The following is a 461,373-nucleotide window of genomic DNA, read 5'->3' on the forward strand; positions in this document are numbered from 1 at the left end:
CACCCCGACGCTCTCACCGCCCACCCTGCGCATATGGCCGTACTCCCCGTGTGGACGCGCCCCGCCGCGCGCGCCGCGAAGGCGCCCCCGTGCGACCGGCGGCCCCCGCCGCCCTCACCCGTGCGGGTGACGGTGGAATCCGTCCGGTTGACGCCCGGCCACCCCCGCGACCGCGCCCCGCGCGGGCACCCCCGAGCGTGCGGGCACCGCGGAACGAAGGGGGACATCCGGCTCCACCGCCCCCCGGCGACGACATCGGCGGCGACCCGGTCCACCGCCGAAAGATTGTGAACTGATTCACTCGACCCCTTGGCCCGGCGCGCCCATCCATGCTGAGATTCCGTTCTGACTCGACAGCTCAATGGCGTGCTAGGGGAGGGCAAGTGGCGCATACCGCCATGTCTGGTTCGGGAACCACAGCAGGTGACGATCCACTCCAGACCGCGGTATGGCGGCTGCGTTCGCGCGGCTGTTGGACCGACGCGGCGGCCCTGCTCGCGCCCCGCGGCGCGGAGCCCGCGGCGGCCCTGGAACGGGCCGGACTGCTGGTCGAGCGCTGCCTGTTCACCTGCGAGGGCTGGCCCGAGGCCGAGGACGCGCTGCGCACCGCCGAGGCGGTGGCACGCGACGACGAGGAACGCGGCGGCGCCGCCAGCGAACGCGGGCGCCTCGCCTACGCGGCGACCCGCCTCGGTGTGCGGGACCGCGCCGACGAGGCCCGCTCGGCGCTCGGCCGCGCGGCCGCGCTGCTCTCCCCCACCTCCCCGCGCCGGCCCCTGCTGGACTTCCGCCGCGGGCTGCTCGCCGAGCACATCGCCGACGCCCCGCAGGCCGCGCGCGCCGCGTACGAGCGGGCGCACGCCGGAGCCGGCGCGCACGCGGACCCGCTGCTGCTGTCCTTCACCTCGCAGCAGCTCGCCGGACTCGCCCTGCGCGAGGGCGAGTTGGCCATCGCCCGGCAGGGCTTCGCCGAATGCCTGCGCATCCGCGAGGAGCTGGGCTATCTGATCGGGACCGCGCCGGCGCTCGCCGGGCTCGCCGACTGCGAGTCGGAACCGGAGGCCGGGCGGCTCCGCGCGGAGGCACACCGGCTGTTCCGGCTGCTCGGCGGCGTGCCGGTGTGGCTGGGCGCCCAGCTCGCCCCGGCCGTGCCCGCCCAGTCGCCGCCGGTACGGCCCGAGCCCGCCGCGCAGTGAGGACCCGCCGCAGGGAGGGCGACGTCCCGGAGCCGCGCTCGCGGTGGGACGAGATCACCACCGGCCTGTGGATGGGCGGCCATGTCTGGTCGGACGGGCGGCAGCGGCACCAGGACGTGGTGGTGGACCGCGAGTTCGACGTGGTGATCAGCCTCTGGACGCGGTCGGGCCACGGCCCGGGCACCGGGGTGGAGCACCATGTGGCGCCCATCCCGGACGACTGGCTCACCGCGGGCGAGATCGACAGCGTGCGCCGCCTCGCGGTGGTGGCGGCCGACGCCGTGCGCGCGGGCCGCAAGGTACTGGTGCGGTGCTACTCGGGCTACAACCGCTCGGGCCTGCTGGCCGCCCAGACCCTGATCGAACTCGGCCACGACGGCGACGGCGCCATCGACCGCGTGCGGCAGCGGCGTTCGCCCTGGGCCCTGCACAACGCGGCCTTCGAGCAGTACCTGTTGACGGGCCTGGACGTGGCGTCCCTGCTGTCCGGGCTCGAACCGCCGCCCTGACCCCGCCCCGGCGGCGCGGAGCCCCGCGTCCGCTCAGCCGAACAGGCCGAGGATCCGTCCGGGCGCGAGCAGCAGGAGCACCGCCGCGACAACGGCCAGGATCCACAGGAACGCCCGCAGCCCCCCGCCGCGACGGCGGGCCGGTGCCGCCGTCCAGCTCCGCCAGGCGGCGGGCCTGGCCCGGACGGGCCTGCCGCGCCGGACGAGCCTGCGCACCCGGCCCTGCCGGCGCGCCTCCTCCTCGTCGGCCCGCCTCAGCCGTTCGGTCACCATGCGCGCCCGGGCGGAGGGCTCCTTGGGGGCGTGCAGCCGGGCCGGCCCCTCGCTGTCGATCTGGAACCTGGCCCACTCCTCGTCGGATATGGGCCGCTGCGGTCCGCCGGGCAGCTCTCCGCTCATCAACTTCCCCCTGGTGTCGCACGCTTGCCGAACAGCTCGGACAGGGTAGTCGACCTCTGGCCATGGGGCGCCGGGGAGTGACGCCCCGCCGTCCGGCCCGGCTCGCCGGACCGGACGGCGGGCCTCACCGGGGGCGCAGGACCACCAGCGTCTCGTCCGTGCCCACGGCGAGCGCGCCGTCCGGGGTGAGCGCCACGGCGCGGACGGCCGGGCCGGGCCGGAAGGACAGCGGCGGACGGCCCCGGCCCGGGCGGTGGAGCCGGACGAGACCGTCCGCCCAGGCCATGGCGACGGCGGGGCCGCCGGGGGTGTCGGCCGTGTGCACCGCCACCACCGGGTGCGGCCGCTCGGCCACCGTGCGGGGGCCCCTCCGGCGTCCGGGCCGCCAGCGGCGCACGGCCCCGTCCGCCCCGCCGCTCACCACCAGCGGCGGCTCCTCGCGCCCGGCCGCCGCCAGGGCGGTGACCCGGCCGCGGTGCGACGCCTCCTGGTGCAGTCCGGCGGGGCCGAAGAGATGCACCGACCCGGCCCGGTCACCGACGGCCACCGCCCCCGCGGCGGCGGCGAGCGCGGTGCCGGGGTGGGCGGCCAGCGTCGAGGCCACCGCCTCGGTGAGCGCGGAACCGGGGCCGTGGGCGCGCAGCCGGCCGCGTTCGTCGAGCAGCAGCAGGGTGGTGTCGGGCATGGCGGCGACGGCCCTGATCCGGGCGCCGGTCGCCACGGTCACCGGGCGGGCGGCGTCGAGGCCGTGCACGGTGCCGCCGCGGTCGGCGACGAGCAGCCGCCCCGCGTGGACGGTCGCCGCCACCACCGGTGCCACGTCCTCGCGCACGGCGTCCACCGTCCAGGGCTCCGCCTCCGCCAGCCGGGCGAGCGCGGCGCGGGTCCCCGGGTGCGTGCCGGGCGGCAGGGCGGCGAGCAGCACGAGGGCGCGCGCGCCGGGCGCCTGCTCGCGGACCAGCGCCTGGCCAGCGCGCAGCCACGCGGTCCGCAGTCCTCCGTGGTCGTCGTCGCCGCTCTCGTAGGCGGCGGTGACCCGTTGCGGGTCGCCCGCGCAGACGGACGCGGCGTCCGCCGGGTCGACGGCGCCGGCCTCCCCGGCGTCCGGTGCCGTGTCGATGCGCACCGGACTCCGGCCGAACTCGCCCAGCACGGCGGCGAGTTCCGCCACCGCGGCCGGGTCGGCGCCCGGCAGCACCAGCCGCGCGCGGCGCGGCGGCGCGCCGCTCAGCAGCGCCGACCGCAGTTCCGCGGGTGTGCCGGCCACCACGCCGAGCTGGTTGGCCGCCGCCCAGACCGTGCCCCGCATCCCGCCCCCGTGTCCTGTCCCGGCCCGCGCCGGTCCGCCCCCGCCGGTCCCGCCCGCTCCGTCGTCCTGTCGCCCCATCGGCCCGCCCGCCGGCCCTCCGTCAGACCTCGGCGCCGGCGAAGTGCTCGCGGACGAGCGACTGGACCACCGGCAGGTCCTGGGCGATCAGCGCCTCCAGCAGCGCGGTGTGCTCGGCCGCGTCCGCGACGAGCACGGCCCGGTCGGACACCTGGCCCGGCGTCCTCGCCCCCGCGGCGCGGGTCATGGGCCACTGCGAGCGGCGGTGGAGGTCGTCGGCGACGGTGAGGAGCTGCCGGTTGCCGGCGAGCGCGAGGACGGCGTGGTGGAAGGCCCGGTCCGCGTCGGCGTAGGCGGCCCGGTCGCCGGTCGCGGCCGCACGGACCGTCGCGTCGGCCTGCGGCCGCAGGGCGGCCCACCGGTCGGCGGGCACGGTACGGGCGAGCCGCAGCATCACCGGCACCTCGATCAGCGCCCGCACCTCGGCGAGCTCGGCCAGCTCGCGGGCCGTGCGCACACAGACCCGGAAGCCCCGGTTGGGCACGACCTCGACCGCGCCCTCGACGGCGAGCTGCTGCATGGCCTCGCGGACGGGGGTCGCCGAGACGCCGAAGCGCTCGCCGAGCGCCGGGGCGGAGTAGACCCGGCCGGGGATCATGTCGCCGTCGACGAGCGCGGCGCGCAGGGCGTCGAGCACCTGGACGCGCACCGAGTGCCGCCGCACGGGACCGGGCCCCTCGTCGCACCCGTCGTCCGTGCCGTCGCGGCCGTCGGGGCGGTACCCGCCCTGGTACGGGACGCGTACGGAGGCGTGCGGCTGCCGCACGGCGGCGTCACGCGCGCCTGCCTGCTCCACCAGGTGCCTCCCGAGGCCGGTACGGACCGGCTCGGTGCCCCTGTGGCCGGTACGGACCCGGATGGCGTGCACCGGGTCCCCCGTGCACGATAGGCGGGCGGGGCCGCAGTTCAAACACCGTGATGATCGGGTAAGGTAAGGCTAACCTGCTAACGATCGCGATTCGGTGGTCCCCGGCATGACCGTTCCCGCTCTGCTCCCCGGCCTCGGCTCCCCCGTCGGCACGGCCTACGCACGCCTGGCCGAGGTCTTCGCCGGGCTGAGCGTCACGGAGCTCGGTGCCGGCGATCCGGCCCCCTCGGGCGACGGCTGGGTCCTCGCGGGCGATCTCGCCGCCGGCGGCCCCGCCCTCGACGCGTTCCTCGCCTGGGACGACGCGCAGGTGCGGCGCGACTACGGCCGCCCCGGCCGTCCGGACGTGATCGCCAGCTTCGGCCTCCACCGCTACGCCTGGTCCGCCTGCCTGCTCGTCACCGTCCCCTGGTTCCTGACCCGCCGCGTCCCCCGCCTGCCGGCCGGCTCGGTCTCCTTCCAGCGCGAGCGGGGCCGGATGGCGGTCCGGGTGGACGGCTTCGCCTGCCTGCCGGACGACCCGGCGGCGGGCCTGCCCGGCGCCCGGGTCGTGGACGGCGAGGAGTCGCTGCGCGCCGAGGTCCGCGCGGCGGTGGCCGAGCACCTCGGCCCCGTCCTCGCGGCCTTCGGCCCGCGGATGCGGCGGCGGGGCCGCGCGCTGTGGGGCATGGCGACCGACGAGGTCGTCGAGGGCCTGTGGTACGTCGCCCACCTGCTGGGCGAGGAGCGGCGGGCCGTCACCGAGCTGGAGCTGCTGTTCCCCGGCACGACGGCCCCGTACGTCGGCACGGCCGGCTTCCGCGAGATCGCCGTCCCGGACGGCGACCCGCTGCCGACCCGCGACCGCGCGAGCTGCTGCATGTTCTACACGCTGCGCCCCGAGGACACCTGCGCCACCTGCCCGCGCACCTGCGACGCGGACCGGGTCGAGCGCCTGCGCCGCGACGCCTGACACCTCCCGGCACCCCGGGTCCGGCCGCACCGGAGCCCCACCGCCCGCGCACGCCGCCGCGCGGCGCCCCGCCCTCCGCCGATCCACGCCACCCTTTCGGGCGAATCGGCCCCGAACACAACTCCCGCCCATCGCATGGGCGTTCGGCCGAATCGTACCTATTCGTGCCCCGAACGACCCCGTTGGCGTTCTCTTGCCCCGAAACCCCCGTGGGCCCCTCACCCGGTCGGACACTATGGCCGCCGAACCGCCGACCGCGATGCAAGGGACACCGCATGAGACTGACCGACATATCGCTGGACTGGCTGCTTCCCGGCTGCGTGCTGCTCCTGGGAGTGCTGGCGGCGGTTGCGGTCCTCGCGCGCGGCAAGCGCGCCGGGGCGAAGGCCGCGGCCGACGACTCCTGGGAACGCAGCGAGGAACGCCGCAGACGCAAGGAAGCCGTCTACGGAACCGCCTCCTACGTGCTGCTGTTCTGCTGCGCCGCGGTCGCCGCCGCGCTCTCCTTCCACGGCCTGGTGGGCTTCGGACGGCAGAACCTCAATCTCTCCGGCGGCTGGGAGTACCTGGTCCCCTTCGGCCTCGACGGCGCCGCGATGTTCTGCTCCGTCCTCGCCGTGCGGGAGGCCAGCCACGGCGACGCGGCCCTCGGGTCGCGGCTGCTGGTGTGGACGTTCGCCGGCGCGGCAGCCTGGTTCAACTGGGTGCACGCGCCGCGCGGCCTCGGCCACGCGGGCGCCCCGCAGTTCTTCGCGGGGATGTCCCTGTCGGCGGCGGTGCTCTTCGACCGCGCGCTGAAGCAGACCCGCCGCGCCGCCCTGCGGGAACAGGGCCTGGTGCCCCGTCCGCTGCCGCAGATCCGGATCGTGCGCTGGCTCAGGGCGCCCCGGGAGACGTTCGCCGCCTGGTCGCTGATGCTGCTGGAGGGCGTGCGCACCCTGGACGAGGCCGTCGACGAGGTGCGCGAGGACCGCCGGGAGAAGGAGCAGAACCGGCTGCGCCGCCGCGACCACGAGAAGCTGGAGCGCGCCCGGCTCAAGGCGTACAACCGGCAGCACCGGGCCTGGGGGATCGGCCGGGCGAACCGGCCGGCCCAGCTCCCCGCGCTCGGACCGGCGGCCCCCGCCCAGGGGCAGGTGCCGTCACCGGCAACTTCGGTGGAGACGGCGGGCTCCGTCGTGGAGCCCGCCATAGCCGAGCCGGGTCAGCTCCCCGGGCGCTCCCGGCCCCCCTTGCAGGCCGTCCGGCCGAAAGGCGGTCATGAGCCCGTGACGGTCGACCTGACGGCCGAGGACGACACCCAGACGCTGCCGCGTCTCGACTCCCTCGAACAGAAGCTCAAGGACCTGGAGCAGCAGTTCGGCTGAGTCGACCCCACGCGGGGGCGGCCGGCCCCGGTCAGGCCGCCTCCGCGTGCAGTTCGAACCAGACCACCTTCCCCACACCCTGCGCGGTGCGCACACCCCAGGCGTCCGCGAGGCTCTCGACGAGGACCAGCCCCCTGCCCGACGTACCGAGGTCGGCGTTCGGTACGTCGGGCACGGGGAGTCCCGCCACGAAGTCCCGGACCTCCACGTGCAGGCGCGAGTCCTCGACGGTGGCGGTGACCACCGCCCCGTGGTCGGTGTGGATCAGCGCGTTCGTCACCAGTTCGCTCGCGAGCAGTTCGGCCACCCCCGCGGCGTCGCCGCCGTCGTCGTCCGGCGCCCGGAGGCCCGGCTCGGGCCACTTGTCGAGGAGGTCGCGTAACGCGTGGCGCACCTCGGGCACCGCGGTGAGGTCGCCGCTGCCGAGTCTGCGGTGGAGCCGTCCCCGCACTCCGGCGCCCCCGTGACGTCCAGTCATCATCCCCCCACTCGGCACCGGCCCCCGGCCCGTGTCCGTCGATGGTCCGCAAACGTTCACGGGATGCATGCCCCACAGCGGCGGCACCACTCATGACGCGGCGGATCGGCCGGGCCGCCCCGGCCGGCCGTCCGCCTCCGGTCAGGGGCGCGGCACGTTGCGCAGGTTGGACCGGGCCATCTGGAGCATCCTGCCGACTCCGCCGTCCAGCACCACCTTGCTCGCGGAGAGCGCGAAGCCGGTGACCATCTCGGCGCTGATCTTCGGCGGGATGGACAGGGCGTTCGGGTCGGTGACCACGTCGACGAGCGCGGGCCCCTTGTGCCGGAAGGCGTCCCGGAGCGCGCCGGCCAGGTGCTTCGGCTTCTCCACCCGGACGCCGTAGGCGCCGGCCGCGCGGGCCACGGCGGCGAAGTCGGGGTTGTGGTTGGACGTGCCGAAGGACGGCAGCCCGCCGACCATCATCTCCAACTCGACCATGGACAGCGAGGAGTTGTTGAACAGCACGATCTTCACCGGCAGGTCGTACTGGACGAGGGTGAGGAAGTCCCCCATCAGCATGGTGAATCCGCCGTCCCCGGACATCGACACCACCTGCCGGCCCCGGTCGGTGAACTGTGCGCCGATCGCCTGCGGCAGCGCGTTCGCCATCGACCCGTGGGTGAACGAACCGATGATCCGGCGGCGGCCGTTGGGCGAGATGTAGCGCGCGGCCCAGACGTTGCACATACCGGTGTCGACGGTGAACACGGCGTCGTCGTCGGCGACCTCGTCCAGCACGGAGGCGACGTACTCGGGGTGGATGGGCGTGCGCTTCTCCACCTTGCGGGTGTACGCCTTGACCACGCCCTCCAGCGCCTCCGCGTGCTTCTTCAGCATCCTGTCGAGGAAGCGGCGGTCGGTCTTCGGACGCACCCGCGGGATCAGGCACCGCAGCGTCTCGCGCACATCGCCCCACACGGCGAGGTCCAGCTTGGAACGCCGCCCGAGATGCTCGGGCCGCACGTCGACCTGCGCGATCTTCACGTCGTCCGGCAGGAAGGCGTTGTACGGGAAGTCCGTGCCGAGCAGGATCAGCAGATCGCAGGCGTGGGTGGCCTCGTAGGCGGCGCCGTAGCCGAGCAGTCCGCTCATACCGACGTCGTAGGGATTGTCGTACTGGATCCACTCCTTGCCGCGGAGCGCATGTCCGACGGGCGACTTGATGCGCTCCGCGAACTGCATGACCTCGGCATGCGCGCCCGCGGTGCCGCTGCCGCAGAACAGGGTGACGCGATCGGCCTCGTCGATCATGGCGACCAGCTTGTCGATCTCGGTGTCGCCCGGCCGGACCGTGGGGCGGCTGGTGACCAGCGCGTGCTCGATCGTCCGCTCGGGCGCCGGCCGGTCCGCGACGTCGCCGGGGAGCGTCACCACGCTCACCCCGCTGCGGCCCACCGCGTGCTGCACCGCCGTCTGGAGGAGGCGGGGCATCTGCTGGGGGCTGGAGATCATCTCGCAGTAGTGGCTGCACTCGCGGAAGAGCAGTTCCGGATGGGTCTCCTGGAAGTAGCCGAGGCCGATCTCCGACGAGGGGATGTGGGAGGCGAGCGCGAGCACCGGGGCCATGGAGCGGTGCGCGTCGTACAGACCGTTGATGAGGTGCAGATTGCCGGGGCCGCAGGAGCCGGCGCAGGCGGCGAGCCTGCCGGTGAGCTGGGCCTCGGCGCCCGCGGCGAAGGCGGCGGTCTCCTCGTGCCGGACCTGGATCCACTCGATGCCGGAGGTGCGGCGGACGGCGTCGACGACCGGGTTGAGGCTGTCGCCGACGACTCCGTACAGCCGCTGCACCCCCGCCCGCACGAGGATGTCGACGAACTGCTCGGCCACCTTCTGCTTCGCCATGGGTTGCGCGCCCTTTCTTGCCGGCCCCCGGTCCATCAACCCATGGGGCCGCGCGTTACGCCTCCCAGACGCCCACCGCCGTACGGTCGTCGGCGTACCCCTTCACACGCACCTGGACGTCGGCGAGGAAAGCGGTCATGCCCGGCGGGTCCTGTCCGTGCCAGCGGGCGGCCAGCTCACCGGCGAGCGCCGGCTCACCGCGCAGCGGCTCGGCGAGGCCGGTGCCGCACAGCAGGAGCGTGTCACCCGGACGGGCCACCGAGGCGCGGAAGCGGAACGGGTCGGCGGGGGGCGGGACGGGCTCCTCGATCACGGGGGGCCGGGTGGCGATGCTGAGGTCCATGGTGAGCCGGTCGCCGTCCGGGCCGGCCTCGGGCGGGGCGGAGCCGTAGCCGACGACCGGCTCGCCGGGTGCCCGCTCGGGCACCAGCGGTTCGAGGTCCTGCCAGGCGCCGTCCCGCAGCCGGAACAGCCCGCCAGGGCCGACCCCGAAGAAGACCCGGGTGCGGCACTCGGGGTCGGCGGACAGCAGCAGACAGCGCAGCCCGGCGGTGTACTCCTCCGGGGCGACGCCGAGTTCGGCCGCGCGGGCACGGAGCCGCCCGAGGCTGCGGTCGGTGAGCCGGTGGAGCCCCGAGCGCAGGTCGCCCCGGCGGCCCGCCCTTATGTCGTCGGCGAGGCGGGCGTGGCTGCGGCCGACGGCCGTCCCGATCCAGCGGCAGGCGTCGCCCGCGGCGAGGTGCGCGTACTCGGTGTGCCGGCTGCCGCCCGCGACGGCCACCAGCACGAGCGCGTCGGGGCCGGTGCCGAACCGTGCGGTGAGCAGGGCGTCGCTGCGCGGTTCGCCCCGGAAGCGCGCCGAGTCGCCCCGCACGGACGCGGCCCGCAGCGTGTACGTCCCGTACCGGGCCCCGTCGATCACGGTGTCGGCCACCAGCCGGTCCAGCTCCAGCGCGTCGGCCGCGGGCAGCGCGGTGGGCTCGGGCTCGTACGTCGGCGGCCCGCCCCCGACATGCCCGACACCGGACCGGCCGCCGAGCGACACCGGCTCGTCCGCCCCGGCCCGCTCCTCGGCCGGGGCCGCGCCGCCCCCGTCCGCCGCCGACCGCCCGGGCTCCGGCACACGCCGCTCGGTGCCCTCGCCCGCCGCCGACCGCCCGGGCTCCGGCACACGCCGCTCGGTGCCCTCGTCCGGGGCCGGCCGCTCGGGCTCCGGCGCACGCCGCTCGGTGTCCTCCGCCCAGGGGTCCCGCGCGGGGCGGGCCGGCGGCACGGCGGACCAGGGCCCCGCGCCCTCGGGCCGCCGCGACACGTCGCTCCGCGGATCGGCAGGCGCCTCCGGCGGCAGCCACGGCGGCCGCACCGGCTCCCACCCCGCCCGCCCGCCCGCGGGGGACGGCGGGGGCGGCTGCGCCGCCCCGGCGGCGTAGGTCGGCGGTTCGGCCGCGGCGGCCGGCGCCGGGCTGTCCACCTCACCGTCCGGCGCAGCCGCGCCGGGCAACGGGCCTCCGCCCGGCACCGGAACCGAACCCGCCTCGCGCGACCAGCCCTCCGCCGCGGGCGGAGGAGAACCCGCTTCCGACGAGATCCCGTCCCCCGCGCCGGACGAAGCACCCGCCGCGCCCGGCGGCGAAGCCTGGCCGGGCAGCGGGCCCCCTCCCCGGGGCGGAGGCGAACTCGTGCCGGTCCAGGGGCCATCGGTCAACCGCGGAGGCGTCTTCGCATCGGCGCCGCCCGGCGAGGCCGCACCGCCTTGCGGCCGCTCCGCCGGAGGCGAACCCGCCCGCGGCGAGAACCCGTCTCCCGCAGCGGGCGCCGCGCCCGGCGGCGAAGCCCGGCCGGGCAGCGGTACCTCCCTCGGAGACGGAGGCGGAGCCGAACCCGCCGCCCGCGACGCCCCGTCGCCCGGGCCGGGGGGCGAACTCGGGTCTGAGGCAGCCGCGTCCGGCGCACCGGGAGGCGAACTCGCGCCCGGAGCGGGCGTGTCCGGCGCGTCCGCGGGGGCGGGAGACGGCTCCGGAGGCGGGTCCCACCAGGCGCGGGGGCGGGCCGCCGGGGCCGAGGCGAGGCGCTCGTCGAGGGTGTCGTCCGTCGGTGCGGGCGGCGGGCCCGTGTCCGGGGCCGCGTCGTCGTAGAGCTTCGCCCACCAGTCGTCCTCGGCGCTCGGCCCGGACGGCCGCCGCTCCCCCTGATCGCTCATGCCCTTATTGTCCACCGCCGGGCCCCGCGGAAAACGGTCCCCGGCGAAAAATGGCAATGCGACAAACGGCGTAGGGAAAGGGTCCGCCGGACGGCCCAACCCCCCACGGGAAGGACGCCCGGCGGACCGTTCGTGATCAGCGCACGGCGTATGCGCCGACCACGAGCTGGGTGACGGAGTTGCCCCTGGCATCCGTCAGTTCGGTCTTCAGCGTGACCTGCTCGCCCGACGCGCCCGCGTGGTCCACGCCTGCGCTCCAGGTGCCGCCGCGCCGCTCGGTGACCGCCTCGGTCCAGCTCTCACCGCCGTCGTAGGAGTACGACAGCTTCGCGGCGGTCAGGGCGCCGGGTTCGTAGCCCGCGTGGCCGGTGACGCCGAGGGTGATCCGCTGTCCGTCGCGCGCGGCGACGGTCTTGAGGCCGTCCTCCGGGAGACCGTATCCCGGGAACAGCAGGGGGATCCCTTGTGAGTACACGTTCTCGTCGAGACGGGACGTGAACTTCCAGGTCGTCTGCGCCTGTGTCGAGCGCTTCCAGACCGCGGCCGGCTGTCCGATCTTCATCTGGGTGAGGGTGAGTTCGTACGAGCCGTCCTCCGCCGGGACCTCGAAGACCCCGAACGGATATCCAGTCTGCCCTATCTGCTCGCCGTTGCGCACCAGTCGCATGTTTCCGATGTCGCCGAACGACCCCTGCTGCGCGCTGTGTTCACTGTCCGCCCACATCGCGGGAGCCACGCCGATCAGGTTCCCCTGCCGTTCGCCGGCGAGCGCGGGAGCACCGTCGGCGTCCCGCGGGGCGGCCGGCCGGACGACGCCGCCGTACCAGGACTCGTCGCGGACCGAGCCGGAGCGGTAGCTGCGCGCGGTGTCCGTCATGAGCTCGCCCCAGGGGAAGCTGGAGGCGACGTGGTGCTGGTAGCGGGTGCCGCCCGGCGAGTGGAACTCGGTGCGCGTGCCCGGCACGCCGACCAGGTCGAAGCCGGACATGTTCGCGATCGCGCCGCCGGGCCGCTGCACCAGGACGCTGTCGCTGAAGTCGGCGCCGACCCCCATCGCGTGGTAGGTGGCCTCGGTCCTGGCGAGCTTCGCGTCCCGGACCCGGTAGGTGCGCGGGGAGGTGACGGGGCCGTCCTCCGGCTGCACCAGGTTGTAGACGTAGGGGCTGCGGGCCGTCGCCTTCCAGCGCAGCGTCACCGGGCCGGTCTCCAGGGCCGTGAGCAGCGCGGCCGCCTGCGCGGCCTCGATCCCGAGGACGGGGTGGGGCGCGGTGCCGAAGCCGGTGGACGGCAGCCACGCGCCGGGGGCCGGGCGGTGGACGAGGGCCGCGACGGCGCCCGCGGCCTTGGCGTTGCGGGCCGCGGTGACGGCGCTCGCGCTGCCGTCCGGCAGGCGGATCAGGGCGAACTTGCCCTGGACACCGGCCGCTTGCAGCTCCTCGGGGGTGCCGGTGCCCGCGTCGGCGAGCCGTGCCTCGCCGGTTCCGTCGAGGTTGACGGAGCCGACGCTGCCGGCGACGGGGTGCAGTTCCGGGCCGCCGACCGCCTTCAGGCTCTCCACGAGGGGGGCGTAGGCGCGCCAGTAGCTGGCGAACTCGAATCCGCCGTCCCTCGCGCGCCCCTGGACGTCGGCGTAGACGCCGCGGGCGAGCCGGTTGCCGGTGAGGGTGCCGGCGTGCAGCCAGGTGTCGTCCCAGGTGCGGGAGAAGGCGAGGGTGGTGGTGCGGGTCTCGGTGGGGCGGTCGGTGTCGACACGCAGCCGGTGGGCCCGGCGGGCGTCGAGGACGACGGTGGTGTCCCCGGTGATCTCGGTCTGGGGACGGCCGAGGTAGGACAGGGTGCCGTCGGCGGTCTCCACGTAGGAGGAGAGGAAGTAGGAGCCGGGGCGCAGGCGGTAGACCTGGTCGGCGGCGCCGTCGTTGAAGCGGCGCTCGCCGGTGGCGGTGTCGGTTCCGATCACGTCGAGCGAGGAGACGCCGCCGGCGGGCCGGCCGGCCCGGTCGAGGAGCTTCACGCGCAGGGTGACGGTCTCCGGTTCGACGTACAGCGCGAACGGGGTGGAGACGGCGGTGCCCCGTGCGGTGGCGACGACCCGGCCGGTGACGTCGCCGTACTGGGCGCGGTCGAGGCGTGCCGAGGGGTCGAGGGTCAGCGGCACGGAGACGGTGGCGCCGGCCGGGACGGTGACCTTGCGGGCGCCGAGCCGGGCGAGCGGCCCGCGGACGGCGGAGCCGTCGTTGCCGGTGAGGGCGCGCACGGCGAGGTCGAGGGTGACCGGGCGGTCGCCGTGGTTGGTGTAGGGGACGCCGACGGTGGTGCGGTCGCTGCCGTGCTGCGGCCAGGCGAAGGATCCGCCCTGGACGGCGGGCGCGCCGGTGACGGTGGTGTCGACGGCGGCCTTGACGTCCAGCCGTCCGCCGCCGGTCTCGCGCACGTCGCCGGGGACGGACGAGCGGGCGGAGGAGACGAGGGCGGCCTTGATCCGTGCCGCGTTCCACTCGGGGTGGCGCTGCCTGACGAGGGCGGCGGCGCCCGCGACGTGCGGGGTGGCCATGGAGGTGCCGGACATGGCGCGGTAGGCGTGCACGCCGCGGCCGCCGGCCGCGGCGGCGGAGATCGCGACGCCGGGCGCGGCGATCTCCGGCTTGAGGGTGTGGGTGACGATCGCGGGGCCGCGGCTGGAGAACGGCGCGGTGCTGTCGTCGCGGTCGACGGCTCCGACGGTGAGGACGCCGGGGGCGCAGCCGGGTGAGGAGACGGTGCCGGAGCCGGGTCCGGTGTTGCCGGCCGCGACCACGAAGAGGGTGTTCTCGTGGGCCTTGGCGAGTTCCTGGGCGGCGACGCTCATGGGGTCGGTGCAGTCGGTCGGTTCGATGCTGCCGAGGCTCATGGAGACGACGTCGGCCTTCTGGTCGACGGCCCACTGCATGCCGGCGATGATCCAGGAGGTGGCGCCGGATCCCGAGTCGTCGAGCACCTTGCCGCTGATCAGGTCCGCGCCGGGGGCGACACCCTTGTTCCGGCCGCCGCTCGCGGCGCCGGATCCGCCGACGGTGGAGATCACATGGGTGCCGTGGCCCCGCCGGTCGTCCGGGCCCGCGGAGCCGGTGAAGTCCTCGGCGGCGCTCACCCGGCCCTTCAGGTCGGGGTGTTCGGCGTCCACGCCGGTGTCGAGGACGGCGACCTTGGTGCCCTTGCCGTCGTATCCGGCCGCCCAGGCGAGGTCCGCGCCGACCTGGCGGGTCGAACGGTCCAGGGCGGCCTCGACCTTGCGGTCGAGCCACAGCTTGCGCAGTCCGGCCGCGGCGCGGGAGCGGGTGCCGGTGACGTCGGCCCAGAAGTCGGCGGCCCTGTCCTTGTCGGCCGTGAGGGCGACGCCGTCGACGGCGTCCAGCACGGGGCCGCGTTCGGCGCCGCGCGGGACGGCGGGTGCGGTGCGGGCGACGCCGTCGCGGTAGGTGGCGATGAGCGGCAGGGTCTCGGATCCGGTGTCGTCGTAGCCCTGGCGGATGAGTCCGGTGACGTTGAAGAGCTGTTCGTCGACCCGGCCGGCGGCGAGCGCCGGGACGGCGGTCTCGGGGTAGACGTACAGGTCGTCGCCCGAGGTGCGGGTCTGCACGACGGGGGTGGTGCCGTCGGGGCGCGGCAGCGCGGCGGCCGCGGGGCGGCCGGCGGCGTCGTGGGTCACCAGCACGCGGTCGCCGGTGACCAGCGTGACGGTGGCCGTCCGGCCGTCCTGGCGGGCCGCGGCCTCGCTGCCCGTCAGCGGGGGGCGGCCGGCCGTGTCGTGCGGCGGGTCTGCGGCGGCAACCGGTGCGAGGGCGCTGACGGCGAGGACGGCGGCGGTGGCCGCTCCCAGTGCCGTACGCGATATCGGACGCATCGCTCTCCCATTCCGAAACCGGCAGGAAACGGGTACAAAGGCCCGACTGCCGGAGGCTGTTGGTGCTGCGGTGGCGCCACATTGGCAGAGGAGCGGGTGATGCAGGGATGATGTTGCGCGGCGGGTTTGCGCCGTGGCCGATTTCCGCCACGGCGGCCACAGGGGCACGTCCGGGGAGGGGCACTGTGCTGGGAGCGATAGGTCTCGACGAACGGCAGGAGATCGCCTACCGCGCGCTGGTCGCGCTGGGCGCGGCGGAGATCGCCGATCTCGCGCACCGGCTGGCGCTGCCGGAGCCGGAGACCGAGCGGGCGCTGCGCCGGCTGGAGCAGCAGGGGCTGGCGGCGCAGTCGTCGGCGCGGACCGGACGCTGGGTGGCGGCGCCGCCGGGCGTGGCGCTCGGGGCGCTGCTGACGCAGCAGCGGCACGAGCTGGAGCGGGCCGAGCTGGCCGCGGCGCTGCTGGCGGAGGAGTACCGGGCGGAGTCGGCCGAGCCGGCGGTGCACGACCTGGTGGAGGTGGTGACCGGGGCGAGCGCGGTCACCCACCGTTTCGTGCAGTTGCAGCTCGGCGCCGTGGACGAGGTCTGCGCCCTGGTCACGGGGAAGCCGATCGCGGTCAGCGGCATGGACAACGAGGCGGAGGAGAAGGCGGCGGGTCGGGGCGTCACCTACCGGGTGGTGGTCGAGCGCGAGGTGCTCACCATGCCGGACGGGATCACCGAGCTGACGGCGGCGCTCGGCCGCGACGAGCAGGTCAGGGTGGCCGACCGGGTACCGACCAAGCTCGTCGTCGCGGACGGCTCGCTCGCCATGGTGCCGCTGACCGGGCGCGGGGCGGAGCCCGCGGCGCTGGTGGTCCACGCCAGCGGTCTGCTGGAGTCCCTGATGGGCCTGTTCGAGGCGGTGTGGCGGGAGGCGCTGCCGCTGCGGCTGTCTGCCGGCGGCGACTCGGTCGCCGAGGACGCGGGCGCGGTCCCGGACGCCACGGACCTCCAGATCCTGTCGCTGCTCCTCGCGGGCATGACGGACGCGAGCGTGGCCAAGCAGCTCGACCTGGGGCTGCGCACGGTGCAGCGCAGGGTGAAGGGCCTGATGGAGCTGACCGGCGTCACGACCCGGCTGCAGCTCGGCTGGCACGCCTACGCACGCGGCTGGGTCGCCCGCGACCTGCGGGGACGCGACTGATCCTGCACGCTGGGCAGATGGGCGTGTGGCAGCTGCTGATGGTCGGCGGGGTGATGCTGCTGGGTCTGCTGGGGGTGCTGGTGCCGGGCGTGCCCGGGCCGTGGCTGGTGTGGGCCGCCGTGCTCTGGTGGGCCATGCACGAGCTGACGGGCACGGCGTGGGCCCTGCTGGTGGGCGCCACGGCCGTGCTGCTGATCAACCAGGTCGTGGTGTGGCTGCTGCCGCCCCGCAGGCTGCGCGGGGTGGGGATCACCCGCCGGACGGCCGTCTGCGCGGGCGCGGGAGCGCTGGCCGGCTTCGTGCTGCTGCCGGTGGTGGGGGCGGTGCCCGGCTTCGTCGGCGGGATCTACCTCTGCGAGCGCCGCCGTCTCGGCGGCCACGGCCAGGCGTGGGCCTCGACCCGCGCGATGATGCGGGCGGCCGGCACCAGCGTCCTGGTGGAGCTGTTCGGCTGCCTGCTGGTCGTGGGGGCCTGGGTGGCGGTCACCCTGCGGGGCTGACGGCCGCCCCGGAGCGGTGCCCGGCCCGTGCGGAGCCGGGCACCGCGGCCCGGGTCAGCGGACGCGACCGCGCTTGGCCTCCATCGCGGCCCTGCCCTCGGCGCCCCGGAGCTTCCAGTCGCGGCGCATCTCGGCCCGCATCCGGGCGTCCGTCTTGGCGACGATCCGCCGGTTCTCCCGGAGGAGCTTGCGGTAGCTCTCCAGCCGCCGCTCCGGCAGCGTGCCGTCCTCGACGGCGGCGAGCACGGCGCAGCCCGGTTCGGCCACATGGGCGCAGTCGTGGAAGCGGCACCGGGCCGCGAGCTCCTCGACCTCGGAGAAGACCTGGCCGACACCGGCCGCCGCGTCCCACAGGCCGACGCCCCGCACGCCGGGGGTGTCGATGAGGACTCCCCCGCCGGGCAGGACCAGCAGGTTGCGGGTGGTCGTGGTGTGCCGGCCCTTGCCGTCGGTGTCCCGGGTGGCCTGGACGTCCATGACGTCCTCGCCGAGCAGCAGGTTGGCCAGGGTCGACTTGCCGGCGCCGGAGACGCCCAGCAGCACGCTGGTGCCGCCCGAGAGGATCGCGGCGAGCACCTCGACGCCCTCACCCGTGGCGGAGCTCACGGGGAGCACCTGGACCCCGGGGGCGGTGGTCTCGACGTCCTGGACCAGGTACGACAGACCGGTGACGTCGGGGACGAGATCCGCCTTGGTGAGCACGACGAGCGGTTCGGCGCCGCTCTCCCACGCCAGGGCGAGGAAGCGCTCGATGCGGCCGAGGTCGAGTTCGACGGCGAGCGAGACGCAGACCACCGCGTGGTCGACGTTGGCCGCGAGGATCTGGCCCTCGGAGCGCTTGGAGGAGGTGGAGCGCGCGAACGCGGTGCGGCGCGGCAGCACGGCCCGGGCGTACTGCGGGTCGCCGGCGGCGTCCACGGCGACCCAGTCGCCCGTGCACACGACGCGCAGCGGGTCGTGCGGGGTGACGAACTCGGTGTCGGCGTGGACGGTGCCCACCGGGGTGACGACGTCGCAGCGGCCGCGGTCGACGCGCACGACCCGGCCGGGCAGCAGCCCCCGGTCGGCGTACGGGGCGAAGGCGTCCGCCCAGGCGTCGTCCCAGCCGTAGGCGGTGAGCGGGTGGGTGTGGAGATCTGCGGAAGCAGGGAGGTTCAAGGGGAGCCCTTCACAGGGTGGCCCCGGCGGCGCCCTGACGGCGCGGTGTGGTGGATGTCAGCCGGTGGCCACGGAGGTGGGATTGACGGTCTCTCGGATGCGGGCAGCGCCCGTCGCCATGACAGCCATCGGTCACACCTCCTGGTCTCGGTCGACTCAGCGGGCGGCCCACCGGGCCGTCCCCTCACAACGGTGCACACGGTAGACCCTGGCCGCCGGCCGGTGCCACCGGTTTTTCCGCCGTGCCGGACGGGCGGCGGGTGCGGGTGCTCACGCGGCTGCGGACGGGCGGCGCGGGTGCGGGTCACACGGCTGCGGACGGATGCCCGGCACGGGTGCTCACGCGGCGGCGGGCGGGCGGCGGGTGCGGGTCCATTCGGTCAGCCCGTCGGCCGTCCAGGTGTTGACCACCCGTTCCGCGGGGACCTCGCAGCGCTCGGCGCGGTCGCAGCCGATGATCTGCCAGTCGAGCTGGCCCGGGGCGTGGGCGTCGGTGTCGACGGCGAAGAGGGTGCCGGCGGCGACGGCGCGGCGCAGCAGGCGCAGCGGCGGATCGCGGCGCTCGGGGCGGGAGTTGATCTCGACGGCGGTGCCGTGCTCGGCGCAGGCGGCGAAGACCTCGTCGGCGTCGAAGTCGGATTCCGGCCGGGTGCCCCGGCCGCCGGTGACCAGGCGGCCGGTGCAGTGGCCGAGGACGTCGGTCAGGGGGTTGGTGACGGCGGCGACCATCCGCCTGGTCATCGCGGGCGCGTCCATGCGCAGTTTGGAGTGGACCGACGCCACCACGACGTCGAGCCGGTCGAGCAGTTCGGGGTCCTGGTCGAGGGTGCCGTCCGGGAGGATGTCGCACTCGATCCCGGTGAGCAGGCGGAACGGCGCCCAGGTGGCGTTGAGCCGCTCGATCAGGTCCAGTTGCTCGCGCAGCCGTGCGGCGCTCAGCCCGTTGGCCACGGTCAGGTGGGGCGAGTGGTCGGTCAGCACGGCCCATGCGTGGCCGAGGAGCGCCGCCGTGCGCCCCATGTCCTCGACGGGGCTGCCGCCGTCGGACCAGTCGGAGTGCAGATGGCAGTCGCCGCGCAGGGCGGCCCGCAGGGTGGCGCCGCCCTCGGCCAGCGGTGCGGCGTCCGCCTCGTCCTCCAGCCGGCCCAGATAGGCGGGGGTCCGTCCGTCGAGCGCCTCCTCGGCGACCTTCGCGGTCTTCGGCCCGACGCCCTTGATCCGCACCAGGGTTCCGGCGGCGGAGCGGCGGGCGGTCTCCTCGGGGCCCAGTCCGGCCAGCACGGTGGCGGCCGTCCTGAAGGCGCGCACACGGTAGGTCTCGGCGAGGGAGCGTTCCAGCAGGAACGCGACGCGCTCCAGTGCTTCGACGGGGTCCATCGGCACCTCCGGGGTCCTGAAGCCAGTGAACCCCGGCGCGCCGGATCAGTCCAACGGATGAACGACCGGAGCCTTAACGCGAAGAGACCTTTCAATCAATGCTTCAAGGATTGATTGGCCTACTGATTGCAGGCTCAACGACGCCATGGGCTTTCTTCGGCCGTTTCGCAGACTACTGAACGGTGATTCAGCATGGCAAACACCGTCACAATCCGCCCAGGAGGTGTCACATGGGGTGACCGGATAGCGCGGTGAGGGCGCGCGCGGCACGCGGCGGTGAGCAAGACTCCGTCCGATTTCCGAAACAACGACCCCAAGGAGTGTTCGCAATGCGGTACATCGCCAGAGGACTCGCGCTCGCCGGCATCTCGCTCGGCCTCGCCGTGGCACCCGGGACGGGCAGCGCCGGAGCGGCGCCCCAGGAGGCCCGGAGCCTGTACGCGCCCTCCGCGCTCGTGCTCACCGTCACCGCCGGCGACGACGCCCTGAGCGGCACGGTCCTGCGCGCGGTGACCCTCGGCTGCGCCCCCTCGGCGAGCGGCACCCACCCGGCCCCCCGCGCCGCCTGCGCCGAACTCCGCGCCGAGCAGGGGCGGTTCGACGCGGGCACCACGACGGCGCCGGGCGTGAGCTGCACCCGCCAGTGGGACCCGGTCACGGTCACCGCGGACGGGGTGTTCGACGGCAAGCGGGTCTCCTACACGCACGTGTTCGGCAACACGTGCCTCCAGGGCGCCTCGACGGGCGTCGTCTTCGACTTCTGAGACCCGGCCCGGCCCGGCGGCGGAACGCGCGAAGCGGCCGCGGCGTGACGACGCCGCGGCCGCTTCCCCGTCCGTGCTCAGACGCCCGGCGGCGCCCCCGCCGGACGGCCGGACCCCCGGGTCAGGACGTACCCGCCGATGGCGGCCAGTGCCGCGAGCAGGCCGCCGGCGCCGGTCCAGATCCACCGGTCCGACCACCAGCCGGAGGACCAGTCGAGCACCGTCTCCTCCTCCTTGCGCCGCTCGTCGGCCGAGACACCCGGCACCAGCGGCTCGGCCAGCGTGCCGTCGACGGCCCAGGCGCCGCCGACCGCCTTCGCGACGGCCTCCACCTCGGCGCGCACCGGCAGACCCTGGTCCTGCTCGGGCTGGGCGGTGGCGGTCAGCCGGATGTAGTAGCTGCCGGGCAGCGGGTCGTCGGACCACGCGTCGGCGAGCGCCCGCACCGGCCGCAGGGTGCACGACAGCTCGACCTTCGCCGCGTCCGCGGCGGCCGTCCGGCTCTGCATGCCGTACATGCAGGGCTGGCGGCGGCGCAGCCCGTCGTACACGTCGATCCGCCAGTCCGCCGCGCCGTGCCGCGCGGTCGGCTCGGGCAGCGTGACCGAGGCCCGCACCGTGGGGCGGTCGCCGGCGTCGGCCGGGAACACCCAGTACAGGTAGTCACTGCTCGACCCGTCGGCGGTCGCCTTCTGCCCCTGCTCGACCGGGGTCGCGGTGCGGAAGGAGGTGCCCGCCTCGGTGGGCGCGGAGCCGTCCGTGCCCGGCGAGGGCGAGGGGGTGTCGGCGAGGGCGGCCGGGGCGGCCGTGCCGAGCAGTGCCACGGCGGCCAGCGCACCGGCCGTCAGCATCCGTGCGACTCGCATCAGTGGGTCCTCCAGACGGCGATGCGCCAGCGCGAGATCCAGCCCCACACGAGGCCCGCCACGAAACCGGTGAGCACGAGAAGTCCGAGCAGCCACCAGCCGCGGCCGAGCCCGAAGGAGGCCACGTCGGACGCGGCGTCCGGGGCGTCGACGACGTCCACGGTGAGCTCGACGGGCAGACCGGGCTCGGTCTTGACGCCCGGGGCCGCCGCGAAGGAGTTGCTGACCTGGAGGCAGACGACCTCGGCGGCCGGCTTGAGGTCGACGTCGTCCTCGTCCTCGGCCTCGGGCTTCGGGTACCGCAGACCGGTCGAGATCAGGTCCGTCCGGCCGTCGCCGGCCTCCGAGCCGCGCACGATCTCCCGGCCGTGGACGGTGACGGCCCGCAGCAGCACCCCGTAGTCACGGGCCACCGCACGGTCGGCTGCGACGCTGACCGAGGCCCGCAGCTCCTGGCCGGGCAGCACGTCGACCCGGTAGAAGCGGTGCTCGCCGAACTTCTCGCGGTCGGTCCACAGACCGGGCGTCAGCGTGGGCGCGTCGGCGCAGCGCGCGGCGCCCTCGGTCGCCACGGGCGTGACGACGGGGTCGGCGGCGCGCTCCACCAACTGGCTCACCCTGCCGGAGAGTTCGTCGGTGTGCTGCACGGAGGTGTAGGTGCCGCCGGTGGCGTCCGCGATGCAGCGGAGCTGGGCGCGGGTCTTGGCGTCCGGGACCAGTCCGAGCGTGTCGATGACGAGGTGGATGCCCTTGGCCGCGATCTCCCGCGCCACCTCGCAGGGGTCGAGCGGCGCGCAGGTGTCCTCGCCGTCGGTGATGAGCACGATCCGGCGGGTGGCGTCACCGCCCTCCAGGTCCTTCGCCGCGCCCAGCAGGGCCGGGCCGATGGGCGTCCAGCCGGTGGGGGCGAGGGTCGCGACGGCGGCCTTGGCCTCCACCCGGTCGAGCGGACCGACCGGGTAGAGCTGCCGGGTGTCCTTGCAGCCGCGCTCGCGGTCCTCGCCCGGGTAGTCGGCGCCGAGGGTGCGGATGCCGAGCTGCACCTCGTCCGGCACGGCGTCCAGCACCTCGTTGAACGCCTGCTTGGCGGCGGCCATCCGGCTCTTGCCGTCGATGTCGCGGGCGCGCATGGAGCCGCTGACGTCGAGCACGAGCTCGACCTTGGGGGGTTCCTTCGCCGCCGGCTCGTCGGCGGCGGCCGTCCCCGCCGGGAGCAGCCCGGCGGCCAGGGCCGCGAGCAGGGCGCACGCCCCGGCCGCAAGCCGTTTTCTTATGATCATCAGCGGATCGTATTGAGGATCGGCCGGTGTTCCAAAACGTGCCTGTGGCGGGGGCGTTACCGGGTGCGGCTCAGCCCTGCCGGGCCGTCAGGGCCCGGGCGACGGTACGGAAGAACGCGTCATGGGCGCGGGCGCTGCACGGGAGTTCGGGGTTCCAGGGCACGATCCGGGCCCGTGCCTCGATCTCGCGCCAGCCCGCCGTGCGCGCGAGCCGCTCGGGCGGCGCCGCGTTGGCGCGGACGTCGAGGAGCACGACGTCCGGTTCCAGCAGCGCGGCCCGGTTCCAGTCGGTGGTCGACCAGTTGATCCCCGGGCCCGGCGCGGGCGCGGCCACGGTCACCCCGCAGTCCGTCAGCGCCCGCAGGTCCGGCCAGGCGCCGGGGCGGGCGAGGTGCACGCTGTCCGGTCCGGCGGGCGACAGGGCGAGGACCCGCGTCCCGGCGGCCGCCGCGGCCGCCGCGGTGCGCGCCGCGCGGGCCGCGTCGGAGTGCGCGGGCGGGGGCGGGGCGCCGAGGGAGCGGGCGAGTTCGGCGAAGCGGGCGCGCGTCTCGTCGAGCGAGCGCTCCTGCCCGACGTCGAGGACGACGACGGGCAGCCGCTCCTCGATCCGCTTGGCGGTGTCCGGGTCGAGCCCGTAGACCGGGCCCCCGGCGCCGTAGGCGACGGCCACCACCAGATCGGGGCCGGCGGCCAGCACCGTCTCGGCGTCCACCGCGGGCCCCGGTCCCAGATAGGCGGTGCCGTCCAGCGGCAGCGCGCCGGCCTTCACCGGGTCGGCCGCGGCGCCGTCGTGCGCGGAGCCGAACACCCCCACGGGGCGTATGCCGAGGTCGTACAGCGCGGCCCCGGCCTGTATGTAGGCGACGGGCCGCCCGGGCGTACGGGGTGCGGTGGCCGGGCGGCCCCGGTCGTCCAGGAACGTCCATCCGTTCTCGTGCGCCATGCGGCCTCCACTCGGGTAGCGGCGGCGTGCGGCGCCGTCCCTCCGGGGCGGGCGCCGCACGGGTCGTCCGGTCCCTGCCCACGGCGGGCCCGCCGTACGCGCGCCCACCCGCGCGGGGGCGTACGGGACGGCGCGGGGCGTCCGGGGCGGCGCGCGGGGTGCGGGGTGCGGGGTGCGGAGCGTCCGGGGCGGGGCGCGGGGCGCGGTGTCCGAAACGTTCAAGACCGGCAGGCGGGCGCCTGCCTACGGTGGACCCATGACTCCACGACTCGACGCCATCGGCCTGATCGTCTCCGACATGGCCGCCTCGCTCGCCTTCTACCGCCGCCTCGGCCTGGAGCTCCCCGCGGACGCCGACGGCGCCCCGCACGCGGAGGCCGTGCTGCCGAACGGCACCCGGGTGCTGTGGGACACCGAGGAGACGGTCCGTTCCTTCGACCCCGGCTGGACCCGCCCCGAGGCCGGCGAACGACTCGGCCTCGCCTTCCGCTGCGACGACGCGGCCGAGGTCGACAGCCTCTACGCCGACCTGCTCGCGGCCGGGCACCAGGGGCACATGAAGCCCTGGGACGCGGTGTGGGGCCAGCGCTACGCCGTGGTGCTCGACCCGGACGGCATGGGCGTCTCCCTCTTCGCCGACGCCTCGTAGGCCCGCAGGGTGGTCCCCCCGAGCGCCCGCATCTCGCGGGCGAGGTGGGCCTGGTCGGCGCAGCCGGCCAGCAGCGCGGCCTCGCCGTACGGGACGCCGCGGCGCACCAGGGCCAGGGCGCGCTGGAGCCGCAGGATGCGGGCGAGGGTCTTGGGCCCGTAGCCGAAGGCGTCCAGGGAGCGCCGGTGCAGTTGCCGGGCGCCGAGCCCGGCGGCCTCCGCGGCCGCGGCGACCGTGCCGCCTGCCTCCAGATGCCGGACGACCTGTGCCGTCAGCGGGTCGGGCGGGCCGCTGCGGGCCGCCCTCGCGAGGGCGACGGCCTCCAGACCGGAGCCGGGGTCCGCCTCACCGACCTCGGCCGCGGCAGCACGGGCGGCCGCCTCGCCCCACAGGTCCGCGAGGTCGGCGCGCAGATCGCGCAGTTCGTGCGCCGGGACGCCGAGGAAGGCGGGCGCGGCGCCGGGGGCGAACCGCAGCCCCGCCCAGCGGAGGCCCGCCGCGCCCGACGGCGTGTGGGCCCGGGTGTCGGGACCGGCGACGAGCAGCCTGCCGTCGTTCCACAGCAGATCCATGCAGCCGTCGGGCAGCACCGGGTGCACCGCTCCGTCGTGTTCCTCGGCGGTCCGCGTCCACACCACGGCGCCCGGCAGCAGGGCGGGCCGTTCCCTGTACATGCCTCCAGGCTAGGCCGTCCCGGTGACGGGCGCGGGCGCCGGGATCCGGGTCCCGTGGCTCCGTGGCTCCGTGGCTCCGTGGCTCCGGGAGGAGTCCGCGCCGGGGCTAGCGGTTGTCGCGGCCGTTGTCGCCCGCGCGGCCCTGGGTGCGGTCCGTGCCCGGGTCCCGGCCCGGGTCGCGGGCCGCGTCCCGGCCGGCGTCCTTCGCGCCGTCCTTCGCGCCGTCCCTGCCGGTGTCGTTACCGCTGTCCTTACCGGTGTCCTTGCCGCTGTCGCGGCTGGTGTGCAGACCGGCGTGCAGCCGGGACTTCACGTCGTCCGGCGGCAGGAACCGGGACCAGCGCTCGGGGAACTCGGACGGCATGTCGCCGCCGTCCTCGCCGTCGTCGTCGTCCTCGTCGCCGTAGAGCTGGGCCGCCCTGGCGCGGGCGAGCAGTTCCGCGGCGTCCGCCGCGCGGGCCCGCTCGTTCGCGGCGCGGGCGGCGGCCGTGGCCACCGAGGGCCACACCCGGTCGATGGCCGCGTTGACGGCCGCGCCCACCAGCACCGCGAAGGCGGAGATGCCTATCCACAACAGGAAGGCGATCGGCGCGGCGAGCGAACCGTAGATCGTCGGGCCCTCCACCTGGCTGGTCAGGTAGATGCGCAGCAGGAAGCTCCCCAGCACCCACATGGCGAGCGCCACCAGCGCGCCCGGGATGTCCTCCACCCAGGGCGAACGCACCGGCACGGACACGTGGTAGAGCGTGGTCAGGAAGGCCACGGACAGCAGGATGACCACGGGCCAGTAGAGGATCCGCACCACTTCCGTGCCCCAGGGCATCAGTTCCACGACCCGGTCGGGACCGACGACGGCGAGCGGCAGCACGACCGCGCCGATCAGCAGGGCGATCAGGTAGAGCAGGAAGGCCAGCAGCCGGGTGGCGACGATGCCGCGCTGGCCGTCCAGGCCGTACATGACGGTGATGGTGTCGATGAAGACGTTCACCGCCCGGGACCCGGACCACAGGGCGATGGCGAAACCGATCGAGATCAGATCGGGCCGGCCGCCCTGGGTGACGTCCTCCAGCAGCGGTTTGGCGATGTCGTTGACCCCGCGGTCGGAGAGCACGGTGCCGACGGCGGAGAGGATGTTCTGCTCGATGGAGGCGACGGTGGTGGTGCTGGTCCAGTCGTCGATGTAACCGAGCAGACCGAGCAGACCGAGCATCAGCGGCGGCACCGACAGCAGGGTGAAGAACGCCGCCTCCGCCGCGAGACCGAGGATGCGGTACTCGATGCACGAATTGACGGTGTCCTTCAGCAGCAGCCAGGTCATCCTCCGCTTCGAGACGTTGCGGTAGAGGACTCGGGCCCGGTGGAGCCGGCCCGGCGGCCGCTCGGGTGTTTCGTTTGCTGCCTGCACCTCCTTACCGTATCGGCATGGCACCGGGCACCCACACAGTGACCAACCAGGCTCCGCCCCTGGTGGGGTACGACGTCTTCACCGCCGACCGCGCGCTCACCGAGGCGGTCGGGCGACATGTCGCCCAGGACGTCCTCGGCACGGCGCGGGACGAGCTCGAACTCCTCGGGCGCTCGGCGGGCTCCGCCCAGGCGCGGGAGTGGGCGGAGCGGGCCGACGGCGATCCGCCGCGGCTGCGGACCCACGACCGCTACGGCAACCGCGTCGACGAGGTGGACTTCTCCCCCGCCTGGCACCGGCTGCTGGGCAAGGCCGTCTCCTCGGGGCTGACCGACGCCTGGGGCCGGGAGCACGGCCATGTGCGCCGGGCCGCGGGCTTCCTGGTGTGGACGCAGGCGGAGGCGGGCCATCTCTGCCCCGTCTCCATGACCCACGCCGCGGTCCCCGCGCTGCGCACCGACCCGGTGCTGGCCGCCGTGTGGGAGGGGCGGCTGCGCTCGCCGGTGTACGAGCAGGGGCTGCGGCCGGCGGCGCTCAAGGCGGGCGCGCTCGCGGGCATGGGCATGACGGAGAAGCAGGGCGGCAGCGACGTCCGCGCGAACACCACCCGGGCCGAGCCGCTCGCCGCCGGCGGGGAGTACGCGCTCACCGGCCACAAGTGGTTCTGCTCGGCGCCGATGAACGACGTCTTCCTCGTCCTGGCGCAGGCGCCCGGCGGCCTGAGCTGTTTCCTGGTGCCCCGGGTGCTCGACGACGGGACGCGCAACGTCTTCCGGCTCCAGCGCCTCAAGGACAAGCTGGGCAACCGCTCCAACGCCTCGGCCGAGGTCGAGTTCGACGGCACCTGGGCGCGGCTGGTCGGCGAGGAGGGCGCCGGGGTGCGCACTCTCACCGGGATGGTGGCCGCGACCAGGCTGGACTGCGTGCTCGGCTCGGCGGGCCTGATGCGCCAGGCCGTGGCGCAGGCGGTCCACCACTGCTCCCACCGGAGCGCCTTCGGCGGGCTGCTCGTCGACAAGCCGCTGATGCGCAACGTGCTGGCGGACCTGGCGCTGGAGTCGGAGGCGGCGACGGTCCTCGGCATGCGGCTGGCGGCGGCGTACGACGCGGACACCGAGTCCGAGCGGGCGCTGCTGCGGATCGCGGTGCCCGCGGCGAAGTACTGGGTGACCAAACGGTGCACCCCGCTGGTCGCCGAGGCGCTGGAGTGCCTGGGCGGCAACGGGTACGTGGAGGAGTCCGGGATGCCCCGGCTGCTGCGGGAGTCCCCGCTGAACTCGGTCTGGGAGGGCTCGGGGAACATCCAGGCGCTGGACGCGCTGCGCGCCCTGCAGCGGGAGCCGGCGTCGGTGAACGCCTTCCTCCAGGAGGTGGGCGCCGCGCGCGGGGCCGACCACCGGCTGGACGCGGCGATCCGGGAGCTGCTCACGGAGCTGGCGGACCTGGCCGGGATCGAGGCGAGGGCCCGGCGGGTGGTGGAGCGGATGGCGCTGGTGCTCCAGGGTTCGCTGCTGGTGCGCTGGGCGCCGCCCGAGGTGGCCGACGCCTTCTGCGCGTCGCGGCTCGGGGGCGAGTGGGGGTCGTCCTTCGGGACGCTGCCGTACACCCTGGACCTGGCCGCGGTGGTGGAACGGGCGCGGCCCGCCGTCTGAGGTCAGGTGGGCCGGCGGGGCGAGTGCGGTGGCACGTGTGGCGAGTGAACCGAAGGGGCGCGGGCGGCGCCGAAAGGAAGAGCGCGCGGCCCCGTGCGGCGAGTGAACCGAAGGGGCGCGGGCGGCGCCGAAAGGGAGAGCGCGCGGCCCCCATGTGGCGAGTGAACCGAAGGGGCGCGGGCGGTGCCGAAAGGGAGAGCGCGCGGCCCCCGTGTGGCGAGTGAGCCGAAGGGGCGCGGGCGGTGCCGAAAGGGAGAGCGCGCGGAGGTCCCGAGGAACGAGGGATCGAGCACGGTCGACCGTCGGCGCCGTCTTGAGCGCCCCGGAGGCGAACCGAGCCCCAAGAAAAAGGGTGCACGGGCGTGGACCAGGTGCAGTCGGCCCACGCCCGTGACGTGTGTCGGGTGGTGCTGCGCCGACACGGCACCACCCCACCGGCGGACCGGTGTTCTGTCACCTTCGTACAGGCGCACGCGTGTTCGCGACGGTTGCAAAGGGTTGCATCGTTGTGAGGCGTATCGCGGCGCCCGGCCACCCCGGCAGGGCAGGATTGAGCCAACCCCATCCACGCGGACGCCCGCGTCGCCAAGGAGGGCGCAGTGGAGAACTCCACCGTCGATCTCACCCGCCTGTCCACCATGGACGCGGCGGCGGCGACGCGTCTGCTGAAGGGGGTCCGGGACGCGGCCCTGGCCGGGCGCAGGCCGCCCGTCGGTCCCCGGGCGGACATCGACGAGTCCTGGCAGCGGGCGCTGCGCGGCGGGGTGCACCCGGACCGGGACCGCCGGGCGGGTGTGCTGCCGCTGGAGGAGATCGAGCGGCGCCGGCTGGCTTCCCCGCTGCTGGAGGTGCTGCCCGTGCTGCGCGACGGCCTGGTGTCGATCGCGGAGGCCGCGCAGCACATCATGGTGATCGCGGACACCGACGGCCGGCTGCTGTGGCGCGAGGGCAGCGCGCCGGTGCTGCGCAAGGGCGACGCCTTCGGCTTCGTGCCGGGGGCGGACTGGAGCGAGGCGCTCGTCGGCACCAACGGGGTGGGCACGCCGCTGATCAGCCGCCGCCCGGTGCAGGTGCACTCCGCCGAGCACTTCGTCTCCACCCACCACACCTGGACCTGCGCCGGCGCGCCGGTCACCGATCCGCGGGACGGCCGGCTGATCGGGGTGGTCGACATCAGCGGGCCGCTGTCCACGATGCATCCGGCGACGCTCGCCCTGGTCACCTCCGTGACGCGGCTGGCCGAGGCCGAGCTGCGCGACCGCCACCGCGACGCGCTGGACCGGCTGCGCAGTGTGGCCTCCCCGCTGCTGAGCAGGCTCGGCGGGCGGGCGCTCGCGGTGGACGAGCGGGGGTGGACGGCCGCGGTGTCCGGGATGCCGCCCCCGGGGCGGCTGGCGCTGCCGAAGTCGGTCCGCGCCGGGCGGCAGTGGCTGCCGTCGCTCGGCACCTGCACCCTCGAACCGCTGCCGGGCGGCTGGCTGGTGCGGGTGGACGACGGGGACCCGGCGCAGGCGGGCACCGGCCGGGTGGTCCTCGACCTCAGCCGGGCGCACCGGCCGTCGGTGCGGATATCCGGCGGTGCGGGCAGCTGGTCCCACGAGCTGAGCCCGCGCCACGCGGAACTGCTGTACCTGCTGGCCCGGCACCGCGACGGGCGCAGCGCGGCGCAGCTCGCGGAGGACATCTTCGCGGACCGGACGAGGACGGTGACGGTGCGGGCGGAGATGTCCCGGCTGCGGCGCCACTTCGCCCAGGTGCTCGCCCACCGGCCCTACCGGTTCGCCGAGGAGGTCGAGGTGGAGCTGCTGGTGCCCGAGGACCCGGCCGCGCTGCTGCCCCACTCCACGGCTCCGGCGGTCCGCCGTGCCCGCGCCGCCTGAGGCGCCGCACCCGCGCGCGCCGGGTCCGGATTCGGACGTTTGGCCGGATCGTGGCGCCGTGATTCCCTGGCCTCCATGAGCATCACCGTGACCACCTGGTCCCTCGAACAGACGTCGCCCGCCGACCAGCGCCCGGCGTCCGCGCCCGAGGGGGAGATACGCATCGAGCGGGCCGAGGTGCCCTCCCCCGAGTTCAGCCGCTTCCTCTACACCGCGGTCGGCGGCGACATCCTGTGGACCGACCGCCTCGGCATGACGTACGCCGAGTGGGAGAAGTGGCTCGCGCGGCCGGGCGTGGAGACCTGGGTGGCGTACGACCGGGGCACCCCGGCGGGCTACGTCGAGCTGGAGGCCCAGGACGGCGGCAGCGTCGAGATCGTCTACTTCGGGCTGATCCCCGCCTTCCGCGGCCGCCGCATCGGCGGGCATCTGCTGTCGTACGGCGTCGCCCGCGCCTGGGACCTGGGCGAGCGCAGGCCGGAGCTCGGGCCCACCGGGCGGGTGTGGCTGCACACCTGCTCCAAGGACGGCCCGCACGCGATGGACAACTACCTCCGCCGGGGCTTCCGGCTGTTCGACACGAAGACGGCGGAGGAACCCGACACCGCCACCCCCGGCCCGTGGCCGGGAGCCGGCGTCTGACGCCGCTATCCGAACGGTCGCCCGGCATTCCGTACGCTCTGCGGTGACCCATGACACACTGTCTCGCGATGCGGGACAGTGTTGTCCACATCGTGGATGAAGGTGGACTGGGTCCAAAGTCCCATGACACGCTTCCGCCATGTCCAGCACTGGAATTGCCTTGGTGAGTCGGCGGCACGTCGACCTCGGCCGCATGTCCAGCGCCATCTGTCCGGCCGGCTGACAGCTCAGCACAGCCGCAGCTTCCCCTTTTCTCCACCCCGCCCTGCGCACCGTCGCGCCCTCTCGCGAGTGTGCAGCTCAGAGCCGCCCTCCTGCAGTCTCGAAGGACACATCACCATGGCCGCCACCCCGGAAAAGCCCGTCTCCGCCGCGTCCCGCCGCAAGGCCGGACGCCACCGTGGCGAGGGTCAGTGGGCCATGGGCCACCACACCCCGCTGAACGGGAACGAGCAGACCAAGAAGGACGACGACGGTCTCAATGTGCGGACACGCATTGAGACGATCTACGCCCATCGAGGCTTCGACTCCATCGACGGCGCCGACCTGCGCGGCCGGATGCGCTGGTGGGGCCTCTACACCCAGCGCAAGCCCGGGATCGACGGCGGCAAGACCGCGATCCTGGAGCCGGAGGAGCTGGACGACGAGTTCTTCATGCTCCGGGTGCGCATCGACGGCGGACGCCTGACCACCGAGCAGCTCCGGGTGATCGGCGAGATCTCCCAGGAGTTCGCACGCGGCACCGCCGACCTCACCGACCGGCAGAACGTCCAGTACCACTGGATCCGCATCGAGGACGTGCCCAAGATCTGGCGCCGCCTGGAGGCCGTCGGCCTGTCGACGACCGAGGCGTGCGGCGACACCCCGAGGACGATCCTCGGCTCCCCCGTCGCCGGCATCGCCGAGGACGAGATCGTGGACGGCAGCCCCGCCGTCGACGAGATCCACCGCCGCTTCATCGGCAACAAGGAATTCTCCAACCTGCCGCGCAAGTTCAAGACCGCGATCTCCGGCTCGCCGCTCCTCGACGTGGCGCACGAGATCAACGACATCGCCTTCGTGGGCGTGAACCACCCCGAGCACGGCCCCGGTTTCGACCTCTGGGTCGGCGGCGGCCTGTCCACCAACCCCAAGCTGGGCGTCCGCCTCGGCGCCTGGGTCCCGCTCGACGAGGTGCCGGACGCCTGGGAAGGCGTCATCTCGATCTTCCGCGACTACGGCTACCGCCGGCTGCGCAACCGCGCCCGTCTGAAGTTCCTGGTCGCCGACTGGGGCCCCGAGAAGTTCCGCCAGGTGCTGGAGGACGAGTACCTGAAGCGCAAGCTGGTGGACGGCCCCGCCCCGGAGCAGCCCGTGGAGCACTGGCGCGACCACGTCGGCGTGCACCGCCAGAACGACGGCCGCTTCTACGTCGGCTTCGCGCCCCGGGTGGGCCGCGTGGACGGCGCCACCCTGACCAAGATCTCCGAACTGGCGGCCGCGCACGGCTCCGGCCGGCTGCGGACGACCGTCGAGCAGAAGATGATCGTGCTCGACGTCACCGAGGACCAGGTCGACTCGCTCGTCTCCGGGCTGGAGGCGCTCGACCTCCAGGTCAAGCCCTCGCCGTTCCGCCGGGGCACCATGGCCTGCACCGGCATCGAGTTCTGCAAGCTGGCCATCGTCGAGACCAAGGCCCGCGGCTCCGCGCTCATCGACGAGCTGGAGCGGCGGCTGCCCGAGTTCGACGAGCCGCTCACCATCAACATCAACGGCTGCCCCAACGCCTGCGCCCGTATCCAGGTCGCGGACATCGGTCTCAAGGGCCAGCTCGTGCTCGACGACGAGGGCAACCAGGTCGAGGGCTACCAGGTCCACCTGGGCGGCGCCCTGGGCCTGGACCCGGCGTTCGGCCGCAAGGTCCGCGGTCTGAAGGTCACCTCGGCCGAACTGCCGGACTACGTCGAGCGGGTGCTCACGCGCTTCCAGGCGGAGCGCGAGGACGGCGAGCGCTTCGCCACCTGGGCCGCCCGCGCCTCCGAGGAGGCCCTGTCGTGAGCGAGCGCGCGGCACCGTTCTTCTGCCCGTACTGCGGCGACGAGGACCTGCGTCCCAACGAGCAGGGGCACGGCGCCTGGGAATGCGCGGCGTGCAACCGGGCCTTCCAGTTGAAGTTCCTCGGGCTCCTCGCCCGCGGACTTCGGCGCAACGACGGTGGAGGGGAAGCGATATGACCGCGATCCGGACCGACCACGACCTCAAGTCACTGGCCGAGCAGGCCGGCCGCGACCTGGAGGATGCCTCGGCACTCGAGATCCTCACCTGGGCGGCCGGCGTCTTCGGCAAGGAGTTCTGCGTCACCTCCTCCATGGAGGACGCGGTCGTCGCTCACCTCGCCTCACGCGCCATGCCCGGCGTGGACGTCGTCTTCCTCGACACCGGCTACCACTTCGAGGAGACGATCGGCACCCGCGACGCGGTGGACGCGGTGATGGACGTCAACGTCATCACGCTCACCCCCCGGCAGACCGTCGCCGAGCAGGACGCCGAGCACGGCCCCAAGCTGCACGACCGCGACCCGGACCTGTGCTGCGCGCTGCGCAAGGTCGCCCCGCTCCAGGAGGGCCTCACCGCCTACCGGGCCTGGGCCACCGGCCTGCGCCGCGACGAGTCGCCGACCCGCGCGAACACCCCGGTCGTCGGCTGGGACGAGAAGCGCCGCAAGGTCAAGGTCTCGCCGATCGCCCGCTGGACGCAGGACGACGTGGACGCCTACGTCGCCGAGCACGGCGTGCTCACCAACCCCCTGCTCATGGACGGCTACGCCTCCGTCGGCTGCGCGCCCTGCACCCGCCGCGTGCTGGAGGGCGAGGACGCCCGCGCCGGCCGCTGGGCCGGCCGCGGCAAGACCGAATGCGGGCTGCACGGCTGATGACACACGAACACACCTCCCGGGAGAACGACGTGACCGGAGCCACCGTCTGGCTCACCGGCCTGCCGAGCGCCGGCAAGACCACCATCGCCCACGAACTGGCGGCCCTGCTGCGCGCCGAGGGCAAGCGGGTCGAGCTGCTCGACGGCGACGAGATCCGCGAGTTCCTCTCCGCGGGCCTCGGCTTCAGCCGCGAGGACCGGCACGTCAACGTGCAGCGCATCGGCTTCGTCGCCGAACTCCTCGCCTCCAACGGGGTGCTGGTGCTCGTACCGGTCATCGCCCCCTACGCGGACAGCCGCGACGCCGTCCGCAAGCGGCACCAGCAGGAGGGCACCGCCTACGTCGAGGTCCACGTGGCCACCCCCGTCGAGGTGTGCTCGGTACGTGATGTGAAGGGGCTGTACGCCAAGCAGGCCGCGGGCGAGATCAGCGGGCTCACCGGGGTCGACGACCCCTACGAGGAGCCCGCGTCGCCCGACCTGCGGATCGAGTCCCAGAACCAGACCGTGCGGGAATCCGCCGGCACCGTCCACGCACTGCTCGCCGAAAGGGGTCTGCTGTGACGACCAGCGTCGACGTCGTGAGCGGCACCGACAGCCCGTACGCCCTGTCCCACCTGGACGCCCTGGAGTCCGAGGCGGTGCACATCTTCCGCGAGGTCGCGGGCGAGTTCGAGCGGCCGGTGATCCTCTTCTCCGGCGGCAAGGACTCCATCGTCATGCTGCACCTGGCGCTGAAGGCGTTCGCCCCCGCAGCGGTCCCCTTCTCGCTGCTGCACGTGGACACCGGGCACAACTTCCCGGAGGTCCTGGAGTACCGCGACCGGGCGGTGGCCCGGCACGGGCTGCGCCTGCACGTCGCGTCCGTGCAGGAGTACATCGACCGCGGTGCGCTCAAGGAGCGCCCCGACGGCACCCGCAACCCGCTGCAGACCGTGCCGCTGACCGAGGCGATCCAGCAGCACCGCTTCGACGCCGTGTTCGGCGGCGGCCGGCGCGACGAGGAGAAGGCACGCGCCAAGGAGCGGGTCTTCTCGCTGCGCGACGAGTTCTCCCAGTGGGACCCCCGCCGCCAGCGCCCGGAGCTGTGGCAGCTCTACAACGGCCGCCACGCCCCCGGCGAGCACGTGCGGGTCTTCCCGCTGTCGAACTGGACCGAGCTCGACGTCTGGCAGTACATCCAGCGGGAGCGCATCGAACTGCCCGAGATCTACTTCGCCCACGAGCGCGAGGTGTTCCAGCGCTCCGGCATGTGGCTGACCGCGGGCGAGTGGGGCGGCCCGAAGGCGACCGAGGAGACCGAGAAGCGGCTCGTCCGCTACCGCACCGTCGGTGACATGTCCTGCACCGGCGCCGTCGACTCCGACGCCACCACGCTGGACGCGGTGATCGCCGAGATCGCCGCCTCCCGGCTCACCGAGCGGGGCGCCACCCGCGCCGACGACAAGATGTCCGAGGCCGCGATGGAAGACCGCAAGCGCGAAGGGTACTTCTAGAGATGACCAGCACCACCGAGCAGCTCGCCGCCCAGCTGTCGGCGACCACCCTGCTGCGCTTCGCCACCGCCGGTTCCGTCGACGACGGCAAGTCCACGCTCGTCGGACGGCTGCTGCACGACTCCAAGTCGGTGCTCGCCGACCAGCTGGAGGCCGTCGAGGCGGCGTCCCGCGGCCGCGGCCAGGAGACGCCCGACCTGGCGCTGCTCACCGACGGCCTGCGCGCCGAGCGGGAGCAGGGCATCACCATCGACGTGGCGTACCGCTACTTCGCCACCCCGCGCAGGCGGTTCATCCTCGCCGACACCCCGGGGCACGTGCAGTACACCCGGAACATGGTGACCGGCGCGTCCACCGCCGAACTGACCGTCGTGCTGGTCGACGCCCGCAACGGGGTCGTCGAGCAGACCCGCCGGCACGCGGCGATCGCCGCGCTGCTGCGCGTGCCGCACGTGGTGCTCGCGGTCAACAAGATGGACCTGGTCGACTACGCGGAGCCCGTCTTCGCGGCCATCGCCGAGGAGTTCACGGCGTACGCCACCGAGCTCGGCGTCCCCGAGGTCACCGCCATCCCGATCTCCGCGCTCGCCGGCGACAACGTGGTGGAGCCCTCGGCGCGGATGGACTGGTACGGCGGTCCGACGGTGCTGGAGCACCTGGAGACCGTGCCCGCCAGCCACGACCTGACCGGCTGCCACGCCCGCTTCCCCGTGCAGTACGTGATCCGTCCGCAGACCGCCGAGCACCCCGACTACCGCGGCTACGCGGGCCAGATCGCGGCCGGCACCTTCCGGGTCGGCGAGCCGGTCACCGTGCTGCCCTCGGGCCGCACCTCGACCGTCGCCGGGATCGACCTGCTGGGCGAACCGGTGGACGTGGCCTGGACGCCCCAGTCGGTCACCCTGCTGCTCGCGGACGACATCGACGTCTCGCGCGGCGACATCGTCGTGCCGAGCGGCGACGCGCCCGCCACCACCCAGGACGTCGAGGCCACCGTCTGCCACGTGGCGGACGAGCCGCTCACCGTGGGGCAGCGGGTGCTGCTCAAGCACACCACCCGCACGGTGAAGGCCATCGTCAAGGCGATCCCCTCGCGGCTCACCCTCGACGACCTCTCGCAGCACCCGGAGCCCGGCCGGCTCGTCGCCAACGACATCGGCCGCGTCACGGTGCGCACCGCCGAGCCGCTGGCGCTCGACTCGTACGCCGACTCCCGGCGCACCGGCTCCTTCCTGCTGATCGACCCCGCGGACGGCACCACGCTCGCGGCCGGCATGGCGGGCGACTCCTTCGCCGCCGTCGCCGAGGCGCCCGCGGCCGACGACGAGGGCTGGGACTTCTGACATGACCGACATCTATTCGACCTTCGCCAAGGAGGGCGGCCGCGTCGGCAGCGGCGCCCTCGGCGCGGGCACGGGAGGGGTGGCGCGATGTGCGCGATGACGTACGCGCACTGCCTGCGCGCCCACACCCCCCACCCGCACCGCCGAAGACCCGTTCACATGCCGACGACCCGGCCGCGTCCGAGATGACGTGAGAACCGGGCCGACGAGAGGAAACGCCTCCCGTGCACGCCACCCGTACCACCGTTCGCCGCAGCCTCGTCGCCGTGGCCGCCCTGCCCCTGCTGGCCGTGGCGCTCACCGCCTGCGGCTACGGATCCGAGTCGACGGACGACAAGGTCGCTCCCGCCGCCAAGGGTGACAAGATCGACGGTCTCGACACCGTGAAGATCGGCTACTTCCCGAACCTCACGCACGCCACCGCCCTGGTCGGCCACCAGGAGGGCATCCTCCAGAAGGAACTCGGCGGCACCAAGCTCTCGGCCACCACGTTCAACGCCGGCCCCTCGGAGATCGAGGCGCTGAACGCCGGCTCCATCGACATCGGCTTCATCGGCCCCTCCCCGTCGATCAACGGCTACGTGAAGTCCCAGGGCAAGAACCTGCGGATCATCGGCGGATCCGCTTCGGGCGGCGTCAAGCTCGTGGTGAACCCGGAGAAGATCAAGACCCTCGACGACCTCAAGGGCAAGAAGATCGCCACCCCGCAGCTCGGCAACACCCAGGACGTGGCGTTCCTGCACTGGATCAACGAGAAGGGCTGGAAGGTCGACGCCGAGAGCGGCAAGGGCGACGTCTCCGTGGTCCGCACGGAGAACAAGGTCACCCCGAACGCCTACCTCTCCGGCTCGATCGACGGCGCCTGGGTGCCCGAGCCGACCGCCTCCAAGCTGGTCAGCGACGGCGCGAAGGTCCTGCTCGACGAGTCCACGCTGTGGCCCGACAAGAAGTTCGTCATCACGAACATCATCGTGTCGCAGAAGTTCCTGAACGAGCACCCGTCCGTGGTCGAGGCCGTGCTGCGCGGCACGGTGAAGACCAACGCGTGGATCAACGCCAACCCGGACAAGGCCAAGGAGTCGGCGAACGCCAAGCTCAAGGACCTGACGGGCAAGGCGCTTCCGGCCGAGGTCATCGACCCGGCGTGGCCGTCGATCCAGTTCATCGACGACCCGCTGGCGGCGACGCTCCAGGCGCAGGCCGACCACGCGGTGAACGCCGGCTTCCTCCAGAAGCCCGACCTGGCTGGCATCTACGACCTGAAGCCGCTGAACAAGGTGCTCGAGGCCGAGGGCAAGCCCGCGGTCGCCGATGCCGGGCTCGGCGTCAAGTAACCCCGACAGCAGCCGAGAACCCAGGAGGTGACGACCATGGCCACTGCCCTCGCCAAGGCCGACGACCGCGTGAGCGTGGAACACGACCACGCGGCCCGTATCGGGCATGTCTCCAAGTCCTTCTCCGGCCCCACGGGGTCCCAGCTGGTGCTGGACGACATCACCCTCGATGTCGCGCCGGGTGAGTTCGTCACCCTTCTGGGTGCCTCGGGCTGCGGCAAGTCGACGCTGCTCAATCTGGTCGCGGGGCTCGACCGGCCGACCGCGGGGTCCATCGAGACCCCCGGCGGCCGGCCGGCCCTGATGTTCCAGGAGCACGCGCTGTTCCCGTGGCTGACCGCGGGCAAGAACATCGAACTCGCGCTGCGTCTGCGGGGGGTCGCCAAGTCCGAGCGGCGCACCGAGGCCGAACGCCTGCTGGAGCTGGTGCGCCTCGGCGGCGCGTACGGCAAGCGGGTGCACGAGCTGTCGGGCGGTATGCGCCAGCGCGTGGCGATGGCCCGTGCGCTCGCGCAGGACAGCCGGCTGCTGCTGATGGACGAGCCGTTCGCGGCCCTCGACGCCATCACCCGCGACGTGCTGCACGACGAGCTGACGCGGATCTGGCGGGAGACGAACGTCTCCGTGCTCTTCGTGACCCACAACGTGCGCGAGGCCGTCCGGCTCGCGCAGCGGGTGGTGCTGCTGTCCTCGCGTCCCGGCCGGATCGCCCGGGAGTGGACCGTGGACATCGAGCAGCCGCGGCGCATCGAGGACACCGCCGTGGCGGAACTGTCCGTCGAGATCACCGAAGAACTGCGTGGGGAGATCCGCCGACATGGCCAGCACTGAGACGCCCGCGAAGGCCACGGGCAGGAACGACGACCTCGCCGGTCTGGAGGCGGGGCTCGACGCGCTGGACGCGGTGCGGGTCGACCGCACCCCGGTGCGCGAGGTGCTGCTGAAGAAGGTCCTGCCGCCGCTGGTCGCCGTGGCCCTGGTGATCGTCGCCTGGCAGGTGCTCGTCTGGGCCGAGGTCACCGAGGACTACAAGCTGCCCGCGCCGTCGGCGGTGTGGACCAGCGTCTCGGACATGTGGCTCCAGGGGACGCTGCTGGAGGTCGTGTGGACCAGCGTGTCGCGCGGTCTGCTGGGCTTCCTGCTGGCCCTGGCCATCGGTACGCCGCTGGGTCTGCTGGTGGCACGGGTGAAGTTCGTCAGGGCGGCCATCGGCCCGATCCTGAGCGGGCTCCAGTCGCTGCCCTCGGTCGCCTGGGTGCCGCCGGCCGTCATCTGGCTCGGCCTCAACGACCAGATGATGTTCGCGGTGATCCTGCTGGGCGCCGTGCCGTCGATCGCCAACGGCCTGGTGTCGGGCGTGGACCAGGTCCCGCCGCTGTTCCTGCGGGCCGGCCGCACCCTCGGCGCGACGGGTCTCAAGGGCACCTGGCACATCGTGCTGCCGGCCGCGCTGCCCGGCTACGTCGCGGGCCTCAAGCAGGGCTGGGCGTTCTCCTGGCGTTCGCTGATGGCGGCGGAGATCATCGCCTCCTCCCCCGATCTCGGGCTCGGCCTCGGCCAGTTGCTGGAGAACGGCCGCAACAACGCGGACATGCCCGGGGTGTTCCTCGCGATCATCCTCATCCTGATCGTCGGCATCGCGATCGACCTGCTGATCTTCAGTCCGCTGGAGCGGTGGGTGCTGCGCAGCCGCGGTCTGCTGGTGAAGAGCTGATCGCGATGCACCGTCCCGTCCTCCTCGTCGTCGCCCACGGCAGCCGCGACCCGCGGCACGCGGCGACCGTGCACGCCCTGGTACGGCGGGTGCGGTCGCTGCGGCCCGGGCTGCGCGTGGAGGTCGGCTTCCTGGACTTCAACGCCCCCTCGGTGCCGCGGGTCCTGGAGCGGCTGGCGGCCGACGGGGCACGCGAGGTGGTGGCGCTGCCGCTGCTGCTGACCCGCGCCTTCCACGCCAAGGCCGACATCCCGGCGGTGCTGCGCGCGGCCCCGGCGGCGCTCCGCGTCCGCCAGGCCGGGGTCCTCGGCCCGTCGCCCCTGCTGCTGTCCGCGGTGCGGCGGCGGCTGTCCGAGGCCGGGCTGGGCCCGGCCGACATGAGCTCGACCGGCCTGGTGCTGGCGTCGGCGGGCTCCACCGACCCGGAGGCGATCGCAGTGATCGCCGAAACAGCGCGGGAGCTGCGGCACACCGGTTGGTGCGCCGTGCGGCCTGCGTTCGCCTCCGCTGTCTCACCCGGCGGCTTCCCCCGCACCGAGGACGCGGTCCGCGCCCTGCGGGCGGAGGGCTGCGAACGGGTCGCGGTCGCCCCCTACGTGATCGCGCCGGGCCGGCTGCCCGACCGGATCGCCGAGGGCGCCCGGGACGCGGACGTGCTCGCCGCCGTCCTCGGCCCGTCGCGGGAGCTGGCGGAACTGATGCTCCGCCGCTGCGACGAGGCCGCGGCGACGGCCGACATGGCGGCGACGGCCTGACGGCCGGCCCCTTCCTCCAGTCGGGGACGAGGCTGCGGGCCCGGGCTCGGCTGCGGGCCGAGGCCGCGACCGCGTCCCGCTCCCGCCCCGGCCCCGGCCCTCGGTCGAGGACGAGGCTGCCGGTGCGGGTCCGCGTCCCGCACCGGCTCCGGTGGTCAGTCGAGGACGAGGCTGCCCGTGCGGGTCCGCTTCAGCTCGAACAGCCCGGGGTGGCCGGCGAGGACCCGGAAGCTGTCGAAGAGCCGTACCGCCTCCTCGCCCCGGGGCACCGAGTTCAGGACCGGACCGAACCACACCGTGCCGTCGACGTGGAGCGTGGGGGTGCCGACGTACGCGTCGGCCGCGGGGTCCTTGCCCCGGTCGTGGCGGGCGCGCAGGGCCTCGTCCCAGACGGGGTCGCCGGCGGCCGCCGCGAGTGAGGCGGGCAGGCCGAGCTCCGCGAGCGACGTGGCGACGACGTCGTCGAAGTCCTCGTTCCGCTCGCGGTGGATCCGGGTGCCCAGCGCGGTGTAGAGGCCGCCCTGCACACCGTCGCCGTGCCGCTCCGCGGCGGCGGCGACCACGCGCACCACGCCGAGGGAGCGGTCGACCAGGCCGCGGTACCAGGCGGGGAGTTCGGCGCCCTCGTTGTGGAGGTAGAGGCTCATCACATGGAAGCGCAGGTCGAGCGGGCGTTCGCGGGCCACCTCCAGGATCCAGCGCGAGGTGATCCAGGCGAACGGGCAGACGGGGTCGAAGTAGAAGTCGACGGCGGGGCGGTCGGTTCCGCCGGTGACGGCGGCCGTGGTCCGGGGGCGGTCCGTGGTGTCCATACGGCCGACCCTAGCCATCGAGTGGCACAGGCGAGCGGTCCACTTCGGCACTGTCCCGGTGGGCCACCTGAGCCCGGGTCAGCCCTCGGCGAGCAGGTCGAACCGGGTCCCCTGGTGGAAGTAGAGCAGCCAGGTGCCGCCGGTCAGCCGCCAGATGGAGCTGCGGTGGGCGCGATGGGGGCCCGACTCGGTGTCGAAGGTGAGGTGCACGATCCCGGGGGCGAGCTGGACGCCCCGCATCCGGGACGTGGTGATCGGCCGGGGCGACGGGGCGTCCCGCGCGTTGAGGGCGGCCATGATGCTCTCCCGGTTCCACAGCAGTCCGGAGGTGCCGTACTCCTCGTACTCCGGGTGCAGCAGGTCCGCCAGGAGGTCGGGCGAGGAGCGCACCGCGGGGTCGAGCAGCCGGAACTCCGCCTCCATCGCCGCACTCACGGCGCCGTCCGGGTCATCGCTCACGGGTCATCTCCACCAGCTTGGCGACGGTGTTCCAGTTGCGGGTGGTGGCCACCAGCCCCTGAAAGAGGGAGGGCCTCGCCAGCACCTGGGCGAGCCGGGAGCGGCCGAGCCCGTCGGGTGTGTAGAGGTACAGCACGCGGTCGCCGGTCCTGAACTCCTCGGGCAGCAGCGCGGCCGTGTCGACGGCGGCCAGCCGCTCGGCGTCCGGCGCGCCGGACAGGAAGGTGACATGGAGCTGTTTGCCCTGGAGTTCGGCGGCCGGGAAGGGGCACGCGTCGGCGACGGCCCGCAGATGGGCGCCGTCGCGCACCAGGGTCTCGACACGGAAGCCGAAGGCCTTCTCGATCCCCGCCTCGATCCGGGCGGCGACCGCCTCCTCGCCGCCGGCGTCCGTGGGCGCGCTCAGCACGGCGTTGCCGCTCTGCAGATATGTGACGACGTCGTCGTACCCCAGGTCGGCGAGGACCTCGCGGAGCCGGGCCATGGGTACCTTCCTGGCGCCGCCGACGTTGATTCCGCGCAGCAGGACCGCGTATCTGGCTGTCATGGGCACACGATAAGGCGGTCGCCGTGCCCCGTGGGGGAGGGCACGGCGACCGCCGTATCAGCGGCCCGGCGTGCCGGGCGCCGGTGTGCGGCGCCCGGCGGCAGGGTGCCGGGGACCGTCTACTCGACGACCTTCAGCAGCTTGTTGGGCGTGCCCGCGGACGGGTTGGTGATCTTGTCGGGCGTGGCACCCCCGGTGAGCGCCGTGGCGACGTCCGCCGGGGTGGCGTCCTGGTGGCCGGCGAGGTAGACCGCGGCGGCGCCGACGACGTGCGGGGTCGCCATCGAGGTGCCGGATATGGTCTTGGTGCCCTCGTCGCTGTCGTTCCAGGCGGACGTGATGTCGGAGCCCGGCGCGTAGATGTCGACGATCTCGCCGAAGTTGGAGAAGTCCGACTGGGCGTCGTCCTTCGTCGACGAGGCGACGGTGATGGCCTCCTGGACGCGGGCCGGGGAGCCCTGGCTCGCGTCGCTGGACTCGTTGCCCGCGGCGACACCGAAGGTGACACCGGCGGCGATCGCCTTGCGGACGGCCTCGTCGAGGGCCTCGTCGGCGCCGCCGCCGAGGCTCATGTTGGCGACGGAGGGGCCCTGGTGGTTCTGGGTGACCCAGTCGATGCCCGCGACGACCTGCTCCGTGGTGCCCGAGCCGTTGTCGTCGAGGACGCGCACCGCGACGATCTTCGCCTTCTTGGCGACGCCGTGCGCGGCGCCGGCGATGGTCCCGGCGACGTGGGTGCCGTGGCCGTTGCCGTCGTCGGCGGAGTCGTCGTTGTCGACGGCGTCGAAGCCGTGCGTGGCCCGGCCCTCGAAGTCCGAGTGCGAGATGCGGACTCCGGTGTCGATGACGTAGGCCGTCACGCCCTCACCGGCGGCGTCGGGGTAGGTGTACTTGCTGTCCGCCGCGGTGTCGGTCTGGTCGACCCGGTCCAGGCCCCACGAGGGCGGGTTCTCCTGGGTGGCGTCGATGGTGAACTTCTTGTTCTGCACCACCTTGGAGACGGCCGGGTCGGCCGCCAGGCGCTTGGCCTCGGTCTCGGTGAGGCCGCTGGCGGCGAAGCCGTTGACGGCGGAGCTGTAGCTGCGCTTCAGCGTGCCGCCGTACTCCTCGGCGAGGTCCTTCTTGTCCGCCTTCTCGTCGAGCAGCACGATGTAGCTGCCCGCGACGGCGCCTTCCGCGTTCGCGCCGTAGACGGTGCCCTCGGCGGGTGCCGCGGCACCGGCGAAGGGGGCGTTGAGCAGGGTGGCTCCGGCCGCCGCCACGACCGCCGTGGCGACCGCGGTGAGCTTGATCCGGTGGGAGCGCTTGTGAGTTGCCATGAAGAGAGGTCTCCTCGTCAGCATTTGTGGGGGGATTGCCCTTCGGACGGAAGATCTCCGGGGGCTGACTCGAAACCCTGGCCGATTGACGCGCGCAGATCAAGACCTTCATGGCCTCCTGACTTGTTCAACAAGGTTTCTTAACAGAATCCCGCCAGCACCTCCCCGCGTTGGTCTCAACCCCCAACTCCCGGGTACAAGAGCGCCTTTGCTCTTTGCACACGACACGGCGCCCACCCAGGAGACCTGGGTGGGCGCCGCCACCGGACGCGGGCCTCCGGCGACCTTCACCCGGGGGCACCGGACCTTCACACGGGCAGTTCGGCCTCGATCAGGTCCGCCGCGCGCCGCGTGCCCCCCTCGTCCTCCATCCCGGCCCGGATCTCCGCCAGCCGCCGGGCGACCTCCGGGTCCGCGACGAGCGACAGCACCGCCTCCCGCAGGTCGTGCGCCGTCGCCTCGTCGCTCGACAGCCGGCGGGCCACGCCGAGGTCCACGAGCATGTCCGCGTTGCCGAACTGGTCGACCGCCTGAGGGACCGCGACCATCGGGGTGCCGGTGGCGAGCCCCTCCTGACTGCCACCGGCGCCGGCGTGGGTGATGAACGCGTCGGCCTGCCGCAGCACGGAGAGCTGCGGCACCCACCGGTGCACCTCCACGTTGGCGGGCACCTCGCCGAGGTCGGCCAGGTCCACGTGGCGGCCGATCTGGAGCACCATGTGCCAGTCCGGCAGCCCGCCGAACGCCTTCACGCACTCGCGGTAGAAGGCGGGGTGCTTGGTGAACGCCGAACCGAGCGACACCAGCAGCACCTTGCGCGCCCCTTCGGGCAGCCGCCACTCCCCCTGGTCCGCGCGGTCGCCCTGGCAGGCGCCGACGAAGGAGTACACGTTCTCGTCGACCCGGTCTGCCTGCGGCTGGAGGGCCCGGGGGATGAGCACGATGCTGCGCGGCGGCCGCCCCACGAACGGGTCGGGATGCAGGGTGATTCCGTTCTCCGTGAGCCAGGCCGTGAAGCGGGCGTAGTACGCCTTGCCCCGCTCGGTCGCACGCATCGGCGCGAACATCGGCTCGGCGACCTCCTCCTCGTAGCCCTTCCAGGCGACCAGGTTGGGCGACAGGGAGACGGCCGGGACGCCCCAGCGGTGGGCGAGGACGATCGCGGGATAGGAGGTGATGTCGTGGAGGACGAGGTCCGGCTCGTCCCCCGCGAAGGCCTCGGCGAGCTGCGGGAGCGCCTGGATCGCGTCGTCGAGGAACGGCTCGATGTTGTCGATCAGTTCGGTGCCCCACCGCTCCGGCTCGTCCTCCGTGGGGAGCGTGGAGGTGTAGACGACGGGCCGGGCGCCGGTGGCCGCGACCTTCTCCGCGTAGGACGCGGGGATGGCGTAGCTGACGCGGTGGCCGCGGGCGACGAGCTCCCGGATCACTTCGAGACTCGGGTTGACGTGGCCGGGGGCGGCGATCGAGAACATGGCGACGTGAGCGGGGGCTGCGGTGGTCATGCCCCTACCGTAAGCGAGACGATACGTCTCGTGCAACCTCATTCCGTCCGGCCGTGCGATCCCGCTCCTCTCCTCCGGTCCGGCCGCGCGATCCCGCTCCTCTCCTCCGGTCCCTCCCCGCGGCCCTCAGCGCTGATAGCGGGCCAGGACCCGGTTCCCGTCCTCCACCAGACGCCTTCTCAGCTCCGCCGCCCCGATCGCCCCGCTGTAGTACTCCTGGTACGCCGGGGTCGCCACCTTGTCCTTCCACTCCGGATAGCCGCGCACCGACTGCGCGGGCGCCGGTCTCAGCTCGCGCGCGAGGGCCGCTCCGGTGGCCCAGCCGGCCTCCGGTGTGTGCAGCGCCGGATCCTTGAGCGCCTCGGTGCCCGTCGGCAGCATCCAGTCGCCGAGGGCGAGGCGCACCATGTTCGCGGGCCGCAGCATGAAGTCGATGAAGCGCGCCGCCTCCCGCTTGTGGCGGCTGTCCTCGGCGATGGACAAGGTCTGCGGGCTGACGCCCTGTTCCGGCCCCTCGCTGCCCGCGGGGGCGGGCAGCACCGTCCACTCGAAGCCCGCGGGCGCCTGCTGCACGATCTGCTGCCGGTAGGAGAACCCGAGCGGCACCATCGCGTACTTGCCGCCGAACAGACCCGGCAGCGTGTCCGAACCGCCCATGCCGAGGGTGCTCCGCGAGGCGCTGCCGTCGTCCACCTGGCCGCGGACGGTCCCGGGGACGACGGCGTCGGAGCCGGTGAACCGGATGGTGACCTTGCCGTCGCCGCCGCGGTGGAAGAGCCGGCCGCCCGCCGACAGGCCCAGGTTCAGCGTGGCGGACACCGGCTCCTTCAGCGGCCAGGCGACGGCGTACTTCCCCTCGCCCATGTGGTCCGTCATCCGCCGTGCCACCCGGCGGAACTCCTCCCAGCTCCAGGGCCGGTCCGCGGTGGGCACCCGGACGCCCGACGCATCGAGGATCCTCCGGTTGGCGATGAGCACCCGCGGCTCCTGGAGGAACGGCACGCCGTATATGCCGTCGCCGAAGGCGGTCGTACGCCAGCTCTGCTCGGGGATGTCCGCCCGGAGCCGGTCGGGCAGCAGACCGGTGAGGTCGGCGAGGTAGCCGCCGTAGGCGAAGTCGGCGAGGTCGTCGGAGGCGTCGTGGATGATGTCCGGCGCCTCGCCGCCCTCGAACGAGGTGAGCAGCTGGTCGTGCACACTGTCCCAACTGCCCTGGACGTACTCGACCTGCACGCCGGGGTTGGCGGCGTTCCACTCGGCGACCAGTTCCTTGTTGGCGTCCACGGACTCCTTCTGCCAGGCGAGCGACTGGAAGCGGAGCCGGATCGTCCCGTCGTCGGGTCCCCCGTCGCCGCCGCAGCCGGACAGCAGCAGGGCGAGCGCGGCGGCAGCGGCGGTCAGCAGGCGTGCGCGCATCAGCTCTTCACCGCCCCCGCCAGCATGCCGCCGGTGATCCGTTTCTGGATCACGGCGAAGACCAGGAGCGAGGGGATGGTCGCGAGGAACGCGGCCGCGGCCAGCGGCCCGAGGTCGGCCACCCCCTCCGCGCCGAGGAAGTGGGTGAGGACGACCGGCAGGGTCTGCTTCTCCGCGGACTTGAGCAGCACCAGGGCGAAGAAGAACTCGTTCCACGCGGTGATGAAGGCGAACAGGCCCGTCGCCACCAGCCCCGGGGCGAGCAGCGGCGCCGTGACGGAGACCAGGACCCGCAGCCGTCCCGCGCCGTCCACCGCGGCCGCCTCCTCCAGCTCCCTCGGCACCGCCCGCACATAGCCGACCAGCATCCACAGCGCGAACGGCAGCGACCAGGTCACATAGACCGCCACCAGCCCGGCCAGGGTGTTGATCAGATGCAGGTTCTTCAGCACCAGGAAGAGCGGGATGATCACCAGGACGAACGGGAACGCCTGGCTCACGATCACCCAGCCGGTCGCCGCGGTGGTCAGGGCGGAACGCCGGCGGGCCATCACGTACGCCATGGGCGTCGCGACGGTGACGGCGATCAGCGCGGCCGCGAGCGCGGCGATCAGGCTGTTGCCCGCCGCCCGGAGCAGCGGCTGTTCGTCGAACGCCTGCCGGAAGTTGTCGAGGGTCGGGTCCTCAGGGATCCAGGTGGGGTGCAGGGAGCCGAGTTCGGCGGCCGGCTTGAAGGCGATGGAGACGAGCCAGAGGAACGGAAAGGCGAGGAAGACCAGGTAGCAGAGGAGAGCCGCGTACTGGGCCGCCCGGCCGGCCCTGCCGGTGCGCAGTGCCGTCATGCGTCGTCGCCTCCTCGGAGCCGTCCCACCAGGTAGAAGGCGAGCATCACCGACACGACGGCGACCATGACGCAGCCCATGGCCGCCGCGTAGCCGAACTGGCCGTAGCGGAAGGCCTCCTCGTAGGCGAAGAGCATGGGCAGCCGTGTCCGTCCGCCGGGGCCGCCGCTGGTGAGCACGTACACCAGGGCGAAGGAATTGAAGTTCCAGATGAAGTTCAGTGCCGTGATCGCGAGGGCCACGGGTCTGATGGCGGGCCAGGTGACGGTGCGGAACCGGCGCCAGGCGCCCGCTCCGTCGAGCGCCGCCGCCTCGTGCAGCTCGCCCGGCGTGTTCTGGAGGCCGGCGAGGAGGGCGACGGTGGTCTGCGGCATGCCCGCCCAGACGCCCACCAGGATCACGGCGGGCAGCGCGGTGGCCAGGCCGGTCAGCCAGTCCCGCCCGTCGCCCAGCCCCAGGTCGCGGATGGTCTCGTTGAGGATGCCCGCGTCCGGGTTGTAGACCAGGCGCCACATGATGCCGACCACGACCTCGGGCATCGCCCACGGGATGATCGCCAGCGCGCGGGCCAGCCAGCGCAGCCGCAGCCGCTGGTCCAGCAGCAGGGCCAGGCCGAGCGCGAGGAGGAACTGCGGCACGGTCACCCCGACCGCCCAGAGCAGGCCGATGCGGAAGGAGTCCCAGAACAGGCTGTCGTGGAGGAGGTCCTGGAAGTTGAGGGTCCCTACCCACTGGGTCGGCTCGGTGCGTCCCGCCTGGGCGTCGGTGAAGGCCAGGACCACCCCGTACAGCAGCGGGCCGACGCTCAGCAGGAGGATCGGCAGCAGCGCGGGCAGCACGAGGAACCACGCGCCCCGGTCGCTGCGCCCCCTGGACTTCACCGGTGCGGTCGACGATGTCACGGACGCGACTCCTTGGGCCGATGGATACCCCTCGCGGAAGTCCGGCCTGCCGGGCGGCCCCCGTCATCGTGCTGACGGGCCGTCGGTTCGTCAAGGCTGCCTGCACGGATGCGAGACTTGGCCGGATCGGCCGGCGACCCGGCCGGGGGCGGCACGCGGAGAGAAGGACATGGACGAGACACGGGCACGGGACGTACTGGCGGCGGCGGGCTTCGCCGGGCGCACCCCGGGGGCGGAACTGCTGGCGCTCGGCGAGAACGCCGTCTTCGCGGTGGGCGACCTGGTGGTGAAGGTCGGCAGGGACGCGGAGCTGCTGCCCCGGGCGGAGCGGGAGCTCGCCGTGGCCGGCTGGCTGGCCGACGCGGGGGTGCCCGCGGTGCGGGCAGCCGAGCCCAGGCCGCGGCTCGTCGAAGGCCATCCGGTGACCGTGTGGCACCGACTGCCCGAGTCCGTGCGTCCGGCCGGGCCCGAGGATCTCGCCCGGCTGCTGCGACTGGTGCATGAGCTTCCCTCTCCTTCCTTCGAACTGCCCCGGCGTGAACTGCTGGGCGGGGTGGAGCGGTGGCTGCGGCTGGCCGGCGACGCCATCGATCCGGCGGACGCCGAGTACCTGCGGGGGCGTCGCGACGGCTTCGCCAAGGCCGCGGCCGCGCTCGTCCCCCATCTGCCGCCGGGGCCCATCCACGGCGACGCGCTCCCCCGCAATGTGCATGTGGGCCCCGACGGGCCGGTGCTGGTGGATCTGGAGACCGTCTCGTCGGACCTGCGCGAGCACGATCTGGTGGTCATGGCGCTCTCCCGGGACCGCTACGGTCTCGCGCCCGGGGCGTACGACGCCTTCACCGCGACGTACGGCTGGGACGTGCGCGGCTGGGACGGCTGCGCCGTGCTGCGCGGGGCGCGTGAGACGGCGAGCTGTGCCTGGGTGGCGCAGCACGCTCCCGCCAACCCCAAGGCGCTGGCGGAGTTCCGCCGGCGGGTGGCGTCGCTGCGGGACGAGGACCCCGGGACCCGCTGGCACCCCTTCTGACGGGTGGCCGTCCTCTGGCGGGTGGCCCTCCCGGACGCGGCCCGGCGGGCGGCCCTCAAGGGCGGCGGTGGTCCCCGACGCGGCCCGGCGGGTGGCCCCGCCTCGGCCCGGGCGGTCGCCCGCAAGGGGCGACGATGCCCGGCGGTGGCCGGCAGGGGGCGGCGGTCAGACCCCGGTGACCGGTGCCGGCTCGCGCAGCGGCCAGTGGGTGTCGACCACGGCCTCCGGGTCGCCCTTGCGGCGCAGGAAGTCCTGGAAGGAGACGGCCCACTGGGCGTACCACCGCACCTGGCGCTCGTGCAGCGTCTCCGGCGCGAGCGCCGCCACCGAGGGGTGCCGCTCGGCTATCGCGCGGGCGACGAGCACCGCGGCGAGCGCGTCCGCGTCCGCGCGGTGGGCCCGGTCCAGGGTGACGCCGTACTCGGCGCAGACCGCCTCCAGCGTGCGCTTGCCCTTGCGGTAGCGGTCGACGGCCCGGTCGATGGTGTACGGGTCGACGACCGGGCCTATCGGCCGGCCGCCCAGCCGCTCGCCGAGCGAGGCGAGCCCGTGGCGCCGCAGTTCCGCGGAGAGCAGGGTCAGGTCGAAGGCCGCGTTGTAGGCGACGACCGGGACGCCCTGCTCCCAGTGGCGGGTGAGCACCTGCGCGATCTCCTCGGCGACCTCCCCGGCGGGACGCCCCTCCGCCGCGGCGCGCTCGTTGCTGATGCCGTGGATGGCCGACGCCTGTGCCGGGATCGCTATCCCGGGGTCGGCCAGCCAGCCGTGCCCCCGTACCGGCTCCCCGGCGCGCAGTTCGACGACCGCGGCCGTCACGATGCGGGCGTCGAGCGGATCGGTGCCGGTCGTCTCCAGATCGAATCCGACCAGTGTGCCCCCGTGCCAGGACATGTGCCCCCTCCTCCATGGTGCGATGGTGCGCTCCCCCGATGGATGTTCACCTTCGCACGGGGCACTGACAACGGGCCCGGCGCCTCCCGGCCCGCCGCCCGTGCCCGCGCCGAAGGGGCCGGGTCCGCGCGGGGTCAGGAGACGGGGCGGGAGTCGGTCCACACCGACTCGAACTCCTCGCGGTAGGTCTGGAACAGACCGGTCTCGCTGTCCTGGCCGGACCGGACGACGGACCTGCCGCCGCCGCGCAGCACCAGCACCGGCGCCTCCATGCCCCGGGCCCTGCGCAGATAGGACTGGACGACGGCCACACCGTCGGGGCCGTCGCCGTCGACCAGATAGGCGGTGAAGCGCGGGGTCTCGTCGAAGACCTGGATCTGGAAGGCGCCGGGGTCCCTGAGCCGGGACCGCACACGGCGCACATGGAGGATGTTCATCTCGACCGTGCGGCTCAGTTCGCCCTTCTTGAGGCCGAGTTCCCGCTCGCGCCGCTTCACGGCGCTGCTCGCGGGGTTGAGGAAGAGCAGCCGGACCCGGCAGCCGGACTCGGCCAGCCGGATGAGCCGGCGGCCGGAGAAGTTCTGCACCAGCAGATTCAGGCCTATGCCGATCGCGTCGACGCGCCGCGCGCCGCCGAAGAGGTCCTCGGCGGGAAGCTGGCGCTGGAGTCTGACCCGGTCGGGGTGGACGGAGACGACGTCGGCGTACCGGTCGCCGACGAGGTCCTCGACCGCGTCGACCGGCAGCCGGTCGGCGGACGGGACGCCGGCGCCGCTGCCGAGTATCTCCAGCAGGCGCGCGGAGGCGCGCTCCGCCTGGGCGAGGACGGCCTCGTTCAGGGCGCGGTTGCGCGACACGACGTTGCGGGCGACCTCCAGCTCGTCGAGGGCGAGCTCGACGTCGCGCCGGTCGTCGAAGTACGGCTCGAAGCAGGGCCAGTGCTGGACCATCAGTTCGCGCAGTTGCGGGAGGGTGAGGAAGGACAGCACGTTGTCGTCGGCCGGGTCGAGCAGATAGCCCTTGCGGCGGGACACCTCGCGTACGGCGACGGCGCGCTGCACCCACTCCTGGCCCGCCGGTCCGGCCGCGGCGACGACCCAGTCCTCTCCGTGGACGGGGTCGTAGATGGGCCGCAGCACCGCGGCGACCACGGCGCGCAGCCGCTGTTCCACCAGATTCAGCCAGATGTACGCCCGGCCGGCCCGCTGGGCGCGCGTGCGCACCTCGCTCCAGGCTTCCGCCCCCCAGTCGAGCTCCGCCCCGATCTCGATCGGCCGCGCGAGCGAGACCGCTCCTGGCGGGATCTCGGCGGAGTCTCCCCCCTCGTGACCCGCGTCACCTGGGGGTAGCTCCAGCCCTCCCGAGCTCACCCGCGCACCGCCTTCTGCTCCTGGACCGCCCCGTCTTCGACGATCAAGGAGCCTACTCCGCCATCGGGAGCCGGTGCAGCAGGATGGCCGTGGTTGTTTCCCAACTCCCCTGTTTGTGAAGACTGTTCCGCACAGGTGCATCAGACGGAGTGAGCGGATTCATAGACGTCAGCCGTCCGGCGCCGGGCGTACGCCGGCGTACGCCCGGTCCGGCCGCGCCGCGCGCGGCGGCCGCCCGGCGCGAGCGACGACATGTAACCCGATGTTGACCCGGACGACCGGATTGACGAAATTCTCCCCCTCGACACTCTTTGTCCGGGATCATGTCCGCGGCACGGTGATCGAGGACACCGGGAGGCGGTCGGGCAGGTTTCCGGCCGGTCACCCGGTAGGACGGCGCGAAGTCCTAGGAGCTTGCCCCGGTTCGGGGGAGGATCTTGGCCGAGTGGTTCCCCCGTACCCGGATCGGAATGGAAGAGTCATATCTATGCAGGTCTGGCCGGGACAGGCGTACCCCCTCGGTGCCACGTACGACGGCGCCGGGACCAACTTCGCGGTGCACTCCGAGGCGGCGCACCGCATCGAGCTGTGTCTGCTGCACGAGGACGGCTCGGAGACCGCGGTCGAGCTGCGCGAGACCGACGCCTTCGTGCGCCACGCGTATCTGCCGGGGGTGATGCCCGGCCAGCGCTACGGCTTCCGGGTCCACGGTCCGTACGCGCCGGAGCGCGGGCAGCGCTGCAATTCGGCCAAGCTGCTGCTCGACCCGTACGCGCGTGCGGTCAGCGGCGCGATCGACTGGAACGAGTCGGTCTACGGCTACCACTTCGGCAGACCGGACTCGCGCAACGACCTCGACTCGGCGCCGCACACGATGACGTCGGTGGTGGTCAACCCGTACTTCGACTGGGGCGACGACCGCCGGCCGCGCACCGACTACCACCGCACGGTGATCTACGAGGCCCATGTGAAGGGCCTGACCCAGCTGCACCCGGAGCTGCCCCCCGAGCTGCGCGGCACCTACGCGGGGCTCGCCCATCCCGCCGTGATCTCGCATCTGACGGAACTGGGGGTCACGGCTCTGGAGTTGATGCCGGTCCACCAGTTCGTCAACGACCACCGGCTGGTGGACGCGGGGCTGAACAACTACTGGGGCTACAACACCATCGGCTTCTTCGCCCCGCACAACGCCTACGCCTCGTGGGGCGACCGGGGCGAGCAGGTGCTCGAGTTCAAGCAGGCGGTGAAGGCGCTCCACCAGGCGGGCATCGAGGTCATCCTGGACGTCGTCTACAACCACACGGCGGAGGGGAACCACCTCGGCCCGACGCTCTCCTTCCGCGGCCTGGACAACGAGTCGTACTACCGTCTGACCGACGACCGCCGGTACTACATGGACACCACCGGCACCGGGAACTCGCTGCTGATGCGCAGCCCGCACGTGCTCCAGATGATCATGGACTCGCTGCGCTACTGGGTGACCGAGATGCACGTCGACGGCTTCCGCTTCGACCTGGCCGCCACCCTCGCCCGCCAGTTCCACGAGGTGGACCGGCTCTCCTCGTTCTTCGACCTGGTGCAGCAGGACCCGGTGGTCAGCCAGGTCAAGCTGATCGCCGAGCCCTGGGACGTCGGCGAGGGCGGCTACCAGGTCGGCAACTTCCCCCCGCTGTGGACGGAGTGGAACGGCAAGTACCGCGACTGCGTGCGGGACATGTGGCGCGGCGAGCCGCGCACCCTGGCCGAGTTCGCCTCCCGGCTCACCGGCTCGTCCGACCTCTACCAGGACGACGGCCGCCGGCCGCTGGCCTCGATCAACTTCACCACCTGCCACGACGGCTTCACCCTGCACGACCTCGTCTCCTACAACGGCAAGCACAACGAGGCCAACGGCGAGAACAACCGCGACGGCGAGAGCCACAACCGCTCGTGGAACTGCGGGGCCGAGGGCGGGACCGAGGACGCCGGGGTGCTGGAGCTGCGCGAGCGGCAGATGCGCAACTTCATCGCGACCCTGATGCTGTCGCAGGGCGTGCCGATGCTCAGCCACGGCGACGAGTTCGCCCGCACCCAGGGCGGCAACAACAACGCCTACTGCCAGGACAACGAGATCGCGTGGGTGCGCTGGCCGGATCCGGGGGACGACGAGGAGGGCTCGCTGCTCGCCTTCACCAAGACCATGGTCTGGCTGCGCCGCGACCACCCCGTCTTCCGGCGGCGGCGCTTCTTCCACGGCCGTCCGGTGGAGGGCACCCACGACGAGCTCACCGACATCGCCTGGTTCACCCCCAAGGGTGAGGAGATGGTGCAGCGCGACTGGCAGGCCGCCCACGCCAAGGCCCTGTCGGTGTTCCTGAACGGCCACGCCATCTCGGAGCCCGGCCCGCGCGGGGAGCGCATCTCCGACGACTCCTTCCTGCTGATGTTCAACGCCGGCGCGGAGGATCTGGACTTCGTCGTTCCGGTGAACCACGGGGAGGCGTGGCAGGTGGTCGTGGACACCGCGCGCAGCGAAGGCGTCCCGCCCGGGAAGGGGCCCACGGTGACGGCCGGGGAAGTGGTGCCCCTGGTGGGGCGCAGCCTGACGGTGCTGCGGCGTCCCGCCTAGGCGCCCCTGGTCTCCGCGCCCCGCGCGGGCCTTCCCGGGTCCGCGCCGCGCGCAGGCGTTTCCGGTCCGTGTCCCGCACGGGCGCCCCGGGTTCGCGTCCCGCGCGGGCGTCCCGGGTTCGCGTCCCGCGCAGGCCTCTCCGGTTCGCGTCCCGCGCACGCACATGCGCGGGAAGTTCCCGTTCCGCCGGACGATCACTCGATCGACCGAACAGCGGTGCCGCGCGGCACAGAAGCGTGCACGGCGGGTACGTATGTTCGCATGACACCCACCGCCACCTACCGGCTCCAGCTCCAGCCGGACTTCCCGTTCGCTGCCGCCGAGGCGGCGGTCCCCTACATCGCCGCGCTCGGCGTGTCCCATCTCCACCTGTCCCCGGTGCTGGAGGCGGTGCCGGGGTCCACCCACGGGTACGACGTCGTCGACCACGGCCGGGTCCGCGAGGAGCTGGGCGGCGAACAGGGGCTGCGCGCCCTCTCGCGCACCGCCCGCGAGCACGGCCTGGGCCTCGTGCTGGACATCGTGCCGAACCACATGGCCGCCGCGCCCGCGTACAACCACGCGCTGTGGGAGGTGCTGCGGGAGGGCCCCGGCTCGCCGTACGCCCGCTGGTTCGACATCGACTGGGACGCGGGGGACGGCAAGGTGCTGCTGCCGGTGCTCCCGGGGCGCGTCGGCGACGAGCTCGCCAGGATGCGGGTAGAGGGTGACGTCCTGCACCACGGGGAGCAGCGTTTCCCGCTGCGCGCGGCGACGGCGCACCTGCCGCTGCCCGAGCTGCTCGACCACCAGTGGTACCGGCTCGGCTGGTGGCGCCTGGCCCGTACCGAGCTCAACTACCGGCGCTTCTTCACCGTGTCCGACCTCATCGGTGTCCGGGTGGAGGACACGGAGGTCTTCGACGCGACCCACGCCAAGATCCTGGAGCTGGTGCACGACGGGGTGGTCGAGGGGCTGCGGGTCGACCACCCCGACGGCGTCGCCGATCCGGAGGGCTATCTGCGCAGGCTCCAGGACGCGGCGGGCGAGGCCTGCTGGATCGTGGTGGAGAAGATCCTCACCGGCGGCGAGCGGCTGCCCGCCGGCTGGCCCGTCGCCGGCACCACCGGCTACGACGCGCTGCACCGGATCGACGGCCTGTTCACCGACCCGGCCGGGATACGGCAACTGAGCGGTGCCTACCGGGATTTCACCGAGGCCGACGACAGCCTCGGCGGCCGCTGGGAGGACACCGTGCGCCGCGCCGCCTACACGGTGGTGACCCACGAGCTGGCGGCAGAGACGTCCACCCTGGTGCGGATCGCCGAGCGGATCTGCGCCGCGGACCCGGCTCTGCGGGATCTGGCCCCCTGGGCCCTGCGGGACGCGCTGCGGGAGCTGCTGGTCAGGGTGCCGGTCTACCGCCCGTACCGGGTGGACGCGGAGGCCGCCCTGCCGGAGGAGGCGGCTGCGGCGGCCCGGGACACGTTCACCGTCGCCGAGGAGGCCCTCGCCGTCGACGTGGTGCGCGACCTGGCCCTCGGACGGCTCGGCGACGGCCCGGACCACGGCCGCTTCCGGGCCCGGTTCGCGCAGACGGCGTCGGCGCTGCGCGCCAAGGCGGTCGAGGACACCGCCTTCTACCGCTACGCCCCCCTCATCTCGGCGAACGAGGTGGGCGGCGACCCGGGCGACCCCGCGGTGGGGCCGGCGTCCTTCCACCGCTTCTGCGCCCGTCTCGCCCAGGACTGGGCCGGCACCGGCACGGTGCTCACGACCCACGACACCAAGCGCAGCGCGGACGTGCGGGCCAGGATCGCCGTGCTTTCGGAGTGCCCCGAGCGGTGGGCGGAGTTCCTCGCCGGCATCACCGCCCAGGCGGCCCCGCCCCCCGACGCCCAACTGGCCTGGGTGGCCTGGCAGACGGCGGTCGGGCTCGGCCTGCCGGACGCCGACCGGCTGGAGGCGGCGCTGCTGAAGGCCGTGCGGGAGGCCGGCGTCCGTACGAGCTGGACGGAGGCCGACCCTGCCTACGAGAAGGCGGTCGCCGCGTTCGTGGGCTCGGGTCCCGCGGGGCCCGCCCGGGAGTCGGTGCGGCGCTTCGTGGCGGAGCTCGCCCCCTGGGTGCGGGCCAATGTGCTCGGAGCGGCGCTGCTGCACCTCACCATGCCGGGGGTGCCCGACGTGTACCAGGGCTCGGAGCGGGAGTTCCTCGCCCTGGTCGACCCCGACAACAGGGCCCCCGCCCGCTTCGGCGCACCGCTCCCGGACCCGCTTCCCGATCCGCTCCCGGCCACGGCGGACGCGGACGCACCGGCCATGTCCGGCACACCGCGCGCGGCGGACGCGGACACACCGGTCACGGCCGGCACCCCGCGCGCGGCGGGCCGCGCGGAGGCGGCGGCTCCGCGCCGGCCGGCGCGGGCGCGGACGCCGGCGGGAGCGGGGCACCGGACAGCGCGGTCGGGGCCGAGAAGCTGGCGCTCACCGCCACCGCGCTGAGGCTGCGGCGCGAGCGCCCCGAGGTGTTCGGCGCCGCGGGCTCCTACGGCCCGCTGGAGGCGATGGGCCCGGCGGCGGACCACTGCGTCGCCTTCCACCGGTCCGGCGAGGTGGTCTCGGTCGTCACCCGGCTGTCCCTGCGGCTCGACCGCGAGGGCGGCTGGCGGGACACCGCCCTGGAGCTGCCGCCGGGGCGCTGGGCCGACCTGCTCGACGGGACGCGGGAGATCGAGGGCGGCGGCCCGGTGCCGCTCGCCGGCCTCCTCGCGTCCCGCCCGGTGGTCCTGCTCAGCCGCGTGGGCGGATCAGCAGCGACTTCGGGGAGCGGGTGATCAGTCCGCTGGAGACCGGCCGGAATCCTTCGGCCCAGCGCAGCCGGGGCATCGCCTCGGTGAGCGCCCGCAGCCCGTACTCGGCCTCCATCGCCGCGAGAGCCACCGCCGGGCAGCCGCCGAGACCGTAGGTGAGCTGCCCGGGGTCGCCCCGGAGCATGTCGAAGCGGTCCGGTTCGCGGAACCGCTCCGGGTCCCGGCCCGCCGCGCCGATCAGGCACGCCACGGTGGCTCCGGCGGGCAGCGTGCCGCCGCTCAGGGTGACCCTGGCCGACGTCCGGCGGATCACCACCAGCACCGGAGGGTCGCGCCGCAGCGACTCCGTCCACGCGCGGGCGATCAGGCGCGGTTCGGCCCGGAGCGCGGCGACACGGTCGGGGTGGTCGATGACGTTGGCGAAGAACGACGCGAGCGCCTTCTCGCGCACCGACACCTGCGCGACGCACCGCCCCGCGAGCAGCGCCCGTCCGGCGGTCCTGCCGCGGACGCCGACGGCACCGGACGGGAGCCATTTGCAGAACTCCTCCACCAGGTCCGCCTGCTCCCGGCCGGCGATGCGCCGGGCCAGGACGTAGGCGGTGCGCTTGACGACCTCGCGCATCGGCTGCGGCACGGGCGCCAGATGCTCGGCGCAGGCGTCGTCGCCCGGCCGGTGGCCGTGCGTGAAACGGAGGTCGTTGAGCGCGGTGGCGACGTCGGTGTAGCGGCTGAGCAGCCATGCCCCGACGGAGGCGTCGTAGGTGAGCGGGTGCTCCTCGCGGAGCACCCGGTACCCCTCGTAGAGCTCGTGCTCGTTGCCGGTCGGCAGCCCCGGCAGCAGGACGGGCCGGTGGGAGACGGGCGTGGGCGGCACGGCCGAAGGGCCGGGCGGTACCGGGTCGGGCGTGAGGTGCATGTCGGCGTGCATCTGAGGTGCTCCCCTGTCACGGCCGCGGCTCCTCGTGGCTCGCGGTCCTTCCAGGCGACCACCGGCGCGCCGCCGCCGCCCGCCCCGTGCACCCGCACGGGTGACGGCGGAGCCTGTGGGCCATTCGGGGACGCGGCCCATGATCACGGGCCGACGAGCCCCCGGCACCGGCAGGCGGGAACGGGGGCGGCTCAGCGCGCGGTCAGGCGGAAGGACATGCTGCCGAAGCCGACCATGTCGCCGTCCTGGACGACGATCGAGCCGGTCACCCGCCGTCCGTTGACGGTGGTGCCGTTGGTGGAGCCGAGGTCGCGCAGCACCCAGAGCCGGCCCTGGGAGCTCAGCTCGGCGTGCAGCCGCGAGACGGTGTCATGGCTCAGGCGCAGCCCGTTGGCCGGGTCCCGGCCGATCCGCAGCGGGTGCGGCCCGGGCTCGGGGAAGAGCAGCGGGGGCAGCTTCTCGGCCTGCCAGGCCCTGCGCAGCCGGACCGAGAACGCCGACGCGTGGCTCACGGCCCGGTACAGCCGACGGGTGAGCCGCCCCTTCTCGGTGAGGTCGGCGGTGAGCGCGTCCAGTTCGGCGGGCACCTGCGCCGCCAGCGCGAGTTCCATCCGGCGCACGAAGGTGTCGTGCGACAGCCTGCCCTGCGCCGCGCCCTCTTTGAGCACATCGAGGACACGCTCGCGCTGCGCGTCCGACAGCCGCGCGGGATACGTGTGGAACTCGGGAGAGGACGTCACCCGACAGATTGTCGGCCCGGAGGCCCCGAGGTGTCCAGAAGAGGTGATGCGAGGCCGTCCGGGACGAAGGCCCTGACCTGCACGGAAGGATCGGTTCCGGTCCATCGGGCGTCGGTGCGCGGCCAGTTGGCGGGCCCTGACGCCCAGGCCCCTTCCCGTCCGCGCGGCCGGGGCCCACCCCGAAAAGGAGTGGACGCGGCGGCGGGGCGCCCTCTACCGTGATCACGACGCCCGCGACGACGGAGAGGAGGCGAGTGCCGTGTACACCACACCGTTCCCGCGCTCCCGCCCCGTCCGCCCGGCGTTCGCATTCTGACCGGGAGCGCTCCACAGCTTTCTCCCGGAGGAATCCCCCATGACCGAACTGGTCATCCGTGCGCTCGACTCGAGCGAGGTCTCTCTCTTCGACACCCTGCCCGACCCTCTCGGCGCCGCCGCCGGCCACGCCACGACGGTGCACCGCCCCGAGTGGAAGCGGGTCGCCCTGCGCGACGGCAAGGTCGTGGCACGCGGCGCCTGGTGGGGCGGCCCCGACGACGACACCCCACTGAACATCAACTGGTTCGACGTCGCCGAGGGCGAGGAGGAGGCGGGCGCCGAACTGCTGCGCACCGCACCCTTCCAGGTCGAACTGGAGCTCAATCTGCCCGCCGGCTGGCGGGACGACCCGGTGGCCCTGGCGGCGGGCGAGGCCCGGCTCCGTGCCGCGCGGGCCGCCGGCTACGAGGTGCTGGTCGAGCGGTACCTGTACCGCTGGACGCCGGAGTGCGGGCTGCCCGAGCGGCCGGGCCGGCTCGACTTCCGGCCGGAGCCGGACGACGCCGTGTTCTTCGACGCCCTGCGCCGCATCCACTCCGCCACGCTCGACGCGCACGCCCTGCGGGCCATCGCGGAGGGCGGCCTCGACCAGGCGGCCCAGGAGGAGCTGGACTTCTTCCACTGGTGCCCCTCGCCGCGCGAGTGGTGGCAGGTGGCGTACACGCCCGAGGGCGAGCCGGTCGGCATCCACATCCCGGCGCACAACCCGGGCGGGCCGTGCGTCGGCTTCATCGGTGTGCTGCCGGAGCAGCGCGGGCGCGGCTACGCCTACGACCTGCTGGTCGAGTGCACCCGCTTCCTCGCCGAGCAGGGCGCCGAGTTCGTCGCCGGCGGCACGGACCGGGGCAACTTCCCCATGGCGGCCAACTTCGCCCGGGCGGGCCACCCGGTGGTCCGGGAGCGCGTCAACCTGGTCCTGGCGGAACGCCGCTGAGCGGAGCGGGGGCGTCCGCCGCACCGGACGCCCCCGCGTCAGCGCGTTCGCGCGCCCCGCGTCACCCCGTTCCCCGTGCCGCGTCATGGCGTCGCGGGTCCCGGCGTTCCCGCCTTCCCCCGGCCGGGCCTGCTGCCCGTCGCCCCGCTCCGCCCCGCGTGGATGCCCGGCCCGCCGCCCCGTACGCCTGCCGGGACCGCTGACCTCCGCCCGCCGCCGCTACCGCGGCTCACGCCGCTTCTGCGCCGCGATCATGTCGCGGTACCAGGCGTACGACGCCTTCGGCGTGCGCGCCAGGGTCTCGTAGTCGATGTGCACCAGGCCGAAGCGCTGCGCCGCGCCCTGGGCCCACTCGATGTTGTCGGTGAGGGACCAGGTGAAGTAGCCCCGTACGTCGACCCCCTCCGCCGCGGCGCGGTGCAGCGCGCGGAGGTGGGAGTCGAGGAAGGCGATGCGCCGCTGGTCGTCGGTCCCCTCGTAGGAGCATCCGTTCTCCGTGACGATCACCGGCGGCAGGCGCTTTCCGTAGCGGTCGCGGAGGCCGGTGAGTACTTCGCGCAGCCCGTCGGGGACGACCGGCCAGCCGAAGTCGGTGTGTTCGGCGGTCTCGATGTCGCGCAGCCCGAACGGCAGCCCTTCGGGCATGCCGACGCCGGCGAAGCTGTCGAGGGCGCCCCCGGCTTCTCCGGCGGGCGCACCGACGAGCATCGGGTGGTAGTAGTTCACGCCGTAGAAGTCGAGCGGCTGCGCGATCACGGCCAGGTCCTCGGCGACCGGTCCGGGCATCAGCGCGGCGATGTCCTCGTCCGGATAGGCGCCGGTGAGCAGCGGGTCGGAGAAGAGGTGGTTGGTGAGCGTGTCGTACAGCCCCGCGGCGAAGCGGTCGTCCTCGCCGTCGCCCGCCGTCCACACAGGGGAGTGGGACACGGCGATGCCGACCCGGGAGGCGCCGGCGGCGCGCAGCGCCTGTGCCGCGAGGCCGTGGGCGAGGAGCTGGTGGTGCGCGGCGGGCAGCGCGTCGAAGAGCAGGCGCCGGCCGGGTGCGTGCTCGCCGAGCGCGTAGCCGAGGAGGGTGACCTCGGCCGGTTCGTTGAGGGTCATCCACAGGGGGACCCGGTCGGCGAGCCGGCCGGCCACCGCGGCCGCGTACTCGGCGAAGCGTTCGGCGGTGTCCCGGCGCAGCCAGCCGCCCGCCTCGTCCAGCGGGAGCGGGGTGTCCCAGTGGTAGAGGGTCGGCGCGGGCCGGATGCCGCGGGCGCACAGCTCGTCGACGAGCCGGTCGTAGAAGTCCAGGCCGGGGGCGTTCACCAGGCCGCTGCCGCCCGGGATCACCCGGGGCCAGCTCACCGAGAAGCGGAAGACGTCGGCGCCGAGCCCGGCGAGCAGGGCCACATCCTCCCGGTACCGGTCGTGGAAGCCCGTGCCGCGTGCGGCGTCCGCGCCGCCCTTGATCCGTCCGGCCGCGGCGAAGGCGTCCCAGCCCGAGAGGCCCTTGCCGTCGGTGGCGGCGGCACCCTCGGTCTGGAAGGCGGAGGCGGCGGCTCCCCACAGGAATCCGGGCGGGAAGAGGGGCATCGGCTCTGACGGCGTCGGCATGCTCCGTGACCTTAATGGCCCAAGCACGCCGCCTGAAGACCCCCTTCTTGCCAGGATGGACGAGCCGACGGGGTCGGCGGTAATCGACGGGACGGCATCGACGACGAGGGGACCGCCAGTGCTGCTGTTCGAGGTGTGGGCACCGCATGCCGAGGAGAAGGTCACGCTGCGGCTGGAGGGCGAGGACCTGCCCATGCAGCCGGCGCAGGGCCGGACGGGCTGGTGGTTCACGGAGGCGCCGGCGGCCGACGGCGACCGGTACGGATTCGCCCTGGACGGCGGTCCCGTCCGGCCCGACCCGCGTGCGCGCCGCCTCCCCGACGGCCCGGACGGCCTCGCGGCGGTGGTCGACCACGGCCGTCACGTCTGGCAGCGGGACTGGCCGGGGCTGGGGCTGAAGGGCGCCGTCCTGTACGAGCTGCACATCGGCACGTACACCGCCGAGGGCACCCTGGACGCGGCGGCCGGGCGTCTCGCGGAACTGGCGGACCTCGGTGTCACGCATGTGGAGCTGATGCCGCTCTGCCCGTTCCCGGGTACGCACGGCTGGGGGTACGACGGGGTGGCGCCCTGGGCGGTGCACGAACCGTACGGCGGCCCCGAGGCACTGAAGCGCTTTGTCGACACCGCCCACGGCCTCGGGCTGGGGGTCGTCCTCGACGTCGTGCACAACCACCTCGGGCCCGCGGGCAACCATCTGCCCGCGTACGGCCCGTACTTCACCGACACCCATCACACCCCGTGGGGCTCGGCGGTCAATCTGGACGCCGCCGGGTCCGACGAGGTGCGGGCCTACTTCCTCGGCAGCGCCCTCGCCTGGCTGCGTGACTACCGGATCGACGGGCTGCGGCTGGACGCGGTCCACGCGCTGGCGGACACCCGGGCGCTGACGTTCCTGGAGGAGCTGGCGGCGGCCGTCGACGCCCTCTCGGCCGATCTGGGCCGCCCGTTGTTCCTGATCGCCGAGTCGGATCTGTGCGACCCGCGGACGACGGCCCCCCGGGCGGCCGGCGGCATCGGCCTCCACGCCCAGTGGAACGACGACTTCCACCACGCCCTGCACACCGCGCTGACCGGCGAGGCGCAGGGCTACTACGCCGACTTCGCGGGCGCGCCGATGGCGGCCCTCGCCAAGACGCTGACCCGGGTCTTCTTCCACGACGGCACGTACTCGACGTTCCGCGGCCGCACCCACGGCCGTCCCGTGGACGTGACCGGCACCCCGGCGCAGCGGTTCCTGGCCTACGCGCAGACCCACGACCAGATCGGCAACCGGGCGCTCGGCGACCGGCTGTCCGCCAGCCTCTCCCCCGGGCTGCTGGCCTGCGCGGCGGCGCTCGTCCTGACGGGCCCGCACACGCCGATGCTGTTCATGGGCGAGGAGTGGGGCGCGGGCACGCCCTGGCAGTACTTCACCGACCACACCGACCCCGTGCTCGCCGAGGCCGTCCGCACGGGCCGGCGGCGGGAGTTCGCGGAGCACGGCTGGGACGCGGACGAGATCCCCGATCCGCAGGCTCCCGCGACCCGGGAGCGTTCCTGCCTGGACCGCGCGGAGCGCGAGCGCGAACCGCACGCGGGCCTGCTGGCCTGGTACCGCCGGCTGATCGCGCTGCGCCGTACGCTGCCCGACCTCACCGATCCCGATCTCGCGGCGGTGAAGGTCGCCTACGACGAGCAGGGGCGCTGGCTGGTGTGCCGCCGCGGGGACCTGCGGGTGGCCGTCAACCTGGGTACGGCTCCCGCCGCGATCCCGCTCGGCGGGGGCGGCCGGATGGTGGCCTCCTGGGGCGACGCGGAGGTGCCCGGCGACGACGGCGTGCTGCTGCTCGGCCCGGAGAGCTGCGTGCTGCTCGCGCGTTCCTGACACACGGGGCCCGGGCGCCGGCAGGCGGCCGGGTCACCGGGGCGGGCACGGCGGCCGGGTCACCGGGGAGGCCGGGTCACCGGGGCAGGCAGGGCGGCCGGGTCGCCGGGGAGGCCGGGTCGCCGGGGCGGCGCTACTCGACGATCGCCATCTCCCGCGGCGTGGTGTTGAACCGGCGGGCGCCGTCGTCGGTGACGGTCACGATGTCCTCGATGCGCACCCCGAAGCGGCCCGGGAGGTAGATGCCGGGCTCGACGGAGAAGCACATCCCGGGGACGAGCGGCTGCTCCTCGCCCTCGATCATGTAGGGCGGCTCATGGGTGGTGACGCCGATGCCGTGGCCGGTGCGGTGGATGAACAGGTCCCCGTACCCGGCCTCGTCGATGATCTCGCGCGCGGCGCGGTCGACGTCCTGGCAGGCGGCTCCGGGCCGGACCGCCTCGATGCCGGCCCGCTGCGCCTCGCGCACCACGTCGTGGATGTGCTGCTCGGCCGGGCTGGGCTCGCCCACGTGCACGGTGCGGGTGGTGTCGGAGCCGTACCCGTCCTTCAGGCCGCCGAAGTCGAGCACCACCATGTCGCCCGCGACGATGGTCCGGTCCCCCGCCTCGTGGTGGGGATTGGCGCCGTTGGGCCCCGAGCCGACGACCGTGAAGTCGACCTGGGAGTGGCCGAACCGCATCAGCAGCGCGGCGAGGTCGGCCGCGACCTCGGTCTCCCTGCGTCCCGCGAAGCGTGCCGTGAGGATCTCGGCGTACGCCCGGTCCGCCGCCGCCCCCGCCGCTTCGAGGCGGGCCAGTTCATGGGCGTCCTTCACGGCGCGGAGCATGGGCAGGGCCTCGGTGAGCGACACGTAGGACGCGGCGGGCAGTTCGCGCTGGAGGCCGAGCAGGTGCATCGCCCAGGTGTTGTCGCTGACGGCGAACCTGCCGCGGGCGTCGAGCAGCGGTGCGACGGCGGCGTACGGGTCCTTGCCGTCGGTCCAGTCGCGCACGGTCAGCGCGGGCGCCGCGATGGCCCCGGCCGCGTCCGGCGCCTCCAGGGTGGGGACCACGAGGACCGGCTCCCGGCCGGCGGAGAGCACCAGGACGGTGAGCCGCTCGGTCGCGACGGGCCGGTAGCCGGTGAGGTGCACCAGGTCGGGACCCGGGGCGACCAGCACACCGGCGAGTCCCGCCTCGGCGGCGGCCTCCGCGGCGCGGGTCATCCGGGCGCGGTAGTCGTCGGCGGTGAACGGTGCCGGCGTGCTGCTCGTCGGCGTGCTGGTCATGGTGCCTCCTGCCGGGCCGGTGCGGTGGACACGTCTGCCCGTCATCCTCCCCGGGCGGGCCGCCCGGCGCGAGCCCGGTGTCGCCCGGCGCGGCAGCCGCCGGGGCGCGTGGCCGCGCCGGGGCACGCCAGGCCGTCAGGCGCCGTCGTCGGGACGCCCCTGCTCGTCGGCGACCAGCCGCTCCAGGAGGGCGTGGAACTCCTCGCCGATCAGGATGCGCAGCCCTTCGCCGTCCTCCTCCCGGTCGCTGAGCTGGGTGAGGGTCCCGTCGTGCCACCAGTAGACGTACGGGCTGATGGCGCCGGGCGTGTCCTCGAAGCCGGTGGCGGCGAACGCGGCCATGCCGTTCAGCGCGGCGATCATGCCGGTGTCGCGGATGGGGTGGAAGGCGAGCTGGTGCCGGAAGGGGATCGCCACCAGCGCGCCGTCCGGCGGCAGTTCCTCGCCGGTCACCTGACGGACGACGCTCTCCAGGGCGAGGATCCGGCTCGCGGTGTAGAAGGAGTCGCCGAGGACCACCTCGAAGCGCATCCCCTCGTCGTCCCGGACCGTCTCATGGGCCTCGACCGGGAGCCCGCGCAGGTTGTAGAGGGCCTGGTCGCGCAGGTAGGCCAGGTCGCCGAGGGGCTGGAGCGCCTCGTCGGTGAGCATCATGACGCTCTCCGGGAGGTCGAGCGCGAGGATCTCGCGCAGCCCGGGGCCTACGTCGCGGGCGTACTGGAAGTTCGAGGTGTCGAGGCCCTGGGCGCCGACGACCCGCGGATAGAGCTGGGCGCGGATCTGCTCGGCGGGCAGCGTGTCCAGCGCGGACGGCGCGTCCATGGCGCGCAGCACCATGCCCACGTGCTGCCGGACGAGGTCGGGCCACACGCGCGGGCCCCGCTCGTCGTTGTGGCAGACGGCGGCCAGGTTGCCGAGTCCGAACTGGCGGCCGTCGCTGTCGGTCACCATGTCGGCGAAGACGCTGACCTCGAGCCCCTGTTCGGCGAAGCACTCCCTGACCAGGCCGCGGAAGCGGCTGCCCTCCGCGACCGAGAGGAAGGCGAACTCCGGATCCCGGGGCGCATCGCGTCCGTCGCGCTTCGGCCCTCGCCGGAACAACCCCACGTCGACCGCCCTTCCCGCTCCCTCGTCTGCTCCTGCCGAGCCTACCCACCGGAGGTGAACCGCGGGGCGGCGGCCCGCGGCCCCGTGGTCGGCGGCCCACCGGGCCGGCGCGCGTGCGGGGCGGACTCACGGCCCGCCGGTGCGTGTCAGCCGGCGGTGATCACCAGGTCGGCGCGGTCGCGGTCGCGGGCGACGAGCCGCGCGTTGCGCTCGTCGGAGCCCCGCACCCAGCGCTCGGCGTCCCCGCGGTCCTTGCCGAAGCGCACATGCCGGTCGACCAGGCGCCGCACCCGGACGGCGGGGTCGGCCTCCAGATACCAGACCTCGTCGAGCAGCGGACGCACCCGTGCCCAGTGGCCGCCGTCGTGGAGAAGGTAGTTGCCCTCGGTGACGACCAGCGGGACGCCCGGATCGACGGGCAGGCTTCCGGCGACGGGCTCCTCGACGGCGCGGTCGAAGTCCGGGGCCCAGACGGTGGTGTCGGCCTCGGGGGCGCGCAGCCGGGTGAGCAGGGCCGCGTATCCCGCGGCGTCGAAGGTGTCGGGGGCGCCCTTGCGGCCGGCCCGGCCGAGGCGTTCCAGCTCGCGGCCGGCGAGGTGGAAGCCGTCCATGGGCACGAGCACGGCGAGCGGGCCCGCGGGGCTCGCGGCGTTGAGCGCCGCGACGAGGTGCCCGGCGAAGGTGGACTTCCCCGCGCCCGGGGCGCCGGTGACGCCCAGGATGCGGCGTCCGCCCTGGGCGGCGAGACCCCGGGCGCGGTCCAGGAGGTGCGGCGGGACGGAGTGGACGGCCATGCCGGTGATTGTCCCACCCGGGTGTTACGTATAACCTGACCGGATGCCCCACATCGCCCTGGTCACCCTGGTCGTCCGCTCGTACGACGAGGCCATCGCCTTCTACACGGGCCCGCTCGGTTTCGAGCTGGCCGAGGACACCGACCGCGGGGACGGCACCCGCTGGGTGGTCGTCCGCCCGCCCGGCGCCCCCGAGGGCACGGGTTTGCTGCTCGCCCGCGCGAAGGACGGGGAGCAGGCCGCCCGCGTCGGATCGCAGACCGGCGGCCGGGTCGGCTTCTTCCTCCACACCGACGACTTCGCCCGCGACCACGCCCGGATGACCGCGGGCGGCGTCCGCTTCCTGGAGGAGCCGCGGCACGAGGCGTACGGCTCGGTGGCGGTCTTCGAGGACCTGTACGGCAACCGCTGGGACCTGCTGGAACCGCGCTGACGGCGCTCCCCCGGCGGCGGTCCCGGTACCCGGGCCGGGCCACCGGAACAGCCGCCGGCCGCGTTGTCAGTGGCGGCTCCTACAGTGGTGGGTGCGGGGGGTTGACCACGGCCCCCGCACAACCACGGGGGAAATCATGACCACTTCGGCCGTCACCGTGCCCGCCGACGAGCTGCACCCGTCGATCGTCCATCCGCCGACGCTGCGTCTGCTCACGGGGGCGGGGCTGCCCGCGCGGCACGCGCTGATGCGTTTCGTGCCGCTCGCCGAGTCGGGCGGTGTGCCGGTGCCGGCCCTGCTGGCGCCCGGGGCCGACGTGGGGAAGCTGGATCCGCACGTCGCCGGACTGCTGCTCGTCGGGCACCTCCGGGCGGACGGCGAGGACACTCTGGAGATCGTGCTCGACGGGGCCACCGGGCGGGTGTTCACCCTGTATCTCTTCGAGGACTCGCCCCAGTTGCTGGAGGCCCTCCCCCTGGCGCCGTCGCTCGGCGCGCTGGCCCGCTTCCTCGCGGAGACGGACGACTTCGCGGCACGGCGCGGGCGCTTCGCCTCACTGGCGGGCCGGGCGGGGGCGGACGCGGTGGCGGAGGCCGGGCGCCTGCTGCTGGCCGCCTTCGACGACGCCGACTGGGACGGCGAGGACTGGGGCGAGGCCGGTGCGCGGGACGAGTGGGAGCACGCCCTGCCCGCGTACTGGCGGATCGCGGCCACCGTCCGGCCGCTCGGGCTGATCGCCGCCCCGGGCGACGGGCTGCGGCTCGCGCTCCCGCCGGGCCTGCTCGACGAGGAGTTCGGCGCCGCCGACATCCGGCGCTTCGCTCCGTCCGCGCTGCCTGCCGCACTGACCCACGAACCGACCAGGCGCTTCCTCACCGAGGTCGGACTGCCGCGTACGGAGCTGATGTTCGGCCTCTGGGGAGACGAGGACGTGCTGCGCACCCTCGCCGAGAGCGAGGCCGCCCGGCACGACGGCGACGGCGACGAGGACCGGCCGATACCGCCCGGCGCCGACGGGCTGGTGACGCTGGGCAGCCTGGTGCACGACATGGAGGTCGTCATCGACGGCGGCACCGGCCTGCTGTCCTGGCGCGAGTACGGCGGCGCCACGACCACCCCGGTCAACGCCGACGTCTCCACCCTGGCCTTCACCCTCTGGATGTACAGCCGGGAGCAGGAGCTCGACCAGGAGCACGGTTTCACCTCCGACTTCTACGAGCCGCTCGCGGCCGCCATGGTCGAGGTGCTCGCCTCGGCCGACCCGGTCGCCTGCCTGCCGGCCGAGCACGAGGACGACTACCGCTACTGGCCGGAGGTGTTCCACGACGAGGCGGGCGGGGTGCTCTGAGCGGAGGGCGGCCGGCTCCGCCCGGTGGCCGCGGCGGAGCACCGGTGAGCCCGCGGGCGGCGGCCGGCACGCGGCTCACTGGTCGCGGCGGTGCACCGCGGTGACGGCCACCGCCGCGGCGGCGAGGGCCCACAGGGCGTAGACCGTCCAGGCCCCGGCCGCCGACCACGGGTGGACCAGCCCCTCCGGGCCGTAGGGGATGTCCGTCAGCCGCAGCCACGCCCGGTACGGCAGCGCGTGCCCGAGGACGGCCGAGAGATGGCGGTCGTCGGTGAGGAGGAGCGGAAGCAGCAGCAGGACGACCACACAGCCCACCACCGCCCCCGGTCCGTGGCGTACCAGGGCCCCTATCGCGACGCCGGCGATCGCGGCCACCGGAGCCAGCAGCGCGGAGGCGGCCACCACCCGCAGCGCGCCCGGGTGGTCGAGCGGTACCCCCGCGCCCCGGGTGCCGAGGATCGCCTGGGTCACGGCGAACGACACCCCGGCCACCAGCGCGCCGAAGACCGTCGCCACGGCCGCGACCACGGCCGTCCTGGCGGCCATGACGGACCGGCGCGCGGGGACGGCGGCGAAGGTGGTGCGGATCAGCCCGCTGCTGTACTCGCCGGTGACGGCGAGCGCACCGAAGGCGCCCGCGAAGAGCATCATCAGCGTGCCCGCGTTGGTGGTGAAGGCGTGCAGCAGCGGCATGCCTTCCGCGACGAACCGGTCGGCGTAGGAGGCGTCCTCCGTGTTCCAGTAGCGGCGGGTGTCCCAGGAGGTGCCCGCGTTGAAGGCGAGGACGGCCAGCGCGGCGGCCGCCAGGCTCCAGGCCGTCGAGCGCAGGGACCACAGCTTGAGCCACTCGGCGGCCAGCAGGTCGAGGAAGCGCGGCCGGGGCTCACCCGCGGGGACGAGGGCGGCGGGCGCCGGCGCGGTCGGCATCGGGGTCGGGGTCGGGGTCGGGGTCGGGGTCGGGTTGGTCACCGGTCCTCCCCCGCGGCGAATTCGACGCTGTCGGCGGTCAGTCGCATGAAGGCGTCCTCCAGTGAGGCGGTGCGGGTGGTGATCTCGCTGAGCAGGATCCGGTGGTCGAGGGCGAGCGCGGCGACACGGCCGGCGTCGGCGCCCGTGACGGTGAGGCGGTCGCCGTCCGCGCGGACGGCGGCCCCGTCGGCGGTGAGCAGGGCGGTGAGCCGTGCGCCGTCCGGCGTCCGGACGATGACGCTCCCGGCCCCGCCGCCCCGGGCGGCGAAGGCGGAGAGGCTCTCCGCGGCGATCAGTTCACCGCGGCCGATGACGACGAGGTCGTCGGCGGTGTGCTCCATCTCGGACATCAGATGACTGGAGACCAGCACGGTCCGCCCCTGCTCGGCCAGCCCCCGGAACAACCCCCGCACCCACTTCACACCCTCGGGGTCGAGGCCGTTGAGCGGCTCGTCGAAGAGCAGCACCGGCGGGTCGCCGAGCAGCGCTCCCGCGATGCCCAGCCGCTGGCGCATCCCCAGGGAGTAGCCGCCGATCCGGCGGCGTGCCGCGCCGGTGAGGCCCACCTGGTCGAGCACCTCGGCGACCCTGGCGCGCGGGATGCGGTTGGAGCGGGCCAGCGCCGCCAGATGGGCCGTGGCGCGGCGGCCCCGGTGGACCTCTCCCGCGTCGAGCAGGGCCCCGACGTGCCGCAGTCCGCGCGGCCTGTCCCGGAACGGCCGGCCCCCGACGGTCACGGTGCCGCTCGTGGGGGTGTGCAGTCCCAGCATCATCCGCAGCGTGGTGCTCTTCCCCGCCCCGTTCGGCCCGAGGAATCCCGTCACCCGCCCCGGGCGCACGGTGAACGTCAGGTCCTTCACCGCCGTCGTGCGGCCGTAACGCTTCGTCAGTTCCTTGACCTCGATCATGGGTCCACCGTGCCGCCGGGCGGGGCGCCCCGGCATCCGGCCGGGGCGGACACTCCCGGCCCGCCGCCGTCGACCGTGGTCGTACACCCCGGGTCGGATGTCCGCCGCAGGGCGCCCGTCTACGATCACGCCATGTCCGCGACACAGCCCCCCTCCTCTCAGGACGACCCGCCGCCCGGACGGTCGTGGCGCAACGCGCCGCCGTGGGTGTGGACGGTGCTCGCCTGGTGCGCGGGGCTGGTGTTCACCTTTCTCATCCGGGTGCGCCTGCCGGGAGAGGACGCGCCGCCGGTCCTGGCGGGCGTGCTGTTCTACCGGTGGGACGGCATCACCCAACTGGTGCTCGCCACCGCGCTGACCGTGGCGGGGGCGCGGTGGCTGGACCGCTCGCCGCTGGGCGGATTGGGTCTGCTGCTGGGCGCCTCCGTCATCGCCACGATGCCGCTGAGCGTCGGGGAGATCCCGCTGGCCCAGTTCCTGGCCGTCGACGTCGCCCTGTACACCGTCGCGGCCTCGCGTCCGCGCCGCACCGGGGCGGTGGCCGTCGCCCTGGCACTCGGGGTGCTGGCCGGCTATCTGGCCTTCCGGTGGCTGGCCGGCTGGACCACCGGCACCTCGGCCGAGCTCGCGGTGGCGCTGACGGCCGTGGTCGCCTGGCTGACGGGCGACTCGGCGCACCGGTCCCGCCTCCATTCCGAGGAGCTCCGGGCGCGGAGCACGGCCCAGGCGGTCAGCGACGAACGTCTGCGGATCGCCCGGGAGTTGCACGACATGGTGGCGCACAGCATCGGGATCGTCGCCCTCCAGGCGGGAGCGGCCCGGCGGGTCATCGACACCCAGCCGGAACGGGCCCGCGAGGCGCTCGGCGAGGTGGAGGCCACCAGCCGGGAGACGCTGGCCGGGCTGCGCCGGATGCTCGGCGCGCTCCGCGAGGCCGACCGCGGCGGGGACCCGGCGCGGGAGGGGGCCGCCGGTACGCCGGGGCTCGACGAGGTGGACCGGCTGGCGGCGACGACCACCGCGGCGGGGGTGCGGGTGGAGGTGCGCCGGGTGGGCGGACGGCGGCCGCTGCCGCGGGAGATCGACCTGTCGGCGTACCGCATCGTGCAGGAGTCGGTCACCAATGTGGTCCGCCACGCCTCGACCGGCGCGTGCCGGGTGACGCTGGAGCAGCGGGAGGACGCCCTGTCGATCGAGGTCGCCGACGAGGGGCGGGGCGGGGTGCCGTCGGACACCGGCTACGGGCTGCTGGGCATGCGGGAGCGGGTCGGACTGCTGCGCGGCGAGTTCTCCGCGGGCCCCCGCCCCGGCGGCGGATTCCTCGTCCGGGCCCGGCTGCCCCTCCCGGAGCCCGCACCCGCGACGGACGCCGCCCGACTCCCCGAGACCGCACCTGCGACGGACCCCGCCCCGCCCACGGAGCCCGCCCGCGCCGTCACGGCGCCCCGTCCCACGGAGACCGCCCGATGACGACACCCGGCGGCACGGAGCCGGTCGCCGCCCGGAGCGCCGGGGCCGCGGAACCGCGCCGCCGGCCAGGCGGCGAACCGCCCGGCGGCGCCTCCCCCGAGGGCGCGCAGCCCGCGCCCGCCGGCACGGGCGCTCCGGCGGTCCGGGTGGTGCTCGCCGACGACCAGCCGCTGGTGCGCGCCGCGCTGCAGATGGTGATCACCGACGCCCCGGGCATCGAGGTGGCCGGGGAGGCGGGCAACGGCGCGGAGGCCGTCGCGCTCGCCGAGAGCCTGCGGCCGGACGTCGTCGTGATGGACATCAGGATGCCCGTGCTGGACGGGATCGAGGCGACGCGCCGGATCACCGGCCGGCCCGGCGGTCCCCATGTCATCGTGCTGACCACGTTCGACGACGACGAGGTCGTCTACGGCGCGCTGCGGGCGGGTGCCGCGGGCTTCCTGGTGAAGGACATGGCCCTGGACGACATCCTCGCGGCGGTGCGGCTCGTCGCGGCGGGCGAGGGGCTGATCGCGCCGGGCGTGACCCGCCGTCTGATCAGGGAGTTCGCGCGCCGCCCGGGACCGGCCCCCGGGCCCGGCCGGGAGCTGTCGGTCATCACCGACCGCGAGCGCGAGGTGCTGACACTGGTCGGGAGCGGCCTGTCGAACACCGAGATCGCCGAGCGCCTCGTGATCAGCGTCGCCACCGCCAAGACGTATGTCACCCGTCTGCTCTCCAAGCTCGGCGCCCGCGACCGGGTCCAGCTCGTGATCATCGCCTACGAGACCGGCCTGGTGTCCGCCACCGGCTGACCGCCGCGGCAGGACACCGGCCGACCGCCGCCGCAGGACACCGCCCGACCGCCACCACCAGGCACCGCCCGACCGCCGCGACACGACGCCGGCCACCCGCACAGGACACGCGACCGGAGGCGGAAGAAGCCCCCAACGTCCGCCCGCACGGCATAAATGGGGCGTCCCACGGGGTCGGCGGCGGGCCTCCCGTGCGCTGAGCCGATCATGACGGCATGACCACCACCTCCCGGCGCGGCCTGCTGGCCGCCTTCACCGCCTCGGCCGCCGCGCTCCCGCTCGGCGCCCTGGCGGCGCCTTCGGCACGGGCCGCCGCAGCGGCCCCCGGCGCGGCTCCGGCCGCGGCCCCGGCCGGGGGCCTCGCGACCCCCCGTTCCTCGGTGACGACCGCCCCGCTGGACGCCTCCTGGTTCACCCGTCAGACGCTGGGCGCGGCCCTGACCGCCACGGTGCTGCCCGGGACACCGGCCCGCACCGAGGTGACCTCGGGCGGCCGGCGGGTCGCGATGCTGACGCACGGGGCCCGCACGGTCGTGCTGCCCGGCCCCGGGCGGACGTTCACCGAGAACAAGAAGCCCTTCGCGGACGACTTCGGGCGCACCCTGCCGGACCCGTCGCTGCCGGAGGCCGACCGGCAGTACTGGGGTTCCTCCCCCGGCGGCGGGAGCTGGTCCACGCTCGGGCCCGCGGCGAGCGACTACGCGGTGGTCCCGGGCACCGGTCTGATCACGCTGACCACCGACTACGCCAGCCGGCACGCCACCCTGCGCGACGACCGGATCGGCGACGTCGACGTCCGGTCCACGGCGTCGTTCGACAAGGTGCCCACCGGACAGGCGTGTTCGTACGCGCTGTCCTTCGGCTACCAGGACACCCGCAACAGCTACCGCGCGCGGCTGTCGTTCCTGACCTCGGGCGCCGTGGAACTGCGCGTCGAGAAGGAGGTCGCCGACACGGTGACCCAGCTCGTGCCCGCGCAGACGCTCGCGACGGGTGTGCCGGCGGGCACGCCGTGGACGGTCCGGGTGCGCCGCGAGGGCGAGCGCATCCGGGTGAAGGCGTGGCGGGCGGCGGGGGCCGAGCCCGCGGCGTGGGCCGTGGACACCACCGACCCCACGTTCCTCCGGGGCCGGGTCGGGCTGCGCGCGCTGGCCAACGACGGCTGCACCGCGCTGCCGGTCACCCTGGCGGTCAGCCGGTTCCAGGTGGACGCCGCGACCTGGGACGCCCCGCCCTCGGTGACCCACGGCGGCTGGGTGCGGGTGCTGCCGGAGCCCTTCGACGGGACGTGGACGGCCGCGCTGGAGGAGACGGTGCGGGGCTGGGCCGGCTCGACCGCCCCCGATGTGCTCGCCTTCGCCGCGATGTTCCTGGCCGGCGCCCCCGCGGTGGTCGGCGGCACCGGGCAGGCGGCGGGGCGGCAGGTTCTCGGCGAGTCCGGCTACGGCTACCTGGACGCGCGGGGCAACCGCTACGAGGGGGCCGACTTTCACGAGTACATGGGGATCGGCTGGACGTTCCCCGACGGCACCCGGACCGGGCCGTCCACGCGCCAGACGGGGAACCTGGACTGCTCGGGCTACACCCGGATGGTCTTCGGCCATCACCTGGGCGTGCCGCTGGCCGCCGGGGAGGACACCTCGGGCACCCGGCTGCCGCGCAAATCGCGTGACATGGCCGTGTACGCGCCCGGGGTGCGCGTCGACCGCACCGACGGCTCGGCGCCCCCGGCCGCGGACCGGCTCCAGCCCGGTGACCTGGTGCTCTTCAACGCGGACTCGGGTGACGACGGCACATCGGCGACGGTCGACCATGTCGGTATCTACCTGGGCAGGGACACGGCCGGCGGCCGCCGCTTCCTCTCCAGCCGCAAGACGGGCAACGGGCCCACCATGGCCGATCTGGGCGGCGCCTCGCTGCTGGACGGCACCGGCACCTACGCCAGGACGCTGCACACCGTGCACCGCCTCTGACCCGCCGTCCGGCCCGGGCGCCCCTGTGCGGGGGCCCGGGCCGGACCGGGGTCAGGCCCGGTCCGGGTCCAGCGTGAGCGAGATCGAGTTGATGCAGTACCGCTGGTCGGTCGGGGTCTGGTAGCCCTCGCCCGCGAAGACGTGGCCGAGGTGCGACCCGCAGCGGGCGCACCGGACCTCGGTGCGGACCATGCCGTGGGTGCGGTCCTCGACCAGTTCGACCGCGTCGGTGTCCTTCGGGTCGTAGAAGGACGGCCAGCCGCAGTGCGACTCGAACTTGGTGTCGGAGCGGAACAGCTCCGCCCCGCAGGCCCGGCAGGAGTAGGTGCCGGCGGTCTTGGTGTCGGTGTACTCGCCGACGAAGGCGGGCTCGGTGCCGGCCTGGCGGAGCACGGCGTACTCCGCGGGGTTCAGCTCGGCCCGCCACTGCTCGTCGGGCTTCTCGATCTCGTACGCCATCACAGGCTCCCTCGGGTCGGTTCGGCGGCCCGGCCGTGCGCCGTCGCGCTCACTGGGCCAGCCGGGCGAGGACGGCCGGGCCGAGGTCCGTGACATCGCCGGCGCCCATGGTCAGAACGAGATCACCGGGCTTCGCCATTCCCGCGACGACCTCGGGGACGGTCTCCTTGTCGTGGACGGCCCGCACCCGGGCGCCGGCCGCGTTCGCCGCGTCGATGATCAGCTCGCTGGTGACGCCCGGGATCGGGTCCTCACGGGCCGGGTAGATGTCGAGGACCACGGACTCGTCGGCGAGGGCGAGGGCCTGGCCCATCTCCTTGCCGAGTTCCTGGGTGCGCGAGAAGAGGTGCGGCTGGAAGACGACGAGCAGCCGGGAGCCGTCGGCCGCGGAGCGCATCGCCTCCAGGTCGGCCGTCATCTCGGTGGGGTGGTGGGCGTAGGAGTCGATGACCTGGACGCCCGCCGCCTCGCCCTTGAGCTGGAGGCGGCGCTTGACGCCGGTGTAGCTGCCGATGGCGGAGGCCAGGTTGTGCGCCGGGATGCCGAGGGCGACCCCGGCGGCGAGCGCGGCGACCGCGTTGAGGGCGTAGTGCCGGCCGGGGACGGAGACGGTGAAGGTCAGGAACCGGCCGTCGAGCAGCACGGTCACCTCGCTGGTCAGGCCCCGCGGAGTGATCTTGTGGACGCGGACGTCGGCGTCCTCGTGCTCGCCGTAGGTGACCACCCGGAGCGACGGCAGGCCGCGCACCCGGCGGGTCAGTTCGACGGCGCCCTGCTGGTCGGCGCAGACGACCAGGGTGCCGCCGGGGACGATCTTGCCGACGAAGGTCTCGAAGGACGCGAAGATCTCGTCCATCGAGGCGTAGTTGGCGTGGTGGTCGAGTTCGGCGTTGAGGACGATCGCGACGTCCGGGTCGTACTTGTGGAAGCTGCGGTCGCTCTCGTCGGCCTCGGCGACGAAGATGTCGCCCTCGCCGTGGCGGGCGTTGGTGCCGGGGCCCTCCAGGTCGCCGCCGATCGCGTACGACGGGTCGAGGCCGAGGTGGGTCAGGGCGACGGCGAGCATGGAGGTGGTCGTCGTCTTGCCGTGGGTGCCGGCGACGGCGATGGAACGCAGCCCGGTCATCAGGGAGGCGAGCGCGTCGGAGCGGTGGACGACCGGCACGGACAGCTCGGCGGCGCGCACCAGCTCCGGGTTGTCGGCGCGGATGGCGCTGGAGACGACGACGCAGCTCGCGTCGTCGGCGAGGTGCGCGGCGGCGTGCCCGATGTGGACGGTGGCGCCGAGCGCGCGCAGCGACTCGGCGGTGGCGGACTCCTTGGCGTCGCTGCCCGCCACCTTGGCCCCGCGCTGGGCGAGGATCTTCGCGATGCCCGACATTCCGGCGCCGCCGATGCCGATGAAGTGCGGGCGCTCCATGGCGCTGGGGACGGCGGGTGCCATGTGTCAGTCTCCCGGGGTGGGTGTGCGGGTGCAGTGGCCCAGCCTAATGGTCCGGCGCCACCGCCCCGGGGCCCGGCCGGGCGCGCCGCGGCCGTCCGCCGGCGCGCCCGCCGGGGCTCACTCGCTGTGGGCGAAGAGCTTGAGCACCGGGACGCCGACCTTGTGTCGGGCGCGGGAGGCCCAGTCGCGGTGGAAGAACTCCTCCACGTAGTGCGGCTCGGTCAGCACGATGACCTCGTCGGCGTCCGCCTCGGCGACCATGTCCTTCAGCCGGGCGAGCGGGTGGTCCTCGACGACCTGGCCGGTGGCCTCGCAGCCCGCGGCGTGCAGGGCGGCCAGCGAGACGGCGAGTCCGCGCTCGGCGGGGGCCTTCGCCTCGTCGCCCTCCGGTTCGTCCCCCTCGCGCACGGCCTCCTTCAGCTCGCCCAGGGCGAGGTCGTCGATGGCGCGCAGCAGGACGTCCGCCTGGTCTCCCCGGGGCTGCATCAGGACCACGAACGACACGTCCTCGTCGCCGTGCAGGGTGGTGAGGAACTCCACGTCTTCGCCGGTAAGGGGCTTCTCGATCATCAGTACGCTTGTGAACACGTTCAGGAGCCCTTCTGCGGAAACCATCCTTCCCCGTGACCGCACGGGGTTCTGCGACACAAGTGTGCCCCTCGGAAGCTAAGCGGAACTGTTAATTCCGCCGATTGTCACCTGCCGTGGCACAGGTGTGACCGCACAGGTGCCCGAGTGCGGCCCCGTGCGGGGGAGGAAGCGGCCCGGCCGCTCAGGCGGACGGCCCGGGGGCCCGGCGGTAGCGGGTGAACAGGAAGCCCGCGTCCTCCAGCACCGACGCCAGCGCGAAGCGCGACGGGTCCGCGAGGGCCGGCCCCCAGGCGATCCGCTGGGCCTCCCCCGCGGTCATCGCCGGCGAGACGGTCAGACAGAGCTCGTCGAGCACGCCGGCCGCCGCGAACTGGCCCAGCAGCCTGGGGCCGCCCTCGGTGAGCAGCCGCACCAGACCGCGTCCGGCGAGCTCCCGCACGGCCTGCCGCGGGTCCACGCCGGGGCCGTCGCCGGCCACCACCACCTCGGCCCCGGCCCGCTGAGCCGCCGCGACCCGCTCCGGCGGGGCCGCGGCTCCCGTCAGCACCAGCGTCGGCACCAGCGGCCCGGTGAACAGCGGCAGCGAGAAGTCCAGGTCCAGGGAGGCGCTGACGACCGCGATCGCCGGCGCGGGCCCCTGCCCGGCCGCGGCACGGCGGGCGGCGAAGGCCTCCCGGGCGCGCGCGGGGCGGTAGCCCTCGGTCCGCACCGTCTGCGCGCCCACCACGACCGCGTCGGCGAGGCCCCGCAGGGTGCCGAAGATCCGCATGTCGGCGTCGGACGAGATGGCCTGCGAGCGGCCGTCGTGCTGGGCCGCGCCGTCGAGCGAGGAGACCATGTTGGCGCGCAGCCACACCGCCTCGCCGCCGGGGTACGCGTACGCCTCGGCCAGCTCGTCCAGGGACCACTCCCGGTCCTCGCGGTCACCGGCGGCGGATGTCTGGTCGGTCACAGGGAACAGGCGTCGCATACCGAGCAGTCTTACACGGCCCTTACAGTTGAATACTGTGCCGACCAGCCCGATGACCGAAGCCGCCCCCCTCTCGCTCTGCGCGCGCGAGCCGCACGTCCCCGCCGACCGTCTGGTCGCCGAGATGGTGCCGCCGCCGCGGTTCGACTCGGTGCGCTTCGACACGTACGTGCCCGACCCGGGGCAGCCCAGCCAGATGGAGGCCGTGAAGGTCCTCGCCGGGTTCGCCGGCGGTCTCGGCGGCGCCCACGCGAGCGGCGGCGGCAGGCGACGCTGGTTCGCGCGGAAGCCGACCGCCCCCTCCGGCCCGCGCGGGGTCTACCTCGACGGCGGCTACGGCGTCGGCAAGACCCATCTGCTCGCCTCGCTGTGGCACGCCACCCCGGCCGATCCGTCGCTCAAGGCGTTCGGCACGTTCGTCGAGCTGACCAACCTGGTCGGGGCGCTCGGCTTCCAGCAGACCGTGCGGACGCTCAGCGGGCACCGGCTGCTGTGCATCGACGAGTTCGAGCTGGACGACCCGGGCGACACCGTCCTCGTCTCCTCGCTCCTCGGCCGCCTCGTGGAGGAGGGCGTGGCCCTGGCCGCCACCTCCAACACCCTGCCGGGCAAGCTCGGGGAGGGACGTTTCGCCGCGGCCGACTTCCTGCGCGAGATCCAGGGTCTGTCCGCGCACTTCCGGCCACTGCGGATCGACGGCGAGGACTACCGTCACCGCGGTCTGCCCGCCGCCCCGGACCCGTACGCGGACGACGAGGTCACCCGGGCCGCGTACGCCACCGAGGGGGCCTCCCTCGACGACTTCCCGATGCTGCTGGACCATCTGGCCAAGGTGCACCCGAGCCGCTACGGCGCGCTCACCGACGGGATACGCGCGGTGTGCCTCACCGACGTCCGCCCGGTGCCCGACCAGTCGACCGCGCTGCGGCTCGTGGTCCTCGCGGACCGGCTGTACGACCGGGAGGTCCCGGTGCTCGCCTCGGGCCTCCCGTTCGACCGGCTGTTCAGTGACGAGATGCTGAACGGCGGCTACCGCAAGAAGTATTTCCGGGCGATCTCCCGGCTCACGGCCCTGGCACGCGACGCAAAGGCCTTGATCGCGCAGTAGGTTGGGTGCCGTCACACCCATACCGAAGGGAAGATCATGGCTACCACGCGCCAGGCGCACACCGTTTGGGAAGGCAACCTGCTCGAGGGCAAGGGTGTGGTCACTCTCGACTCGTCCGGCATCGGCGAGTACCCGGTCTCCTGGCCCTCCCGCGCCGAGGCGGCGAACGGGAAGACCAGCCCCGAGGAGCTCATCGCGGCCGCCCACTCCAGCTGCTACTCGATGGCGCTCTCGCACGCCCTCGCGGGCGCCGGCACCCCGCCGTCGCGCCTGGAGACCAAGGCGGACGTCACCTTCCAGCCGGGTGAGGGCATCACCGGCATCCACCTGACCGTGCAGGGCGAGGTCCCCGGCATCGACGCGGACGCCTTCGCCAAGGCCGCCGAGGACGCCAAGGCGAACTGCCCGGTGAGCCAGGCGCTGACCGGTACGACGATCACGCTGACCGCGTCGCTCGTCTGACCTTCCCGCGTGGCCGGATCCGGCCGGTCCCGGCAGCGATGCCCGGCCGACCGGATCCGTCCAGCCGGACGTACTCCCTCCGGGGCCGGCCCCGGAGACCCCAGCGGCCACTGTGGCACGCCTGGTTACGAACCGGCACGTTGCGTGATACACACATGCGGGTCACATCTCCTGTCCGCCAGCAGGGAGTTGCCTCATGACCGCAACACGACGTCAAGCACTGGCCGGAGCCGGCGCGGTGGGCGCATCGATCGCCTTCAGCGGCGCCTTCACCGAACTCTTCACCGGCACCGCCGCCGCCCGCGGCCACGGGGGCTACGGCCCCCTCGTGCCCGACCCGGCGGGTCTGCTCGATCTGCCGGAAGGTTTCCGCTACACGGTCCTCTCCCGCCAGGGCCAGCCGCTGCGCTCCGGCGAGGGCCCGGTGCCCAGCAACTTCGACGGCATGGCCGCGTTCCGGGGCGGCCGCGGCACCGTCCTCGTCCGCAACCACGAGAACCGCTACAACGGCAGAATCGGCGTCCCCGTCGTCGAGGGCCTCACCTACGACCCGATGGCGAAGGGCGGCTGTACCGCGCTCGAACTCGACGGCCGCAACAACGTCCTGTCGGAGCGGGTCGCCATCGCCGGCACCGCGGTCAACTGCGCGGGCGGGCCCACCCCGTGGGGCACCTGGCTGACCTGCGAGGAGACCGAGGACCGGGCCGGGACGAACGGCTACACCAAGGACCACGGATTCATCTTCGAGGTCGACGGGAGCGATCCCCACCTCACCGGCGCGGTGCCGCTGACCGCGATGGGCCGCTTCCAGCACGAGGCCATCGCCGTCGACCCGTCGACCGGCATCGTCTACGAGACCGAGGACGCCTTCGAGCAGCCCTTCGGCCTGTTCTACCGGTTCCTCCCGGACAAGCCGCTGGGCGGCACGGGCTCGCTGCGCGCGGGCGGCCACCTCCAGGCCATGCGGGTGCCGGGCGTGCCCGACCTGTCGCGGATCCAGGAGACCGGCGCGCGGTTCGACCGGATCGAGTGGGTGCCGGTGCCCGACAGCCAGGCCACCACGACACCCATCCGCCACCAGGACTTCGGCCGCAAGGGCGTCACCCACGCGCAGAAGCTGGAGGGCTGCTACTGGGGCGGGCGCTCGGTCTACTTCGTCTCCAGCTACGCCCGCAGCGCCGAGGGCTCCGCGGGCGACCACTTCGGCCAGGTGTGGAGGTACGAGCCGCACCGCAGGCGGCTGACGCTGGTGATCGTCTTCGGGCCGGGCACGGACGTCCAGCTGCCCGGCGAGTCCCCCGACAACATCTGCCTGGCGCCCAGCGGGGGCCTGATGGTGGCGGAGGACGGCGACGGCGCCCAGCACGTCTACGGCGTGACGAAGCGCGGCGAGGTGTACGCGATGGCCCGCAACCGGCAGAACACCGGGACGCCCACCTCGCCCACCTGGGGCGAGTTCGCGGGCGTCACCTTCTCGCCGGACGACGCCACGATGTACGTGAACGTCTACAACCCCGGCACGACCTTCGCGGTCACCGGCCCCTGGCACTGACAGGCCGGCGCCGGGCCGGCCCCGGACGGGCCGGCCCGGCGCCTCCGCGTCCGCGGGGGCCGCCGCACGGCGGCCCCCGTCGGCGGTCACTCGACGACGAGCTCCACCGGCAGGTTGCCGCGGGTCGCCTTGGAGTACGGGCAGTACGCGTGGGTCTTCTCCAGCAGCGCGCGGCCCGGCTCGCCCTGGAGGTGGTCGGGCAGCTCGACGCGCATGATCACGGAGAGCGCGAAGCCGCCGTCGTCGTCCTTGCCGATGGAGACCTCGGCGGTCACCGAGGCGTCCTTGACGTCGATCTTCTCCTGCCGGCCGATCGCGCCCATCGCGCTGGCGAAACAGGCGGCGTACCCGGCGGCGAAGAGCTGCTCGGGGTTGGTGCCCCGCCCGTCGCCGCCGAGCGCCGCGGGGAAGGCGAGCGGCAGGTCGATGTGGCCGTCGGAGCTGACGGCGCGGCCCTCGCGGCCGTTGGCGGTGGCGACAGCGGTGTAGAGCGCGTCCATGGAAATCCATCCCTCGTGGGTCGGGAACCGATGACCACAAATAAAGCACACGATTAAGTTGTGCACAACTCAATCGCACACTCCTTGCTACGCTGGAGGACATGGAGAACGAGACGCTGCCCCCGCCCCGGCCCGGGGACGTACCGGACGAGGAGTTCCTCCGCCTCGACCGCCAGATCTGCTTCTCGCTGCACACCGCGTCGCGGGCGTTCAACGGCGTCTACCGCACGGTCCTGAAGGACCTCGGCCTCACCTATCCGCAGTACCTGGCGATGCTGGTGCTGTGGGAGCACGGGGAACTGCCGGTCAAGGAGATCGGCGACCACCTCCACCTCGAATCCGGCACCCTCTCACCCCTGCTCAAGCGCCTGGAGACGGCGGGATACGTCGAGCGGCGGCGCAGCGCGCAGGACGAGCGCTCGGTGACGGTGCGCCCCACGGCCGCCGGCGGGGAGCTGCGCGCCCGGGCGCTGGGCGTGCCCCGCAGGATCGCCGAGTCCACGGGTTTTCCACTGGAGCGGATCCGCGCCCTGCGCGCGGAGCTGGACGCCCTCACGGCCCATCTGACCGGCCGGGAGCCGGAACCGGCCACGGGGCGGGAGTGCTCCGGCCGGGACACGCCGTAAGCCCGGGGCGCGGGGCCCCGGGCTCCGGTCGGGCGGGACGGCGGCCCGCTCAGTAGCGCAGCTCGGCCGCCACTCCGCCGTGCTCCGACAGGGTGCCGTCCGGCACGAAGACCACCTCGGCCCCGCCGTCGAGGGCGGTCTCGACGAGTTCGTCGACGATGTCCTCACGCACCTCCGGGTCGGGCGCGGCCGCCGGGTCGACCGGCTGGAGGTGCCCGCCGGTGACGCGGGCGGTGCGCTGGAAGTGCTCCTCGACCACCACGAGCCCGGCCCGCTCGTCCCGTACCGCGCCCCAGACCTCGTCCAGGCCCGCGGCGAAGGAGCGCTTGCCGCGGGCGGCGTCGAGGCGGCCGGCGACGGCGGCCGCGTGCCGGGTGCGGTACTCGTCCAGCGCCGGGTGCAGCTCCTTCAGCAGCGCGGCCGCCGGGCCGTCGGTCAGCCCGCCCTTGACGACGCGGCCCACCGCGGCCGCCGTCGCCGTCCCCGCGTCCCGCAGCAGGCTCAGGGCGGGCGCGAGCCCGACGAGGAACAGCGGGCGGGGGTCCGTCTCCAGGACCGCGCCGACGGCCTCGTCGACCTCGCGCAGATACGCCCGCGTCCACTCGTCCGTGAAGGTGCTGGCCGTGTCGCCCTGCCGCTCCTCGCGCTGCGGGTCGAACTGCTCCTGCGGCCTGACGCGCGGGAAGCCGTCCCCGGTGTGCTCGTGCAGCGACTCGCCCGCCCCGCTCCACAGCGTGGTCCGGTCGGCGGAGACGACGAGCACCCAGTAGGGCCGCGCCTGCGCCTTGGCGGAGACCAGGTTGCGGGTCAGGAAGCTGTCGCTGAGGACGACCCGCTCGGGCACCGAGCGGGGCAGGCGCCACACCTGGTACTCCCGGGTGTCGGCGAGGATCGCGAGCCCGTCCTGCGCCTGCCGCGGATCCAGTTCCGCGACCGCCCGCTCGAGCTGGGCGCGCACCCCGTCGCGGGTCTCGCGGTCGACGCCGTCGTCGCCGAGCCGGCGTTCGGCCTCGGCCATCAGGTTCCGCAGCCGTACCGCGTCCTGCTCGCTGTCCTGGCCGTGGCGGTGGGTGGGCATCGTCACGGAGACGGCGGGGTAGGGCTTCTGCGCCCGCAGCTGCCGCAGCAGCGCGGGGGTCAGGGCGTCGGTGTCCATGTCTCCCTCTCGACTGTCCCCCCGGCGTCCGGTCCGTTCAACCTTCCGACGCGCGCTCCGCTCCCGCATCCGGGCGCGGCCGGCGGCGGGGCCGCGGGGCGGGCGGCGCGACCGGTGGCGGCGGCGAGGGGCCGGTGGCAGCGGGAGGCGAGGGCCGGCCCGTGGCGCGGGGCCGGGAGACGGCGGCGGGGCACCGGGCGCCCTCTCGGGTGCGCCCGGTGCCCCTGCGGTGACCGCGGCCGTGTGGGGGGCGCGGCGTGCGGTCAGCCGTGGTTCCCTGAACGTCCTCGGTCGCCTGGTGCGTCACCTCCCTGCCGGTCGCCGCCCCCCGGGCCGGTGCCGTCGCCCGTGCCCTGAACGGCGCCCTCGCTCTGGTCCTGACCGGCGCCCTGAACGGCGCCGTCCCCCTGGTCCTGGCCCGCGCCCTGGTCCTGGCCCGCACCTGCGCCCGCGTCGCCGCCCTGGCCCGCGCCTGCGCCCGCGTCGCCACCCTGGTCCGCGCCGGGTGCGCCGATGACGGCGCCGACCGCGGCCAGCGCCGTGGTCACCGGCTGGAAGAACGTCTCGCCGCCCGAGGTGCAGTCGCCGCTGCCGCCCGAGGTCAGGCCGATCGCCGTGCCGTCGCGGGTGAACAGGGCGCCGCCGCTGTCCCCAGGTTCGGCGCACACATCCGTCTGGACGAGCCCGGTGACCGTTCCCTCCGGATAGTTCACGGTGGCGTCGAGGCCGGTGACCCGGCCGTCCCGGAGGCCGGTCGTGCTGCCCATGCGGAAGACCTCCAGCCCCACGGCGGCCTCGCCGGCGCCGAGGATGTCCAGGGTCTGCCCGTTGCCCAGGTCGACGGTGCTCGGCGGTGCGGTGGCCGGATCGTCGTAGGTGACGAGGGCGAAGTCGCCGTCGCCGGGGAAGGTCGCGGCCTGCACCGTGCCGACCGCCGCGCCGTTCGGCTCCTCGGACCACCCGGCCGCCGCGACCCCGCAGTGCCCGGCGGTGAGGAAGCCGGGCGCGCCCGCGTCCGTCGTCACGTTGAAGCCGAGCGAGCAGCGCGCTCCCCCGCCGAAGATCGCGTCCCCGCCCTCCAGGAAGAGGGTGAACGCGCCCGCCGACCGCTTGATGTCCGCGGTGCCCGCGTCCAGCGCGCCGACCGCCGCCTCCAGCCGGTCCCAGCTCCCGCCGCGCACCGTGCGGTCGGCCGTGACCACGAGCCGGTTGGTCCGGGGATCGACCGCCCAGGCCGTCCCGGGGACGGCGGCCCGGGCGGCGAGGGTGCCGGCCGCGCTTCTGAGGTCGTCCATGCTGTTGTCGACGCCGCGGGCGACGGCGCCCTCCCCGGCGACCCGGGCGGCCGCCGCGTCGTCGCCGCCCGCGACGTTGACGACGAGCTGCCGCCGTCCGGCGTCGTAGTAGGCACCGCCGTACGCGTCGCCGAGCGACGGGCCGAGCCGGGCGAGGAGGTCCTGGGCGCTCGCCGCGCTCATCGTGCGGGGTGCCGCCGGCGCGTCGTCCCCGCCCGGCTGCGAGGCGTTGGCGTGGGGCAGCAGCACAGCGGCGGCCGCGATGCCCACCGCCCCGGCTCCGGCCAGTACGGCCTTGCGCTTGGGTATTCGCCTGTGAGTCAACTCGCTGCCTCCTGCGGGGGATACGGGATCCGGCACCGAGGTGCGGTGCCGGGGGGACGCGTCCGACCCTTGGTACGGATGAGGCGGGCGATGTGCTCAACTCCGGTACGGAAAACCGGAGCGGACGAAGCGTCAGCCGTCGTCCCGCTCGGGCAGCCGGGTGCCGCAGCGGGCGCAGAAGCGGGCGTCCGAGGCGTCGGCGGGCCGGTCGCACGCGGGGCAGATCCGGTCGAGCAGACAGGCGGGCTCGCCGCCTCCCCGGCCGTCGTCGGTGCCGCCCGCGGCCGTGGCGACGCCCGCGCTCCGGGCGGCGGACGGGGGCACGGAGCCGATGGCCAGTCCGGGCCGGCGGCGGTGCGCGGTGAGGTGCACCAGCCCGTCGGGGCCCGCCACCAGCGAGCGCTCGGTGCCGCGCGGCAGCCAGGCCACGCGGCCCGGTTCGAGCCGGTCGGTCGTGCCGGCCACGGTCAGTTCCCCGCCGCCGCCGAGGACGCACAGCAGCACGTCCAGGTCCGGTTCGACATGGGGGGCGACCCGCTCGCCGGGCGGGACCCGGATCACGTTGGCGTCCAGCTGCCTGGCCACCGGGGCCAGCCGCCACAGGGCCCCGCCCCGGTCGTCCGGCACGGCGGCGAGCAGCTCGGTGACGGCGGCGAGCACACCGGCGACGGGCGGCTGAGCCATCTGGTCCCTCCCTGTCCACGAGCCCCCGGGGGCTCGACGGGAGGCATCATCCCACGGTGCGGGAGGGTCTCCGGGACGCCGCGGGCCCGTGGACGGCCGCGACGCGGGGGGCCTCTGACCACCCCTCAGAATGAGGATCGGATATTTTCGGCGAGTGACCAGACTTGTACGAAGATGTGCCTTTTATCTCGCGCTCGGGGCGCTGGGGGCGGGCCTCGCGGGCTGCGGGGCACCCGGCACCGCCGGCCGCGGCGCCGCGTCCCCCGCGCCGTCCACGCCCTCGGCGGGCGCGGCCTCCCCGGACGGGGGCGCCCGCGTCCCGCCCAGGCCGGGCAACCCGCAGCAGCAGGGGCGCGTCCCCGCCGCCGGCGGGCCGGCGCCCGTCTTCTCCCGGGCCGTGCCACGGCCCGGCACCGCCGCGCCCAAGGTCGTCGCGCTCACCTTCGACGCCGACATGACGGCGGACCAGGGGCCACGGGCGGCCCGCGGGGAACGCTTCGACAACCCGGGTCTGATCGAGGCCCTGCGGGCGCTGAAGGTGCCGTCGACCGTGTTCATGACCGGGCGCTGGGCGGAGGAGTACCCGGCGCAGGCGAAGTCCATCGGCACGGACACGCTGTTCGAGACCGGCAACCACTCGTACAGCCACTACGCCTTCACCGCCGACTGCTACGGCCTGCCGGTCGTCGACAGGACCCGCATGCTGGCCGACGTGGAACGCGCACGGCGCGCGTTCGAGCGTGCCGGGGTGCGCAACACCGTGCCGTACTTCCGCTTCCCCGGCGGCTGTCACGACGACGCCGCGCTGCGCGCCGTCGCGCCCGCGGGGGTCACGGCGGTGCAGTGGGACGTGGTGAGCGGCGACGCCTTCGCCACGGACGCCGGGGCCGTGGCCGAACAGGTCCTCGCGGGCGTGCGGCCCGGATCCCTGGTGGTCATGCACTGCACCCGCAGCGCTGCCCCCGTGACGGAGGAGGCGGTCCGCCGCATCGTGCCCGCACTGCGCGACCGGGGGTACCGCTTCGTGAAGGTCTCCGAACTGATGCGCGGGTGACGTCCGGCGGGGGAACCCGCCGGGGGCGGGTCGCCGGGGGCGGGGTCGCCAGGCGCCACCGGCCGGGGCGTCAGGCCGGTTCGGCGGCGGGCCGCCGGGCCCGGCGGAGGGGCAGCCGGAGCCCGACGTGCCGGGGCATGGGGCACCGGGCCACGGCCGGAAGGGCAGCCGGAACCCAACGTGCCAGGCGGCCAGGCCGCCCACGCCGAAGCCAGGACCACCGGCTGTACCACCGCCGGGCCCCCAGCCGAGGGCCGGCCAGGTCGTGCGGCCGGGGCCGCCGGGCCGGGGCATGGGGCACCCGGCCACAGCCGGAAGGGCAGCCGGAACCGAAGGTGCCCGTCGGCCAAGCCGCCCGGCACCGGAGCCCGGGCCGCCTGGGCCGGGGCATGGGCACCGGGCCCGTCGGCCCGGCCGGGGGCATGGGTGCGCCGGGCCCGCAAGGCCGCGCTGCCGGGGCGGGCTCTCAGCCCGAGCAGGCCGTGCGTTCGGCCTCCCGCCATGCGCAGACGGGACACAGCGGGGCGCCCTTCACGGACGCCGGGTACTCGGTCGGCTCGCGGCACAGCACGCACTCCGCGAAGGGCCCCTCCTCCGCGGGGGCCGCGACGGGGCCGGCGGCCGAGGGCTCGCAGTACGCCTCGGGCTCCTTCGTACGCTCGTCCATGCCGTCCAGGCTAGTCCCCGGGGCGGGCGGGCCGGGGCCTGGCGCCATGAGCAGGGCTCACGCACCCCGGGCCGGAGGCCAGGGCGTGCCGCGAAAGTAGCTCCGTCCGCCCGAAAGGCGGGGCCTGCGGCGTCTGGTCCGTGCGATCGCAAGGCGGAGGATCATCCTCGTACCGGGCGTACTCGGATGACTCCCGACAACGCGGCATGGGGGTACCTCCCAGCGGTAGCTGGGGGAGTGCGTGCCAGGCATCGCGGGCCAGGAGGGGCTTTCGCAACACGCCCTAGTTGTTCTGTCCAGGGAGGTTGTGGACGGGTGATGCAGGTCTCGGCTGAGGCGGGTTGAACGGGTGAGGGCCTTCCGGGTTCGGTGTGGATTGCGACGTCTGCACCGACCAGAAAGGCCCTCGTGCCCCACCGTAATGCACCCCTGACCGAGACCGGACGCCTTCGCCTGGCCCGCTGCGTGGTCGAGGACGGCTGGCCTCTTCGCCGGGCCGCGGAACGCTTCCAGGTCTCACCGACCACCGCCCAGCGGTGGGCCGAGCGCTACCGGACGCTCGGCGACGCCGGCATGACCGACCGTTCGTCCCGCCCCCGCCACAGCCCGCGCCGGACACCGACCCGCACCGAACGCCGGATCATCAAAGTCCGCCTCCTTCGCCGCTGGGGACCGGCCCGCATCGCCCACCTGCTGGACCTCGTGCCCTCGACCGTGCACCGGGTCCTGACCCGGTTCGGGCTGGCCCGGCTGACTCATCTGGACCGCGCCACCGGCCGCGTCATACGCCGCTACGAACGCGAACGGCCCGGCGAACTCGTCCACGTGGACATCAAGAAGCTCGGCAACATCCCCGACGGCGGCGGCCACAAGGTCCTCGGCCGCCAGGCCGGCCGCAGAACCCGCAAGAACGCCGGCTACAGCTACCTCCACACCGCCGTCGACGACCACTCCCGCCTCGCCTACAGCGAGATCCACCCCGACGAGCGCAAAGAGACCGCGACCGCCTTCTGGACACGAGCCGAGAAGTTCTTCGCCGGTGCAGGGATCACCGTCGAACGTGTCCTGACGGACAACGGCTCCTGCTATCGCTCCCGTGACTGGCGCGACGCACTCGCGACGGCCGGGATCACCCACAAGCGAACCCGGCCCTACCGACCCCAGACCAACGGCAAAGTCGAACGCTTCAACCGCACCCTGCTGGACGAGTGGGCCTACGCCCGCCCCTACCGGTCAGAGCAGGCACGACGCGACGCGTTCCCGGACTGGCTGCACTTCTACAATCACCACCGCGGACACACCGCACTCGCAGGCAACCCACCCGCCAGCCACGTCCCCAACCTCACAGGGCAATACACCTAGTCCCCCGCCGGGCCGCCGGCCGCGCCGCGCCGGGACGCCAGGTGGCAGGCGAGGGCGGCGGACGCGCAGGCGAGCGCGGACGCCGCCGCCAGCGGGAGCAGCGGAAGGTGCGCCGTGCCGGTGCGCGAGCCGGTGACCAGGCCGGTCACCGCGGCCTTCGCCGGGGAGCCGGTGGTCACCAGGGCCGACAGGACGGCCAGTGCGGTGGCCACCAGCGACCAGCCGCGCGCGTGCAGCAGCGGGCGGGTGCACAGGGCCCCGGCCGCCGCGCCGGTCAGCACGCTCACCGCGCACGCCGCCAGACCGGCGGCCACCGCCTGCCCCGGGGGCACCGCCGCCCGGTGGTCCGCGCCGGACAGGTCGCTCACGGCGACGACCAGAGCCGTCGCCGCGCACCCGAGCACCGCCGCCGTCCCGGCGGCGGCGAGCAGCGCGGACAGATGCGCCCGCGCGGGGCCGGCCGCCGCGGCCGTGACATGACGGGCGGCGGCGGGTTCCTGGGTGGCGCAGACGCGCACCAGCCAGGCCGTCGCGGGCAGCAGGCCCGCGGCGGCCCAGCCGAGGGCGTCCAGGACCGGGCTCCCGGCCTGGACGCCGACGGCGAGGAAGGCGGCGTAGAGCAGCACCGGCGGCAGCCATCGCTGCGACCTCAGCAGCAGCAGTTCCTGGTAGACGAGGAGCGCGGTCATGGCCGGGCCTCCCCGTGCGCGGCCGGCGCCGTCTCCACCTGGCGGACGTGCCAGGGCGGCCGGGCCGTGAGCAGCGCCCGGAGCAGTGCGTCGGAGTCCGCGGCCGCGATCGTGAACACGGTGGCACCGTCCTCGCCCGCCACGGCCACGGGCTCCCCGGGCAGCCCACCAGGCACCCTCGCGCCCGGCGGGCCCACAGCCACGATCCTGGCCGGAGGCACTCCCTCCCCGCCCGCCACGGCCACGGGCTCCCCGGGCAGCCCACCAGGCGCCCCCGCGCCCCGCGGGCCCACAGCCACGATCCTGGCCGGAGGCACTCCCTCCCCGCCCGCCACCGCGCCGGGGCGTACGGCCGCACCGGATGCCTCCTCGGCGTCCGGAGGCACGGCACGCCCCGCTGCCGTGGGAGCCGGAGGCACCCCGCTGCCCCCGCGCACGGCACTCCGGGAGACCGCCGTGTCCCCTGCCGGACCGGCGGGCGGACGCAGGGCGGAGGCGTCGCGCCCGGTGTCCCCGGGCACCGTGGACGCGCCGGGGGCAGCCCGCACGACGCGCCCCTCGCGGACGACGAGCACGGTGTCGCCCGCCTCCGCGGGGCGGCGGCGGTCGTGGTCGACGCAGACGACCGACGCCCCCTCGGCCACCAGGCCGGCGACGGCCAGATCGAGCTCGGCCCGGGCCGCCGCGTCCAGGCCCGTCCACGCCTCGTCGAGGACCAGCAGCTCCGGCCGGGCGACGAACGCCTGGGCGACGGCGACCTTCTGGCAGGTGCCCTTGGACAACTCGCCGAGCGGGGTGCGGGCATGGCCGGCGGCCCCGAGGCGCTCCAGCCAGCCGAGGGCGGCGGCCTCGGCCGCGCGGCGCCCGAGGCCGTGGATCCGGCCGAGCCTCGTCACATACCCGGCCGCGGTGAACGGCAGCGCGGCCGGGAACCGCTCGGGGACGTAGGCCGTGCGCGGACGGCCGGTGACGCGCCCCTCGGTCGGGGCGTCGATCCCGGCGAGCAGTCTCAACAGGGTGGACTTTCCGGAGCCGTTGGCGCCCTCGACCCGGATCAGGGCGCCGCGCGGCACGTCCAGGTCCACGGCGCGCAGCACCCACGGCCCGGCGAGGCCGTAGCGGCGGCCCACCCCCCGCAGTCTCAGCGCCGCCTCAGTTCTGCGCGGGCCGGTGCGGGGCCGCCTCGCTCGGGCGGACGATCACGAAGCCCTCGCCCTCCAGCTTGAGCTGCACGGCCTCGCCCGAGCCGCCCCGGATCATCGACCCGACGGACTGCGAGCGGTGCAGGGAGGTGGCGAGCCGGGTGCTCCAGCCGACGACCGCGTCGGTGTCCACGAACACCGGCTGCTGGTGGCTGACGGGGATGACGATGGGCGTCCCCTCGCAGATCACGGCGAGCTTGCCGTACCCGGTGAAGACGCTGTTGAAGAGGCCGCCACCGGTCATGCCGGCGCCCTTCACGGTCTTTATCTCGTACGCCAGGGAGGCGTCGAAGCACAGCACGTTGCGCCCGTTGATCGTGAGCGAGTCGCCCTGCTCGATGTCCACGATGAAGCAGTTGGCCGCCTCCTGCGCGAACCACGCCTCGCCCTGGCCGGTGACGGCCATCAGCGGCAGGCCCTCGCCCGTGACGGCCCGCTTGAGCATGCCGCCGATGCCCTGGCCCTTGCGCTCGAACCGGAGGTTGCCGCGGAAGGCGATCATCGATCCCTGGCGGGCGTGCATCTCGCCGTTGACCGCGTATTTCACCGACTTGGCGTTCTGCAGGGTCATTCCCGGCACGGTCGCCTGCTGGGCCATGTTCTCGCTGCTGAACAGATCACTCTTCATGCCCGGCATCCTCGCCCGGGGCGGGGCGCCGGGACAACCTCCCCCGTCGGGGCGGCTGGCACACTGATCGCGTGAGCAGCGAACATCCCGCCGACGGCACCCGCGACACCGGGTCCCCGGCCGGCCGATCCCCCGACAGCCCGTTCCGGCACGAGAACGCGAGCCGTGACAGCGCCCCGCAGTACGTCCTGCCGCTGGTGGTCCGCATCGAGCGGGCCGAACCGCCCGCGCGCACCGACGCGTTGGAGACGGCGGCCCGTGCCGTGCTGGAGATCCTCGGCGACGAGCGCTCCGCCGGCGACGGCGAGTGGGCCCGCGCCGTGCGGGACTGGCAGGACGCGCGGATCCGCAAGGTCGTGCGGCGGGCGCGCGGCGCGGAGTGGCGCAAGGCGTGCGCGCTGCCCGGCATCACGGTCACGGGCAAGGCGGCCGAGGTGCGGGTGTTCCCGCCGGTACCGCTCGACGGCTGGCCGAAGGAGCTCGCCAGGCTCCAGGTGTCCGGCACCGACCTCGACGACCCCGAGCCCCCGGAGCCCGCCGCCCCCGGGGAGCCGGTGCTGTGGATGAGCCCCGAGGTGACGATGTCCGCGGGCAAGGCCATGGCGCAGGCGGGCCACGGCGCCCAACTCGCCTGGTGGGAGCTGTCGGGCGAGCAGCGCGCGGCCTGGCGGGCGGCGTGCTACCCGCTGGCGGTGCGCACCGCCGGCCCGTCCGGCTGGCCGGACCTCACGGGCAGCGGGCTGCCGGTGGTACGGGACGCGGGCTTCACCGAGATCGCCCCCGGTTCGTGCACGGTGGTCGCCGACCACCCCGCCCTGCCCGCCTCCCGGAGGGCGTGAGCGCACGTCCTGCCACAGGACTGAACATTCCCGCACCTGGTCTCGTACTCCTGAGTACTGCCGCGTAGTTTGACCGCCTGAGTTCGACCGGCCGCACGGCCGCGGGCTCTTCGGTGACTGCGCAGCATCGGTCTGCCGTGTCACGTTTCGGCTCTGGAGGCACATTGTTGCGGCGCATCAACGGGACAGCTCTCATCATCGCGGCCCTGGTCGTCACGGTCGGCGCGCTCGCGTTCCCCGTGTGGTCGTACGCCGACCGCTCGGGAACCGGGCAGGCGAACCTGAACGCGTCGACCGTGGCGACGCAATGGGGACCGCTGTCCGCGGCCGACCGCGATCTGCTGGTCAAGGTCCGCCTGGCCGGACTGTGGGAGCTGCCGGCCGGCCAGCAGGCGGTCGAACGTGCCCCGAGCCAGGCCATCAGGGACGCCGGTGACCACCTCATCGTCGGACACACCGACCTCGACCGGCGCGCCCGTGACGTGGCGGCGAAGCTGGGCGTCGAGCTGCCCAACCAGCCCACCGAGCAGCAGCAGGGGTGGCTGCGCGAGCTGTCCGCCGCGAGCGGCAAGGAGTACGAGCGGAAGTTCGCCAACCTGCTGCGCAACGCGCACGGCAAGGTCTTCTCGGCGATCGCCCAGGTCCGGCACACCACCAGGAACACGCTCATCCGGCAGCTCGCCTCAGACTCCAACCAGACCGTGCTCGACCACATCACGATGCTGGAGGCGACCGGCATGGTCGACTTCGACGCCATCGCCAACGAGGCCGCGAACGGGGCGTCGGCCAGCCCGAGCGGCCCGCCGGCCCCGGACGGCAACCTGCCGCCGTCACCCGCTCCCGCGCAGCCGTCCGGAGACATCTCGGTGACGTCCCGGCCCTCGCCGGGCGCCCCCGGCACGGTCAACACGGACCGGCCCGAAGTGCCGTCGGGCGGATAGCGCGCACCGTGCCCGCGGGCGGGCTCCGGGCAGCGTCCGGAAGCCCGCCCGCGCACACGGCCGGGAACCTCAAATGTTGCTCTGAACGTCTCCCGCAGCGGATTCGCCCGGCCCCGCCGGGGCCAAGACCACTGCAAGCGTCGTCGGACCGCACGACGAGCGCAGGAGGGGGACACATGGAACTCGGCATCGGCATCGGCTGGCGTCCGGAGATCGCGGACACCGTGGAACGGCTGCCCGGCCTCGACTGGGTCGAGGTCGTCGCGGAGAACGTCTGCCCGGGCCATCTGCCCGACTCCCTCGCCCGGCTGCGCGAGCGCGGCGTCCGCGTCGTGCCGCACGGGGTGTCCCTGGGGCTCGGCGGCGCCGAGCGCCCCTCGCCCCGGCGCCTCGCCGACCTCGCCGCCCGCGCAGAGGCGCTGGGCTCCCCGCTGGTGACCGAGCACATCGCCTTCGTCCGGGCGGGCGGGGAGCTGACCGCGTCCCCCGCGCTGGAGGCCGGGCACCTGCTGCCGGTCCCCCGGACCCGTGACGCGCTCGCCGTGCTGTGCGAGAACGTGCGCATCGCCCAGGACTCCCTGCCCGTGCCGCTGGCCCTGGAGAACATCGCGGCGCTCGTCGCCTGGCCGGGCGAGGAGATGACCGAGGGCCGGTTCCTCGCGGAACTCGTCGAACGCACCGGCGTCCGGCTGCTCATCGACGTGGCCAACCTCCACACCAACCGGGTGAACCGGGGCGAGGACCCGTACACGGCGCTGGACGAGCTGCCGGTGGAGGCCATCGCCTATGTGCACGTCGCCGGCGGGATCGAGCGGGACGGGGTCTGGCACGACACCCACGCCCACCCCGTCACCCGGCCCGTGCTGGACATCCTCGCGGGTCTGCGCGCACGCGTGGCACCGCCCGGGGTGCTGCTGGAGCGTGACGACGACTTCCCGCCGCCCGAGGAGCTGGCGGCCGAACTGACCGTCATCCGGGAGACGCTGAGCACGGCGGGCGCCTCGGCCCCGGTCCGGCCCGCGCCGCGGAAGCCCGCCGGGGCCTCCGCACCGAGTGCCCAGCCCGCGGACGGCGCGACGGACGCGGCGGCCGGCCCGGGCGCGGACGCCGCTCCCCCGCACGGCACGCCCCCGGGCGCGGCGGCGGACGGGGCGCGGGCGCGGGTCGGGATCGCGCAGGCGTCGCTGCTGTCGGCCCTGGTCGCCGGGACCCCGGCGCCCACCGGGTTCGACGTGGCGCGGCTGCGGGTGCAGAGCCGGGCGCTCGTCGCGAAGCGGGCCGGCGTCGTCGCCAGGGTGGCGCCGGAGCTGCCGGACATCCTCGGGTCCGGCTACCGGCCGGCGTTCGTGGCGTACGCCAGGTTCCGTCCGCTGCGCGACAGCTACCGGCGCGACGCGCTGGACTTCGCCGAGCACCTCCTCGCCGAGGGCCGGCCCGACGACGAGGAGGCGCGGCGCCGGCTGACGCTCTGGTGGACGGAGCGCGCCGCGCCCGAACCGCCGCGCAGGGGCGCGCGGCTGGTCCACGCGGTGCGCCGGGTCCTCGCCGGCGCGGGGCGGTGAGCACGATGACCGAACTCGCCCTGCTCGTCTGGTCGGCCGTGGTCGTCTCCTCGGTGCTGCTCCTCGTCCGGGTCTCCGCCGCGCGGCGCGGCGCGCCCCGGCATCTCGCGCCACGGCTCGGCGCCTGGGAGGCGGCGTTCCTGGCCGGCGGCCCGGCCAGGGTCGCCGACGCCGCGCTCGCCGCGCTGCACGCGGACGGCCGGATCCGCGTCGGCGCTCCCGGTGTGGTCGCCGCGGCGGCCACGACCGCCCACGACCCGGTGGAGCGCGCCGTGCTCGACGCGCCCGGCCTCGCGCCCAGCGGGGCGCTCGCCGCCGTGCGGGGCGAGGTGATGCGCGCCCGGGCCGTCCAGGGGCTCGGGGACTCGCTCGCCGCCCGCGGGCTGCTCACCGTGCCGCCCGGTCACCGGCGCCTGACGACCTGGGGGTCGGTGCAGGGCATCCTGTGCCTCATCGGTCTGCCGGTGTCGCTGGTGCTGACGTTCGTCCAGTTCGCGGGGGCCGGACACCGGGCGACGGGGCTGCCGTTCGTCGTGGTGGTGGGGCCGGTGCTGCTGGCCGGCGCCGTACTCGGCATCACCCAGTCCCGCCGTGCGGCGCGCCGCACGACGCCGGCCGGCCGCGACGCCCTGGTGGCCTTCCGGGTCGCCCTGTCCACCGGCAGCCCCACCGTGGCGGAGCTGGTCGCGTCGCGCGGCACGCGGGCGGTGCCGGACAGGGAGCTGTCGGCGTTCCTGGCGGCCGCCGCCCGCCAGGGGGCGTCCCGCTCCGCCGTCCCGTACGTCGCCGCCACGGCGGCCGCGGCCGTCGTTCCGGTGTGGTGCGCGGGCGTGACGGGCACCGGTGGCGGATGGGGGGCCGGCGGCGACACGGGCGGCTCCGGCTGCGGCGGCTCGTCGGGCTCCGGCTGCGGGAGTCCGGGGTCGAGCTGCGGCGGTTCCGGTTCGAGCTGCGGGAGTTCGGGGTCGAGCTGCGGATCGAGCTGCGGCGGGTCGAGCTGCGGATCCTGAGGCACGGGCCGGGCCGCGGACCCTGAGGCACGGGCCGGGCCGGGCCGGGCTCCGGATCCTGAAGTCCGGGCCGGGCTGCGGATCCTGAGGTCCGGGTCGAGCTCCGGATCGCGGAGTGCGGGCCGCCGCTCGGGCCGTTCCCGGCGGTCCGCATCGTGGAATACCTGTGGCGCGCCGCCGGGTGCCTCGCGTAGAACTCGGCCATGCTCTGGCTCCTTCTCCTCGCGTCGGCCTGGGCCGCCACCGCCGTCAGCTGTCTGCGGCTGTGCCTGGCCGCCGCCGACGTCCCCCGGCTGCCGTCCGGCGTGCCGGAGCTCGGGGACGGGCCCGGGGACGCGGACGGGGAGGGCACTCGCGAGGCCGGACTGACGCTGTACGAGGCCGCGTACCTGGCGGGCGGGCCGGGCCGGGTCGCCGATCTGGCCCTGGTGGCGATGCACGGCCGGCGCGGGCTGCTGCTGGCGCACACCGGCTGGACCACGGTGGTGGACCCCGACGCCGAGGACGCGCTGGAGCGTTCGGTCATCGCGGCGGCGGGGCCGGCGGGCCAGGAGCTCACCGCATCGGTGCGCACGGCGGTGGCCGCCGACGGCGCGGTCCGGGCCATCGGGGACCGTCTGGTGCGGGCGGGGCTCGCCGTCCCGGACCGGGCGCGCACGGCCGTGGTCTCGGCGCTGCGCGCCGTCCGTGCGACGAGCCTGCTGATACCGGCGCTCGCCGTCTGCGCGGTGCTGACGCTCCCCGGGGGCCGCGAACCGGGCCCGGTGGCCGTCTGGTTCACGCTTCCCCTGGCGATGACGCTGGGCGCGCTGGCGATGGCGGCGATGGAGGTGCGGCCCTACACCCGCTTCGCGTCGCCGCTGGGCGCCCACCGGCTGTCGGCGTTCGCGGAGCACACCGCCGCGGGCGGACAGGGCACGGAGCGGGCGCGGTTGACGGCGGTGGCCCTGCACGGCGTGGGAGTGCTCGACGACCCGGAGCTGCGCGTCGCGCTGGCCGCCGGCCGGCCGGCGCACCGGGTCGGCTGACCCGGCGAACGGCCGGGAGCCGCTCGCCGCCCCGAAGCCGCTCCTGAGCGCGTCTGCCGGGGGCCTCGGGACCACCCGTCGCGCGAACGGAGGCCGCGCGAACGGAGGCCGCGCGATCGGACACCGGTGCGGCGCGCGTCGTGCGCGCCGCACCCGGGGCCGGACCCGGTGTCGCTGGACCGCGCGCGGGATTGCCGCACGCCGTCTGATCTTCCGGGTCGACGAGGCAGGGCCCGCCGGCTGCGGGCTGCCTCCACATCATCGGGGGCCGGCGGCTACGCCAGTCCGGCCACCAGGTCGGCGACGTCCTTGCGGCGGCCGGTGTAGAACGGCACCTCCTCGCGGACGTGCAGCCGCGCCTCGGAGGCGCGCAGGTGACGCATCAGGTCGACGATGCGGTACAGCTCGTCGGCCTCGAAGGCCAGGATCCACTCGTAGTCGCCGAGCGAGAACGAGGCGACGGTGTTGGCGCGCACGTCCGGGTAGCCGCGGGCCATCTTGCCGTGGTCGGCGAGCATGCGGCGGCGGTCCTCGTCGGGCAGCAGGTACCAGTCGTAGGAGCGGACGAAGGGGTAGACCGAGACGTAGTCGCGGGGGGTCTCGTCGGCCAGGAAGGCCGGGATGTGCGACTTGTTGAACTCGGCGGGGCGGTGCAGCGCCATGTTCGACCAGACCGGCGCGAGTGCGCGGCCCAGCCTGGTGCGCCGGAAGCGGTTGTAGGCGTCCTGGAGCTCGTCCGCGGTCTCCGCGTGCCACCAGATCATGACGTCGGCGTCGGCGCGCAACCCGGAGACGTCGTAGGTGCCGCGGACGGTGACGTCCTCGGCGCCGAGCTGGTCGAACAGCTCCTGGACCTCGTCGGCCCAGCCGGACCGGTCCTCGGGCAGCACATCTCGCAGCTTGAAGACGGACCACAGCGTGTACCGGATGACCTCGTTGAGGTCCTTGGCCTTCTTGCCTGCGTTCGGGGTCTTTTCGGGCGCACTCATACGGCTATTCTCCCGCGTCCGGATGCGTGCCCCGCGCCGGGGTCGGCGTGGCGAGGATCTCGTCGGCGGCGCGCTGCCCGTCGGCGACGCACGCCGGGATGCCGACCCCGTCGAACGCGGCCCCGCAGACCCGCAGTGCGGCGGGCAGCGCGGCCACCTCGCGGCGGATCCGGGCGACGCGGGCCAGGTGGCCGACGGGGTACTGGGGCAGGCCGCCCGTCCAGCGGGTCACCTCGGAGGCGACCGGCCGCGCGGTGATGCCGACGGCCCGGCCCAGGTCGCCGAGGGAGAGCGCGACGAGTTCGGCGTCGTCCCGGTCGAGCGCCCGCTCCTCGCCGTGGCGGCCGAGCGAGGTCCGCAGCACGAACAGTTCGTCCGAGCCCTCGTCGACCCAGCTCCACTTGTTGGACGAGAAGGTGGACGCCTTGATCGACCGCCCGTCGGCGGGCGGCACGAGGAAGCCGCTGCCGGGCAGTTCGCCGAGGTCGGCGCGCCGGAAGGCGAGGGTCACCAGCGCCATGGAGGCGTACTCCACCGCGCCCAGGTCGGAGGCCGCGGCCGGGCAGGTGTCCGTGAGCAGCGCCGCGGAGGCCCACGCGGGGGTGGCGAGGACGACGGCGTCGGCGGCGAGGGTCTCGCGGTCCGTGCGGACCCGCCAGCCGCCGCCGTCGGGGGCGAGGCCGAGCACCGGGGTCGAGGTGCGGATGTCGCCGCCCGCCGCGCGCACGGCCGCGGCGACGGCGTCCGGCAGGGTGCCGATGCCGCCGGCGAGGCCCATGAACACCGGCCCTGCGCCCTGCTGGGCGGCTCCCTTGGCCTGCACCTCGCGCACCGCGTCCAGCAGGGCGTCGTGGCGGCGGGCGGCGTCGAAGAGCCCGGGGACGGCGGCGCGCATCGAGATGCGGTACGCGTCACCCGCGTACACCCCGCCGAGCAGCGGCTCCACGAGCCGGTCGACGACCTCGCGGCCGAGCCGTCCGGCGACGAACTCGCCGATGGCGACGTCGTCGCCGACGTCGGCGGGCGGCAGCTCCCGCTCCCGGCCGATGCGGGCGACGCCCTCCGGCGAGAGCAGCCCGGCGAGCGCCTCGGCCGAGCCCGGCACGCCCATCACATGGCCCTTGGGCAGCGGCCGCAGGGCGTCGCGGGTCCAGACCGCGGAGACCGCGACGGCGGGCGGCTGGAGCCGCTCGCCGAGGCCGACCGCGCGGGCCAGGCCGACGCCCTCGGCGCGGCGGGCGAGCATCGACTCGGCGCCGAGGTCCACCGGCACGCCGGCGATCTCCCCGGCGTGCAGCTTGCCGCCGAGGCGGCCGGTGGCCTCCAGGAGGGTGACGCGTGCGCCGGCGGCGGTCAGCCGGTGGGCGGCCGCGAGGCCGGCGATGCCGCCGCCGACGACGACGGTGTGGCGCGCGGGGGTGTCGTGCAGGGGGCCGTTCATGGGGCCAACTCTCTCAAACGGCCGGGCCGCCCCCGTAACGAGTCCCGACCGTGACCGCTTCGGAACCACGCGGGGGCAACCCGCGCACGGGGCCGGACGTCGAAAGGGCAACCGCTCACCATCACGACCTGGGGGGTCTCATGCGTGCACGCCGCACGTTCGCGGTTCTGTTCGTCACCGCGTCACTCGCACTCGCCGGCTGCGGGGCCGGCTCCGACGACTCCGCCGACGCCAAGCCGGCCTACGCGGAACAGGCCAAGGGCGCTGCCGGATCCGGCAGCGCCGCCGACGAGGGGGCGACGGCGGCGGACGGGAAGGCCGGGCCGGAGGGGACGGCCGAGCCCTCGGCCGAGGCCGCGGCGCACATCATCCGCACCGCCTCGCTGAGCGTGGAGGTGAAGGACGCGGTCGCGGCCCTCGCCGACGCGCGCGCGGCGGCGGAGAAGGCCGGCGGGCGGGTGGAGAACGAGACCACCGAACGCGTCGACGACACCCATGTGACCTCGCGCATCGTGCTGCGGGTGCCGCAGGAGTCGTACGACGCGGTGCTGTCCGGACTCGCGGGCGCGGGCCGGCTCCTCTCCCGTCAGGCCGACGCGAAGGACGTCACCGACCAGGTGGTCGACGTCGAGAGCAGGATCGCGACGCAGCGGGCGAGCGTGGCCCGGGTGCGCGAGCTGATGGAGCGGGCCGAGAGGCTCTCGGACGTCGTGGCGCTGGAGGGGCAGCTGAGCAGCCGTCAGGCGGAGCTGGAGGCGCTGCTGGCCAAGCAGGAGTCGCTGAAGGACCGCACGGCGCTGGCGACGATCACGCTGGAGCTGACGGAGCCGGAGCGCGCGGAGGAGTCGTCGGACGACGGCGCCCCCGGCTTCCTCGACGCGCTCGGCGGCGGCTGGGACGCCCTGGTCGCGACGGTGCGCTGGATCGCGGTGGTGCTGGGCGCCGTCGCGCCGTTCGCGGCGGTCGGCGCGGCGCTGTACGTGCTGTGGCGCCTGCTGGGCGGCCGCGCCGGGCCCGCCGGGAGGCGGAGCCGGCGCCGCGGGCCGCCGCGGCGGGCGGCACGGTCCCGCCGTACCCGGGGACGTCGCAGGCCACGGCCCCGCGGCGGCCGGCGGACTCCGGGGAGGGCACCCCGGACTGAAGGGGCCGCGCCCCGTAGCGTGTTCCCATGACGACGGAGCGACTGGTGATCGTGGGGGGCGACGCGGCGGGCATGTCCGCCGCGTCGCAGGCACGCAGGACGAAGGGCCGGGACGAGCTGGAGATCGTGGCGTTCGAGCGCGGTCACTTCAGCTCGTACTCCGCGTGCGGCATCCCGTACTGGGTGGCCGGCGACGTCGAGGGACCGGACCGGCTGATCGCCCGCTCCCCCGAGGAGCACCGGGCGCGCGACATCGATCTGCGGATGCGCACCGAGGTCACCGAACTGGACCTGGCCGGCGGCCGGGTCCGCTCGCTCGACCTGGAGTCCGGCACCGAGTCCTGGACGGGCTTCGACAAGCTGGTGATCGCGACCGGCGCGCGGCCGGTGCGCCCGGCGCTGCCCGGCATCGACGCGCCCGGGGTGCACGGTGTGCAGACCCTGGACGACGGCCGGGCGCTGCTCGACTCCCTGTCCCGTGCCCGGGGCAGGCGCGCGGTCGTGATCGGCGCCGGGTACATCGGCGTGGAGATGGCGGAGGCGCTGCTGCGGCACGGGTTCGAGGTGACCGTGGTCGACCGCTCCGAGCAGCCGATGTCGACGCTCGATCCCGACATGGGCCGCCTGGTCCACGAGGCGATGACCTCGATGGGCATCACGGTGGTCACCGGCGCGGCCGTGACCGGCGTGCTGACGGACGACGGCGGCGCGGTGCGCGCGGTCGCCACCCAGGACGCCGAGTACCCGGCGGACGTGGTGGTGCTCGGCATCGGCGTCGAACCGGAGACCACGCTGGCGCGGGCGGCCGGCCTGCCGCTGGGCGACCACGGCGGGCTGCTGACGGACCTGTCGATGCGGGTGCGCGGCCGGGACGCCGTCTGGGCGGGCGGCGACTGCGTGGAGGTCCTGGACCTGGTGTCCGGGCGGGAACGCCACATCGCGCTGGGCACCCACGCCAACAAGCACGGCCAGATCATCGGCGCGAACGCGGCGGGCGGCTACGGCACCTTCCCCGGGGTGGTCGGCACGGCCGTCAGCAAGGTCTGCGACCTGGAGATCGCCCGCACCGGGCTGCGCGAGAAGGACGCCCGCGCGGTCGGCCTGAAGTACGTGACGGCCACCGTGGAGTCCACCAGCCGCGCCGGCTACTTCCCCGGCGCGGCCCCGATGACGGTGAAGATGCTGGCCGAGTACCGCACGGGCCGGCTGCTGGGGGTGCAGATCGTCGGCCGCGAGGGCGCGGCGAAGCGGGTGGACATCGCGGCGGTGGCCCTGACGGCCTCGATGACGGTCGAGGCGATGACCGCCCTGGACCTCGGCTACGCCCCGCCGTTCTCCCCGGTCTGGGACCCGGTGCTGGTGGCCGCCCGCAAGGCGGTCGCCGCGGTGCGGCGGGCGGGGGTGTGACGCGGGCGGGGCGGGCCCTCTCCTGAGGGCCCGGTTCGCCTCCGGGGCGCTCAGGACGGTCCCGACGGTCGACCGTGCTCGATCCCTCGTACCTCGGGACCTCCGCGCGCTCTCCCTTCCGGCACCGCCCGCGCCCCTTCGGCTCACTCGCCACGCGGGCCACCTGCCGGTGGCCCGCGTCACCCGCGTCAGCGCGCGGTGCGCTCGTGGACGTCGGCGACCAGGCGGGTCAGCGCGTCCGGGTCGGTCGTGGGGAGCACCCCGTGGCCGAGGTTGAAGATGTGGCCCTCCAGGCCCGCCGCGGCGTCGAGCACCTCGCCCGTCTTCGCGCGGACGGCCTCCGGGGTGGAGAACAGCACGGCCGGGTCCAGGTTGCCCTGGAGGGCCTTGCCGGGGCCGACGCGGCGGGCGGCCTCGTCCATCGGCACCCGCCAGTCGACGCCGACGACGTCCGCGCCCGCCTCGCCCATCAGGCCGAGGAGTTCGCCGGTGCCCACGCCGAAGTGGATGCGCGGCACGCCGTACGGGGCGACGGCGTCGAAGACCTTCACGGACGCCGGCATGACCGAGCGGCGGTAGTCGGCGGGGGCGAGGGAGCCGACCCAGGAGTCGAAGAGCTGCACCGCGGAGGCGCCGGCCTCGATCTGCACCTTGAGGAAGGCGGCGGTGATGCCGGCGAGGCGGTCGAGCAGGTCGGCCCAGAGCTCCGGGTCGCCGTACATCAGGGCCTTGGTGTTCTCGTGGTTGCGCGAAGGGCCGCCCTCGACCAGGTAGCTGGCGAGGGTGTAGGGCGCGCCGGCGAAGCCGATGAGGGGGGTCGGGCCGAGTTCCCGGGTGAGCATCCCGATGGCTTCGGTGACGTAGTGGACGTCGTCCGGGGTGAGGTCGCGCAGCCGCCGCAGGTCCTCGCGGGTGCGGATGGGCTCGGCGACGACGGGGCCCACGCCGGGCTTGATGTCGAGGTCGATGCCGATGGCCTTCAGCGGGACCACGATGTCGCTGAAGTAGATGGCGGCGTCGACCTTGTGGCGGCGCACGGGCTGGAGGGTGATCTCGGTGACCAGTTCGGGGCGCATGCACGAGTCGAGCATCCCGATGCCCTCACGGACCTTCAGGTACTCGGGCAGTGAGCGTCCTGCCTGGCGCATGAACCAGACGGGCGTGTGCGGCACCGGCTCGCGGCGGCACGCCCTGAGGAACGCGGAGTCGTAGGTCTCGGTCTGCCGGCCCGTGGCCGGGGTGTCCCCCGTGCGGGCGGAGCCTCGGGCGTGGGGAAGGTCGTTGGCGCTCACGCACCGAATCTTCGCACGTACGGGACAACAGGCCGCCCCGGGCCGGGTGTCCCTCCCTGCGCGAAGCCGCCGTTCCGCCTACTCTTCCCCGCATGGCTGCGGCTCAGGGACATTTTTCGGATCATTCCAACGGCATCGGCGCGACGGAACGCGCGGAGCAGAATGCCGTGCCGCCGGCCTTCGGCTCGGCGGTGGAGGCGTTGCGCTCGGCGCGGCTGCGGCCGGAGATGGAGATCGATCCGACCAGGCCGCCGCAGAAGCTGGCGCCGTACGCGTATGCCCTGGAGGCGGCGGTGGTCGACGGCGACGACGACCTCGCCGACGGCCGGCTCGTCCTGCTGCACGACCCGGCCGGGCACGACGCCTGGCAGGGCACCTTCCGGCTGGTGACCCTGGTGCGCGCGGAGCTGGAGCCGGAGATGGCCGCCGACCCGCTGCTGCCGGAGGTCTGCTGGTCGTGGCTGACGGGTGCGCTGGAGGCCCGCGGGCTCTCCTACGGGGAGCCGAGCGGCACCGTCACCCGCGCGGGGTCTCACTATTTCGGTGGACTCTCCGACCGGCGTCCGGCGACGCAGATCGAGATCCGTGCCTCGTGGACCCCCGAGGAGGGGCCGCAGGGCGTGCCGGACACCGCCGCACACCTCGCGGCCTGGTGCGATCTGCTGTGCCAGATCGCCGGGCTGCCGCCTTCTCCGTCGGGTGCCGCGGACTGGGCGACGGGTGTGGTGTCGCTGCCGCAGCGGCGCGGTCCGCAGCACCCCTGAGGCGGCGGGCACGGCGCCACCGGAACACTGGCGAAGGCCGTCCGGGAGCACGGCCCGTTCGTACCATGATCGATCACGTATCCGATTTGCCCGAATTGTTCCTCACTAAATCGTGATCATTCTCTAAAGGCGGACGGGTTCGGTGCCGAAGAGGTCAATGACCTAACTGCACGGTTCGACCCCGGCTTACTCCCCGAGCCGGCCCCCGTCCCGCACCTTCCAGGAGGCCTGGTGTCCGTTCTTCTCGAGCAGCCCGCAAGCCTGGTCGCCTACCGCCCGAACAAGCCGACGGCCATGGTCGTCGTGGCCGACCCACGCGTCCGTTCCACCGTCACCCGCCATCTGTGGGCTCTCGGGGTCCGGGACGTGATCGAGGCATCGTCCATCGCGGAGGCACGTCCCCGCGTCGGCAACCCGCGCGACATCTGCGTGGCCGACGTCCATCTGCCCGACGGTTCCGGGCTGACCCTGCTGTCCGAGACCCGCGCCGCGGGCTGGCCCAACGGACTCGCCCTGTCCGCCGCCGACGACATCGGCGCCGTGCGCAACGCCCTGGCCGGCGGCGTCAAGGGCTATGTCGTCACCGGTACGCGCACCAACATCGGCCACCCCACCCGTCCCGGCGCCGCCCCCATCGGCGCCGCGGCCGGCCGGATGCACCGCCGCCCCCCGGGTACCCCGAGCCACCCGGGCGGCTACCGCGAGCTGTCCGGCCGTGAGGTCGAGGTGCTCCGTCTGGTGGCGGAGGGCCAGTCGAACAAGGCGATCGGCGTCTCCATGGGGCTGTCCGCCCTGACCGTCAAGAGCCACCTCGCCCGCATCGCCCGCAAGCTCGGCACGGGCGACCGCGCCGGCATGGTGGCGGTCGCCCTGCGCACCGGAATCATCCACTGACCCCACCCGTCCCGCCCTCCACGCCCGTCGACGGAACGTTCCGTCGACGGGCGTCTTCCGTCGACGGATACCCTTGACACGTGACCGACGCCCAAGAGACCGCAGCGCAGACATCACTGCGAACCACCGGGGGCGCTCCCCCGGACAACGGCGTCCCTGCCGGAGGACTGCCCACCCCGCTGCTGGAGCCCCGTGAGGGCATCCCGCCCGTCGTCGCCGACGAGGAGGCGCTCGCCGCGGTGACCGCGGCCTTCGCCGCCGGATCCGGCCCCGTCGCCGTCGACGCGGAACGCGCGTCGGGCTACCGCTACGGCCAGCGCGCCTACCTGGTGCAGCTCCGCCGTGAAGGCGCCGGGACGGCACTGATCGACCCCGTCGGCTGCCCCGACCTGTCCGGCCTCGGCGAGGCGCTCGCCGGCACCGAGTGGATCCTGCACGCAGCCACCCAGGACCTGCCCTGCCTGCGGGACATAGGCATGCGCCCCACCCGGCTGTTCGACACCGAGCTCGCCGGACGGCTCGCGGGCTTCCCGCGCGTCGGCCTCGGCGCGATGGTGGAGAGCGTCCTCGGCTACGCCCTGGAGAAGGGCCACTCCGCGGTCGACTGGTCGACCCGCCCGCTGCCCGAGCCCTGGCTGCGCTACGCCGCCCTCGACGTGGAGCTCCTCGTCGACCTGCGCGACGCGCTGGAGAAGGAGCTGGACCGGCAGGGGAAGCTGGAGTGGGCCCTGGAGGAGTTCGACGCGATCGCGTCGGCCCCGCCCGCGCCGCCGCGCAAGGACCCCTGGCGCCGCACCTCGGGGATGCACAAGGTGCGCCGCCGCCGTCAGATGGCGGTCGTGCGGGAGCTGTGGAACACCCGCGACCGGATCGCGCAGCGGCGCGACGTGTCCCCCGGCAAGGTGCTGGGCGACGCGGCGATCGTCGAGGCGGCCCTGGCCCTGCCCACGGGCGTCCAGGCGCTCACCGCCCTGCCCGGCTTCGGGCAGCGCATGGGACGCCGTCAGCTCGAACAGTGGCAGGCGGCCGTGGACCGCGCGAAGGCGCTGCCCGACAACGAGCTGCCGCAGCCCGGCCAGTCCGTGGCGGGCCCGCCGCCGCCGCGCTCCTGGGCGGACAAGGACCCGGCGGCGGCGGCCCGGCTGTCGGCGGCCCGCGCCGCGGTCACCGCGCTCGCCGAGGAACTGAACATGCCCCAGGAGAACCTGCTCTCGCCGGACACGGTCCGCCGGGTCTGCTGGGAGCCGCCCGCCCCGCTCACCCCGGACGCGGTCTCCGCCGCGCTGACCGCGCTCGGCGCCCGCGCCTGGCAGGTCACGCTGACGGCCCCGCTGCTCGTCCAGGCCCTGACGGCCCGGGCGCCGGGGGCATAGCCCGGCTCGTCCAGGCCCTGACGGTCCGGGCGCCGGGGGCATAGCCCGGCTCGGGGCGGGCGCGTCGGGCGGGGCGCAGCCCGGCTCCGGGCACGCGCCGCCCCCGGGCTGGCAGGAGGTCCGCCCTCCGGTCACGCCGCGCCGACGGACGAAGGCGCGGGGTGCCCACCGCCCGGCCGCGCGCCGTCGTGGGCCCGGCGGGCCGGACGCCGGCGGGCGACGAGCCCCACGGCCCGTCCCGCGCCCGCGCCCCGGGGCCGCACCGCCGCCCCGCGCATCCTTCGGGGGAACTGTGCGCGGCCCGCGTGGGGCGGGGCCCGCCCGGTGGTACGAGCTGGGTGATGTCCAGCCCTCCCGACCACTCAGCGCGCCCGACGCCGCCCCCGCAGCCGCCGGGGCACGAGGCGCCGCGCGTCCCCGAGGTCCTGCGCACGGCGGCCGCCTTCTCCTGGCGGATCATCGTCGTGGGCGCCCTGGTGTTCGGGGTGTTCTCCCTGCTCGGCCGGTTCCACAAGCTCGGTGTCGCGGTCTTCCTCGGGCTGGTGATCACCGCGGTGCTCCGCCCGGTCGCGGGCCTGCTGTCCCGCTGGATGCCGAGGGCCGCGGCGGTGGCCGTGTCCCTGATCGGCAGCCTCCTGCTGCTCCTCGGGCTCGGCGCGCTGGTCGGCGAGGCGGTGGCGGGCGAGCGCGCGGAGCTGATGCGGGAGTTCACCACCGGGATCGACCGGATCGAACGCTGGCTGGAGCAGCCGCCGTTCCGGATCGCCCCGGAGGCGCTGACCGACATCCAGCACCGCATCGGCGAGTTCCTGTCCAGCCACCGCTCCACCGTGATCAGCACCGCCATCAGCGGGGCCGACCGCCTGGTGGAGGTGCTGACGGTGCTCGCGCTCGCGGTGTTCTGCTCGGTCTTCTTCATCCACTCCGGGGACCGCCAGTGGGCCTGGTTCCGCGAGGAGCTGCCGGCCGCCGCGCGGGAGCGGGTCTCGGTCGCGGGCTCCGCCGCCTGGCGGACCTTCACCGGCTACACCCACGGCATCCTGCTGGTGGCCGCGGTCAACGCGGTCCTGGTCGGGATCGCGCTGTTCGCCCTCGGGGTGCCCCTGGCCGTACCGCTGGCGCTGCTGGAGTTCGTCGCGGCCTTCGTCCCGCTCATCGGGTCGCCCATCGCGCTCGCCGTGGCGGCGGTGGTGGCGCTGGCGGCGAAAGGCCCGCTGGTGGCCGGGATCGTGGTCGCGCTGATCGTGGTGATCGGCCAGATCGAGGGGCATCTGCTGCACCCGATCGTGATGAGCTGGGCGGTCCGGCTGCACCCGGTGGTGGTCGCGCTGGCCGTGATCGGGGGCGCGGTCGCCGCCGGGGTGATCGGCGCGGTGGCGGCCGTGCCGCTGGTCGCCGTCCTGTGGTCGGTGCGCCAGGCCCTGCGCGCCGACCGGGCGGCGCGCGCCGGCCGGGCCCCGTCCGGCTGACCGGCGCCCGGCCCGCCCGGGAGGGCTCGTCCGGCCGGTTTCGGCTCCCCTCCGGTGCGGGGAGAGCCACTACTGGGTGTGACCTTCGCCGCTCCCGCCCCAAGGGGTGGGCAGCCTGGTTACCCACAAGTAGCATGGGCCGAGCAAGCGCACGCTCAGGCGTGTGTGCCGCAGCAGTGCCACCCCGCACCCTGGAGGAGAGCCATCGTGCCTCGTACCGTCAGGGACGTCGTCTTCGTCGACGGCGTCCGCACCCCGTTCGGCAAGGCGGGCCCGAAGGGCATCTACCACGAGACCCGCGCCGACGATCTCGTCGTCAAGGCCATCCGGGAGCTGCTGCGCCGCAACCCGGCGCTCGACCCCAAGAAGATCGACGAGGTCGCGATCGCGGCGACCACCCAGATCGGCGACCAGGGTCTGACGATCGGCCGCACCGCCGGCATCCTCGCCGGGCTGCCCCAGTCCGTGCCGGGCTACTCCATCGACCGCATGTGCGCGGGCGCCCTCACCGCCGTGACCTCGGTCGCCGGCAGCGTGGCCTTCGGCGCGTACGACATCGCCGTGGCCGGCGGCGTCGAGCACATGGGCCGCCACCCGATGGGCGAGGGCGTCGACCCGAACCCGCGGTTCGTGAGCGAGAAGCTGGTCGACGAGTCCGCCCTGTTCATGGGCATGACCGCCGAGAACCTGCACGACCGCTACCCCACCATCACCAAGCAGCGCGCCGACGAGTACGCCGTGCGCTCGCAGGAGAAGGCCGCCAAGGCGTACGCCGACGGCAAGATCCAGCAGGACCTGGTACCGGTGTCGGTGCGCCGCACCAACCCCGAGGCCGGCGAGACCGGCTGGGGTCTGGTCACCGCCGACGAGCCGATGCGCCCGGGTACGACGCTGGAGTCGCTGGCCGGCCTGAAGACGCCGTTCCGTGTCCACGGCCGCGTCACCGCGGGCAACGCGGCGGGCCTCAACGACGGCGCCACCGCCTCGCTCATCGCCTCCGAGGACTTCGCCCGGGAGAACAACCTCCCGGTCAAGATGCGCCTGGTCGCGTACTCCTTCGCCGGTGTCGAGCCCGAGGTCATGGGCTACGGCCCGATCCCGGCCACCGAGAAGGCGCTCGCCCAGGCGGGCCTGTCCATCTCGGACATCGGTCTCTTCGAGATCAACGAGGCCTTCGCCGTGCAGGTGCTGGCCTTCCTGGAGCACTACGGCATCGCCGACGACGACGCCCGCGTCAACCAGTACGGCGGGGCCATCGCGTTCGGCCACCCGCTGGCCTCCTCCGGCGTGCGTCTGATGACGCAGCTCGCCCGGCAGTTCGAGGACCAGCCCGAGGTCCGCTACGGCCTCACGACCATGTGCGTCGGCTTCGGCATGGGCGCCACCGTCATCTGGGAGAACCCGCACCACAAGGACGCCGGAGGCGACAAGTGACCACCACCGCTGAGCTTCTGAAGGGCGCGGCCGAGCTGTTCCCCGACGAGGTCGTGACGCAGGCGCACGTGCGCCACCTCGACCTCCCCGGCGGTGCCGGGCGCTTCGCGCTCATCACGCTGGACAACGGCCACGACCACACCAAGCCGACCACCGTCGGCCCGCAGTCCCTGGCCAACCTGGACGCCGCCCTCGACCAGGTCGAGAAGGAGGCCGCCGAGGGCTCCATCGTGGGCGTCGGCGTCACGGGCAAGCCGTTCATCTTCGCGGTCGGCGCCGACCTCAAGGGCGTCGAGCTGCTGAAGCGGCACAAGGACGCGCTGGCGATCGGCAAGGGCGGTCACGACGTCTTCAAGCGTCTGTCCGGCCTCGCCGTGCCGACCTTCGCGTACTACAACGGCGCCGCGATGGGCGGCGGTGTCGAGATCGGCCTGCACTGCGCCTACCGCACCGTCTCGCAGGCGATCCCCGCCTTCTCGCTGCCCGAGGTCTTCCTCGGCCTGGTACCGGGCTGGGGCGGCTGCACCATCCTGCCGAACCTGATCGGCGCCGAGAAGGCCGTCTCGGTCATCATCGAGAACTCGCTGAACCAGAACAAGCAGCTCAAGGGCGCCCAGGTCTTCGACCTCGGCATCGCCGACGCCCTCTTCGAGGGCGCGGACTTCCTGGAGCAGTCGCTGATCTGGACGGCGTCCGTCCTCAAGGGCGAGATCGTCGTCGAGCGTCCCGGCGTGGACCGCGGCGAGGCGTGGGACGCGGCCGTCGCCAAGGGCCGCTTCGTCGCCGACTCCAAGGTGCACGGCGCCGCCCCGGCCGCCTACCGGGCCCTCGACATCATCGAGGCCGCCAAGGACGGCGACCTGCAGAAGGGCTTCGACGCCGAGGACCAGGCCCTGGCCGACCTCATCATGGGCGGCGAACTGCGCTCCGGCATCTACGCCTTCAACCTGGTGCAGAAGCGCGGCAAGCGCCCCGCGGGCGCCCCGGACAAGTCGCTGGCCCGCCCGGTCACCAAGGTCGGTGTCGTCGGCGCCGGTCTGATGGCCTCGCAGCTCGCCCTGCTGTTCCTGCGCCGCCTCGAAGTGCCGGTCGTGCTGACCGACATCGACCAGGAGCGCGTCGACAAGGGCGTGGGCTACGTCCACGCCGAGATCGAGAAGCTGCTCGGCAAGGGCCGCATCAACCAGGACAAGGCCAACCGCCTGAAGGCCCTGGTCACCGGTGTGCTCGACAAGGCCGAGGGCTTCGCGGACGCGGACTTCGTCATCGAGGCCGTGTTCGAGGAGATGTCCGTCAAGCAGAAGGTGTTCGCGGAGGTCGAGGCGGTCGCCCCGGCGCACGCCGTCCTCGCCACCAACACCTCGTCGCTGTCGGTCTCCGAGATGGCGTCCAAGCTCCAGCACCCCGAGCGGGTCGTCGGCTTCCACTTCTTCAACCCGGTCGCGATCCTCCCGCTGCTGGAGATCGTCCGCGGCGAGCAGACGGACGACGCGTCCCTCGCCACCGCGTTCGGTGTCGCGAAGAAGCTGAAGAAGACCGCGGTCCTCACCAAGGACGCCCCGGCGTTCGTCGTGAACCGCATCCTCACCCGCTTCATGGGCGAGATCCAGAACGTCATCGACGAGGGCACCCCGGTGGCCACCGCCGAGAAGGCCGTCGAGCCGCTCGGTCTGCCGATGTCGCCGCTGGTCCTGCTGGAGCTCGTGGGCCCGGCCATCGGCCTGCACGTCTCCGAGACCCTGAACCGCGCCTTCCCGGAGCGCTTCACCGTCTCCCCCAACCTGAAGGCCGTCGTCGAGGCGGGCAAGCGGGGCTTCTACGTCTACGATTCCGGCAAGCCGGAGCTGGACCCGGAGGTCGCCGCGCTCCTGAAGCAGGGCGACAGCGTCCTGACCGAGGAGCAGGTCCGCGACCGCGTCCTGGACGCCGTCGCCCAGGAGATCGGCCTGATGCTGGACGAGGGTGTCGTCGCCGAGGCGCAGGACATCGACCTCTGCCTGATCACGGGCGCCGGCTGGCCCTTCCACCTGGGCGGCATCACGCCGTACCTGGACCGTGAGGGTGTCTCGGAGCGCGTGAACGGCAAGCCGTTCCTGGCACCGGGCGTCGCGAGCGTGCCCGCGTAGCGGAACCCGCAACAGGGACCGGGCCGTACGGGAGTCTCCCGTACGGCCCGGTCCTCTTCGCGCTCCGCCCGCCGGGGCGGCGTCAGTTCAGCGGCTTCCAGCGGCCGAGGGCGAAGCCGTCCTCCGCCGTCTTCTGCCGGTTGAGGAGCGGCTGCCCGCCGGGCGGCAGGACCGCGGCGACGAGCCCCCGCTCCCCGTCGGGGCACAGGGCGAGCGACAGGCCGCCGCCGGCGCCGGGCGCCGTGGGGGTCCACCAGGCGCCCGCGTCCTCGTTGCCGGTCGGGTAGGCGGCGAAGGCGATCTCGCCGTCCGCGGTCTCCTGGGCGAGGACCGTGCAGGGGTGGCCGTCGATGGTGGCGGCGGCCGGGACCAGCGGACCGGGGCCCGCGGCCTCCAGCAGCAGCCGGGCGTCCTCCTCGTGGCCCGGCGCCCAGCGCCGGACGGTGCCGTCCTCGTCGCTGAAGAACAGCACGACCTCGCCGCTCTGCGTGGTGAGCGCGGAGAACACCGCGGGCGTGGTCGCCACCTCCAACCGCTCGGCCGCGGCGAAGGCGGCGCCCGGCTTCTCCTGCGTCCACCGGGCGACGGAGGTCGCGTCGGCGACGAACAGTTCGACCAGCCCCTCCCCGTCGACGGCCGCGGCGATGGTCTCGCGGACCCGCCGGCCGCCGAGGTCCTGCCAGCGCCCCCAGCCGCCGTTGGTCTGCTGGAGGCGGACGCTCACACCCCCGCCGCCGTTCTTGAGCGCCACGCACAGCCGGCCCGCGCCGTCGACGACGGCGGCCGGGTCGCCCGTCCACTTGGCGATCCTGTTGGGGTGGCCCAGCGACGACCAGCCCAGCATGGGGCGCCCGGTCTGGAACTGGACCGCGTGCACCAGCTCCAGGTTGCCGTCGGCGGTGCGCCGCCCGCCGACGAGGTGCACATAGCCGTCCTCGCCCTGGGCGAGGACGACCCGGGGCAGTACGCCGGGAGCGGGCAGCCGGTCCGGCCCCTGCCAGCCGGAGCCGTGCTCCGTCCAGCGCACCACCTCCTGCTCACCGGGCAGGAACAGGGAGAGCCGGCCGTCCCTCCCCCGGGTGAGCCAGCTTCCGGAGACCTGGGGGGAGCCCTGTGGTCCGCTGTCGGGGGGAGTCGTCACGGGCGCAGTAGCCATGGCAGTCCATCGCGTCTGAAAGGGTCGAGTAGGTGTTCGGTCACCACCTCACAGTGTCTCAGTCCCCGGACGCCACCGGAACGCCGACCCCGATTTTCGCGGACCTCGTCCGGTGCCTGCGAAGCTGGCCCCATGGACACCCTGCTCGTCGTGGACGCGGCCAATGTCGTGGGTTCGGTGCCGGACGGCTGGTGGCGTGACCGGCGGGCCGCGGCCGAGCGGCTGAGGGACGCGCTGGCGGCGCCGGACGGCCAGTCGGCGGTGTCCGGCCCGGTCGCGATCGTGATGGTCGTCGAAGGGGCCGCCCGCCCCGTGGCGTCGGTGCCCGGCGTGCTCGTCGAGGCCGCTCCCGGCAGCGGCGACGACACGATCGCCGAACTCGCGGCCCGGGCCGGACGGGAGGGCCGTCCGTGCGTGGTGGTGACCGCCGACCGGGGCCTGCGGGAGCGTGTCACCGCCCACGGGGCGCGCTGCGCGGGCCCCCGGTCGGTCCGCCGCCGCTGAGCGCGGCACGCGGCCCGGCAGGGGGCCCTGCGGGCCTCAGTAGCGGGCGTCCTGGCCCGCCTTGCCGAGACGGCTGTGCTTGCGCCCGTAGAGGGCGTACACGATGCAGCCGATGACCATCCACACCGCGAACCGGAACCAGGTCTCGGACGGCAGGTTGAGCATCAGCCACACCGAGGCGGCGATCGACACGATCGGGAGGAACGGCACCCAGGGGGTGCGGAAGGCGCGGTGCAGGTCGGGACGCGTACGGCGCAGGATGATCACGCCGAGGGCGACCACGACGAAGGCGAACAGCGTGCCGATGTTCACCAGGGCCGCCAGCTCGTTGATGCTGGTGAAGCCGGCGACGATCGCGATGACCACACCCAGGAGGATCGTCGGGCGGTACGGGGTGCGGAAGCGCGGGTGGGTCTTGGAGAAGAACCGGGGAAGCAGCCCGTCGCGGCTCATGGCGAAGAACACCCGGGTCTGGCCCAGCAGCAGGATCATGCAGACGGTCGTCAGGCCGACCGCGGCGCCGAAACTGATCACGCCCGCGTAGAACGGATGGCCGACCGCCTTGAAGGCGTCCGCCAGTGGCGCGGTCACGGACAGCTCGCTGTAGTGCTGCATGCCGGTGACCACCAGGGAGACCGCCACGTAGAGCACCGTGCAGATGAGCAGCGAGCCGAGGATGCCGCGCGGCATGTCGCGCTGCGGCAGCTTGGTCTCCTCGGCGGCGGTGGCCACCACGTCGAAGCCGATGAAGGCGAAGAACACGATCGACGCGGCGGTGAAGATGCCCATCACGCCGAAGTTGGTCGGCTCGTAGCCGAACATGAGCTGGACCAGCGGCGCGTCCCAGCCGGAGCCGGACGTCTGTCCCTGGGCCTCGGGGACGAAGGGCTTGTAGTTGTCCGCCTTGATGAAGAAGAGACCGGCGATGATCACGATCATGACCACGGTCACCTTGATCGCGACCACGACCGCGGTGATCCGGGCGGACAGCTTCATGCCGAGGACGAGGATCGCCGTCAGCACCAGGATGAGCAGGAAGGCCAGCAGGTCGAAGGTGCCTCCCGCGACGTCCGGCCCCTCCAGCGCCGCCGGCAGATGCCAGCCGGCGTTGTCCAGCAGCGATCTGACGTAGCCGGACCAGCCGACGGCGACCACCGCGGTGCCGAGCGCGAACTCCAGGACGAGGTCCCAGCCGATGATCCAGGCGGGCAGCTCGCCGAGCGAGGCGTACGAGAACGTGTACGCGGAGCCCGCCACCGGGACGGTGGAGGCGAACTCGGCGTAGCACAGGGCCGCCAGGGCGCAGACGACACCGGCGACGACGAAGGCCAGCGCCGTAGCGGGCCCCGCGGTCTCCTTGGCGACCTTGCCCGTGAGGACGAAGATGCCGGTGCCGATGATGACGCCGACGCCGAAGACCGTCAGGTCGAGGGCGGAGAGGGATTTCTTGAGAGCGTGCTCCGGCTCCTCCGTGTCCCGGATCGACTGCTCGACCGTCTTGGTACGGAAGGCCCCGCCCCGGCCGCCCGCTGGGTCTGTATCTGTGCTCACCGCTGCACCTCCACACTTGTCGTCCCGGCCATGATCGGGACGAAGGGTGGTCCGCGGAGTACCCAAGAGGGGCCGGTTCAACCGAATGGGCCGGAGGGACCACCCTTACAGGGTGTCCCTCCGGCCCGTGGCCGGCACGTCGTGCTCACACGATCGGTGCGTGACGTCCACATCCGCCGCGCGGACGGGATGGTGGCGGGGTGTCAGTCGCGGACCGGCTCGACCGCCTCGGTGCCGAGCCGTCCGTCGAGCTTGGAGACCAGACCGGTGACCTGACGGGCGATGTCCGGCGCGGTGAGACCGATCTCCGCCATGACCTCCTTGCGGGAGGCGTGGTCCAGGAAACGCGGCGGGATGCCGAAGTCGCGCAGCGGCACGTCCACGCCCGCGTCGCGCAGGGCCTGGGCGATCGCGGAGCCGACACCGCCGACGCGGCTGTTGTCCTCGACGGTGACGACGACCCGGTGGCGCTCGGCGAGCGGGGCGAGGGCCTCGTCCACGGGCTTGACCCAGCGGGGGTCGACGACCGTCGTCGAGATGCCCTGGGCGTCCAGCAGACCGGCGATCTCCAGGCACATCGGGGCGAGCGCCCCGACCGACACCAGCAGGACGTCGGGCCGCTCCGTGCCGGCGTGCCGCAGGACGTCCATGCCGCCCGCCGTGCCGACGGCCTTCACCGCGGGGCCGACGGCGCCCTTGGAGAAGCGCACCACGGTCGGCGCGTCGTCCACCTCGACCGCCTCGCGGAGCTGGGCGCGCACCTGGTCGGCGTCGCGCGGGGCGGCGATCCGCAGGCCGGGCACGACCTGGAGGATCGACATGTCCCACATGCCGTTGTGGGAGGCGCCGTCCGTACCGGTGACACCGGCACGGTCGAGGACGAAGGTCACACCGCACCGGTGCAGGGCCACGTCCATCAGCACCTGGTCGAAGGCGCGGTTCAGGAACGTCGCGTACACCGCGAAGACGGGGTGGAGGCCGCCGGTGGCGAGGCCGGCCGCGGAGACCGCGCCGTGCTGCTCGGCGATGCCGACGTCGTACACCCGGTCGGGGTACGCCTTGGCGAACTTGTCCAGGCCCACGGGCTGGAGCATCGCCGCCGTGATCGCCACGACGTCCTGGCGCTCCTTGCCGAGCTTGACCATCTCCTCGCCGAAGACGGAGGTCCAGTCCAGGCCGGAGGAGGAGATCGGCAGGCCCGTGTCGGGGTGGATCCTGCCGACCGCGTGGAAGCGGTCCGCCTCGTCGGCGAGGGCGGGCTGGTAGCCGCGGCCCTTCTCGGTGAGGCAGTGGACGATGACCGGGCCGCCGAAGCGCTTGGCGCGGGCGAGCGCGGACTCCAGGGCCTCGATGTCGTGGCCGTCGATGGGGCCGACGTACTTCAGCCCGAGGTCCTCGAACATGCCCTGCGGGGCGATGAAGTCCTTGAGGCCCTTCTTGGCGCCGTGGAGCGTCTCGTAGAGCGGCTTCCCGACGACCGGGGTGCGCTCCAGGATGTCCTTGCCGCGGGCCAGGAAGCGCTCGTAGCCGTCGGTGGTGCGCAGCGTGGCCAGGTGGTTGGCGAGGCCGCCGATGGTGGGGGCGTAGGAGCGCTCGTTGTCGTTGACGACGATCACCAGCGGGCGGTCCTTGGCGGCGGCGATGTTGTTCAGCGCCTCCCAGGCCATACCGCCGGTCAGGGCACCGTCGCCGATGACGGCGACGACGTGGTCGTCCTTCTTCAGGACCTCGTTCGCCTTGGCGAGGCCGTCGGCCCAGCCGAGGACGGTGGAGGCGTGGGAGTTCTCGATGACGTCGTGCTCGGACTCGGCCTGGGAGGGGTAGCCGGAGAGGCCGCCCTTCATCTTCAGCTTGGAGAAGTCCTGACGTCCGGTCAGCAGCTTGTGCACATAGCTCTGGTGTCCGGTGTCCCACAGGACCTTGTCCCGGGGCGATTCGAAGACCCGGTGGAGCGCGATGGTCAGCTCGACCACACCGAGGTTGGGTCCCAGGTGACCGCCGGTCTTGGACACGGCGTCCACCAGGAAGGTCCGGATCTCTGCGGCCAGCTGCTCCAGCTGCTCCGGGCCGAGCCGGTCCAGGTCGCGCGGTCCCCTGATTCGGGAAAGCAGTGCCACCCGTGCCTCCTTGCATTGAGCTGATCGAGCATGCCGATTGCCCGAGTCTAATGTTCCGGCCGCGATCTTGGTCATCCGGCAGTGCGTTCTGTGTCACGGCTGTGGCACGGACGCAGCAGTGCCCGGCACCGTGAGGTGCCGGGCACTGGGGGGACCGGGTCAGGCGCGGCCTGCGGTCTTCTGGGTCTTGCGGGTGATGGAGTCGATGACGACGGTGGCGAGGAGGACGCCGCCGGTGATCATGTACTGGATCGGGGTGGCGATGCCTTCGAGGGCGAGGCCGTACTGGATCGAGACGATGACCATGACGCCGAGGAGGGCGTTCCAGGTGCGTCCGCGGCCGCCGAAGAGGCTGGTGCCGCCGATGACGGCGGCGGCGATGACGTTCATGAGGAGGTCGCCGGCGCCGGCGCTCTGGTTGGCGGCGGCGATCTTGGAGGCCCAGAACAGTCCGCCGACGGCGGCGAAGAGTCCGGCGAGGGCGAAGACGGACACCCGGACGGCGGTGACGTTGATACCGGCGCGGCGGGAGGCCTCGACGCTGCCGCCGAGGGCGAAGATCTTGCGTCCGTAGGCGGTGCGGCGGAGCACGAAGTCGGTGATCACGAGCACGGCGAGGAACAGGACCAGGGCCAGCGGCAGGCCCTTGTACTGGTTGAACATCACCGCGGCGGCGAACGCGATCACCGCGAGGACGACGGTGCGCAGCACGATGTCGGACAGGGGGCGGGAGGGGACGCCGGCGGTGGCGCGGCGCTTGTTGTCGAGGAAGGAGGAGAGGAAGAAGCCGGCGACGGCGAGGGCGGCGAGGCCGTAGGCGGCGGCGACGTCGGTGAAGTAGTAGGTGGTGAGCTGTCCGACGACGCCTTCGCCGTCGAGGTTGATGGTGCCGTTCTCGCCCAGGAGCTGGAGCATGAAGCCGAGCCAGAACAGCAGGCCGGCGAGGGTGACGGCGAACGCGGGGGCGCCGATCTTGGCGAAGAAGAAGCCGTGCAGGGCGCCGATCGCGGCGCCGCTCACGAGGGCGACCAGGACGGCGAGCCATTCGTTCATGCCGTGGGTGACCGACAGGACGGCGACGATGGCGCCGGAGACGCCGGACACGGAGCCGACGGACAGGTCGATCTCGCCGAGGAGGAGGACGAAGATGATGCCGACGGCCATCATGCCGGTGGCGACCATGGTCACGGCGATGTTGGACAGGTTCTCCGCGGAGAGGAACTGCCCGTTCATGCTCTGGAAGATCACCGCGATGACGATCAGGCCGATGACGACCGGGATCGAGCCGAGGTCGCCGGCGTGGAGCTTGCGCCGGAACTCCGACAGGTAGCCCTTCAGGCCCTGCTCGCGCACCAGCAGGCGGGGGTCGACCGCGGTGACCGCGTCGTGCGCGGCCTCCGGGTTGCCGACCGGCACGTCCGCGGTGGTGGTGGTCTTGTCGATGCCGGTCACTTCTGGACCTCCGCGTTGCGCGCCGCACGGCGGGTCACGGCGTTGTCCGTGGCACCGGTGATGGCGGAGATGATCTCTTCCTGCGAGGTCGACTTCACGTCGAACACACCGTTGTTGCGGCCCAGCCGCAGCACCGCGACCTTGTCCGCGACGGCCTTCACATCCGCCATGTTGTGGCTGATGAGGATCACCGCGTGACCCCGCTCGCGCAGCCGTTCCACCAGGTCCAGGACCTGCGCGGTCTGCTCCACGCCCAGCGCCGCGGTCGGCTCGTCCAGGATCACCAGCTTCGGCGCGCCCAGCATCGAACGGGCGATCGCCACCGTCTGACGCTGACCGCCCGACAGCGACGCGATCGGGATCCGCACACTCGGGATCCGGATCGACAGCGTCTTCAGCAGCTCCAGCGCACGCCGCTCCATCTCCACCTCGTCCAGGACACCGCGCTTGCGCAGCTCCCGGCCGAGGTAGAGGTTGCCGACGACGTCGATGTTGTCGCACAGCGCGAGGTCCTGGTAGACCGTCGCGATGCCCAGGTCCTGGGCGTCGTGGGGGCGGGTGATGGAGACCTTGCGGCCCTCCCACTCGATCGCGCCCTCGTCGATCGGGTGCACACCGGCGATCGTCTTGACCAGCGTGGACTTTCCGGCACCGTTGTCACCCACCAGGGCGACCACCTCACCGGCGTGGACCTCAAGCTCTACGTCGGTGAGCGCCTGGACGGCACCGAACCGCTTGGAGACCCCGCGCAACGCCAACACGGGCGTAGCGGACACGTGAACCATCTCCTTCGCCGCCTGACCGGCGGGGATCCCGCACCCCCCGCTGTCTGGGGGCGGCACGGTGGCTGAGCAGTACGAACCGCGTGCGGACGACACCACACGCGAGTGTCCCCCCGGCATCCCGTCCCCGCAGCGGGGGCTGAAGGACGGAGACGGGACACCGAAAGGCTTCCACGGGACGACAACCGCCCCGGAAGGAACCGGAGCCCTGTGGGCGCCGCCGGCCTGTGCGGCCTCGGCGCGGGCTCCTCGAGCGGCCCTGGGGCACGGTGGGGGCCGTGCCCCGAGGGGGGTGACCCCCGGGGCCCGGGCGGACTACTTCAGACCGAGCTGGTCGCACGCCGCCTTGAACTTCGGGGTGCAGATCTCCTGGACCGTGTAGACGCCGTCCTTGACGACCGTGTCCTGGATGTTGTCCTTGGTCAGGGAGACGACCGGGACGAGGACGGACGGGACGCCCTTGGTGGTGGGGCTGTCGACCTTGGAGGTGGCGACCGAGTCGAGCGACTCGCCCTTGGCGAGGGCGACGGCCATCTCGGCGGCCGCGGCGGCCTCCGGCGCGTACGGCTTGTAGACGCTCATGAACTGCTCACCCGCGACGATGCGCTGCACACCGGCGAGCTCGGCGTCCTGGCCGGTGACGGGCGGGAGCGGGGTGATGCCGGCGGCCTTGAGGGCGGTGATGATGCCGCCGGCCATGCCGTCGTTGGCGGAGTACACGCCGACGATCTTGTCCTTGCCGAGGGCCGAGATCGCCGCCTCCATGTTGGCGTTGGCGTTCTCCGGCTTCCACTCCTTGGTGTCGTACTCCTTGCCGACGGTGACCTTGCCGTCGAGCTCGGCGTGCGCGCCCTTCTTGAACAGCGCGGCGTTCGGGTCGGTGATCGCGCCGTTCATCATCACGATCTGGCCGCCCTTGGCCTTGTCGCCCAGGGCCTCCACGAGGGCCTTGCCCTGGACGTGGCCGACCTCTTCGTTGTCGAAGGAGGTGTAGGCGTCGATCGGGCCCTCGGCCAGGCGGTCGAAGGCGACGACGGGGATGCCGGCGTCCTTGGCCTTCTTCACACCGCCGGCGATGGCCTTCGAGTCGACCGCGTCCACGATCAGGGCGTCGACCTTGTTGGTGATCATGGTGTCGACCTGCTGCGTCTGCAGCGTGGCGTCCTGCTTGGCGTTGGCGTAGACGACCTTGGCCTTGTTGTTCGTCAGCTCGGCGATCTTCTTCTCGATCAGCGGCTTGTCGAACTTCTCGTAGCGGGCCGTCTGGTTCTCCGGAAGGAGAAGGCCGATCGTGATGTCGTCGCCCTTCTTCTCCGCGGACTCCTTGGTGCTGTCGCCGGACTCCTTGGCACTGCCGCACGCGGCGAGCGAGACGGCCATGGCGGTGGCGGCAGCGGCAACGGCGGCACGACGCAGATGTGCGTTCACGATGTAAACCTCCCTGACGAGGCCGCGTCGTTGCGGCCGAGGTGGCTGGAAGTCAACTCCGCCCCGCCGCCGCCGTCAAGGAGTAAATCCTTAACGAGATGACAACGGTGCCATCCGTTATCTAAGTGAAGGCGAGCGCACCGGCAGGCACGGCCGTGTCAGCTCCCTGCAAAAGCGTCGAATCGCCCATCTCGCTGAGCACCAGGGCCAGCGCGCCGAGCACCTCGGCACGTCCGCCGAGGGCCCCGGGCGCCACCGAGAGCTGCCGCGCCGCGCTGGGGATGGCGTAGCGCGAGACGGACTCGCGGATCGGCCCCAGCACCAGTTCGCCGGCCTCCGCCAGATCGCCGCCGAGCACCACCCGGCTGGGGTTGAGCAGATTGCAGAGGTTGGCCACACCGCTGCCGATGTGCCGGCCCACGTCGGCCACCACCCGGCGGCAGCCGGGGTCGCCCTCCCTGGCGAGCTGCACCACCCGCTCCATGGTCAGGTCGGTGCCGTGGCTCGGCTGGAGCAGCGGCAGGACGTAGCGGGCGGCGGCGAAGGTCTCCAGGCAGCCGCGGTTGCCGCAGCGGCACACCGGACCGGACTCGTCCAGCGTGATGTGCCCGATCTCGCCGGCGGTGCCGCCCGGGCCCCGGTAGATCTGACCCTCTATGACCAGCCCGGCGCCCACGCCGCTGGCGACCTTGATGTACGCGAGGTCCTTCACCCCGCGCCCGGCGCCCCACACCAGCTCGCCGAGCGCGCCGAGGTTGGCGTCGTTGTCGACGTAGACCGGGACGCCGAGGCGTGCGGAGAGCTCCTCGCTCGGGTTGATCCCCGTCCAGCCCGGCAGGATCGCCGTGGACCCGAGGGTGCCCGATTCGACGTCGATCGGGCCGGGCACGCCCAGGCCCACGCCGACCACCTTGTCCGGGCTGATGCCGGTGGCCTCGATCAGCCGCTTGACGAGCACCTCGGCCCGCCCGAAGCCCTCCGCGGACGAGGCGTCCACGTCCAGCGGCTCCGACTCCTCGGCGAGCACCTGGTGCGCGAGGTTGCCGACGGCGACCCGCAGATGGGTGTGCCCGAAGTCGACGCCGATCACGATGCCCGCGTCCCCGCTGAGCGAGACGCTGCGGGCCCGGCGGCCGCCCGCGGAGGTGGGCGTCACCTCGACCGTGCCGCCGTCCTTGAGCTCACGCACGATGTTGGAGACCGTGGCCGCGGAGAGCCCGGTGGTCCGGGCGATCTCCGCCTGCGTGAGCGAGCCGGCCATGCGCACGGCGCGCACGACCCGCTCGAGGTTGGCCCGGTGCAGAGATGTCTGCGATCCCGGAGTCTCCATCGACTCATCCACTCCTGCCCCCGGTGGACGGCACGACGACCGTCCCCGGCCGGGGCCACCACAAGGGAACCCCGACGTCTCTCCAACTTGTGAACTCTGAGTTCAACTCTCGGGGGGTTATTCCGTCAAGACCTTGAGCGGGGGCAACCTCCAATGAGCGACGCGGCGCGCCGGGGCCGGACGTGCCGGGGCCCCGCCGCACTGGTGCGCGACGGGGCCCGGTACACAGGGTTACGGGCGGGTCACTTCAGGGTGCCGGCCGTGAGGCCGGACTGGACCTGCCGCTGGAACGAGAGGTAGACGACGATGACCGGGAGCATCGCGATCGTCATGCCGGCGAAGATCACCGGCAGGTCGCCCTCGTAGCCCTGCTGCTGGTTGAGGAGCACCAGGCCCTGGGTGAGCACCGAGCGGTCCTTGTCGAAGCCGCTCTGCTGCTGCATCAGGGTCATCGGCAGGATGTACTGGTTCCACTGGCCGAGGACGTTGAAGATGCCGACGCTCAGCAGGCCGGGCTTCGCCATCGGGACCATCACCTGGAAGAAGATCCGGGTGTGCGAGGCGCCGTCGATGACGGCGGCCTCGTGGATCGCGGTCGGCAGCGTCCGGAAGAACGCGTGCATGAAGAAGACCGTGAACGGCAGCGAGTAGGCGACGTACACGAGGATCAGGCCCTGGTACGTGTTGAGCATGCCGAGCATGTCGATGAGGAAGTACAGGGGCACCAGGCCCAGGTACACCGGGAACATCGCGCCGGCCACGAAGAAGTAGTAGAAGAAGCGGTTGCCCGGGAACTCGTAGCGCGCCAGGACGTAGGCCGCCATCGCGCCGAGCAGCATGGTCAGCGGGATCGAGAAGACGAGCACGATCAGGGTGTTGGCGAAGTAGTCGCCGATGCCCTTCTCCCAGGCCCGCCCGAAGGCGTCGAAGTTCCAGTTCGACGGCCACGACCAGGCGCTGGAGCCGATCTCCGTGTCGGTCTTGAACGAACCGAGCAGCAGCCAGATCAGCGGCAGCACGATCATCACGGACCACAGGATGAGGAAGCCGTGCGAGAAGACGTTGAGGACCTTGCCCTCGTCGTCGCCCTTCCCGCCGGCTCCCTGGGGCCGGGCGCCGTTCTTCGCGTCGCGCGGGCCGGGGACGGCGTCCTTGGCGACGCCGTCGATCGTCCGGGTGTTCGACATGGCGTGGTTCCCCGCTCAGTATTCGATGCGCTCGCGGCGGCTGATCCGCAGCGTGACGAGGGACAGGATCAGCGTGAGGCCCAGGATCACGACGCCCATGGCGCAGGCGTAGCCGCTCTTCCCGAAGGAGAGGAAGTTACGCATCAGATAGGTCGCCATGACCTCGCTGTTGTGGTCCGGTCCGCCGCCGTAGCTGTTGCCCGGGGTCATGACCGAGATCAGGGCGAAGCAGTCCATCGCCAGGATCGCGAGATAGACCCAGGCCGTCTGGACGGTGTCCCACAGCAGCGGCAGCGTGACCCGGAAGAAGGACTGGGTGCGGCTGGCGCCGTCGAGCAGGGCGGCCTCGTAGATCTCCTTGGGCACCGACTGCATGGCGGCGGAGAACAGGACCAGGTAGAAGCCGACGCCCCACCACAGGAGGACGAAGGCCACGCACCACAGCACGAGATCGGGCTCGTTGAGCCATTCGATGGGGTGCGCGGGGTCGGAGAGTCCGAGTTTGATGAAGACGCCGTTGATGAGTCCGGCGACGTCACCCCGGTAGATCGCCCGCCACAGGACGGCGAGGATCGCGATGGACAGCACGTGCGGGACGAAGAACAGGATCTTGTAGAAGCCCGATCCCGCGACGCCGCGGATTCCGCCGGCGCCGCCCCGCCCGCCCACGTTCACCATGTAGGCGAAGAAGAGGGCGAGCAGGATGGTCGCGACGGGGAGGAAGAACAGGAGCAGGATGTTGTGCCACAGAGCCTTCAGGAACACCGAGTCCGAGAACAGCGCGGTGTAGTTGTCGAGGCCGACGAAACTCATCTCCTGCGACTGGCCCTGCCAGTTCGTGAAGGAGTATCCGAAGGTCTGCATGTACGGCCAGATCATGAAGACCGCGTACAGCACGACCGGTACGATCAGAAAACCGGTGACGAACCGGTACTTTCCCTGTTGCATGGCACCCTGCCCCTGGATTCCCGGCCTCGGCTACTGACGCTTGTTGTTCTTGCTCGCCGGGTCCTCGGCCGCCTTGTCGACGGCCGCCTGCGCCCGCTTGAGCCATTCGGCCGGTGTGATGCGCTTGGCCATCAGCTCCGCGGAGGCGGTACGGATGGACTCGTCCATCTCGCTGTACCAGTTGATGTAGAAGTAGTCGAAGCGCTGCTCGACCGGGCACGCGTCGACGGCCTCGACCGCGGACTTGGTGCCGGAGCGGAGCTGGACGCTCTTGTCGACGCCGTCCTGCACGATGGTCAGCGAGTTGGCCTGCTGCGCGAAGCTGGTCGACCACTCCTTCGAACACATCAGGCGCAGGAACTCCAGGCCGCCGGCCTTGTTCTTGGCCTTCTCCGGGACGATGAACGGCTCGCCCGCGCCGGCCCGGATCGCCTCGAACGGCAGCTTGCTGCCCGGCAGCAGGGGCATCGGCAGGAACTTCATGTCGAAGTCCTCCGGGGTCTGCTTGAGCTGCTCGTTCTCCAGCCAGGAGCCGGAGGGGATGAAGACGGCCTTGCCCTCGTTCCAGGCGGTCTGCGACTCGATGTGGTCCAGGGAGTTGGTGCCCGGCATGAGCAGGCCCTTGTCCACGATCTCGTAGATCGCCTCGATGGACTGCTTGGCGGCCTCGCTGCCGACGAACGCGTTCTTCTCGAGGTTGTCGATCGCCTTCATGGCCTCCAGACCGCCGGTCTTGGCGATCAGGTCCATGATCATGACGTTGATGTAGTACGGGTGCTTGCCCTGGTGGGCGAGACCGCCGATGCCCTTCTTCTTGGCGTCCTGCATGATCTGCAGGAAGGCGTCCCAGGTCTTCGGCACCTCCCACCCGTTGTCCTTGAACATCTTGCCCGAGTACCAGACTCCCCAGACGGTGTAGACGTAGTTCAGGGAGTGCATCTTGCCGCCGATGAAGCCCTTGTCGGCGGTGCCCGGGACGAGGATGTCCTTGACCTTCTTGGACGGGTCGTCCGGCGCGGGGGCCTCGAGCAGTTCGGTCAGGTCGGCGAGCTGGCCGTTCTTGTGCAGCACGTCCAGCTTGATCTGCTGGGCGCCGGAGTTGTCCACGACGTCCGGCGGGTTGCCCGCGTTGAAGCGGGGCTGGAGCTTGCCGGTGATCTCCTGGGTGCCGAGGTGGCTGATCTCCGGGCCGTACTTGGCCTTGTAGAGCTTCTCCCACTCGATGGCGTACTGGTCGCCGAAGCCGCCCTTGAAGATGACGACGTCGAGCGTGCCGCCCTTGGTGACGCCGAACGGGTTGTCCTTCGTCACCTCACCCTTCTGCTTCTCCTGGTCGTCGCCGCCGCCGCTGCTCGCGCAGGCGGACAGGAAGCTCATGGTGGGTACGGCAATCAGACCGAGTGCGGCGGACCGCTTGATCAGATTCCGACGGCTGAGGCCCTCACCGTGCGTATTCGAGGTGGAGGTGGATCCCATGCTCAAGTCCTCGCCTTCTCCAGGACTCAGGCGGTGTACCGGTCGCCCGTAGGCTCGCCTCAGGCGAAGGGCCCCGCCACCGCGTTCAGTTGCTGCGCTTTCCCGAAGGGAAACACAGTGAAGCTCGGGTCGTGCACGGCCGGCAGGGGGAACGGCTGAATTCATGGCCGACGTCCGCGTGACCACGACCCCCTCCGCCCCCTGCCCGCGAAAACATCTCTGCGGACGCCGACAGGTATAGTCCACTTCCCGCCAACTGAGCAAGATCGAATGCAAGGTTGCACGGCAGTCTTTCCCGAGTTGAGACCTCGCGGATACATGAGCCCCGTCTGCACCCTTACGAGCACTGCATTCTTCACGGAACGACTCATTCCGCCTCGGCGACACCCCCAACACCCTTGACACCGTCCGCCACTTGCCTCCCTACTGGATCCTGCACCTCGCGAATGACAACGTTGTCCACCGCGTCTCCCAGGAGGATCGACCCGGGATGCAGCCCAGACCCCGAGCCCGGCAACGACACGTCCACGCGGTCACCCTGGCGGTGAGCGCCTCACTCCTCGTGTTGACGGCCCCCTCCGCGGCCGTCGCACTGCCCGGTACACCGGGGCAATCGTCCTCGGCGGACCGCACATTCACGTCATCCTTCGAAACGGACGAAGCACAACCGGACTGGCGTAATACCGTAGAAGTCGGCAAGGACGGAAAGAAGCGGTCATCCGGCGTCGACGGCGGCTTCTCCAGCGGAATTCCGGGCAATGTCACCGATCAGGTCACCGAGTTGCGGGCCAGCGACGAGAACACCGGCGGGGGCGAGACCAAGGAGAACCTCGTCGACGTCTCGCCCGGCAGCAAGTGGCTGGCGTTCGAGCCGACGGCCTGGCTGGAGTTCGACACGGCGGCGCCCGTCGGGGTGGCCACCTACGCGCTGACCTCCGCCAACGACCACGCCGAGCGCGACCCCCGCGACTGGACCCTCAAGGGCTCGGCGAACGGCACCGACTGGACGGTCCTCGACACCCGTTCCGGCGAGACCTTCGCCAAGCGGTTCGAGACGAAGACCTACGAGATAGGCGCCCCGGGCGAGGTCACCGCCTACGCCCACTACCGGCTGGAGATCACCAAGAACAACGGGGCCTCCGACGCCACCCAGCTCGCCGACGTCCAGTTCTCGAACGGCGACACCGACACGCCCGTCCCCGACGACATGCGCACCCAGGCCGACCGGGGCCCCAGCGGCTCCCCCACCGCCAAGGCGGGCGCGGGCTTCACGGGGAAGCGGGCGCTGAAGTACGCGGGCAGCCACCAGGCGGACGGCCGGGCGTACTCGTACAACAAGGTCTTCGACGTCGACGTGGCCGTGCGCCGCGACACGGAGCTCTCGTACAAGGTCTTCCCCTCGATGGCGGAGACGGACCTGAAGTACCCCGCCACCAACGTCGCGGTCGACCTCGCCTTCACCGACGGCACCTACCTCAGCGAGCTCGGCGCCGTCGACTCCCACGGCGGGGCGATGACCCCGCAGGGCCAGGGCGCCGCCAAGCGGCTCTACGTCAACCAGTGGAACGCGGTGGCCTCCGGCATCGGCACCGTCGCCGCGGGCAAGACGGTGGACCGGATCCTGGTGGCCTACGACGCGGCCGAGGGGCCCGCCGCCTTCCAGGGCTGGATCGACGACCTCGTCATCGGGCCCAGGGCACCCGAGAAGCCCGAAGCCCACCTGGCGGACTACGCGGTGACCACCCGCGGCACCAACTCCAGCGGCTCCTTCTCGCGCGGCAACACCTTCCCCGCGACGGCCGTCCCCCACGGCTTCAACTTCTGGACGCCGGTGACCAACGCCGGCTCCAAGAGCTGGCTCTACGAGTACTCCCGCGGGAACAACGCGGACAACCTGCCGACGATCCAGGCGTTCAGCACGAGCCACGAGCCGAGCCCCTGGATGGGCGACCGGCAGACCTTCCAGGTGATGCCGTCGGCCGCGTCCGGCACCCCGGACCCCGCTCGGACCGCCCGCGCGCTGCCCTTCCGCCACGACAACGAGACGGCGCGCCCGCACTACTACGGGGTCACCTTCGAGAACGGCCTCAAGGCCGAGATGACGCCGACCGACCACGCGGCGATGATGCGGTTCACCTTCCCCGGTGACGACGCGAGCGTGCTCTTCGACAACGTCACCGACGAGGCGGGCCTCACCCTCGACCCCGCGACCCGCTCCTTCACCGGCTGGTCCGACGTGAAGAGCGGCCTGTCCACCGGCGCCACCCGCCTGTTCGTGTACGGCGTCTTCGACCGGCCGGTCACCGACTCCGGCGCCGAGGGCGTACGCGGCAGGCTCCGCTTCGACGCGGGCGAGGACCGCACGGTGACCCTGCGGATGGCGACCTCGCTCATCGGCATCGACCAGGCGAAGAAGAACCTGGCCGACGAGATCCCGCCGGGCACCCGCTTCGAGAAGGTGCGCGACACCGCACGCGGGGCGTGGGACCGGCTGCTGGGCAAGGTCGAGGTCGAGGGAGCCACCCGCGACCAGCTCACCACCCTCTACTCCAGCCTCTACCGGCTCTACCTGTACCCGAACGCGGGCCACGAGAACACCGGCAGCCGCTCGCACCCGAAGTACCAGTACGCCAGCCCGTTCTCCCCCATGCCGGGCCCCGACACCCCGACCCGCACCGGCGCGAAGATCGTCGACGGCAAGGTGTACGTCAACAACGGCTTCTGGGACACCTACCGGACGACCTGGCCCGCGTACTCCTTCCTCACGCCGGCCAAGGCCGGCGAGCTGGTGGACGGATTCGTCCAGCAGTACAAGGACGGCGGCTGGATCTCCCGCTGGTCCTCCCCCGGCTACGCCGACCTGATGACCGGCACCAGCTCGGACGTCGCGTTCGCGGACGCCTACGTCAAGGGCGTCGGCTTCGACGGCGAGGCCGCGTACGAGGCGGCCCTGAAGAACGCCACCGTCGTCCCGCCGTCCTCCGGCGTCGGCCGCAAGGGCATGGAGACCTCGCCGTTCCTCGGCTACGCCTCCACCGCGACGCACGAGGGCCTGTCCTGGTCCCTGGAGGGCTACCTCAACGACTACGGCATCGCGAAGATGGCCGAGGCGCTCCACAAGAAGACCGGCAAGGCCCGCTACCGGGAGGAGTCCGCGTACTTCCTGAGCCGGGCGCGGAACTACGTCACCCTCTTCGACAAGCAGGCCGGCTTCTTCCAGGGCCGCGACCTGGGGGGCGACTGGCGGGTGCCGTCGGCGCAGTACGACCCGCGGGTCTGGGGCTACGACTACACGGAGACCAACGGCTGGGGCTACGCGTTCACCGCCCCGCAGGACAGCCGGGGCCTCGCCAACCTCTACGGCGGCCGCGCCGGGCTCGGCGAGAAGCTGGACACCTACTTCGCCACGCCGGAGACCGCCTCCCCCGAGTTCGTCGGCTCCTACGGATCGGTCATCCACGAGATGACCGAGGCCCGTGACGTCCGGATGGGCATGTACGGGCACTCCAACCAGGTCGCCCACCACGCCACGTACATGTACAACGCGGCATCGCAGCCCTGGAAGACCCAGGAGAAGGTCCGCGAGGTCCTCTCCCGCCTCTACACCGGCAGCGAGATCGGCCAGGGCTACCACGGCGACGAGGACAACGGCGAGCAGTCGGCCTGGTACCTCTTCTCCGCCCTGGGCTTCTACCCGCTGGTGATGGGCAGCGGCGAGTACGCCATCGGCTCGCCCCTGTTCACGAAGGCGACGGTCCACCTGGAGGGCGGCCGCGAGCTGGTCGTCAAGGCGCCCCGCAACAGCGCGAAGAACGTCTACGTCCAGGGCCTGAAGGTCAACGGGAAGACGTGGAAGTCCACCGCGCTGCCGCACGCCCTGGTGGCGAAGGGCGGCACCCTGGAGTTCGCGATGGGCCCGGAGCCGTCCGCGTGGGGCACCGGCAAGGACGCCGCGCCCGTCTCCATCACCCGCGACGACGAGGTCCCGGCCCCGCACCACGACCTCACCACGGCCGGCGGCCCGCTCCTCGACAACACCTCGGCGACGTCGGCGGAGTTCACCTCCCTCGACCTGCCCGTGGCGGCCGGCGCGAAGGCCGTCCAGTACACCCTGACCTCGGCGGCGAAGGACAAGGCGCCGAAGGAGTGGGTACTGGAGGGCTCCTCCGACGGCCGGACCTGGAAGGAGCTCGACCGCCGCTCGGGCGAGTCCTTCGCCTGGGACAAGCAGACCAGGGTCTTCTCGGTGCCGCAGCCGGGCGCCTGGACCCACTACCGCCTCGTCCCCGACGGCGGCGGCACCCTCGCGGAGGTGGAACTGCTGGGGTAGCGACACCCCCGCACCGGTCCGGCGGGCCGCGCTCCTTGTGGGGCGCGGCCCGTCGGGGCGTGGGCGGGAACAGCGAGGGATGAAAGGTGCAGATGCATCAGATCATTTCGAATGATGATCTTTACCGTGAATGCCCCTTATCCCTACCGCGGTTGTAGCGATTCCGGGACATAAAAATGCCGCTGGCCTGTGAAGGTCGTATGAAAGGATCCAGGGGAAACGGTGGCCCGCCGCATCCAGCGGAGTGGGCCGCTCTCATCGAGACACCTTCATGGAGACCTACGTGGCCGAACTCTCTGGCCTCAAGCGCGGCCGGACACGTGCCCGCCTCGTCGCCGCTGCGACCGCTGCGGCTCTGCTCATCACCGGCGCGGCCGCCGGCTCGGCGTCCGCCGCCGACTCGTCGCCGTCCGCGACGGCCGTGACCAAGGCGCCCGCCAAGAAGTCCCTCGGCATCCAGGCCGAGGCCCAGGACGCCCCGGTGAACGCCCTGTACGGCGTGAACAGCTCCGGCGTGCTGTACGGCTACCCGCCGAACGGTGCCGGTGGCATCGACACCAAGATGTACAGCGGTGAAGGCTGGGGCGCCACCCAGCAGATGACCCAGGTCGACCACGACGCCGACGGCTCGTCCGACGGCATCTGGTTCGTCGAGGGCGGTCGTCTGTACCACCTGTTCTACGGCGAGGACGCCACCGACCAGGGCGGCGGCTGGGGGGCCTACAACAAGGTCTTCTCCGCCTCCAACCTCGCCGGTGCCGGCGCGGACGACCTGCTCGCCCGTGACACCAAGGGCAACCTGTACCTGTACCTCGGGTACGGCAACGGCAAGCTGACCGGCCGCACCCTGGTCGGCGGCGGCTGGCAGACCTACAACCAGATCACCGGCAAGGGCGACCTCACCGGTGACGGCAAGAACGACATCGTCGCCCGCGACGGTGCCGGCGTGCTGTGGCTGTACAAGGGCACCGGCGACCGCGCCAAGCCCTTCACCGGCCGCACGCAGATCGGTGGCGGCTGGAACGCCTTCAACTACCTGATCTCGGTCGGCGACATCGACCTGGACGGGAACACCGACCTGGTCGCCCGTTCCACGGGTGGTGCCCTGTACCTGTACAAGGGCACCGGCATGGCGGCCTCGCCGTTCAAGCCGAAGGTCCTGATCGGCACGAGCGGCTGGAACACCTACCGCCTGCTCTTCTGATCGGCAGCCGTCCCCGGACGGCCTCCGGCACAGGGCCGCGCTCCCCGGAGCGCGGCCCTTTCGCCATGCAGGGGGAGATTCGGACGTTCCCAACCCGACACGCCGGTAAAGGCGTTGCTCCGGGAGGACGGTCTGCCAGCATCGTGGACCAGCAGTGATCTTCCCAGGGGGGGAAGGTTCGCTCTCTCATCCGGAGTGACACATGGCAAAGATCACCGGTCTCCTTCGCACGGGCTTGCTCTCCCGTGCCACCGTCGCCGCGGTCACCGCGGCGCTCGTCGCCGCGGGCACCGGCGCCGCCGTGGCCGACGAGCCGGGGCGGGCCGCCACCGGGGCCGCGCGGGCGGCCGAGGCTCTCCCGGCCCCGGCCGGCGCGCGGGCAGCTTCGGCCGACGCCGAGTACCGCTTCCTGTACGGGCTGACCGGCCCGTCGCTGTACGGCTACGTGCCCGACAACAACGGCGGATACGGCCCCCGCGACTGGCTGACCGACCAGTGGCGGAACATCATCAACGCCACCCAGGCGGACAACGACGGGGACGGCATCGCCGACGACGTCTACGTCTGGGACACCGACGGCCATCTCGCCTACTCCTCCGGCGAGGGCGAGTTCGTCGAGCTGGGCGGCGGCTGGAACGTCTACGGCAAGGCCTACTCGCCGGGCGACCTCGGCGGTGCGGCCGGCTCCGACATCATCGCCCGGGACAGCGGCGGCACGCTGTGGATCTACCTCGGCCACGGCGACGGCAGGCTCACCGGCCGCACCGAGATCGGCGGCGGCTGGCAGATCTACAGCCAGATCGCCGGCGTCGGCGACCTCAGCGGCGACGGCCGGAACGACATCGTCGCCCGCGACGGCTCCGGGACGCTGTGGCTCTACAAGGGCACCGGCAACTTCAGGGCCCCGTTCGAGCCGCGCACCGAGATCGGCGGGGGCTGGAACCTGTTCAACCACCTGGTGGGCGTGGGCGATCTCGACAACGACGGCCGGAGCGACCTGGTCGCCCGTGACACGGCCGGGGCGCTGTGGCGCTATTCGGGCACCGGGGACGCGGCCGCGCCGTTCAAGCCCCGGGTGAAGATCGGCAACAGCGGCTGGAACACCTACCAGGTGATCTTCTAGAGCGTTCGGTGAACGGCCGCGCTCCCTTCGCGGGGAGCGCGGCCTTCGGCGGTCGCCGGGCCGGACGGGCAGGTACCCGGCCCGGCGGGGGTCAGCCCAGCCGGCAGGTCAGGGCCGACGCCGTGTCGGGCGCCGATCCTGTGGCCACGTAGCCGAAGCTCGCCGACTGCCCTGGTGCGAGGCTGCCGTTGTGGCCCGCGTTGTGGACCATGACGGCCTGCCCCTGGGCGGTCATGGAGCCGTTCCAGAGGCTGTCGATCCGGTGGCCGGCCGGGAGGGTCCAGTCGACCATCCAGCCGAGCATCGGCACCGTGCCCGTGTTGGTGACGGTCACCTGGGACTGGTAGCCGCCGCCCCAGCTACCGGCGGTGGTCCGGGTGGCGGCGCACGCGCCGCCGGGCACGGGCTCGCCGGGCCCGCCCTCGCCCGGGTCCTTGACGCCGGTGACCTCTCCGTTGCCGCCGTCGAAGACGACGTCGGAGCAGGAGTAGAAGGTCTCCTGACTGTCGGAGCGCTGCCACACCATGTAGATGACATGACGGCCCGACTTGTTCGCCGGCAGGGCGCCCGTCCAGGAGTAGTTCGCCTCGACCGTGCCCGGGGAACCGTTCAGCGGCGGGTGGTCGACGGTCAGGAACGGCGCGTCCTCGACGTCGTCCCAGGTGAGCGCCGAAGTCGGGTCGAAGCCGTCCTTGGTGACGAAGACCTTGAACCAACCGGGGTGCGCGGCCCAGGCGTTGTAGGAGAAGTCGATGGTGGCGCCGGAGGTGAGGTGGGTGAGCGGCCAGTCGTCGCGCGCCGCGTTGAAGCCGGTGAAGTTGGTGTTGCCGCCGCTGCACAGCTCGCCGTCGGGCACGAAGCCGCGGGTGCGGCCCGCGCCGTCGGACCGCAGCACGGAGAACCAGTTGTAGAACGGCGTGGTGCCGCTCTGCTGGGCCGCGGCCTTGCAGGCCGGGTTGACCGGCTTGATCTCGCCGGTGTCGGTCAGCCCGTCCTGCCAGCACAGGAAGGTGCGGCTGGCGGGCTTCATGGGTGTGCCGTGCGCCTCGGCGTCGCCGCCCGCGGACACGACGAGGCCGAGTGCGGGGAGGGTGGTGAGCAGTGCGAGGACGGTCAGCAGGAGGGCGCGTGGTCGGCTCAGCGCCATTAATCGCCGGATCATCCGGTCGTCCCTTCGGAAGGTGGGGGGCGAGAGGGGAGGATGTGCTCGATGAGGCGTGGGAGCGCTCCCACGCTTCGTCGAGTGAAGCTAGCGCGGACCCGGAGGGCTGTAAACGGCTTGCGCACAGGGAGAGTTGGGGCGCACGCGAACGGCGAAGGGCCGCCGCTCCGCGGTCGCGGAGCGGCGGCCCTTCGCCCGGGGGACGGCCGGCGGAGCCGGGCCGTCCCGTCCGGGCCGGACTCAGCCGCGGATGAGGTTCCGCAGCACGTACTGCATGATGCCGCCGTTGCGGTAGTAGTCCGCCTCACCGGGGGTGTCGATGCGGACGACCGCGTCGAACTCCACGCCGGAGTCGGTGGTGACCTTCACCGTGCGCGGCGTGGTGCCGTCGTTGAGCTCGGTGACGCCGGAGATGGAGAAGGTCTCCTCGCCGGTCAGGCCGAGGGAGTCGGCCGAGGCGCCCTCCGGGAACTGGAGCGGCAGGACGCCCATGCCGATGAGGTTCGAGCGGTGGATGCGCTCGTAGGACTCGGCGACGACGGCCTTGACGCCGAGGAGCGCGGTGCCCTTGGCGGCCCAGTCACGGGACGAGCCGGAGCCGTACTCCTTGCCGGCCAGGATGACCAGCGGGGTGCCGGCGGCCTGGTAGTTCTGCGAGGCGTCGTAGATGAACGACACCGGGCCGTCCGCCTGCGTGAAGTCGCGGGTGAAGCCGCCCTCGGTGCCCGGCGCGATCTGGTTGCGCAGGCGGATGTTGGCGAACGTGCCGCGGATCATGACCTCGTGGTTGCCACGGCGGGAGCCGTAGGAGTTGAAGTCGCGGCGCTCGACGCCGTGCTCCGTGAGGTACTTGCCGGCCGGGGTGTCGGCCTTGATCGCACCGGCCGGGGAGATGTGGTCGGTGGTGACCGAGTCGCCCAGCTTGGCGAGCACACGGGCGCCGGAGATGTCGGCGACCGGGGTCGTCTCCATCGTCATGCCCTCGAAGTACGGGGGCTTGCGGACGTAGGTGGACTCGGTGTCCCACTCGAAGGTGTTGCCGGTGGGGATCGACAGCGCCTGCCACTGGGCGTCGCCCGCGAAGACGTCCTGGTAGGACTTGTTGAACATGTCCTCGCCGATGGCGTTGGCGACGACGTCGTTGACCTCGGCCTCGGTCGGCCAGATGTCCTCGAGGAAGACGGGCTTGCCGTCGGTGTCCGTGCCGAGGGCGTCCTTGGTGATGTCCACCTTCATCGAACCGGCGATGGCGTACGCGACGACCAGCGGCGGGGAGGCGAGGTAGTTCATCTTGACGTCGGGGTTGATCCGGCCCTCGAAGTTCCGGTTGCCGGAGAGGACCGAGGTGACCGCGAGGTCGTGGTCGTTGACGGCCTTGGAGACCTCCTCCGGCAGCGGGCCGGAGTTGCCGATGCAGGTGGTGCAGCCGTAACCGACCAGGTTGAAGCCGACCTTGTCGAGGTACGGGGTGAGCCCGGCCTTGTCGAAGTAGTCGGTGACGACCTTGGAGCCCGGGGCGAGGGTGGTCTTGACCCACGGCTTGCGGGTCAGGCCCCTCTCGACCGCCTTCTTGGCCACGAGCGCCGCGGCGACCATGACGTACGGGTTCGAGGTGTTGGTGCAGGAGGTGATCGCGGCGACGGTCACGGCGCCGTGGTCGATCTCGTAGGTCGAGCCGTCGGGGGCGGTGACGGTGACCGGGTTGGACGGCACGCTCGCGGTGACGGCCGGGGCGTCGGAGGCCGGGAAGGACTCCTTGCCCGCCTCGTCGACGGAGTCGACGTAGTTGCGGACGTCCTGCGCGAACTGCTGGGCGGCGTTCGCCAGGACGATGCGGTCCTGCGGGCGCTTCGGACCGGCGATGGAGGGGACGACCGTGGAGAGGTCGAGCTCCAGCTTCTCGGAGAAGTCGGGCTCGGCGGCCGGGTCGAGCCAGAGGCCCTGCTCCTTGGCGTACGCCTCGACGAGCGCGACCTGCTGCTCGCTGCGGCCGGTCAGCTTCAGGTAGTTCAGGGTCTCGCCGTCGATCGGGAAGATCGCGGCGGTGGAGCCGAACTCCGGCGACATGTTGCCGATGGTGGCGCGGTTGGCGAGGCTCGTGGCGGCGACGCCCTCGCCGTAGAACTCGACGAACTTGCCGACGACGCCGTGCTTGCGCAGCATCTCGGTGATCGTGAGGACCAGGTCGGTGGCGGTGGTGCCGGCCGGCAGCTCGCCGGTCAGCTTGAAGCCGACGACGCGCGGGATCAGCATGGAGACCGGCTGGCCGAGCATGGCGGCCTCGGCCTCGATGCCGCCGACGCCCCAGCCGAGCACACCGAGGCCGTTGACCATGGTGGTGTGCGAGTCGGTGCCGACGAGGGTGTCGGGGTACGCCTGGCCGTTCCGGACCATGACGGTGCGGGCCAGGTGCTCGATGTTCACCTGGTGGACGATGCCGGTGCCGGGCGGGACGACCTTGAAGTCGTCGAACGCGGTCTGGCCCCAGCGCAGGAACTGGTAGCGCTCCTTGTTGCGGCCGTACTCCAGCTCGACGTTCTGCGCGAAGGCGTCGTTGGTGCCGAACTTGTCCGCGATGACGGAGTGGTCGATGACCATCTCGGCCGGGGAGAGCGGGTTGATCTTCGCCGGGTCGCCGCCGAGCGCGGCGACGGCCTCGCGCATGGTGGCGAGGTCGACGACACAGGGGACACCGGTGAAGTCCTGCATGATCACGCGGGCGGGCGTGAACTGGATCTCCTGGCTGGGCTGGGCCTGGGAGTCCCAGCCGCCGAGCGCCCGGATGTGGTCGGCGGTGATGTTCGCGCCGTCCTCGGTGCGGAGCAGGTTCTCCAGGAGGACCTTGAGGCTGTAGGGAAGACGGGCTGCGCCCTCGACCTTGTCCAGCCTGAAGATCTCGTAGGACTCGTCGCCCACCTGCAGCGTGCTGCGGGCGTCGAAGCTGTTCGCCGACACGACAGTCTCCTTCATCAATGTGCGCGTACTACGTCCATGCTGCCGCCACGACTCTTCGCCGATCCGCTAAGGTAAGGCTTAGTTAGGTAACCCTTACCGACAGGCCGCCTGCGGTACGCCTTCGGTAGATATCTCGATGTCGAGATAACTCTAGTACATGACCGTGGACTGGTCATGCCCGGACACCCCTGCGCCGTGCCCGCGAGCCTGCGGGAACGGGCCTTTCGAGCGTCTCCCCGCGCGGAAAAGCGCATGCGGGAGAGGGTGCCCCGCCGATACCGTGCGCCCGGCCCGGCCGGCCGGCCGGGAATCCGACGCGCCGCGGGGGACGCGAACCGCGCCGCCCGCGCGCCGGCCCGCGCCCCGCGCGAGGAGACCCATGACCTCGATCGTCCGGCACATCACCTTCGACTGCGCACCGGCCCACGAGCCCTACGACCTGGCCGCCTTCTGGAGCCAGGTCGTCGGCCACCCCGTCGACCTCGGGGACGCGCCGGGCGACGACGAGGTCGCCCTCTCCGTGCCGGACGGCCTGCCGACCCTGCTGTTCGTCCGGGTGCCCGAAGCGAAGACCCTGAAGAACCGGATCCACCTCGACCTCCAGCCCGACACCACCCGCGACGAGGAGGTGGACCGCCTCGTCGCGCTCGGCGCCCGCCTCGTCGACGACCGCCGCAAACCGAACGGCCGGGGCTGGGCCGTGCTCGCGGACCCGGCGGGCAACGAGTTCTGCGTAGAAGTGGGCCGGGCGGAGCGTGCGGCCGTCGAGCGTGCCGAGCGGGAGGCGGGCGCGGGCGCGTCCTGAGCGGGCGGACCTCCGGACGTCCGGACATCCCGCTCCGGGGGTGCGCCCGGGGGCCGCGGCGGCCGGGCCGGGCGCGGGTCAGGCGCCCGGGGGCGGTGCCGGTCGCGCGGGAGCGGGGCCGGGTGGGGTGTCCGGGGACGGCACGGGGGTGCGTTCGGGGGTGCGGGACGCCGGGAGGCGGAGCGCGGGCAGCGCGCCGAGGGCGGCGAGGAACGCGAGCAGCAGGAGCGCGCGGCCCGTCCCGGCCGCGACCCCGGGGGACGCGGCCGTCACCGCCGTCGCCGCGGCGATCCCCGCCGTCGGCCCGATGTTCATGGCCGTCTGCTGGAGTCCGCCGGCCACGCCCGCGTGCTCCGGCGGCGCCTCGCGCACGGCGACCGCGGTGGCCGCGACCATCACCGTCCCGAACCCGGCGCCGAGCAGCACGAATCCGGTGCCGCCGAGCCACCACGGGGTGGCCGGGCCGAGCCCGGAGAGCAGTGCCACGCCCGCGGCGAGCGCCAGCGAGGCCGCGACGCCGGTGCGGCGCGCCCCCTGACGTCGCAGCAGGACGGGGGCGAGGGGCGCGGCGAGGATCATGGCGGCCGCTCCCGGCAGGGCCGTGAGGCTCCCGCTCAGCGGATCCTGGCCGAGCACGTCCTGGAGCACGTACATCGCGACGAACAGCGCGCCGAGCATCGACGCCGACGCGCACACCAGGACGGCGAGGGCCGCGGCGACGGGCCGGGAGCCGATGACGGCGGGCGGCACGAGCGGGTGGGACGCCCGGCGTTCCTGGCGGACGAAGGCGGCGCCGGCCAGCACGGTCAGCGCGGAGCCGGCGGCCGTCGCCCAGGTGACCCCGTCGCGGGGGACGGCGACCAGCGTGTGCACGCAGCAGACCAGCGCGACCGCGAGCAGCAGCGCCCCGCCCGGGTCGAGGCGGCCGGGCGCGGGGGCCCCGGCGGGCCGCGCGCCGGATTCGGGAGCGCCGGTCCGGGCGGGCAACCGGAAGCCGGAGCGCCGCCTCACGGGCGCGGGCCCGCTCCGCGCGCGCCGGGCCCGGAACACGGGCACCGCGGAACCCGGTCCGCCGTGTCCGGCGGCAGCCGTCCCGCCGGGCACGGCGGCGGGGCTCGGGCCCGCGGGCGCGGCCGGGGGACGGACGGCCAGGGCGAGGACGCCCAGCACGGTGGCGGGCACGACGTTCAGGACGAAGACCGCGCGCCAGCCGAAGTGGGTGGCCAGCACCCCGCCGGCGAGCGGGCCGGCGGCGGCCGCGAGGCCGATGGCGCTGGTGCGCAGCGCGATCGGCACGGCCAGCCGGTCGGGCGGGAAGGAGGCGCGCAGCATGCCCAGGGTGGCCGGCTGGAGCAGTGCCCCGAACACCCCCTGGACGACGCGCAGTCCGACGATCCAGCCGATGCCGGGCGCCACGGCGATGCCGGCCGACGCGGCGCCGAAGCCGAGGATGCCGACGGCGAAGAGCTTCTCGTGCCCGTGGCGGTCGCCCAGCCGGCCGGCGAGGACGAGGAGGCTCGCCACGGCGATGAGGTAGCCGGTGCTCGCCCACTGGACCTGCGCGAAGCCGGCGCCGAGATCCCGCTGGAGGACCGGCTGCACGACGGTGAGCACGGTGCCGTCGAGGGCGACGACCGCGGCGCCGGCGACGCTGCCGGTGAGCGCGACGCCCCGGTGGAGCCGTCCGCTCACCGCCGCTCCGGCCCGAGGTGCGCGTCGAGCGCCGCGCGGAGCAGGGCGTCGATGTCGTCCTCCCCGGTGGCGAGCTTCAAGGCCCCCCACTCCCAGAGCTGCACGATGCCGTGCAGATTCGCCCAGAGCGCGCCGGCCGTGACCCGGGGCGGGGCGGCACCGGGCCGGGGCGCGGATTCGGGCAGCTCGTCGGAACCGGATTCGGGCCGGTCGTCGGAGCTGGTTCGAGGCCCGTCGTCCGACCGGGCTCCGGAACCGGCACCGGGCCCGTCGTCCGAACCGGCTCCGGAACCGGCACCGGGCCCGCCGTCCGAACCGGCTCCGGATCGGGCGCCCGTCGCGGTCGCGGCTCGGGACTCCGTCTCGGCCTCCGTCTCGGCCTCCGTCCGGGCCTCCGTCCGGGCCTCGATCAGCAGCGTGGTGAGCAGGTCGAAGAGCGGCAGGCTGACCGAGCGCAGTCCGAGATAACCGCTTTCGAGCAGATCATGACGCAACATCAGCTCGTACATTCCGCGATGTTCCCGGGCAAAGCGGATGTACGACCCGCACACCGCGGCGATGCGTTCCCGCGCCCCCCGGCCGTCGACGGCGGCCGCCGTGGCGGCCTCGGCGGCCACCCGGGCGAACCCTTCGCGGGCGATGGCGGAGAGCAGTTCCCGGTGGGTGGGGAAGTGCCGGCGCGGCGCCCCGTGCGAGACGCCGGCACGGCGGGCGATCTCACGCAGCGTCAGCGCCCGCACGCCCTCCTCGGCCACCAACTCGACCCCGACCGCCACCAACCGGGCCCGCAGGCCCCCCTCCTGATCACCCATGGCGCCTTGTCTACCAGCGGGGCGTAGACACTGTCTACTCCTCTGGGCGCCGGCCCCCTGGAACACGGAAGGGCCACCCCGCGTTGCCCCTGGACACCCGCAGGGCGAGCATCGGGACGAGGCGCGCCCGCCGTCACCGTCACTCCAACGGCCCACCCCCCTCGCGGCCTCATCTCATATCTGAGATAGCCTCCTTGTCATGTCAGACGACTACCTCGTACGCATCGGCAAGCTCATCCGTGACGCCCGTCAGCATCGTGGCTGGACACAGAGCCAGCTCGCCGAAGCACTCGGTACCAGCCAGAGCGCCGTCAACCGGATCGAACGCGGCAACCAGAACATCAGCCTTGAGATGATCGCCCGCATCGGTGAGGCGCTGGACAGTGAGATCGTCTCCCTCGGCTACGCCGGCCCGATGCATCTGCGGGTCGTCGGCGGACGCAGGCTCTCCGGTTCCATCGACGTCAAGACGAGCAAGAACGCCTGTGTCGCCCTGCTCTGCGGCTCGCTGCTCAACAAGGGCCGCACGGTGCTGCGGCGGGTGGCCCGCATCGAAGAGGTCTACCGGCTCCTGGAGGTCCTCGGCTCCATCGGCGTCCGCACCCGGTGGATCAACGACGGCATGGACCTGGAGATCGTGCCGCCGGCCGACCTCGACATGCACGCCATGGACGCCGACGCCGCGCGGCGCACCCGCTCGATCATCATGTTCCTCGGCCCGCTGCTGCACCGGATGGACAACTTCCGGCTGCCCTACGCCGGCGGCTGCGACCTCGGCACCCGCACCATCGAGCCGCACATGATCGCCCTGCGCCGCTTCGGCCTGGACATCACCGCGACCGAGGGCATCTACCACGCCCAGGTGGACCGTTCGGTCTCCCCCGACCGCCCGATCGTGCTGACCGAGCGCGGCGACACCGTGACGGAGAACGCGCTGCTCGCGGCCGCCCGGCACGACGGCGTCACCGTCATCCGCAACGCCTCCTCCAACTACATGGTCCAGGACCTCTGCTTCTTCCTGGAGGCGCTCGGCGTCAAGGTGGAGGGCATCGGGACGACAACGCTGACCGTGCACGGCGTGCCCACCATCGACGTGGACGTGGACTACTCCCCCTCCGAGGACCCGGTCGAGGCGATGAGCCTGATCGCCGCGGCCGTCGTGACGGGGTCCGAGCTGACGATCCGGCGGGTGCCGATCGAGTTCCTGGAGATCGAGCTCGCGGTGCTGGAGGAGATGGGCCTCGACCACGACCGCTCGGCGGAGTACGCGGCCGACAACAAGCGCACCCGGCTGGTGGACCTGACGGTGCGGCCCTCCAAGCTGGAGGCGCCGATCGACAAGATCCACCCGATGCCGTTCCCCGGCCTGAACATCGACAACGTGCCGTTCTTCGCGGCCATCGCCGCCGTCGCCCAGGGCCAGACCCTCATCCACGACTGGGTGTACGACAACCGCGCCATCTACCTGACGGACCTGAACCGCCTCGGCGGCCGCCTCCAACTCCTCGACCCCCACCGGGTCCTGGTGGAGGGCCCCACCCGCTGGCGCGCCGCCGAGATGATGTGCCCGCCGGCCCTGCGCCCGGCCGTCGTCGTGCTGCTCGCGATGATGGCGGCGGAGGGCACCTCGGTGCTGCGGAACGTCTACGTGATCAACCGCGGCTACGAGGACCTCGCGGAGCGCCTCAACTCGGTGGGCGCGCAGATCGAGATCTTCCGCGACATCTGATCGGCCGTCACACCCTGTCCTCCCGGCGGGAGGCAGCCGTCCGTCGGGGCCGGTTCCGGAGGTGTCCGGAACCGGCCCCGATCGTGTGCGTGGCGGAACCGGGGCCCGGAGTGCGCGCGGGGCTCAGCCGGCCGCCAGCCGCTGCCCGAGGAGGTCCAGTCCGTGCCGGAGCCGGCGGAAGTAGGTGGCCCGGCTCATGTGGAGCCGGCGGGCCAGTTGCTGGTGGGTCTGGCGGCGGCCGAGGTAGTAGTGCAGCAGGATCTGTCCGGCCTCGGCGTCCTCGACCGTGTCGCTGTCCGCGAGGGCGCGCACCCCGTCCCGCAGCGCCTTCCGCAGGTCCTCCGTCGTCGGTGTGCCCGGGGAGCGCAGCAGCGGGCTGTCCGCCAGCCAGGCGGGGTCGGTGAGGTGCGCGAGGGCCTCCCCCACGTCGCGGCCGGTGGCCGAGGGGCCGCCCGCCGCCGCCCCGAGGGTGAGCCGCCCCACCCATTCGGCGATTCCGTCGTGTCCGAAGTCCTGGCTGTAGATCTCGGGCTTCCGGCCGCACCGGTAGACGTCGTCGGTGGTGGTGCCGTGCTGGTGGAAACGTAAGCTCGTCAGGAGCTGCTGGTAGTGCGGGTTCGGCGTGGAGACCGTCAGCAGCAGGCTGTTGGCCATGACGTGGTGCAGCAGGTCCCGCAGCAGCCGCGCGTGCAGTCCGCGCTCCGGGCAGTACGCGGCCCCGAGGACCAGGGACCGGGCCCGCTGACCGCCCATCAGCCGGTCGGTGTGCTGCTGGAGCAAGGGCTCCATGCTGCCGACGGTACGGTCGGCGACGCGGACCAGGCCCATCACGCCCACTGCCCGGCCGTCGCCGTCCCGGGCCATCCGGAAGCCGGCGGGGTCGTCGTGCAGCCACCGTTCCACCAGGCGTTCCGTGCGCCGGGTGTCCATGCCTCCCTGCCGGGCCCACTGGTGCATCAGCCCGCCGATGTCGTCGGCGTCGCCCGGGGTGGCGGTCTGGATCGCGCCGTCGCTCGCGCTCGCCGGGAACAGCGTCTCGCGGACGACGGTGTCGTCCATGAGGGCCATGGTCCCCTCGGCGAGCCGCCCCCTGCGCACGACGCTCGCCTCCGCGGCGAGCTGCCGCCTGCGACGGGTGTGCGCGCGAGACCGTATGCCCTGGTGGGCGGCGGGCTGGCGCCACCGGTGGGCCTGTTCGAACACGGCGCGGAACGGTTCCAGGACGGTCAGGCCGAGTTCCGTACGGGTCACGAGACTGAGCCGGCCGAGGGTGTCGAAGAGCTCGCGGCCCTCTCCGAGGAGTTCCCGGTCCCCGCCCCAGACGGTGGCGAGCTTGTCCAGCGCGCGCTGCCACCCGCGGGCCGGCCGCTCGCGCGCGAGCCGCTCGGTGATCTCCTGCACGACCTGGTCGGCGACGGCCCCGGGGGCGTCCGGCGAGGCGCCCGCGTGCAGGGCCCGGCAGGCCGCGCCGGCGATCAGCGGGTTCCCCCCGGCCATCCGGACGACCAGGTCCCGTGCCGCCGGATCGGCCAGTTGGGCCCCGGCCGCCAGCCGGGCGATCCGGTCGTCGGACCACGGCGCGGTCTCGAGGACGGCCGCTCCCGAGAGCGTCCAGCCGGGCTGGGCCAGTAAGGACCGCCGGCTCACCAGGAGCAGCGGCACGGCCGCCGTCTCGCGCGGGAGCCGCGCGTGCTCCAGCGCGGCGAGGGCCTCCGGGCCGTCGGCGCCGTCCAGCACCAGCGGCCGGGTGGTGGGTTCGGCGAGGGCCGCCCGCACGGCCTCCGGGGCGTCGCCGCGGGACAGGTCCACGACACGGGCCGGCGACAGATGTGAGACCAGCCAGGACTTGCCGCTCCCGAGCGGCCCGGTCAGGTTGACCAGCCGGTGGCGGTCCATCGCCACCCGCAGCAGGCCGGACGTCGCCCGGGCCGGCGCACCGGCCGCCGCCTCGGTCATGAGGTCTCCCACCACGCTTCCCGCGCGCCCGTCGTCGATCACGGCGTCGTCGATCACGGCGACACCCTAGTGAGCGGGCTCCGCAGCGAGAAGAGCGTGAACAGGATCGACCTCTGAGACTCCTGTGAGACCTTCGCGGGACTCCACCGTCCTGGGTCAGTGGCTAGCGTGCTCCGGGTATCGAACCGGGCGACCGGACCGAGCCCTCGGGGAGTCGCACCGGTGACCGGACCGAGCCCTCGGGGAGGCCACATGAACACCCACAGCATGTCCGTACTCGGTCTGACCAGCGCCGAGGAGGACGTCTACCGGCACTTCCTGCGGAATCCCGGCACACCGGAAGGCGGGGCTCCCGGGGCATTGCCGGAGGAACGGGAGGGCGGCGTGTGGGCCGTCGCGCGGCTCCGGGAGCTGCGTCTGCTGCACGGGGACGACGCGCACACCTGGGCCGTGGACCCCGTCGTCGCCGTGCCCCGGCTGGCCGGGGAGCGGCTGGACTCGGCGCACCGGACGATGCGTCAGCTCGTCGACGTGCGGCCGATCCTGAGATCCCTGCGGCTCGAGAGACCGGCGAGCGGGGATGCCGCCCGGGGAGAGGGCGCCGCCGCCCTGTCCCGGCTGGAGGACCTGCGGGAGGTACGCGCCCGGGTGGGCCAACTGGACTTCGGAGCACGGTCGGAGGTGCTGGCGGCCGACCCCGGCGACGCGTCGGCACCGGAGCGCGCCGGCTATGCCCGGCACCTCGACCTGGGGCGGCTGAGCACGACGGTGCGGGTGAGGATCCTCGTGCGGGCGACGGCGCTCGCGGACGCCGGGAGTCTCGACCGGCTGCGGCACCTGCATCGCGGCGGGGCGGCCGTCAGGGTCGCGGACGGACTCTCCGAGACGGTCCTCGTCTACGACCGGCACGCGGCGCTGGTGCCCATCGACGCCCGCGACACCGGGCGCGGCGCCCTGTACACCGAGGAGAGCGGGCTGGTGAGCAGCCTGGTCGGCCTCTTCGAGCGGCTGTGGTCCGGCGCGACCGACTTCGCCGGCCTGGTGACGGCGGACACGGAGCAGGTCGCCCGGCTCACCGACACCCAGCGCCTGGTGCTCACCGCCATGTGCGCCGTCAGCAAGGACGAGACGGGTGCCCGGCAGGCCCGGATGTCGCTGCGGACCTACCGGCGGCACATCTCCGACGTGATGCGTCTGCTGGGCGCCTGCAACCGGGCCCAGGCGGCGCTGCTCGCGCGGGAGCGCGGCTGGGTGTGAGCGCGGCCGGGCGCGGCACCGCCGGGGCGCGCCGCCCGGGGCCGGGTTGCCGCCCGGGGCCGGGTTGCCGCCCGGGGCCGGGTTGCCGCCCGGGGCCAGATCCCCGTCCGAACCGGGCCGCCGGGCGGGCCGGGTAAGCGTCCGGACCGGGTGACCGTCCAGGCCGGACCACCGCCCGGACCGGGTAGCCGTCCGGACCCGGGGACCGTCCAGACCGGATATCCGTCCAGACCGGACCACCGCCCGGCCCGGGTAGCCGCCCGGACCGGGTGACCCTCCGGACCGGGCCGCCGGGCGGACCGCCGGTCGCAGCGCGCCTTGCGCCGGGCCCGGCCCACCGGCGGCCGTCGCACGCGGCCGCCGGGCCCGTGCGCGAGGGCTCCACCGGGCGGGATCACTCCACAGCCACCGGGTCCCGGCCGGCATCAGCACGGCCGGCGTCGGCACGGCCGGGATTCGCCGTCCCGGTCCCGGGCCACCCCGGCACAGGGCCCACGTGCCGCAGGACTCGTCCTGTCGACAGTCCCCGGCCCACCGGCGGCCGTCGCGCGCGGCCGCCGGGCCACCGGGCCCGTGCGCGACGGCTCCGCCGGGCGGGTTCACCCCGCGGCCACCGGGTCCCGGCCGGCGTCGCCGGCCCCCGCTCCGGTCCGCCCCAGCGGCGGAACCCGCAGGCCGAACTCCCGGCGCAGGGCGCTCCGGGCGGCCAGCAGGCCGCACATCCCGTGCACGCCGGGCCCGGGCGGGGTGGCGGCCGAGCAGAGGTAGACGCCCGGCAGCGGGGTGCGGTACGGGTCCCAGCGGGCGACGGGCCGCAGGACGGACTGCCGCAGGCCGAGGGCCCCCGTCGCGATGTCCCCGCCGACGAAGTTGGGGTTGTAGCGGGCCAACGCGGCCCCGGACACACCGCGTTCGGCGACCACGGTGTCGGTGAAGCCGGGGGCGTACCGCTCGATCGCCGCCCGGACCAGCGGCAGCGGGTCGCGGGTGGAGCCGTGCGGGAGGTGCGCGTACGCCCACACCGGGCGGCGCCCGGGCAGGGCGCGCCCCGGGTCGGCGACCGCCGGGTCCACCACCAGCACGAAGGGCCGTTCGCCCGGTACGCCCCGGGCGTTGGCCGTCTCCTGCCGGAAGACCTCCCGCGCCGTGCCGCCGAGGTGCACGGTCACGGCCCGGCCGACGCCGGGGGCGGACCAGGGGATCGGCTGCGAGACGAGGAAGTCGGCCTTGCCGGCCGCCGGACCGTAGCGGTAGCGGCGCAGCGCCCGGGCGTAGCGAGGGGGCAGCCGGTCCCCGGCGAGGGATGCCAGTGCGGTGGGGGAAAGGTCCAGGAGCACCGCCCGGACACCGTCCAGTTCCCGCAGGTCGGTGATCTCCTCCCCGGTGTGCAGGACGCCGCCGTGCGCCCGGATGTCGGCGGCCAGGGCGTCCGCGATGGTCCGGCTGCCGCCGCGCGGCACCGGCCAGCCCGGCCCGTGGGCGAGCTGGGCCAGCAGCAGCCCGACGGCGGCGCCGGGCAGCGACGGCAGCGGGCCGGTCAGGTGCGCGGCGGCACCGGCCAGCAGCGCCCGGGCCTCCTCACCGCGGAAGGCGAGCGGCCCGAGCCGGGTGCCGTGGAGCAGGACCCGGCTCAGCAGGGCCGGGGCGGCCCGGAGCCCGGGCGGCCGCCGCAGGTCGGACAGGAGCAGGCCGGCCAGGTCCGTCCCGTGCGCCAGCAGGGGCCGCATCAGCCGGCGCCAGCGCGCTCCGTCCGGTCCGAGCCCGGCGCAGGTCGCGTCGAGGTCGTGCCAGGCCAGGGCGGCCCGCCCGTCGTCGAGGGGGTGGGCGTAGCTGATCTCCGGGCGGAGCATGTCCACCCGCTCGGCGAGGCCGAACTCCGTGAAGAACGGGGAGGACATGCCCATCGGATGGACCGCCGAGCAGATGTCGTGGACCACGCCGGAGTCGAAGAGGTCGGCTCCGCGCAGCCCGCCTCCCAGGGTGTCGGCGGCCTCGTACACCTCGACGCGCAGGCCGGCCCTGGCCAGGGCGGCCGCGGCGGCAAGGCCGTTCGGGCCGCTGCCGACGACGGCCGCGTCCGCTCCGCTCACCGGGCGCGCCCCGAGCCGCCGGCGGCCGCCCCGGCCGCGCGGACCTCGCGCGGCCGGGGCGGGCGGTGCCCGGCACGCGACGGCGCGGGGCGGGGGTCATCCGGCCACTCCCACGGCGGGCTGCCCGGACGGCGTGCCTGCGGCCGCCTCGGCGGCGGCCCCGGCACGGGCGCCGTCCGCGAACTGGGCCGCGGCCAGGCGGCCGTAGAGGGCGTCGTCCCGGACGAGTTGGGCGTGGGTGCCGACGGCGCGCACCCGGCCCTCGTCGAGGACCACGATGCGGTCGGCCTCGACCACGGTGGAGATGCGGTGCGCGATGGCGACGACCGCGCAGCGGCGGGCGATGCGCCGCAGGCTGTCGCGCAGGGCGGCCTCCGCCTCGGAGTCGAGGTGGGCGGTGGCCTCGTCGAGGAGGATCACGGCGGGCTTCTGGAGCAGCGCCCGGGCCACGCAGAGCCGCTGCCGCTGGCCGCCGGAGAGGCCGATGCCGTGGTCGCCGAGGGGTGTGTCCAGGCCGTCGGGCAGGGCGGCGACGACGTGGGTGAGCCCGGCGAGTTCGACCGCCTCCTCGATGTCGGCCTCGGTGGCGTCGGGGGCGGCGTAGACGATGTTCTCCCGGAGGGTGCCGCGCATCGCGGCGCTGTCCTGCTGGACGTAGCCGACACCGTCGCGGATCTCGGCGGTCGACAGGTGCGCGATGTCCCGGCCGTCCAGCAGCACGGCTCCCCGCCCGGGCCGGTAGAACCGCTCGATGAGCTGGAAGACCGTGGTCTTGCCGGCGCCGGAGACGCCGACCAGTGCGGTGAGCCCGCGCCGGGGGACGGTGAAGGAGACCGCGTCCAGGACGGTCCGGTCGCCGTAGCCGAAGCCGACGTCGCGGAACTCGACCGCCGGGTGCCCGCCGTCCGGGGCGGGCGACGCGGCGGCCGGGCGGCCGCTCGCGTCCGGCACCGGAGCCGGGGCGGTGCCGGAGCCGCCGTCGGGGGCCGGGGCGTCCTCCTGCGGGATGCCGGCCAGTTCGTCGACGCGCTGCACGGCGGCCCGGCCCTGCTGGTAGGTGCCGAGCGCGAGGAACACCAGGACCAGCGGGGAGACGAGGTAGAAGAGGTACATCGTGAAGGCCGTGAACTCGGCGACGCTCAGGGAGGTGGTCGCCACCCTGGCCATGCCGATGCCCATCACGGCGGCCAGCGAGGCCTGGAGGCCGACGTTCAGCACCGGCGAGAAGAGGGCGTTGAGCACGGTGACCCGGTTGCCGGAGCGGCGGACCGTGTCCGCGCGCGCCGCGAGCCGGTCCTCCTCGCGGCCCTCGGCGCCGGCGGCCTTCACGGTGGGCAGGGCGGCGAGCACCCGCTGGAGGTCCGCGCCGAACTCGCCGGTGTCCGCCCGGTTGACCAGGGCCGCCCGGCGCAGCCCGCGGGCGACGCCGATGGAGGCGACGCTGGCGACGCCGAGGCAGCCGACGGTCACCAGCAGCAGCCAGACGTCGATCAGGGCCATCATCACCACGCCGCCGAGCACGATCAGCCCGTTGAGGAGGATCTGCGCGAGGCTCTGGGTGAGCGCGATCTTCATCAGCGCGGTGTCGCCCACCAGCCGGGTGTGCACGTCGCCCTGGCGCTGGGTGTTGAGGTACGAGAGGTCGGCGCGCAGCACCCTGCCCGAGAGCAGCACCCGGGCGTCGCGGACGATGTTCTCGCCCGCCCGGCCGATGAGGCATCCCTGGGTGGCGGAGAGCGCGGCGTCCGCCACGAACAGGACGGCCAGCAGGGTGACGAGGAGGGCGATCGGCTCCTTGCGGCCGACCGCCTCGATGAGATGCGCGACGAGCTGCGGCTGCACGAGGGTGGAGGCCACGCCGAGGATCCCGAGCAGCACCCCGCCCGTCAGGAACCGGGCCTGGGCCCGGGTCAGCTGCGCGACGAGCCCGCGCGGCGCGGTCGCGGTCGAGGTCGCGGTCGAGGGCGTGGTCGCGGCCGTCTTGGTGGTCGCGGCCGTCGTGGTGGAGCCGGTGGTGGTCGCGGTCGTGGTGGTGGTCATGACCGCTCCGTACGGCCGGCGTGGACGAACCGGCTGATGTGGACGGCGCTCCGGGCGGCGACGAACGGCCCGCCCGACCAGTCGCCGTGGAGGCTGACCCGTTCGAGTCCGGCTTCGGCCGCGTAGGCCTCGATGTCCTCCGGGGTGGTGAGCCGTGTGATCTCGGTTCCTATCCGCGTGCCGTCGGGCTCGTGCAGCAGGTGCGAGGTGTGCCAGAGCCCTTGTTCGGCGAGCAGGGTGGAGTAGGTCTGGAGCCCGGTCCCCGGTTCGGGGTAGGGCGCGAAGAAGGAGGTACGGCTGAGTCCCTCGTGCAGCGTGTGGACGAAGCCCGGGTTGTGGGTCTCCACGACGAGGGTCCCGCCGGGCGCGAGACGGCGCGCGGCCCCGGCGACGGCGGCGCGCTGGCCCGCCTGGTCGAGGACCAGGGACATCGTGCCGCAGACGCAGTAGACGAGTCCGTGGCGGTCCTGGGCGTCGTAGGTGCGGATGTCGCCGTGCACGGGGGTCACGGGGACCCCGGCTTCCCCGACGGCGGTCCGCAGCCGTTCGAGCATCTCCGGGGACGAGTCCACGCCCACGACGTCACCGGTGAGACGCGCGAGCGGTATCGCGATACGGCCGGTGCCCACACCGAGTTCGAGGGCCGACCCGCCGGGATGCCAGCTCGCGAGTGCCGCGGCGGTGCGGTCGGCCGAGCCGTCCTGGGGGAACAGCCGGTCGTAGAAGTCGGCGAAGACCCTGCCGTAGCCGATGTCCGCGATCACGGGGGCGGCGGTGTCCGAGGGTGCGGTCGCGGTGCTCATGCCTGCTCGCTTTCTGCCGCCGCGGCGGACGGGGTGCGCATCGGTGTGTAGGGGGAGACGAAGATGATCTCCGGCTCCTCGGAGTCGTCGTAGCCGGCGTTGCGGGCGAGCGTGAACTGGAAACCCTTGATGCCGGTGGCGCCCGAACGTTCGATGCCGTCCCGGAAATAGGCGCTCAGGATGCGGTATCCGGGCAGGGCCCGGGCCGTCGTGAACCCCTTGTCGAGGTGACGCATCACCTCGGTGCCGAGGTCGAAGACGGCCTTCTCGGCCCGGCGGGTGGGGAACCAGACGATCTGATGGGCCCTGCGCCCCGCGATGACCTCCACGGGCGCCCAGTCGGAGGTCTCCCCGGCCTCGTCGAGGGTGCGGCAGTAGAACTGCAGGTCGTGCTGGGCCGGAGTGGGCGCGAAGAAGCGCCAGTTCGGGAAGAGGTTGGAGAACACGTCGAGCCGGGCGAGCCTGCTGAACGGCGGCAGCGGATGCTGGGTGCAGAGGGTGCCCACCAGCAGCAGGCCGGCGAGCAGTCGCACGTTGCCGTCCGTGCCGCCGAAGTGACGGGTGAGCAGTCGGCGGGCCGGGGCGGTGGAAACGATGCCGGTCATCGGGCTCCCTCCTGGCCGGCCGGGGCGGAGGACTGTCCCGCGCCGGCGGACGGCGCGGCCGGGGTGGTGTCGCCGAGGAAGGCCACGAGGCGGCGGACGGCCTCGCCGGCGAGCTGCGGGTCGGTCAGGATGCCGTCGTGGTCGGCGTTCTCGACGACGGTGCTCCGGACGGTCCGGCCGTCCCGGTGCGCGTCGGCGAGGTCCTTGTGCAGGAGCAGGTGGTCGGGGTCGCGGTCGACCGTGTGCTGGGCGGACAGCACCAGGGCGTGGGCGTCCAGAGGGGGCAGTGGGCCTTCGAAGGAACGGAAGTCCCGCTCCGCGGCCTGCCATTCGCGCAGTGCGGCGGTCCACATGCGATGGTCCGTGTACTCCGCCATCGCCCTGCTCCGCACCGGGGCGGGCAGGTTCCGGATCCAGGCGGGGGTCTGCATGAGGACGCCGAGGCCCGCCCGCAGGCTGACGGACGTGGAGCGGATCAGCTCCTCGACGAGCCGGGCGTTCGCGCCCTGCTGGCTGGACCGTTCGAGCTGCTGGGGATGGGAGCTGTCCACGTAGACGACGGAGTGCACCCGCTCGCCGAGCCGGACGGCCGCCCGTCGGGCGAGCTCGCCGCCGAGGGAGTGTCCGACCAGGGAGACCTGGCGTCCTTCCGGCACGGCTGCCTCGATCAGGTCGACCAGGTCGTCCACCGACTCGCCCAGGTGGTACGGGGTCGGGGCGTGCCGTCTGCTCGCTCCGTAGCCGGCGCGGCTGTAGGCCAGCCACTGGCGTCCGTCGGCGTTGAGGGCCCTGGTGTACCAGCTGAAGTGGGCGGGCAGGGCGCCGAGTCCGTGCACGAGGACGGCGACCGGGCCCTCCCCCTTCGGGCCGACCGTGCCGTCGTGGGCGAGTTCGTTCCCGTGGCGGGTGGTGACCGTGGTGCCGAACGGGTGGTCGGTGGTCCGCAGCCGGCGGTGGACCGCCACCGCGGTCGCCGCGGTCGCGGCGCCGGCCAGCAGCAGGGCCGCGGCCACCGGCATCCGGTCGTCCCGTCCGGCGGCGGCGGGATGGCTGCGGGGCGTGCTGGTGTACGCGACCATCGGGTGCATCGAGACGAAGGCCGGGATGAACCTGCCCAGTCCCATGACGGAGCCGTTGGCGACGTGGAAGGCGGCGGCGCCGGCGATCACCGGGCGGGCCAGCAGACCGCCCTTCAGGTACAGCACCGGGAACAGGCACTCCATCGCCAGCACCCCGTGGGCCAGGGCCCGTGCGGAGCGGGGGTGGCGGCGGGCCAGCCGCCACGCCTTCTCGTGCCCGTAGGTCCTGGTGCGCAGGACGCCCGTCAGGGCGGAGCCGGTGCGCCAGTCCTTCCCGAGGAGCTTGATCCAGCCGGACACCACGTACGACAGGTTGGACTGGATCGCCACGTACCACACCAGCGCGTCCTGGGCGGCGGGCGAGGGAGCGAGCCGGGCCAGGCCGGTCGCGGTCTGCACCAGGTTGGACGCCTGGTCGGAGCCGTCCGTGCCGTAGCGGTGGGTGGGATAGAGCAGGGCGCCGCTGAGACCGAGGAAGAGGTTGGCCGCTCCGCGGGCCCGGCTGTCACCCGGCAGGAGGAGAGCGGCGCTCGCGGCCACCCGGGCGGCGTGCAGGGCCCGGCTGGTCCGCTCGTCGGCCACGACGTCGAGCAGCCTCCGCAGGGGCCTGCCGGAGTGGGCGTGCCCGCGCCGGGCGAGTGCCCAGTCGTTCAGTCCGCCCGACCGCTTCTGGTCCGCGATGGTGAGGTGCTCCAGGCTGGACAGCAGGGAGGTGAGCGCCGCGATCCGTTCGGAGGCGCCGATGGCCTGGCCGCGGGAGAGGGGCAGGGGGCCGGTGAGGGCCGAGATCACCGTCCGGGCGGTGGGCCCGGAGGCTCTGAGCTTGGCGAGGCGAGCGAGCATGGAAGGTACTCCTGGCGGACGTCGGGCAGGGCCGGCCGGATGAGGGGCGTCGGCGTACGGACTGCCCGGATGCGGATGCGCTCCGGTGCGGGAGGCCGGTCCCCGGACGTCTGTGTCACTGCGGGACTTCGACCTCGATGGGGGGCTCCATGGTCCCGCCGTCACGTCCGGCCTGGAACGCGTTCACCAGGGCCACGCCGATGATCACGCCCGCCACCACGGCCGGGGTCGTGGCCAGGACGGGGACGCGGGCGGTGACGAACCGCCCCTCGGGGTCGTCGATCCTGATGTCGGTGAGGGCACCGGGCTTCGTCAGGAAGGAAGTGTCGTTCATCTGGTTCTCCTTGTCCGTCTTCCGCTTCGGGTGGGGGCGGCGGTCACTGGACGACGGGCTCCTTCTCGCCGATCGCGTCGCAGAGCGCCACACCGACCGCGACGCCGGCGGCGAAGGCTCCCGCGACGACCACGGGCGTGGCCGCGACGGGGACCGTGCCCATGGCGGTGTGACCGGGGTCCTGCTCGGTCAGGGGGCTTGCTGTGGCCGGGACGGCCTGGAAGACGGCAGCGTGCATGGACTTCCTCCTGGGGGGTGTGAAAGGGGGTGGGGCGATGTCGCGGGGGCCGTTCAGAGCCACGGCTCCTGGGTGCCGCCGTCGCCGATCGCCGGACCGATGACGGCCTGCGGGACGACGACCACCGAGGCGATCGGGCCCGTGGCCGGTCCGGGGTGCCCGGCGTCGTGCTCGGACAGGGCGCCCGTCGTGGCCGGGGTGGCGGGGCAGGCGGAGGCCGCCGCCCGGCGGGTGCCGGTCACTGGAGCTGGGGTTCGGTGGTCTCGCCGATGATCGCCCCGGCCGCGTAGGCGATGACCACGGCGGCGGCGACCGTCGCGATGACCTGGGTGGCGGCGATCGGCGCCGCGCCGCCGAAGGTCTGCCCCTCGGTTCTCTCGTCGAGCGGGCCGACGGCGGCCCAGCCCGGTGTTCCGACCTGTTGCACGTTCCCTCCTCTGTCAGCCTGGACGGCACCCGGAGACTGCCGCCGCAGGTCGGTACGGCAGCGCGGCCCACCGGACCCCGGGGGGCCCGGCCGGAACGCTGGCGTCTGTGGCGTCAACGATGGCCGGGCCACCGGCCCGGGGGAAGGCCGTCGGCTGGCACGAGGCTGCACGGCGGCCCGCAGGATGGTGCAGGCGCGGCACCGCCGGCGCCGGCGCGGTTCGGGTGGCACGGAAAGGTTTCTGACGGAGCGTCGGGGAACCGATTCGCTCCGGCCCGCGTGTGGGAGTGAGAGTCGGCTGTCGTCACAGCCGTCCCAGTGTTCACACAGATGGAACGGGGAATTTGTGCGTATCACCGCAATGGCACGACGGGTCGCGAAACCCTTGACGGCCCTCGCCGCCGCCGCCGCTCTCGCCGGCACCGGCATCCTCGCCGGGGCGTCCAGCGCCTCGGCCGCCACCACCTGGCAGGCCATGGACTCGGTCTGCAAGACGTACACCGCCCTCGACGGCGTCACGTCCAAGGGCAAGATCTGCGCCGAGGTGCAGAAGCGCGTCACCGACACCGGCTCGGTCACGGGATACCGGGGCAGGGTGGTCCTCACCCCCGCAGGCGGTTCCGGGATGAAGCCGACCACCTACCACTGGAACACCGGCGCGGGCCTCTCCCAGGTCTGCACGGGCGGCTGCGCGACGCAGACCGCCGCGTGGACCTCCGCCTGGTCGCCGGTCCACACGGCCGGCTCCGGACCGTACAAGGTGCAGGGCGAGTTCGAGGACGGCTCGCTGTGGGACCTCGCCGCGTCCTGGAGCGCCTGGCAGACGGCGGCCGAGAAGTGCCGCACCTACACGGCCGGTGTGGCCTGTGTGCGCTACGAGGTGCGCAGCTACCGCGGCACCCTCCAGGAGCGCAGCCGCTTCACCTACGTGCCCTCCAAGGGCGGTTACATCGTCCCGCGGACGGTCGGCGTCGGATCCGTCATCGACGGCAGCACCACGGGTGTGACCAGCGTGCTCTGCCCGCCGTGCACCAAGCAGACGGCGTCCTACTCCAAGACGGTGAGCCGGGACACGCCCAACCCCGGCAGCGTCAACGAGTACCACGCCACCGCCGTGTTCGATCAGCCCAACGGTACGACGACGACCCTGAAGGCGGCGATCACCGGCTGACGCCGGCCCGACCGCCCACCACGAGGGCCCGGCCCGCGGACGCAGCAACAGCGCCCCGCGGGCCGGGCCTTCGCCCCTCCCCCGCGCAACGGGGCGCGGACGGGGGCCGATCGCGGGTGGGACACACTGAGGCAGCCCTGATCACACGAGCACACCGGGAGCACACCCCTTGAGCAGCAACACAGTGACCCTGCACTCCGGGCTGAAGCGGACCAGAGGCCCGGACGCGACGAAGGTGACCGAGATGGTCAGCTTCTCCGACACCTCGGGGCCGGCGCCGTCGGCCGTGTACGTGGAGCGCGAACTCCCGCAGGGAGGAGTGCCCGCGTACCTCGCGGCCCGGCGCGGCGGGGCCCGTTCCTTCGCCCTGTGGACCGACGAGTGGCGCCGGGAGCGGGTGGCCACCGTGGTGACCCTGTCGGCCGCGGGCGGCGTGTCGACATACCAGGTACTCGGCGCGTACGGCGAGGTCGTCGGCACCATCACCCGTGAGAAGGCGCTCCGCGGCAAGGGCCTGCGCACCCGCTGGACGGTGCACCCGGCCGGCGCCTCGAAAGCCGTCGGCTACAAGGGCAGGATCGTCTGGTGGTGGCTGTGGTGGCCCCTGCTGCCCTTCATGCTGATACTCCTCCTGGCCACCGTCCTCGACAGCGTCCCGGGCAACGAGGGGGGCATGGCACGCGCACCCCGGCGCATCCGGTGGCGTGCCGAAGGGCAGGTCCCGCTGGAGTTCCGCTCCCGGGGCAACAAGCTGCACCTCCACTCCCCCGGTGTGGACTGGCGGCTCGGGGCCGCGCTGATCTCCCTTCTGCGCAGCTTCCACGCCGACGCGTGGGACGCGTCACCGGTCTGACCGAAGACGCCGTGCGGCCGCCCTCCGCGGTGGCGGCGACCGCCCCGGGACCCCTGCCCCCGGGGCGGCGCCCGGCCCGTGCGGCGGGGCGGCCGGCCGGGCGCGCCGACGGGCAGGTCCCGTCGGCGTCCCCGTCGGCGTCCCCGTCGCGGGCGACCAAGCCGCTCCGCCCACCGCGCGGGCGGCGGCGGTGTGCCGGACGGACTCAGACCATGGCAGCCGGGTACAGGGGTGTGTGCACCCCGTCGGGGAGCACCAGCGTGGGGTGCCCGACCATGTGCAGCATGGGCAGATCGGAGGAGTGGTCACCGTAGGCGTGACAGTCCCCGGCGCCGATCCCCGGATGGAGTTCCAGCAGTTCGCTCACGAGGACGCACTTGCCCTCACCGATGGCGGGACGGCCCAGCAGCCGACCGGTCAGCAGGCGGCCGCACCGCTCCAGTCTGGCCCCGAGCACGTACTGGGCCCCGACCGCCCGCGCGACGTGCGGGATCAGCGAGGGGAACGATCCGGACACCAGTGCCACGGCCGCCCCGGCGGCCCGGTGCCGGCGCAGGGCGTCGACCGTCTCGGTGATCCAGAAGTCGGCGGCCGCGCTGCGCCGCTCGTACCACCGGGCGGCCTGTTCCTCGACCTCGTCGACCGGAGTGCCCCGCCACGCCCGGTGGTACTCCCGGTTGGCCTCCTCCCGCGACATGCCCCGGGTCATCCGCGCGTAGAGGTCCACGAGGAACTCGTCGGTGGCGCTCTCGCCCTCCGGCCCGTCCCGTAACCCGTTCCAGTGACGGAGGAACTCCACCCCGCTCCTGCAACGGATGAGAGTGTCGTCGATGTCGCAGAACACCAGGTAGGCGGGCGCGGTGTCGTCCTGCGGGGACATTCGTACGATGGTCATGACGCGGATACCTCCGTCAGCGTGGTGAGCGGTACAGCGGACATGGAGTCGTGGTCGCCGAGCGCGGAGAAGACGAACGCGGCGTAGGCCATCGCCGCCGCCTCCCTGCGGAGCATCTGGTGGGCGGCGACCGTGTGGACGTCCCGCCAGCCGCGTTCGATCGGACCGGGCCGGCAGCCGGCACTCATGCCCGCGGTCCGGAAGAGGCGTTCGACGCCCTGCAGGAGCAGATCGACGGCGGCGGCTGATCGGCGGCGGTTCCTGAGCACGTCGCCCTCGTCGCGTACGCCCGTGTCGGCGGCTCTGGCCGTGGCGAGGAGGAGGAGTTCCGCGGCCTCGATGTCGTCGGCCGAACGGGCCAGGGCGTGGTGCAGGCGGCTGCCGTCGTTCTGCGGGAGTTCCCGGGCCTGGGCACGGGCCGCCCAGACCGACCAGGCGGCCAGCACGCCGCGGGCCGCGCCGAGTGCCGGAGCGCAGAAGAGGAGGCCGCCGGCGAGGTGGGCGGGGACGGTGTGGCACCGGGAGCGTCCCGGTCCGGGCGTCCCCGCCAGCAGATCCGCCATGGAGAAGCTGCGGTGGTCCGGCACGAAGGCGCCCTCCAGCACCGCGGTGTGGCTGCCGGTGCCGCGCATCCCGCTGCTGTTCCAGGAGTCCCGCACATGGAAGTCGCCCTTCGGCACCGCGAACATGCGCGGCCCCGCCGCGCCGGGCTCGGGTGCGCACAGCAGGAGCCAGTCCGCGAAGTCCACCCCGCTGACGCACTCCCACTCGCCGCTCAACCGCCGGCCTCCCGGCAGCCGGCGCGCCCGGCCGGACGGCCTGACCGAGGCGCAGATCCGGACGTCCGGGCCGTCGGCCCACAGTTCCCGCTGGCCCGCGGGCGGCAGGTAGGCCGCGAACCTGCTGTGGGCGGCCCACAGGACCGCGCACCATGCCGACGAGGCGCATCCCTCCCCCACGGCCGCGGCCGCCGTGAGCAGGCTCTCGAACGTCCCCTCCGGACCACCCCAGGCACGGGGCACGAAGTGGCGTGCGAAGCCGGCACGGGTGAGGAGCGTGACGGTCTCGTCCCCGAGCCTGCGGGCGTCGTCGGCGACCGCGGCCTGGGTGGCCGCACTCTCGACCGCGGCCAGGACGGGCGCGGAGAGCACAGGGCCCAGGTCGTCGGCCCGTTCCTCAGCCGGATTGTGACGTTGAATCATCTGGCGGGCACCTCAATCGATGAATAGAATTCGTTCACGAACGTATCTTTTGCACTTCGGTTCCGTTACGGAGCCGGCACAGAAGGGGAGCGTCATGCCCAAACAGGCACGTGCCCTGCGGACCTACGACCGCGTCCTCGACGCGGCCGCCTACGAGTTCGCGCGGTACGGCTACGCGAACGCGAACCTGCAGAACATGGCCGACCGCGTCAGGCTGACGAAGGGCGCGCTGTACGGCCACTTCGCGACCAAGGAGGACCTGGCCGTAGCACTGGACAACCACTTGTCCGACGCGCTGGGCGAACTCCTCGCCGAAGCAAGGGTCCTGTCGTGTCCGGCACCGAGCCGCCTGCGGTCACTGGTCACCGGCCTCGGCCGGCTCTTCGGTACGGATGAACGGGCCCTCGCCGCGCTGCGCCTGTCCGCCGAGACCGCCCGCTCCGCCGGCAGGCCGATACCCCTGCTGGCGGAAGCGCACGGTCTCGTCCTGCGTCTGGTGCGCGAGACTCAGAAAGCGGGCCACTGGAACGCCTCGGTCCCCACCGTCCCCCTGGCCGACCTCATCATGGCGGCGCTCCTGGGGACGTTCCTGACGGAGACCGGCCCCGACTCCGACCACGGGCGGGCGGGCACCGAGGGGGCCGATTCCATCGACGCGATGTGGGAGGCCCTGTCCCGGGCCCTCGACGACACCCCCGCGCACTGAGCCGGGCGGCCGGGCCTGCGGCGGATCACCAGGAGGCGAATCCCGCCCGGGAGGGACGATCGCCCACGCGCTGCCACCTCATGCCCGCGCGGGCCAGCAACTTCTCCCCCTGACGGGCCGCGACGAGCAGGGTGCACCCGTCGGGCGAACTCTCGTCGAGCTCCAGGAGGATCTCCTCGCCCAGCTCGCCGAAGGCGGCGCAGTCCAGGGAGAGGGCGGCCAGGGCGAAGGCCTGGCCGGCGTCCGCACTCCGGGACGCCTCATGAACGGTGAGATGGCCCAACTGCCGGAAGCCCTCCAGCATGACCATCAGCGGTACGTGATCGGTGGGGTGGTCGAAGAGGACCGCGTGGTCACGGTCGACCCGCAGGCCCCACCGCCGGCCGAGGCCCCTTTGCAGTACACAGTCCTTCCAGCGCAGCCGGCCCACCCGGCCCGGCCCTGCGATTGCGGCGTCCGGCACGGGACGAGGTGAGACCTTCCCGTCACCCGCGGCCGGACGCCCTCTTAAGAGCCCGTAGCGTCTCTCGTCGACCACGAGTCCCCGGGTGTGACCGCGCCCGCAGGGCCGGCCGTCGACCGTGAACGTCACGTCCAGGCGGGCCCCGGCCGTCCGTCCCCGCCGGTCGCGCTCCTCCGTCCACGTCCCGCACAGGACCACGGACGACGGTACGCTCCCGACCCGGAGCGCGGCCAGGTCCGTGATGTCGAAGCTCACGTCCTGACCGATGAAGCGGGAGCCGAGGGGCACACCGAAGTACGTGTGGGCCCCGTAGAAGTACGCCTGGCGAAGCGTTTCTGCGCATAAGAGCGGGTCGGCCAGCCCGTTCTCGTCCGGGTGGTACAGGGCGTGGTCGCGCGGCCACTGAGCCGCCACCGAGAACGTGTTCGTACCGGTGCGGACACCGTCGGTGACGAAGACCTCGGCGACGGCGGTGCGATGCACCAGTTCGCGCGTGACGGGCTGAAGGAAGCTGAGTACTTCGTTCTCCGCGCCTGGGAAGGGCGCCTGCGTGGTCCTAGGATCATCGAGTACGACGAACATCTGAATATCTCGCCTCTCAGCTGGAGTGACCCTGCGAGCGAACAGACGTGCCAAGCTCTTTGCGGAATCATTAATATACCTGCGCGAAGGTATATTGCAAGGCTCACCGCGTTGCGCTTCCATGGGGCAACTGCTCGCAACGACAAGGGGGTTGGGGCGGGTCAGATACCGGACAACCAACGCGGCACGATATGGACGCCATGAACAACGAGCGCAATGACCGGAGGGCCCGCCTCATGGCGGTCCCCACCTTCGACGACACTTCGCACCCCAAGCAGGAACGTGCGATCCGCACCCGCGCGACGATCCTGAACGCCGCCGCGGCGGCGTTCGCCACCGACGGCTTTCCTCAGGTCACGATCAAGGACATCGCCAACGGTGCGCACATGACGAAGGGAGCCGTCTACTTCCACTTCCCCAACAAGGAGGCGCTCGCCGTCGCGGTGCTGGAGGAGTTCTACCGGCGGATGCAGCGGACCGTCGACGGCGCTCTGGAACACGGTGATCCCGCATCGCTGGCGACCTTCGTGGAGCTCCTCCGGCGCATCGCCCGGGTCTTCCGCGAGGACGTCTACATCCACGCCGGGGCCCGGCTGCAGATCGAACGGCCCTACATCAAGGCCGAGCTGCCGGTCCCGTACGTGGGCACGCTGGACGCCATGACCGAACTCCTGCACAAGTGCCGGGCGGCCGGCGAGCTTCCCGCGGACAGCGACCCCGAGGCCCTGGCCCGGACGCTCGGCGCCGCGGTGTTCGGCGCCCAGCACATGTCCTGGGTGATCAACAACCGCGAGGACCTCGTGGAACGCGTCGAGGAGATCATCGATGCCTTCATCCCGCTGCACTGAACGCGCGGCTGCCCGGACCCCAGGGGTCCGGGCAGCACGGGCATGGCACGGGCCGGGCCGTCACTCCTTGACGAAGGCCAGCAGATCCTCGTTGAGCCGCTCGGCGTGGGTGGCGAACAGGCCGTGCGGAGCGCCCTCGTACGATACGAACCGGCTGCCGCCGATCAGCTCCGCCGTCCGCGGGCCGCACAGGTGGTAGGGCGCCGCGACGTCCTCGGTACCGTGGATGACGAGCGTGGGCAGGGTGATCTCGGCGGTCTCCGCGCGCTGGTCGGTGGTGAACAGCGTGCGGTAGATCTCCGTCCCCGCCCGGGGCGAGGCCTCGAGGCCCGTGCTCACCAGCCATCGCGCGAGTTCGGCTGAGACCGGCAGGTCGGCCGGATCCGCGTTCGGGCCGCCGAAGAACGGCACCGTGCAGTCGCTCAGCCACTGCGCACGGTCCCGCCGGATGGCATCGGCCATCTCGTCGAAGAGGGCTATGTCGAGCCCTTCCGGGTTGTCCTCCGTCCGCAGCAGGAACGGGGTCGTGGAGGCGACCAGTGCCAGCTTCGCCACTCGGCCGGCGCCGTACCGGGACAGGTAGCGCACGGCCTCACCGCCTCCGACCGCGTACCCCACGAGCACCGCGTCCCGCAGGTCGAGATGGTCGGCGAGGTCGGCGAGATCGGCCGCGAGGGTGTCGTAGTCGTAGCCGTCCCAGGGGGCTTCCGAACGCCCGCAGCCCCGCCGGTCGTAGGTGATGCAGCGCAGTCCCCGCTCGGCGAGGAACGACGCCTGGAACTCCCACATGCGGGAGTCCATCATGGCTGTGCCCAGCAGGACGACGGGGCGCCCGGCACCCCAGTCCTTGTAGTGAAGACGGGTGTCGTCCCTGGTCGTGACGTACGGCACGGGCGTTTCCTTCCTCTGGTGGGTTGCCTGTGAGTCCCCGGTGACGGGTGACGGCGCATCAGCCGCGGGCTGCGCGCCCCGGTGCGGCCAGCACCAGGGCCGCGGCGGCGAGGCCGAGCGCGACGAGCGGTACGAGCGTCAGCGCGAAGGCGTCCGGGTAGGCGTCGGCCGAGTTGCCCGCCTCGGCGAGCGCGGGGAAGAAGACCGATCCGGCGACCGCCACGCCGAGGGCCGCTCCGCCCTCCTGCGCGGTGTTCATCAGCCCCGACGCGGAGCCGGCGTGCTCGGGCACGGCCGCCCCCAGCACCAGGTTGGTCAGCGGTCCGGTGGTCAGGCCCATGCCCAGTCCGGCGACGAGCAGCATCGGCAGCAGCCAGAGCACGCTTCCCTGCGGGCCGAGCCCGTCGGCCGTGAAGGCGATGGCGGTGTAGCCGACCGCGAGGGTCAGCGGACCGCACGCCACCGTCCGGGCGGACAGCTTGCCGGCGAACCGCGCCGACACCAGCGAGGCGCCGAAGTAGCCGGCGCCCACCGCGAGGAAGACGAGGCCGGACTCCAGCGGCGACAGGCCCATGCCCTGCTGGAGGTAGAGGGCGAGGATGAAGAAGAACGACCCCATGGCCAGGAAGTAGACGACCGTCGCGGCCAGGCCCACCGTGAAGAGGCGGACCCGGAAGAGCGCCGGTTCGATCAGCGGCCCCGCGTCGTCCGCGGCCCGCCGGCGAAGGTGCAGCACGGTCACCGCGACCAGGACGGCGGACCCGGCCAGGCAGCCCCAGACCCACACCGGCCAGTCCCGCTCCTGGCCCTCCAGGAGCGCGAACACGATGAGCGCCAGGGATCCGGTGACCAGCAGGGCGCCCAGCAGGTCGAGGCGGGTCCCGCCGGCGCCGCGCGACTCGGGGATCACGCGCTTGACGAAGGCGAGCGAGACCAGGCACAGCGGGACGTTGATGAGGAAGATGGTCCGCCAGCTCAGGCCCGCCACGTCGACGCTGATGAGAGCCCCGCCGATGAACTGGCCGAAGACGCCCGCCAGTCCGACGATCAGACCGTAGGTGTTGAAGGCACGGCCGCGGGCCGCACCGGTGTAGACGGTGCCGATGATGCCGAGGACCTGCGGGACCATCAGCGCGGCGCTCGCGCCCTGGGCGATGCGGGCGACCACCAGGACGTCGATCGTCGGCGCGAAGGCGCAGACCGCCGAGGTGACCATGAAGAGTGCCATGCCGAGCGAGAACATCCTCCGGCGGCCGTAGAGGTCACCGAGACGGCCGCCGGTGATCAGGCCCGCCGTGAAGGCGACGCCGTAGCCGACGACGATCAGCTGCGCCTGGGCGGCGCCGGCCTGGAGGTCCGACCGGATGGCCGGAACCGCGACATTGGCGATGAAGAAGTCGAGAACGGTGATGAAGGTGCCCACCAGCACCACCACGAGGGCGCCGACGGAAGGGGTCGCCCCCGGTTCCGGGGCGGACCCTCCCCCCTCCTCGACGACGAGGTCCGGGCTTGCTTCAGAGGTCATTCCGACTGCGCTCCTGTGTTGTGTTCCGTGATTCGTGTGCTGCTCGGTCACCAGGTCACGGGGAGGTGTGTCACCCCGTGGAAGACGGTGCCCCGGCGGAAGACCGTGCTCGGCTCGGCCGCCAGCCGGAGGTCCGGGAAGCGCCGCAGCAGGGTGCGCAGGGAGAGTTCCATCTCCATCCGCGCCAGCGGAGCGCCCTGGCAGTAGTGCGGGCCGTAGCCCCACTGGAGGTGGGCGCCGGTGTCCCGGTCCAGGTCGATGGTGCGGGGGCAGGCGAACACCGACTCGTCGTGGTTGCCCGCGGGGACGGAGATGACCACCGCGTCGCCCTTGGAGATCGGGACGCCGCCGAGATCCATGTCCTCCAGCGCCTGGCGGACCATCGCGTCCTGCGAGATCGACCAGTAGCGCATCGACTCCTCGACGTACTGCGGAACGAGGGCGCCGTCGTCGGCGGCCACCTTGGCGAACAGGCTGTCGTCCTGCAGAAGTCCCAGAATGTTGAGGGCGATCTGGTTCGTGGTCGTCTCGTGGCCCGCCACCAGTACCAGCCGGGCGATGCCGACCAGTTCGTCCATGGTGATCGCGCCGCTCACATGATGCACGACCAGCCGGCTGATCAGGTCGTCCTCGGGCCGGCGCGTCTTGCGGCGGGCCAGCTCGGCGAGGTAGTCGGACATCTCCACGAACGCGGCGTACGCCGTGGCCGGGTCCTCCTGGGAGATGACCACCCGGGTCTTCTCGATGAAGAACGGGGAGTCCTCGTCCGGGACACCCAGCAGCCGGGCTATGACCAGCGTCGGCAGGGTCCGCGAGAACGCCGCGTGCAGGTCCGCCGGCTTCCCGAGCTCGGCGAACCGGTCGAGGAGGTCGTCGACGAGCCGCTGCACCGGCGCCTTGAGCCCACGGACCCGGCGCATGGTGAACTCGGTCTGGATCAGTCCGCGGAGCCGTGCGTGCTCGGGGTCGTCCAGGCGGAGGAACGAGCTGGGGTTGCTGCCCGGGGGTAACTGGATGCGCACCGGCGCACCGGGCCGCCGTTCGTCCGCGCTGAGCCGGGGGTCGGACAGGGCCTGGCGGACGTCGGCGTACCGGGTCACCAGCCAGGCCAGCCGCGACTCGGTCGCGCCCTCCGGAATGCGTACGGCGCAGGGCGGCTCCTTGCGCAGTTCGTCCAGGATCGGCGCCGGCTCACCGTTCTCGGTCCGGGCGAACGGCCAGTCCAGTACACGGGTCTGGGCATCGAGCGACATGGGAGAACCCCTCTGGGTGTCGGATGTGCTTCTTCACGTTCATGACGTGCCGTGCCGGAAGCGGGACGACCGCCCCCGTCGAGCGCGTGCCCGTGTCCGTTCAGTCCAGGAAGGCGGCCTCGATCCAGCGGCGCACGCCTGTCCTGCGCATGCGGTGCAGACGGTTCACGGTGTCGGCCACCCGGCGCGGTCCTCCCACGGACAGGAACTTCTCCTGGACCATCTCGGAGTGCCGGGAGCGGGTGTCCGGGCCCGCGGCGCCGACCGGGATCAGACGGGAGCGGGACACGGTCCGGCCGTCCGCCAGCCGTACGACGACCCGGGCGCCGGTGGCCTTGGTGGAGCGGGAGAAGTCCCGGCCGCCGGCCTCCAGGTCACCCAGGAGGTCGACCAGCTCGTCACCGCCGAAGCCGCGCAGCCACGGGATGGCCAGCGGCCCCGCCTCGCGCACCGCCTCGCCGAACGGCGCGTCGGAGAGGAAGAGTTCACGCGTCATCGTCGTGTCGTGCTCGAGCCTCACCCGGCGTGCCAGCTCCCAGCGCACGGGGTCGTCCAGCCCCGGTGCCGAGAAGTCCTCCACGGAGAACCCGCCCGTCAGCAAGGTGGTCGCGACCGGGTAGGGAACGTCCAGGACGAGTGCGCCCAGCGGGGAGCGCGGCCCGTCGACGTACCGGGCCGCGCGCTCCCCCGCGAACAGCGTGTACAGGGACGCCTCCACCACGATCTCCCGCACGTCCTCCGGGCGCAGCGGGCCGATGTCGCGGTGGATCTCGGCGGCGCAGTCCACGGCCGCGTCGATCCCGGGGCCGCCGGGGTGCATCTTGAACGAGAGGGTCTCGGTGTGCCAGCGGCGGCCGAGGCCCTTCGCCACCGCCTGGGGCAGCGGAACCGTCGCGAACCGGTCGAGAAAGCCGTCCTGGTGTTCGATGATGTCGGGGGCGCCGCGCAGTCCGGCGGCGGCGGCGTCGCACGCGTCCATCGCGGTGCGGACCGGTGTGAAGGTGTTGAACAGGCGTGCGTCGCTGGCCAGGAAGGCGCGCATCAGCGGCCAGTTGGGCATGGCGAAGGCGAGCCCGAAGGCGTTCTCCCACTGCTCCGCCGGGGCCCGGTCGCAGTGCAGCCGGCCGGCCACCGCACCGGCCAGGTGCGTGTGCACGGCGCTCTGCCCGCGCAAGGGGCCGAGGGTGGCCGCGGCGGTGATGCGGGCCGCGCACTCGTTGGCCGCGACGACAGCGGTCAGCAGGGACAGCCCGTCGAGCTGGCGGGCGTAGGCGAAGGCCAGGGGCACGGCGACGGTGGAGTTGGACAGATGGCCGGCGTAGGCGGTGTCGTCGAGGTTGAGCCAGGAACCGAGGGCCGCGAAGACGCTCGCCGCGGTGCGCGGGTCGCGCTGCATGGGGTGTCCGAAGGCGGCCACCAGGCGGCGTCCCAGGGGATGCTGGAGACCCGCCCGGATCGAGGCGACCTGGGAGAGCACCTGGCTGGCCGCGAGCTTGAGGACACGGCAGGGGATCTGCTCGGGACGCAGGTTCGCGGCCCAGTGGGACAGTTCGCGCAGCGGTGTGTCCGCGGGAGGGCCGAAGCGGCCGGCGGACCTCGCCGGGATCCCCCACTGCTCGCACAGGGCCCTGGCCACGCTTTCGCTGAGTACAGCAGCCGTCATGGCGCGACATACCTTCTCTGCAGTCGGACGCGGACGGGCGGGGCGCCGGTGTTCCGGATGCCCCGCCCGCCACGCATGCGGGATCAGGCGCCGGGGACCTTGTCCAGGAACCCGTAGACGCCGCTGATGCGGCCGTCCTCGCCGGTGACGAGGACGTCGAAGCCGATCGCGATGGGCTCGGCGCCCGCCTCGGTCACCAGGCCCCACTGGAAGCGGGCGATGTTGTGGTGGGTGTCCACCGCTCCGTGCAGTTCGAAGGAGAGCCCCTTGAACTGGTCCTGGGCACCGGCGACCACGGCCGCGAAGCCCTCGTGTCCCTCGACGGCGGCGAGCGGGTCGATGTACGGGGCGTCCGGGGCGAAGAGCTCGGCGATGCCCGCCGCGCGCTTCTCCGCGTCCGTCTCGTTCCACAGCGCCAGGTACTGGGTGACGGTCTGGGTGAGGTCGCTCATGGCGGTCTCCTTCTTCATGTGATTGCGGTGAACTGCCGGGCCGTCAGGTGTGCCGGCCCGGCGGGGGAAGCGAGGTGGGGAGGTCAGGGCGGTCCCGAGGCGGGAGCCCATACGGCGAGGGCGCCGGGCATGACCTCGAGGGTCGCCGACGGGCCGATCCCGTGCTGGTACTCGCCGTCGTGCTCCAGAGGCAGCCGTCCGCCGTCGGTGCGTTCCACGGTGATGGTGCGGCCGCGGGCGTAGACGGTGTCGGAGAGTCCCATGTGGGACGCCGTCCTGGTGAGTTCGGGAACATCGGCGGCGGGCACGCCGCCCCCGATGACGCAGACGTCGAGCAGTCCGTCGTCGAGGAGCGAGTCGGGCAGCACGAGGTAGCGCCCGCCCCGGTAGCGACCGCCGCCGACGTTGGCGAGGACGGTCGGGCCCTCGTGCACCACGCGGCCGTCGACGGTGACGCGGCCCGGGTACGGGACGTACGCGGCCGCGGTGTCGGCGAACGCCTTGGTGTACAGATCCCTGCCGGTCAGGGGGATGTCCCGGGCCCTGATCAGCGCGTCGGCGATCACACCGGAGCAGGCGCCCAGGTAGACGCACTGCCCCGTCTCCGCCAGGCGCGCCAGGTCGAGACGCCTCAGCCGGACGCCGCCCGAGGCTCCCGAGTCGGTGAGGACCGCTTTGAGTGACTCGGTCCAGGGGCGCTCGCCCCACAGCATCTTGTAACCGGAGTTCCCGGTACCGCCGGGCACCACGGCGAGCGCCGCGCGGCCGGGCACGGAGGCCAGTGCCTGGACGACCTCGCGGACGGTGCCGTCCCCGCCGATGACGACCACCAGGTCGGGCGCGTCCGTCCCTTCCAGGGCGCGGCGCACGGCGACGGTGGCGTCGCCCGGTGCCGTGGTGAGGTGGACGTCGACATGCTCCAGACCGCCGGCGCACAACTCCGCCACGTCGGACACCAGTCGGGGGCTGTGACTGCCGGAGGCGGGGTTGGCCAGTACCAGGGCCCGGGTCGGGCCCTGGTCTGTGGCGTTGACTGCCATCGGGCTTACTCCTCGGGTTCGTGGGCACCGGTGGGGGGCGGGGCCGGGCCCGGACGGTTGCCGGGCGCGGCCTCCACCACAGTGCCGAAAGGTGCTGACACGTCTCTGACGTGCTGCTGACGACCGGAACCGGCCGTCGGATGTCCGTCGGGACGGTCAGCGGGCGGCCGAGGCGACGACCCGTTGCAGCCGCTGGGCGAAGTGCGCCGTGACGGCCTGGGCGTGGGCGTCGATGTAGAAGTGGCCGCCGGGGTACTCGCTGTGGCCGAGGTAGGCCGGGCTGCGCTCCGCCCACTCCTTCATGGCCTCCGGGTCCTCCTGGAGCGGATCGGAGCGGCCCCCGTAGGAGGCCAGCGAGCAGCGCACGCCCGCCGCGTCGTCCACGTACTGCGCGGCGACCCTGAGGTCGGCCCGCAGTGCCGGGACCACCAGGGCGAGCATCGCCGGGTTGTCGTAGACCTCGGCGGGGAAAGACCCCAGGCGCTTGATCCACTCGACGAGCTCGGGCTCCGGCATCCGGCTCTGCTCCTCGGTGGGCGCGTACCAGCCCACCGGCGACCAGCCGGACATGCCGACCATGACGGGGGACGGTCCGCCCTCCTCCTCCATCCGGGTGGTCAGCCGGAAGGCGAGCTGGGCGCCGAGGCAGTGTCCGAAGAAGGCGAACGGCCGGTCGTCGAGCTCGTCGAGCACGGCCTCGTGGAGGGCCTCGACCAGCGGGTCCCAGTCCTCGTACATGGTCTCGGTCCGGCGGTTGTGGCGGCCGGGCAGGGTCACCGCCTGGGCGGCGATGTCGGCCGGGAGCAGCTTCTCCCAGTCGCGGTAGATGATGGCGCCGCTGCCCGCGTGCGGCAGCAGGAACAGCCGTACGGAGGCGTCGGGGGACGGCTCGACGGGGTGGAACCACTGGCCGGTCCGGGACATGTCCATGCCTATGGCGCTGGTCACGGTGTCGTCTCTCCTTGGGTGAGGGTCCGGTCGATCTCGCGGACTGCGGGGAGCAGCACCTCCGCGACCTCCTTGAGCTGCGCCTCCGGTTCGAGGGAGCCGATGCGCAGGACGAGGTGGCGGGCGCCGGCGCGGACGTAGCCGCCGAGCCATTCGGCGCACTGCTCCGCGCTGCCCCAGCCGTAGGCCTGGATGGCCGACATCTGGTCGAGCGAGCGCCCGTAGTAGTGGCGGATGTAGTGCTCCAGTTCCGCCTTGGCGGCGCCGGCGTCGCTGTCGACGGTGATCGTCGCGTAGAGCGCGGGGGTCACGGCGCCGGGTCCGCGGCCCGCTTCGGCGGCCAGTTCGGCGATCCGCCGGGTGGCTCTGCCGTACGCGTCGGCGTCCGGCAGGAAGGGCAGCCAGCCGTCGTAGCGGGTGGCCGCGCGGGCGAGCACCTTCGGGGTGTCGCTGCCCGCCAGCCACAGCGGCGGGCCGCCGGGGGTGGCGGGGCTCGGCAGCCGGTCGAGCCGGTCGGCCTGCCAGTACTTCCCCTGGAAGCCGGTGGGGCGGCCCGGTTCGCCCGCGGACCAGGCGGTGCGCCAGAGGTCGGCGATCTCGTCGAGGCGGCCGACCCGGCCGGTGAAGGAGGCTCCGACGGAGGCGAACTCCTGCTCCGTCTCGGGCATCGGGAATCCGGAGCCGAGCCCGAGGACCAGGCGGTCGCGTGCGACATGGCCGAGGCTCGCCACCATGTTGGCGCCGATCAGCGGGTGCCGCAGGGCGGGGGTGAGGGCGGCGGTGCCGACGGTGATCCGCTCGGTGGCGGCCGCGGCGGCGGAGAGCACGACGAGGGGGTCGAGACGGGGACGGGCGGTCAGGGAGTCGCCGGCCCACAGGGAGTCGAAGCCGAGGCTCTCCGCCCGGCGGGCGAAGTCCAGGAGGGGGGCCGCCGCGTAGCTGCCGTTGATGGCCTGCTCCCTGGTGGGGAGCAGGATTCCGATGCGCAGGGGTCCGCCCGGGGACTGCGGGCGGTCGTGGGTGAGCGTCTCGTCGGTCGCTCGTCCCGCGGATGTCCGCGCCCCTTGCGGGGCGGGGCCGGGCCGTTCGGCGTCCATGGGTGCCGCTTCCTTCCTTCGTTCTGCCGTCATGTCGGTTCAGACCAGCGGGTCGCGTGCCGGGGCCGCGAGCCGCTCCCGCACGGCGCGGCGCAGGATCTTGCCCGACGGGTTGCGGGGCAGGGCGTCGACGATGTGGTAGCCGCCGGGGATCTTGTAGTCGGCGAGGGTGCCTCTCAGGAACAGCAGGAGCTCCCGGGGGGTCGCGGTGGCACCGGGGCGCAGGACCACGGCGGCGTGCACCGCCTCGCCCCAGCGGTCGTCGGGCAGCCCGACGACGGCGGAGTCCGCGACGGCGGGGTGCGCCGCGAGCGCCTTCTCGACCTCGGCCGGGTAGATGTTCTGCCCGGCGACGATGATGGTGTCGTTCATGCGGTCGCAGAGGTACAGGTAGCCGTCCTCGTCGAGGTAGCCGGCGTCGCCCATGTGCAGCCACTCCCCCACCAGGGTGCGGCCGGTGGCTTCCGGGAGGTTCCAGTAGCCGAGCATCCGGGAGGGCGCGCGGACGCAGATCTGGCCGATGGCCCCGGGCGGCAGTACGGTGCCGTCCGGGGCGACGACCTTCACCTCGTTGCCGGGGCAGGGACGGCCGACGGACTCCAGGACCGGGCTGCCCGGGTAGTGGTCCTCGGGCGGCAGGCACACCGCCACACTGCCGGTCTCGGTGCTGGCGTAGATCTGGGCGAACTCGCAGTCGAAGGTCTCCAGACACTGCTTCAGCAGCGTCTCCGACATCGGGGCGGCCCCGTAGCAGACCTTGCGCAGGGAGACGAACGCGTCCGGACCCGCCGTCCGCTCGCCCGCCATCATCTGGAGCATGGCGGGCGCGGCGAAGGTGGTGGTGACCCGGTGGGCGCGGATCAGGCGGACGGCCTCCTGCGGATCGAACTGCGGCATGATGACGCTGGTGCCGCCGGCGTTGAACGTGTGCATGAACCAGCCGATGCCCGCGATGCCGAAGCCCGGCAGCGAGATCAGGGCCACGTCCTCGGGCAGCCAGTCGATCCAGGCGGCGCCGTGCTCGCGCATCGCCCGGGGCAGGGTGAAGAAGCTGCGGTGGGCGAGCACGGCCCCCTTGGGCAGCCCGGTGGTGCCGCTGGTGTAGATCTGCACGACCGCGTCGTCGGGCCCGGCGCCGGTCTCCAGCTCGGTGTCCGGCAGGCACGCGTACCAGGCGGGCAGCCCGGCGCCGCGGGCCGGCTCCCCCTCGGCGTCGGTGCCGTCGACACGGATCACCGTGTGGAACTCGGGCAGATGGGGGCGGACCTTGGCGGCGGTGTCCCAGAACTCGTCGTCGACGAAGAGCAGGACGGCGCCCGAGTCGCGCAGGATGTGGTCGACCTCGTCCGGGGTGAGCCGCCAGTTGACCGGGACGAGGACCGCGCCGACCTTGGCGCAGGCGAGGATGACGAGGTAGTAGTTCTCCGACTCGCGCCCGAGGTAGGCGACCCGGTCGCCGCGCCGCACACCGCTGGCGTGCAGGGCGTGGGCCGCGCGGTTGCTCTCACGGTGCAGCTTGCCGTAGGTGGTGGTCCGGCCCTCGCAGACGATCGCCGCGTGGTGCGGGCGGCTGCCGGCGTGGGCGCGGGAGGTGTGGGCGAGCGTCCAACTGGCGTTGTCCGCGATGGTCATGGCGTTCATGGAGTCCTCCCTCTTTCGTCCGGGACTGGTCGTGCGGGTCATGCCGTGGGGACCGGGCACAGCTGCCCGTCGATGAAGTCGGCGAGCTGACGCACCGTCGGGTGATCGAAGGTGACCGAGGCGGCGAGCGGCACCCCGAACGTCCGCTCGAGGCCGGACTTGAGGTTCTGGGCCATCAGCGAGTCCAGGCCGAACGACACGAACTCGGTCGACTCGTCCAGCTCGTCGTCGGCGGCCATCTCCAGGACGACGACGACCCTGTCCCGGACCACCTGGGTGATGAGGGCCCTGCGCTCCGGTGCGGGGAGGGCGCCGAGCGAGGCGGCGTCGAAGCCGTCGTCGGCGGCGGCGTCCTGCCGCGCGAGGCGGTCGTAGAACTGGTCGCCGGTGGCGCTGCCGGCCACGTACCGGTCCCAGTCGAACTCGCCGACCACCCGCTGGGTGCGCGGACGGCCGCCCCACAGCCGGGCCAGGGTGTCCAGGGCCCGGGTCGGCGAGAAGAAGCGGACGCCGCTGCGTTCGATCTCGCGGCTGAGGTGCTCCTCCAGGCGCGCGGACATGCCGACCCTCGCCCAGGCGCCCCAGTTGACGGAGAGTCCGGGCAGTCCCTGGCGGGTGCGCCACTCGGCGAGGCTGTCGAGCCCGGCGCTGGCCGCCGCGTAGTGGCCCTGGGTGGCGCCGCCGAGGACGGAGGCGATCGACGAGTACGTCACGAAGAACTCCAGCTCCGGGAAGGAGTCCCGCGCGGCCTCGTGCAGCAGCCAGCCGCCGTACGCCTTCGCGGCGAGCTGGGCGTCGATGGACTCCCAGGTCAGTTCGGCGATCAGCTTCTTGTCGTAGGACCCCGCCGCGTGGACCAGGCCGCCGACCGGGTAGGGGCCCGCCGCCAGCTCGTCCACCAGCGCGCGCACACCCTCGGGGAGGCTCACATCGGCCCTGACGAGGGCGAGTTCGGCGCTCTCGGCGAGCTCCTCCAGTACCGGGGCCGCCTCATCGGTGGGCCGTCCGCCGCGGCTGACCAGGGTCAGATGACGTGCCCCCAGGGCCACCAGCTTCCGGGCCGTGACGAGGCCCAGCCCGCCGAGTCCGCCGGTGACGACGTAGGTGCGGTCGGGACGGACCGCGGCGTCGGTGACCGCCTCACCGTCCGCCGGGGGCGCGGCCTCCTCGGCCCGGGTGCCCGGCAGGTCCAGCCACACCTCGGCGGCCGGGTCGGTCAGGGCGGTGCGCAGGGCCTCGCCCGTCTCGTCCAGGCGGAAGCGCCGGCTCATGTCGTGCGGGCCGGAGCTCGGCGCGAGCACGACCGACGCGGACGGGACGGTGAGCGTGGAGCGCAGGGTCCCCTGGTGGCGCACGAGGACCTCGTCGCCCTCGGCGAACCCGGCCCCCTCGCCCACGGCGCGCACGACGCCGGTGGCGCCGGTGCCCAGCACGGGCGGCGCTTCCTCCTCCTCGCGCTCGGCGCGGCCGGTGTCCAGCGCGGTCCGGGCGTCCTGGTCGGTGAGGGCGACGGCACGGACGTCGATCTGCACCTCGTCGGCGTCCGGCGCACGGTCCGCGGCGGGGGCCAGGGCCAGGTCGGACAGGTCGCCGGAGTCGGGGGCGCGCAGCTCGTAGCCGCCGCTCCAGGTGAGCGTCGCGTCCCCGGCGAGCAGCCGCCGGACGTAGCGCCTGCCGGGTCGGTGGGCGACCTGGTACTCGCCCGGGATCCCGGCCGTCCACTCCGTGAGCAGCGGTTCGAGGTCGCTGCCGGGGGCGAGGTCGACGAGGGTGGCGCGGTACTGCGGGTACTCGGTGAGCAGCACCCGGCCGAATCCCCAGAGGGTCGCCGCGGCGAGGTGCCCGCCGTCGCCGGCCGGGTCGCCGGGGAGCGCCTGGGCGGCCTCGGTCACCAGCCACAGCCGGGGCGGCCGCTGCTGCCCGGCGGCGTCCATCGCGGTGATCAGGGAGAGCAGTTCGCGGTAGTTGTCCTCGCACTCGGCGCGCAGCCGAGCGGCGGACATGGCTTCCGGCCGCTGCCTCCAGACCCAGCAGACGTCGGTGACGCTCGCGTCGGCGAGGGCCGCCTTGAGGTCGGTGGCGTCGGACGGCGTCGTGACCCGCAGGCCGGACCGCCCGGCCGGTGCCGCGGCGCGGCCGGCGGCCCGGTCGAGCAGCAGCAGGTGGCGGTCGCCTTCGGGGGCGGCCTGGGCCGGCAGGGCCCTGCGCACCCACTCGGGCCGGTGCAGGAACTGGCGGCGGCCCACGCGGCCCTCGGGCCGGGCCAGGCGGACTCCGAGGAGTTCGGTGACCGGCTCGCCGTTCTCCAGGAGGAGGATGTCGGCGACCCGGCGGTCCTGGTCGCCGTGGACGCGGGCGAGGACGCGGAGCCGCTCCCCGCGGGGCTTGCGGAAGTGCCGTACGGAGGCGATCTCGCGGGCCTCGAACACCGGGCCCTCGGGGTCCAGGACGACGGCGGCCTGCACCGCGGCCTCCAGGAGCTCGGCCGGCACGTGCTCGACCGCGGTGGCGTCGCGGCCGGTGAGCTCGCCGGTGACGAGGCCGTCCCGGTGCCGGGCGGCGCTGAGCAGCAGGCGCATGCGCGGGCCGTGCGGGCGGCCGACGGAGGCGAGGTCGGTGTAGATGTCCTCGTCGTCGATGCGCGCGCCGGCGGGCGTCAGCCCGGCGTCCAGCTCGGCCAGTTCGGAGACCGGCACGACCGGCTCGCGTCCCGGGGCGATCGTGGCGCAGGCGTGGAGGTGCTGCTCGCCCCCGACGAGGGTGAAGACCTCCACGTCGGCGCCGCCGCCGGCCCGCGGGCTCCACCGGGACGTCAGGACCGTGGCGGTCTCGGCGTCCGTGTGCAGGGGCGCGAGGAACCGCAGGTCGCGGACGGCGGCCCGGGTGTGTCCCGCGACCGCGTCCTGGAGCGCCAGGAACAGGTCGACGTACGCGCCGGTGGGCAGGGTCGTGCGCTCGCCGTCGCCCAGGTCGCTCAGCGCGCCGAGGTCCTCGGAGGTGAACTCGGCGGTGAACTCCCGCACCCCGCTGGCGAACCGTTCCTCCGTGCCGAGCAGCAGATGGCGGGCGCTCGCGCCGGCCGCGCCGGTGCGCCGGGGTCCGGTGGAGGGCAGCCAGAACCGCTTGCGCTGGAAGGGGTAGGTCGGCAGGGACGTCTTCACGGCGGCGGGGCGGTCCGCGTGGTAGTCGGCCCAGGAGACCGTCAGGCCCGCGGCGTAGTACCCGGCGAGGGCGTCCAGGGTGGTGCCGGCGGAGCTGTCGCGGCGGCGCAGGCTGGCGAGCCACGCGTGGTCGTCGGCGTTCAGGCAGCGCCTGGCGAGGGCGGTCAGGGCGGCCTGCGGTCCGATCTCGATCAGGGCGTGGCGGCCGCGCTGGGCGACCGCCCGGATGCCGTCCAGGAAGCGCACGGGTTCGCCGATGTGCCGCACCCAGTAGTCGACGGTGCCGACCTCCCTCAGACGGGCCGGGCGGCCGGTGACGTTGGAGATCAGCGTGATGGTCGGCTCGTGGAAGGTGATGCCGTCGAGCGCGGCCCGGAAGTCGTCGTAGACCTCGGCCATCAGGGGCGAGTGGAAGGCGTGCGAGACGGCCAGCAGGTCGACGCGGGTGCCCTGCTCCCGGAGCAGGGCGGTGATCTCGTCGAGGGCGGCGGTGCCGCCGGAGACCACGCACTGGTCCGGGGCGTTCACCGCCGCGAGGGCCAGGTCCGGGTGGCCGGCGAGGAGGGGCTCGACGTCCTCCGCGGGCGCGGCGACGGCGGCCATGCCGCCCGGGGTGCTCACCGCCTGCATCAGCCGCGCGCGGGCGGCGACCAGGGCCACGGCGTCCGGCAGGTCGAAGAGGCCGGCCACGGCCGCGGCCACGACCTCCCCGATGCTGTGACCGATGAGCGCGTTGGGCCGCACGCCCCACGACATCCACAGCTTGGCGAGCGCGTACTCCAGGGTGAACAGGGCGGGCTGGGTGTACTCGGTGCGGTCGATCGCCGCCGGATCGTCCGCGGTGCCGAGCACCAGTTCGGCCACGGAGCGGCCCAGATGGGGGGCGAACAGCCCGTCGCACAGGTCGACGTGCTCGCGGAAGACCGGGAAGCGTGCGTAGAGCGCGGCTCCCATGCCCGCGTACTGCGAGCCCTGGCCGCTGAACATGAACGCCGTCCTGCGGATGCCGGTGGGCCCCTCGTGCTTCTCCTCGGCGGCCTTGTCCAGCAGGCGCACCAGGGCCGCGCGGTCGGCGACCCGGCCCGCGACGCGGTGGGGGTGATGGGTGCGGGCGACGTTGGCGGTGTAGCAGAGCGCGTCCAGGTCCGCGTCGGGCCGCTCGTCCAGCAGCTGCCGGTAGCCGGCGATCTGGGCGCTCAGGGCGGCGGCGCTCTTGGCGGACAGGGTGAAGAGGGAATCCGCGGACGCGGGCGGCTCCACCGGTGCCTGCCCGGCGGGGGCCGGCGCCTCTTCCAGGACCGCCGCACCGATCGTGCCCGCGAAGCCGAAGCTGTTGACGACCGCGCGCCGGACCTCGGCCTTCCAGGGCTCGCACGCGGTGGGCACGCGCACCGGGTAGAGGTCCCAGGGGATGCGTCCGGACGGGGTGTCGAAGTTGAGGTGCGGGTAGACGGTCCCCGCCCGCATCTGGAGCACCGTCTTGATGACGCCGACGATGCCGGCCGCCGGCTCCATGTGGCCCAGGTTGGTCTTCACCGAGCCGACGAGCACGGGTTCGCCCTTGGTGTGCGAGTCGAGGAAGACGTCGCCGATGGCGCCGAACTCGATGGGGTCGCCGAGCGGGGTGCCGGTGCCGTGCGCCTCGACGTACTGGATGTCCGCGGGAGTCAGGTGTCCGGCGGCGAGGGCGGTGCGGATGACCTTCTCCTGCGCCGGGCCGTTGGGCACGGTCAGGCCCGCGCTGTCGCCGTCCTGGCCGACGGCGGTGCCCCGCACCAGCGCGAGGACGGTGTCGCCGTCCCGGGTCGCGTCGCTCAGGCGCTTGAGCACGACCACACCGCAGCCCTCGGCGCGGGCGTAGCCGTCGGCGGCCTCGTCGAAGGTCTTGCACTGCCCGTCGGGGGCCAGCATCTGCGCGTGGGAGAACATCACCGAGGTGCGCGGGTGGTGGAGTGCGTTGACACCGCCGCACAGCGCGATGTCGGTCTCGCCGGCGCGCAGGCCCTGCACGGCGAGGTGGAGGGCGACCAGCGAGGAGGAGCACGCCGTGTCGATGCTCATGCTCGGGCCGCGCCAGCCCAGGAAGTACGACAGCCTGCCCGACAGCGGGAACATCGTGATGCCGGAGGCGAGGTTGCCCTCCAGCTCCTCGAACGGCACGGAGTCGAGTTCCATCGAGTAGTCGATGGAGCTGGCGCCGATGTAGACGCCGCCGTTGCCGCGGCGCAGCGGCGTCGGGTCGATGTTGGCGTGCTCCAGGGCCTGCCAGGCCGTCTCCAGCAGCATGCGCTGCTGGGGGTCCATGTACTGGGCTTCCTTGGGCGAGATGTTGAAGAAGGAGGCGTCGAACAGGTCGACCCGGTCGAGGAAGCCGCCGGCCGTGGTGTGGATCTTCCCCTTGTCCTCCGGCGACTCGGGGGTGAACGCGGACACGTCCCACCGGTCGCCGGGTATGGGACCTATCCCGCTGCGCCCCTCGCGCAGGAAGGCGTCGAACTCGTCGGGTGAGCCGCTGCCGCCGGGGAATCGCAGCCCGATTCCGACGATCGCGATCGGCTCGGGCGCCTGCGCCGGCGGCCGGTTCGTCTCTTCCGTGGCGGATTCCGTACGCGGCATGGAACGACTCCTTGGGTCCTGGTCGGTCAGCGGGTGGCAGGGGCGGACAGGGCGTCGGCCAGGTGATCAACGAGGTGGCTGACCGTCGGTTCGTTGAACAGCACGTTCACGTTGATGGAGAGATCGAGGAGTTGCTCCAGGCTCTGACGTATCTCGGTCAGCCGCAGCGAGGTGAGGCCGAGATCGAAATAGCTGATGTCGACGGGCAATTCCTCGGTGTCGTCCATCAGGAGAACGTTCTTGAGCTTTCCGACGACGAGTGTCTCTATCTCGTCGGCGAGTTCGGTCCGCGGCAATTCGCGCAGCCGCTGGGGCAGGGTGATCTCGGCAGGTGGCATGAGCGTCATGCAAGCAGCGGCGGCTGACACCGCACTGACGGCCCCGACGGGCCCGTGGCTGGATCAGTCGGGTGTCAGCGACGAGTCAGAAACGGCTGCCACGATCGTGCTGCTTCGAACATCAATTCCCGAATCCCCCGCACGTTCAGGCAATGCCCCGCACCGGCAGACCGACGACCAGACACATTCCGTTTTCCGGAAAGGCTGATGATGCTTCGCGAAGCTGCGCAGGAGGAGAGTGCTCCGGCACCTTCCGGATTGAAGAGTTACGACCTCTACATCGCCGGCAAGGACGTCGCCGGGGACGGCTGGGTCTACACCGTCAGCGGGCGGTCTCTGCTGGAGGACGTCTTCACCAGTGTGAGCCTCAAGCGCTCCCTGGAGCAGGACCCGGAGTCCGAGGCGGCCCAGCACCCCTACGTCGTGGGCCGCTGCGCCATCGCCGACGACGACGCCATCGACCTCGCCACGCAGGCCGCCGCGACCGCCGCCGCCGACTGGGCGGCCGTGCCGCTGGAGCGGCGGATGCAGCTCGGCACCCGCTTCCGCGAGGAACTGATCAAGCACCAGGACGAGTTCCTGGAGATGCTCGTCGCCGAGTCGCACCCGGTGAAGCTGGCCCGGTGGGAGCTGAGCTGCCTCCTGCAGATCTACTCCCCCGGCAGCCTGCGCTGGTACCACAAGCAGATGCGGGTCGAGAAGGAGTACGCGGGCCGCAAGCTGATCCTGCAGCGCCAGCCGGACGGCGTGGTCGCCTTCAATCCCCCGCAGAACGCCCCGCTGCCCAGCGCCGCCCTGTGCGTACTGGCCCTGATGGCCGGCAACAGCGTGGTGGTCAGGGCGCCGCGCAGCATCGCGCTGAGCACCATGTGGCTGCTGCGCGACATCGTGGCCCCGCTGCTGGAGGAGCTCGACGCGCCTCCCGGCGTGCTCAACGCGGTCTGCAGCAACCCCAAGCAGACGATGGACCGCTGGATCGCCGATCCCCTGATCAACGACATCTTCTACATCGGCGGCAGCCAGGAGGGCCTGCGCTTCGAGCAGCGGTGCGTGGCCCACGGGAAGAAGCCGATCCTCGAACTGGCCGGCAACGACGGCATCGTGGTGTGGAAGGACGCCGACATCACGTGGGCCGCCGAAGCCATCACCGAGTCGTTCTTCGGCTCGGGGCAGATCTGCATGGTGCCCAACTACGTGCTGGCGCACCCCGACATCGCCGAGGCGCTCATCGCCGAGGTGCGCGAGCAGGTCAAGGGCATCCGGCCCGGACTGCCGGAGGAGGAGGACGTCCTCCTCTCACCGGTCCGCCGCAGCGAGCGGTTCTTCCGGCTGCTGCGGCAGGCCCTGGACAACGGCGCGTCCCTGGTCACCGGCGGCCACCGCACCGAGGTGGACGGCACTCCGTCGGAGACCGGCGTCTTCCTGCAGCCCACGGTGCTCCGGGTCGACGGCCTGGACCGGGCCCGCACCTTCGACGTGGTGCGCGAGGAGACGTTCTTCCCGCTCATCCCGATCGTGGTGGCCGAACGCGACAACGACGACGCGCTGCTGGAGTCCTTCCTCCGCTTCGTCAACGCCAACTCCTACGGGCTGCGCAACTCGCTGTGGTCGCGCTCCGACCACGTCATCGAGACCTTCGTCCGCCGTGTCGTCAACGGCGGTCTGCTGAAGGTCAACGACTCCCACATCGGCTTCCTGCCCTACCTGCCCAGCCACGGCGGCACCGGCCGCACCGGCGGAGCCTTCGGCGAGGCCAACTACCCGATGCTCAAGACCTCGCACGTCCAGGGAGTCAGCATCGCCCACGACGTCAGCCCCTACGACGCGGTCTTCGGCGCCTGAGCGCGCCGCCATTCGCCATCCGGAGGTTTCCCCGTGCGTTCCCTCGACACTGCTCGGGCCGTCTGCGAGCGCTTCCACCCCGGTCTGCTCAAGGAGATCGAGCAGATCCCCCATGCCGACCGCGAAAGGCCCGGCAGCCCCGTCATCGACCTGTTCCGCATCCACGGCGGGGTCGGCCTGCTGATACCCGAGGAGTACAGCGGCCACGGGGCCGCGCCGCTGGACGCGCTGCGCGTCCAGCTGGCGCTCGGCGCCGTGTCCCCCTCGCTCGTCGCGGCCGTCTCCATGCACCACTTCACCGCGGCGATGCTCTTCTCCCTCGCCGGCAAGGACGGACGGCTCACCGCCGCGCAGACCGAACTGCTCCGGCGGATCGTGCCCGACCAGCAGGTGATGGCCTCCGGCTGGGCCGAGGGCCGCACCGAGCAGAACATCCTCACGCCCGCCGTCACGGCCCGGCCCGTCGAAGGCGGATACCTGCTCTCCGGCGCCAAGAAGCCGTGCAGCCTCTCCCGTTCGATGCGCCTGCTCACCGCGAGCATCGCCATCCACCACGACGACGGCACCGCCGAGCTCGCGCTCGCCCTGGTGCCGGCCGACGCCCCGGGCCTGTCCGTGCACCCCTTCTGGGGCAACGAGCTGCTCGCCGGCGCGGAGAGCGACGAGGTGCGGCTGGTGGACGTGTTCGTGCCGGCGGACATGGTCGTGCGCGCCGGGGCGGACGACCCGCACCGGCTGGACGACCTCCAGACGGCCGGCTTCGTCTGGTTCGAGATGCTGATCTCCGCCGGGTACGCGGGCGGCACCGCCGCCCTCGTCGAGCAGGTGCTGGACCGTGAGCGCGGCAGCATCCAGGAGCGGGCCGCCCTCGCCGTCGAGATGGACTCCGTCCTGCAACTCCTGGAAGGCGTCGCGCGGACGATCGGCCCCGAGACGGACGACGAGTCGGTCGCCCGGGTCCTCGTCGCCCGCTACACCGTGCAGAAGGCGCTGCCGAGGATCGCCGGGCAGGCGCTGGAGCTGCTCGGCGGGCTGGACTTCATCCGCGACTCCGTCCACGGCCGGACCGCCGCCGCCGTGCACGCCCTCGCCTTCCACCCGCCGGGCCGCGGCGCCGCCGCCGAACCGCTGCTGCGCTACTTCGACGGCGGCCCGCTGGTCCTGAGCTGAGCCACCGCACCGCCGACAGCGCCCCCACCGACTTGGAGTGTGAGAGATCCGTGACCGTCATCCAGGAAGCACCCGCCGAGACCGAGGCGGAGATCCTCGGCCTCTACCGGGCCCATCTCAGCAAGGGCAGGGCCACACTCGCCGAGCTGTTCGGCAGCCACATGGAGACGGCGTCCGAGGGCGCCTGGCTCACCACCAGCGACGGTGAGCGCTTCCTCAACGCGGGCGGGTACGGCGTCTTCATCATGGGCGCACGCCACCCGATCGTGATGGAGGAGGTGGAGCGCCAGCTCCGCACCCACCCCACCGCGACGCGCATCCTGCTGGAGCCCACCGTGGCCCGCGCCGCCGAGGCGCTCGTGTCCGTCATGCCCGAGGGCCTGGACCGCGTGCACTTCGCCCTGTCGGGGGCCGAGGCGGTGGAGACGGGCCTGAAGCTCGCCCGGGCCGGCGGCCGCAAGCGGACCGTCTCGATGCGCGGCGGGTACCACGGCAAGACGCTGGGCGCGCTGTCCGCGACCGCGAAGGACGTCTACCAGGCGCCCTTCCGTCCGCTGGTCCCCGACTTCCTGCACCTCCCCTTCGGCGACACCGACGCGCTGGAGGCGGAGCTGAAGGCCCATCCGGGCGAGGTCTGCGTCATCCTCGAACCCGTCCAGGGCGAGGGCGGTGTGATCATTCCGCCGGCGGGCTACCTCAAGCGGGTGGAGGAACTGGTCCGCGAGTACGACGGCTTCCTGATCCTCGACGAGGTGCAGTCCGGCTTCGGGCGGCTCGGCGAGTGGTGGGGCGCCGACATCGAGGGCGTGGTTCCCGACGTGCTCCTCACCGGCAAGGCGCTGGGCGGCGGCGTGCTGCCGGTCTCGGCGGCCGTGGCCACCCGCAAGGCCTTCCGCCCGTTCGACAAGGACCCCTACGTCCACACCGCGACCTTCTCCGGACAGCCGGTCCTGATGGCGGCCGTCCAGGGCGCGATCCGGGCCATCAAGGAGGAGCGCCTGGTCACCCGGGCCATGGACCTGGGTGCGCGGCTGCTGCCGAGGATCTCGGAGATCGCCTACCGCAACATCCCCGAACTCGTCGTCGACGTGCGCGGCCGCGGGCTGCTCATCGGTGTCGAGCTCGTCGAGGCCGGGCTGGCCGGCGAGCTGCTGATCGAGCTGTTCAACCACGGCGTCGTCGCCAACCACTCCATGAACGGCAGCTCGGTGGTGCGCTTCACCCCGCCCGCCGTGATGAGCGACGTCGACGTGGAGTTCCTCCTGAACTCCTTCGACCTGGCCACCCGCGACCTCGTGCGGGGCGCGGCCACGATGCCGGAAGGCGGCAACTGATCATGCGTCACGTAGAGCTGGAAGCGCTGGTCCCCTCGGAGCAGGCCAGGACGGTCTTCGACTCCGTACTGCGCTGGGAGAAGTACCCCGACCTGGCGCCCCATGTGAAGGCGACCACCGTGCACGCCACCTACCCGGACGAGAACTCCAGTTCCAGCTGGGAGCTGCACTTCCGCAGCGGCCTGCTGCGCTGGACCGAGGACGACACCTTCCTGCCCGAGCTGGGCGAGATCCGCTTCGAGCAGTCCGACGGCGACTTCGACTCCTTCACGGGCACCTGGTCCGTGACGCAGTCGGGCGACGACGTGGCGGTCCGCTTCGACGCCGACTTCGACTTCGGCATCCCCAGCCTGGAGGGCATCCTCGACCCGATCGCCGAGCGGGTCATCAAGGAGACCGTGGCCTGGGCCCTGACCGGCCTGTTCCCCGCCGTCCGCATCTCCGGCGCCGTCGACCTCACCGAGCCCGCCGCCCTCGGCGCCTAGCACGCCCACAGGAGCTGACCATGGACCAGGCAAATCCCTTCGAGACACCGAGAACGTACTCGCTGCACCGGGCCGAGTACCTGGTGGGCCTCGCCGTCACGACCGGTCTCATCATCGCCCACTTCGGCGAGATCCGCTGGTGGGTCGCGATCGCCCTGTTCCTGTACATCGACCTGATCGGCTACATCCCGGGCGCCATCGCCTTCAAACGCAGCGGCGGACGGCCGATCCACAAGGGCTACTACGTCGCCTACAACGTCATGCACAGCCTGATCACCCAGGCCGCGGTCGCGGCGCTGTGGTGCTGGCTGGTGGAGCCCGAGTGGGCGCTGCTGGTACTGCCCTTCCACCTCTTCGGTGACCGCGGCCTGTTCGGCAACTTCATGAAGTCGTTCGCGCTGCCCTTCGAGCCGGTGCGCCAGCCCGGCTACCTGCGGCTGCTGGACGACCTGGGACTGGCCCACCCCAAGCCGGTCGGCCACGCCACGGAGCCCGTCCCGGTGGGCCACGTCCCGGCGCCGCAGGCCCGCCGGCAGCCGCAGGAGGCCGTGCGATGACCGCTCCCACCGAACTGCGGACCGTGCGGCGTCCCGTGCGGCAGGACCCGGCCGACCGGCGGCGGGCGCTGTACCACCTGGCCTCCCCCGTGTCGGTGCTGACCGTCGGCTCCGGGGAACGGCTGCACGGCACCACGGCCAGCACCGTGACGCTGGTGTCGCGAGCGCCCCTGCTGGTGGGGGTCGTGCTGCGGGCCGGCTCGTCCTTCGCACGGCTCGCGGCCGCCGAGGGCAGGTTCGCGATCAACGTCCTCAGCGGCGCGCAGGCCGAAGTGGCCGACCACTTCGCGAACGGCGCCCGCCCCGACGGCAGCGCGCAGTTCGCGGGACTCGCCTGGACGGCGGACTCGTACGCGAAGGCGCCGCTCCTGGCCGGGGCGCTCGCCCACTACACCTGCCGCTTCCACTCCGTCCACACGGCCGGCGACAGCGAGTTGCTGCTCGGCCATGTCGTCCGGGCGAACGCCGGCGACGACCAACCCCTGTTCAGCTACGCCGGGGAGCTGTTCGCGGGCTCCCTGTACCCCGCGAAGGAGGCGTCCGCGTCATGACCGGTCCTGTGGCACGTGAGGCGGACTGGGACACGGCTCCCGGTCTGCTCGACGGAGCGAAGGAGCTGACTCTCGGCCCCGAGGAGTGCGACCTCGCGTACTGGTTCACCTCGGTGGCGCAGGGCACGCTGCGCGACCGGGGCGAGACCGGGCACCACGTGGACGCCCTCGTGCCCGACTTCCTGAAGGAGCCGGGGCCCCTGCGCGAGGCCCTGGTGCTGGAGTTCGGGCTCCGCGGTCTGTCGGAGGAGATCGCGACCCGGCTGCTCGGCCACTACGTCGCCATCGCCCCGGGGATTCCCGAACTGGAGTTCTACACCACCCAGTTGGTCGACGAGGCGCGGCACGCCCGGGTGTTCCGCAACCACCTGGTGGAGCTGGGGGTGCCGCAGAAGACGCTCCTGAAGGACATCGACGAGATGGCCGCGGACTACCGCAAGCGGGTCCTCGACCCGGTCGTGGACTTCACCCTCGACATCGTCCGCGATCAGGCGGACTTCGCGGGCGGCGTCGCCGTGTTCGCCATCGTCATCGAGGGGGTGCTCGCCCCCGCGGCGGAGCTGAGCGAGCGCAAGTGGACACCGCTGTCGCCGGCCACCGGCGAGATCTCGCGGGGTACCGCCATCGACGAGATCAGGCACCTGACGGTGGCCAGCACGATCCTGCGCGACCACGTGGCCGCCCACCCCGAGTACCGCCCGCGCCTGCTGGAGATCCTGCGGGCCGGTGTGCGGCTCTGGGACGAGATCCCCGACCGCGAGTTCGTCATCCACCGCGAGGAGCTCTTCCAGGAGGGCATGGCCCAGCACGCGGACAAGATCGGCGACTACGAGATCTGGCCGGGCGTCCGGATGCTCGACACCACGCCGGAGCAGCGCTACGACATGGCCGAGCGCTGGACCGACGAGATGGCGGAGTCGCGGATGGCCTACATGGGGCTGCCGCTGGAGGCCCTCTCCAGCCCGCAGGCCGGCGCATGAACGGGGGGCGCGCCGCGGTGGTGTCCGGGATCGGGGCGTACACACCGCCCGACCTGGTCACCAACGACGACCTGGCACAGCGGCTCGACACCTCCGACGCGTGGATCCGCTCACGCACGGGGATCGCCGAGCGGTACGTGGTCGCACCGGGCACCGCCACCTCCGACCTGGCCGTCGAGGCGGGACTGCGGGCCCTCAAGTCCGCGGGTGACGAGCACGTGGGGGCGGTCGTCCTGGCCACCACCACACCCGACCAGCCGTGTCCGGCGACCGCCCCGCAGGTGGCCGCCCGGCTCGGACTCGGGCAGGTGCCGGCCTTCGACGTGGCAGCCGTCTGTTCGGGCTTCCTGTACGGCCTCGCCACCGCCTCCGGACTCCTCGCGGCGGGCGTCGCCGACAGCGTGCTGCTCATCGCCGCCGACGCGTTCACCACGATCGTCAATCCGGAGGACCGCACCACGGCCGTCATCTTCGCGGACGGCGCCGGCGCGGTGGTGCTGCGGGCGGGCGCCGCCGGCGAACCGGGCGCCGTCGGGCGGATGGTCCTCGGCAGCGACGGCGAGCTCAGCCATCTCATCGAAGTACCGGCGGGCGGCTCGCGCCAGCGTTCGTCCGGTCCCGTGACCGACCCGGCCGACCAGTACTTCCGGATGGTCGGCCGGGACACCTACCGGCATGCGGTGGAGCGGATGACCGAAGCCTCCCGGCAGGCGGCCCATCTGGCCGGCTGGGGCATCGAGGACGTCGACCGGTTCGCGGCCCACCAGGCCAACGCGCGGATCCTCGGCGCGGTCTCGGAACGCCTCGGGGTGCCGGCCGAACGGCAGCTGACCAACATCGCCCAGGTCGGCAACACGGGTGCCGCCTCGATCCCGTTGCTGCTGTCGCAGGCCGCCGCGGACGGCCGGCTGTCCGCAGGGCACCGGGTGCTGCTGACCGCGTTCGGCGGCGGCCTCTCCTGGGGGGCGACCACCCTGGTGTGGCCCGAGGTCCAACCGGTCTGACGGCCACCCCTGCCGACCGGGATCGAGTGCAGTACGCCCTTTTCGTACGCATCCGCGTACACCTCTCCCGTACGCCGCTGTCGCGTACGCCTCCGAAAGGATCCGACATGCTGGAGCAGCTCCAGGAAATCCTGTCCAACAAGCTGAAGGTGTCGCCCGAGGCGATCACCCCGGAGGCCACCCGGGAGGACATCGAGCTGGACTCGCTGGCCGTGGTGGAGCTGTCGCTGCTGCTCAAGTCCGAACTGGACCTGGACATCAGCGACGACGACCTTCTCGAAACCGAGACCGTGGCCGACATGGTCCGGCTCATGGAGGAGCGGAGCGCGAAGGTCTGATGGCCGGCATGGACATCGCCGTCACCGGACTCGGCCTGGTCACCCCTGGCGGTATCGGGGTCGGGCCCAGTTGGGCGGCGGTCTGCGACGGCAGGCCGACCGCCGCCCTCGATCCGGTACTGGCGAACAACCCCGTACGCATCTCCTCCAGGGTTCCCGGCTTCGATCCGGACGCGCTGCTCAGTGCGCGGCGTGCCCACCGCCTGGACCGGTTCGTGCAGTTCGCCCTCGTCGCAGCCCATGAGGCCGTCGCCGACGCCCGTCTCGACCCGACCACCTGGGACGGGGCGCGGGTCGGTGTGGTGCTGGGCTGCGCGGACGGCGGCCCCGGCACGGTCGAGGATCAGCACGACGTACTGCGGGAGCGGGGCGCCGCCCAGGTGTCCCCGCTGCTGCTGCCCATGCAGCTGCCGAACATGCTGGCAGGTCAGACGGCCATCGAGTTCGGAGCCACCGGACCCAACCTCGTGGTGGCCACGGCCTGCGCCTCGGGCGCGACCGCCATCGGGATGGCCCGGGACCTGCTGGCTCTCGGCCGCTGCGACGTGGTGCTGGCGGGCGGCAGCGAGGCGATGATCACTCCGCTGGTCATGGCCGGATTCGCGCAGATGGGCGCGCTGTCACGGCGCGAGGACGACCCCTCCTCGGCCTCGCGTCCCTTCGACGCCGACCGGGACGGCTTCGTCGCCGGGGAGGGGGCGGGAATCCTCGTCATGGAACGCGTCGTGGACGCACGGGCCCGCGGTGCGCACATCCACGGCCGGATCATCGGCTTCGGCGCCACCGCGGACGCCCACCACATGACGTCTCCGCACCCCGACGGCGCCGGCATCGAGGCCGCGGTCCGTGCGGCTCTCGCCGACGCCGGCGCGGATCCGGACGACGTGCAGCACGTGAACGCCCACGGCACGTCGACACCGCTCAACGACCTGGCCGAGGCACGCATGATCAAGCGGACGCTGCAGGGCGACCCGCTGGTCACCTCCACGAAGGGAGTCACCGGACATCTGCTCGGCGCGGCGGGCGCGGTCGAGGCCGCCTTCGCCCTGCTGAGCGTCGAACACGAGATGGTTCCGCCCACCGCGGGTCTGCGCATCCCCGACGGGCGGATCGACATCAAGCTCGCGCAGTCGGCCACGTGCATGCCCATCGACCTCGCGCTCAGCAACTCCTGCGGGTTCGGCGGCCAGAACACGGCGCTGGCGATCGCGCCGGCCTGAGAGCCCCGGCACCGGGGCACGGGAGGGGCGGACGGCTCGGAGCCGTCCGCCCCGGCCCGTTTCCGGCACGGCCCGTTGCCCCTCCGCCCTCTTCCGGCACGGCCCGTTTCCGGCACGGCCCGTTGCCCCTCCGACCTCTTCCGGCACCTCCACACCGCTTCCGGCACGTCCCGGCCCCTCGCCGGGTACGTCCGGACCCGGCACCCCCGCACCCTCTTCCGGCAGGCCCGGACCCGGCACGCGTACCGCTCTGTCGTTCCCGGGCGCGGTCCGGGCACCGCCCGGCCGGCGCCGACTGGTCCCGCCGCGGCCGGCACGCACCCGACCGCGGCCCCTCCCCCCTTAGGAGTCCGTCATGCACGACCCCGGTGAACTGCTCGAGGACGGGCCGGTCGCCGTGCGGCGACTGGCCCGTCGCCGCTACGGCCTCGATCTGGCCGCTCTGGAGAAGGCGATGCGCCGGCGGGCGGAGGCCCAGGCCGGTGTAACCCGCTCGCGCACGGAGGCGAACCGCGTCTCGCGCACGCGCGGGCGCTCGGGACCGCCCTCCGAGGAGGAGAAGGAGGCCGCCCGCGCCCTGCGCGCGGACGTGCAGCAGGCGGAGGCGGAGGCCCGGGCCGCGGAAGCCGACCTGGCCGAGCTGCTGCTGGGCATCCCCAACGTCCCCCTCGACCGGGTGCCGGACGGCGACACCGACAAGGAGGCGGTGGAGATCCGCCGCTGGGGCCCGGTGCGGGAGCGGGGCGACGCCCCGCACCACGCCGACATCGGCGAGTCGCTCGGCATCCTGGACAACCCTGCGGCGGCCAGGCTCTCCGGCGCCCGCTTCAGCGTCGGCCGCGGTGCCGGAGCGCGTCTGGAGCGGGCGCTGACCGACTTCTTCCTCGACCTCCACACCCGCGAGCACGGCTACACCGAGTACTCCGTCCCGTTCCTGGTGAACCGCGAGACCATGACCGGCACCGGCCAGCTCCCCAAGTTCGAGGACGACCTGTTCCGCACCCAGGTGGGCGACCGGGAGCTGTTCCTGATCCCCACCGCCGAGGTGCCGCTCACCAACCTGGTGGCCCAGCAGATCCTGGACGCACGCGACCTGCCGTACGCCTTCACCGCGCGCACCCCCTGCTTCCGCGCCGAGGCGGGGGCGTACGGGCGCGACACCCGGGGGATCCTGCGCCTGCACCAGTTCGAGAAGGTGGAGCTGGTCCGCGTCTGCGCTCCCGAGGACGCTCCGGCACAGCTGGAGCTGATGGTGGGGCACGCCGAGGAGTGCCTGCGCCGCCTCGGGCTCTCCCACCGCGTGGTGCTGCTGCCCGCCGGCGATCTCGGCTTCTCCGCCCGGATGACCTACGACATCGAGGTGTGGCTGCCGGGCAGCGGCGCCTACCGCGAGATCTCCTCCGTCTCCGACTGCGGCACCTTCCAGGCCCGCCGCGCGGGCATCCGCCACCGGCGGTCCGACGGCCGCAAGGGGCCCGCCGCCACCCTCAACGGCTCGGCCCTGCCCGTCGGGCGGACCGTCGCCGCGCTGCTGGAGCAGGGCGTGCAGGAGGACGGTTCGGTGCTGCTGCCCGAGGCCCTCGCCCCGTACACCGGATTCCGCCGGATCCTGCCGGGCGGGACGACCGCGTAGCACCCGGCACGCCGGGAGGGCGGGCCGTCCGGATCACTCCGGACGGCCCGCCCTCCCGGTTGCGGGCGTGTCACGCGCCCATCATGTGCACCCCGCCGTCGACGTGGACGATCTCCCCGGTGGTGCGGGGGAAGAAGTCCGACAGCAGGGCGACGACACCGCGTGCCGCGGGGTCCGGGTCGACGAGGTCCCAGCCGATGGGGGCACGCTGCTGCCACACCTCGGCGAGCTCGCCGAAGCCGGGGATCGACTTGGCGGCCATGGAGCGCAGCGGGCCGGCCGCGACCAGGTTGCAGCGGATGCCCCGGCCGCCGAGGTCGCGGGCGAGGTAGCGGCTGGTCGATTCGAGGGCTGCCTTGGCGACACCCATCCAGTCGTACCGCGGCCAGGCGACCGTCGCGTCGAAGGTGAGCCCGACCACCGAGCCGCCCCGGTCCTCCATCAGCGGCAGGCACGCGGTGGTCAGGGACTTCAGCGAGTACGCGGACACCTGGACGGCCGTCGAGACGTCGGCCCAGTCGCCGTCGAGGAAGGAGAAGGCGCCCCGCGGCCCGTACGCGATCGAGTGGACGACGCCGTCGATACGGTCCCAGCCGTCCGCGGCGGCGCCGATCCGCTCCGCGAGCGTGTCCAGATGGGTCTGGTCGGTCACGTCCAGTTCGACCACCGGGACCGGCTTGGGCAGCCCGGCCGCGATCCGCTCGATGAGGGAGAGCCGGCCGAAGCCGGTCAGCACCACCTCGGCGCCCTCCTCCTGGGCGAGCCGGGCGACGTGGAAGGCGATGGACGCGTCCGTGACGACGCCCGTCACCAGGATGCGCTTGCCGGCGAGGAGGCCGCTCATGACCGCACCGCCTTCGCGGCCAGGGCTTCGACCAGGGGGGAGTCGTGGTCGAGCGCTCCGAGACCGCCCGCCCCGCCGGGCGTCCCGAGGGTGGTGAAGAAGTCGGCGTTGGAACCGCGGTGATCGCCCCACTCGGTGGGGACGTCGTCCTCGAAGTAGATGGCCTCCACGGGGCACACCGGTTCGCAGGCACCGCAGTCGACGCATTCGTCGGGCTGGATGTAGAGGGCGCGCCGGCCCTCGTAGATGCAGTCCACGGGGCATTCGTCGATGCAGGAACGGTCCATCACATCGACACAGGGCAGGGCGATGACGTACGACATCATCAACTCCACTTCGTGGTGGGGGCGGCGGGCGAGACGCTGACCTGGTCCACGGGGACACCCGTGGTGCGCTCGCCCAGCGTGAGGACGGTGACGGCCAGCGCGACCATCGAGGCGGCGATGACCCCGAACAGCGCACCCGGTCCGTAGGAGTCGAGCACGGGCAGCAGGACGAACGGCAGGGCGGCGGCGCTGAGTTTGGACAGGGAGTACGCCATGCCGGACGCGGTGGCCCGGATCGCCGTCGGATACTGCTCGGAGAGGTACACGTGCGACACGCTGGAGAAGACGTTGCTGCACAGCGTGTAGACGAAGCCGAAGGTGACGATGAGGACGGCCGAGTCGGTGAAGGCGAAGCCCATTCCGGCGGCCACCATCGCCCCTGCGGACAGCGCGACGAGTGTCTTGCGTTCGATGCGGTCGATGATCGGCAGCGACAGCGCCGAGCCGACGGGGTAGCCCAGGAAGGACAGGGCGGTGAAGCCCAGGCCCGCCACGATGTCGTAGCCCTTCGCCGCGAGGATCTGCGGGGCCAGGGTGCCGAAGCCGTAGTAGCCGACCACGGAGAGCGAGCAGAAGATCCACAGCATCACCGTGCGGCGCCTCAGCCCGCGGGCGAAGATGTCCCGGAGCCTGGTCCGCCCGGCGACGGCCGTCTCGTGCCCGGCCGGGAGCTCCTCGACGGCCTGGCCGGCCGGGATCTGGGCCTCCATCCGGGACACCAGCAGGTCGGCCTCCTCGGTACGGCCGTTCGCCGCCAGCCAGCGCGGCGACTCGATCAGCCGCCGGCGCAGCACCCAGACCACCGCCGAGCCGAGCGCCCCGATCACGAACAGCCAGCGCCAGCCGTCCACCCCCAGCGGGCTCAGCGGCACCAGCCACAGGGCCGCGAAGCCGACCGCGGGCACTCCGCAGAAGGCGATGGTGTACGCCCAGGCGATGAACCGGCCGCGCTTTGCCGCGGGCAGCACGTCCGCCAGGTAGCAGTCGGACAGCGACTGTTCGGCGCCGATGCCGATGCCGGCCAGGAAGCGGGTCACGATCAGCCACTCCGCGTTGGGCGAGAACGCGCCCAGGAGGGAGAAGCCGGAGTAGATCGCCAGGTTGATCAGGAAGGCCCGGCGCCGCCCGAGCCGGTCGGCGACCCGGCCGAGCACCAGCGCGCCGATGAACTGGCCGATGAAGACGGAGGCGAGGACCAGCTTGAGCGACGTCGCCCCGAAGGCGAAGTCGTCCTGGAGCACCTTGGCGATGGTGCCCGAGAGGCTGTTCTCGAACGTGTCGAAGAGCAGGCCGATCCCGATGACCGCGGTCAGGCTGCGGTGCATGGGGGTGATCGGCATCCGGTCCAGCCGGGCGCCGATCGAGGCGGGGGTGACAGGCTGCTTCACCGCCGTGGTGGTCTGGGTCATGCGCGTGGCTCCTAGGGTGCGTTCGGGCCGGGGGCGGACAGCGCGGCCCGGTGCCCGCGGAACGCGGGGCGGAGGTGGCCGGGCACGGCGGTGACGGTGCACCGGCGAGGTCGGGGGCCCCGCCCCGCACGGGCCCGTCGTGATCGACCGGCAGACCCTGGGAGCGGGGCCTTCCGGCCCCAGGGGGGTGGACAGGGAGCGGCGTCAGCGGCGGTGACGCCCGGGGATCGTCAGGCGGCGCGGTCCGCGTTCAGCCGGATCTGCTCCTCGACGTCGCCTCGCCGCACCGGTGCGCTCACCTCGTGCAGGAACGAGGCGACCTCGCGGTACGAGGCCCAGAAGCCCACCTCGTGGTAGGGCACGCCGCGCTCGGCGCAGTACTCCCGGGTCAACTCGCGTGCCCGGGCCAGGTTCTTCTGCGGCATCGCCGGGAACAGGTGGTGCTCGACCTGGTAGTTGAGTCCGCCGTACAGGAAGTCGATCAGCAGGGACGGGCGGATGTTGCGGGAGGTGAGGACCTGGCGCTCCAGCCAGTCCAGGGTCTCCTCGTCACCGTCGCGGATCGCCATCCCCTTGTGGTTGGGGGCGAAGATCATGCCGAAGTACACGCCCAGGACCGCCTGCTGGACCAGGACGAAGGCCACCGCGAGAACGGGCGAGAGGACGGTGAACACCAGGGTCAGGTAGACGGCCGCCCGGGCGACGAGCAGGAACGTCTCCAGCACGGGACGCTTGGTCTTGCCCTGCGCGATGGACAGCACGGCCGTCTTCAGCATCTTGAAGGACTCCAGGACCAGCAGCACGAAGAACAGCACGCTCTGGTAGCGCACCACGAACTTCTGCGTGCCGTGCCGGGTGGGGTACTGCTTGATGTCGAAGATGGCGGTACGCCGGCCGATGTCCGGGTCCATGTCCAGGTGGTTGGGGTTGCTGTGGTGGCGGTTGTGGTGGTTGACCCACCAGCCGAAGCTGACGCCGTTGACCAGGTTGGCGTGGATGTAACCGACGGCGGAGGCGGCCTTCTTGCTGCGGAACATGGCCTTGTGGCCGGCGTCGTGCCACATGAAGGCGGACTGGCCGCCGCACAGCCCCATCCACATGGCCACCGTCAGCTGCCACCACGAGTCGCCGAGCGCGAAGAACGCGGCGAACCCGATCGCGATGAGCGAGGTGTTCAGCGCCAGGCGGAATATGTAGTACCGCGGATCGAGGTCGAGGAGACCCTCCGCCTTCACGCGTTTGAGGAGTTCGGCGAACGTGGCCGAGGCACCGCCGCGCTGCTTGGGAGCGGTGGCGGCCTGGGCTTCTTGGACGTGCGGACGCTGCATGCGTTGCGCTCCTTGGGAGATGTGCCCGAAGCGGGCGGCGGCGCCGCCGCCCTGGGGGACGTGGCTGCGCCGGGGTTCGACGGTGCTTCCGTGGGCGGTGACGGAAGGTGGGCGCCGCCCACCCGCCGGCCGGGGACGCCGGAGCGGTGGGGGCACTCCGGACCCGGGCCGCCGGGCGAACGCGTGTCCAGCGTTCCGTGCCCCGCTGATGTGACACTGATGCCGGGCTGATCGGCCCGGCCGCGGGAGGGCTGATCCCTCCGGGCGCCGCGTGCCCCGTTTCCCTCGGGCGCCGCGGGCCTCGTCGCCTCCGCTCAGGCCGCGGCGGCCCCCGCCGCACGGAGCCGGGCGTCGAGCTGCTGGACGATGTCGTCCGCGGCACGGGCGACGTCCTTGTCGTCGGGGGCTCCGATGACGGCCATGAGCTGACCGACCAAGCCCTGCTGGAGGGCTTCGACGGCCGTGGTGCCGGTGTCGGTGGTGGTGGTGTCGGTGGTGGTGGTTTCGGTGGTGGCGGCCGTGGTCCCGTTGCTGTCGCTCACTGTTCCGGTTCTCCTCGTCGTGTGATGGCGGTGATGCGCGGAAGGTGTATCAGAAGGCCTTGCAGGCACGGAAGACGTGCGCGAAGCCGGCGATCGAGGCGGTCGGCCGGTCGAAGGCGACGTACTCCGGGATGAGCTCGTCGGGGGCCCACTTCTGCTTGTACGAAAGCTGGGTCTGCGCGGGGTACAGCGCGGCCCCCTCGGCCCAGAGCGCGTGCATCAGCCACTGGAACGCCGGGCTGTGGCCGCCGAGTTCGTGGCCGGCGTCGAGCCCGGTGAACGGGGTGAAGCCGAAGTGCAGCCACTCCACCCCCTCGGCACGGAAGACCTCGATGGCGTGGGCGTTGATGGCCTCCATCAGCCCCGGGGACCCCTCGGGCACACGGCGGCTCAGGTCGTGCATCCAGCCGGCCCGCTCGCCGTACACGGGCGAGTAGGAGATGTACGCCACCGGGACGTCGTCGATGGTGCCCGCGAACAGCCGGCGGTGCGTCTGCGGATCGCCGCCGATCTGGCCCACCAGGAACTCGAGTTGCTGGGCGCCGCCCTTGGAGCCGAGCCACGCCTCGTCGATGGCCGCTATCGCGCCCTGCCAGTCGTCGGCGGTGACCTCCTTGATCACGAGGCCGTTGCGGTGCGCGCGGGAGATCTTGTTGCGCAGCTGCATGAAGCGGGTGCCGCGCAGGGAGAACTCCGGCAGCCGCACGGCCCAGGAGGCGCCCACCTGGTTGACGGTGAAGCCGCGCGCGGCGTAGCGCTCGGCGTCGGCGCGCTGGAGCTGCACGCCGACGAGCTCCAGCCCCTCGTCCTTCACGTACCCGCGGAAGCCGTCGAGGAGCGTGTCGTAGGCGTCGGGGGCGGCGAAGGGCCCCCCGAACTGAACCGCGAAGCCGCCGGTACGGCGGTAGACGACGACACCGTCGGCGCCGGGGACGGTGAAGGTGCTGTTGCCGCTGTTGAGCGCGAGGAACGCGCTGGCGTTCTCGCTCAGGGTGTGTGTCCGGATCGCCTCGAGAACCGAGGTGTCCGCCGTGGTCGCGGGCATGCCCGTACTCCTTTCGAACGATTCTCTTTGCTGCGAGTAGAGCACCGACGCCGCGCCGAGGGGAAGACCGGAATGCAATTCGCCGACCACGTCAGAGGGATGTCAGCGTCCTATCAGAGCCCCCTGCCAATGTTGTTCTCGTGAACGGCACGGGAAACCGGAAGCCGGGAACGAGGAGAGGTGCCCGGAGCGGCTCATCGGGGACCAGAAAAGCACTTTCAGGTCGGGCCTAAAAACCCACGCAGGTTCGAATCCTGCCCTCTCCGCGACACGGCCGGCACACCACCAGCCAACGTCACCACCAGGAGAGGTGCCCGGAGCGGCTCATCGGGGACCAGAAAAGCACTTTCAGGTCGGGCCTAAAAACCCACGCAGGTTCGAATCCTGCCCTCTCCGCGACACGGCCGGCACACCACCAGCCAACGTCACCACCAGGAGAGGTGCCCGGAGCGGCTCATCGGGGACCAGAAAAGCACTTTCAGGTCGGGCCTAAAAACCCACGCAGGTTCGAATCCTGCCCTCTCCGCGACACGGCCGGCACACCACCAGCCAACGTCACCACCAGGAGAGGTGCCCGGAGCGGCTCATCGGGGACCAGGAAAACACTTTCAGGTCGGGCCTAAAAACCCACGCAGGTTCGAATCCTGCCCTCTCCGCCATGTCGAGACCCGCCGTCACCGGCCGCCGGACATCCCCCTTTGTCGATGACCGGCCGGCCCGCACGGGGCTCGCAGTCACGGCGATCCGCCACCCGCGCATCCGCCCCCAACGGCAGCGCGGCCCCGGACGCCGATGAATCCGCCCGGCACCCCCCGTCCCGGCGGAGCACCCACCTCGACGGGCCGCCACCATCGCGTGGGGCCCGTCGAGGTGTTGGCGTGGCCCGCTCCCCCTTTCGGGCCGTCCGCGTCCACCGCATCCCCCCGGCACCACCCCCTTCCCGCCGGCGACAGGCCCACAGAAAAATACCTTCTCAAAGGAATTATTCTGTGGCAGGATGCATGCGGGAGGAAGCTCCGGGGCCGGTACCGCAGACCCCGGAGGTCGCCACGCGCCGCCTCCGGGGCCCAGGCTGTCGGCTTCAACGGCCGCAACGGTCCCCCGCACGTGTTCAGCCGTCTTCGCCGCCCGAACGCCAAGGGGGAAAACGTCATGCTGAGCTTCTCGATTCTCGGCGCCCTCCAGATCCGCACCGCGTTAGGTCCCGCGGAGATCTCCGGTGATCTCCAACGGACCCTCATCCAGACGCTTCTCGTCAACGAGGGACAGTCCATCTCCGGCGAGAGCCTGATCGAGGAGATGTGGGGTGATTCGGTCCCGGACAACCAGGCGAACGCCCTGCAGGCCCACATCAGCCGCCTGCGCCGGAAGCTGAAGAGCCTGGAACCCGACCGGGTGACCTCCCGGGTCACCATCCACCCCTCCGGCTACCGGCTCACCGTCGGCCAGGGCGAGTTGGACGCCATCGAGTTCACCAAGACCGTCCGGCAGGCAGAGGTCGCCTCCGCGAGCGACCCGGCCGGCACCGCCCGTCTGCTGGCGGACGCGCTCGCGATGTGGCGCGGCCCCGTCTTCGGCGACTTCACCGGCGGCACGCTCTGCCAGCTCGCCTGCGGCCGCTACGAGGAGCACCGCATGCGGGCCATGGAGCTCCGCTTCGACGCCGAGCTGAGCCTTCGCAACCACGCCGCCGTACTGGCCGAGCTGCACGACGCCCACACCAACCACCCGCTGCGGGAACGCTTCTGCGAGCAGCTGATGATCGCCCTGTACCGCTCGGGCCGTCAGGCCGACGCGCTGAACGTCTACCGCCGGATGTGGCAGCACCTCTCGGACGAGCTCGGCATCGAACCCTCGCCCTCGCTCCGCCGCGTGGAGAACGCGATCCTCTCCCACGACCCTTCCCTCGCCTCCGTCTCCCCGGCACCGGTGGTGCTCCAGCCGGCGTGAGGTCCCTCCCGTCCCGTTCCGCGGCCGGGTAAGCCCGGCGTCAGCTCCGGGTCAGCCGGTGTTGCGAGGATCTCCGGGACCGGCGGACACGCGACCGGGCAGTCCCCCCAAGACATTCGGAGACCCCCATGACGACATCCCAGACCTCCGTCCACCCCGCGGACACCACCGCACGCGAGGCGGCCGCGCGCCCTCTGCGCATGTTCCTCGGGCTCGACGCGGTCGTGACCGCCGGCAACGGCCTCATCTACCTGATCGCCGCCGGCCCCGTCGGCGACCTGCTCGGCCTGGACGCCGGGCTGCTGCGCGGCATCGGCGCGTTCCTCACCGTGTACGGCGTCCTGGTGGGCGTGCTGGCCCGCCGCAAGGTGCCCGCGTCCGGCCCCACCAAGCTGGTCATCGAGGCCAACCTGCTGTGGACGGTCGCGAGCGTGGCGACCGCCGCGTTCGGCTGGTTCGGTCCGAGCACGGTGGGCACCGTCTGGATCCTGATGCAGGCGGCCGTCGTCGGCGGCTTCGCCGTCCTGCAGATCAACGGCCTGCGCAAGCTCGGCAACTGAGTTTCCGTCACAGCTCATCGATCGCCTCGCCACCGGACGATGCCGCCGGGGCTGCCGACCAACGGTAGGGGGAGACATGCGGTTCCACGTCGCCGAGCTGGCCAAGATACGCGAGCGGGTGCACGCGGGCCCGAGCGAGAAGGCCACCGCCGCGCAGAAGGCCAAGGGCAAACTCACCGCCCGGGAGCGGATCGGCCTGCTCCTCGACGAGGGGTCGTTCCACGAGGTGGAGCCGCTGCGCCGGCACCGGGCGACCGGCTTCGGGCTGGAGGCCAAGCGGCCGTACACCGACGGAGTCGTCACCGGCTGGGGCTCCGTGATGGGCCGCACCGTCTTCGTCTACGCGCACGACTTCCGTATCTTCGGCGGAGCACTGGGCGAGGCCCACGCCGCCAAGATCCACAAGATCATGGATCTGGCCCTGTCGGCGGGCGCCCCGCTCGTCTCGCTCAACGACGGCGCGGGCGCCCGGATCCAGGAGGGCGTCACGGCCCTGGCGGGCTACGGCGGGATCTTCCGCCGCAACACCAAGGCGTCCGGGGTCATCCCCCAGATCAGTGTGATGCTCGGCCCGTGCGCGGGCGGCGCGGCGTACTCGCCCGCCCTGACGGACTTCGTGTTCATGGTCCGGGAGACCTCGCAGATGTTCATCACCGGGCCCGACGTGGTCAAGGCGGTGACGGGCGAGGAGATCAGCCAGAACGGCCTCGGCGGCGCGGACGTGCACGCCGAGACGTCCGGGGTGTGCCACTTCGCCTACGACGACGAGGAGACCTGCCTGGAGGAGGTGCGCTACCTGCTCTCCCTGCTGCCGGGCAACAACCGGGAGACACCGCCCTCGTCACCGGTCGAGGACCCGCCGGACAGGAGCTGCGACTCCCTGGCCGACCTGGTCCCGGTGGACGGCAACCGCCCGTACGACATGCGGCACGTGATCGAGGAGATCGTCGACGACGGTGAGTACCTGGAGGTCCACGAACGGTGGGCCCCCAACATCATCTGCACGCTGACCAGGCTCGGCGGACAGGTGGTGGGCATCGTCGCCAACCAGCCCCGGGTCCTCGCCGGCGTGCTGGACGTCGAGGCGAGCGAGAAGGCGGCACGGTTCGTGCAGATGTGCGACGCCTTCAGCATCCCGCTCGTCACACTGCTCGACGTCCCCGGGTTCCTGCCGGGTGTCGGACAGGAGCACGGCGGCATCATCCGGCACGGCGCCAAACTGCTCTACGCGTACTGCGACGCGACCGTGCCGCGCATCTCGCTGATCCTCCGCAAGGCGTACGGCGGCGCGTACATCGTCATGGACAGCCAGTCCATCGGCGCCGACCTCACCTACGCGTGGCCCACGAACGAGATCGCGGTGATGGGCGCGGAGGGTGCGGCCAACGTGATCTTCCGTCGCCGGATCGCCGAGGCGGAGGACCCCGAGGCCGAACGCGACGCGCTGGTCAAGGCGTACAAGGCCGAGCTGATGCATCCGTACTACGCGGCCGAACGCGGCCTGGTGGACGACGTCATCGACCCCGCCCGGACCCGCGAGGTGCTGATCGACTCCCTGGCGATGCTGCGGACCAAGCACGTCGACCGTCCCGCCCGCAAGCACGGCAACCCCCCTCAGTGAGGAGAGTCCCCGCCATGACCATTCCGTCCACGGCCTGCATACGCATCGAGAAGGGCGCGGTGACCCCTGAGGAACTGGCGGCCCTCACGGTCCTCTTCCTCTCCCGGCCCTCCATGACCGCCTCCGCGACCGAGACGGACCCCCCGGCCCCGACCACCGCCTGGCGCCCCGACGCATTCCACGCCCCCCACAGCTGGCAGGCCCCCTAAGGACTGTCCGACGAGGTGCCGCGGCTGTCGTCGCACGCCTGCCGGGGACCGCGGGACAGCCCTCAGGGCGGCGGACGGCATCCGAAAGGCCTCCCGGAAGCCGCTCCGCCCTTCCCTCCCGGTTCGCACACGTGCGAACCGGGAGGGTTCGGCTTGGCAGCGGGCCGCGCCGGCTTCCTCCGGCGCGGCTTCCGCGCGAACGCGTGGGACACGGCGGACCCGAGGGAGCCCCTCGACAACCGCCCGCCCGCCGGCACTCCACGGCGCCGGCCCTCCGCGGCGGCGGTGACCGCGCCCCGGACCACTCCCCCCGGGGCGGAGCGCCGACCGGACGGACCGCGAATTCGGCCCCCTACTTCCCCCCAGACTGCGGTCGCCGACCGCGACCGGGCGAGGTCACGGCGACACGATGGGAAAAGGCGTTCACTACCGGGAGGTTCCGATGGCAGTGCAGCAGGCGGGCGAGGGGCACCCCGTGGTCGTCGTCGGGGCAGGTGCGGCCGGGGTGCAGACCGTGGTGGCGCTGCGGGAGAAGGGCTACGACGGTCCGCTGCTGCTGCTCGGGGACGAGCCGCACCGGCCGTACGACAGGCCGCCGCTGTCGAAGTCGGTGCTGCTGGGCGGCGACGCCGACGCGGTGCGCTTCGACGTGGACTTCGACGCGCTGGGCGTGGAGGTGCGCCTGGGCTGCGGGGCGAGGGGCCTGCGGCCCGAGGCGCGGGAGCTGGACACCGCGCGGGGGCCGGTCGGGTACCGCGCGCTGGTGCTGGCGACCGGCGCGGAGCCGGTGCGGCTGCCGGGTGCGGCCGGCCTCCCGTCGGTGCACGAGCTGCGCACCCTGGACGACGCGCGCCGGCTCGGGCCCGTGCTCGCGGAGCGGCGCGAGGTGGTCGTGGTCGGGGCGGGCTGGATCGGCGCCGAGTTCGCGACGGCGGCGACCGCCGCGGGCTGCCGTGTCACCGTCGTCGAGGCCGCCGACCGGCCGCTCGCCGGGGCGCTGCCGGCGGAGGTCACCGGCCCCATGCGGGCCTGGTACCGGGAGGCCGGGGTGGAGCTGCGCACCGGCGTGGGCGTCCGGCGGATCGAGGACGGCGCGGTCGAACTGGCGGACGGCGAGCGGCTGACGGCCGGGGCCGTGCTCGTCGGGGTCGGCGCGCGCCCGGCGACCGCGTGGCTGGCGGGCTCGGGCGTGGCGATCGGCGCACGGGGCGACGTGCTGGCCGACGAGGGCCTGCGGACGTCGGTGCCCGACGTGTACGCGGTCGGCGACTGCGCCTCGTTCCCCTCGGCCCGGTTCGGCGGCCGGCTGCTGGTGCACCACTGGGACAACGCGCTCCAGGGGCCGCGCGCGGTCGCGGCCTCGCTGACGGGCGGCGCGGGCGCGGTGTACGACCCGGTGCCCTACTTCTGGTCCGAGCAGTTCGGCCGGTTCGTGCAGTACGCGGGGCACCACGCGGACGCGGACACCCTGGTGCGGCGCGGCGATCCGGACGGGGACGCCTGGAGCGTGTGCTGGCTGCGCGAGGAGCGGCTGGTGGCGGTGCTGTCCGTCGGCAGGGCGCGCGACCTGGCCCAGGGCAAGCGGCTGATCGCCTCGGGGGCGCCGCTCGTGCGCGAGCGGGTGGCCGATGCGGACGTGCCGCTGAAGTCGGCTGTCGCCGACGGCGCGGCGGCCACGGTGGGTTGAGCCGGCAACGGCCACCGTGACCTGTATATACAGACCTACAACATACCGTTCGACCGGTTTCACAAGGGCCGCGCGACGGCGAGAGCGAGGAGGCCCCCGATGGTCAAGCAGGAGCGCGCCGAGCGCACACTCCGACGGATCATCACGGCTGCGGCGGAACAGTTCGAGCAGAACGGCTACCGGGGCACCAGCCTCGACGACATCACCCGTGCGGCGGGGGTCTCGAAGGGCGCGTTCTACTTCCACTTCGCCTCGAAGGACCAGGTGGCGATGGCGGTGCTGGGGCTCGCGCAGGGCCTGTTCGAGGACGCCGTCGCCGATTCGTGCGAGGGCGGCTCGCCGCTCCAGTCGCTGATCGACCTCAGTCACGAGCTCAGTGAACTGGTGCGCCTGGAGCCGCCGGTGCGGGCGGCGATGCGGCTGCACCGGGAGCGGCCGGAGCCGGTGGCGCAGGACTTCGACCATCACGCCCTGTGGTACGAGGCGGCGGACCGGCTGCTCGCCCGGGCGGCCCGGCAGCACGAACTGCTGGACACGCTCTCCGGCCGGGCCTCGCGCGCGCTGGCCTCGACCACACTGTTCTCGGTGGAGGCGCTGAGCTGGGCGGACGCACCGGAGGGCGACTCCTCCCGGCAGCTCTCGGAGCTCTGGGAGCTGCTGCTGCCGGCCATCGCGCCGCCGACCCTGGTGGGAACCTTCCGCACCTCCGCACCGGACCGGTGCACCGACCACCCGGAGCTCGCCGCGCAGCTCTGAGGCGCGCGGACGCGAGGCGCGCGGACGCGAGGCGCGCCGCCCGGGGCGCGCGGACCCGGGGCACGGGCGGCGCGGGCGCGAGGCGCCGGACGACCGGCGCGCGGGCCCGGGGCGCGGCGGCCGGGGTCAGCCGACCTCGACGCCCTCGCGCACCAGCGCCGCCTCGCGGGTGTGGTCCAGCAGGCCGGGAGTGCCGTCCACATGGAAGCGGGCGAGCCGGCGCACCGGCACCAGCCCGGGGAGCATCATCCGCCACATCTGCGTGGTGCGTTCGGACAGGTCCCGGCGGCCGGTGAGCACCTGGGACGAGAGCTGGAGACCGGTCCAGCAGCCGACGATCACGTTGGCGGCGTCGGCGACGTCGATCTCCGGCTTGATATCGCCCCTCCCCTGCGCCTGGGCGAGGCAGTTGCGGATGAGATCGATCCACTTGGCGTAGGGCCCGGCGTTGGCGCCGAGGGCGGTCGACTGCTCGATCACCAGCCTGATCCCGGCCCGCACACGGACGCTCTCCTGGAGCTGCTGGGCCATCGTGTGCACCAGGTCGATCACCGTCTGGACGCCCGGGCGGTCGAGGTCGCGCAGGGTCTCCCAGATGGAGAACTGCTCGCCGATCACGGCCTGGGCCAGGTCTTCCTTCGAGGCGAAGTGGAAGTAGAGGGCACCCTTCGTCACCCCCGCCTCCTTCACGATGTCACTGAGACTCGTGCCGAAGAAGCCCGTGCCGTCGAAGGCCCGCGCGGCCCCGTCGATGATCGCGCTGCGGGTGACCTCTGCCCGTTCCTGCCTGGCCATGTTCCAACCTCCCGAAATTCCTCACGGACCACCGGTGCCCCTCTGCCCGCCCCACGCGAGCACCGCGGCCGCTGCATAGTCCAATTTTGCTCACACCCCTCGTAAAAAACCAACTAACTGGTATTGTTTTCTCCATCGCTCCACCGAGCCTCTCGTGTTCCAGCCCGTCATCCGTGCTGCTCAACTCACCTTCAGGAGGCCCTGATGCGCGTTGCTACCCTGATGCACCCGGCGGATCTCTCGTCCGCAGACGCTCCCGAGCTCTTCCTCCAGACGGTGCCCCGGACCTTAGTCCACCGCGCCGCCGTCTCCGAGGTCTTCGTCACCGGCATACAGCGCATAGCACCCGAGCACTTCCGCGTCGGCGCCCAGTGGCCCCGCAGCCACAGCTACTACGGTCCGGTCGCCGGCCGCCGGCACGACCCGATGCTGCTCGCCGAATCGATTCGCCAGGCACTGCTGCTCATCTCGCACGAGGCGTACGACGTACCGATCGGTTACCACTTCCTCTCCCACACCGTCTCGCACGACATCGACCCGGACGGCGCTCTGCTCACCGGCCGTCCCGCGCACGTGCTGCTCGACGTGCGGTGCGACGACCTCAAGCGCCGCGGCAAGACCGTCAGCGGCTACACCGCGCGGGTCGACTGCAGCCGCGACGGCGTCGTCGTGGGCTCCGGCGAGGTGACCCTGAGCTGCCTGCCCCCCGCGGTCTACGGGAGAGTCAGAGGTGAGCGCGCCCTCGGTGCCACCGCACCCGTACGGCGCGCTCTTCCCGAGGCCGTCACCCCCGAACTGGTCGGCCGCCGCTGCGCGTCCGACGTGGTGCTGGGCGCGACGGGCATCGACCGCGTCTGGACCCTGCGCGCCGACCAGGACCACCCCGTCCTCTTCGACCACCCCGTCGACCATGTGCCGGGGATGGTGCTGATGGAGGCGGCCCGGCAGGCGGCGCTCGCCGTCGTCCAGGACCCGGACGGTCTCGCGGTCTCCTGCGAGGCGGCGTTCGACCAGTACGTCGAGTTCGACAGCGCCTGCCTGGTGACCGCGGTCGCCGGCACCGACCCGGTCACCGGCCCGCGGACGGTCGACGTGCGCTTCGACCAGGCCGGCGCCACCGTCGGCACGTGCAGGGTCAAGGTCCTTGCTAGCTGAACGGGGCGCGGTCCTGGTCGTGGGGGGAACGGGGTTCATCGGCAGCGCGGTCGTCCGCGAGCTGCTCACACCGTCCGGCGGCGGCGCACGCGACGTGCGCGTCCTCGCCCGCCGGCCACTGCCCGACTGGATGACATCTGCGGGTGCGCGGAGGATACCCGCCGATCTTCTCGATCCGGCAAGTCTCGAAGGGTGTTGTGACGGCGTCGGCACCGTCCTGCATCTGGCCAGCTACGTGGGACGCGACCGGACCCAGTGCGAAGCCGTCAACGAACGCGGCACCGCCGCACTCGCCGCCGCCGCGCGGGCGGCCGGCACCGGCCGCCTGCTCTACGTCTCCACCGCATCCGTGTACGGCCACGGCCCGCACCGGGGCGCGGCCGAGGGCCGGCTGGCCGCGGCGCCCGTCTCCCCGGCCAGCACCTCGCGGCTGGCGGCCGAGGCCATCGTGCTCGACGGCGGGGGGATCGTGCTGCGGCCCCACCTCGTCTACGGGCCGGGCGACAAGTGGTTCGTGCCCACCGTGTGCCGGCTGCTGCGCAAGGTCCCGGTGTGGGCCGACGGCGGCAGCGCCCGGGCCTCGCTCGTCGGGGTGCGGGACCTGGCCCGGGTGGTGGCGGCCTTCGCCGAGCGGGACTGGTCCGGCGAGCACGGCGGCATCCACCACGTGAACCATCCCCGCCCGGTGATGTTCCGTACGGTGGTGGGGCAGTTGTGCCGTCACCTCGGCATCGCCCCGCCGACCTCGGACCTCTCCCGGCGGGCGCACCGGGAGCTGACGGCGCGGGTCCTGCCGCAGCTCTCCGCCCATCAGCACGCCCTGCTCACCGAGGACCACTGGTACGACAGCAACGGGGTGTGGGCCCGGCTGGGCCTGACGCCCGGACCCGGCTTCGCCGCCGGGCTGGTACCCGGTCTGCCGTGGTACCGCAGGCATCTGGCGGGTCTGCACATCGTCTGACGGCCCACGGCCGGCGGCCGGTGGCCCGCCCCGGCGGGTGGCACAGGGTGGGGCGGTCCGCTTCGGCGGGCCGCCCCGCCCTGTCATGCCTGCCCGCCGGCGTTCACCGTCTCCGCACCGCTCAGGGTGAGTTCGACCGGGAGGTCCTTGCGGCAGCGCACCCCCAGCTTGCGGTAGACGCGGGTCAGGTGCTGCTCCACCGTGCTCGGGGTGATGAACAGCTTCACCGCGATCTCCCGGTTGGTGTAGCCGCCGACCGCGAGGGCGGCGACCCGCCGTTCGGATCCCGTCAGCAGCGCGCTCTCCGGCGAGGGCACCGGCGAGCCGGACGTGTCGTCGCCCTCGTCGAGGAACGACAGCAGCGCCTCGTTGAGCGGCGCGGCGCCGCACAGGCCGACCAGGTGGCGTGCGCGCCGGGCCTGGGTCCGCGCCCGCCGGTTGTCGCCGAGCTGGTGGTACGCCTCGCTGAGGTCGGCCAGCACCCGGGTCTGCTCGTAGCGGTCCCCGCACTGCTCGAAGAGTTCGAGCGCCTCGGCGAGCATCTGCGGGCGCCGTCCGACGGGACCGCCGACGGCCAGGACCCGCAGCGCGCCTGCCCTGGCCCGGGCGCCGTCGGTGCCCGGCCGGCCGAGCTGGTCGTACGCGAGACGGGCCGCCTGCTCCCGGTTGCCGAGGGCGAGCCACGCCTCGGCGGCACTGGTCCGCCACGGCACGATGCCCGGTACGTCGATGCCCCAGCCCCGCATCCGCTCGCCGCAGGCGAGGAAGTCCGCGAGGGCCGCGTGGTGGTGACCGGTCGCGAGGTGGAACTGCCCGCGGGCGTGCAGGTAGTGGAGGCCGTAGCGCGTCTCGAACATGGCCTTCGGGACGGAGCGCGTCAGGTACGACTCCGTCTCGTCGTAGTGGCCCATGCGGGTGGTCGCGAGGACCAGGCTGCCCAGCGGGGCGCCGAGCGCCACTCCCCAGGCGTTGGGCGTCACATGGCCGAGGGCGAGCTGGGCGTGGTCCACGGCCGCCGTGAGGTCGCCGAGGCGGACGGCGGCCTCGGCGCGGGTCGCCGAGAGCAGTGCCATCCAGGTGGGCGAGTACGGGGTGTGTCCCTCGCTCAGCAGCCGGTCGCACCAGGCGGCGGCGTCCGGCCTGTCGGCGCACAGCAGCACGCCGAGGGCGAGCAGCGCCGGCTCCTCGGGCCAGGTGATGTCGTAGCTGGGACCGCGGTCGCGCAGCACCTGCTCGGCCCGGTCGACCACCTCGTGCGCACGGCCGCCGACGAGCGCCCCGGCCAGCACCGCGGTGGGGCGGCTCCACGGCTCGGCGCGCCCGGGGGCGGGGGGCCGCCCGGCGCCCGCGGCCGCGGGCGGCCCGGGTCTGCGGGCGCGGCGCGCGACGGTGGGGTGGGTCCAGGCGATCCACTGCTCCGTGTCGTGCAGCAGGGCCGCGTCCTCGCCGTGCGGGTCCAGCTCCGTCTCGCGCAGTCCGCCGAGCAGTTCGCGGGCCTCGGCGGAGCGCCCCTGCCACAGGAGCTGGCGGACGAGGTCCACGGTGTGCGCCGGACCCACGTCCCCGGCGCGGGCGGCCTCGGTGAGGGCGGTGAGGTGGTGCTCGGCCGTCGCGGGGTCCGACAGCCGGCGCACCTGGACCAGCCGGGACTCGACGGCGGCCCGGTCGGCGGGCGTCTCGTGGTCCGCGGTCAGCGCCGCCTCCAGCGCCTCGGCCGCCCGGTGCGCCCGCCCGGCGATGAGCTCCTGCTCGGCGGCCTCCAGCAGCACGTCCACACTCCACGGCCCCGCGGGGGCGGCGGCGTCGACGAGCAGCCTGGCCGTCTCCGGGGCGGGGGCGCCCTGCTCGTAGAGGAGTTCCGCGGCCCGGACGCGCAGGGCCGCGCGCTCGTCGGCGGGGATCCTGTCGAGGATGCTCTGCCGGGCGATGTCGTGCCGGTAGCCCGTGCCGTGCACGAGCCCGGCGGCCCGCAGGGCGCGCAGCGCCGCGTCGGCGACGGCGCCGTCGAGGCCGGACAGACGCGCGAGGCGCTCGGGGGTCGTCGCGGTGTCCAGTACGGCCAGTGCCCTGGCCACGGCGGTCACCGAGGCCTCCGCGCGGCTGAGCTGGCGCAGCACGGCACGGCCGTAGCCCTCTCGCCGCACACCGCCGGTCTCCAGGTGGTCCTCCAGCAGGGCGTGCAGGAGCAACAGGTTGCCCGCCGCGATGGCCTGGAACTCGGGCGCGAGGCGTTCCGCGCTCGGCCGGTCGAGGTGGGCGGCGAGCATGGCCGCGACCCCGGCCTCGGAGAGCGGGGCGAGCCGCGTCCGGGCGGCGTGCGGCTGGTCCAGCAGCTCGGTGCGGAACACCGCCGGGCCGTCGGGGAGTTCGGAGTCGTCGGTCAGGACGGCCGTCATCCGGGCCGAACCGGTGCGCCGGCACAGGTAGAGCAGGCAGTCCAGGGACAGCCGGTCGGCGTGGCGGATGTCGTCGATCGTCACCAGGACGGTCGCGTCGTCGGCGAGGGACAGCAGCGCCTGCGCTATGTCGTGGAGCACCCGGGCGAGCCCGGTGCCGATGGGTGCCTCCTGGCCGGGTGCGCCGATGTCACCGGTGGCGCCGGCGGCGGGCTCCTCCCCCGCGCGCCGCAGCAGCAGGTCCAGTTCGGCGGCCCGCTCGCCCGCGATCGGCGCACTGCGCAGCAGTTGTCCCAGCACCCCGAGGGGCAGGGCGCTCTCGGCGCGGGAGCACGCGGCCCGCAGGACCAGGCAGCCGGTGTCGGCGGCGTGATCGGCGACCTGGCGCAGCAGTTCGGTCTTGCCGCTGCCGGACGGGCCGTCCAGCAGAACGACCTTTCCCTTTCTGGCTCCGGATTGCGCCAGAAGGTGTTTCAGATGCATCGCCTGCTCGGCGCGTTCGACCAGTTCCACTGGCCACCCTCCCGTTCTGACAGGTCTGCAGGATCTCACGCCGCCAGGCGATTCGTTTTTCCTTTTCCCGTCGCACGGGCGGCAGTTCGGAAGCTAGCAACCGGTCAGGGGCGGACGGTTTTTCCCTGTCCATTGTCCGTCCAACGGCCGTCCACCGGGGCCGTGGCGATCGGGTGACCGCGTCGGGAAGGCCGGCCCTTCCGGGTGATCTTGAAGCAGGTGCACGGGGGACGCACATCCACCGACGGCGCGTCAGCGGACAGCCACGAGCTGGGGTTTCCCTCGAAGTTGCGTCACAGTGCGAGACGGTCGTCCGGGTCGCTTGACAAACGGGGCGATCGGTTTGTTTACTGTAGGGGTGACGCTGAGGAGGCGTACCAGGAACTCGACTTCGGCTGGAGTGAGCCAGCGTGCGATTCAATTTATTGGGCCCTCTCGAAGCCTATTCAGGCGACGCCCCCGTCGCCCTCGGTGGCTTCAATCACCGTGCCATCGCGGCATTTCTTCTGCTGCACGCAAATGAAGTCGTCCCCACCAGCAAACTGATGCACGCGCTGTGGGGATACGAAACTCCCGCCACCTCGCGCAAGATGGTGCAGAACGCCGTGTCGGGACTGCGCAAGATCATCGACCGCCACAGCGGCCCCGACGGCCCGGTCACCCTGTCGACCTGCCCCCCGGGCTACCGCCTGACCGTCGACACCGCGCTCCTCGACCTGGGCCGCTTCCGGCTCCTCGTGGACGCCGGCCGCGCCGAACTCGCCTCGGGTGACCGGGAGTCGGGGCTCGCGCAGCTGCGGTCCGCGCTCGACCTGTGGCGCGGACCGGTGCTCGCGGACCTCACCGAGACCGGCGTGTCCTGGCCCGAGCTCAGCGCACTGGAGGGGGCCCGGCTCTCCGTCTTCGAGGACTGCGCCCAGGAGTCGCTCGACCAGGGCCGGCACCACGAGATCCTCGGCGAACTGGAGGAGATGGCCGCGGCACAGCCCGCCGGCGAGCGGCTGTGCGGTCTGCTGATGCGGGCGCTCTACCGCTGCGGCCGGCAGCACGACGCGCTCGCCGCCTACCAGCGCACCCGCGGCGCCCTGCTCGACGACTTCGGCCTCGACCCGGGGCGGGAGCTGCGCGAGCTGGAGCTGGCGATCCTCAACCACGACCCGTCCCTGCTCCCCGAAGCGGCCCCCTGCCTGTCGCGGACGATCCCCGCGCCCCGCAGCGTCGCCCGGTGCAGCCGCCTCGCGACGGCCGGCCCCCGGGGGCGCCGCCCGCGCTCCACCACGCACGGGCGGCGCTGAGACCGGCCCGGCGACGGCAGGACACACCGGTGGGGCCCCGACATCGTCGGGGCCCCACCGGTGTGTCCTGCTCGGTCGTGGCGGATCAGAGGCTGCGGGCGGTGATGTCGCCGTAGGCGGTGGTCGCGTGGATGGCCAGGCCGGCGGCCGAGCCGTCGGTGTTCTTCAGGGTGTTGTGCACCCGGCCGTAGGAGGTGCCCGCGTCCAGGGAGGCCGAGACGCCGGCGGCGGCGTCGACGGTGATCCCGCCGTGCTCGGTGCGCAGGGTCACGGTGCCGTGCACCGCCTCGCCGATCCGGATGTCACCCTTCTGGGTGCTGATCTCGGCGGAGCCGGCCAGCCGGCCGACCACGACGTCCCCCGCGAGAAGGGCGAGCCGGGCGGTCGCGGTCTCGTCCAGCCGCACCGAGCCCTGCGCGGCTTCGAGGACGACGTCACCGAGGCGTCCGGTCCCGTGGAACTCGGCGGCCGCGGCCTTCGCCTCGACGCGGGAGCCGGCGGGGAGACGGACCGTCACCTCCACGGAGCCGGAGTCGCCGAGGATCTGATGCGCCGCCTCGGGGGCCGTGATCCGCAGGACACCACCCGCGAAGGCGACGCCGGTCCGCTCCGCGGCCTTCACGTCCCGGCTCTTGGAGGCGTTCGCCGGCAGGACCTCGACGGTGGTCTCGGCGAGGTCGGCGGCGATGAACCGGATGGTTCCGGCGGGGATGTCGAGGACGGCGGCGATCGGGGCGGGGGTGGTGAAGTTCTGCATCGTGCTCTCCTTCGGGTGTTTGTTTCCGATGAGAGAAAGCTACGTTGCATTCGAGGTTCGGGCAACGCATTCGTTGCATGTTAACGGTGTTATTGCAGCTCAGAGCCATGCAATCGTTGCAACAAAGATGGAATTAACGCAACGTCAGACAAGGTTGCGTTGCAATGAATTGAAGCTGAACGCACCTGCGCGGAGCAGGCGGGACGCGGAAGGGCCCGGGCGGAGGTCCGCCCGGGCCCGGGCCCGCGCCTGCGCCGGCCGCGCGGCCGGCGCCGTGTTACGAGAGCGCCCCGGCCACCACGGACGCGGCGCGCTCGATCAGCGCGTTGTCGTGCTTGTCGTCCTTCGCGGGCCGGTTGGTGAGGATCGCCATCACGATCGGGGCGCCGCCCCGGGGCCACACCACGGCGATGTCGTTGCGGCCGCCGTAGGTGAGGGCGGTCCCGGTCTTGTCGCCGACCACCCAGGTGTCGGGCACACCGGCCCTGATGGTCTCGCCGCCGGTGGTGTTGGTGCGCAGCCAGGTGGTGAGCCGGTCGCGCTCGCCCTTCTTCAGCACGTCCCCGAGGACGTATGTGCGGAGGTCGTGGGTGAGCGCCCGGGGGGTGCTCGTGTCACGGGTGTCGCCGGGGGCCCAGTCGCCGAGTTCCGGCTCGATGCGGTCCATCTGCGTCACGTCGTCACCGAGGTCCTCCAGCTTCGCGTCCAGGCCCGCGGGGCCGCCCAGTTCGGCGAGGAGGAGGTTGCCGGCGGTGTTGTCGCTGAAGCGGACGGCCGCGTCGCAGAGCTCCCCCAGCGTCATCCCCGTGCCGACGTGGTCCTCGGTGACCGGGGACGGGTCCACCAGGTCGTCCTCGGTGTAGCGGATCAGCCGGTCCATCCCGCGCACGCCGTACTCGTCCAGGACCGCGGCGGCGGCCAGCGCCTTGAAGGTGGAGGCGTAGGGGAAGCGTTCGCGGTCGTTGTAGGCGATCTCCTCCCCCGTGCCGGTGTCGATCGCGTAGACGCCCAGCCGCGCGTCGAAGGCGCGCTCCAGGGCCTTGAACGCGCGGGTGTGCGACCCGGTGGTCGCACTCGCGCCGGTCACCTGGGCCGGCGGCCGCGCGGCCTCGCGGGCCGGGGCCGACGAGGCACCGGCCGAGCCGTCCGCGCACGAGGTGAGCGGGACGAGGACGAGCGCGGCGAGCACCCCGGCGACGGTGCGCCTGGTGCGGGCGATGTGCTGCATGGTCCGAACCTCCGGGCGCCCCTCGGGCAGGGGCGCATAGGGGACGGGGCGTACGCCCCGTCCCGGTGAGTGGTCATGAGTACCCGCTCACCCTCGCCCGCCCGCGTCATACCGTCCAATGCCCGCATGCGCGGTTCCATGCCGAATCCGCATAGGGTGCGGTCCGTGGATCTGGTGGCAGCGAGTCGCGCCTTCGTCAGCGTCAGCGAGCACGGCAGTTTCACCGTCGGCGCCGCCGCGGCCCGGATGTCCCAGCCGGTGGCCAGCCGTCGGGTCGCCGCGCTGGAGGAGCACGTCGGTGAGCAGCTCTTCGAACGCACCTCGCGGCGTGCCGTGCTGACGCCGTTCGGCCGGGACCTGCTGCCCGCGGCGCGGGCGCTGGTGCGCGCGGCCGATGTGCTGCTGCACGAGGCGGAGGCCGCCCGGCGCAAGCCGTGGCGCCTCGCGGTGCCCGGCATCTGCACCACCGGGGCCCTGGCGCGGCTGGTCGCCGAGGCCCGTGCGCACGAGATCGCCCTCGACCTGCGGGTGGCGCCACCGGCGGAGCGCAGGGACCTGGTGCACGCCCAGCAGGTGCGCGCGGCCGTGCTGGCCGTGCCCTGCGACGAGGCCGCGTGGTCGACGCCGCTCGGGCTCGCCGGCGCGCACGACCCGGGGGTGAACCGCGTCTACCTGGAGACCCTGCGCGTCGGACGGGCCTCGGCGGGACCGGCGCGGCGGGTGTGGATCCAGCCGGAGGACGACGTCCCGCACATCCGGGACCCGCTGACCCGGCTGCGGGACGCGGTGGGACTGCGACCGGCGCAGCTCGCGACCGCGACGGACCTGACGAGTGCCGCTGCGGAGGTGCTGTGCGGCGGCGACCTGCTGCTGTGCTCGTCCGCGCAGGCGGCGGAACTGGGGCTGCACTGGCGGGCGGTGGGCGGGATCCGGCTCGTCCGGGGCTTCGCCCTCGCCGTGGCCGGCGACGGGGATCCGCGGGTGGTGGTGCGGCGCCTGGGCGCCGCGCTCGCCCGCTGCCTCGGCGCGGAGGACCACGCCGGGGGCGCGGAAGCCGCGCGGGACCGGGTGGCGGGGCCGGGCGGGGTGCGGGAGCGGGTCCCGGTGCAGGAGCGGGCCCGGGCGCCGGAGCCGAACCGCGTTCAGGGGCAGGGCCGGGTGCAAGGACGGAACCGCGTGCAGGAGCGGGCCCGGGCGCCGGAGCCGAACCGCGTGCGGGGGCGGGATCCGGGCGGGGCGCGGGCGGGGGCGGGGGCGGGGCAGGGAACGAGCGGGGAAGGGGCGGCCGAGTGAGTACGGAAGTGCTGATCGGTGAGGTGCGGCGGCAGTTGCGGGAGGGCGGACTGCGCGGCTGTGTGCTGGTGCGGGATCTGCACAGCGGGGACGAGGTGGGCATCGACGCGGACACGGCGCTGCCCTCGGCCTCGCTGGTCAAGGTCCCGCTCGCCCTGGCGACGGCGGAGCGGGTGCGGCGGGGTGAACTCGACGGGGCGGCCACGCTCGACGTGCGCCCCGGGCGCAGTACCGCCCCCGGCCCCACCGGGCTGACCCGCTTCCGCCACCCCGCGCGGATCGCCGTGGACGACCTGCTCTACCTGAGCACCTGTCTGAGCGACGAGAGGGCGGCCGACGCCCTGTTCGAGCTCACGCCGCCCGCCCAGGTCAACGCCATACTGCGGGAGTTCGGCGTCCGGGGCATCTCCGTGCGGCACACCGTGGACGAGCTGTCCGACACCCCGGTGGAACGCTTCGGCACCGGCCAGGCCCACCTCGCCCACGCCCTGGCGATCGACGCGGGCACCAGTGGCCGCGGCCACCGCGTACCGCAGCTCGACACCACCCGTGCCAACACCGGAAGCGCGCGGGCCTGGGTCGATCTGCTGGCGGCCCTGTGGGCGCCGGTGGCGATCCCGGCCCCTACGGCGGAGTCCGTGCGGGGCCTGATGCTGCACAACGTGCTACGGCAGCGGCTCACCCCGGACTTCGCGTCCGACGCCACGACCTGGTGGTCCAAGACGGGGACGCTGCTCAACCTGCGGCACGAGATCGGTGTCGTCGAGCACGCGGACGGCGGGGCGTTCGCCGTCGCCGTGCTGACCGAGTCACTGGTGCCCGCGGCCTCCCAGCCCGGTGCCGACGCGCTCATGGGCCAGGCGGCCCGCACGCTGCGCGACCACCTCAGACAGCTCTAGGCCGCGTCCGGGACGTCGCGTACGGCACCGCGGGCGCGCTCACGCCGCGAGGGCGTCCGCCGGCACGGGGGCGTCCACCGCGAGGGCGCGGTCGCCCGCGGCGGTGCGGGCGAGCAGGACGGCGCCGTCGAGGGAGGAGAGACCGCCGAGGGCGGCGGGCCGGACGGTGAGCTCCGGGCCGGGACGGCGGCCCAGTTCACCGGCCCAGCGCGCGACTTCGTCCACGTAGCCGGGCATGCCGTCGGCGAACCCGCCGCCGACGGTGACCAGCCGGGGGTGGACCAGTTCGGCGAGGCTGACGGCCGCGGCGGCGACGGCCATCGCCCCGTCGGTGACGGGGGCGACGGCCCACGCCTCGCCGTCCGTCCACGCCTGCCGCAGTTCCTCGAAGCCGACCTCGCGGCCCGCCCGTTCGGCGGCGCGCCGCAGGACGGTGCGGCCGGAGGCGACGGACTGCACGCAGCCGCGGCGGCCGCAGTCGCAGCGCTCCCCCATCCGGTCGACGACGACATGGCCGACCTCGCAGGACCCTCGGTCCGGCCCCGGGCAGAGCCGGCCGCCCAGCACGATGCCGCCGCCGATGCCGGTGCCCACCCCGATGTGCACCAGGTCCGGGCAGCCGGCCGCGTCCGCCTCCGCGAGCGCGGCGAGGTCGCCGTCGTCGGCCGTGCGCACCAGGGCGCCGGGCAGCATGGCGGCGAGCCGGTCCCGCAGGTGGAGTCCTTGCCAGGAGGGCCGGTTGGGCCAGCCGCGTACGCGTCCCGCCGCGTCCAGCGTGGCGGGCACGGCCACGCCCACCGCCGTCACCGGACCGGGCTGTCCGGCGCAGGCGCGGCGGACGGCGTCGGCGAGCGTCCGCATGTCGGCCTCGGCGTCGCCCGGGTCCGGCCACCGGACCACCGTGTCGGGCCCGGCCGGGGTTCCGGGCGCGGCCGGGGCGGGCCGGAGGGCCACCTTGGTGCCGCCCACGTCGATTCCCAGAAAACTCAACGTCGTCTCCCTGCATATGGGTTCGGTGTGGCGAGGTGCCGCACCGAGCGGTGTGACGGGGGTCGGGCGGGGCGGTGGGACAGGTGGTTCGGGCCGGGCAGTGTGACACCGGTGCCGGCCTGGCGGTGGGACGGAGGTCGGGCCGGGCGGTGGCACCGGACCTCGGACTGAACGGTGGCACCCGACCTCGGAGTGCGCGGTGCGACGGGCTTCAGGCGACGTCGCGGTCCCGGTAGGCGCAGCGGGCGCCCTCGACGAGGGGGCGGTTGCGTTCCGCCCAGGCGATGAGGGGCGCGAGGCTGTCCAGGAGTTCCTGGCCGGGCTCGCTGACGACGTACTCCACCTTCGGCGGCACGGTCGGGTGGACCGTGCGCACCACGAGCCCGTCGCGCTCCAGGCTGCGCAGGGTCAGGGTGAGCATCCGCCTGCTGATGCCGTGCATCGAGCGTTCCAGCTGGGTGAAGCGCAGAGGGCGGCGGACGGCCGACAGGATCGGGATCGTCCACTTGCCGCTCACGCGGTCGAGGGCCTCCTCCAGCGCGCCCGGACGGGTGGGCTCGTTCCGTGACAGCGGTGCCACGGCCGCGTCTCGCAGAGACATGGTGCGTGGGCCTCCTTCAGCTCATATGGGGTTCGAGGGTGGATCGGACGAGGCCGGTGACGGCCTCCTGGTGGTCCGCGAGGTAGAAGTGGCCGCCGCCGAAGACGTGCAGGGAGAACTCCCCGGACGTGTGGCGGGCCCATGCGCCGACCTCGTCGGCCGTGACCCGCGGGTCGCTGTCGCCGAGCAGTGCGGTGACGGGGCAGCCGAGCGGGACGGTGGCGGCGCACCGGTAGGCGGAGACCGCGCGGAAGTCGCTGCGCAGCACGGGGAGGGTGAGCCGGACGAGTTCCTCGTCGAGGTCCATCGCCGCGTCGCTGCCGCCGAGTACGCGCATCTCCCGCAGCAGGGCCTCGTCGTCGAGTTCGTGGAAGCGGTCGTCGCGCACGGCGGAGGGCGCCCGGCGGGCGGACACGATCAGCGCGGCCGGGGAGCCGCCGCCGGCCTCGATCCGGCGGGCGACCTCGTAGGCGATGGTCGCGCCCATGCTGTGGCCGAACAGGGCGACCGGCCCGTCCCACGGCATCAGGGCCTCCGTGATCCGGTCGGCGAAGGTGCCTATGTCCTCGACCGGTTCCTCGTGTCTGCGGTCGTGCCGGCCCGGATACTGCACGGCGAGCAGCTCGATGTCGGGGCCGAGGCGCGCGGACAGGGGGTGGAACCAGCTCGCGGAGCCGCCCGCGTGGGGCAGTGCGACCAGGGTCATGCGGCGTTCGGGCTTCGGGTGGTAGCGCCGGATCCACTGTTGCGTGCAGGTGGCCGTGGCCTTCATGGGGACTCCTGGGGGCGGTGGGGTGGCGACCGGGGCCGGGGCCGTGCGGGGTTCTACACCTCTCCGGTGAGGGCGAGCAGGGCGCGGGCGCCGAGCCGGTAGCCGAGCGCGCCGAGGCCGACGACGACGCCCGACGCCAGCGGGGCTATCACCGACTCGTGCCGCCACTGCTCGCGGGCCCAGACGTTGGACAGGTGCACTTCGATCCAGGGCCGGGGGTAGTTGGCCAGCGCGTCGCGCAGGCTCCAGCCGGCCACCATCAGGGCACCGGGGTTCACGATGGCGCCGACCGTGTCGTAGTGCTCGTGCACGGCCCGGACCAGGTCGCCCTCGGAGTCGTGCTGGACCGAGATGACCTTCCAGTCCGGCCCGGCGACCTCCTCGGCCACGGCGTGCTCGATGTCGGCCAGGCTGTCGGTGCCGTACACCTCGGGCTGACGTTGCCCGAGTATTCCGAGATTGGGCCCGTTCAACAGGAGGATCGCGCTCATGATTCACCTCGCACAGCGGTTCAGGGATACCGGACTTCACGCTTTTTCCGTCCCTGAAGTTGTAGCAGCACGGTAATGCGCGCACGGCTGCGAAGGGGCCCGTAGGCCCAGACTGAGGGGGGTGTCAGGGGACCCGTTAGGGGATGGGATCCGGTGTCCTGTGCGCGGTAGCGTGATATTCCCCGGATGAGAATGCGCTGCCGGCCGAGGAGTTCCGGAACAATATCGTGCATCCTCGGCTCAATTCCAGGCTCTCCGGTTCGAATTCATCCCCGGAAAAGGAATGGATCACCATGAATGATCGTGTGGAGCAGCTTCTCGCGGATCTGCCGCGGTGGCCGCGCTACGGCGACGAGGAGCGCACCAATCTCGTCCGCGCCCTGGACCAGGGGCAGTGGTGGCGCATGGGCGGCAGCGAGGTCGACTCCTTCGAGCGCGAGTTCGCGGACCGGCACGGCGCCCCGTACGCGCTCGCCGTGACGAACGGCACCCACGCGCTGGAGCTCGCCCTCCAGGTGCTGGGCGTCGACCAGGGCAGCGAGGTCATCGTCCCGGCGTTCACCTTCATCTCCTCCTCGCAGGCGGCCCAGCGTCTGGGTGCCGTGGCGGTGCCGGTGGACGTGGACCCCGAGACGTACTGCCTCGACCCGGAGGCCGCGGCCGCGGCGGTGACGCCGCGCACCAAGGCGATCATGCCGGTGCACATGGCGGGCCACTTCGCGGACATGGACGCGCTGGGCAAGGTGTCCGCGGACACCGGTGTGCCGCTGATCCAGGACGCCGCGCACGCGCACGGCGCGGAGTGGGAGGGCCGCAAGGCGGGCGAGCTGGGCTCGATCGCCGCGTTCAGCTTCCAGAACGGCAAGCTGATGACGGCCGGCGAGGGCGGCGCGGTCACCTTCCCCGACGAGGCGTCGTACCAGGAGGCGTTCCTGCGGCACAGCTGCGGCCGGCCGGCGACGGACCGCCGGTACTTCCACCAGACGTCCGGCTCCAACTTCCGGATGAACGAGTTCTCCGCGGCCGTGCTGCGCGCCCAGCTCGGGCGGCTCGACGAGCAGATCGCCACGCGTGAGCAGCGCGCCCCGCTGCTGGCGGGCCTGCTGGCCGAGATCCCCGGTGTGGTGCCGCAGCGCCGTGACGAGCGGGTCAACGTCAACCCGCACTACATGCAGATGTTCCGGATCCCCGGCATCTCCGAGGAGAACCGCAACGCGCTCGTCGACCGGCTCGTCGCCCGCGGGGTGCCGGCGTTCATCGCGTTCCGGGCGATCTACCGCTCGGACGGCTTCTGGGAGTACGCCGCCCCCGCCGAGACCGTCGAGCAGGTCGCCGCCCGCTGCCCGGTGACGGAGGCCATCAACGCCGACTGCGTCTGGGTGCACCACCGGAGCCTGCTGGGCACCGAGGAGCAGATGCACGCCATCGCGCAGGTCGTCGCCGAGGAGGTCGCGCGCACGTGAACGGCCAGGTGAGCGCACGAGGACCGGGAGCCCCGGTCCGCACGAGCGTGGTGGGACTGGGCTGGGCCGCGAAGTCCATCTGGCTCCCCCGACTGCGCCGGCATCCCGCGTTCGCCGTGACCTCCGTGGTCGATCCGAATCCGGCGGCCCGCGCCGAGGTTCCGCAGGACAGGACGGGAACCCGGCTGCTGGCCGACGTGTCGGAGCTGAGCCGCGACGGCACGGATCTCGCGGTGGTGGCGGTGCCCAACCACCTGCACAGCGCGGTGGCCTGCCGGCTGCTCCGCATGGGTGTGCCGGTCTTCCTGGAGAAGCCGGTGTGCCTGAACTCCGCGGAGGCCGAGCAGTTGGCGGAGGCCGAACAGGCCGGCGGCGCGGTGCTGCTCGCCGGCAGCGCGGCGCGCTACCGGGCGGATGTGCTGGCGCTGCGGCGGCTGATCGACCGGGAGCTGGGCGAGCTGCGGCACGTCGAGCTGTCCTGGGTGCGGGCGCGCGGGGTGCCGGACGCGGGCGGCTGGTTCACCCAGCGTCAGTTCGCGGGCGGCGGCGCGCTGGTGGACCTGGGCTGGCATCTGCTGGACACGGTGGGGCCGATCCTCGGACCGGTCGGGTTCGACCAGGCCGTGGGCACGGTCTCGGACGACTTCGTCAACAGCGGTTCCGCGGGGGCCGCCTGGCGGCACGACGCGCCCAGGGCGACCGGCAGCGGCGACGTCGAGGACACGGCGCGCGGCTTCCTGGTGACCGAGGACGGCGTGTCCGTGGCCATCCGGGCGAGCTGGGCGTCGCACGAGCCGTACGACGTCACCCGGATCCGGGTCGACGGCAGTGCGGGCAGCGCGACCCTGCGGTGCACCTTCGGCTTCAGTCCCAACCGGATCAAGCGGTCCACGCTGACGCTGGTGCGCGACGGGGTGGAGACCGAGGTGCCGCTGCCGCAGGAGGAGATCGGGGCGGAGTACGTGCAGCAGCTCGACGAGCTGCCCGCACTGCTCGCGGACCCGGCGTCACAGGGGCGGACCGTGGACGAGGTCCGCCGCACGATCGCGGTGATCGAGCGCATCTACCGCTCGGCACGCAGGGCACGGATCGGCGCGCGCTCCACAAGGGCGGCGCGGGCGGTGCCCCACTCGACGCTACTCAACACGGAGGATCACCATGCCTGACACCCTCACGGGTGAGGATCCCGTCTGGCCGGCGACGGTGCCCGAACAGGGCTTCCGCGCGGTCGTGTTCGACCTCGACGGCGTGATCGTCGACAGCTACGAGGTGATGCGCAAGGCGTTCAGCACCGCCTATACGGAGGTCGTGGGCGCCGGTGAGGCTCCGTTCGCGGAGTACAACCGGCACCTCGGCCGCTACTTCCCCGACATCATGCGGATCATGGGCCTGCCGCTGGAGATGGAGGCCCCGTTCGTCCGCGAGAGCTACCGGCTGGCGCCGGAGGTGCCCGTCTTCGACGGCGTCGCCGACATGCTCCGTGAACTGCGCCGCCGCGGCATCCCGACGGCCGTGGCGACGGGCAAGGCGGGCGAGCGGGCCCGCGCGCTGCTGCGGCAGCTCGGGCTGCTGCCCCTGTTCGACGTGGTCATCGGCTCGGACGAGGTGGCCGACCCCAAGCCGGCACCCGACATGGTGCTGCGCGCGCTGTCCGTGCTCGGCGCGCGCCCCGAGGAGACCATGATGATCGGCGACGCGGTCACCGATCTGCAGAGCGCGCGCGGCGCGAAGGTGGCCGCCGTGGCGGCCGTCTGGGCGGGCGTCGACGAGTCGGTGCTGCTCGCCGCGGGCCCGGACGCGGTGCTGCGCGAGCCGGCCGAGGTGCTGTCGCTCTGCGCGGTCCCGGTGCCGGCGGGAGCCGGTCCGCGGTAGCCGGAGCGGGCGCGGGACGGCGGCGGGCCGGGGCGAGGTGCCCCGGCCCGCCGGCGCGTGCCCGCGGCCCCGTGGGGGGCGCTCAGTCGAGGCAGAACTCGTTGCCCTCGATGTCCTGCATGTTGATGCAGGACTCGTTCTCGTCGTCGGCGTACAGCGTCTTCAGGTGCACCGCGCCGAGGGCTACCAGCCGGGCGCACTCGGCCTCCAGCACGGCCAGCCGCTCCGCGCCCACCAGCCCGGTGCCGGCGCGCACGTCGATGTGCACCCGGTTCTTGGCGGTCTTGCCCTCGGGGACGCGCTGGAAGTAGAAGCGGGGCCCGGCACCCGTCGGGTCGGAGGCCGCGAACCAGGTGTCGCGCTGCTCGGGCGGCAGGGACGCGTGGTACTCGTCCCAGGAGCCGAACCCCTCCGGGGGCGGCGGGGCGACGTACCCGAGCACCTCGCACCAGAAGCGGGCGACGCGCTCGGGCGACGCGCAGTCGAAGGTGACCTGGACCTGCTTGACCGAAGACATCGGGTCACCGTAACAGCGGGGCCGGGGGGTGATCACTCCAATTTCCGGCCCGCCGCGGACGCCCGCGCCGGGGCGCGCGGAGCGGCCCGTACGCCGTGGCGTACGGGCCGCTCCGCACGGTGGATCAGGCGTCGGCGGGCATGGCCTCCAGGGTGCTCAGGACGAGCGGTTCCGGGACGCCGTGGACGAGTTCGGCGCCGTCGGGGCCGTCCAGGACGAAGGCGAGGGCGCCCTCGGCCTTCTTGTCGCGGCGCATGTACCAGAGGAGTTCCTCGTGGGCGACGCCGGCGGGCAGGGCGGTGGGGAGGCCGTAGCCGGCGACCACGTCGTGGTGCTCGGCGACGCGTGCGGCGCCGATGCGGCCCAGCGCGCCGGCGAGCCGGCCCGCGAAGACGGTGCCGATGGCGACGGCCTCGCCGTGCCGCAGGCCGTAGTCGGTGGCCTTCTCCAGGGCGTGGCCCAGGGTGTGGCCGTAGTTGAGGACGTGCCGCAGGCCCTGGTCGCGTTCGTCGCGGGTGACGACGGACGCCTTCAGGCCCACGCTCGCGGCGATCTGCTCGTCCAGCGGAAGGCCGCTGAGGCCCGGGGCCCCGATGAAGTGGCAGCGGGCCAGTTCGCCGAAGCCGTTGACGCGTTCGCGTTCGGGCAGCGTCCGCAGGAACTCCGTGTCGCACAGGACCGCGAGGGGCTGCCAGTAGGCGCCGACGAGGTTCTTGCCCTCGGGGAGGTTCACCCCGGTCTTGCCGCCGATGCTGGCGTCCACCTGGGCGAGCAGGGTCGTCGGGAGGTGGATCACGGGCGTGCCCCGGTGGTACAGGGAGGCGGCCAGGCCGACGGCGTCGGTGGTGGTCCCGCCGCCGCAGGAGACGATCACATCGCCGCGGGTGAGCCCGAACCGGGCGAACGCGCCGCACAGGTCGGCCACGGTGGCGAGGGTCTTGTTGGTCTCCCCGTCCTGGGCGGGGAGCCGCAGGGTCTCCACGGGCAGGTCCGGCAGCGCGCCGTCGGGCCGCGCGGAGACGACGACGGCGCGCCGTGCGCCCGTCGCCGCGACCAGGTCCGGCAGCAGGGCGCGCACCCCGTGGCCGATGTGCACGGTGTAGGCGCGGTCGCCGAGATCCACCTCGACCCGGTGGGCGGGCGGTGCGGCGGCCGGACGGCCGCCCTCCTGGGCGGCCGTCAGCGGCTCACTCATCGGGAGCTCCTCTCTCGGCCCCGGCCCTGGGGACCGGGGCCCGTCGTGGGTGACCGCCGGCGGCCCGGGCCCGTGGGCCGGGGCCGGCGGCGGGTTCATGCGGTCTGGAGCGCCGCGGCGGGCACGGCGATCGGCTGGGTGTCCCGGCCCGTCTCGCCGAGGACGGCCCGGACGGTCCGGGCCGCGAGCGCCTCGGTGACCGCGGGGATGCGCAGCCTGCGGTGGGTGAGGTGCGCGTGGTCGAACAGCAGGTAGTTGACGGGCGCGCCCTCGGCGGCCCAGGCGCCCGCCGCCCGGCGCAGGGTGCGCAGGTAGTCGTCCCAGGCACCGGCGACCTCGGGGCTCATGGGCGGCAGGCCGTCCGCGAGCGTGGGTGCGCTGTGCCGGCTGCGTTCGCACAGTTCGGTGCGGCGCTCGGGGGTGAGCCCCTCGGTCCAGAACTGCCAGCACTGGAAGAGGAACCCCTTGCGGCCGGACTCGGGGACCAGGGCGACGACGTGCCGCAGATGCCAGGTGGCGAGCGCGAGCAGGTCGCTGTCGGTGAGCGCGGCCTCCCCTGCGACGGCGAGCGCGAGTTCGCTGGACGCCGTCGCGACGTCGTCGGCGAATTCGATGTCGCAGGCTTCCTGGTGGTGCGGCGCCGCACCCTCGGAGTGGGGAAGGTATTCGATGCGGGAATCCGTCCCGGCGGGGACGACCTCCGCGCGGATTCTGTTCTCCACCTCGCGCAGTTCGGGTGAAGCGGAGTGGGCCCAGAATCCGATGTCGGGATTCTTGCCGGCCTCGCCCCAGTGGAAGAACCACCTGCTGGACGGGTCGGCGGCCCGCAGGTCGCGGATCAGCTCCCGGAGTGTTTCCGGAGGCTGCGGATGGGAGATGCCGTGGTTACCCGTCCCGTAGGGCGCGGGCACCCGGGCGTGGAGCCAACGGTGCGTCATGTCGGTTACCTCAATTCTTTCACCGGCGGGAATGTGCGGAATATTGTCTGACCGACGCGGGCGCTTTCCTATGCTAGGGCCGTCCGGAAAACGCCTCCACACCCTTGTGGCGCCGATATCGGCCGGGCCCGAATTCAGGGCCCTGGTAGGGGGGACGACTGGGGTTACGGGCATGCCGGTCGCGGCGAGAATCTTGTTCCACAGAGCCGCAGAACATGCGACAGGTCAAGAGATTCCGTCAGACGTATTTCATTGCCGCCGTGTTATCGAGGGGTGTGTGGACATGCTGCGAACCGAGCTGATCCGACCGTTGCCGGAACTGCTCACGGCGCACGCGGACCGCTTCGGGAACAAGATCGCCTACCGCGATGCCCGCCGCGCCGTCGGCTGGGCCGAGCTGGCGGAGCGCACGGGGCGGCTGGCCGGTCACCTGGCGGCGCTGCGGCTCCAGCCCGGCGACCGGGCCGCGTTCCTCCTCGGCAACTGCGTCGAGACGGTGGAGAGTTACCTCTCCGTCGTGCGTGCGGCCGCGATCGGCGTCCCGCTCAACCCGCGGTCCACCGATGCCGAGCTGGCCCATCTGCTGGGCGACAGCGGGGCCCGTGTGGTCGTCACCGACCCGCCGCACGTCGAGCAGGTCCGGCGGGTGCTGGGGGCGGACCGCTCGGTGCGGATCGTGGTCACCGGCGACGGGCGGGCCCCGGCCGGGACCCTGTCCTTCGAGACGCTGGCCACCACGGACGCCCCCGAGCCCGCGCGCGACGACCTGTCGCTCGACGACGTGGCCTGGATGCTCTACACCTCCGGCACCACGGGCAAGCCGAAGGGCGTGCTCTCCAGCCAGCGCAACGCGCTGTTCTCGGTGGCCGCCGGCTATGTGCCGATCCCCGGACTCGGCGCCGAGGACCGGGTGCTGTGGCCGCTGCCGCTGTTCCACAGCCTCTCCCACATCGTGTGCGTGGTCGCCGCCACCGCCGTCGGCGCCTCGGTGCGCCTGGTCGACGGCTTCGCCGCCGAGGACGTGCTGGCGGCGCTGCGGGAGGAGAACTCCACCTTCCTCGCCGGTGTCCCGACGATGTACCACCAGCTCGTCGAGGCCGCGGCGCGCAAGGGCTTCGCCGCGCCCCGGCTGCGGATGTGCCTGGTCGGCGGTTCGGTCACCACCGCCTCGCTGCACACCGCGTTCGAGAAGGCCTTCGGCGCACCGCTGCTCGACGCCTACGGCTCCACCGAGACGTGCGGCGCGATCACCATGAACTGGCCCACCGGCCCCCGGGTCGAGGGCTCCTGCGGTCTGCCGGTGCCGGGCGTCAACGTGCGGCTGGTCGACCCGCGGACCGGCAGCGACGTGCCGGCCGGCGAGGAGGGCGAGGTCTGGGTCAACGGGCCGAACGTGATGGCCGGTTACCACAACGACCCGCAGGCCACCGCAGCCGCGCTGCGCGACGGCTGGTACCGCACCGGCGACCTGGCCCGGCGCGACGACGCCGGCTGCTTCACCATCACGGGCCGGCTCAAGGAGCTCGTCATCCGCGGCGGCGAGAACATCCACCCCGCCGAGGTCGAGGAGGTGCTGCGGTCCGTGCCCGGCGTCGCCGACGTCGCCGTGGTCGCCAAGCCGCACACCGTGCTCGGCGAGGTGCCCGTCGCCTTCCTGGTGCCGGGCCCCGAAGGGCTCGACCCGGAGCTGCTGTACGCGGCCTGCCGCGAACAACTGGCCTACTACAAGGTGCCCGAGGAGCTGTACGAGACCGCGCAGATCCCGCGCACCCAGTCCGGCAAGATCATGCGGCACCGGCTGCTCAGCCGGCCCATGCGGCTGCGCGCGGCCAACAGCAGCCACTACGAGTCGCTGCTGCGGCTGGACTGGGTGCCGCTGACGGCACGGCCCGCCCCGCCGGCCGCCGCCCCGTGGGTGCTGTCCGGTCCGGACGCCGACGCGCTGACCGCCCTGCTCGGCGCCCGGCTCGACGAGGCGTCCGCCGCCGGCGAGTCCGTGCCGGGTGCGGTCGTGCTCTCGCTCGACGTGCCGAAGGCGGCGGCCGCCGCCGACTTCGCGGGTGCCGTGGAGCGCACCGTGCACGGCCTGGCGCGACAGGTCGCCCTCTGGCTGGCGGACGAGCGGCTGGACGGTGTGCGGCTCGCCGTCGCCACCCGCGGCGCCGTGATCGCCGGCCCGCGCGAGTCCCTGCACAACATCGCCCACGCCCCGGTGTGGGGCCTGCTGCGGTCCGTCCAGGCCGAACACCCCGGCCGGGTGCTGCTGGTGGACCTCGACGAGGCGCCCGCGTCGGCGGAGGAGCTGCCCCGGCTGGTCACCACCGAGGAGCCGCAGCTCGCGCTCCGCGGCGGTGTGCCGCTGCTGCCGCGCCTGGCCCGGGTCGCGGCCGGCGGCGAACCGCGTGAGAACACCGGCCTGGACCCCGAGCGCACCGTCGTCGTCGCCGGCGCCGACAGCGCGCAGGGCGCGGCGCTCGCCCGCCATCTGGTCGCCGGTCACCGCGCACGCCATCTGCTGCTGATCGCCTCGCACGGCGCGGACGACGAGAACGTGGCCGCGCTGCGCGAAGAACTGACCGCCGCGGGCGCCCGGAACGTGGCCGTCGCCGCCTGCGACACCGCCGACCGCGGCGCGCTCGCCGCGGTGCTGGAGGGCGCGGAGCGCCCGCTGACGGCCGTGGTGCACGCGGGCGGCTGGGAGGACGCGCTCGCCCACCGGCCCCGCCGGGCGCTGGAGTCGGCCGTCGCCGGTCTGCTCCATCTGCACGAGCTGAGCCGGGCGCACGAGCTGTCCGCGTTCGTGATGTGCTCCTCGGCCGAGACCCTGTTCGGCGCGGCGGGCGAGGCCGACCGGTCCGCGTACAACGCGTTCGTCGACGCCCTGGCGCAGCACCGCGCCGACCGGGGGCTGCCCGCGCTGGCCCTCGGCTGGGGCCGCTGGGAGGCGACCGGCGGAACGGCGGCCGGCGCTGCCGGCGGCACGGGCGTCCTCGGCGTCTCGGAAGGGCTGGCGATGTTCGACGCGGCCCAGCTCTCCGGACCCGCCTACTCCCTGCCGCTGGCCCTGGACACGGCGGCCATCGCCACCGGTGAGGTGTCGCCGCTGCTGGGCGGACTGATCGACACCTCGGCCGTGCCCGCGACCGCCGACAGCTCGGTGGCCGACACCCTGCGGGAGCGGCTCGCGCCGCTGCCGGAGGAGGAGCGGCTGCGGATCCTCCAGGAGATCGTGCGCACCGAGGCGGCACGCGTCCGCGACCTGGGCGGCATCTCCTGGGTGGGCCCGAAGCGGCCGTTCAAGGACCTCGGCTTCACCTCGCTGCACGCGGTGGCGCTGCGCAACCGGCTCACCGAGACGACCGGGCTGCCGCTGCCCGCGACGGTCGCCTTCGACCATCCGACGCCGTACGCGGTGGCGGTGCTGCTGCACACCCTGCTGACGGGTGCCGAGGAGCGGGCGGAGGAGGTGCGTCCGGAGGTGGCGGGCTCGGACGAGCCGATCGCCATCGTCGGCATGGCCTGCCGGCTGCCCGGCGGCGTCACCTCGCCCGAGGAGCTGTGGCGGCTGGTCGACGAGGGCCGCGACGCGGTGTCCGGCTTCCCCGAGGACCGCGACTGGAACCTGGAGGAGCTGTACGACCCCGAGGGTTCCCGGCCCGGCTCCAGCTACGTCCGCGAGGGCGGCTTCCTGTACGACGTGGCCGACTTCGACGCCGAGTTCTTCGGCATATCCCCGCGTGAGGCCGTCGCGATGGACCCCCAGCAGCGGCTGCTGCTGGAGACGTCCTGGGAGGCCCTGGAGCGGGCCGGCATCGACCCCGCGGCGCTGCGGGGCAAGCCGGTCGGTGTGTTCTCCGGCGTGATGTACCACGACTACGGCGCGCAGGTGGACCGCGCGCCGGAGGGCTCGGAGGGCTACCGCGGCATCGGCACCGCGGGCAGTGTCGCCTCCGGCCGGGTGTCGTACACCTTCGGTCTGGAGGGCCCGGCGCTGACCGTCGACACGGCCTGCTCCTCCTCGCTGGTGGCCCTGCACCTGGCGGCGCAGTCGCTGCGCAACGGCGAGTGCACGATGGCGCTGGCGGGCGGTGTGGCGCTGATGGCGCAGCCGACCTCGTTCGTGGAGTTCTCCCGGCAGCGTGCGCTGGCCCCCGACGGGCGCTGCAAGGCGTACGCGGAGGCGGCGGACGGCACCGGCTGGGCGGAGGGCGTCGGCATCCTGCTGCTGGAGCGCCTCTCGGACGCCGAGCGGCTCGGGCACCCGGTGCTCGCGGTGGTCCGCGGCTCCGCGGTCAACCAGGACGGCGCCTCCAACGGTCTCACCGCGCCGAGCGGTCCCTCGCAGCAGCGGGTCATCCGCCAGGCGCTGGCCAACGCCCATCTGTCGCCCGCGGACGTGGACGCGGTGGAGGGCCACGGCACGGGCACCATGCTCGGTGACCCGATCGAGGCGCAGGCCCTGCTCGCCACCTACGGACGCGAACGGGACACCGAACAGCCCTTGTGGCTGGGCTCGTTGAAGTCGAACATCGGGCACGCCCAGTCCGCCGCCGGAGTCGCCGGCATCATCAAGATGGTCCAGGCGATCCGCAACGGCGTGCTGCCGAAGACCCTCCACGTCGACCAGCCCTCCACCAAGGTCGACTGGACCGCCGGAGCCGTCGAACTCCTCACCGAAGCCCGCGACTGGCCCGCACTCGGACGCCCGCGCCGCGCCGCCGTCTCCTCCTTCGGCGTCAGCGGCACCAACGCCCACGTCATCATCGAACAGGCACCCGCGGCCGACGAGGAGCCCGGCCCGGCCGGGGCCTCGGGGGCGGCCGTGCTGCCGTGGGTGGTCTCCGCCCGGACGCCGGCGGCGCTGCGGGCCCAGGCCCGGCAGCTCGTGGGTGTGGCGACGGACCACTCCCCCGCGGACGTCGCGCATGCGCTGGCGTTCACCCGCGCATCACTGGAGCAGCGGGCGGTGATCCTCGCGGACGACCGCGAGAGCGGTCTCTCGGGTCTTCGGGCGCTGGCGTCGGGTGAGCCGGCCGCGCACGTGGTCACCGGGACGGCCGACGTCGACGGCAGGACCGTCTTCGTCTTCCCCGGCCAGGGCCACCAGTGGACGGGCATGGGCGCCCGCCTCCTCGACACCAGCCCCGTCTTCCACCACCACATCAGCGAGTGCGCCCGGGCCCTGAGCGCCTATGTCGACTGGGATCTGGTGGATGTCCTGCGGGGTGCGGAGGGAGCGCCCGGCTTCGACCGGGTGGACGTCGTCCAGCCCGCCTCCTTCGCCGTCATGGTCGCCCTCGCCCGCCTCTGGCAGCACCACGGCATCACCCCCCACGCCCTCACCGGCCACTCCCAGGGCGAAATAGCCGCAGCCCACATCGCCGGCGTCCTCACCCTCGACGACGCCGCACGCATCGTCACCCTCCGCTCCCAGGCCATCGGCACCCACCTCGCCGGACACGGCGGCATGATGTCCCTCCCCCTCCCCCTCACCACCGCCGAGGAACACCTCACCACCTACGACGGACGCATCGAGATCGCCGCCGTCAACGGCCCCAACTCCACCGTCGTCGCCGGCGACCCCACCGCCCTCGACGACCTCCACACCCACCTCAACGCCGACGGCATCCGCGCCCGCAAAATCCCCGTCGACTACGCCTCCCACACCAGCCACGTCGAATCACTCCAACACGAACTCGCCACCCTCCTCGACGGCATCACCCCCCGCACCGCCGACATCCCCCTCCACTCCACCCTCACCGGCGAACTCATCGACGGCACCACCATGACCGCCGACCACTGGTACCAGAACCTCCGCCACCAGGTCCGCTTCGCCACCACCATCGAAAACCTCGCCCACACCGGACACCGCACCTTCATCGAAATCAGCGCCCACCCCGTCCTCACCATGCCCATCGGCGACATCCTCGACCAACACGCCGACACCCCCTGGACCACCACCGGCACCCTCCGCCGCAACGACGACACCCCCCACCGCTTCCTCACCAACGCCGCCGAACTCCACGTCCGCGGCACCACCCCCGACTGGACCACCCTCCTCACCCCACCCACCACCACACCCGACCTCCCCACCTACCCCTTCCAACGCACCCGCTACTGGCTGGAGGGCACGGGCAGCAGTGACGCCGGGGCACTCGGTGTCGCGGCGGAGGAGCACCCGCTGCTGGGCGCCCTCGTCGAACTGCCGGGCTCCGGTGGGGTGCTGACGACGGGACGCCTGTCGCTGAAGACCCACCCGTGGCTCGCGGTCGACACGTCGGGCGGGCCGTCCCCGGTCCCCGGTGCGGTGCTGGTCGAGCTGGCCGTGCGGGCGGGCGACCATGTGGCGGCCGGGACGCTGGAGGAGCTCGTCCTGGAGGAGCCGATGGTGCTGCCGGAGCGCGGCAGCGTCCAGGTCCGGGTGCAGGTCGGGGCCGCGGAGGCCGCAGGCGGCACCGGGCAGCACGGCCGCCGTCAGGTCAGCGTCCACTCACGCGCCGACGAGTCGGCCGAGTGGGTTCGGCATGCGATCGGCCGGCTCTCCGCCCAGGAGGCCTCGTTCACGGGCGACTTCACCGTCCGCCCGCCCGGCACCGCGGAGGCCGTGGAGGTCTCGGCGGTCGCCTCGGCGGGGCTGCGCAAGGTGTGGCGCCACGGCGACGAGATCTACGCCGAGGTGGCGCTGCCGGACGAGCTGGCGGGCGAGGCGTCCGCGTACGGGCTGCACCCCGCCCTGCTGGACACCGTGCTGGAGGCCGCCGCGTACGGTCCGCTGGGCGCGGCGCGCCCGGACGGCCGGGTGCTGATGCCGCACACCTGGCGCCGGCTCGCGCTCTTCGCCTCCGGGGCGGGGCAGTTGCGGGTGCGCGTCACCCCGCGCGGCGACGACACGATCTCCGTCGCCGCCGCGGACTCCGCGGGTGCGCCGGTGCTGTCGATCCGGGAGCTGAGCTTCCGTGCGGTGGACCCGAACCGTGCGGTGCCCGGTCAAGACCCGTTGCGGGACGCTTTGTTCCGTGTCGAGTGGCAGACGATCCCCACCCCCGACACCACCACCGGCACCGACTGGCCCGTCCTCGACCTCACCCACCGCACCGACGACGACGTCCGGACCCTCACCGCACACGCGCTGGAAGCCGTCCAGGCCCACATCACCACCGACCCCGACGACACCCGCCTCGTGGTACTGACCCGCGACGCCCGCACCAACCCCGCACAAGCCGCCGTCCACGGACTCGTCCGCACCGCCCAGAACGAACACCCCGACCGCATCACCCTCATCGACACCGACACCGACACAACACTCCTCCCCCACGCCCTCGCCACCGGCGAACCCCAACTCGCCCTCACCCACAACACCCTCACCGTCCCCCGCCTCACCCGCACCACCCCACCGACCACGGCCACCAGCCCCCTCGACCCCCACGGCACCGTCCTCATCACCGGCGGCACCGGCACCCTCGGCGCCCTCACCGCCCACCACCTCATCACCCACCACCACATCACCCACCTCCACCTCATCAGCCGACGCGGACCGGCCGCCCCCGGCGCCCAACAACTCCACGACCAACTCACCGCACTCGGCGCCACCGTCACCATCACCGCCACCGACGCCACCAACCCCCAACAAGTCCAAACCCTCCTCGACACCATCCACCCCGACCACCCCCTCACCGCCGTCATCCACACCGCCGGCGTCCTCGACGACGCCACCCTCACCGCACAAACCCCCACCCACCTCGACACCGTCCTCACCCCCAAAACCGACGCCGCCCACACCCTCCACACCCTCACCCGACACCACCCCCTCACAGCCTTCGTCCTCTTCTCCAGCGCCGCCGGCACCCTCGGCAACCCCGGACAGGCCAACTACGCCGCCGCCAACGCAGCCCTCGACGCCCTCGCCACCCGACTCCGCACCCACGGCACCCCCGCCACCTCCCTCGCCTGGGGCTACTGGTCGGATGTCAGCGGCATGACGGAGCACCTGGACGAGGCGGCGCTCCGGCGCCACCGCAGGGACGGCATGCTGGGGCTGTCCGCCGGGACCGGCATGGCACTGCTGGACGCCGCCCTGGCGTCCGAGGAGCCGGCCTATGTCGCCGCGCAGCTCGATCTGGCGGGTCTGCGTGCCCGTGCGGCGACCGAGCCGGTGCCGCTGATGCTGCGGTCGCTGGTGCGTCCGCCGCGCCGGGCCGCGGCCCAGGGGCAGTCCGCCGCAGAGGACCGGGGTGCGCTGGGCGCACAGCTCGCCGCGCTGCCGGAGGCGGAGCGGGAGCGCACGGTCGTGGATCTGGTGCGGGCCGAGGCCGCGACGGTGCTGGGGCACGCGTCGGCGGAGGCCATCGACGAGAAGCGGGCGTTCAAGGATCTGGGCTTCGACTCGCTGACCGCGGTCGAGCTGCGGAATCGTATCGCCAAGCGTGCCGGGCTCACCCTTCCCGCCACCCTGGTCTTCGACTATCCGTCACCCGCGGTGCTGGCGCGCAAGTTGCTCGGCGACCTCGTCGGGGAGCAGCCCGCGGCGGCGGGCGCCGTGCCCGCCGGGCGCGGGGCGGCGGCCGACGACGACCCGATCGTGATCGTGTCGATGGGCTGCCGGTTCCCCGGCGGTGCCGACGGGCCGGACGAGCTGTGGCGGCTGGTGGCGGAGGGCACCGATGTGATCGGCGGCTTCCCCGAGGACCGCGGCTGGGACCTGGAGGCGCTGTACGACCCGGACCCGGAGCACCTCGGCACGTCCTACGCCCGCAACGGGGCGTTCCTGGACACGGCGACCGGATTCGACGCCGGCTTCTTCGGGATCTCGCCGCGCGAGGCACTGGCGATGGATCCGCAGCAGCGACTGCTGCTGGAGACGTCCTGGGAGACGTTCGAGCGGGCGGGCATCGACCCGACCTCGCTCCAGGGCCAGCACGTCGGTGTGTTCGTCGGTGTCAACGACCGTGACTACACCCTGCGGTTGCAGCACGACGCGGGTGAGCTGGAGGGCTACCGCCTCACCGGCACCTCGGGCAGTGTGGCCTCGGGCCGCATCTCCTACACCTTCGGTCTGGAGGGCCCGGCGCTGACCGTCGACACGGCCTGCTCCTCCTCGCTGGTGGCCCTGCACCTGGCGGCGCAGTCGGTGCGCAGCGGCGAGTCGTCGATGGCCCTGGCCGGCGGTGTCGCGCTGATGACGACACCCGACGCGTTCGTGGAGTTCTCCCGGCAGCGGGGCCTGTCCACGGACGGACGCTGCAAGGCGTTCGCCGAGGCGGCCGACGGCACCGGCTGGGCCGAGGGCTCCGCGATGCTGCTGGTCGAGCGGCTCTCCGACGCCGAACGGCTGGGGCACCCGGTCCTCGCGGTGGTCCGCGGCAGCGCCGTCAACCAGGACGGCGCCTCCAACGGACTGACCGCACCCAACGGCCCCTCCCAGCAGCGCGTCATCCGCGCCGCCCTCGCCGACGCGGGTCTGTCCGCGGCGGAGGTCGACGCGGTGGAGGCGCACGGCACGGGCACCACCCTGGGCGACCCGATCGAGGCGCAGGCGCTGCTCGCGACCTACGGGACGGGCCGCGCGGACGCGGAGCCGCTGTGGCTGGGCTCGCTGAAGTCGAACATCGGGCACACCCAGGGCGCCGCCGGCGCGGCCAGTGTGATCAAGATGGTCCAGGCGATGCGCCACGGGGTGCTGCCGAAGACCCTCCACGTCGACCGGCCGTCCACCAAGGTGGACTGGGCGGCGGGAGCGGTGGAGCTGCTCACCGAGTCCCGTGACTGGCCGGAGACCGAGCGGCCGCGCCGCGCGGCGGTGTCGTCGTTCGGTGTGAGCGGCACCAACGCCCACGTCATCATCGAGCAGGCGCCGGGTACCGCCGGGGCCGAGGCCCCGCGCACCGGGGACGACGAGGTGCCGGCCGTGCGCCCGTACGTCCTGTCGGCGAAGTCCCCCGAGGCGCTGGGCGGCCAGGCCGCCCGGCTCGCCCGGTGGCTGCGCGGCGGTGAGGCGCACCTCGCGGACGTCGCCTACTCGCTGGTGACCACGAAGGCGCGGCTCGACCACCGGGCGGTCGTCGTCGCGGGTGAGCGCGAGGAACTGCTGGCGGCACTGGACTCCCTCGCGGACGGCGGGGCGCCCGCGTCCGCCGTCACCGGCGCCCCGGCGCCCGGCCGGACGGCCTTCCTCTTCACCGGGCAGGGCAGCCAGCGGGCCGGGATGGGCCGCGAACTGCACGCGCGGTACCCGGTGTTCGCGGCGGCGTTCGACGCGGCCTGCGAGGAGCTGGACCGGCATCTCGACGGGCACGTCCCCCACCCGCTGCGCGAGGTGGTGTTCGCCGAGCCCGGTTCCGCCGAGGCCGGGGAACTGCACCGCACGGTGTACACCCAGTCGGCGCTGTTCGCCGTGCAGGTGGCGCTGTTCCGGCTGGTGGAGTCCTGGGGCGTGCGCCCCGACTTCGTCGCCGGGCACTCGATCGGCGAGCTGGCGGCGGCCCATGTCGCGGGCGTGTACTCGCTCGCCGACGGCGCCGCGCTGGTGGCGGCCCGCGGCAGGCTGATGCAGGCGCTGCCGGAGGGCGGTGCGATGGTCGCCGTGCAGGCGGCCGAGGACGAGGTGCTCGCGCTGCTGCCGTCCGACGGCCGCGCCGGGATCGCCGCGGTCAACGGGCCCGCCGCCGTGGTGGTCTCGGGCGACGAGGACGCCGTCCTGGAGGTCGCCGCGGCCGTCGAGGCCCTGGGCCGCAAGACCAAGCGGCTGCGGGTGAGCCACGCCTTCCACTCGGCCCGGATGGAGCCGATGCTGGAGGAGTTCCGCGCGGTGGCCGGGGCGGTGGCGTACGCCGAGCCCCGGATCCCGGTGGTGTCGACGCTGACCGGGTCGCTGGTCGGGCTCGACCGGCTGGGCTCGGCGGACTACTGGGCGGAGCATGTGCGCCGGCCGGTGCGGTTCGCCGACGCGGTGGGATACGTGCGGGCCGAAGGGGCCGGACGGTTCCTGGAGATCGGCCCGGACGCGGTGCTCACGGCGATGGCGCGGGAGACCGTCGACGCCCTCGCGGAGCAGGACGGCCCCGGGGCCGGCGAGGCGGTGTTCCTGCCGGGTCTGCGCCGTGAGCGCTCCGAGCCGGCGACGCTGCTCGCGGCGGTGGCCGGGCTGTACGTCCGCGGGGCGGAGACCGACTGGGCGGCCCTGTTCGAGGGCACGGACGCGCGGCGTGTCGCGCTGCCGGTGTACGCGTTCCAGCGGGAGCGCTACTGGGTGGAGATGCGGCCGGGCACGGCCGATCTCGGCTCGCTGGGTCTGGCGCCGGCCGGGCACCCGCTGCTCGGCGCGGTGGTGGAACTCCCGGACGGGCAGGGTGTGCTGGCGACCGGCCGGCTGTCACTGACGAGCAACCCGTGGCTCGCGGACCACGCCAAGTCGGGCACCGTCCTGGTGCCGGGCACGGCCCTGGTCGAGCTGGCCGTACGGGCCGGGGACCACGCCGGGGCGCCGGTGCTGGAGGAGCTGGTGCTCCAGGCTCCGCTGGTGCTGCCGGAGCGCGGCGGCGTCGAGGTACGGGTCCAGGTCGGCGCGGCCGACGACTCGGGGACGGGCCGCCGCCCGGTGGGCATCCACTCGCGGGCCGAGGACTCCGACGTCTGGACCCGGCATGCCGCCGGATCCGTCTCGGCGTCGCAGCCGGCGACCGCGGCCGGGCAGGCCGTGTGGCCGCCGGCCGGAGCGGAGGCCGTCGACGTGGACGGCTTCTACGAGCGGCAGGCCGCGGCGGGCCATGACTTCGGGCCCTCCTTCCAGGGTCTGGAGCGGGTGTGGCGGCGCGGCGAGGAGCTGTTCGCCGAGGTGGCGCTGCCGGACGAGGCCGCCGCCGAGGCGTCCGCGTACGGGCTGCACCCCGCCCTGCTGGACGCTGCCCTGCACACGACGAGCTTCGGGGCAGTGGCGGAGACCGAGCCCGGCCAGGTGCTGCTGCCGTTCGCCTGGAACGGGGTGACCCTGCACGCGGCGGGCGCGGCACGCCTGCGGGTGCGGATCACACCGCAGGGCAACGACGCCGTGGCGGTGGAGGCGTCCGACGCGACCGGGGCTCCGGTGGCGTCGGTGGGTTCGCTGGCCTTCCGGGCGGTGGATCCGGCGCAGTTGTCGGCGGGTGACGATCCGTTGCGGGACGCGTTGTTCCGTGTCGAGTGGCAGACGATCCCCACCCCCGACACCACCACCGGCACCGACTGGCCCGTCCTCGACCTCACCCACCGCACCGACGACGACGTCCGGACCCTCACCGCGCACGTGCTGGAAGCCGTCCAGGCCCACATCACCACCGACCCCGACGACACCCGCCTCGTGGTACTGACCCGCGACGCCCGCACCAACCCCGCACAAGCCGCCGTCCACGGACTCGTCCGCACCGCCCAGAACGAACACCCCGACCGCATCACCCTCATCGACACCGACACCGACACAACACTCCTCCCCCACGCCCTCGCCACCGGCGAACCCCAACTCGCCCTCACCCACAACACCCTCACCGTCCCCCGCCTCACCCGCACCACCCCACCGACCACGGCCACCAGCCCCCTCGACCCCCACGGCACCGTCCTCATCACCGGCGGCACCGGCACCCTCGGCGCCCTCACCGCCCACCACCTCATCACCCACCACCACATCACCCACCTCCACCTCATCAGCCGACGCGGACCGGCCGCCCCCGGCGCCCAACAACTCCACGACCAACTCACCGCACTCGGCGCCACCGTCACCATCACCGCCACCGACGCCACCAACCCCCAACAAGTCCAAACCCTCCTCGACACCATCCACCCCGACCACCCCCTCACCGCCGTCATCCACACCGCCGGCGTCCTCGACGACGCCACCCTCACCGCACAAACCCCCACCCACCTCGACACCGTCCTCACCCCCAAAACCGACGCCGCCCACACCCTCCACACCCTCACCCGACACCACCCCCTCACAGCCTTCGTCCTCTTCTCCAGCGCCGCCGGCACCCTCGGCAACCCCGGACAGGCCAACTACGCCGCCGCGAACACCTATCTGGACGCGCTGGCGGCCCGGCTGCGGGCCGAGGGCACGCCCGCCACGGCGATGGCCTGGGGTCTGTGGGAGGAGGCGAGCGGTATGACGGGCGAGCTGAGCTCCACGGATCTCCAGCGCGGCCGGCGGACCGGTATCACCGCGATGTCCACGCGGTTGTCGCTGGCGCTGTTCGACGCGGCGCTCGCCTCGCAGGACGCGGCGCTGGTGACGGCGCTGATGGATCTGCCCGAACTGCGCCGGCAGGCGGCGTCCGGCGAGGTTCCGCCGCTGCTGCGCTCGCTGGTGCGAGCGCCGCGCAAGGCGGCGCGGAGCGCGGCCGCCTCGGAGCAGTCGCTCACGGACCGACTGAACCCGCTGGCGGAGGCCGATCGCCTCGACGCGGTGCTGGAGGTGGTGCGCGGGGAGGCGGCGACGGTGCTCGGGCACCCCACGGCTCGTGCCATCGGTGCCGAGAACGCCTTCAAGGACCTCGGCTTCGACTCCCTGGCCGCCGTGGAACTGCGCAACCGGCTGGCGGGTGCCACCGGGGTGCGGCTGCCCGCGACCCTGATCTTCGACCACCCGACCCCGGCGGCGCTGGCCGCCCAGTTGCTGGAGGAGCTCGGCTGCACGGCGGCGGGCGCCGCGGGCGGCACGGGTGCGGACGGTGACGGGGTGCCGGCCGAACTCGCCCGGCTGGGCGAGACGCTGGCCGCGCTGCCGGGGGACGGGGCGGCACGCGCCCGTGTCGCGGCCAGGCTCCAGGAGCTGGCGGTGGCCCTCGGGGCGGCGCCGGCCCCGGTCCTCACGGACGACCTGTCCGGCCTCGACCTCGATGTCGCGACCGACGAAGAGATCTTCCAGCTCATGGACGGAGAACTCGGTCTGTCCTGATCCCCGCCAACCGATCGACACCCGAGCCCGTACGTCCATCGACGCCTTGCCATCGACGCCTGAAGGGGCAGACCCGGTCATGTCCAACGAGCCCAAGTCCAACGAGTCCGTGCGCGGTGCCGGTGCCGCTGCCGCCAGCGGCGGCTCCCCGGCCGGCGACCAGAAGCTCCGCGAGTATCTGAAGCGGGCCCTGGTCGACCTCAAGCAGGCGAACCAGCGCCTGCGGGAGGCGGAGGCCGCCAAGTCCGAGCCGATCGCCATCGTCGGGATGGCCTGCCGCCTGCCGGGCGGGATCACCACTCCCGAGGAACTGTGGGACCTGGTCGAACGGGGCGGGGACGCGGTCTCCGGCTTCCCCGAGGACCGGGGCTGGGACCTGGAGCGCCTCTTCGACGAGGACCCGGAGCGCAAGGGGACCTCGTACGTCCGGGAGGGCGGATTCCTCGACGCAGCACCCGAGTTCGACGCCGGCTTCTTCGGGATCAACCAGCGCGAGGCGCTCTCCATGAACCCCCAGCAGCGGCTGCTGCTGGAGACGTCCTGGGAGGCGGTCGAGCGCGCCGGGATCGACCCGGCCTCGCTCAAGGGCGACCGGGTGGGCGTGTACTCGGGCGTGATGTACCACGACTACGCGACCGACATGGAGAACGCGCCGGCCGAGGTCGAGGGGTATCTGAGCACGGGTACCGCGGGAGCGGTCGCCTCGGGCCGGGTGTCGTACACGCTGGGCCTGGAGGGCCCCTCGGTCACCCTGGACACGGCGTGCTCCTCCTCGCTGGTGGCCCTGCACCTGGCGGTGCGGGCGCTGCGCGACGGTGAGATCGACATGGCGCTGGCGGGCGGCGCCGCGATCATGGCGACGCCGGGTGTGTTCGTGGAGTTCTCCCGGCAGCGGGGCCTGTCCACGGACGGGCGCTGCAAGGCGTTCGCCGAGGCGGCGGACGGCACCGGCTGGGCCGAGGGCGTCGGCGTGCTGCTCGTCGAGCGGCTCTCCGACGCCGAACGGCTCGGGCACCGGGTGCTCGCCGTGGTCCGCGGCACGGCCGTGAACCAGGACGGCGCCTCCAACGGACTGACCGCCCCCAACGGCCCCTCCCAGCAGCGGGTCATCCGCGCCGCCCTCGCCGACGCCGGTCTCTCTCCGGACGAGGTGGACGCGGTGGAGGCGCACGGCACGGGGACCACCCTGGGCGACCCGATCGAGGCGCAGGCGCTGCTCGCCACCTACGGCAAGGGCCGGGACCGTGCCAGGCCGCTGTGGCTGGGCTCGCTGAAGTCGAACATCGGGCACGCGCAGTCCGCCGCCGGTGTCGCGGGCATCATCAAGATGGTCCAGGCGATGCGGCACGGGGTGCTGCCGAAGACCCTGCACGTGGACCGGCCGTCGACGAAGGTCGAGTGGTCGGCGGGTGCGGTGGAACTGCTCACCGAGGCCCGTGACTGGCCGGAGAACGACCGGCCACGCCGGGCCGCCGTGTCGGCCTTCGGCGTGAGCGGCACCAACGCCCACGTCGTGGTCGAGCAGGCGCCGGCGGCGGACGGAGCCCCGGCCGACGCGGCGATGCCGCCGGCCCACGGTGTCGTGCCGTGGATCCTCTCCGCGAAGTCCCCGGCAGCCGTGCGGGCCCAGGCGGCGCGGCTGGTCGCGGCGACCGAGGGCCTCGACGCCGGGGCCGTCGGACACACCCTGGCGCGGGCGCGCACGCTCTTCGGGGAGCGGGCCGTGGTGCTGGCGAAGGACCGGGACGGGTTCGTCCGGGGTCTTCAGGCGCTGGCGTCGGGTGAGCCGGCCGCGCACGTGGTCACCGGGACGGCCGACGTCGACGGCAGGACCGTCTTCGTCTTCCCCGGCCAGGGCCACCAGTGGACGGGCATGGGCGCCCGGCTGTACGACACCGATCCCGTGTTCGCCGAGGCGATCGACGCCGTCTCGGCCGCCTTCCGCTCCTACGTGGACTGGGATCTGGTGGATGTCCTGCGGGGTGCGGAGGGAGCGCCCGGCTTCGACCGGGTGGACGTCGTCCAGCCCGCCTCCTTCGCCGTCATGGTCGCCCTCGCCCGCCTCTGGCAGCACCACGGCATCACCCCCCACGCCCTCACCGGCCACTCCCAGGGCGAAATAGCCGCAGCCCACATCGCCGGCGTCCTCACCCTCGACGACGCCGCACGCATCGTCACCCTCCGCTCCCAGGCCATCGGCACCCACCTCGCCGGACACGGCGGCATGATGTCCCTCCCCCTCCCCCTCACCACCGCCGAGGAACACCTCACCACCTACGACGGACGCATCGAGATCGCCGCCGTCAACGGCCCCAACTCCACCGTCGTCGCCGGCGACCCCACCGCCCTCGACGACCTCCACACCCACCTCAACGCCGACGGCATCCGCGCCCGCAAAATCCCCGTCGACTACGCCTCCCACACCAGCCACGTCGAATCACTCCAACACGAACTCGCCACCCTCCTCGACGGCATCACCCCCCGCACCGCCGACATCCCCCTCCACTCCACCCTCACCGGCGAACTCATCGACGGCACCACCATGACCGCCGACCACTGGTACCAGAACCTCCGCCACCAGGTCCGCTTCGCCACCACCATCGAAAACCTCGCCCACACCGGACACCGCACCTTCATCGAAATCAGCGCCCACCCCGTCCTCACCATGCCCATCGGCGACATCCTCGACCAACACGCCGACACCCCCTGGACCACCACCGGCACCCTCCGCCGCAACGACGACACCCCCCACCGCTTCCTCACCAACGCCGCCGAACTCCACGTCCGCGGCACCACCCCCGACTGGACCACCCTCCTCACCCCACCCACCACCACACCCGACCTCCCCACCTACCCCTTCCAACGCACCCGCTACTGGCTGGAGCGCGGCGAGGGGACGGGCGACGTGTCGGCGGCCGGGCTCGACGCCGCGGAGCATCCGCTGCTGGGCGCGGTCGTGGAACTGCCGGACGACGCCGGCGTGCTGGTGACCGGTCTGCTCTCGCTGAGGACCCACCCGTGGCTCGCGGACCACGCGGTGTCGGGCACGGTCCTGGTGCCCGGGGCGGCACTGGTCGAGATGGCCGTCGGCGCGGCGGACCGGACGGGCGCGGAGCGCCTGGACGAACTGGTCCTGGAGGCACCCCTCGTGCTCCCGGCCACCGGGGCCCTGCGGGTGCAGGTGGCGGTCGGCGGACTGGACGAGCTGGGGCGCCGCCCGGTGACCATCCACACGCGGGCCGAGGACGCCGCCTCCTGGACGCGGCACGCGACCGGTTTCGCCGCGCCGGCCGAGGCCCGGCGGGCGGCGGCCCACGACTTCACGCAGTGGCCGCCGCGCGGGGCCGAGGCGCTGTCGGTGGCGGACTTCTACGACCTGCGCTTCGTGGCCGGCTACGAGTACGGGCCCGTCTTCCAGGGCCTGGAGCGGGTGTGGCGGCGCGGCGAGGAGCTGTTCGCCGAGGTGGCGCTGCCGGACGAGGCCGCCGCCGAGGCGTCCGCGTACGGGCTGCACCCCGCCCTGCTGGACGCTGCCCTGCACACGGCGGCCTTCGGCTCGGCGCCCCGGGACGGCGACTCGCGCACCCTGCTGCCGTTCGCCTGGAACGGGGTGACCCTGCACGCGGCGGGCGCGGCGCGCCTGCGGGTGCGGATCGCCCCGGGGGCGGGCGACGCGGTGAGCGTGGAGGTGGCGGACTCCGCGGGGGCGCCGGTCGCGACCGTCGAGAGCCTGGCCCTGCGGGCCATCGACCCGGCGCAGTTGTCGGCGGGTGACGATCCGTTGCGGGACGCGTTGTTCCGTGTCGAGTGGCAGACGATCCCCACCCCCGACACCACCACCGGCACCGACTGGCCCGTCCTCGACCTCACCCACCGCACCGACGACGACGTCCGGACCCTCACCGCGCACGTGCTGGAAGCCGTCCAGGCCCACATCACCACCGACCCCGACGACACCCGCCTCGTGGTACTGACCCGCGACGCCCGCACCAACCCCGCACAAGCCGCCGTCCACGGACTCGTCCGCACCGCCCAGAACGAACACCCCGACCGCATCACCCTCATCGACACCGACACCGACACAACACTCCTCCCCCACGCCCTCGCCACCGGCGAACCCCAACTCGCCCTCACCCACAACACCCTCACCGTCCCCCGCCTCACCCGCACCACCCCACCGACCACGGCCACCAGCCCCCTCGACCCCCACGGCACCGTCCTCATCACCGGCGGCACCGGCACCCTCGGCGCCCTCACCGCCCACCACCTCATCACCCACCACCACATCACCCACCTCCACCTCATCAGCCGACGCGGACCGGCCGCCCCCGGCGCCCAACAACTCCACGACCAACTCACCGCACTCGGCGCCACCGTCACCATCACCGCCACCGACGCCACCAACCCCCAACAAGTCCAAACCCTCCTCGACACCATCCACCCCGACCACCCCCTCACCGCCGTCATCCACACCGCCGGCGTCCTCGACGACGCCACCCTCACCGCACAAACCCCCACCCACCTCGACACCGTCCTCACCCCCAAAACCGACGCCGCCCACACCCTCCACACCCTCACCCGACACCACCCCCTCACAGCCTTCGTCCTCTTCTCCAGCGCCGCCGGCACCCTCGGCAACCCCGGACAGGCCAACTACGCCGCCGCCAACGCAGCCCTCGACGCCCTCGCCACCCGACTCCGCACCCACGGCACCCCCGCCACCTCCCTCGCCTGGGGTCTGTGGGGCGACGCGAGCGGGATGACCGGGCACCTGGGGAACGGTGACCAGGACCGCATGCGCCGTCAGGGCGCGTCCGCGCTGACCGCCGAGGAGGGGATGGCGCTGTTCGACGCCGCCCTGTCGCTGTCCGAACCGGCGCTGGTGACGAGCAAGATGAACTTCCCCGCTCTGCGGGCGGCGGCTGCCGAGGGCACCTTGCCGGTGATGTTCCAGGGACTCGTCCGGGTGCCGCGCAAGGCGGCCCACAGCGCGGGGCCCGCCTCCGGCGGGTCGCTCGCGGACAGGGTCGCGGGGCTGTCCCCGGCGGAGCGGCAGCGGGAGCTGCTGGACCTGGTGCGCGGCCGTGCGTCGACGGTGCTGGGCGATGTGCCGATCCGTGCGGACCAGCCCTTCAAGGATGTCGGCTTCGACTCGCTGACGGCGGTCGAGCTGCGCAACCGGCTGGCGAAGGAGACCGGGGTGCGGCTGCCCGCGACGCTGGTCTTCGACTATCCGACCCCGGCCGCGCTCGCCCGGCACCTGTGCGACGAGCTGGTGCCCGACACCGGTGCCGAAGAGGCGTCCTCGGCCGCGCCGGCGGCCGCCGTCCCCGGTGTGGCCGATGTGGAAGCCGCGGCGTCCGAGGAGCTCGGGCGGATCGCGGAGATGGACGCGGACGACCTGGTGGCCCGCGCGCTGGGTGCCATCGGCACCTGATCACCGACGAGGCAAGCGATGACCGACCGAACGCCGATTGTGGAGGATCCGATGGGTACGCCCAGCGACAACAGCGCCAGCACCACGGACAGCGCCAGACTGGTCGAGGCCCTGCGCGCCTCGCTCATGGAGAACGAGCGGCTCAAGCAGGAGAACCAGCGCATGGCGGCCGTCGCGCGCGAGCCGATCGCGATCGTCGGGATGGCCTGCCGCCTGCCGGGCGGGGTCGCCGGTCCGGACGACCTGTGGCGGCTGGTCGACGAGGGCCGCGACGCGGTGACCGGCTTCCCGGAGGACCGGGGCTGGGATCTGGAGCGCCTCTTCGACCCGGACCCGGAGCGCACCAACACCTCGTACGTCGGCGAGGGCGGCTTCCTGCACGAGGCGGGCGAGTTCGACGCCGGCTTCTTCGGGATCTCGCCGCGCGAGGCGCTGGCGATGGATCCGCAGCAGCGGCTGCTGCTGGAGTCGTCCTGGGAGGCGTTCGAGGGGGCGGGCATCGACCCGACCTCGCTCCAGGGCAGCCGGGTGGGCGTGTACTCGGGCGTGATGTACCACGACTACGCGCCGGATCTGGAGTTCTCGCCGAAGGGCCTCGAAGGGTTCCTGGGCACCGGGAACTCGGGCAGCGTGGCGTCCGGGCGGGTGTCGTACACGCTCGGGCTCGAAGGCCCGGCGATCACGGTGGACACGGCGTGCTCCTCGTCGCTGGTGGCCCTGCACCTGGCGGTGCAGGCGCTGCGCAACGGCGAGATCGACATGGCGCTGGCCGGCGGTGCGGCCGTGATGGGCACGCCGGGTGTGTTCGTGGAGTTCTCCCGGCAGCGCGGTCTGTCCACGGACGGGCGCTGCAAGGCGTTCGCCGAGGCGGCGGACGGCACCGGCTGGGCCGAGGGCGTCGGCGTGCTGCTCGTCGAGCGGCTCTCCGACGCCGAACGGCTCGGGCACCGGGTGCTCGCCGTGGTCCGCGGCACGGCGGTCAACCAGGACGGCGCCTCCAACGGCCTCACCGCCCCCAACGGCCCCTCCCAGCAGCGCGTCATCCGCGCCGCCCTCGCCAACGCCGGCCTCACCCCCGCCGACGTGGACACCGTGGAGGGCCACGGCACAGGCACCACCCTCGGCGACCCGATCGAGGCGCAGGCGCTGCTCGCCACCTACGGCAAGGGCCGCGAGGCCGAACAGCCTTTGTGGCTGGGCTCGTTGAAGTCGAACATCGGGCACGCGCAGTCCGCCGCCGGAGTCGCGGGCATCATCAAGATGGTCCAGGCGATCCGCAACGGCGTGCTGCCGAAGACCCTCCACGTCGACCAGCCCTCCACCAAGGTCGACTGGACCGCCGGAGCCGTCGAACTCCTCACCGAAGCCCGCGACTGGCCCGCACTCGGACGCCCGCGCCGCGCCGCCGTCTCCTCCTTCGGCGTCAGCGGCACCAACGCCCACGTCATCATCGAACAGGCACCCGCGGCCGACGAGGCACCGGCCGACGAGGCGATGCCGCCGGCCCACGGGGTCGTGCCGTGGATCCTCTCCGCGAAGGGCAACGCCGCCCTCCGCGCCCAGGCGGAGCGGCTGCTGACGGACGCCGGGCAGCAGGCGCCGGGGGACGTCGGGCACGCGCTGGCCTTCGGGCGCGCGCGCCTCGACCGCAGGGCCGTGGTCGTGGGCCGTGACACGGAGGAGCTGGCCGGCGGGCTGAAGGCGCTGGCGTCGGGTGAGCCGGCCGCGCAGGTGGTCACCGGGACGGCCGACGTCGACGGCAGGACCGTCTTCGTCTTCCCCGGCCAGGGCCACCAGTGGGCGGGCATGGGCGCCCGGCTCCACGAGACCAGTCCGGTCTTCGCCGAGGCGATCGACGCCGTCTCGGCCGCCTTCCGCTCCTACGTGGACTGGGATCTGGTCGACGTCCTGCGCGGTGCGGAGGGAGCGCCCGGCTTCGACCGGGTGGACGTCGTCCAGCCCGCCTCCTTCGCGGTCATGGTGGCGCTCGCCCGGCTCTGGCAGCACCACGGGGTCGTCCCCGACGCCGTCGTCGGCCACTCCCAGGGCGAGATAGCCGCGGCCCACATCGCCGGTGTGCTCACCCTGGACGACGCCGCGCGGATCGTCACCCTGCGCTCCCAGGCGATCGGCGCCCATCTCGCCGGACACGGCGGCATGATGTCGCTGCCGCTCCCGCTGGCCACCGCCGAGGAGCACCTCGCCGCCTTTGACGGACGCATCGAGATCGCCGCCGTCAACGGCCCCAACTCCACCGTCGTCGCCGGTGATCCCACCGCCCTCGACGAGCTCCACACCCGTCTCACCGGGGACGGGGTGCGGGCCCGCAGGATCCCCGTCGACTACGCCTCCCACACCAGCCATGTCGCGGCCATCCGCGACGAGCTCGCCGGCCTCCTGGAGGGCATCGCACCCCGTACCGCCGAGATCCCCCTGCACTCCACCCTCCTCGGCGAACGCATCGACGGCAGCACCATGAACGCGGGCTACTGGTACGACAACCTCCGCCACCAGGTCCGCTTCGCGGACACCGTGGAGCACCTCGCGCGCACCGGGCACCGCGTCTTCATCGAGGTCAGCGCCCACCCCGTGCTCACCATGCCCGTCGGTGAGCTGGCCGAGAGCGGCGCGGGCTCCCCCGGTGTGATCACGGGGTCCCTGCGCAGGGACGACGGCGGGCCCGACCGCTTCGCCGCGTCGCTGGCCGCCGTGCACGTCCGGGGTGTGGAGGTGGACTGGAGCCCGTTCTTCGAGGGCGCGTCCGGCCACCGGGCCGAGCTGCCCACCTACCCCTTCCAGCACCGTCACTACTGGCTCAAGACCTCGCGCAACCCGGGCGTCGAGGGGCCGGCCGACGACTTCGAGACCCTTCACGAGGAGAACGACATGACGTCCCAGGAATCGTTCGCCGAACGCTTCGCCGCCCTGCCGGAGGAGGAGCGCCTCGGCGCCCTGCTCGGTCTGGTGCGCGCCGAGACGGCCACGTCCCTCGGCTACGCCTCGGCCGACGAGGTCGACGACGACGAGGCGTTCTTCGACGTCGGCTTCAACTCGCTGACCGCGGTCGAGCTGCGCAACCGGCTGGCGGAGGAGCTCGGTGTCGAGCTGCCCGTGATGCTGCTGTTCGACCACCCGACGCCGGGGATGCTCGCCGAGTACCTGCTGGGCAAGGCCGCGGTCCCGGCCGACGCCTGACGGCACGTCGCTCCCCCGCACTCCCTCCCTCCCCGCCCCTGAAAGGCATGGACGACACGATGTTCGACATCGACGACTATCTGACCCGGCTCGGCCACTCGGGGCCGCGTCCGGCCGCGACCCTGGAGACCCTGCGGGTGCTGCACAAGCGGCACCTGATGACCGTCCCGTTCGACAACTTCCTCAACGAGGAGCGCGGCACCGCGATATGGGACGGTGTCGACATCGACGTCGACACCGTCTACAAGGAGGTCGTCACCGGCGGCCGGGGCGGTGTCTGCTACGAGCTCAACGGCCTGTTCCGGGCCCTGCTCGGTGCGCTGGGCTTCGAGGTCGTCGTGCTCAGCGCCGGTGTGCGCGGCGCGGACGGCGCCTTCGGCCCGGACATGGAGCACCTGTTCAACGGTGTGCGCGTCGACGGCGAGTGGTACCTCGCGGACGTCGGCTACTCGGGCCCCTCGCTGATCGAGCCGGTGCGGGTCGCGGAGGAGCCCCAGGAGCAGTACGGCACCCACTTCCGCGTCCTCGCGGCCGACGACGGCTTCCACTACCTGGAGCGCCGGCCGCGGGACGGCGAGTGGGCCGTGATCCACCGGTTCCGGCTGAAGCCGCGGGACTTCTCCGAGTGGCTCGACGCGTCCAACCCGGAGCTGGACGCGTACGCGCGGATGCTGGCGGCCAACGTCACCTACATCCGCGGACGGGCGCTGGAGAACGGTCAGATGACGCTGACCGGCCGGCGGCTGCTGACCGTCGAGGACGGCCGGGAGACGGTGCGGGTGCTGGTGAAGCAGCCCGACCTCGACGCCGTCCTGAAGACCATCCTGCTGCAGGACTGACCCCCCTCACGTCGGCGCGGGCCCCTCCCCGGGCCCGCGCCGGCACCGTCACTGGAAAGGAGTGCACGATGTCTGCGTCCGGTGTGAGCGCCCCCTGGTGGCCCGACGACGAGGCGGACCTGCTCGTCGTCGGGTACGGACCGGTGGGGCAGGTACTGGCGAACCTGATGGCCGAGCGGGGCCGCCGGGTGATCGTGGTCGAACGGCACGCCAAGCCCTACACGATGCCGCGCGCGGTGGCGTTCGACGGGGAGGCGGCCCGGATCCTGGCGGCGGCCGGGGTGGCGGACCACCTCGCCTCGGTCGGCGAGCCGTCGGGCGACTACATGTGGCGCAACGGCGAGGGCGAGGACCTGCTGTACATCGGCGCCGCCGAGGAGCACGGCCGCAACGGCTGGCCCGAGTCGACCTCGATGTACCAGCCCGGTCTCGAGGACGCGCTCATCGCGCGCGGCAAGCAGTTGCCGCAGCTCACGGTGTTGCGCGGCTACGAGGCCGTCGAGCTGACCGAGTCGGACGACGGCGTCGGGCTGACGGTCGAGGCGACGAACGGGATACGGCGGCGGCTGCGCGGCCGGTGGATCGTGGGCTGCGACGGGGCGAACAGCTTCGTGCGGCAGCGCATCGGCGGCGGCACCCGGGACCTGAACTTCCACCACGAGTGGCTGATCTGCGATCTGGTGCTGCACGACAGGCGCGAGTTCCGGCCGAACAACCTCCAGATCTGCGACCCCCGGCGCCCGCGCACGCAGGTGTCGGCCGGCCCGGGGCACCGCCGCTGGGAGTTCATGCTGCTGCCCGGTGAGCGCAAGCAGGACATGGACACCCGGGAGACGGCCTGGCGGCTGCTGTCGCTGTGCGGGATCACCCCCGACGACGGCGTCATGGAACGGCACGCCGTCTACACCTTCCAGGCGAGCACGGCGCAGCAGTGGCGCCGGGGCCGGCTGCTGATCGCGGGCGACGCGGCGCACCTGATGCCGCCGTTCGCGGGCCAGGGCATGAGCTCCGGCTTCCGCGACGCGGCGAACCTGGTGTGGAAGCTGGACCTGGAGATGACGGGTCTCGCCGACGAGTCGCTGCTCGACTCGTACCCGACGGAACGGCGGGCGCATGTGCAGCACGCCATCAACATGTCGGTGAACCTGGGCAAGGTGATCTGCCAGACCGATCCGAAGGCTGCGGCCGACCGGGACGAGGTGATGATCGCGGCCCGGGAGCGTAAGCTGGCGCGGCCTCAGCAGTCCCCGTTCCAGCCCCTGACGAAGGGGTTGCTGCTCCGGGACGACCGCGGCCGCCGGCTGCCCGGCTCGGGCGACCAGGTGCCGCAGCCGGTGGTGTCCCACGGCGTCGTGCGCGGGCTGTTCGACGAGGTCGTCGGACGGGGCTTCGTGCTGGTGTCGCGCGACGACCCCGAGACGTTCCTCTCCGCGGACCAGCGGGCCTTCCTGCGCGGGCTCGGCGCCCGGACGGTCCGGCTGCTGCCGGCGGGCACGCCGGCCGGGAGCGCGCCGCAGGGCGCCGTGGTCGACGCGGAGGGCACGTTCGGCGCCTATCTGGACGGCATCGGCGCGCGGACGGTCCTGGTGCGGCCGGACACCTATGTGTTCGGCGCGGCGGGCACGGCCGAGGAGGCCGGACGGCTCGTGGAGGCCCTGCGCGAGCAGCTGACGGCCCGTACGGCCGTACCGGCCGCGGCGGGCTGAGGCGCCCGGCGTGAGAGGCGGACGGTGGGTGTCCCGCGCGCGGCGCGCGGGCGGGGCACCCCGCTCCGGGCGTCCGCCCGGAGCACGGGACCGGCGCGGCGCCCCCGGGCCGTCAGCCGGCCAGTGCCGGTGTGCGGACGGCCGGGGGGCGTCAGCCGGCCAGTGCCGGTGTGCGGACGGCCTCGGGGGCGGCGGCGCCGTCGTAATCGGCCCGGGCGCGGTCGATCTCGTGGAGGTGGCGCTCCGCCCAGCCGGTCAGCGCCAGCAGCGAGTCGTACAGCTCACGGGCCATCGGGGTCGCGGTGTACTCGACCTTCGGCGGCACCGTGGGGTAGACCGTGCGCGTCAGCAGGCCGTCCCGTTCCAGATTCCGCAGGGTGAGGGTGAGCATGCGCCGGCTGATGCCCTTCACCTGACGCTCCAGCTCGGTGAAGCGGGCCGGGCCCTGCGTGGTGACCAGCAGGATGCCGATACTCCATTTGCCGCTCACCCGTCCGAGTACTTCGAGAACCGAACACGCGGCCTGCGCGGCAGGAGTTTCGCACTGCCGCACCGGGCTGACCTCGGTGGTCACATCGGTGTTCCCCTGGGACATGAAAGTGCCTCCTTCCGCTGCGCCTCATGGTCCCAGAGCATGGTCTCTGTAACAAGACGTGCACCATGTCAGCCCCTGTGCAGCTACGTCTTCGCGCACGCCGGTGACCGCCGGCACCCCTCCCCTTCTCCTCAGGAAAGAAGAGAGCCGTGACCCCACAGACCGGCACGACCAGTTCGCGCGGGCTGGCGCTCGCAACGCTCTGCACCATGCAGCTGATGATCATCCTCGACGGGACGATCGTCACGGTCGCGCTGCCGACCATCCAGAACGACCTCGACTTCTCCCAGGGCGGCCTGTCCTGGGTCGTCAACTCGTACCTCATCGCCTTCGCGGGCCTGCTGCTGCTCTCGGGCCGTCTCGGCGACCTGATCGGCAGCAAGAAGGTGTTCCTCGCCGGTCTGGTGACGTTCACGCTCGCCTCGCTGCTCTGCGGCATCGCCACCAACCAGGAGATGCTGATCGGCGGCCGATTCCTCCAGGGCGTCGGCGCGGCACTCGCGTCCGCTGTGGTGCTCGGCATGATCGTGGGCCTCTACCCGGAGCCCGCCGAGCAGGCCAAGGCCATGGGCATCTACAGCTTCGTCTCCGCGGGCGGCGCCTCCATCGGCCTCATCGCCGGCGGTGTGATCACGGACGCGCTGGGCTGGCACTGGGTGTTCCTCATCAACCTGCCGATCGGCGCGATCGCCCTGGTCGCCGGGATCAAGCTGCTGGCCACGACCTCCGGGCTCGGGCTGCGCGCGGGTGCCGACGCCATCGGCGCCGTCCTGGTGACGGCCGGTCTGTCGCTCGGCGTCTTCACCATCTCGCAGGTCTCGGAGGACCACTACAGCGCCGCCGAGCTGGGCGTCTACGGCGCGGTCTCGGTCGTCCTGCTCATCGGCTTCCTGATCCGCCAGGCGAAGGCGGCGCGCCCGCTGCTGGCCCTGCGCATCTTCCGCAACCGCGAGATCAGCGGAGCCAACATCGCCGTCGTCCTCGTCTTCTCGGCGGGCTTCGGCTTCCAGTTCCTCAACGCCCTCTACCTCCAGCGGGTCCTGGGCTTCGACTCGATGCAGACCGGTCTCGCCTTCCTTCCGGCGCCGCTGGTCATCGGCACCATGTCGCTGTTCTTCACGGCGAGGCTGACCGCGCGCTTCGGCACCCGCCGGGTGCTGCTGACCGGTCTGCTGTTCCTCGGCGGCGGTCTGCTGCTGCTCAGCCGGGCGCCCGTCGACGGCAACTACTGGGTGGACGTGGCCCCGACGCTGGTCATCCAGGGCTTCGGCATGGGTCTGACGGTCCCGTCGGTCATCATGCGGGCCATGTCCGGTGCCGCCCCGGCCGACGCCGGACTCGCCTCCGGCCTGAACAACACCGCGCAGCAGGCCGGTGCCGCGGTCGGTCTCGCGGTGCTCGCCACCGTCGCGACCTCGCGCAGCAACACCCTGGTGTCCGAGGGCACCGCGCAGATCCAGGCGCTGCGGGACGGATACAGCCTGGCCTTCGTGTTCGCGGCCGGCTTCGTCTTCCTGGCCTGGCTCGTCACCTTCTTCGTCCTGCGGGACAAGGCCCCCGTGGCGGGGGCCGGCGCGGGTGAGAACGCGCCGGGCGGCGAGGACGACGCGGTGCGCGACACCACCGTCAAGGCCGTGGTCGTGCACTGACCGAGTGGACGGCGGCGGCAACCGAGCGGGGCGTGACCGGAGTTCACCGGTCACGCCCCCGTGCCGTTGGCAGACTCGCAACGAACCCGACATGACATGACACGACAGAGAACACAGACGAAAGGTGACCGACGTGGCGGACAGGATCCGTGTGGGAGTGGTGGGAGCGCACGCCGAGCGGGGCTGGGGGCGGGGCATCCATCTGCCGGCGCTGTCGGCTCTCGCTGACGACTACGAGATCACGGCCGTCGCCGGGACCAGCCGGGAGTCCGCCGAGGCCGCGGCCGGTACCTGGGGTGCCCGGCACGCCTTCGACGACGCCCGGGCGCTGATGGAGCACCCCGAGGTCGACCTGGTCACGATCGCGGTGCAACTCCCCCAGCGGGACGGCCTGGTGGAGGCGGCGGTCGCCGCGGGCAAGCACGTGTACAGCGAGTGGCCGCTGGCGCTGGACGCCCCGACCGCGGAACGCTTCCGCGACGCGGCCGAGAAGGCGGGCGTGCGGCACGCGGTGGGGCTCCAGAGCCGCCACCACCCGGCGGTGCGCCTGCTGCGCGACCTGGTGGCGGACGGGATCGTCGGGGAGGTCCTCTCCACCTCGCTGTCGTACTCGCTGTCCACCCCGACGGTCTGGTCGCAGCGGTACGCGGCGCTGTTCGACCACACCAAGGGCGTCAACCACCTGGCCGTCGTGGCCGGGCACTCGATGGACATGTACCGGTACGCCGTCGGCGACTTCACCGAGCTGTCGGCGACGCTGACGACCCGCATCCGGAGCGTCACCATGGAGGAGACGGGCGAGGAGCTGGAGGTGACCTCGCCCGACCAGATCGTGGTGGGGGGCCTGCTGGAGTCCGGCGCCGCGTCGTCGGTGCACTTCATGACCGGCGGCCCGCACGGCGACGGGTTCCGCATCGAGGTGCACGGCTCGGCGGGGCGGCTGGTGCTGCGCTCCACCGACGACTCCCTCGTCGGCCCGGAGTTCGTCCTCACCCACGCCATGGGCGGCCGGCCGCCCGTCGAGATCGCGGTCCCCGCGAGCTACCTGCCGCTGCTGCCGCAGGCGCCCGCGCCGGTGCGCAACGTGCACCAGGTGTACACCGACCTGGCGCGGGCGATCCGCACGGGCGAGCCGCACGAGCCGGACTTCGGGACGGCGGCGCGGATGCACCGGGTCATCGACGCCGTCAAGGAGTCCGCGGCGACGGGTGAACGCCGCCGGCTCACCCACCCCTCCGCCTGATCCCGCCCGCACCGGTGCCCCGGCCCCCGCCCCGCGGGGACCGGGGCACCGGTGCGGGTGCGGGGATCACGGGGCGCACGGCCCGTGCGCGGCCCGGGCCCCGGCCGACGCGCGGCGCGCACCGGCCGGACGTACGGGGGTCACCGGCCCGCGTACGGCGCGGGGGCACGCCTGCACGGGGCGCACGGCCCGCGTGCCGCCCGGACACCGGCCGACGCACGGGGCGCACCGACCCCCGTACGACTCGGGGCGGGCACGCGTCGCGTACCACTCGGGGCGGGCCCGCCTGGCTCACGGCGCGGGGCGGGCCCGCGTCGCGTACGACTCGGGGCGGGCACGCGTGGCGTGCGGCGTACGGCGGGGCACGCGTGCGGGGCCGCCTCCGTGGTGGAGGCGGCCCCGGGGTGCGCTGCGGCGGAGCGTCAGGACGGGCCGGCGGCGGACGTCTTCGACGCCGCCAGGGCCGCCCTGCGGCGGGCCTGGCGGGCCTTGTGGCGTGCGCCGGAGCCGCGTTCGACCAGCCACCACTCGGCGAAGAGCAGCGGCAGGATCCAGCCGGGCCACGACGCCAGACCCGCCCGCGCCTGGCCCCAGGCGATGAGCTGGGCGATGTCCTGGGTGTCGGGCTGGGGCAGGATGGTGTAGTCGTAGACCACCCCGAGGATCCGGCTGAGGATGATGGACAGCGTCAGCGCGAAGCTGCGCACCATCCATCGCCGGTGGTCGTCGAACCGCCGCTGCCTGGCCATCCGGTAGCCCGCGACCGCGGTGCCGACCCACAGCACCGAGGTCATGATGGTCGACATCTGCATCGACAGCCCCGAGGGGCTGACGAGGGCGACGGCGACGCCGGAGACACCGGCGGGCAGCACCCCCGCCACCAGGTACAGGCGCCCGCTGAAGCGGTGCACCTTCGGATGCCGCTGCCGCAGGGCGGGCCACACCTGGAGGCAGCACGTCACCAGGGCGACCGTGCCGAACACGACGTGCGCCACCAGCACCGCGTAGTGCCACGGGTGTCCGGCCGCCGGGGGGATCTTGGAGTCGGCGGGGTCGAGGGTGAGGTACCGCGGCACGGCCATGGCGATGAACACCGCGCTCACCAGGGCCAGGGGTCCCACCCAGGGGCGACGCCACCAGTGCGGGGACGGGGCGGGGCCGGCCGCGGGTCTCTCCGCGGGGGCGGCCTGCTCCGGTTCGGTCGTCGTGATCGTCACGGCCGTTCTCCCATCGTGTCAGTCAGTCGGCGGCCGCGAGGGTTTCGCCGGTTGCCATGTCGGTGATCCGGATGGCCCGGTAGGGGCAGTAGTCGGCGGCGTCGAGCACGTCCTCGTCGGGCTCGATGCCCGTCTCGGTGGGCTCGGCCTTGCCGCCGACGAGACGGAAGCGGTCGGGCAGGGTGCCGTTGCACAGGCCGGCGCCCATGCAGGCCCGCTGGTCGACCTCGATGTGCCAGGTCATGAGGTCACCACCGCACGGGCAGCGCGGCCACACCGCGCACCACGTGGTCGGACTTCCACGGCACCTCCTCGGCCGGCACCGCCAGTTCCAGGCTCGGCAGGCGGCGCAGCAGGGTGCCGAGCGCGACCTGGAGTTCGAGCCGGGCGAGCGGGGCGCCGAGGCAGTGGTGGATGCCGTGCCCGAAGGCGATGTGCGGGTTGTGCTTGCGGGTCAGGTCCAGCTCCTCGGGAGCCGCGAAGACGCGCGGGTCGCGGTTGCCGACGGCGGGGAAGATCATGACGGCCTCGCCGGCCTTCACGAGCTGTCCGCCGACCTCGATGTCCTCGACCGCGATGCGGGTGTTCTCCGAGTAGGGGCTGAGCGGGGTGACCCGCAGCAGCTCCTCGATGGCGGTCGGCAGCAGCTCCGGTTCGGCGACCAGGCGCTCCCACTGCTCCCGCCGGCTGAGCAGGATGTAGAGGTGGTTCGCGAGCTGGTTGGCGGTGGTGTGGTGGCCGGTGGCGAGGAGCGCGATCGACATGGTGATCAGCTCCTCCTCGCTGAGCCGGTCCTCCTCGTCGCGCGCGGCGACGAGGGCGGACAGCAGGTCGTCGCCCGGCTCGGCGCGGCGCTTGGCGATCAGCGAGCCCATGTACTCGGGCAGCTTCTCGAAGCGGGCCTCGTTCATCTCCTCGAGCGTGTGCTCGTTGCCGATGGTCAGCCAGGTGTCGATCCAGCCGCGGAACTTGTAGTGGTCCTCCAGCGGCACCGCGAGCATCTCGCAGATGACGGTGATCGGCAGCATCCAGGCGTACTGGGAGGCCAGGTCACCGGTCTTGCCGGAGGCGATGAGGCGGTCCAGCAGGTCGTCGGCGATCTGCTGCGCGCGGGGCCGTATCAGCTCGACCCGGCGGACGGTGAACGCCTTGGCGACCAGCTTGCGCAGCCGGCCGTGCTCCGGGTCGTCCATGGAGACGATGTTCTGCTCCTCGAACGCCTTGCGGACGCGCGGGACGTCCTTGCCGACGGTCGCGGCGCGGCTGAAGCGCGGGTCGGCGAGCACGACCTTGATGTCGGCGTGCCGGGTGGCGAGCCACGCCTCGCCGCCGTACTGCATGTCCACGCGGGTGAGCGCCTGTTCGGCGCGGACCTCGGCGTAGCGGGGGTGGAGGTCGGTGGCGACCGGCTCCCCGAAGGGGTAGGCCGGTGCGCCGTGCATGGGGCAGCCCGGCGGAGGCACGGCCGCCGTCGCGCTGGATCCGGTGGTGTCCTGGTCGGTGACCGTCATCGTCGGGTCGCCTCTCTGTCCTGGTGGGTGATGTCGGTTCAGTTGCCGATGGCGCGCGGGTGGTCGAAGAAGCGGTACGGGTCGTACGCCCTCTTCAGCCGCTTGAGGCGGTCGTAGTTGACGCCGTAGTAGGCGTTCTGCCAGTTGTCGAGGTACATGTCCGGGAAGTTGATGTAGGAGTGGCCCCCGGACAGCGGGTTGATCACGTTGAAGCCGGTGGTGGCCCAGCCCACGGCGGCGTTGACGTCCTCGTCGGTGGGCGAGGCGTCCGGCAGGGCGACGCCGTAGCCGATGTGGAAGAGCGCGCCGCGGTGCACGAACGCGGTGTCGGTGGGCGCCTTGTCGCCGACGGCGCCGCCGAGGCCGACGAAGCTCAGGTAGCGGGTCTGGCCGGTGCGCGGCGCCGACTCGAAGGCGGCGAGCGCGGCGGCGGTCCCGGCGGTGCCGAGCGGCTGGTCGACGATGCGGGCGCGCATCCGCTGCCACAGGGTGCGCGGGTGGGAGCCGCCCTCGGCGAGGCCGTAAACGTACTGCATGCCGTCGGCGAACGGCAGGTCGAGGACCTTGCTGGTGGCGGGGGTGGAGCCGACCAGTCCGGCGAGCTCGGCGAGGCCGGCGTCGGCCTCCTCCTTGGTGCCGTAGTAGGCGCCCTGCTGGAGGACGATCGGCGGGTTGCCGGAGCCGGCGTCCGGCTGGATCACGATGACCTGGCCGGTGCTGTTGCGCGGGGTGGTCCGGTACCACTGCTGCCAGGTGTCGAGGAACTTCTCGGCGTCGTCCCAGCTCCAGATCTGCTCGTAGAAGACCATCCGGGGCACGGAGATGGGGCGCATCTCGACGTCGACGAGGACGCCCCAGTTGCCGCCGCCGCTGCCGCGCAGCGCCCAGAAGAGGTCGGGGTTGGAGCGCTCGGAGGCGGTGACGAGGCGGCCGTCGGCGAGGACCACCTTGGCGGAGACCATGCGGTCGGAGCCGATGCCGAAGGGGCGGCTCTGGTAGCCGACGCCGCCGCCGGAGTAGTAGCCGCCGACGCACACGTCGTGGCAGGTGCCGGTGACCATGCCCTGGCCGTACTGCTTGAGGACGCCGAGCGCCTCGATGCTCTGGGTGCCGGGGCCCACGTGGACGGTGGGCGAACCGCCGCCGGTGACGTGGTTCATGCGGCGGACGTCGAGCACCAGGCCCTCGCCGGTGGACCAGCCGGCGAAGTTGTGGCCGCCGCTGCGGGTGCGCAGTGTGAGGCTGTTGTCCTGGGCGAAGCGGACGACGGCCTGGACGTCGGCGGGGGTCTCGCCGTAGACGATGCCGGCGGGGGTGACGGCGTCGTACTCGCCGATGGCGAGCTGCTTGGAGGCGTCGTAGGCGGCGTCGCCGGGCAGCACGACATCGCCCTGGATGCGGGAGCGCAGGGCCGACCAGTCGGGGCACCGGCGCCGGCCGGCGGCCGGTGCTCCGGCGGCAGGTGCTCCGGCGGCCGCCCCGGTGGCGACCGTCGCGGCGAGGACGCCGCCGGCGCGGAGCAGATTCCTTCGATCGAGCATGGTTGCTTCCTCCGGAGATGGTGTCGTGCTGTCACTTGCACGCGTCGTCGAATGCGCACGTCGTCGGATGGGCGGTCGGATGTGCACGTTGTCGGATGTGCGCGAGAACCGTATTCGGCGGCGGATCCGGCCGTATTCCCCTAGCACCCCCCTCAGTTCGCCTCCCGCGACACCCTCCGCGAATTCAGGGTTTTCGCGGGATGGCCTGTTCCGTACGCTCTGGGCGCCGGGGAATTCCCCCGCCTCGCCAGCGAAGGAGATCGGCCGTGCCCGCAACCGTTCCGAGTGTGGACACCGATCCGCACATACGTGGCCGCAGCAAGCTTCCGTCCCTCACGGGCATGCGGTTCTTCGCCGCTCTTCTGGTGTTCTTCATCCACGCGCTCCAGCCGATCGGGCCGGTCGACCCCACGGGTCCGGTGAATCCGTTCGCGGACCAGGACATCGCGCAAGGGCTGCTGGAATTCTTCGCACCCGCCGGTTATCTGGGGGTGTCGTTCTTCTTTCTGCTGAGCGGATTCGTCATCACCTGGTCGGTGAAGCCGGGTGAAAGGCTGACGGCCTACTGGCGCCGGCGCGTCGTGAAGATCTTCCCGAACCACATCGTGATGTGGGCCGCGGCGATGATTCTCTTCGCGTCCGCCTACACTCCGGTGAGCACCTGGCTGCCGAATCTTTTCCTGGTGAATTCCTGGATCAACAAGTTCGATGTCCAGATGAGTGTGAACGCGCCGGCCTGGTCGCTCTGTGCCGAGCTGCTGTTCTATCTGGCGTTCCCGCTGCTGCTGCTCGGTGTGCGGCGGATCCGGGCGAGCCGGCTGTGGTGGTGGGCGGCGGGTGCCGCGCTGTCGACGGTCGGTGTGGCGCTGGTGACGACGTATCTGATCCCGGACACCCCCCGTTCGCCGATGATCCCGATCTCGACGACGCAGATGTGGTTCAACTACACCTTCCCGCCGATGCGGATGTTCGAGTTCCTGCTGGGCATGCTGCTGGCGCGGATCGTGATGGCGGGACGCTGGCCGCGGATCGGTGTCGTGCCGGTGCTGGGGCTGCTCGCGGCCGGGTACGCCGCGGCGATGTACGCGCCAGCGCCGTACAACTTCGTCTCCGTCACGGTGGTGCCGTTCGGTGTCGCCATCGCGGCCGCCGCGTCCGCCGACGTCCGCGGGGTGAAGACGTACCTGGACGGTCCGGTCATGCAGTGGCTGGGCAATGTCTCCTTCGGGTTCTACCTGTGCCAGGGCGTGGTCATCTTCTGGGGCCGGCAGGCCCTGCTGGGCAACGGGACGTACAGCACCCCGGTGGCCGTCCTGGTGATGGCGGGGATGTTCGTGGCGACGCTGCTCGCGGGCTGGTTCCTCTACGCCTGTGTGGAGACCCCGGCGATGAAGCTGTGGAGCAGGCCGCGCAAGCGGGCCGGCGCGGTGCCTCCGGTGCCCGCCGCGGCCCCCGCGGAGCCGGTCGCGGCCCCGGCCGCCGAGCCGGTCGCGACGGTGTCGGCCGGCGGCGCCCCGGCGCGCCCCTGAAAGCCGCCCGTGCCCGCACATCCCCCGCCGGGCACGGGTGAGGCGGTCCGTCCGGGTGTGGTGCGGCGGACGGGCCGCCGGCGCCCGGTGGATGCGGAAGGCCCGCATCCACCGGGCGCCTTCCGCTGTTCAGCCGCGCATCAGCTCGGCCACCAGGAAGGCCATCTCGACCGACTGCTCGGGGTTGAGCCGGGGGTCGCAGTTGGTCTCGTAGCGGGCCGCGAGCGAGGCGTCGTCCAGCCGGCGGGCTCCGCCGAGGCATTCGGTGACGTGGTCGCCGGTGAGCTCGATGTGCAGCCCGCCGGGATGGGTGCCGAGTGAGCGGTGGACCTGGAAGAAGCCCTGCACCTCGTCGAGGATGTCGTCGAAGTGGCGGGACTTGTACCCGCTGGCGGTCTCCTTGGTGTTGCCGTGCATGGGGTCGCACTGCCAGATCACCCGGTGGCCGGTCGCCGTGACCTTCTCCACGATGGCCGGCAGCACGTCGCGGACCTTGTCGCGGCCCATGCGGCTGATCAGGGTGAGCCGGCCGGGCCTGCTGTCGGGGTCCAGCCGCTCGACGTACTCCACGGCCTGTTCCGGCGTGGTGCCGGGGCCGATCTTGACGCCGATGGGGTTGGCGAGCATGGACGCCAGGGCCACATGGGCCCCGTCGAGCCGGCGGGTGCGCTCCCCGATCCACAGGAAGTGCCCGGAGAGCCCGTAGAGGCGGGACCTGCCGTCGTCGCCCTCCGCGGTGCGCAGCATGGCCCGTTCGTAGTCGAGGAGCAGGGCCTCGTGGCTGGCGTACACCTCGGTGGTGTGCAGGGCGCTGTGGTCGGCCTGGCAGGCGGACATGAAGCGCAGGCCGTCGTCGATGTCCGCGGCGAGGGCGCGGTAGCGCTCGCCGGCCGGGGAGTCGCGGACGAAGTCCTGGTTCCAGCCCTGGACGCGCCCGAGGTCCGCCGCGCCCGAGGCCATCATGGAGCGCACGTGGTTGAGGGCGGCCGCGGAGTGGGCGTAGGCGCTGAGCATCCGGGCGGGGTCGGCGACCCGCGAAGCGGGCGTGGGCGAGGCGGAGTTGACGATGTCGCCCCGATAGACGGGGAGGTTGAGGTCGTCGGTGGCCTTGGAGCGGGGCTTGGCGTACTGGCCCGCGATGCGGCCGACCTTGACCACGGGCAGGCTGGCGCCGTAGGTGAGGACGACGGCCATCTGCAGCAGGGTGCGGATGTTGGCGCGTACGTGGTCCTCGGTGTTGCCGGCGAACGTCTCGGCGCAGTCGCCGCCGTGCAGCAGGAACGCGCGTCCGTGGGCCACGTCGGCGAGGCGCCGGTGCAGCCGGTCGACCTCACCGGGCAGGACGAGCGACGGCATGCGTTCGAGGGTCTCGCGCACCTCGGTGACGGCGCCGGTGCGGGGGTAGTCGGGCTGCTGGGCAGCCGGGCGGGCGAGTGCGTCGGTCACCCGGGCCGCCACTGCGGGCGGCAGCGTCCCGGCCGCCTCACGCGGGCGGGTGACGGTCTCTATGAGTGCTGGCATGCGGTGGAGCGTAGGGAGGCCCGGCGAGGGGGCGGCCACCCTCCGGTAATCAGGTCTCCACTGCCGCCGGGGCGGGTTCCCCGCCGGTCGCGAGGGGCCCCGGAGCGCCGGTGCCGGGGCCGTCGAGGGCGAAGAACTCCCGGTAGAGGGCGAGCTGTTCGGCGAGCATGGGCGCGCCGGGGTGGACGGGCAGGCCGCACGCCTCCGCCGCCGCCAGCAGCGCGGTGCGGCGCGGCTTCATGACGATGTCGGCGACGAGGGTTCCGGGGCGCAGCCGGTCGGGGGCGAACGGGAGCGGGTCGTCCGGGCGCAGCCCGAGGGGGGTGGCGTTGACGGCGATGTCCGCGTCGACGGGGCCGTCCGCCCCGTGGACGCGGCCGGGCCAGGTGGGGGCGAGGCGTTCCACGAGGCGCTGCACGCGGGCGGTGTCGGTGTCCCAGACGGTGACCCGGGCGCCGGCCAGCAGCAGGGCGACGACGATGGCGGAGCCCGCTCCCCCGGCGCCGGCGACGCAGACGGTGGCGGTCTCGGGCCGGTGCCCCGCGGCGCGCAGGCCGCGGACGAAGCCCGCACCGTCGAAGTTGTCGGCGTACCAGCGGCCGTCGGGGCCGCGCCGCAGGGCGTTGGCCGAGCCGCTGAGGCGGGCCGCGGGGCTGATCTCGTCGGCGAAGCGGAGGCAGTCGGCCTTGTGCGGCACGGTGATCAGCAGCCCGTCGAGGTTCCGGACGCGCTGGAGGCCGGGCACGGTGGTGTCCAGGTCGCCGGGGCGCACATGGACGGGCACGAGGATCGCGTCGGTGCCGAGGCGGGTGAAGAGCGGGTTGAGCATCGCGGGCGCCTGCACCTGGGCGACCGGGTCGCCGAGCACGGCGTAGAGCCGGGTCGTGCCGGACACGGCGGGGGCGCCGGGCCGGGCCGGGGGCGCGTCCTGTGCGGCGAGGTCCGTACCGGTCACCGTTGCCTCCCTGTTCGCCCTGGCCGCGGCGGTGCGCCGGGGCGCCGGGCGCCGGGCCCCGCATCGCCGACGACACTAGGCGGGCCACGGCCGGGCGGGCATCCCCTCAGACCCCCCTGTGTGGGCGCCGCCCGGCCGATAAATCATGACGATTCGGGGCTAACAGCCCATTGACCTGCCGCCGGGACGGGCGTTCCATGGACATAAAGGACAGATAAGGCTGCGACAGGAGGCGGCCCGCCATGACCACCCGTTCCGACATTTCCCAGCACCCGGACCTCGCGGAGATGCGCTCCCGCTTCGAGCGCGCGACGTCCAACCCCGCGGCCCAGGGCGTCGAGGCCCTGGCCCTGCTCACCGGCGTCTACCTGGCGGCGTCGCCGTGGATAGCGGGCTTCAGCGGGCTGACCGGTCTCGCTGTGACCAACCTGATCCTCGGCATCGCCTACTGCGTCTGCATGAGCGGCTTCGCGTCGGCGTACGAGCGCACCCATGCCATGGCGTGGGCGGCCTGCGCCATCGGCGCGTTCACGATCGTCTCCCCGTGGGTCGTCTCGGGCGACGTGTCCACCACGCGCACGGTCGTCAACAACGTGATCGTCGGAGCCGTCGCCCTGCTCTGCGGTCTCGCGATGGCCGCCGGCGGCCGCGGCGGGCGCAAGCCGACCATCGGCCCCTCGTCGATGAGCTGAGCCACCCCCGCGCGGCGTCGCGCCGCTCCGGACGGGGGCCCCGGCACCTGCCGGGGCCCCCGTCCGGAGCGGTCGCGGTCAGGGCGCCGGCATCCCGCCGCCGCCCTTGAGGCGTTCCAGGTCGTCGGCGCGGACCTTGATCGCGAACAGCGCGATGACGGCGGCGACCACGGCGAAGATCGCCGCCGCGACGAAGGCCGCCGAGACGCCGGCGGTCAGCACCTCGTACGACCACGGCGGCGGCAGCTGCCCGCTGCGCTCGAACCGCAGGCGCTCCGCGGGGCTCGCCTGCGCGAGGAAGGCCGGGATCTGCTGGTTCAGCTCGCGGGTGGTGGCGGCGCCGGAGACCGTGACCAGGATGGAGAGCCCCAGCGAGCCGCCGACCTGCTGCGTGGCGTTGAGCAGCCCGGAGGCGGCGCCCGATTCGTGCACCGGCACCCGGGACAGCGCCATCAGGGTCAGCGAGACGAAGAGCATGCCCATGCCGAGGCTGAAGACCAGCATCGGCCCCAGGATGCTGCCCGCGTAGGTGGAGTCGACGTCCGTCATCGTCAGCCAGCCGAGCCCCGCCGCGGCCAGCAGCGCGCCCGTCACCATGAAGGGTTTGGGCCCGTAGCGCGGCAGGAGCTGCGAGGCGAGGCCGGCTCCGATCGCGATCACGGCGCTGACCGGCAGGAACGCCACCCCGGCCTGGATCGGGCTGAAGCCGAGGACGTTCTGCACGAAGAGGGTCAGGAAGAAGAACATGCCGAACATCGCCGCGGCGAGGCAGAGCATGATGCCGTACGTGCCCGCGCGGTTGCGGTCGGCGAACATGTGCAGCGGGGTGATCGGCTGCTTCGAGCGCCGTTCGACGGTGATGAAGAGGCTCAGCAGGATCACCGCGGCGGCGAAGGAGGCGAGGGTCAGCGGATCCCGCCAGCCGTCCTGTCCGGCCCGGATGAATCCGTAGACCAGTGAGGCCATGCCCAGGGTCGAGGTCAGCGCGCCGAGGACGTCGAAGTTGCCCGGATGGCGCTCGGACTCCTTGATGAAGCGCGGTGTGGCGGCGGCGATCAGCAGCCCGATGGGCACGTTGACGAAGAGCACCCAGCGCCAGTCCAGCCACTCGACGAGCACCCCGCCCGCCAGTAGCCCGATCGCGCCGCCGCCCGCCGAGACGGCCGCGAACACACCGAAGGCCCGGTTGCGCTCCGGGCCCTCCTTGAACGTGGTGGTGATCAGGGCCAGCGAGGTCGGCGAGGCGATGGCGCCGCCGACGCCCTGGAGGGCGCGGGCGCCGAGGAGCTGGCCGCTGTTCTGCGCGAGGCCGCCCAGCAGGGAGGCCAGCACGAACAGCAGCACACCGAAGATGAATACCCGCCGTCTGCCGAGGATGTCGCCGGCGCGTCCGCCGAGCAGCAGCAGCCCGCCGAAGGTCAGTGTGTAGGCGCTGACCACCCAGGACAGGGTGGTGGTGGAGAAGCCCAGATCGCTCTGGATGTGGGGCAGGGCGATGTTCACGATGGTGATGTCGAGGACCACCATGAGCTGACAGGAGGCGAGGACCAGCAGCGCCATCCCGTGTCCGCCGCCCTTGCCGGGGGCGCTGTCCTGAGCGGTTGTCGCGGGCTGCGGGGTCGTCATGAGCACCCTGCCTCGGTGGCCGGACATCCCCTGCCGCGGGCGTCACCCCTACGGCAGGTTTGCGGACGGGACCGTCCACTGTTCGACGTTAAGCCCGCCCCCCGGGCGTCACCACTCGATCAGGGGAGCACCGCCGTCCCGTCGACCTCGACGAGGCACTCCTCGTCCCACAGCCGGACCACGCCGATCACCGCCATCGCCGGGTAGTCACGGCCCGCCACCCGGCGCCAGACGCGGCCCAGTTCGGCGGCGTGGGCCCGGTAGTCGGCCACGTCGGTGGCGTAGACGGTGACCCTCGCCAGGTCGTGGGGCGTCCCGCCGGCCGACGCGAGGGCGGTGAGGAGGTTGGTGAGGGCCAGTTCGAACTGTTCCGGCAGCGTGCCGCCGACGACCTTGCCCTCGCCGTCCAGGGCCGTCTGGCCGGCGAGGAACACCAGCCGGGAGCCGGTGGCGGTGACCGCGTGGGAGAACCCGGCGGGCGGCGCGAGCTCCGCCGGGTTGTGCCGGTGCAGACTCATCCGGTGGCCTCCTCGGCACGCGCGTGCCGCGCGTACAGCTCCTTGGCGACGATGGTGCGCTGGACCTCGGTGGCGCCCTCGTAGATCCGCGGGGCGCGCACCTCGCGGTAGAGGTGTTCGAGCAGGTGGCCGCGTTGCAGCGCGCGGGCGCCGTGCAACTGGACGGCGGCGTCCACCACGTACTGGGCGGTCTCGGTGGCCAGCAGCTTCGCCATCGCGGCCCGCCGCGGCACGCCCTCCCGCCCCTCGTCGTACGCGCAGGCCGCCGCGTACACCATCAGCCGGGCGGCCTCGGTGCGGGTGGCCATCTCCGCCACGGTGTGGGCGACCGACTGGAGGTCCTTCAGCGGGGCCCCGAAGGCGGTCCGGGCCGCGGTGTGCGCCAGGGCGGCGTCGAGGGCCGCCTGCGCCATGCCCACGGCGAAGGCGCCGACGCTGGGGCGGAAGCGGTTGAGCGTGTCCATCGCCACCCCGAAGCCGCGGTCCGGCTCGCCGAGCACGTCGTCGGCGGTCACCGGCACTCCGTCGAAGGCCAGTGCCCCGATGGGGTGGGGCGACAGCATGTCGAGCGGTGTGCCGGTCAGGCCGGGGCGGTCGGCGGGGACGAGGAAGGCGGTCACGCCCCGGGCGCCCGCCCCTTCGGTCGTCCGGGCGAAGACCGAGTAGAAGTCGGCCTCGGGGGCGTTGGAGATCCAGCACTTCTCCCCGCTGAGCCGCCAGCCACGGCCGTCGGGGGCGGCCGTGAGGGCGAGTGCCGCCGCGTCGGACCCGGCGCCGGGCTCGCTGAGCGCGAAGGCCGCGACCGCGCGGCCCGCGATCACCTCGGGCAGCCAGCGCGCCCGTTGGGCGTCGGTGCCCGCGCGGAGCACCGGCGAGGCGCCGAGGCCCTGGAGCGCGAGCGCCGTCTCGGCCTCCGTGCAGCCGTGGGCCAGGGATTCGCGCAGCAGGCACAGTTCGAGCGAACCGGAGGCGAACAGGCGCTTCAGCAGGCCGAGTTCACCGAGGGCGGCGACCAGCGGGCGGTTGAGGCGGCCGGGCGGGCCCTGCTCGGCGAGCGGCCGCAACCGGTCGCGGGCCAGGTCGCGCAGCTCGGCGCACCAGGCGGTCTGTACCGGATCGAGTGAGAATGCGGGCATTCACGCCCTCGCTTCCGACGGTCGGGGGCCGGGCTCCGAGGCGGTGCGGTGGGTCGAGGCGGCAGATGTCCGGACGGCCGGGCACCCGGGGACGGCGGGCTCAGCCGCACCCGTACGGAGAGTATCGCGCACTGTTGACTGTCGTCACCATCACGATACGCTCGTCCGGCGTCCCCCTCATGGCGGGGGCCGATTCGCGACCCCACCACAGCCAGGGGGCGAACCATGGAGCTGACACCCTCGGCCCACCTCGACACCTTCGCGCGCGATCATCTGCCACCCCCCGGCGAATGGCCGGACCTGCTCCTCGACCTGCCGGCGCTCCGCTATCCCGAGCGGCTGAACTGCGCCGCCGAGCTGCTGGACACCACCGTCGCCCGCCACGGCCCCGCCCGGCCGGCGCTGCGCACCGGCGGCGGCGAGAGCTGGACCTACGGGGAGCTGCGCGAACGGGTGGACCGCATCGCGCACGTGCTCACCGACGGCCTCGGGGTGGTGCCGGGCAACCGGGTGCTGCTGCGCGGACCGACCACCCCTCATCTGGTGGCCTGCTGGCTCGCCGTGCTCAAGGCCGGGGCCGTCGCGGTCACGGTCCTGGCCCAGCAGCGGGCCGGGGAGCTGGCCACGATCTGCGCCATCGCGGAGGTCCGGCACGCCCTGTGCGACGTCCGCTCGGTGGACGAGCTGGTCAAGGCGGGCGTCCCGGGGCTCGGGATCACGGAGTACGGCGGCGCGGGGCCGGACGACCTGCTGCGCCTCGCCGCGCGGGCCTCCGGGGAGCCGTACCCGGCGGTGGCCACGGCCGCCGACGACGTCGCGCTGATCGCGTTCACCTCGGGCACGACGGGACGCCCCAAGGGGTGCATGCACTTCCACCGGGACGTGCTCGCCGTCGCCGACACCTTCTCGGCCCAGGTGCTGCGTCCCCGGCCGGACGACCTGTTCGCGGGCAGCCCCCCGCTGGGCTTCACCTTCGGCCTCGGCGGGCTCGTCCTCTTCCCCCTGCGCGCGGGCGCCTCGGCCCTGCTGCTGGAGCAGGCCGGACCCCACCAGCTCCTGCCGGCCGTCGCCGAGCACCGGGTGTCGGTGCTGTTCACCGCGCCGACCGCCTACCGCGTGATGCTCGACCACCTCGACGGGCACGACCTCCGCTCGCTGCGGCGCTGCGTCTCGGCCGGCGAGAACCTGCCCGCGGCCACCTGGCGGCAGTGGCACGAGCGCACCGGGCAGCGGATCATCAACGGCATCGGCGCGACCGAGCTGCTGCACATCTTCATCTCCGCGGCGGACGAGGACATCCGGCCCGGCACCACCGGCCTGCCGGTCCCCGGCTGGCAGGCGCGGGTGGTCGGCCCGGACGGCCGCCCGGTGCCCGACGGCGAACCGGGCCTGCTCGCCGTGCGCGGCCCGGTCGGCTGCCGCTACCTCGCCGACCCCCGCCAGCGCGCGTACGTGCGCGACGGCTGGAACCTGACCGGCGACACCTATGTGCGCGAGCCGGACGGCCGCTTCCGCTACGTCGCCCGGGCCGACGACATGATCATCTCGGCGGGCTACAACATCGCGGGCCCGGAGGTGGAGGACGCCCTGCTCCACCACCCCGACGTGGCCGAGGCGGCGGTCGTCGGACACGACGACGAGCTGCGCGGGCAGATCGTCGTCGCCTACGTCGTGCTGCGCGACCGGGTGCCGGGCGGCCCGGACACGGCGGAGGCGCTCACCGAGGCGGTCAAGGAGCGGCTCGCCCCCTACAAGTGCCCCCGCCGGATCGTCTTCCTGGACGCCCTGCCGCGTACACCCACCGGCAAGCTGCAACGCTTCCGCCTGCGAGCTCTAGAGTGATCGCGTGGCCGAGCTGCACACTCCGCGATCCCTGATCGTCACCCTCTACGGCGCCTACGGACGGACGCGCCCGGGGCCCTTCGCCGTGGCCGAGCTGATCCGGCTGCTGGGGGCCGTCGGCGTCGACGCGCCGTCCGTCCGCTCCTCGGTGTCCCGGCTGAAACGGCGGGGCCTGCTGGTGCCCGGGCGCACCGCGGACGGCGCCGCCGGGTACGCGCTGTCCGACGACGCGCGGCAGCTCCTCGACGACGGCGACCGGCGGATCTTCGCCGGCGCGCCGGCCGAGCTCTCCGACGGCTGGGTGCTGGTCGTCTTCTCGGTGCCGGAGTCCGAACGCGCCAAGCGGCACCTGCTCCGCTCCCGGCTCGTCCGGCTCGGCTTCGGGTCGGCGGCGCCGGGCGTGTGGATCGCCCCGGCCCGGCTGTTCGACGAGACCCGGCACACCCTGCGCCGGCTGCGGCTGGACCCGTACGCGGACCTGTTCCGCGGCGAGCACCTGGGCTTCACCGCCACCGCGGAGGCGGTCGGCCGCTGGTGGGACCTGGCGGCGATCGCCAAGCAGCACGAGGAGTTCCTCGACCGGCACGAGCCGGTGCTGCGGGCCTGGGAGCGGCGCGAGGACACCCCGGCGCGGGACGCCTACCGCGACTACCTGCCCGCCCTGGACTCCTGGCGCCGGCTGCCGTACGCCGACCCCGGCCTGCCCGCCGCCCTGCTGCCGCAGGGCTGGCCGGGCGGCCGCTCGGCGGACGTCTTCACCCGCCTCCACGCCCGCCTCCGCGACCCGGGCGAGGCTTTCGTCGGGAACTGAGCGACGGGGCCCGCGGGGCGCGGGCGGCCGGCGCGGCAACCCCGGGCGACCGCTCCCGGCCGGGGCGGCTGCGGGCGTCCCGGTGTCCCTGACGGGGCCCCGCCGACGCGGCGGCCGGGAACGGTCGCCGCCGCACCCGCCGTGCGCGCGGGCAGTCGACCGGGCGTCCGCGTGCGAGCCGCCCGCGGGCGCCCTGCGGGCGGACCGAGGGGCCGCCGGGGCGGGGCGCCGGACCCGCGGGCCCGGCGGTCGGAGACGGGGCGGTCCCGGGACGGGGCGCCGGGGCCCCGCGGGCCGCGGGCCCGGCGGTCAGCGGCCGGGCGATGGCGGTCCCGAGGCGGTGAGGCCGAGGCGGGGGCGGGCTCGGCGGTCAGCGGCGGAACGAGGGGCCGCCGGGACGGGGCGCCGGGGCCCCGCGGGCCGCGGGCCCGGCGGTCAGCGGCCGGGCGAAGGCGGTCCCGAGGCGGTGAGGCCGAGGCGGGGGCGGGCTCGGCGGTCAGCGGCGGAACGAGGGGCCGCCGGGACGGGGCGCCGGGGCCGCGGGCCCGGCGGTCAGCGGCCGGGCGGGGGCGGTCCCGGGGCGGTGAGGCCGAGGCGGGGGCGGGGGGCGTCGGTGCGGCCGGTCGGGGGGGTGCGACTGCCCGCCCGGTACGGGGGCGGCCAGACCGCGCCCTCGCCCCGGTAGCCCTGCTCGGCCGCCGCGTGCAGCGTCCACTGCGGGTCGTACAGGTGCGGCCGGCCGACGGCGCACAGATCGGCGCGCCCGGCGAGCAGGATCGAGTTGACGTCGTCCCAGGAGGAGATCGCGCCCACGGCGACCACCGGGACGCCCGTCTCCGCGCGGATCCGGTCCGCGAACGGCGTCTGGTACGAGCGCCCGTACTCGGGCCGCTCCCCGGCGACCACCTGCCCGGTGGAGACGTCGACGGCGTCCGCCCCGTGCTCGGCGAAGGCACGGGCGAAGGCGACGGCGTCCTCGGCCGTGGTGCCACCGTCCGCCCAGTCGGTCGCGGAGAGGCGGACGGTCATCGGCCGGTCGTCCGGCCAGATCTCCCGCACGGTGTCGAAGACCTCCAGCGGGAAGCGCAGCCGGGCCCGGAGCGATCCGCCGTAGGCGTCGGTGCGCCGGTTGGTGAGCGGGGAGAGGAAGCCGGAGAGCAGATAGCCGTGCGCGCAGTGCAGTTCGAGGAGGTCGAAGCCGCTCTCCACGGCCCGGCGGGTGGCCGCCGCGAACTGCTCGCGGACGGCGTCCAGCCCGGCGGCGTCCAGCTCGCGGGGGGTCTGGCCCACACCGGGCAGGTAGGGCAGCGCCGAGGCCGCCGTCAGCGGCCAGTTGCCGTGCTCCAGCGGCTGGTCCATCCCCTCCCACATCCGCCGGGTGGACCCCTTGCCGCCGGAGTGGCCGAGCTGGATCCCGACGGCGGTGCCGGGTGCCTGGCCGTGGACGAAGTCGGTGACGCGGCGCCAGGCGGCCGTGTGCGCGTCGGTGTACAGGCCGGTGCACCCGGGGGTGATGCGGCCCTCCGGGCTGACGCACACCATCTCCGTCATCACGAGCCCGGCGCCGCCGAGCGCGCGCGCCCCGAGGTGGACGAGGTGGAAGTCGCCGGGGAGCCCGTCCTCGGCCGAGTACATGTCCATGGGCGAGACGACGACCCGGTTGCGCAGGGTGAGTCCGCGCAGCCGGAAGGGGGTGAACATCGGCGGTGTGCCGGGCGGGCAGCCGAACTCGCGCTCGACGGTGTCCGTGAAGGCGGCGTCGCGCAGCCGCAGGTTGGCGTGGGTGACCCGGCGGCTGCGGGTGAGCAGGTTGAAGGCGAACTGCCGCGGCGGCTGCCCGAGATGGCGCCCCAGGTCCTCGAACCAGCGCAGGCTCGCGGCGGCGGCGCGCTGGGTGGACTCCACGACCGGCCGGCGCTCGCTCTCGTACGCGGCGAGCGCGGCGGGCAGGTCCGGGTGCTCCCCGACGCAGGCGGCGAGCGCGAGGGCGTCCTCGACGGCCAGTTTGGTGCCGGATCCGATGGAGAAGTGCGCGGTGTGGGCGGCGTCGCCCAGGAGCACCGTCCGGCCGTGCGACCAGCGGTCGTTGACGACGGTGCGGAAGGCCGTCCAAGCGGAGGAGTTGCCGCGCAGGGGGCGGCCGTCCAGCGCCTCGGCGAAGATCTTGGCGCAGCGGGCCGCGGACTCCCGCTCGTCCAGCCGGTCGAAGCCGGCGTCCCGCCAGACCTCCTCGCGCATCTCGACGATCACGGTGGAGGCGTCGGCGGCGTACGGGTAGCCGTGGAGCTGCATCACGCCGTGCTCGGTCTCGGCGATCTCGAACCGGAAGGCGGAGAACGCGAAGCCGGCGGAGAGCCAGATGTAGCGGCAGCGGTGGGAGGTGATCCGCGGCCCGAAGACGTCGGCGTGCGCCGCCCGGGTGGCGCTGTGCACACCGTCGGCGGCGATCACCAGGTCGTGGGTGCCGGCCAGTTCGGCGGCGGACGGCGCCGGGGTGGAGAAGAGCAGCCGGACGCCGAGCGAGGCGCAGCGCCGGTGGAGGATCTCCAGCAGCCTGCGGCGGCCCAGGGCGGCGAAGCCGTGGCCGCCGGAGCTCTGGTGGTGCCCGCGGTGGACGATGTCGATGCCGTCCCAGCGGACGAACTCCTCCTGGAGCGCGGCGTGGACGACGGGATCGGCGTGCGCGATGCCGCCGAGGGTCTCGTCGGACAGGACGACGCCGAAGCCGAAGGTGTCGTCGGGGGCGTTGCGTTCCCAGACGGTGACGTCCCGGCGCGGGTCGAGCCGTTTGAGCAGCGCGGCGGCGTAGAGGCCGCCGGGCCCGCCGCCGATGACGGCGACCCGCAGACCGCGGTCGCCGGCCGGTGGCGGCGGCCCGGGCGCGCCGCCCGGCGGGCGCATCAGCGGCCCCGCCACTTCGGGGGCCGCTTCTCGGTGAAGGCCGCGTGGAACTCGGCGTAGTCCTCGCCGTTCATCAGCAGGGCCTGGGTCGCGGCGTCCATCTCGACGGCCGCCGCGAGCGGCATGTCCAGCTCGGCCGTGAGCAGCGCCTTGGTCTGCGCGTACGCGAGGGCGGGCCCGTCCGCGAGGTGCCGGGCGAGCTCGGCGGCCCGGGCTCCGGCGCCTCCCTCCTCGACCAGCTCGCTGAGCAGGCCGATCCGCTCGGCCTCCGGCGCCCGCACCGGCTCGCCGAGCATCAGCAGCCGGGTGGCGTGGCCCAGGCCGACGACCCTCGGCAGCAGATAGGCGGCGCCCATGTCGCCGCCCGACAGGCCGACCCGGGTGAAGAGGAAGGCGAAGCGGGTGGAGGGTTCGGCGATCCGGAAGTCGGCCGCGAGCGCGAGCACGGCGCCCGCTCCGGCGGCCACCCCGTGGAGCGCCGCGATCACCGGGAACGGGCACTCCCGCACGGCGCGGACCACCTGGCCGGTCATCCGGTTGAAGTCGAGGAGCTGGGCGGTGTCCATGGAGAGGGTGGCGCCGATGATCTCGTCGACGTCACCGCCGGAGCAGAAGCCGCGCCCCTCGCCGCCGAGCACCAGCGCGCGCACGGAGCGGTCGCGGGAGAGCTCCGCCAGCAGGTCGCGCAGGTCGGCGTAGGCGCCGAAGGTGAGCGCGTTGAGCTTGTCGGGGCGGGCGAGGGTGACGGTCGCGACCCCGTCGTCCCTGGTCAGCCGCAGATGGTGCCATGCGTCGGTCGGCGGTGCTGATCCGGTAAAGGGGCTCACGTGTGCTCCTTCGGCGGGCGGTCTGCTGCGGCCTGCCCCTCGAAGTTATCACCTGTTTGTGACTGCCGTCATGAGTGCGCGATAGAGCGTTGTGACAGAACGCGGGTCTCGTCATGGTTCCGGCACAGGTCGCCGCCGATCCCGTCCCGGCCGGCGATCGGCGCCCCGCGCGTTCGTAGGGTGGGGGGACGACCGACGCCGAACGGACATCCAGTGCCCGACTCACCCGCTCCCGCCTCCTGGCACGTACCGCTCCCGCACACCGCGGCCGCCGTGCCGATGGCCCGTGCGGCGATACGGGCCGCCCTCGCCGGCTCCGACGACCCGGCCGGCCGGGACACCGCCGAGCTGCTCACCGCGGAGCTGGTCGCCAACGCCGTCCGGCACACGCCCGGCGGCTCCCGGATCGAGCTGGTCGTCGAGCTGCTGCCGAAGCAGTGCCGGGTGGAGGTGCGCGACGCCGATCCCGAGCCGCCCGCCGCCCTGTCGCCGCACGCGCCGCGGCCGGAACCGGGCCCCTGGCAGGAGCACGGCCGGGGGCTGCTGCTGATCCGCTCGCTCAGCGCCGAGTGCGGGCACCTGCTCACCGCCTGGGGCAAGGGGGTCTGGTTCTCCCTCACCGTCCGGAACTGACCGCGCGGGAACCCCCGCCCCCGGACCGCCTCAGGCCCCCTGAACCCCTGAACCCCGGGGTCGCCTCAGACCCCCGGAAACCCGGTTCGTCCGGGAAGCCTCAGGCCCCCCGGACACCCCGCCCCTCGCGCGGGCCGCTCAGCCGCGGCCGCCGGCCAGGGTCGCGACCAGGACCGCCTTGATGGTGTGCATCCGGTTCTCGGCCTCGTCGAAGACCACCGAGTGGGCCGACTCGAAGACCTCGTCGGTGACCTCCAGCTCGGACAGCCCGTGGCGCTCGTGGATCTGCCGGGCGACCTTGGTGCCCAGGTCGTGGAAGGCCGGCAGGCAGTGCAGGAACTTCACGCCGGGGTTGCCGGTGGCGCGCAGCACGTCCATGGTCACCGCATACGGGGAGAGCGCCTTGATCCGCTCGTCCCAGACCTCCTCGGGCTCCCCCATCGACACCCACACGTCGGTGACGACGAAGTCCGCGCCCTGCACGCCCTCGCCGATGTCCTCGGTGAGCGCGATCCTCGCCCCGCTCGCCGCCGCCAGCTCCTGCGCGGCGGCGACGACCTCCACGGCCGGCCAGTAGGCCCGGGGCGCGACGATCCGCACGTCCATGCCGAGCAGTGCCGCGGTGACGAGGTAGCTGTTGCCCATGTTGAAGCGGGCGTCGCCCAGGTAGGCGAAGGCGATCCGGTCCAGCGGCTTGTCGCAGTGCTCGGTCATGGTGAGCACGTCGGCGAGCATCTGGGTGGGGTGCCAGTCGTCGGTCAGCCCGTTGTAGACGGGGACCCCCGCGTGCGCGGCGAGCTCCTCCACCGTGTGCTGGGCGTCCCCGCGGAACTCGATGGCGTCGAACATCCGGCCGAGGACCCGTGCGGTGTCCTTCGCCGACTCCTTCTTGCCGATGTGGGAACCGGCCGGATCGATGTACGTCGTCGACGCGCCCTGGTCGGCCGCGGCCACCTCGAAGGCGCAGCGCGTACGCGTCGACGACTTCTCGAAGATCAGGGCGATGTTCCTGCCCCGCAGCCGCTGGACCTCGGCGCCGGCCCGCTTCGCGGCCTTGAGTTCCGCGGCCAGGGCGAGCAGGCCGCGGAACTCCTCTGCCGTGAAGTCCAGCTCCTTCAGAAAGTGGCGGCCTTCGAGATGTATCGCCATGATGGCTGCTCCTGGGTGGCGGAAAAGCGATGAACCCGTGGAAGTCTATACGACGACCTGCATCGCTATACAGCCCTCGACCCGAGTGTTCACCGCACCGCCTCCCGCTCGACGGGACAGCTCATGCACCGGGGCCCGCCCCGCCCCCGGCCCAGCTCGCTGCCGGGGATCTCGATCACCTCGATGCCCTGCTTGCGCAGGAAGGTGTTCGTCGTCGCGTTGCGCTCGTAGGCCACCACCACCCCCGGCTCCACCGCGAGCACGTTGCAGCCGTCGTCCCACTGCTCCCGCTCGGCCGCGTGCACGTCCTGGGTCGCGGTCAGCACCCGGATGTCCTTCAGGCCGAGCGCCGCCGCGATGGCGTCGTGCATCCGCTCCGGCGGATGGTCGCTGACCTTCAGGCCGCCGGAGGTGTCGCCCGGCTCGATCGTGTAGGAGCGGAGCATGCCGAGGCCCGCGTACTGCGTGAAGGTGTCCGCGTCGACCATGGTCATCACCGTGTCGAGGTGCATGAACGCCCGGCGCTTCGGCATGTCCAGCGCCACGATGGTGCGGGCCGAGCCGGCCGCGAAGAGACCGCGCGCCAGCATCTCCACCGCCTGCGGCGTGGTCCGCTCGCTCATCCCGATCAGCACCGCGCCGTTGCCGATGACGAGCACGTCGCCGCCCTCGATGGTGGACGGGTAGTCGTCCTGCCCCTCCGACCAGTGGTGGAAGTGCGAGGCGTGCTCCCCGACGAAGTGCGGGTGGTACTTGTAGATCGCCTCGAAGTGCACCGTCTCGCGCTGACGCGCGGGCCAGCGCATCGCGTTGATCGAGACCCCGTCGTATATCCAGGCCGAAGTGTCGCGGGTGAACAGGTGGTTGGGCAGCGGCTGGAGCAGGAAGTCGTCCAGGTCCATCGTGTGGAAGCGGACCGAGGTCGGCTCGGGGTGACCGGCGAGGAACTCCCGCTTGGTCATCCCGCCGACGAGCGCCTCGACCAGGCGGGGCGCGGACATCTCGTCGAACGCGGCCCTCAGGTGGCCGGTGGCGAGAGGTCCGTACTCCTTCTCGTCGAAGACCCGGTCCAGCACGAGCTTGCGCGCCTCCCCGATCTCCAGCGACTCGCGCAGCAGATCCCCGAAGAGGTGCACCTTCACCCCGCGGTCGCGCAGCACGTCCGCGAAGCCGTCGTGCTCCTGGCGGGCGCGGCGCACCCAGAGCACGTCGTCGAAGAGCAGCGCGTCCTTGTTGCTCGGTGTGAGCCGTTTCAGTTCGAGATCCGGCCGGTGGAGGATGACCTGGCGCAGCCGGCCGGTCTCGGAGTCGACGTGGAATGCCATGTCTCCATCCTTGCCGGACGGGGAGCCGTTCACCCGGCGAACGGCCGACTCCGCTATCCGGAGTGCTCAGGGCTTCTCGTTCGGATCTCGGCGGGCTCGCGTGCCCTGATCCAAACGAGATGCCCAGGGCCCGGCCACCGCCCCGCCAGCGTGCGGTGAGCGCCGGTCGCACAGGGCGACCGGCGGTCACCGCACGCGCGGTCCGGGGGCGGACCCGGCCGTCAGAGGCGGGGGTCGACCGGTTCCGACTCCAGGGCCAGGACGGCGAACACCGCCTCGTGCACGCGCCACAGCGGCTCCCCCTCGGCGAGCCGGTCCAGCGCCTCCAGACCGAGCGCGTACTCGCGCAGGGCCAGGGAGCGCTTGTGGCCGAGGAAGCGGTCGCGCAGCCGGTCGAGGTTCCCGGGCCGGGTGTACTCGGGACCGTAGATGATCCGCAGGTACTCGCGGCCGCGCACCTTGATCCCGGGCTGCACCAGCCGGCCGCCGCCGTCCGTCGCCAGGGCGGCCAGCGGCTTGACGACCATGCCCTCGCCGCCCCGGCCGGTCATCTCCAGCCACCAGTCCGTGCCGGCGCGCACCGACTCCTCGTCCCCGGTGTCGACGACGAGCCGGCGGGTGACCTGGAGCAGCCCGGTCGGGTCGTGCTCCACCAGCCGGTCGAGCCAGGCCAGTTGCCGGTCGTGCGGGACCCCGGCGAGCGAGCGGCCCTCGGCGGCGAGGAGCTGGAACGGGGCCAGCCGCACCCCGTCCAGGCCGTCGGTCGTCCAGCAGTAGCGGCGGTAGGCGTCGGTGAACGCCCGCGCGTCCTCGCCGCGTTCGTGCTGGCGGGCGAGCAGCCCGTCCACCGGCACGCCGCGGGCGGCGGCCGCCCGGAGTGCGGCCGTCGCCCCGGGCAGCGCGGCACCGGCCGCGGCGCCGACCGCCGCGTACTGGGTGCGCAGCAGACCGGACGCCTTGAGGGACCAGGGCATCAGCTCCGCGTCCAGCAGCAGCCAGTCCGTCTCCAGCTCGTCCCACAGTCCGGCGGCCCCGACCGCGGCGCGCAGCCGGGCCAGGATCTCCTCGGTGACCTCCTGTTCGCCGAAGAAGGGGCGCCCGGTGCGGGTGTGGACGGTGCCGGTCGGGCCCTCGACGCCGAAGCGGCGCAGGGCCGCTCCGGCGTCGCGGCAGACCAGGGCCACCGCGCGCGATCCCATGTGCTTCTCCTCGCACACCACCTGGGCGACGCCGTCCGCCGCGTACTGGGCGAAGGCTTCGGCGGGGTGCTCCAGGTAGCCCTCCCGGCGCGAGGTGGCGGTGGGGGCCATCGTCGGCGGGAGGTAGGCGAGCAGCCGGGGGTCGACGGCGAAGCGGCTCATCACCTCGAGCGCCGCGGCGGCGTTCTCCTCACGCACGGCGACCCGCGCCAGGTGCCGGGTCTCGACGACCCGGCGGCCCTGCACGTCGGCGAGGTCCAGCGGGCGGCCCTCACGGCTGCCCGGGGCCTCGGTGAGCAGCGGCTTCACCGGCTCGTACCAGACCTTCTCGGCGGGCACGTCGACCAGTTCGCGCTCGGGCCAGCGCAGGGCGGTCATCCGGCCGCCGAACACCGCGCCGGTGTCCAGGCAGATGGTGTTGTTGATCCAGGAGGTGCTGGGCACGGGGGTGTGGCCGTAGACCACGGCGGCCCGGCCCCGGTAGTCCTCGGCCCAAGGGTAGCGCACGGGCAGGCCGAACTCGTCGGTCTCGCCGGTGGTCTCCCCGTACAGGGCGTGCGAGCGGACCCGGCCGGAGGTGCGGCCGTGGTACTTCTCGGGCAGCCCGGCGTGGCAGACGACGAGCCGGCCCTCGTCGAGCACGTAGTGGCTGACGAGGCCGTCGATGAACGCGCGCACCTGCTCGCGGAAGGCGTCGTCCTCCTTCTCCAGCTGGGCGATCGTCTCGGCGAGGCCGTGGGTGTGCTGGACGTTGCGCCCCTTGAGCCAGCGGGCCAGCTTGTTCTCGTGGTTGCCCGGGACGCACAGGGCGCTGCCGGCGGCGACCATGCCCATCACCCGGCGCAGCACGCCGGGGCTGTCGGGCCCGCGGTCGACGAGGTCGCCGACGAAGACGGCCGTGCGGCCGTCCGGGTGCACCCCGTCCTCGTAGCCGAGCCTGCCGAGCAGGGTCTCCAGCTCGGAGCGGCAGCCGTGGATGTCGCCGATGATGTCGAACGGCCCGGTGAGGTGGCGCAGGTCGTTGTAGCGGCGCTCCAGGACGACCCCGGCGCTCTCGACCTCCTCGACGCCGCGCAGGACGTGGACCTTGCGGAAGCCCTCGCGTTCCAGCCCGCGCAGCGAGCGCCGCAGTTCGCGGCGGTGGCGGGAGATGACGTGCCGCGGCATGCCGGCCCGGTCGGGCCGTGCGGCGTTGCGGCTCGCGCAGACGTCCTCGGGGAGGTCGAGGACGATCGCGATGGGCAGCACGTCGTGCTCGCGGGCGATCCTGACGAGCTGCCGGCGGCTCTCGGTCTGCACGTTGGTGGCGTCGACGACGGTCAGCCGGCCCGCGGCGAGGCGCTTGCCGACGATGTGGTGGAGGACGTCGAAGGCGTCGGCGCTGGCGCTCTGGTCGTTCTCGTCGTCGGCGACCAGGCCCCGGCAGAAGTCCGAGGAGACGACCTCGGTGGGCTTGAAGTGCCGTCGGGCGAAGGTCGACTTGCCGGAGCCGGTCGCGCCGACGAGGACGACCAGGGACAGGTCGGTGACCGGCAGCAGCCGGCCGGGGACGGTGGCCGCTTCCTCGGGTGTCGTGGTGGTCATGCCGCCGTCGCCTCCTTCGGGGACTCGTGCTCGGTGGCGGTGGTCGTGGTGGTCGTGGTGGTGGCGCCGTCGGCGGCGGCCGTCTCGAAGACGGCCATCTGCGTGGGCGGTCCGACCTCAGGGTCGTCCGGCCCCACGGGGACGAAGCGCACCGTGTAGCCGTGGCGCCCGGCGACGGAGTCCGCCCAGGCGCGGAACTCCTCGCGTGTCCACTCGAAGCGGTGGTCGCCGTGGCGGGCGTGGCCGGCGGGCAGGGTCTCCCAGCGGACGTTGTACTCGACGTTCGGGGTGGTCACCAGGACGGTGCGGGGCCGGGCCGCGCCGAAGACGGCGTACTCCAGCGCCGGCAGCCTCGGCAGGTCCAGGTGCTCGATCACCTCGCTGAGCACGGCCGCGTCGTAGCCCGCGAGCCGCTTGTCGGTGTACGTGAGCGACCCCTGCATCAGGGTGACGCGGGACGCCTGCCGCTCCCCCAGCCGGTCCAGGCGCAGCCGCCGCCCGGCGACGGTGAGCGCGCGCACCGACACGTCGACGCCGACGATCTCGGTGAAGCGGACGTCCTTCAGCAGCGCCTGGACCAACTGGCCCTGCCCGCAGCCGAGGTCGAGCACCCGCTGGGCCCCGGCGTCCCGCAGCGCGGCGAGGATCGCCTCCCGGCGCTGCTCGGCGAGCGGCACGGGCCGCTCCTCGGTGTCGGCGGTCTCGTCGACGGCGTTGTCGACCTCCTCGACGGCGAGGTCGTCGGTCTCGGCGAGGCGGACGAGTTCGAGCCGCTCCATGGCCTGCCGGGTGAGTCCCCAGCGGCGGGAGAGGTAGCGGCTGGTGATCAGCTTCTGCTCGGGGTGGTCGGCGAGCCAGCCCTCCCCGGCGCGCAGCAGCTTGTCGACCTCGTCGGTGGCCACCCAGTAGTGCTTGGCGTCGTCCATGACGGGCAGCAGGACGTAGAGCTGGCGCAGGGCGTCGGCGAGGCGGAGCTCCCCCTCCAGCACGAGCCGCACGTAGCGGGAGTCGCCCCAGGCGGGGAACTGCTCGTCCAGGGCGATCGGTTCGGCCTCCACGGACGTCCAGCCGAGCGGGGCGAACAGGGCGCGGACCAGCTCGACGCCGCCGCGGGCGGCGACGGCGGGCACCTCGACGCGCAGCGGCAGCGGTTCACCGGCGCGGCCGGGCAGGGCGGCGCAGACACCGCGCAGGGCGCTCTTGAAGACCGTGCTCATGGCGACGGACAGCAGGGACGAGGCCGCGTACGGGCGGTCGTTGACGTATTGCGCGAGGGCGGCGTCGGGCGCTCCGCCGCGGCCCTTGCCCTTGCCGCGGCGCACCAGCGCCACCGGATCGACCTCCAGCAGCAGCGCGGCGGTGCACCGCTCGGCGGACGCCTCGGGGTAGAAGACGTGGGCCGTGCCGTGCGCGGTGGAGAACGCCTGCACCTTCTCGGGATGCTTGTGCAGCAGGAAGCCGAGGTCGGTGGCGGGGCGCTCAGGGGTACCGGTGGTACTGATCGTCAGGAACACCCGTCCGAGTATCGTCGGGCCCGGCCGCCGCGAACAGCGGTTTTCGCCGCGCCCCGGCAGCCGTGTCGCGCGTGTCGCCACCGCGCGCGGGCCCGGCACCGGGCCGCCGCCGCCTCACGGCCGGGTGCCTGTCCCGGTCGCGGCCGCTTCACGTTCCTGCGTCCGCGCCAGGGGGCGCGGCCCCGGCACCGATCCCCCTCACGCCCCGGCACCGGCCCACGACGTGTCACGGCCGGGGGCTGCCGAGCGCGGCCGCCAGCGCCGCGATGTCCGCGGGGCCGACGCGGCAGCAGCCGCCCAGCAGGCGGGCACCCGCGGCCCGCCACTCCCGCGCGCCGTCCGGGGCGTACGTCACGGCTCCCGTCCACCGGTGCGCGGCCGGGTCCCACCGCTCGCCGCTGTTGGGGTACACGACGGCCGGTCTGCCGGTCGTGCGGACGGCGAGCCGGGCCGCGGCCGCCGCCTCGCGCGGGTCGCAGCAGTTGACCCCGACGGCGACGACGTCGTCCCGGCCGGCGACGAGGGCGAAGGCCCGGGCCAGGTCCTGTCCGGCGCGGGTCCGGCCGCCCGCCACGGTGTACGAGAGCCAGAGCGGCACCCCGCAGCCCTCGGTCGCCGCGAGCAGCGCGCGGGCCTCGTCGGTGTCGGGCACGGTCTCCAGCGCCAGCACGTCGGGCCGGGCCGCGGCGAGCGCCTCGACGCGGGGGCGGTGGAAGCGCTCCAGCTCCCCCGCCGCCAGCCCGTAGGCGCCGCGGTACTCGCTGCCGTCGGCGAGGTGGGCGCCGTACGGCCCGACGGAGGCGGCGACCCACACCTCCCGGGGCGCCGCGTCGGCGGCGCGGCGCGCGAGCTCCACGCTGCGGGCGAGCAGTGCCGCCGCCTCGGCCGGTCCCGCGCCCCGGCGGGCGAAGCCCTCGAAGGTGGCCTGGTAGCTCGCCGTGATCAGGACCTCGGCCCCCGCCCGGGCGTAGGCGGTGTGGGCCGCCTCGATCTGCCCCGGGTCGTCGGCGAGCAGGCGGGCCGACCAGAGGTCGTCGGACAGGTCCTGGCCCTGTGCCTCCAACTGGTTGGAGAGGCCGCCGTCGAGGACGAGGGCGCGCTCGGCCAGGGCGTCGGCGAGGGGACGGGACGGGCGCACGCCTGCCTCCGGGGGTCGGGGCCGCACGGGGCGCGGGCGGGTGTCCGCGCCCCGGCGGCGGGGGGTCAGGAGAGCTGGGACTGGACCTGGGAGGAGATCAGCTCCAGGTGGTCGAGGTCGTCGAGGTCGAGGACCTGGAGGTAGATCCGCGAGGCGCCCGTCGCCGCGTAGCGGCCGATCTTGTCCACGACCTCCGCGGGGGAGCCGGCGAGGCCGTTCGCCCGGAGCTCGTCGGCCTCGCGGCCGATCGCCGCGGCACGGCGGGCGACCTCGGCGTCGTCCTTGCCGACGCAGACCACCAGGGCGTTGGAGTAGACGAGGTCGCCCGGGTCGCGGCCGGCCTCGCGGGCGGCGTCCCGCACCCGTCCGAACTGCCGCTCGGTGTCCTCGACCGAGGCGAAGGGCAGGTTGAACTCGTCCGCGTAGCGCGCGGCCAGACGCGGGGTGCGGACGGCTCCGTGGCCGCCGATCAGCACGGGGATCCTCGGCTGCACGGGCTTCGGCAGCGCGGGTGAGTCGGTGAGCCGGTAGTGGGTGCCCTCGTAGGTGAACCTCTTGCCCGTCTCGGTGGACCACAGGCCGGTGACGATGGCCAGTTGCTCCTCCAGCCTGGCGAACTTCTCCTTGGGGAAGGGGATGCCGTAGGCGCGGTGCTCCTCCTCGAACCAGCCCGCTCCGAGGCCGAGTTCGATACGGCCGCCGGACATCTGGTCGACCTGGGCCACCTGGATGGCGAGGACGCCGGGCAGACGGAAGGTGCCGGCGGTCATCAGGGTGCCGAGGCGGATCCTGCTGGTCTCACGGGCCAGTCCGGCCAGGGTGATCCAGGCGTCGGTGGGGCCGGGCAGCCCGTCGGCGGAGCCCATGCTCAGGTAGTGGTCGGAACGGAAGAAGGCGTCGAAGCCGAGGTCCTCGGTGGCCTTGGCGACGGTGAGAAGGGTGTCGTAGTCGGCCCCCTGCTGGGGCTCGGTGAAGATGCGAAGATCCATGCTTCCATCCTGCACCGTGGCCGGTGCGCCCGGCCGGTCACGCGGGGCCCGCGCGTCCCCGGACGGTCTCGGGAGGACGTTCGCGCTCCCGCTCGGCGAGACGGCGCAGCATGGCGCGGACCCGGTCGCTGGCTTCGTCGGCCGCGTCGATCGTCTCGATGCACTGCCAGTAGAGACCTTCGTCGTCGGTCGCGCAGGCGACCTGCACCAGCGCGATGCCGACGTCCCCCAGCAGCCCGAGCAACGCGGTCAACACCGCTTCGGGGCGGGCCACTTCGGTGAGCTGCACGGCCCGGGGGCCGCCGCCGCGGACGGCCGGGTGGTCGGGGAGCCCCGCTCCGCCGCCGCCCGTCTCGCTGAGCGCCGTGGCCTCGCCCCGCAGATCGGGAGGGCCGCCGAGGGCGATCCTGCCGCCGATGGCCTGCGCGAGCGCCTGGATCTGCCAGGCCTCCGCCACCACCCGCGCGACCTCTGTGCCCTCCTCGCTCTGCCGCAGTGCCTGCCCGCTGATCTCGATGAGCCGTAACGCGTCCATGCCGAGCCCCCGTTCGTACGATGTACTGCCCACACTGTTCATTACCCAGAGTGAAGGTCATCGACCAGAAAAGCCAGGGGAATTCGGAAATCTGTGGACACCAAGGCCGTTGTGGATAACTCGATGACTCCGAAGAGTGACAATCAGGTGTACGCAGTCCCGTGATCAGGGTGCCGGGAACCGCTGTTCGTTGCGTTCGATCTTGTCCCTGAGCGCCGCCAGCACATCCACCCCCAGCACCTCGCAGAACTGGAGCAGATAGGCCAGGACGTCGGCCGCCTCGTCCCTGACCCGGTGGGCGGTGCCGGCGTCCGCCATCACCGCGGCCGACTCCTCGGGCGTCAGCCACTGGAAGATCTCGACCAGTTCGGCGGCCTCCACGCTGAGCGCCGCGGCCAGGTTCTTGGGCGTGTGGTACGGCTCCCAGCCGCGCACCGCCGCGAAGTCGGCCAGCCTGCGCTGGAGTGCCGCCACATCGAGTCCGTCGTCTCTCGTCACCGCACCAGGTCTACCACCGACACCCCCGCGACGGAGCGGGCCCAGGACGCGTCGGAGACCGCGCCGACCAGCCGGATGTGGCCGCGGGCGCACATCTCCACCGCCAGCAGGGCCAGTTCGCGGGTCTGGGCCGGGTGCAGGCAGCGGTCGAAGCCGTCCGCGACGACGGTGAGCGACTGGTACGCGTCGGGCACCTCGGCGACCTGGTCGACGGCCAGCACCCCGGGGCCGGTCAGCAGCACCAGCGCGAGCGCCAGATAGCGCAGCTCCCCCTCGCCGAGGCGGCCGACGGGGGTGGGGACGGCGGTGGCCCCGCGGCCGAGGAGCGCGCGGACCGCGCCGTCCGGGGCCTGCTCGACGCGGACGTCCGCGACGTCGCCCGCGCACCCGGCACGGGCCGCCGCCGTCAGCCGGGCGTGGCGCCGGGCGCACTCGCTGCGGGTCCGGTGGAGCACCTCGGCCAGGTTGTCGCAGCCGCGCCGGAGCCGGCCGCTGCCGGCGGGCACCGGCGCCCGCATCCGCTCGGGCCGGGGGTCGCAGGCGAACGCCGAACGCAGCGCCATCACCACCTGCTCGGCCGCCGCGAGGACGCGTAACTGCGCGGCGGTGCGGCCGGCGACGTGCAGCGGCAGCAGCGGGGTGCCGAGCCGGTCGTCCGGCAGCGCGGCCCGGGTGACCCGGTCGGCGCCGGAGGTGTGCCAGGCCGCCTCGACCGTGCGGCGGCGCGGTTCGCGCAGGGCGGTGGCGAGGACGACGTCGCCGTCGCAGGTCAGCCGCTCCCCGACGATCCGCAGGTCGGGCTCGGCCTGCACGGCGAGGTCGAGCCGGACCTCGCCGGCCGGGCCGCGCACCGTGCAGCCGATGCGGAAGCCGCGCCGCCCCTGCCGGTCGGGCTTCGCCCACTCCGGAACGCAGCCGCCGGGATCGGGGAAGGCGTGGACGAGGCCCCGGCCGGCGGCGAGCCGGGCCAGGGCCTCGTACGCCTGGAGGGCGCTCGACTTGCCGCTGCCGCTCGCCCCGGCGAACAGGGTGAGCGGGGCGATCGGGAGCACCGCCCCGCGGTGCGACTTGAAGGCGGACAGGCGCAGTTCGGTGACCGCGGGGCGGACGGCCGGTGCGGTGTGGGCGGCGGCCGGCGGCACGACGGCCGGTGCGGCGGCTGGTGCGGCGGAGGCGTGGGGATCCATGGCCGGACCGTACGCACCAAGATCCACGCGGAACCGTTACAGCCCGCGGGCCTTCCTACGAACGGGGTACGGGCAGGGCCGGGCGGAGCGTGCGAGCCCGGCGCGGCGCGGCCTGCGGAACGGCTACGGCCCCGGCCGGGCGGAGCCCGCGCGCCGGGCGCGGCGCGGCGGGGCCGGCGGAACGGCTACGGCCTGGGCCGCCCGGCGCGGCGCGGCCTACGGACCGTGTACGGCCGCGTCCGCGGCGCCCTCGACCTCGGTGCCGGCCGGGGTCAGCAGGAAGACGTTGCGGTCCACCCGGTGCATCCCGCTGCCGAGGCCGAAGACGACACCGCTGCTGAAGTCGAGGATGCGCTTGGCCACATCGGTGTCCGCGCTGCTGAGGTCGAGCAGGACCGGGGTGCGGTCGACGAGGTGGTCGGCGACCTCGCGGGCGTCGGCGAAGACCTGTACCCGCAGCACCACGAAACGGCGGTTGTCGGCGGGCGCGTACCGCTCGGGGACGGTGCGGTGGTCCACCCGCGACGGCCACGCGTCGCGGCCGCGCAGCGGCACCACCTGGGCCAGGCCCTCCCACTGCTCGTCGGTGACGTCGTACCTCTCGTACCTGCTCATGGGTCCATCCTCGCGCCTCTCACCCGTTCGGCCCAACAGCGACACGGGTGAGAGGCACGAGGATCAGGAAACGGTCAGCCCCGCTCGAAGACGGCGACCGTACGGGCCGGAACGGTGAAGGTTCCGGAGTCCTTCGCGTAGGACGAGGACTTCACCACCGCGTCGGCGCCCGAACGCTGCGCCGGGTGGAGGGCGTAGCCCGTGCCGGCCAGCGCCGGCACCTTCTGGACCTGCTGCCCGGGGGTGGCGTTGAAGACCACGACGAGGTCGCCGAGGCGCATGGTGATCACGCCCGGGGTCTCCCCGGTGCCCGAGAGCGGGAAGGACAGCGCCTTCTGCACGTCCGCCGCGGTGAGCTGGGAGAACGCCTTCTCGGTGGTGCGGATGCGCAGCAGGTCGCGGTAGGAGGCCGAGGCCCCGTCGATCTGCGCGCAGCCCACGGTGAGCGACGGCGCCGTCAGCAGCGGCTTGGCGAAGCCCCACTTGGGCTCGTTGTCCGCGGCCGGCGGGAGGCCGCGGCCGAAGCCGTTGCCGCTGCGGCAGTCCCAGTGGATGGCGTTGTACCAGTCGCCGCTGTCGTACGAGTTACGGTCCAGCGACTTGGACCGCAGCAGGTCGGTGCCCGCCTGGGAGAGCGCGGGCCCCTGCGACAGCGCCGAGGTGGCCATGGCGAGCACCTGCATCCTCGCCCGGTCCGCCGCGGAGGTGCCGGCGGGGAGCTTGAAGGCGAGCGCGTCGAACAGCGTCTCGTTGTCGTGGGCGTCCGCGTAGGCGAGCGCGTCACCGGGTGCCGCGGCGTATCCGGCCGGGGCGCCGTTGTAGTCGACCTCGGAGCCCTTGACCGTGCGGCCCGCGGTGTCCGTGAACGAGTAGGACGCGAGGTTGCCGGAGAGGCCCACCTTGATCAGGTCCTGGTAGTGGAGGAGGCGGGCCCGCTGCTCGGCCTCGGTGCCGTTGTCCTTCGAGGTGTTGGGGTCGGTGAAGAGTCCGGAGGCGAAGCCCTGCACACCCGGGTCCTCGTCGAACGGGCCGCCGCCGCGCACCGCGTCACGGGCCCGGTCGGAGAAGGTCGCGATGCCGGTGCCGGCCATGTTCTTCTGGGTGGCCTGGACGAAGCGGGCGTCGTCGGCGATCTCGCCGAAGTTCCAGCCCTCGCCGTAGAGCACGATCTTCTTCCCGTCGACGCCGTCGCGGGCGAGGGTGAGCCCGTCGAGCGCCTTGCGGACGGCGAGGATGTTCTCCTTGGGGTGGTGCCCCATCAGGTCGAAGCGGAAGCCGTCGACCTTGTAGTCGCGGGCCCAGGTGACGACCGAGTCCACGACGAGCTTGCCCATCATGGCGTTCTCGGGCGCGGTGTTGGCGCAGCAGGTGGAGGTGGCCACGGAGCCGTCGGCGAGGAGCCGCTGGTAGTAGCCGGGGACGATGCGGTCGAGGACCGACTTGTCCGACTGCCCGGCGGCCACGGTGTGGTTGTAGACCACGTCCATGACGGTGCGCAGGCCGTCCTCGTTGAGCGCCTGCACCATCCGGCGGAACTCGACGGTGCGCCTGGTGCCGTCCGGGTCGGTGGCGTAGGAGCCCTCGGGCACGGTGTAGTGCAGCGGGTCGTAGCCCCAGTTGTACGCGTCCTTCGCGGCGGCCTTCGCGACGCACGCCTGCTGCTCCGCGGAGTCCGGGGCGTAGACGAGCAGGTCGCAGGCGGGCTGCTGCTGGTCGGCCTTCTTCTCGGGGATGGTGCCGATGTCGAAGGCGGGCAGCAGGTGCACGTAGGAGGTGCCGGCGCGGGCCAGTTCGCGCAGGTGCCGCGAGCCCTTGCTGTCCTTGTCCGCGAAGGCGAGGTAGGTGCCCTTGTCCTCGGCGGTGGGGTCGGCGATCGAGAAGTCGCGGATGTGCAGTTCCTGGATCTGCGCGTCCCGCAGCGGTACGGCGGCGGGCTTCTTCAGGCCCGACCAGCCCTTCGGGGCCAGCGACTTGTCCGTGAGGTCGACGACGACGCTCTTCTCGGAGTCGGCCGTCAGGGCGAGCGAGTAGGGGTCGGTGACCTTGTTGGTGACGATCTTCTGGACGCTCGGGGCCCAGACCGTGACGTGGTAGCGGTAGGTGTCGCCCTTCCAGCCCTTGGAGCCGCGGACGGACCAGACGCCGCTCGCGTCGTCGCGGCGCATCGCGACGTTCCGGCCGTCGATCTCCAGGGAGACCCGCTGGGCGGTGGGGGCCCAGACGCGCAGCGTGGGCACGCCCTTGCCGTCGAAGACGGCGCCGAGGTCGGCACGGGTCGCCTGCGCCGCGTACAGGTCGTCGAGGACGCCGGCGAGCTGGACGCCGGTGGCGGTGAGCGCCGCCCCGTTGGCCGCGTACTGGGCGGCGACGACCTGGCCCCGCAGCGCCTCCCGGACGCGGTCGCGGTCGCGGGCGTCGACGGACCAGGCCGTGTAGCCGGCCAGGTGCGGGAACTCCGCCTTCTGCGCGGCGGTCAGCTCGGTGGCGTTCAGGCGCAGCACCCGGTGGTCGCCGGTGAGGGCGCCGCCGTCGACCGCGACCGAACCGTCACGGGAGTAGAGGAGCGCGCTGGAGGCCGCGGCGGCGCTGCCGTTCCAGGCCACGGTGTTCCGGTCGATCCACACCGCCTGCGCCTTGGTCAGGTCGAGGGCGGCACTGCTGCCCTTGGGCTGCGGCAGCAGGTACTTCTGCTGTCCGCCGAGGAGCCACACCTCGTGGCCGTTCGCCTTGAGGTCGAGCGACTGGTCGGAGGGGAGGTCCTTCTCGTCGCCCTTGTGGAGGATGTAGCTGAGCGAGGTCGCTCCGGCGGCCAGCGGCACCTCGTAGACCGCGCCGTAGGCGTCCGTGCGGACGGGCTCCAGCGGCTTGCTCCAGTCGGTGGGCTCGGCCGCGCCGGTCCAGGTGTGCAGGCCCCAGCCCGTGTGGTCGCCGTCGGCGCGCTGGTAGTGCAGCACCGCCTTCGAGGTGTCCTGGGGCGGGTAGGCGCCCTCGGGCGCCGTGGTGGAGAGCTCCGGCCTGCCCTCCTCGATCCAGACCTCGCCGGTCTTGGACAGGTCGATGGCGCGGTCGGCGTCGGTGTCCTTGACGCCGTCCTTGTTCACGGCGATGAAGCCGACCGAGGAGGCGCCGGGCTTCAGCTTGACGTGGGCGAAGGCGCCGTAGGCGTCGCGGCCGGTGAACGGCTTGCCGGCGGGCCAGGTCGTGCCCTCGCCGTCGGCGATGTCGCCCCAGGTGTAGAGGCCCCAGTCGTCGTAGTCGCCGTCGGCGCGCTTGTAGTGGACGATCGCGTAGTCGCGCTGGGTGGCGGTCGGCGGCTGCTCGACGGCCGGGGCGCCGCTGGTGGAGGCGGCGGTGGCGCTCGCGGTGCGGCCGGCGCTGTCGACGACGACGGCCTTGTACCGCAGGGCCGTGCCCGCGGGCGCGGTGACCTTCTGGGTCACCTTGTAGGGGGCGTGGTCGGCGGAGCCGAGGACCTGCCACTTCCCGTTGCCCGTCTGGGCGGCGAAGACGACGCGGTTGAGCTGTCCGCCGTCGACGTCCGCGGAGATCTCGACGGTGCCGGTGGCGCCGTCCGCGGGGGCCTTCAGCGTGAGCGAGGGCTTGGCGGCCGGGGCGCCGAGCGGCTTCGCCGCCTTGAGCACCAGGGAGCCGAGCGCGGGGACGGTCACCTTCACCGTGGTGTCGGCGCCGCTGGTGACCCGGGCGTCACCGCCGTGGACGGCGGAGAAGGCCATGCCGGCCGAGCCGGTCGGGATCTCGGCCGTCTTCGCCTCGGTGGAGCTGTTCACCGCGACGAGGTACTCGGTCTTCGTGCGGGCGTCGGTGCGGGAGAAGCCGTAGACCGGGCCTTCGGCGTACCGCTGCTGCTGGACGCCGTCCCGCAGTGCCGGGTGTTCGCGGGTGAGCTTCGCGAGTGCGGCGATCTGCCGGTACAGCGGGTGCGAGGGGTCGTAGGCGTCCTTCGCGTGGGTGCGGTCGGTGCCGATCTGGTCGTCGTCCAGGTAGTCGGCCGTCCGCGAGGCGAAGAGCGTCTGCCGGGAGTCCTTGTCGCCGCCGGGGCCGGTGAAGCCCTGCTCGTCGCCGTAGTAGACGACGGGGTTGCCGCGGGTGAGGAACATCAGCTCGTTGGCGAGCCCCGCGCGCCGCAGCAGTTCGGCGTCGTCCGCCTTCGGGTTGTCCTGCTTCAGGAACATGCCGAAGCGGCCCATGTCGTGGTTGCCGAGGAAGGGCACCGACTCGTAGGCGTTGGCCTTGTCCGTCGTGTAGCGGTAGTCCTGGCCGAAGAGGTTCGCCAGCTTGTCCGCGCCGGCGCCCTGCGAGGCGAAGGCGCGGGCGGCGTCCTGGAAGGGGAAGTCGAGGGTGGCGTCGAGCCGGCCCTCGGTGACGTACGGGGCGGTGATCGCGGGGTCGGCCGAGTAGACCTCGCCGAACATGAAGAAGTCGTCCCGGCCGCGCTTGGCCGCGTACTCGTCGAGCGAGGTGGCCCACTGGGTCCAGAACTCGGTGTTGACGTGCTTGACCGTGTCGATGCGGAAGCCGTCGATGTCGAAGTCGCGCACCCAGCGCTGGTAGATCTTCTCCATCCCCTCGACGACCTCGGGACGCTCGGTCCACAGGTCGTCCAGGCCGACGAAGTCGCCGTACCCGGAGGACTCGCCGGCGAAGGTGGAGTCGCCCCGGTTGTGGTACATCGTCGGGTCGTTGAGCCAGGCCGGGACCTTCACGTTCTTCTTGTCCGCGGCGACGACGGGGGTGCGCGGGAAGGAGTCCCGGTCGACGGCCGGGAAGCGGCGCTCGCCGTCGGCGTAGTCGGCGTCGTCGAAGGGGACGCCGTCCTTGGTCAGGTACGGGAAGGCGCCCTTGGAGAGGTAGCCGTAGGACTTCTCCTCGTAGTCGACGACGTCCGCGGTGTGGTTGGTGATGACGTCGAAGAAGACCTTCATGCCCTTGGCGTGGGCCTTGTCGATCAGCCGCTCCAGGTCGGCGTTGGTGCCGAAGTGGGGGTCGACCTGGGTGAAGTCGGTGATCCAGTAGCCGTGGTAGCCGGCCGACGCGTCCTTGCCCTCGCCCTGCACGGGCTGGTTCTTGAAGATCGGCGCCATCCAGATGGCGGTGGTGCCGAGCCCCTTGATGTAGTCCAGCTTCTCGGTGAGGCCCTTGAGGTCGCCGCCCTGGTAGAAGCCCTTGTCCGCCGGGTCGTAGCCGGTGGCGAGCCGGGAACCGGTCAGGCCGCCGCGGTCGTTGCGTGCGTCGCCGTTGGCGAAACGGTCCGGCAGGACGAAGTAGAACTGCTCACGGGTCAGGTCGTGGCGGGCCGGCTCGGCGGCCAGCGATCTGTCCGACGGGGGCGCGGGCGGCGGGGGCGCGGCCGCCGCCGGCACGGCGGAGACCAGCGCCGCGACCGTCGCCGTCGCCAGTGCGGCGGCGGCTGCGGTGCGCAGCGGGATACGGGGGCGTGTCAAGGCGGTTCTCTCCTGAGGGTGTGTGCGGTGCGTGCGCCGTCCCGCGCCCGGGGAGGGGCGCGGGACGGCGCGGGGGAGGTGCACCGGGGCGCCCGGGGGGGGCGCCGCCGGTCCTAGTTGCGCCAGGTGTCGTTCAGCGCGATGCGGCTGGTGCCGACGGTGGCGGTGCGGTTGGCGCCGCTCTCCCAGGTGACGTTGCCGGCGGCGTCCTTGCGGATGTACTTGTACTCGAAGGCCGTGCCGGCGGGCAGGTCCACGTCCAGCTTCCACACGGGGTAGGACGCGGGGTCGAGCTTGCGGGCGCTGCCCGGGTTCCAGTTGCCGAGTTCGGCACGGTTGCCCGTCACGTAGATGTTCTGGCCCATGACGGTGGTGGCGTTGACCGCGAACGACGCCCCGGAGGTCACCGGGTCGGGGTCGGGGTCCGTGCCGCCGCCGCTGCACGTCCGGGCGTTCACGTGCAGCGCCACGGCCGTGCCCGCGCCGAGCGTGGCGGTGAACTGGCCGGATCCGTTCACCGTGACCGCGTTGCCGCTCTGGACGTCGCAGTAGGTGCCGGAGGGCAGGGACGTCTGGAAGGTGCGGGACAGCGACGAGCCCTCGTGGTTGATCGCCACGTACGCCTTGTCGCCGCGGCCGAAGGCGATCTGGTCGCCCCCGTTGTCCCACCAGTTCGTCACGGCCTGGCCGCGCGCCGTGTTGCGGAAGGCGACCATGGACGAGACCTCGCGCCAGGCGTGCTGGCACTTCCAGCCGTCGCTGTAGCAGGCGTTCACCTGGCCGCCGTTCGGCGGGCCGGCGTCGTGGTCGGAGAACTCGTAGCCGGAGTGGACGTCCGGGTTGCCGTACGGCCAGGCCAGCATGAAGACGTGCGCGAGCGTGTAGGCCGAGCCGTTCTTGTAGGTCATCGTGTCGCCGCCGCGCTCGGTGTCGTGGTTGGCGACGAACACGTTGGACTGGCCCGAGGGCATGAAGCCCCAGCCCTCGCCGAAGTTCTTCAGGTGGGCGAGGTTCTCGTTCTGGAAGACCTGCTTGAGGCTCCGTCCGTAGCGGAACTCCTGGACGTCGCCGCTGCCGAGGTACTCGGAGGGGGAGACCGCCTCGCCGGCGCCGTAGATGGCTTCGTGCTTCCAGTAGACGTTCGGGTTGGTCAGCCGGGACTTGATGTTCGACAGGTCGGCGGCCGCCATGTGCTTGGCGGCGTCGATGCGGAAGCCGTCGACGCCCAGCGAGAGCAGGTCGTTGAGGTATCCGGCGATCTTGCCGCGGACGTAGTCCTCACCGGTGTCCAGGTCCGCGAGCCCGACGAGCTCGCAGTTCTGCACGTTGCCGCGGTCGCCGTAGTTGTTGCCGATCTGCGTGGTGCAGTTGTCGAAGTCGGGCGCCGAATAGATGCCGGGGTAGTTGTACTTGGTGTACGACGAGCCGCCGGTGCCGGTGCCGCTGCCCGCGGACATGTGGTTGATGACCGAGTCGGCCACCACCTTCACGCCCGCCGCGTGACAGGTGTCGACCATGTTCTTGAACTGCGTCCGGTCGCCGAGGCGTCCGGCGATCCGGTAGGACACCGGCTGGTACGAGGTCCACCACTGGGCGCCCTGGATGTGCTCCTGGGGCGGGGAGACCTGGACGAAGCCGTAACCGGCCGGGCCCAGGCTGTCGGTGCACGCCTTGGCGACCGAGTCGAATTTCCACTCGAACATCACCGCGGTGACGTCCTTGTCGCCGGGCGGCGCGGCCTGTGCGACGGTGGTGGGGGCCGTGACGGCGACAGCGGCTCCTGCCACAACGGCGAGTGCCGCGGCCACGGTTCTTCTGGCCATTCTGTCCTCCTGCCGAGAGGGAGGTGGGGATGGGAGGGGGAGCCTCGAACGGCAACGCGCCATGCCCGCAAGGCCTTTTGAGAGTTCTTACGCAAGAAGTCTGAAACTTGTTGCGGTCGAGACCGTACGGCCCGGCTGCCACCCGGTCAACCCTTCGCACAGACCTTCGTCAGTACCTGTATGACGGCCGGGAAACGTATCCGTTCCGTGTCCGCAAACTCTTTCGCAAGGTGTTGCAGCGGTGTTACTTTCAACGACGACTCCGGTCCGGCCGGCCGGGGGTTCCGGTCCGTACCGGCACCTCACGCGCCCGGCCGGCCGGGCCGGTCACCCGGGTTCGCACACGGCGCTCCGCACCACCCCGCAGGAGCCCCGCCCCGGTGCGCCGAAGGGCCGGCACCGGCCGCGACACACGCGAACCGGCCCGGCCCCGGGCTCCTCCCCCACACCGCACTCCCGTGCGGGCCATCTCAGAGCGCCCGCACCCCCGGGGCGCCCGTCGAGCCGCGCACGACCAGCTCCGGCTGGAAGACGAACTCCGTGCGCTGCACCGGGTTTCCGCCGATCTCCTCGATCAGCGCGTCGACGGCGGCCGTGGCCATCGCCTGCACCGGCTGACGCACCGTCGTCAGCGGTGGGTCGGTGAACGCGATCAGCGGCGAGTCGTCGAAGCCGACCACCGAGATGTCGCCCGGCACGTCGAGCCCCCTGCTGCGCACCGCGCGGATCGCGCCGAGCGCCATCAGGTCGCTGGCGCACACGATGCCGGTGCAGCCCGCGTCCAGCAGCGCCCCGGCGGCCACCTGCCCGCCCTCCACGGTGAACAGCGTGGAGGTGACGAGCTCCTCCGCCTGCTCCTGGCTCAGCCCCAGCAGTGCCTGCGCGGCGGCGGTGAACCCCTCCGCCTTGCGGCGCGAGGGGACGTACCGGGTCGGGCCGACGGCCAGCCCGACGCGCTCGTGGCCGAGGTCCACGAGATGACGGACCGCCATCCGGGCGGCGCTGCGGTCGTCCGGTGACACGAAGTGCGCGTCGATCCGCTCGTTGAAGCCGTTGATCAGCACGAACGGGACCCCGCGCGCGGCCAGTTGGGCGTAGCGCGCCGGGTCCTCGGCGGTGTCCGCGTGCAGCCCCGACATGAAGATGATGCCGGTGACACCGCGCTGTTCGAGCTGCTCGACGAGCTCGTCCTCGGTGGCGCCGCCGGGCATCTGGGTGCACAGCACCGGGGTGTAGCCGTGACCGGCCAGCACCTGCTCGATGACCTGGGCGAACGCGGGGAAGATCGGGTTCGTCAGCTCCGGGATGACCAGTCCGACCAGCCCGGCGCTGCGCCGGCGCAGCCGCACGGGACGCTCGTAGCCGAGGACGTCCAGCGCCGCCAGCACCCGGTGCCGCGTCGGTGCCGCCACACCGGCCTTGCCGTTGAGCACCCGGCTGACCGTGGCCTCGCTGACCCCGGCCTGGAGGGCGAGGTCGGCCAGCCTCGGGACGGCGGCAGCGCCGTCCCGAGGCAGGGGGAGCGTCACACCGCCCACCAGACGGTGGTGTCCGCGGGCAGCTCGGCCTCGCCGCCGGTGACGGTGACGGTGTCGCTGGCGAGCAGCACCCGGCCGTGGGCGGGCACCCGCACCGGCTCGCCGGTGGTGTTGGCGGTGCACACGAAGCCGTCGCGGGCGAACGACAGCACGCCCTCGGGGGTGTCGAGCCACTCGACACCGTCCCCGGCGCCCATGCCCTGCTGGACCCGGCGCACGGCGAGCGCGCTGCGGTACAGCTCCAGCGTGGAGCCGGGGTCGCCGGTCTGGGTCTCGACGCTCAGCGAACCCCACTCGGCGGGCTGCGGCAGCCAGCTCCCGCCGTCGCCGAAGCCGTACGAGGAGCCCTCGGCCGTCCACGGGATCGGCACCCGGCAGCCGTCGCGGAAGCCGTCCTGGCCGGTGGCCCGCCAGAACGACGGGTCCTGGCGCACCTCGTCGGGCAGGTCGGTGACGTCGGGCAGGCCGAGCTCCTCGCCCTGGTAGATGTAGGCCGAGCCGGGCAGCGCCAGCATCAGCAGGGTGGCCGCGCGGGCGCGGCGCAGGCCGAGCTCGCGGTCGCCGGCCTCGCGGAGCTGGGTGCCGAGCCCCGCGGGGTTGGCGAAGCGGGTGGCGTGGCGGGTCACGTCGTGGTTGGAGAGCACCCAGGTGGTGGGCGCGCCGACCGGGCGCATCGCGGCGAGCGAGGCGTCGATGACCTTGCGCAGCTCGGCCGCGTCCCAGTGGGTGCCGAGGTACTGGAAGTTGAAGGCCTGGTGCATCTCGTCGGGGCGCACGTAGTTGGCGGTGCGCTCGACGGTGGGGGTCCACGCCTCGGCGACGAGCACCCGGTTGTCGCCGTACTCGGCGAGGACCTGGCGCCAGCTCCGGTACACCTCGTGCACGCCGTCCTGGTCGAAGAAGGGCATGACATCGTTTCCGAGCAGCTTGAGCTGGTCGTGTCCGCCGATGTCCGGCAGGCCCTCGGCCTTGATCAGGCCGTGGGCGACGTCCACCCGGAAGCCGTCGACGCCCATGTCCAGCCAGAAGCGCAGGATGGAGCGGAACTCGTCGCGGACGGCCGGGTGCTCCCAGTTGAAGTCGGGCTGCTCGGGCGCGAAGAGGTGGAGGTACCACTCGCCGTCGTCGGTGCGGGTCCAGGCCGGGCCGCCGAAGATGGACTCCCAGTCGTTGGGGGGCAGCTCGCCGTTCTTCCCCTTGCCGGGACGGAAGTGGTAGCGCTCGCGCAGCGGGGAGCCGGGGCCCTCGGCCAGCGCGCGCTGGAACCACTCGTGCCGGTCGGACGAGTGGTTGGGCACCAGGTCGACGATGATCCGCAGGCCCAGGCCGTGGGCCTCGCGGATGAGGGCGTCGGCGTCCAGCAGGCTGCCGAACATCGGGTCGATGGCACGGTAGTCGGCGACGTCGTATCCGGCGTCGGCCTGCGGGGACGCGTAGAAGGGGCTGAGCCAGACGGCGTCGACACCGAGGTCGCGCAGGTACGGCAGCCGGCTGCGGATGCCCTCCAGATCGCCCATGCCGTCGCCGTTTCCGTCGGCGAAGCTGCGCGGGTAGACCTGGTAGATCACCGCGTCGCGCCACCAGCCCGTGTCCGTGCCGGAGGTGGGGGCGGCGGGGGCAGCAAGGTGCTGGGTCATGTCATCCCTGGAAGTCATAGGGGTCGGGTGCGGCGCCGGTCCGGGGTACAGGCACGGACCGGCGCCGCGGCTTCATGCGCGCGGGTGCTCAGCCCTTGACGGCGCCGGCCGACATGCCGGTCACCAGGTGGCGCTGGGCGAAGAGGAAGACGATCGCCGCGGGGATGGCGATGAGCACCGAGGCGGCGGTCATCGGGCCCCACTGGGCGCCGTACTGGTTGACGAACTTCTGGAGACCGCCGGCCAGCGTCATGTTCTCGTCACCGACCATGAACGCGGACGCGTAGGCGACCTCGCCCCAGGCGGTGATGAAGGAGTAGAACGCGGTCACCGCGATGCCGGGCTTGGCGAGCGGCAGGATCAGCCTCCGGAAGGTGCCGAACGGCGTGAGCCCGTCGACCTGTCCCGACTCGTCGATCTCCATCGGGATGGTGTCGAAGAAGCCCTTCATCATCCAGGCGCAGAACGGCACGGCGATGGTCAGGTAGGTGATGACCAGGCCGGCGGGCTCGTTGAGCAGGCCCATCGCCGCCATGATGTTGTAGATCGGCACGATCAGGACGGCGACCGGGAACATCTGCGTGATCAGCAGCGTCCACATCAGGCCGCGCTTGCCGGGGAACCGGAAGCGGCTGACGGCGTAGCCGGTCGTGGAGGCGACGAACACCCCGAGCACGGTGGTCAGTCCGGCGACGAGCAGCGAGTTGCCGAACCAGGTGAGGAACGGGGTGTCCTCCAGCAGTCCGGTGTAGTTCTCGAGCGTCGTCTCCTTGACGAAGTCCGTGGTGGTCGCGTACTTCGCCGGCTTGAGCGAGGTCAGCAGGACCCACAGCACGGGGAAGACGGCGATCACGGACGCCACCAGCAGCGTGGCGTGCAGACCGAAGGAGGCCAGGGGCGAACGGTGGTTCCGGCCGCGGCTGCGGCGCGGGGACTCGACTGCGGTGGTCACCAGACTTCTCCCTGCTTGCGGAGGACTCGCCGGTAGACCGCGGCGAAGAGCATCAGGAGGACCAGGATCAGCACACCCCACGTGGAGGACTGCGCGAAGTCGCGCGGGCTGATCTCGAACGAGAACTTGTAGGCCTGGGTGACGAGGATCTGTGTGGCCTCGCCGGGCCCGCCCCTGGTGAGCAGGAAGATCACCGGGAACATGTTGAAGGTCCAGATGGTGCTGAGCAGGATCACCGTGGTGCTCACCGAGCGCAGCCCGGGCATGGTGATGTTGCGGAACCGCTGCCAGGGACCGGCGCCGTCCATCTCGGCGGCCTCGTAGAGCTCACCGGGGATGGACTGCAGACCGCCGAGCAGGGCGACCATCATGAACGGGATGCCGAGCCAGACGTTGACGGCGATGACCGAGAACTTGGCCCAGGTGGGGTCGTTGAGCCAGGGCACCGCGTCGATGCCGACGCCGCCGAGCATCTGGTTGAGCAGACCGTTGTTCTCGTTGTAGAGGAACCGCCAGGCGAAGACGGACACGAAGCCCGGCACGGCCCACGGCAGGATGAGGAACATCCGGTAGAAGGAGCGGCCGGCTATCCGGCGGTTGAGCATGTTGGCCAGGGCGAGGCCCAGCACGAAGGTGACGGCGACGCAGGAGACCGTCCACACCAGCGTCCAGCCCAGCGTCTCGAAGAACTGCGAGCCGCTGAGCGCTTCCTTGTAGTTGTCGAGGCCCACGAACTCGTACGTCGCGGGGATCTCGTTGACGCCGATGGACCGCGCGACATTGCGCTCGTTGGCGTCGGTGAGCGACAGGTAGATACCGCGCACGAGCGGGTATCCGATGATCACGGCGATCACGATCGTCACCGGAGCGACCATCGCCCACGCGTACCAGTGCGTGGAGAGGGAACGGCGGACCTTTCCCGCGGGCTTGCCAGGACGGCGGCTCCGGCCGCGGGCGTCGTCGCCCGCGGCCTTCGCCACCGACTGGCTGCTGGTGTCCACAGCCATCAGCCGGTCAACCTTCCTTGGTTACTTCCAGTCCTTGAGGAGCTTGCGGTACTCCTCGGCGGTGGCCTTGACGCCCTTCTCCGGGGTGGTCTGGCCGGTGAGGACCTTGGTGTACTCGGTCACCAGCGGCGCGAAGAGGCTGCCGGTCTCCGGGATCCAGGGGCGCTCGACCGCCTTGTCGACGACCGGGCGGAAGAAGCCGACGATCTCGTTGCTCGCGACACCCGGCTGCGAGTAGACGGAGTTGCGGGTCGGGAGCAGGCTGAGCTCCTGGGCGACCTTGGCCTGGTTGTCGGCGTTGGTCATGTAGTCCACGAACGCGTAGGAGGCGTCGAGGTTCTTGGAACCGGCGTAGACGGCGAGGTTGTGACCGCCCTGCGGGGCGCCCTGGCCGGCGGAGCCCGCGGGGACCGGGGCGATGCCCAGGTTGGCCTTGTCGGTGAACTGCGCGCCCGCGTAGGTGTCGGCGACGGCCCACGGGCCGTTGATCATCATCGCGACCTCGCCTTCCTTGAAGGCGGTCTGCATGTTGTTCCAGCCGTCGGTCGCGTCGGTCCTGGCGGCGCCCGAGTCGACGAGGTCCTTGACGACCGTCATGGCCTTGGTGCCGGCGGGGCTGTCGATGGTGACCGACTTCGCCTTGGCGTCGACGAGGTCGCCGCCCTCGCCGTAGAGGAAGGAGAGGAACCAGTAGGCGTCGTCACCGCGGAGGTAGAGGCCGGTCTTGCCGGTCTTGTCCTTGATGGCGGCGGAGACGGTCTTCAGCTCGTCGATGGTCTTGGGGACCTCGACACCGGCGTCCTTGAAGATCTTCTTGTTGTAGAAGATGCCCATGGAGTCGATGACCTGCGGCACGGCGTAGGTCTTGCCGTCGTACTTGGTGGAGGCGGCGGCCTGCTTGAGGAAGTCGTCCTCCTCCTTCAGGGCGGCGGTGCCCTCCAGCGGCGCGAGGTAGCCGAGGTCGGCGAACTCGGGGGTCCAGGCGACCTCGGAGCGGATGACGTCGGGGGCGCCCGAGCCGGACTGCGCGGCGTTCTTGAACTTGTTCTGCGCCTCGCCGAAGGGGACGTTGACGTACTTCACCTTCACCTTGGGGTGCAGCTTGGTGAAGTCCTCGGCGATCTTCTTGAAGACCTTGTCCTCGCTGCCGACCGTCGAGGTGTCCCACCAGGTGACGGTGCCGCTGAGCTCGCCCGAGCTCTTGCTGCCGCTGTCGCCGCCGTCGTCCCCACCGCACGCCGTCGCCGACACGGCCAGTGCCGCGACCAGAGCGGTGGCCGCTATGCCACGCCGCATGTGAACTCCTTCGATGTGCCCGACAGGGGCGGAGGCGCAGACCTGCCTCCCGCCGTCCGCTCCCTCGCGGTGCCGGGTTGCCAGGAACGTAACAGGGCTGAAAACCATCGGAAAGACCTTGCGGCAAATTTCTGCAAGGACAGGGGATCGTTACATTCACGTGTCCTGAGAGTTGCCGACACATCCCTTGACACGGCCGGGAACCAGAGTGCCGCCTGCTGCAAGGCCCCGGCAAGAGCCTCGCAAGGCTTTGCAGCGATGTGACACGACTCTCCTGCTCCAAGGCCCCGCGGAGGCCCGAAACCGCTGAATCCCGCATCTGGTGGGCAATCGTGCGCCCGACCGGTACAGTCCACTTCCATGACCGCGCGGCTCGCCGACATCGCAGCCCAGGCGGGGGTCAGTGAAGCCACAGTCAGCCGCGTGCTCAACGGCAAGCCCGGCGTGGCCGCGGCCACCCGCGAATCCGTTCTCGCCGCACTCGACGTGCTCGGCTACGAACGTCCGGTCCGCCTGCGGCAGCGCAGCGCCGGCCTCGTCGGACTGATAACCCCCGAGCTGGACAACCCGATCTTCCCCGCCCTCGCCCAGGTGATCGGCCAGGCGCTGACCCGCCAGGGATACACGCCCGTGCTCGCCACCCAGACCCCGGGCGGCTCCACCGAGGACGAACTGACCGAGATGCTGGTGGACCGGGGCGTCTCCGGGATCATCTTCGTCTCCGGACTGCACGCGGACACCACGGCCGACATGCAGCGCTACGACCGGCTGCGCGCCCAGGGCGTGCCCTACGTCCTGGTCAACGGCTTCTCCCCCAAGGTGCAGGCCCCCTTCGTGTCGCCCGACGACCGGGCCGCGATGCACCTGGCGGTGACCCACCTCGCCGCGCTCGGCCACACCCGCATCGGCCTGGCCCTCGGGCCCCGCCGCTTCGTGCCGGTGCTGCGCAAGATCGAGGGCTTCCAGCACGCCATGGCCGAACGGCTCGGCGTCGCGCCCGAGGAGTCCGAGGAGCTGATCCAGCACTCGCTCTACACCCTGGAGGGCGGGCAGGCCGCCGCCGCCGGCCTGATCGGCCGCGGCTGCACCGCGGTCGTCTGCGCCAGCGACATGATGGCGCTCGGCGCGATCCGCGCCGCCCGGCAGCAGGGGCTGCACGTCCCGAAGGACATCTCCGTGGTGGGCTTCGACGACTCGCCGCTCATAGCGTTCACCGACCCGCCGCTGACCACCATCCGCCAGCCCGTCCAGGCGATGGGCCAGGCGTCCGTGCGCGCGCTGCTGGAGGAGATAGGGGGCACCCCCGCCCCGCACAGCGAGTTCGTCTTCATGCCGGAACTCGTCGTCCGCGGCTCGACCGCCTCCTCCCCCACCCGCCCCGCGGCCGACGCCTGACCCGCCGCGAGGCGGGGCGGGTCAGGTCCTGGACGCGCCTCCCGGCGGCAGACGCGTCCCCCGGGGGCCCCGCCCCTCACGCCCCCGTCAGCAGCGCCTCCAGGGCGTCCGCCGTGGCCGGGTGGCGGCTGAGAAGGGCCGCGCCCGGCGGGGCGGCGGCCGCCGGCTCCCAGGAGCCCTCCCACCCCAGCAGTTCCGCCACCGCGTCACCGGTCGCCCGGTGGGCGCGGAGCAGGGCGGCGCCGTGGGGAGCCCGGGCCGCGCCCGGGGCCGCTGCGGGCGCGGCGTGCTGCTCGCGCCACGGCGGGACCCAGGCGTCCAGCGCCGCGAGCCGCGCGGGGAAGACCCGCCCCGCCTCGCGGATCAGCAGCGGCGCCAGCTCCGATGCCGTCGAGCGCAGCGTCGTGATCAGGCTGGGCAGCCACGGCAGCAGGACCGGGTCCGGGAGGCGGGCGAACGCGTTGGAGACCGCCTCGACCACCACGTCCGCCAGGCCCGGCACCGGCTCCAGCGCATGGACGAATCCACTGAGGTAGCGCGGATAGGCGGGCACCACCATGGGGTTGGCGAGCAGGTCGTCGCAGCGCTCGCGCAGCTCCTGCCGGGACAGGGTGCCGAGCTGCACCTGCGCCGCCCACAGCAGCGCCGTCTTCGCCGGGTCGCGCGGATGGCACTGGGCCACCGCGAGCTCCAGCTGCGCCCGGTCGCAGCCCAGCGACAGGGCGAGGCCCTCCATGCTGAAGAGGAACCCGAGCATGGCCGCGACCTGGCCCACGGTCGCCTCCTCGTCGGCGAACGCCGTCGGGAGCTGTGTGCAGTAGTGGGCGTAGCCGGTCCTGACGAAGGACTCGATCCACGGCGGCAGCACGGGCTCGGCGGTGCGGTAGTAGGCGAGGAGCCCGCGCACCCGGCGCAGCACCTCCGGGGCGCCGTCGACGCTGCGCTCGCCGGCGAGCACCTCCAGCGCCCGGGTGCCCAGTTCCCCGGCGAGGCGGCGGCTGCGCAGATGGAGCGTGGCGTCCTCGACGGCGGCCAGCACCGTCGCCGTGCGGGCCTGCGCGTCCCAGGCGGCCCGGCGCAGCCGCTGTTCCAGGACCTGCTCGATGCTGACGCCCTCGTAGCCGAGCTCGATGAGCGCCCGCTGGTGGGTGCCGAGCGCCAGGTCCCAGGACTCCTGGATCGAGGTCGTGCCGAGCCGCCGCTCCCCCATGATCGGGCGGGCCGCGCCGTGCGGCATCAGCCTGCGCAGCATCCACAGCACGTCGGAACAGGCCGCGAGCTCCGGCCGGGAGGCCAGGTCGAGCAGCGCCCGCTGCACACCGCGCTTCTCCAGCGCCAGCCCGAGCGGCGCGAGCCGGTCGTGCACGTCCCGGGCGAGCGGGGGCAGCGCGTCGTAGCCGACCTGCCCGATCCGGTCGCCGCCCATCATGATCTCGACGAGCCGGCGCACGTCACGGCGTCCGGGCACCGAGTCCTTCTCGATGCAGGTGATCGCCGCGTCCTGGAAGTCGTACGGCGTGGGCCGGGCCCGGTCGCGCATGCCGGCGAGCAGGATCGACGTCTCGAAGACGGCGATGGCGTCGGCGGTGGAGGCGAGGTAGCCGTTGCGGCGGGCCGCGCGCACGATGTCGACGGACCAGCCGAGCAGTTCGGCCTCGTCGAGGTGGTCGGGCACGGGCGGCTGCCGCAGGTATCCGGAGAGGCGGTCCCCGGCGGGCGGCGCCCCGGCCGCCGGGGACGGCGGAGTGGAGGTCTTGCGGGCACGGGGCTTCGCCGCGCCCGCCTGCCCGGCCAGCCGGAACGGCTCGACCCGGGTGCGCCGGAGGTTCTTGGCCCAGGTGGTGGCGGCGATCGACACCGATCCCGCGGCCAGCCCGAACTGCGCCTCGATGGCCGCGTGGCTGGACGGGATGAGACCGTGCTGCCAGGTGGTGGCCGACCGCGGGGTGATCTCGAAGGTGTCCGTGCCCGCGACCCCGAACTCGGCGACCCGGCTGGCCGCGTGGAAGGCGCCGCAGACGTAGAGGCAGTCCGCGGGGTCGGTGCCGGTGGCGGACAGGTGTGCGCGCATCCGGGTCCACATGTGGCGTTCCCGGTCCTCGTCCACCCGCATCCGGCCCGGGTCGCCCGGGGCGAGACGGCGGAACAGGCTGCCGATGAGCAGCATGACCTGACGGTAGGTGTCGTGGTCGCTGTCGCCGAGCGGCAGCTCCACGTACTGGTGCCACCACTCCGACCAGTGCCGCACCCGGCCGTGGCGGAGCAGGTGTTCCTCCAGCTCGGCGAAGCGCGGCCGGAGGTCGCCCATCTCCACGCCGACGGCCTCGCCGTGCAGTGCGGCCTCCTCCTCGGCGGGCCGGGCGGACGCGCTCTCGGGGCCGGCGGCGGGCCCGTCGGGGTCCTCGGCGCGCCGGTCCCACTGGAAGACGTGGTCCGAGGAGCGGTCCACGAGGACCAGTTCGACGCCCGGGGTGTCCAGGGCGTAGGCGATGGCCTGGTACTCGGCCGACGCCTCGGTGATCGGGGCGACCACCGACAGCGGCGACCACTCGGGCGGGAAGTCGCGGACCTCGCCGGCGAACGCCTGCACCGCCACCGGCAGCCGGCAGTTGCGCAGCTCGGTGAGGATCGGCGCCATGTCCTCGCACAGCTCCAGGTAGACGACCCTGGGCCGCTTCTCGCGCAGCCGCCGGGCCATGGCGGTCGCCGAGGCGGGCGAGTGGTGGCAGACCGGGAAGATCTCCAGCGGCTCGCCGAGGGCCCGGTCGACGTCGTCGACCATGCCGAGGAGGATGCCCTCCAGGGCGCCGGGGCCGTCGGCGAACGCGGCCGCGGCCTCGTGCAGTTGGCCGCGCAGCGCCTCGAAGGTGTCTTCGGCGGCGGTGGCCGGCGGGGTGCCGGCGGGTGCTCCGCTCATGACAGGGTGGCGATCGCGTCGCGGCCGCCCTCCAGGAACTCGGGCCAGGAGCCGCCCTCGGACTTGCTGCGCGGCTCGACGACACCGTGCAGGTACTTGTTGAGGATGGCCAGGTCCTCCGGTTCGCGGCGGGCCAGGGAGCCGACCAGCGAGGAGGCCAGCGTCCGTGCGGTGAGGGCCCGTTCGCCGAAGAAGTCGCTGTGCAGGACGGCGTCCTCCAGCACACCGATCTGCTCGGCGGTGGAGAGCGCGGACTCCAGCTTCTCGTCGTCGCTGCCGGCCGCCGCCGCGGAGGCCCGCAGGTCGGCGAAGCTCTGGAGCAGCACGTCCAGCAGGGTCGGCGGCACGTCCAGGTCGATGGCGTGCCGGCGGAGCAGCTCCTCGGTGCGGAAGCGGACGATCTCCGCCTCGCTCTTCTTGTTGGTCACCACCGGGATGCGGACGAAGTTGAAGCGGCGCTTCAGCGCGGAGGAGAGGTCGTTGACACCGCGGTCGCGGCTGTTGGCGGTCGCGATGACGGAGAAGCCGGGCTTGGCGAAGACGATGTTGTCGCCGCCGTCGCTGTCCAGCTCGGGGACCGAGATGTACTTCTCGGACAGGATGGAGATCAGGGCGTCCTGGACGTCGCTGGTGGAGCGGGTGAGCTCCTCGAAGCGGCCGATCGTGCCGGTCTCCATCGCGGTCATGATCGGCGAGGGGATCATCGAGGCGCGCGACTGCCCCTTGGCGATGACCATGGAGACGTTCCAGGAGTACTTGACGTGGTCCTCGGTGGTGCCGGCCGTGCCCTGCACCACCAGGGTGGAGTTGCGGCTGATCGCGGCGGACAGCAGCTCCGCGAGCCAGCTCTTGCCGGTGCCGGGGTCGCCGATGAGCAGCAGGCCGCGGTCGGAGGCCAGGGTCACGATGGACCGCTCGACGAAGCTCCGGTCGCCGAACCACTTCTGGGAGATCTCCCGGTCCAGGCCGTCGGAGCGCTCGGACCCGAGGACGAACAGACGGACCATCTTCGGGGAGAGCCGCCAGGAGAAGGGCTTGGGGCCGTCGTCCACCGACTCCAGCCAGTCCAGCTCCTCGGCGTACTTGATCTCGGCGGGGGCGCGCAGCAGGTCGGACATGTCAGGGGCCTTTCTGGGACGTCTCAGGTGAGGAAGGTCTTGAGCTCGTGGACGAGCCGGTCGATGTGTCCGGAGATCACCGGGGTGCCGAGCGCCTTGAACCGCTCCCGGAACCAGGGGTTGACCTCCTGCCGTCCGGAGCTGGTCACCGAGCCGACGGGGATGAACTTCACGCCGGAGCGGTGGACCGCCTCGATGCCCTCGTAGAGGGGCTGGGAGCGGCCGAACTCGTAGAAGTCGGAGATCCACACCATCGCGGTGGAGCGCGGCTCGGCGATCTTCGGGCGGGCCATGGCCATCGCCACCGGACCGTCGTTGCCGCCGCCGAGGTTGGTGCGCAGCAGCACGTCGAACGGGTCGTGCACCCAGGGGGTGAGGTCGACGGCGCGGGTGTCGAACGCGATCAGGTGCACGTCGACCTTGGGCAGTCCGGCGAAGATCGAGGCGAGGATGGTGCAGTTGACCATCGAGTCGACCATGGAGCCGGACTGGTCGACCACCACGATCAGCCGCTGGGGTGTCGTGCGGCGCACGGTGTGGCGGTAGTAGAGGCGGTCGACGTAGAGCCGCTCCTCCTCCGGGCTCCAGTTGGTGAGGTTCTTCCAGACGGTGCGGTCGAGGTCGAGGTTGCGGAAGACCCGCTTCGGCGGGATCGAGCGGTCGAGGTCGCCTGCCGTGGCCTTCTCCACCTGGGTGCGCAGCACCTCGGCGACCTCGTCGACGTACCGGCGGATCAGCGATCTGGCGTTGGCGAGGGCGACACCGGAGAGGTTGTCCTTGTCGCGCAGCAGTTGCTCGATCAGGGACATGCTGGGCGTGAGCTGTGCGGCCAGCGTGGGATCGGCGAGCACCTCGCGCAGGCGCATCCGGGAGACGAGTCCGGCTTCGATTGCGCCCAGTTCGGGGCCGAGGCCCGTGGCGCCGCCGGCGTCGGAGCGGCCGCCCCGCAGGCCGCCGGGCGGGCAGCCGAGGGCGCGCTCCAGCCAGCCGGCGTCGGACTGCCAGCGGGCGAGCTGCCCCGCGGTGACCGTCCCGGAGCCGGTGGCGAAGACGTTGAGCAGCACCTTCGAGGCGAGTGCGGCGCGGCGCACCTCGGCGGCCCGGTCGCGCTGCCCGTCGGCGTCGGGCCCGGGGGTCATCAGCCCCTCCAGCTCGGCGGCGAGGCCGGGGTGGCGCTGGACGACGGAGTCGACGGACGCGCCCGGGTCGAGCAGCGCGGGCGGCAGGCCGATGTCCTCGACGACGGCGAGGCTCGCCGATTCGAGCGCCGGCTGCTCCTCGTGGTCGAAGAGGCGGGCGAGCAGGCGCCAGTAGAGCACCTGCCGGCGGTTGTCGTGGGCGTCGGGCACCGGGGCGTCCGCAGGAGTGGCGTCCGGCCCGGGGGCGTCCCCGACAGTGGCGTCGGGCACCGGCAGGTCCGCAACAGCGGCGTCGGACCCGGGGGCGTCCGCACCGGTGGCGGCGGGCGCGGGTGCGGGGGTGGGGTCGCTCATGCGCGCAGCAGCCTTCCCGCGCGTTCGCGCAGTACGGAGACGGCGTCGGTGGCGGCCTTCTCGGCCTTGGCACCGTTTTTGTCGGCGGTGCCCGCGGCCCACGCCCCGGCGTGGACCGCGACCGCCTTGCGGCGCACGGTGGTCTCCACGGCGAGGGGCTGCACACGGAACGCCCCCGCGTCCCAGCGGAGCAGCCCGATGCAGGCGCCGGAGGCCGCGACGGCCTCGGGGGTGAGCGGGCCCGCGACCGGGATGCGGTCGGTGTCGACGGCGAGGCGGTGGCCTGCCAGGTCGAACACGAGGGTGTCGCCGTCCCGGTCCGCGGTGTACCCCTCCAGCAGGACGGGCTCGGCGATGAGGGCCGGATGCCGGTCCAGGGGCGCGGTCGTCTGTCCGGCGGCGCCGGCCAGGGCCACCCGGGCGGTGGCGAAGGGATCGGCCGCCGCGCCCGGCTTCGCGTGCGCGTCGTCCCAGATCAGGTCGGAGCCCGCGGTGACCGGCATCGCGTCGAGCTCCATCGAGCGGCCCTCGCCGAAGGCGGCCAGGAGGGACGTGCGGGGGCGGAGCAACTGCCAGAGCCCGGCGCCCACGACGGTGTCGGGCTTGGGCGCCGACACCGAGGCGCGCACCAGGCGGGGCGCGGTGCCGTCCGCCGGCTCGAACACCGCGTGCACCTGGGCCTGGACGGCGGTCGGGTGCTCCTGGAGGTCGATGCCGAGCGGCAGCAGCCGGCCGGTGGCTGTGCCGGTGGCCGGGCGCCCGGCCGCGCCCCGGTGGGTGAGCAGCAGCGCACGCGCCCACAGGTCGGCCCAGCGGCGCACCGGGACCCGCTCCAGGCCCGCGCCCGGGCAGGAGGCGGCGAGTTCGGCGGCGAAGCCGTCGAGGAGCGCCGCGTGCCGGCGCAGCGCGGGGTCGGGGAGCATCGCGGCGACGACGGTGTCCGCCTGGGCGACGAGGTCGTGGTCGATGCCGTGCCAGCCGGCCCGGGCGAGGTCGCAGAGCCAGGCGCGGGCGGCGGCCCGCAGGTTGGCGCCGTGCCCGCCGGGCTCCGCGGCGAAGGACTCCTCGGCGCGGGTGCGTCCGGTGGCCTCGTCGGCGCGGGCGAGCAGGGCGTCGTGCGCCGCGCCGAGCAGGGCGGTGCGGGCGGCGGCGAGCGCGGTGAGGTGGTCCTCGCCGGCCGCTCCGGCCGCGGCCTTCCCGGCGGCCTCCTCGACCCGCGCGGCGAGCGGGGTCCCGGCGACGGCGCCGGCGAGCGCGGCCAGCCCCTCGGCCTGGGCCGGCTGCGGGCGCAGCAGCCCGTGGACGAGCGCCCGGTCGAAGGCGTCGACGGCGGCGAGGGCCTCGTCGAGGCCGTCGAGCGGCTCGGTCAGCGGATCGGCGCGCATCAGGCCACCGCCCTCGTCGGCGGGAACCACTGCATCTCGGGCAGCGGCGCGGTGGAGCCGGGCAGTTCGAGGTAGGCGAGGTGCCGCAGGAACCGGCTGAAGACGGGCGCGGCGGCCGAGGTGTCGCCCTGGGCGGGGCGGGTGGCGGTCATCGCGGCGACGATGCCGGCGGTGTCCGGGGCCGCGTCCCCGGTGTCGGCCTTCAGATGGCGGGCGACCCGCTCGGCGCCGTACTGGAGCACGGCCTCCCCGAGCAGGGCGCGGATGTGGTTGCAGAAGGAGCCCCGCGCGCCGCCGCAGGGCCGGTTGTTGTTGGTGCTGCACGCGAAGGCGTACGTACCGGCCGCGACGGACGACACGTAGACGCGGCCGATGTCCGACCCGCTGGACACCACTCCCTGCACCCGCCCGTCGGCCAGTTCGACGAACGGCACCTTGGCGAGCTTGCGTGGCCGCGCGGGCGCCGTCACCCGGACCGTGCTCGACTTCTCCCCATCCGACAACGGACCATCTCCAATGCACACGGGAGGCGTTCGCACCACTGCGGCGGAACGAGACGAACCTATCCGTGTGCACTGACAACGGCGCCGGGACCGCCCCGCGGCCCTCCCCGGCACGGCGCCAAGATCCCCCGCGGCCCGGCACGGCACAACGCCGGGGCCCGGCACGCGCCCCACGCGCGTCCCGGGCCCCGGCTCCCCTGCGTGTCAGCTCTTGACCGCTCCGGAGGTGATGCCGCCCACGATGTGCTTGCCGAGCACCGCGAACACGGCCAGCAGCGGCAGGGTCGCGATCAGCGCGCCGGTGAGCACGATGGCGTGGTTGATGCTGTGGTTGCCCGAGCCCAGGCCGGCGAGGGCCACCTGGAGGGTGGGTGATCCGTCCGGTGTCAGCGCGATGAACGGCCAGAAGAAGTCGTTCCACGCCTGGACGAAGATGAGCATCCCGAGCACCGCCATGGCGGGACGGGCGACCGGGAAGACCACGTGCCAGATGATGCGCAGGCTGTGCGCGCCGTCGACCCGGGCGGCCTCGATCAGTTCGACGGGCAGCGCCTCCAGCAGGTACTGCCGCATGAAGAACACACCGAACGCGGCGACCAGGCTGGGGAGGATGACCGACTGGAGCTGGTTGACCCAGCCGAACTCGGTGATGAGCTGGTACAGCGGGATCACACTGAGCTGCGGCGGGACGGTCATGGTCGCGACCACGATCGTCAGCAGCACGTTGCGGCCCTTGAACTCCAGCTTGGCGAAGGCGAATCCGGCGAGGGTGGCGAACAGCACGGTGCTGCACGCCACGGCTCCGGCGACGATCGTCGTGTTGATCAGCGCCTCGCCCATGTCGACCTGGTTCCAGGCGATGGAGAGGTTGTTGAACAGCTCCTTGCCCGGCAGCAGCGGGCTCGGCGCCTGCACGACGCGCTCGCCGGTGTGCGAGGCCGCCACCAGGTTCCAGTACAGCGGGAAGAGCGAGATCAGCGCCGCGAAGCCGAGCAGGACGTAGGTGAACGGCCCTGCGTGGTGCTGGCGTCCGGCCTTGGTCCCGAACCGCTTGCGCGGTGCCGGCGGCCGCCCGTGGGCCGGAGCGGGCCTGTTGAGGGCGTGCGTCATGAGCGGGCCGCTCCGTCCTTCTTCTTCCCCCGGCCGGACCGGCCGAGCAGGTGCTGAACGAGTCCGATGAGCAGCAGCAGGAGCAGCATCACCCAGGCGATGGCGGACGCCTGGCCGAGGGCGCCGGTGATCCAGCCCTTCTCGTACATCAGCAGGCTGAGGGTCTGGTACTGGTTGCCGCTGCCGCCGCCGATGCCGAGACTGCCGCCGAAGATCAGCGGCTCGCCGAAGAGCTGGGTGGCGCCGATCGTGGAGACGACGATGGTGAAGAGGATCGTCGGCTTGATCGAGGGGATCGTGATGCTGATGAACTGGCGGAACCGCGAGGCTCCGTCGAGCGCGGCGGCCTCGTAGAGGTCGTTCGGCACGGCCTGCATGGCGGCCAGGTAGATCAGCGCGTTGTAGCCGGTCCAGCGCCAGGTGACGATCGTGGAGATCGCGATCTGGGCGGGCCACTTCTCCGTCTCCCAGTTGACCGCGTCGATGCCGACGTAGCCGAGGAGCTGGTTGATCAGGCCGTAGTCGGTGTTGAAGAGCTGCGCGAAGACGAGCGCGGCGGCCGCGATGGAGGTGGCGTACGGGGCGAGGACGGCGACGCGGTAGAAACCGCGGCCGCGGATGCGGTAGTTGAGCAGGTGGGCCAGGCCCAGCGCCATCAGGAGCTGCGGCACGGTGGAGATGAGGCCGATGGTGAAGGTGTTGGCCAGCGCGTTCCAGAAGAAGTCGCTGTCCCAGAGCCGGAGGTAGTTGTCGAAGCCGCGCCACTCGGCCTCACCGCCGAGCTCGACCTTCTGGAGCGACAGCCAGCCGGTGTACACCAGCGGGAAGAGGCCGAAGGCGGCGAAGACGAGGAAGAACGGGGCGACGTAGACGTACGGCGTCGCCTTGAGGTCGAGCCGGTACAGGCGGCTGCGCCAGCCGTCCGGGTCGCGGTGCTTCTTCGGTTCCGTGGGGCTGCCCGACAGGACGACGGGGGGCGAGGCGTCCTGGTCGGGCTGGAGGGAGGTGGCCATCAGGCGCCCTTTCCCTGGTGAGTCATGAAGTTCATGGATGGACACGGAGCGCGCCGGCCGCCCGTGCGAGACGGGCGGCCGGCGCCGGGAGGACTACTGGTCGATCTTGTCCTCGATCAGCTTCTTGACGTTGTTCCACGCCTTGTCGGGCGCGGTGCCGCGGGTCTCGATGTCGAGGATCCCGTTGTCGGTCAGGAACGTCTTGACCTGGCCGTCGTAGCGGCCGATGGGCGCCGGGGTGATCTTCTGCGCGGCGGCGGAGTAGATCTTGCCGACGGGAACGCCGGGGTAGTACTCGGGCTGGGCGTTCTGCACGGCCTCGGAGCTGAGGCCGGCGGTGGTGGAGGGGATGTTGCCGTTGACGGCGAAGACCTTGGCCTGCTGCTCGGGCGCGGTCAGCCAGGCGGCCAGCTTGGCGGCCTCGGCGGTGTTCTTGCCGGCCTTCGGCACGGCGAGGAAGGAGCCGCCCCAGTTCGCCGGGACGGGCGCCTGCGCGATGTCCCACTTGCCCTTGTTCGCGGGACCGGCCTGGTCCTTGATGATGCCGGTCATCCAGCTCGGGCAGGCGACGGTGGCGAACTTGGAGTTCTTGAAGGCGGCGTTCCAGGTGCCCTTCTCGTCGAACTGGCGCAGCTTGCCGGTCAGCCCGCCCTGGGCGGCCTTCACGGCGACGTCCCAGGCCTTGGCGACACCCGGGCTGCCCTCCCAGTGGAGCTTGCCCGACTCGTCGGAGTACTGGTCGGGCTCACTGGAGATCACGGCGTTGAACAGACCGCTCGCCGAGTCGTGGAAGGCCGTGCCGTCGGGCGCCTTGGCCTTGTACTTCTCGCCCTGCTCCAGGAACTTGTTCCAGTCGCCGGCCCAGAGCTGCCCGACCTGCTCGCGGTCGGTCGGCAGACCGGCCTTCTCGAAGAGGTCCTTGCGGTAACAGATGCCCATCGGGCCGATGTCCGTGCCGAGCGCGATCACCTGGTCGTTGCGGGTGGTCGCCTGCTTGACCTTCCAGTCCAGGAAGGCGGAGGTGTCGGCGCCGTCCGCCTTGCCCAGGTCGACCCACTTGCTCGCCATGGCGTCACCGGTGGCCTCGGCGATGTAGCCGACCTCGATGGCCTGGATGTCGGCGAGGCCGCTGCCCTGGGAGAGGCGCAGCTTCAGCGCGTCCCAGTACTTCTGACCGTCGGCGACATTCGTCTCCTCGATCTTGATGTTGGGGTTCAGCTTCTCGTACTCGGCGTAGAGCTTGGCGCCCGTCTTGTTGTCGAAGCCGAACGAGCCGAACGTGCCGACGCGCAGAGTGATCTGCTTGTCGCCGCCCGCGGCGTCGTCGGTACCGCTGTCGCCGTCCGAACCGCAGCCGGTGAGGACGAGTCCGAGGGCGAGCAGGCCCGAGGTGGAGAGGGTGACCGCACGGCTTCTGCGCCTGGCGACACCGGTGGATATGCGCATTCGAGGCTCCTACGACTGTGGTGGCTGGTGGCGGGCCCAGGGCGACAGGGTGGGGCTGACGGCGAGCAGGACCGGTCACGACTAAGGAAGTGAGGAAGCGATGGACAGCGGATCCGCGGATCCAGTGGGAGCGCTCCCACTTCTGCTTGGATCGAAAGCTTCCCGGCGGCGACACCCGCTGTCAAGGTCGCGCAACAGAGCTTTATTGCTCCGAGATGTCACCGGCGTGAGAATCTCCCTTTTCCCCGAGCTTTCCTTCAGGACGTAACGGAAGGAAACGGGCGTCCCGCACCCTTCGGGCCGTTTTCCCGTCACTGGTCGAACGGACTCGGGAGGCCCTCCTCGACAAGGATTCCGACCACGATCAATAATGGGAGCGCTCCCGAACTCTCCGTCACCACGGTCTCCAGGGAGAATCGGCAGCACAGCACCATCCCGCACCGGAGGTCACGCACATGGCAGTACGGGGCCGACACGGCCAGCCCACACTCGAGCAGGTCGCCGAGCTGGCGGGCGTGGGGCGGGGCACGGTGTCGCGGGTGATCAACAAGTCGCCCGGCGTCCGGGACTCCACCCGGCTCGCGGTCGAGGAGGCCATCGCCCAGCTCGGCTACATCCCGAACCACGCGGCACGCGCGCTCGCCGGCAGCCGCACCGACGCGGTGGCGCTCGTGGTGCCCGAGACGGAGAAGCGATTCTTCACGGAGCCGTACTTCTCCGAGATCATCCACGGCGTGGGCATCGGCCTCGCCGACACCGAGCTCCAGCTCCTGCTCACCCTCGTCCGCACCGAGCGTGAGCGCGCGCGCTTCCTGCAGTACGCGAAGGCCCGGCGGATCGACGGGGTGTTCCTGGTCTCCGTGCACCGCAGCGACCCGCTCCCGGACCTGCTCTCCGAGATGGACATGCCCACCGTGCTCGGCGGCCGCCGCACGGCCGACGAGACGGTCTCCTACGTCGACTCGGACAACGCGGGCGGCGCGCGCCTCGCCGTGCGCCATCTCGCCGCCACCGGCCGCCGGAAGATCGTCACCATCACGGGCCCGTCCGACATGTACGTGGCCCAGTGCCGTCTGCGCGGCTACGAGGAGGCCGTGCGCGGCGCCTGCGAGGGGTACGAGCCCTCATGGGCGGCCGACGGCGACTTCACCGAGGAGAGCGGCCGCCACGCCATGACGGAGCTGCTGCGCCGCCACCCGGACCTCGACGCGGTGTTCGCCGCGTCCGACGTGATGGCGGCGGGCGCGCTGCACGCCCTGCGCGCGGCCGGACGGCGGGTGCCCGACGACGTGGCGGTCATCGGCTTCGACGACTCCCCGCTGGCCCAGCACACCGACCCGCAGCTCACCACGGTCCGCCAGCCGGTCGAGGAGATGGGCCGCACCATGGCCGGCGTCCTCATCGACCAGATGTCCGACCCGGGCGCCGCCTGGCGCAACGTCGTCCTCCGCACCGAACTCATCCGCCGCGGCACCGCCTGACCCCGCGCCCCCGCAGCCCGTCCAAGCCCACCCAGCCCGTCCGGCGCTTGAGGACACCCGCGCGCAGCGTGGGTGCGCAACCCACCGGCCCGCACGGGCACCCGCCCCCGCCCGTGCACCCCAGCCCGTCCGGCGCTTGAGGACACGGCCGCAGGCCGTTCCCACCCACCGCCCGACGCGGGGCCGACACCCCCGGCGACGGCGCACCTCCCGGGCCCGGTCCGGGCGAGGGGCGCGCAGGGGGTGCGGGCGGGGGATCGTTGTCACGGCTGGAGCGGGGCAGGCTCGTGCGAGCTCTCCCCCGCCCGCACCCCCGGAGCGACCCGGACGCCACCCTCACGACCCGCCCCCGCCCGCGCCGCCCCAGCCCGTCCGGCGCTTGAGGACACCCGCGCGCAGCGTGGGTGCGCAACCCACCGGCCCGCACGGGGCCGACCACCCCCGCCCCGCGGAACACCCCGCGGAACGCCGCGCGGCGCCTGCGAGGGGGCGAATCCCGCAGGCGCCGCGGGCCGGGCGAGGCCCGGCCGTGTGGGCGTCCACCACGCCCACGCCCCCTGCCGGCCCGGGGCCCCGGGCCGGCGGGGAGTGTGCACGGCCGGTCCCACCGTGGACCGGCCGCGTGCCGCGCCGGGCCGGTGCCGCCCCCACGGGCGGCACCGGCCCGGGCGGGGTCAGCGGGCGCCCGGGGCGCCCCGGGCGCCCAGCAGCGGCGCCGTCCGGTCCAGATACGTCGCCACCCACACCAGCGGCGCGTTCCAGTTCACGGTGTTCTCCTTGGAGCACCACGCCTCGGGAGCCGTCCCCGGCCCCGCGTAGGACTTCGCGGCCGGGCGCCCCTTCGGCGTCGCCGGGTCGTTGATGTCCTGGTTGTTGGGCCCGCCGGAGAGCCATCCCCGGGGGTAGGGCGTCCCGGGGAAGCGCCCCCACGCCAGCCGGTCGTGCAGATCGGACTCGGCGTACTCCCCGTAGCCGGTCACGTAGGACAGGCGCATGGCGTTGGTGCCCATCAGGTAGTCCATGCCCCGGTGGGCCGCCCTGAGGTAGCGCAGGTCGCCGGTGGCCTGGTGCGCGGTGCCGAGCAGCAGCATCCGGTTGGCGATGAAGGAGTTCGACCCCCACGGGTACGGGGAGCCCCCGGGGATGAGCGCCGGGTACCCCTCGGCGGCCAGCCCGGCGACGACGGAGTCGGCGAACGTCGTCAGGGCGCCGCGCATCCGCGCGAGGTCCGCGGCCGGCAGGTCGGAGGCGACGGCGAGCAGCGAGAGGGTGCCCGTCGCGGCGACCTCCTGCCAGTCGAACTGGCCGACCTCCCCGTAGTGCGGCGAGGAGGTGACCGCCTGGCGGTAGGCGGCCGCCGCGGTGTCCCCGCGTGCGCCGGCCGTGAGGAAGAGCTCGACGGCGGCGGCGTAGCGGTCGTCGCTGTTCTTCGTGTCGGGGTAGTCCCCGCCGCCCTCGGCGTCGTTCGCGGTCGCGTAGTCGACGTCGGGCTGTGCCTCGGCCCGCTGCCACGCCGTGCGGGCGCTCCGCCACAACTCGTCGGCGCGGGCCGGGTCGTGGGGCCGCAGCACCCGGGAGAGCTGGGCGGTGGTGCGGGCGACGGCGTAGGTGGCGTTGGTGGAGGGCGGCATCGCCGAGCGGGCCATCGCGTTCTCGGCGCCGACGTCGCGCACGGGGAACGCGCTCCACGCGTGGTTGTGCACCTTGTGGGAGGCCAGGCCGGTGGGCGGCAGCATGCCGGCCATGAAGCGGGAGCCGTAGGCGACCTCGTCGACGATGTCGGGCCGCCCGTTGCCGCGTTCGGGCACCGCCAGGCTGCCGTCGCCGTAGGCGGCCGGGTCGCGTTCGAAGAGGTTGAGCAGCGTCCACGCGGAGACGGCGTGGTTGACGGGGTAGATCCCGAAGTCGCCCGCGTCCGCCCAGGATCCTGCGACGTCCAGGCGGGCGCCGCCGCACCAGTTGTTCCAGCAGGGGACGGAGCTGTCGCCGGGGTGGAGGGCGGCGTGGGCATGGGCGCCGTTCTGGAGGTACTGCGCCTCCACGGGGGTGCCCATGCGGTGGAAGTAGAAGTACTGCATGCCCTCCTGGCCGAGCCGGGGGTAGAGCGGCGCCGAGCCGACGGTGAAGGGCACGCTGGTGCCGGCCGACGCCACGGTGAGCCGGTACTCCCCGGCGCGGGTGACCGCGCTGAAGTCGGCCTGGTGCACCTGGTCGCCCGAGGCGCGGTCCCAGCCGTGGACCCGGGTCGTGCCGGAGGCGACGAGGGCGTTGTCCGCGGTGGCGCGCAGTTCCCAGGCGAGCGGGGCCGACGCCCCGGTGACCACGGTGGCGATCTTGTCGGCACCGGTCAGATAGCCGATCTGGTTGACCCTGACGGCGCTCGGGTCGGCGGCGGCCGTCGCGGGGGACGCGCCGGCGACGGGGCTGAGCAGGGCGGCGCTCAGCGCGCCGGCGAGCAGCGCGGCCGTGCGGCGCGCGGACCGCCTGCGCGCCGGGGGCGGGCCGCCGGTGGGGGTGCGGGGCATGGTCGGGCCTCCGGGGTGGGGGGAGAGGGGGAAGCGTGGGCGGGCGGCTCAGCGGGCGGTGGGCGCGGCGCCGTAGTGCTCGCCGAGGCTGATCCCCGTCGTGCTGTTCACACCGCCGAGGGGCACCTCGTGGTCGAGGCCGACGAACTTGTTCCCGGCCTGCCACAACGCCGGCTTCAGCAGCGCGTACTTGGCCTCGTCCCAGGTCGTCCAGTCGTGGCCGAGGAGGCCGCCGGTGTCTCCGGAGTTGGGGTTGAGGCACCAGAACGTCTGGTGGATGCGGTTCTCGGCGATGAGGTCGCGCAGCGCCGTCATCCACTTCTGGTTGGGCCCGTTGTCGAGGTGGCCGCCCCATTCGCCGATGAGCAGCGGGGCGGTGTTCTCCTTGTGCAGGTAGAGCCAGTTGGGGTCCCAGACGTCGCGTTCGAGGGTGGTGCGGTTCCAGTCGCCCTGGAACCAGGGCTGCTGGTGCACGAGCGGCCCGTAGTCGTGCGGGGAGTAGACGAGCTGGTCCTGGTGCTCCCCGAGGTCGACGGGGTGGTCGCGGACGCCGCGGAGGTTCCCGCCCCACCAGGTGAAGTGATAGTCGGACGCGGCGGTGGAGTTCCAGCCGGTGCCGTTCCTGGGGTAGATCTCGGTGCCTTCGCAGAGCACCAGCACCTGCGGGTTGATCGCCAGGATGCGCTTGCCGGCGGTCTCGCAGACGTGCTTGAAGTTGTCCTGGTCGGCGGTGCCGTCCCATTTGGCGCGGGGGCTGGACGACTGGGTGCCGTGCGGCTCGTTCTTGACGTCCATCGCGACGAGGGTGTCGTTGTCCTTGTAGCGGGCCGTGACCCACTCCCAGGCGGCGTAGAAGTCCTCGGTGGTGACGGCGCCCTTCCACCACACGGGGTGGATGTGGCCGGAGTTGTCGGCCTCGGCGCTGTGGACGTCGAGCATGACCTTCATGCCGTACTTCTCGGCCAGGGCGAGGAAGGCGTCGAAGACCTGGAGGGTGTTCCTGTCCTTCAGCTCGGGGTTGGCCCAGGTGTTGACGGCACTGGGGACGGCGGCGCGGCCGTTCTTCCATTCGAGCAGCAGCTGGGTGGAGACGGGCACCCGGACGATGTTGATGCCGCGTTCGGCCATGGAGCGGGTGACGGTCTCCAGGTTGACCGACCACAGTCCGTGGAAGACCCGTTCGCCGGCGTTGAAGCCGAACCAGTTGGCCCCGGTGAGCCACACCTCGTTGCCCTGGGCGTCCACGATCCGGTTGCCCTCGGTGTGCAGCCAGTCCGTGCCGGCCCGGGCGGGGGCGGCCTCGGGTGCCGCGGACGTCCCGGTCGCGGCGGACGGGGACGCCACCGACAGCGCGACGAGTGCGGCGGTCGCGGTCAGGGCCGCGGGCACGGCCCGTCCCGGGCCCCGTCCGCGGGTGCTGTGCCACCTCATGGAACTCTCCTTTCCCCTTGCCTGCGGATTGCGGGAGCGCTCCCACTCGGCTCGGCCCTCCCACCCTGACGCCGGTCACGGTGCGGCGTCGGACAGGGACGGTGCGGGAGCGCTCCCAGTCAGCATGGCCCGAGCGATCGGGCCACGGGTACCCGGACCTGCTGCGCATCCGGGGCGTCACGGAGGTTCTCGACGCCGCCGTTTCGGCGCCGCGACCAATGAAGCGGCTGCGGGGCCGCCTGTCAATGGGCGGGACAGAAGCCCATCGGCCTTGACAACCGAGACCCTCTCCCGCGACGCTCTTGGGAGCGCTCCCATTCTGGTTGACGCGTCTCTGGTATTCAGCCTGCCCCGCGCAGAGACGCCCGGTCGCCGGAGCGGGAGCGCTCTCAGTTTCGGAAAACAACCAGAGGATGACGATGACCGCAGAGAACGGCCCGGCTCCCACAGCCCTCTCGCAGCCGCCGGACGCCTCGGCCTTCCCGCCCGGCTTCCTGTGGGGCGTCGCCACATCGGCGTACCAGATCGAGGGCGCCGCGGACCGGGACGGCCGGGGTACGTCGATCTGGGACACGTTCTCACGCACGCCCGGCAAGGTGGTGAACGGCCACACCGGTGACGTGGCCGCCGACCACTACGCGCGCTACGAGCAGGACGTCGCCCTCATGTCCGAGCTGGGGGTGGGCGGTTACCGCTTCTCCGTGGCCTGGCCGCGCATCCAGCCGGACGGACGCGGACCGGCCGACCACCGGGGGCTCGACTTCTACCGGCGTCTCGTGGACAGCCTGATGGAGAACGGCATCGAGCCCGCGATCACCCTCTACCACTGGGACCTCCCCCAGGCGCTGGAGGACCAGGGCGGCTGGCTGAACCGGGAGACCTCCTACCGGTTCGCCGAGTACGCGCACCTGGTGGCCGACGCCCTCGGCGACCGGGTGAAGATCTGGGGCACGCTCAACGAGCCCTGGTGCGCGGCCTTCCTCGGCTACGGCAAGGGCATCCACGCCCCGGGCCGCACCGACGCGGCCGGCTCGCTGCGCGCCGCCCACCACCTGCTCCTCGGCCACGGCCTCTCGGTGCCGGCGATCCGCGCGGCGGCACCCGCCGCGGAGGTGGGCATCACGCTCAACTTCTATCCGGTGGAGCCGGATTCGGACAGCGCCGCCGACAAGGACGCGGCCCACCGCATCGACCTGCTGCAGAACCGCCTCTTCCTCGACCCGGTGACCGACGGCGCCTATCCGGCCGACATCCGGGCCCATGTGGAGGGCGTCAGCGGCACGGCGCACATCCACCCGGAGGACGAGAAGGCCATCGGCGCCCCCATCGACTTCCTGGGCGTCAACTACTACTCCTCCTACCGGGTCGCCGGCGGCGGTGAGGCGTCCGGACCGAGCGAGTGGCCGGGTGCCGAGGACGTCCGCTTCATCGACCGCGGCCTGCCGCGCACCGGCATCGGCTGGGAGATCGACGCGGACGGGCTGCGCCGGCAGCTCGTGCGCATCGAGCGCGACCACCCCGGGCTGAAGATGTACATCACGGAGAACGGCGCGGCGTTCGACGACGCCCCGACCGCCGAGGGCGAGGTGCACGACGCGGACCGCACCGCGTACATCGAGGGGCACCTGCGGGCCACCCGCCAGGCGATCGAGGAGGGCGCCGACGTCGCCGGCTACTTCCTCTGGTCGCTGCTCGACAACTTCGAGTGGGCCGAGGGGTACGGCATGCGCTTCGGCATCGTGCGCGTCGACTTCGACACCCAGGTGCGCACACCGAAGCAGAGCGCCCTCTGGTACGGCAACGTGGCACTGAACAACCGCCTGCCGGACTGATCCCGCACCCGCGTGCCCCGGCCACGGGGCGGGGCACGCGGGACCGCCCGGCCGGCGGCGCGGGCCGGCGGCGGGGCCGGTACATGGGACGATGTCCCCCATGCGCACTTCGTCCCGGGGCGCCCGTGCGGCCCTGCTCGGCGTCCTCCTGCTCCTGACCGCGGCCTGCACGGCGGACCCCGGCGGCGGGCCGGACGGGCGGAGCGCCGCCGCCCACGACGAGGTGCGGCCCCCGGCCGCCGGCGCCGCCTTCGACTACCAGCTCGGGGGCGCCTACCCGCCGCCCGACGGCGTCCTGGCCGTGGCCCGCGACCGCACGGACGGGCCCGCCGCCGGGCTCTACAACGTCTGCTACGTCAACGCCTTCCAGACCCAGCCCGACGAGGCGGTGGACTGGTGGCGCGAGAACCACCCCGATCTGCTGCTCCGCGACGCCGACGGCGAGCCGGTGGTCGACGAGGACTGGGACGAACCGCTTCTCGACATCTCCTCGAAGGAGAAGCGCACCGCGCTGCTCGGCGTCGTCGGCCCCTGGATCGACGGCTGCGCCGAGGACGGGTACGACGCCGTCGAGCCGGACAACCTGGACTCCTTCACCCGCTCCGAGGGGCTCCTCACCGCGGACCACGCCATCGCCTTCGCCCGCCTGCTCAGCGACCGCGCCCATGCGAAGGGCCTGGCGATCGCCCAGAAGAACACCGCCGAACTGCTGCCGGCCCGCGCCCGGACCGGCTTCGACTTCGCCGTGGCCGAGGAGTGCGCGCGCTACGACGAGTGCGGGGACTTCGCGGCGGCGTACGACGGCCGGGTGTTCGACGTCGAGTACCGGGAGCCCGACTTCACGGCGGGCTGCCGCACCTGGGGCGCGCGGGTGTCCATGACCCTGCGCGACCTCGACGTCCTCCCGGCCGGCGAGCCGGGGTACGTCCACCGCGTCTGCTGATCCGGTCCGCCCCGGAGGCCGTCCCCCCTCCCCTCAGCCCTCCCCTCCGCCGTCGATCAGGTCGAGGAACGCGGCCGCGGCCGGGCCGGGGTGCGGGGCCCGGACGAGGTGTTCGGCGCGGGTGGGCGCGTCGGTGCCGGCGACGGCGGCCAGGCTGCCGAGGCGGGCCGTGCAGGAGGGCGGGAGAAGGGCGACGCCGAGGCCCGTGCCGACGAGCCGGGCCAGGTAATCGGCGCCTGCGACCTCGAAGGCGACCCGGCGGGTGAGGCCGGCCGCCGCGAACGCGAGGCCGGACCGGGCGCGGCCGGCCGTCCTTGCGGGCAGGTCGATGAACGTCTCCCCGGCCAGGCGTCCGAGGGTGACGCTCTCCTCCCCGGCCGGCGGACGGTCCGGGGCAACGGCGACGGCGACGAGGCGCTCACGGGTCAGCTCGCGGGAGTTGGCGCCCTTGGGGCTCGCGGTCTCGGGGATGCCGAGGAAGGCGATCCCCAGGTCTCCGGCGCGGACGTGGTCGACGAGTTCGCCGCCGGCGCCGATGTGGAGGCTGACGTGCGCCTTGGGGTGGCGCCGGTGGAAGCGGGCGAGGACGGCGGGGACGTCGACGCGGGTGACAAGCATGTGCTGGACTCATCGATGCCGTCGGCCCGAGAGCGGGATCGTCCGCACCGCCCGCGCCGTCCCCCGAGGGGACGGGCCGGCGCCGGCCCCGCCGGCCCGCACGCCGACCGCCCCGGCGGGCGCCGCCCGGTGCGCACGGAACCTCCGCCCGTCCAAAGGCTTTACGCGCCCGCCGCGCGGCGGTAACTTCCTTCCCGCCGCAACGAATTGCTGCAACTTTCCGACCGGATTTTCCATCCGTTCGCTCGAGCCCCGAGGCGCGTCAGGGCTCCGGGCGGAGTCCGGGCGGGACGGTCCGCTGCCGTCCCGCTCCGCCGACATGCCGCGGCCCACCCAGCCGCGGCCCCTCCCCCTGGAGACACCATGAAACGCAACGACCGACGGCTGCCGAGACGCCCCCTGGCGGCGGCCGTCGCGACCGCGGGCCTGGTCGGGCTGCTCACCGCCGTGCCGCACGGCGCCGCGCCCGCGGCCGCGGCCACCACGGCGGCCGCCGCGGACACCACCGCCACCGTCTTCTACTACACCAAGACGAAGAACTGGGCGAAGTACAACCTCCATTACAGCCCGGACGGCGGTGCGTGGACGACCGTCCCGGGCACCGCGATGGAGGCCGCCTGCACCGACTGGGTGAAGAAGACCGTCGACCTGGGCTCGGCCGCGGGTCTGAAGGCGACGTTCAACAACGGCTCGGGCGTGTGGGACAACAACGGCGGCCAGAACTACGACCTGGGCACCGGCTCCATCACCGTCAAGGACGGTGTGGTCGCGCACTCGGACCCGTGCGCGGGCACCGAGGGCCCGGGCAACGAGGCCACCGTCTACTACTCGACGGCGACGGTCGGCTGGACGACGACCAATCTGCACTACCAGCCGGCCGGCGGCGCCTGGACGGCGGTGCCCGGTGTCGGGATGACACCGGCCTGCACGGGCTGGGTCAAGAGGACGGTGTCGCTGGGCACCGCCGCCACGATGCGGGCCGCCTTCAACAACGGCAACGGCGTCTGGGACAACAACAACGGCCAGGACTACCTCCTCGCCAAGGGTGTGTCGACGGTCAAGGACCGCACGGTGAAGGCGAACGCGGCCGACCCCTGCGTCGCGGAGCCCCCGGACACCCAGGCGCCGACCGTGCCCCTGAAGGTCGCCGCGAGCGCGGACGGGGTCTCCGTGGTGCTGACGTGGGAGCCGTCGACCGACGACAAGGCGGTCACGTCCTACCAGGTCACCCGCACCGGCGGCACCGGCGGCACGGTGGTGACCAACGTCGGCTCCACCGTCTTCACCGACACCGAGCTCGCCGAGAAGACCGCCTACAGCTACACGGTGAAGGCCGTCGACGCCGCCGGGAACGTCTCCGCCGCCTCCGCGGCCGCGACGGCGACGACCGGCACCCGGCCGGCCACCCCCGCCGCCGGCAAGCCGCTCGGCACGGACCCGCGCAAGGACCCGATCTACTTCGTCCTCACGGCCCGCTTCAACGACGGCGACACGTCGAACAACCGGGGCGGCAACCAGCACGTGAAGTCGGGCAACGCCGCGAACGACGACCCCATGTTCCGGGGCGACTTCAAGGGTCTCGTCCAGAAGCTCGACTACGTCAAGGCCCTCGGCTTCTCCGCCGTGTGGATCACACCGGTCGTGCTGAACCGGTCGGACTACGACTACCACGGCTACCACGGCTACGACTTCTACAAGGTGGACCGCCGGCTGGAGTCGGCGGGCGCCTCGTACCAGGACCTGATCAACGCCGCCCACGCCAAGGGCATGAAGATCTACCAGGACGTCGTCTACAACCACTCCTCGCGCTGGGGCGCCAAGGGCCTGTTCACCCCGAAGGTGTACGGCGTCCGCGACACCCAGTGGAGCTGGTACTACGACGAGCCGAACGCCTCCTTCGAGTACGACGGCCTCACCGTCGAGCCGAAGTCCGGGAAGTCGTACTACAACGGCGACCTGTGGTCGACGGCCGAGCCCACCGGCAACACCTGTGTCAACTGGGGCACTCCGACGCAGCACACCTCGCCGGAGGGCTACCGCATCTACAACTGCCAGTGGCCCAACCCCACCTCGGGCATGTTCCCGAAGGCGCTCTACCACAACTGCTGGATCGGCAACTGGGAGGGCGAGGACTCGCGTTCCTGCTGGCTGCACGACGACCTGGCCGACTTCAACACCGAGAACGCGACCGTGCAGAACTACCTGATCGGCGCGTACAACAAGTACATCGACATGGGGGTCGACGGCTTCCGCGTCGACACGGCCGTACACATCCCGCGGACCACCTGGAACCGCCGCTTCCTGCCCGCCATCGCCGAGCGCGTCACCCAGCAGCACGGCGCCGAGGCGGCGAAGAACTTCTTCGTCTTCGGTGAGGTCGCGGCCTTCGTCAACGACAAGTGGAACCGCGGCTCGGTCAACCACTCCGCGCAGTTCTTCACCTGGAAGGAACGGGGGCAGTACAGCGCCGACGACGAGAAGGCCGCGCTGGAGATGTACGCCGACGAGCAGCAGCGGGGCACCGCCGACCAGCCGACGTCGGACAACGCCTTCCTGAGGGGCAACACCTACCACGCGCCGGACCACAGCAGGTTCTCCGGCATGAACGTCATCGACATGCGGATGCACATGAACTTCGGTGACGCCCCGAACGCCTTCCACAACGGCAAGGACTCGGACGACAGCTACAACGACGCCACCTACAACGTCGTCTACGTCGACAGCCACGACTACGGCCCCAACAAGAGCAGCGAGCGCTACGCGGGCGGCACGGACGCGTGGGCCGAGAACATGTCGCTGATGTGGACCTTCCGCGGCATCCCCACCCTCTACTACGGCTCGGAGGTCGAGTTCCAGGCCGGCAAGAAGATCGACTGCGGGCCGACCTGCCCGCTGGCGAGCACCGGCCGGGCGTACTTCGGCGACAGGATCGCCGGGGACGTGAAGGCGTCCGGCTTCTCCACGGTCGAGTCCGCCAGCGGGGCCGTCGCGACGACCCTCCAGCAGCCGCTGGTCAAGCACCTCCAGCGGCTGAACCAGATCCGCCGGGCGGTCCCGGCCCTCCAGACGGGCCAGTACTCGACCGAGGGCATCACCGGCCAGATGGCCTTCAAGCGCCGCTGGACCAGCGGCTCGACGGACAGCTTCGCGCTGGTCACCGTCAGCGGCTCGGCGACGTACACCGGGATCCCGAACGGCACCTACCGGGACGCCGTCACCGGTGACACGAAGACGGTCACCGGGGGCACCCTGAGCGTGGCCGCCCCCGGCAAGGGCAACCTGCGCGTCTACGTGCTGAACGGCACCGGGAAGATCGGCGCCGACGGCCCCTACCTGAAGTAGCGGGGCCCCGGACACGACGGGCCCGCCGCCCCCGAGGGGGCGGCGGGCCCTGTGCCGTGCGGGCGGGACGTCAGATGACGCCCTGGGCGAGCATCGCGTCCGCGACCCGCTCGAAGCCGGCGATGTTGGCGCCCGCCACGTAGTCGCCGGGGCTGCCGTAGCGCTCGGCCGTCTCCCGGCAGGTGCGGTGGATGTCGGCCATGATCAGGGCGAGTTCGTCCTCCACCCGGTCCTGCGGCCAGCTCTCCCGGGCGGCGTTCTGCCGCATCTCCAGGGCGCTGACGGCGACACCGCCGGCGTTGGCGGCCTTGCCGGGGCCGAAGGCCACGCCCGCCTCCTGGAAGATGTGCACGGCCTCGGGCGTGCACGGCATGTTGGCGCCCTCCGAGACGGCGCGCACACCGCCCGCGACCAGCGCGCGGGCGTGCCCCGCGTCCAGCTCGTTCTGGGTGGCGGAGGGGAAGGCCAGCTCGGCGGGGACGTCCCACACGCTGCCGCCGGGCAGATGGCGCGCGGAGCTGCCGCGCCGCCGGGCGTACTCGTCGAGGCGCCCGCGCTCGACCTCCTTGATCTGCCGCAGCAGGGCGACGTCGATGCCCTTCTCGTCGACGATCACACCGCCCGAGTCGGAGCAGGTCACGGGATGCGCGCCGAGGGCGGCGAGCTTCTCGATGGTGTGGATGGCGACGTTCCCCGAGCCGGAGACGACGGCCGTCAGCCCCGCCGGGTCCTCGCCGCGCTCCTTCAGCATCTCGGCGGCGAACAGGACGCTGCCGTATCCGGTGGCCTCGGGCCGGCCGGCCGAGCCGCCCCAGGCGGTCCCCTTGCCGGTGAGCACGCCCGCCTCCCAGCGGTTGGTGATCCGCCGGTACTGGCCGAAGAGGTAGCCGATCTCCCGGCCCCCGACGCCGATGTCCCCGGCGGGCACGTCCGTGTACTCGCCGATGTGGCGGCTGAGCTCGGTCATGAAGGACTGGCAGAAGCGCATCACCTCGGCGTCCGAGCGCCCGCGCGGGTCGAAGTCGCTGCCGCCCTTGCCGCCGCCGATGCCGAGCCCGGTGAGGGCGTTCTTGAAGATCTGCTCGAAGCCGAGGAACTTGACCACCCCGAGGTTCACCGACGGGTGGAAGCGCAGACCGCCCTTGTAGGGGCCGAGGGCGCTGTTGAACTCCACCCGGAAGCCCCGGTTGACGTGTATGGCGCCCCGGTCGTCCTGCCACGGCACCCGGAAGATGATCTGCCGCTCCGGCTCGACGAGCCGCTCGACGAGCCCCGGCTCCGCGTAGTCGGGGCGGGACGCGAAGACGGGCGCCAGACTCTCCAGGACCTCGCGGGCCGCCTGGTGGAACTCGGGTTCGCCGGGGTTGCGGCGTTCGAGTTCGGCGTAGAGCGCGGCCTGGCGGCCCTTCGGGTCCGAAGCTGTCACGGCGTGTCCCTTTCTGCCCGGCCGGCTGGCCACCGCCGGACCGGGCGGTGGTCCGGAAGTCGTCGCCGGCGTGGAGTACGGCCGCCCCGGCCGCCGCGTTCACGGCACCAGAGAGGGAGGCGGCCGTCGCGCGGCCGCCTCCCTGGCGACGCTATCAGCCGGATCGCGGCTCAGCCGTTGGCGTCCACACCCCGGTACAGCAGGCCCCGGAGCACCCCGGTGAGGGTCTCCTCGGGGGCGTCCGCGGCGCCCGCCGAGCGCCAGGCTACGAAGCCGTCGGGCCGCACCAGCACGGCTCCGTCGCTGGTCGTGCCGTGCGCGGCGGCCCAGTCGGCACCGGCTTCGGGCTGGAGCTCCGCGTCCGCACCGGCACCGAGCGCGTACACGGTGAGCGGCACGTCCAGCGCCGCGGCGGCGCGGCCGGCCGCCGTGCGCCAGGCTTCCGCGGCCGGTCCGGTGCCGGTGAGCAGGACGAGGTCGCGCTCGTAGAGGTCGAGGGTGGAGAGCGACGGCCGGCCGCCGGCGCGGCGCAGCCACAGGTGCGGGGCCCTGCTGCCCGGCTCACCGGTCAGCTCCAGCTCCTGGGGCACGGGCGGCGCGGAGGCGTCCGCGCCGATGACGGCTCCCTCGCCGTAGCGGTAGCCGACGGCGACCGCGAGCATCGCGCTCTGCTTGCCGCCGCCGCCCGGCCCCGGGCGGTAGCCGGGGTGGCTGTGCTCGCGGGAGCGGGACGAGGCGCGGGCGCTGGTGGCCACGGCGACGGGGCGCCGTTCCTGCTCGTAGGTGCCGAGCAGCCCCTCGCCGGCGGTGCCGCGCAGCACGGCGGCGAGCTTCCAGGCGAGGTTGTGGGCGTCCTGGATACCGGTGTTGGAGCCGAAGGCGCCGGTCGGCGACATCTCGTGCGCCGAGTCGCCGGCGAGGAAGACCCGGCCGTCGGCGTAGCGGTCGGCGACGCGTTCCGCCGCGTGCCAGGGCGACTTGCCGGTGATCTCGACGTCGAGGCCGGGCACGCCGGCGGCGCGGCGGATGTGCTCCACGAGGCGTTCGTCGGTGAAGTCGTCGAGCGTCTCGCCCTGTTCGGGCTGCCAGGGGGCGTGGAAGACCCACTGCTCGTCGTTGTCCACCGGCAGCAGGGCGCCGTCCGCGCCGGGTTCCGTCAGGTAGCAGACGATGAACCGGCGGTCCCCGACGACGGCGGGCAGCCCGCGGGAGCGGAAGGTGACGCTGACGTTGTGGAAGAGGTCGCCGGGCCCGGAGTGCCCGATGCCGAGGGCTTCGCGGACCGGGCTGCGCGGGCCGTCCGCGGCGACGAGGTAGTCGGCGCGCACGGTCTGGAGCCGGCCGGTCTCGCGGTCCTCGACGACGGCGGTGACGCCCGTCGCGTCCTGCTCGAAGGAGCGCAGTTCGGTGGAGAAGCGGATGTCGCCGCCGTGCTTGCGCGCGTGCTCCAGCAGGACGGGTTCGAGGTCGTTCTGGCTGCACACGCACCAGGCGGCGGGGCTGTAGGCGGCCGCGGTGCTGCCGGGCTGCACCTCCTTGACGAGCCACTCGCCCTCGCTGTCGGTGAGGGTGCGGATCTGGAGGATGCCCTGGTTGCCCGCGAGGACCCGGGCGGCGTCGCGGATGCCGTCGCCGACACCCGCCGTCCGGAAGACCTCCATGGTACGGACGTTGTTGCCCCGGCCCCGGGGGTGGTGCGAGGTGCCCGCGTGACGTTCGACGAGCATGTGCTCGATTCCGAGCCGTCCGAGGAAGAGGGACATGGACAGGCCCACCAGGGAGCCGCCCACGACGAGGACCGGGACGCGTACTTCGGGTCGGTGTTGCATCGGTGGCTCCTGCTGCGGCATCGCGGGGGAAGGGACGCCCTGTTCCATGCCCCCGGCCGGTCGGTTCCCTCGCGTCTTCACCCGGGTGGTTCACACATCTCGCGCCACCCGTGGTAGCGGCACAGGATCAAGAACGGACCGCCACACCGCGTACCGGCGACCCATTCCCGCGCGGCCGAGTCAGGGCCCGTGGTCCCCGGGGAACCGGCGTGGCGACATCACTGTCCGAGGAGAGGCGTGACCATGACGACGCTGTCCGAACGTATATCCCAGTCGGCCTTCGACGGCTCCCGGCTGCGCGTGGTACTGCTGCTGGACCTGCACGACGGCGCTCAGCAGCAGTTCCTGACCGCCTATGAGCACATGCGCCACCAGGTGGCCTCGGTGCCCGGTCACATCAGCGACCAGCTCTGCCAGTCGATCGAGAACCCCTCGCAGTGGCTGATCACCAGTGAGTGGGAGAGCGCACCGCCCTTCCTCGCCTGGGTGAACAGCGAGGACCACCTCGACACGGTCAAGCCTCTGCACGACTGCGTGCGCGACACCCGTTCGTTCCGCTACAGCGTCCTGCGGGAGACCGGCGGGGCGCACGCCGAGACCGGCGGACGCAGGACCCCGCTCCAGGCGGCGCCCCGCGTCGGCGACGGTGTCGTGCGGCACGCCCTCACCTTCACGGTCCGGCCGGGTACGGAGGAGAAGGTCGCCGCGATCCTCGCGGAGTACGCCTCCCCGTCGGCCCGGGTCGACGACACGACGCGGCTGCGCCGGACGTCGCTCTTCATGCACGGCAACCGTGTGGTGCGGGCCATCGAGGTCGAGGGCGATCTGATGGCGGCGCTGCGGCACGTGGCCCGGCAGCCCGAGGTCAGGGCCGTCGAGGAGGCCATCAACCCGTATCTGGAGCAGGACCGCGATCTGGACGACCCCCAGTCGGCCAGGACGTTCTTCACCCGTGCCGCGCTGCCCGCGGTCCACCACCTGGCCACCGCCGGCGGCGGGAGCGCGGACGTGGAGCGGCACGCGCTGTACTACCCGGCGAAGCAGGGCTGCGGCATGGCCCTGGCCAGGCTGCTGTCCGAGCAGGACGAGGCGGCCGCGGGCGAGCCCGCGGGGCTCGTGGACTCCAGCACCGTCTTCCAGCGCGACGACATCGTCGTGCGTCTCGTGGACACCCGTGGTCCGCTCGACGCCGACCCGCTGCTCGCCCTCGGCGTGCGCGGGCCCCGGAAGCCGGACGTGCTGGCCCGCCTGCTCGACCTGGAAGCCCTCGGCCTGGGCGGCTCGCCCACCGGCGCCGAGCTCGCGGCGCGGCTGCTGCGCGGCGCCGACATGCGCCTGATCACGGACCGCCGCGCCGGCTGACGCCGCGCGCCCGTCCCCGGCGCCGCGCTCCGGCGCACCGCACGGCCGGCCGCCGCCTGCCCGTGGCCCTACCGCCTCAGTGGAGGAATCAGTCATGACCACAACGCATCGCATCGTCGACCTCGGCGAGACCCAGCCCAACCGCCGGCGCGGAGGCGACCTGCGCGCCATGCTCACCCCCACCGAGGTGGGCGCCACGAGCGGTTTCATGGGCCTGGCGATCGTGGAGCCCGGCGACCGGATCGGGGAGCACTACCACCCGTACTCCGAGGAGTTCGTCTACGTCGTCGGCGGCGAGCTGGAGGTCGACCTGGACGGCGAGACCTTCCCGATCCGCACGGACCAGGGGCTCATGATCCCCCCGTACGTCCGCCACCGGTTCCGCAACGTGGGCAGCACCCAGGCTCGGATGGTGTTCCATCTCGGCCCGCTGGCGCCGCGTCCGGAGCTCGGGCACGTCGACACGGAGGAGACGCCGCAGGCGCACGGCGCCGCCCAGCCCACGGGGGCGGTTTCGTGAACCGACGTGTGGCGGTGACCGGCGTCGGCATCGTCGCACCCGGTGGCGTGGGTGCCCCGGCGTTCTGGGACCTGCTCGCGGACGGCCGGACGGCGACGCGGGGCATCACCCTCTTCGATCCGGCCGGCTTCCGGTCACGGATCGCGGCCGAGGTCGACTTCGACCCCGCGGTCCACGGACTCGACGCCCAGCAGGTCCGGCGGGCCGACCGGTACGTGCAGTTCGCCATGGTGGCGGCCCGTGAGGCGCTCGCCGACGCCGGTCTGGACATGGAGAAGGAGGACCCGTGGCGGGTCGGGGTGTCGATGGGCACCGCGGTCGGCGGGACCACCCGGCTGGAACGCGACTACGTGGCGGTGAGCAGTTCGGGCCGCCGCTGGGACGTGGACCACAGCGAGGCCGCGCCTCATCTGCACCGGGCCTTCTCGCCCAGTGCGCTGGCCTCCGAGGTGGCCGAGCAGACCGGTGCCCACGGGCCGGTGCAGACCGTCTCCACGGGCTGCACCTCGGGCCTGGACGCCATCGGCTACGCCTTCCAGGCCATCGAGGAGGGCCGCGTCGACGTCTGTGTCGCCGGCGCGTCCGACTCGCCGATCTCCCCGATCACGGTGGCCTGCTTCGACGCGATCCGGGCCACCTCGGCCAACAACGACGACCCGGAGCACGCCTCGCGTCCCTTCGACGCGCACCGCGACGGGTTCGTGATGGGCGAGGGCGGCGCGGTGCTGGTCCTGGAGGAGCTGGAGCACGCCAGGGCCCGCGGCGCGACGGTGTACTGCGAGGTCGGCGGGTACGCGACGTTCGGCAACGCCCACCACATGACCGGGCTGACCCGCGAGGGTCTGGAGATGGCCCGGGCGATCGACCACGCGCTGGACCACGCCCGTCTCGACGGGTCGGACGTCGACTACGTCAACGCCCACGGTTCGGGCACCCAGCAGAACGACCGGCACGAGACGGCCGCGGTGAAACGCTCCCTCGGGACGCACGCGTACGACGTGCCGATGAGTTCCATCAAGTCGATGGTGGGTCACTCGCTGGGCGCGATCGGCGCCATCGAGGTCGTCGCGTGCGTGCTGGCGATGGACCGGCAGGTGGTCCCGCCGACGGCGAACTACGAGACGCCCGACCCCGAGTGCGATCTCGACTACGTGCCGCGCACCGCCCGTGAGGCGAAGCTGCGGACCGTGCTGTCCGTGGGCAGCGGGTTCGGCGGGTTCCAGTCCGCGGTGGTGCTGACGCGGCCAGGTGGGAGGACACGATGAGTCCCGATGAACGCCGCCGTCCCGTCGTGACGGGCATGGGTGTCGTCGCCCCCAACGGAGTGGGCACGGACGCCTTCTGGAAGGCCACCCTGGAGGGCGTCAGCGCCCTCGACCAGGTCACCCGCGAGGGCTGCGGTCATCTGCCGCTGCGGATCGCGGGCGAGGTCCGGGGCTTCGACGCCGAGTCGCTGGTCGAGGAACGGTTCCTGGTCCAGACGGACCGGTTCAGCCACTTCGGCATGGCCGCCGCCGACCTGGCGCTGGCCGACGCCCGGATCACCGCGGGCGCGCACGAGGAGGAGCCGTTCTCCGTGGGCGTCGTCACGGCGGCGGGTTCCGGAGGCGGCGAGTTCGGCCAGCGCGAGCTCCAGCGGCTGTGGGGCCAGGGCTCCACCTATGTGGGGCCGTACCAGTCGATCGCCTGGTTCTACGCGGCGAGCACCGGCCAGATATCCATCCGGGGCGGCTTCAAGGGCCCCTGCGGTGTGGTGTGCAGCGACGAGGCCGGCGGTCTCGACGCGATCGCGCACGCCGCGGCGGCGGTGCGGCGCGGCACGGACACCGTGGTGACCGGCTCCGCCGAGGCGCCGCTCGCGCCGTACTCGATCGTCTGCCAGCTCGGCTACCGCGAGCTCAGCACCGCCCAGGAGCCGGAGCGGGCCTACCGGCCGTTCACGGCGAACGCCTGCGGCTTCGTGCCGGCCGAGGGCGGCGCCATGGTCGTCGTCGAGGACGAGGACGCCGCCCGGCGCCGCGGGGCGCCGGTCCGCGCGGTGGTCGCCGGGCACGCGGCGACGTTCACCGGGGCGTCCCGGTGGGAGGAGTCGCGCGAGGGACTGGCGCACGCGATCCGCGGGGCGCTCCGCCAGGCGCGGTGCGCGCCCGACGAGATCGACGTGGTGTTCGCCGACGCGCTCGGTCTGGTGGAGGCCGACCGGGCGGAGGCGCTGGCGCTGGCCGACGCCCTCGGCCCGCACGGCACCCGGGTGCCGGTGACGGCCCCCAAGACCGGCATCGGCCGCGCCTACTGCGGGGCGCCGGTGCTGGACGTGGCGGCCGCGGTGCTGGCGATGGAGCACGGGCTCGTCCCGCCGACGCCGCACGTGCACGACGACGTGTGCCACGACATCGCGCTGGTGACCGGCACGGCGCGGCCGGCGGAGCTGCGCACGGCGCTGGTGCTGAGCCGTGGGCTGATGGGCTCCAACGCGGCCCTGGTGCTGCGGCGCGCCGACTGAGGAGAACAGCCCGGGACCGTCGGTCCCGGGCACGAGCAAAGGAAGCATCCATGACCGCACAGCCCGCACAGCTCACCGTCACGGAACTGTCGGCCCTGATGAAGAAGGGCGCCGGCATCACCGTCGACGCCGCCGCGATGGACCGCGACCCGGACACCCCGTTCGAGGTGTACGGCCTCGACTCGCTGGGTCTGCTCGGCATCGTCGGCGAACTGGAGAACCGGTACGGCCGGGCGCTGCCGCCCGACGCCGACCGCTGCAAGACCCCCCGCGAGTTCCTCGATCTCGTGAACGACTCTCTGATGGCAGGAGCCTGACATGTCCGGGCACACCGAGAACGACATCATCATCGAAGCCCCGCTCGACCTGGTGTGGGACGTGACCAACGACGTCGACCACTGGCCGCAGCTCTTCACCGAGTACGCCTCGGTGGAGGTGCTCGAACGGGACGGCGACCGGACGGTGTTCCGGCTCACCATGTACCCCGACGAGAACGGCAAGGTGTGGAGCTGGGTCTCCGAGCGGGAGGCCGACCGCGCCTCGCTGAGCGTCCGCGCGAAGCGGGTCGAGACCGGCCCCTTCCAGTACATGAACATCCGCTGGACCTACGAGGAGACGCCGCAGGGCGTGCGGATGCACTGGACGCAGGACTTCGCGATGAAGCCCGACGCGCCCGTGGACGACGAGTGGATGACCGAGAACATCAACCGCAACTCGCGCGTCCAGATGAGCCTGATCAAGGAGCGCATCGAGCAGCGCGCCCGGGTCCGCGAGACGGCCCCCGTCACGCCGCGCTGACGCCCCCGACCCACGACGGCATCCGAAGGGACGCCCCTGATGCACCACGCACTGATCGTCGCCCGTATGGCGCCCGGATCGGCTCCGGACATCGCGGAGGTGTTCGCGGCCTCCGACGGCGGTGAGCTGCCGCACCTCGTCGGCGTCAACCGCCGCAGCCTGTTCCAGTTCGGCGACGTGTACCTGCACCTGATCGAGTCGGAGCGCCCGCCGGGGCCCGCCATCGCGAAGGTGACCGAGCACGTCGCGTTCCGTGACGTCAGCGAACGCCTGGCGGCCTTCGTCAGTCCGTACGACCCGCAGACCTGGCGGGGCCCGAAGGACGCGATGGCCACCCAGTTCTACAGCTGGCAGCGCGAGCCGCGCTCCTGAGCGCGGACACACAGCAGCCGGCCCCGCGGGGGACACCGCGGGGCCGGCTGCTGTCCGTGGTGCGGACGGGCCGTCAGCCGGGGACCACGCTCTCGAACGCGTGGAGGTAGGCGTTGACGGGGCGGACCTCGCCGACCACGAGGCCGGCTTCCCGCATCCGGCTCTCCATGCTCGCCCGGGTGTGCTTGGCGCCTCCGACGTTGAGGAGCAGCATCAGGTCCATGGCGGTGGTGAACCGCATGGAGGGCGAGTCGTCGACGAGGTTCTCGATGACGACCACCCGCGCCCCGGGACGGGCCGCGGCGATCACGTTCCGCAGGGTGCGGCGGGTGCTCTCGTCGTCCCATTCGAGGATGTTCTTGATGATGTAGACGTCGGCCTCGACGGGGACGGCCTCGCGGCAGTCGCCCGGGACGACGTCCACCCGCGCGGCGAGCGCGCCGCCGTCGCGCAGCCGGGGGTCGGCGCGCTCGACGACGCCCGGCAGGTCGAGCAGCGTGCCGCGCATCCCGGGGTACTTCTCCAGCAGGCTGGCGAGCACATGGCCCTGGCCGCCGCCGATGTCGGCGACGCCGGCGGCCCCGGTGAGGTCGAGGAGCTCGGCGACGTCCCGGGCGGACTGGACACTGGAGGTGGTCATGGCCCGGTTGAAGACGTGGGCCGACTCCTCGGCGTCCTCGTGGAGGTACGGGAAGAACTCCTTGCCGAACAGGTCCTCGAAGACGCTGTCGCCGGTGCGCACCGCCTCGTCGAGCCGGGGCCAGGCGGCCCAGGTCCACGGTTCGGTGCACCACAGGGCGATCCAGCGCAGGCTCTGGGGGTCGTCCTCGCGGAGCTGGCGGGACATGTCGGTGTGCGCGAAGCGCCCGTCCGGCTCCTCGCTGAAGACGCCGTAGCAGGTCAGCGCCCGCAGCAGGCGCCGCAGCGCCCGGGCGTCGGTCTTGACGGCCGCGGCCAGGTCCTCGGCGGACAGCGGCGTGTCGTCGAGGGCGTCGGCGACGCCGAGGCGGGCCGTGGCGCGCACGGCGGCGGCGCAGGCCGCTCCGAAGACGAGCTCCCGCAGACGCATGGCGTCACGGGGCTTGGTGGTGGGTGCGGTGGTCATGCCGTCTCGTTTCTCGTGAGATGCCTGTCCCGTGGGCCGGGTCAGCACATTCCGGCGGGCTCGGAGACGCCGCACACGTTGGCGTCGAAGCGGTTGCCGGTGCCGGTGGTGTCGCGGTTGGCGAGGTCGGCGGCTCCGTTGCGCAGCACCAGGTTGTCGCGGACGACGTTGTTGGTGCCCGGCACGCCGACGACGCTCTTGAACAGCACGACCCCGCCGGAGAACGGGGAGTCGCCCACGTTGTCGGAGATCCTGTTCCGCTCCACGAGGACGTCCTCGGTGCCGGTGAGCACGATGCCGGCGCCCTGGATGCGGGGCAGCCGGGCCGTCGCGGGGCAGGACTTGTTGTTGGCGACGACCCAGTTGCGGCGGACCGTCAGGGCGCCCGCACGGGGCTTGGACTCGTCGCCGACGAGGAACAGGCCGGCGCAGTTGCCGGTGGCCGCGTTGTTCTCGACGACGAGGTTGCGCACCCGGCGCACGGTGGCGCCGATCCGGTTGCCCGACATGTCGTTGCCGCTGATCCGGGTGCCGCGGGTGTCGGTGGCGCCGGCCTCCTCGGAGACCGTGTTGGCGACGAAGATGCCCGCGTCGCCGTTGCCGCGCACGGTGTTGCGGACCAGCAGGGAGCGGGTCGAGCGCTCCTGGGCGATGCCCCAGGTGCCGTTGTCGACGGAGGTCACCCGGCGGACCGTCAGACGGTCGGTCCAGGCGGCCCAGACGCCGCTCCTGGTGAAGCCCTCCAGACGGAGGGACTGCACGCGCACGCCCTCGACGGGGGCGCCGCGCTCGCCCTGCACGCAGATGCCGTTGCCGGCGGCGGCGCAGGAGTCCTCGGCCGGGGTGCCGGCGGCGGGCCTGATCACGGTCCGCGTCCCGGCGCCGCGCAGGGTCACGTCCGGGGTGGTGATCCGTACGCTCTGGCGGTACGTGCCGGGGGCGAGGTGGACGGTGTCGCCCGGGCGGGCCGCGTCGACGGCCCGCTGGATCGACTGGCCGGGGGCGACGTGCAGGACGGCGTCGTGGTGGGACGAGGCGGGGGCGGCTGCGCCGATGCCGGAGGCGGCGAGGACGACCGCGCAGCCGGCGAGGGCGAATTGTCGTTTTGTCATAGTCCGAAGCTATGCGGCGTACCGCGCGAATCCGGATGAACCAGGCCGAACGCCGTCGTGTCGCGGCGTGGCGCGTCCCCGGGCAGCGCAATGGCCGGCCGGTGCCCGCGCGATTGCCCCGGCTGTGCGCAGCGGGTTCTGGGGAGGCGCCCCGACGCCCTATCGTGTGCGCATGACTGTGCCCGAGCTGATCCGCATCGTCTCCCGTTCCTCCCCCATGGCCCTGGCCCAGGTGGAACGCGTCCGCGCCGCGCTGACGGCGCTTCACCCGGGTCTGCGCACCGAGGTCGTGCCGGTGGTGACCACCGGGGACCGCTGGATGGGTGATCTCGCGCAGGTCGAGGGCAAGGGGGCGTTCACCAAGGAGGTGGACGCCGCGCTCCTCGCCGGCGAGGCCGATCTCGCCGTGCACTGCGTCAAGGACATCCCGGCCGACCGTCCGCTGCCGGCCGGGACGACGTTCGCCGCCTTCCTGGAGCGCGACGACATCCGCGACGCCCTGGTCCACCCGGGCGGGCTGACGCTCGACGAACTGCCCGCGGGCACCCGGATCGGCACCTCCTCCGTGCGGCGCACCGCCCAGCTCGCCGCCTCCCACCCGCACCTGGAGTGCGTGGCGATGCGCGGCAACGCGAACCGGCGGCTGGAGAAGCTGCACGCGGGCGAGGCAGACGCGCTGCTGCTCGCCGTCTCCGGGCTCGAACGCATCGGGCGCCCCGACGTGATCACCCAGGTGCTGTCGCCGGAGATCATGTGCCCGCCGATCGGCGCCGGTGTCCTCGCCCTCCAGTGCCGCGAGCACGACACCGAGGTCGTCGACGCGGTGAGCGGCCTCGGCGACCCCGACGCCCATCGCGAGACCACGGCCGAACGGATGCTGCTGCACGTCCTCCAGGGCCACTGCAACAGCCCGATCGCCGGTTACGCCCGGGCGGAGCGCAACGGGGACCTGTCGCTGCGGGCGAAGGTCTTCACCCCCGACGGCAAGACGGTCCTCAACGCCCACGAATGGGCCGGTCCGCTGGACCCGGCGACGCTCGGCACCTCGGTCGCCGTGGCCCTGCTCCGCCAGGGCGCGCGGGACCTGATCGACTCCATCGCGCACTGACCCGGCCGGCGGCCTACGCGCCGCCGTGCCAGGAGCGCCACAGGGCGGCGTACCGGCCGCCGGAGGCGACCAGTTCGTCATGGGTGCCGAGCTCGACGACGCGTCCGCCGTCGACGACGGCGACCCGGTCGGCGTCGTGCGCGGTCTGGAGCCGGTGGGCGATGGCGACGACCGTGCGGTCGGCCCGTACGGCGGCCATCGCGCGCTCCGCCTCGCGGGCCGTGGCCGGGTCGAGCAGCGCGGTCGCCTCGTCGAGGATCAGCGTGTGCGGGTCGGCCAGCACCACCCGCGCGAGGGAGAGCTGCTGGGCCTGCGCCGGGTCGAGACGGGTGCCGCCGGGGCCGAGCGGGGTGCCGAGCCCCTCGGGGAGATCCGCGGCCCAGCCGGCGCCGACCAGGGCCAGCGCGGCGCGCAGCTCGTCGTCGCCGGCCCGTGGCGCGGCGATCGTCAGATTGTCGCGCAGCGTCCCCAGGAACACATGGTGTTCCTGCGTCACCAGCACCACCCGGCCGCCGAGTTCGCCCGCGGCCGCCAGGTCGGCGACCGGGACGCCGCCGAGGCGGACGCCGCCGGCCCGCGGCCGGTCCACCCCGGCGAGCAGCCTGCCGATCGTGGTCTTGCCCGCGCCCGAGGGGCCGACGATCGCCAGCCGCTCCCCCGGGTGCACCCGCAGGTGCACATCGGTCAGGACGTCCCGGCCCCCGGCGTAGGCGAAGTGGACGCCGCTCATCTCGATCCGGTCGTCCGCGGGCTGCGCCACCCCGGGCACCGGTTCCGCGGCGGCGAGGGCGACGCCCTCGATCCTCGCCAGGGCCGCCCCGCTGCGCTGGAACTGCTCGGCCCACATCAGCAGCCGGTCGAACGGGTCGGTGAGCTGCCACATGTAGAGGCTGCCCGTGACCACCGTGCCGAGGGCCGTCCGCCCGTCGAGGTGGGCCCAGCCGCCCGCCAGCAGGGTCGTGGCCACCGGCAGCACATGGGCGAACTCGTTGACCGGGAAGAGGACGGACCGCAGGAACAGGGTGCGGCGGACGGCTCCGTAGGAGGCGCCGATGGCACGGTCGGCCTCCGCCACGCGCCGTGCCGCGAGGCCGAACACCTCGACCGTGCGGGCGCCTTCGGCGGTGGCGGAGACGCTTCCGGCGGCGTCGGACGAGGCCTCGCCCTCGGCCAGGTACGCCGCCCGCGCACGGGCGAGGTACCAGCGGACCGACCCCCACACCAGCGGCAGCGCGGTGAGCGCCCACAGCCCGAGCAGCGGGTCCAGCAGGAGGACGGCGGCGTAGACGAACAGGATCTGCGCGACGGCGACGGCGACTTCGGGGACCGCGACGCACAGGGTGGTGGCCACGGTGGTGACGTCCATGGCCGCGCGGATCGTCAGGTCGCCCGTACCGGTGCGGGCGACGACGGAGGGCGGCAGCGCGAGCGCCCGGTCGACGGTGTCCTCCCGCAGCCGGGCGAGGGCGCGCTCGCCGAACCGGTGGGAGCCGCGCAGCGAGAACCGGGTCAGCACGAGCTGGACGAGGGCGCAGACCACGGCGGCCAGCGCGAGCCGGTCGACCGACCCGGTGGTGGCCTCGCCCGCCTCCAGGAGGGTGACGATCCTGCCCAGCAGCCAGGGGCCCGCGAGCCCGGCGACGGCGGCGAGGGAGGTCAGCAGGACGATGCCGGCCATCGCCCACCGGTCGGCCATGACCAGGCGCACCACCGCGCGGCGCACGGTCGCCCGGTCGGCGACCGGGAGCCGCGGCTGCCCCGCTGCGTCCGCGGTCACCGCTCCCCCTCCGTCCGCGCCGCCCCGGGGCCCTTCCGGCCGGGCGCGGGAGCTGCGGCACCCCCGGGAGGACCGGGCACGGGGGCATCCGGGGCCTCGGCGGCCCGGCGGGGGCCGGGCACGGGGGTGTCCGGGGCGGGCGGGGGCGGGGCTTCGTCGTCCCGGCGCGGGGGCGGGGCCTCGGTGGCCCCGCGGGGGTCCGGGGCAGGGCCGTCCGGGGCGGGCGGGGGCGAGGGGGCGGCGGCCCGGCGCGAAAGCGGGGCTTCGGTGGCGGCCCGGCCCGAGGGCGGGGCGGCGGCGGCCCCGCAGGGGTCCGGCGCAGGGCCGTCCGCGGCCGGCGAGGGAGAGGGGGCGGCGGCCCGGCGCGAAAGCGGGGCCTCGGTGGTGGCGCGGCCCGAGGGCGGGGCGGCGGCGGCCCCGCAGGGGTCCGGCGCAGGGCCGTCCGCGGCCGCGAGGGAGAGGGGCGGCGGCCCGGCGCGAAAGCGGGGCCTCGGTGGTGGCGCGGCCCGAGGGCGGGGCGGCGGCGGCCCCGCAGGGGTCCGGCGCAGGGCCGTCCGCGGCCGGCGAGGGAGAGGGGGCGGCGGCCCGGCGCGAAAGCGGGGCCTCGGTGGTGGCGCGGAGGACCAGGGCGCGGTAGTCCGGGTGGGTGCGCAGCAGTTCCGGGTGGGTGCCGGAGGCGGTGATCTGGCCGTCGACGAGGAGGTGCACCTCGTCGCACCGGTCGAGCAGCAGCGGTGAGGTGCCGGCGATCAGGGTCGTGCGGCCGGCCCGGGCCGCGCGGACCCGGTCGGCGACCTCCGCCTCGGTGTGGGCGTCCAGCGCCGACGTCGGCTCGACGAGCAGCAGCACCTCGGGGTCGGCGAGCAGGGCCCGCACCAGGCGCAGGCGCTGGCGCTGGCCGCCGGAGACGTTGCCCGCCCGGGGGTCGAGCCGTGCGGCGGTGCCGCCGGGCAGGGCCTGCGCCACGTCCTCGGCGACCGCCGCCCGCAGGGCCTCCGCGAGGGCCCGCGGCGGGGCGGGCACACCGGGCTGCACGGCCTCGCGCAGGGGCCCGGCGAAGAGATGGGCGTCGTTGTCCGCGACCAGGATCCGGCGGCGGACGTCGGCGAGGGGGATCGCGGCCAGCCGCGCCCCGCCCCAGGTCGCGCCGGAGTCGGTGAAGCGGGCCAGCCGGTCGGTGACGGCGCGTGCCTCGTCGAGCCGTGCGCTCACCAGTCCGGCCGTGCGACCGGGCCGCAGCGTGAGCCCGGAGACGGGGTCGTGCAGGGCCGCCGGGCCGCCGGGCGCGGGCACGGCGCCGGGGGTGCCCGCCGGGTCGGCGACACCGGGTTCCAGGGCGAGGATGCCGACGACCCTGCGGGCGGCGACCAGGCCCCGGGGGACGTCGTCCGCGCCCTCCACGAAGAACCAGACCGGGACGAGGAGGGAGGCGACGTACCCGTAGACCGCGACCGTCTCCCCCACCGTGATGTCGCCCGCGGCCGCCATCCGCGCCGCGATCCAGGTGACGAGGGCCAGGAACAGCACGGGAAGACACGCGCCGACGGCCTGCACCCAGCTCGTGAACGCGGCCACCCGGTATCCGTCCGCGAGGAGCGCCCGTGAACGCTCGCGGTAGCGGTGCCCGTGGGCCGCCTTGCCGCCGAGGCCGCCGAGCACGCCCAGTCCGGACACGATGTCCTCCGCCCGGGCGGTGAGGCGCCCCTGCTTCTCCCGGTAGGCGCTCTCGGCGCCGTGCAGCCGCCCCAGCAGCGGACCGACGGCGAGGGCCAGCAGCGGCACGCCGAGGAGCACGACCGCGGCCAGGGTGCCGGAGACGCCGAGGAGCAGTGCCGCGGTCGCGCCGTACGCCACGACGGCGCCGATGCCCGGCCCGGTGACGGTCAGCGCGCGGGCGATCCGGCCCGTGTCGCCCGCCTGAAGCTGTGTCAGCTCCCCCGCCGACACCTTGGCGGGCAGCGTGGCGCCGAGGGCCGCGACATGGCGGACGACGACCTGGAGCGTGCGGTAGGCAGCGTCCGTCCTGACCATCGTCATGGTGCGGTGGCGCAGCATGCCGAGGACGGCGACGACGACGCCGGTCGCGACGATCGCGGCGGACCAGCCCAGCAGGGCGCCCCCGTCCCGCGCCCGCAGCCCGTCGTCGACGGCGCGGGACAGCAGGTACGGGGGCACGATCAGCGCGCACATCCACAGGGTGCCCCAGAGCGTGCCCAGCAGGACGCGGTGGAGCTGTGCGACCGTCAGCCACCACAGGAACCGCAGCGGGCCGCGGATGTCCGGTGTGCCGGGGTCGGCGTGCGGGACGTGGGAGAGACGGCGGCCGGTGCGCCCGGCCGGCACTACTCCTCGAAGTAGGCGTCGAGCACGGCGTCCAGGCCGGCCGTCCACTCCTTCAGCCGGGCGCGGCTGTCCGCGTCCACGTCGGCGTTGAACCACCGGTTGGCCGCGGTGTGCACGGTGACGGTGAACCGGCGGCCGAAGCGGGCCGGGGTCGTCTCCACGGCGCCGATCTCGTCCCAGCGGAAGTCGGCCTCCTGGTCGTCCAGGCGGAAGACGATGCCGTCGCGGCCGGCGCTGATCGAGCCGCGGCGGTCGCTCGCCTCGAAGACGGGGCCGTCGGCGGTGTCCGTCCCCGTCTCGGAAGCGTCGGTGGCATCGGCATCGGCGCCGGCGTCGGCGTCGGCGTCGGCGTCGGGCGTCTCGGACGCCTTCGGCGTGTCGGAGGGCTCGGCGGAGTCGGAGGGCTCGGCGGAGTCGGAGGGCTCGGACGCCTCGCCGGACTCCGTGTCGGATCCGGTGTCCGTCGCGGGGACGGCGTCCTCGGGGTCCTCGGGCTTCTGCTCCCCCGCCGCCCCGGCAGGGGTCTTGGCAGGGGCTCCCGCGGACGGAGACGTACCGGTCAGGCCGGGCACGAAGGACGGGTTCGTGCTCGCGGCGAACTCGGGCTTGGTGTTCGGGTCTATACGCTGCTCCACGGCGGGCAGTATGGACGACGAACCTGTCAGAGGCCAATGCGTGCCGCCCGGTACGGGGCACATCCGGCGGGCAGTTGCCGGTCCCGCACCCCCGGGACCGGGTGCCGCCGGCCCCCGCGTCCACCCCTGCCGACCCCTGACATCCGCCGCCCGCACCGCCCCGGATCAGGGGTGTCCCCGTACCCGGCACCCGACTACGGTGACGGGGAGGTGTGCCGGGCCTGTGTGCCCGGCCCGCGACCGGTACACGAAGCGATACGGGGGTGGCACCGTGCACGGCGGTGACGGGGGCGGCGACGGGACGGGCCGGCTGCTCGCGGTCAGCGACCTCCACTCGGCGATCGGCGACAACCGGCAGCACGTCGACGCGGTGCGGCCGATGTCGGACGGCGACTGGCTCGTGGTCGCCGGGGACGTGGCCGAGACGAGTACGGACATCGAGGCGACCCTGCGCACCCTGGCGGGCCGCTTCGCGAAGGTCGTCTGGGCCCCCGGCAACCACGAGCTGTGGACCGTCCCCTCCGATCCGCTGCAACTGCGCGGCGAGAAGCGCTACCGCCATCTCGTGGAGATGTGCCGGGAGTTGGGCGTGGTGACCCCGGAGGACCCCTATCCGGTCTGGCGGGGGCCCGGCGGACCGCTCACCGTGGCACCGCTGTTCGTGCTGTACGACTACACCTTCCGCACGCCCACGGCGTCGTCCAAGGAGGAGTCGCTGGCGCAGGCCGAGAAGGCGGGCATCGTCTGCACCGACGAGTACCTGCTCGACCCCGCGCCGTACGCCGGACGCGACGCCTGGTGCCGGGCCCGGGTGATGGAGACCGAGGAGCGGCTCGCGGCCGTGGACCCGTCGGCCCCGCTGGTCCTGGTGAACCACTTCCCGCTGGTCCGCGAGCCCACCAGGGTGCTGCGCTACCCGGAGTTCGCCCAGTGGTGCGGCACCGAGCTGACCGCCGACTGGCATGTGCGGTTCCCGACGGCGGCCGTCGTCTACGGGCACCTCCACATCCCCCGCACCACCTGGCACGACGGCGTCCGCTTCGAGGAGGTGTCGCTCGGCTATCCGCGCGAGTGGCGCGCCCGCGGCCTGCCCCTGGGGACGAACCCGTGCCGTCAGATCTTTCCCGAGCTGGAGAAGGCGTGATCGAGGACATCCTGCCCGCGGGCATACGGTTCGCCGAGGCGTTCGACGACAGCGAGGCACCCGACTGGTTCCCGGAGGAGGAGGCGCTGGTCGCGCGGGCCGTGGAGAAGCGTCGCCGCGAGTTCGCGACCGTCCGCCGCCTCGCCCGCACCGCGCTGGGCTCGCTCGGCGTGCCGAAGGTGCCGCTGCTGCCGGGCAAGCGCGGGGCGCCGCAGTGGCCGGACGGGATCGTCGGCAGCATGACCCACTGCGCCGGGTACCGGGGGGCGGTGGCGACGCGGGGTTGCGACTTCGCCTCCGTCGGCATCGACGCCGAGCCCCACGAGCGGCTGCCCCAGGGCGTGATGGACGCGGTGTCCCTCCCCGAGGAGCGGGAGCGGCTGGCCGCGTGGCCGGCGCTCGCCGCCGGGGTCTTCGCGGACCGGCTGCTGTTCAGCGCGAAGGAGTCGGTCTTCAAGACGTGGTACCCGCTGACCGGGCGGGAGCTGGGCTTCGACGAGGCGTCGATCACCTTCACCTGCGAGACGGCGGTCTCGGGCAGCTTCGGCGCCCGGCTGCTGGTGCCGGGCCCCGAGGTGGACGGGCAGCGGGTGGACCGCTTCACCGGCCGCTGGACGGCGCGGCGGGGGCTGGTGCTGACGGCGATCACCCTGCCCGCCGTCCGGATCCCCGCCCGGGCGGCGCACGAGGACACCGCCCGCCGGACGGCCCAGGACCTCGCCCGGCGGGAGCCGTAGCGGCCTCCGCGAGCCGCGCATCCGCTCCGCTGCGGGCCCCGGGGGGTGCGACCCCGGGGCCCGCAGCGGCCTGACCGGGGTCCGACCCCCGGCCCTGCACCTGCCCCGCATTGGCACACGCGCCCCGAGCGCCTCACCCGCCGCACCCGTCACGGGCCGCGAAGATCGACTTTACTAAACCATTACCTTAACTAAACGGTTTACTAGACAACGTTGTCAGATGCGGCCAGAGTGTGCCCCACGGGGCGAGGGACCGCTTCCCTCCAGGAAAGAGGTGGACGACGTGACGGTGTACGGAGCACTGGACATCGGAGGCACGAAGATCGCGGGCGCGCTCGTCGACGGCTCGGGCTCGGTACTGGTGCGGGCCCAGCGGCCGACGCCCGCCGCCGAGCCGGCCGGGACGCTGATGGCGGCGGTGGCGGCGGTCCTCGACGAACTCGCCACCGACCCCCGGTGGGACGCGATGTCCTGCCTCGGCATCGCCAGCGCGGGCCCGGTGGACACCTCGGCCGGCACGGTCAGCCCCGTCAACATCCCCGGCTGGCGCCGCTTCCCGCTCGTCGACCGGGTGGCCGCGCACCCGCGCCTGCCGCGCGGGCTGCGGCCGGTGCTCAGCGGCGACGCCGTCGCCATGACGGCCGCGGAGCACTGGCGCGGCGCCGCGCGGGGTGTCGCGGACGCCCTGTGCATGGTGGTGTCCACCGGCGTCGGCGGCGGACTGGTCATCGGCGGGGCCGTCCACACCGGCCGGACGGGGAACGCCGGGCACATCGGCCACATCACGGTGGACCTCGACGGGGCCGTGTGCCCGTGCGGCGCGCCCGGCTGCCTGGAGGGGCTGGCCAGCGGTACGGCGATCCTCGCCCATGCGCGGGCCGCCGGATGGACGCCGCCCCCGGGCGCCACGGCCGACGCGGCGGCGGTCGCGGCGTCCGCCCGGGCGGGGGACCTCCGCGCGGCGGCGGCCTACGAGCGGGCGGCGCAGGCCCTGGCGGCGGCGATCGCGGCGACGGCCGCGCTCGTCGAGCTGGACCTGGTGGTGATCGGCGGCGGGGTGGCCCAGGCCGGCGAGACCCTGTTCGCGCCGCTGCGCCGGCATCTGGCGGCGTACGCGGTCCTCGACTTCACCCGGGGCCTGCCGGTGGTGCCCGCCCGGCTCGCCCTGGACGCCGGGCTGGTCGGCGCGGCGGCCATCGCCGCGGCGGCCCGCGGCGGGCAGGTGCCGCCGCCCGCGCCGCTTCCGGCCGCCGCGGCCGTGGCGGGCCCGCGCGGGTAGCGGATCCGGCCGCACCGCACGGCGGTGGTGGTCCGGGAACGGACGGTCACACCACGGTGCCGGGGTCCGAGAACGGACGGTCACACCACGGTGCCGGGGTCCGAGAACGGACGGTCACACCGCGATGCCGGGGTCCGAGAACGGACGGTCACACCACGGTGGCGGGGTCCGAGAACGGACGGTCACACCGCGATGCCGGGGTCCGAGAACGGACGGCCGCACCACGGTGCCGGGGTCCGAGAACGGACGCCAGCACCGCAGTACCGGTGGTCCGCGACCCGGCGGCCGCACCGCAGTGCCGGTCGCCCGCGAACGGGCGGCAGGGCCGCACCCTCGGGGGTGCGGCCCTGCCGTAGGTATCCGGTGGTCGACGGCGCCCTAATGGGGGGCGGGCGCCGTCGAACCGCGCGGGGTGAGGGAGGGGGTGGGGACCTGGAGCGCCCCGGTGTGGGTGCCCTCGATCACCCCGAACAGCGTGCGGGCCACCTCGGCGCCGAAGTGGTGCACGTCGTGGCTCATGGCCGACAGGGTGGGGTGGGTGATGCGGCACAACTGGGAGTCGTCCCAGGCGAGCAGGGAGACGTCGTCGGGGACGACGAAGCCCATCTCGGCGGCCACGCCCGCGCCCGCGACGGCCATGATGTCGTTGTCGTACACGATGGCCGTGGGCCGCTCGGCGGAGAGCAGCAGGGAGCGGGTGGCCCGGGCGCCCTCCTTGCCGTCGAAGCCGGTGGCGATCTGCCGCCCCTCCGCCAGGCCCAGTTCCCGCATGGTCGTGGCGAACGCGGCTGCGCGGATGGCGCTGTGCCCGAGGCCGGCCGGGCCGCCGACCCGCGCGATCCGCCGGTGCCCGAGAGCGGCCAGGTAGCGGACGGCCTCCGCCGCCGCCGTGGCGTCGTCCGTCCACACCGCCGGGAAGCCGCCGGTCAGCGACGGATGGCCGACGGCGACCGCGGGCAGCCCGATGGCCTGGAGGGACGGCACCCGCGGATCGTTCTCGTGGAAGTCGACGAGGACGGCGCCGGCGATCGTCTGGCTGCGCCACCAGGTGGTGTAGAGCTCGATCTCCTCGTCGAGGTCCCGCACCAGGCGCAGCAGCAGGGAGCAGGAGCGTTCGGCGAGGACGCTCTCGATGCCGGAGATGAAGTCCATGTAGAACGGTTCGAGCCCGAGGAGCCGCGCGGGCCGGCACAGGGCCAGTCCGATGATGTCCACGCGCTGGCTGGAGAGGCTGCGCGCGGTCACGTTGGGTGCCCAGCCGAGCTCGCGCGCCGCCGCGAAGATGCGCTCGCGGGTGGCCTGCGAGACGCCCGGCTTCTGGTTGAAGGCCAGCGAGACCGCGCCCTTGGAGACTCCGGCGCGGGCCGCGACGTCCTTGATGGTGACGCGTGCGGGGCTGTTCACGCCGTGTCCACGCAGAACAGGGCCGCCCGTACGTCGGCCTCGGTCACCGGCGGGCAGCCGGTGACGCGGATGCGGACCTGTTCGCCGGGGAGCAGGGTCACCAGGCCCGTGTCGGCCGCGGCCGAGGGGCCGAACCGGTCGGCCTGGAGGAGGAGATCCCTGAGGAGGGTGTGCGCGCTCACCACGACATCGACCCTATCGCCCTGACCCGGGACCGGTTCCACACCGACGTCGTACGACGGCCGCGGGTAGGCGAAGTCCTTGTCGGGCACGGGGAAGTGCAGGGCGCGCAGGCCGTCCGCATCGGCGGCGAGGAACTCCTTCGCGGACGCCCCGTCCGGCACCAGGCCGTCGGGGACGGGCAGCCGCACCACCGAGCGGGGGGCGGCCGTCACGTCCAGCACCGCCCGGTGCAGGGTGCCGCCGCCGGACTCCAGCCGGCGCAGGGCGACGGAGGTGCGCCACTCGGTGGCGGACTGGTTCACCACGGCGAGCGTGAGCCCGGCGCCGGTGCCGCTGCCGTCACCGTCACCGCCGCCGTCGGAGCCGGAGCCGGAGCCGGAGCCCGGCAGCAGGGTGAGCAGCCGGTCGGCGTAGACCCGGCGCAGTTCGTGGTGGAGGGGCTTGAGGCGGCCGTCGCCGTCGATCGCGGCCCAGGAGCTGACCGGCCAGCAGTCGTTGAGCTGCCACACCACGGTGCCGGCGCAGACCGGCCAGTGGGAGCGCCAGTGCTCGATGCCCGCGGCGACGGCGCGGGCCTGGACGACCTGGGTGAGGTGGTGCCAGCGGTCGAAGTCGCCCTCGGGGAGCGGGAAGTGCCGGGCGAGGCCGCGGTTCAGCTTGCCGTTGCCGTCCTCGGCCTTCTGGTGGTGGAGCATGCCCGGGGAGTCGGGCGCGAGCGTCTCGCCCGGCAGGGCGCGGCGCAGGGTCGCCATCGCGGGCGGCGCCTGCCAGCCGAACTCGGCGACGAAGCGGGGCACGTCGGCGCGGTACTCGGCGTAGTCCTGGCGGTTCCACACCTCCCAGGAGTGGTGGGTGCCGTGCGCGGGGTCGTTGGGGTGGTGGTCCCAGGAGCCGGACCAGGGGCTGCCCGCGGTGTAGGGGCGGGTGGGGTCGAGCTCGGCGACGATCCGGGGCAGCAGGCCGAGGTAGTAGCCCTCGCCCCAGGAGTCGCCGGCGAGTGCCGGCTCCCAGTCCCAGTCGCGGAAGCCCCAGAGGTTCTCGTTGTTGCCGTTCCAGAGCACGAGGCTGGGGTGGGGCATCAGCCGGACAACGTTGTCGCGGGCCTCGGCGTCGATCTCGCCGCGCAGCGGCTGCTCCTCGGGATAGGCGGAGCAGGCGAAGAGGAAGTCCTGCCAGACGAGCAGGCCCAGTTCGTCGCAGGCGTCGTAGAAGGCGTCGTCCTCGTAGATGCCGCCGCCCCAGATGCGGACCAGGTCGATGTTGGCGTCGGCGGCCTGGGCGAGGCGGGTGCGGTAGCGCTCGGGGGTCACCCGGGTGACGAAGGCGTCGTCGGGGATCCAGTTGACGCCCCGGGCGAAGAGGCGTTCGCCGTTGACCACGAGGGTGAAGCCGGTGCCGTGCTCGTCGGCTGAGCGGTCCAGCTCCACGGTGCGGAAGCCGATCCGGCGGTGCCAGGAGTCGAGCGGTCCGTCCGCGTCGCGCAGGGTGACGCCGAGGTCGTACAGGGGCTGTTCGCCGTAGCCGCGCGGCCACCAGAGCCGGGCGCCGGGGACGTCGAGGCGGAGCACGGCCTCGTCCCCCTCGAAGGAGACCTCGGCGCCGGCGCCGTCCACCGAGACGGCGGCGGTGAGCGTGCGGCCCGCTCCGCGGGCGGTGCGCTCGACGGTCAGCCGTACCTCGACGCGGCCGGTGCCGTCCTCGACGGTGACCAGCGGGCGGACGGAGGCGAGGCGGGCGGTGGACCAGTGCTCCAGCCGGACGGGGCGCCAGATGCCGGCGGTGACCAGCGTCGGGCCCCAGTCCCAGCCGAAGTTGCAGGCCATCTTGCGGATGTACTGGGAGGGCTCGGGATACACGTTGGGCCGGTCGCCGGTGAGGGCGCGGACGCGGTCCGCCTCGTCGTAGGCGGAGCCGAAGCGCACGTCGAGCTCGCCCGCCAGGCCCGTGACGTCGAAGCGGTGGGTGCGGTGCATGTTGCGGGTGGTGCCGACCGTCCGGCCCGCGAAGGTGACCGTGGCCGCGGTGTCGAGGCCCTCGAAGACGAGATCGGCGCGCTCGTGCGCGCTGTCGTGGGCGACCTCGGTGCGGTAGGTCCAGTCACGGCGGCCGATCCAGGCGACCTCCTTCTCGCGCTCGCCGATGTACGGGTCCTCGATCAGGCCGGCGGCGAGCAGATCGGTGTGGACGCAGCCGGGGACCGCCGCCGGAAGCGATTCCCCGTCGTGAAGCAGGCTCCAGCCGTCGGTGAGCTGGGTGACGTCCTTCATGGTGCGGCTCCAATCGCCTGGCGCAGGCCGGATGGTGGACAACGGCGCTCAACGTAACGCGGTGATCCGGTCCTGTCCATAAACCGGTCAAGCTACGAAGGCTCCATGTGACGGCCGCCGACCTGCCCTGACGCCATGGGACTCGATGCACCGCTGGTAACGATTGCGCATCGTGGTGGAAATCAGAGCTTTACCGGTTCACACCCGCCTGCCATAGTGCCGACATCCCACCCGTAGACCTGAGCCGCCATCCTTGAGGAGTTGGGCACATGGGGAAGAAGAAGACCCTTGTCTGCGCACTGGCCGTCGTCACCGCGCTGACCGCTGCGGGATGCGGCGGTGGAGGCACGGCCTCCACGGAGACGGCGTCGGCGCCGGCCGACCCCGCGAAGGTCTCCGGCACCATCACCGTCCTGACCCACCGCACGGATCTGGTCAAGGACGGGTCGATGGAGGCCTACGCGGCCGAGTTCGCGAAGACCTATCCCAAGGTCAAGGTGAAGTTCGAGGGCCTCACCGACTACGAGGGCGAGGTCAAGATCCGGATGAACACCGAGAACTACGGTGACGTCCTGATGATCCCGGGTGCCGTGGCCAAGAACGACTACCCGAAGTTCTTCGCCCCGCTGGGGACGACGGACGAACTGAGCGGCACCTACCGCTTCAGCGACAAGACCGATGTGAGCGGCAAGGTCTACGGCATCGCCCAGTTCGGCACCGCCAACGGCTTCATCTACAACAAGTCCGTCTGGGAGAAGGCCGGCGTCACCGAGTGGCCGAAGACGCCGCAGGAGTTCCTCGGCGCGCTGAAGGCGATCAAGGACAGGACGGACGCCACGCCGTACTACACCAACTTCAAGGACGGCTGGCCGCTGACGCAGTGGAGCGCCAACATCGGCTCGGTGACCTGCGACACCGAGGCGAACAACAACCTCGCCAGCGCGGTCTCGCCGTGGAAGCAGGGCAGTGAGCTCAACGTCATCGACACCCTGCTGCACGACACCGTCAAGGGCGGGCTCATCGAGAAGGACCCCTCGACGACCAACTGGGAGGAGTCCAAGAACCTGCTCGCCAAGGGCACCATCGGCACCATGATGCTGGGCTCCTGGTCGATCACGCAGATGCAGGCGGCGGCCGTGACCGCGGGCGGCAGCGCCGACGACATCGGCTTCATGCCGTTCCCCGTCCAGAAGGACGGGAAGTTCTGCGCCACCCTCACCTCGGACTACCAGCAGGCGGTGAACATCCACTCCGAGCACAAGGAGGCCTCCCGCGCGTGGATCGACTGGTTCACGGCGAAGTCGGGCTACGCCGCCAAGGAGGGCGCCGTGCCCGCGGTGAAGGCAGACCCCATGCCGGCCACGCTGAAGTCCTTTGTTGACAACGATGTCACCTTCACCGAGCGCTCCGAGACCAAGACCGGCACGGTGAACGCCATCGACAACGCCGCGGAGATCGGCCTCGCCAAGCAGGACTACCGGCAGAAGCTCGTCGACATCGCCCGCGGGGCCCAGAAGGGCAGCCTCCAGGACTACTTCGCCGAGCTCGACAAGAAGTGGGACGAAGCCGCGAAGACCGCCGGTTCCTGACAGCCGGCAGAGGCGGGCCCCGGCCGCACCGACACCGGCCGGGGCCCCCAGCCGCCGCGCGAGCGGACGACGAAAGGCCCCCGACAATGACCGAGACGACCGACGCCGTCACCGCCAGGACGGCCACCGCCGGCCGCCGGGCCGCCCCCGGCCCGCCGAACCGGCCGGGGCGGCGCTCCGCCCCGCGCCGGCTGCTGCCCCGGATCACCCCGTGGCTGTTCCTGCTGGTGCCGCTGGCCCTGTTGGTGACGTTCACCTATGTGCCGGTGGCCAACATGGTCTACTACAGCTTCACGGACTGGGACGGCGTGAGCCCGGACCGGAACTTCACCGGCGTGGACAACTACACGCAGATCTTCACCCGGCCGGAACTGTTCCGGGTGTTCTTCGTGAGCTTCTACTATCTGGCCGCGTCCGTGTTCCAGATCGCCGTCGCCCTGTACTTCGCGACGGTGCTCAGTTTCGACCTGCGGTTCCGCAACCTGTTCAAGGGGATCCTCTTCTTCCCCTATCTGATCAACGGCGTCGCCATCGGCTTCGTGTTCCTCTACTTCTTCCAGGACGGCGGCACCCTCGACTCCGTGCTCGGCTGGTTCGGCGCCGGGACCGACCACGCCTGGCTGGGCGATCCCGCCTCCGCCAACACCTCCCTCGCGGGCGTGTCCGTCTGGCGGTTCACCGGACTGAACTTCGTCCTATTCCTGGGCGCGATCCAGTCCATCCCCGGCGAGCTCTACGAGGCGGCCCAACTCGACGGCGCCTCACGGTGGCAGCAGTTCCGCCACATCATCGCCCCCAGCATCAAGCCCGTGGTGAGCCTCAGCATCATCCTGGCGATCTCCGGATCCCTGTCGGTCTTCGAGATCCCGTACATCATGACCGGCGGAGCGACCGGCACCTCCACGTTCGTCATCCAGACGGTGAAGCTGGCGTTCCAGTTCAACAAGACGGGCCTGGCGTCGGCCGCGGCGGTCGTGCTGCTGCTGATCATCCTGCTGATCACCTGGATCCAGCGCCGCCTGGTGCCCGATGAGAAGGTGGACCTCGTATGACCGCGCACACCGCGACCCCGCCGACCACCCGGCCCCGGCCCCGGCTGGGGGGCGTCCTGGTCTACCTGTCGCTGATCGCCGCCGCACTCGTCGTGCTGCTCCCCCTCGGCGTCGTCTTCCTGACCTCGCTGAAGACCTCCGAGGAGGTCGCCGACGGCGGGGCGACCTCGCTGCCCGGCGACTGGCTCAACTTCTCCAACTACGTCACCGCGTTCTCCGACGGCCGGATGCTGACCGCGTTCGGGAACACCGCGTTCATCCTGCTCTTCTCCATCACCGGCACGGTGATCATCGGCTCGATGACCGCCTACGCCATCGACCGCTTCCGCTTCCGGGCGAAGAAGCTCGTGATGGCCCTCTTCCTCGTGGCCACCCTGGTGCCGGCCGTGACGACGCAGGTGGCCACCTTCCAAGTGGTCAACAGCTTCGGCCTGTTCGACACCCGGTGGGCGCCCATCCTGCTGTACATGGGCACGGACATCGTGTCGATCTACATCTTCCTCCAGTTCATCCGGTCCATCCCGGTCTCCCTGGACGAGGCGGCCCGGCTGGACGGCGCGAACGCCTTCACGATCTACCGCAGGATCATCCTGCCGATGCTGAAGCCGGCGATCGCGACCGTGGTGATCATCAAGGGGATCACCGTCTACAACGACTTCTACATCCCCTTCCTCTACATGCCCTCCCAGGACCTCGGCACCATCTCCACCGCGCTGTTCCGCTTCAAGGGGCCGTTCGGAGCCCACTGGGAGAACATCTCCGCGGGTGCGATCCTCGTGATCGTCCCGACCCTGATCGTCTTCCTCTTCCTCCAGCGCTACATCTACAACGGCTTCGCGCAGGGGGCCACCAAGTAGCCGTCCCCGGCCCCCGGTTCACGGCCGCGACGCCCGCGCACCCCGCCGGGCGACGCGGCCGCGGCGTGTCCCCGTCCCGCCCGCTTCCGCCTCCGGCGAAGGAGACCCTTGTGGCCCCGCCCATCAGCCCGCTCGACCACCGGTACCTCGGTGAGCACCCCGTGCGCACGCTCCGCTACCTGTTCCGCCCCGACCGCGCCCGGATCGCCGGCGCGGTCGCCGTCTTCTTCGGCAAGCACGCCCCGGTGTGGCTGCTGCCACCGGTGACCGCGAACATCATCGACGTCGTCGTCCAGCACCGCCCGATAGCGGAACTGTGGTGGAACTGCGCGGTGATGCTCGCCGTCCTCGCCCTCAATCTGCCGCTGCACCTGCTGTACGTGCACTGGATGCACGGCTCGATCCGCCGGACCGGGCGCGATCTGCGGGCCGCGCTGGTGCAGCGGATGCAGCAGCTCTCGATCGGCTACCACAACCGCACCAGTTCGTCGGTGCTGCACACCAAGGTCATCCGGGACGTGGAGACGCTGGAGACCGGCGTGCAGCAGACCGCCGACAACGGCCTCACCGCCGCGGCGACCCTGACGGGCGGCCTGGCGGTGATCGCCGTCGTCACCCCGGCCTTCCTGCCCGTGTTCCTGGTGCTGGTCCCCGCCTCCGCGCTGCTGGTGGTGGCCCTGCGGTCGCGGCTGCGGGACCGCAACGCCAGCTTCCGGCACTCGGTCGAGCGGCTGTCCTCCAGCGTCAGCGAGATGACCACCCTGATCCCCATCACCCGCGCCCACGGCCTGGAGCGCACCGCGCTGCGCCGGGTCGACCGGGACCTCGACACCGTGGTGCGCGAGGGGTCGCGGCTGGACCTGCTCAACGGGCGGTTCGGTTCGCTGTCCTGGATGGTGCTCAACGCGCTCGGCATGGCCTGCCTCGCGGGCGCCGCGCTCGTCGCGTACCACGGCTGGCTGGACGTCACACCGGGCGCCGTGGTCATGCTCAGCGCCTACTTCTCCAGCCTCACCGGCTCGGTGACGACACTGCTGACGCTGGCGCCCGTCATCGGCAAGGCGCTGGAGTCCGTGCGTTCCGTCGGCGAGGTGCTCCAGGCGCCCGACCTGGAGGAGAACGACGGCAAGGACCAGGTGGCGCGGGTGGCCGGCGAGTTCCGCTTCGAGTCGGTGGGCCTCCGTTACGAGGACGGGGAGCGGCCGGCGCTGGACGGCCTCGACCTGACGGTGCCCGCCGGCCAGACGGTGGCCCTGGTGGGCGGCTCGGGGGCGGGCAAGTCGTCGGTGCTCGGCCTCGTCCTCGGCTTCCACCGGGCCACCGGCGGACGCATCCTCCTGGACGGCAGGGACCTGGAGGAGCTGGACCTGCGGACCTACCGGCGCTTCGTGTCGGTCGTGCCCCAGGAGTCCATCCTCTTCGAGGGCAGCATCCGCGAGAACGTCGCCTACGGCATGGCCGACGTCTCCGAGACGGCGATCCGGCAGGCGCTGACGGACGCCAACGCGGCCGAGTTCGTGGACCGGCTCCCCGACGGCCTCGACACCGTGGTCGGCGAGCGCGGCGCCCGGCTCTCGGGCGGGCAGCGCCAGCGCCTCGCCATCGCCCGCGCGCTGATCCGCGATCCCCGGGTGCTGGTCCTCGACGAGGCGACGTCGGCGCTCGACGCGCGCTCGGAGGCGCTGATCCAGCAGGCGCTCACCCGGCTGGTCGCGGGCCGCACCGTGTTCATCGTGGCCCACCGGCTGTCCACGGTGCGCGGCGCCGACCGGATCGTCGTCATGGACCAGGGCCGGATCGTCGAGTCCGGCACGCACGAGGAGCTGCTGGCCCGGGCCGGGGCCTACGCGCGCCTCCAGCGGGCGCAGTTGGCGTGAGGCGGGGGAAATCCGAAAATCCCGGCGGGAAGGATTCCACGCAGATCACACCCTCACTCTGCTGAACCGGTTAATGGACGGGAAACGTAGAGGCAGGGCTCGGCTCTGTCAACGCTTCTCGCACGATCCCGGAGCTGCCGCCGCCGCGCCGCCGTCGGGCATCGCACCCGCCCCTGCGGCGAGGGGTGCCACTCCGATGCAGGTGGGAGCCATGATCACGATCGCTCGCGACGGCACACGCGACGCGTGCACGGCACCGGGACCGGACGGCCGGCCGATCCCCGTGCCGCGCACACGGCGAAAGGGAGGCGTTCTCGTCGAACTCCTTCGCCGGGATCGACGAAACCGGTAAGGGCGGGCAATCGACGGTGCCGCGACTATTGACACACCGGTCGCGGCGGGTGCCTCATATGAGGGCAACGACCGGCACCCGCAACGTTTATGACGGTGCGCCAGCTCGATGTCCGCCGGCCCTCCCCAGGAGTCGCCCCAGGGCGGGCACCGAGCAGTCCGCGACTCCGCTCCCGACGGCCGACCGCCGCGCGGCGAGGGGATGACAACGTTGTCCGATCGTCCCCACTCTTCCGAGGAGAACGATGAGCAAGCCACCCAGGCGCCGCAGCCGCTTCGCTGCCGCCGGTACCGTGATCGCCTCGCTGGCCGGCCTCCTGCTGCCGCTGCTCGGGGCCGGCGAAGCCGCCGCCGCCACCGGGATCAAGGTCAACAACGGGCGCGTGTACGAGGCGAACGGCAACGAGTTCGTCATGCGCGGCGTCAACCATGCCCACACCTGGTATCCGGACCGCACCCGGTCGATCGCCGACATCGCGGTCAAGGGCGCCAACACCGTCCGGGTGGTGCTCTCCAGCGGCGACCGCTGGACGAGGACGAGCGCCTCCGAGGTGTCCTCCCTCATCGGGCAGTGCAAGGCGAGCAAGGTCATCTGTGTGCTGGAGGTGCACGACACCACGGGCTACGGGGAGGACGGCGCCGCCGCCACCCTCGACCAGGCGGCGAACTACTGGATCGGGATCAAGGGCGCGCTGGAGGGTCAGGAGTCCTATGTCGTCGTGAACATCGGCAACGAGCCGTTCGGCAACAGCAACCACGCGGCATGGACGGACGCCACGAAGAACGCGATCGTCAAGCTGCGCAACGCGGGCCTCGACCACGCGCTGATGGTCGACGCCCCGAACTGGGGCCAGGACTGGTCGAACACCATGCGGAACAACGCCGCGTCGGTCTTCGCCGCCGACCCCGACCGCAACACGATCTTCTCGATCCACATGTACGGCGTCTACGACACCGCCGCCGAGGTGCGGGACTACCTGGGGCACTTCGCCAGTGCCGGACTGCCCATCGTGGTCGGCGAGTTCGGTGACAACCACAGCGACGGCAACCCGGACGAGGACGCCATCATGGCGACCGCCCAGTCGCTCCGGGTGGGGTACCTCGGCTGGTCCTGGAGCGGCAACGGCAGCGGCGTCGAGTACCTGGACATGGTGAACGGCTTCGACGCCGGCTCCCTGACCGGTTGGGGGCAGCGCTTCTTCAACGGCGCCAACGGCATCGCCGCCACGTCCAGGCCGGCCACGATCTACGGCGGTGGCGGCGGCACCGGGGGCGGCACCGCACCCAACGGCTACCCGTACTGCGCGAACGGCAGCACCACCGACCCCGACGGCGACGGCTGGGGCTGGGAGAACAGCCGCTCCTGCGTCGTCCGGGGCAGCGCGGCGGACGGCGGCACCGGGGGCGGCACCGCACCCAACGGCTACCCGTACTGCGCGAACGGCAGCATCACCGACCCCGACGGCGACGGCTGGGGCTGGGAGAACAGCCGCTCCTGCGTCGTCCGGGGCAGCGCGGCCGACCGCTGACAGCGGTCACGCACCGGGCTCCTCCCCCTGCGCGCCGGGTCCTCCCCCGGGGTGGGGCGGGCCCGGTGCGCCGGGCCGTCGCCTGCCCGGCCCCCTCGCCGTCGGCGCGATCCCGCCGCCGGCGAGGGCGGTAGGGTCACGGGTGACGGGCACCGGTGCACAGGGGGGACGGCGTGAAGCGGCCGACGATCACGGACATCGCACGCCGCGCCGGAGTCTCCAAGGTGGCCGTCTCCTACGCCCTCAACGACCAGCCGGGTGTCTCCGCAGCGACCCGCACCTCCATCAAGGCCATCGCCGAGGAGCTGGGCTGGCGCCCCAACAGCGCGGCCCGCGCACTCAACGGCGCCCGTGCGCAGGCGGTCGGCCTCGTCGTGCGGCGCCCGGCGGCGACGCTCGGCGCCGAGCCCTTCTTCATGGAGTTCATCAGCGGCATCGAGAGCGTGCTCTCCCCTCAGTCGTACGCGCTGATGCTCCAGGTCGTCGACGACCACCGGCAGGAGGTGGACGTCTACCGGCGCTGGTGGGGCGAGCGCCGGGTCGACGGTGTGTTCCTCGTCGACCTCCACGTCGACGACGCCCGGATCGGGCCGATCGGGACGCTGGGCCTGCCCGCCGTGGCCATCGGTCCCCCGCAGGTCTCGGGCGGGCTGCCCACCGTGTGGTCGGACGACGGCGCGAGCATCCACGAGATCGTGCGGTACCTGGCCACGCTGGGCCACCGGCGGATCGCGCGGGTCGCGGGGGCCGCGGAGCTCGCGCACACGGCGCTGCGCGACGCCGCGATGGCGGAGGTCTGCCGCGAACTCGGTCTGCCGGCCCCGGCCGTCGTCCACACCGACTACACCGGTGACGAAGGAGCGAAGGCGGCACGGCGGCTGCTGATCGCGGCAGAGCGGCCCAGTGCGATGATCTTCGACAACGACATCATGGCCGTGGCCGCGCTCTCCGTCGCGCAGGAACTGCGGCTGGACGTCCCCGGCGACGTGTCGCTCGTGGCCTGGGACGACTCCCCGCTGACGCGCGTCGTCCGCCCGGCGCTGTCGGGCATGTCGCGGGACATCCTGGCCTACGGCGCCCGTGCCGCGCAGAGCCTGCTCGCCCTGATCGGCGGTGCCCCGGTGAGCGATGTGCTCGACGGCTGCGCGCGCTTCGTGCCGCGGGCCAGCACCGCCCGGCCCTCCGCCTGAGGGCCGCCGCGCGCACCGGCCCGCCGGAGAGGGCAGTCCCTCCGTCGATGGACGCGGGGCGGGCCACCGAGCCGTGGTGATCCGCCCCGCGTCCGACCGCGGGTCAGAGACCCGCGGTCTCCGCCGCCTCGTCCCACCTCTTGTCGAGGCCGGCGAAGTAGTCGTCCCGGCTGCCCTCGCGGGCGCCCCGGGCGATGTCGATCAGCTTCCGCCGGTAGCCGGGCTCGTTCAGGCCGATCCCCGCGGCCTCGTCGACGGCGTTCACCGTGGCGGTCCTCGCCTCGGACCGTTCGACGAAGGTGACCTCGCCGTCGACGAAGTCCTTGAGCGAGGGCGGCATCGGCGCGGATCGCGAGGTGGGCACGGCACCCTCCTTCTCGGAGTACCCCGACTCGTCGGTGAACCAGTCGATCCACGCCCGGGCGGCCTCCTGGTGCTCGGAGTGGATGCTCACCGCCTGCTGGTAGTCGGAGACGAGGGTGGCGCAGAACGTCCCGGCCTTCCGGGCGGGGAACGGCAGGAAGCCGATGTCGGAGGCGAGGCCGCCGGCCTCCTCCGCGGCCTTCTGCATCTGGGTGATCGACCAGGAGCCCAGCATCATCGTGCCGATCCTGCCCTCGGCCAGCAGCTTCTTGGACTCCTCCCAGTCGGTGGCGGTGGGGTCCTCCTCGGCGAGTCCGTCCTCGACGATGTCGTGCAACAGGCCGTCCACGACGCCGAGTTCGCCGCCGCTCCCCCAGGGCGAGACCGGGCCGGCGAGTGCGTCGCCCGCGCCGCCGTCGCAGCTCACCGAGCCGGTGTTGGCCGTCCACTGCACCAGCGGCCAGCCGTCCTTGTAGTTGGTGTAGTAGGGGGTGGCGTCCGTCGTGTCCTTGATCGCCTGGAGGGCGTCGAGGAACTCCCGTGCCGTCCCCGGCCATGCGGTGACACCGGCCTCCCGCCACACCGCCCTGTTGTGGACGAAGCCGTTGGCGGTGCCGAACTGCGCAAGCCCGTACACCTTGCCGCCGACCTCGCTCTTGTCGGTGAAGCGGTAGGTCTCCGACAGGTCGGACGCCTCGCCGAGGGGAGCGAAGAACTCCGGATAGTCGTTCTTCGCGACGCTGCCGGGGATCATCAGGACGTCGCCGTACTCCCCGGTGTCCATCCGCGCGCGGACGTCGCCCTCGTAGTCGGTGATGCCCTCGAACCGCACCGTCACCCCGGGGTGGACCCGGTTGAACTCCGTCGCGTAGGCCGCCATCGATCCGTCGTCGACGAGGTCGGTGCGCTGCGTCAGCACGGTGATGGTGCCGCTGAGCGCGCCCGGGTCGTCGTCCGGCCCGGAGGCGTCGCCGTCGGTGGCGGGGCCGCCACCGCATCCGGCCACGGCGATCAGCGCGGCGCCGGCGCAGGCGCTCACGAGGGCCCTGGTCTTCCCCATGCCCTTGCTCCTTCGGAAGTGATCGGCTCAGGTGTGCGGTGGGTGATCGGCAGCATGGCGCACGGAGGTGAACCGGTAAAGCAGTCGGGTCACACGCGATGTTCAATCGTTATCGCCAGCAGTGCTTTACCGGTTGACCCGATACGGGGGACACACCGTGCCGCCGTACCGGGGGCCGGAAGCCCGGTTGATCGCCGGGGCCGGGCCCCGTACCGTGCCTGCCGTGAACAACCCCGAATCGGACAGAGCCGAGCCGCCGGTCGCCCGGCGGCGTGACGTCTGACCGGTCCCCCGCGGACCGGTGGTCCGTCGATCCCGCCTCCAGCGACCGGACGCGCCCTTCCGCGTGTCCGCGACGGCTCCGCCACCCGGCATCCCGCCCGGTGACAGGCCCGCGCGTCGGCACGCGGACGTCCCCGACCGCGCCTTCCGATGCCGGAGTCGTTCTCTTGCCTGTCCTTCTTCCCGTCCTCGCCCTCGCCGTCTTCGCGCAGGGCACCTCCGAGTTCATGCTGTCGGGCCTGGTGCCCGGCATCGCCGAGGACCTGTCCGTGTCGACGGGTTCCGCCGCGAGCCTGACCTCCGCCTACGCGATCGGCATGGTGCTCGGCGCGCCGCCGATGGCCGCGCTGAGCGCGCGGTGGCCGCGCCGCCTGGCACTGGCCCTGTTCCTGTCCGTGTTCGTCGCCGTCCATGTGGCGGGCGCCCTCACCACGAGCTTCCCGCTGCTGTTCGCCACCCGGGTCGTGGCCGCGGTGGCCAACGCGGGATTCCTCGCCGTCGCGATGTCCGTGGCGACGGCCACGGCCGCACCGGAGCGGCAGACCCGGGCGACGGCCGTACTGCTGTCCGGCGTGACGCTGTCGATCGTCGCCGGGGTCCCCGGGGGCGCCCTGCTGGGCGCGTGGGCGGGCTGGCGCGCGGTGTTCTGGGCGGTGGCGCTGCTGTGCCTGCCCGCGCTGGCGCTCGTCCTGCGCTCCGCTCCCGCCGACGCCTGCGGCGGGCGGGACGTCCCCGTCGCCACCGAGCTGCGGGCACTGGCGTCCCGGCCGGTGCGGGAGGCGCTGCTGCTCGCCGCCGCCGTCAACGGAGCCACCTTCGCGGTCTTCGCCTACCTGGCCGTGATCGCCACCGGGCCCGCCGGTCTGCCCGGCGGGGCGGTCCCCGCGCTGCTCGCGGCCTTCGGCGCCGGCGCGTTCGCCGGGGTCGTGACCACGGGCCGGACGGGTGACGGACGGCTCGGCCGCGGTCTGCGCCTCACCCTGTGCGCCCTGCCCGCGGGTTGGGCCGCGGTGGCCCTGGCCGGGGAACGTCCGGTGCCGCTGTTCCTCCTCGCCACCGCCTTGGGCGGTCTGTCGTTCGGTGCCGGGTCCGCGCTGGTGGGCCGTGTCATGCGGGTGGCGTCGCCCGGGGCGCCCGCGCTGAGCGGCGCGTTCGCCACGGTGGCGCTCAACACCGGTGCGGTGGCGGGTCCGCTGCTGGCCGGCGCGGTCACCGGCGCGACGGGGGACGCCCGGGACGCCGCGTGGGTGAGCACGGCGCTGGCCTCGGCCGCGGCGCTGCTCGTCGTCGCCGTGCGACGGCGTGACGGACGGGGGCCCGAAGGGCGGGGCGCGACGGACGGGGGCCCGACGGACGTCAGGCCCGTGCGGCGGCCGGCGCCTGAGGACGCCTGAGGGTGCCCGGGCATGCCTGAAGGTGCCTGAGCAGGCCTGACACGCCGTCCCCCTCCCCGGCGGGAGGGGGGCGGCGTGCCGTCAGCGGGTGGGGAAGGCGTCGAGGGCTTCCGCCCAGGCGTCGGCCGCCGCGCGCAGGTCGTCGGTGGCGACCTGGACGTGCACCCAGTACTGGTAGATGTCCGGCCGGTCGGCGCCCGTGCGCCAGGGCGGCAGCGCCTCCAGGGACAGGTGCACGCGCACCAGGGCCGTGTCGCCGTCCCGTTCGGCGAGGCTGAACGCCAGGACGGGCTCGGTGAACCAGGTGTCGGGTGACATCCAGCCGTCGTCGGGCCCCGTGACCGCCACCGTGCCGTCGGCCGCACCGCGCAGCCAGGCGGTGACCTGGTGCGCCTCGTCGACCAGCAGGGCGGCGTCGGTGAACGACCAACTGCCCTCGGCGGTCGTCACGGTGGCGCCGATGACGAGCCAGTTGTCGTCGTAGCGGTTGCCGACGACACCCGGGAACTCGTAGCGCACGGGTGTCAGCTCGACGCGGCTCTCTCCGTCGTCCAGGATCACCGACCGAGGATGTCACGTGTCGGTGTCGGTGCCGGTGTCAGTCTCGGTGCCGGTGTCGGTGTCAGTCTCGGTGCCGGTGCCGGTGTCGGTGCCGGTCTCGGTGTCGGTGTCGGTGTCGGTGTCGGTGGCATGTGTCAGAGTCGGCGCATGCTCGACATCAATGTGCGGACAGAGGACGGCAAGCAGCACGTCCGGGTGTCCGCGGAGGAACTGGCCGCCCTGGTGCGGAGGATCGGCGGCTGGGACGACCACTTCCTGGTCGTCCAGCGGATACCCGACCTGCCCGACGTCTTCGCCCAGGTGTGGCACAAGGACGGCGAGGAGTGGACGGTCGAGTACCGCGACGGCGCCGCCGACCGGCACTTCCAGGCCCTGACCGACTCCCCGGAGGAGGTGATCGCCGCCCTCACCGGCTGGTCCCACGGGGAGGACGGCTGGCGGGGCGAGCTGGACTGGTCACTGCTGGACATGGGCCCCGCCGCCGAGGTGCCGCCGCTCGACCTGACCGACGAGGAGCGCGGGCTGCTGGAGAGCCACGTGCGCGAAGTGCTGGCCGCCGGCTACGCGTCCCGCGCCCAACTGGCCGAGACCGCCGAGGAGTACCTGGTCACCCAGGACCGGCGGCCGCTGACCCGCGGGCAGGCCGAGGCGCTGGCGGACCGCCTGTGGATGGAGCGCGTCGCGGAGCAGGCCGCGTGGCGGGGCGAGACCGATCCCGAGCGCCTCACCCGCGCGTTCAGCGCGCTGGAGGCGGCCGGGATCACCGCCCGCGAGCACTTCACCTGCTGCCGCACCTGCGGCGACGCCGAGATCGGCGAGGAGACCGTCCCCGGCACGCGGGGGTTCGTCTACTTCCACACCCAGTCCACCGAGTCCGCCGCTGCGGGCCACGGACTGACGCTGCTGTACGGCGCCTTCGACGACACGGAGGGCGCCGCGGCCGCCGTCGGCCGCGAGGTGGTGGCCGCGCTCGACGCGTCCGGCCTGCGTACCGACTGGGACGGGGACCCCCGCCGGGTCATCACCGTCACCCCGCTGGAGTGGCGCCGCCGCCTGGTGGGGTGACGCCCGAGGGCCCCGGCGGGCGGGCGGTGAGGTCGAGCTCCGCGCGGACCGTCTTGCCGACGGGGTGGCGGTCGACGACCTCCCAGCGGTCGGCCAGCGCGTCCACGAGCAGCAGTCCGCGCCCCGACTCCGCCAGGGCGTCGGGCACGGGCGGCCGCGTGGAGGGCCGCAGCTCTCCCCGGGCGTCGGACACCTCGATCCGCAGGACCGCGCCGGGGGTGCGGGACAGCACCAGCTCGAAGTCCCGCCCGGGGACGCGGCCGTGGGTGACGGCGTTGGCGGCCAGCTCGCCGACGATCAGCGCCGCGGTCCGCGACAGCCCGCTCCGGTGGCCGAGGCCCCAGCGCTCGAACTGGACCTCCGCGAGCCGGCGGGCGAGCCGGGCGCCGCGCGGGGTCGAGCTGAAGCGCTGACTGAACACACGTACGGTGACGGCTTCGCCGCCGGTGGCGAGGGGGGAGTTGTTGCTCATGGGACCCCATCCGACCGGCCCTCCGGGCTCCTTGCCAGCTCACCGACCCGTACGCTGCGTCAGCGTACGGGCGCGCAGAGTGGACGGTACGCGTAACCCGCTGTGACCATGGGCCCGTTGCGTGACGCGATCGGGCGGAGGTGGCCGGGATGTCGAACGAGGGCACGGGCGGCGGCGGGGGCGAACCGGAGGGCTCCGACAGCCTGAAGGCCTTCGGCGAGGTCGTCAAGGCGTTCCGGAGACGAGCCGGGATGACGCAGGAGCAGTTCGCCCCGGCCGTGCGGTACTCGGTGCCGACCGTCGCCTCGATCGAGCAGGGGCGGCGGTTCCCGCCGGCGGACTTCGTGAACCGCGCGGAGGAGGTCCTGGACGCTTTCGGCGCCCTGCGGGGCCCCGCCCGGCACCTGTCCCGCCGCCCCGGGCTGGCCAGTTGGTTCCGCCAGTGGGCGCGCCTGGAGGCGGAGGCGGTGTCGCTGGACACGTACGAGTGCAGGCTGATCCCCGGGCTGCTCCAGACGGAGGGGTACGCCCGGACGCTGTTCGTGAACCAGTTGCCGCCGCTGGGCGACGACCAGATCGAGGCGCAGATGGCGGCGCGGCTGGAGCGTCAGCGGCTGCTCACCGAGCGGCCGAACACGGCGTACAGCTTCATCCTGGAGGAGCACCTGTTCCTGCGGCGCACCGGCGGCGCGCGCGTCACGGCGGAGCTGATCGACCATGTCCTGCGCATCGCGGACCTCCGGAACGTCGAGATCCAGATCATGCCGCTGGTACAGGAGGCGCACGCCGGGCTGGCCGGCCCGATGCAGTTGCTGGAGACGCCGGACAACCGCTGGCTGGCCTACTGCGAGGGGCAGGAGAGCGGCCAGATGGTCACGGACCCCAAGGTCGTCAGCATGCTCAAGATGCGGTATGCCAGGATGCGTTCGCAGGCCCTCACCCCCGAGGACTCCCGGGGCCTGCTGAGGCGGATGCGAGGAGCGGCATGACGACCACCACCGATCTGGCCTGGTTCAAGAGCAGCTACAGCGGCGGCTCGGGCGACTCCTGCGTCGAGGTCGCCCTGAGCTGGCACAAGAGCAGCTACAGCAGTGGCTCCGGCGACTCCTGCGTGGAGGTCGCCACGACCCCGCGCGCCGTGCACGTGCGGGACTCCAAGGTCGTCGAGGGTCCCCGGCTGGACCTCTCCCCCGGCTCGTGGGCCGCGTTCCTCGGCTTCGCAGCCGGGGGCGGGCCCGCTTCCTGAAAAGTTCACCGGGTGATGTGGCGGACTCCCCTGCTGCTAACTTCTACATGTCTGTAGAATTCAACGTGCCGGGCCGCACCCTCCTGTGGCCCGGCACCTGCCGAGGGAGCGCTCATGGCCCTGTGGGACCGCCTCAAGGAGTCCGCGTCGACGATGCAGACCCAGCTCGTGGCGAAGAGGAACGACCTCAAGAGCGGCGCCTTCCGCGACGCGTCGATGGCGATGTGCGCGCTGGTCGCGGCCGCCGACGGGACGGTGGACCCGTCGGAGCGGCAGCGCGTCGCGCAGCTCATCGGCACCAACGAGGTGCTCCAGAACTTCCCCGCCGACGACCTGCGCCGCCGGTTCGAGGAGAACCTGGACAAGCTGACGACCGACTTCGCGTTCGGCAAGGTCAGCGTGCTGCAGGAGGTCGCCAAGGCGAAGAAGAAGCCCGCCGAGGCGCGTGCCGTGATCCAGATCGGCATCGTCATCGGCGGCGCGGACGGGGACTTCGACAAGGACGAGCAGGCCGTCGTGCGCGAGGCGTGCTTCACGCTCGGCCTCGCGCCCCACGAGTTCGACCTGTAGGGCGGCGCGGGCCTCTGCGCTCACCCCCGGGCCCGCTTCGCGCGCAGATACGCGCGGACGAGCGAGACTCCCCCCGGGATCACGAGCAGCAGACCGCACAGCAGGGTGACGGCCGCTTCCCCGAAGAGGACGACGAGCAGCAGTCCGCAGACGGTGTACAGGATGCCGAGCGGCGCGATCGCGACCTCCTGCGGGGCGGCGCGCCCGTCCGCCGGGCGCGGAGCAGCCGCCCGCCAGGAGTCGCCGGGCACGCCGGAGCGTCTGTCGCCGTCGGCGCCGGCCTCGCCGGCCAGGGCTGTGGTGGGTGTCCCCCCGGTTCTCATGACATGGCGGCTACCCCCGGACTCGCGGCTGATTCCCGTGTCCGCCCGGTCGGTTCCGGACCCGCGGCCCCACCACGTCACATCGGTGTCGCGGCCTTGAGGACGAAGAACAGCGTGACGGCCGAGTTGGCCGAGGACAGCGCGGAGGCCGTGGTGCCCACCGCGGCGCCCCAGGCGGCCAGGCCCGCGGTCGTGGAGACCGGCGGCCAGAGCCGGGCGGACGGCGCCGGTTCCAGCAGGGCCGCCACCCGGCGCGGCACCGGGCCCGCGGCGAAGCCCGCGAGCGCCGGGCCGGGGGTGCCGGCGGAGAACAGGGCCGCCTTGCCGACCGCCCGCGCCACGACGCGGCGGCTGCCGACGGCGGCCGCGGCCTCCTCGTCGGCCCAGCGTTCCGCGGTGTAGGTCACGGCGGTGCGCAGCGGCCGCAGGAACGGGTTGGCCCGGGCGGCCAGTTGCACGGCCAGCAGCAGCCGGTGGTGACGTCCGGCCAGGTGGGCGCGTTCGTGGGCGAACAGGGCCCGGCGTTCGGCGGGTTCCAGGGCGGACAGCATGCCCCTGGTGACCACGACCCGCCCGGTCCGGCGGCCGGTGCCGGGCAGGGCGTAGGCGTAGGGAGTGCTGTCGGGCAGCACCGCGACACCCCGGCCCTTCAGCGACCGCAGCGCGTGCGTGGTCCGGCGGCGCACCCGGCGGTGGCGCAGCGCAGCCCGGCCGCAGGAGAGGAGCACCGCGAGCAGCGCCGGGATCGCGGCGGGGCCGGCGAGTTCGTCGTACGGGAGCGCCGCCCGCACCTCCGGGTCCGACCAGGCGTCCGGGAGCGGGTTGCCGGGCAGTTGGGCCGTGCCCACCACCATGAGGAGGGCGAGGCACAGGGTGCTGCACACGGCGAGGACCGCGGCGACCACCGTCAGCAGGCGGGTGGCCGCGCGGGGATGGAGGTGCTGTTCCGCGAGGCGGGCGATCGGCCAGGCGGTCAGGGGCAGGACCAGCGGCAGGAAGACGAAGACCCCCATGCGGTCAGCGCTCCTCTTCGCCCTCGTCGGCGGGCAGCGGGGCGCCGGCCGTCCGGGGCTCGGGCTCGTCGCCGGTCCGGGTCAGCAGGCCGCGCAGCAGTTCCTCGTCCCCGGGCGCGAGGCCGGTGACGAAGCTGGCGAGCACGGCCTCGCGGTCGGCCTCCGCGTCGAGCACCCTGCGCATCCGCAGGGCGGCGAGGCCCGCCTCGTCGGCGGTCGCCGTCCAGGCGAAGGACCGGCCCTCGCGCTCTCGGGTGACCGCTCCCTTGGCCTGGAGGCGGGTCAGGATGGTGATCACTGTGGTGTAGGCGAGGGTGCCGCCGAGCCGGTCCTGCACCCAGGCCGTGTTGACCGGGCCCGGAGCCTGCCGCAGGACGGCGAGCACCTGGCCCTCCAGCTCGCCCTGCCGGCGGCGCCGGGGTCCCGCGGCCGTGCCGTCCTCGTCGCGGTCCGCCATCGCTCGTCCCTCCCGCCGGTGTCCGCCCGGCGCGGAGGGCGCCGGAGCCCGCCCATCGTACTGACGCGCCGGGGGGCCGATCGGGCGCGGGCGCGGGGCCCTGTGAAAATCGGCCACCAGGCCACCTTCCTTGCCGTTTCTTTACCCTTTCTTGGCCTTCCGCGTACTGTGGGGCACTCCCCAGGAAGGGATCAGCGTTGAACGTCTCAACGACCATGTGGGTGCTCACCGTTGTGGGTCTGTGCGTGCTCGTCGCCGCCGACTTCTTCATCGGCGGACGCAAGCCGCACGACGTCTCGATCAAGGAGGCGGGGATCTGGAGCGCCGTCTGGATCGCCCTCGCCACCCTCTTCGGTGCGGGCCTGCTGATCTGGGGCGACGCACAGGCCTCGGGCGAGTTCTTCGCCGGCTACGTCACCGAGAAGTCGCTCAGCGTCGACAACCTCTTCGTCTTCGTGCTGATCATGGCGAAGTTCGCGGTCCCGTCGATCTACCAGCAGCGCGTACTGATGATCGGCGTGCTCATCGCGCTGGTCCTGCGCGCCGTGTTCATCGCCCTGGGCGCCGCCGCGATCAACTCGTTCGCCTGGGTCTTCTTCCTCTTCGGCGCGTTCCTCATCTGGACCGCCTGGAAGCTGATCCAGGAGGCCCGCGCCGGTGAGCAGGACGAGGAATGGGAGGAGGGCCGCCTGATGAAGGCCGTCGAACGGCGCCTGCCCTCCACCGATCAGTGGCACGGCACGAAGATGTTCGTCCGCGAGAACGGCAAGCGGCTGGCCACGCCGATGCTGATCGTCATGCTGGCGATCGGCGTCACGGACCTGCTCTTCGCGGTCGACTCGATCCCGGCGATCTTCGGCCTGACCCAGGACCCGTACATCGTCTTCACCGCCAACGCCTTCGCGCTGATGGGGCTGCGGCAGCTCTACTTCCTCATCGCCGGTCTGCTGAAGAAGCTGGTGCACCTGTCGTACGGCCTGTCCGTCATCCTCGCCTTCATCGGCGTCAAGCTCGTGCTGCACGGCCTCCACGAGACGACGAGCCTGGACGTCCCGGAGGTCTCCCTCCCGGTCTCGCTCGGCGTCATCTTCGGCGTGCTGGTCGTCACGACGGTCACCAGCCTCGTCGCGTCGAAGCGGACGGAGAGGGCGGAGGCGGAAGCGAAGGCGGAGGCGGAGGGGGCATCAATGCGCTCGCGCACGCCGGAGTGATCCACTACCTTCCGTCCCTGTCGTCACGGAGTCACGGAGCCACGAGAGGGCGGGAGCCTGCCGCATGGAGACCGACGGAGTACGGACCGACCGGCTGGGAGCGCTGCTCGACCAGTTCGACCAGGCGCGGGAGATGGCCCGGGTGCGGCTGGAGGGGCTCGGCGACGAGGAGCACCTGTGGGAGCCGGTGGCCGGCTGCTGGTCGATCCGGCGCCGCGAGGAGGCGGTGACCCCTCGGGCCTACGGCCCGGGCGCGTGGGTGATCGACAAGGGCGCCGCGGACATCCCGGCGAGCGAGTACGCGGAGGTCGCCCGGCAGGCCGCGGGCGGGATGACGATCGAGAAGATCGCCGAGGACTGGAGCGTGAGCACCGCCCGGGTCGAGGAGGTGCTGGCGTTCGAAGGTGTGCCGGAGCCCGACGTGGTGCCGGTCACCACGATCGCCTGGCGGCTGGCGCACCTGCACTCGTGCTTCGCGGGCGAGTGGGAGTGGACGTTCGGCGGGCGGCGGCGGGATCCGCACGAGCTGGTCGACTTCACGCCGTCCGCCTCCCTGGCCCTGGAGCGCTTCTGGGCGACGATCGACCGCTGGCGGGAGAGCGTGGGGGCCGTCACCGAGGAGCAGTTGGACACGGTCGGCTTCTCGCAGTACCCGTACGGATCGGATCCCGACGACCCGTACATCACGGTGGTGGCGGGCGCCAATCTGGAGTTCATCCACCACATGGCCGAGATCGCGGTGCTGCGCGACCTGTGGCGGGCCCGCTCCACGGGTGCGGGCACGCCCGGCTGACGGCGCCCCGGCCGCTCGGCCGGGGCGCCCCGGGCCGGTGGGAGCCGGACGGCCGGCCCCGGGGCGTTGGCGTACGGACGCCCTGCCGCCGCCCCGGGCGGGGCGGCGGCAGGGCGTCGGGCGGAGACGGGGGGAGCCGCTCCGCCGGTCAGGAGACGGAGGCGGCAGGTTGCCCCGCTCCACGGGTGCGGGCGGGCCGGGCCGGTGGCCCGGCCTGCCGGGTACCTGCGACGGACCAGGCGCACGGCCCGACCCACCGGGTACAGCCGACAGGCCGAGCGCACGGCCCGACCGGCCGGTTACGGCGGGCCCGCCAGGCACACGGCCCGACCCACCGGGTACAGCCGGCAGGCCGAGCGCACGGCCCGACCGGCCGGTTACGGCGAGCCCGCCAGGCACGCGGCCCGGACCGCCGGGTCGGACGGCGGGTCAGGCGCGGAGCCAGAGCGCCGTGTCCGACGGCAGCCGGCCCTGGTCGTCGAGCGGGCCGCTGGTCAGCAGCCGGGTGGTGTGGGCGGGCGGCTCCACGGGGTCCGGGGAGAGGTTGACCACGCACAGCAGCCCGTCGCCCCGGGCGAAGGCGAGGACGCCCTCGGGTGCGGGGAGCCAGGTCAGCGGCCCGTCGCCGAAGCCCGCCTCGGTGCGCCGCAGCCGCAGCGCCTCGCGGTAGAGCGCCAGCATCGAGCCGGGGTCCGCCGACTGCCGGTCGGCCGCGTAGCGCGCCCAGCCCTCGGGCTGCGGGAGCCACGGCTCGGTCTCGGAGCCGAATCCGCACCAGGGGGCGTCCGCCTCCCAGGGCAGCGGCACCCGGCAGCCGTCACGGCCCGGGTCCCTGCCCTCGGAGCGGAAGTGCATCGGGTCCTCGATGCGGTCGAGGGGGATGTCGGCCTCGGGCAGGCCCAGTTCCTCGCCCTGGTACACGTAGACGGAGCCGGGCAGGGCCAGGCTCAGCAGGGCGGCGGCCCGGGCGCGGCGGGTGCCGAGCTCCAGGTCGCTCGGGGTGCCGAAGGCCTTGGTGGCGAAGTCGAAGGCGGTGTCGGCACGTCCGTAGCGGGTGGCGGTGCGGGTCACGTCGTGGTTGCACAGCACCCAGGTCGCCGGGGCGCCGACCGGCGCGTGCTCGGCGAGGGTGTCGTCGATCGAGCGGCGCAGCCGGTCCGGGTCCCACGGGCAGGCGAGGAAGCTGAAGTTGAACGCGGTGTGCAGTTCGTCGGGGCGCAGGTAGCGGGCGAAGCGCTCGGCGTCGGGCAGCCACACCTCGCCGACGAACACACCGCCGTACTCGTCGGCGATGGCACGCCAGGAGCGGTAGACGTCGTGGAGTTCGTCCTGGTCGATGTACGGGTGGGGGTCGACGCCCTCGGTGAAGTCGGGCAGCGCCGGGTCCTTGGCGAGCAGGGCGGCGGAGTCGATGCGGACGCCGGCGACACCGCGTTCGAACCAGAAGCGGAGCACGTCCTCGTGTTCCCGGCGGACGGCGGGGTGGGACCAGTTGAGGTCCGGCTGCTCGGGCGTGAAGAGGTGGAGGTACCACTCGCCGTCGGGGACCCTGGTCCAGGTCGGGCCGGCGAACTGGGAGGGCCAGTCGTTGGGCGGGAGTTCGCCGTTCTCGCCGCGGCCCGGCCGGAAGTGGAAGAGCTCGCGCTCGGGGCTGCCGGGCCCCGCGGCGAGGGCGGCCCGGAACCAGGCGTGCTGGTCGGAGATGTGGTTGGGCACGATGTCGACGATGGTGCGGATGCCGAGCTGCCGGGCCTCGGCGATCAGCTTCTCCGCCTCGGCGAGGGTGCCGAAGGCGGGGTCGATCGTGCGGTAGTCGGCCACGTCGTATCCGCCGTCGACCAGCGGGGAGAGGTACCAGGGCGTGAACCACACCGCGTCGACGCCCAGTTCGGCGAGGTACGGCAGTCTGGCCCGGACTCCCGCGAGGTCCCCGGTGCCGTCGCCGTCGCCGTCGGCGAAGCTGCGTGGGTACACCTGGTAGATGACGGCGTCGCGCCACCAGTCGTCGGTGTGCTGGGGGTCGGGGGCTGCCACGTGACGGTCCTTTCGGGCAGAGTGGATCTTCGCCGCCGGCCCGGAAGCGGGGCATCGGACGGGCCGGCGGCGAAGGCTGGGGAGGTGACGGGCGGGACGGGGTCTCAGCCCTTGAGTCCGCCCGCGGTGAGGCCGCTCATGATGTTCCGCTGGAAGACCAGGAAGATGAGCAGCGTGGGTATCGAGGCGATGGTGAGCGCGGCGATGAGCACGTTCACGGGGACGCCGTTGGAGAGGGAGTAGATGCCGACGTTGAGCGTCTGCTTCGTCGGGTCGGGCAGGGTGAGCATCGGCCAGAGGAAGTCCTTCCACACGCCGACGACGGCGAAGATGGACACCACTCCGAGGATGGGCCGCGAGATCGGCAGCACGATCGACCACAGGATCCGCATGGGCCGCGCGCCGTCCATGGAGGCGGCGTCCAGCAGTTCCTTGGGGATCGAGTCGAAGAACCGCTTCAGCAGGAAGATGTTGAAGGCGTTGGTCACCGACGGGAGCCAGATCGCCCAGGGCGAGTTCAGCAGGTTGCGCTCGATGATCGGCACGTCGAGCACGGTGAGGTACTGGGGCACCACCAGGACGGTGGCGGGGATCATCAGCGTGGCCAGCATCATGCCGAGGATGGCCTTGCCGAGGACCGGGCGGAGCTTGGAGAGCGAGTAGGCCGCGGCGACGTCGAAGACGAGCTGGAAGGCGAGCGCGCCGAAGGCGTAGTACAGCGTGTTGAACAGCAGGCTGGCGAGGTCCATGACCTCCCAGGCGCGGCTGTAGTTCTCCGGTTCGAAGGAGCCGGGCACCAGCGTCGGCGGGGTCTGGATGACCTCCTGGGCGTCCTTGAAACCGCTGGAGACGAGCCAGTACAGGGGGCCGAGGAACACCAGGGTGAAGACCGCCACGACGGCGGCGAAGGTCACCCAGTAGAGCCTCTTGCCGCGGGGCCTGGAAAGCTGGGCCGGCGAGATGAGCGTGCGTGTGGACATGGCTGTTCTCCCGGTCCTACTCGTCCTCGGCGCGGCTGAGCTTGACGTACGCCGCCGAGAATCCGGCGAGCAGTACGAGCAGGAGCAGGCCGAGCGCCGCCGCGGCACCGTAGTTGTTGAAGTTGAAGGCGTACTGGTAGATCAGGTAGACGACGGTGGTGGTCGAGCCCTCGGGGCCGGCGCCGCCGGTCAGCAGGAACGGCTCGACGAACACCTGCATGGTGGCGATGACCTGCATCAGCAGCATCAGTGACAGGATCAGCCGGGTCTGCGGGATGGTGACGTGCCAGATCTTGCGGAGGATCCCGGCGCCGTCCAGTTCGGCCGCCTCGTAGAGCTCGCCGGGGATGCCCTGGAGCGCGGCGAGGTAGATCAGGGTGGCGCCGCCCATGTTCATCCAGGTGGAGGCGACGACGACCGCGAACATCGAGATGTCCGGGTCCTGGAGCCACTGCTGTTCGGGCAGTCCGAAGACTCCGAAGAGTTCGTTGAGGAGTCCGTAGCCCGGGTCGTACAGGTACTTGAAGAGCAGCACCGCGGCGACCGGCGGGAGCATCACCGGCAGGTAGACCAGCAGCCGGAGGTAGCCCTGTCCGTGGTGGAACTCGTTGATGACGACGGCCGCGGCGAACGGGACGGCGAAGCCGAGCACCAGCGCGAGCACGGTGAACAGCGCGGTGTTGCGCCATGCCTGCCAGAACGCCGGGTCGTTGACGACGGTGGTGAGGTTGTCCAGGCCCACCCAGGTCGTCGTGCCGCCGTCGGTCTTCTGGAAGGCGAGGAAGAACTCCCGGACCATCGGGTACCAGGAGAAGACCGCGAAGCAGAGCACCGCGCCGATGAGGAAGCCGTGGGCCGTGAGGTTGCGCTTCAGGCTCTTGGCGAAGCGGCCTCCGGACGGCGCGGGGCCGGCCGCACGGGGCGGATTGCGGCGGTGGTTGGCCGCCTTGCTCGGGGTCAGGCTGGGGGCCGACATCGTTGCTCCTTGGTACGGGTCTGCCTGGTAGTGGTCCAGCACGGAGGGGAGCCCCGCACGGGGCGGGGCGGGCGCGGGACGCCCGGACGCCGGGTGGTCCCGGCGGGGACGGGCCGCCGCCCGTCCCCGCCGGGAGCCGGTCACTGGTTGGCGAGGACCTGGTTGACCTGCTGCTCGGCGGTGGCGAGCAGCTTGTCGATGTCGGCGTCCTTGTTGGTGAGGATGCCGGACATCACGTTGTCGAGGACCTTGTAGACCTCCTGCGCCTTCGGCGGCTCGGCCTTGCCGGCGACGGGGTTGTCCATGAAGGAGCGGAAGTTCTCGACCGGCATGGTGGCGTGCTCGATGCGCGCCTCGTCGTCGGCGGTCTTGGAGGCGTTCAGCCAGAAGTTGGGCTGCGGGACACCGACGGGCAGGCCGTCCGCCTTGGTGCGGGCCCACGCGAACTGGCCCTTGCCGACGCTGAGGTTCTTGAAGTTCAGCCAGGCGATGGCGGCCTTGACCTTGTCGGGGGATATCCCCTTCTTGATCATGTAGGCGTTGCCGCCGGCGAGGGTGTTGCGCTCGCCGGGGATCGGGCCCATGCCGAAGTTCTCGTACTTGGCGCCGAGCTGCTGGACCATGTACGCGATGTCGTCGGGCGCGGCGAGGAACATGCCCAGCTTGTCCGTGGCGATCTGCTTCTGGAGGTCGCCCCACTTCAGGAGCTGGGTCTTGCCCATGCTGTCGTCCTCCCAGCGCATGGCGTGGAGGTTCTCGGCGACCTGCTTGCCGAGGGTGCCGTTGAAGGCGGCCTTCTTGCCGCTGGCGTCCACGACCTCGCCGCCGACGCTGTACATCTGCGCGGTGAAGTGCCAGCCGCCGGTGTTGCCCGCGCTGTACTCGCCGAAGCCGGCGACGCCCTTGCCGAGACCCGCGATCTTCTTGGCGGCGGTGCGGACCTCCTCCCAGGTGCGCGGCGGAGCGTCCGGGTCGAGGCCGGCGTCCTTGAAGAGCTTCCGGTTGACCAGCAGGCCCATGGTGTAGTTGCTGGTGGGCAGGCCGTAGAGCTTGCCGTCCTGCTTGAGCGAGGCCATCACGTTGGGGTCGATGTCCTTGAGCAGGGGCACGGACTTGTCGGTGACGTAGGCGGTGATGTCCTCGGCGCCGGCGTTGTCGAGCACCTGGGGCAGGTCGGTGAAGTAGGTGTAGAAGACGTCGGGCTGGGACTTGGCCTTGAGCATCGCGGTGAACCGCGGCGGCTCCAGACACTGGCCGGGGGTGGAGCGGCCCTCGATGGTGACGTTGGGGTACGTCTTGTTGAACTCGGCGACGTCCTCCTTCCACTGCTTCAGCTCGGCCTGCTTCGCCGTCGGCGGCATGCAGTCGATCGTGATCGTGACCTTGGTCTTCGGGTCCAGCGGAGCGGCGGGGTCGGAGGACCCGCTGCTCTTGGTCCCCGTGTCGTCGTCACTGCTGCTGCTGGTGCCGCAGGCGGCCAGCGCGCTGAGCGAGAGGGCGGAGACGAGGGTCATGACGCCGGCGCGGCGGACACGGCGGAACCGAGCACTTCTCATGGGTGGATCCCCTTCGAGCATGAACGAGGAAGGCGCCCCACCGCCGATGCGTTGTGGGGCGCCGCACACTCAACCACCATGAACAAGTGAACGCAATATCTCGCGCCGATTTCGTAATTGTTTGACAGAGCGATGTCGGACCGATGCGGAACCCACCGCACCGGATGACGTCCGCTACGCGGTGGCGACCCACCCCGCAGCCGCGCCCGAAGCCCCGGAACGGCCCTCGGAGGCCGTGGAACGCCCGCCGGCGGGCCGATCCGCCGCGACCTGGGCGGTGGAGCCGCGGACGACGAGTTCGGGCTCGAAGAGGAGCTCGCTGTGGGGCACGTCGCTGCCGTCGATCTGGGTGGCCAGCAGCTCGACCGCGGCCCGGCCCATCGCCTCGATCGGCTGGCGCACCGTCGTCAGCGGCGGCTCCGTGCACGTCATGAACGCCGAGTCGTCGTAACCGACCACCGACACGTCCCCCGGCACCGACAGACCCCTCCTGCGCGCCGCCCGCACCGCCCCCAGCGCCAGCGGGTCACTCGCGCACACGATCCCCGTCACACCCCGCTCCAGCAGCCGCGAGGCGGCCGCCTGACCGCCCTCCAGCGAGAACATCGACCGCTCCACGAACTCCGGCCGGAGCGCGGAGCCGAGGGCCTTCGCCGTCCGCTCGGCCGAGGCGAGCTTCCGGCGGGAGGGGATGTGGTCGGTCGGGCCGAGGACGAGGCCGATCCGCTCGTGCCCCAGCGACACCAGATGCCGCCACGACTGCTCCACCGCCACCGCGTCATCACACGCCACACACGGGAAGTCCAGCCCCTCGATCGCCGCGTTCACCAGCACCACCGGGATACGACGCTCCGCAAGCAGACGGTAATGCTCATGAGGCGCGTCCGCCTGAGCGAACAACCCACCCGCGAACACCACACCCGACACCTGCTGCTGCAACAGCAACTCCACATAATCCGCCTCGGACACACCCCCCTTCGTCTGCGTACACAGCACCGGCGTCAACCCCTGCTGAGCCAACGCACCACCGATCACCTCGGCAAACGCCGGAAAAATGGGATTCTGCAACTCCGGCAGCACCAACCCCACCAACCGCGCACGCTCACCCCGCAACTGCGTCGGCCGCTCATAACCCAACACATCCAGAGCCGTCAGAACCGACTGCCGCGTCGCCTCCGACACACCCGGCTTCCCATTGAGCACCCGGGACACCGTGGCCTCCGAGACCCCAACCTTCTTCGCCACCTGAGCAAGTCGTCGCGTCATGAACGCAAGAATAGCGCAAGCACCGCAAGGCGCTTGCGCTTTTCCCGCCTCTCGGAGGGCTCGAAACGATCGGTCGGCCCCGGTCGGAGGACCGGGGCCGGCCCGTCCTACGGGTTCTGCGTGATCTTGAAGGTGGACGTGGTGTTGCGGATGTCCACCGCGTTGCCGCTCAGCTTCAGACCGTTGAAGACGACCTCGCCGACGGCCGGGCCCTGGCCCGCCTCCGGCATCTCGTTCGCCCACAGACCGAAGCCGGACTTGGCGTCGAACGCGTCACCGCTCTTGCGCGCGCCGGTGATCGTCACATCGGTGAAGACGGTGTCCTTGATCGGGAACTGCGGCTGACCGCCCACGTAGTTCGTCTGGAACATCACCCCGCTGTACGTGGGGTCGACGATGTCCACGTTGTTCACCCGGATTCCCTGGAAGACCTTGGAGGCCGAGAAGACCCAGATGCCGGGGAAGGTCTGCCCGCCCCAGAAGTGCCCGCCCGCCCGGACGATCGAGATGTTCTCGAAGGTCGTCGGCTCGGTCCCGAAGCCGTTCATCGGGTAGCCGAAGTCCAGGGACGAGATGGTGATCCCGGAGTAGACCAGGGTGTCCGCGATGTGGATGTTGCGGAAGGTGTTGCTGTAGCCGCCGTAGACGGCGACACCGGCCGCGCGCCACGTCAGCGTGGTGGTCAGGTTCTCGTAGAGGTTGTTCTTCATGTCCGCGCCGCCGGCGTCGATCGCCGAGAACAGCGCGAAGCTGTCGTCACCGGTCGCCCGGGCGTCGTTGTTGGACACCAGGTTGTCCGTCGACCCGTTGGTCATGTTGATGCCGTCGGCGAACATGTTCCGGATCCGGGAGTTCTTGATCGTGACCCGGTCGGTGTTGGCGCCCCAGTAGAGGCACACCATGTGCTCGTTCCAGATGTCGTCGATCACCATGTCCGACACGTTGGCGAAGTCGAACACCTTGCCGGGACCGTCGATGCGCGAGGTGTAGTTGCCGAAGTAGGCGAAGCCCTTGAACAGCGACCCCTTGGCGGTGTTGTCGGCCCGGAAGCCGATGTCGGTGTTGTCCTGCGTCGACGGGGCGTGGAACTTCGTGTACCACGGGCCGGCGCCGACCACCTTCACGGACTTGCCGTACACCTGGAACTTGCTCGCCGTCTGGTAGTCGCCCGGCGGCAGGTACACGCCCGTGAGCGTGCCCGTGGTGTCCATCCGCACCTTGTCCAGGGCGTTCTGGACGTCCTGGTGGGAGAAGCCGGCCGGCACCGTGTACGCGGCCGGGTCCGGGTTCGCCACCGGGGCGACCTGCTCCAGGTTGACGAAGTCGATCGCGTAGGTGCTGGTGTTGGCAGCGTCCTTCTGGAGCCGGATCTTCGACCCCGCCGGGACCGTCTCGCCGAGCATGATGTGTGCCTCGTCGTAGATGTGACGCGGCGCCCCCGAGCCGGGCGAGTTGCCGGGCGACGCCTCGGCACCGTACAGCCAGGCGTACTTCGAGGTGAGCGGCAGCGCCTTCTTCATGACGCCGTTGACGTAGACGTTGATCGTGGAGTCGATGCCGCCGCCGCCCGGGGCGTCCGGGATCGAGAAGCGGGTCACCAGGGTGTTGGTGCTGGCCCGGGTGGTGAACTCGACGTACTCACCGGTGGCGTCCAGGCTGACGGCCTTGCGGCCGGACGCCTCGCCGGCGATGTCGCCGATGGTCCGGTTGGGGCCGACGACCTGCGCGCCGCCGCCGGCGGTGCCGTCCTCCGCCTCGTACATGTCGTACGGCATGTTCGCGCCGCGTCCCACGAACAGCGGCCGGCTGGAGGTGTTGTTCTCCCGCTTGACCGGCAGCTCGGCGCTGTCCGGGGCGACGGTGACCTTCAGCGTGTACGAACCATTCGCGGCCGTCCAGGTCCCCAGGTTCACCGGGGCGGTCGTGGCACCGGCCGCGATGACGCCGTCGTGGCTGCCGGTGAAGGTGCGCACGGTGGTGCCGCGGGAGTCGACCAGTGCCAGGCTCACCCCGTGGCCGCCGCTCGCCGAGGCGACGGTGCCCTGGTTCTTCAGGGCCACCTTGAAGGTCACGGAGTCACCGGCGGCCGGGGAGGACGGGGTGGTGGTGACCTGCGCGGCGACCAGGTCCGAGCTGGCGACCGGCTTGACGACCAGCGCGGAGGGGCTGGTGAAGGCGTTGTTGGTCTCGTTCTGCTCGATGACCGCGCCCGACTCGTCGGCGAGGGCGCCGAGCTGGTACGAGCCCGCGTCACGCGCGCCGATCGACGCCTGGACGGTGGTCTGCGCACCGGCCGCGAGGGCGCCCACCTGGGCGGTGGCGACGGTGGTGCCGCCGAGCCGCACGGCCAGCCTGCTGGCCGGGGCCGCGGCCGCGCCGCTGTTGCGGACCGTGGCCGAGACGGTGATCTCGTCCGACTCGACCGGGGCCGCGGGCGACGCCGTCAGCCCGGTGACCTCCAGGTCGGGGTTGGGCGCGGGGGTGCCGATCACCTGGAAGTCGGCGATCTGCCCGGCGCTCGACCCGCTGTTGGCGGTGATGCGGAGCTGCACGTCGGCCACCCGGGCGTCGACGGGCACGGTGACCGTGTTGCCGTCCGCCGGGTCGAAGACGTACTCCCTGGCCGCGACGAGGCCGGTGAAGCCGGAGGCGCTCTGCTCCCGGCCGAGGACCTGGATCGTCTGCGTGCGGCGGCCCCAGTCGGGGTTCAGCCGCAGCACCACCCGGGACACGTCCGCGTTGGCGCCGAGCTTGACGGTGAGGGTGTTCGGGTAGGCCCCGGCACCGCCCTCCCAGTAGGTCGAGCGGTTGTTGTCGTTGGCGTTCTCCGCGACGAAGGTGTGGATCACGGAGGAGGCGCTGATGGGCTTGGAGACCGCCAGGTCGGAGCCGTTGCCGCCGCTGCCGTTGCGGGTCACCGCGTTGCTGTGCGGGGACTCGTTGCCGGCCGCGTCCTTGGCGCGCACGGTGTAGGTGACGGTCTCCGTGGCCGCCCGGCTCTCCGACCAGGTGGTCACGTCGCCCGCGACGGTGGCCCTGCGGCTGTTGTTGGCGTAGATGTCGTAGGCGGTGACGCCCTTGTTGTCGCTGGACGCCCCCCAGGCCAGCCGGATCTGCCCGGCCGCCGGCTCGGTGAGCGCCAGGTTCGCCGGGGCGGTCGGCGCCACGGTGTCGCCGGTGTCGCCGGCGCGGGTGACCGTGTTGCTGTTCGCGGACTGGTTGCCCGCCGCGTCCTTGGCCCGCACGTAGTAGCTGACCCGGGTGCCCGCGGGGCGGTTGTCCGTGAAGGTGGTGACGTTGCCGGCGACCGAGGTGAGCAGGCTGCCGTCGGCGTAGACGTCGTACCCGGTGACGGCGGTGTTGTCGGTGGACGCGTCCCAGGTGAGGCGGATCTGCCCGGTGGCCGGCTCGGTGAACGCCAGGTTCGCGGGCGCGGTCGGCGCCTGGGTGTCGCCGGTCGCGGGGCCGTAGACCTCCAGCTCGGAGACCTGGGCCCCGGGCTGGACGCTGTTGGCGCTGACCAGGACCCGCAGGTAGCGGGTGGTCGCCGCGTCGAAGGCGACGGTGGCGGTGTTCGCGTTGCCCGCGTCGAAGGTGTACGCCTTGGCGGCGGTCAGGTCGGTGAAGGAGGAGCCGTCGGTGCTGCCCTGGATCTTCAGCGTCTGGCTGCGGGTGCCCCAGCCGTCGGGGAGCTTGACGACGGCCCGGTCGACGCGCACCGCCGAGCCGAGGTCGGTCTGGAGCCACTGCGGGAGCTCGTTGTTGCGGCTCTCCCAGTAGGTGGCCTTGTTGCCGTCGCCCGCGTTGCCCGCGGTGTAGACCTCGGTGTGGCTGCTGGCGGTGAAGGTCCGGCCGCGCGCGAGGTTGACCGAGGACTCCCCCGCCGCGTGCACCTCCAGCTCGGAGAGCTGGGCCGCCGCCCAGCCGGTGTTGGCGGTGACCGCGATCCGGACGAACCGGGTCTGGGTCGCCGGGAAGGCGATGGTGACGGTGTTGCCCGCGCCGGGGGTGAAGGAGTACGCCGCCGACGCCTTGAGCGTGGCGAAGCTCGTGCCGTCGGCGCTGCCCTGCACCGCCAGGGTCTGGGTGCGGCTCTCCCATCCGGCGGGGAGCTTGAGCACGACCTCGTCGATGCGTGCCGTGGCCCCGAGGTCCGTCTGGACCCACTGGGGGAGGCCGTTGCCGGCGCTCTGCCAGTAGGTGCCCTGGTTGCCGTCGGTGACGTTGGCGGCGCCGTACTCGTTGTGGGAGCTGCTCGCGGCGGCCGGGTCGCCCACCGCGATGTTGGGCCCGCCTGCCGCCGAGGCGGCGGACAGCAGCGGGCCCCCCAGTGACAGGAGGCTGGTGGCCAGCACGGCGCACATGGCCCGTGACGCGACCTTGCGGGATCTCATACGTCCCCGATCTCGGCCCCGCCGCGGTCGGGCGGGGCACGGTCTGTTCTCGGACGGGTGGACACGGCGCGCGGGCGTGCGGCACGCGCACCGGTGGGGGTGGGACGGGGTGCGGGTCCGTGCCGCCCGCGGTGGACGGGCGGCACGGTGCTCCGGGACGCCGCCCTCCGGCGCCCGGCGGGGGCCGGGCGCCGGAGGGCGTGCGGTCAGTAGCGCAGTGCCTGCCGCTGGTGCGCCGGCACGGCCGCCGCTCCGGCGGAGCCGTTGATCACGAACTGCGAGCCGGGTTCGACGAGGACGTCGCCCTCGGCCGAGCCGGTGATGGTGACGTTCGACAGGGTCGCGCTGCCGCGGGCGCCGCCCATGGCGAGGATTCCGGACCCGTTGTTGGACTTGTCGATGGTCACGTTGCTGATCCGGACGTTCGGCATGGCGCCGCCGCCGGTCTTGAACTGGATGCCGTCGTAGGTGGAGTCGTGGATGTCCGTGTCACGGATGGTGACACCCGGGATGTCGGGGCCCTGCGCGAACAGGGTGATCGCGCCGAACTCCTGGTCCTCGTTCCAGAACGCCCCGCCGGTGCGGTACAGACCGTTGTTGGCGATCAGGGTCTGGCCGGAGAACGGGATCGGGTCGTGGTCGGTGGCCAGCATGATCCCCGGGTAGTTCATGGTGTCGGAGATCAGGTTGTTCTCGATCGTGTTGCCGTAACCGCCGTAGACCGCGATGCCGTTGGCCCGCCACGGGAGCTGGATCGTGTTGTTGCGGAAGTGGTTGTCGTGGCCGACGTCGACGGAGGTGTCCTTGACGTACTTGCTGGCCCACACGGCCAGCGCGTCGTCGCCGGTGTTGCGGAAGGAGGAGTTGTAGACGGTGGAGTTGCGGGTGCCGTTGGCGAAGTTGACGCCGTCGGCGTAGGTGTTGCGGATCCGGACGCCGCTGAACTCGACGCCGTCGCCCGGCCCCCACAGCTCGGGGATGTTGGAGTAGTCGCGTCCGACCCAGGCGCCCACGTTGGCGTGCTCGATCCAGACGTTGCTGATCTTCGTGTCCTTGCCGAAGCGGCCGTTGAGGGCGACACCGCCCTCCGCGTTGCCGTCGCCGCCGCGGATGGTGCCCGAGCCGAAGATGGCGATGTCGGAGATCTTGGTGTTGTGGTCGATGTCGAAGCCGAAGTTGCCCTCGTGCGGGTGGTTGATGCCGCCCGCCTGGTGCGGCGGGGTCAGCGAGTAGAGCTGCGAGTGCCACATGCCGGCGCCGCGGACGGTGACGTCACGGATGCCCACCTGGTTGAACTGACCCCGGTCCAGCGGGTCGTCGGTGAGGATCTTCTTCTCCTGGCGCCACTGGCCGGCCGGGATCCACACGCAGGGGATCTCGCCCTTCTGGTCGGCCGTGACGGCGCGCTGGATGGCGTCCGCGTCGTCGATCCCGTCGTTCGGGACCGCGCCGTAGGTGGTGATGGAGACGCACTCGGCGGGCTTGGCGGCCGGCGCCGCGACCTGCTCCAGGTCGATCGAGTCGATGATGTGGAAGGCGGCGCCGTCACCGGCGTCGCGCTGGAGGCGGAACACCGTGCCCTGCGGGTAGGTCTGGGTCAGCAGGGCGTGCGACTCGTCGAACAGCCGGCGGGCGTCACCGCCGGGGCGGTTGGTCAGGCCCTCCGGGTCGTCGGTGCTGCCGTAGAGCCAGCTGTGCTTCGAGGACAGGTTGATCTTGCGGACGAACTGCCCGTCGGCGTAGAGGCTGATGGTCGCCTCCTGGCCGCCGCCGGCCGCCGCGTCGGGGATCGAGTTGCGCACGACGATCGAGTTCGAGGCGCTGGTGGAGGTGAACTCCACGTACTGACCGGTGGAGTTCAGGCGGACCGACTTCCGGCCGGAGGACTCGGTGGCGAAGTTGGTGTGCCCGAAGGTGCGCTTGGCGTCCGCCTGGAGCAGGGTGCCGTTGTGGCGTCCGTCCTCCGCCTGGTACTCGGTGTACGGCACGGCGGCGCCGCGTCCGACGACCAGGGAGCGGGCGAAGGTGTTGTTGTTCTCGTTGGTCTCCGCGACCGTGCCGGTGGCGTCGGCCGTCGCGGTGAGCGTGGCGCCGCCGCTGGTGGCGGTCCAGCTTCCGCTGATGGCGACGTTGGCCGTGGCACCCGCGGCGACGGCGCCGGTGGTGCCGTTCAGGGTGGTGGAGCCGACGGTGAGCCGGGTGACGGATCCGGCGGGCACCGCGGTGGTGCCGCGGTTGTGCACCGCGACGGTGAAGCCGACGGTGGCGCCGACGGCCGGGCTGGACGGGTTGGTGGTGATGCCCGTGACCGCGAGGTCCGGTCCGGGCGCCTGGCCGACCACCAGCTTGGCGGCGGCGGTGCGGCTGTTGTTGGTGTTGTCCAGTTCGGCGACCGTGTCCGTGGGGTCGACGACCGCGGAGACGGTGTAGCTGCCCATGGCGCGCTTGCCCACCTGGACGGGGACCTTCACGGACGCCCCGGCCGCCAGCGCCCCGACGGCCGCGCTGCCGGCGGCGGCACCTTCGAGGCTGACGTTCACCGTCGTCGCGGGCGACGCGGCGGTGCCGGTGTTGCGCACGGTGGCGTCGACCGTGACCGTGTCCGTCTCCGAGGGGGCGGAGGGGGACCAGGTCAGATCGGTGACGGTCAGGTCGGGAGCGGGCGCGGCCGCGCCGACGACCTGGAACTCGGCCACCTGGCCGCCGCCCCCGCCGGTGTTGCCGAAGAACTGGAGGCGCACATCGGCGTACCGGCCGGACACCGCGATGTTGACGGTGTTCTGGTTGGACGCCGGGTTGAAGACGTAGTCCGCCCGGTCCTTGAGCGACACGAACGCCGTCTCACCGGCCTTGCGGCCGAGCACCTGGATGCTCTGCGTGCGGGTGCCCCAGGCGGCGTCGGGGTTCAGCTTGAGGACGACGCCGGACAGGTCGGCGTCCGCGCCCAGCTTCACGGTCAGCGTCGACGGCTGGCCGCTCGCCTCCCAGTAGCTGCTGGTGCTGTCGTCGTTGGCGTTGGCCGCGACGTAGGTCTGGGTGTGCGACGACGCCTCGATCGGCTTGCGCAAGGCGAGGTTGGTCCCGGCCGGGGGCGGATCGCCCGGGTCGGGGCCGCCGCCGCCCTCGCCGTAGATCTCCACCTCCGACAACTGGGCGGCGTTCCAGCCCGTGTTGCCGGTGACCTGTACCCGTATGAAGCGCGCGGTCGCGTCCACGTCGAGGCTGACCGCGTTGCCGGAGCCCGGGGAGAAGGCCCGGCCCGCGGCGGCGGACAGCGTGCTGAACGCGCTGCCGTCGGTGCTGCCCTGGACGCTGAGGGTCTCGGTGCGCGCCTCCCACGACGAGGGGAGCTTCAGCACCACCTCGTCGACGTCGACCGCGCTGCCGAGGTCGATCTGCACCCACTGGGGGAACGAGCCGAGCGGCCCCTCCCAGTAGGAGGCCTGGCTGCCGTCGGTGACGTTGCCGGCCGGGTAGCCGGCATGCGATGCGCCGGCCGTGGCCGGTCTGCCGAGCGCAAGGTTCTGTCCGTCGGCGGCGTGGGCCGCCACCGGCAGCAGCCCGACCGCGACCAGACCGGTCGTCACCAGGCCGGCGAAGAAGCGCCGGCCGTGATGTGTCCCTCTCATGAGGCCCTCTCGTTCCCTTTCCCTGGGCGCGCCCGGCCGTGCGGCCCCGCTCCCCCGCACTCCCACGCCGGCGGCGTCGAAGCGGGCGGGACAGCGGGGCGCTCGTGACGGGTGTGCCTGGTGGACGATGGCGGGCTCACCAGGCGTCGGCGAAGCCCTGGTGAACCCTGAAACGCCGTGAATCAAAAAGTTGAGTGATTCAGTCAATCTTTTGCAGCGCCGAGGTGACAGGTTTCTACCAGGTATCGACTTTGTCAACGGTTCGGTACGCAGAGGCACTTGGAGGCGCACACGAAGAAGCCCCCTGCCGTGGGGCAGAGGGCTGCGCGGACGCGCTTCACCGGGTCGCCGACGCGGCAGGAGTTCTTCGACGCCATGGACGCCGGCGCACTCGACTTCAGCGAGATCGTCGAGACCACCGGCCCACGGAACACCGACGGCTCGCTCAAGCACGGCACCTCTCAGGACGAGGGCAACGCCGCCTGATGCAGGACCGGTATCCGACCGACAAGTCCGCCCTGGCACGCTGGACGAAGCCCGCCGTGAAGACCGTGCCGGGGCCCCTTCACGAGCGCTGCCTGCTCGCCGTCTGCCGGCCGACCGAGTACGAGATGGTGCACTCCGCGCGGGACAGCGCGGAGGCCCTGCGCATCAGCACCTGGCTCCGCGCCTTCGACTACGTGCGCGCGGACGACGAGACCTTCGCACGAGCCCTGGACATCCAGCGGCACGCCCTCGACGCCGGCTTCCACCGCGCGCTGTCACTGCCCGACCTCCTGATCGCGGCGATCGCGGAGGCGAACCGGCTGACGGTGCTCCACTACGACGGCGACTTCGACATGATCGTCTCCCTCACCGGACAGGCCGCCGAGTGGGTCGTCCCGCCCGGCACCGCCGATCGCTGACGGAAGGCCTCCCGGCACGGCAGCCCGGTGAACGCCGCGCGGCGGACCCGCCGGGGCGCGCGCAGGCTGCCGGCGCGCAGCTACGCGCCGGCGGCCTGGGCGGTGGAGCCGCGGACGACGAGTTCGGGCTCGAAGAGGAGCTCGCTGTGGGGCACGTCGCTGCCGTCGATCTGGGTGGCCAGCAGCTCGACCGCGGCCCGGCCCATCGCCTCGATCGGCTGGCGCACCGTGGTCAGCGGCGGCTCCGTGCACGTCATGAACGCCGAGTCGTCGTAACCGACCACCGACACGTCCCCCGGCACCGACAGACCCCTCCTGCGCGCCGCCCGCACCGCCCCCAGCGCCAGCGGGTCACTCGCGCACACGATCCCCGTCACACCCCGCTCCAGCAGCCGCGAGGCGGCCGCCTGACCGCCCTCCAGCGAGAACATCGACCGCTCCACGAACTCCGGCCGGAGCGCGGAGCCGAGGGCCTTCGCCGTCCGCTCGGCCGAGGCGAGCTTCCGGCGGGAGGGGATGTGGTCGGTCGGGCCGAGGACGAGGCCGATCCGCTCGTGCCCCAGCGACACCAGATGCCGCCACGACTGCTCCACCGCCACCGCGTCGTCACACGCCACACACGGGAAGTCCAGCCCCTCGATCGCCGCGTTCACCAGCACCACCGGGATACGACGCTCCGCAAGCAGACGGTAATGCTCATGAGGCGCGTCCGCCTGAGCGAACAACCCACCCGCGAACACCACACCCGACACCTGCTGCTGCAACAGCAACTCCACATAATCCGCCTCGGACACACCCCCCTTCGTCTGCGTACACAGCACCGGCGTCAACCCCTGCTGAGCCAACGCACCACCGATCACCTCGGCAAACGCCGGAAAAATAGGATTCTGCAACTCCGGCAGCACCAACCCCACCAACCGCGCACGCTCACCCCGCAACTGCGTCGGCCGCTCATAACCCAACACATCCAGAGCCGTCAGAACCGACTGCCGCGTCGCCTCCGACACACCCGGCTTCCCATTGAGCACCCGGGACACCGTGGCCTCCGAGACCCCAACCTTCTTCGCCACCTGAGCAAGTCGTCGCGTCACCCGCGCAAGGCTAGTGCAAACCGCGCAATACCTTGCCGGGAGCGTCTGCTCCCTCCCCTCCGCCCCGGCCCCGCGGGGCGGAGGGGAGGGAGCGGGCGGCCTCATTGGTGGCGGACGGCCGGACGCCGGGCCCGGGCGGCATCAGTGGTGGCGGAACGGCCGGACCCCGGCCGGCGGCCTCAGAGGCCGACGTCGCGCTGCCGGAGGTCGGCCGCCGTCTCCCGGCGGACGAGCAGTCGCGCCGCCCCGTCCGCGACGGCCACCACCGGAGGGCGGCCGACGAGGTTGTACGAGGAGGCCATGGACAGGTGGTACGCGCCGGCCGCGGGCAGTGCCAGCAGGTCGCCGGGGCGGACGCCGACCGGCAGCGGCACGTCCTCGGCGAGCACGTCACCGGCCTCGCAGTGCCGGCCCACCACGGTCACCGTCTCCGTCTCGGCCACCTCCGCCGGTGGGCGCCCCAGCAGCCGGGGCGCGTAGCGCACCCCGTAGAGCGCCGGCCGGGGGTTGTCGCTCATCCCGCCGTCCACCGCGACGAAGGTGCGGCGCGGGCCGCGCTTCACCGCGAGGACCCGGTAGACCGCCACACCCGCCGGACCGCTCACCGCGCGGCCCGGTTCGACGACCAGCCGGGGCACCGGCAGTCCGGCCCGCGCGCAGCCGGCGGCCAGTTCGGCGCGCACCCTGCGGCCGAGTTCGGCGGGGTCCAGCACCGGGTCCCCCGGCCGGTAGGCGATGCCGTGGCCGCCGCCGATGTCGAGCTCGGGCAGCAGGACGCCGTGCGCGTCCCGCACCCGGGACATCAGGCCGACCAGCCGCCGCACGGCCACCAGGTACGGGGCGACGTCGGTGATCTGCGACCCCAGATGGCAGTGCAGACCGGTGAGGCGGAGCCGCGGCTGGTCGAGGATGCGGGCGATCGCGTGCCGGGCGTGGCCGTCCCGCAGGGACAGGCCGAACTTCTGGCCCTCCCCGCCGGTACGGATCTTGGGGTGGGCCCCGGCGGCGACGTCCGGCGTCACCCGCAGCATCACCCCCTGCCGGCGGCCCGGGTCCACGGTGGCCGCCAGCCGGGCGATCTCCACGGGATCGTCGATCACGACCCGGCCCACACCGTGACGGAGCGCGGCGCGCAGGTCCTCCGGAGACTTCGCGTTGCCGTGGAAGAGGATCCGCCCGGCCGGGAATCCCGCGGCGACCGCGAGCTCCAGCTCCCCGGCCGAGCAGACGTCCAGCCCGAGGCCCTCCTCCTCGACCCAGCGGGCGAACGCCCGGCACAGGAACGCCTTGGCGGCGTAGTGGACACAGGCGCCGGGGAACGCCCCCCGGTAGGCGCGGCAGCGTGCGCGCACCTCGGCCTCGTCCAGGACGTACACGGGTGTGCCGTACCGCGCGGCGACGGTCTCCAGCCCCACCCCGCCGACGAGCACCCGCCCGTCCGCCTCCTCCCGCGCGCTCCCCGGCCACACGGAGAGGGCGTCCGGGCCCGGGGGTGCGGTCGCGGGGGCCGTGTCCTCGGGTGCCGTGTTCTCGGGTGGCGTGTTCTCGGGCGGCGTCGTCACCGGGATCGGGTTCACGGGGATCGCGTTCACCGGGCGAGCGCGGCCGGGGGCCGGGGCGCGGGGACGAAGGGGGCGACCGGGGCCGGGGCGGGCGCGGTGAGCTGCGGGTCCAGGGTCAGCCTGGTCACCCCGAGCGGGGCGACGAGCGCGCGCAGGGCCGGCTCGGAGAGCGGGATCCAGGGGTGGGCGGCGCCGAGGGCGGCCCGCAGGCGCGCCGGGCCGGTGAAGGCGACGGCCGTCCGCTCCCCCACCGGCGTGCGGAAGAGACGGGCCGCACACCCGTGGACACCCGGCCGGACGGGGACGCACAGCCACCCGGCCGGGATCCGTTCCCCAGGTTCCGGATCGTCTCCGTACACGGTGTCTGCCATGGGTTCCTCCAAGGACGAAGCGACGGCCCGGCACAACCGTGCCGGGGCGTGCTCCGACGCTAAGCCGGAGATCCGCACCGGGGACCCGCCCCTGACACGCCCCTGACGCGGAGGCCCGGGACGCATACGCGGGCCTGACGCGGAGGCCCGGGACCGCATACACGCCCCTGACGCGGCGGCCCGGCGGACGGGCGCGAGGGGGCGCGGGATCGCCCCCGGGCCGGGAGCGCCGCCGCCCCCAACGGCCGCGGCCTCCCGCCCGCGCCACGGGCGCGAGGGGAGGCCGCGGGGGCGGACCGGCGGTCAGCGGGCGGCGGGGGCGCCCATCAGGCGGACCAGGAGGTCGTCGAGGCTGATCAGACCCGTGAGCGTGCCGTCGTCGTCCCGGACGAGGGCCAGCGAGGCACGGTTCCAGCGGAGCTGCTCGACCGCGTGGGAGACGCTGTCCCCGGAGCGCAGCTCGGGGACGGGGCGGGCCAGCTCGCGGGCCGAGACGGCCCGTCCGCGGGTCCGGGCGACCAGCGCGTCCCGCGCGTGGACCGAGCCGAGGACCGTGTCGCCGTCCACGACGATCAGCCGCGAGCGGTCGGCCCCGGCCGCCGTCGCCAGGATCGCGTCCAGCCCGGCGTCCGCCGGGACCCGCACGATGTCGGCGGCCGGGATGCGCAGCTCGGCGACCGGCGTCTGCGGCTCGGTCAGCGAGCGGGTGATCAGCTCGGAGTCCGTGTGGTTGATCAGGCCCAGCCGCTCCGACTCCCGCACCAGGTGGGTGAGCTGCTCGCGGTTGTGGACCGCGGCCAGCTCGTCCCGGGGCTGCACCCGGCACAGGCGCACCAGGGCGTTGCTGACCCGGTTGAGGATCCAGATCAGCGGGCGGACCGTCTTGACCACGGCGCGGAACGCCGGTGTCAGGAGCATCGCGGACCGCTCGGGGTGCGCGATCGCCCAGGACTTGGGCGCCATCTCGCCGACCACCATGTGGAGGAAGACGACGACGATCATGGCGACGGCGAACGCGATGCCGTAGCTCACCCCGCTGGGAAGCCCCAGGTCGTGCAGGAGCGGGTCGAGCTGGTGCGAGATCGCGGGCTTGGAGATCGAGCCCAGCCCCAGGGTGCAGATGGTGATGCCGAGCTGGGCGCCGGCCAGCATCAGGGACAGCTCCCGCATGCCGGCGAGTGCGGCCTTGGCGCCGCGCCTGCCCTCGGCGACCGCCTTCTCCACGCGGTGGCGTTTGGCGGCGACGAGCGCGAACTCGGCGGCGACGAAGAAGCCGCTGCCGATCAGCAGGAGGACGGTGACGAAGAGGGCCATCGGGAAACTCATGCCTGCGCCTCCTCGGCCGCGGGCCGCTCGACCGGGGTCAGGCGCACCCGCTCGGGCACGTGCCGGTCCAGCGTGAGGACGTCGAGGCGTACGCCGTCGACGGTGAGGCGGTCACCGATGGCCGGGAACCGCCCCAGCCGGTCGATGATCAGACCGGCGACGGTGTCGTAGTCGTCCTCCTCGGGGAGGGCGACGCCGGTGGCGTCCTCGATCTCGTCCAGGCGGCGCCCGGCGTCGACGAGCCAGCCGTCGCCGTCGGCGACGGCGAGGTGGACGACGGTGTCGCTCTCGTCGGCGATGTCCCCGACGAGCTCCTCCGCGATGTCCTCGTAGGTGACGATGCCGGCGACGCCGCCGTGCTCGTCCAGGACGACCGCGAACTCGTCGTCGCGGTCGCGCATCTGCGCCACCGCGTCGGGCAGCGGCAGGGTGTCGGGCAGCAGCAGCGGGCTGCGGGAGACCGCACCGGCGCTGGTGGCCGCGAAGCGGGCCTCGGGCAGGCGCATCAGCTCGCGCACGCCGAGGACGCCGGCGATGTCGTCCGGGTGGTTGCCGAAGACCGGGTAGTTGGAGTGCCCGTGCCGCGCGATCAGTCCGACGGCCTCGGTGGCCGTGGCGTCCTGGTGCACGAAGACGGCGTCCGCGCGCGGGACCATGACCTGGCCGAGCGTGCGCTCGGAGAACTCCACCGCGTGGTCGACCAGCTCGGCGGTGGCCGCCGGCAGGTGCCCCTGCTCGTGCGACTCGCCGATCAGGTGGCTGAGCTCCTCGAGGGTGGCGCCGTGGTGCAGCTCCTCCACCGGTTCGATGCCGATCCTGCGCAGCAGCCGGTTCGCCGCGCCGTCGAAGACGTGCACGACGGGGCCGACGATCCGCAGGTACAGCAGGGTGGAGGGCGCCAGGGACTTCGCCAGGCGCTCGGGCACGGCCAGGGCGAGGTTCTTCGGGGCCAGCTCGCCGATCACCATCTGGAGCACGGTGGCGAGGACGAAGGCGAGGACCACGGAGACGGCCGAGACGGCCGCGCCGGACAGTCCCGCCCCCTCCAGCGCGGGCCGCAGCAGGGCCGACACGGAGGGTTCGGCCAGGAAGCCGACGACCAGTCCGGTGACGGTGATGCCGAGCTGGGCGCCGGAGAGCATGAACGAGAGCCGCTCCAGCACCTTCAGGGCACGGGCGGCGCGCTTGTCACCGGCCTCGGCCTCCCTGGCGAGGGCCAGGCGGTCGGCGGCGACATAGGCGAACTCCTGGGCGACGAAGTACCCCGTGCCGAGGGTGAGGACGAAGACGGCCAGCAGGCCGAGCGCGGCACTCATCGAACACCACCTCGCCGCGCGCCGCGCTCATGGCGAAGTGGTCCGGGACTGTGTCCCGGGGGGTCCGTCGGTCTGGCGGACAAGGAGACTCCTTCGGTGATGGCTGAATCCGGTCAACGCATGGACCCTCCGCATTGTTCCCGACACGTATGCGGCCCGTTGGTGTCCGCTCGGCGCGCCACGCCGCACCGCCCGGCGGACGCCCCGGGGAACGCGCCGCGTCCCCGCACGGGCACGGTCCCGCGCGGAGTCGGACGCGAGGGTCGAGTTCCGGCCAGGAGGCCGGGGCCGCCGGAGCGGTCCGACCACGGAGCGGGCTGTCCAAAGTCTTGACGTGTTCCCGGCAGGGTGACTTCATGGGAGCGCTCCCACACCCATGGCATCACGAATGGGAGCGCTCCCACGCACGCCTTCGACCTCGATCCGGCGCCCACCTTCTGGAGTCTCAGTGAGAACGAGAAGCACGACGCGTACCCGAACGACACGGTCCCGCACCGCCGTATCCCTGCTGACGGGGCTGGCCACCCTCGTCGGGTTCGTCCTCCTCGGCGCCTTCGGCGCCGGCGCCGCGCAGGCCAGGACGGCCGCGGCGCTCGCGACCGGCCTGCACATCAGCGACGGGCGCCTGCTGGAGGCGAACGGCAACGACTTCGTGATGCGCGGCGTCAACCACGCGCACACCTGGTACCCGGGCGAGACGCAGTCCCTCGCCGACATCAAGGCCAAGGGCGCCAACAGCGTCCGGGTCGTCCTCTCCGACGGCCACCGCTGGTCCGAGAACAGCCCCGCGGACGTGGCCGCCGTCGTCGCGGACTGCAAGGCCAACCGGCTGATCTGCGTGCTGGAGGTGCACGACACCACGGGCTACGGCGAGGACGCCGCGGCCGGCACGCTGGACCACGCCGCCGACTACTGGATCGGGCTCAAGGACGTCCTCGACGGCGAGGAGGACTACGTCATCGTCAACATCGGCAACGAGCCCTGGGGCAACACCGACCCGGCCGGCTGGACCGAACCGACGATCGCCGCCGTGAAGAAGCTGCGCACGGCCGGCTTCCAGCACACGATCATGGTCGACGCCCCCAACTGGGGCCAGGACTGGCAGGGCGTGATGAAGGCCAACGCCCAGGCCGTGTACGACGCCGACACGACCGGCAACCTGATCTTCTCCATCCACATGTACAGCGTCTTCGACACGGCGCAGGAGATCAACGACTACCTCGACGGCTTCGTCGCGTCCGGGCTGCCCATCCTCATCGGCGAGTTCGGCGGTCCGGGGGACCAGTGGGGCGACCCCGACGAGGACACCATGATGGCCGCCGCCGAGCGGCTCGACCTCGGCTACCTCGCCTGGTCCTGGAGCGGCAACACCGACCCGATCCTCGACCTGGTCATCGACTTCGACCCGAGCCGTCTCAGCTCGTGGGGCGAGCGCATCTTCAACGGTGTGAACGGGATCGCCCAGACGTCGAAGGAGGCGACCGTCTTCGGCGGCGCCACCGGTGACGACCAGGCGCCGACCGCGCCCGGCGCCCCGGCCGCCTCGGCCGTGACCGCCGACTCCGCGACCCTCGCCTGGGCGGCGTCCACCGACAACGTCGGTGTCACCGGCTACGACGTGGTGCGCGTCAGCGGCACCACCGAGACGCAGGCCGCCTCCTCGGTCACCCCCCGGGTCACGGTCACCGGCCTGACCGCCGGCACCGCCTACACCTTCGCCGTCTACGCCCGCGACGCGGCCGGCAACCGCTCGGCGCGTTCCGCGACGGTGCAGCTCACCACGCAGACGGGCGGCACGCCCGGCGCCGGCTGCGCGGTCGGCTACCGGGTGGTGGGCGAGTGGCAGGGCGGCTTCCAGGGCGAGATCACGGTGCGCAACACCGGCACCGCGGCCGTCAGCAACTGGAAGCTGGGCTTCGCCTTCACCGGCGGGCAGACCGTCGCCAACATGTGGGGCGGCACCGCCGCGCAGACCGGCGGCACGGTGAGCGTCTCCCCCGCCTCGTACACGTCGACGATCGCCCCGAACGGGTCGGTCACGATCGGCTTCATCGGCACCAAGGGCGCGTCGAACCCGGCCCCGGCCGCGTTCACGCTCAACGGCGGCACCTGCGCCGCGGCCTGACACCGCGCACCGCGGCACACCGCCGCCGGCCGGTCCGGGCATCCGCCCGGGCCGGCCGGCGCGTGTGCGGCGCACCGCGCGGGGCAAGTGCGCCGCGATTGCGGCCACTTGTGCCGCGTATAGTCGGAGCCAGACGGATTCGCCCCCTCTGGCCGGAGGTTCCACGTGACCACCTCGCCCCACCCGGACCAGGTACGCGCAGGCCAGGCCATCTACCGGCCGTGGACCCTGCCGCTCTACGACCTCGTGGCCTTCAGGATCAACTGCCGGTTCCTCTTCCGCGTCCCGGTGCCCGAGGTGGTCGCGATGTTCGACCGCAACGTGTCCGACGAGCACCTGGACGTCGGGGTGGGCACGGGCTACTTCCTGGACACCTGCCGCACCGCGCCGCGGCAGTCCATCACCCTGGCCGACCTGAACGAGCACTCGCTGCGGCACGCGGCCCGCCGGCTGGCCCGCTTCGACGTCACCACCGTCCGGGCCAACGCACTGGAGCCCCTGCCGCTCCCGGAGCGTTCCTTCGGCTCCGCCTCGCTGAACTTCCTGCTGCACTGCGTGCCCGGCACCATCCGCGAGAAGGCCGTCGTGCTGGACAACGTCGCCGCCTGCGTCCGCCCGGGCGGCCGGATCTTCGGCGCCACCGTCCTCGGCAAGGGCGTGCCGGTGGGACCGGCGGCACGGGCGGTCGTCCCGCTGTGGAACTGGCGCGGTGTGATGCACAACGCCGAGGACAGCCTCGACGACCTCCGCGCGGAGCTGTCCGCCCGCTTCCCGGACCACAGGCTCACCGTCCACGGCTGCACGGCCCTCTTCGAGGCCGAGGTGCCGTGACCGGTCCCCCGGGCACGGACGACCGGCACGACGACACGGACCACGCCGACGTGCTGCGCAAGGCGGCCCGCGCGGAGAAGCTCGGCTGGGCCGCCATCGCCGCGGTGGTCGGCGGCGCGCTGCTGCTGGCCGCGGCCACGATCGCGTTCGGTGTGCTGGTCTTCGGGGTGCTGATCGCCTCCAGGGGCTGAGCACCGGCGGCGGGTGGGTCCGCGGACCGGGCCCCTCGCCGGCCACGGTCTCCCCGCGCCCCTCGCCGGCGACGAACTCCCCGCACCGCGACGCCCCTCGCCGGCCCGTCCTGCCGGCACCGCGAAGCGGCACGCGCGACGACGCGGGCCGTCACCCCCGCACGGGATGACGGCCCGCGTCGCACGGCACCGGCTACGAGCGGCGGGGAACCGGGATCACGTAGCGGCTGTAGAGGAGGTCGCGCAGGACGTCATCGCCGCCCTCGACGACGGAGACGTAGCGGACGTCGCGCAGGAGCTTGCCGATGGGGAGGTCGTCGGTGTAGCCGAGGCCGCCGAACATCTCCGAGCCCACGGAGGCCACCTCCCAGCCCGCCTGGCCGCAGAACATCTTGGCGGTCAGGGCGGACTTCAGGGTGCCCTGGCGGTGGAAGAGGGCGGGGGCGGAGGGGTCGGCCATGACGGTGTCGTAGTCGCGCGCGGCACGCAGACAGTGGCTCTTCATGACGTCGATCCACATCTCCATCTGCCCCAGCCGCTGCGCGAAGACGGGGTTGTCCATGAGGACGCCGTCGCGCAGCGGCTTGGTGCGGGCGTACGTCATGCAGTGGTCGCGGACGCGGCGGGCGATGCCGATGGCCGTGGCCGCGATCAGGATGCGGCTGGCGTTGAGGCCGATCTCCAGCAGCCGCAGCCCGGAGCCGTCGAGCCGGTTCCCGGCGGGGACGCGGCAGTCGTTCAGGGCGACCTGGTAGGTGTGCGAGGCGCGCAGGCCGATGACGTCCCAGCGCTTCACGATCTCGACGCCGGGGGTGTCGCGCGGGATCAGGACGGCGTGGTACGCCTCGGAGTCCTCCGCCGAGCGGGCGACGACGATCAGGAAGTCGGCGAAGTCGGTGTTGGTGGAGAAGAACTTCTCGCCCGTGACGACGAGTTCGTCGCCCTCGGTCCGCACCACCGTGCCGATGCGGCCGAGTTCGCTTCCCGCCTCCCGCTCGCTGCCGAGGGTCGCGCAGAACGAGCCGCGGGCCGCCATCGGTTCGAGGTAGCGGGCCTTCAGCTCGTCGGAGCCGTAGAGCTGCACCATGCTGGTGCCGAGCACCGAGATGAACAGGGTGAAGGCCGCGCCCGCGTCGCCGTAGGCGATCTCGTTCACGATCTCGACGCTGTCCTCCAGCGTGAGGCCCCGGCCGCCGAACTCCTCGGGCAGCCACCAGTTGGCCAGTCCGGTCTCGCGGAAGCGCTCGTAGACGTCCGAGGGCTTGTCGTCGAGCGCGTCGAGCTCGGTGTGCCGCCCGTCGAGGCACTCCTTGACGAACGCGCGCACGGCCTTCAGGTCTTCCGGTTTCATCACTTCACCATTTCCACGTCGGTCACCCGGGTGCACGGGTTGCTCATTCGGAGATCGCCCGCTGCACGAGCGCTTCGATGTCCAGGTCGTCGATCTCGTCGAGGTCGTCGGCGCCGTCCGGGCCGCCGGGCTCGGCGCCCTCCTCCGGCAGGCCGCCGGCCCCGTCCGCGGACCGCACGGGATCCGGCTCGGGGAACAGCAGCTCCCGCAGGCGCTCGGCCAGTGCGGCGGGGGTCGGATAGTTGTAGATCACCGTCGCCGGGACGTGCACGCCGGTGTCCTGCTTCACCTGGTTGCGGAACTCGACACCGCTGAGGGAGTCGAACCCGATCTCCTGGAAGGACATGTCGGCGTCGATGTCGTCGGCGGACGGATAGCCGAGGACCACGGCCGCGGTCTCCAGCAGCAGCGTCACCAGCTCCTCCCGCTGCTCCTCCGGTGCGAGGCCGGCCAGCCGGCGTGCCATCGGGGACAGGCCGTCCTCCTCCCCCGCCGCGTCGGCGGCCGGGGCCGCGGCGACGGCGGGCGGGGCGGCCGGGGCCCGCCGCGCCAGGGTGCGCAGCAGCGCGGGCACGGTGTCCTGCCACAGCGACGACCGGTCGATCTCCAGCGGGAGCTGGAGCGTCTCGCGCGCCGCGAGGGCGGCGTCGAAGAGCGCGGTGCCCTTCTCCGCGGCCAGCGGCGCCATGCCGTGGCGGCGGAAGCGCGCCAGGTCGGCCTGGCCGAGGGTGCTCGCCATGCCGATCTCCCACGGGCCCCAGGCGAGCGAGACACCGGGCAGGCCCGCGGCGGCGCGGTGCTCGGCGAGCGCGTCCAGGAAGGCGTTGGCCGCCGCGTAGTTGGCCTGGCCGGCGTTGCCGATCACCCCGACGACGGACGAGTACAGCACGAAGGCCGACAGGTCCGTGCCCTCGGTGAGTTCGTGCAGATGCCAGGCCGCGTCGGCCTTCGGCGCGAACACCCGGTCGATGCGCTCCGGGGTCAGCGACTCCACGGTGGTGTCGTCGAGGACACCGGCCATGTGCACGACCGCGGTCAGCGGCGCGTCCGGCGGGATCAGCGCGAGCTGCCGGGCCAGCGCCTCCCGGTCGGAGACGTCGCAGGCCGCGTGGGTGACGTGCGCGCCGAGCGCGGTGAGCTCGGCGGCGGGGCCGGGCGCGCCGGAACGGCTGAGCAGCAGCAGGTTGCGCACCCCGTGCCCGGTGACCAGGTGCCGTGCGAGCAGGGCGCCCAGTCCTCCGGTGGCGCCGGTGAGCAGCACCGTGCCGTCCGGGTCGAAGGCCGGACGCGGCGCGGTGGCGGCGGGCACCGGGATCAGCCCCGGGACGTAGGCGCGGCCCCGGCGGAGGGCGAGTTCGGGTACCCGGACGTCCAGGGTCTCCAGGGCGCGCAGCGACTCGTCGCTGCCGTCGGTGTCGACGAGGACGAACTGGTCGCCGTGCTCGCCCTGGGCGGAGCGCACCAGGCCCCACACCGGGGCGAGGGCCAGGTCGGGCGCCTCGCCGGGCAGGACGGCGACGGCGTTCGCGGTCACCACGACCAGGGGCCGGTCGTGGTGCTCCTCCAGGCGGCGGCGCACCGCGGCGAGCGCCTCGCCCGCGCTCGCCCGGGCCGCCTCGGGGGCGTCACCGGTGCCGGCGCCGATGTGCACGACGTCGGCGGGCGCAGCGCCCGGCGCGGCCCGGTGGGCGGCCGGGTCCACCGGGGACCAGCGCACCGTGAACAGGGAGTCGGCGGCCGAGCCGCCGGCCAGCCGGCCGGCCGAGGCCGGCATCAGCGCGAGCGACTCGACGGTCAGCACGGGCGAACCGTCGGGGGCGGTGACCGCCACCGACACCTCGGTGGCGCCGAGCCGGGCGACACGCACCCGCAGCGGGCCGCTGGCGGGCGCGTGGCAGGCGACGCCCGACCAGGCGTACGGCAGCATCGCCCGGTCGGCGTCGTCCGACGCCACCAGCGTGAGGACGGGGTGCAGCGCCGCGTCCAGCAGGGCCGGGTGGACGGCGAACCCGTCCGCGGCGTGCGGGACGTGATCGGGCAGCTCGACCTCGGCGTACATATCGTCCGCGAGGCGCCACAGCGCGCGCAGCCCCTGGAAGGCCGGGCCGTATCCGTAGCCGCGGCCGGCCAGTTCCGGGTAGAGGGCGGGCAGGTCGACCGGGACGGCGTCCCGCGGCGGCCACTGCTCCGCCGCGGCGGGCGGTGCGACGGGGCGGGGGACGGCGTGGCCGTCGGCGTGGAGGGTCCAGCCGCCCGAGGGGACGGACTCCGGGCGGGAGTACACCTCGACCGGGCGCCGTCCGCCCTGCCCGGCCTCGCCCGCGACGACCTGGAGCCGCACGGCGCCGTCGGCGAAGGTCAGCGGCGCGTGCAGGGTCAGCTCCTCGACCGCGGGGCAGCCGGTGGCCCCCGCGGCGTGCAGCGCCGTCTCGACCACGGCGGCGCCGGGGAAGACGGTGGTGCCGAAGATCGCGTGGTCGGCCAGCCAGGAGTCGGCCGCGGGGTCGATCCGGCCGCTGAACACCAGCCGGTCCGCGGCGGCGAGCTCGGTCACCGCGGACAGGAAGGGGTGGGCGACCGGGTCCAGTCCGGCGCCCGCGACATCGCCCGCCGGCTCGGCCTGCCGCGCCCAGTAGCGCTGGTGGTCGAAGGCGTAGGTGGGCAGGTCGGCGGGGACGCCGCTCACCCCGACGGCCGCCAGGTAGGCCGGCCAGTCGACCGGGACGCCGGCGACGTGGAGCCGGGCGAGGGCCTCGGCCGCCGCGCGCGCCTCCGGGCGGTCCTTGCGGACCAGGGGGACCGCCGTCGTCCCGGTGTCGGCGAGGGTGTCGCCCGCCATCGCGGACAGCACGCCGTCCGGGCCGGCCTCGACGAGGATGCCGGCGCCGGCCTTGACCGCGGCGGCGACCCCGTCGGCGAAGCGCACGGCCTCGCGGACGTGCCGCACCCAGTAGGCCGGGTCCTCCAGCTCCCCCGGTTCGGCGACGCGTCCGGTCACGTCGGACACCACCGGGATGCGCGCGGGCGCGTAGGCGACGGTGTCGGCGACCTGCCGGAACTCGTCCAGCATCGGGTCCATCAGCGGCGAGTGGAAGGCGTGCGAGACCCGCAGCCGGGTCGTCTTGCGCCCGTCGGCCGCCAGGGTCGCCGCGATCCCGGCGACGACGTCCTCCTCACCGGAGACGACCACGGCGGCGGGGCCGTTCACGGCGGCGACGGAGGCGGCGTGCTCGTGTCCGGCCAGTGCGGCGCGGACCTCGTCCTCGCCGGCCTGCACGGCCACCATGGCGCCGCCGGGCGGCAGCGCGCCCATCAGCCGCCCGCGGGCGGCGACCAGCCGGGCGGCGTCCTCCAGCGAGAACACCCCGGCCACATGGGCGGCGGCGAGTTCGCCGATGGAGTGGCCGACGAGGACGGCCGGCTCGACGCCGAGCGAGGTGAGCAGCCGGTAGGCGGCCACCTCGAAGGCGAAGAGCGCGGGCTGCGTCATCGCGGTGCCGTCGAGCAGGGCGGCCCCGGCGGAGCCGGGCTCGGCCGCCACCGCGTCGTCCACGCGGTGCTCCAGGTGCGGATCGAGCGCGGCGCAGACCTCGCGCCAGGCGGTGGCGAACACCGGGAAGGCGGCGATCAGTTCGCGGCTCATGCCGAGCCGCTGGCTGCCCTGTCCGGAGAACAGCACACCGACGCCGGGCGCCGCGGGGGCGTGACCGGCGACCACGGCGGCGTCACGGCGGCCCTCGGCGAGCGCCTCCAGCCCGGCGAGCAGCTCCGCGCCGTCCCGGCCGACGACCACCGCCCGGTGGTCGAAGGCGGTGCGTCCGGTGCTCAGCGCCAGGGCGACACCCGCGGCGTGGGCGGCGTGGGCGGCTTGCGCCGCCGCGGCGTGGGTGGGGGTGCCCGTGGCGGGGGCGTCCGCGCCGGGGGTGGCACCGGTGGCGGGGGCCGTTCCGGAGGCAGGTGCCCCGGTGTCGGGGGCCGGGGCCACGGGGGCCCCGGCGGTCCCGGTGAGGGCCGGTGCCTCGGTGGCCGGGGCGGTCCCGGGCGCGGGGGCCCCGGTGTCGGGGGCCCCGGTGTCGGCGGCGGCATCCCGGCCGGAGACGGTTCCGGAGAGGGGGGTCCCCGGTTCGGAGCCGGTGGCCTCGGTGGTCCCCGGCGCGAGGGCCCCGGCAGCGGGGGCGGCATCCCGGCCGGAGACGGTTCCGGAGAGGAGGGTCCCCGGCTCGGAGCCGGTGGCCTCGGTGGTCCCCGGCGCGAGGCCCCCGGCAGCGGGGGCCGTGGCTGTCCCCGTGCGGGCGGTGGCCCCGGGGCCGGTCGCGGAAGCGAGGGCCCCGGTGTCGGCGCCGGTGGCCAGGGCGGAGACGGTTCCGGAGAGGAGGGTCCCCGGCTCGGAGCCGGTGGCCTCGGTGGTCCCCGGCGCGGGCGCCCCGGTGTCGGCGCCGGTGGCCGGGGCGGTCGCGGAGGTGAGGGACGTGGCGAGTTTGCGGGCCTGGGCGGCCAGGGACTTGGCGCTGTGGGCCGAGACCGGCCAGACCAGGGCGCCGCGGGGCGGGGCCTCGGCGGGGGCGGCCGGCGCCGGGAGGTCACCCTGTTCGATGATCACATGCGCGTTGGTGCCGCTGATGCCGAAGGAGGAGACGCCCGCGCGGCGCGGGCGGCCGGCGACGGACGGCCAGTCGCGCTGCTCGTCGAGCAGCCGCACCGCGCCCGACGACCAGTCGACCCGGCGCGTGGGCTGCTCCGCGTGCAGCGTCCGCGGGAGCACGTTCGCGCGCATCGCCATGATCATCTTGATCACGCCGGCGACGCCGGCCGCCGCCTGGGTGTGGCCGATGTTCGACTTGAGGGACCCCAGCCACAGCGGGTCCTCGCGGTCGCGCCCGTAGACGGAGAGCAGCGCCTGGGCCTCGATCGGGTCGCCGAGGCCGGTGCCGGTGCCATGGGCCTCGACCGCGTCCACCGCGTCCGGGGGGAGGTTCGCCGAGGCGAGGGCCTGCTCGATCACGCGTTCCTGGGACGGGCCGTTGGGCGCCGTCAGACCGTTGCTGCCGCCGTCCTGGTTGATCGCGCTGCCGCGCAGCACGGCGAGGACGCGGCGGCCGTTGCGGCGCGCGTCGGACAGCCGCTCCAGCACCAGCACGCCGACGCCCTCGGACCAGCCGGTGCCGTCCGCCTCGTCGGAGAACGCCTTGCAGCGGCCGTCCGCCGCCAGCCCGCCCTGCCGGGCGAACTCGGTGAACATGCCGGGGGTGGACATCACGGTGACGCCGCCGGCGAGCGCGAGGGAGCTGTCTCCCGAGCGCAGCGACTGGGCGGCGAGGTGCACGGCGACCAGCGAGGAGGAGCAGGCCGTGTCGACGGTGACGGCGGGGCCCTCCAGGCCGAGGGAGTACGCGATGCGCCCGGACACCACGCTGCCGGATCCACCGGTGAGCGCGTGCCCCGCGAGGTTCTCCGGGACGTCCTGGAGCCTCGGCAGGTAGTCCTGGGCCATGGCGCCCATGAACACGGCGGTGCCGGTCCGGCGGAGCGCGGCCGGGTCCTGGCCCGCGTTCTCCAGCGCCTCCCAGACGGCCTCCAGGGCGAGCCGCTGCTGCGGGTCCATGGCGAGGGCCTCGCGGGGGCTGATACGGAAGAAGCCCGCGTCGAAGTCGGCCGCGTCGTCGAGGAATCCGCCGGCGGGGACGAAGCCCGGGTCCGTGTCGGCGGGCCAGCCCCGGTCCTCGGGGAAGCCGGTGATCGCGTCGACGCCGTCGGCGACCAGCCGCCACAGGTCCTCGGGGGTGCTCACCCCGCCCGGCAGCCGGCAGCTCATGCCCACGATCGCGATCGGCTCGTCGCCGGCCGGGGCGGGCGCGGTCCGCTCCCGGGCCGCCGGGGCGTCCGCGGTGCCGAGCAGCCGCTCGCCGAGATGGCGCACCACGGCGGCGGGTGTCGGGTGGTCGTACGCCAGCGAGGCCGGCATCTCCAGGCCGGTCGCGGCGTTCAGCCGGTCGCGGAGCTGGACGACGGTCACCGAGTCGAAGCCCAGCTCCTTGAAGGTGCTGTCGGCGCCGATCCGTTCGGTGTCGGTGTGCCCGAGCACCACCGCGGCCTCGCCGCGGACCAGCGTCCACAGCTCCCGCTCGCTCGTGCCGTCCGCCGGGGCGGCCGGCCGCGCGGCGACGGGGGCGAAGGCCGGGGCGGCGGTGGCCGCCGGTGCGGGCGCGGCGCTCGCGGCGACCCAGTGGGTCTCGCGCTGGAAGGCGTACGCGGGCAGCGCCACGCGGCGGGCGCCCGGGAAGTGGCCCCGCCAGTCCACGTCGACGCCCCGGCTGTGGAGTTCGGCCATGGACAGCAGCAGGCGGCGGGTCTCGTCCTCGTCGCGGCGCAGCGTGGGCTGCACGATCGCGGACCCGACCGTGGCCGCGATGTGCATGGTCAGCACCGGGTGCGGGCTGACCTCGACGAACACCCCGTAGCCGTCGGCCGCGAGCGCCTCGACGGTGTCGGCGAACCGCACGGGCTCCCGCAGGTTGCGGTACCAGTACTCGGCGTCGAGGGCGGCGGGGTCGAGCGGGCCGGCGACCACGGTGGACCAGAAGGCCACCCCGGTGTCGCGGGTCGCCGCCCCGGCGACGCCGGCGAGCACCTCGTCGCGGATCGACTCGACGTGCTCGCAGTGGGAGGCGTAGTCGACGGGGACGATCCGGGCGCGGACGTCCCGGGCGCGGCAGTCCTCGACGGCCGCGCGGACCCCGTCCGGGTCGCCGGAGATGACCACGGTGCCGGGCGAGTTGACGGCCCCGACGGCGACGCCGGGCCGGTCCACCTGGTCGGCGGGCAGGTCGAGGACGGCCATCAGGCCGCGTCCCGACAGCTTCTCGGTGATGACCCGGGCCCGGGCCACGATCAGGCGCACGCCGTCGGCCAGGGAGAGGATGCCGGCGGCGGTGGCGGCGGCGATCTCGCCCTGCGAGTGGCCGATGACGGCGTCGGGCGTCACGCCCGCCGCGCGCCAGACCTCGGCCAGCGAGACCATGACGGCGAACAGGGCGGGCTGCACGACGTCCATCCGCCGCAGCGCGGCCTCGTCGCCGAGCACCTCGCGCAGCGAGAAGCCGCCGTACTCGTGGAGCAGGCGCTCGCACTCGTCCATGCGGGCGGCGAACACGTCGTTCGTCTCCCACAGGCCCCGGGCCATGCCGACCCAGTGCGCGCCCTGCCCGGAGAACACCCAGACCACGCGCCCGCCGTCGACGGCGGTGCCGGTGACGACGCGCGGCGACGGGGTGCCGTCGGCCAGCGCGGCGAGTCCGTCGAGCAGTTCGCCGCGGTCGGCGGCGAGGACGACGCCGCGGTTCTTCAGGGCGGACCGGGTGGTGACGGCCGAGTACCCGACGTCCAGCGGGCGCAGCCCCGCGTCGTCCCGCACCCGCGCGTGCAGCTCACGCGCCTGGGCCCGCAGGGCCCGGGGGCTGCGCGCCGACACGGTGACGGGCAGGGGGGTGCCGGCGGAGCCGGCGGCGGGGGGCTGCTCCACGGGGGCGTCGGCACCCGCACCGGCCGCCCGGGCCACGGGGGCGTCGGCGCGGGCCACGGGTGCCTGCTCCCCCGGCGACCCGCCTCGCGCGGGGGCGTCGGCGGCGTGCGCCGCGTGACCGTCGGCTGCGGCGGGCGAACCGGCGGCCTCCGGCGCGCGGCTCCCGTCCGCGGGGGCGTCGGCTGTCCCCGGCGCGCGGTCCTCGCCCCGCGCAGGCGCGTCGGCGGACCGCACCACGGCGTCTTCGCCGTGCGCAGGCGCATCGGCGGCCCGCGCCGCGGGGTCCTGCACCGCGAGGGCGTCGGCTCCGTCGGCGCGTGCCTGCGCCACAGGCGACCCGCCTCGCGCAGGGGCACCGGCCGCCCGCGCCGCGTGCATCCCGTCCGCGGCGGACACGTCGGCGGGCCGGGCCGTGGGCGCCGGGGCCGGGGCGGTGAGGACGAGGTGGCAGTTGGTGCCGCCGATGCCGAAGGAGCTGACGCCCGCGAGGCGCGGGCCGTCGGGCCACGGCGCGGCGGTGGCGTTGACGCGCAGCTTCCACGCGTCGAGCGGGATGTCCGGGTTCGGCGTCTCGTAGTTGAGGCTGGCGGGGAGCACGCCGTGCCGCACCGACAGGGCGGCCTTGATGAGTCCCAGCACGCCCGCCGCCGCGTCGAGGTGGCCGATGTTGGTCTTCACCGAGCCGACCAGCAGGGGGCGGCCGGCGTCGCGGTGCTCGCCGTGGACGGCGGCCAGGGCGCTCGCCTCGACGGGGTCGCCCGCCCGGGTGCCGGTGCCGTGCAGTTCGACGTACCGCACCTCGGCGGGGTCGACGCCCGCGTCGCGGCAGGCGGCGCGCAGCAGAGCGGCCTGCGCCTCGGCGCTGGGGACGGTGAGCGCGCCCGGCCCGTCGTGGTTGACGGCGCCGCCGAGCAGCACGCAGTGGACCTCGTCGCCGTCGGCGACCGCGTCGGCGAGGCGCTTGAGCACCACCACGCCGGCGCCCTCGCCGCGGACGAAGCCGTTGGCGCGGGCGTCGAAGGTGTGGCTGCGGCAGTCCGGCGACAGCGCGCCGGCGCGGGCGAAGGCGATGGTGCTCTCCGGCACCAGGTTGAGGTGCACACCGCCGGCGAGTGCCAGCCGCGCGGTGCCGGAGCGCAGGCTCTCGCAGGCCATGTGGACGGCGACGAGCGAGGAGGACTGCGCGGTGTCGACCGTCAGGCTCGGCCCGTGCAGGCCCAGATGGTGCGAGACCCGGTTGGCGATCAGGCCGCGGCTGAGACCGGCGACGGAGTGGTGGGACAGCGCGTCCCCGCCCTGACGGTGCACCAGGGAGGCGTAGTCGTCCCCGGTGGCGCCGAGGAACACGGCGGTGGCGCTGCCGCGCAGGCTCTCCGGCGGGAGGAAGGCGTCCTCCAGGGCCGCCCAGCTCAGTTCGAGCACCATGCGCTGGCGCGGGTCCATCACCTGGGCCTCGCGCGGCGAGACGCCGAAGAACTCCGCGTCGAAGTCGGCGACGCCGTCGACGAATCCGGCCTGCGGATGGCGCGCCAGCTCGTCGATGTCCGCGGGCCACCGGCCGGGCGGCGCGCCGGATATCGCGTGGCGCCCCTCCCTCAGCATCCGCCAGAACGAGCGCACGTCCTCGGCGCCCGGGACCCTGCACGACATTCCGACGACGGCGACGGCGTTCCGGTCCATCCCGGTGAGCCCCTGCCCGTACTCGTTCCCGCCCATAGAGCTCCAGCCCTTTCTACCCCTTTGCCTGCACGATCCGCGGACGCCGTCCGCAGATACATTTCCGCGGGTGCCGGTCCGGCGAATTTCGGCCGTGCGGGGCGGGGGCGGGGCCGCGGGGACGCGGAAGGCCCCTTGTCCCGCGCCCGGAGGGCTGCGGGACAAGGGGCCTTCACGCCGAAACGCCGAAACGCCGAAGCGCCGAGCCGCGCCGGGGTCGGCGGGCGACGGGCGACGGGCCGTCGGCGGACCGTGCGGGCCGGCGGGCCGTCAGCGGGCCGTGCGGGTCCGCCAGGAGCGGCCGATCGCCTTGACCAGGGACGGGGTCACGAAGACACGCCGGAACGGGAGGATCAGCGGCATGTAGACCTTCCCCAGAGTGCCCTTCTTCTTCACCAGGATGGCCATCACCGCGTGGTGGCCGCCCTTGCCGTCGTCGACCCAGCCGATGTGCATGGCGGCGTGGACGGTCTTGTTGACGACCTCGGTCACCCACTCGTCCTTCGACTGGTAGACCGACTTCAGCGGCACGACCTTCATGTCCGGGCCGCGCGGGCCGTCCCGCAGGTCGTCCGGCAGGCGGTCGCGCAGCGAGGGGTTGCGCGGCCCGAGGCCGTGCTCCTTGCCGTCCCACTTGAGGATCGCTCCGAGTCGCCAGCGGATCGCGAACAGCAGCTTGTACATCGGCGAGGGCTTGAAGTCGGCCCCGTCGCTGTCGAACTGCGCCACGAGGAGCGCCAGGTCGTCGGGGCCTCCCGGGGTCTGAAGGTGCCAGACGTCCTCGATCTCGAAGTCCTTGATGAACTCGTGGACCCTCCACGGCCGCTCGGTGAACGCGGTGTCGGGGAGCCTCATGCAATCCTCCATCTCGTGTGGAACGGACGCGCGGCGGAACGCGCGCCTGACCTGTCCGCCGGGCGGGCGGGTCGCATCGGATGGCCCACGAACGCCGCCGGAGTGCGCCGGCGGCGTTCCGCGGGACCAACCTACCGGGCCGGTACGGGACGCCGGGCCGGAGCGCCGGCCCCCGCGGCCGGCGCCCGGCGCGCCGGTGGCGGCGCGGTCAGCGGGTACCGGTCGTGGCCCGCACCCGGCGCGGCCGGAAGATCATCCGGGCGCCGTTCTTCGGGATGTTGACGACCGTGCGGCTGTGGGCGAACTCCTGCTTGGCGTCGGCGCGTTCCACGTCCAGGGTGGTGAGGATCTCGGTGAGGGTCGCCTTCAGCTCCACGAAGGCGATCCGGTCGCCGAGGCAGCGGGTGTGGCCGCCGCCGAACGGGATCCAGGTGTGCGAGCCCGGCTTGACGCCGAGGAAGCGCTCCGGCTTGAACGCGTCCGGGTCGGGGTAGTTGTGCTCGTCCCGGTTGAGCAGGTAGGCACTGGCCCACAGGCGGTCGCCGGGCTCGTAGCGGACGCCGCCGATGTCGATCGGCTTGACCACCTCGCGGGGCACGATCTGCTGGATCGGCGGGCCGAGCCGCAGCACCTCGTGGACGACGGCGGTGAGGTACTCGTCGCCCTCGCCGGCCTCGATCTCGGCGCGCAGCCGCTCGACGACCTCCGGGTGGCGGGTGAGGAACTCCATGGACCAGCAGATCGCGGCGGCGGTGGTCTCGGTGCCGGCCAGGAACTGCGTCATGATCTCGTCGCGCATCTCGACGCGGCTGGGCTTGGAGCCGTCGGCGTTGGTGATGCCCAGCATGACGCCGAGCAGGTCGTCGCCCTCGGCGCCGGAGCGCGCCCGCTCCTCGATGGCGGCGTCGACCATGCGGTAGACCCGGTCGCGGCGGGTGAGGAACTCGTTGACGCCGTTGGGGCGCAGCAGGCGCAGCATCTTCACGCGCCAGGCCGGCATGCGGTGGAACATCGTCATGGAGGCGGGCCGGGAGTTGAACTCCAGCATCTTCATCACCTCCTGGAACATCGCGTCCTCGCAGGAGGGGCGGTGCTCGCCGAAGAGGACCTCCATGATGACCTGGGTGGTGTAGCGGTGGGCGTACGGGTGCACGGAGACGGCCCGGTCCCGGGGCCAGGAGGCGACGGTCTCCTTGGCGAGCTGGTAGACGGCCCGCTCGACGCGCTTGAGCGCGTCGCCGCGGAAGCTCGGCATCACGGCGCGGCGCCGGGCGGTGTGGGCGTCCTCGTCCAGCCAGGCGAGACCGTTCTGGCCGGTCCACTTCTCGATGGGGCCGTTGCTGGATCCGGTGTGCAGCACGTCGCGGGGCGCGAGGAACATCCGCTTGACGTCCTCCGGAGCCGATATGACGTGGATCCGGATGCCCGGGATGATCTTGACCCGGAAGCGGCTGCCGTACGCGGCGCGGCACTGCTTCAGGAACGGCTCGGGGCGGGCCCAGATGCCGAGCACCTGGCGCAGCCGCGCCGATTCCACCATGGGCAGCGAGGACGACGGGACGGTGGTCTGCGCGGCCGGCGCGGAGTGGTCGACCGGGCACGTGCCTCCGGAAGCGACGGCCGTGTCGTGGGCGTTGCTGGTGTGGTCCATGTGTTCGTGCTTCCTTATCTCGTTGTCGCTCGGGTCATGTGCTCGGGCTGCGGTCCGGCGGCCGGTCCGGTGGGCGCGGGGCGCCGCACCGGGCCGATCGCGAACAGGGCGAGCCCGCTGACGATGGCGGCGCCGGCCATGATCAGGAACGCGGCGCGGAAGGAGGTGAGGTCGGGCCGTCCCGCGAGCACGGCCGCGACGACGGAGACGCCGACGGCCATGCCGATCTGGCGGGACATGGATGCCATGCCGGTGCCGGTGGCCACCCGCTCCGGCGGCAGGGAGAGGGTCGCCGAGGCGGCCAGCGCGGGCAGGATGAGGCCGAAGCCGATGCCGCCGATGACCGATCCCGGCAGGAAGTGGCCGGTGAAGTCCGGGGTGCCGTCGAGGGCGTAGGTCCACCACAGACCGCCGCCCGCGAAGGCGGCGGCGCCGACGGGGCCGACCCGGTGGACGCCGTGGCGGACGGACAGGATGCCGCTGGGCACGGCGCACAGCGCGGCGCACACCGGCCCGGGCGCGATCTCCATCGCGCCGCGCAGCGTGGAGTGCTGCCAGACCTGGGTGAGGAACAGGATGGTGGACAGGGCCATCGCGCCGACTCCCATGAAGAAGAAGCCGGTCGCCACGTTGCCGAGGGCGATGGTCCTGATCCGCAGCAGTTCCGGTTCGAAGACCGGCGCCGGGTGCCGCCCGGCGCGGCGCACCGTCCAGACCAGGCCGAGCGCGCCGGCCACCGACAGTCCGGCGACCTCCGGGCTCGTCCACCCCCAGGACTGGCCCTGGGCGATGGTGGCGACGACCGCGGCGACGGAGACGGCGAGCACCGCGCTGCCGGCGAGGTCCGGCACGGGGCCGGCCTCCCGGGCGGAGCGGCGCAGCGACCAGGCGCCGATCAGCAGGGCCACCGTGCCCAGTGGCAGGTTGACCACGAAGACCCAGCGCCAGTCGATCTCCGCCAGCAGCCCGCCCAGCGGCAGCGCGGCCGCCGAGCCGACGCCGCCGACGGCGGTCCACAGCCCGATCGCGATGCCGCGCTTCTCGGGGGCGAACAGCCCCAGCAGCAGGCCCAGCGAGCTGGGCGCCATCAGCGCGGCGCCGACGCCCTGGACGGCGCGGGCGGCGACGAGCACCTCCAGGGAGGGCGCCGCCGCGCACACCGCCGACACCCCGGTGAACAGGGCGAGGCCGAGCAGGAAGACCTGCTTGCGGCCGGATCGGTCCGCCCAGCGGCCGCTGGGCAGCAGCAGCGCGGCGAACGTGATCGCGTAGGCGCTCATCACCCAGGACAGGCCGGTCAGGGTGGCCGTGGGAAACGACTCCTGCATGCTCGGGAACGCGATGTTCACGATCAGCATGTCGACCGCGGAGATGAACACTCCGATGAGGATGACGGTGATCGACAGGATCCGGCGCAGCCTGTAGCCGCCCGGGCCCCGGTCCGCCGTCCGGGTGCGCCGGTGCCTGCCCCGGCCGCCGCCGTGGAACCCCCCTTCGCCGCTCATGCCTCGATCCACCTCTCGATCGCGTCGGCGGTCGCCCCGGCGGCGTCCTCCATCAGGGCGAAGTGACCGGCCTCGACGGCGACATGGGCGTCGGCCGTCTCCCACCGGGTGTCGTCCGGCGCCGCGGCGCCGCCGAGCGGCTCGGTCGCCCGGATCATCAGGGTCCTGGCGGAGACGGGCTCCGCGGGGGCGCCGGTGAACAGGCGCAGATAGGCGCCCATGGAGAGCCAGGAGGCGTCGTCGACGGTGATGTCGCGGCGCTCCCCGGTGAGGATGCCGCCCAGCAGGCCGGCGAAGGCCCGTCCGGCGGTGTCGTCCGCGCCCGTCCCGTCGCCGTCGCCGTCGCCGTCGAGGGCCAGCGTGTCGATCATGACGAGGCCGGCGGGAGCCGTGCCCCGGGCCTGGAGGTGTGCCGCGAGCGCGCGCGCCACGACACCGCCCATGGAGAAGCCGGCCAGGACGAACGGGGCGTCGCCGACGGCCGCGCGGATCGCGTCGGCCAGGATCGTGACGGCGGCTTCCCGGGACCGCGGCGAGAGCCCGGTCCCGAAGCCCGGCAGGGCGCACACGTGCACGTCCCGCTCGCCGTCGAAGCGGTCGGCCAGGCGGACGAACTGCTCCTGGCCGGAGCCGACCACGTAGACGTACGACGGCACGCAGACGATCTTCACCCGGCCGGGGCCGGAGGCGAGCTGGGCGATGTGCCCGTCGGTGCCGGGCAGTTCGGCGGCCGACGCGAAGACCGGCCGGGCGCCCGCCTCCTCGACGAGTTCCCGCAGGGCCTCGGTGAGGGTCCCGTCGCCCGCGGCGTCCCGGAGCCGACGGCCGATCGTCCCGCCGCCGGCCGCGGGCGCGGCCTCCGGCATTGCCGATCCCGCCCGCTTGAGCAGCTGCCGGGCGATCTCGCCCGGGGTGGGGTGCTCGAAGACGAACGAGACGGGCAGGCTCAGGCCGGTGGCCTGGGCCAGCCGGTTGCGCAGCCCCACCGCGCTCATGGAGTCCATGCCGAGGTCCTTGAGCCGGCGCTCGGCGTCGACGGCGTCCTCGCCCTGGTGGCCGAGGACGGCCGCGACCTGTGCGGTGACCAGGTCGAGCACGACCCGCTCCCGGTCCGCGTCGGGCACGCCGGCCAGCCGCTGGGCGAGCGAACCGCCGCCGGCCGCGCGCTGGGCCGGGAGACGGACCAGACCGCGCAGCAGGGCCGGAAGGCCGCCGGTACGGGCCTCGGCCCGCAGGGCCGACTGGTCGAGGCGCACCGGTGCCAGCAGGGGCGCGTCCGCGGCCAGGGCCTGGTCGAACAGGGCCGGCACCCGGTCGGCCGCGAAGCCGGTGACACCCGGGGCCCCGTCCTGGGCGGTCCACGGACCCCAGGCGAGCACGGTGCCCGCCAGACCGGCGGCGCGGCGCCGCCGGACCAGGGCCTCGGCGGCGGCGTCCGCCGCCGGGTCGCCGGCCCGCCCGCCGCCCCCGAGGGAGGCGAACGAGGCGAAGAGGACGAACGCGGCCGGCGGGGCCCCCGCCGTCAGGGCGTCCAGGCGGGCGGCCAGTTCGAGGCCGCCGGGTCCGTCCGCCGCGTGGACCACCGCGGTCGGCGGGGCCGTCAGGGAGCCGAGCACCTCCGCCAGACCGTCGGCGTCCGCCGTCAGGGCGCGTACCCGCGCCCCGGCCCCCGACAGTTCCCCGGCCAGCGCGTCCAGCGCCGCCCGGGCGTCTGGGCCTTCCCCGGCCGTGCCGAGCAGCAGCAGGTCCCGCACACCGTGACGGCCGGTCAGATGCCGGGCCAGCGCAGCGCCCTGGGGGCTCGCGCCGCCGGTGAGGAGCACCGTGCCGTCCGCTCCCGGGAGGTCGGCTCCGGCGGGGGCGGGCACCAGGGCCAGCCGGGGTGCGACGAGCCGGCCCGCCCGCACCGCCAGGTGCGGCTCGCCGGTGCCGAGCAGGGCGCCCCACTCCGGCAGCGCGGTGCCGTCGGTGTCCACGGCCAGGAAGCGGCCCGGGTGCGCGGACTGCGCGGCGCGCAGCACACCCCACACCGCCGCCTGCGCCGGGTCGGGCACCTCCCCGTCCCGGACGGCGACCGCGTCGCGGGTGGTCACGGCCAGCACACCGCCGGCCGGGCCGAGGTCGGCCCACCGGCGCACCAGCTCCTCCGCTTCGGCGGCCGCGGCGCGCACCGCCAGGAGGCCGTCACCCGCGGGCGCGGTGACCGCGGCGAGCACGGCCCCCGGGGCGGGCGCCCCGGCGGCCACGGCGTCCGCCAGTTCACCGAGGCCCGGGTACCGGTCGGCGGGCTGACCGGCCTCCGCGTCGCCCAGCACGGCCAGCCGCACCGGCACGGCCGCGGCGGCCGTCACGGGCGCCCAGTCCACGCGGTACAGCGAGCTCTGCGCGCCGCGCAGTTCCTCCAGATGGGCCGGGTCGACGTCGTGGAAGGCGACCCGGTCGACGGCGAGGACGAGCGAGCCGTCCTCGGCGAACAGCTCCAGCCGCAGGGCGTCGCCGTCGGCGGCGACCCGCACCCGGCCCCCGGCGGCGCCGGGGGCGGCCAGCCGGACACCGGCCCAGGAGACCGGCAGCTTGGGCACGTCGCCGTCGGTGAAGCCGAGCTGACCGCAGTGGAGCGCGGACTCGAACAGCGCCGGGTGGACACCGAATCCGGCGGCGCCGGTGCCGTCGGGCAGCGCCAGGTCGGCGAAGACCTCGCCGCCGGAGCGCCAGGCCGCCCGCACCCCCTGGAGCGCCGGGCCGCAGTCGAGACCGAGCGCGGCCAGCGCCTCGTACAGCGCGTCCACGGCCACCGGTTCGGCGTGGGCGGGCGGCCAGGCGCCGGCCCAGCCGGCCGCCGGCTCCGTGTCGGGGGCGAGCCGGCCGGCGCAGTGCCGGGTGGCGTCGGCGAGCTGGTCCCCGTCGGGGCGCGAGTGGACGGTGACCGGGCGGCGGCCGTCGGCGTCCGGGGCGCCGACGATCGCCTGGATCTGGAGCGCCGCCCCGTCGGGCAGCAGCAGCGGTGCCTCGAACATCATCTCGTCGAGCAGCGGTGCGCCGACGTCGCGTCCGGCGGCCAGCGCCAGTTCGACCAGGGTGGTGTTCGGGGCGACGGGCAGCCCGAAGGCGGCGTGGTCGCGCAGCCAGGGCTGGGTCTCGTGGGACAGCCGCCCGGTGAGCACCCACTCGTCACGGTCGGCGAGCCGCATCCCGGCGGTGAGCACCGGGTGCCCGACCCGGCCGAGGCCGGAGAGGGCCGGGTCGCCGGCGGCGGGGCGGGACGCCGGCCAGTACCGCTTGCGCTGGAAGGCGTAGGTGGGCAGCGGGACCCGCCGGGCGGCGGGGCCCTCGAAGGCGGCGTGCCAGTCGGCCCGCACCCCGGCGATGTGGGCCTCGGCGAGGGACAGCAGGAAGCGGTGCGGGCCGCCCTGCCCGCGGCGCAGCGATCCGACGACACCGACGCGCGCCGCGCCGGCGGCGGCGACGGTCTCCTCCATCGCCACGCCGAGCACCGGGTGGGGGGACATCTCCAGGAAGCAGCCGGCGCCGTCCTCGGCCAGCGCCCGGATCGCGGGCTCGAAGCCGACCGGGTTGCGCAGGTTGGCGTACCAGTAGGCGGCGTCCATGGAGGCGGTGTCGACGAACTCGCCGAGGGCCGTGGAGTAGAGCGGGACGGTGCCGCCGCGCGGTTCGACCGGGGCGAACGCCGCCAGCATCTCCTCGCGGGCCGGCTCGACGTGCGGCGAGTGGGAGGCGAAGGTGGCCGGGATCCGCTTGGCGCGGATCTCCTCGCGTTCGCACTGCTCCACCAGCGTGTCGATGACCTCCAGGTCACCGGCGACGATCACGGCGGCGGGCCCGTTGACGGCGGCGACGGTGATCCGGTCCCCGTACGGGGCGATGAGCCGCTCGACCCGCTCGGCCGGCAGGGCGAGGGAGGCGAGGCAGCTCGCGCCGATGAGCCGGTCGCGGGCGATCCGGCTGCGCAGCGCGATGATCCGGGCGGCGTCCCGCAGCGACAGACCGCCGGCCACGTACGCGGCCGCGACCTCGCCCTGCGAGTGGCCGACGACGGCCGACGGCTCCACGCCGTACGACCGCCACAGCGCCGCCAGCGACACCATCACCGCGAACAGCGCCGGCTGCACCACGTCGACGCGCTCCAGGGACGGCGCCCCGGGCGCACCGCGGAGCACGTCCTCCAGGCGCCAGTCGGTGAACTCGGCGAGCGCCGCGCCGCAGGTGGCGATCTCGGCGGCGAACACCGGTGAGGAGTCCAGCAGTCCGACCGCCATGCCCTCCCACTGCGCGCCCTGGCCGGGGAAGACGAACACCGGCTTCGCGGTGGCGGCGGGACGGCCGGACGCGGTGCGCTCGGTGACGTCGCCGACGGCGAACGCGGCCAGCTCGGCGATCAGTTCGTCGCGGCCCCCGGCCACCAGCACGGCCTGGTGCTCCAGGCGGGCGCGGGTGGTGAGCTGGGAGTACGCCAGGTCCGGCACGGTGACGTCCGGGTGCTCCAGCAGGTGGCGGCGCAGGCGTTCGGCCTGGGCGCGGACGGCCGGCCCGGTGCGGGCGGACAGCAGCACGGGGACGACGGTGTCCGGGGACGCGGCGGCCTCGGAGGCGGCCGGGGACGGGATCCCGGTGGCGTACGCGTCCGGGGACGGGGAGGGGAGCCCGGTGGCGTCCGCGCCCGGGATCCCGGCGGGCGGCGCCTCCTCGACGATGATGTGCGCGTTGGTGCCGGAGACGCCGAACGACGACACACCCGCCCGCCGGGGACGGCCGTCCGCCGTCCACTCACGGGCCTCGGTCAGCAGCGCGACGTCGCCCGACCGCCAGTCGATGTGCGGCGAGGGCTCGTCCACGTGCAGGGTCTTCGGCAGCACGCCGTGGCGCATCGCCATCACCATCTTGATGACACCGGCGACGCCGGCGGCCCCGGAGGTGTGGCCGATGTTGGACTTGATGGAGCCGAGCCACAGCGGGTCGCCGTCGCGCTCGCGGCCGTAGGTCGCCAGCAGGGCGTGCGCCTCGATCGGGTCGCCGAGGACGGTGCCGGTGCCGTGGCCCTCGACCGCGTCCACCTCGGAGGCGGTGAGTCCGGCGTTGGCGAGCGCCTGGCGGATCACCCGCTCCTGCGCCGGACCGCTGGGCGCGGTCAGGCCGTTGGAGGCGCCGTCCTGGTTGATAGCGGTGCCCCGGATCAGACCCAGGATGCGGCGGCCGTTGCGCCGGGCGTCCGACAGGCGCTCCAGCAGCACCAGGCCCAGACCGTCGGAGAAGCCGGTGCCGTCGGCGGAGGCCGCGTAGGCGCGGCAGCGGCCGTCGGGCGAGTTGGCGCCCTGGCGGCTGAACTCGGTCATGGTGATCGGCGTCGTCATGAAGGTGACGCCGCCCGCGAGGGCGAGCGAGCACTCGCCGTTGCGCAGGGCCTGGGCGGCCATGTGCAGGGCGACTCCGGAGGAGGAACAGGCCGTCTCCACCGACACGGCTGGCCCTTCCAGGCCCAGGGTGTAGGCGATGCGGCCGGAGGCGACGCTCGCCATGGTGCCGGTGACGCGGTAGCCCTCGTAGTCGTCGGGCACGAGGATGCCGTAGTCGGATCCGGTGATGCCGGCGAAGACACCGGTGTCGGTGCCCCGCAGGCTGGTCGGGTCGATGCCGGCGTGCTCCAGGGTCTCCCAGGAGGTCTCCAGCAGCAGGCGCTGCTGCGGGTCCATGGCCATGGCCTCGCGGGGGCTGATGCCGAAGAACTCGGCGTCGAAGTCGCCCATGCCGGCCAGGAATCCGCCGCCGCGCGCATACGTCGTGCCGGTGCGCTCGCGGTCGGGGCTGTAGATCCGCTCCAGGTCCCAGCCGCGGTCGCCGGGCAGCGGCCCGATCACGTCGCGGCCCTCGGCCACGATCTCCCACAGCTCCTCGGCGGAGGTGACGCCGCCGGGGAAGCGGCAGCCGATGCCGATGACGGCCAGCGGCTCGTCGTCGGTGCCGGCGCGCCGCTGGGCGGTGGGCCGGGCCTGCTCCTCGGTGCCCTCGGCCTGCGCGAGCAGCAGCCGGGCGACGGCCAGCGGTGTCGGGTGGTCGAAGACGAGCGTGGCGGCCAGCGGCACGCCGGTGCTCCGCGAGAGGCGGTTGCGCAGCTCGACGGCGCTGACGGAGTCGAAGCCCAGCTCCTTGAAGGCGCGTTCGCCGTCGACGCCGTCGGCGGAGTCGTGTCCGAGCACGGCGGCGGCCTGCGCCCGGACCAGGTCGAGCACCACGCCCTCCCGGTCGGCCTCGGGCACCTCGGCCAGCCGGCGCGCCAGGCCGCCGCCGGCGGCGGCGCGCCGGGCGGGCACGCGGACGACGCCGCGCAGCACGGCGGGCAGCAGTCCGGCCCTGGCCTGCTCGCGCAGCACCGCGGGGTCGAGGTCGACCGCGGCGAGCAGCGGCTCCTCGCCCGCGACGGCGCGGTCGAACAGCTCGTGGGCCAGTGCGGCGGACAGCGGCAGGATGCCGGCCTGCGCCGCGAGGGCGAGACGGGCCTCGCCGAGGTCGCCCGCCTCGTCGCCGGCCCGGTGGCCCCAGGCGAGCGCGGTGGCGGGGAGCCCGGCGGCACGGCGGCTCCCGGCGAGGGCGGCGAGCGAGGCGCCGGCCGCGGAGGCCGCCGCCCGGCCGGGTGTGCCGGCCAGGCCCTCGAAGGAGGAGAACAGCACGAACGCGGCGAGTTCCCCGCCCGCGGTCAGCTCGTGGAGGTGCCAGGCCGTCTCGACGGACGCGCGCAGCGCGCCGTCGAGGTCCGCGTCGTCGAGGGTCTCGATCAGGCCGGAGACGGGGTCGCCCGCGGAGTGGACGACCGCGGTGAGCGGGTGCTCCAGGGAGTCCAGCAGCAGGGCGAGCTGGTCCCGGTCGGTGAGGTCGCAGGCGACGACGCGCACATCGGCGCCGAGGGCCTCCAGCGCGGCGGGCAGCTCCGCCGGGAGCGCCTCGGCGGTGGTGTCCGTCCCGTCCGCGGGAGCGGCCAGCACGAGGTGGCGGGCGCCGTGCCGGGTGACGAGGTGCTCGGCGAACCGTGCTCCGGAGGCTCCGGTGATCAGCACGGTGCCGTCCGGGTCCACGGGCGCCGGTGCGGTGGTGGTGGCGGTGGCCCCCGCCTTCGTCAGCCGGGGCGCGAGGACGCGGCCGCCGCGCAGGGCGAGCTGCGGCTCGTCCAGGGCGTGCAGCGCGGCCCACGGGAGGCCGTCGGCGGCGGTGCCGGTGTCGCCGGCGGCTTCCGGGTCCGTGACCGGGTCCGTGTCGAGCTCGGTGACCGGGTCCGTGTCCGGGTCCGTGTCCGTGTCCACCAGCAGGAAGCGGCCGGGGTGTTCGGACTGCGCGGCCCGGACGACGCCCCAGACCGCGGCCTGCGCGGCGTCGGGGGTCTCGTCGCCGGTGGCGACCGCGCCGCGGGTGAGCACCACGAGGGTGGTCCCGCCCAGCGGGCCGCCGGCCGGCCACTGCCGGACCAGCGACGCGGCCCGCGCGGCGGCCTCGCGCACCGCCGCGGGCACCGGCCCGGCGGGGGTGGCGACGGAGGCCAGGACCAGCCGGGGCGCCGTCGCGCCGTCGGCGGCGGCCTGTTCGAGCGCGGCGACACCGGCGTGGCGCTCGCCGGCACCGTCCGCGGCGCCTTCGCCGGCACCGTCCGCGGCGCCTTCGGCGGTGCCGAGGGCGGCGACGGGCACCGGCTCGGCGGCGGCGGGCGTCAGCGGCGTCCAGTCCAGGCGGAGCAGCGCGTCCTGGGCGCGGCGCCGCTGCCCCTCGCGGGGCGGCTCGGCGGGGCGCAGCGCGATCCGCTCGGCGTGCGCGACGGGCGCGCCCTCGGTGTCGAAGGCGTCGAGCCGCAGTGCCCCCTCACCGGCCGGTGTCAGGCGCACCCGCAGCGCTCCGGTCCCCTCGCCGGCCAGCCGCAGGCCGGACCAGGAGGCGGCGGACGGCGCGGCGGCGGCGCCGGGCCGGTGGGCGAGGTGGACCACGGACTCCAGCAGGGCCGGGTGGACGGCGTAGCCGCCGGGCTCCGTGCCCTCGGGCAGGGCGAGTTCGGCGTAGGTGCCGTCGCCGAGGGTCCACGCCGCCTGGATGCTCTGGAGCAGCGGGCCGCTGTCGAGTCCGGCCTCGGCCAGGGCCGTGTACAGGGCGTCCACCGGGACGGGTTCGGCTCCGGCGGGCGGCCAGGCGGACTGCCGGGCGGCCGGCGGCTCGGCGCCGGGGGCGATCCGGCCGCGGGCGTGGCGGACGGTGTCGCCGTCCGGCCCGCCGACGGTGTCCGTGCCGGACCAGACGGCCACCTCGCGGCGGCCCTCGGCGTCGGCGGCGCCGACGGTGACCTGGACGCGGACGCTGTCGTCGCCGAGGACCAGCGGGGCGTCCAGGGCCAGTTCCTCGATCAGGTCGCAGCCGAGGTGCCGTCCCGCGGAGAGCACCAGCTCCAGCAGGGCGGCGCCCGGGAGGACGGTGGTGCCGAAGAGGGCGTGGTCCCGGGTCCAGGGCTGCCCCTGGTGGGAGACGCGGCCGGTGAGGATCCACTCGTCGCGGTCGCCGACCTCGACGGCGGCGGCGAGCACGGGGTGTTCGACGGGGCCGAGGCCGACGGCGGAGGCGTCGGCGAGTCCGGTGGCGTCGAGCCAGTACCGCTTGTGCTGGAAGGCGTAGATGGGCAGCGGGACCTGCCGTGCGCCGGCTCCGTCGAACGCGGCGGCCCAGTCGGTGCGGACACCGGCGGTGTGCGCCTCGCCGAGGGACAGCAGGAAGCGGGACAGGCCGCCCTCGCCGCGGCGCAGGGAGCCGACGACGCCGACGCGCCGGTCGGTGCCGTGGTCGGCGATCGTCCCCTCCACGGCCAGGGCGAGCACGGGGTGGGGTGACATCTCCAGGAAGCAGCCGGTGCCGTTGTCGACGAGCGCGCGGACGGCGGGCTCGAAGCCGACCTGGGCGCGCAGGTTGCGGTACCAGTAGCCGGCGTCCGCCGTCGCGGTGTCGATGAGGCCGCCGGTCACCGTCGAGTGGAACGGCACCCGGCCGCTGGTGGGTTCGACGGGGGCCAGCGCGGCCAGCAGCTCGGTCCGGACGGTCTCCACCTGGGCCGAGTGGGAGGCGTAGTCGACGTTGACGCGGCGGGCGCGCACACCGTCGCTCTCGCAGGCGGCGAGGATCTCGTCCAGCGCCTGCGGCTCGCCCGCCACCACGACGGACGAGGGGCCGTTCACGGCCGCCACCGACACCCGGCCCGCGTACGGAGCGATCAGCTCCTCCGCGGCGGTCACCGGCAGCGCCACCGACATCATGCCGCCCAGGCCCGCGAGCCGGTCGCGCACCAACTGGCTGCGCACCGCCACGATCCGGGCCGCGTCCTTCAGCGACAGACCGCCCGCCACGTACGCGGCGGCGATCTCCCCCTGCGAGTGGCCGACGACGGCCGACGGCTCCACGCCGTACGACCGCCACAGCGCCGCCAGCGACACCATCACGGCGAACAGCGCGGGCTGCACCACGTCCACGCGCTCCAGCGACGGCGCCCCCGGGGCGCCGCGCAGCACGTCCTCCAGACGCCAGTCCACGAACTCCGCCAGCGCCTCACCGCACGCCGCGATCTCCGCCGCGAACACCGGCGCGGAGTCCAGCAGTCCGACCGCCATGCCCTCCCACTGCGCCCCCTGGCCCGGGAACACGAACACCGGCTTGGCGCCGGGGAGCGCGCGGCCTTCGACGGTCAGCGGGGAGGGCTCGCCGGCGGCGAGGGCCGCGAGCCCCGTCAGCAGGTCCGCGCGGCCCGCCGCCGCCACGACACCGCGGTGCTCCAGGTGGGCCCGGGTGGTCGCGGTGGAGAAGCCGAGGTCGGTGAGGGACAGCTCGGGCCGGGCCAGGGCGTGGGCCCGGAGCCGGTCGGCCTGGGCGCGCATCGCGGCGGCGGTGCGGCCGGACACGGTCACGGGCACGGCGGGCATCGGCCGCGCCGGCGCGGCGTCCTCGGCGGGCGTCTCGGCGGGCGCCTCCTCCAGGACGATGTGCGCGTTGGTGCCGGAGACGCCGAACGACGACACGGCGGCACGGCGGGGGCGCTCCCCCGCGAGCCACGGGCGTGCCTCGGTCAGCAGCTCGATGTCACCGGCCTCCCAGTCGATGTGCGGGGAGGGCTCGTCGACGTGCAGGGTGCGCGGCAGCACGCCGTTGCGCATCGCCATGACCATCTTGATGACACCGGCGACGCCCGCGGCCAGCGAGGTGTGCCCGATGTTGGACTTGATCGAGCCCAGCCACAGCGGGCCGTTGTCCCGCTCGCGGCCGTAGGTCGCCAGCAGGGCGTGCGCCTCGATCGGGTCGCCCAGGACGGTGCCGGTGCCGTGGCCCTCGACGGCGTCCACGTCACCGGGGCGCAGTCCGGCGTTGGCGAGCGCCTGGCGGATCACCCGCTCCTGGGAGGGCCCGTTGGGGGCGGTGAGGCCGTTGGAGGCGCCGTCCTGGTTGATCGCGGTGCCCCGGATCAGGCCGAGGATGCGGCGGCCGTTGCGCTGGGCGTCCGAGAGGCGCTCCAGGACCACCAGGCCGAGGCCGTCGGAGAATCCGGTGCCGTTGGCGGAGGCCGCGTAGGCGCGGCAGCGGCCGTCCGGGGACACCGCCTGCTGGCGGCTGAACTCGGCGAGCAGGAACGGCCCGGACATCACCGTCACACCGCCGACGAGCGCCATCGAGCACTCGCCGGCCCGCAGGGCCTGCGCGGCCATGTGCAGGGCGACGGCCGACGAGGAGCACGCCGTGTCGACGGAGACCGCCGGGCCCTCCAGGCCGAACACGTAGCTGATGCGTCCGGAGGAGACGCTGGCCGCGCCGCCGGTGAGCTGGAAGCCCTCGATGTGGGGCAGGCTGCCCGCGGGCACCGTGCAGTAGTCGCTGGTGCCGACGCCGCAGAAGACGCCGGTGTCGCTGCCGCGCAGCGAGGTGGGGTCGATGCCCGCGTGCTCGAACGCCTCCCAGGACGCCTCCAGCAGCAGTCGCTGCTGCGGGTCCATGGCGAGGGCCTCGCGGGGGCTGATGCCGAAGAACTCGGCGTCGAACTCGGCTATGCCGTCGAGGAATCCGCCGCCGCTGGTGGAGACGGAGCCCGGGCGGGTCATGCTCGGGTCGTAGATGCGTTCCGGGTCCCAGCCCCGGTCGTTGGGCAGGCCGGAGATGGCGTCGCGTTCCGACGCCACGAGCTCCCACAGCTCCTCGGGCGAGGTGATGCCGCCGGGGTAGCGGCAGCTCATGCCGACGATGGCCAGCGGCTCACCGGCCTGGGCGAGCAGCCGCTTGTTGAGCTGACGGAGCCGGTCGGTCTCCTTGAGGGACTTGCGGAGCGCCTCGACGAGCTGATTCTGGTCGGTGGCCATGTCTATTCCTTCGTTTCCGAGCCGATTGCGGCGGCGGCGTTCTCGGCCGGTGTCATGCGAGGTCCTCCTGGGCCATCCGGATCAGGGCCTCCGCGTCCATGTCGTCGAAGGAGGCGGCCTCCGCCTCCTCGGCGTCCGGGGCGGGCAGATCGCCGTCGGCCAGTTCGCGGAGCGTGGTGAGCAGCCCCGCCTTGCGCAGCCGGTCGACGGGGATCGACGCGAGCAGCGCGCGGATCTCCTCCTCCTCGGACCGCGGCGCCGCGGCGCCGCCGGGGGCCATCTCCGGCAGCAGGTGGCGGGCGACGGCGGCCGGGCTGGGGTGGTCGAACACGACGGTGGCCGGCAGGCGCACCCCCGTGGCCCGGGTGAGCCGGTTGCGGAGCTCGACGGCGCTCAGCGAGTCGAAGCCGAGGTCCTTGAACGCCCGCTCCGGGTCGACGGACGCGGCCGAGGCGTGACCGAGCACCGACGCGACCTGCGACTGGACCAGTTCGAGCACGATCCGCTCCCGGTCCGCCTCCGGCGCCTCGGCCAGCCGCCGGGCGAGCGCCGCGGCACCGGCGTCGTCGCCCCGGGCGGCCGGGAGCCGCACCAGGCCCCGCAGCAGCGGCGGGAGCATCCCGGCCCGCGCCTGGGACCTCAGCGCCGCCGTCTCCAGCAGCACCGGGACGACCACGGGGGCGTCCGCGCCGAGCGCCTGGTCGAACAGCGCGAGACCGGACTCCGCGGTGAGCGCCTTCATGCCCATCCGCTCCAGACGGGCCAGCTCGGCCTCGTCCAGGGAGGCGGCCATGCCCGCGGCCTCGGACCACAGGCCCCAGGCGAGCGAGACGGCGGGCAGGCCGGCGGCCCGGCGGACCGCGGCCAGGGCGTCCAGCGAGGCGTTGGCCGCCGCGTAGTTCGCCTGCCCGGGGCTGCCCATCAGCGACGCCACCGACGAGAAGACCACGAACGCGGACAGGTCCGCCCCGGCGGTCAGCTCGTGCAGATGCCACGCCGCGTCCGCCTTCGGACGCATCACGGCCGCGACGCGCTCCGGCGTCAGCGACTCGACCACACCGTCGTCCAGCACACCGGCCGTGTGCACCACGGCCGTCACCGGATGCTCCAGGGCGCCGAGGGCGGCCGCGAGCTGCTCCCGGTCCGACACGTCGCACGCGACGATCCGGGCCTCGCAGCCCGACCCGGCCAGTTCCGCGACCAGTTCGGCCGCGCCCCCGGCCTCGGGGCCGCTGCGGCTGAGCAGCAGCAGACGCCGTACGCCGTACGCGGTGGCCAGGTGACGGGCGAACAGCGCGCCCAGACCGCCGGTGCCGCCGGTGACCACCACGGTGCCGTGCGAGCCGAGCGGCGCGGGCACGGTGAGCACGAGCTTGCCGGTGTTCCGGCCCTCCCGCAGGTACCGCAGCGCCTCCCGGCCCTGCCGCACGTCCCACGTCCGGATCGGGGCGAGGGCGAGGACACCGTCGCGGAACAGCGAGACGATCTCCCGCAGCAGCTCGCCCAGCCGCTCGGGACCGGCCTCCCACAGGTCGAACGCCCCGTACGCGACTCCGGGCCACCGGGCCGCGACCTCGTCCGCGTCGCGGATGTCGGTCTTGCCCATCTCGACGAACCGGCCGCCGCGCGGCAGCAGGGACAGCGAGGCGTCGGTGAAGTCGCCCGCGAGGGAGTTCAGCACCACATCGACACCGGCGCCGCCGGTGACGTCCAGGAAGGCGCCGGCGAAGCCGAGTTCACGCGAGGACGCGAGATGGTCGGCGGCGACACCGGCACCGCGGACGGCGTCCCACTTCGACGGGCCGGCCGTCGCGAACACCTCGGCGCCGAGGTGCCGGGCGATCTGCACGGCCGCCGTGCCCACCCCGCCGGCCGCGGCGTGCACCAGCACCCGCTCGCCGGCACGCAGTCCGCCCCGGTCCACCAGACCGTGATAGGCGGTCGCGTACGCGACCGGCACCGACGCCGCCTCGGTGAACGTCCACTCCTCGGGCATCCGGGCGAGCAGCCCGGCATGGGCGACGGCCACCGGGCCGAAGGAGTCCATCACGATGCCGAAGACCCGGTCGCCGGGCGCGAGGTCCGTAACGTCCGCCCCGGTCTCCAGCACCACACCGGCCGCCTCCGCGCCCAGGGGCGCGTCCTGCGGGTACAGGCCGAGCGCGATCAGCACGTCACGGAAGTTGACGCCCGCGGCACGGACGGAGAGCCGCACCTCGCCGGCGCCGAGGGGACGGCGGGCGTCACCGGGCGCGACCTCGACACCGTCCAGCGAGCCCTTGCGGGTGACCGCCAGCCGCCACGCGTCGTCGGCGACGGACGGCGCCGTGCCCAGGCGCGGCGCGAACACCTCGCCGTCCCGCACGGCGAGCTGCGGTTCGCCCGTCTCCAGGAGCGCGCCCCAGTCCGGCTCGTCGCCGTCGAGGTCGGCCTCGGGGATCAGGGCGAGGTCGGGGTCGGGGTTGACGTCGACCAGCAGGATCCGGTCCGGGTGCTCGGACTGGGCACTGCGCAGCAGACCCCACACGGCGGCCTGCGCGATGTCGGGCGACTCGCCGTCGCGGACGGCGACCGCGCCGCGGGTGACGACGACCAGCCGGGCCTCGCCCAGCCACTCGCTCGCCAGCCACTCCTGCACGGCGGTCAGCGCCGATGCGGCGGCCCTTCCCGCGGCGGCGGCCGGGCCGGCGTCCTCGGGGGTGTCGACCGCGGTCACCACCAGCTCGGGCGCCCGGCCCCCGCCGGCGAGGGTCCGCTCCAGCGCGGCCAGGTCGGTGAACCGCTCACCCGTCGCTGCCGCCGTGCCGAGCACCGCGACCCGCGCGGACCGTGCCTCGCCGGTCGCGACGGGGGCCCAGTCCAGCCGGTGCACGGTCTGCCGGCCGCCGTGCCGCAGCCGCTCCAGCTGCGCCGGGTCGACCGGACGCAGGTCCAGCCGCGCCAGGCTCAGCACATGTTCGCCCAGCTCGGAGACCACGTCGAGGCCGAAGGCGGTCTCGTCGACCCGGCGCATCCGCACCCGCACCCGGGACAGACCGCGCCGCCCGGTGCGCACCCCGGACCAGGAGAACGGCAGAACGGCCGTGTCCCGGGGCCCGTCCTGCGGCAGACCGGCGTGCAGGGAGGCGTCGAACAGGGCGGGGTGGATCCCGAAGTCCTCGCCACCGGTGTCACCGGGCAGGGCGACCTCCGCGAAGGAGTCCCCGCCCGCCTTCCATGCCGTCCGCACCCCCTGGAAGAGGGGGCCGTAGTCGAAGCCGAGCTCCGCCATGCCCGCGTAGAGCGCGTCGGCGGTCATCTCGGCACCGCCGGCGGGCGGCCACTCGGCCGGCACCCACGGCGCGGCGGCGGTGTCCTCCGCGGCGAGCCAGCCGCGGGCGTGGCAGACCGGCTCGGCCCGCTCGTCGGCGCCGGTGCTCCCGGTGTTCTCGCTGTTCTCGCTGTTCTCGGGGCGGGCGAAGACCGCCACCTCGCGGCGGCCGTCGTCACCCGCGGGGCCGACCGTGACCCGCAGTTGGGCGGCGGCGCCCTCCTCCAGCAGCAGCGGCGCCTCCATCACCAGCTCGTCCACGACGGGCGCGCCCACCCGGTGGCCGACGACGGACGCCAGCTCCACCCAGGCGGTACCCGGCACGATCACCGCACCGAGGACGACATGGTCGAGCACCCACGGCTGGCTCTCGCCGGAGATCCGGCCGGTGAACACCCACTCGTCCCGGTCGCCGAACTGGACGGCGGCGGCGAGGACGGGGTGCTCGACCCGGTCCAGCCCCGCGGCCGCCACATCACCGGCTCCGGCGGAGGGCATCAGCCAGTAGTTCTCCCGCTGGAAGGCGTAGGTGGGGAGGTCGACGCGGCGTGCGCCGCTGCCGGCGTAGTACGCGTCCCAGTCGACGCCCGCACCCGAGGTGTGGGCACGGCCGAGGAACGCGGCGAACGTGTCCGCCTCCGCGTGCTTGGCGCGCAGAGCGGGCACGAAGGCGGCCTCGGTGTCGTCCTCGACGCACTGCCGGGCCATCGCGGTCAGCACCGCGTCCGGACCCAGCTCCAGGAACCGACGGACACCCAGCTCCCACAGGGTGGCCACACCGTCGGCGAAACGCACGGCCTGGCGGACGTGGCGCACCCAGTACTCGGCGTCGAAGCCGGTGACGACCTCGCCCGTGACGTTGGAGACGACGGGGATGGCGGGCGTGCCGTACGTCAGGCCCTGAGCGATGGTGCGGAACTCGTCCAGCATCGGCTCCATACGGGGCGAGTGGAAGGCGTGCGACACCCGCAGCCGGGACGTCTTGCGCCCCTCCCACGCCGGAAGCCACTCCTCCACCGCGTCCGCGTCACCGGAGACGACAACCGCGAGCGGCCCGTTGACGGCGGCGATCTCCAACCGGCCCTCGAAGCCCGTCAGGGATGCGGCAACCTCGGCCTCGGCGGCCTGGACCGCCACCATCGCACCACCCGCGGGCAGCGCCCCCATCAACCGACCACGCGCAACCACCAGTTCGGCCGCGTCCGCGAGGGAGAGCACTCCGGCCACGTGCGCGGCGGCGATCTCACCGACCGAGTGACCAATCAGGAAGTCGGGCCGGATCGACAGCGACTCGGTCAGGCGGAACAGGGCCACCTCGACCGCGAACAGCGCGGCCTGGGTGAACTCCGTGGAGTTGAGGATCTCGCTGTCCTCGGCCAGCAGCTCGCGCAGCGAACGCCCCAGCCGGGGGTCGAGTTCGGTGCATGCCTCGCTGAGTGCCTGCTCGAACGCCGGGAAGCGAGCCGCCAGTTCGAGGCCCATGCCCGTGCGCTGGGACCCCTGCCCCGTGAACAGGAACGCCGACTTGCCCCCCACACCCGAATCCGAGGCCGCGACATCACCGAGCCGCGCCAGCAGCTCATCGCGGTCCGAGGCGACCACCACCGCACGCCGCTCCAGCAGCGCGCGCGAGGTCACCAGGGAGTACGCGGTGTCGAGCAGGGACACCTCCGGACGCGCCAGCACCTGGGCACGCAGCCGCTCCACCTGCGCCGTCAGCGCCGCATCCGTACGCGCCGAGATGACGACCGGCACCGGCGCACCGGACACCGTCCGCTCCACCGGGGCGGGCTCCTCGGCGGCGGGGGCCTCCTCCACGATGATGTGCGCGTTGGTGCCGCTCACTCCGAACGAGGAGATGCCCGCACGGCGCGGACGGCCGTCCTCGGCAGCCCACTTGCGGGCCTCGGTCAGCAGCCGGACCTCGCCCGACTCCCAGTCCACGTGCGAGGAGGGTGTGTCGACGTGCAGGGTCTGCGGCAGCATCCCGTGCCGCATCGCCATCACCATCTTGATCACACCGGCGACACCGGCGGCGGCAGAGGTGTGGCCGATGTTCGACTTGATGGAGCCGAGCCACAGCGGCTCGCTCGCACGGTCGCGGCCGTAGGTGGCGAGCAGCGCCTGCGCCTCGATCGGGTCGCCGAGCTTGGTGCCCGTGCCGTGGCCCTCGACCGCGTCCACGTCGGAGAGACGCAGCCCGCCGTTCTCCAGGGCCCGGCGGATGACCCGTTCCTGCGAGGGGCCGTTGGGGGCGGTGAGGCCGTTGGAGGCGCCGTCCTGGTTGATCGCGGTGCCACGGATCAGCCCGAGGATGCGCCGGCCGTTGCGGCGGGCGTCGGAGAGGCGCTCCAGGACGACCAGACCGAGACCGTCGGAGAATCCCGTGCCGTCGGCGGACTCCGCGTACGCCTTGCACCGGCCGTCGACGGCGAGGCCGCGCTGGCGGCTGAACTCGCGCAGCATGAACGGCCCCGGCATCAGCGCCACACCGCCCGCGAGGGCGAGGGAGCACTCACCGGCCCGCAGGGCCTGCGCGGCCATGTGCAGGGCGACGGCCGACGAGGAGCACGCCGTGTCGACGGAGACCGCCGGGCCCTCCAGGCCGAACAGGTAGGAGATGCGTCCGGAGGAGACGCTGGCCGAGCCGCCGGTGAGCTGGAAGCCCTCGACCTGCGCGAGGCTGCCCTCGGGCGCCACGCTGTAGTCGGTCACACCCAGGCCGCAGTAGACGCCGGTGTCGCTGCCGCGCAGCGAGGCCGAGTCAATGCCCGCGTCCTCGAACGCCTCCCAGGTCGCCTCCAGCAGCAGCCGCTGCTGCGGGTCCATGGCGAGCGCCTCGCGCGGGCTGATCCCGAAGAAGTCGGCGTCGAACTCGCCGATGCCCTCCAGGAAGCCGCCGCCCTGGGCGTAGACCGTCCCGCTGCGGTCGGGGTCCGGGTCGTAGAGCCGCTCCAGGTCCCAGCCCCGGTCGGTGGGCAGCCCGGTGATGGCGTCACGGCCCGAGGCGACCAGCTCCCAGAGGTCCTCCGCCGAGGTCACCCCGCCCGGGTAGCGGCAGCTCATGCCGACGATCGCCAGCGGTTCGGTGGCACGGGACTCGACCTCTTCGAGCTGTGCCCTGGTGTCGTTCAGTTCGACCGCGACCTTTTTCAGGTAGCGGACGAGCTTCTCCTGCTGATCGATGTTCTCCGTCATTTCCGAGTCCCCCGTCACGCTTCGCCCAACTCCACATCGATCATCTGGAAGATCTCCTCCGCCGTGGTGGCGGCCTCGATCCGTTCCCTGGCGTTCTGCTTCTTGTCGGCCTGGGCGCTCTCCCCCGCCCCGGCACTGAGACCGGACAGCAGTGCCCGCAGCCGCTTCGCCACCCGCTGCTGCTCCTCCGCGCCGCTCGCGGCGAGCATGTCCTCGAGCTTGCGCACCTCCTGGTCGATCAGAGGCTCGGCCGGCTCCCCGCCGCCGATCCCCGCGAGCAGCAGCTCGCCGACGGCCGCCGGTGTGGGGTGGTCGAAGACGAGCGTCGCGGGCAGCCGCACCCCGGTGGCCTGGGTGAGCCGGTTGCGCAGCTCGACCGCGCTCAGCGAGTCGAAGCCGAGGTCCTTGAACGCGCGCTCGGGTTCGATCGCGGCGGCGGAGGCATGGCCGAGCACGGCCGCCACCTGCGCCAGGACCAGTTCGAGCACGATCCCGCCGCGGTCCGCCTCCGGCACCCCGGCCAGTCGCTGCACCAGGGCGCCCGCGCCGGCGCCGGACACCCGGGCGGCCGGCAGCCGCACCAGGCCCCGCAGCAGCGGTGGGAGCATCCCGGCCCGCGCCTGGGAGCGCAGCGCGGTCGTCTCCAGCAGCACGGGGGCCATGACCGCCGCGTCCACGTCGAGAGCCTGGTCGAACAGCCCGAGACCGGTCTCGGCGGTGAGGGCCTTCATGCCCATCCGCTCCAGGCGGGCCAGTTCGGCCTGCCCGAGCTGGGCCGCCATGCCCGTGGCCTCCGACCAGACGCCCCAGGCGAGGGACGTGGCGGGCAGACCGGCGGCCCTGCGGGACGCGGCGAGCGCGTCCAACGAGGCGTTGGCGGCCGCGTAGTTGCCCTGGCCCGGGCTGCCCATGAGGGCGGCGACCGAGGAGAAGACCACGAACGCCGACAGCTCAGCGTCCTCGGTCAGCTCGTGCAGATGCAGCGCCGCGTCCACCTTCGGACGCATGACCCGCTCGATCTGCCCGGGCGTCAGCGACTCCACCACACCGTCGTCCAGCACACCGGCCGTGTGCACGACGGCGGTCAGCGGCTGCTCGACGGCGCCGAGCGCTGCGGCGAGCTGCTCCCGGTCGGACACGTCGCACGCCACGACCCGGGCCTCACAGCCCGACTCGGCCAGTTCGGCGACGAGTTCGGCCGCACCCTCGGCCTCGGGGCCGCGGCGGCTGAGCAGCAGCAGATGCCGCACGCCGTGAGTGGTGGCCAGGTGACGGGCGAACAGCGCGCCCAGACCACCCGTGCCACCCGTGATCACCACCGTGCCGTCGGCGGCGAACGGGGTGACTGCGGCCTTGGCGGACGCCCGCGCCAGCCGGGGCGCGAGGAGTTTGCCGTCGCGCACGGCGAGCTGCGGCTCGTCCGCACCGAGCAGGGTGCCCCAGTCGGGTTCGGCAGCGGCGTCCGCGTCGAGGTCGACGAGGACGAAGCGGTCCGGATGCTCGGACTGGGCGCTCCGCAGCAGACCCCAGACGGCGGCCTGCGCGACATCGGGCGACTCTCCGTCCGCCGCGGGGACCGCGCCACGGGTCACGACGACCAACCGGGCCTCGGTCAGCCACTCACTCGCCAGCCACCGCTGCACCAGCGCCAGCGCCTCACCGGTCGCGGTCCGCGCGGCGACTGCCGGAGACCCGTCGGGCGTGACGATGTGCGCGAGGACGGCGTCGGGTGCCTGGCCGCCGTCGGCGACCGCGCGCTCCAGCTCGCCGAGGTCGTCACCGAGGACGGCGGTGCGGGTGGCGGCTGCGCTGGTGATGGCGGGCTGGACGGACGCCCAGCCCAGCTCGTAGACCGGCTGCCCCGCACCACGACGCAACGCCTCCAACTGCGCCGGCTCGACCGGACGCATGTCCAGCCGCTCCAGACTCAGCACATGCTCGCCCTCGACCGAGACGACATCCACCCGCAGGGCAGCATCACCCGCAGGCGCGATCCGCACCCGCACCCGCGACAGACCCGCACGCCCCGCACTCACCCCGGACCAGGAGAACGGCAGAATCGTCGACCCGCCATCCCCACCCTTCTCGGCGAACGCACCGTGCAACGACGCGTCGAACAACGCCGGATGCATCCCGAAGCCCTCACCACCGGCATCACCCGGCAGCCCCACCTCGGCATAGACGTGATCGTCGATCGACCATGCGGTACGCACACCCTGGAACACCGGCCCGTAATCGAAACCGAGCTCCGCCATACCCGCGTAGAGAACGTCACCCGACATCTCCACACCACCCACCGGCGGCCACTCCCCCGGCACCCAGCCGGAAACCACGGCCGAGTCCTCCGGAGCCAGCCAGCCACGCGCATGGCAGACCATCCCCACCGCCGGCTCGCCGGCATCCGCGACCTCCGGACGGGCGAACACCGTCACCTCACGACGACCGTCCTCACCCGCCGCACCCACCGACACCCGCAGTTGAGCAGCCCCACCCTCCTCCAGCAGCAACGGCGACTCCATCACCAGCTCATCCACCACCGGCACACCCACACGCCGCCCCGCAGCCAGCGCCAACTCCACCCACGCCGTCCCCGGAACGATCACCGTCCCCAACACCACATGGTCAAGCAACCACGGCTGCGACTCACCCGAGATCCGCCCCGTGAACACCCACTCATCCCGGTCACCCAACTGAACAGCCGCGGCCAACACGGGATGCTCGACCCGGTCCAGCCCCGCAGCCGCCACATCACCGGCACCCGCGGACGGCATCAGCCAGTAGTTCTCCCGCTGGAACGCGTACGTCGGCAGATCCACGCGCCGCGAGCCGGTACCGGCGAAGACGGACGGCCAGTCGACGCTCACACCGGCGATGTCGGCCTGCCCGAGCGACAGCCAGAAGCGGGCGAGGCCGCCCTCGTTGCGGCGCAGCGAGGCGGCGACCGACACACGGTCCGCCGCGCCGCTCGCCTCGACGGTCTCCTCGACGGCCATGGTGAGGACGGGGTGGGGCGACATCTCCAGGAAGCAGCCCGCGCCGTCGTCGACGAGCGCGCGGATGGCGGGCTCGAAACCGACCCGGGCACGCAGATTGCCGTACCAGTAGGCGGCGTCCATCGTCTCGGTGTCGACGAACGTGCCGACGGCGGTGGAGTACAGCGGCACCGTGCCGGCCGTCGGCGCGACGGCGGCCAGGGCCTCGTGCAGCTCCTCCTCCAGTGCCTCGACGTGGCCGGTGTGGGAGGCGTAGTCGACGTTGACGCGTCGGGCGCGCACACCGTCGCTCTCGCAGCGGGCGGCGATCTCGTCCAGCGCCGCCGGGTCACCCGCGACGACGACCGAGGACGGGCCGTTCACGGCCGCCACCGACACCGCACCGGCGAACGGAGCGATCAGCTCCTCCGCCCGCTCCACGCCCAGCGCCACCGACATCATCCCGCCACGCCCCGCCAGCCGGTCACGCACCAACTGGCTGCGCACCGCCACGATCCGCGCCGCGTCCTTCAGCGACAGACCACCCGCCACATACGCGGCAGCGATCTCCCCCTGCGAGTGACCGACGACGGCCGACGGCTCCACGCCGTACGACCGCCACAGCGCCGCCAGCGACACCATCACCGCGAACAGCGCGGGCTGCACCACGTCCACCCGCTCCAGCGACGGCGCCCCCGGAACACCGCGCAGCACGTCCTCCAGACGCCAGTCCACGAACTCCGCCAGCGCCTCACCACACGCCGCGATCTCCGCCGCGAACACCGGCGCCGAATCCAGCAGTCCGACCGCCATGCCCTCCCACTGCGCCCCCTGACCCGGGAACACGAACACCGGCTTCACACCGGAACCGACCACCTGACCCTCCGCGACCAGCGCGGACGGCTCGGCGGCGGCGAGGGAGGCGAGACCGGCGAGCAGGGTCTCCCGGTCCGTCGCGGCCACGGTCGCCCGGCGTTCCAGCAGCGCCCGGGTGGTCGCGGCGGAGAGGGCGACGTCGGCCGGCGTCAGCTCGGGGTGCGCGGTCAGATGCGCGTGCAGCCGCTCGGCCTGCGCCCGCAGGGCGGCGGCGCTGCGCGCCGACACCACGACCGGGACCGCCGCGAGCGGCGCACCCGGCTCCCCGGCCCCACCGGGGCCGTCGGCGGCGGGCGCCTCGGCCGGGGCCTCCTCGACGATGATGTGGGCGTTGGTGCCGCTCACTCCGAACGAGGAGATGCCCGCACGGCGCGGACGGCCGTCCTCGGCAACCCACTTGCGGGCCTCGGTCAGCAGCCGGACCTCGCCCGACTCCCAGTCCACGTGCGGCGACGGCTCGTCCACGTGGAGGGTGCGCGGCAGCACGCCGTTGCGCATCGCCATCACCATCTTGATCACACCGGCGACACCGGCGGCGGCAGAGGTGTGACCGATGTTGGACTTGATCGAGCCGAGCCACAGCGGCGCGTTCGCCCGGTCGCTGCCGTAGGTCGCGAGCAGCGCCTGCGCCTCGATCGGGTCACCCAGCTTCGTGCCCGTGCCATGGCCCTCCACCGCGTCCACCTCGGACGGCGACAGACCGGCACTGGCGAGCGCAGCGCGGATCACCCGCTCCTGCGAGGGGCCGTTGGGGGCGGTGATGCCGTTGCTCGCGCCGTCCTGGTTGATCGCGCTGCCCCGCAGCACGGCCAGCACCTTGTGGCCCTTGCGCCGCGCGTCGGAGAGCCGTTCGACGACGAGGACACCGACACCGTCGGAGAACCCCGTGCCGTCGGCGCCCGCCGCGTAGGCGCGGCACCGGCCGTCCGTGGAGAGCCCGCGCTGACGGCTGAACTCCGTCAGCAGGAACGGCCCGGACATGATGGTGACGCCGCCGATGAGCGCCATCTCGCACTCGCCGGACCGCAGCGCCTGGGAGGCGAAGTGCAGGGCGACGGCCGAGGACGAGCACGCCGTGTCCACGGACACCGCGGGGCCCTCCAGGCCGAGGATGTAGGCGATCCGGCCGGACACCACACTGGTGCTGGAGCCGGTCAGCCGGAAGCCCTCGACCTGAGCGGCGGATCCGCTGACGCCGTAGTCGGACGAGCTGACGCCGCAGAAGACGCCGATGTTGTCGCCCTTGAGCGAGGTCGGCGCGATCCCCGCGTGCTCGAACGCCTCCCAGGACGCCTCCAGCAGCAGCCGCTGCTGCGGGTCCATCGCGGTCGCCTCACGCGGGCTGATCCCGAAGAAGTCCGCGTCGAACCGGCCCGCTCCGTGGACGAAGCCGCCGGCCCGCGTGTACACCGTGCCGAGCCGGTCCGGGTCCGGGTCGTACAGGCCCTCCAGGTCCCAGCCCCGGTCGGTCGGGAACGGGCCGATGGCGTCACGCCCCTGCGCGACGAGGTCCCACAGTTCCTCAGGCGAGGTCACCCCGCCCGGGTAGCGGCAGCTCATGCCGACGATCGCCAGCGGCTCGCCCGCGTCCGCCGGCTGCCTGCGCACCACGGCGCGGCCGGCGGCGGCCTGCTTCGCCGGGGTCACCTGCGACATCAGGAACCGGGCGACGGCGGCGGGTGTGGGGTGGTCGAAGACGAGCGTCGCGGGCAGCCGCACCCCGGTGGCCTGGTTGAGCCGGTTGCGCAGCTCGACCGCGCTCAGCGAGTCGAAGCCGAGGTCCTTGAACGCGCGCTCGGGACCGACGGCGGACGCCGAGGCGTGACCGAGGACGGAGGCGACCTGCGACTGCACCAGTTCGAGGACGACCCGCTCCCGGTCGGCCTCCGGCACGGCCGCGAGCCGCTGGGCGAGCGCACCGGCACCGCCCGCGGGCCGCGCCGGCAGGGTGACGAGCCCGCGCAGCAGCGGCGGGAGCAGCCCGGCCCGCGCCTGGGCACGCAGCACGGCCTGGTCCAGATGGGTGGGCACGACCACGGCGGCGTCCACGTCGAGGGCCTGGTCGAACAGCCCGAGACCGGTCTCGGCGGTGAGGGCCTTCATGCCCATCCGCTCCAGGCGGGCCAGCTCGGCCTCCTCCAGGGCGGCGCCCATGCCGGCACCGTGCGACCAGACGCCCCAGGCGAGGGACGTGGCGGGCAGGCCGGCGGCCCTGCGGGACGCGGCGAGCGCGTCGAGGGCGGCGTTGGCGGCCGCGTAGTTGGCCTGCCCCGGGTTGCCCACGAGCGCGGCCATCGAGGAGAAGACGACGAACGCGGACAGCTCCACGTCGGCGGTCAGCTCGTGCAGGTACCGGGCTGCGTCCACCTTGGGGCGCAGCACGGCCTCGACGCGCTCGGCCGTCAGCGACTCGACCACACCGTCGTCCAGCACACCGGCCGTGTGCACGACGGCGGTCAGCGGCTGCTCGACGGCAGTCAGCGCTGCGGCGAGCTGCTCGCGGTCGGACACGTCGCATGCCACGATCCGGGCCTCGCAGCCCGACTCGGCCAGTTCGGCGACGAGTTCGGCCGCGCCCTCGGCCTCGGGGCCGCGGCGGCTGAGCAGCAGCAGGTGCCGCACGCCGTGAGTGGTGGCCAGGTGGCGGGCGAACAGTGCGCCCAGACCACCCGTACCACCGGTGATCACCACCGTGCCGTCCGGATCGAACGCTGCGGCCCCGGCACCGGCCGACGCCCGCGCCAGTCGGGGCGCGAGGAGCTTGCCGTCGCGCACGGCGAGCTGCGGCTCGTCCGCACCGAGCAGGGTGCCCCAGTCCGGTTCGGCAGCGGCGTCCGCGTCGAGGTCGACGAGGACGAAGCGGTCCGGATGCTCGGACTGGGCGCTCCGCAGCAGACCCCAGACGGCGGCCTGCGCGACATCGGGCGACTCGCCGTCGACGGAGACCGCGCCACGGGTGACGACGACCAACCGAGCCTCGGTCAGCCACTCACTCGCCAGCCACCGCTGCACCAGCGCCAGCGCCTCACCGGCGGTTCCGGCCACCGTGGCCTCCGCGGAACCGACGGCAGCAAGCACCAGCTCAGGCGCCTCGGCACCGTCGGCCAGGGCGCCTTCGAGCGCGTCCAGATCGGCGAACGGCGCACCGCTCAGCGCGAGTTCACCGAGGACGGCGGTGCGGGTGGCGGCTGCGCTGGTGATGGCGGGCTGGACGGACGCCCAGCCCAGCTCGTAGACCGGCTGCCCCGCACCACGACGCAACGCCTCCAACTGCGCCGGCTCGACCGGACGCATGTCCAGCCGCTCCAGACTCAGCACATGCTCGCCCTCGACCGAGACGACATCCACCCGCAGGGCAGCATCACCCGCAGGCGCGATCCGCACCCGCACCCGCGACAGACCCGCACGCCCCGCACTCACCCCGGACCAGGAGAACGGCAGAATCGTCGACCCGCCATCCCCACCCTTCTCGGCGAACGCACCGTGCAACGACGCGTCGAACAACGCCGGATGCATCCCGAAGCCCTCACCACCGGCATCACCCGGCAGCCCCACCTCGGCATAGACGTGATCGTCGATCGACCATGCGGTACGCACACCCTGGAACACCGGCCCGTAATCGAAACCGAGCTCCGCCATACCCGCGTAGAGAACGTCACCCGACATCTCCACACCACCCACCGGCGGCCACTCCCCCGGCACCCAGCCGGAAACCACGGCCGAGTTCTCCGGAGCCAGCCAGCCACGCGCATGGCAGACCATCCCCACCGCCGGCTCGTCGGCATCCGAGACCTCCGGACGGGCGAACACCGTCACCTCACGACGACCGTCCTCACCCGCCGCACCCACCGACACCCGCAGTTGAGCAGCCGCACCCTCCTCCAGCAGCAACGGCGACTCCATCACCAGCTCATCCACCACCGGCACACCCACACGCCGCCCCGCAGCCAGCGCCAACTCCACCCACGCCGTCCCCGGAACGATCACCGTCCCCAACACCACATGGTCAAGCAACCACGGCTGCGACTCACCCGAGATCCGCCCCGTGAACACCCACTCATCCCGGTCACCCAACTGAACAGCCGCGGCCAACACGGAGTGCTCGACCCGGTCCAGCCCCGCCGCCGCCACATCACCGGCACCCGCGGACGGCATCAGCCAGTAGTTCTCCCGCTGGAAGGCGTAGGTGGGGAGATCGACGCGGCGTGCGCCGCTGCCGGCGTAGTACGCGTCCCAGTCGACGCCCGCACCCGAGGTGTGGGCCCGGCCGAGGAAGGCGGCGAACGTGTCCGCCTCCGGGCGCTTGGAGCGCAGAGCCGGAACGAACGCGGCCTCGCTGTCGTCCTCGACGCACTGCCGGGCCATCGCGGTCAGCACCGCGTCCGGACCCAGCTCCAGGAACCGGCGAACGCCGAGGTCCCACAGGGTGGCGACACCGTCGGCGAAACGCACGGCCTGGCGGACGTGGCGCACCCAGTACTCGGCGTCGAAGACGGTGACGACCTCGCCCGTGACGTTCGAGACCACCGGGATCGCGGGCGGGCCGTAGGACAGGCCCTCCGCGATGGTGCGGAACTCGTCCAGCATCGGCTCCATGCGCGGCGAGTGGAACGCGTGCGACACCCGCAGCCGGGACGTCTTACGCCCCTCCAACGCCGGAAGCCACTCCTCCACCGCATCCGCGTCACCGGACACGACAACCGCGAGCGGCCCGTTGACGGCGGCGATCTCCAACCGGCCCTCGAAGCCGGCGAGCGACTCCGCGACCTCGGCTTCGGCGGCCTGCACCGCCACCATCGCACCACCCGCGGGCAGCGCACCCATCAACCGACCACGCGCCACCACCAGTTCGGCCGCGTCCGCGAGCGACAGCACCCCGGCCACATGCGCGGCGGCGATCTCACCCACCGAGTGACCGATCAGGAAGTCCGCCCGCACACCCAGCGACTCCGCAAGACGGAACAACGCCACCTCGACCGCGAACAGCGCCGCCTGGGTGAACTCCGTCGAGTTCAGGATCTCGCTGTCCTCGGCCAGCAGCTCGCGCAGCGAACGCCCCAGCCGGGGGTCGAGTTCGGCGCATGCCTCGCTGAGTGCCTGCTCGAACGCCGGAAAGCGAGCCGCCAGTTCGAGGCCCATGCCCGTGCGCTGGGACCCCTGCCCCGTGAACAGGAACGCCGACTTGCCGCCGACCCCCGAATCCGAGACCGCGACATCACCGAGCCGCGCCAGCAGCTCATCGCGGTCCGAGGCGACCACCACCGCACGCCGCTCCAGCAGCGCACGCGAGGTCACCGACGAGAAGGCGACGTCCGCCACCGACACGTCCGGGTCAGCCGCCAGCCGCTCCCGCAGCCGCTCGGCCTGGGCCTTCAACGCCACGTCCGTACGCGCCGAGAGCACGATCGGCACCGGAGCACCGAAGGCTGCCCGCTCAGCAGGCGCCTCCGCAGCCGGCGCCTCCTCCACGATGATGTGCGCGTTGGTGCCGCTCACACCGAACGACGAAACACCCGCACGCCGCGGACGCCCGCCCTCGGCCGCCCACTCCCGGGCCTCGGTCAGCAGCCGGACCTCGCCCGACTCCCAGTCCACGTGCGGCGACGGCTCATCCGCGTGCAGCGTCGGCGGCAGCACACCGTGCCGCATCGCCATCACCATCTTGATCACACCCGCGACACCCGCAGCGGCCGACGTGTGACCGATGTTCGACTTGATCGACCCCAGCCACAGCGGATCCCCGTCCCGCTCCCGGCCATAGGTCGCCAACAGCGCCTGCGCCTCGATCGGGTCACCCAGCTTCGTGCCCGTGCCATGGCCCTCCACCGCGTCCACCTCGGAAGGCGACAGACCGGCGGACGCGAGCGCCGCACGGATCACCCGCTCCTGCGACGGACCGTTCGGAGCCGTCAGACCGTTGCTCGCGCCGTCCTGGTTCACCGCGGTGCCCCGCACCACACCCAGGATCCGGCGACCGTTGCGGCGCGCGTCCGACAGACGCTCCACCACCAGCACACCCGCACCGTCCGAAAACCCCGTCCCGTCCGCAGCGGCCGAATACGCCTTGCAGCGACCGTCTTCGGCGAGGCCGCGCTGGCGGCTGAAGCCGATGAGCAGGTCGGGGGTGGCCATGAGCGAGATGCCGCCGACGAGGGCGAGTGAGCACTCGCCGTTGCGCAGGGCCTGGCCGGCCATGTGCAGGGCGACGGCCGAGGACGAGCACGCCGTGTCCACGGAGACAGCCGGGCCCTCGAAGCCGAGCGAGTACGCGACCCGGCCGGACACCACGCTCATGGTGGTGCCGGTCAGGTGGTAGCCCTCCAGCTCGGGGACCATCGTCGCGTGGTAGCCGGAGGAGACGGTGCCGCAGAACACGCCGGTGTCACTGCCCCGCAGGGTCGTCAGGTCGATCCCGGCGTTCTCGAACGCCTCCCAGGAGGTCTCCAGCAGCATGCGCTGCTGCGGGTCCATGGCCAGCGCCTCGCGCGGGCTGATCCCGAAGAAGTCGGCGTCGAACTCGCCGATGCCGTCGACGAAGCCGCCGGCCCGCGCGTACACCGTGCCGAGCCGGTCCGGGTCCGGGTCGTAGAGGCGCTCCAGGTCCCAGCCGCGGTCGGCGGGGAACGGTCCCATGGCGTCGCCGCCGGTGGAGACCAGCTCCCACAGGTCCTCGGGCGAGGTGACCCCGCCCGGGAAGCGGCAGCTCATGCCGACGATGGCCAGCGGCTCGTCCGTGGACGAGCGGCGCTTGCGCGCCGGGGCGCGGGCGGGCGTCGGGGCGATGACGACCTCGGCCACCAGGAGCCGGGCGACGGCGACCGGGGACGGGTGGTCGAAGACGAGTGTCGCGGGCAGGCGGACGCCGGTGGCCTGGGTGAGCCGGTTGCGCAGCTCGACCGCGCTCAGGGAGTCGAAGCCCAGCTCGTTGAAGGCCCGGGAGGGGTCGACGGCGGCGGCCGAGGCGTGGCCGAGGACACCGGCCACCTGCTCCAGCACGAGGTCGAGGGCCACCTGCTCGCGGTCCGCCTCCGCGACCCCGGCCAGGCGGCGCCCGAGGGATCCGCCGGTGTCGGCGCGACGGGCGGGGGCCGGCGCGAGGCCGCGCAGGATCGCGGGGACGAGACCGTCCCTGGCCTGGGCGCGCAGCGCTGCCGTGTCCAGCCGGACGGGGGCCAGGAGGGCCGCGTCCGTCGTGAGGGCCTGGTCGAAGAGGTCGAGGCCCAGCTCGGCCGAGAGCGGCTGGGAGCCCATGCGCTCCAGGCGGGCGAGTTCGGCCTCGCTCAGCTCCCCGGCCATGCCGCCGACGCCGCCCCAGAGGCCCCAGGCGAGGGACGTGCCGGGCAGACCGGCGGCCCTGCGCGACGCGGCGAGCGCGTCCAACGAGGCATTGGCGGCCGCGTAGTTGCCCTGCCCGGGGCTGCCGATCAGCGCGGCGACCGAGGAGAAGACCACGAACGCAGCCAGATCGACGCCCTCGGTCAGCTCGTGCAGATGCAGCGCCGCGTCCACCTTCGGACGCATGACCCGCTCGACCTGCTCGGCCGTCAGCGACTCCACCACACCGTCGTCCAGCACACCGGCCGTGTGCACGACGGCGGTCAGCGGCTGCTCTACGCCGCCGAGCGCTGCGGCGAGCTGCTCCCGGTCGGACACGTCACAGGCCACGATCCGGGCCTCGCAGCCCGACTCGGCCAGTTCGGCGACGAGTTCGGCCGCACCCTCGGCCTCCAGGCCACGACGGCTCAGCAGCAGCAGATGCCGCACACCACGCGCGGTGACCAGATGACGGGCGAACAGCGCACCCAGACCACCCGTACCACCCGTGATCACCACCGTGCCCTCGGCGGCGAACTCCGTCACCGCCACACCCGCAGCCGCACGCGCCAGCCGCGGCGCGAACACCCGACCGCCACGCACCGCGAGCTGCGGCTCGTCGAGGTCGGGGAGCCCGCCCCAGGCCAGGCCGTCCGTGGTGGTGTCGGCGTCGAGGTCGACGAGCAGGATCCGGCCGGGGTGCTCGGACTGGGCGCTGCGCAGCAGACCCCACACGGCGGCCTGCGCGACATCGGGTGCCTCGCCGTCCACCGTGACCGCACGACGCGTGACGACGGCCAGCCGGGCGCCGGCCAGGCGGTCGGCGGCGAGCCAGGCGCGCACCAGGGCGAGCGTCCGGACGACGGCCTCGGTCGGGGTGGCGGCGGTCGCGTCGACGCCCGTGAGGACGAGGGAGGGCACGGTCGCGGAACCGTCGGCGAGTGCCTGTTCCAGGGCCGCCAGGTCCGCGAACGCGGAGCCTTCGGCGGCGAGTTCACCGAGAACGGCGACATCGGCGGATCCGCCGGTGGCGACCGTGACCGGGCTCCAGTCCACTTGGTGGAGCGAGCCCCCGCCCGCCTGGGTGGCGCGGGTGAGCTGGACACGGTCGACGGGACGGAAGACCAGTCTGTCCATGCCGAGGACGAGCGCGCCGTCCTCGTCCACGATGTCGATCCGGAAGGACACGTCGCCGACCGGGGTGAGACGGGCCCGTGCGCGGGTGACACCGGTCCGGCCGAGCTGGACGCCGTTCCAGGAGAACGGCATGACGAGCGAGTCGTCGGCCTTCTCCCCGTACAGGCAGCTCTGCACGGCGGAGTCGAAGAGACCCGGGTGCAGGCCGAAGGCGTGGGCGCCGTCCGTGTCGTCCGGCAGCGCGAGGTCGACGTAGACGGCGTCGTCGTCCTGCCATGCCTCGACCACTCCCTGGAACAGGGTGCCGTAGTCGTAGCCGATGTCCGTCATGCGGGTGTAGAGCGACTCCGCGGTGAGCGGCTCGGCGTCCTGCGGCGGCCAGGCGACGTCCCACGCCGGGACCGTCGACGCCGACTCCGCGGCGAGCCAGCCACGGCCGTGGCAGACGGCCTCCGCGGCGGCCTCCGGGTCGTCGGTCTCGGGGTGGGAGAAGATCACGAACTCGCGCCGTGCGTCGTCGTCCGTGTGACCGACGACGATCTGGAGCCTGCGCCCCGCCGCGTCGTCCAGGATCAGCGGCGCCTCGATGACGAGTTCGTCGAGCACCGGGCAGCCGACCTCGCGTCCGGCGGCCAGGCTCATCTCGACCAGCGCCACACCGGGCACCACGACCGCGCCCATGACGACGTGGTCACGCGTCCAGGGCTGGGTGTCGGTGGAGATCCGGCCGGTGAACAGCCACTCGCCCCGGTCGCCGATCAGCGCCCGGCCGGCGAGAAGGGGGTGGTCGACGGCGATCAGACCGGCGGCGGACACATCCCCCGCGACCGTGACCGGGGCCAGCCAGAACCGTTCCCGCTGGAAGGCGTAGGTGGGGAGATCGACGCGCTGAGCACCCGTGCCCGCGTAGACGGCCTCCCAGTCGACGCCCGCACCCGAGGTGTGGGCGCGGCCCAGGAACGCGGCGAACGTCTCCGCCTCCGCGTGCTTGGAGCGCAGAGCGGGCACGAAGGCGGCCTCGGTGTCGTCCTCGACGCACTGCCGGGCCATCGCGGTCAGCACCGCGTCCGGACCCAGCTCCAGGAACCGGCGAACGCCGAGGTCCCACAAGGTGGCGACACCGTCGGCGAAACGCACGGCCTGACGGACGTGGCGCACCCAGTACTCGGCGTCGAAGCCGGTGACGACCTCACCGGTGACATTGGAGACCACCGGGATCGCGGGTGTGCCGTAGGACAGGCCCTGAGCGATGGTGCGGAACTCGTCCAGCATCGGCTCCATACGGGGCGAGTGGAACGCGTGCGAGACCCGCAGGCGGGACGTCTTGCGTCCCTCCCACGCCGGAAGCCACTCCTCCACCGCGTCCGCGTCACCGGAGACGACGACCGCGAGCGGCCCGTTGACGGCGGCGATCTCCAACCGGCCCTCGAAGCCGGCGAGCGACTCCGCGACCTCGGCCTCGGCGGCCTGGACCGCCACCATCGCACCACCCGCGGGCAGCGCACCCATCAACCGACCACGCGCCACGACCAGCTCGGCCGCGTCCGCGAGAGACAGCACCCCCGCCACGTGCGCGGCGGCGATCTCCCCGACCGAGTGACCGATCAGGAAGTCCGCCCGCACACCCAGCGACTCCGCCAGACGGAACAACGCCACCTCGACCGCGAACAGCGCCGCCTGCGTGAACTCCGTCGAGTTCAGCACCTCGCCGTCCTCGGCCAACAGCTCCCGCAGCGAACGCCCCAACCGCGGATCCAGCTCCGCACACACCTCGGCCAGCGACGCCTCGAACACCGGGAACCGAGCCGCAAGTTCAAGGCCCATGCCCCGACGCTGCGACCCCTGCCCCGTGAACAGGAACGCCGACTTACCCCCCACACCCGAATCCGAGGCCGCGACATCACCGAGCCGCGCCAGCAGCTCATCGCGGTCCGAGGCGACCACCACCGCACGCCGCTCCAGCAGCGCACGCGACGTCACCGACGAGAACGCCGTGTCGAGGGCGGACAGGTCCGGGTGGGCCACCAGGTGTGCATGCAGTCGCTCCGCCTGGGCACGCAGCGCGGCGTCGGAGCGGCCCGACAGCACGACGGGGACCGCGCCGGCGGTGCGGGGGGCGGCGGTCGGCCGCGGGGTGGTGTCGGCGGCGGCGTCGTCGGGGAGCGGCTCGTCGGCCGGGGCCTCCTCCACGATGATGTGCGCGTTGGTGCCGCTCACTCCGAACGAGGAGATGCCCGCACGGCGCGGACGGCCGTCCTCGACGGCCCACTCCCGGGCCTCGGTCAGCAGCCGGACCTCGCCCGACTCCCAGTCCACGTGCGGCGACGGCTCGTCGGCGTGCAGCGTGGGAGGCAGCACGCCGTTGCGCATCGCCATCACCATCTTGATGACGCCCGCGACGCCCGCGGCGGTCGAGGTGTGACCGATGTTCGACTTGATGGAGCCGAGCCACAGGGGCTCGCCGTCGCGCTCCCGGCCGTACGTGGCGAGCAGGGCCTTGGCCTCGATCGGGTCGCCGAGGACGGTGCCGGTGCCGTGGCCCTCGACCGCGTCGACGTCGGCCGGGCGCAGGCCGGCGTTGGCGAGCGCGGCGCGGATGACGCGTTCCTGCGAGGGGCCGTTGGGGGCGGTGAGGCCGTTGCTGGCGCCGTCCTGATTGACGGCCGTGCCCCGGATCAGGCCGAGGATGCGGCGGCCGTTGCGGCGGGCGTCGGACAGGCGCTCCAGGACGATCATGCCGAGGCCGTCGGAGAAGCCGGTGCCGTCGGCGGAGGCGGAGTACGCCTTGCAGCGGCCGTCGCGGGCGAGGCCGCGCTGCCGGCTGAACTCCATGTGCAGGAAGGGACCGGAGAGCACGGTGACGCCGCCGGCGAGGGCGAGCGAGCACTCGCCGGCCCGCAGCGCGGTGACCGCCATGTGGAGGGCGACGGCGGAGGCCGAGCAGGCGGTGTCCACGGACACGGCCGGGCCCTCCAGGCCGAGGCTGTACGCGACCCGGCCGGAGACGACGCTGGTGGTGGAGCCGGTGAGGCGGAAGCCCTCGATCTGCGGCAGGGCCCCGGCGGGCATGGCCGCGTAGTCGGAGGGGCCGACGCCGGCGAAGACGCCGGTGTCGCTGCCGCGCAGGGTGTGGGGGTCGATTCCGGCGTCCTCGATCGCCTCCCAGGACGCCTCCAGCAGCAGTCGCTGCTGCGGGTCCATCGCGGTGGCCTCGCGCGGGCTGATGCCGAAGAAGTCGGCGTCGAAGTCGGCCGCGCCGTCGATGAATCCGCCCTCGCGGGCGTAGACGGTGCCGAGCCGGTCCGGGTCCGGGTCGTAGAGGTTGTCGAGGTCCCAGCCGCGGTCGGCGGGGAACGGGCCGATGCCGTCGCCGCCGGTGGCGACGAGCTGCCACAGCTCCTCGGGCGAGGTGACCCCGCCCGGGTAGCGGCAGCTCATGCCGACGATCGCCAGCGGCTCCCCGTCCCGGGACTCGTACTCGCGAAGGCGTGCGCGGGCCTGGTTGAGATCGCTCGCCATCTTCTTCAGATAGCGGGCTATCTTCTCCTGCTGTTCGGTGTTCTCTACCATTTCCCCGCCCCCAGTCACGCTTCGCCGAACTCGGCGTCGATCATTTGGAAGACCTCGTCCATGGACGTGGCCGCTTCGATGCGCTCGGCCGTGCTCTCCGCCTCGTCGTCGTCGGCGACGACGGACAGCAGGCGGCGCAGGCGCTCGGCCACGTGGCGTCGCTCGGTGTCGGCGACCGTGGAAAGCATGTCTTCCAGCTTGTTCAGTTCCTTCTCGATGGGTGGTTCGGCGGCGGCGATGCCGCCGAACTCGGCCAGCAGCAGGCGTGCGATCTCGGCGGGCGTCGGGTAGTCGAAGACGAGCGTCGCGGCCAGCCGCAGGCCGGTGGCCTGGGTGAGCCGGTTGCGCAGTTCGACGGCGCCCAGCGAGTCGAAGCCGATCTCCTGGAAGGCCCGGTCGGGTTCGACGGCCGCGGCCGAGGTGTGGCCGAGGACGGCCGCCACCTGGGTGCGGACCATGTCGAGGACGAGCTGCGGACGGTCCGCCTCCTCGACGCCGGCCAGTTGGTCGCGCAGGGACACCGTGGGGGCGTCCGCGCGCCGGGCGGCCACCGGCGCCAGCCCGCGCAGCACCGCGGGGACGGCCCCTGTCCTGGCCTGGGCGCGCAGCGCGGCCGTGTCCAGCCGGACGGGCGCCAGCAGGGCCGCGTCCGTGGCGAGGGCCCGGTCGAACAGGGCGAGGCCGGACTCCGCCGTGAGTGCCTTGGCGCCCATGCGCTCCAGGCGGGCCAGTTCGCCCGCGCCGAGCTGGGCCGCCATGCCCGCGCTGTCCGACCACAGGCCCCAGGCGAGGGACGTGGCGGGCAGGCCGGCGGCCCTGCGGGACGCGGCGAGCGCGTCGAGGGCGGCGTTGGCGGCCGCGTAGTTGCCCTGGCCGGGGCTGCCGATCAGCGCGGCGACGGACGAGAAGACCACGAAGGCCGCCAGGTCCGTGCCCCCGGTCAGTTCGTGCAGGTGGCGTGCCGCGTCGACCTTCGGGCGCATGACGCGTTCGACGTGTCCGGGGGTCAGCGAGTCGATGACCCCGTCGTCCAGGACGCCCGCGGTGTGCACGACGCCGGTGAGCGGGTGGCACAGTGTGTCGAGCGCCGCCGCGAGCTGCTCGCGGTCCGCGACGTCGCAGGCGGCGACGCGGGCCTCGCAGCCCGACTCGGCCAGCTCGGCGACGAGTTCGGCCGCGCCCTCGGCCTCGGGGCCGCGGCGGCTGAGCAGCAGCAGGTGCCGCACACCGTGCACGGTGGCCAGGTGGCGGGCGAACAGCGCGCCCAGGCCGCCCGTGCCGCCGGTGATCAGCACCGTGCCGTCCGGGTCGAGCGCCGGTTCGCGGCCGGGCACGGGTGCCTCGGCCCGGGCCAGCCTCGGAGTGAGCAACCGCGTTCCGCGCACGGCGAGTTGCGGTTCGTCGGTGGCGAGCACCGTCGTCCAGTCGGGCTCGGTGCCGTCCGTGTCGACCAGGACGAAGCGCCCGGGGTGCTCGGACTGGGCGCTGCGCAGCAGGCCCCACACGGCTGCCTGCGCCACGTCCGGCGCCTGGCCGTCCACCGCGACCGCGTGCCGGGTGACCAGCACGAGACGGGAGTCGGCCGGCTGCCCGGCGGCCAGCCACCGCTGCACCAGGTCCAGGGCGTCGCCGACGGCGGTGCGGGCCGCGGTGTCGAGGGGGCCGTCCGGGGTGGCGACCTCGGCGAGGACGGCGTCGGGCAGGGCCAGGCCCTCCGCGAGGGCCTTCTCCAGCGCGGCGGGGTCGGCGAACCGCTCCGCCGTGCCGCCGAAGGCGCCGGCGTCCGCGGTGCCGGGCCGGGTGCCGTCACCGGCGGTCGTGAGGACCGCCAGACGGAGCGGCTCCGTGCCCCGCGCCGGGGTGCCGGCGACGGGGGCCCACTCCAGGCCGTAGAGGTCCTGCCCGGCGTCGCCGCGGGCCGCCTCCAGGTGCGCCTGCTCGACCGGCCGGACGTCGAGACGCCGCAGGCAGGCGACCGGCAGGCCGTCCTCGCCCGCGATGTCGAGCTGGAGCGACATCGGGTCGGGCAGGGTGATCCGCACCCGCAGACGCGTCAGCCCGAAGCGCTCCAACTGCACGCCGGACCACGAGAAGGGCAGCCCGCTCGGGTTGTCCTCCCCCATGTCGAGCATGCCGAGCCCCCCGTGCAGCGCGGAGTCGAACATGGCGGGGTGCACGGCGAACCCGTCGGCCGGACCGGCCGCCTCGGGCAGCTCCAGCTCGACGAGCACCTCCCCCTCGCCGCGGCGCCAGGCGGACCGGACCGCGCGGAAGGCGGGCCCGTAGTCGAAGCCGACGTCGGTCAGGTGGGCGTTGCGGTTGAGCAGCGTGTACAGCTCGGACACCGGCATGGACGCGGCGTCCGCGGGCGGCCACGGCATCGGCAGCGGCCGCAGCGGCTCCGCCTTGGCGGAGAGCCAGCCGCGGGCGTGGCAGGTCAGCTCACCGGCGGTGTCCTCGCCCGCGTCGATCCGCGAGAAGAAGGCGATCTCGCGCCGGCCGTCCTCGCCGGGGGCACCGACCGTGACGCGGATCTGCCGTGTCACACCGTCCTCCAGGACCAGCGGCGCGGCGATGACCATCTCGTCGACGACCTCGCAGCCCAGACGGCGGCCGATGGTGAGCGCCATCTCGCACATGGCGGTCCCGGGCACCAGCACGATGCCGAAGACGGCGTGGTCGCGCGTCCAGGGCTGGGTCTCCTGCGACATGCTGCCGGTGAAGACCCACTCGTCGCGGTCCCCGACCTGCACGGCGGCGGCAAGGACGGGGTGCCGCATACGGTCCATCCCTGCGGCGGTCGCGTCACCGGCACCGGCCTTGCGGGACAGCCAGTAGTTCTCCCGCTGGAAGGCGTAGGTGGGGAGGTCGACGCGGCGTGCGCCGCTGCCGGCGTAGTAGGCGTCCCAGTCGACGCCCGCACCCGAGGTGTGGGCACGGCCGAGGAAGGCGGCGAACGTGTCCGCCTCCGGGCGCTTGGAGCGCAGAGCGGGCACGAAGGCGGCCTCGGTGTCGTCCTCGACGCACTGCCGGGCCATCGCGGTCAGCACCGCGTCCGGGCCCAGCTCCAGGAACCGACGGACACCCAGCTCCCACAGGGTCGCGACACCGTCGGCGAAACGCACAGCCTGGCGGACGTGGCGCACCCAGTACTCGGCGTCGAAGCCGGTGACGACCTCGCCCGTGACGTTGGAGACGACGGGGATGGCGGGTGTGCCGTAGGACAGGCCCGCCGCGATGGTGCGGAACTCGTCCAGCATCGGTTCCATGCGGGGCGAGTGGAACGCGTGCGAGACCCGCAGGCGGGACGTCTTGCGTCCCTCCCACGCCGGAAGCCACTCCTCCACCGCGTCCGCGTCACCGGAGACGACGACGGCGAGCGGCCCGTTGACGGCGGCGATCTCCAGCCGGCCTTCGAAGCCGGCGAGCGACTCCGCGACCTCGGCTTCGGCGGCCTGGACCGCCACCATTGCACCACCCGCGGGCAGCGCACCCATCAACCGACCACGCGCCACGACCAGTTCGGCCGCGTCCGCGAGGGACAGCACTCCGGCCACATGCGCGGCGGCGATCTCACCCACCGAGTGACCGATCAGGAAGTCCGCCCGCACACCCAGCGATTCCGCAAGACGGAACAACGCCACCTCGACCGCGAACAGCGCCGCCTGCGTGAACTCCGTCGAGTTCAGGACCTCGCTGTCCTCGGCCAGCAACTCGCGCAGCGAACGCCCCAACCGCGGATCCAGCTCCGCACACACCTCGGCCAGCGACGCCTCGAACACCGGGAACCGAGCCGCAAGTTCAAGGCCCATGCCCCGACGCTGCGACCCCTGCCCCGTGAACAGGAACGCCGACTTACCCCCCACACCCGACTCCGCAGCCGCGACATCACCGAGCCGCGCCAGCAGCTCATCGCGGTCCGAGGCGACCACCACCGCACGCCGCTCCAGCAGCGCACGCGACGTCACCGACGAGAACGCCGTGTCGAGGGCGGACAGCTCCGGACGCGCCAGCACCTGGGCACGCAGCCGCTCGGCCTGCGCCGTCAGCGCTTCATCCGTACGCGCCGAGAGCACGATCGGCACCGGAGCACCGAAGGCTGCCCGCTCAGCAGGCACCTCCGCAGCCGGCGCCTCCTCCACGATGATGTGCGCGTTCGTGCCGCTCACACCGAACGACGAAACACCCGCACGCCGCGGACGCCCGCCCTCAGCAGCCCACTCACGGGCCTCGGTCAGCAGCCGGACCTCGCCCGACTCCCAGTCCACGTGCGGCGACGGCTCATCCGCGTGCAGCGTCGGCGGCAGCACACCGTGCCGCATCGCCATCACCATCTTGATCACACCCGCGACACCGGCGGCGGCCGACGTGTGACCGATGTTCGACTTGATCGACCCCAGCCACAGCGGATCCCCGTCCCGCTCCCGGCCGTAGGTCGCCAACAGCGCCTGCGCCTCGATCGGGTCACCCAGCTTCGTGCCCGTCCCATGGCCCTCCACCGCGTCCACCTCGGACGGCGACAGACCGGCACTGGCGAGCGCAGCGCGGATCACCCGCTCCTGCGACGGACCGTTCGGAGCCGTCAGACCGTTGCTCGCACCGTCCTGGTTCACCGCGGTACCACGCACCACACCCAGGATCCGGCGACCGTTGCGGCGCGCGTCCGACAGACGCTCCACCACCAGCACACCCGCACCGTCCGAGAACCCCGTCCCGTCCGCAGCGGCCGAATACGCCTTGCAGCGACCGTCGGGGGACACCGCGCGCTGGCGGCTGAACTCGGTGAGGAGGTAGGGGCCGGCGAGCAGCGTCACGCCGCCCACCAGGGCGAGCGAGCACTCGCCGTTGCGCAGGGCCTGGCCGGCCAGGTGCAGGGCGACGGCCGAGGACGAGCACGCCGTGTCCACCGACATGGCGGGGCCTTCGAGGCCCAGGGTGTAGGCGATCCGGCCGGACACGACGCTGGTCGTGGTGCCGGTGAGGCGGTAGCCCTCCAGATCGCCCGAGGCCATGCCGCCGTAGTCGGTGGTCACCACACCGGCGAACACGCCGGTGTCGCTGCCGCGCAGGGTCGTCGGGTCGATGCCGGCGTGCTCGAACGCCTCCCACGACGACTCCAGCAGCAGTCGCTGCTGCGGGTCCATCGCGGTGGCCTCGCGCGGGCTGATGCCGAAGAACTCCGCGTCGAACTCGCCGATCCGCTCCAGGAAGGCGCCGCCACGGGTGTTGATCTTGCCGACCTGGTCGGGGTCGGGGTCGTAGATGTTCGGGTCCCAGCCACGGTCGGTCGGCAGCCCGCCGACCGCGTCGCGGCCCGAGGACACCAGCTCCCACAGCTCCTCGGGCGAGGTGACCCCGCCCGGGAAGCGGCAGCCCATGCCGACGATCGCCAGCGGCTCGTCCGGTGCCGTGGCCCGCCGGGGGCGGACGGCGGCGGTGGCGGGCGCATCCGTGGCGCCGCCGATCTCGGCGAGGAGCAGCTTGGCGACGGCGGCCGGTGTGGGGTGGTCGAAGATCAGCGTGGCGGGCAGACGGACGCCGGTGGCCTGGGTGAGCCGGTTGCGCAGCTCGACCGCGCTCAGCGAGTCGAAGCCGAGGTCCTTGAAGGCACGGTCCGTGTCGACGGTCGCCGAGGTGGCGTGTCCGAGGACGGCGGCGACCTGCTCCCGCACCGCGTCGAGGACGATCGGCTCGCGTTCCGTCAGGCCGACGCCGGCCAGGCGCTGCGCGAGCGTGCCGCCCGCGTCGGAGCGCCGTGCGGGCAGGGGGGCGAGGCCGCGCAGCAGCGCGGGGAGCAGTCCGGCCCTGGCCTGAGCGCGCAGGGCGGCCGTGTCGAGCTTCACGGGTGCGAGAAGCGCGGAGCCGGTTTCGAGGGCGAGGTCGAAGAGTTCGAGGCCGTCCTCCGGGGAGAGCGCGCCGACGCCGGTGCGCTCCAGGCGCGCCAGGTCGTCGGCGTCCAGCGCCTCCCCCATGCCGCCGACGCCGCCCCAGAGGCCCCAGGCGAGGGACGTGCCGGGCAGCCCGGCCGCCCTGCGCGATGCGGCGAGCGCGTCCAACGAGGCGTTCGCGGCCGCGTAATTGCCCTGACCCGGGCTGCCCATGAGGGCGGCGACCGAGGAGAAGACCACGAACGCCGACAGCTCAGCGTCCTCGGTCAGCTCGTGCAGATGCAGCGCCGCATCCACCTTCGGACGCATGACCCGCTCGACCTGCTCGGCCGTCAGCGACTCCACCACACCGTCGTCCAGCACACCGGCCGTGTGCACCACACCCGTCAACGGGCGCTCCAGCCCGCCGAGGACAGCCGCGAGCTGCTCGCGGTCGGACACGTCGCACGCCACGACCCGGGCCTCGCAGCCCGACTCGGCCAGTTCGGCGACGAGTTCGGCCGCACCCTCGGCCTCGGGGCCACGACGGCTCAGCAGCAGCAGATGCCGCACACCGCGCGCGGTGGCCAGGTGACGGGCGAACAGCGCACCCAGACCACCCGTACCACCGGTGATCACCACCGTGCCGTCGGCGGCGAACGGGGTGACTGCGGCCTTGGCCGACGCCCGCGCCAGCCGGGGCGCGAGGAGCTTGCCGTCGCGCACGGCGAGCTGCGGCTCGTCCGCACCGAGCAGGGTGCCCCAGTCCGGTTCGGCAGCGGCGTCCGCGTCGAGGTCGACGAGGACGAAGCGGCCCGGGTGCTCGGACTGGGCGCTGCGCAGCAGACCCCACACGGCGGCCTGCGCGACGTCAGGCGCCTCCCCGTCGACGGAGACCGCGCCACGGGTGACGACGACCAACCGGGCGCCGGCCGGCCACTCACTCGCCAGCCACCGCCGCACCAGTTCCAGTGCCTCGACCGCGGTCGAGGCCACCGTGGCTCCCGGGGAACCGACTCCGGCGAGTACCAGCTCAGGGGCCTCGGTGCCGTCCGCCAGGGCGCTTTCGAGCGCTTCCAGATCGGCGTGGTCGCCGTCGCCCGTCCCGATGCGCGCGGGAGAGGAACCGGCGGCCGACGGGAGCGGCTCGACGGGCGTCCAGTCCACCGCGTAGAGGGACTGGCGGGCGTCGCCCTGCGTGATGTCGATGCGCGCCTGCTCGACGGGGCGGACGACGAGGGAGCGGACGGACACCACCGGGGTGCCGTCCTCGTCGACCGCGTCGAGGCGCAGGGAGGTGGCGCCGGTCATGGTGGAGCGGACCCGCAGGCGGGTGGCGCCCGCCCGGTCGAGCCGTACACCGCTCCAGCTGAAGGGCATCAGATGGGCGGCGGCGTCGTCGCCCGTGAGCAGGACGACGCCGCTCTGCAGCGCCGAGTCGAAGAGCGCCGGGTGGATGCCGAAGCCTTCGTGGCCCTCGGGCAGGGACACCTCGGCATAGGTGGTGTCACCGTCGCGCCAGGCGGTCTCCACGCCGTGGAAGAGGGGGCCGTAGTCGTAGCCGAGGTCGCCGAGGCTGCGGTACAGCTCGTCGGCGGACAGCGGTGTGGCGTCCTGCGGCGGCCACTGCTCCGTCCAGGCGGGCGCGGGCGCGGTGTCGGTGCCGAGGGTGCCGCGGGCGTGGCAGGTGGGCTCGGCGTCGGCGGGGCCGTGCTCCGGCCGGGAGTAGATCGCCAGGTCGCGGCGGCCGTCCGGGCCCGCTGCGCCGACGGTGATCTGGAGCTGCCGGGTGACACCGTCCCGCATGAGCAGCGGCGATGCGAGCACCAGCTCGTCCACCACGGGCACGCCGACCCGGCGGCCGGCGGCGAGTGCCAGTTCGACCAGCCCGGTGCCGGGCACCACCATGGTGCCGAGCAGCAGGTGTTCGGCGACCCAGGGGTGGTTCTCGGTCGAGATGTTGCCGGTGAAGACCCACTCGTCGCGGTCCCCGACCTGCACGGTGGCGGCGAGGAGCGGGTGGTCGACGGCGATCAGACCGGCGGCGGACACATCCCTCGCACCCGTGGCCGGGGCCAGCCAGAACCGTTCCCGCTGGAAGGCGTAGGTGGGCAGATCGACGCGCTGAGCACCCGTGCCCGCATAGACGGCCTCCCAGTCCACACCCGCACCCGAGGTGTGGGCCCGGCCCAGGAACGCGGCGAACGTCTCCGCCTCCGAGTGCTTGGAACGCAGAGCCGGAACGAACGCGGCCTCGCTGTCGTCCTCGACGCACTGCCGGGCCATCGCGGTCAGCACCGCGTCCGGACCCAGCTCCAGGAACCGGCGAACGCCGAGGTCCCACAAGGTGGCGACACCGTCGGCGAAACGCACGGCCTGACGGACGTGGCGCACCCAGTACTCGGCGTCGAAGCCGGTGACGACCTCGCCCGTGACGTTCGAGACCACCGGGATCGCGGGCGGGCCGTAGGACAGGCCCTGAGCGATGGTGCGGAACTCGTCCAGCATCGGCTCCATGCGCGGCGAGTGGAACGCGTGCGACACCCGCAGCCGGGACGTCTTACGCCCCTCCAACGCCGGAAGCCACTCCTCCACCGCATCCGCGTCACCGGACACGACAACCGCGAGCGGCCCGTTGACGGCGGCGATCTCCAACCGGCCCTCGAAGCCGGCGAGCGACTCCGCGACCTCGGCTTCGGCGGCCTGCACCGCCACCATCGCACCACCCGCGGGCAGCGCACCCATCAACCGACCACGCGCCACCACCAGTTCGGCCGCGTCCGCGAGCGACAGCACCCCAGCCACGTGCGCGGCGGCGATCTCACCCACCGAGTGACCGATCAGGAAGTCCGCCCGCACACCCAGCGACTCCGCAAGACGGAACAACGCCACCTCGACCGCGAACAGCGCCGCCTGCGTGAACTCCGTCGAGTTCAGGACCTCGCTGTCCTCGGCCAGCAATTCGCGCAGCGAACGCCCCAGCCGCGGATCCAGCTCCGCACACACCTCGGCCAGCGACGCCTCGAACACCGGGAACCGAGCAGCCAGTTCAAGGCCCATGCCCCGACGCTGCGACCCCTGCCCCGTGAACAGGAACGCCGACTTGCCCCCGACCCCCGACTCCGCAGCCGCGATATCACCGAGCCGCGCCAGCAGCTCCTCACGGTCCGAGGCGACCACCACCGCACGCCGCTCCAGCAGCGCACGCGACGTCACCGACGAGAAGGCGACGTCCGCCACCGACACGTCCGGGTCAGCCGCCAGCCGCTCCCGCAGCCGCTCGGCCTGGGCCGTCAGCGCTTCATCCGTACGCGCCGAGAGCACGATCGGCACCGGAGCACCGAAGGCTGCCCGCTCAGCAGGCACCTCCGCAGCCGGGGCCTCCTCCAGGATCAGGTGGGCGTTGGTGCCGCTCACTCCGAACGAGGACACACCCGCACGCCGCGGACGGCTGCCCGCGGCCCACTCCCGGGCCTCGGTCAGCAGTCGGACGTCGCCCGACTCCCAGTCCACGTGCGGCGACGGCTCATCCGCGTGCAGGGTCTTGGGCAGCATGCCGTTGCGCATCGCCATCACCATCTTGATGACGCCCGCGACACCGGCGGCGGCCGAGGTGTGGCCGATGTTCGACTTGATGGACCCCAGCCACAGCGGATCCCCGTCCCGCTCCCGGCCATAGGTGGCCAGCAGTGCCTGCGCCTCGATCGGGTCACCCAGCTTCGTGCCCGTACCGTGGCCCTCCACCGCGTCCACCTCGGACGGCGACAGACCGGCGGACGCGAGCGCCGCACGGATCACCCGCTCCTGCGACGGACCGTTCGGAGCCGTCAGACCGTTGCTCGCACCGTCCTGGTTCACCGCGCTGCCGCGGATGACGCCGAGGATGCGGCGGCCGTTGCGGCGGGCGTCGGACAGGCGCTCCAGGACGACCATGCCGAGGCCGTCGGCGAAGCCGGTGCCGTCGGCGGAGGCGGAGTACGCCTTGCAGCGGCCGTCGAGGGCCAGGCCGCGCTGGCGGCTGAACTCGACGAAGAGGAAGGGGCCGGCGAGCACGGTGACGCCGCCGGCGAGGGCGAGCGAGCACTCGCCGGCCCGCAGGGCGTTCGCGGCGATGTGGAGGGCGACGAGGGAGGCGGAGCAGGCGGTGTCGATGGTGACGGCGGGGCCTTCGAGGCCGAGGCTGTAGGCGACGCGGCCGGACATGACGCTGCTCTGGGTGCCGGTGACCCGGAACCCTTCGAGTTCGGGCAGCGTGGAGGGGCCGTAGTCGGAGGAGACGGTGCCGGCGAACACGCCGGTGTCGCTGCCGCGCAGGGTGGTCGGGTCGATGCCCGCGTGCTCCAGCGCCTCCCAGGACGTCTCCAGCGTCAGCCGCTGGGTGGGGTCCATGGCCAGCGCCTCGCGGGGGCTGATGCCGAAGAAGTCCGCGTCGAACCCGGTCGCGGTGGGGACGAAGCCGCCCTCGCGGGCGTAGGCGCTGCCCGGCCGGTCGGCGTCGGGGCTGTAGAGGCGCTCCAGGTCCCAGCCGCGGTCGGCGGGGAAGGGGCCCATCGCGTCACGGCCCGACGACACCAGCTCCCACAGCTCCTCGGGCGAGGTGACCCCGCCCGGGAAGCGGCAGCCGATGCCGACGATGGCGACCGGTTCGACGTCGCGCTGCTCCAGTTCGCGGACGCGCCGGTTGGCGGTGCGCAGTTCGGTGGTGACGCGGCGCAGGTAGGTGCGGAGTTTCTGTTCGTCGGTCGTCGACTCGGCGCCCGTCGGTCCGCTCCGGCCGTCGTCCGGGTTCCCGGTCGTACGGACTTCTGTGTTCCCCGTCATGCGGAACCGAGCTCCTTGTCGATCAGGTCGAACATTTCGCTGTCGGAGACGAAGTCGAGGTCGGCTTCGAGTTCTGCCTCGATGCCGTCGTCGGTGTCGTCGGTGGTGCCCGCGGCGCTGAGCAGGGTCCGCAGCCGGTTGCTGAGCGAGCGCAGGCGGGGCTCGGCGCCGGCGAGCTGCTGCTCGTGGCCGGCCACGGCGATCAGGAGTGCTTCGAGCCGCTGGAGTTCCTCGTCGAGCGGCGAGGGGCGCGGGCCGGTGGCGGCGCCGCCGACCTCGGTGAGGATGCGCCGGGCGGCCTCGACGGGGGTCGGATGGTCGAAGACGAGGGTGGCGGGCAGCCGCACACCGGCCACCTGGGCGAGCCGGTTGCGGAGTTCGACGGCGGCGAGGGAGTCGAAGCCGAGCTCCTTGAAGGAGCGGTCGGGTTCGACGGCGGCGGCCGAGGCGTGGCCGAGGACGGAGGCGACCTGGGTGCGCACCAGTTCCAGGACGAGCGGCTCGCGGTCGGCCTCCGGGACGCCGGCGAGCCGGCGTTGCAGGGAGCGCGAGGTGTCGGCGCGGCGGGCGGGTGCGCGGACGAGGCCGCGGAGCAGGGCGGGCAGGACGCCGGTGCGGGCCTGGGCGCGCAGGGTGGCTAGGTCCAGTCGGACGGGGGCGAGGAGCGCCGCGTCCGATGCGAGGGCCTGGTCGAAGAGCTGGAGTCCCTGCTCGCTGGAGATCGCGCCGATGCCGGTGCGTTCCATGCGGGCGAGGTCGTCGGCGTCGAGTTCGCCGGTCATGCCGGTGGAGTCGGACCACAGGCCCCAGGCGAGGGAGAGGGTGGGGAGTCCGGCCGCCTGCCGGTGTGCGGCGAGCGCGTCGACGGTGGCGTTGGCGGCGGCGTAGTTGGCCTGGCCGGCGTTGCCGAGGAGGCCGGCGGCGGAGGAGAACAGGACGAACGCCGACAGGTCCATGCGGGCGGTCAGCTCGTGGAGGTGCCACGCGGCGTCGGACTTGGGCCGCATGACGTGCCGGATCTGCTCGGGGGTGAGCGACTCGATGACTCCGTCGGCGAGGACTCCGGCGGTGTGGACGACGGCGGTGAGCGGTCGGTCGAGGGAGTCGAGCAGGGCGGCGGTCTGTGCGCGGTCGGAGACGTCGCAGGCCGCCACGCGGGCGTGGGCGCCGAGGGCCTCCAGTTCGGCGACGAGTTCGGCGGCGCCGGCGGCGGCCGGTCCGCGGCGGCTGACCAGCAGCAGGTGGCGGGCGCCGTGGGCGGTGACGAGGTGGCGGGCGAAGAGGGCGCCGAGGCCGCCGGTGCCGCCGGTGATCAGGACGGTGCCCTCGGGGTCGAGGGGTGCGGGGACGGTGAGGACGACCTTGCCGATGTTGCGGCCCTCGCGCAGGTGGCGGAATGCCTCCTGGCCGCGGCGGGCGTCCCAGGCGCGGATCGGGGAGGGCAGGACCTTGCCGTGGGCGAACAGGTCGGCGATGTCGGTGAGCATCCGCTGGATGCGGTCCGGGCCCGCCTCCATGAGGTCGTAGGAGCGGTAGTGGATGCCGGGGCGCTGCCGGGCGACGGCCTCCGGGTCGCGGATGTCGGTCTTGCCCATCTCGATGAACCGGCCGCCGCGGGGCAGCAGGTCGAAGGTGGCGTCGACGAACTCCCCTGCCAGGGAGTTGAGGACGACGTCCACGCCGGTGCCGCCGGTGGCTTCCAGGAGGGCTTCGCGGAAGTCCAGGTCGCGGGAGCCCGCGATGCGCTCGGGGAGGACGCCGAGGTCGCGTACGGCGTCCCGCTTGGGGCGGCCGGCGGTGGCGTAGACCTCGGCGCCGAAGTGGTGGGCGAGCTGGACGGCGGCCATGCCGACGCCGCCGGCCGCGGCGTGCACGAGCAGCTTCTCGCCCGGCTTCAGGCCCGCCAGGTCGACGAGTCCGTAGTAGGCGGTGAGGTAGACGACGGGGACGGCGGCGGCCTCGGTGAAGGTGAGGCCCTCGGGGACGGGGGCGACGGTCCTGCGGTCGGCGACGGCGACGGGGCCGAAGGCGTCCGTCACCAGGCCGAACACCCGGTCGCCGGGGGCGAGGTCGGTGACGGCGGAGCCGACTTCGAGGACGACGCCCGCCGCTTCGCTGCCGAGGGGTGCGTCGCCCGGGTACATGCCGAGGGCGATGAGCACGTCGCGGAAGTTGACGCCGGCGGCGCGGACGGAGATGCGGACCTCGCCGACGCCGAGGGGGCGTTCGCCGTCCGAGGGCAGGACGGTGAGGTTGTCGAGCGAGCCCTTGCGGGTGCTGCCGAGCCGCCAGGCGCGTCCGGTGGGTCCGGCGGCGGGGCGGGCGAGGCGGGGCGCGAGCAGGGCGCCGCCGCGTGCGGCGAGCTGTGGTTCGTCGAGGTCGGCGAGGGAGCTGAAGTCCGGCGGGGTGTCGCCGTCGGTGTCGAGGAGGACGAAGCGGCCGGGGTGTTCGGTCTGGGCGCTGCGCAGCAGGCCCCAGGCGGGTGCCTGGGCGATGTCGACGGATTCGGAGCCGACGGCGACGGCGCGGCGGGTGACGGCGACGAGGGTGGCCTCGCCGAGCCATTCGCTGGCGAGCCAGCGCTGGGCGAGGGCGAGGGTGCGTTCGGCGACGCCGGCCGCCGCGTCTGCGGGGTCGTCGGCGGCCGGGGTCCCGATCTCGGCGAGGACCAGGTCGGCGCCCGCGGTGCCCTCGGCGAGGGCGGCCTCCAGGGCGTTCAGGTCGGCGAAGCGGGCGCCGGGGGCGTCCAGGTCGCCGAGCACGGCGACCCGGGCGCCCGTCGCGGTGGTGGTGAGGGGCGTCCACTCCAGGTGGAAGAGGGTGTTCTGTTCGGTGCCCGCGCGGCTGAGCTGTGCGGGGTCGACGGGGCGGACGGCGAGGGCGTCGGCGGTGACGACGGTGTCGCCGTTCTCGTCGGCGATGTCGACGCGGAGGGCGTGGTCGCCGGCGGGGGTGATGCGGACGCGGACCCGGGCGGGTGCGGTCCGGCCGCAGCGCACGCCGGTCCAGGAGAACGGCAGGTCCGGTGCGGACGCCGGGTCCTTGTCGATCATGCTGGGGTGGAGCGCGGCGTCGAACAGGGCCGGGTGGACGGCGTATCCGTCGGTGGCGGTGCCGTCCGGGAGGGTGACCTCGGCGTAGATGCCGGTGCCGTCGCGCCAGACGGACTGGGCGCCCTGGAAGAGGGGGCCGTACTCCAGGCCGAGGTCGGCGAGCCGCTCGTAGAGGGCGTCGGCGGAGGACTCGGTGGCGCCGATGGGCGGCCACGCGGCGGGGAAGGCGGGTGCCTGGGCGCCCGTGTCGGCGGCGAGCCGGCCCCGGGCGTGGCGTACGGCTTCGCGGGTGGCGTCGGGGCCGGTTCCGGTCTCGGCGTAGGAGTGGACGGCGACCTCGCGGCGGCCTTCGTCGTCGGCGCGGCCGACGGTGACCCGCAGGTGGCGGGCGGTGCCCTCGTCGAGGGTGAGGGGTGCCTCCAGGACGAGTTCGTCGAGGAGGTCGCAGCCGAGCCTGCGGCCCGCGGCGAGGACGAGCTCGACGACGGCGGTGCCGGGCACGATCACGGTGCCGAGGACGACGTGGTCGCGCGTCCAGGGCTGGGAGTCGGTGGAGTAGCGGCCGGTGAAGACCCATTCGTCGCGGTCGGCGACCTGGACGGCGGCGGCGAGGACGGGGTGCTTCATCCGGTCGAGCCCGGCGGCGGCGACGTCGCCGCCCTGGGCGGAGGGGGTGAGCCAGTACGTCTCGCGCTGGAAGGCGTAGGTGGGCAGGTCGACGCGGTGGGCGCCGGTGTCCGCGTAGACGGCGTCCCAGTCGATCCGGACGCCGGCGGTGTGGGCCTGGCCGAGGGAGAGCAGGAAGCGGGGCAGTCCGCCCTCGCCGCGGCGCAGGGAGCCGACGACGGCGACGCGTGCGGCGGCGTCCTTGCTCTCGACGGTGCCTTCGACGGCCATGGTGAGGACGGGGTGGGGGGACGTCTCGACGAAGCAGCCCATGCCCTTGTCGACGAGGGCGGCGACGGCGGGTGCGAAGCCGACCCGGGCGCGCAGGTTGCGGTACCAGTAGGCGGCGTCCATCGTCGCGGTGTCGACGAAGCCGCCGGTGACGGTGGAGAGGAACGGCACCCGGCCGCTGGTGGGCGCGACGGGGGCGAGGGCGGTGAGGAGGTCGTCCTCGACTGCTTCGACGTGGTCGGTGTGGGAGGCGTAGTCGACGTTGACGCGTCGGGCGCGCACACCGTCGCTCTCGCAGCGGGCGGCGATCTCGTCCAGCGCCGCCGGGTCACCCGCGACGACGACCGAGGACGGGCCGTTCACGGCCGCCACCGACACCGCACCGGCGAACGGAGCGATCAGCTCCTCCGCCCGCTCCACGCCCAGCGCCACCGACATCATCCCGCCACGCCCCGCCAGCCGGTCACGCACCAACTGGCTGCGCACCGCCACGATCCGCGCCGCGTCCTTCAGCGACAGACCACCCGCCACATACGCGGCCGCGATCTCCCCCTGCGAGTGACCGACGACGGCCGACGGCTCCACGCCGTACGACCGCCACAGCGCCGCCAGCGACACCATCACCGCGAACAGCGCCGGCTGCACCACGTCCACGCGCTCCAGCGACGGCGCCCCAGGAACACCGCGCAGCACGTCCTCCAGACGCCAGTCCACGAACTCCGCCAGCGCCTCACCGCACGCCGCGATCTCCGCCGCGAACACCGGCGCCGAATCCAGCAGTTCGACCGCCATGCCCTCCCACTGCGCCCCCTGACCCGGGAACACGAACACCGGCTTCACACCGGTACCGACCACCTGACCCTCCGTCACATGAGCGGACGGTTCGGCGGTGCTGAGGTCGCCGAGCCCGGTGAGCAGGGCGCCCCGGTCGGTGGCGACGACGACGGCCCGGTGCTCCAGGTGGGCGCGGGTGGTCGCCTGGGCGAACCCGATGTCCACATGGTCGAGTTCGGGGCGGGCGATCAGGTGGGCGCGCAGCCGGTCGGCGGCCTCGCGCAGGGCGGCGTCGCCGCGTGCGGAGAGCGGGACGAGCACGGGCCGCGGGGCCCTGGTGCCGTCCTCGCCCGCCGGCGTGTGCTCCGGCTCCGGGGCGCCGGCAGGCGGGGCCTCTTCGAGGATGACGTGGGCGTTGGTGCCGCTGACGCCGAAGGAGGAGACACCGGCGCGCCGGGTCCGCTCGCCGGCGGGCCAGGGGCGTGCCTCGGTGAGCAGCGCGACCTCTCCGGAGGCCCAGTCCACGTGCGAGGACGGGGCGTCGACGCCGAGGGTGGGCGGAAGCGTCTCATGGCGCATGGCCATGACCATCTTGATCACACCGGCGACACCGGCGGCGGCCTGGGTGTGCCCGAAGTTCGACTTGACGGAGCCGAGCCAGAGCGGGCCGTCGGTGCGGCCCTGGCCGTAGGTGGCGAGCAGCGCCTCGGCCTCGATCGGGTCGCCGAGCGGGGTGCCGGTGCCGTGGCCCTCGACGGCGTCCACGTCGGCCGGGGCGAGTCCGGCTCCGGCCAGCGCCTGGCGGATCACCCGCTCCTGGGAGGGCCCGTTGGGGGCGGTGAGGCCGTTGCTGGCGCCGTCCTGGTTGACCGCGCTGCCGCGGACGACGGCGAGGATGCGGCGGCCGTTGCGCTGCGCGTCGGAGAGCCGTTCGAGGACGAGCAGGCCCATGCCCTCGGCCCAGCCGACGCCGTCGGCGGCCTCCGCGTACGCCTTGCAGCGGCCGTCGGGCGACAGGGCGCGCTGGCGGCTGAACTCGACGAAGGCGCTGGGGCGGGCGAGCGTGGTCGCGCCGCCGACGACGGCGAGCGAGCACTCCTTGGAGCGCAGGGACTTGGCGGCGACGTCGATGGCCACGAGGGAGGAGGAGCAGACGGTGTCGACGGTGACCGCGGGGCCCTCGAAGCCGAAGGTGTAGCTGATGCGGCCGGAGGCGACGCTGGGCGAGGAGGCGATGGAGAGGTAACCCTCGATCTCCGGCCTGCGGTCGCTCTGTCCGGCGACGAACTGGTAGTCGGAGAACATGAGTCCGCAGAAGACGCCGGTGTCGCTGCCCTTGAGCGAGGTCGGGTCGATGCCCGCGTCCTCGAAGGCCTCCCAGGCGCCTTCGAGGAGCAGCCGCTGCTGCGGGTCCATGGCGAGCGCCTCGCGGGGGCTGATGCCGAAGAACTCGGCGTCGAACTCGGCCATCTCGTCGAGGAATCCGCCATGGCGGGTGTAGGCGGTGCCGGGGTGGTCCGGGTCCGGGTGGTAGAGGTTCTCCAGGTCCCAGCCGCGGTCGCCGGGGAACTCGGAGAACCCCATCCGTCCTTCGGCGACCAGAGACCACAGGTCCTCCGGCGAGGCCACTCCTCCGGGGAAGCGGCAGCTCATACCGACGATGGCCAGGGGCTCTGCCGCCTGGTCGAGCAGTTGTCGGTTCTCGCGACGGAGCCGCTCCGTCTCCTTCAGCGACTTGCGCAGGGCTCCGACGATGTCGGGCTTCTCGAGGGCCATGCTGGTTTCCCCCACCTTCGGGCTCTTGCCTGGAACCATGTGGTCGACTTGCTAGATCCGGTGGGGACCCCCCTGGATACAGCCATTCCCCCTGCTTTTTCTCGGAAGATGTGTAGGCCGCCGGGCGCCCGGGTAGCCGGGAGGGCCGCCGCGCGGGGTGCGCGGGGTGCGGGACCCGTACGCGGGCCGGTGCGGGCGCGGTCGCCGGAGCCGCTGCGGAGGCGGTCGCCGGAACCGCCGGGGGCGCGAGCGCGGCGAGGCCCGCGCGACCGGTGTCCGGTCGCGCGGGCCTCGTGGGGTGCGCGGTGTGCGCGGTGTGCGCGGTGCGGGGGGTGCGGTTCGGCTCAGCCGTGGACGGCCGGGACCTCCGCCAGGGAGCGGTGGACGGCGTCGACCAGCGCGTCCCCGTTCTCGGTGAAGAAGAAGTGGCCGCCCGCGTGGACGTCCATCGTGAACGCGCCGGTGGTGCTGTGCCGCCACTCGGCCGCGTCGGGCTCGGTCACCTTGGGGTCGTCGTCGCCGATGTGCACGTGGAGCGGCACGGAGATCCGCGCCCCGGGCGTGCCCCGGTAGGTCTCGGCGACGCGGTAGTCGGCCTGCATGGGCGGCAGCACCAGGTCGATGATCTCCTCGTCCTGGAGCAGCTCGTGGCCCATGCCGCCGAGCAGGGCCATCTCCCGCAGGAAGGCGTCCTTGCCCTTGAGGTGGGTCTGCTCGTCGCGCAGGAGCATCGGCCCGACCCGGCCGCAGGCGAAGAGCGCGCGGGGCGGGTTGCCCAGGGCCTCCAGGCGCAGGGCGGTCTCGAAGGCGACCAGGGCGCCCATGCTGTTGCCCAGCAGGACGACGGGCAGGTCGTCCCAGTCGCCCATCAGGGCGGCGATCTCGCCGGCGAGCTCCTGGACGCTGTCCCTGGTGCGTTCGTGCCGGCGGTCCTGGCGGCCCGGGTACTGGATGCCGTGGACGTCCAGGTCGCCGAAGCGGCGGGCGAAGCGGAAGTAGAAGTTGGCGGAGCCTCCCGCGTGGGGGAAGCAGACCAGTCTCGCCCTGGGGGTGTCGGCGGTGCTCAGCCGGCGTATCCAGAGACCGAAGTCGTCCGTGGTGGCCATGGGTTGTTCCTCCCCGTTGTTCTGCGGATCCTCTGCACGCGGTCCGTTACGCCGCGGGACCTCGTCCGTTGTGGCGCGGGGCCTCGTCCGTCGTGCCTCGGGGGCCTCGTCCGTCGTGCCGCGGGCCTCGTGCACGCGGCACCGGCCCGGGCCGCGCGGGCGGGCGGGCCGGGCCGGTGCCGCGGACGGTGTGTCAGCCGGTGCCGTCGGCCTTCTGGAGCACCGGGTCCTGTGAGCCGTCCCCGGCGGCCTCGGCCCCGGCGCGGTCCTCGGGCGTCTCCCGCTCCGGGAAGCGGATGAACAGGGCGCAGGCGACGGCGCCGAGCAGCAGGAAGGCGACGGGCAGCAGGCCGGTCTCGCTGAGGGCCTTGCTGTAGGGCTCGTGCACCGCCGCCGGGATGTCGACGACGCTGCCCTCGAAGTGGTCGCCCCCTCCGCCGATGCCCGGCAGATGGGCGGCGATCCGGTCGACGAACAGGGCGCCGACGACGGCGCTGCCGAGCACGGCGCCCATCTGCCGGTTGGTGTTGTAGATGCCCGAACCCGCGCCGGCCTGGTGGACGGGGAGGTTGCGGGTGGCGATGGCGCCGAGGGGGCCCCAGGCCATGCCGTTGGCGATGCCGGTCACGGCGGCGGTGGCGGAGAACATCCACAGCTCGGAGCCGGGCTTCATCAGCACGCTGTAGCCGACGATCGACACGGCGAAGAGCACGAAGCCGATGGTGGTGAAGGTGCGCGGGTGGGCCTTGTCGGACAGCTTGCCGACGATCGGCGAGGCGACGCCGGTGAGGATGGCGAGCGGCGCGAAGATCAGGGCCGACTCCATGGAGGACAGGCCCCGCACACCCTGGAGGTAGAAGTACGAGGGCACCGTCATCGCGGTGACGGCGGCGCCGATCGCGGCGATGCCCACGTTGGCCAGCGCGAAGTTGCGGTCGCGGAACAGGCTGAGCAGCAGCAGCGGTTCGTCCTTGTTGCGCGACTGGGTCCACACGAAGAGCGCCAGCACCAGGAGTCCGGCGCCGATCATCAGCCAGATGCTCGCGGACCAGTCCTCGTTGTTGCCCTCCTGGAGGGCGTAGACCAGCAGGAACATGCCGCCGCAGGAGAGCAGGATGCCGAGCGGGTCGAAGGAGTGCTTCCTGGTCTCCAGGGTGGGGACCAGCTTCCAGGCCAGGGCGAAGGCGAGGATGCCGATGGGCACGTTGATCAGGAAGATCCACTCCCAGCCGGCGGAGTCGACCAGCAGGCCGCCGATGACCGGGCCGAGGAGCAGGGAGACACCGGCGGCGCCGCCCCAGGCGCCCATCGCTGCGCCGCGCTTGTCGGCGGGGAAGATCTTGGTGATGACGGTCATGGTCTGAGGCGTCATCAGGGCGGCGCCGAGGCCCTGCGCGGCGCGGGCGGCGATCAGCGAGTCGATGCCGCCGGCCACACCGCACCACAGCGAGGCGAGGGTGAAGACCACCAGGCCGGTCAGGTAGACGTTCTTGGGGCCGAAGCGGTCACCGAGGCGTCCGGTGAACAGCAGCGGTGCCGCGTAGGTGAGCAGATAGGCGCTGGTCACCCAGATGACCTCGGAGACGCCGGCGTCCAGCGACTCCATGATCGCGGGGTTGGCGACCGCCACCACGCTCATGTCCAGCACGATGAGGGAGAACCCTGCGATCAGCGCGCCCAGCGCCGGCCACGGGTTGCGTTCAACGGTCACGGTTTCCTTCCCCCAGCGATTGCGACCCGTGCTTCATCACATGTCTCCCTCGTGAGCTGACTGTCCCTGTCATGAACGCAGATCCGGTGGCAGGCCGTCCGGATACGTCGGTGCCGGGAATTCCCGGCCGTGTGTCCGACGTCACAGGCGAACGGGGGCCGGTACGCGCCTGCCGTCGGCCAACGGACTTCCCTGTGGAGGCATTTCGTCCGCCGCGCCGCGGGCCGCCCCGCCGTACGGCGCGACACCTCCGGCGCACGTCGGCACGGGGGCGCCGTCCCGCAGGTCACGGCCTTTCGCCAGCCTGGACCGCGGACGGCCGCGGAGTCGGTCGAAAAGGAGCGGACGCACCCTCCGAATCCCCCATTCCGCTATGACTTCCGGCCACTTTCCGTACGCAATTCAACTGCTTGAGCGGCGAGCTGATCGATTGACACCCCGCTCCGGCAGCCCCGTATAGTAAACAGTTGTAGGGGGAGACAGTCACTTTCCGGACGACGTCCACAGGACTCAAGAGTCTCCACAGGTCACCGAAGTGACGAGGCATCGTGCTACATGTCTAATTTCTTCCGTCAGCCGACCCCAGAGCTCTCCACGTAAACAGGAGAAAAACTACTCAGGGGTACTATGGCTCATTACCCACGGTCACCCACTAACATTCGACCAACGGTGATGGGGGAAGAGAACAAACCGGGGGACATATGCGTACGCCTACCTTGAACGAGCTAGTAGACGACTGCATAGCGGGAAATCAGGACAGCTGGAATCGAATTGTCGAACGGTACACACCGTTGATCTGGGCCATCGCACGGGGGCACCGGCTCTCCACGGCCGACTGCGAGGACGTCAGCCAGACCACCTGGATGCGGGTGATCCAGCATCTGGGCAAGCTGCGCGATCCGGAGAAACTCACCCAGTGGATCGCGGTGTCGGCCCGCCGGGAGAGCCTCAAGCACATCGAGAAGACCGGCCGCAGCGTGCCGGTGGGGGACTCACCCGTCTTCGAGCGCTCGGAGCCCTCGGAGAACCTCCCCGAGGAGACGGCCCTGGCCAAGGAGCGGGACAACGAGGTCCTGCTCGCCTACTGCGCGCTCTCACCGAAGTGCCAGGCCCTGCTGGGGCTCCTGGTGACCGACCCGCCGATGTCGTACGACGAGATCAGCGCCACCCTGGGCATGCCGCGAGGCTCGCTCGGGCCGGTCAGGTCACGCTGTCTGGGGCATCTCCGGAAACTGCTCCAGCGCGAGACCGAGCGGTCGGAGCAGGCGGCGGAGCTGCTCAGCGCGATCACCCGCTCCGGTCTGCGGAGCTTCGCCCTGGAGCAGCACCGCTGATCCGCTGATCCGGCCCTGCGGGGCCACCACGGCAAAGTGCCTTCCGGCACGGGACGACAGTGCTGCACAGCCACTGCCGTTCCGGACCGGAAGGCACTTTCCCGTGCGCCGGGAGACCTTCTCCGTCACGTGCTCCGCGATCGCATGTCGGCGTGCGACCGGGGAGCGAGGGGGATCAGCCGCACCCGCGATTGGCCGGCCCGGCGGATGCGGAAACGGCGGGAACCGAATCGGTGTCCTCGGCGTCCTTGCCTTCGTGGATCAGAGCGAACAACGCCTTGGCGTTTTCCAGCACGTTGACGGGAGGCTGCCCGACAGCACTGGAAAGCCTCGCCAGCGTTTCTTCATCCGATTGCGATACCGATACCGCTGACTCTTTTTCGTCCGATTCGTTCATGCCACCCACCTTCCACCGCATTTAGTTCATTCATTAATCAGAAACCCAGGCTATACGCGCGTGTCAGAGGAATCAATACTGGTGCGTTCGGCGAGTCCGCCGCCGGCGAAGAGATGCCGTCGCGGCACGGGCTGAGGGCGATCGCCGCCGAACGCGGCCCGCACGCAGGGCCCGGAGGGCCGTGAGGCGCCCCCGTGTCCCTCATGAGCAGGCACGATGAAGCCGGCGCTTCCCTCCCGGAACCCGGGCGCGCTCCCGCGTCGTCGGCTCCTTCGTGGAGGCTGTGCGCCAGCGTACTGGGCCCGGTCGGGGCCTGGAAGGCCCGAGCCGGCATTGATCAGATCTCCGTCCGATCGTGGACCGGTGTGTCCAATTGTGCGCGCCCGCACGCCTTTTCCGGCCAACTTCCCGGTGCCGTCGTGCCCGACGGGGCCGTGCCGGGCCGGAGGAAGCGGATCACCGGGTGGCCGTGCGCGAGGGAGACCTCGGCCGCGACGCCGTACACGTCCTCGATCAGACGGGATGTCAGCACCGCGGCGGGGGTGCCCTCCGCGACCACCGCGCCGTCCCTGAGCACCAGCACCCGGTCGCAGTACATGGCGGCGAGGTTGAGGTCGTGGAGCGCGACGACGGTGGTGACGGGCAGGCCCGCGACCAGTTCGAGGAGCTCCAACTGGTGCTGGATGTCGAGGTGGTTGGTCGGCTCGTCGAGCAGCAGCTCGCGGGGTTCCTGGGCGAGGGCCCGGGCGATCTGGGTGCGCTGGCGCTCGCCGCCGGAGAGGGTGTGCCAGGACTGGGAGGCGCGGTCGGCCAGCCCCGTGCGCGCCAGGGCGGCCTCGACGGCGGCGCCGCCCGACGCGGGGGCCGGCGACCAGGCGCGGCGGTGCGGGATCCGGCCGAGGGCGACGACGTCACGGACGGTCAGCTCGGTCTGCGTGTGGGCGTGCTGTTCCACCGTCGCGACACGTCGGGCGACGGTGCGCCGCCCCACCTCGGCGAGCGGGCGCCCGTCGAGCGTGACCACGCCCGAGGTGGGGGCGAGCACGCCCGCGAGCAGGCGGAGCAGGGTCGACTTGCCGGCCCCGTTGGGCCCGAGCAGGCCGAGCGTCTCCCCCGGGCGCAGGGTGAGGCCGACGCCGTCGACGACGAGACGTCCCCCGGTGCGCCGGGTGACCCGCTCCGCGCCCAGCCCGACGGCCTCCCGCGGACCCGGCTCGCGCCGCCCCGGCTCCCGCCCCGCACCGTCGCCGTCACCGCGGTCCGCGGCGGGGTCGTGCCCGGCGGCCTTGCCGCCGCGGGCCGCAATGCCCGCACCGCCGGCCGCACCACCGGCCGTGCCGACGCGGGCCGCCGCGTCCGTGCCGGTGCGCGGGGCGGCAGCCGTCTCGTCCGGGCCCCGGCGGGAGCCCGCGGCCGTCACGCCGTCCTCCGGCCGCGGTAGAGCACGGCCACGAAGGCCGGCACACCGATGAGCGAGGTGACCACTCCCACGGGAACCTCCTGGGGATCGAGGACGGTCCGGGCCGCGGTGTCCACCCAGACCAGGAACACGGCGCCGGCGAGCGCCGTGACGGGCAGCAGCCGGGCGTGCCCCGCGCCGGTGAGCGCGCGGGTGGCGTGGGGCAGCACCAGGCCGACGAAGCCGATCGCCCCGGCGCTGCTGACCAGCGCCGCGGTGAGCAGCGCCGTGGCGCACAGCAGCACCAGGCGGGCGCGGGCCACCCGCACGCCGAGCGAGGCCGCCGCCTCCTCCCCGAACGCGAAGGCGTCCAGCGTGCGCGCGTGGCCCAGGCAGACGGCGAGGACGGCGGCGAGGACGGCCGAGCACAGCGCCACCTCGGACCAGCCGGCGCCGGCGAGTGAGCCCAGCAGCCAGAACAGGACGCCCCGGGTGGTCTCGGCGTCGGCCGATGTGAGCACCACGAACGAGGTCAGCGCGGAGAAGAGCTGCATGGCGGCGACGCCGGAGAGGACGACCCGGTCGGTGCTGCCGCCGAGGCTGTGGCTGAGCCCGAGGACCAGGCCGAAGGAGAGGAGTGCGCCGAGGAAGGCGCCCGCCGACAGGGACACCGCCCCGCCGCCCACCCCGAGGACGACCACCGCGACGGCGCCGGTGGAGGCGCCGGAGGAGACACCGAGGACGAACGGGTCGGCCAGCGGGTTGCGCAGCAGGGACTGCATGACCGCGCCGCACAGGGCGAGTCCGGCACCGCAGACGGCGGCCAGCAGGGTGCGCGGCATCCGCAGGTCCCAGACGATGCCGTCGCGCAGCGGGGCGAGCGTGGTCTCCCCCGCGCCGAGCCGGGCGGCGACGGAGGCCCACACGTCGGCGGTGGAGATGTCGGCGGGGCCGATGGTCACGGCGGTGGCGATCGAGGCGGCCAGGGCCAGCAGCCCTCCCCCGGTCAGCAGCGCGATGCGCCCGGTCACCCGGCGAGCCCGAGCTCGCGCAGCCCGGCGGCGACCTGCTCGATGCCCTCGACGGTGCGCAGGGACGGGTTCATCGCCTGTCCGCTGAGCAGGATGAAGCGGTTCTCGCGGACGGCGGTCAGGTTGCGGGTGGCGGGGTCGCCGCGCAGGAAGCGGATCTTGGCGGCCGCGCTCTCGGCGGTCTGGGACTTGCGGGTGAGGTCGCCGAGGACGATGACGTCGGGGTCCCGGTCGGCGACGGTCTCCCAGTTGATCTGGGGCCATTCGTCGTGGGTGTCGGTGAAGGCGTTGCGGGCGCCGACCGCGCGGGTGATGGCGCCGGGGGCGCCGCAGCAGCCCGCCAGGTAGGGGGACTGCGCGTTGGCGAACCAGTACATGAGGGAGACGTCCGCGGCGTCCAGGCCGGCGGTGGCCGCGCGCACCCGCTCCTGGAGCCGGGCGACGAGGTCCTCGCCGCGTTCCTCGACACCGAAGGCGCGGGCCAGGTCGCGTATCTCGCCGTACACGTCGGCGAGTTCGAGGGGGCGGCTGCGGGAGCCGTCGCCGCCGGCCGCGTTGTCCTTGCCGGCGGCGCAGTCGGTCGGCGAGACGTAGACGGGGACGCCGAGCTTCTCGAACCGCTCGCGGGTGGCGACGCCGCCCTTGCCGACGGTGGACTCGAACGAGGCGGTGACGAAGTCGGGTTCGGCGTCGAGCACCTTCTCGAACGAGGGGTTGTTGTCGGCGAGGCGCGGGACGGAGGCGTTCGCCTTCTCCAGGCCCTTCATCACGGGGTCGGTCCAGGTGGCGGTGCCCGCGAGCCGGTCGGCCAGGCCCAGGGAGAGCAGGATCTCGGTGGTGCCCTGGTTGAGGGAGACCGCGCGGGCGGGGGGCGCGGTGAGTGTGACGCGGTGACCGCAGTTGTCGACGGTGCGCGGGTATCCGCCGGCGGACGCGGCGCCGCCGGGGCGCTCGTCACCGCCGCCCGCGCCGCACGCGGTCAGCAGCAGGGCGGGGAGGAGCAGGAGGGCGGTGGGACGGAGGGTGTTACGGGGCACGAGGTCGCCTCGGGGGTCGGGGCTCGTACGCGGAGCCTGGCCTGTGGGTCCCTTCCCGCGGGGCGCGGGAAGGTGCCAGCAGGTCTTCGGACTCGGGTTCGTCCGGACGGAGCGCCTTCCCGGGAGGTGTGCCGGCCGTGCGGCCGTACGGTCTCCCAGTGGCGTGAGTGCCCCGCCCGTCCCCCTCACCGCTGCGCGTCAGTTCCGGATTCGCACCGGATTCCCTGGCCGTGGTGTGGCTCGACTGGCCCCGGCAGGCTATCAAGGCCCCGGAGGCGGCCCGCCGTGGCGTCGGTCACGCCCGCTCCGCGCCGTGGCACGGGCCGCGGGGCCGGGGCGGGGGCTCATGTGCGGTGCCGTCAGGAGGCGTCGCGGGGCCCGGCGGTGCTGCCCCGGACGACGAGCTGGGTGGCGAGTTCGAGGCGCAGGTGCTCGGCGGGCTCGCCGTCCATGATGCGCAGCAGGGTGTTGGCCGCCATGGCGGCCATGTCGAGCAGGGGCTGGCGGACGGTGGTGAGCGGCGGGTGGGTCCAGCGGGCGACGGGCAGGTCGTCGAAGCCGACGACGCTCATGTCCCCGGGTACGGCGAGGCCGCGGGCCCGCAGCACCTCGAACGCGCCGAGCGCCTGGAGGTCGCTGGCGGCGAAGACGGCGGTGGGCGGCGGGCTGCCGTCGGCCTCGGCGCGGTCGAGCAGCCGGGCCGTCTCGGCGCGGCCCGAGGCGTCGTTGAACTCGCCGTGCGGCACCCACTCCTCAGGCACGGGGAGTTCGGCCTGCTCCATGGTGGCCCGGAAGCCGTCGGCGCGGGCCCTGCTGCACAGGACGTGGCGCGGGCCCGCGAGGTGCGCGATCCGGGTGTGGCCCTGGGCGATCAGGTGCTCGGTGGCGCTGACCGCGCCGGCCCAGTTGGTGGCGCCGACGGTGGGCACGAGGGCGTCGACGCTGCCGACCGGGTCCACCAGGACGAACGGGACGTCCATCGCGGTGAGCCGGCGGCGCTGCTGGGGGGTGAGTTCGGAGACGACGAGGATGGCGCCGTTGCTGCGGCGGGCCGCCATCTGGTCGATCCACTCGCGGGTGTCGGAACTGCGCCCGTGCACCGCGGAGAGGACCATGCTGGCGCCGGCGGCGTGGAGCACCTCGTCGACCCCCCTGATGATCTCGACCGACCAGAGGCTGTCGAGTTCGTTGAGGACGAGGTCGACGACGGCCCCGCGGCGGCGCGCCGGGCGGCGCTGGTAGCCGAGCCGGTCCATGACGGCCTCGACGCGTTCCTTGGTGTCCGTGGACACGTCGGAGCGTCCGTTGAGGACCTTGGACACGGTGGAGACGGAGACGCCGGCCTCTGACGCGACGGTGTTCAGGGTGATCCTGCCGGTGTCGTCCGGGTGCTCGGCTGTCATCCGTTCCGTTTCCGTTCGGTGGTGTGTCGGGGGTGGTGCTGCCGCTCCGGGAAGCCTATGGCCTTCCCGGAGCGGCCGGGCGCCGCGCCCGCTCAGTGCTGTTCGCCGGGGCCGGCGGGGGTTTCCCGGTACTCGGCCCAGTCGAAGTCGGCCGGCATCCGGTCGCCGGTGAGGTCCTGGGCGCACAGGCCGGCGTGGGCGCCGGTGAACCCCCAGGCGGTGTAGTGGCCGCCGGTGGGATCGCTGCGGGTGGCGCTCTCGTCGGAGAGGCGTGCCACGTCGAGTTCCGGGCCGAAGGGGCGCCAGGCCGTGCCGTCGTCCGGGCGCCAGGCGAAGCCGCCGTCCGCGCCGCGGACGGTGAGGCGGAGGTCGAGCGGGCCGTCGGGGACGCGCACCGGGGGTGCCGGTTCGGTGTAGTGGCCGTGGGTGCACACACCGGCCCGCAGGACCCGGCCGAGTGTCTCGTCCCAGGTCAGGTGGGCGTAGTGCCAGAGGGTGGAGTTGTAGTAGTGGACGATGCCGGCCATCTGGCGGGGCGTGCGCGGTGCGGCGTCGAGCCGGGCGGCGAACGTGAACGCCGGGGCCTGCTGGCGCCGGGCCAGCAGGCTCTGCCCGTGGGTGGATCCGAGCGACTGGCCGCCGCGCAGCCTGAGGTGTCCGGGCCGTTCGCCGAGGGTCAGCCAGGAGGGGTCGGGGTGCCGGCGCAGGGTCGACCAGTGGGCGGCCGGTGCGGGCAGGTCGAAGTCGTCGCGGGCGGGCGGCCCGGTGACGGGGTCGGGCGGCAGCGGGGGGCCGGGCACGGTGGTCCGGGGCGCCGCGGCGGCGGGGCCGGCCGGGCCCGCGGGCGGTTCGCCGCCGAGCCGGGGCCAGCCGTCGGCGGTCCACTCGACGCGCTGGAGCGCGGTCTCGCGGCCCATGACGCAGGCGCCGAGCGGGCTGAGGGGGCGGGCGGTGAGGTGGGCGAGGTACCAGTCGCCGTCGGGGGTGGCGACGAGGCTGCCGTGTCCGGCCTTCTGGAGCGGCAGCCGTTCGTCGCCCGCCGAGGTGAGCAGCGGGCCGGCCGGGTCGGCCTCGTAGGGGCCGGTGACGGCGCGGGACCGGGCGACGGTGGCGGCGTGCCCCCAGGAGGTGCCGCCCTCGGCGGTGAGCAGGTAGTACCAGCCGTCGCGCCGGTAGAGGTGGGGGCCTTCGGTGTGGGCGAGTTCGGTGCCGGTGAAGACGCGGTGGACCGGTCCGGTGGTGCGCCGCAGTGCCCGGTCCCATTCCTGGAGCAGGATGCCGGCGAAGGGGTGCCGGCCGGGGCGGTGGTCCCATTCCATCCACAGCGCCCAGCTCCGGCCGTCGCCGCCGGGGCCGTCGTCGTGGAAGAGCGACGGGTCGAAGCCGTGGGAGGGGAAGGGTGCGGGGTCGGACCAGGGGCCGTCGAGGGAGGGGGCGGTGATCACCAGGTTGCGGACGTCCTTGAAGGCGCCGGAGAGGTTGGTGACGTCGCTGTAGACGAGGTGGAACAGTCCGTCGGTGAAGGACAGGCAGGGTGCCCAGACGCCGCCGGAGTCCGGGCGTCCGGCCAGCTCGATCAGCCGGGGCTCGGTCAGCAGTCCGCCGAGCGGCCGCCAGTGGACGAGGTCGCGGGAGTGGTGGACGGCGACTCCGGGCAGCCACTCGAAGGTGGAGGTGGCGAGGTAGTAGTCCTCGCCGACGCGCAGCACCGACGGGTCGGGGTGGAAGCCCCGCAGTACGGGGTTGACGATGGTCGCCGCACGGGTGGCCGCGTGCTCGGGCCGTCCGGGCCGGTCCTGTGCGCGGGCTGTGGGCAGGGCGGTCATGGGTCTCCGTAGCATGGGGGGCGGTCAGCCCTTGACGGCTCCGGCCATCACGCCGGAGACGATCCGGCGGGCCAGGACGGTGAACACGGCGAGCACGGGCAGCACCGAGACGACGACTCCGGCGAGCATGAGCGTGTAGTCGGTGTAGTAGCCGGCGGCGAGCTGGTTGAGGGCGATCTGGACGGTGCCGTTCTCCGGCGGGAGGGCGATGAGCGGCCAGAAGTAGTCGTTCCAGGCGAACATGAAGGTGAACATGCCGAGCACGGTGGCGGTGGTGCGGACGCCGGGGACGACGACGTGCCAGTAGGTGCGCAGCAGTCCGGCGCCGTCCATGCGGGCGGCCTCGATCAGTTCGTCGGGGATGTTCTCCTCGATCGCCTGGCGCATCCAGAAGACGCCGACGGCGGAGACGAGCGCGGGCACGATGAGCGCGGAGAGCCTGCCGTACATGCCCATGTCGGTGACGAGCATGTAGAGCGGGATGATGCCGAGCTGGGTGGGGACCATGACGGTCACCACGACGCACACCAGGAGCGCGTTGCGGCCGGGGAAGCGGAGTTTGGCGAAGGCGAACCCGGCGAGCGACGACAGCAGCACGTTGGACACGGCGGTGGTGGACGCCACGATCAGCGAGTTCCCGAGGGCCTGCCAGAAGGCGGAGAGTTCGAAGACCCGCTGGATG

Annotated in this window: 318 protein-coding genes, 12 pseudogenes and 1 riboswitch (1 of these 331 cut by a window edge); of the genes and pseudogenes, 139 read left to right on the forward strand and 191 right to left on the reverse strand. The window is 73.3% G+C overall.

Annotation, left to right across the window (positions count from 1 at the left end; translation table 11 throughout):
• Nucleotides 1-398: 398 nt before the first annotated feature.
• Nucleotides 399-1,196 carry a hypothetical protein gene (locus JE024_RS07090; RefSeq protein ID WP_205372779.1) on the forward strand — a complete coding sequence of 266 codons (798 nt, stop codon included), beginning with the start codon at nt 399-401 and terminating at the stop codon, nt 1,194-1,196.
• Nucleotides 1,193-1,705: a protein-tyrosine phosphatase family protein gene (locus tag JE024_RS07095; protein WP_205372780.1), complete on the forward strand. Its 513-nt coding sequence runs from the start codon at nt 1,193-1,195 to the stop codon at nt 1,703-1,705. The genes JE024_RS07090 and JE024_RS07095 overlap by 4 nt, the downstream gene beginning before the upstream one ends.
• 33 nt (nt 1,706-1,738) lie before the next feature.
• Here JE024_RS07095 and JE024_RS07100 read toward each other — a convergent pair whose 3' ends face one another.
• From JE024_RS07100 to JE024_RS07110, 3 genes are all read right to left on the reverse strand, one after another.
• A complete protein-coding gene (locus JE024_RS07100; protein WP_205372781.1) occupies nt 1,739-2,104 on the reverse strand; it encodes a hypothetical protein in 366 nt (121 codons plus the stop codon).
• A gap of 124 nt (nt 2,105-2,228) precedes the next feature.
• The gene (locus JE024_RS07105) at nt 2,229-3,413 is read right to left on the reverse strand and encodes a WD40 repeat domain-containing protein (protein ID WP_205372782.1); all 1,185 of its coding nucleotides are present in this window, start codon (nt 3,411-3,413) and stop codon (nt 2,229-2,231) included.
• Between the two features lie 100 nt (nt 3,414-3,513).
• Nucleotides 3,514-4,287 (reverse strand): GntR family transcriptional regulator, encoded by a 774-nt coding sequence (locus JE024_RS07110; RefSeq protein WP_205372783.1) that lies wholly within the window; start codon nt 4,285-4,287, stop codon nt 3,514-3,516.
• A gap of 178 nt (nt 4,288-4,465) precedes the next feature.
• Between JE024_RS07110 and JE024_RS07115 the strand changes: the two genes are divergently transcribed.
• A complete protein-coding gene (locus JE024_RS07115) occupies nt 4,466-5,311 on the forward strand; it encodes a (2Fe-2S)-binding protein (protein WP_205372784.1) in 846 nt (281 codons plus the stop codon).
• Between the two features lie 275 nt (nt 5,312-5,586).
• Entirely contained in the window at nt 5,587-6,678 is a 1,092-nt protein-coding gene (locus tag JE024_RS07120; protein WP_205372785.1) for a DUF2637 domain-containing protein, read from the forward strand.
• A gap of 31 nt (nt 6,679-6,709) precedes the next feature.
• Here the strand turns inward: JE024_RS07120 and JE024_RS07125 are convergent, their stop codons facing one another.
• From JE024_RS07125 to JE024_RS07140, 4 genes are all read right to left on the reverse strand, one after another.
• Nucleotides 6,710-7,156, reverse strand: coding sequence for an ATP-binding protein (locus JE024_RS07125; RefSeq protein WP_205376421.1), 447 nt, complete (start codon nt 7,154-7,156; stop codon nt 6,710-6,712).
• Between the two features lie 141 nt (nt 7,157-7,297).
• The gene (locus JE024_RS07130; RefSeq protein WP_205372786.1) at nt 7,298-9,040 is read right to left on the reverse strand and encodes a pyruvate dehydrogenase; all 1,743 of its coding nucleotides are present in this window, start codon (nt 9,038-9,040) and stop codon (nt 7,298-7,300) included.
• Nucleotides 9,041-9,095: 55 nt separating this feature from the next.
• Complete coding sequence (locus JE024_RS07135) at nt 9,096-10,628, reverse strand: protein phosphatase 2C domain-containing protein (protein ID WP_443742868.1); 1,533 nt, start codon at nt 10,626-10,628, stop codon at nt 9,096-9,098.
• A gap of 748 nt (nt 10,629-11,376) precedes the next feature.
• Entirely contained in the window at nt 11,377-15,120 is a 3,744-nt protein-coding gene (locus tag JE024_RS07140) for a S8 family peptidase (RefSeq protein ID WP_205372788.1), read from the reverse strand.
• A 185-nt stretch (nt 15,121-15,305) separates the two neighbouring features.
• Between JE024_RS07140 and JE024_RS07145 the strand changes: the two genes are divergently transcribed.
• Both JE024_RS07145 and JE024_RS07150 read left to right on the forward strand, forming a co-directional pair.
• Nucleotides 15,306-16,307 (forward strand): helix-turn-helix transcriptional regulator, encoded by a 1,002-nt coding sequence (locus tag JE024_RS07145; RefSeq protein ID WP_205372789.1) that lies wholly within the window; start codon nt 15,306-15,308, stop codon nt 16,305-16,307.
• 17 nt (nt 16,308-16,324) lie between these two features.
• The gene (locus tag JE024_RS07150) at nt 16,325-16,807 is read left to right on the forward strand and encodes a DUF456 domain-containing protein (protein WP_205372790.1); all 483 of its coding nucleotides are present in this window, start codon (nt 16,325-16,327) and stop codon (nt 16,805-16,807) included.
• A 54-nt stretch (nt 16,808-16,861) separates the two neighbouring features.
• Here JE024_RS07150 and rsgA read toward each other — a convergent pair whose 3' ends face one another.
• A complete protein-coding gene (gene rsgA, locus JE024_RS07155) occupies nt 16,862-17,965 on the reverse strand; it encodes a ribosome small subunit-dependent GTPase A (RefSeq protein ID WP_205372791.1) in 1,104 nt (367 codons plus the stop codon).
• Nucleotides 17,966-18,304: 339 nt separating this feature from the next.
• Nucleotides 18,305-19,342 (reverse strand): PHP domain-containing protein, encoded by a 1,038-nt coding sequence (locus JE024_RS07160; protein WP_205372792.1) that lies wholly within the window; start codon nt 19,340-19,342, stop codon nt 18,305-18,307.
• A gap of 329 nt (nt 19,343-19,671) precedes the next feature.
• Here JE024_RS07160 and JE024_RS07165 point away from each other — a divergent pair, with 329 nt between their 5' ends.
• Nucleotides 19,672-20,106 carry a subtilase-type protease inhibitor gene (locus tag JE024_RS07165; protein WP_205372793.1) on the forward strand — a complete coding sequence of 145 codons (435 nt, stop codon included), beginning with the start codon at nt 19,672-19,674 and terminating at the stop codon, nt 20,104-20,106.
• Between the two features lie 77 nt (nt 20,107-20,183).
• On the opposite strand, the gene JE024_RS07170 is transcribed toward JE024_RS07165, so the two are convergent.
• The 3 genes from JE024_RS07170 to JE024_RS07180 all read right to left on the reverse strand — a co-directional run bounded on the left by JE024_RS07170 (nt 20,184) and on the right by JE024_RS07180 (nt 23,195).
• Nucleotides 20,184-20,972, reverse strand: a complete 789-nt coding sequence (locus JE024_RS07170) for a hypothetical protein (protein ID WP_205372794.1) — start codon at nt 20,970-20,972, stop codon at nt 20,184-20,186.
• Entirely contained in the window at nt 20,972-22,252 is a 1,281-nt protein-coding gene (locus JE024_RS07175) for a VWA domain-containing protein (RefSeq protein WP_205372795.1), read from the reverse strand. The genes JE024_RS07170 and JE024_RS07175 overlap by 1 nt, the downstream gene beginning before the upstream one ends.
• A gap of 70 nt (nt 22,253-22,322) precedes the next feature.
• Nucleotides 22,323-23,195 (reverse strand): substrate-binding domain-containing protein, encoded by an 873-nt coding sequence (locus JE024_RS07180; RefSeq protein WP_205372796.1) that lies wholly within the window; start codon nt 23,193-23,195, stop codon nt 22,323-22,325.
• Nucleotides 23,196-23,451: 256 nt separating this feature from the next.
• Here JE024_RS07180 and JE024_RS07185 point away from each other — a divergent pair, with 256 nt between their 5' ends.
• Nucleotides 23,452-23,844, forward strand: coding sequence for a VOC family protein (locus tag JE024_RS07185; RefSeq protein ID WP_205372797.1), 393 nt, complete (start codon nt 23,452-23,454; stop codon nt 23,842-23,844).
• Here JE024_RS07185 and JE024_RS07190 read toward each other — a convergent pair.
• Both JE024_RS07190 and JE024_RS07195 read right to left on the reverse strand, forming a co-directional pair.
• On the reverse strand, nt 23,784-24,518 hold the full coding sequence (locus JE024_RS07190) for a DUF6597 domain-containing transcriptional factor (RefSeq protein ID WP_205372798.1): 735 nt from the start codon (nt 24,516-24,518) through the stop codon (nt 23,784-23,786). The genes JE024_RS07185 and JE024_RS07190 overlap by 61 nt on opposite strands.
• A 106-nt stretch (nt 24,519-24,624) precedes the next feature.
• Nucleotides 24,625-25,923, reverse strand: a complete 1,299-nt coding sequence (locus JE024_RS07195; protein ID WP_205372799.1) for a YihY/virulence factor BrkB family protein — start codon at nt 25,921-25,923, stop codon at nt 24,625-24,627.
• 17 nt (nt 25,924-25,940) lie between these two features.
• Between JE024_RS07195 and JE024_RS07200 the strand changes: the two genes are divergently transcribed.
• The 14 genes from JE024_RS07200 (at nt 25,941) to JE024_RS07260 (ending at nt 39,652) form a co-directional block, all read left to right on the forward strand.
• Complete coding sequence (locus JE024_RS07200) at nt 25,941-27,575, forward strand: acyl-CoA dehydrogenase family protein (protein WP_205372800.1); 1,635 nt, start codon at nt 25,941-25,943, stop codon at nt 27,573-27,575.
• Nucleotides 27,576-28,174: 599 nt separating this feature from the next.
• Nucleotides 28,175-29,455, forward strand: coding sequence for a helix-turn-helix domain-containing protein (locus tag JE024_RS07205; RefSeq protein ID WP_244882655.1), 1,281 nt, complete (start codon nt 28,175-28,177; stop codon nt 29,453-29,455).
• A gap of 75 nt (nt 29,456-29,530) precedes the next feature.
• On the forward strand, nt 29,531-30,097 hold the full coding sequence (locus tag JE024_RS07210) for a GNAT family N-acetyltransferase (RefSeq protein ID WP_205372801.1): 567 nt from the start codon (nt 29,531-29,533) through the stop codon (nt 30,095-30,097).
• A gap of 139 nt (nt 30,098-30,236) precedes the next feature.
• Entirely contained in the window at nt 30,237-30,320 is an 84-nt protein-coding gene (locus tag JE024_RS42260; RefSeq protein WP_315986100.1) for a putative leader peptide, read from the forward strand.
• Between the two features lie 116 nt (nt 30,321-30,436).
• Nucleotides 30,437-32,134 carry a nitrite/sulfite reductase gene (locus tag JE024_RS07215; protein WP_205372802.1) on the forward strand — a complete coding sequence of 566 codons (1,698 nt, stop codon included), beginning with the start codon at nt 30,437-30,439 and terminating at the stop codon, nt 32,132-32,134.
• Entirely contained in the window at nt 32,131-32,310 is a 180-nt protein-coding gene (locus JE024_RS07220) for a hypothetical protein (protein WP_205372803.1), read from the forward strand. Before JE024_RS07215 ends, JE024_RS07220 begins: the two co-directional genes overlap by 4 nt.
• Entirely contained in the window at nt 32,307-33,008 is a 702-nt protein-coding gene (locus JE024_RS07225; RefSeq protein WP_205372804.1) for a phosphoadenylyl-sulfate reductase, read from the forward strand. Before JE024_RS07220 ends, JE024_RS07225 begins: the two co-directional genes overlap by 4 nt.
• Nucleotides 32,990-33,574 (forward strand): adenylyl-sulfate kinase, encoded by a 585-nt coding sequence (cysC, locus tag JE024_RS07230; protein WP_372449773.1) that lies wholly within the window; start codon nt 32,990-32,992, stop codon nt 33,572-33,574. The genes JE024_RS07225 and cysC overlap by 19 nt, the downstream gene beginning before the upstream one ends.
• Nucleotides 33,571-34,506, forward strand: coding sequence for a sulfate adenylyltransferase subunit CysD (cysD, locus tag JE024_RS07235; protein ID WP_205372806.1), 936 nt, complete (start codon nt 33,571-33,573; stop codon nt 34,504-34,506). Before cysC ends, cysD begins: the two co-directional genes overlap by 4 nt.
• Before the next feature lie 2 nt (nt 34,507-34,508).
• Complete coding sequence (locus JE024_RS07240) at nt 34,509-35,849, forward strand: sulfate adenylyltransferase subunit 1 (RefSeq protein WP_205372807.1); 1,341 nt, start codon at nt 34,509-34,511, stop codon at nt 35,847-35,849.
• A gap of 224 nt (nt 35,850-36,073) precedes the next feature.
• Nucleotides 36,074-37,183, forward strand: a complete 1,110-nt coding sequence (locus tag JE024_RS07245; RefSeq protein ID WP_205372808.1) for an aliphatic sulfonate ABC transporter substrate-binding protein — start codon at nt 36,074-36,076, stop codon at nt 37,181-37,183.
• A 36-nt stretch (nt 37,184-37,219) separates the two neighbouring features.
• On the forward strand, nt 37,220-38,014 hold the full coding sequence (locus tag JE024_RS07250; protein WP_205372809.1) for an ABC transporter ATP-binding protein: 795 nt from the start codon (nt 37,220-37,222) through the stop codon (nt 38,012-38,014).
• On the forward strand, nt 38,001-38,897 hold the full coding sequence (locus tag JE024_RS07255) for an ABC transporter permease (RefSeq protein ID WP_205372810.1): 897 nt from the start codon (nt 38,001-38,003) through the stop codon (nt 38,895-38,897). Before JE024_RS07250 ends, JE024_RS07255 begins: the two co-directional genes overlap by 14 nt.
• 5 nt (nt 38,898-38,902) lie before the next feature.
• Nucleotides 38,903-39,652 (forward strand): sirohydrochlorin chelatase, encoded by a 750-nt coding sequence (locus JE024_RS07260; protein WP_205372811.1) that lies wholly within the window; start codon nt 38,903-38,905, stop codon nt 39,650-39,652.
• 155 nt (nt 39,653-39,807) lie between these two features.
• On the opposite strand, the gene JE024_RS07265 is transcribed toward JE024_RS07260, so the two are convergent.
• The 8 genes from JE024_RS07265 to JE024_RS07300 all read right to left on the reverse strand — a co-directional run bounded on the left by JE024_RS07265 (nt 39,808) and on the right by JE024_RS07300 (nt 47,454).
• Entirely contained in the window at nt 39,808-40,464 is a 657-nt protein-coding gene (locus JE024_RS07265; protein WP_205372812.1) for a mycothiol-dependent nitroreductase Rv2466c family protein, read from the reverse strand.
• A 78-nt stretch (nt 40,465-40,542) separates the two neighbouring features.
• Entirely contained in the window at nt 40,543-40,887 is a 345-nt protein-coding gene (locus JE024_RS07270; RefSeq protein ID WP_205376423.1) for a nuclear transport factor 2 family protein, read from the reverse strand.
• 25 nt (nt 40,888-40,912) lie between these two features.
• Nucleotides 40,913-41,470 (reverse strand): DUF1697 domain-containing protein, encoded by a 558-nt coding sequence (locus tag JE024_RS07275; protein WP_205372813.1) that lies wholly within the window; start codon nt 41,468-41,470, stop codon nt 40,913-40,915.
• A gap of 119 nt (nt 41,471-41,589) precedes the next feature.
• Nucleotides 41,590-42,789 carry a S8 family peptidase gene (locus JE024_RS07280; protein ID WP_205372814.1) on the reverse strand — a complete coding sequence of 400 codons (1,200 nt, stop codon included), beginning with the start codon at nt 42,787-42,789 and terminating at the stop codon, nt 41,590-41,592.
• Between the two features lie 308 nt (nt 42,790-43,097).
• A complete protein-coding gene (gene mgt, locus JE024_RS07285; RefSeq protein ID WP_372449774.1) occupies nt 43,098-44,336 on the reverse strand; it encodes a macrolide-inactivating glycosyltransferase in 1,239 nt (412 codons plus the stop codon).
• A gap of 84 nt (nt 44,337-44,420) precedes the next feature.
• Nucleotides 44,421-45,710, reverse strand: coding sequence for an ABC transporter substrate-binding protein (locus JE024_RS07290; RefSeq protein WP_205372816.1), 1,290 nt, complete (start codon nt 45,708-45,710; stop codon nt 44,421-44,423).
• Nucleotides 45,710-46,552, reverse strand: a complete 843-nt coding sequence (locus JE024_RS07295) for a carbohydrate ABC transporter permease (protein WP_205372817.1) — start codon at nt 46,550-46,552, stop codon at nt 45,710-45,712. Before JE024_RS07295 ends, JE024_RS07290 begins: the two co-directional genes overlap by 1 nt.
• Nucleotides 46,549-47,454 (reverse strand): carbohydrate ABC transporter permease, encoded by a 906-nt coding sequence (locus JE024_RS07300; RefSeq protein ID WP_205372818.1) that lies wholly within the window; start codon nt 47,452-47,454, stop codon nt 46,549-46,551. The genes JE024_RS07295 and JE024_RS07300 overlap by 4 nt, the downstream gene beginning before the upstream one ends.
• A 169-nt stretch (nt 47,455-47,623) precedes the next feature.
• On the opposite strand from JE024_RS07300, the gene JE024_RS07305 reads away from it, so the two are divergent.
• Nucleotides 47,624-48,484: a phosphotransferase enzyme family protein gene (locus JE024_RS07305; RefSeq protein ID WP_205372819.1), complete on the forward strand. Its 861-nt coding sequence runs from the start codon at nt 47,624-47,626 to the stop codon at nt 48,482-48,484.
• A gap of 165 nt (nt 48,485-48,649) precedes the next feature.
• Here JE024_RS07305 and JE024_RS07310 read toward each other — a convergent pair whose 3' ends face one another.
• Together JE024_RS07310 and JE024_RS07315 are read right to left on the reverse strand one after the other, a co-directional pair.
• Complete coding sequence (locus tag JE024_RS07310; RefSeq protein ID WP_205372820.1) at nt 48,650-49,375, reverse strand: 3'-5' exonuclease; 726 nt, start codon at nt 49,373-49,375, stop codon at nt 48,650-48,652.
• Nucleotides 49,376-49,509: 134 nt separating this feature from the next.
• Nucleotides 49,510-50,745, reverse strand: coding sequence for a DUF5919 domain-containing protein (locus JE024_RS07315; RefSeq protein ID WP_205372821.1), 1,236 nt, complete (start codon nt 50,743-50,745; stop codon nt 49,510-49,512).
• A 487-nt stretch (nt 50,746-51,232) separates the two neighbouring features.
• Here JE024_RS07315 and glgX point away from each other — a divergent pair, with 487 nt between their 5' ends.
• The 3 genes and pseudogenes from glgX to JE024_RS07330 all read left to right on the forward strand — a co-directional run.
• Nucleotides 51,233-53,353: a glycogen debranching protein GlgX gene (glgX, locus tag JE024_RS07320; protein WP_205372822.1), complete on the forward strand. Its 2,121-nt coding sequence runs from the start codon at nt 51,233-51,235 to the stop codon at nt 53,351-53,353.
• A gap of 261 nt (nt 53,354-53,614) precedes the next feature.
• Entirely contained in the window at nt 53,615-55,834 is a 2,220-nt protein-coding gene (gene treY / locus JE024_RS07325) for a malto-oligosyltrehalose synthase (protein WP_205372823.1), read from the forward strand.
• Nucleotides 55,804-56,166, forward strand: a pseudogene (locus tag JE024_RS07330) (malto-oligosyltrehalose synthase); the annotation flags it as partial. The gene treY and the pseudogene JE024_RS07330, both read left to right, overlap by 31 nt.
• Here JE024_RS07330 and JE024_RS07335 read toward each other — a convergent pair.
• A complete protein-coding gene (locus JE024_RS07335; RefSeq protein ID WP_205372824.1) occupies nt 56,123-57,073 on the reverse strand; it encodes a cytochrome P450 in 951 nt (316 codons plus the stop codon). The pseudogene JE024_RS07330 and the gene JE024_RS07335 overlap by 44 nt on opposite strands.
• Nucleotides 57,074-57,264: 191 nt before the next feature.
• Complete coding sequence (locus tag JE024_RS07340) at nt 57,265-57,813, reverse strand: FHA domain-containing protein (RefSeq protein ID WP_205372825.1); 549 nt, start codon at nt 57,811-57,813, stop codon at nt 57,265-57,267.
• 355 nt (nt 57,814-58,168) lie between these two features.
• On the opposite strand from JE024_RS07340, the gene JE024_RS07345 reads away from it, so the two are divergent.
• On the forward strand, nt 58,169-59,065 hold the full coding sequence (locus tag JE024_RS07345) for a GNAT family N-acetyltransferase (RefSeq protein WP_205372826.1): 897 nt from the start codon (nt 58,169-58,171) through the stop codon (nt 59,063-59,065).
• Between the two features lie 219 nt (nt 59,066-59,284).
• Here the strand turns inward: JE024_RS07345 and JE024_RS07350 are convergent, their stop codons facing one another.
• Nucleotides 59,285-60,661, reverse strand: coding sequence for a GH1 family beta-glucosidase (locus tag JE024_RS07350; protein ID WP_205372827.1), 1,377 nt, complete (start codon nt 60,659-60,661; stop codon nt 59,285-59,287).
• A gap of 121 nt (nt 60,662-60,782) precedes the next feature.
• On the opposite strand from JE024_RS07350, the gene treZ reads away from it, so the two are divergent.
• Nucleotides 60,783-62,528 carry a malto-oligosyltrehalose trehalohydrolase gene (gene treZ, locus JE024_RS07355; protein WP_205376424.1) on the forward strand — a complete coding sequence of 582 codons (1,746 nt, stop codon included), beginning with the start codon at nt 60,783-60,785 and terminating at the stop codon, nt 62,526-62,528.
• Between the two features lie 133 nt (nt 62,529-62,661).
• On the opposite strand, the gene JE024_RS07360 is transcribed toward treZ, so the two are convergent.
• The 3 genes from JE024_RS07360 to JE024_RS07370 all read right to left on the reverse strand — a co-directional run bounded on the left by JE024_RS07360 (nt 62,662) and on the right by JE024_RS07370 (nt 65,699).
• On the reverse strand, nt 62,662-63,798 hold the full coding sequence (locus JE024_RS07360; RefSeq protein WP_205372828.1) for an aminopeptidase P family protein: 1,137 nt from the start codon (nt 63,796-63,798) through the stop codon (nt 62,662-62,664).
• Nucleotides 63,799-63,933: 135 nt separating this feature from the next.
• Entirely contained in the window at nt 63,934-64,905 is a 972-nt protein-coding gene (locus JE024_RS07365) for a DUF1444 domain-containing protein (protein WP_205372829.1), read from the reverse strand.
• Between the two features lie 146 nt (nt 64,906-65,051).
• Nucleotides 65,052-65,699 carry a nucleoside/nucleotide kinase family protein gene (locus JE024_RS07370; protein ID WP_205372830.1) on the reverse strand — a complete coding sequence of 216 codons (648 nt, stop codon included), beginning with the start codon at nt 65,697-65,699 and terminating at the stop codon, nt 65,052-65,054.
• Between the two features lie 43 nt (nt 65,700-65,742).
• On the opposite strand from JE024_RS07370, the gene JE024_RS07375 reads away from it, so the two are divergent.
• Both JE024_RS07375 and JE024_RS07380 read left to right on the forward strand, forming a co-directional pair.
• The gene (locus JE024_RS07375) at nt 65,743-66,132 is read left to right on the forward strand and encodes a VOC family protein (protein WP_205372831.1); all 390 of its coding nucleotides are present in this window, start codon (nt 65,743-65,745) and stop codon (nt 66,130-66,132) included.
• 136 nt (nt 66,133-66,268) lie between these two features.
• Nucleotides 66,269-67,480 carry an SUKH-4 family immunity protein gene (locus tag JE024_RS07380; protein WP_205372832.1) on the forward strand — a complete coding sequence of 404 codons (1,212 nt, stop codon included), beginning with the start codon at nt 66,269-66,271 and terminating at the stop codon, nt 67,478-67,480.
• 75 nt (nt 67,481-67,555) lie between these two features.
• Here the strand turns inward: JE024_RS07380 and JE024_RS07385 are convergent, their stop codons facing one another.
• The gene (locus tag JE024_RS07385; protein WP_205376425.1) at nt 67,556-68,407 is read right to left on the reverse strand and encodes an ABC transporter permease; all 852 of its coding nucleotides are present in this window, start codon (nt 68,405-68,407) and stop codon (nt 67,556-67,558) included.
• Nucleotides 68,408-68,445: 38 nt separating this feature from the next.
• Nucleotides 68,446-69,357 (reverse strand): ABC transporter ATP-binding protein, encoded by a 912-nt coding sequence (locus JE024_RS07390; protein ID WP_205372833.1) that lies wholly within the window; start codon nt 69,355-69,357, stop codon nt 68,446-68,448.
• Nucleotides 69,358-69,489: 132 nt separating this feature from the next.
• Here JE024_RS07390 and JE024_RS07395 point away from each other — a divergent pair, with 132 nt between their 5' ends.
• The 3 genes from JE024_RS07395 to JE024_RS07405 all read left to right on the forward strand — a co-directional run bounded on the left by JE024_RS07395 (nt 69,490) and on the right by JE024_RS07405 (nt 73,594).
• Nucleotides 69,490-70,827, forward strand: a complete 1,338-nt coding sequence (locus JE024_RS07395; protein WP_205372834.1) for a histidine kinase — start codon at nt 69,490-69,492, stop codon at nt 70,825-70,827.
• Nucleotides 70,824-71,621 (forward strand): response regulator, encoded by a 798-nt coding sequence (locus JE024_RS07400; RefSeq protein ID WP_205372835.1) that lies wholly within the window; start codon nt 70,824-70,826, stop codon nt 71,619-71,621. Before JE024_RS07395 ends, JE024_RS07400 begins: the two co-directional genes overlap by 4 nt.
• A 215-nt stretch (nt 71,622-71,836) precedes the next feature.
• Nucleotides 71,837-73,594 (forward strand): NlpC/P60 family protein, encoded by a 1,758-nt coding sequence (locus tag JE024_RS07405; RefSeq protein ID WP_205372836.1) that lies wholly within the window; start codon nt 71,837-71,839, stop codon nt 73,592-73,594.
• 51 nt (nt 73,595-73,645) lie between these two features.
• On the opposite strand, the gene msrB is transcribed toward JE024_RS07405, so the two are convergent.
• From msrB to JE024_RS07425, 4 genes are all read right to left on the reverse strand, one after another.
• Nucleotides 73,646-74,053: a peptide-methionine (R)-S-oxide reductase MsrB gene (gene msrB, locus JE024_RS07410; protein WP_205372837.1), complete on the reverse strand. Its 408-nt coding sequence runs from the start codon at nt 74,051-74,053 to the stop codon at nt 73,646-73,648.
• 49 nt (nt 74,054-74,102) lie between these two features.
• The gene (gene murC, locus JE024_RS07415; protein ID WP_205372838.1) at nt 74,103-75,497 is read right to left on the reverse strand and encodes a UDP-N-acetylmuramate--L-alanine ligase; all 1,395 of its coding nucleotides are present in this window, start codon (nt 75,495-75,497) and stop codon (nt 74,103-74,105) included.
• A gap of 117 nt (nt 75,498-75,614) precedes the next feature.
• A complete protein-coding gene (locus tag JE024_RS07420) occupies nt 75,615-76,085 on the reverse strand; it encodes an indole-3-glycerol phosphate synthase (protein WP_205372839.1) in 471 nt (156 codons plus the stop codon).
• Nucleotides 76,086-76,269: 184 nt separating this feature from the next.
• Entirely contained in the window at nt 76,270-77,058 is a 789-nt protein-coding gene (locus JE024_RS07425; RefSeq protein WP_205372840.1) for a pyrimidine reductase family protein, read from the reverse strand.
• A gap of 52 nt (nt 77,059-77,110) precedes the next feature.
• Between JE024_RS07425 and zapE the strand changes: the two genes are divergently transcribed.
• The 3 genes from zapE (at nt 77,111) to JE024_RS07440 (ending at nt 80,180) form a co-directional block, all read left to right on the forward strand.
• Nucleotides 77,111-78,166, forward strand: a complete 1,056-nt coding sequence (gene zapE / locus JE024_RS07430; RefSeq protein WP_205372841.1) for a cell division protein ZapE — start codon at nt 77,111-77,113, stop codon at nt 78,164-78,166.
• Nucleotides 78,167-78,202: 36 nt separating this feature from the next.
• Nucleotides 78,203-78,628 carry an OsmC family protein gene (locus JE024_RS07435; protein WP_205372842.1) on the forward strand — a complete coding sequence of 142 codons (426 nt, stop codon included), beginning with the start codon at nt 78,203-78,205 and terminating at the stop codon, nt 78,626-78,628.
• Between the two features lie 196 nt (nt 78,629-78,824).
• Nucleotides 78,825-80,180 carry an alkaline phosphatase PhoX gene (locus JE024_RS07440; RefSeq protein ID WP_205372843.1) on the forward strand — a complete coding sequence of 452 codons (1,356 nt, stop codon included), beginning with the start codon at nt 78,825-78,827 and terminating at the stop codon, nt 80,178-80,180.
• 86 nt (nt 80,181-80,266) lie between these two features.
• Here JE024_RS07440 and JE024_RS07445 read toward each other — a convergent pair whose 3' ends face one another.
• Nucleotides 80,267-80,680, reverse strand: coding sequence for an organic hydroperoxide resistance protein (locus JE024_RS07445; RefSeq protein WP_187743106.1), 414 nt, complete (start codon nt 80,678-80,680; stop codon nt 80,267-80,269).
• A 101-nt stretch (nt 80,681-80,781) separates the two neighbouring features.
• On the opposite strand from JE024_RS07445, the gene JE024_RS07450 reads away from it, so the two are divergent.
• Nucleotides 80,782-81,306: a MarR family winged helix-turn-helix transcriptional regulator gene (locus JE024_RS07450; protein ID WP_205372844.1), complete on the forward strand. Its 525-nt coding sequence runs from the start codon at nt 80,782-80,784 to the stop codon at nt 81,304-81,306.
• Between the two features lie 49 nt (nt 81,307-81,355).
• On the opposite strand, the gene JE024_RS07455 is transcribed toward JE024_RS07450, so the two are convergent.
• The 3 genes from JE024_RS07455 to JE024_RS07465 form a co-directional block, all read right to left on the reverse strand.
• The gene (locus JE024_RS07455) at nt 81,356-82,462 is read right to left on the reverse strand and encodes a baeRF3 domain-containing protein (protein WP_205372845.1); all 1,107 of its coding nucleotides are present in this window, start codon (nt 82,460-82,462) and stop codon (nt 81,356-81,358) included.
• 263 nt (nt 82,463-82,725) lie between these two features.
• The gene (locus JE024_RS07460; RefSeq protein ID WP_205372846.1) at nt 82,726-84,081 is read right to left on the reverse strand and encodes a S1 family peptidase; all 1,356 of its coding nucleotides are present in this window, start codon (nt 84,079-84,081) and stop codon (nt 82,726-82,728) included.
• A gap of 132 nt (nt 84,082-84,213) precedes the next feature.
• Complete coding sequence (locus JE024_RS07465) at nt 84,214-84,765, reverse strand: cupin domain-containing protein (RefSeq protein ID WP_205372847.1); 552 nt, start codon at nt 84,763-84,765, stop codon at nt 84,214-84,216.
• A 154-nt stretch (nt 84,766-84,919) separates the two neighbouring features.
• Between JE024_RS07465 and JE024_RS07470 the strand changes: the two genes are divergently transcribed.
• Nucleotides 84,920-85,819: a polysaccharide deacetylase family protein gene (locus tag JE024_RS07470; protein ID WP_372449775.1), complete on the forward strand. Its 900-nt coding sequence runs from the start codon at nt 84,920-84,922 to the stop codon at nt 85,817-85,819.
• A 466-nt stretch (nt 85,820-86,285) separates the two neighbouring features.
• Here the strand turns inward: JE024_RS07470 and JE024_RS07475 are convergent, their stop codons facing one another.
• Nucleotides 86,286-86,486 (reverse strand): hypothetical protein, encoded by a 201-nt coding sequence (locus JE024_RS07475; protein WP_205372849.1) that lies wholly within the window; start codon nt 86,484-86,486, stop codon nt 86,286-86,288.
• A gap of 408 nt (nt 86,487-86,894) precedes the next feature.
• On the opposite strand from JE024_RS07475, the gene JE024_RS07480 reads away from it, so the two are divergent.
• The gene (locus JE024_RS07480; RefSeq protein ID WP_205372850.1) at nt 86,895-87,848 is read left to right on the forward strand and encodes an IS481 family transposase; all 954 of its coding nucleotides are present in this window, start codon (nt 86,895-86,897) and stop codon (nt 87,846-87,848) included.
• On the opposite strand, the gene JE024_RS07485 is transcribed toward JE024_RS07480, so the two are convergent.
• The 3 genes and pseudogenes from JE024_RS07485 to JE024_RS07495 form a co-directional block, all read right to left on the reverse strand.
• Nucleotides 87,845-88,537 carry an ABC transporter gene (locus tag JE024_RS07485; protein WP_205372851.1) on the reverse strand — a complete coding sequence of 231 codons (693 nt, stop codon included), beginning with the start codon at nt 88,535-88,537 and terminating at the stop codon, nt 87,845-87,847. The two genes, JE024_RS07480 and JE024_RS07485, sit on opposite strands and share 4 nt — an antisense overlap.
• A 550-nt stretch (nt 88,538-89,087) precedes the next feature.
• Nucleotides 89,088-89,682: pseudogene (locus JE024_RS40965) on the reverse strand (ATP-binding cassette domain-containing protein); the annotation flags it as partial.
• A gap of 7 nt (nt 89,683-89,689) precedes the next feature.
• On the reverse strand, nt 89,690-90,367 hold the full coding sequence (locus tag JE024_RS07495; RefSeq protein ID WP_205372852.1) for an AIM24 family protein: 678 nt from the start codon (nt 90,365-90,367) through the stop codon (nt 89,690-89,692).
• 71 nt (nt 90,368-90,438) lie between these two features.
• Here JE024_RS07495 and JE024_RS07500 point away from each other — a divergent pair, with 71 nt between their 5' ends.
• From JE024_RS07500 to JE024_RS07520, 5 genes are all read left to right on the forward strand, one after another.
• Nucleotides 90,439-91,206 carry an aminoacyl-tRNA hydrolase gene (locus tag JE024_RS07500; RefSeq protein ID WP_205372853.1) on the forward strand — a complete coding sequence of 256 codons (768 nt, stop codon included), beginning with the start codon at nt 90,439-90,441 and terminating at the stop codon, nt 91,204-91,206.
• 167 nt (nt 91,207-91,373) lie between these two features.
• Nucleotides 91,374-92,147, forward strand: coding sequence for a DUF4142 domain-containing protein (locus JE024_RS07505; RefSeq protein ID WP_205372854.1), 774 nt, complete (start codon nt 91,374-91,376; stop codon nt 92,145-92,147).
• A 176-nt stretch (nt 92,148-92,323) separates the two neighbouring features.
• Nucleotides 92,324-93,709: an MbnB/TglH/ChrH family RiPP precursor modification enzyme gene (locus tag JE024_RS07510; protein WP_205372855.1), complete on the forward strand. Its 1,386-nt coding sequence runs from the start codon at nt 92,324-92,326 to the stop codon at nt 93,707-93,709.
• A 5-nt stretch (nt 93,710-93,714) separates the two neighbouring features.
• Complete coding sequence (locus JE024_RS07515) at nt 93,715-94,719, forward strand: TIGR04222 domain-containing membrane protein (protein ID WP_205372856.1); 1,005 nt, start codon at nt 93,715-93,717, stop codon at nt 94,717-94,719.
• A gap of 203 nt (nt 94,720-94,922) precedes the next feature.
• A complete protein-coding gene (locus tag JE024_RS07520; protein WP_205372857.1) occupies nt 94,923-95,747 on the forward strand; it encodes a TIGR04222 domain-containing membrane protein in 825 nt (274 codons plus the stop codon).
• Between the two features lie 275 nt (nt 95,748-96,022).
• On the opposite strand, the gene hemQ is transcribed toward JE024_RS07520, so the two are convergent.
• Together hemQ and hemG are read right to left on the reverse strand one after the other, a co-directional pair.
• Complete coding sequence (hemQ, locus tag JE024_RS07525) at nt 96,023-96,736, reverse strand: hydrogen peroxide-dependent heme synthase (RefSeq protein ID WP_205372858.1); 714 nt, start codon at nt 96,734-96,736, stop codon at nt 96,023-96,025.
• A gap of 4 nt (nt 96,737-96,740) precedes the next feature.
• A complete protein-coding gene (gene hemG, locus JE024_RS07530; protein ID WP_205372859.1) occupies nt 96,741-98,177 on the reverse strand; it encodes a protoporphyrinogen oxidase in 1,437 nt (478 codons plus the stop codon).
• 140 nt (nt 98,178-98,317) lie between these two features.
• Here hemG and JE024_RS07535 point away from each other — a divergent pair, with 140 nt between their 5' ends.
• Nucleotides 98,318-99,349: a DUF4349 domain-containing protein gene (locus tag JE024_RS07535; RefSeq protein WP_205372860.1), complete on the forward strand. Its 1,032-nt coding sequence runs from the start codon at nt 98,318-98,320 to the stop codon at nt 99,347-99,349.
• The gene (locus JE024_RS07540) at nt 99,346-100,725 is read left to right on the forward strand and encodes an FAD-dependent oxidoreductase (RefSeq protein ID WP_205372861.1); all 1,380 of its coding nucleotides are present in this window, start codon (nt 99,346-99,348) and stop codon (nt 100,723-100,725) included. The genes JE024_RS07535 and JE024_RS07540 overlap by 4 nt, the downstream gene beginning before the upstream one ends.
• A gap of 188 nt (nt 100,726-100,913) precedes the next feature.
• Here the strand turns inward: JE024_RS07540 and hemE are convergent, their stop codons facing one another.
• The gene (gene hemE, locus JE024_RS07545; protein ID WP_205372862.1) at nt 100,914-102,017 is read right to left on the reverse strand and encodes a uroporphyrinogen decarboxylase; all 1,104 of its coding nucleotides are present in this window, start codon (nt 102,015-102,017) and stop codon (nt 100,914-100,916) included.
• Between the two features lie 92 nt (nt 102,018-102,109).
• Between hemE and JE024_RS07550 the strand changes: the two genes are divergently transcribed.
• The 6 genes from JE024_RS07550 (at nt 102,110) to JE024_RS07575 (ending at nt 110,077) form a co-directional block, all read left to right on the forward strand.
• The gene (locus JE024_RS07550) at nt 102,110-102,781 is read left to right on the forward strand and encodes a DUF3000 domain-containing protein (RefSeq protein WP_205372863.1); all 672 of its coding nucleotides are present in this window, start codon (nt 102,110-102,112) and stop codon (nt 102,779-102,781) included.
• A gap of 231 nt (nt 102,782-103,012) precedes the next feature.
• Complete coding sequence (locus JE024_RS07555; protein WP_018847923.1) at nt 103,013-103,675, forward strand: helix-turn-helix transcriptional regulator; 663 nt, start codon at nt 103,013-103,015, stop codon at nt 103,673-103,675.
• A gap of 80 nt (nt 103,676-103,755) precedes the next feature.
• Nucleotides 103,756-105,048, forward strand: coding sequence for a ribonuclease D (locus tag JE024_RS07560; RefSeq protein WP_205372864.1), 1,293 nt, complete (start codon nt 103,756-103,758; stop codon nt 105,046-105,048).
• A 341-nt stretch (nt 105,049-105,389) separates the two neighbouring features.
• Nucleotides 105,390-106,517 (forward strand): AI-2E family transporter, encoded by a 1,128-nt coding sequence (locus JE024_RS07565; protein WP_205372865.1) that lies wholly within the window; start codon nt 105,390-105,392, stop codon nt 106,515-106,517.
• Nucleotides 106,518-106,724: 207 nt separating this feature from the next.
• Entirely contained in the window at nt 106,725-107,951 is a 1,227-nt protein-coding gene (locus JE024_RS07570; RefSeq protein WP_205372866.1) for a thiolase family protein, read from the forward strand.
• A complete protein-coding gene (locus tag JE024_RS07575; protein ID WP_205372867.1) occupies nt 107,948-110,077 on the forward strand; it encodes a 3-hydroxyacyl-CoA dehydrogenase NAD-binding domain-containing protein in 2,130 nt (709 codons plus the stop codon). The genes JE024_RS07570 and JE024_RS07575 overlap by 4 nt, the downstream gene beginning before the upstream one ends.
• 82 nt (nt 110,078-110,159) lie before the next feature.
• On the opposite strand, the gene JE024_RS07580 is transcribed toward JE024_RS07575, so the two are convergent.
• Nucleotides 110,160-111,218, reverse strand: a complete 1,059-nt coding sequence (locus JE024_RS07580) for a PLL family lectin (RefSeq protein ID WP_244882658.1) — start codon at nt 111,216-111,218, stop codon at nt 110,160-110,162.
• A 147-nt stretch (nt 111,219-111,365) separates the two neighbouring features.
• Between JE024_RS07580 and JE024_RS07585 the strand changes: the two genes are divergently transcribed.
• Entirely contained in the window at nt 111,366-111,737 is a 372-nt protein-coding gene (locus tag JE024_RS07585; protein WP_205372869.1) for an NTP pyrophosphohydrolase, read from the forward strand.
• Nucleotides 111,738-111,773: 36 nt separating this feature from the next.
• Here JE024_RS07585 and JE024_RS07590 read toward each other — a convergent pair whose 3' ends face one another.
• The 9 genes from JE024_RS07590 to ngcE all read right to left on the reverse strand — a co-directional run bounded on the left by JE024_RS07590 (nt 111,774) and on the right by ngcE (nt 124,008).
• Nucleotides 111,774-113,288, reverse strand: coding sequence for an amino acid permease (locus JE024_RS07590; protein WP_205372870.1), 1,515 nt, complete (start codon nt 113,286-113,288; stop codon nt 111,774-111,776).
• Nucleotides 113,289-113,491: 203 nt separating this feature from the next.
• Nucleotides 113,492-115,405 (reverse strand): 1-deoxy-D-xylulose-5-phosphate synthase, encoded by a 1,914-nt coding sequence (gene dxs / locus JE024_RS07595; protein ID WP_205372871.1) that lies wholly within the window; start codon nt 115,403-115,405, stop codon nt 113,492-113,494.
• A 159-nt stretch (nt 115,406-115,564) separates the two neighbouring features.
• Nucleotides 115,565-116,857, reverse strand: a complete 1,293-nt coding sequence (locus JE024_RS07600) for a sugar ABC transporter permease (RefSeq protein WP_205372872.1) — start codon at nt 116,855-116,857, stop codon at nt 115,565-115,567.
• Nucleotides 116,854-117,642 carry an ATP-binding cassette domain-containing protein gene (locus tag JE024_RS07605; protein WP_205372873.1) on the reverse strand — a complete coding sequence of 263 codons (789 nt, stop codon included), beginning with the start codon at nt 117,640-117,642 and terminating at the stop codon, nt 116,854-116,856. The genes JE024_RS07600 and JE024_RS07605 overlap by 4 nt, the downstream gene beginning before the upstream one ends.
• A 312-nt stretch (nt 117,643-117,954) precedes the next feature.
• Entirely contained in the window at nt 117,955-119,019 is a 1,065-nt protein-coding gene (locus tag JE024_RS07610) for a substrate-binding domain-containing protein (protein ID WP_205376427.1), read from the reverse strand.
• Between the two features lie 169 nt (nt 119,020-119,188).
• Nucleotides 119,189-120,397: an ROK family transcriptional regulator gene (locus JE024_RS07615; RefSeq protein WP_205372874.1), complete on the reverse strand. Its 1,209-nt coding sequence runs from the start codon at nt 120,395-120,397 to the stop codon at nt 119,189-119,191.
• Nucleotides 120,398-120,639: 242 nt separating this feature from the next.
• On the reverse strand, nt 120,640-121,584 hold the full coding sequence (locus JE024_RS07620) for a carbohydrate ABC transporter permease (protein ID WP_205372875.1): 945 nt from the start codon (nt 121,582-121,584) through the stop codon (nt 120,640-120,642).
• Nucleotides 121,585-121,599: 15 nt separating this feature from the next.
• Nucleotides 121,600-122,532: a carbohydrate ABC transporter permease gene (locus tag JE024_RS07625; protein WP_205372876.1), complete on the reverse strand. Its 933-nt coding sequence runs from the start codon at nt 122,530-122,532 to the stop codon at nt 121,600-121,602.
• A gap of 30 nt (nt 122,533-122,562) precedes the next feature.
• Complete coding sequence (ngcE, locus tag JE024_RS07630; protein WP_205372877.1) at nt 122,563-124,008, reverse strand: N-acetylglucosamine/diacetylchitobiose ABC transporter substrate-binding protein; 1,446 nt, start codon at nt 124,006-124,008, stop codon at nt 122,563-122,565.
• Nucleotides 124,009-124,498: 490 nt separating this feature from the next.
• On the opposite strand from ngcE, the gene JE024_RS07635 reads away from it, so the two are divergent.
• From JE024_RS07635 to JE024_RS07645, 3 genes are all read left to right on the forward strand, one after another.
• The gene (locus JE024_RS07635) at nt 124,499-128,338 is read left to right on the forward strand and encodes a GH92 family glycosyl hydrolase (protein WP_205372878.1); all 3,840 of its coding nucleotides are present in this window, start codon (nt 124,499-124,501) and stop codon (nt 128,336-128,338) included.
• A gap of 283 nt (nt 128,339-128,621) precedes the next feature.
• Nucleotides 128,622-129,542 (forward strand): FG-GAP repeat domain-containing protein, encoded by a 921-nt coding sequence (locus JE024_RS07640; RefSeq protein WP_244882661.1) that lies wholly within the window; start codon nt 128,622-128,624, stop codon nt 129,540-129,542.
• Between the two features lie 202 nt (nt 129,543-129,744).
• Entirely contained in the window at nt 129,745-130,665 is a 921-nt protein-coding gene (locus tag JE024_RS07645) for an FG-GAP repeat domain-containing protein (RefSeq protein WP_205372880.1), read from the forward strand.
• A 91-nt stretch (nt 130,666-130,756) separates the two neighbouring features.
• On the opposite strand, the gene JE024_RS07650 is transcribed toward JE024_RS07645, so the two are convergent.
• Nucleotides 130,757-131,827 (reverse strand): lytic polysaccharide monooxygenase auxiliary activity family 9 protein, encoded by a 1,071-nt coding sequence (locus JE024_RS07650; RefSeq protein ID WP_205372881.1) that lies wholly within the window; start codon nt 131,825-131,827, stop codon nt 130,757-130,759.
• 240 nt (nt 131,828-132,067) lie between these two features.
• The gene (acnA, locus tag JE024_RS07655) at nt 132,068-134,782 is read right to left on the reverse strand and encodes an aconitate hydratase AcnA (protein ID WP_280521548.1); all 2,715 of its coding nucleotides are present in this window, start codon (nt 134,780-134,782) and stop codon (nt 132,068-132,070) included.
• Between the two features lie 379 nt (nt 134,783-135,161).
• On the opposite strand from acnA, the gene JE024_RS07660 reads away from it, so the two are divergent.
• Nucleotides 135,162-135,587, forward strand: coding sequence for a VOC family protein (locus JE024_RS07660; protein ID WP_205372883.1), 426 nt, complete (start codon nt 135,162-135,164; stop codon nt 135,585-135,587).
• A gap of 78 nt (nt 135,588-135,665) precedes the next feature.
• On the opposite strand, the gene JE024_RS07665 is transcribed toward JE024_RS07660, so the two are convergent.
• From JE024_RS07665 to JE024_RS42085, 3 genes and pseudogenes are all read right to left on the reverse strand, one after another.
• Nucleotides 135,666-137,279 (reverse strand): MFS transporter, encoded by a 1,614-nt coding sequence (locus JE024_RS07665; RefSeq protein WP_205372884.1) that lies wholly within the window; start codon nt 137,277-137,279, stop codon nt 135,666-135,668.
• Nucleotides 137,276-137,788 (reverse strand): hypothetical protein, encoded by a 513-nt coding sequence (locus tag JE024_RS42080; protein ID WP_307840722.1) that lies wholly within the window; start codon nt 137,786-137,788, stop codon nt 137,276-137,278. Before JE024_RS42080 ends, JE024_RS07665 begins: the two co-directional genes overlap by 4 nt.
• Before the next feature lie 189 nt (nt 137,789-137,977).
• Nucleotides 137,978-138,091 (reverse strand): annotated as a pseudogene (locus JE024_RS42085) (TetR family transcriptional regulator); the annotation flags it as partial.
• A gap of 199 nt (nt 138,092-138,290) precedes the next feature.
• On the opposite strand from JE024_RS42085, the gene JE024_RS07675 reads away from it, so the two are divergent.
• Nucleotides 138,291-139,820 (forward strand): helix-turn-helix domain-containing protein, encoded by a 1,530-nt coding sequence (locus JE024_RS07675; protein WP_205372886.1) that lies wholly within the window; start codon nt 138,291-138,293, stop codon nt 139,818-139,820.
• Nucleotides 139,821-139,943: 123 nt separating this feature from the next.
• On the opposite strand, the gene JE024_RS07680 is transcribed toward JE024_RS07675, so the two are convergent.
• Complete coding sequence (locus JE024_RS07680; protein ID WP_244882664.1) at nt 139,944-141,833, reverse strand: hypothetical protein; 1,890 nt, start codon at nt 141,831-141,833, stop codon at nt 139,944-139,946.
• A 195-nt stretch (nt 141,834-142,028) separates the two neighbouring features.
• On the opposite strand from JE024_RS07680, the gene JE024_RS07685 reads away from it, so the two are divergent.
• The gene (locus JE024_RS07685) at nt 142,029-143,033 is read left to right on the forward strand and encodes a helix-turn-helix domain-containing protein (protein WP_205372887.1); all 1,005 of its coding nucleotides are present in this window, start codon (nt 142,029-142,031) and stop codon (nt 143,031-143,033) included.
• 599 nt (nt 143,034-143,632) lie between these two features.
• On the opposite strand, the gene JE024_RS07690 is transcribed toward JE024_RS07685, so the two are convergent.
• The 9 genes from JE024_RS07690 to JE024_RS07730 all read right to left on the reverse strand — a co-directional run bounded on the left by JE024_RS07690 (nt 143,633) and on the right by JE024_RS07730 (nt 151,492).
• Entirely contained in the window at nt 143,633-145,123 is a 1,491-nt protein-coding gene (locus JE024_RS07690) for a phytoene desaturase family protein (protein WP_205372888.1), read from the reverse strand.
• Between the two features lie 96 nt (nt 145,124-145,219).
• The gene (locus JE024_RS07695) at nt 145,220-147,163 is read right to left on the reverse strand and encodes an ABC transporter ATP-binding protein (RefSeq protein WP_205372889.1); all 1,944 of its coding nucleotides are present in this window, start codon (nt 147,161-147,163) and stop codon (nt 145,220-145,222) included.
• Nucleotides 147,160-147,966, reverse strand: a complete 807-nt coding sequence (locus JE024_RS07700; protein WP_205372890.1) for a class I SAM-dependent methyltransferase — start codon at nt 147,964-147,966, stop codon at nt 147,160-147,162. Before JE024_RS07700 ends, JE024_RS07695 begins: the two co-directional genes overlap by 4 nt.
• On the reverse strand, nt 147,963-148,571 hold the full coding sequence (locus tag JE024_RS07705) for a hypothetical protein (protein WP_205372891.1): 609 nt from the start codon (nt 148,569-148,571) through the stop codon (nt 147,963-147,965). Before JE024_RS07705 ends, JE024_RS07700 begins: the two co-directional genes overlap by 4 nt.
• On the reverse strand, nt 148,568-150,493 hold the full coding sequence (locus JE024_RS07710) for an alpha/beta fold hydrolase (RefSeq protein ID WP_205372892.1): 1,926 nt from the start codon (nt 150,491-150,493) through the stop codon (nt 148,568-148,570). Before JE024_RS07710 ends, JE024_RS07705 begins: the two co-directional genes overlap by 4 nt.
• A gap of 115 nt (nt 150,494-150,608) precedes the next feature.
• The gene (locus tag JE024_RS07715; protein WP_203184762.1) at nt 150,609-150,827 is read right to left on the reverse strand and encodes a hypothetical protein; all 219 of its coding nucleotides are present in this window, start codon (nt 150,825-150,827) and stop codon (nt 150,609-150,611) included.
• A 43-nt stretch (nt 150,828-150,870) separates the two neighbouring features.
• Nucleotides 150,871-151,065, reverse strand: a complete 195-nt coding sequence (locus JE024_RS07720; RefSeq protein ID WP_205372893.1) for a hypothetical protein — start codon at nt 151,063-151,065, stop codon at nt 150,871-150,873.
• A gap of 53 nt (nt 151,066-151,118) precedes the next feature.
• Nucleotides 151,119-151,307, reverse strand: coding sequence for a hypothetical protein (locus JE024_RS07725; RefSeq protein WP_205372894.1), 189 nt, complete (start codon nt 151,305-151,307; stop codon nt 151,119-151,121).
• A complete protein-coding gene (locus tag JE024_RS07730) occupies nt 151,304-151,492 on the reverse strand; it encodes a hypothetical protein (protein ID WP_205372895.1) in 189 nt (62 codons plus the stop codon). The genes JE024_RS07725 and JE024_RS07730 overlap by 4 nt, the downstream gene beginning before the upstream one ends.
• Nucleotides 151,493-151,838: 346 nt before the next feature.
• Here JE024_RS07730 and JE024_RS07735 point away from each other — a divergent pair, with 346 nt between their 5' ends.
• The gene (locus JE024_RS07735; protein ID WP_244882666.1) at nt 151,839-152,663 is read left to right on the forward strand and encodes a hypothetical protein; all 825 of its coding nucleotides are present in this window, start codon (nt 151,839-151,841) and stop codon (nt 152,661-152,663) included.
• Nucleotides 152,664-152,832: 169 nt separating this feature from the next.
• A complete protein-coding gene (locus JE024_RS07740) occupies nt 152,833-153,516 on the forward strand; it encodes a hypothetical protein (RefSeq protein WP_244882668.1) in 684 nt (227 codons plus the stop codon).
• A 205-nt stretch (nt 153,517-153,721) separates the two neighbouring features.
• Here the strand turns inward: JE024_RS07740 and JE024_RS07745 are convergent, their stop codons facing one another.
• Both JE024_RS07745 and JE024_RS07750 read right to left on the reverse strand, forming a co-directional pair.
• Nucleotides 153,722-154,411: an HAD family hydrolase gene (locus tag JE024_RS07745; RefSeq protein WP_205372896.1), complete on the reverse strand. Its 690-nt coding sequence runs from the start codon at nt 154,409-154,411 to the stop codon at nt 153,722-153,724.
• Nucleotides 154,408-155,613 carry an acyl-CoA dehydrogenase family protein gene (locus JE024_RS07750; RefSeq protein ID WP_205372897.1) on the reverse strand — a complete coding sequence of 402 codons (1,206 nt, stop codon included), beginning with the start codon at nt 155,611-155,613 and terminating at the stop codon, nt 154,408-154,410. Before JE024_RS07750 ends, JE024_RS07745 begins: the two co-directional genes overlap by 4 nt.
• Nucleotides 155,614-155,707: 94 nt before the next feature.
• On the opposite strand from JE024_RS07750, the gene JE024_RS07755 reads away from it, so the two are divergent.
• Nucleotides 155,708-156,319, forward strand: a complete 612-nt coding sequence (locus JE024_RS07755) for a TetR family transcriptional regulator (RefSeq protein WP_244882671.1) — start codon at nt 155,708-155,710, stop codon at nt 156,317-156,319.
• Nucleotides 156,320-156,344: 25 nt separating this feature from the next.
• Here the strand turns inward: JE024_RS07755 and JE024_RS07760 are convergent, their stop codons facing one another.
• Complete coding sequence (locus JE024_RS07760; RefSeq protein ID WP_205372899.1) at nt 156,345-157,364, reverse strand: ScbA/BarX family gamma-butyrolactone biosynthesis protein; 1,020 nt, start codon at nt 157,362-157,364, stop codon at nt 156,345-156,347.
• 200 nt (nt 157,365-157,564) lie between these two features.
• Here JE024_RS07760 and JE024_RS07765 point away from each other — a divergent pair, with 200 nt between their 5' ends.
• Nucleotides 157,565-158,212: a ScbR family autoregulator-binding transcription factor gene (locus JE024_RS07765; protein WP_244882674.1), complete on the forward strand. Its 648-nt coding sequence runs from the start codon at nt 157,565-157,567 to the stop codon at nt 158,210-158,212.
• Between the two features lie 60 nt (nt 158,213-158,272).
• Here JE024_RS07765 and JE024_RS07770 read toward each other — a convergent pair whose 3' ends face one another.
• From JE024_RS07770 to JE024_RS07820, 11 genes are all read right to left on the reverse strand, one after another.
• The gene (locus tag JE024_RS07770; RefSeq protein WP_205372901.1) at nt 158,273-159,103 is read right to left on the reverse strand and encodes an alpha/beta fold hydrolase; all 831 of its coding nucleotides are present in this window, start codon (nt 159,101-159,103) and stop codon (nt 158,273-158,275) included.
• 58 nt (nt 159,104-159,161) lie between these two features.
• A complete protein-coding gene (locus JE024_RS07775) occupies nt 159,162-160,628 on the reverse strand; it encodes an MFS transporter (protein WP_205372902.1) in 1,467 nt (488 codons plus the stop codon).
• A gap of 47 nt (nt 160,629-160,675) precedes the next feature.
• Nucleotides 160,676-161,881: a cytochrome P450 gene (locus JE024_RS07780; RefSeq protein ID WP_205372903.1), complete on the reverse strand. Its 1,206-nt coding sequence runs from the start codon at nt 161,879-161,881 to the stop codon at nt 160,676-160,678.
• A 100-nt stretch (nt 161,882-161,981) separates the two neighbouring features.
• Nucleotides 161,982-163,544 (reverse strand): MmgE/PrpD family protein, encoded by a 1,563-nt coding sequence (locus JE024_RS07785; protein WP_205372904.1) that lies wholly within the window; start codon nt 163,542-163,544, stop codon nt 161,982-161,984.
• Between the two features lie 83 nt (nt 163,545-163,627).
• Nucleotides 163,628-163,996 (reverse strand): nuclear transport factor 2 family protein, encoded by a 369-nt coding sequence (locus tag JE024_RS07790; protein ID WP_205372905.1) that lies wholly within the window; start codon nt 163,994-163,996, stop codon nt 163,628-163,630.
• An 83-nt stretch (nt 163,997-164,079) separates the two neighbouring features.
• Nucleotides 164,080-165,036, reverse strand: coding sequence for a diacylglycerol/lipid kinase family protein (locus JE024_RS07795; protein ID WP_205372906.1), 957 nt, complete (start codon nt 165,034-165,036; stop codon nt 164,080-164,082).
• 156 nt (nt 165,037-165,192) lie between these two features.
• Nucleotides 165,193-165,960: a thioesterase II family protein gene (locus JE024_RS07800; RefSeq protein WP_205376431.1), complete on the reverse strand. Its 768-nt coding sequence runs from the start codon at nt 165,958-165,960 to the stop codon at nt 165,193-165,195.
• 20 nt (nt 165,961-165,980) lie between these two features.
• Nucleotides 165,981-167,081, reverse strand: coding sequence for an LLM class flavin-dependent oxidoreductase (locus JE024_RS07805; RefSeq protein WP_205372907.1), 1,101 nt, complete (start codon nt 167,079-167,081; stop codon nt 165,981-165,983).
• 39 nt (nt 167,082-167,120) lie between these two features.
• A complete protein-coding gene (locus JE024_RS07810; RefSeq protein ID WP_205376432.1) occupies nt 167,121-168,713 on the reverse strand; it encodes a fatty acid--CoA ligase in 1,593 nt (530 codons plus the stop codon).
• 47 nt (nt 168,714-168,760) lie between these two features.
• Nucleotides 168,761-174,499 carry a type I polyketide synthase gene (locus JE024_RS07815; protein WP_205372908.1) on the reverse strand — a complete coding sequence of 1,913 codons (5,739 nt, stop codon included), beginning with the start codon at nt 174,497-174,499 and terminating at the stop codon, nt 168,761-168,763.
• A 26-nt stretch (nt 174,500-174,525) separates the two neighbouring features.
• Nucleotides 174,526-174,846 carry an acyl carrier protein gene (locus JE024_RS07820; protein WP_244882678.1) on the reverse strand — a complete coding sequence of 107 codons (321 nt, stop codon included), beginning with the start codon at nt 174,844-174,846 and terminating at the stop codon, nt 174,526-174,528.
• Between the two features lie 201 nt (nt 174,847-175,047).
• Here JE024_RS07820 and JE024_RS07825 point away from each other — a divergent pair, with 201 nt between their 5' ends.
• The 11 genes from JE024_RS07825 (at nt 175,048) to serS (ending at nt 185,951) form a co-directional block, all read left to right on the forward strand.
• Nucleotides 175,048-176,679, forward strand: coding sequence for an aldehyde dehydrogenase family protein (locus JE024_RS07825; RefSeq protein WP_205376434.1), 1,632 nt, complete (start codon nt 175,048-175,050; stop codon nt 176,677-176,679).
• 33 nt (nt 176,680-176,712) lie between these two features.
• The gene (locus tag JE024_RS07830; protein ID WP_205372909.1) at nt 176,713-177,849 is read left to right on the forward strand and encodes an acyl-CoA dehydrogenase family protein; all 1,137 of its coding nucleotides are present in this window, start codon (nt 176,713-176,715) and stop codon (nt 177,847-177,849) included.
• Between the two features lie 50 nt (nt 177,850-177,899).
• The gene (locus tag JE024_RS07835; protein WP_205372910.1) at nt 177,900-179,183 is read left to right on the forward strand and encodes an aspartate aminotransferase family protein; all 1,284 of its coding nucleotides are present in this window, start codon (nt 177,900-177,902) and stop codon (nt 179,181-179,183) included.
• A 2-nt stretch (nt 179,184-179,185) separates the two neighbouring features.
• On the forward strand, nt 179,186-179,668 hold the full coding sequence (locus JE024_RS07840) for a type II toxin-antitoxin system RatA family toxin (protein WP_205372911.1): 483 nt from the start codon (nt 179,186-179,188) through the stop codon (nt 179,666-179,668).
• Between the two features lie 20 nt (nt 179,669-179,688).
• On the forward strand, nt 179,689-180,225 hold the full coding sequence (locus tag JE024_RS07845; protein WP_205372912.1) for a hypothetical protein: 537 nt from the start codon (nt 179,689-179,691) through the stop codon (nt 180,223-180,225).
• Entirely contained in the window at nt 180,222-180,776 is a 555-nt protein-coding gene (locus tag JE024_RS07850) for a flavin reductase family protein (RefSeq protein WP_205372913.1), read from the forward strand. Before JE024_RS07845 ends, JE024_RS07850 begins: the two co-directional genes overlap by 4 nt.
• On the forward strand, nt 180,773-181,756 hold the full coding sequence (locus JE024_RS07855; RefSeq protein ID WP_205372914.1) for a ferritin family protein: 984 nt from the start codon (nt 180,773-180,775) through the stop codon (nt 181,754-181,756). The genes JE024_RS07850 and JE024_RS07855 overlap by 4 nt, the downstream gene beginning before the upstream one ends.
• On the forward strand, nt 181,753-182,760 hold the full coding sequence (locus JE024_RS07860; RefSeq protein WP_205372915.1) for a beta-ketoacyl-ACP synthase III: 1,008 nt from the start codon (nt 181,753-181,755) through the stop codon (nt 182,758-182,760). Before JE024_RS07855 ends, JE024_RS07860 begins: the two co-directional genes overlap by 4 nt.
• Before the next feature lie 107 nt (nt 182,761-182,867).
• Nucleotides 182,868-183,098: a phosphopantetheine-binding protein gene (locus JE024_RS07865; protein WP_205372916.1), complete on the forward strand. Its 231-nt coding sequence runs from the start codon at nt 182,868-182,870 to the stop codon at nt 183,096-183,098.
• The gene (locus JE024_RS07870; RefSeq protein ID WP_205372917.1) at nt 183,098-184,318 is read left to right on the forward strand and encodes a beta-ketoacyl-[acyl-carrier-protein] synthase family protein; all 1,221 of its coding nucleotides are present in this window, start codon (nt 183,098-183,100) and stop codon (nt 184,316-184,318) included. The genes JE024_RS07865 and JE024_RS07870 overlap by 1 nt, the downstream gene beginning before the upstream one ends.
• Before the next feature lie 355 nt (nt 184,319-184,673).
• Nucleotides 184,674-185,951, forward strand: a complete 1,278-nt coding sequence (serS, locus tag JE024_RS07875) for a serine--tRNA ligase (RefSeq protein ID WP_205372918.1) — start codon at nt 184,674-184,676, stop codon at nt 185,949-185,951.
• Nucleotides 185,952-186,021: 70 nt separating this feature from the next.
• On the opposite strand, the gene fabI is transcribed toward serS, so the two are convergent.
• The 6 genes from fabI to JE024_RS07905 form a co-directional block, all read right to left on the reverse strand.
• The gene (gene fabI / locus JE024_RS07880) at nt 186,022-186,795 is read right to left on the reverse strand and encodes an enoyl-ACP reductase FabI (protein ID WP_205372919.1); all 774 of its coding nucleotides are present in this window, start codon (nt 186,793-186,795) and stop codon (nt 186,022-186,024) included.
• A complete protein-coding gene (fdxA, locus tag JE024_RS07885; RefSeq protein WP_205372920.1) occupies nt 186,792-187,118 on the reverse strand; it encodes a ferredoxin in 327 nt (108 codons plus the stop codon). The genes fabI and fdxA overlap by 4 nt, the downstream gene beginning before the upstream one ends.
• A gap of 2 nt (nt 187,119-187,120) precedes the next feature.
• A complete protein-coding gene (locus tag JE024_RS07890; protein ID WP_205372921.1) occupies nt 187,121-188,530 on the reverse strand; it encodes an MFS transporter in 1,410 nt (469 codons plus the stop codon).
• A gap of 230 nt (nt 188,531-188,760) precedes the next feature.
• The gene (locus JE024_RS07895; RefSeq protein WP_205372922.1) at nt 188,761-189,858 is read right to left on the reverse strand and encodes a fatty acid desaturase family protein; all 1,098 of its coding nucleotides are present in this window, start codon (nt 189,856-189,858) and stop codon (nt 188,761-188,763) included.
• A 314-nt stretch (nt 189,859-190,172) separates the two neighbouring features.
• Nucleotides 190,173-190,400, reverse strand: coding sequence for a hypothetical protein (locus JE024_RS07900; protein ID WP_205376770.1), 228 nt, complete (start codon nt 190,398-190,400; stop codon nt 190,173-190,175).
• Between the two features lie 49 nt (nt 190,401-190,449).
• On the reverse strand, nt 190,450-191,445 hold the full coding sequence (locus tag JE024_RS07905) for a DUF2156 domain-containing protein (RefSeq protein ID WP_205372923.1): 996 nt from the start codon (nt 191,443-191,445) through the stop codon (nt 190,450-190,452).
• Nucleotides 191,446-191,619: 174 nt separating this feature from the next.
• On the opposite strand from JE024_RS07905, the pseudogene JE024_RS07910 reads away from it, so the two are divergent.
• The 10 genes and pseudogenes from JE024_RS07910 (at nt 191,620) to JE024_RS07955 (ending at nt 198,228) form a co-directional block, all read left to right on the forward strand.
• A pseudogene (locus JE024_RS07910) lies at nt 191,620-191,711 on the forward strand.
• A gap of 38 nt (nt 191,712-191,749) precedes the next feature.
• Nucleotides 191,750-191,841 (forward strand): annotated as a pseudogene (locus JE024_RS07915).
• Between the two features lie 38 nt (nt 191,842-191,879).
• A pseudogene (locus JE024_RS07920) lies at nt 191,880-191,971 on the forward strand.
• Nucleotides 191,972-192,009: 38 nt separating this feature from the next.
• A pseudogene (locus JE024_RS07925) lies at nt 192,010-192,104 on the forward strand.
• Nucleotides 192,105-192,597: 493 nt separating this feature from the next.
• A complete protein-coding gene (locus JE024_RS07930; RefSeq protein ID WP_205372924.1) occupies nt 192,598-193,395 on the forward strand; it encodes an AfsR/SARP family transcriptional regulator in 798 nt (265 codons plus the stop codon).
• 128 nt (nt 193,396-193,523) lie between these two features.
• On the forward strand, nt 193,524-193,955 hold the full coding sequence (locus JE024_RS07935) for a hypothetical protein (protein WP_205372925.1): 432 nt from the start codon (nt 193,524-193,526) through the stop codon (nt 193,953-193,955).
• A 76-nt stretch (nt 193,956-194,031) separates the two neighbouring features.
• Nucleotides 194,032-195,576 (forward strand): acyl-CoA carboxylase subunit beta, encoded by a 1,545-nt coding sequence (locus JE024_RS07940; protein ID WP_205372926.1) that lies wholly within the window; start codon nt 194,032-194,034, stop codon nt 195,574-195,576.
• A 14-nt stretch (nt 195,577-195,590) separates the two neighbouring features.
• Nucleotides 195,591-195,785, forward strand: coding sequence for an acyl-CoA carboxylase subunit epsilon (locus tag JE024_RS07945; RefSeq protein ID WP_205372927.1), 195 nt, complete (start codon nt 195,591-195,593; stop codon nt 195,783-195,785).
• A 442-nt stretch (nt 195,786-196,227) separates the two neighbouring features.
• Complete coding sequence (locus JE024_RS07950; protein ID WP_205372928.1) at nt 196,228-197,472, forward strand: NAD(P)/FAD-dependent oxidoreductase; 1,245 nt, start codon at nt 196,228-196,230, stop codon at nt 197,470-197,472.
• 99 nt (nt 197,473-197,571) lie between these two features.
• Complete coding sequence (locus JE024_RS07955; RefSeq protein WP_205372929.1) at nt 197,572-198,228, forward strand: ScbR family autoregulator-binding transcription factor; 657 nt, start codon at nt 197,572-197,574, stop codon at nt 198,226-198,228.
• A 126-nt stretch (nt 198,229-198,354) separates the two neighbouring features.
• On the opposite strand, the gene JE024_RS07960 is transcribed toward JE024_RS07955, so the two are convergent.
• Complete coding sequence (locus JE024_RS07960; RefSeq protein WP_205372930.1) at nt 198,355-199,023, reverse strand: ScbR family autoregulator-binding transcription factor; 669 nt, start codon at nt 199,021-199,023, stop codon at nt 198,355-198,357.
• 204 nt (nt 199,024-199,227) lie between these two features.
• Here JE024_RS07960 and JE024_RS07965 point away from each other — a divergent pair, with 204 nt between their 5' ends.
• Both JE024_RS07965 and JE024_RS07970 read left to right on the forward strand, forming a co-directional pair.
• On the forward strand, nt 199,228-200,178 hold the full coding sequence (locus JE024_RS07965) for a ScbA/BarX family gamma-butyrolactone biosynthesis protein (RefSeq protein ID WP_205372931.1): 951 nt from the start codon (nt 199,228-199,230) through the stop codon (nt 200,176-200,178).
• Nucleotides 200,168-201,139 carry an NAD-dependent epimerase/dehydratase family protein gene (locus JE024_RS07970; RefSeq protein WP_205372932.1) on the forward strand — a complete coding sequence of 324 codons (972 nt, stop codon included), beginning with the start codon at nt 200,168-200,170 and terminating at the stop codon, nt 201,137-201,139. Before JE024_RS07965 ends, JE024_RS07970 begins: the two co-directional genes overlap by 11 nt.
• Nucleotides 201,140-201,222: 83 nt before the next feature.
• Here JE024_RS07970 and JE024_RS07975 read toward each other — a convergent pair whose 3' ends face one another.
• Nucleotides 201,223-204,048, reverse strand: a complete 2,826-nt coding sequence (locus tag JE024_RS07975) for a helix-turn-helix transcriptional regulator (protein WP_205372933.1) — start codon at nt 204,046-204,048, stop codon at nt 201,223-201,225.
• Between the two features lie 410 nt (nt 204,049-204,458).
• Here JE024_RS07975 and JE024_RS07980 point away from each other — a divergent pair, with 410 nt between their 5' ends.
• The gene (locus JE024_RS07980) at nt 204,459-205,343 is read left to right on the forward strand and encodes an AfsR/SARP family transcriptional regulator (protein ID WP_280521549.1); all 885 of its coding nucleotides are present in this window, start codon (nt 204,459-204,461) and stop codon (nt 205,341-205,343) included.
• Nucleotides 205,344-205,428: 85 nt separating this feature from the next.
• Here the strand turns inward: JE024_RS07980 and JE024_RS07985 are convergent, their stop codons facing one another.
• Nucleotides 205,429-206,100 (reverse strand): DUF4097 family beta strand repeat-containing protein, encoded by a 672-nt coding sequence (locus tag JE024_RS07985; protein ID WP_205372935.1) that lies wholly within the window; start codon nt 206,098-206,100, stop codon nt 205,429-205,431.
• A 277-nt stretch (nt 206,101-206,377) separates the two neighbouring features.
• The gene (gene bla, locus JE024_RS07990) at nt 206,378-207,328 is read right to left on the reverse strand and encodes a class A beta-lactamase (protein ID WP_205372936.1); all 951 of its coding nucleotides are present in this window, start codon (nt 207,326-207,328) and stop codon (nt 206,378-206,380) included.
• A gap of 138 nt (nt 207,329-207,466) precedes the next feature.
• Between bla and JE024_RS07995 the strand changes: the two are divergent.
• Together JE024_RS07995 and JE024_RS08000 are read left to right on the forward strand one after the other, a co-directional pair.
• A pseudogene (locus tag JE024_RS07995) lies at nt 207,467-208,381 on the forward strand (LysR family transcriptional regulator); the annotation flags it as partial.
• 236 nt (nt 208,382-208,617) lie between these two features.
• Nucleotides 208,618-209,520: a serine hydrolase gene (locus JE024_RS08000; protein WP_205372938.1), complete on the forward strand. Its 903-nt coding sequence runs from the start codon at nt 208,618-208,620 to the stop codon at nt 209,518-209,520.
• 39 nt (nt 209,521-209,559) lie between these two features.
• On the opposite strand, the gene JE024_RS08005 is transcribed toward JE024_RS08000, so the two are convergent.
• The 4 genes from JE024_RS08005 to JE024_RS08020 all read right to left on the reverse strand — a co-directional run bounded on the left by JE024_RS08005 (nt 209,560) and on the right by JE024_RS08020 (nt 212,374).
• On the reverse strand, nt 209,560-210,510 hold the full coding sequence (locus JE024_RS08005) for an ROK family protein (protein WP_205372939.1): 951 nt from the start codon (nt 210,508-210,510) through the stop codon (nt 209,560-209,562).
• Nucleotides 210,511-210,721: 211 nt separating this feature from the next.
• Entirely contained in the window at nt 210,722-211,111 is a 390-nt protein-coding gene (locus JE024_RS08010; protein WP_205372940.1) for a winged helix-turn-helix transcriptional regulator, read from the reverse strand.
• Nucleotides 211,112-211,127: 16 nt separating this feature from the next.
• Nucleotides 211,128-211,883 (reverse strand): thioesterase II family protein, encoded by a 756-nt coding sequence (locus JE024_RS08015; protein ID WP_205372941.1) that lies wholly within the window; start codon nt 211,881-211,883, stop codon nt 211,128-211,130.
• 53 nt (nt 211,884-211,936) lie between these two features.
• Nucleotides 211,937-212,374 carry a type II 3-dehydroquinate dehydratase gene (locus JE024_RS08020; protein ID WP_147986149.1) on the reverse strand — a complete coding sequence of 146 codons (438 nt, stop codon included), beginning with the start codon at nt 212,372-212,374 and terminating at the stop codon, nt 211,937-211,939.
• Nucleotides 212,375-212,667: 293 nt separating this feature from the next.
• On the opposite strand from JE024_RS08020, the gene JE024_RS08025 reads away from it, so the two are divergent.
• From JE024_RS08025 to JE024_RS08035, 3 genes are read left to right on the forward strand one after another with little or no spacing between them, the layout of a single operon-like run.
• Nucleotides 212,668-213,837, forward strand: a complete 1,170-nt coding sequence (locus tag JE024_RS08025; RefSeq protein WP_205372942.1) for a DegT/DnrJ/EryC1/StrS family aminotransferase — start codon at nt 212,668-212,670, stop codon at nt 213,835-213,837.
• 50 nt (nt 213,838-213,887) lie between these two features.
• Nucleotides 213,888-215,003: a Gfo/Idh/MocA family protein gene (locus tag JE024_RS08030; protein WP_205376435.1), complete on the forward strand. Its 1,116-nt coding sequence runs from the start codon at nt 213,888-213,890 to the stop codon at nt 215,001-215,003.
• A complete protein-coding gene (locus tag JE024_RS08035; RefSeq protein ID WP_205372943.1) occupies nt 214,996-215,709 on the forward strand; it encodes an HAD-IA family hydrolase in 714 nt (237 codons plus the stop codon). Before JE024_RS08030 ends, JE024_RS08035 begins: the two co-directional genes overlap by 8 nt.
• Before the next feature lie 82 nt (nt 215,710-215,791).
• On the opposite strand, the gene JE024_RS08040 is transcribed toward JE024_RS08035, so the two are convergent.
• The 3 genes from JE024_RS08040 to JE024_RS08050 form a co-directional block, all read right to left on the reverse strand.
• Nucleotides 215,792-216,226, reverse strand: a complete 435-nt coding sequence (locus JE024_RS08040; RefSeq protein ID WP_205372944.1) for a VOC family protein — start codon at nt 216,224-216,226, stop codon at nt 215,792-215,794.
• 124 nt (nt 216,227-216,350) lie between these two features.
• Nucleotides 216,351-217,421, reverse strand: coding sequence for a 3-dehydroquinate synthase family protein (locus JE024_RS08045; RefSeq protein ID WP_205372945.1), 1,071 nt, complete (start codon nt 217,419-217,421; stop codon nt 216,351-216,353).
• A 95-nt stretch (nt 217,422-217,516) separates the two neighbouring features.
• Nucleotides 217,517-218,359 carry a lantibiotic dehydratase C-terminal domain-containing protein gene (locus tag JE024_RS08050; protein ID WP_205372946.1) on the reverse strand — a complete coding sequence of 281 codons (843 nt, stop codon included), beginning with the start codon at nt 218,357-218,359 and terminating at the stop codon, nt 217,517-217,519.
• A gap of 283 nt (nt 218,360-218,642) precedes the next feature.
• Between JE024_RS08050 and JE024_RS08055 the strand changes: the two genes are divergently transcribed.
• From JE024_RS08055 to mhpA, 5 genes and pseudogenes are all read left to right on the forward strand, one after another.
• The gene (locus tag JE024_RS08055; RefSeq protein WP_244883140.1) at nt 218,643-232,277 is read left to right on the forward strand and encodes a type I polyketide synthase; all 13,635 of its coding nucleotides are present in this window, start codon (nt 218,643-218,645) and stop codon (nt 232,275-232,277) included.
• A gap of 172 nt (nt 232,278-232,449) precedes the next feature.
• Nucleotides 232,450-237,714: pseudogene (locus JE024_RS08060) on the forward strand (type I polyketide synthase); the annotation flags it as partial.
• Between the two features lie 51 nt (nt 237,715-237,765).
• Nucleotides 237,766-240,909 carry a type I polyketide synthase gene (locus tag JE024_RS08065; RefSeq protein ID WP_205372948.1) on the forward strand — a complete coding sequence of 1,048 codons (3,144 nt, stop codon included), beginning with the start codon at nt 237,766-237,768 and terminating at the stop codon, nt 240,907-240,909.
• A gap of 47 nt (nt 240,910-240,956) precedes the next feature.
• Nucleotides 240,957-241,748, forward strand: a complete 792-nt coding sequence (locus tag JE024_RS08070) for an arylamine N-acetyltransferase family protein (RefSeq protein ID WP_244882681.1) — start codon at nt 240,957-240,959, stop codon at nt 241,746-241,748.
• A gap of 68 nt (nt 241,749-241,816) precedes the next feature.
• The gene (mhpA, locus tag JE024_RS08075; protein ID WP_205372949.1) at nt 241,817-243,454 is read left to right on the forward strand and encodes a bifunctional 3-(3-hydroxy-phenyl)propionate/3-hydroxycinnamic acid hydroxylase MhpA; all 1,638 of its coding nucleotides are present in this window, start codon (nt 241,817-241,819) and stop codon (nt 243,452-243,454) included.
• 151 nt (nt 243,455-243,605) lie between these two features.
• On the opposite strand, the gene JE024_RS08080 is transcribed toward mhpA, so the two are convergent.
• On the reverse strand, nt 243,606-244,049 hold the full coding sequence (locus tag JE024_RS08080; protein WP_205372950.1) for a winged helix-turn-helix transcriptional regulator: 444 nt from the start codon (nt 244,047-244,049) through the stop codon (nt 243,606-243,608).
• Between the two features lie 209 nt (nt 244,050-244,258).
• On the opposite strand from JE024_RS08080, the gene JE024_RS08085 reads away from it, so the two are divergent.
• Together JE024_RS08085 and JE024_RS08090 are read left to right on the forward strand one after the other, a co-directional pair.
• Complete coding sequence (locus JE024_RS08085) at nt 244,259-245,698, forward strand: MFS transporter (RefSeq protein WP_205376438.1); 1,440 nt, start codon at nt 244,259-244,261, stop codon at nt 245,696-245,698.
• A 133-nt stretch (nt 245,699-245,831) separates the two neighbouring features.
• On the forward strand, nt 245,832-246,941 hold the full coding sequence (locus tag JE024_RS08090; RefSeq protein ID WP_244882683.1) for a Gfo/Idh/MocA family protein: 1,110 nt from the start codon (nt 245,832-245,834) through the stop codon (nt 246,939-246,941).
• 422 nt (nt 246,942-247,363) lie between these two features.
• Here the strand turns inward: JE024_RS08090 and JE024_RS08095 are convergent, their stop codons facing one another.
• From JE024_RS08095 to JE024_RS08110, 4 genes are read right to left on the reverse strand one after another with little or no spacing between them, the layout of a single operon-like run.
• On the reverse strand, nt 247,364-248,158 hold the full coding sequence (locus JE024_RS08095) for a DUF2306 domain-containing protein (RefSeq protein WP_205372951.1): 795 nt from the start codon (nt 248,156-248,158) through the stop codon (nt 247,364-247,366).
• A gap of 22 nt (nt 248,159-248,180) precedes the next feature.
• Nucleotides 248,181-248,402, reverse strand: a complete 222-nt coding sequence (locus JE024_RS08100) for a ferredoxin (protein WP_205372952.1) — start codon at nt 248,400-248,402, stop codon at nt 248,181-248,183.
• A 4-nt stretch (nt 248,403-248,406) separates the two neighbouring features.
• On the reverse strand, nt 248,407-249,669 hold the full coding sequence (locus tag JE024_RS08105) for a cytochrome P450 (RefSeq protein ID WP_244882685.1): 1,263 nt from the start codon (nt 249,667-249,669) through the stop codon (nt 248,407-248,409).
• Between the two features lie 38 nt (nt 249,670-249,707).
• Nucleotides 249,708-251,210 carry an FAD-binding oxidoreductase gene (locus JE024_RS08110; RefSeq protein ID WP_205372953.1) on the reverse strand — a complete coding sequence of 501 codons (1,503 nt, stop codon included), beginning with the start codon at nt 251,208-251,210 and terminating at the stop codon, nt 249,708-249,710.
• A 266-nt stretch (nt 251,211-251,476) separates the two neighbouring features.
• Between JE024_RS08110 and JE024_RS08115 the strand changes: the two genes are divergently transcribed.
• The gene (locus JE024_RS08115) at nt 251,477-252,739 is read left to right on the forward strand and encodes an acyltransferase family protein (protein ID WP_244882688.1); all 1,263 of its coding nucleotides are present in this window, start codon (nt 251,477-251,479) and stop codon (nt 252,737-252,739) included.
• 129 nt (nt 252,740-252,868) lie between these two features.
• Here the strand turns inward: JE024_RS08115 and JE024_RS08120 are convergent, their stop codons facing one another.
• Nucleotides 252,869-254,260: a class II 3-deoxy-7-phosphoheptulonate synthase gene (locus JE024_RS08120; protein ID WP_205372954.1), complete on the reverse strand. Its 1,392-nt coding sequence runs from the start codon at nt 254,258-254,260 to the stop codon at nt 252,869-252,871.
• A gap of 49 nt (nt 254,261-254,309) precedes the next feature.
• Nucleotides 254,310-255,215 carry a shikimate dehydrogenase family protein gene (locus tag JE024_RS08125; protein WP_205372955.1) on the reverse strand — a complete coding sequence of 302 codons (906 nt, stop codon included), beginning with the start codon at nt 255,213-255,215 and terminating at the stop codon, nt 254,310-254,312.
• Between the two features lie 242 nt (nt 255,216-255,457).
• Between JE024_RS08125 and JE024_RS08130 the strand changes: the two genes are divergently transcribed.
• Complete coding sequence (locus JE024_RS08130) at nt 255,458-255,907, forward strand: SPW repeat protein (protein WP_205372956.1); 450 nt, start codon at nt 255,458-255,460, stop codon at nt 255,905-255,907.
• Between the two features lie 78 nt (nt 255,908-255,985).
• Here JE024_RS08130 and JE024_RS08135 read toward each other — a convergent pair whose 3' ends face one another.
• The 3 genes from JE024_RS08135 to JE024_RS08145 all read right to left on the reverse strand — a co-directional run bounded on the left by JE024_RS08135 (nt 255,986) and on the right by JE024_RS08145 (nt 259,187).
• Nucleotides 255,986-257,467: an MFS transporter gene (locus JE024_RS08135; protein ID WP_244883141.1), complete on the reverse strand. Its 1,482-nt coding sequence runs from the start codon at nt 257,465-257,467 to the stop codon at nt 255,986-255,988.
• A 185-nt stretch (nt 257,468-257,652) separates the two neighbouring features.
• Nucleotides 257,653-258,051 carry a RidA family protein gene (locus JE024_RS08140; protein WP_205372958.1) on the reverse strand — a complete coding sequence of 133 codons (399 nt, stop codon included), beginning with the start codon at nt 258,049-258,051 and terminating at the stop codon, nt 257,653-257,655.
• Nucleotides 258,048-259,187, reverse strand: a complete 1,140-nt coding sequence (locus JE024_RS08145) for an acyl-CoA dehydrogenase family protein (RefSeq protein ID WP_205372959.1) — start codon at nt 259,185-259,187, stop codon at nt 258,048-258,050. The genes JE024_RS08140 and JE024_RS08145 overlap by 4 nt, the downstream gene beginning before the upstream one ends.
• A gap of 225 nt (nt 259,188-259,412) precedes the next feature.
• On the opposite strand from JE024_RS08145, the gene JE024_RS08150 reads away from it, so the two are divergent.
• Both JE024_RS08150 and JE024_RS08155 read left to right on the forward strand, forming a co-directional pair.
• Complete coding sequence (locus JE024_RS08150; RefSeq protein WP_205372960.1) at nt 259,413-261,029, forward strand: AMP-binding protein; 1,617 nt, start codon at nt 259,413-259,415, stop codon at nt 261,027-261,029.
• 4 nt (nt 261,030-261,033) lie between these two features.
• On the forward strand, nt 261,034-261,840 hold the full coding sequence (locus JE024_RS08155; protein ID WP_205372961.1) for a PaaX family transcriptional regulator: 807 nt from the start codon (nt 261,034-261,036) through the stop codon (nt 261,838-261,840).
• Between the two features lie 552 nt (nt 261,841-262,392).
• Here JE024_RS08155 and JE024_RS08160 read toward each other — a convergent pair.
• Nucleotides 262,393-264,741, reverse strand: a complete 2,349-nt coding sequence (locus JE024_RS08160) for a bifunctional salicylyl-CoA 5-hydroxylase/oxidoreductase (protein ID WP_205376442.1) — start codon at nt 264,739-264,741, stop codon at nt 262,393-262,395.
• Nucleotides 264,741-265,568: an enoyl-CoA hydratase family protein gene (locus JE024_RS08165; RefSeq protein ID WP_205372962.1), complete on the reverse strand. Its 828-nt coding sequence runs from the start codon at nt 265,566-265,568 to the stop codon at nt 264,741-264,743. The genes JE024_RS08160 and JE024_RS08165 overlap by 1 nt, the downstream gene beginning before the upstream one ends.
• 213 nt (nt 265,569-265,781) lie before the next feature.
• On the opposite strand from JE024_RS08165, the gene JE024_RS08170 reads away from it, so the two are divergent.
• Nucleotides 265,782-266,201, forward strand: a complete 420-nt coding sequence (locus tag JE024_RS08170) for an ATP-binding protein (RefSeq protein ID WP_244882690.1) — start codon at nt 265,782-265,784, stop codon at nt 266,199-266,201.
• Nucleotides 266,202-266,339: 138 nt separating this feature from the next.
• On the opposite strand, the gene argF is transcribed toward JE024_RS08170, so the two are convergent.
• The 17 genes from argF to JE024_RS08255 all read right to left on the reverse strand — a co-directional run bounded on the left by argF (nt 266,340) and on the right by JE024_RS08255 (nt 291,649).
• Nucleotides 266,340-267,350 carry an ornithine carbamoyltransferase gene (argF, locus tag JE024_RS08175; protein ID WP_205372963.1) on the reverse strand — a complete coding sequence of 337 codons (1,011 nt, stop codon included), beginning with the start codon at nt 267,348-267,350 and terminating at the stop codon, nt 266,340-266,342.
• An 89-nt stretch (nt 267,351-267,439) separates the two neighbouring features.
• Nucleotides 267,440-268,675, reverse strand: a complete 1,236-nt coding sequence (locus JE024_RS08180; protein ID WP_205372964.1) for an arginine deiminase — start codon at nt 268,673-268,675, stop codon at nt 267,440-267,442.
• A gap of 221 nt (nt 268,676-268,896) precedes the next feature.
• A complete protein-coding gene (locus tag JE024_RS08185) occupies nt 268,897-271,458 on the reverse strand; it encodes a polynucleotide kinase-phosphatase (protein ID WP_205372965.1) in 2,562 nt (853 codons plus the stop codon).
• The gene (locus JE024_RS08190; protein ID WP_205372966.1) at nt 271,455-272,972 is read right to left on the reverse strand and encodes a 3' terminal RNA ribose 2'-O-methyltransferase Hen1; all 1,518 of its coding nucleotides are present in this window, start codon (nt 272,970-272,972) and stop codon (nt 271,455-271,457) included. The genes JE024_RS08185 and JE024_RS08190 overlap by 4 nt, the downstream gene beginning before the upstream one ends.
• Before the next feature lie 226 nt (nt 272,973-273,198).
• A complete protein-coding gene (gene mmuM / locus JE024_RS08195) occupies nt 273,199-274,110 on the reverse strand; it encodes a homocysteine S-methyltransferase (protein ID WP_205372967.1) in 912 nt (303 codons plus the stop codon).
• 65 nt (nt 274,111-274,175) lie between these two features.
• Nucleotides 274,176-275,099 (reverse strand): LLM class F420-dependent oxidoreductase, encoded by a 924-nt coding sequence (locus JE024_RS08200; protein ID WP_205372968.1) that lies wholly within the window; start codon nt 275,097-275,099, stop codon nt 274,176-274,178.
• Nucleotides 275,100-275,136: 37 nt separating this feature from the next.
• Entirely contained in the window at nt 275,137-275,634 is a 498-nt protein-coding gene (locus tag JE024_RS08205) for a DUF6099 family protein (protein WP_205376444.1), read from the reverse strand.
• A 165-nt stretch (nt 275,635-275,799) separates the two neighbouring features.
• Nucleotides 275,800-276,132 carry a nucleotide pyrophosphohydrolase gene (locus tag JE024_RS08210; protein ID WP_205372969.1) on the reverse strand — a complete coding sequence of 111 codons (333 nt, stop codon included), beginning with the start codon at nt 276,130-276,132 and terminating at the stop codon, nt 275,800-275,802.
• Nucleotides 276,129-277,319 carry an AAA family ATPase gene (locus tag JE024_RS08215; protein ID WP_244882692.1) on the reverse strand — a complete coding sequence of 397 codons (1,191 nt, stop codon included), beginning with the start codon at nt 277,317-277,319 and terminating at the stop codon, nt 276,129-276,131. The genes JE024_RS08210 and JE024_RS08215 overlap by 4 nt, the downstream gene beginning before the upstream one ends.
• A gap of 216 nt (nt 277,320-277,535) precedes the next feature.
• Entirely contained in the window at nt 277,536-277,934 is a 399-nt protein-coding gene (locus JE024_RS08220) for a cell division protein SepF (protein ID WP_205372970.1), read from the reverse strand.
• Between the two features lie 74 nt (nt 277,935-278,008).
• Nucleotides 278,009-283,396 carry a pullulanase-type alpha-1,6-glucosidase gene (gene pulA, locus JE024_RS08225; RefSeq protein ID WP_205372971.1) on the reverse strand — a complete coding sequence of 1,796 codons (5,388 nt, stop codon included), beginning with the start codon at nt 283,394-283,396 and terminating at the stop codon, nt 278,009-278,011.
• Between the two features lie 113 nt (nt 283,397-283,509).
• Nucleotides 283,510-285,219 (reverse strand): carbohydrate-binding module family 20 domain-containing protein, encoded by a 1,710-nt coding sequence (locus tag JE024_RS08230; RefSeq protein WP_205372972.1) that lies wholly within the window; start codon nt 285,217-285,219, stop codon nt 283,510-283,512.
• Nucleotides 285,220-285,689: 470 nt separating this feature from the next.
• Nucleotides 285,690-286,757 (reverse strand): LacI family DNA-binding transcriptional regulator, encoded by a 1,068-nt coding sequence (locus JE024_RS08235; RefSeq protein ID WP_205372973.1) that lies wholly within the window; start codon nt 286,755-286,757, stop codon nt 285,690-285,692.
• Nucleotides 286,745-288,394, reverse strand: coding sequence for a glycoside hydrolase family 13 protein (locus JE024_RS08240; protein ID WP_205372974.1), 1,650 nt, complete (start codon nt 288,392-288,394; stop codon nt 286,745-286,747). The genes JE024_RS08235 and JE024_RS08240 overlap by 13 nt, the downstream gene beginning before the upstream one ends.
• Nucleotides 288,395-288,482: 88 nt before the next feature.
• Nucleotides 288,483-289,346 carry a sugar ABC transporter permease gene (locus JE024_RS08245; protein ID WP_244882694.1) on the reverse strand — a complete coding sequence of 288 codons (864 nt, stop codon included), beginning with the start codon at nt 289,344-289,346 and terminating at the stop codon, nt 288,483-288,485.
• Nucleotides 289,343-290,353: a carbohydrate ABC transporter permease gene (locus JE024_RS08250; RefSeq protein ID WP_205372975.1), complete on the reverse strand. Its 1,011-nt coding sequence runs from the start codon at nt 290,351-290,353 to the stop codon at nt 289,343-289,345. Before JE024_RS08250 ends, JE024_RS08245 begins: the two co-directional genes overlap by 4 nt.
• Nucleotides 290,354-290,374: 21 nt before the next feature.
• The gene (locus tag JE024_RS08255) at nt 290,375-291,649 is read right to left on the reverse strand and encodes an extracellular solute-binding protein (RefSeq protein WP_205372976.1); all 1,275 of its coding nucleotides are present in this window, start codon (nt 291,647-291,649) and stop codon (nt 290,375-290,377) included.
• 360 nt (nt 291,650-292,009) lie between these two features.
• On the opposite strand from JE024_RS08255, the gene JE024_RS08260 reads away from it, so the two are divergent.
• Nucleotides 292,010-293,044, forward strand: coding sequence for a LacI family DNA-binding transcriptional regulator (locus JE024_RS08260; protein ID WP_205372977.1), 1,035 nt, complete (start codon nt 292,010-292,012; stop codon nt 293,042-293,044).
• A gap of 76 nt (nt 293,045-293,120) precedes the next feature.
• Here the strand turns inward: JE024_RS08260 and JE024_RS08265 are convergent, their stop codons facing one another.
• The 8 genes from JE024_RS08265 to JE024_RS08300 form a co-directional block, all read right to left on the reverse strand.
• Nucleotides 293,121-295,961, reverse strand: coding sequence for a DUF5682 family protein (locus JE024_RS08265; RefSeq protein ID WP_205372978.1), 2,841 nt, complete (start codon nt 295,959-295,961; stop codon nt 293,121-293,123).
• On the reverse strand, nt 295,958-297,079 hold the full coding sequence (locus tag JE024_RS08270; RefSeq protein WP_205372979.1) for an ATP-binding protein: 1,122 nt from the start codon (nt 297,077-297,079) through the stop codon (nt 295,958-295,960). The genes JE024_RS08265 and JE024_RS08270 overlap by 4 nt, the downstream gene beginning before the upstream one ends.
• Before the next feature lie 23 nt (nt 297,080-297,102).
• Complete coding sequence (locus JE024_RS08275) at nt 297,103-298,572, reverse strand: VWA domain-containing protein (protein WP_205372980.1); 1,470 nt, start codon at nt 298,570-298,572, stop codon at nt 297,103-297,105.
• On the reverse strand, nt 298,569-299,987 hold the full coding sequence (locus tag JE024_RS08280) for a hypothetical protein (RefSeq protein WP_205372981.1): 1,419 nt from the start codon (nt 299,985-299,987) through the stop codon (nt 298,569-298,571). The genes JE024_RS08275 and JE024_RS08280 overlap by 4 nt, the downstream gene beginning before the upstream one ends.
• Complete coding sequence (locus JE024_RS08285) at nt 299,957-300,460, reverse strand: hypothetical protein (protein WP_205372982.1); 504 nt, start codon at nt 300,458-300,460, stop codon at nt 299,957-299,959. The genes JE024_RS08280 and JE024_RS08285 overlap by 31 nt, the downstream gene beginning before the upstream one ends.
• A 204-nt stretch (nt 300,461-300,664) precedes the next feature.
• Nucleotides 300,665-301,570, reverse strand: a complete 906-nt coding sequence (locus tag JE024_RS08290; RefSeq protein WP_205372983.1) for a carbohydrate ABC transporter permease — start codon at nt 301,568-301,570, stop codon at nt 300,665-300,667.
• The gene (locus JE024_RS08295; protein ID WP_205372984.1) at nt 301,567-302,583 is read right to left on the reverse strand and encodes a carbohydrate ABC transporter permease; all 1,017 of its coding nucleotides are present in this window, start codon (nt 302,581-302,583) and stop codon (nt 301,567-301,569) included. Before JE024_RS08295 ends, JE024_RS08290 begins: the two co-directional genes overlap by 4 nt.
• Nucleotides 302,584-302,676: 93 nt before the next feature.
• Complete coding sequence (locus tag JE024_RS08300; RefSeq protein ID WP_205372985.1) at nt 302,677-304,029, reverse strand: ABC transporter substrate-binding protein; 1,353 nt, start codon at nt 304,027-304,029, stop codon at nt 302,677-302,679.
• A gap of 455 nt (nt 304,030-304,484) precedes the next feature.
• On the opposite strand from JE024_RS08300, the gene JE024_RS08305 reads away from it, so the two are divergent.
• On the forward strand, nt 304,485-305,510 hold the full coding sequence (locus JE024_RS08305) for a LacI family DNA-binding transcriptional regulator (RefSeq protein WP_205372986.1): 1,026 nt from the start codon (nt 304,485-304,487) through the stop codon (nt 305,508-305,510).
• A 674-nt stretch (nt 305,511-306,184) separates the two neighbouring features.
• On the opposite strand, the gene JE024_RS08310 is transcribed toward JE024_RS08305, so the two are convergent.
• Together JE024_RS08310 and JE024_RS08315 are read right to left on the reverse strand one after the other, a co-directional pair.
• Nucleotides 306,185-308,035: a glycoside hydrolase family 9 protein gene (locus tag JE024_RS08310; protein ID WP_205372987.1), complete on the reverse strand. Its 1,851-nt coding sequence runs from the start codon at nt 308,033-308,035 to the stop codon at nt 306,185-306,187.
• 48 nt (nt 308,036-308,083) lie between these two features.
• Nucleotides 308,084-309,466: a glycoside hydrolase family 5 protein gene (locus JE024_RS08315; protein ID WP_205372988.1), complete on the reverse strand. Its 1,383-nt coding sequence runs from the start codon at nt 309,464-309,466 to the stop codon at nt 308,084-308,086.
• A gap of 419 nt (nt 309,467-309,885) precedes the next feature.
• On the opposite strand from JE024_RS08315, the gene JE024_RS08320 reads away from it, so the two are divergent.
• Both JE024_RS08320 and JE024_RS08325 read left to right on the forward strand, forming a co-directional pair.
• Nucleotides 309,886-311,298: a GH1 family beta-glucosidase gene (locus JE024_RS08320; protein WP_244882695.1), complete on the forward strand. Its 1,413-nt coding sequence runs from the start codon at nt 309,886-309,888 to the stop codon at nt 311,296-311,298.
• Between the two features lie 100 nt (nt 311,299-311,398).
• The gene (locus JE024_RS08325; RefSeq protein WP_372449778.1) at nt 311,399-312,241 is read left to right on the forward strand and encodes an endo alpha-1,4 polygalactosaminidase; all 843 of its coding nucleotides are present in this window, start codon (nt 311,399-311,401) and stop codon (nt 312,239-312,241) included.
• 33 nt (nt 312,242-312,274) lie between these two features.
• On the opposite strand, the gene JE024_RS08330 is transcribed toward JE024_RS08325, so the two are convergent.
• Nucleotides 312,275-312,859 (reverse strand): LysR substrate-binding domain-containing protein, encoded by a 585-nt coding sequence (locus tag JE024_RS08330; RefSeq protein ID WP_205372991.1) that lies wholly within the window; start codon nt 312,857-312,859, stop codon nt 312,275-312,277.
• A gap of 363 nt (nt 312,860-313,222) precedes the next feature.
• On the opposite strand from JE024_RS08330, the gene JE024_RS08335 reads away from it, so the two are divergent.
• The gene (locus tag JE024_RS08335) at nt 313,223-316,201 is read left to right on the forward strand and encodes a carbohydrate binding domain-containing protein (RefSeq protein WP_205372992.1); all 2,979 of its coding nucleotides are present in this window, start codon (nt 313,223-313,225) and stop codon (nt 316,199-316,201) included.
• 70 nt (nt 316,202-316,271) lie between these two features.
• On the opposite strand, the gene gdhA is transcribed toward JE024_RS08335, so the two are convergent.
• Together gdhA and JE024_RS08345 are read right to left on the reverse strand one after the other, a co-directional pair.
• Nucleotides 316,272-317,627 carry an NADP-specific glutamate dehydrogenase gene (gene gdhA, locus JE024_RS08340; protein WP_205372993.1) on the reverse strand — a complete coding sequence of 452 codons (1,356 nt, stop codon included), beginning with the start codon at nt 317,625-317,627 and terminating at the stop codon, nt 316,272-316,274.
• Nucleotides 317,628-317,797: 170 nt separating this feature from the next.
• Entirely contained in the window at nt 317,798-319,456 is a 1,659-nt protein-coding gene (locus tag JE024_RS08345) for an FAD-dependent oxidoreductase (RefSeq protein WP_205372994.1), read from the reverse strand.
• Nucleotides 319,457-319,699: 243 nt separating this feature from the next.
• On the opposite strand from JE024_RS08345, the gene JE024_RS08350 reads away from it, so the two are divergent.
• From JE024_RS08350 to JE024_RS08380, 7 genes are all read left to right on the forward strand, one after another.
• Complete coding sequence (locus JE024_RS08350) at nt 319,700-320,818, forward strand: SchA/CurD-like domain-containing protein (protein ID WP_205372995.1); 1,119 nt, start codon at nt 319,700-319,702, stop codon at nt 320,816-320,818.
• Nucleotides 320,819-320,912: 94 nt separating this feature from the next.
• Nucleotides 320,913-321,338: a cupin domain-containing protein gene (locus JE024_RS08355; protein ID WP_205372996.1), complete on the forward strand. Its 426-nt coding sequence runs from the start codon at nt 320,913-320,915 to the stop codon at nt 321,336-321,338.
• Nucleotides 321,335-322,603 carry a beta-ketoacyl-[acyl-carrier-protein] synthase family protein gene (locus JE024_RS08360; protein WP_205372997.1) on the forward strand — a complete coding sequence of 423 codons (1,269 nt, stop codon included), beginning with the start codon at nt 321,335-321,337 and terminating at the stop codon, nt 322,601-322,603. The genes JE024_RS08355 and JE024_RS08360 overlap by 4 nt, the downstream gene beginning before the upstream one ends.
• Nucleotides 322,600-323,841, forward strand: coding sequence for a beta-ketoacyl synthase N-terminal-like domain-containing protein (locus tag JE024_RS08365; RefSeq protein WP_205372998.1), 1,242 nt, complete (start codon nt 322,600-322,602; stop codon nt 323,839-323,841). The genes JE024_RS08360 and JE024_RS08365 overlap by 4 nt, the downstream gene beginning before the upstream one ends.
• Nucleotides 323,842-323,891: 50 nt before the next feature.
• Nucleotides 323,892-324,158: an acyl carrier protein gene (locus tag JE024_RS08370; RefSeq protein ID WP_205372999.1), complete on the forward strand. Its 267-nt coding sequence runs from the start codon at nt 323,892-323,894 to the stop codon at nt 324,156-324,158.
• A gap of 1 nt (nt 324,159) precedes the next feature.
• On the forward strand, nt 324,160-324,639 hold the full coding sequence (locus tag JE024_RS08375) for an SRPBCC family protein (protein ID WP_205373000.1): 480 nt from the start codon (nt 324,160-324,162) through the stop codon (nt 324,637-324,639).
• 39 nt (nt 324,640-324,678) lie between these two features.
• The gene (locus tag JE024_RS08380; protein WP_205373001.1) at nt 324,679-325,011 is read left to right on the forward strand and encodes a TcmI family type II polyketide cyclase; all 333 of its coding nucleotides are present in this window, start codon (nt 324,679-324,681) and stop codon (nt 325,009-325,011) included.
• 73 nt (nt 325,012-325,084) lie between these two features.
• Here the strand turns inward: JE024_RS08380 and JE024_RS08385 are convergent, their stop codons facing one another.
• Both JE024_RS08385 and JE024_RS08390 read right to left on the reverse strand, forming a co-directional pair.
• On the reverse strand, nt 325,085-326,116 hold the full coding sequence (locus JE024_RS08385) for a methyltransferase (protein ID WP_205373002.1): 1,032 nt from the start codon (nt 326,114-326,116) through the stop codon (nt 325,085-325,087).
• Nucleotides 326,117-326,157: 41 nt separating this feature from the next.
• Nucleotides 326,158-327,228, reverse strand: a complete 1,071-nt coding sequence (locus JE024_RS08390; protein WP_205373003.1) for a right-handed parallel beta-helix repeat-containing protein — start codon at nt 327,226-327,228, stop codon at nt 326,158-326,160.
• Between the two features lie 172 nt (nt 327,229-327,400).
• On the opposite strand from JE024_RS08390, the gene hemC reads away from it, so the two are divergent.
• Nucleotides 327,401-328,336, forward strand: a complete 936-nt coding sequence (gene hemC, locus JE024_RS08395) for a hydroxymethylbilane synthase (protein ID WP_205373004.1) — start codon at nt 327,401-327,403, stop codon at nt 328,334-328,336.
• 13 nt (nt 328,337-328,349) lie between these two features.
• On the opposite strand, the gene JE024_RS08400 is transcribed toward hemC, so the two are convergent.
• The 3 genes and pseudogenes from JE024_RS08400 to JE024_RS08410 all read right to left on the reverse strand — a co-directional run bounded on the left by JE024_RS08400 (nt 328,350) and on the right by JE024_RS08410 (nt 333,091).
• Nucleotides 328,350-330,113, reverse strand: coding sequence for an ABC transporter ATP-binding protein (locus tag JE024_RS08400; protein WP_244883143.1), 1,764 nt, complete (start codon nt 330,111-330,113; stop codon nt 328,350-328,352).
• An 834-nt stretch (nt 330,114-330,947) separates the two neighbouring features.
• A pseudogene (locus JE024_RS08405) lies at nt 330,948-332,303 on the reverse strand (ABC transporter transmembrane domain-containing protein); the annotation flags it as partial.
• Between the two features lie 152 nt (nt 332,304-332,455).
• Entirely contained in the window at nt 332,456-333,091 is a 636-nt protein-coding gene (locus JE024_RS08410) for a hypothetical protein (protein WP_205373005.1), read from the reverse strand.
• A gap of 271 nt (nt 333,092-333,362) precedes the next feature.
• On the opposite strand from JE024_RS08410, the gene JE024_RS08415 reads away from it, so the two are divergent.
• The 3 genes from JE024_RS08415 to JE024_RS08425 all read left to right on the forward strand — a co-directional run bounded on the left by JE024_RS08415 (nt 333,363) and on the right by JE024_RS08425 (nt 336,251).
• The gene (locus JE024_RS08415; protein ID WP_244882696.1) at nt 333,363-334,235 is read left to right on the forward strand and encodes a metallophosphoesterase family protein; all 873 of its coding nucleotides are present in this window, start codon (nt 333,363-333,365) and stop codon (nt 334,233-334,235) included.
• Nucleotides 334,232-334,972 carry a 4'-phosphopantetheinyl transferase family protein gene (locus JE024_RS08420; protein ID WP_205373007.1) on the forward strand — a complete coding sequence of 247 codons (741 nt, stop codon included), beginning with the start codon at nt 334,232-334,234 and terminating at the stop codon, nt 334,970-334,972. The genes JE024_RS08415 and JE024_RS08420 overlap by 4 nt, the downstream gene beginning before the upstream one ends.
• Before the next feature lie 283 nt (nt 334,973-335,255).
• Complete coding sequence (locus JE024_RS08425; protein ID WP_244883144.1) at nt 335,256-336,251, forward strand: ROK family protein; 996 nt, start codon at nt 335,256-335,258, stop codon at nt 336,249-336,251.
• Between the two features lie 378 nt (nt 336,252-336,629).
• Here the strand turns inward: JE024_RS08425 and JE024_RS08430 are convergent, their stop codons facing one another.
• Together JE024_RS08430 and JE024_RS08435 are read right to left on the reverse strand one after the other, a co-directional pair.
• On the reverse strand, nt 336,630-337,655 hold the full coding sequence (locus JE024_RS08430; protein ID WP_205373009.1) for a LacI family DNA-binding transcriptional regulator: 1,026 nt from the start codon (nt 337,653-337,655) through the stop codon (nt 336,630-336,632).
• Nucleotides 337,652-340,105 (reverse strand): glycoside hydrolase family 2 protein, encoded by a 2,454-nt coding sequence (locus tag JE024_RS08435; RefSeq protein WP_205373010.1) that lies wholly within the window; start codon nt 340,103-340,105, stop codon nt 337,652-337,654. The genes JE024_RS08430 and JE024_RS08435 overlap by 4 nt, the downstream gene beginning before the upstream one ends.
• Nucleotides 340,106-340,374: 269 nt before the next feature.
• Between JE024_RS08435 and JE024_RS08440 the strand changes: the two genes are divergently transcribed.
• From JE024_RS08440 to JE024_RS08465, 6 genes are all read left to right on the forward strand, one after another.
• The gene (locus JE024_RS08440) at nt 340,375-341,694 is read left to right on the forward strand and encodes an ABC transporter substrate-binding protein (RefSeq protein WP_205373011.1); all 1,320 of its coding nucleotides are present in this window, start codon (nt 340,375-340,377) and stop codon (nt 341,692-341,694) included.
• An 86-nt stretch (nt 341,695-341,780) separates the two neighbouring features.
• Nucleotides 341,781-342,746, forward strand: a complete 966-nt coding sequence (locus JE024_RS08445) for a carbohydrate ABC transporter permease (protein ID WP_205373012.1) — start codon at nt 341,781-341,783, stop codon at nt 342,744-342,746.
• Complete coding sequence (locus tag JE024_RS08450; RefSeq protein WP_205373013.1) at nt 342,743-343,603, forward strand: carbohydrate ABC transporter permease; 861 nt, start codon at nt 342,743-342,745, stop codon at nt 343,601-343,603. The genes JE024_RS08445 and JE024_RS08450 overlap by 4 nt, the downstream gene beginning before the upstream one ends.
• Nucleotides 343,604-343,713: 110 nt before the next feature.
• The gene (locus tag JE024_RS08455; RefSeq protein WP_205373014.1) at nt 343,714-345,480 is read left to right on the forward strand and encodes an ABC transporter ATP-binding protein; all 1,767 of its coding nucleotides are present in this window, start codon (nt 343,714-343,716) and stop codon (nt 345,478-345,480) included.
• A 596-nt stretch (nt 345,481-346,076) separates the two neighbouring features.
• A complete protein-coding gene (locus JE024_RS08460) occupies nt 346,077-347,360 on the forward strand; it encodes a cellulase family glycosylhydrolase (RefSeq protein ID WP_205373015.1) in 1,284 nt (427 codons plus the stop codon).
• A 173-nt stretch (nt 347,361-347,533) separates the two neighbouring features.
• Nucleotides 347,534-348,550, forward strand: a complete 1,017-nt coding sequence (locus JE024_RS08465; RefSeq protein ID WP_205373016.1) for a LacI family DNA-binding transcriptional regulator — start codon at nt 347,534-347,536, stop codon at nt 348,548-348,550.
• A gap of 103 nt (nt 348,551-348,653) precedes the next feature.
• Here the strand turns inward: JE024_RS08465 and JE024_RS08470 are convergent, their stop codons facing one another.
• Nucleotides 348,654-349,973 carry an ABC transporter substrate-binding protein gene (locus JE024_RS08470; RefSeq protein WP_205373017.1) on the reverse strand — a complete coding sequence of 440 codons (1,320 nt, stop codon included), beginning with the start codon at nt 349,971-349,973 and terminating at the stop codon, nt 348,654-348,656.
• Between the two features lie 449 nt (nt 349,974-350,422).
• Here JE024_RS08470 and JE024_RS08475 point away from each other — a divergent pair, with 449 nt between their 5' ends.
• The gene (locus JE024_RS08475; protein ID WP_205373018.1) at nt 350,423-351,649 is read left to right on the forward strand and encodes a Cmx/CmrA family chloramphenicol efflux MFS transporter; all 1,227 of its coding nucleotides are present in this window, start codon (nt 350,423-350,425) and stop codon (nt 351,647-351,649) included.
• Nucleotides 351,650-351,730: 81 nt separating this feature from the next.
• On the opposite strand, the gene JE024_RS08480 is transcribed toward JE024_RS08475, so the two are convergent.
• Nucleotides 351,731-352,210, reverse strand: a complete 480-nt coding sequence (locus JE024_RS08480; protein WP_205373019.1) for a WapI family immunity protein — start codon at nt 352,208-352,210, stop codon at nt 351,731-351,733.
• A 12-nt stretch (nt 352,211-352,222) separates the two neighbouring features.
• Nucleotides 352,223-352,399, reverse strand: coding sequence for a hypothetical protein (locus tag JE024_RS08485; RefSeq protein WP_205373020.1), 177 nt, complete (start codon nt 352,397-352,399; stop codon nt 352,223-352,225).
• On the opposite strand from JE024_RS08485, the gene JE024_RS08490 reads away from it, so the two are divergent.
• Nucleotides 352,358-353,275 carry a DUF6891 domain-containing protein gene (locus tag JE024_RS08490; protein WP_205373021.1) on the forward strand — a complete coding sequence of 306 codons (918 nt, stop codon included), beginning with the start codon at nt 352,358-352,360 and terminating at the stop codon, nt 353,273-353,275. The two genes, JE024_RS08485 and JE024_RS08490, sit on opposite strands and share 42 nt — an antisense overlap.
• Here the strand turns inward: JE024_RS08490 and JE024_RS08495 are convergent.
• Nucleotides 353,238-353,747 carry an ATP-binding protein gene (locus JE024_RS08495; RefSeq protein ID WP_205373022.1) on the reverse strand — a complete coding sequence of 170 codons (510 nt, stop codon included), beginning with the start codon at nt 353,745-353,747 and terminating at the stop codon, nt 353,238-353,240. The two genes, JE024_RS08490 and JE024_RS08495, sit on opposite strands and share 38 nt — an antisense overlap.
• Before the next feature lie 149 nt (nt 353,748-353,896).
• Here JE024_RS08495 and JE024_RS08500 point away from each other — a divergent pair, with 149 nt between their 5' ends.
• The 3 genes from JE024_RS08500 (at nt 353,897) to JE024_RS08510 (ending at nt 355,563) form a co-directional block, all read left to right on the forward strand.
• The gene (locus JE024_RS08500) at nt 353,897-354,736 is read left to right on the forward strand and encodes a helix-turn-helix domain-containing protein (RefSeq protein WP_205373023.1); all 840 of its coding nucleotides are present in this window, start codon (nt 353,897-353,899) and stop codon (nt 354,734-354,736) included.
• On the forward strand, nt 354,733-354,993 hold the full coding sequence (locus JE024_RS08505; RefSeq protein WP_205373024.1) for a DUF397 domain-containing protein: 261 nt from the start codon (nt 354,733-354,735) through the stop codon (nt 354,991-354,993). Before JE024_RS08500 ends, JE024_RS08505 begins: the two co-directional genes overlap by 4 nt.
• A gap of 114 nt (nt 354,994-355,107) precedes the next feature.
• Complete coding sequence (locus JE024_RS08510) at nt 355,108-355,563, forward strand: tellurite resistance TerB family protein (protein ID WP_205373025.1); 456 nt, start codon at nt 355,108-355,110, stop codon at nt 355,561-355,563.
• Between the two features lie 20 nt (nt 355,564-355,583).
• On the opposite strand, the gene JE024_RS08515 is transcribed toward JE024_RS08510, so the two are convergent.
• The 3 genes from JE024_RS08515 to JE024_RS08525 all read right to left on the reverse strand — a co-directional run bounded on the left by JE024_RS08515 (nt 355,584) and on the right by JE024_RS08525 (nt 357,356).
• Nucleotides 355,584-355,886, reverse strand: coding sequence for a hypothetical protein (locus tag JE024_RS08515; RefSeq protein WP_205373026.1), 303 nt, complete (start codon nt 355,884-355,886; stop codon nt 355,584-355,586).
• 77 nt (nt 355,887-355,963) lie between these two features.
• Nucleotides 355,964-356,899 carry a M56 family metallopeptidase gene (locus tag JE024_RS08520; RefSeq protein ID WP_205373027.1) on the reverse strand — a complete coding sequence of 312 codons (936 nt, stop codon included), beginning with the start codon at nt 356,897-356,899 and terminating at the stop codon, nt 355,964-355,966.
• A gap of 4 nt (nt 356,900-356,903) precedes the next feature.
• Complete coding sequence (locus JE024_RS08525) at nt 356,904-357,356, reverse strand: BlaI/MecI/CopY family transcriptional regulator (protein ID WP_205373028.1); 453 nt, start codon at nt 357,354-357,356, stop codon at nt 356,904-356,906.
• A gap of 197 nt (nt 357,357-357,553) precedes the next feature.
• Here JE024_RS08525 and JE024_RS08530 point away from each other — a divergent pair, with 197 nt between their 5' ends.
• Together JE024_RS08530 and JE024_RS08535 are read left to right on the forward strand one after the other, a co-directional pair.
• Nucleotides 357,554-358,567, forward strand: a complete 1,014-nt coding sequence (locus JE024_RS08530; RefSeq protein ID WP_205373029.1) for a TerC family protein — start codon at nt 357,554-357,556, stop codon at nt 358,565-358,567.
• A 64-nt stretch (nt 358,568-358,631) separates the two neighbouring features.
• A complete protein-coding gene (locus JE024_RS08535) occupies nt 358,632-359,360 on the forward strand; it encodes a DinB family protein (RefSeq protein ID WP_205373030.1) in 729 nt (242 codons plus the stop codon).
• A gap of 429 nt (nt 359,361-359,789) precedes the next feature.
• Here JE024_RS08535 and JE024_RS08540 read toward each other — a convergent pair whose 3' ends face one another.
• The 7 genes and pseudogenes from JE024_RS08540 to JE024_RS08570 all read right to left on the reverse strand — a co-directional run bounded on the left by JE024_RS08540 (nt 359,790) and on the right by JE024_RS08570 (nt 374,195).
• The gene (locus tag JE024_RS08540; protein WP_205373031.1) at nt 359,790-361,394 is read right to left on the reverse strand and encodes a glycoside hydrolase family 13 protein; all 1,605 of its coding nucleotides are present in this window, start codon (nt 361,392-361,394) and stop codon (nt 359,790-359,792) included.
• A 104-nt stretch (nt 361,395-361,498) separates the two neighbouring features.
• Nucleotides 361,499-362,374, reverse strand: a complete 876-nt coding sequence (locus JE024_RS08545) for a carbohydrate ABC transporter permease (protein WP_205373032.1) — start codon at nt 362,372-362,374, stop codon at nt 361,499-361,501.
• Between the two features lie 16 nt (nt 362,375-362,390).
• Nucleotides 362,391-363,350, reverse strand: coding sequence for a carbohydrate ABC transporter permease (locus tag JE024_RS08550; protein WP_205373033.1), 960 nt, complete (start codon nt 363,348-363,350; stop codon nt 362,391-362,393).
• A gap of 140 nt (nt 363,351-363,490) precedes the next feature.
• Entirely contained in the window at nt 363,491-364,906 is a 1,416-nt protein-coding gene (locus JE024_RS08555; RefSeq protein ID WP_205373034.1) for an extracellular solute-binding protein, read from the reverse strand.
• 270 nt (nt 364,907-365,176) lie between these two features.
• Nucleotides 365,177-366,172 (reverse strand): annotated as a pseudogene (locus JE024_RS08560) (LacI family DNA-binding transcriptional regulator); the annotation flags it as partial.
• A gap of 107 nt (nt 366,173-366,279) precedes the next feature.
• Entirely contained in the window at nt 366,280-370,566 is a 4,287-nt protein-coding gene (locus JE024_RS08565) for a discoidin domain-containing protein (RefSeq protein ID WP_205373036.1), read from the reverse strand.
• Between the two features lie 206 nt (nt 370,567-370,772).
• A complete protein-coding gene (locus JE024_RS08570) occupies nt 370,773-374,195 on the reverse strand; it encodes a CARDB domain-containing protein (RefSeq protein ID WP_205373037.1) in 3,423 nt (1,140 codons plus the stop codon).
• A 309-nt stretch (nt 374,196-374,504) separates the two neighbouring features.
• Between JE024_RS08570 and JE024_RS08575 the strand changes: the two genes are divergently transcribed.
• Nucleotides 374,505-374,681: a hypothetical protein gene (locus JE024_RS08575; protein WP_244882699.1), complete on the forward strand. Its 177-nt coding sequence runs from the start codon at nt 374,505-374,507 to the stop codon at nt 374,679-374,681.
• Entirely contained in the window at nt 374,681-375,100 is a 420-nt protein-coding gene (locus JE024_RS08580) for a PIN domain nuclease (protein WP_205373038.1), read from the forward strand. The genes JE024_RS08575 and JE024_RS08580 overlap by 1 nt, the downstream gene beginning before the upstream one ends.
• An 80-nt stretch (nt 375,101-375,180) precedes the next feature.
• Here the strand turns inward: JE024_RS08580 and JE024_RS08585 are convergent, their stop codons facing one another.
• The 5 genes from JE024_RS08585 to JE024_RS08600 all read right to left on the reverse strand — a co-directional run bounded on the left by JE024_RS08585 (nt 375,181) and on the right by JE024_RS08600 (nt 380,766).
• Nucleotides 375,181-376,191: a LacI family DNA-binding transcriptional regulator gene (locus tag JE024_RS08585; RefSeq protein WP_205373039.1), complete on the reverse strand. Its 1,011-nt coding sequence runs from the start codon at nt 376,189-376,191 to the stop codon at nt 375,181-375,183.
• Nucleotides 376,192-376,370: 179 nt separating this feature from the next.
• Nucleotides 376,371-377,783 carry a diaminopimelate decarboxylase gene (gene lysA / locus JE024_RS08590; RefSeq protein WP_372449780.1) on the reverse strand — a complete coding sequence of 471 codons (1,413 nt, stop codon included), beginning with the start codon at nt 377,781-377,783 and terminating at the stop codon, nt 376,371-376,373.
• The gene (locus tag JE024_RS40980; protein WP_244882701.1) at nt 377,780-378,124 is read right to left on the reverse strand and encodes an SAV_915 family protein; all 345 of its coding nucleotides are present in this window, start codon (nt 378,122-378,124) and stop codon (nt 377,780-377,782) included. Before JE024_RS40980 ends, lysA begins: the two co-directional genes overlap by 4 nt.
• Before the next feature lie 303 nt (nt 378,125-378,427).
• Nucleotides 378,428-379,450, reverse strand: coding sequence for a hemolysin family protein (locus JE024_RS08595; protein ID WP_205373040.1), 1,023 nt, complete (start codon nt 379,448-379,450; stop codon nt 378,428-378,430).
• On the reverse strand, nt 379,447-380,766 hold the full coding sequence (locus JE024_RS08600) for a hemolysin family protein (protein ID WP_205373041.1): 1,320 nt from the start codon (nt 380,764-380,766) through the stop codon (nt 379,447-379,449). Before JE024_RS08600 ends, JE024_RS08595 begins: the two co-directional genes overlap by 4 nt.
• Nucleotides 380,767-381,214: 448 nt before the next feature.
• Here JE024_RS08600 and JE024_RS08605 point away from each other — a divergent pair, with 448 nt between their 5' ends.
• The 3 genes from JE024_RS08605 to JE024_RS08615 all read left to right on the forward strand — a co-directional run bounded on the left by JE024_RS08605 (nt 381,215) and on the right by JE024_RS08615 (nt 383,913).
• Nucleotides 381,215-382,891 carry a cellulase family glycosylhydrolase gene (locus JE024_RS08605; RefSeq protein WP_244882702.1) on the forward strand — a complete coding sequence of 559 codons (1,677 nt, stop codon included), beginning with the start codon at nt 381,215-381,217 and terminating at the stop codon, nt 382,889-382,891.
• A 165-nt stretch (nt 382,892-383,056) separates the two neighbouring features.
• On the forward strand, nt 383,057-383,722 hold the full coding sequence (locus tag JE024_RS08610) for a class I SAM-dependent methyltransferase (protein ID WP_205373043.1): 666 nt from the start codon (nt 383,057-383,059) through the stop codon (nt 383,720-383,722).
• Nucleotides 383,719-383,913 (forward strand): hypothetical protein, encoded by a 195-nt coding sequence (locus JE024_RS08615; RefSeq protein WP_205373044.1) that lies wholly within the window; start codon nt 383,719-383,721, stop codon nt 383,911-383,913. The genes JE024_RS08610 and JE024_RS08615 overlap by 4 nt, the downstream gene beginning before the upstream one ends.
• Before the next feature lie 193 nt (nt 383,914-384,106).
• Here JE024_RS08615 and JE024_RS08620 read toward each other — a convergent pair whose 3' ends face one another.
• From JE024_RS08620 to JE024_RS08800, 13 genes and pseudogenes are all read right to left on the reverse strand, one after another.
• Complete coding sequence (locus tag JE024_RS08620; protein ID WP_205373045.1) at nt 384,107-385,264, reverse strand: acyl-CoA dehydrogenase family protein; 1,158 nt, start codon at nt 385,262-385,264, stop codon at nt 384,107-384,109.
• Between the two features lie 43 nt (nt 385,265-385,307).
• Complete coding sequence (locus tag JE024_RS41910; RefSeq protein WP_280521550.1) at nt 385,308-394,499, reverse strand: type I polyketide synthase; 9,192 nt, start codon at nt 394,497-394,499, stop codon at nt 385,308-385,310.
• A gap of 270 nt (nt 394,500-394,769) precedes the next feature.
• Entirely contained in the window at nt 394,770-395,354 is a 585-nt protein-coding gene (locus JE024_RS08650; RefSeq protein WP_205373046.1) for a DUF2867 domain-containing protein, read from the reverse strand.
• A gap of 208 nt (nt 395,355-395,562) precedes the next feature.
• Complete coding sequence (locus tag JE024_RS08655) at nt 395,563-397,005, reverse strand: cytochrome P450 (protein WP_205373047.1); 1,443 nt, start codon at nt 397,003-397,005, stop codon at nt 395,563-395,565.
• A 14-nt stretch (nt 397,006-397,019) separates the two neighbouring features.
• A complete protein-coding gene (locus JE024_RS08660; protein ID WP_205373048.1) occupies nt 397,020-398,510 on the reverse strand; it encodes an MFS transporter in 1,491 nt (496 codons plus the stop codon).
• Nucleotides 398,507-402,787 carry an acyltransferase domain-containing protein gene (locus JE024_RS42535; RefSeq protein WP_443742869.1) on the reverse strand — a complete coding sequence of 1,427 codons (4,281 nt, stop codon included), beginning with the start codon at nt 402,785-402,787 and terminating at the stop codon, nt 398,507-398,509. The genes JE024_RS08660 and JE024_RS42535 overlap by 4 nt, the downstream gene beginning before the upstream one ends.
• Before the next feature lie 168 nt (nt 402,788-402,955).
• A pseudogene (locus JE024_RS42540) lies at nt 402,956-409,888 on the reverse strand (type I polyketide synthase); the annotation flags it as partial.
• 46 nt (nt 409,889-409,934) lie between these two features.
• Entirely contained in the window at nt 409,935-416,390 is a 6,456-nt protein-coding gene (locus tag JE024_RS08695) for a type I polyketide synthase (RefSeq protein ID WP_205373049.1), read from the reverse strand.
• Nucleotides 416,391-416,404: 14 nt separating this feature from the next.
• The gene (locus JE024_RS41000) at nt 416,405-432,259 is read right to left on the reverse strand and encodes a type I polyketide synthase (RefSeq protein ID WP_244882705.1); all 15,855 of its coding nucleotides are present in this window, start codon (nt 432,257-432,259) and stop codon (nt 416,405-416,407) included.
• A gap of 14 nt (nt 432,260-432,273) precedes the next feature.
• Nucleotides 432,274-442,947, reverse strand: coding sequence for a type I polyketide synthase (locus tag JE024_RS41005; protein WP_244882706.1), 10,674 nt, complete (start codon nt 442,945-442,947; stop codon nt 432,274-432,276).
• Nucleotides 442,944-449,447 (reverse strand): type I polyketide synthase, encoded by a 6,504-nt coding sequence (locus JE024_RS08790; RefSeq protein ID WP_205373050.1) that lies wholly within the window; start codon nt 449,445-449,447, stop codon nt 442,944-442,946. Before JE024_RS08790 ends, JE024_RS41005 begins: the two co-directional genes overlap by 4 nt.
• A gap of 344 nt (nt 449,448-449,791) precedes the next feature.
• Nucleotides 449,792-450,553: a thioesterase II family protein gene (locus tag JE024_RS08795; protein ID WP_205373051.1), complete on the reverse strand. Its 762-nt coding sequence runs from the start codon at nt 450,551-450,553 to the stop codon at nt 449,792-449,794.
• Between the two features lie 193 nt (nt 450,554-450,746).
• Nucleotides 450,747-452,264: a DHA2 family efflux MFS transporter permease subunit gene (locus tag JE024_RS08800; RefSeq protein WP_205373052.1), complete on the reverse strand. Its 1,518-nt coding sequence runs from the start codon at nt 452,262-452,264 to the stop codon at nt 450,747-450,749.
• A gap of 701 nt (nt 452,265-452,965) precedes the next feature.
• Between JE024_RS08800 and JE024_RS08805 the strand changes: the two genes are divergently transcribed.
• Nucleotides 452,966-453,598, forward strand: coding sequence for an RNA polymerase sigma factor (locus JE024_RS08805; RefSeq protein ID WP_280521551.1), 633 nt, complete (start codon nt 452,966-452,968; stop codon nt 453,596-453,598).
• 175 nt (nt 453,599-453,773) lie between these two features.
• Here the strand turns inward: JE024_RS08805 and JE024_RS08810 are convergent, their stop codons facing one another.
• From JE024_RS08810 to JE024_RS08840, 7 genes are all read right to left on the reverse strand, one after another.
• Complete coding sequence (locus JE024_RS08810; RefSeq protein WP_205373054.1) at nt 453,774-453,995, reverse strand: hypothetical protein; 222 nt, start codon at nt 453,993-453,995, stop codon at nt 453,774-453,776.
• Nucleotides 453,996-454,332: 337 nt separating this feature from the next.
• The gene (locus tag JE024_RS08815) at nt 454,333-455,184 is read right to left on the reverse strand and encodes an ABC transporter ATP-binding protein (protein ID WP_205376453.1); all 852 of its coding nucleotides are present in this window, start codon (nt 455,182-455,184) and stop codon (nt 454,333-454,335) included.
• A 227-nt stretch (nt 455,185-455,411) separates the two neighbouring features.
• On the reverse strand, nt 455,412-456,425 hold the full coding sequence (locus JE024_RS08820) for a FecCD family ABC transporter permease (protein WP_205373055.1): 1,014 nt from the start codon (nt 456,423-456,425) through the stop codon (nt 455,412-455,414).
• Complete coding sequence (locus JE024_RS08825) at nt 456,422-457,462, reverse strand: ABC transporter substrate-binding protein (protein ID WP_205373056.1); 1,041 nt, start codon at nt 457,460-457,462, stop codon at nt 456,422-456,424. Before JE024_RS08825 ends, JE024_RS08820 begins: the two co-directional genes overlap by 4 nt.
• A gap of 60 nt (nt 457,463-457,522) precedes the next feature.
• A riboswitch (cobalamin riboswitch) is annotated at nt 457,523-457,726 on the reverse strand.
• 95 nt (nt 457,727-457,821) lie between these two features.
• Nucleotides 457,822-458,865, reverse strand: coding sequence for a LacI family DNA-binding transcriptional regulator (locus JE024_RS08830; RefSeq protein WP_205373057.1), 1,044 nt, complete (start codon nt 458,863-458,865; stop codon nt 457,822-457,824).
• A gap of 92 nt (nt 458,866-458,957) precedes the next feature.
• Nucleotides 458,958-460,691, reverse strand: coding sequence for a glycoside hydrolase family 43 protein (locus tag JE024_RS08835; RefSeq protein WP_205373058.1), 1,734 nt, complete (start codon nt 460,689-460,691; stop codon nt 458,958-458,960).
• 24 nt (nt 460,692-460,715) lie between these two features.
• Nucleotides 460,716-461,373, reverse strand: the 3' portion of a protein-coding gene (locus JE024_RS08840; protein WP_244882712.1) for a carbohydrate ABC transporter permease. 254 nt of this gene lie beyond the right edge of the window; 658 of the gene's 912 nt are visible here — the last part of the coding sequence; its start codon lies beyond the right edge, outside the window — the gene reads right to left on this strand; the stop codon is at nt 460,716-460,718.

Source organism: Streptomyces zhihengii (assembly GCF_016919245.1).
In the GTDB taxonomy this organism is placed as follows: Bacteria; Actinomycetota; Actinomycetes; order Streptomycetales; family Streptomycetaceae; genus Streptomyces; species Streptomyces zhihengii.

Coding starts and splice junctions, on each gene's coding strand:
- JE024_RS07090 (WP_205372779.1), top strand. CDS start 399: ATGTCTGGTTCGGGAACCACAGCAGGTGACGATCCACTCCAGACCGCG.
- JE024_RS07100 (WP_205372781.1), bottom strand. CDS start 2,104: ATGAGCGGAGAGCTGCCCGGCGGACCGCAGCGGCCCATATCCGACGAG.
- JE024_RS07105 (WP_205372782.1), bottom strand. CDS start 3,413: ATGCGGGGCACGGTCTGGGCGGCGGCCAACCAGCTCGGCGTGGTGGCC.
- JE024_RS07115 (WP_205372784.1), top strand. CDS start 4,466: ATGACCGTTCCCGCTCTGCTCCCCGGCCTCGGCTCCCCCGTCGGCACG.
- JE024_RS07120 (WP_205372785.1), top strand. CDS start 5,587: ATGAGACTGACCGACATATCGCTGGACTGGCTGCTTCCCGGCTGCGTG.
- JE024_RS07125 (WP_205376421.1), bottom strand. CDS start 7,156: ATGACTGGACGTCACGGGGGCGCCGGAGTGCGGGGACGGCTCCACCGC.
- JE024_RS07130 (WP_205372786.1), bottom strand. CDS start 9,040: ATGGCGAAGCAGAAGGTGGCCGAGCAGTTCGTCGACATCCTCGTGCGG.
- JE024_RS07140 (WP_205372788.1), bottom strand. CDS start 15,120: ATGCGTCCGATATCGCGTACGGCACTGGGAGCGGCCACCGCCGCCGTC.
- JE024_RS07150 (WP_205372790.1), top strand. CDS start 16,325: ATGGGCGTGTGGCAGCTGCTGATGGTCGGCGGGGTGATGCTGCTGGGT.
- JE024_RS07160 (WP_205372792.1), bottom strand. CDS start 19,342: ATGGACCCCGTCGAAGCACTGGAGCGCGTCGCGTTCCTGCTGGAACGC.
- JE024_RS07165 (WP_205372793.1), top strand. CDS start 19,672: ATGCGGTACATCGCCAGAGGACTCGCGCTCGCCGGCATCTCGCTCGGC.
- JE024_RS07170 (WP_205372794.1), bottom strand. CDS start 20,972: ATGCGAGTCGCACGGATGCTGACGGCCGGTGCGCTGGCCGCCGTGGCA.
- JE024_RS07175 (WP_205372795.1), bottom strand. CDS start 22,252: ATGATCATAAGAAAACGGCTTGCGGCCGGGGCGTGCGCCCTGCTCGCG.
- JE024_RS07180 (WP_205372796.1), bottom strand. CDS start 23,195: ATGGCGCACGAGAACGGATGGACGTTCCTGGACGACCGGGGCCGCCCG.
- JE024_RS07185 (WP_205372797.1), top strand. CDS start 23,452: ATGACTCCACGACTCGACGCCATCGGCCTGATCGTCTCCGACATGGCC.
- JE024_RS07190 (WP_205372798.1), bottom strand. CDS start 24,518: ATGTACAGGGAACGGCCCGCCCTGCTGCCGGGCGCCGTGGTGTGGACG.
- JE024_RS07200 (WP_205372800.1), top strand. CDS start 25,941: ATGGCACCGGGCACCCACACAGTGACCAACCAGGCTCCGCCCCTGGTG.
- JE024_RS07210 (WP_205372801.1), top strand. CDS start 29,531: ATGAGCATCACCGTGACCACCTGGTCCCTCGAACAGACGTCGCCCGCC.
- JE024_RS42260 (WP_315986100.1), top strand. CDS start 30,237: ATGTCCAGCACTGGAATTGCCTTGGTGAGTCGGCGGCACGTCGACCTC.
- JE024_RS07215 (WP_205372802.1), top strand. CDS start 30,437: ATGGCCGCCACCCCGGAAAAGCCCGTCTCCGCCGCGTCCCGCCGCAAG.
- JE024_RS07225 (WP_205372804.1), top strand. CDS start 32,307: ATGACCGCGATCCGGACCGACCACGACCTCAAGTCACTGGCCGAGCAG.
- cysC (WP_372449773.1), top strand. CDS start 32,990: ATGCGGGCTGCACGGCTGATGACACACGAACACACCTCCCGGGAGAAC.
- JE024_RS07240 (WP_205372807.1), top strand. CDS start 34,509: ATGACCAGCACCACCGAGCAGCTCGCCGCCCAGCTGTCGGCGACCACC.
- JE024_RS07250 (WP_205372809.1), top strand. CDS start 37,220: ATGGCCACTGCCCTCGCCAAGGCCGACGACCGCGTGAGCGTGGAACAC.
- JE024_RS07255 (WP_205372810.1), top strand. CDS start 38,001: ATGGCCAGCACTGAGACGCCCGCGAAGGCCACGGGCAGGAACGACGAC.
- JE024_RS07260 (WP_205372811.1), top strand. CDS start 38,903: ATGCACCGTCCCGTCCTCCTCGTCGTCGCCCACGGCAGCCGCGACCCG.
- JE024_RS07265 (WP_205372812.1), bottom strand. CDS start 40,464: ATGGACACCACGGACCGCCCCCGGACCACGGCCGCCGTCACCGGCGGA.
- JE024_RS07270 (WP_205376423.1), bottom strand. CDS start 40,887: ATGGAGGCGGAGTTCCGGCTGCTCGACCCCGCGGTGCGCTCCTCGCCC.
- JE024_RS07275 (WP_205372813.1), bottom strand. CDS start 41,470: ATGACAGCCAGATACGCGGTCCTGCTGCGCGGAATCAACGTCGGCGGC.
- JE024_RS07280 (WP_205372814.1), bottom strand. CDS start 42,789: ATGGCAACTCACAAGCGCTCCCACCGGATCAAGCTCACCGCGGTCGCC.
- mgt (WP_372449774.1), bottom strand. CDS start 44,336: ATGAGGTTGCACGAGACGTATCGTCTCGCTTACGGTAGGGGCATGACC.
- JE024_RS07290 (WP_205372816.1), bottom strand. CDS start 45,710: ATGCGCGCACGCCTGCTGACCGCCGCTGCCGCCGCGCTCGCCCTGCTG.
- JE024_RS07295 (WP_205372817.1), bottom strand. CDS start 46,552: ATGACGGCACTGCGCACCGGCAGGGCCGGCCGGGCGGCCCAGTACGCG.
- JE024_RS07305 (WP_205372819.1), top strand. CDS start 47,624: ATGGACGAGACACGGGCACGGGACGTACTGGCGGCGGCGGGCTTCGCC.
- JE024_RS07310 (WP_205372820.1), bottom strand. CDS start 49,375: ATGTCCTGGCACGGGGGCACACTGGTCGGATTCGATCTGGAGACGACC.
- glgX (WP_205372822.1), top strand. CDS start 51,233: ATGCAGGTCTGGCCGGGACAGGCGTACCCCCTCGGTGCCACGTACGAC.
- treY (WP_205372823.1), top strand. CDS start 53,615: ATGACACCCACCGCCACCTACCGGCTCCAGCTCCAGCCGGACTTCCCG.
- JE024_RS07335 (WP_205372824.1), bottom strand. CDS start 57,073: ATGCACGCCGACATGCACCTCACGCCCGACCCGGTACCGCCCGGCCCT.
- JE024_RS07345 (WP_205372826.1), top strand. CDS start 58,169: ATGACCGAACTGGTCATCCGTGCGCTCGACTCGAGCGAGGTCTCTCTC.
- JE024_RS07350 (WP_205372827.1), bottom strand. CDS start 60,661: ATGCCGACGCCGTCAGAGCCGATGCCCCTCTTCCCGCCCGGATTCCTG.
- JE024_RS07360 (WP_205372828.1), bottom strand. CDS start 63,798: ATGACCAGCACGCCGACGAGCAGCACGCCGGCACCGTTCACCGCCGAC.
- JE024_RS07370 (WP_205372830.1), bottom strand. CDS start 65,699: ATGGCCGTCCACTCCGTCCCGCCGCACCTCCTGGACCGCGCCCGGGGT.
- JE024_RS07375 (WP_205372831.1), top strand. CDS start 65,743: ATGCCCCACATCGCCCTGGTCACCCTGGTCGTCCGCTCGTACGACGAG.
- JE024_RS07380 (WP_205372832.1), top strand. CDS start 66,269: ATGACCACTTCGGCCGTCACCGTGCCCGCCGACGAGCTGCACCCGTCG.
- JE024_RS07385 (WP_205376425.1), bottom strand. CDS start 68,407: ATGCCGACCGCGCCGGCGCCCGCCGCCCTCGTCCCCGCGGGTGAGCCC.
- JE024_RS07390 (WP_205372833.1), bottom strand. CDS start 69,357: ATGATCGAGGTCAAGGAACTGACGAAGCGTTACGGCCGCACGACGGCG.
- JE024_RS07395 (WP_205372834.1), top strand. CDS start 69,490: ATGTCCGCGACACAGCCCCCCTCCTCTCAGGACGACCCGCCGCCCGGA.
- JE024_RS07400 (WP_205372835.1), top strand. CDS start 70,824: ATGACGACACCCGGCGGCACGGAGCCGGTCGCCGCCCGGAGCGCCGGG.
- JE024_RS07405 (WP_205372836.1), top strand. CDS start 71,837: ATGACCACCACCTCCCGGCGCGGCCTGCTGGCCGCCTTCACCGCCTCG.
- msrB (WP_205372837.1), bottom strand. CDS start 74,053: ATGGCGTACGAGATCGAGAAGCCCGACGAGCAGTGGCGGGCCGAGCTG.
- murC (WP_205372838.1), bottom strand. CDS start 75,497: ATGGCACCCGCCGTCCCCAGCGCCATGGAGCGCCCGCACTTCATCGGC.
- JE024_RS07425 (WP_205372840.1), bottom strand. CDS start 77,058: ATGCGACGCCTGTTCCCTGTGACCGACCAGACATCCGCCGCCGGTGAC.
- zapE (WP_205372841.1), top strand. CDS start 77,111: ATGACCGAAGCCGCCCCCCTCTCGCTCTGCGCGCGCGAGCCGCACGTC.
- JE024_RS07435 (WP_205372842.1), top strand. CDS start 78,203: ATGGCTACCACGCGCCAGGCGCACACCGTTTGGGAAGGCAACCTGCTC.
- JE024_RS07440 (WP_205372843.1), top strand. CDS start 78,825: ATGACCGCAACACGACGTCAAGCACTGGCCGGAGCCGGCGCGGTGGGC.
- JE024_RS07445 (WP_187743106.1), bottom strand. CDS start 80,680: ATGGACGCGCTCTACACCGCTGTCGCCACCGCCAACGGCCGCGAGGGC.
- JE024_RS07450 (WP_205372844.1), top strand. CDS start 80,782: ATGGAGAACGAGACGCTGCCCCCGCCCCGGCCCGGGGACGTACCGGAC.
- JE024_RS07455 (WP_205372845.1), bottom strand. CDS start 82,462: ATGGACACCGACGCCCTGACCCCCGCGCTGCTGCGGCAGCTGCGGGCG.
- JE024_RS07465 (WP_205372847.1), bottom strand. CDS start 84,765: ATGGCTCAGCCGCCCGTCGCCGGTGTGCTCGCCGCCGTCACCGAGCTG.
- JE024_RS07475 (WP_205372849.1), bottom strand. CDS start 86,486: ATGGACGAGCGTACGAAGGAGCCCGAGGCGTACTGCGAGCCCTCGGCC.
- JE024_RS07485 (WP_205372851.1), bottom strand. CDS start 88,537: ATGACCGCGCTCCTCGTCTACCAGGAACTGCTGCTGCTGAGGTCGCAG.
- JE024_RS07495 (WP_205372852.1), bottom strand. CDS start 90,367: ATGAAGAGTGATCTGTTCAGCAGCGAGAACATGGCCCAGCAGGCGACC.
- JE024_RS07510 (WP_205372855.1), top strand. CDS start 92,324: ATGGAACTCGGCATCGGCATCGGCTGGCGTCCGGAGATCGCGGACACC.
- JE024_RS07515 (WP_205372856.1), top strand. CDS start 93,715: ATGACCGAACTCGCCCTGCTCGTCTGGTCGGCCGTGGTCGTCTCCTCG.
- JE024_RS07520 (WP_205372857.1), top strand. CDS start 94,923: ATGCTCTGGCTCCTTCTCCTCGCGTCGGCCTGGGCCGCCACCGCCGTC.
- hemQ (WP_205372858.1), bottom strand. CDS start 96,736: ATGAGTGCGCCCGAAAAGACCCCGAACGCAGGCAAGAAGGCCAAGGAC.
- hemG (WP_205372859.1), bottom strand. CDS start 98,177: ATGAACGGCCCCCTGCACGACACCCCCGCGCGCCACACCGTCGTCGTC.
- JE024_RS07535 (WP_205372860.1), top strand. CDS start 98,318: ATGCGTGCACGCCGCACGTTCGCGGTTCTGTTCGTCACCGCGTCACTC.
- JE024_RS07540 (WP_205372861.1), top strand. CDS start 99,346: ATGACGACGGAGCGACTGGTGATCGTGGGGGGCGACGCGGCGGGCATG.
- JE024_RS07550 (WP_205372863.1), top strand. CDS start 102,110: ATGGCTGCGGCTCAGGGACATTTTTCGGATCATTCCAACGGCATCGGC.
- JE024_RS07565 (WP_205372865.1), top strand. CDS start 105,390: ATGTCCAGCCCTCCCGACCACTCAGCGCGCCCGACGCCGCCCCCGCAG.
- JE024_RS07585 (WP_205372869.1), top strand. CDS start 111,366: ATGGACACCCTGCTCGTCGTGGACGCGGCCAATGTCGTGGGTTCGGTG.
- JE024_RS07605 (WP_205372873.1), bottom strand. CDS start 117,642: ATGGTTCACGTGTCCGCTACGCCCGTGTTGGCGTTGCGCGGGGTCTCC.
- JE024_RS07610 (WP_205376427.1), bottom strand. CDS start 119,019: ATGGCCGTCTCGCTCGCCGCGTGCGGCAGTGCCAAGGAGTCCGGCGAC.
- JE024_RS07615 (WP_205372874.1), bottom strand. CDS start 120,397: ATGGAGACTCCGGGATCGCAGACATCTCTGCACCGGGCCAACCTCGAG.
- JE024_RS07620 (WP_205372875.1), bottom strand. CDS start 121,584: ATGTCGAACACCCGGACGATCGACGGCGTCGCCAAGGACGCCGTCCCC.
- JE024_RS07625 (WP_205372876.1), bottom strand. CDS start 122,532: ATGCAACAGGGAAAGTACCGGTTCGTCACCGGTTTTCTGATCGTACCG.
- ngcE (WP_205372877.1), bottom strand. CDS start 124,008: ATGGGATCCACCTCCACCTCGAATACGCACGGTGAGGGCCTCAGCCGT.
- JE024_RS07635 (WP_205372878.1), top strand. CDS start 124,499: ATGCAGCCCAGACCCCGAGCCCGGCAACGACACGTCCACGCGGTCACC.
- JE024_RS07645 (WP_205372880.1), top strand. CDS start 129,745: ATGGCAAAGATCACCGGTCTCCTTCGCACGGGCTTGCTCTCCCGTGCC.
- JE024_RS07650 (WP_205372881.1), bottom strand. CDS start 131,827: ATGATCCGGCGATTAATGGCGCTGAGCCGACCACGCGCCCTCCTGCTG.
- JE024_RS07660 (WP_205372883.1), top strand. CDS start 135,162: ATGACCTCGATCGTCCGGCACATCACCTTCGACTGCGCACCGGCCCAC.
- JE024_RS42080 (WP_307840722.1), bottom strand. CDS start 137,788: ATGTACGAGCTGATGTTGCGTCATGATCTGCTCGAAAGCGGTTATCTC.
- JE024_RS07675 (WP_205372886.1), top strand. CDS start 138,291: ATGTCAGACGACTACCTCGTACGCATCGGCAAGCTCATCCGTGACGCC.
- JE024_RS07685 (WP_205372887.1), top strand. CDS start 142,029: ATGAACACCCACAGCATGTCCGTACTCGGTCTGACCAGCGCCGAGGAG.
- JE024_RS07695 (WP_205372889.1), bottom strand. CDS start 147,163: ATGACCACCACCACGACCGCGACCACCACCGGCTCCACCACGACGGCC.
- JE024_RS07700 (WP_205372890.1), bottom strand. CDS start 147,966: ATGAGCACCGCGACCGCACCCTCGGACACCGCCGCCCCCGTGATCGCG.
- JE024_RS07705 (WP_205372891.1), bottom strand. CDS start 148,571: ATGACCGGCATCGTTTCCACCGCCCCGGCCCGCCGACTGCTCACCCGT.
- JE024_RS07710 (WP_205372892.1), bottom strand. CDS start 150,493: ATGCTCGCTCGCCTCGCCAAGCTCAGAGCCTCCGGGCCCACCGCCCGG.
- JE024_RS07715 (WP_203184762.1), bottom strand. CDS start 150,827: ATGAACGACACTTCCTTCCTGACGAAGCCCGGTGCCCTCACCGACATC.
- JE024_RS07720 (WP_205372893.1), bottom strand. CDS start 151,065: ATGCACGCTGCCGTCTTCCAGGCCGTCCCGGCCACAGCAAGCCCCCTG.
- JE024_RS07745 (WP_205372896.1), bottom strand. CDS start 154,411: ATGACCATCGTACGAATGTCCCCGCAGGACGACACCGCGCCCGCCTAC.
- JE024_RS07750 (WP_205372897.1), bottom strand. CDS start 155,613: ATGATTCAACGTCACAATCCGGCTGAGGAACGGGCCGACGACCTGGGC.
- JE024_RS07755 (WP_244882671.1), top strand. CDS start 155,708: ATGCCCAAACAGGCACGTGCCCTGCGGACCTACGACCGCGTCCTCGAC.
- JE024_RS07760 (WP_205372899.1), bottom strand. CDS start 157,364: ATGTTCGTCGTACTCGATGATCCTAGGACCACGCAGGCGCCCTTCCCA.
- JE024_RS07765 (WP_244882674.1), top strand. CDS start 157,565: ATGAACAACGAGCGCAATGACCGGAGGGCCCGCCTCATGGCGGTCCCC.
- JE024_RS07775 (WP_205372902.1), bottom strand. CDS start 160,628: ATGACCTCTGAAGCAAGCCCGGACCTCGTCGTCGAGGAGGGGGGAGGG.
- JE024_RS07780 (WP_205372903.1), bottom strand. CDS start 161,881: ATGTCGCTCGATGCCCAGACCCGTGTACTGGACTGGCCGTTCGCCCGG.
- JE024_RS07785 (WP_205372904.1), bottom strand. CDS start 163,544: ATGACGGCTGCTGTACTCAGCGAAAGCGTGGCCAGGGCCCTGTGCGAG.
- JE024_RS07790 (WP_205372905.1), bottom strand. CDS start 163,996: ATGAGCGACCTCACCCAGACCGTCACCCAGTACCTGGCGCTGTGGAAC.
- JE024_RS07795 (WP_205372906.1), bottom strand. CDS start 165,036: ATGGCAGTCAACGCCACAGACCAGGGCCCGACCCGGGCCCTGGTACTG.
- JE024_RS07800 (WP_205376431.1), bottom strand. CDS start 165,960: ATGTCCCGGACCGGCCAGTGGTTCCACCCCGTCGAGCCGTCCCCCGAC.
- JE024_RS07805 (WP_205372907.1), bottom strand. CDS start 167,081: ATGGACGCCGAACGGCCCGGCCCCGCCCCGCAAGGGGCGCGGACATCC.
- JE024_RS07810 (WP_205376432.1), bottom strand. CDS start 168,713: ATGACCATCGCGGACAACGCCAGTTGGACGCTCGCCCACACCTCCCGC.
- JE024_RS07815 (WP_205372908.1), bottom strand. CDS start 174,499: ATGCCGCGTACGGAATCCGCCACGGAAGAGACGAACCGGCCGCCGGCG.
- JE024_RS07820 (WP_244882678.1), bottom strand. CDS start 174,846: ATGACGCTCATGCCACCTGCCGAGATCACCCTGCCCCAGCGGCTGCGC.
- JE024_RS07825 (WP_205376434.1), top strand. CDS start 175,048: ATGCTTCGCGAAGCTGCGCAGGAGGAGAGTGCTCCGGCACCTTCCGGA.
- JE024_RS07840 (WP_205372911.1), top strand. CDS start 179,186: ATGCGTCACGTAGAGCTGGAAGCGCTGGTCCCCTCGGAGCAGGCCAGG.
- JE024_RS07845 (WP_205372912.1), top strand. CDS start 179,689: ATGGACCAGGCAAATCCCTTCGAGACACCGAGAACGTACTCGCTGCAC.
- JE024_RS07850 (WP_205372913.1), top strand. CDS start 180,222: ATGACCGCTCCCACCGAACTGCGGACCGTGCGGCGTCCCGTGCGGCAG.
- JE024_RS07855 (WP_205372914.1), top strand. CDS start 180,773: ATGACCGGTCCTGTGGCACGTGAGGCGGACTGGGACACGGCTCCCGGT.
- JE024_RS07860 (WP_205372915.1), top strand. CDS start 181,753: ATGAACGGGGGGCGCGCCGCGGTGGTGTCCGGGATCGGGGCGTACACA.
- JE024_RS07865 (WP_205372916.1), top strand. CDS start 182,868: ATGCTGGAGCAGCTCCAGGAAATCCTGTCCAACAAGCTGAAGGTGTCG.
- JE024_RS07870 (WP_205372917.1), top strand. CDS start 183,098: ATGGCCGGCATGGACATCGCCGTCACCGGACTCGGCCTGGTCACCCCT.
- serS (WP_205372918.1), top strand. CDS start 184,674: ATGCACGACCCCGGTGAACTGCTCGAGGACGGGCCGGTCGCCGTGCGG.
- fabI (WP_205372919.1), bottom strand. CDS start 186,795: ATGAGCGGCCTCCTCGCCGGCAAGCGCATCCTGGTGACGGGCGTCGTC.
- fdxA (WP_205372920.1), bottom strand. CDS start 187,118: ATGTCGTACGTCATCGCCCTGCCCTGTGTCGATGTGATGGACCGTTCC.
- JE024_RS07890 (WP_205372921.1), bottom strand. CDS start 188,530: ATGACCCAGACCACCACGGCGGTGAAGCAGCCTGTCACCCCCGCCTCG.
- JE024_RS07895 (WP_205372922.1), bottom strand. CDS start 189,858: ATGCAGCGTCCGCACGTCCAAGAAGCCCAGGCCGCCACCGCTCCCAAG.
- JE024_RS07905 (WP_205372923.1), bottom strand. CDS start 191,445: ATGCCCGCGACCACGGCGGACACCTCGGTTCTCGAGGCGATCCGGACA.
- JE024_RS07930 (WP_205372924.1), top strand. CDS start 192,598: ATGCTGAGCTTCTCGATTCTCGGCGCCCTCCAGATCCGCACCGCGTTA.
- JE024_RS07935 (WP_205372925.1), top strand. CDS start 193,524: ATGACGACATCCCAGACCTCCGTCCACCCCGCGGACACCACCGCACGC.
- JE024_RS07940 (WP_205372926.1), top strand. CDS start 194,032: ATGCGGTTCCACGTCGCCGAGCTGGCCAAGATACGCGAGCGGGTGCAC.
- JE024_RS07945 (WP_205372927.1), top strand. CDS start 195,591: ATGACCATTCCGTCCACGGCCTGCATACGCATCGAGAAGGGCGCGGTG.
- JE024_RS07950 (WP_205372928.1), top strand. CDS start 196,228: ATGGCAGTGCAGCAGGCGGGCGAGGGGCACCCCGTGGTCGTCGTCGGG.
- JE024_RS07955 (WP_205372929.1), top strand. CDS start 197,572: ATGGTCAAGCAGGAGCGCGCCGAGCGCACACTCCGACGGATCATCACG.
- JE024_RS07960 (WP_205372930.1), bottom strand. CDS start 199,023: ATGGCCAGGCAGGAACGGGCAGAGGTCACCCGCAGCGCGATCATCGAC.
- JE024_RS07965 (WP_205372931.1), top strand. CDS start 199,228: ATGCGCGTTGCTACCCTGATGCACCCGGCGGATCTCTCGTCCGCAGAC.
- JE024_RS07985 (WP_205372935.1), bottom strand. CDS start 206,100: ATGCAGAACTTCACCACCCCCGCCCCGATCGCCGCCGTCCTCGACATC.
- bla (WP_205372936.1), bottom strand. CDS start 207,328: ATGCAGCACATCGCCCGCACCAGGCGCACCGTCGCCGGGGTGCTCGCC.
- JE024_RS08010 (WP_205372940.1), bottom strand. CDS start 211,111: ATGTCTCTGCGAGACGCGGCCGTGGCACCGCTGTCACGGAACGAGCCC.
- JE024_RS08015 (WP_205372941.1), bottom strand. CDS start 211,883: ATGAAGGCCACGGCCACCTGCACGCAACAGTGGATCCGGCGCTACCAC.
- JE024_RS08020 (WP_147986149.1), bottom strand. CDS start 212,374: ATGAGCGCGATCCTCCTGTTGAACGGGCCCAATCTCGGAATACTCGGG.
- JE024_RS08025 (WP_205372942.1), top strand. CDS start 212,668: ATGAATGATCGTGTGGAGCAGCTTCTCGCGGATCTGCCGCGGTGGCCG.
- JE024_RS08035 (WP_205372943.1), top strand. CDS start 214,996: ATGCCTGACACCCTCACGGGTGAGGATCCCGTCTGGCCGGCGACGGTG.
- JE024_RS08040 (WP_205372944.1), bottom strand. CDS start 216,226: ATGTCTTCGGTCAAGCAGGTCCAGGTCACCTTCGACTGCGCGTCGCCC.
- JE024_RS08045 (WP_205372945.1), bottom strand. CDS start 217,421: ATGAGTGAGCCGCTGACGGCCGCCCAGGAGGGCGGCCGTCCGGCCGCC.
- JE024_RS08050 (WP_205372946.1), bottom strand. CDS start 218,359: ATGACGCACCGTTGGCTCCACGCCCGGGTGCCCGCGCCCTACGGGACG.
- JE024_RS08055 (WP_244883140.1), top strand. CDS start 218,643: ATGCTGCGAACCGAGCTGATCCGACCGTTGCCGGAACTGCTCACGGCG.
- JE024_RS08065 (WP_205372948.1), top strand. CDS start 237,766: ATGGGTACGCCCAGCGACAACAGCGCCAGCACCACGGACAGCGCCAGA.
- JE024_RS08070 (WP_244882681.1), top strand. CDS start 240,957: ATGGACGACACGATGTTCGACATCGACGACTATCTGACCCGGCTCGGC.
- mhpA (WP_205372949.1), top strand. CDS start 241,817: ATGTCTGCGTCCGGTGTGAGCGCCCCCTGGTGGCCCGACGACGAGGCG.
- JE024_RS08080 (WP_205372950.1), bottom strand. CDS start 244,049: ATGTCCCAGGGGAACACCGATGTGACCACCGAGGTCAGCCCGGTGCGG.
- JE024_RS08085 (WP_205376438.1), top strand. CDS start 244,259: ATGCAGCTGATGATCATCCTCGACGGGACGATCGTCACGGTCGCGCTG.
- JE024_RS08100 (WP_205372952.1), bottom strand. CDS start 248,402: ATGACCTGGCACATCGAGGTCGACCAGCGGGCCTGCATGGGCGCCGGC.
- JE024_RS08105 (WP_244882685.1), bottom strand. CDS start 249,669: ATGACGGTCACCGACCAGGACACCACCGGATCCAGCGCGACGGCGGCC.
- JE024_RS08110 (WP_205372953.1), bottom strand. CDS start 251,210: ATGCTCGATCGAAGGAATCTGCTCCGCGCCGGCGGCGTCCTCGCCGCG.
- JE024_RS08120 (WP_205372954.1), bottom strand. CDS start 254,260: ATGCCAGCACTCATAGAGACCGTCACCCGCCCGCGTGAGGCGGCCGGG.
- JE024_RS08130 (WP_205372956.1), top strand. CDS start 255,458: ATGACCACCCGTTCCGACATTTCCCAGCACCCGGACCTCGCGGAGATG.
- JE024_RS08135 (WP_244883141.1), bottom strand. CDS start 257,467: ATGGCGCTGCTGGTCCTCGCCTCCTGTCAGCTCATGGTGGTCCTCGAC.
- JE024_RS08140 (WP_205372958.1), bottom strand. CDS start 258,051: ATGAGTCTGCACCGGCACAACCCGGCGGAGCTCGCGCCGCCCGCCGGG.
- JE024_RS08145 (WP_205372959.1), bottom strand. CDS start 259,187: ATGCCCGCATTCTCACTCGATCCGGTACAGACCGCCTGGTGCGCCGAG.
- JE024_RS08150 (WP_205372960.1), top strand. CDS start 259,413: ATGGAGCTGACACCCTCGGCCCACCTCGACACCTTCGCGCGCGATCAT.
- JE024_RS08160 (WP_205376442.1), bottom strand. CDS start 264,741: ATGCGCCCGCCGGGCGGCGCGCCCGGGCCGCCGCCACCGGCCGGCGAC.
- argF (WP_205372963.1), bottom strand. CDS start 267,350: ATGGCGATACATCTCGAAGGCCGCCACTTTCTGAAGGAGCTGGACTTC.
- JE024_RS08180 (WP_205372964.1), bottom strand. CDS start 268,675: ATGGCATTCCACGTCGACTCCGAGACCGGCCGGCTGCGCCAGGTCATC.
- JE024_RS08185 (WP_205372965.1), bottom strand. CDS start 271,458: ATGACCACCACGACACCCGAGGAAGCGGCCACCGTCCCCGGCCGGCTG.
- JE024_RS08200 (WP_205372968.1), bottom strand. CDS start 275,099: ATGGATCTTCGCATCTTCACCGAGCCCCAGCAGGGGGCCGACTACGAC.
- JE024_RS08205 (WP_205376444.1), bottom strand. CDS start 275,634: ATGGACGCGTTACGGCTCATCGAGATCAGCGGGCAGGCACTGCGGCAG.
- JE024_RS08215 (WP_244882692.1), bottom strand. CDS start 277,319: ATGGATCCCCACGCCTCCGCCGCACCAGCCGCCGCACCGGCCGTCGTG.
- JE024_RS08220 (WP_205372970.1), bottom strand. CDS start 277,934: ATGAGCAGGTACGAGAGGTACGACGTCACCGACGAGCAGTGGGAGGGC.
- JE024_RS08230 (WP_205372972.1), bottom strand. CDS start 285,219: ATGGCCAGAAGAACCGTGGCCGCGGCACTCGCCGTTGTGGCAGGAGCC.
- JE024_RS08240 (WP_205372974.1), bottom strand. CDS start 288,394: ATGACCCAGCACCTTGCTGCCCCCGCCGCCCCCACCTCCGGCACGGAC.
- JE024_RS08250 (WP_205372975.1), bottom strand. CDS start 290,353: ATGGCTGTGGACACCAGCAGCCAGTCGGTGGCGAAGGCCGCGGGCGAC.
- JE024_RS08255 (WP_205372976.1), bottom strand. CDS start 291,649: ATGCGGCGTGGCATAGCGGCCACCGCTCTGGTCGCGGCACTGGCCGTG.
- JE024_RS08260 (WP_205372977.1), top strand. CDS start 292,010: ATGACCGCGCGGCTCGCCGACATCGCAGCCCAGGCGGGGGTCAGTGAA.
- JE024_RS08265 (WP_205372978.1), bottom strand. CDS start 295,961: ATGAGCGGAGCACCCGCCGGCACCCCGCCGGCCACCGCCGCCGAAGAC.
- JE024_RS08270 (WP_205372979.1), bottom strand. CDS start 297,079: ATGTCCGACCTGCTGCGCGCCCCCGCCGAGATCAAGTACGCCGAGGAG.
- JE024_RS08275 (WP_205372980.1), bottom strand. CDS start 298,572: ATGAGCGACCCCACCCCCGCACCCGCGCCCGCCGCCACCGGTGCGGAC.
- JE024_RS08290 (WP_205372983.1), bottom strand. CDS start 301,570: ATGACGCACGCCCTCAACAGGCCCGCTCCGGCCCACGGGCGGCCGCCG.
- JE024_RS08295 (WP_205372984.1), bottom strand. CDS start 302,583: ATGGCCACCTCCCTCCAGCCCGACCAGGACGCCTCGCCCCCCGTCGTC.
- JE024_RS08300 (WP_205372985.1), bottom strand. CDS start 304,029: ATGCGCATATCCACCGGTGTCGCCAGGCGCAGAAGCCGTGCGGTCACC.
- JE024_RS08305 (WP_205372986.1), top strand. CDS start 304,485: ATGGCAGTACGGGGCCGACACGGCCAGCCCACACTCGAGCAGGTCGCC.
- JE024_RS08310 (WP_205372987.1), bottom strand. CDS start 308,035: ATGCCCCGCACCCCCACCGGCGGCCCGCCCCCGGCGCGCAGGCGGTCC.
- JE024_RS08315 (WP_205372988.1), bottom strand. CDS start 309,466: ATGAGGTGGCACAGCACCCGCGGACGGGGCCCGGGACGGGCCGTGCCC.
- JE024_RS08320 (WP_244882695.1), top strand. CDS start 309,886: ATGACCGCAGAGAACGGCCCGGCTCCCACAGCCCTCTCGCAGCCGCCG.
- JE024_RS08325 (WP_372449778.1), top strand. CDS start 311,399: ATGCGCACTTCGTCCCGGGGCGCCCGTGCGGCCCTGCTCGGCGTCCTC.
- JE024_RS08330 (WP_205372991.1), bottom strand. CDS start 312,859: ATGCTTGTCACCCGCGTCGACGTCCCCGCCGTCCTCGCCCGCTTCCAC.
- JE024_RS08335 (WP_205372992.1), top strand. CDS start 313,223: ATGAAACGCAACGACCGACGGCTGCCGAGACGCCCCCTGGCGGCGGCC.
- JE024_RS08345 (WP_205372994.1), bottom strand. CDS start 319,456: ATGCAACACCGACCCGAAGTACGCGTCCCGGTCCTCGTCGTGGGCGGC.
- JE024_RS08350 (WP_205372995.1), top strand. CDS start 319,700: ATGACGACGCTGTCCGAACGTATATCCCAGTCGGCCTTCGACGGCTCC.
- JE024_RS08355 (WP_205372996.1), top strand. CDS start 320,913: ATGACCACAACGCATCGCATCGTCGACCTCGGCGAGACCCAGCCCAAC.
- JE024_RS08365 (WP_205372998.1), top strand. CDS start 322,600: ATGAGTCCCGATGAACGCCGCCGTCCCGTCGTGACGGGCATGGGTGTC.
- JE024_RS08370 (WP_205372999.1), top strand. CDS start 323,892: ATGACCGCACAGCCCGCACAGCTCACCGTCACGGAACTGTCGGCCCTG.
- JE024_RS08375 (WP_205373000.1), top strand. CDS start 324,160: ATGTCCGGGCACACCGAGAACGACATCATCATCGAAGCCCCGCTCGAC.
- JE024_RS08380 (WP_205373001.1), top strand. CDS start 324,679: ATGCACCACGCACTGATCGTCGCCCGTATGGCGCCCGGATCGGCTCCG.
- JE024_RS08385 (WP_205373002.1), bottom strand. CDS start 326,116: ATGACCACCGCACCCACCACCAAGCCCCGTGACGCCATGCGTCTGCGG.
- JE024_RS08390 (WP_205373003.1), bottom strand. CDS start 327,228: ATGACAAAACGACAATTCGCCCTCGCCGGCTGCGCGGTCGTCCTCGCC.
- hemC (WP_205373004.1), top strand. CDS start 327,401: ATGACTGTGCCCGAGCTGATCCGCATCGTCTCCCGTTCCTCCCCCATG.
- JE024_RS08435 (WP_205373010.1), bottom strand. CDS start 340,105: ATGAAGGACGTCACCCAGCTCACCGACGGCTGGAGCCTGCTTCACGAC.
- JE024_RS08440 (WP_205373011.1), top strand. CDS start 340,375: ATGGGGAAGAAGAAGACCCTTGTCTGCGCACTGGCCGTCGTCACCGCG.
- JE024_RS08445 (WP_205373012.1), top strand. CDS start 341,781: ATGACCGAGACGACCGACGCCGTCACCGCCAGGACGGCCACCGCCGGC.
- JE024_RS08450 (WP_205373013.1), top strand. CDS start 342,743: ATGACCGCGCACACCGCGACCCCGCCGACCACCCGGCCCCGGCCCCGG.
- JE024_RS08460 (WP_205373015.1), top strand. CDS start 346,077: ATGAGCAAGCCACCCAGGCGCCGCAGCCGCTTCGCTGCCGCCGGTACC.
- JE024_RS08470 (WP_205373017.1), bottom strand. CDS start 349,973: ATGGGGAAGACCAGGGCCCTCGTGAGCGCCTGCGCCGGCGCCGCGCTG.
- JE024_RS08490 (WP_205373021.1), top strand. CDS start 352,358: ATGCTCGACATCAATGTGCGGACAGAGGACGGCAAGCAGCACGTCCGG.
- JE024_RS08495 (WP_205373022.1), bottom strand. CDS start 353,747: ATGAGCAACAACTCCCCCCTCGCCACCGGCGGCGAAGCCGTCACCGTA.
- JE024_RS08500 (WP_205373023.1), top strand. CDS start 353,897: ATGTCGAACGAGGGCACGGGCGGCGGCGGGGGCGAACCGGAGGGCTCC.
- JE024_RS08505 (WP_205373024.1), top strand. CDS start 354,733: ATGACGACCACCACCGATCTGGCCTGGTTCAAGAGCAGCTACAGCGGC.
- JE024_RS08510 (WP_205373025.1), top strand. CDS start 355,108: ATGGCCCTGTGGGACCGCCTCAAGGAGTCCGCGTCGACGATGCAGACC.
- JE024_RS08515 (WP_205373026.1), bottom strand. CDS start 355,886: ATGAGAACCGGGGGGACACCCACCACAGCCCTGGCCGGCGAGGCCGGC.
- JE024_RS08520 (WP_205373027.1), bottom strand. CDS start 356,899: ATGGGGGTCTTCGTCTTCCTGCCGCTGGTCCTGCCCCTGACCGCCTGG.
- JE024_RS08525 (WP_205373028.1), bottom strand. CDS start 357,356: ATGGCGGACCGCGACGAGGACGGCACGGCCGCGGGACCCCGGCGCCGC.
- JE024_RS08535 (WP_205373030.1), top strand. CDS start 358,632: ATGGAGACCGACGGAGTACGGACCGACCGGCTGGGAGCGCTGCTCGAC.
- JE024_RS08545 (WP_205373032.1), bottom strand. CDS start 362,374: ATGTCCACACGCACGCTCATCTCGCCGGCCCAGCTTTCCAGGCCCCGC.
- JE024_RS08550 (WP_205373033.1), bottom strand. CDS start 363,350: ATGTCGGCCCCCAGCCTGACCCCGAGCAAGGCGGCCAACCACCGCCGC.
- JE024_RS08555 (WP_205373034.1), bottom strand. CDS start 364,906: ATGAGAAGTGCTCGGTTCCGCCGTGTCCGCCGCGCCGGCGTCATGACC.
- JE024_RS08565 (WP_205373036.1), bottom strand. CDS start 370,566: ATGAGATCCCGCAAGGTCGCGTCACGGGCCATGTGCGCCGTGCTGGCC.
- JE024_RS08570 (WP_205373037.1), bottom strand. CDS start 374,195: ATGAGAGGGACACATCACGGCCGGCGCTTCTTCGCCGGCCTGGTGACG.
- JE024_RS08580 (WP_205373038.1), top strand. CDS start 374,681: ATGCAGGACCGGTATCCGACCGACAAGTCCGCCCTGGCACGCTGGACG.
- JE024_RS40980 (WP_244882701.1), bottom strand. CDS start 378,124: ATGGCAGACACCGTGTACGGAGACGATCCGGAACCTGGGGAACGGATC.
- JE024_RS08595 (WP_205373040.1), bottom strand. CDS start 379,450: ATGAGTTTCCCGATGGCCCTCTTCGTCACCGTCCTCCTGCTGATCGGC.
- JE024_RS08600 (WP_205373041.1), bottom strand. CDS start 380,766: ATGAGTGCCGCGCTCGGCCTGCTGGCCGTCTTCGTCCTCACCCTCGGC.
- JE024_RS08620 (WP_205373045.1), bottom strand. CDS start 385,264: ATGAAACCGGAAGACCTGAAGGCCGTGCGCGCGTTCGTCAAGGAGTGC.
- JE024_RS41910 (WP_280521550.1), bottom strand. CDS start 394,499: ATGGGCGGGAACGAGTACGGGCAGGGGCTCACCGGGATGGACCGGAAC.
- JE024_RS08650 (WP_205373046.1), bottom strand. CDS start 395,354: ATGAGGCTCCCCGACACCGCGTTCACCGAGCGGCCGTGGAGGGTCCAC.
- JE024_RS08655 (WP_205373047.1), bottom strand. CDS start 397,005: ATGGACCACACCAGCAACGCCCACGACACGGCCGTCGCTTCCGGAGGC.
- JE024_RS08660 (WP_205373048.1), bottom strand. CDS start 398,510: ATGAGCGGCGAAGGGGGGTTCCACGGCGGCGGCCGGGGCAGGCACCGG.
- JE024_RS42535 (WP_443742869.1), bottom strand. CDS start 402,787: ATGGCGGTCGGACTGCTGGACTCCTCACCGGTGTTCGCCGCCGAGATC.
- JE024_RS08695 (WP_205373049.1), bottom strand. CDS start 416,390: ATGACGGAGAACATCGATCAGCAGGAGAAGCTCGTCCGCTACCTGAAA.
- JE024_RS41000 (WP_244882705.1), bottom strand. CDS start 432,259: ATGGTAGAGAACACCGAACAGCAGGAGAAGATAGCCCGCTATCTGAAG.
- JE024_RS41005 (WP_244882706.1), bottom strand. CDS start 442,947: ATGACGGGGAACACAGAAGTCCGTACGACCGGGAACCCGGACGACGGC.
- JE024_RS08790 (WP_205373050.1), bottom strand. CDS start 449,447: ATGGCCCTCGAGAAGCCCGACATCGTCGGAGCCCTGCGCAAGTCGCTG.
- JE024_RS08795 (WP_205373051.1), bottom strand. CDS start 450,553: ATGGCCACCACGGACGACTTCGGTCTCTGGATACGCCGGCTGAGCACC.
- JE024_RS08805 (WP_280521551.1), top strand. CDS start 452,966: ATGCGTACGCCTACCTTGAACGAGCTAGTAGACGACTGCATAGCGGGA.
- JE024_RS08810 (WP_205373054.1), bottom strand. CDS start 453,995: ATGAACGAATCGGACGAAAAAGAGTCAGCGGTATCGGTATCGCAATCG.
- JE024_RS08830 (WP_205373057.1), bottom strand. CDS start 458,865: ATGACAGCCGAGCACCCGGACGACACCGGCAGGATCACCCTGAACACC.
- JE024_RS08835 (WP_205373058.1), bottom strand. CDS start 460,691: ATGACCGCCCTGCCCACAGCCCGCGCACAGGACCGGCCCGGACGGCCC.